Below are 461,373 nucleotides of genomic sequence, written 5' to 3'. Positions count from 1 at the left end.
CGGATCGCCGCTCCAGTTGATGTTTTCCTTCACCTCGGGGCGGAACCAGAACACGCCGTTGTCCACCGGTTTCGGCAGGCTCATGGCGAGCACGCCGCTGGCCACCTGCTGATATTGCGCGGCCGGCGGGTAGACGCTGGCCAGGTGATGACTGGCAAACACCGGCTCGCCGCTGTCCTGCAACCATTTGTGCAAGGCGCGAATATCGTCCGGTTCCGGGCAGTTGCCGTAGCGGTGCAGTTGTTTGTCTTCGATGATGGCGATGCCGCCGGCATTGGTCAGCGCCATCAACGTCTGCGGCTGATTGGCCAGGCCGTCGAAGACGTTCTGTGGCGAGTCGATCATCGCTTGATTGAGCAGCGCCAGGGCCGCGACTTTCTCTTCGCGCTGGCGGCTGATCTCCAGTGCTTCCATGGCGCTGATCTGCAGCGACAGCACCTGGCCGATGGTCTGGCACGCCGCACGCAACTCGTGCGGCACGTGCAATGGCTGGCGATTGCCGCAACTGATCAAGCCCCAGAGCTTGTCGCCCTTGAGCAGGGAAATGCTCATCGATGACAGCACGCCCATGTTCTTCATGTACTGACAGTGGATCGGCGACACACTGCGCAGCGTGGCAAAACTCAGGTCCAGCGGCGTCTGGGTGTCCGGGCGCAACTTCGGCACCAGCGGCACCGGCTGGTAGTCGGCATTGGGGATGATCCGCAGCCAGTTGGTGCGATACAGCTCGCGTGCCTGTTCGGGAATGTCCGACGCCGGGAAGAACAGGCCATTGAACACTTCCATCGACGGGTCGGAGGCTTCGGCGATGACCTGACCGTGGCCCTCCTCTTCGAAACGATAGATCAGCACCCGGTCGTAACCGGTCATGGCCTGGATTTCCTTCACGCTGATGTCATACAGCGCCTGCAACGTGGTGGCCGCTTGCAGACGCTGGAGCATGCGCCCCAGATGCGTCGGGGTGCCGGCGACATTGCGTGGCTGGAAATTCTCCACGTGGATTTCCAGCTCCAGAATCAGTACACCTTGATGCCGGTGCAGCAAACCCTCGAACGCCGTACCGTTGAGCCTGAAGTGCAGCGGCGCTGCGTCAGACAATCCCGGTTGCAGCAAGGCTTGACGCACTTGTGCCGCTTCGGCGTCGCCGATCAGGTTTTCCAGTGGCAGACCGATCAGACTGTGCGGTGTGCGGGCCAGCAGGGTTTCGACGTTGGCGCTGACCTGAATGATCGCCAGCGCAGGTTCGCTCAGGGTCAGCAACAGCCCGTGGGGCTGGATCGCACCGGGGAAACGAATCGGCTCGTCAGCACAGTTGGCCAGCAGTTCTTCAAAGGCTTCTTTGTCTTGCGGGTTCATGCCAGTACCTCCCGGCTTTCGAGCCAGCGCTCGAAACAACTGAATGTGGTTTGTGCGGCGGTGACGACAGCGGCGCGCTCGGTGGCGCTCATCGGCCGACTGCCGAGGTCTTCGATGAAGTCACGCCAGCGTCGGCCCGTGGCGGCGCCGTAGATATCGAGAAAGGCCGCGCCGTTATCGGCTTCCAGGCCTAACCGACTGGAGATTTCCCGACGCAGAATCTGCCCGCCGAGGGTCGCGCCTTCGAGCACATAGAGCACGCCCAGACAGGCGGCGCTGGAATCAATGATCGGCAACTGCTGGCACTGCGGCAGGCTTTGCAGCGCTTCGTCAGATACGCCCAGCGCGTGCAGATCAGCGCACAAGGTTGGCGCTTTCAGACGAGGCGTCAGATCAAAATCAGCGGGAATGGCGTCGCTGCGCAGCAAGGCGCTTTCCAGCGGCAGATAGAAGCCGTAATAAGCCTGCATCAACCGCACAAAAGCCTGGGTATCGAGGGTATCGGAGAAAAAGGGAAGGCGTTTTTCGAGTGCGATGTGCAGTTCGGCAGTGCCGGCTCGCAGATCTTGCAGCACCGGTGGCACATAGACTTCACGGGCCTTTGCTTGCATGTAGATCGCTCTTGGTGGGGCCGCCTGGGGCCAAACGGGGGTGAGTGCAACGTCGGCGAAATCTTACACGGCTATCGCGGTTTCTGACCGGATCGGTGGTTTTTTCTGCCGATGACATCACCCTCTGACTGATACAGAGTAGAGGCATCTGCAAAAAGTTCGACCGCGTTGCCCGACAGCAGGCCTGCTGTCGGCGTTGGCTTCGGTGCCGTTGATGGCCAAACGCGCTTAAGCTTCGGACGGGCCTTTGAGTTCGACCTGATTGCCGTCCGGGTCGAAGCAGTACAGCGACAGGCCTTTGCCCTCGGCGCCGAAGCGTGACTCGGCTTTTGCCACGTTCAGGCCGAAGGATTGCAGATGGGCAATCAGTGCTGCTTCATCGAACGGCTCGATGCGCAGGCAGAAGTGATCAACGTTGCGCCGTTCGCTGCCGGCTGCGCCGCCGCCCTGGCGGCCGAGTTCGCCTTGCAGGTCGACGAGGTCGATCATTGACGTGCCCGCGCGCAGGTGTATCAGGCCCAGCGGTTCGTTGCGCTTCACCACTTCGGCGCCGAACACCTGGGCGTAGAAGTCGATGCTGCGTTGCAGATCCGCGACGCGCAGAACGATGTGATCAATATGTTGAATGGAAAACGGATGCATGGCTTTGATTCCTCACATTCAGCGACTCGGTCATTTTGGTGCAGAATCGAAAAAATTCACTGTCGATTTTTCGGTGGAGCCATCGACAAACTGGTTTTACTCTCAGCCCATGAACATACACACCGCTGCCCTGCCGCCCCACGCCGAAATGGTTCGCGCCATGCTCGAACGCGACACTGCCTACGAAGGCGTGTTCTTCACGGCCGTGAAAACCACCGGGATCTTCTGCCGCCCCAGCTGCACGGCGCGCAAGCCGAAACCGGAGAATGTCGAATTCTTCGCCCATGCCGACGACTGTCTGTCGGCGGGCTATCGCGCCTGCCTGCGCTGTAAACCGCTGGACGCGGCGGCCATCGCGCCGGACTGGGTGCAACGCTTGCTCAACGCTGTCGAGGCCGATCCCGACGTACGCTGGAGCGACGCACAATTGCTCGCCGAAGGCATCGAGCCGCTCAAGCTGCGGCGCTGGTTCAAGCAGCATTTCGGCATGACCTTCCATGCGTGGCTGCGCACACGTCGGCTGGGCATGGCCTTGGGCGGGATCAAGCAAGGTACCTCGATTGATCACGCCGCGTTTGATTCGGGTTATGAATCGCTCAGCGGTTTTCGGGATGCCTTTCAGAAATCCTTTCACATCACCCCGGGTCGCGCCGAACACAGCGAGCCGCTGCTGTTTACCCGGTTGACCACACCGCTGGGGCCGATGATTGCCATGGCTGAACGTCGTGGATTGGTGTTGCTGGAGTTTCTTGATCGCCCGGCGCTGACCCGCGAAGTCGAAGAATTGCAGAACCGCTACGGTTACGCGGTGGCGCCGGGACACAACGCGCATTTGCAGCAGATCGAGGCGCAACTGGCGCAGTATTTCGCCGGCCAACTGAATACCTTTACCGTGCCACTGCACCTACCCGGCAGCGAGTTCGCCCGGCAGGTCTGGTCGGCGCTGCTGCAAATCCCTTACGGCCACACCAGCACTTACGGCGCGATCGCCTTGGGCCTCGGTAAACCCGGCGCCAGTCGCGCGGTGGGTCTGGCCAACGGACACAATCGGCTGTCGATCGTGGTGCCCTGCCATCGGGTGATCGGCGCGGATGGTTCGTTGACCGGCTATGGTGGTGGACAACCGCGCAAAGCATTTCTGCTGCGACTGGAAAACGCCGCCGTGCAGCTCACGCAACCCTTGGCATTCTGACCATTCGAATCAACTGACAAGAAGGATTTTTGATGAACGCGCTCGCAACGCAGTTTCACCCGTTGCACCAGCAAGGTCTGTTGACGCTGGCCAACGTCGCCGACGCCGCCATGGGCGGGCTGGTGAAAGGTTTTCTGGCCAGCGGCAAACTCGACAGCCATGACCTCAAGGCCTTCACCTACGGCGAAGTCAACGGCCTGCTGAAATAAATGGCCGACGATTATCAAGCGGCCAGCGCCTTTCTGGCTGCGCTCGATCCGGACTGGCAGCGTCATGTCGCAGCGGTCGGCCCGTGCCAGCATCTGCCGCATCCTGCGCGCGATCCTTACGAGTCGCTGGTGCGGGCGATTGCCTATCAGCAACTGCATGCCAAGGCTGGCGATGCGATTGTCGGGCGCTTGGTCGGATTGTTTCCCGGCCAGACGTTTCCCCGCCCCGAGCAGATTCTTGCGACGGAGTTTGCTCGTCTGCGCAGTTGCGGGTTTTCTGCGGGCAAGATCGCGACGATTCAGGGGATTGCCCAGGCGACACTGGATGGCGTGGTGCCGGATTACGCCACGGCGCTGGCCATGGATGACGAGGCGCTGATCGAACGACTGGTCAGTTTGCGCGGGGTGGGTCGCTGGACGGTAGAGATGTTGCTGATTTACAGCCTTGAGCGCATGGATATTTTGCCGGCGGATGACTTTGGCGTGCGCGAGGGGTATCGGCGGTTGAAGGGGCTGGAGGTGCAGCCGACGCGCAGGCAGATGGTTGAGATTGGTTTGGCGTGGAGCCCGTGTCGGACGGTGGCTGCGTGGTATTTGTGGCGGGTGCCGAAACTGCTGCCCTCACCCTAGCCCTCTCCCGGAGGGAGAGGGGACCGAATGGGGGATATTCGAGGTTTACGCCGACCTGAAATAGCGCCTCCGAATTCATGACCGACAGAGCGTCTGTGAATTCATGCTCGCCAAGACCTGGATCCATAATCGACTCGGTTTTTCAGGTCGATGGATGACGCAAGACAACTCGGTCAGTCCCCTCTCCCTCTGGGAGAGGGTTAGGGTGAGGGGCCTTTGACTGTATCGCACTGTATACCCCGAAGCCGCAGACACACCAAAAGCACAATCCCCCACCCCGCCGACACATCCCCGATACACCCCGACGCTGAAATGCCCCGGTCGATTCAACTCGCCCAATTCACCGGAGAATCACCATGACCACGACCCTTTCAAGCGCCGTCAAAGGCCTGCACCTGAACCTCGACCGCGCCGGCACCTGGCTCGCCCCTCTGACCCTGCGCCTGTTCATCGCCTGGGAGTTCTTCGAGTCCGGGCTGGAGAAATTCAACGGGCAGAATTGGTTCGAAGACATCCAGGACAGATTCCCCTTCCCGTTCGATCACCTGCCGGCCACGCTGAACTGGGAACTGTCGATGTGGGCCGAGCTGATCTGCGCTGTGGCGATTCTGGTGGGTTTCGGCACACGCATCTCGGCGATCTCGCTGATCGTAGTGACCGTGGTCGCCACCGCCGCCGTGCACTGGCCTGCTGACTGGTCGTCATTGAGCGAACTGGCGCAGGGCTATGCGATCACCAACAAAGGTTTCGGCAACTTCAAGCTGCCGGCGATTTACCTGGCGGCACTGCTGCCGCTGGTATTCGCCGGGGCTGGCAAGTTGAGTATCGATGCGTGGCTGGCGCGGGTGTGCTGGAAGCGAAGCACCCGCTGAGGCTCAATGCGCGCGATCAAGCCCGGCGAGCAACGCGCTGTCGCGGCTGTAGATGTCCGGTGCGTAACGTACGCGGCCGCTGCTGTCGACCTGTGCCGTCCAGTAAGTCATCAGGATCGGCACCGGTGCCGACAGACGAAATTCGTGGGTGGTGCCGGTGGCCAGCAGGGTGTCGGTGCGGTTTTTTTCCGCCGGGGTGAGCAGCAGATCGCGCAGTTGCATCGGGTGCTCGACCCGCACGCAGCCGGAACTGAAGGCGCGCGGGCCTTTTTCGAACAGCGCCTTGCTGGGTGTGTCGTGCAGGTACACCGAGAACGGGTTGGGGAAGCGAATGACCATTTGCCCCAGCGGATTACGCGGCCCGGCATCCTGACGCAGCATGATGTTGCCGGGGTTGCCCCAATCGATGTCCGCCGCTGCCAGTGGCTGCCCGTTGGCGTCGAGCACTTGCAGGTTCTGACGGCTGAGGAAAGTCTGATCCTTGCGAATTTCCGGCAGTTTGTCTTCCTTCCAGATGGTCGGCGGCACGGTCCAGGTCGGGTTCAGGGTCAGGCGCGTCACCCGGGATTTGAGCAGCGGCGTCTGACGTTCGGCGCGGCCCACCTGCGTGCGCGTCTGCCACACCGCCACACCGCCCTGATACAGCATCAGTTCAGCAGCGGCGACGTTGACCAGCAAGCCATCGGGCTCCATGTCCTGGGCCATCCAGCGGAAGCGTTCAAGGTTGACCCGCAGTTGTTCGCGGCGGCTCAGCGGACTGATGTTGAGTTCGGCAATCGTCCCCGGCCCGACCACACCGTCAGCCTGCAACGAATGGTTGGCCTGAAAACTCTTCACGGCGTCGACCAGCACACCGTCATAAGCATTGCCGGGCGTACCCATGACCTGAGTCAGATAACCTTCGCTGTACAGACGCTGGGCCAGTTCCGGCACGCGCTTGTCTTCCATGTCCGGGCGCAACAGCGGCCCGTTACCCACCGATTGCCATTGCGGCAAGGCTTTGAGCCGTTGCGCGGCATAGAGCTGGCGCAGGTTCTGATATTGCGCCAGGCGCGGCCGAGCCAGATCAAACGCGGCGGGAATGTCGTGCATGCCCGGTACGGCGATGGCCAACAATTCCGCCTGACGGTCGCGTGGTGTGTCATCAGCGTGCCACAGCGGTTCGAAGTGCGATTGCAACAGGCGGCCGTAGTGCAAATCCTGCAGGGCCTGAAGGTAGTTGCGACTGATGTCGATGTCGGCGCACAACTCGCCATCCTGCGGCGCGGTGGTTGCGATCGGGTAGCGCTTTGGATTGAGGCCATCGTCGGCCAACAGCTGCAATTGCGCGTGCAAGGCCGGCAATCGTGCGGATTCACTGGCCCACACCGGCATCCAGTCCTGCTGCTGGTAGAACGCCTGCAATTGCGTCAGCGCCGGGCCGCTGAGATGCGCAGCAATCGCCGGACATGACTGTGGCAGGCTGATCAAAACCGCCTGCAGCGGACTTTGCGGCTCCACTGGCATTTCTGCCGGCGGCGTTGGCAGTGTTTCCAACGGCGGCAGCGGCTCATCGGCACAAGCGACAAACGGCGCAGCGAGCAAACAAATGCTCAAGTAGCATGCATACTTTTTGAACAACTGCTTTACTCCAATCCATGGCCGTCCAGATGATGGCCAACCTTACATCAGGTGCGCTGAACAGTCAGGCTCGATCTGCGGGCTTGCGGGTAACGACTGGGAGTCAGGAGCCAAAGTGCCAGATAAGTAGCAAGTGAGGACACTTTATAAAATGTTGACGTTTTTGCGCCGACTTCTGCTGACTGCCACCGCTCTCGTCGTGACCAGTCCCGTTTTTGCCGCCGGCAAACCCTCGCCGGTTCTCTACACCAGCCTCGCGCACGCCGCGCCAGAACTCAATCCCCAAGCGCTGAAAGGTGCGTTGAGCGCCATGCAGTGTGCCGTCAACAACGGTGCGAAGCCGTCGCGCCACCTGGCGATCATCGACTATTCGCAACCGTCCACCGAACGCCGCCTGTGGATCTTCGACCTCAGCAAACAGAAATTGGTGCTGCGCGATCTGGTCGCCCACGGTTCGAATTCCGGGGAAAACTTCGCCACGCAATTTTCCAATGTCGAAGGCAGTTATCAATCCAGCCTCGGCCTGTTCCGAACCCAGGAAAGCTACAGCGGCACCCACGGATATTCGCTGCGCATGGACGGTCTGGAGCCGGGCTTCAATGACCTGGCCCGCGATCGCGCGATCGTCATTCACGCCGCCAGCTACGTGAACCCGTTGTGGAGCAAGAAACAGGGACGCATCGGCCGCAGCCAGGGTTGCCCGGCGGTAAGGCCACAGATTGCCAAACAGGTGATTGATCGTCTGAAGAACGGCCAGTTCATGTTTTCGTGGTACCCGGATCAGCGCTGGTTGAAGTCGTCGCCGTACCTGAATTGCCAGCCGCAACAGGTGGCGAGCATCCTCAATACCCACGCGAGCTGAAGATCTCAACTTCGCACAACTCACTGTGGGAGCGAGCTTGCTCGCGAAGAGGCCGGCACACTCAACATGTATGTCGCCTGACCTGACGCCTTCGCGAGCAAGCTCGCTCCCACAGGGTTAGCGTTTAGCCTGGCAAATCTTCACGCACCGTTTCATTACAACTTTGTCATTCAGCTGTCGGTTTGCCGTGCGGATCGCTCGGTAGCCTGAAGTTGTCCCGGCGCCAATGCCGATCAACTTCAAACACCGAGTGACTGACCATGAAAACCCTCCTGCTCGCCTTCACCGCCCTCCTCGCCACCGGCAGCGCGTTCGCCGCGAACATGCCCGACGCCGCCGTGATTCATGACAAATCCGCTTTCTACGTGAACCTGGATGTCGACAAAGTCCTGTCCAGCACCGATATTTCACAGGCGTGTGGCGTGGTCCCGGCGCAATTGGATTACCTCGACCATCAGGGCCGCGAACATGTGCTGGACTATCAGGTACAAGGCAGCGGCTGCATCAATGACCATTGAGACCGATCGATGAATATTCTGGTTGTCGAAGACGAACCCAAGGCCGGCAATTACCTGCTCAACGGCTTGCAGGAACTGGGTTACAGCGTCAGCCTCGCCCGCGATGGCGCTGACGGCCTGCACCTGGCGCTGGAGCACAACTTCGACGTGATCGTGCTCGATGTGATGATGCCGAAAATGGATGGCTGGGAAGTCTTGCGCCGGTTGCGCAAGGAAGCTGACACGCCGGTGCTGTTCCTCACCGCCCGCGACGATATCGCCGACCGCGTCAAAGGCCTGGAACTGGGCGCCGATGATTATCTGATCAAGCCGTTCTCCTTCGCCGAACTGGTGGCGCGCCTGCGCACTCTGACCCGGCGCGGGCCGATCCATGAAGATGAATACCTGCAAGTGGCCGATCTGCAGATCGACGTGCTCAAACGCCGCGTGAGCCGCGCCGGGGTGCGCATCACCCTGACCAATAAAGAGTTCGCGTTGCTGCAGTTGTTCGCCAGTCATACCGGGCAAGTGCTGGCGCGCTCGCTGATCGCCTCACGGGTGTGGGACATGAATTTCGACAGCGACACCAACGTGGTCGATGTTGCCGTGCGCCGTTTGCGGGCGAAGATCGATGATCCGTTCCAGCTCAAGCTGATCCACAGCGTGCGCGGCATCGGCTATCGCTTCGATACCCAACCATGAGCGACCATCGCCCGTATTCGTTGACCTTGCGTCTGGCGCTGGTGTTCGCCCTGCTCGCGTTCGCTTCGCTGGCCGGTCTCGGTGCCGCGCTGTACAACGAACTGGAGCAACAGTTGATCCGCCGTGATGACACCGCGCTGGTCAGTCGCGTCGACCAATTGCGCACGTTCCTTAATGACAGCAACACCCTGGAGCTGATCAAGAACAAACCGGCGCTGTTCCAGAACATGCTCGGCAACCGCGAAGCGCTGCTGACCATCGGCACGCCGGGACAACCGCCGCTGCTGGTGGTCAACCCGGGTAATCTGAACCCGCCGTCGTTGCCAGCAGTGCCCGTTGACCATGCGATGACGCTGAAAGATGTGCAGCATTTGCCGAGCGTCGACGGCGTACCGTTTTCGGCGGTGGCGGCGAGCATCGATTCCGGCGAACTGGGCAACCTGCAAGTCACCACCGGGCGCCTGATGAGCGAACGCACGGCGATGCTCGCCAATTACCGCTTGAGCGTTTATGGCCTCGCCTCGCTGGCCGCGCTTTTGCTGGCGGTAGTGGGCTGTCTGCTGGTGTATCGCGGGTTGCTGCCGTTGCGGCGCCTGGCAAAACACGCCCACGGTATCGGCGTCGGCAACCTTGGCGAACGCCTCGACAGTCACGGCGCCCCACGGGAATTGCAGCCGATGATCGAAGCGTTCAACGCCATGCTCGATCGCCTCGCCAAGGGCTTTGCGCAGTTGAGTCAGGTGTCCACTGACATGGCCCATGAACTGCGCACGCCGATCAACAATCTGCTCGGCGAAACCCAGGTCGCGCTGCAGCAGAACCGCAGCATCGAGGCCTATCAGCAATTGCTCGCCTCCAACGTCGAAGAGCTGGAACGCCTGACGCGGATGCTCGACAACATGCTGTTCCTTGCCCGCACCGATCCGGCCAGTGCCTTGAGCCAGCGTCAGGAGCTGGATGCGGCGGACGAAATGCAGCGCATCGCCGATTACTTTGAAGGCCTCGCGGCGGATGTCGGGGTGTGCATCGAGGCACGTGGCAGCGGAGTGATCTGGGCCGAACCGATGCTGTTGCGCCGTGCGCTGGCCAATCTATGCGCGAATGCGATCAAGTACGGCGCGGCGGATTCAACGGTGCAGGTGGAGGCGATTGCCGAACTTGATGGCGCGTATCTGCGGGTGCGCAATCACGGCGCAACCATTGCCCCTGAACATCTGGCGCGGCTGTTCGAACGTTTTTACCGCGTCGATCAGTCCCGTGAGCGCTCGGCGCAATCCAATGGCTTGGGCTTGTCGATCGTCGCGACCATCATGCAGTTGCATCAGGGCCGCTACAGCGCCAGCAGTGCCGATGGCATCACCTGCTTCGAACTGTTCTTCCCCGCCCGGCAATCTCGGGACTGACACACCGCGGTTACCTGTAGGCGCCTGCGTCGGATCCCCCGCCGCCAGCGTAAACAACGCGCCCATCACCGCCGCCCCGCACGGCCTGCACAGTTTCGCCCTGCCCTTCGCGATACCCGACATCAGCGTGTCGATGCTCTGGCACCCGCGCATGGACGCTGACCCGGCGCATCGCTGGTTGCGCGATTGTGTGCGGCAAGTCTGCAACTAACGCGCGTCGCCGCCTGCGGGTTTGTAGAAGAGGAATTTTTTCGTGCTGGCGGTCTTGCGGTATTCCTTGGCCCAGCTCGGATGAACATTGCGGTCATGGAAATACAGCGCGCCGTGGGTGCGATCGTTGAGTTGGCGGTTCAGCGCTTTGCGGGCGATGTCCTTGGCCAACGTGTATTCGGCATCTTCCTTGACCTGATCCGGACGTCCGTCGCACCACCAGGAAAACTGGCAGCTCTTGGTTTCCGAGCCTTGTTTGACGACCGCGCAGACCGTGTCGGGAAACCCTTCGTGGCCGAGGCGATTCATCACCACGCTGGCCACGGCTTCCATTTCCGGCGTGTCTTTGCCTTTGGCTTCCCAGTAGATGCTACGGGCCAGGCAAGTGATCGGATCGTCCAGCGGCGCCGCGCCGACCGGATCAACCGCCTGCACTTCGGTCGGGGTGATGGCTTCGGCTTTCGGTGCCGGGGCCGCGCTGACTTTGTCCGCCGCTTTCTCTTCCAGTACCTGGGCTTTTTCTTCAGCCTTCGCTTTGATCGGGGCCTGATCGGTGGCCCATGCGGAGCCTGCCAACAGGGTGAATACGAGACAACCCGCCCAGCCTTTCAATCCCATGTCTGTTCTTCCGGCAGCGCCCGATGCGGGCAAGGTGTTACGTCGGGGAGACACCCGGTTCCCGGGGCCTTCGGTGAGTGTAGACGGCAAATCCACAGACAAAGTTGCGCAGAAAAAGGTCTCGATGATGAAAAAGAAATTGCACTCACCGGGGGCCTTTCGCGCATCATGGGCGCATTCAGCTCAAGGGAGATTTCCATGCGCTTCATGCCATCTGTTTTGCGTTTTGCCGCGTTGTCCGTGGGCGTTGTGTTGGCCATCCCGGCAATGGCTGGCGATGAGTCGCAATTGATCGAGTCGATCAACAGCTACCGCAGCCAACCGCAGCGTTGCGGTTCGCAGGCCTCGAATGAACTGCCACCGCTGTCGGCTGATCCACGGCTGAGATTGCGCGCCAGCGGTGCCGTCGATCTGCAGCAAGCCATGGCCAGCGCCAGTTACCCGATGGTCAATGTGCAGGCGATCACCCTCAATGGCCCGCGCGATGCGGCGTCGGCGATGCAGGCGATTGAGGAAAGTTTCTGTCAGGTGGTACTCGATCCGCAGTTTGTCGATGTCGGTGTCAGCCGCGATGACCGTGACTGGCGCATTGTGTTGGCCCGCCCGCTGCTGTCGGCCAGGCTCGCTGATGCGCAAAGTGAGGGGCAGAAGTTGTTGAGCGAACTCAACGTCGCCCGCAGCCAGGCGCGTCAGTGTGGCGGTCAGTCGTTCGCCGCTGCTGCGCCGCTGGCCTGGAACGCGAGCCTGGGCACGATCGCCCAGGATCACAGCCGCGACATGGCCAATAACAATTATTTTGACCACAAGGACCGCGACGGCCGCACCCCGGGCGACCGCGCGGAACTCGCCGGTTATAGCGGCCAACAGGTCGGTGAAAACATCGCCGCCGGCCAGGACACCGTGCACAAAGTCGTCGAAGGCTGGCTCGCCAGCCCCGGCCATTGCGCCAACCTGATGAACCCGCAATACCAGGAACTCGGCGCCGCCTATGCGACCGACCCGAAAAGCAGCGCGGGGATCTATTGGACAGCCATGTTCGGTGCCCAGTAGCCCCAATCTCAAAAACCCTACAGAACCATTGTGGGAGTGGGCTTGCTCACGAAGACGTCGGCACATTCAACATCAAACTCGCCTGACCTGACGCCTTCGCGAGCAAGCTCGCTCCCACAATGAATTGCTGGCGTATGAAAGACCTGGGCATGACAGAAATCGGAAGTGGGAGTGGGCTTGCTCACGAAGATGTCGGCACATTCAACATCAAACTTGCCTGACCTGACGCCTTCGCGAGCAAGCCCGCTCCCACAATGAATCGGGGCTAAATAAAGGTCATACCCAAATTGCATCCCACAATGGGTAATCACCTATTTTTTCTACGAGACCTGCCCGCAATGGGTTAGCAACGACATATCTGGCAAGTTTTACCAAGTCCTCTTCCTTGCGTAGAGCATGGTCATGAAAGCTTTGTTGCCAGAGACTTCCTGTTCGACCGGTTGCCTTGTTGATGGATCGAGTGCTTAGAGATTTTACTCCGCACATCAGTTGTCCAAGTGTTCCTTTCTGCAGTTGGATCAACCAATGAAAATGATCCGGCATAACCACCCACGCCAACGTTTCGGCGAAGCCCTCCTCCTGTGCCTGCCTGAACTGATGGACGACTAGTCTGCCAAGCCTGTAGTCCCTGAAAATCGGTACCCTCCCTAAGGTGTTGGCGGTCAGAAGATAGATGCGATTCACTTCGCAATATCGTCCGGTTCTGAGTCTGTGTGATGAAAAGCGTTCGGGCATTCCTTTGCCTTAATTCTGATTGAGTTCAAAAAAGGCTAGATCAGCGCAGTGAAGATCGATGCCATGTTTAATGGCAGGATGTGTCCGAACACAGAATCCATTGCTGGAGTATGAAAGACCTGGGCATGACAGAAATCGGAAGTGGGAGTGGGCTTGCTCACGAAGATGTCGGCACATTCAACATCGAACTTGACTGACCTGACGCCTTCGCGAGCAAGCCCGCTCCCACAATGAATTGCTGGAGTATGAAAGACCTGGGCATGACAGAAATCGGAAGTGGGAGTGGGCTTGCTCACGAAGATGTCGGCACATTCAACATCGAACTCGCCTGACCTGACGCCTTCGCGAGCAAGCCCGCTCCCACAATGAATTGCTGGAGTATGAAAGGCCTGGGCGTGGCAGAAATCGGAAGTGGGAGTGGGCTTGCTCACGAAGATGTCGGCACATTCAACATCAAACTCGCCTGTCCTGACGCCTTCGCGAGCAAGCTCGCTCCCACAATGAATTGCTGGCGTATGAAAGACCTGGGCATGGCAGAAATCGGAAGTGGGAGTGGGCTTGCTCACGAAGACGTCGGCACATTCAACATCAAACTCGCCTGACCTGACGCCTTCGCGAGCAAGCTCGTTCCCACAATGAATTGCTGGCGTATGAAAGGCCTGGGCATGACAAAAATCGGAAGTGGGAGTGGGCTTGCTCACGAAGATGTCGGCACATTCAACATCGAACTTGACTGACCTGACGCCTTCGCGAGCAAGCTCGTTCCCACAATGAATTGCTGGAGTATGAAAGGCCTGGGCGTGGCAGAAATCGGAAGTGGGAGTGGGCTTGCTCACGAAGACGTCGGCACATTCAACATCAAGCTCGCCTGACCTGACGCCTTCGCGAGCAAGCCCGCTCCCACAGGGAGCGACTCAGTGGGTCCTCATCCCCGCGGCATACATCGCCAGTTTCAGCAGGCTGGCGACAACCGCCAGCGACACCACGCTGCCCAGCCAGATCAACAGCAACCAGCCCAGACGCTTGTACCAGCGGCTGCTGTTCACTTCACGGGAATCAATGGTAGCCATCGCCAATCCTCACTTTGCCGCGGAATACGTAGTAGCTCCAGAAGGTGTACATCAGGATCACCGGCAGGATGAACAGTGCGCCGATCAGCGCAAACAACTGGCTCGAGGGCGGTGAGGCGGCAGCCCAGATGCTCACCGACGGCGGGATGATGTTTGGCCAGATGCTCAGTGCCAGGCCGATGTAACCGAGTAACATCAACACCAGCGTGAACACGAACGGCCAGTGCGTATGCCGCTGACGCAATGTGCGCAGTAGCCCGAACACCGCCAGCAACGCCAACACCACCAACCCGGCAAACACCTGCAGATGCCCGTGCGTCGACCAACGCGTCGCCAGCTCCGGATGCAGTTGCAGGGTCCAGACGCCGATCACCAGCACCATCGCCATCAACAGCAAGGCCAGCGGCCGGGTGAACAGACGCATCCGCGACTCCAGCATGCCTTCGGTCTTGACCAGCAACCACGTGCTGCCAAGCAATGCGTAGGCAATTACCAGCCCCACGCCGCACACCAGCGGAAACGGCGCCAACCAGTCCAGACCGCCACCGGCGAACTGTCGATCGACCACCGGAATCCCGGACACATAGGCGCCAATCACCACACCCTGGGAGAACGTCGCCAGCAGCGAACCACCGATAAACGCCTTGTCCCACCAATGGCGTTTTTGCGGCGACGACTTGAAGCGAAACTCAAACGCCACACCGCGGAAAATCAGTCCGCAAAGCATGAGGATCAGCGGCAGATACAGCGCCTCGAGAATCACCCCGTACGCCAGCGGAAACGCGCCATACAACGCCGCGCCACCGAGCACCAGCCAGGTTTCGTTACCGTCCCAAACCGGGGCGACGGTGTTCATCATCACATCGCGCTCCTGCTCATCCGGGATCAGCGGAAACAGAATCCCCAGGCCCAGATCGAAGCCGTCCATGATCACGTACATCATCACCCCGAAGGCGATGATCACGCCCCAGATCAACGAGAGATCGATACCTTGAATAGCCATGACTCAATGCTCCTTCATAGGGGCGGTAGCCGCCGAAATCGGTCGACGCGGCGTCTGCAATTCGTCGCCCTCAGGCGGATGTTCGTGATGCGGCTGCGGGCCTTTTTTCACCAGTTTCATCATGTAGCCGATGCCCACACTGAACACGGTGAAATAGATCACCACGAACAACGCCAGCGACGTGCTCATCTGCGCCACCGAGTGATGCGAAGCGGCATCGTGGGTGCGCAGCAAGCCGTACACCACCCACGGCTGACGTCCGACTTCCGTGGTGATCCAACCGGCCAACAACGCAATCAAGCCGCTCGGCCCCATCAGCAACACCAGACGCTGGAAGCCGCGATGCTGGTAAAGCTTGCCGCCGCGGCGCAACGCCAGACCGAGCAAACCGACAAGGATCATCAACATCCCCAGCCCGGCCATGACGCGAAAGCTCCAGAAGATCACGGTCGAATTCGGCCGGTCTTCTTTCGGGAAGCTCTTCAGCGCCGGGATCTGCTTGTCGAGGCTGTGAGTGAGGATCAGGCTGCCGAGATAGGGAATCTCCAACGCATACCTGGTCTTCTCCGCTGCCATGTCCGGAATGCCGAACAGCACCAGCGGCGTCGGACCGTTGTCGGCGTTTTCCCAGTGACCTTCGATGGCGGCGATTTTTGCCGGTTGATGCTCCAGCGTATTCAAACCATGGGCGTCACCGACCACCGCTTGAATTGGCGCGACAATTAACGCCATCCACAACGCCATGGAAAACATCTTGCGCACCGGCGCCGTGTTATTGCCGCGCAGCAAATGCCAGGCAGCCGACGCACCGACGAAGAACGACGTCGCGACAAACGCGGCAATCGCCATGTGCGCCAGACGGAACGGGAACGACGGATTGAACACAATCGCCAGCCAGTCCAGCGGCATCACGCGCCCATCGACAATCTCGAAGCCTTGCGGCGTCTGCATCCAGCTGTTGGACGCAAGAATCCAGAACGTCGAAATCAATGTGCCGATCGCGACCATCACCGTGGCGAAGAAATGCAAGCCACGGCCGACGCGGTTCCAGCCGAACAACATCACCCCAAGGAACCCCGCCTCAAGGAAGAACGCGGTCAGCACTTCATAGGTCAGCAACGGCCCGGTGATGCTCCCGGCGAAGTCGGAAAACCCGCTCCAGTTGGTACCGAACTGGTACGCCATGACCAGTCCGGAAACCACGCCCATGCCAAAGTTGACCGCGAAAATCTTTGACCAGAAATGGTAGAGATCGCGGTACGTGTCGTTGCGGGTTTTCAGCCACAGGCCTTCGAGTACCGCGAGGAAACTCGCCAGGCCAATGGTGATCGCCGGGAAAATAATGTGGAACGAAACCGTGAACGCGAATTGAATTCGCGCCAGGTCCAGTGCCTCCAGATTGAACATGATGATGTCCTCATCCAGGCTGAACAGCGGCAGCACGAACCCGGGCCACCGCCAGGCGCGAACGCCTGCAGCCAGTCAAATAGCTATGATTTTTTATAGGTTGCGGGTTACGCCACCGACGACGGGATCAGGTTGCTGACCTTCGCGGCTTCGAGACGGATCGCCACGAACTTGGAGGTCGGCGTGTAAGTCCGATCGCCGTAGCTTTCCAGCGGCACCAGCGGGTTGGTTTCCGGGTAGTACGCCGCCGCCTGCCCTGGCGGAATGTCGTAGGCAATCAGGGTGAAGCCGCTGACCCGACGCTCGCGTTCGTCATCCCACAACGCGACCAGATCGACCTTCTGCCCCGGCTCGAAACCCAGACGCTGGATGTCCTGCTCGTTGGCGAAGATCACATCGCGCATGCCATAGACCCCGCGATAGCGGTCATCGAGGCCGTACAGCGTGGTGTTGTACTGATCGTGGGAACGCATGGTTTGCAGAATCAGATGCGGTTTCACCGGCAGGTTGCGCACGCCCTCGCTGATCAAGTGCTCCGGCAGCACGCACGGCGTGAACTGGGCCTTGCCGCTTTCGGTGTTCCAGACCCGGTCCGAGGCGTCGTTGCCGAGGTGGAAGCCACCCGGAGTCAGCAGTTTTTCATTGAAGTTCTCGAAGCCCGGAATCACGTCGGCAATCAGGTTGCGGATGCGCCCGTAGTCGCCCACCACCCATTCCCAATCGATCGGATGCTTGCCCAGCGTCGCGGCGGCGATCCCGGCAATGATCGCCGGCTCGGACTTCAAGTGCGCCGACTTCGGCTTCAACTGGCCGAACGACAAATGCACCATGCTGAAGGTGTCTTCCACGGTCACGCCTTGCGGACCTTCGGCCTGGATGTCGATGTCGGTACGCCCGAGGCAGGGCAGGATCAACGCGTCGCGACCGGTGACCAAATGGCTGCGGTTGAGCTTGGTCGCAATGTGCACCGTCAGGTCGAGTTTCCGCATCGCCGCGTGGGTGCGCGGGGTGTCCGGCGTGGCTTGGGCGAAGTTGCCGCCCAGACCGATGAACACCTTGGCTTCGCCACGTTCCATGGCGCCGATCGCCATCACCGTGTTGTGCCCGTGCATGCGCGGCACATCGAAATTGAAACGCTTTTCCAGCGCGTCCATCAAGTCCTTCGGCGCCAGTTCGTTGATGCCCATGGTGCGGTCGCCCTGCACGTTACTGTGGCCGCGCACTGGCGACAGCCCCGCGCCCGGACGCCCGACGTTGCCGCGCAGCAATTGCAGGTTAATCACTTCCTGCAAGGTCGCCACTGAATGCACGTGTTGGGTCAGGCCCATGGCCCAGCACATGATCACGCTCTTGGCGCGGCCATACATGCGCGCGGCCAGTTCGATGTCATGCAGCGGCACGCCGGACTGCTCGACGATGTGTTCCCAAGTAGTCGCATCGACTTCGGCCAGATAACTGTCGAGGCCCGAAGTGTGCTCGGCAATGAACGCATGATCGAACACCGGTTCGCCGCCATTCGCCTGGGCTTCGCGTTCCCACTGCAGGAGGAATTTGACCATGCCGCGAATCATCGCCATGTCGCCGCCAAGAGCCGGGCGGAAATACGCGGTATTGGTCGCTTCCCAGCCGTTGCTGAGCATTTCGATCGGGTTCTGCGGGTTCTGGAAACGCTCCAGGCCACGTTCTTTCAGCGGATTGATACACACCACTTGCGCGCCACGTTTCACCGCTTCGCGCAGCGGCTCGAGCATGCGCGGGTGGTTGGTGCCGGGGTTCTGGCCGATGACGAAAATCGCGTCGGCGTGGTGCAGATCCTCGTAGACCACAGTGCCTTTGCCGACGCCCAAGGTTTCGATCATGCTCACCGCACTGGCTTCGTGGCACATGTTCGAGCAGTCAGGGAAGTTGTTGGTGCCAAACGCACGGACGAACAACTGATAGAGAAACGCCGCTTCATTGCTGGCGCGACCCGAGGTGTAAAACTCAGCCTCGTGCGGCGACTTGAGATTTTTCAGGTGATCGGCGATCAGCGCAAAAGCCTCTTCCCAGCTGATTTCCACATAGCGGTCGACCCGCGCGTCGTAGCGCATCGGATGGGTCAGGCGGCCCTGATATTCCAGCCAGTAGTCGCTCTGCTCGGCCAGGCTCGACACCGTGTACTTGTTGAAGAACGCCGGGTCGACCAGACGCCCGGTCGCTTCCCAGTTCACCGCTTTCGCGCCGTTCTCGCAGAACTTCAACATGCTCGCGCCCGGCGCTTCGCCCCAGGCACAACCCGGGCAGTCGAAGCCACCGTTCTGGTTGGTCTTGAGCATGGCGCGGATGTTTTTCAGGGCGTTTTCACTGCCCAGCCAGCTCTTGGTCAGGCTGATGACAGCGCCCCAACCGGCGGCGGCGCCTTTGTAGGGTTTGTAACGGTCGACTTGTGACATGGGACTCTCCATGACGATGCACACAGGCATGAACCTGATTCGGTTAAACAGCGACGGCCGACTCTCAAGATTGAAAAGTGGTCGTTTGATTTGCCGGGGCAAGGATATGAACCGTTACAAAACGTTGTCTAATCGCTATTAATGACCGCATTATCGAAAGCATCTATCACGAGGAAAAAGCCTTTGATTACGGGGCCTTGCAAAACTAACGGCGTAACTTTAAGGAAAAAATAATTGATCATCGACGCAATCAATCAGCTGTTCATTAACAGTGATTGGACGGCGCGGAACGTTAGTCATAATCTGCGCTGACCGAATCCCTTCAACCGGGATTTTCTTTTCTGCGAGGCTGTCATGTCAGAGCGTGTCTTGATCGATGGTTACAACCGCCGCGTCGACTACCTGCGCATGTCGGTGACCGACCGCTGCGACTTCCGCTGCGTCTATTGCATGGCCGAAGACATGCAGTTTCTGCCACGCCAGCAAGTGCTGACCCTGGAAGAGATTTATCAATTGGCGCAGAGCTTCGTGGCACTCGGGACGCGCAAGATTCGCCTCACCGGTGGTGAGCCGCTGATCCGTCCGGGCGTGGTCAAGCTGTGCGAGCAGATCGCCGCCCTGCCCGGCCTGCGTGAACTGTGCATGACCACCAACGGCTCACAACTGGGCAAACTCGCCGCGCCGCTATTCGACGCCGGGGTCAAACGCCTGAACATCAGCCTCGACAGCCTCGATTCGCAGCGCTTCAAACAGATGACCCGCACCGGCGATCTGGCGCAGGTGATCAGCGGCATCGATGCCGCGCGCAAGGCCGGTTTCACCCGGACGAAACTCAACGTGGTGGTGATGCAGGGCCGCAACGACGAGGAGATCAACGACTTGGTCAGCTTCGCCATTGACCGTCAGCTCGACGTCTCCTTCATCGAGGAAATGCCGCTGGGGATCATCAGCGAACACAGCCGCGCCGAGTCGTTTTTCTCCAGCGCCCAGGTGCGCGAGAAGATTGCCGAACGCTACACCTTGATTGACTCGGCCGAATCGACACAAGGCCCGTCGCGCTATTGGCGGCTGGCCGAAGCACCGGAGATTCGCCTGGGGTTTATCTCGCCGCACAGCCATAACTTTTGCGGCACCTGCAACCGCGTACGACTCACCGTTGAAGGGCGCCTGCTACTGTGTCTGGGTAACGAGCATTCGGTGGATCTGAAAGCGGTGCTGCGTGCCCATCCGGGACAACCGCAGCGGCTGGAGAAAGCCATTGTCGAGGCGATGAAACTCAAGCCGTATCGACATAACTTCGAAGTGAACGACGACGTCCAGGTCGTGCGTTTCATGAACATGACGGGCGGCTAGACCGCCCCTCCCAAGGGTTATCGGAACCGCACAGCATGATCATCAGACCCAAGGTCAACCAGTTCGCCATTCTCTTCACCCTCAAGGGTTCGATCGCCAAGCGCATCGCCATGCGTACGTTGATGGTTACCCTGCTCGCTTCGGCCATCGTGCTGGTGGAAATCCTTCATCCGAGCAACTTCACCAAGGTCAATGCCACGCCGTTTACCTTGCTCGGTTTGTCGCTGTCGATCTTCATGAATTTTCGCAACAACGCCTGTTATGACCGCTGGTACGAGGCGCGCAAGGCCTGGGGCGAGGTGATTGTGCACATTCGCTCGGTGATTCGTGAAACCCATGTGATCCGTGAATCGGCTGAGCGCAAGCCGTTATTGCTCAATCTGTGCGGCTTCGCCCATGCGTTGAACGCGCGGTTGCGCAAGGAAAGCGAGGCCGATGCGAGCAGCCAATGGATCATGCCGAAACCTGATCCACAGACGCCGGATTACAGTGGGCGCATTCTGCAAACAGTCGGTCAGCAGTGTTCCGATCTGCATCAAAACGGTGAGCTGACTGAGTGGCGCTACATGCTGCTGGCCAACCACCTGACCAGCCTCACCCAGGCACAAGCGGTGTGCGAACGGATCAAAACCACGCCGCTGCCGTTTCCTTACACGCTGCTGCTGCACCGGACGATTTATCTGTTCTGCATCCTGTTGCCGTTTGCCATGGCAGAGCCGCTGGGCTGGCTGACGCCGCTGTTCACGGCGATTGTCAGCTACACGTTTTTTGGCCTGGATGCGATTGCCGATGAATTGGAAGATCCCTTCGGCCGCGATGAAAACGACCTACCGACCGATGCGCTGGTACGCACCATCGAACGCGACATCCTCAGCGAACTCGGTGCAGACGTACCGCCGGCGCTGAAGCCTGTGGACTATGTGCTGAGCTGATCCTTCTCTCCAAACACCCCAAAACCCTGTGGGAGCGAGCTTGCTCGCGAAGGGGGCATGTCAGTCACTATCAACGTTGACTGACACTCCGCCTTCGCGAGCAAGCTCGCTCCCACAGGGTTTGCGTACATCGCCGATATTGATGACCACCACAAAACCATTGTAGGAGTGAGCCTGCTCGCAATGGCGCCGGCCCAGTCAACATCTTTGTCGACTGAACCTCCGTCATCGCGAGCAGGCTCACTCCTACAGGTTTTGCATTCACACCCGAGTATTGATGAGCGCCATAAAGCCATTGTGGGAGCGAGCTTGCTCGCGAAGGGGCCCTGTCAGCCGAAATCAATGTTGACTGACACTCCGCCTTCGCGAGCAGGCTCGCTCCCACAGGGTTTGCGTACACCGCCGATATTGATGACCACCACAAAACCATTGTAGGAGTGAGCCTGCTCGCGATGGCGCCGGCCCAGTCAACATCTTCGTCGACTGAACCTCCGTCATCGCAAGCAGGCTCACTCCTACAGGTTTTGCATTCACACCCGGATATTGATGAGCGCCATAAAGCTCGCTCCCACAGTTTGATTGGTGGTGAGGTCAGAAGAGTTCGTTGAACGGGATGAAGCGCAGCGGGTTGCCGACACTGTGCGTGCTGTGCTCGGGAATTTCCACCAGGCCATCGGCCCAGGTTGCACCGAGCAAGACGCCGGAGCTTTGATTCGGATAAAGCACTGCACGCCCCGCCTCCAGCTTCACGCGCAAGTATTCACGGCGGCTGCCAGCCTTGTGCCAATCGAAGCCCGCGTTAACCGTAAAACTCAGCGGCATGACTTCTTCCACGCCTTGAATGCGCAACAGATACGGCCGCGCCAATAAGCCAAACGTCACCAGCGCCGAGGTCGGATTGCCCGGCAGGCCAATCACCGGCACAGCGCCGAAATGCCCGACCGTCAGCGGTTTGCCAGGCTTGATCGCCAGTTTCCACAACAGCGGTTTGCCGTTGTCGCGCAGCACTTGTCCCAGGCAATCGGCATCGCCGGCAGACACGCCGCCCGTAGTCAGAATCAGGTCAGCGCTCACTTGCAGTTGCTCAAGCTTGAGCCGGGTCTGGGCCGGGCGATCCGGGAGGATCCCGGCGTCGATCACTTCGCAGCCCAGCTCACGCAACCAGTGGCCGAGCAACACGCGGTTGCTGTTGTAAATACTGCCGGGGCGCAGCGGTTGGCCCGGTTCGACCAGTTCATCACCGGTCGACAGCAGCGCCACACGCGGGCGACGCACCACGTGCAGTTGCGCCAGCCCTTGCCCGGCGGCGACCGCCAGCTCGAAAGGCCCAAGGCGTTTGCCGGCCCGCAGCAGGATATCGCCGACGCGATTTTCCTGACCTTGCGCGCGGATGTTCTGCCCCGCCTTCAGCGGCTGCAAGAAGCGCACGCGACCGTCCTCCAGCACTTCGACGTTCTCCTGCATCTCGACGCAGGTGGCGCCGGGCGGCAGCGGTGCGCCGGTAAAGATCCGTGCGCAGGTGCCGGGCAGCAACGTGTCCGGTGCCTGCCCGGCGTAAACCTTTTGCGAGACCTTCAACGGCTGTCGGTGAAGATCGCTGAGATTGAGCGAGTATCCATCCATGGCGCTGTTCGGCCACGGCGGCAAGTCGAGTGTCGCCACCAGATCACTGGCCAGCACCCGCCCACGCGCATCGTCGAGCGCCAGCAGTTCGCTGTCGGCCAGACGTTGCTCATTGGCCATGCCGAGCAATTGGTCGAGGGCGTCCTCGACCGGCATCAACGGTGCCTTGCTCATCCGCGTGGCCCGCAGGCTTGCACGGCTTTCAGGTGCGGGACGAAGTTGCACGGACGGTGACGATTGTCCAGTTGCTCGGCCAGAATGCCTTCCCACGCCGTGCGGCAAGCGCCGGTCGACCCTGGCAGGCAGCACACCAGCGTGCCGTTCGACAGCCCGGCCAGCGCGCGGCTTTGCACGGTGGACGTGCCGATATCCAGAATCGAAATCGCCCGGAACAGCTCACCGAAACCGTCGATCTGCTTGTCGAACAGACAGGCCACCGCTTCCGGCGTGCTGTCGCGGCCGGTGAAGCCGGTACCGCCAGTGATCAGCACCACTTGAACGGTGTCGTCGGCAATCCAGTTCGCTACCTGCGCGCGGATCTTGTACAGATCGTCCTTGAGCAAGTTGCGCTCGCTCAAGGTGTGCCCGGCCTCAAGCAACCGACTGACCAGCAATTGGCCCGACGTATCGCTGGCGTAATCGCGAGTATCGCTGACCGTCAGCACGGCAATATTCAGGGGGACAAACAGGGCATCGGCTTTGGCGCTCATGGCAGTTCTCCGGCAGCAGTCAATAACATTGCCGAGCAGCCTAAGTGCCACTTATGAGTACTGTCTAATCACTCTGGCCAACCACATTATCGACCGGCTCTATCGGTGTTTTTCACATCGCTGAACGCCAGTAGAACCGGGTGTGATAGAGCTGGTCGATAGTCCCTTAAACAGTTCCGATTGGACGAATATCCGTGCAGATGAGATCGTCGCACCTCGCGTTTTTCGTGCGCCTCGCGCATCTGCGTCAATACTCAATCCCATTTCTCAACGAGCAGGTGCCTTCGTGGACATCAAACAACTCAAGTTCCTGATCGCACTGGACGAAACCCGCCACTTCGGCCAGGCCGCCGCCCGCTGCCATATCACTCAACCGACGTTGTCGATGCGCCTGCGCAATCTGGAAGACGAGCTGGATCTGGTGCTGGTCAACCGCGGCCAGCGCTTTGAAGGGTTCACCCAGGCCGGTGAGCGTGTGCTGGCCTGGGCGCGCACGTTGCTGGCGGCCCATGACGGATTGTTCGCCGAAGCGGCGGCGTGTCGCGGGCAACTGGTGGGTAGCTTGCGTCTGGGTCTGGTGCCGCTGAGCAGCTTCAACCCGGTCAATTACATTCAGGGTTTGTCGGGAACGTATCCGGAGTTGAAGTTCAGCCTGTCGTCGCTCAGTTCTGACGAAATCATCGCCGGGCTGGGCAACAATCAGCTCGATCTGGGCGTGTGCTACCTGGACCACGTCAACCCGAACTATTTCGAATTTTTCGAGATCGGCGAAACCCGTGTCGGCCTGCTCTACGACAACCGCCACTTCCAGTTCGAAGGCACGGAAATGAGTTGGGAGGACGCCGCCGAACTGCCGCTGGGGATGATCACCGCCGGCATGCATTACCGCAAATCCATCGACTTGAGCTTCCGCAGCCGTGGCCTCAGTCCGCAGCCGATCATGGAAAGCGATTCGACCTATCAGCTGTTGCAGGCGATTCACCAGGGCTTCTGCTGCGCGATCATGCCGCTGGACAGTGGCCTGGAAGAACCGATCGAGCACCTGTCGTTCATGCAATTGCCCGATGCCAGTGTGCTGGCGCCGCTGGGCCTGGTGATGCGCAAGACCGAACCGCGTTCGGCGATTGCCGAGAAGTGTTTTGCCGAGGCGCGGAAGTTGTTTGGGGTAGAAGTTCCCGCTGAATAATTGATGTTGGATGTCAGACCGCCTTCGCGAGCAAGCTCGCTCCCACAATTGAAATGCATTCCCCTGTGGGAGCGAGCTTGCTCGCGAAGAGGCCCGAACAGTCGATACAAATCCTGATTGATCGAGCAAAGCAATCACCACATCAGAACAAGCGATTGGACGCATTTTTAACACCCCCGTAGCCTGAACACTCTTCAGCGCTTCGGGACTTTTCAGATGCTCTGCCACGCCGAAACCCTCACAGAATCCTCCACCGAACCCAACGCCCCCGCGCCGCAACCGGCGCAGGTGGCGTTTCGCGAATACCTGCCGGAAGCCATCGTTTCGCACGCCGCGCTGGCCTCGGAAATCGCCCTGGCCATCACCTACAACGGCCTGAGCCAGGCGGTGATGATGGTCTCGCCGGGCAACCTCGAAGACTTCATCCGTGGCTTCAGCCTGAGCAACGCGATCATCGACAGCGTCGACGAGATCTACGACATCCGCCTCACGCACTTCGATCAGGCCTGTCAGGCCGATGTGCAGATTTCCAGTCGCGCGTTCTGGGCCTTGAAGGATCATCGTCGGCAGATGACTGGCACCAGTGGCTGCGGCATCTGCGGCGTCGAAGCGCTGGAGCAGGCGCTGCCGCAACTGCAAATCCTGCAACCGTCAGCACTGCCGCCGGCCGGACATTTCGACGGCATCCGCCAACGCATTGAAGCCGCTCAACAACTGGCGCGCAGCAGCGGCGCGCTGCATGCCGCGCTGTACTTCGACGGCAACGGTGAAGCGCTGCTGTGCCGTGAGGACATCGGCCGCCACAACGCCCTCGACAAGCTGATCGGCGCGATGCAATCCGACGCCCTCAATGCTGCTGAAGGTTTTGTCGTGGTCACCAGCCGCTGCAGCCTCGAACTGATCCACAAAGCCGTGCGCGCCCGCCTCGGCACTCTCGTCAGCCTGTCCGCGCCCACCGCATTGACCGTGCGCTGGGCACTCAAGCACCGGCTCAATCTGATCCACGTGCCGCACCGTAACGCCCCGCGAATTTACAGCCCGATCCAGGAGTTTTCCGCATGAGCCACACCCTCACCCACCTCGACGATCAGGGCCGCGCCAATATGGTCGACGTCAGCGACAAAGCCGCGACCCGTCGCGAAGCCACCGCGCAAGCCTGGGTGCAGATGCGCCCGGAGACGTTGCAGATGATCCAGGCCAACGGCCATCCAAAAGGCGATGTCTTCGCCGTGGCGCGGATTGCCGGGATACAGGCAGCCAAGCGCACTCACGAACTGATTCCGCTGTGCCACGCGTTGCTGCTCAGCTCGATTCACGTCGAACTCAAGGCCTGCGAACCGGACCGCGTGCAGATCACCAGTACCTGCCGCCTCACCGGCCAGACCGGCGTCGAACTCGAAGCCCTGACCGCCGCCAGCGTAGCCGCGCTAACCATCTACGACATGTGCAAAGCGGTGGACCGCGCCATGGTGATTGGCGATATCCGCCTGCTCAGCAAACAGGGCGGCCGTTCGGGCCACTTTCAATGGGAGAACGCGCAATGATCCTGATCAACTACTTCGCCAGCTACCGTGACCGGCTCAATCTGGGCGGAGAAAAAATCCCGCTGACTGATGCATTGAGCTGCGTCGAAGATGTGCGGCAAATGCTGATGCAGCGTGGTGATCTTTGGCGCGAAGTGCTGGGTGCCGGCAACCTGATGTGCGCGGTGAATCAAGAGCTGTGTCAGCCGAGTCAGGTGATTGAGGATTTCGATGAGATCGCGTTTTTCCCGCCGGTCACCGGGGGTTGATGATGACGATTCGAGTCCAGCACAAAAGCTTTGATGTCGGCCAGTTGACGGCGGATCTGCACGCGCGCAATCCACGGGTTGGCGCGGTGGTGAACTTCATTGGTTACGTGCGTGATCTGAACATTGGCCAGAGCGTGAATGAGCTGTTCCTCGAGCACTATCCGGGCATGACCGAAAAGGCCCTCGAACAGATTGCCGCAGAAGCCCGCGAGCGCTGGCCGCTGTTGGGAGTGGAGATTGTGCATCGGGTCGGTGCGTTGTCGGTGAGTGAGCCGATCGTGTTTGTCGGCGTCAGCAGCAAACATCGGCACATGGCGTTCGAGGCCTGCGCGTTCATCATGGATGTGCTCAAGACCCGCGCGCCGTTCTGGAAGCGTGAGACGACGCCTGAGGGTTCTCACTGGGTCGAGGGTCGTGAGAGCGATCGGAATGCGGCGTTACGCTGGAGTCTGGCGCACGCCTAAAAAAAGCAAAAGCCCCTCACCCTAGCCCTCTCCCCGAGGGAGAGGGGACTGATTGGGGGATATTGCAGAGGTACGCCGACCTGAAGCGGCTGAGGTGAATCCATAATCGACGGGGTCTTACGGGTCGATGACGATGCCGGAAACCTCGGTCAGCCCCTTTGGGTGATCATCAAATCCATAATCGACTCGATTTTTCAGGTCGACGAACGATGCCGGACACCTCGGTCAGCCCCTTCGGGTGACCATCAAATCCATAATCGACTCGATCTTTCAGGTCGACGGATAACGCCAGACACCTCGGTCGGCTCCCTCTCCCTCCGGGAGAGGGCTGGGGTGAGGGTAAAAAATCTGATTAGATAGCCACTCCGCCAGGATTCAACTCCGGAGTTACGCTTGAACACAGCGCCGAACAACCTGCCCCGCCCCGATCCCGTCACCCTGCGCCAGGCCTGGCGCTTCTGGCTGAAACTCGGCTGCATCGGCTTCGGCGGGCCGGCCGGGCAGATCGCGATCATGCATCAAGAACTGGTCGAACGTCGGCGCTGGATCTCTGAAAAGCGTTTTCTGCACGCGCTCAACTACTGCATGTTGCTGCCCGGCCCCGAGGCTCAGCAATTGGCGACGTACATCGGCTGGCTGCTGCATCGCACCTGGGGCGGTGTTATCGCTGGTGCGCTGTTTGTGCTGCCGTCGCTGTTCATTCTGATTGGCTTGTCCTGGGTGTACGTCGCTTTCGGTGACGTGCCGGCGGTGGCCGGAGTGTTTTACGGGATCAAACCGGCGATCACCGCGATTGTGCTGCACGCCGCGCATCGCATCGGCTCGCGTGCCTTGAAGAATGCCTGGCTGTGGGCGATTGCCGGGGCGTCGTTCGTGGCGATTTTCGCTTTCAATGTGCCCTTCCCGCTGATCGTTCTCGGGGCCGCGCTGATCGGCTATCTGGGCGGGCGATTCGCACCGCAGCGGTTCAGCAACGCGGGGGCGCGCAACAGCGAGAAATCTTTCGGCCCGGCGTTGATCGATGACGATACGCCAGCCCCCGGGCATACCCGTTTCAGTCTGGCGAAGTTGCTGCGGCTGGGGTTGATCGGTGCGGTGCTATGGTGTTTGCCCATGGCGTTATTGACGGCGTTGTTCGGCTGGGACGGCACGTTCACGCAAATGGCCTGGTTCTTTACCAAAGCCGCCCTGCTCACCTTTGGCGGTGCCTACGCGGTGCTGCCTTACGTCTATCAGGGCGCCGTCGGGCATTACGGCTGGTTGACGCCGACCCAGATGATCGACGGCCTCGCACTCGGCGAAACCACCCCGGGGCCGCTGATCATGGTGGTCGCATTTGTCGGTTTCGTCGGTGCCTACGTGCAACCGGCGTTCGGCCCCGAACATGCCTTCGCCGCCGGAGCGCTGGCAGCAACGCTGGTGACCTGGTTCACCTTCCTGCCCTCGTTTCTGTTCATCCTCGCCGGCGGGCCGTTGGTGGAATCAACGCACAACGAACTGAAGTTCACCGCACCGCTGACGGCGATTACCGCGGCCGTGGTCGGGGTGATTGTGAATCTGGCGTGTTTTTTTGCCTACCACGTACTCTGGCCAAACGGTTTTGCCGGGGCGCTGGATGTGTTTTCGCTGGTACTGGCGGTGGCGGCGGCGTTGGCGCTGTTCGTTTTCAAGCGCGGCGTGATCAGTGTGTTGATCGTTTGCGCCCTCGCCGGGCTGGGCTTTGCGCTGATGCGCTGAGCCCAGCCCGGCGAATCTCCCGTTTACACGCCCGCGAATTCCCCCTTACTATCCGGGCACACCGGTCGGCGGGTCAGCCCGCCACCGACGTTTTCCGCCAACGGAAACACGCGTCATGAGTACGTCACCACAACAATCAGAATCGTTGAACGTCTCTACCCAGCGTGCCCTTTCTCACAAGGGCGGCGTATGAATCGTATCGTCAATCTCCCCATGGCCCTGCGCCGTTCCAAACTGCGTCACTCCGCACGCCCGCCGGATATCCGCGTCTGCGTCTGATCGCGTCTGAAAAACGCGTAGGACGGTTCTCTTTCGATATCCCCGCCAGGACAGCCTGGGCCTTCGCCCATTAATGTCCTTTGGCCCGAATCTGCGCGCCTGCGTGGCGCCAACATGAGTGATGTGGACTATGAAATTCGCAGCCATCGAAGACGCACGTCTGTTCCTTGAACAGAACCCCGATATCGACATGATCGAGCTGTTTATTCTCGACGCCAACGGCGTGCCGCGCGGCAAGCTGTTGCATCGTGAAGAACTGCTCGCCGTGTATGAAAGCGGCCGCCCACTACCGAGCACTATTCTTGGTCTGACCGTGCAGGGTGAAGACGTCGAGAACTCCGGTCTGGTCTGGGACGTCGGCGATATCGACTGCCGCGCCTACCCGCTGGAAGGCAGTCTGGTGCGCCTGCCGTGGCGCAAGATTCCGACCGCCGCGGTGCAGGTCAGCATGCACCCCAGCGAGGGCATGCCCGCCAGCATCGCCGACCCGCGACACTTGCTGATCAAGGTCATCGACGGACTCAAAGCCGAGGGTTATCACCCGGTGATGGCCTGCGAGCTGGAGTTCTACCTGCTCGACGCCAAACGCGATCACAACGGCCGCCCGCAACCGGCGCTGGACGCAGACGGTGGCCGACCGCGACATACACAGGTTTACGGTTTGCGTGAGCTGGAACAGATCGAACCGTTCCTCGCCGACCTCTACAACGCCTGCAAACTGCATGGCATTCCGGCGCGCACGGCGATCTCCGAGTACGCGCCGGGTCAGGTGGAAATCACCCTTGAACACGGTGATGCGCTGGCGGCGATGGACCAGGCCGTGCGCTACAAACGTCTGGTCAAGGCCATCGCTCATCAGCACGGCATGCAGGCGACGTTCATGGCCAAGCCGTTCGATGATCTGGCCGGCACCGGCATGCATATGCACGTCAGCCTGGCCGATGGCGCGGGCCACAATTTGTTCGCCTCGGAAGACCCGGCCGGCACACCGCTGCTGCGTACGGCGATTGGCGGGATGCTCGCCTGTTTGCTCGATACGTTGCTGCTGTTCTGCCCGAACGCCAACTCCTACCGACGCTTCCAGGCCAACAGCTACGCACCGCTGGCGCCGACCTGGGGCGTCGACAACCGGACCGTCAGTCTGCGCGTGCCCGGCGGCCCGGCCCATACCCGGCACATCGAACACCGAATCTGCGGCGCCGACGCCAACCCGTATCTGGCCGCAGCGGCGATCCTTGCCGGAATTCATCGCGGCATTCGTGAAGACCTTGATCCGGGTGCGCCGGTCGAGGGCAATGGTTATGCGCAAGCGAAGGAATTGTTGCCGACCGATTGGCTGACGTCGCTGCAGGCACTGGAAAACTCGGTGTGGGCGCGGGATGCCTTGGGCCAGGCATTTCTCGGGGTGTATCTGGCGGTGAAGCGTGCCGAGTACCGGCAGTTCATGGCCGAGGTGGGTGAGCAGGATTGGCGGTGGTATCTCACCGAGGCCTGAAGACTCTCATCTCCCCTGTGGGAGCGAGCCTGCTCGCGAAGGCGTCATCACATTCAACATTTTGGGTGACTGACACGCCGCTTTCGCGAGCAGGCTCGCTCCCACAGGGGACTGCACTCCGACTCCCGAATTTGTGTGGACACTGACATGACCGAACGCTGCAATTCCTACTACACCGCCACCCTCAACCAGGACACCGACTACCCGACCGTGCAAGGCCGGCACAAGGTTGATGTGGTGATCATCGGGGGCGGCTTTACCGGCGTCGCCACCGCCGTCGAACTCGCCGAAAAAGGCCTGAAAGTCGCCATCGTCGAGAGCCACAAGATCGGCTGGGGCGCGACCGGGCGCAATGGTGGGCAGGTCACCGGCAGCCTTTCCGGCGACGGTGCGATGCGTAAACAGATGCGCGCGAAACTCGGCGATGACGTCGATGATTTCATCTGGCACCTGCGCTGGCGCGGGCATGAAATCATCCAGCAACGCGTCAAGAAGTACGGCATTCAGTGCGACCTGAAACACGGTCACTTGCACGCTGCATACAAACCCAGCCACATGACCGACTTGCGCAAGGATTACGAAGAAGCCGTACGGCGCGGATTAGGCGATGAAGTCAGCCTGCTCGACCGCAGCCAGGTGCGTGACCTGCTGCAAAGCGAGCTCTACGACGGTGCTATCAAGAACACCCGCAACATGCATCTGCACCCGCTCAACCTGTGCATCGGTGAAGCGCGGGCGGCGGAAAGTCTTGGCGCACTGATCTTTGAAAACAGTGAAGTGCTGGAGATCATTCACGGCACTACGCCCGGTGTGCGCACCGCGCATGGGCAGATCGATGCCAATCAGGTGATGCTCGCCGGCGACGTCTATCACAAGCTCGAACCGGGGCAGCTCAAGGGCAAGATTTTCCCGGCCATGGGCGGCATCGTCACCACCGCGCCACTCGGCGATCTGGCGAAACAGATCAACCCCGAAGACCTGGCGGTGTACGACTGCCGCTTCGTCCTCGACTACTACCGCCTCACTGCCGACGGCCGCTTGCTGTTCGGTGGCGGCGCCAACTACAGCGGCAAGGACTCACGGGACATCGCCGCCGAACTGCGCCCGTGCATCGAGCAAACCTTCCCGGCGCTCAAAGGCGTGCAGATCGACTACCAGTGGAGCTGCGCGATGGGCATCGTGATCAACCGCATCCCGCAACTGGGCAAGCTCTCGGACAACGTCTGGTATTGCCAGGGCTACTCGGGGCACGGCATCGCGACCACGCACATCATGGGCGAAATCATGAGCCGGGCGATCACCGGGCAGATGGAGCAGTTCGATACCTTTGCCGCGTGCCAGCACATTCGCGTGCCGATGGGGGATTTGTTGGGTAACCCGTTGTTGGCGGCGGGGATGTGGTATTACCAGATGCTTGAGCGCCTGCGCTGAAACATGTGTTGAATGTACCGGCCCTTTCGCGAGCAAGCTCGCTCCCACAGTTGACCGAGTTCTATCTCAGAAATGCGTTCGAATGTGGGAGCGAGCTTGCTCGCGAAGGGGCCATCAAAACCACCACAAAACCTCAATCCGGCAACTGCTCGACGACAATCCCCAACCGCCGATAATCATCGACACTCCCCGACGCCACATGTTGCTCGGTAATCAGCGTATGCAGGCGCGTGCACGGCGCCACCACAAACGGCTCCACCGCCCCGAGCTTGTCCGCCGTGGTCACCGCAATGACTCGCGCGGCACTGTCGAGCAGAGCCTGCTTTACCGGCACTTCATCAAAATGCAGCGAGGTAATCCCCACTTCCGGATGAATCGCACACACCCCGGTAATCGCCAGATCTGCCTTGATCCCGGCCAGCAGCCGCACCGCTTCATGCCCACCCGCCGCCATCGTTCGCGGGTTCAACTGGCCGCCGGCGAGAATTACTTGCACCCCCTTGAATTCCGAGAGCGCAATCGCCGTCATCGGTGAAGCGGTCACCGCCGTGATGCTGATATCTGCCCGCAGCGACCGTGCCACTTGCAACGTGGTCGAACCGGAATCGAACAACACAATCTGCCCGTCCTCAATCTCCCGCGCCGCCCGTTGCGCCAGTCGAACTTTGACCTCATCCGTCTCGTCCAGTCGGGTGAAGTAATCCTTGCCGGAATCTTTCGGACGCGGCAACGCGCCGCCGTGGACCCGCTGCACCAGCCCGGCCGTGTCCAGCTCGGCGAGGTCGCGGCGGATGGTGTCTTCGGACACCGCAAAGTGCTGGCTCAGCTCGGAAGCCATGACCTTGCCGTCACGCTCAAGGAGCAAAAGAATTTTCTGTCGACGCAGGGATGGCAGTTCAGCCGTGGAATGATCGTGCATGGTTGTGCCTGTTTATGCTTGTAATTGCAGGTTTTGCAAGCGTAGCGAAAGCCCGTAGCAAACACAAATCGACGAGGTATCAATGGTTTCGATCATTGGAATCAACAAGACGAATTTTTTCTTTGCTTTCAAGCTGTTCAGAATGACCGCACTTCTAAAAGGCTCAGGATGAACACCTCATGAATCTCAATTTTGCGTTTGCGTGCATGATCGTCGTGTCGTTTGCGATTGCCTTGGGCCACGCCTGAAAGTGCCTCAGACCGACGCCAACAAATGCTCGCGCAGCCATTTGTGCGCCGGATCGCGGTGTGAACGTTCACCCCAGAACATCGCCATCTCGTAACCCGGCACTTCCAGCGGGGCGTCGACCACTTGCAAGGCCGGGTTGCCGCGCACCAGGCGTGACGGCAGCATCGCCACCAGATCAGTGCTGGCCAACACCGACATCGCCATCAGAAAGTGCGGCACCGACAACACCACTTTGCGCATCAACCCGACATCGGCCAACGCCCGGTCGGTCACCCCGAAAAAGCCCCCGCCCTCGCGCGAGACCATCACGTGCTCCAGCGCGCAGAACTGTTTGCGTGTGGGTGCTGATTTCAGCCCCGGATGCCCGACTCGACCGGCCAGCACATAACGCTCGGTAAACAGCGGTCGTCGGTGCAACTCCGGCGGTGCGTCTTCGCTGATGTGCAGCGCCAGATCGAATACGCCCTGCTCGGCCTGTTTAACCAAATGCGCCGGGGTCAGATCGATCACTGCCAGCCGCGTGCCCGGCGCCTGTTCGCGCAAACTGCTCAGCGCCGGCAACACCACCGTCGACTCGCCGTAATCCGTCGCGGCGATTTTCCAGCTGTGCGTCGCCTGCGCCGGGTCGAATGCACTGGCCGGCGCTACCGCCCTCTCCAACGCCTCCAACGCTTCGCGCAAGGGCTCACGCAGTTCATCGGCGCGCGCCGTCGGGCGCATGCCGCGCGGCCCGGGCAACAGCAGCGGATCACCAAAGATGTCGCGCAACTTGGCCAGATGCACACTCACCGAAGGCTGCGACAGGTTCAGCCGCTGCGCCGCGCGGGTGACGTTGTGCTCCGACAGCAACACATCGAGGGTCAGCAGCAGATTGATATCCAGCCGTCTTAAATTATTCATGGCTATACCAGACATATCAGACATTCATTTCCAATATACCGGTTGAACGCCGATCCTGCAGTCACTCAGCCAACGGAGCTCCATCATGAAAGTCTTACTGGTTTACGCCCACCCTGAACCAACCTCACTCAACGGCTCGCTGCGCGACTTCAGCGTCCAGCGCCTGCAAGCCGCCGGCCACACCGTGCAGGTCTCCGACCTCTACGCGATGAACTGGAAAGCCACGCTCGACGCCGAAGACGCCCCGCAGCGCGATGCGACAAAACCGTTCCACGCCTCACTCGACTCGAAAGTCGCCTATGCCCAAGGCACCCAGGCTGTCGACATCGCTCGCGAGCAGGAAAAGCTGTTGTGGGCCGATGCGTTGATCCTGCAGTTTCCACTCTGGTGGTTCACCATGCCGGCGATTCTCAAAGGCTGGGTCGATCGGGTGTACGCCTACGGCTTTGCCTACGGCGTCGGCGAGCACTCCGACAGCCGTTGGGGCGAGCGTTATGGCGAAGGGAAAATGAAAGGCAAACGGGCGATGTTGATGGTTACCACTGGCGGTTGGGAATCGCACTACGCACCACGCGGGATTAACGGGCCGATGGATGATCTGCTGTTTCCGATTCAGCACGGGATTTTGTACTACCCGGGGTTTGAAGTGGTGCCGCCGTTTGTGGTGTATCGGACGAGTCGGATGGATGCGGCGCGGTATGCCGAGACTAGCGATGAGCTGGGGCGGCGGCTGGATGAGTTGTGGAGTGCGCGGCCGATTGGGTTTCGGCAGCAGAATGGTGGGGAGTATGAGATTCCTGCTTTGACGTTGAAGGATGAAATCGCACGCGGGACAGAAGGCTTTGCAGCGCACAGCGTTTAACATCCGCCAGCCTTGAGTGACTAGCATTTTCTTTAGGTGCGCTTAAGCCATGTAAACAGAATATTGGTTCACATCACCTGTGTTGTGTAACATTTCCAGAACAGTCGCTTTTACAAGGAAGTTCACAATGTCTGGCAAACCTGCTGCCCGAGTTACCGACCCTACCTCTTGTCCCCTTCCGGGCCACGGCGTTAACCCGATTGCCGCTGGCTCTCCTGATGTTTTTTTTGATGGTTTGGCTGCCGCCCGCCAAAACGACAAGAGCGCCTGCGGCAGCCCTATCACTGGAGAGGTTGCCTCAACTGTCCTCATCAACGGTATGCCCGCCGCTACCGTTGGCAGCATTGGTGCTCACGGCAACAATGTCGTAAGTGGCTCGTCTACCGTAATAATCGGTAATTCGCACACTCCCGCAGAATTCGTCCCGCCATCCGCCATGCCACTCTGGGCGATGATTTTCGACGAAAAATTCAGGATCGTCGGCAGTGATGGTCAGCCTTTGGCCAATGTGCCCTATCACATTAAAGATGAGACCGGCCGCGTTTATACGGGCTTTTCTGATGAAGCGGGCCATACGCCACGAATTGCCACAAGCAAACAAGAAACACTAGAAATAACAACGGGCGTTGCCGCACTGGAAAAATGGGGTGATGCATGACGGAATTTTCTTGCCAGATTCCAACTAACAAACAAGCAGGCTCGGTGAGCAACGTCCCCGGCTATCTAATGCCCGCTAACATCCACCTGTTTGTTGTAGTCGACGAGATAGGTAAAGATGGATTTCTCGTCAGAAAAATTTACTCTTCGCCCGACAATCCGCACCTAGTCGCTAAAAACCTTCCTGAATTTCAGATCAAGAATGAGGTTTGGCCAGAAAAATATGGCATGCGGCCGGTAGCACCCAACTCTAACGCCACAGTGGCGGAACACGTCTATAGCAGTCGAAAGTACCCTTCAAGCTATCTATCCACCAGTTCCGAATTCCCCAATGGATCGCCAAGATTCGATGGTAAAACAGTATATATTGACATCGAGAAAGCAAAAGCTGCCGGTGCAAAACTTGTTAGTACAGATGAAATATTAAAAGCACTTGAAGACTACAAAAAAAACGCACCTAAAAACGTAGCTAAAATCGACGAAATTGCGAACTGGGTAAAAAATATCGACAAAGAGGTCTTAGTCCAGTCCGAAAAAGTACCTGCCAGTGCAATTTTCACTCCATCCTCACACAAGATCACAAGTACATTTATTAAAGGCGCAAAAGTAGTAAGAGTATTTGCTATCGCTTTCACTGCATATGATCTAAAACTTGCTGCCGAAGAGTCTTTTAAGCAAAAAAGCGTAAAACCAATATCCGTGGAAGTCGTCAAGCAGGCTGGAGGCTGGGGAGCAGCTATTGCAGGCGCCAGAATAGGTTTGGTGGCAGGCGCGGCAGTGGGAATTGAAACGGGGCCTGGTGCTATCGTTAGTAGCGCGATCGGTGGAATAGTATTTGGCACCGCCGGGTATTTGGGAGCTACATGGCTTACTGAATACTTACAGGAATAATCTTATGAATTTTTTTCGACGCATATTCGGCTCATTGAAATCATCGCCTCAGGAGCAAATTGTCGGATACAGCATTTCAGAGCTGGAAAAGTTGTTCCTTCTTCCAATACCTGCCACGAGCTTGCCAATATACCCTCCCACTTCACTCTTAAAAAATGTGGGTATCGACGCGTATTACTCCTCTTTCCTAATAGCTATTGATGAAATCCCTGAATTTAATACACTCATAGCTTCCACCTTCAGAACAGAAAGCGAAAGAACATTTAATGGATTGACGGTATTTCAATGTAAAAACATGCTTACGGAATCTCGACTAATATATTTTATATCTCTTAGAGAATTCCAATCAGCCACAATTCGCCTCGTAACGAATAGCACAGAACTGCTAATCCTACTGAGTCAAAAAAAATTCTCCGCACCACCACCATGGATTGCATTTCCGGGTTATGAGCCTGCATGGTGGGGTGGAAATATGGAGGGTGCGCAGGGATATTACGACAACATTTATTTTTCCCTTTTTTTTACAAATCTCAATAACAACGAAAAACAGGCTTACTACGAGAGATTTAACGCATCACAAAAATGGATTGATAGGTTAGAGCTCATGTACAACGACGACTGATCCCATTTTCTACCGGTGCCTGAAGAATCAGGCACCCGCTCGCCCCCGCCGCACCTGCACCAACAATGCCGGCGCAAAATGCAACAACACCATCCGGCTCAAATGATGAGTCAGAATAAACACCACATTCAGCCCACCACCAAACGCGACGATGGCAATCGTCTCGATCGCCCCCGGCATGTACGCCAGCCACAGCGACAGCGGATCACTGCCCAACCACCGCGCCGCCACTTCCGCAAATACCGCCGCAACCACGATCATCAACCCAACCGAGACCAACGCCGTGCGCCCGTGACGTCCCAGTTCCGCGAAGCCAAGCCCCTGAAACCTTGAGCCGATCCGCACGCCGAGAATCAGCGCCGCCAGATTCAAACTCCAGTCCGGCATGTGAAAACCGTGCAGCCATCCCGCTTTCACAAACACCGCCGTGATGATGATCGCGGTGAGCATGAACGGCGCCGGCACGCCGATCACTAACAACAAGCGCCCGAGGAGCACGCTCAATGCGATGACCGAAAGCGCCGTCAGTGCCATGCCTGTAGTCAAAGGAACACCATCGGCAACCGCCACCGCAGCGGCCTGGCCGGGAATCAGGAAACTCACCAGCACAGTGATGAGCAGCAAGCGCATCAAGTGCACGATGATGACCTTGCTCGATGCCTTTTCCGACTCGAGTAAATCAAACACCGCCGCCAGTGCGCCGGGATAAACCGCCAACAGCGCATCAGTGCGATTCCAGCCTGCGCCGCGCGTCAGCCACCATCCGGCCAACGTGATTTGCACCGTCAGGCAAATCAGCAACACACCAAGGCTCGGCAACATCGTCGAGGCCGTCTCACTGTCCCACGCTTCGAACATCAGCCCGGTTGCGATGCCCAACGTAACCTGGATGTAGCCCAGCCCATAAGGTGTTGCCGGGGCGATACCGGTTTTACTGGCAAACAATGCGGTGACGATAATCGAACCCAACAGCAAGCCATGCGGCACGCCTTGGAACTGCAACAGTGCGCCGAAACCGGCAGCAATCAACACACAGAGAATGGATTTCATGATCGCCTTCCTGGCTAATAAACTGACCCAACATCGTCGAATAATCACTTGTCACTGTGGGAGCGAGCCTGCTCGCGAAAGCGTCGTGCCAGTCGCAGATAGGTAACTGACCTGACGCCTTCGCGAGCAGGCTCGCTCCCACAAGGAGATCTTTTCTATTACATTCGCAGCCGTGCAATTGCCCGGCGATATTTTTCGATCCGTTCCAGATCCTCCCAACTCGGCGAGGCAATGCGCGACACGTCGCTGTTTTCCTCCAGATCCGCCAGTTTCACCACCCGCCCGATCGGGTTCTGTGCGGCGCGGTCGACGAAGTCTTCATAGGATTCGCCCGGCACTTTGGTCACCGACTCAATCGCCGTCAGCACCTCTTCGCTGAAACCTTCCTTGCGCAGGTCATCAAGGCTGACACCGCAATCCTCAACCACATCGTGCAGCACGGCGACGATGCGTTCTTCCAATGTGGTCATGCGCAACATGACTTTCAGCGGATGCAGAATGTACGGCGCACCGCCCTTGTCGACCTGCCCGGCGTGGGCCGTGGCGGCGATGGCAATAGCGCGTTCGAGGGTCTGGCTCATGGGAGTCTCCGTGGGTTAAAGACCGTAGCGGCCGCCGACATGGATGTTGCGTTTGAGCCAGTTACCGATTGCCTTCAGCCGACCGACTGGCTGGGCGGGCGCGGAATGACGCTGCAGGATCAGTGACACCAAAGTAGCCTGATCGGCTTTCGGATGAGCATCGATCAACTCGGCAACCCATGCGCAACCAGCCTTTTTCAGGTGTTCACGCCAATCGCCCGGCCAGGCGTCCAGCTCATCCAGCGCCAACCACCGGGCACCGCCCTGCTCGGCATGCCCGCCGCCTATTGACTGCTCAAAACACAAAGGCGTGGCCGGCCGGGACAGGTCGATGCTGAAAACGTAAACGTCGTGGGTTTTGTGTTGCAGCGTGGGAGCGTTGTTGCGGCAGCCGATGACCATCATGGCAATGTTCCAATCCTTGGGCACTGAATGTTTCCGATTGTTTCGCAGTGTACGCCACCGGAGCAAATCAAAAACCCGATGGAACCTCCCTCCTCCACGCCACCTCGAAACTACAAAGCGCCAACATCATCGATGAGACCCGGCGCTCTTGAAGAGGAAACCCCGATGAACATTCGCTTCCTGCTTCTGATCGCCAGCTTCGCCGTCATCCCCACTTGCGTCATGGCCGAAGGCTGCGACGTCCAGACCCAATCCTCCAGCGCCTCGGTGCCAGCGGTGGAAACCCACAGTTGTTATGAATACGAAGGCATGCCGGTCAACGCCATAGACTGGTCGTGCAGCAACGAAAGCAAAGACATGCTCAATAGCAAGAAAACCAAGGTCGAACACTGCGCTGATCACTACCAGGCCACGTGCATCGCCACGATCACCCAGGAATCCCTGGCCAACCCGCATTCCACCAGCAAGGACAAGAGCGCCAAGGCGCTGAACATCCCCGACAACGCGCAAGTGACCACGTATTACTACGACGTGGAGCATTTGGCTCAGGCGCGGATTGATTGTGAGAATGGCGGCGGGCATTGGAAGGCGAAGTAATTTCGGTGCCACGACGTAGGCGATGCGCAAAGAAAAGCCCGGCTCAAAAGACCGGGCTTTTTAGTGCGCGATATCCATCAACCACCGCCGCTACCGCCACTGCTGCTACCGGATGGTTGACCCGCAGGGCTGGGCTTGGAGGCTGAAGGCACCGGCCCATTGTCGGTCTTGCCACCGTCACCGCCCTTGGGCAGCGAATCGGCATCCGGATCGGCATTGGTGGCGGGAGACGCCGGGTCACGAGTCTGGCTGTTGCCGTCGTTCGCCGTCGGAGTCGGCGTTTCGCCAGCAGCGATCGCGTACAGCGAACTGCCGGACAGCAACGCCGCGAGGGTTAACACCGCGATTTTATGGTTCAGCATGGTGGCTCTTCCTTTGCGTGGTGAGTTACAGCATTGGAAGAAGGTGTGCGGCGAACGTGCGGTGCGTCGGACGAATGGTTACCGCCCAGAGGCTCGCGCAATTTCGATGTCTGAAAATCTCGTAGGAAAACACCCCATGTAGAGAGAGAGCTTGCTCCCGTCTTGCTGCGAAGCGACCCCAAAACCGGATAGTCCGCTTCTCTCAGACAGACCGCACGCCCCGGATTACGAGGACTGCGTCGCCGAGCGGGAGCAAACTCCCTCGCCACGGGTATGGGTTTCACGTCCTACAGGTCGGTTGTGGCTGGTGAAATTGATGCCTAGAGTGGGGTAGTCGCTGACCGCAGTCGGCGATGGGTTTCGCAGCCCTCAGAAGTGACACGCACCGCTAAATGACAACTGTGGCAAAATCCGCCACCGCTTCATTTTATGGCGGCTGTGTGTGGGAGACCTTCGGGTCTGCCGGTTTGACTCTTCTCCGGTCTGCGAACCCGCATACAGCTGCCACCCATTTGTTTCGCAGCAAAAAGGTGGCACTTACTGACCAATTGAAGAGTGCAACCTATGACGATCAAAAAACCGGTTCACCACTACGCCCCCATGTCCCACCCCGCTACCGACCACCCCGTTCTCCTTATCGACGCCAACGCCCCGCTACGCGACCTTCACGCTTGCGTAGCAGAACGCCTCAACTCCATCCTCAAATACCTCGACCTCATGGCCTGTATCCGCCTCCCCGATCATGCCGAGCATGACATCAACACCGTGACCAACATCGCCAGGATCATGGTGCAGGATGTGAGCGACGTGTTTCGGGTTATTGAGCGGCGGGGGTTTGAACCTGCATCGTAGAAAGAATCGGTGCGAAAAGTGGACGTCACTCCTCCACCGCATTTTTTCGATAGCCATTCTTTCCACAATAGGGGATGGAAATAGCGATGGCGATTTGATAGCGTTCGGATCAGCCATTGGCCATCAGCAGTTCGGTAAAACTACCGAGTATTTAGTGAATCAAGGCTGTGTTTTTTCATGTACCCCTTCAATTAATGTAAGGAAGAAAAAATGACAGACAGAAGACCTTTTAACCCAAACGTGACTGTACCGAAGCCAGGCGGTGGTGAGCAGCCTCGCTCCAGAAACAATGATGGTCAAGTTCGCGACAAGCGAAGTGATGCAGGTAAACCTAAAAAGAAATAATCCACAATGGTGACAGATCACTGACAAAATAGATCTGTCACCTTTTCGGCCGTCTCCTTTTCGGCCTCCGTTTCACTCTATTGAAGCTACACAACCAAACCCCATTTTTAGGCAGCGCCGACAATGCACACCCATCAGCATCTCGAGGAATTCTGGAGCTTGTTTTTACGCGAAGCTTTCAACACTTGTTTTGGTGGACCTGAATTAATATTTCGCGGCATTACAAATAAAGACCACTCGCTCATCCCATCTATCGGACGGCACAGACGCGAATACACTGAAAATGATATTTCAGCACTGGAAGACACTCTACTAACAGAATTCAAAAGGCTTTCGGTTCCAGAGTTGGATACACCACCAAATAATGATTTCGAGTGGATATTTCTTGCTCAACACTACGGACTGCCGACAAGGCTCCTTGATTGGTCAACAAACCCACTTGTCGCGTTATTCTTCGCGGTAGAAAAGGACGACGATACAGATGGCGCTGTATACATAGCTAAAAGATCTGTAACAGACCAGTACGAGCTTTTTGACTTTAGGACTGCAAATTATACAGCCGAGCACAAAAATGCCCCGGCTAGCATATTTGCAATCCAACCAACCCAAGGGACAGTTATTTTTGTGCGGCCGAAGTACAAAGATCGCAGATATCAAAATCAAAAATCAGTTTTCTCATGCCCTCAGGATCCTTACACACCATTAGAAACAGACAGCATGATGAAAATTAATTTTGACAAAAATCTTAAACCGCAGCTCAGAGAAAGACTTAAAAAAATGGGCGTATCGACTTCCTTTATATATCCTGGACTTGCAGGAATCGCCGCCGAGGTTAAAAGCCTTAACTACGACCCTGTACAGTCTGGAAAGCACCAAATAACAACAACGACATGCTATATCGACTTGAGCGCCATACAACAAAACAACAATGACTCCCCGAAAAACCTGTAGCAGCATATATAAGTTAAACTTATGCATAAATTGCTGCAAGAGGAACACCTGATTTCCTGAGACCTTTTCGCACACAAACAAAACTTCCAAAGTCGGTATCAGAGTGATGCCGACTATTCTGTGTTCAAAACCTGTGATTAAAATTAAAGCTATCGATATCTAAGCTATCAAAAATTCGCCGGCGTATTCGCACTAATAATCTCCGCCTCATCCGCCCCAATATTCCGAAACTTATGCGGCAACGTCGTCGGAAAATAATACCCATCCCCAGCATTCAACACGCTCACCGACCCATCCACAGTCAACTCCACCGTGCCACGGGTGACAAGCCCACACTCCTCGCCCTCGGCATGCACAATCGGTTCTTCCCCGGAACTCGCGCCCGGTGCGTATTGCTCGCGCAGCAGACGCATCTGACGACTTGGCACGGAGGCGCCGATCAGCAGCAGGCGCAGGCCGTGGCGGCCGAGGTCGGGTTGTTCGTTGGCGCGGAAGACGTATTGGTGTTCGCGCGGGGGTTGGTCGAAGGTGAAGAAGTCGGCCAGGGACATCGGTATGCCTTCGAGCAGCTTTTTCAGTGAGCTGACGGAGGGGCTGACGCGATTCTGTTCGATCAGGGAGATGGTGGCATTGGTCACGCCGCTACGCCGGGCCAGCTCGCGCTGGGAGAGTTTGTAGCTTTCGCGTACTAGTTTGAGTCGAGAACCCGTATCCATGACTGCCTTATGTGAGTAGTACTTAGGCTCTGCGCGAAAACTGCCTGCGCGACGATCATGCTGCGTTAAAAACAGGCTCGGAATGCTCATGTAGGGACCTACACTCCGCTTCCTCGCCTGTTTTTGCCTTGCCTGATCGCCGCTCGGCGGTTCTCGCGCAGACCCACGGGTAATGGGGGGTGGGTGGCGGGTGCCGCGCGAGAGGCGCGGATCACGTTGCTCCCGTGTCCCGGAACCGTGAAAGGCGGCTATTAAATCACGTTTGCCGGTGTTGCTCAGCAGGTTCGATGGACGGTGGGGCAAAAGTCCTTGTTGCCTTGGCAATACGGACCTGTAGGAGTGAGCCTGCTCGCGATTCGGTGGCACATCCAACATCATTTTGCCTGGATGGCCGCCTTCGCGAGCAAGCTCGCTCCCACAGGGTTTTTGGTGTTTCTGTGAGAGGGATGGTGGCTGGGCTGGCCTCATCGCGAGCAGGCTCACTCCTACAGTTGGAGCTTCGGTGTGTCATGTAAAAAACCGGCGGGGTCTTGGGCCGCCGCCGGGGAGGTAACTTAAAGGCCGAAGCGGTCGCGCAGTGAGTAGTAGACGGCGCCGATGGCGGTCAGTGGCGCCGAGAACGTGCGGCCACCGAGCATGGGCATGTGCGGCAAGGAGGCGAAGGCGTCGAAGCGTTCGGCGTCGCCGCGGATCATTTCCGAGATCAGCTTGCCGGCCAGGTGCGAGCACGTGACACCGTGGCCACTGTAGCCTTGCATGTAGTAGGCGTTCTTTTCGATGCGGCCGAATTGCGGCATGCGCGACATGGTCAGCAGGAAGTTGCCGGTCCAGCGGTAGTCGATCTTGACGTCTTTGAGCTGCGGGAAGGTCTTGAGGATCTTCGGGCGGATCAGTTGTTCGATGTCGTCCGGTTCCCGCGCGCCGTAGACCACGCCGCCGCCGTACAGCAGACGGTTGTCGGCCGTCAGGCGGTAGTAATCCAGCAGGTAGTTGCAGTCTTCGACGCAGTAATTGTTGGTGATCAGGCTACGCGCCTGCTTTTCGGTCAACGGTTCGGTGACGACGATCTGCGAACCGCACGGCATGCTTTTCGCGGTGACGCGGTTGTCGAGGCCTTGTGGCAGGTAGGCGTTGCCGGCGATCAACAGGTACTTGGCGCGAACCTGGCCCTTGGCGGTGCGCACGACGTTCGGCTCGCCGTATTTGATTTCCACGGCTGCGGATTGCTCGTAGATTTTGCCGCCCAAACGCGTGATCGCAGCCGCTTCACCGAGCGCCAGGTTCAGCGGGTGAACGTGGCCGCCCTGCATGTCGAGCAGACCACCGACGTAAGCCTCGGAGCCGACTTCGCGACGGATGTCAGCCGCGTCGAGCATCTTCAGATTGCGGTTACCGTAACGCTCCCAACTGCGCTTTTGCTCAGCCAGACCGTTGAGTTGTTTCTTGTTCATTGCTGCGAAGATGCCGCCCGGGCGGTAGTCGCATTGGATGTCGTATTCCTTGATGCGCGAACGGATGATGTCGGCGCCTTCGAAGATCATGCTGCCGAGGATTTCTGCGGTCTTGTCGCCATAGCGCTCTTCGATCACGTCGACGTCGCGGCTGTACGAGTTGACCAGTTGACCGCCGTTGCGACCGCTGGCGCCGTAGCCGACTTTCGCCGCTTCCAGCACGGTCACTTTGTAGCCGGCTTCGGTCAGGAACAGCGCCGAGGACAGGCCGGTGTAGCCGGCGCCGATGATGCACACATCGCATTCGACCGACTCTTCGAGGGTCGGAAAGTCGATGACTTCGTTGCGGGTGGCGGCGTAGTAGCTGTTTACGTGTTGCTGTTTCATACGTTTCTCCGAGGGCCGCCAATAGAAGGCGACCACCGCTGTAATAGAGTCAGAGCTTGATCCAGGTCGCTTTCAGCTCGGTGTACTTGTCGAACGCGTGCAGCGATTTGTCGCGGCCGTTGCCCGACTGTTTGAAGCCACCAAACGGCGCGGTCATGTCGCCGCCGTCGTACTGGTTGACCCAAACGCTGCCGGCACGCAGGCCGCGAGCGAAGGTGTGCGCCTTGCTGAGATTGCTGGTCCACACGCCGGCGGCGAGGCCGAAGATGCTGTCGTTGGCGATCTGCAGCGCTTCTTCAGCGGTGTCGAAGGTGATCAGCGACAGCACCGGGCCGAAGATTTCTTCCTGGGCGATGGTCATCGCGTTGGTCACGCCGTCGAACAACGCCGGTTGCACATAGAGGCCGCCGGTTTCTTCGAGTGTGCGTTGGCCGCCGACAATCAGCTCGGCGCCCTGCTCGCGACCGATGCTGATGTAGCGCAGCACGTTGTCGAGTTGACGCTGATCGACCACAGCACCGACGGTGGTTGCCGGATCCAGTGCGTGACCCGGTTTCCATGCTTGCAGCGCTTCCACCAGCAGCGGAATGAATTGCTCGCGGATCGAACGCTCGACCAGTAGACGCGAACCCGCAGTGCACACTTCGCCCTGGTTGAACGCAATGGCGCCGGCCGCCGCTTGTGCTGCCGCACGCAAGTCCGGTGCGTCGGCGAACACCACGTTCGGGCTCTTGCCCCCTGCTTCGAGCCAGACGCGTTTCATGTTGCTAAGGCCTGCATAAATCATCAGTTGCTTGGCAATCGCCGTGGACCCGGTGAAGGCCAGCACGTCGACGTCCATGTGCAACGCCAGCGCCTTGCCGACGGTGTGGCCGAAGCCTGGCAGGACGTTGAACACGCCTTTCGGAATGCCGGCATCCAGCGCGAGCTGGGCGATGCGGATCGCGGTCAACGGCGATTTTTCCGAAGGTTTGAGAATGAACGAGTTACCTGCCGCCAGCGCCGGGGCGAATTTCCAGCTGGCCATGATCAGCGGGAAGTTCCACGGCACGATGGCCGCGACGACACCGGATGGCTCGCGGGTCACGAGGCCAAGTTGATCGTGTGGAGTGGCGGCCACTTCGTCGTAGATCTTGTCGATGGCTTCGGCGCTCCAGCGGATCGCGTTGGCGGTCGCCGGGATGTCGATGCTCATCGAATCACTGATCGGTTTACCCATGTCGAGGGTTTCCAGCAGCGCCAATTCTTCCTGGTGTTGCAGGATCAGATCGGCGAAACGGATCAGGATGCGCTTGCGTTCGGCCGGGGCTTTTTTCGCCCACACGCCGGATTCAAAAGACTGGCGCGCGACCGCAACGGCGAGGTTGGCGTCGGCTTCATCGGTGCTGGCCACGGAGGCGAGGAAACGGCCATCGACGGGGCTCAGGCATTCAAACGTGGCGCCACTGATGGCCGGGCGGTATTCACCGTTGATGAATGCGCGGGCTTCGATGGTCAGGGACTGGAAGCGTTGTTCCCAGTCGTTGCGGGTCGTTGTCATTGTTGTGGCTCGACAAGGGGGATTGGGGGTGGCGGGGTGTTGGGTCTGGCTTGAGATGGCTGCCCTCACCCTAGCCCTCTCCCAGGGGTAGAGGGGACTGATTGGGGGATGCTCAGAATCTCCGCCGACCTGAAAAATCGATACCGAATCCATAATCGACTGGATCGTTCAGGTCGCCGGATATATCGATACAACCCGGTCAGTCCCCTCTCCCTTTGGGAGAGGGTTAGGGTGAGGGGCTTTTGGCTTTTGGGGCCCTCAAACACTCACACCGTATGCAGATACCAGTTGTACTCAAGGTCAGAAATCGAGTTCTCGAACTCGGCCAGCTCGCTCTCCTTACAAGCGACAAACACGTCGATGTACATCGGATCGATATAGCGGGCCATGACTTCGCTGTCGTCCAGCTCGCGCAGTGCGTCACGCAAATTGTTCGGCAGGCTCTGTTCGTTCTGCTCGTAGCTGTTGCCTTCCACCGGGGCGCCCGGTTCGATCTGGTTGGTCAGACCGTGGTGAATACCGGCCAGAACGGAAGCCATCAGCAAGTACGGGTTGGCGTCGGCGCCGGCGACGCGATGCTCGATACGCACAGCGTCCGGCGAACCGGTCGGTACGCGCACGGCCACGGTGCGGTTGTCGATGCCCCAGCTCGGCGAGTTCGGTACATAAAACTGTGCGCCGAAGCGACGGTACGAGTTGACGTTCGGGCAGAGGAACGCCATTTGCGCAGGCAGGGTCTCGAGCACACCGCCGATCGCGTGACGCAGTGCGGCGTTCTGCTCGGGATCCTCGCTGGCGAAGATGTTGTTGCCTTCTTTGTCCAGGATCGAAATGTGTACGTGCAAACCGTTGCCCGCCTGGCCCGGATACGGCTTGGCCATGAAGGTGGTGTCCATCTCGTGGTCGTAAGCGATGTTCTTCACCAGACGCTTGAGCAGGACGGCGTAGTCGCACGCCTTGATCGGGTCGGACACGTGATGCAGGTTGACTTCGAACTGCGCCGGGGCGCTTTCCTTGACGATGGCATCAGCCGGGATGCCCTGCTCTTTCGCGCCTTCGAGGATGTCTTGCAGGCAATCGACGTATTCGTCGAGGTCATCGATCAGATACACCTGAGTCGACACCGGACGCTTGCCGGATACCGGCGAACGTGGCGACTGCGGACGACCATTAACGTTGTCCTGGTCGATCAGATAGAACTCGAGTTCGAACGCCGCACAAATCGTCAGGCCCATCTCGTCGAATTTGCGTACGACGTTGGCCAGCACTTCACGCGGGTCAGCGAAGAACGGCTGGCCTTCCAGCTCGTGCATGGTCATCAAGAGTTGTGCGGTTGGGCGCTTCTGCCACGGCTCGATGCTCAGGGTGCCGGGGATCGGGTAGCAGATGCGGTCAGCGTCGCCGATGTCCAGGCCCAGACCGGTGCTTTCCACCGTGGAGCCATTGATGTCGAGCGCGAAAAGCGAGGCCGGCAGGTTGATGCCTTTCTCGTAAACCTTATGAAGACTGGTGCGTTCGATGCGCTTGCCGCGCACCACACCGTTCATATCCGCAATCAGAAGGTCGACGTACAAAACCTCAGGATATTTCTTAAGGAATGCGTTTGCTTCGTTGAGTTGAACGGTACGCAGAGGGACCGACATGATGCACCTATTTAGCTGTTAATTATTATGTTCACTGCTGTTTCGCCGAGCCAGTCAACCCGAACGGCAAAGTGAAGTCAATAGCGAACAGATGGCCGCCAGAGGTTTATTTTTCGGGCTTTTTTTAACACTTGCGTGCCAATACAGGCGCCGATGCCCTGTGAATCATGAAGATTTGATGAACGGCGTTTAGAATTTTTTACATGACAGTTGTTAATTAAAATCAACGAGGCTAAGCTCCGGAAAAGCTCGTTCAAGTGTCAAACTTCGAGGTGAATAAAAATGGCATTCAAGCCATTGATCGGCGTTACTGCGTGCGTCAAACAGATTGGCCTGCACCCCTATCACATCAGCGGCGACAAGTACGTACGTGCTGTCAGCGTTGGCGCGCAGGGGCTGCCAGTGGTCATTCCTTCCCTTGGCAAGCTGACTGAAATCGAAGACCTGCTCGGTCAACTCGACGGTCTGCTGCTGACCGGCTCGCCCTCCAACGTGGAACCTTTCCACTATCAAGGCCCGGCCAGCGCTCCCGGCACGGATCACGATCCGGCACGGGACGCCACCACCCTTCCTTTATTGCGTGCAGCCATCGCGGCGGGCGTTCCGGTGCTCGGCATTTGCCGGGGCTTTCAGGAAATGAACGTGGCGTTCGGCGGCAGCCTGCATCAGAAGGTGCATGAGCTGCCGGGCATGCTCGATCACCGCGAAGCCGACAGCCCGGATGTCGCCGTGCAATACGCACCGGCCCATGCCGTGACGGTATTGAGCGGCGGCGTGTTCGAAGCGCTGGAGTTGCCGGCTGAGTTTCAAGTCAACTCGATTCACAGCCAGGGCATCGACCGCCTCGCCCCCGGCCTGCGTGCCGAAGCGGTGGCGCCGGATGGCTTGATCGAGGCTATCTCGGTCGAGCACAGCCCGACCTTCGCCCTCGGCGTGCAATGGCACCCGGAATGGCAAGTGCTCGACAACCCGAACTACCTGACGATTTTCCAGGCATTCGGCGCGGCTTGCCGGCAACGGGCGGCGCGGCGCAACAAACGCTGACCCCAGCAAAGAATAAGTAACGATTGACTGCCCCCTCGGAGGTCGGGTGTGCCTGCGCACATCCGTCATCCGTGAACAACAACACCCGTAATAACAACAAGTACGACCCAGGCAGCCAGGACGGCGGCGCCGAACAAGCCGGATCGGTAAGTGCAATACCTGTCAGAGCAATGCAAAACCTTGTGGGAGCGGGCTTGCTCGCGAAGGTGGAGTGTCAGCCAGCAAAAATGTCGACTGACACGACGATTTCGCGAGCAAGCCCGCTCCCACAGGGGGATGTGATCCGACGGGTAATGCACTTACAGGCTTGCAATCCACTTAAGCCCGGCCACATTGGCCCGGCGACTGAAACCTGTTGGGAGTTTCACATGGCAAACGCCTCCAGCACTTACAGGAAGGCACTTGAAGGTCATCAGCAACCGAAAAAGGTGCTGGTGAAAGTCGATCGTGTCACCAAGAAGTTCGACGAAACCGTGGCCGTGGACGATGTGTCCCTGGAGATCCATCAGGGCGAAATCTTCGCCCTGCTCGGTGGCTCCGGTTCGGGCAAATCGACCCTGCTGCGCATGCTCGCCGGTTTCGAGCGACCGACCGAAGGGCGGATTCTGCTCGACGGCGTGGACATCACCGACATGCCGCCGTACGAGCGGCCGATCAACATGATGTTCCAGTCCTACGCGCTGTTCCCACACATGACCGTCGCGCAAAACATCGCCTTCGGCCTCAAGCAGGACCGTTTGCCGGCCAGCGAAATCGACGCCCGTGTCGATGAAATGCTGCGCCTTGTCCACATGACCCAATACGCCAAACGCCGCCCGCACCAGTTGTCCGGTGGCCAGCGTCAGCGCGTCGCCCTCGCCCGCTCGCTGGCCAAGCGTCCGAAGCTGTTGCTGCTCGATGAGCCGATGGGTGCGCTGGACAAAAAGCTGCGTTCGCAGATGCAACTGGAGCTGGTGCAGATCATCGAGCGCGTCGGCGTGACCTGCGTAATGGTGACCCACGACCAGGAAGAGGCCATGACCATGGCCGAGCGCATCGCGATCATGCACCTGGGCTGGATCGCCCAGATCGGCAGCCCGGTCGATATCTATGAAGCGCCGGTCAGCCGCATGGTCTGTGAGTTCATCGGCAATGTGAACGCCTTCGACGGCACCGTGGTGGAAGACCTTGAAGGTCACGCGATCATCCACAGCCCGGACTTGCAGCAGAAGATCTACGTCGGTCACGGCGTCAGCACTTCGGTGCAGGACAAGTCGGTCACCTACGCCATCCGCCCGGAAAAAATGCTGGTCAGCACCACCCAACCGGAGTTCCGCTACAACTGGTCCGAAGGCAAGGTGCACGACATCGCCTACCTCGGCGGCCACTCGGTGTTCTACGTCGAGCTGCCCGGCGGCAAGATCGTCCAGTCGTTCATGGCCAACGCCGAACGCCGTGGTGCGCGGCCGACCTGGGACGACAAGGTCTACGTGTGGTGGGAAGACGACAGCGGCGTGGTACTGCGCTCATGAGAACCTTCAATCAGCAATGCGTGCGCCTGGTGCCCAGCGGGCGAAAACTGGTCATTGGCATCCCGTTCATCTGGCTGTTCCTGTTCTTCATGCTGCCATTCTTCCTGGTGATGAAGATCAGTTTCTCGGAAGCCGCGCTGTCGATCCCGCCGTACTCGGAGATCTACACCTATGCCGAACAGAAATTCCAGCTGCTGCTGAACATCGGCAACTACACCCTGCTCGGCGAAGACGAGCTGTACTTGTCGGCGTATCTCGGTTCGCTGAAGGTCGCGGCGCTGAGCACGCTGATGTGCCTGCTGATCGGTTTCCCGATGGCCTACGCGATCACCAAGACCGGCAAGGAAACACAAAACGTCCTGCTGCTGTTGATCATGATGCCGACCTGGACCGCGATCCTCATCCGCGTGTATGCGTGGATGGGCATCCTCAGCAACAACGGCCTGCTCAACGCCTTTCTGATGTGGACGGGGCTGACCGATCACCCGATCGAGATCCTCAATACCAACACCGCCGTCTATATAGGGGTCGTGTACGCGTATCTGCCGTTCATGGTGTTGCCGTTGTACGCCAACCTGGTGAAGCACGACGGCAGTCTGCTGGAAGCCGCGCAAGATCTGGGTTCGAGCAACTTCAACAACTTCTGGAAAATCACCGTGCCGCTGGCCAAGAACGGGATTATCGCTGGCTGCATGCTGGTGTTCATTCCGGTGGTCGGTGAGTTCGTGATTCCGGAACTGCTCGGTGGCCCGGAGACGCTGATGATCGGTCGCGTGCTGTGGCAAGAGTTCTTCAATAACCGCGACTGGCCGGTGGCGTCTGCCCTGGCAGTGGTGATGCTGTTGATCCTGATTGTGCCGATTCTGCTGTTCAACCGCAGCCAGGCCAAAGAGATGGAGGCACGGGGATGAAACGCTTCAATTTTTCCAGGTTCATGCTGATCTTCGGTCTGATGTTCATTTATCTGCCGATGCTGATTCTGGTGATCTACTCGTTCAACGCCTCGAAACTGGTGACGGTGTGGGGCGGCTGGTCGGTGAAGTGGTACGTCGGCTTGCTCGACAACACCCAACTGATGGGCTCGGTGGTGCGCTCGCTGGAAATTGCCTGCTACACCGCGATCGCCGCCGTGGCGCTGGGCACCCTCGCTGCTTTCGTGCTGACCCGCGTCACACGCTTCAAGGGTCGCACCCTGTTTGGCGGCCTGGTGACAGCGCCGTTGGTGATGCCGGAAGTGATCACGGGTCTGTCGCTGTTGCTGCTGTTTGTGGCGATGGCGCAGTTGATCGGCTGGCCGCAGGAGCGTGGCATCGTCACGATCTGGATCGCCCACACCACGTTTTGTGCCGCTTATGTCGCGGTGGTAGTCTCCGCGCGCTTGCGCGAGCTGGACCTGTCGATCGAAGAAGCGGCGATGGATCTCGGCGCGAAGCCGTTCAAGGTGTTTTTCCTGATCACCATTCCAATGATTGCGCCGTCGCTGGCGGCGGGCGGGATGATGTCGTTTGCCTTGTCGCTGGATGACCTGGTGTTGGCGAGCTTCGTTTCGGGGCCGGGTTCGACGACCTTGCCGATGGAAGTGTTCTCGGCAGTGCGTCTGGGTGTGAAGCCCGAGATCAACGCGGTGGCGAGCCTGATTCTGCTGGCGGTGTCGCTGGTGACCTTCCTGGTCTGGTACTTCGGGCGCAAGGCAGAAGCCAACCGCAAGCGGGCGATTCAGGAGGCGATGGATCAGACGGCGAACGAGTCGTGGCAACCTCGGCAATCCGCAGCAACTGCTTAACCTGTATCCCTCACCCTGACCCCCTCCCTCGGGAGAGGGCCAGGTCGAGGGGGCTTTGCGCAATGTGAATAAGAAGAATGGAGTTGTACCGATGAAAATGTTTGGCAGGACTCTGCTGACACTGTCCTTAATGGGCGCAATGGTCATGGGCGCCCAGGCCAACGACAAGGTGCTGCGTGTTTACAACTGGTCCGATTACATCGCGCCGGACACCGTCAAGAAGTTCGAAGACGAGACCGGCATCCGCGTGACCTACGACGTCTTCGACAGCAACGAGACCCTTGAGGCGCGTTTGCTGGCGGGCAAATCCGGCTACGATCTGGTCGTGCCGTCAAACAGTTTTCTGGCCAAGCAGATCAAGGCTGGTGTCTATCAGACGCTGGACAAATCGAAGCTGCCGAACTGGAAGAACCTCAACCCGGTGCTATTGAAAAACGCCGCCGCGAGTGATCCGGACAACGCCCACGCGTTCCCGTACATGTGGGGCTCGATCGGCATCGGTTTCAACCCGGCGAAGGTCAAGGAAGTGCTCGGCGCCAACGCCCCGACCCACTCCTGGGACTTGCTGTTCAAACAGGAAAACGCTGAAAAACTCAAAGCCTGCGGCATCAGTTTCCTCGACTCGCCGACGGAAATGATCCCGGCTGCCCTGCACTACCTGGGCTATCCGGTGAACGACAAGGACACCGCGCACATCAAGGAAGCCGAGGCGCTGTTCATGAAGATCCGCCCGAACGTGGCGTATTTCCATTCCTCGAAGTACATCTCTGATCTGGCCAACGGCAATATCTGCGTGGCGGTCGGTTACTCCGGCGACGTGCTGCAGGCCAAGGCCCGTGCGGTGGAATCGGGCAACAACGTGGTGATCGACTACAGCATTCCCAAGGAAGGCGCCGGCAGCTTCTACGACATGGTCGCCATCCCGCGCGATGCGGCAAACGTCGAGAACGCATACCTGTTCATGGACTTTCTGATGCGCCCGGACATCATTGCCGAGATCACCAACAGCAACGGCTACAGCAATGCCAACGCGGCAGCGACGCCACTGGTGGATGAGGCAATCCGCAACGACCCGGGGTCGTACCCGTCGCAAGCGGTGATGGCGACGCTGTATGCGGTGCCGGATCAGCCGATCGCCACCCAGCGCATCATGACCCGCGGCTGGACCCGGGTGAAACTCGGTAAGTAAGCCAGCGAAAATCCAAATGTGGGAGCGAGCTTGCTCGCGAAAGCGGTGGTTCAGTTAACAGTGACGCTGAATGTGCCGACGTATTCGCGAGCAAGCTCGCTCCCACAGGGTCAGTGGCCGACTCGAAAAACTTATGATTTCCCGTTCACGCAGCGCCTTACCACCGCTGCACCCTGCAATGAACGGCCTCACCTGGCTTCCTCGGTTCAGGTGAATTTCAGGCGCCCTCGGGCGCCTTTTTTTGTGCGCTCAAATCAGCGGCCACTCCTGCAGGATCCGATAACGGCCCTTGTGCGATTCGAACAAGGCGAAGCGTTCAGCGCGCAAAAAGAACTCTGGCGGCGTAACAGATTCCGGCTCCGGCGCACGGTAGTCTCGGGCCAACGTCAGATGCGGACGAAATTCGCGCGGTGTCTCTTCAAAACCAAATGGCAACATCGCCTGCTCCAGCGCATAGACCAGACGCAACAGGGCCGGCGGTGCCTGCTCGGGCGCCAGCGACAACACCCCGGCGCGATGCCAGACCTGCAAACGATCCAGCGAAATCTTCAGCCCCTCTCCCGGCATATGCACTTGCCCGGCCGCCTCGCAGACTTCATGGATCTGCGCCAAGGGCACGGCGCCGAGAAACAGCAGGGTCAGATGAAAATTGTCCGCCGGCACCGGTTTGCCGGTTCGCAAGCCCAACTCCCCGCGCCATTGTGCAATGGCCTTGCGCTGCGCGGATGGGCAATCGAGCGCGAAAAACAGCCGCTTGAACGGTTCATCCCTGTGCGCACGATCGGTCATGGCCCTGCTCCCTTGTTCATCATGATCGACTGATTCTACACAGCCTGACCGGACGAATCGTGACAGCTGGCTATAGTTCAAGGATTGCCATCAACCGGAGGCCGCCATGCGCGAAATCCTCAGCAAAGAACCGTGGTGGGCCCGCCCGCCGCATCCCGGACAGGACGAAAAGGAACTGGAATGGGGCTGGCTGGTGCATTACAGCGAGGGTGAACCGCGCTTCGAATTCGTCCGCGAACGCCCGACTGACGAGCAGATCCGCAACCGTAAAGGTTGCCGCATCACCCCCTCAGCCGAGTGAACACAGTCCCTGTAGGAGTGAGCCTGCTCGCGATGGCAGTGGGTCTGCCAATGAGGTGTTGAACTTGCAGACGCATCGCGAGCAGGCTCACTCCTGCATGAGATTTGCGATGGCCTCAGGGTTCAAGGATGTTTTTGAAACCGCCAAAGATCATGCGTTGGCCATCAAATCCCATCGGGTTGACGTCCGGCTGCATACGCGGGTCCTCCATCATTTTGGCCATGCCGGTATCGCGGGTGGCTTTGTCTGGCCAGATCAACCAGCCGGACGACACCGTCTCGCCCTCCTTCAGCTTGACCGCCATCGGGAATGAAGTGACTTTGCCCTCAGGCACGTCATCGCCCCAGCACTGCACCACGTCCTGTGCGCCGTATTCCTTGAACAGTTTCGCGGCAATTTCACAGTGTTTCTTGTACTGCTCACGATTGGCATTCGGCACCGGTGCTACAAAAATATCGATGTAAGCCATGATCACTCTCCTTGCACGTTGGGTTCGATCTGCTGGTTAGTCGACTGCGGCGGCCGCCATTCGACAGGATTAACCCGCACACCGACCGACGGTTCATCACCTCCACCCAGATGGCGCTCGACCTGCCCGGCGATATGCAGCGTGCCAGCCATGACTCCGGTGGTCGGGTTCTGCACCAGTTTCAGCCAGGCCTTGTCGAAAGTGCCGCCGAGGCTGCTGCGGATCAGCGCTTCGCTGTCGGGCCGGTCATTGGCCTGAATGATGGCGCGAATTCCCGCGACACCGACCGAAATCAGTCCGCCGGCCAGTTTCCCCGCCGCAGCAGCAACCGCACTGGCAGCCCCGCGCGGGGCCATTTCCGCTTCCATCCGCTGGCTGGCGCGCTTGGCCACCGGCGCCATACCGGCATCGGTCGCAGCGATGCCCTTGGCGCCCCCTTCGGTGTGGATCTTGTCGATCAGTGCGGCATAGGCCGGTAACGTGTTCAACGGTTCGGTACTGATGACTTGATAGAGCGAAGCGTCCCGCGCCGGTGGCGGGCCGAGCGCGATGGCCGGGACTCGCTGCAAATGCCCGTTCAGTTGACCAATCGGCACCCCATGGCGCTGGGCGATGAGCGGCATCTGCCGGGCCATGAGTTGCGCATAGAACGCTGTCGCCTGCCCGAGGATCGCATCCGGATCGATCTCCACCGCCACGGGCGCCAGTACCCTCTCCTGATATTGCTCAAGCAGATACGCCGCCAGCCGCTTGGCCGATGCATCCTGTTCGCCACCGGCATTGATCGTGTACCAACTGACTTTCATCGACAGCCATTCCTGGGTCCAGTAACTACTGAACCACGGGATGAAATTCTCTTCGGTTTGCTGATAGACGCGAGTGCGCCAGTGTTCCATCGAGCCGCGTGCGAACAGCTTGACCTGTTCGGTGGCTTGCTGCGAAGCGCTCAACAGATCCCGGTCCACTTGCTGCCAGGTCGCGACGGATACGGCAACGGCGATCGGCGCCTGCGGCGCACGAGGCGGCGTGGCGCATCCCGCCAAAACCAGAATCGCGACGACGATCAACGAGCGCAGACTCAAGATACCAATGCCCCATCACACTGCCGAACACGGTGCCGGGTGTTCTCCGATATTCAACGTGCAGTATAGGTGCCTACAGCGGATGACTCGTGCCGGGTACTGGGCGGCTGGAATTCTTGAGCCAGCAAACAACTGCGGGGGTTCCAACCCGGACATTTAACCGCCATGCTCGTTTAAGCTAATCGCCGATGGCATCATAGGCGCCTTGGCCAAGTCGCTATGGAAGGGAGATAAAATGCTACAGGTACTCGGCAAGGCGTCATCGATCAATGTGCGCAAGGTGCTCTGGACCTGCGCAGAGCTGCAAATTGACTTTGAACGAGAAGACTGGGGATCAGGTTTCAGGGATACGAACACCTGCGAATTCACCGCGTTGAACCCTAACGCCATGGTTCCGGTGATTAATGATGAAGGTTTCGTGTTGTGGGAATCGAATACGATCATTCGCTACCTGGCAAACCGCGACAACGCATTGCACCTTTACCCCTCGGCTGCCCAACCGCGGGCGCGAATTGACCAATGGATCGACTGGCAGGCAACCGACCTCAACAAGTCCTGGGGTTATGCCTTCATGTCGCTGGTGCGCAAAAGTGCGGTTCACCAGGACGCCGATGCCTTACAGCAAGGTTGTCATCAATGGGCAGCGCACATGGCAATCCTCGAGCGACAACTGCAGAAGACCGGTGCCTACGTCAGTGGCGACGAATTTTCTCTCGCGGACATACCGATCGGGCTGTCGGTGAACCGTTGGTTCGAAACCCCTCTGGCGCACCCGGACTTGCCGGCAGTCAGCGCGTATTACGATCGCTTGAACGGCCGTCCCGGCTTCCGTCTGTACGGCAGAAACGGCACCCCCTGAGCCCACGATTGCCATGCTTGCAGAGCGCCCGACGCGAGTGCCGGCGTCGGCAGCTTCTGTACCGAATGAACATGCCGATCATCAATGGTATCGATACTGACCATTGCGAGGATCACCTTCCGCAGCTGCCCACCGTCAGGCACGATAAGCCCATCTCGAAGACAACCTCGAATGGGGGGAAATGCCATGACTCACTACGTAACCCTGAATGTGCGTTTTCCGCTGTTCGGCAGCAATTACTACGAGCAACACGTGGTGTCGCGTAAAACGCAGCCACTGGTGTTCAACGAAGATTTCGATGATCTGCTGATGCCCGCCGCGACTCATCACTTCAGCAACGAAGTGATCGGCATCAACGATCAGTTCCGTTTTCTGAGCGACATTCTCGCCACCCATTTGCTGGACATCGAGGCCTCTGTGCCTGCGCGATCCAGCGTCCGGGCGAGCGCTCACTTTTAATTCAAAGGCTGACCAACGAGGGCGTCCCCTGTGGGACGCCCTCTTTGCGTTCAATCAGTCATCATCCCGGTCGCGATAGTAGCGACGCCCGTCGCGGCGGTCATCGCGGTCATCCCAGCGCCGGTCGTGGTCGTAATAACGGCCATGATCACGGTCGTAGTGCCGGCCGTGGCGGTGGTCATCATCAAAGTCCGCGACACAACCACCGAGCAATACGGCGGCGGTCACGGTCAGCAGCATCGTTGTTGCGCGCTTCATTCAACACTTCCCTAAAACCAAGGTCTTGACGACGGAATCGGCCACGCTGCCCTCGCCTTCAGGACGCGGTGCGTGCAGCCGCAGATACGACCGGACAAACCGAGGTTGATTCACTGGCCACTATTGACCGTTTGTCGCCCCGCCCGCGCTGTCCGAGCAGCGGCGAAATGCCACCTATACTCCTTGCAACCTAGCCCCATGCAATGGATCTGCGCCCTCAATAACAACAAGCAGAGGTGGACCATGGTCTGGCAGCAAATCTATGACCCGTTCGGTAACCCGGTGATCTCCACGCTCATGGCCGCAGTGCCGGTAGTGGTGATGCTTGCGGCACTGGCGTTCTTTCACGTCAAGGCGCACATCGCGGCGCTATTGGCGCTGGCGTCCGCCCTGCTCATTTCGATCTTCGCCTTTGGCATGCCGGCGAGCATGGCTGGCTCCGCGGCGCTGTTCGGTGCGGCGAATGGCCTGCTGCCGATCGGCTGGATCGTCCTCAACATTATCTTTCTGCATCGCCTGACCACCGAGAACGGTTCGTTCAAAGTGCTGCAGGATTCCCTCGCGCGGATCACCGATGATCGCCGTTTGCAGTTGCTGCTGATCGCGTTCTGCTTCGGGGCGTTTTTCGAAGGCGCGGCAGGCTTCGGCACGCCGGTAGCGGTGACCGGGGCGATTCTGATCGGGTTGGGGTTTTCGCCGCTGGCCGCGTCCGGTCTGGCGTTGATCGCCAACACCGCGCCGGTGGCATTCGGCGCACTGGGTACGCCGATCATCACGCTGGCCAAAGTCACCGGGCTGGATGAAATGGAGTTGTCGATGATGGTCGGGCGACAGCTGCCGTTCTTCTCGGTGCTGGTGCCGTTCTGGTTGATCTGGGCGTTCGCCGGGTGGCGCAAGATGCTCGAGATCTGGCCGGCGATTCTGGTGGCCGGCGTCAGCTTCGCGATCCCGCAATTTCTGGTGTCGAACTACCACGGCCCAATGTTGGTCGACGTGATCGCCGCGCTGATTTCCATGGCCTGTCTGACGCTGTTTTTGAAGGTGTGGAAACCGGCGACCATTCACACCTCGGCGGCGCTGTCAGGCCGGGTCGACAACTCCAGAGTCGAGGAAGAAAAAGTCACTGCCAGCGCCGCGTTCAGCGATCAGGCGCGACCGGCGGTGATGCGTGCGTGGATGCCGTGGATCATCCTCACCGTGTTTGTATTTGCCTGGGGTACGCAGGGTTTCAAGAACATGTTCGACACCCGTCCGGCGATTGACCCGGTCACCCAGTCAGCCAAGGTTGATCCGCAAGGCAAACCGCTGCGTGAGGCCAACCCGATTTTCGCCCCGGCAGTGACGTTCACCAGCCTGCACCTGCAAATCGAGAAAGTCCCTCCCGTGGTGGCCGCGCCGAAAGCGGAAGAAGCGGTGTACAAATTTACCTGGCTGACTGCCACCGGGAGCGGGATTCTGCTGGCAGCGATTGTTGGCGGCCTGCTGATGGGCTATTCGATTCCGCAACTGATCAAACAATACCTGCGCACATTATGGGTGGTGCGGTTTTCGCTGATCACCATTGCGGCGATGCTGGCGCTGGGGTTTCTCACGCGCTACTCGGGACTCGACGCGACCATGGGCCTGGCGTTTGCCGCGACGGGGATTTTCTACCCGATGTTCGGCACGCTGCTCGGTTGGCTGGGCGTGGCGTTGACCGGGTCGGATACCGCGTCGAACGTGCTGTTTGGTGGTCTGCAGCGGGTCACCTCGGAACAGCTCGGAATCAGTCCGGTACTGATGGCGGCGGCGAACAGCTCCGGCGGGGTGATGGGCAAAATGGTCGATGCGCAATCGATCGTGGTCGCCTCCACCGCGACCCGCTGGTACGGGCACGAGGGCGAGATTCTGCGCTATGTGTTCTTCCACTCGATTGTGCTGGCGATTCTGGTCGGCGGGCTGGTGACGTTGCAGGCGTATGTCGCGCCGTTTACCTCGATGGTGGTGGGCTCGCATTAGCCAGGTACACCCCATTCCCCTGTGGGAGCGAGCTTGCTCGCGAAGGCGTCCGTTCAGTCAGTGAAGAGGTTGAATGTGCCGGCCTCTTCGCGAGCAAGCTCGCTCCCACAGGGTTCAGGTTTTTAGTGAGGTGGTGGTTACAGCGCAGATCCCTGTAGGCCTTCGCTTGCTCGCGATAGCGGTAGACCTGTGAACGATATGGCGACTGGCACACCGCTATCGCGAGCAGGCGAAGGCCTACAGGGGATTGTGTCGTATAGACGATTAATGAGCTGTGCGCATAACTCTATAGCGCAAATCCGACAAAACCTTTTCCTCTCTCTGGCAGTCACTCCTTAACGAGACCGGCGATGACGCTGGCTGCCCGTTTGGGCCATCCACGACCCTGCTGCCCTGATGAAGAGAGAAAAGGAATCGAACCATGACGATTTCCCGACGCAGATTTCTGATCCTCGGCGCCGTGACCGCCACCGCCTTCGCGATGCCACCGTTTATCAGCCTCAAGGCCTACGCGGCCAATCTGGAGCAACCGGCCATGAGCAAAGTGACGATCAACGTCAACGGCAAGCCGCGCGCGCTTGACGTCGACACCCGCACCACCCTGCTTGATGCCCTGCGCGAACACCTGCAGCTGACCGGCACTAAAAAAGGCTGCGACCACGGCCAGTGCGGCGCCTGTACGGTGATCGCCGATGGCCGACGCATCAATTCTTGCCTGACCTTGGCGGTGATGCACGAAGGCAGTGAGATCACCACCATCGAGGGCCTCGGCATGCCCGACCATCTGCACCCGATGCAGGCCGCGTTCATCAAGCACGACGGTTATCAGTGTGGCTATTGCACGCCGGGGCAAATCTGCTCGGCGGTAGCGGTGATCAAAGAGATCCGCGACGGCATCCCCAGTCACGTCAGCCCCAGCCTTACCGAACCGCCGAAGCTTGTTGCCGCCGAATTGCAGGAACGCATGAGCGGTAACATCTGCCGCTGCGGCGCCTACTCGAACATCATCGAAGCCATTACCGAAGTCGCGGAGGTGCCGGTATGAGAGCCTTCAACTACAGCCGCGCCGACTCCCCCGCCGCTGCCGCTGCGCAAGCCGCACAGGTCGAAGGCGCACGCTTCATCGCCGGCGGCACCAATCTGCTGGACTTGATGAAACTCGACATCGAAACCCCGCTGCATCTGATCGACGTCAATCATCTAGGGCTGGATCAGATCGAAGCCACGCCCGAGGGCGGTTTGCGCATCGGCGCGCTGGTGCGCAATACCGATCTGGCTGCCGATGCGCGCGTTCGCAAGGACTACGCCCTGCTCTCCCGCGCCTTGCTCGCCGGGGCTTCCGGACAGCTGCGCAATATGGCAAGCACCGCCGGCAACCTGCTGCAACGCACACGCTGCCCGTACTTCTACGACACCCATCAGGCTTGCAACAAACGCAATCCCGGCAGCGGTTGCGCGGCGATTGGCGGGGTCAGTCGGCAACTGGGCATCATTGGCGTCAGCGACGCGTGCATCGCCACCCACCCAAGCGACATGGCGATTGCCATGCGCGCGCTCGATGCGCAGATTGAAACGGTGAAACCCGACGGCACGACTCGCAACATCGCCATGGCTGATTTTCATCAATTGCCTGGCAACACGCCAAATATCGAAACCAGCCTCACGCCCGGCGAGTTCATCACCTCGGTAACACTCCCCGCGCCGGTCGGCGGCACCCACGTTTATCACAAGGTACGTGATCGTTCGTCCTACGCATTCGCGCTGGTGTCAGTCGGTCTGATCCTGCAAAAGGACGGCAGCGGCCGCGTTGCCGTCGGCGGTATCGCGCCGAAACCGTGGCGGGTTGAAGCGGCCGAAGCGCTGCTGCCAAAAGGCGCCAAAGCGGTCAGCGAACGTCTGCTCGACGGCGCCACACCGACCCACGACAACCAGTTCAAACTGACCCTGGTCGAGCGCACGCTCGGTTCGGTGTTGGCGCAAGCGAGGGATGAAGCATGAAATTCGACACGCCCGCCACCAGCAATCCGATCGACCGGTTGAAGGTTGTCGGCCAACCCACCGAGCGCATCGAAGGCCCGCTGAAGACCAGTGGCCAGGCCACGTATGCCTACGAGCAACATGAAGCGGCTGCCAATCAGGCTTACGGTGTCATGGTCGATGCGGCCATCGCCAAGGGGCGGATCAAAGCCATTCATCTGGACGAGGCGAAAGCGGCGCCGGGCGTGCTGGCGATTGTCACCGCCGAAAATGCCGGCAAGCTCGACAAGGGTCAATACAACGCAGCCCACCTGCTCGCCGGTCCCGACGTGCAGCATTATCAGCAGGCCGTCGCGCTGGTGGTCGCAGAGACCTTCGAACAGGCCCGTGCCGCCGCGCAACGGGTCAAGGTCGATTACGAAACCGTCGAAGGCAAGTTCGATCTGGCCAGCGTGAAAGACCTGGGCGTCGAGCCGAAAGACGAGTTGCCCGACGTCAATCATGGTGACTTCGACAAAGCCTTCGCCGCCGCGCCGGTGCAGTTCGATCAGACCTACACCACCCCGGACCAGTCCCACGCGATGATGGAACCTCATGCAACATTGGCGGCGTGGAAAGGCGATCAACTGACCGTGTGGACTTCCAATCAGATGGTTGCCTGGAGTGTCGGCGACATTGCGAAAACCCTCGGTTTACCGAAGGAAAACGTTCGTCTGGTCTCGCCGTATATCGGTGGCGGTTTCGGCGGCAAGCTGTTCATCCGCGCCGACGCGATCCTCGCCGCCCTCGGTGCGCGCATGGCTGGCCGCCCGGTGAAGGTGGCCCTCGCCCGCCCGCAGATGGCCAACAACACCACGCACCGTCCGGCGACGATTCAGCGCATCCGCATGGGCGCCACGGCCGACGGCAAGCTCACCGCCATCGCCCACGAAGGCTGGTCGGGCAACCTCGCCGACGGCAAGGTCGAACTCGCCGCACAACCGAGCCAGTTGCTTTACGCCGCTGAAAACCGTCGCGTGAGCATGCGTCTCGCGCCGCTCGATTTGCCCGAAGGCAACGCGATGCGTGCGCCGGGTGAAGCGCCAGGTTTGATGGTGTTGGAAATCGCCATGGACGAGATGGCCGAGCAACTGAAAATGGACCCGGTGCAGTTCCGCATTCTCAACGACACTCAGGTTGATCCGGTGAAGACGGAACGACCGTTTTCCCAGCGCCAATTGATCAAGTGCCTGCAGATGGGGGCGGAGAAATTCGGCTGGGATCAGCGCAAGGCTCAACCGGGCAGCCGACGCGAAGGTCGCTGGCTGATCGGCATGGGCGTGGCGGCGGCGTTTCGCAATAACTTGCTGGTCAAGTCTGGTGCCCGCGTTCGCCTGGAGCGTGACGGCAAGATCGTTGTGGAAACCGACATGACCGATATCGGCACCGGCAGCTACACGATCATCGCGCAGACTGCGGCCGAGATGATGGGCGTGGGCCTCGATGCTGTGGAGGTGCGGCTGGGTGATTCGAACTTTCCGGTGTCGGCCGGCTCTGGCGGTCAGTTCGGCGGTAACTGCTCGACCGCCGGCGTCTACGCCGCGTGCGTAAAACTGCGCGAAGCGGTGGCGAGCAAACTGGGGCTGGCGGTGGATCAGGCCGAGTTCGTCGATGGCCAAGTGCGCGTGGGCAGCAAGAGCGTGCCATTGCGCAACGCGGCTGAAGGCGGCGCGCTGGTCGGCGAGGACAGCATTGAGTTCGGTGATCTGGCCGAGAAGTATCAGCAGTCGACGTTCGGTACGCATTTCGTTGAAGTCGCCGTCGACGCTGCCACCGGTGAAGTCCGCGTGCGGCGCATGTTGGCGGTGTGTGCGGCGGGACGGATTCTCAACCCGACGTCGGCGCGCAGTCAGGTGATCGGCGCGATGACCATGGGCGTTGGTGCGGCGTTGATGGAAGAGCTGGCGGTGGACAAGAAGGTGGGCTTTTTCGTCAACCATGATCTGGCCGGGTATGAGGTGCCGGTGCATGCCGACATACCGCATCAGGAGGTGATTTTCCTCGATGAGACCGATCCGGTGTCTTCGCCGATGAAGGCCAAGGGTGTTGGTGAATTGGGGATTTGCGGGGTCAGTGCGGCGGTCGCGAATGCGATCTACAACGCTACGGGGGCGCGGGTACGGGAGTATCCGATTACCCTCGATAAAATTCTCTCTTCACTGCCGGAGATGATCTAAACGCCTGAAAAGAGCCCCTCACCCTAGCCCTCTCCCAAAGGGAGAGGGGACCGATCCGGGGATATTCGAGGGCTGCACCGACGTGAACGTCTTGCTGTGAATCCATAATCGATAGAGCCATTTCAGGTCGATGGATAGCGCTTTGCGGTGAATCCATAATCGACTCGGTCGCTCAGGTCGATGTATGACACAAGACACCTCGGTCGGCCCCCTCTCCCTCCGGGAGAGGGCTGGGGTGAGGGAAAAGCTTCACTCGGTTGACGGATACTGCTCATCACTCACCTGCTCCATCCAGTCCGCGACTTTGCCATCGAGCACTTCAGCAATGGCGATATGGCTCATCGCCGTGCTGGGCGCCGCACCATGCCAATGCTTGGCCCCCGGCGCAATCCACACCGTATCCCCAGGACGAATCTCACGAACCGGCTGCCCCCACTCCTGCACAAAACCGGAACCGGCCGTGACGATCAAGGTCTGCCCCAACGGATGCGTATGCCACGCGGTACGCGCGCCCGGCTCAAACGTCACCGTCGCACCACTGACCCGGGCTGCGTCGGTGCCCTTGAACGGCGCATCGACCCGCACAGTGCCCGTGAACCAATCCGCCGGGCCCTTGGCCGAGGGTTGCGAGCCATTCGGTGTGACGGTCACTCGTGGGGTTTCGTTGGCCTGCACCTCACCCGCCAACAGGGACAGGGTCAACGCAGAAGCGGCAATCGGGTTCATGGCGGTTCCTCCAGATAAACAATGCCACCACTCTACCGACACCAACTCTTCAGATAATCGACTAGAATTCGAAAAAACTTATGCAGGACAATCATCAATGCTGCGTGAAAACGCCACCGACCTCCTCGCCTTCCTCGCCGTCGCCCGCGAGCGCAGTTTCACCAAAGCGGCGGCCAAACTCGGCGTTTCGCAATCGGCGCTCAGTCACACGATTCGCGCGCTTGAAGCGCGTTTGGGCCTGCGCCTGCTGACCCGCACGACTCGCAGCGTCTCGCCCACCGAGGCCGGCGAACACTTGCTGCACACCATCGGACCACGCTTTGAAGAAATCGAACTCGAACTCGCGGCGCTCAGCAACCTGCGCGACACCCCGGCCGGCAAGATCCGCATCAGCGCCACCGACCACTCGCTGAACTGGCTGCTGCGCCCGGTGCTCAAGGATTTTCTGCCGCAGTACCCGGACATCACCATCGAGGTCTGCTGTGATTACGGTTTCGTCGACATCGCCGGCCAGGGTTTCGACGCTGGCGTGCGCCTGGGCGAAGACGTCGCGCAAGGCATGATCGCCACCCGCATCGGCCCCGACATGCGCATGGCGGTGGTGGGCTCACCCGCCTATTTCGCCAAGCGCAACCTGCCGCGAACGCCCCGCGATCTGACTGACCACGCCTGCAACAACCTGCGCCTGCCCACCAACGGCGGGTTGTACAGTTGGGAGTTCGAGAAGGATGGCGAAAGCCTGAAGGTGCGGGTTTCCGGGCAGATCACCCTCAACGGCGTCTACCCGTTGCTCGACGCTGCGCTGGACGGTTTCGGATTGAGCTACATCCCGCAAAACGTCGTCGCGCCGTATCTGGCCGAGGGCCGTTTGCTGCAGGTGCTTGAGGATTGGTGCCCGACGTTTGCCGGGTATCACCTGTATTACCCGAGCCGACGTCAGGCTGCGCCGGCGTTCGCGTTGTTGCTGGAGGCGTTGCGCTATCGCGGATGAGCGCCGTCCAGGGAATCGATTACCCCGCCAATGCAATCAACTGATGCCGCTGGGCGTCGGTGAGCATCGGCCCGAACCCGGCTTTTGCGTTATCGGCCATGTAGCGCGGATTGCCGGTGCCCGGAATTACGCACGTCACCGCTGGATGGGACAGCAGAAACTTCAACGCCAGTTGCGGCCAACTGTTGACCTGCACATCGGAAACCCAGCCCGGCAGCGGTTTGCCCTTGAGCCGCGCCAGCAGCCCCCCGCCACCGAACGGCCGATTACAGATCACCGCCACGCCGCGCTCGCGGCACAACGGCAGAATGCGTTTTTCTACGCCGCGATCATCGAGGGCGTAGTTGATTTGCAGAAAATCCAGTGGTTCGGCCTTCAGCACCGCTTCGACTTCCTCGTAGGCCGACGGCGTGTAATGGGTGATCCCGATGTAGCGGATGCGCCCCTGCGCTTTCCATTCGCGCAGGGTCGGCAGGTGGGTTTGCCAGTCGAGCAGATTGTGGATCTGCATCAGGTCGATGCGTTCGGTGCGCAGGAGGCTGAACGATTGCTCCATCTGCGCAATACCTTCCTTGCGCCCGCGCGTCCATACTTTGGTCGCCAGAAACGCCGGCGAACGCGGTTCGTGGATCGACAGCAGTTCACCCGTGGTTTGTTCGGCGCGGCCATACATCGGCGAACTGTCGATCAGCGTGCCGCCTTTGGTGAACAGCTCATCCAGCACCGCTGGCAATTGCCGGTAGGCCGGATCGCCGGGTGCGACATCGAAACCGCGATAGGTGCCCAGGCCGACAATGGGCAGCGACTCGGCACTGGACGGGATGGCGCGGGTCTGCATGGTTTGGCCTCCGGTGGTCGCGGGCGTGGTGGATGTGGCCAACGCCCGATCAAAGGTGAAGACCGCCGAAACCCCGGCAGCCAGCGTGAGCAATCGGCGACGGGAGCAACCCTCAGTGTGGCTCATGCTGGTTCCCCTGCTGCGTGGTTCTGTTGCCGGTTGTGTGGGTGAGCGGCCCGGTGGCAGCGCTGGACTACACTGCGACAGCCATCTCTCACACACCGTTAAAAGTAGCCGAATGTCCCGAACCCTGATGTCACTCGTCGCATTGATCGTTGCCGCATACCTAGTGCTGTGCGCGGCGCTGTTTTTTTTTCAACGCTCGCTGATCTATTTTCCGCAGCCCAATGTCATCAACAGCGCCGATTCACGGATGACACTGGCGATGCCGGACGCGCAGGTTTCAGTGGTCACCCGCGAGCGCGCAGGGCCACGGGCGCTGATCTACTTCGGCGGCAATGCCGAGGACGTGTCGCGCAATCTGCCGGAGTTTGCCGAGGCGTTCCCCGATTACGCGGTGTATTTGCTCAACTACCGTGGTTTCGGTGGCAGCGGCGGCTCCCCGTCCGAGGCGGCGATTGCCGAGGATGCGCTGGCGCTGTTCGATCAGGTCTACGCCAGCCATCCGCAGGTTGCGGTGATCGGGCGCAGTCTCGGTTCTGGTGTGGCGATACGTCTGGCCAGTCAGCGGCCGGTGCAGCAGCTGATTCTGGTGACGCCTTACAACGGTCTCGGAGAAATCGCGGCGCGGCAGTATCCGTGGGTGCCCGTGCAGTGGATGCTCAAGGACCGCTTCGAATCCGGCAAGTACGCCGCGCATATCCGCGTGCCGACGTTGTTACTGGCAGCGAGTGATGACGAGGTGATTCCGCGCGCCAGCACCCAGCGTTTGCTGGAGAATTTCCCGCAAGGCCTGGCGGTGCTGCGGGTGGTGCCGGATTCGGGGCATAACTCGATTTCGGACCGCGCGCAGTATTTGCAGTGGATGGGAGATGTGTTGAATCGCTGATTCGATTGAGTTCAAGGATTTTGGTGGTGTTGCAACTGGCCTCTTCGCGGGCAAGCCCGCTCCCACAGTGGGCAGTGTTGTGCACAAATATTGCGAACGACATCAGACCCTGTGGGAGCGGGCTTGCCCGCGAAGAGGCCAGCAATGACACCATGAAATCCAACCGATCACCCGCGCTTCGTCTACCCGACAATAATCTCACCGTCGCCCTTTGAACCAAGTCCCGAATCCCCAGTCCTACCCGCGCCGCTTTCTGCGGCTCACTCAACTTTTGCGCTGTCCCCCTTCAGAGCTGCCCGTCTCATGCGCCACGCCGTTCGTTCGTCTCGCTTCGTTTCGCTGTGCCTGCTGATCCTTTCACCCCTGTTCGCTGCAACCGCCCATGCCGGTGCGGAGCGGCAACTGGTCGCCGCCATCAACGACTATCGCGCCCATCCGCAGCGCTGTGATCGACGCCCGGCGCAGCGCCTGGCGCCGTTGGCGCTGAAGTCGAACCTGGCCTTGCCGATCGGTTACCGCTATGCCGGTGGCATGCGTGAAGTATTGAAGTCGTCCGGTTATTCCGCCATCGCGGTGCGCAGTATTCGCGTGACCGGGGCCGAGGACGCCGAAGAGGCTTTCGACCTGCTGCAAGACGAGCACTGCGCCGCGCTGCTGGATGCGAGCTACGCCGATATCGGCGTCAGTCGTTCGCGCAATGAATGGCAAGTGGTGTTGGCGCAACCGGTGCTCGACAGCCGCGTTGGCGATAACAGCAGCGTCGGCAAGGCGCTGCTTGCCGAGGTGAACGCCGCCCGCGCCCGCCCACGGATGTGCGGACGCCAGCGCTTCGCCGCCGCCCGGCCATTAAGCTGGAACGCCGCGCTGGGCGCCGCCGCACAGGGGCACAGCAAAGCCATGGCTTACGGCAACTACTTCTCCCACCGCGACCCGGACGGCGACCTGCCTGCCGATCGTGCCCGCGCGGCCGGTTATCGCGGTCGGCAGATCGGCGAAAACATTGCCGCTGGGCAGAGTTCACCGGGCAAGGCCATGGCCGGATGGCTGGCCAGTCCCGGGCATTGCGCCAACCTGATGAACCCGATGTTCACCCAGGTCGGCGCCGGGTTTGCCAGTGAGGCACGTAGCGATGAAGGGGTTTACTGGACGATGGTGTTTGGCGCCCAGTGACCGACCGTTGTGCCGATTGAAGATTCGTCAGCGACGATTTCGTTTTGTGTGCCGTCAGAACAAATCGCCGCCTTCGGCAGCCGTTGCACAGGCTGTGTGTTGTCCCTGCAGGCGTTGCCGAAGACAGCGATCTCTGCCCTTCACGCCGCCGCTTGACTGCCGGCCACCATCGCCGACGCCGCCAGCATCGCGCGCAACAACACCGCACACCCCGCCGCCAGATCATCCGGTGCGGCGTTCTCGATTTCGTTATGGCTGATGCCGCCTTCGCACGGCACAAAGATCATCCCGGCCGGGCCGAGTTCGGCGAGGAAAATCGCGTCATGCCCGGCGCCGCTGACGATGTCCATGTGCGACAGACCCAGCCCTTTCGCCGCGCCGCGCACCGCATCCACGCAGCCTTTTTCGAAGTACAACGGCGGGAAATCGGCGGTCGGGGTCAGTTCATAGGTCAGGCCATGTTCTTCGCACGTGGCGTCGATGACTTGCTTTACTTCAGCGATCATCGAGTCCAGCCGCGCCGGTTCCAGGTGACGAAAATCGAGGGTCATGCGCACTTCGCCGGGAATGACGTTGCGCGAGCCGGGATAGGCTTGCAGGCAACCGACGGTGCCGCAGGCATGGGGTTGGTGACCGAGGGCAGCGCGGTTGACCGCACCGACGATTACCGAGGCGCCGACCAGCGCGTCTTTACGCAGGTGCATCGGCGTCGGGCCGGCATGCGCCTCGACGCCGCGCAGCTTGAGATCGAACCACTTCTGCCCCAGTGCACCGAGCACCACGCCGATGGTTTTCTGTTCGTCTTCAAGGATCGGGCCTTGTTCGATGTGCGCCTCGAAATAGGCGCCGACCTGATGCCCGCTGACCTTGCGCGGGCCGGCATAGCCGATGGCGTTGAGCGCTTCGCCCACGGTGACGCCGTCGGCATCGACTTTGGCCAGGGTTTCTTCGAGGGTGAATTTCTCCGCAAACACGCCGGAGCCCATCATGCACGGAGCGAAACGCGAGCCTTCCTCGTTGGTCCAGACCACCACTTCCAGCGGCGCCTCGGTTTCCACGCCGAGGTCATTGAGCGTGCGCAGGACTTCCACGCCGGCGAGCACGCCGAAGCAACCGTCGAACTTGCCGCCAGTGGGCTGGGTGTCGATGTGGCTGCCGGTCATCACCGGCGGCAGGTCGGGATTGCGTCCGGGGCGACGGGCGAAGATATTGCCGACGGCATCGACCGTGACGCTGCATCCGGCGTCCTTGCACCATTGCACGAACAGGTCGCGGGCCTGGCGGTCGAGATCGGTCAGGGCCAGGCGACAGACCCCGCCCTTGACCGTGGCGCCAAGCTTGGCCAGCTCCATGAGCGAGGCCCACAGGCGATCGCGGTTGATGTGCTGATGGCTCGATTGCAGAACGTCTACGGCTGCGTTCATGGGGATCTCCTCAGGCTGCTTTTCTTATGAGTTTCTTCAGATACATCTCTGCCGCAAGTGAGGCCGTCTTCGCGAGCAAGCTCGCTCCCACACTTGGAATGCGTACCCCTGTGGGAGCGAGCTTGCTCGCGAAGAGACCTGCATTCACACCGCAGATTTCACTACTGACGGACTAGCGCGCATCACGCACAACCCGTAATAAATAATCCCGCCCAGCGCCGAGCCGGTGAACCAGCCGTAGCTGTAGAACCAGCTGAACGCATCGCTGCCCAGCGACAGCAAGGTCAGCACCACCGGCACGCCAAAAGCGAGGAACCCGGCCCAGTTCCACGCCGGATACACGTCATCACGGTACAAACCAGCCAAATCCAGTTGCTGCTTCTTGATCAGGAAATAGTCCACCACCATGATCCCGGCGATCGGCCCGAGCAGGCTCGAATAGCCCAGCAGCCAGTTGGAATACACGGTTTCCAGGCTCACATCGGAAACGATCAGACCGAGTTTTTTCAGCAGTTCATGGCCCATCAACAACAACCCGACCAACCCGGTGAGCAACACCGCTTTGGTGCGGTTGATGACCTTGGGCGCGATGTTCTGGAAGTCGTTGGTCGGCGAAACAATGTTCGCCGCCGTGTTGGTCGACAGCGTGGCGATGATGATCAGCGCCATGGCCACCGCGACCCACACCGGGCTCTGGATATGACCGATCAGACTGACCGGATCGGAAACAGTCACGCCGACCAGCTTCACCGACGCAGCCGTCATGATCACGCCGAGCGAGGCGAACAGAAACATGGTCAGCGGCAGGCCGAAAATCTGCCCGAGAATCTGGTCTTTCTGGCTCTTGGCGTAACGGCTGAAGTCAGGAATGTTCAGCGACAACGTCGCCCAGAAACCGACCATCGCGGTCAGCCCGGCAGCGAAGTAACTGACCACACTGGCGCCTTCTGGACGTTTCGGTGGAATCGCCAGTAGCTCGGTCATCGACACATTGGGCATCGCCCACACCAAAAGGCCGATGCCAACCGCCACCAGCAACGGCGCGGACAAGGTTTCCAGCCACTTGATCGACTCGGCGCCACGAATCACTACCCACAGGTTCAGCGCCCAGAAAATCATGAAGCCGATCACCTCCCCGGTTCCGCCGAGGGATTTCCAGCCCTCGAACACCGAGCCGAGAAACAGGTGAATCGCCAAGCCGCCAAACATTGTTTGAATGCCGAACCAGCCACACGCCACCAGCGCACGGATCAGGCACGGCACGTTGGAACCGAGAATGCCGAACGACGAGCGCAGCAACACGGGAAAGGGAATGCCGTACTTGGTGCCGGGAAACGCATTCAGCGTGAGCGGAATCAGCACGATGACGTTGGCAAACAGAATCGCCAGCAGCGCTTCACCGACCGTCAGGCCAAAGTAGGCGGTGAGCACGCCGCCAAGGGTGTAGGTCGGCACACAGATCGACATACCGACCCACAGCGCGGTGATGTGCCATTTGTTCCAGGTTCGTTCGCGCACCTTGGTCGGTGCCATGTCGTGGTTGTAACGGGGACTGTCGAGGACGTCGCTGCCGGCTTCAAGCTCGAACAAGCCGTCGCGCTCGGTCACTTGCGATCTGATCTGTTGCATGGCCGCTCCACTGTTTTTCTGATTATTTTTTTGCTCATCAGGCGGCTGGCGCTCAAAGCGCGAGCCGGACGATGGCCGGAGGAACTGACAACTTTCGTGCACCGGCCATGGTGTCAGCGGCGGCATCAATAAACGTGCCGGGTGCCCCGCTTGCGCATCGGGCCGTGCTTTAAACGCTTTGCAACTTTCTGATATTTATCAGTTTTAATTATTTACCTAATGGGTCCACAGAAACTTGTCTGGGTGCTCAGGCTAAACACTTGGCAAGTTGTCCGAACAGACAGGACTCAATCTGGTGCACTGCATTTATTTTCATCGTGAGCGAGCAACCGCAGCTCAACTTCAAGCGGCTGATTTCACATAGGAAATCTTGCTCATATTTCCATCCTGTCAAGTGCGTCAAAATGGTGAGCAGCCTCACCATTTTGGTGATTTGAACGTTTTTTCCTTATTTTTCAAACACTTAAAACAGTCATAAGCTTATAAAAAATAATCTTGATCTATTGCAACTCTGCGACTAGCTTCTATTCCTGACAGCACTGACAGGAATACGACCTGCTGTGCCGTACATCAATAAAACATCTAGAACCGACACAAGTCGGTCATGCCTGCGAGGAACTCGGAATGTCTCTGTTGATCCGTGGCGCCACCGTTGTTACCCATGATGAAAGTTATCGCGCCGACGTCTATTGCGCCGACGGCGTGATCAAAGCCATCGGTGAAAACCTTGATGTTCCCGCCGGCGCCGAAGTGCTCGACGGCAGCGGTCAATACCTGATGCCCGGCGGCATCGATCCGCACACCCACATGCAACTGCCGTTCATGGGCACTGTGGCCAGTGAGGATTTCTACAGTGGCACGGCGGCGGGTCTGGCCGGCGGCACCACGTCGATCATCGATTTTGTGATTCCCAATCCGCAGCAGTCGCTGATGGAAGCGTTTCATCAATGGCGCGGCTGGGCGGAAAAATCCGCATCCGACTATGGCTTCCACGTCGCGATCACCTGGTGGAGCGAGCAGGTGCGTGAGGAAATGGCCGAGCTGGTCAGCCATCACGGGATCAACAGCTTCAAGCATTTCATGGCCTACAAGAACGCGATCATGGCCGCCGACGACACGCTGGTGGCGAGTTTCGAGCGTTGCCTGGAACTCGGCGCCGTGCCAACGGTGCACGCGGAAAACGGCGAGCTGGTCTATCACCTGCAACGCAAGTTGATGGCCCAGGGCATCACCGGGCCGGAGGCGCATCCGCTGTCGCGTCCGTCGCAGGTTGAAGGTGAGGCGGCGAGCCGGGCGATTCGTATCGCTGAAACCATCGGCACACCGCTGTACCTGGTGCACGTCTCGACCAAGGAGGCCCTCGACGAAATCACCTATGCGCGCAGCAAGGGTCAACCGGTGTACGGCGAAGTGCTCGCCGGCCATTTGTTGCTCGACGACAGCGTCTACCAACACCCGGACTGGCAAACCGCCGCCGGTTATGTGATGAGCCCGCCGTTCCGTCCGCGTGGTCATCAGGAAGCACTGTGGCACGGACTGCAAAACGGCAATCTGCACACCACCGCGACCGACCATTGCTGCTTCTGCGCGGAGCAGAAAGCCGCCGGACGCGATGACTTCAGCAAGATTCCCAACGGCACCGCCGGCATCGAAGATCGCATGGCGGTGCTGTGGGACGAAGGCGTCAACAGTGGGCGGTTGTCGATGCAGGATTTCGTCGCCCTCACTTCCACCAACACCGCGAAGATCTTCAACCTGTATCCGCGCAAAGGCGCGATTCGCGTCGGCGCCGATGCCGACCTGGTGCTGTGGGATCCGCAAGGCACCCGCACCATCTCCGCCAAGACCCACCATCAGCAGGTGGACTTCAACATCTTCGAAGGCAAGACCGTACGCGGTGTACCGAGCCATACCGTCAGCCAGGGCCGGGTGGTCTGGGCCGATGGTGACCTGCGCGCCGAGCGTGGGGCCGGGCGGTATATCGAACGGCCGGCGTATCCGGCGGTGTTTGATTTGCTGAGCAAGCGGGCTGAGCAACATAAGCCAGTTGCTGTGAAACGCTGAAATCCAGGCCTTCGGCCTTCGCGAGCAAGCTCGCTCCCACAGGGGAATGCATTCCAAATGTGGGAGCGAGCTTGCTCGCGAAGAGGCCATCCCGAACGCCACAAAAACCACTGCCCGATAGAGGCAGAGAACCTCAATAACCGTGAGGCACAAAACCGTGATCGAGACCCTGAACCATCTCCCCCACCCGCACGAAAGTGCGGCCGCCCTCGCCGGGCATTTCACCGATCTGGCGCCGCCGCTCAACGATCGGCAGGCGCATCTGGAAGCCTCGCGCTGCCTGTATTGCTATGACGCGCCGTGCGTGAATGCATGCCCGAGCGAGATCGACATCCCGTCATTTATCCGCAACATTCATCAGGACAACGTCCCTGGCGCGGCGCAGAAAATCCTTTCGGCGAACATCCTCGGCGGCAGTTGCGCGCGGGTCTGCCCCACCGAAATCCTTTGCCAGCAAGCCTGTGTGCGCAACAACGCGCAGGAATGCGCGCCGGTGCTGATCGGCCTGTTGCAACGCTACGCCGTCGACAATGCACACTTCACTGAACACCCATTCCAGCGCGCGGCTGCTACCGGCAAACGCATCGCCGTGGTCGGTGCCGGGCCGGCCGGTTTGTCCTGCGCCCATCGCAGTGCCATGCACGGACATGACGTGGTGATTTTCGAAGCACGGGAGAAGGCTGGCGGCCTCAATGAATACGGAATCGCCAAGTACAAACTGGTCGACGACTACGCGCAGAAGGAACTGGATTTCCTCCTGCAGATCGGCGGCATCGAGATTCGTCATGGGCAGAGGCTGGGGGAGAATCTGACGCTAAGTGAACTGCATCAGCAGTTCGACGCGGTGTTCCTCGGCCTCGGCCTCAACGCCAGCAAGCAACTCGGCCTGCCCCACGAAGACGCGCCGGGCCTGCTTGCCGCCACCGATTACATTCGCGAACTGCGCCAGGCCGATGACCTCACGCAACTGCCGCTGGCCGAACGCTGCATCGTCCTCGGCGCCGGTAACACCGCGATCGACATGGCCGTGCAAATGGCCCGCCTCGGCGCCCGCGACGTCAATCTGGTCTACCGCCGTGGCGCCGCCGACATGGGCGCCACCGGCCATGAGCAGGACATTGCCAAAGCCAATCAGGTACGCCTGCTGACCTGGGCGCAACCGGAGGAAGTCTTGCTCGACGATCAGGGCCACGTGCGCGGCATGCGTTTCGCCCGTACCGATCTGGTCGACGGTCGCCTGCAAACCACCGGCGAGACCTTCGAACTGGCCGCTGACGCGATCTTCAAGGCCATCGGCCAGGCCTTCGACGGCAGCGCCCTCGCCGACCCATTGGCGCGCGAACTCAAACGTCAGGGTGAGCGGATTCAGGTCGACGAAAACCTGCGCACCAGCATCCCCGGCGTGTATGCCGGCGGCGACTGCACCAGCCTCGATCAGGACCTGACCGTACAAGCCGTGCAGCACGGCAAACGCGCCGCCGAGGCGATCAATGCTCAACTGATGCTTAACGTGGAGGCTGCGTAAATGGCCGATCTGTCGATTGTCTTCGCTGGCATCAAAGCGCCGAATCCGTTCTGGCTGGCCTCCGCGCCGCCGACCGACAAAGCCTACAACGTGGTCCGCGCCTTCGAGGCGGGCTGGGGTGGCGTGGTCTGGAAAACCCTCGGTGAGGACCCGGCAGCGGTCAACGTGTCGTCGCGTTACTCGGCGCACTACGGCAATAACCGTGAAGTGCTGGGCATCAACAACATCGAGCTGATCACCGACCGTTCGCTGGAGATCAACCTGCGCGAAATCACTCAGGTGAAGAAGGACTGGCCGGACCGCGCGCTGATCGTTTCGCTGATGGTGCCGTGCGTCGAGGAGTCGTGGAAACACATCCTGCCGCTGGTGGAAGCCACCGGCGCTGACGGGATCGAGCTGAATTTCGGCTGCCCCCACGGCATGCCCGAACGCGGCATGGGCGCGGCGGTCGGTCAGGTGCCGGAGTACGTCGAGCAAGTCACGCGCTGGTGCAAGACTTATTGCTCGCTGCCGGTGATCGTCAAACTGACGCCGAACATCACCGACATCCGCGTCGCCGCCCGCGCGGCCCATCGTGGTGGCGCGGATGCGGTGTCGCTGATCAATACGATCAACTCGATCACCAGCGTCGACCTCAAACACATGGTCGCCCTGCCCACCGTCGGCAGCAAAAGCACCCACGGCGGCTACTGCGGCTCGGCGGTGAAGCCAATTGCGTTGAACATGGTCGCCGAGATTGCCCGCGATCCAGAAACTCAGGGCTTGCCGATCTGCGGGATTGGCGGCATCGGCAGTTGGCGCGATGCCGCAGAATTCATGGCGCTGGGCAGCGGCGCGGTGCAGGTGTGCACGGCGGCGATGTTGCATGGGTTCCGCATTGTCGAGGAGATGAAGGACGGACTGTCGCGGTGGATGGACAGCCAGGGCTATGCCAGCATCAGTGAGTTTTCCGGGCGTGCGGTGGGCAATACCACCGACTGGAAGTACCTCGATATCAACTATCAGGTGATCGCGAAGATTGATCAGGACGCGTGCATTGGTTGCGGGCGTTGCCACATTGCTTGCGAGGACACCTCACACCAGGCGATCAGCAGTCTCAAACGGGCGGACGGCACGCATCAATATGAAGTGATTGATGAGGAGTGTGTGGGCTGCAATCTGTGTCAGATCACTTGCCCGGTGGCGGATTGCATCGAGATGGTGCCGATGGAGACGGGCAAGCCGTTTCTGGACTGGAATCATGATCCCAGGAATCCGTATCACGTTGCAGTCTGAATCGGGGGCTGATCCTGAAAAGCCCTCACCCTAACCCTCTCCCAAAGGGAGAGGGGACTGATTGGGGGATGCTGCGAAACTCCGCCGACCTGAAAGCGCTGTTGTGAATCCATAATCGACAAGACTCACAGGCAAGAACTGCTTTGAATCCATAATCGATACATGCCCAGGCACGGACGGCTTTTTGAATCCATATTCGACTGGGTTTTTCAGGTCGATGTACCTCGAGAGACACCTCGGTCGGCCCCCTCTCCCTCCGGGAGAGGGCTGGGGTGAGGGTCGGCCGTTGACGGTGATCTTCAGGGCTCCAGCCCGATCCCACGCAAGATCACACTGGTCACCGTCTGCACCGCCCGCTCGAACTGCATGTCCGACAGCGGTTGATGCTCGTTAAGGATATTCACCTGATGATCAAAGTCGGCATAGTGCTGCGTCGACGCCCAGATCATGTACAGCAAACTCGACGGTTCCACCGGCAAAATCCGCTTGTCCTCGACCCACTGACGAATCTTCGCTTCCTTCATTTTCGCCCAGTCATACAGGCTGACATCCAGCGCCTCGCCCAATGTTGGCGCGCCATGGATGATCTCGTTGGCCCAGACTTTCGAGCCGTATGGCCGGCTGCGCGAGTGGTTCATCTTGGCGCGGATGTAGCTGCTCAGCACCACGCGTGGATCGTCGAACATTTCGAAGCACAGCGCGTCCTGTTTCCACACCTCCAGCAAGTCGAACAGCACCGCGCTGTACAGCTCGCTCTTGGTGCTGAAGTAGTAATGCAGGTTGGAGCGCGGCAATTGCACTTCCGCCGCGATGTCGGCCATGGCCGTGCCGCCGAAGCCTTTTTCGGCGAAGACTTTTTCCGCCGCGAGAAGGATTTTCTCGACGTTGTTGCGACGAATCTCGATCTTGTGATTGCCCATAAGGGCTCCCTGACAACAGCGTTGCCCAAGACTAGCATCCGCTCTGGTCCGCGGGCGACCGCTGCAAACAAAACTTCGTACTGGCGTGAGCGGATGGCTAAACTGACGCCTCTTCGATCCTGCCTCAGAGGTATCCGCGATGCTGTTCAAGAACGTCCTGACCACCACTGCCCTGCTCGCTTCGCTGTTCGCCACATCCTCGGTATTCGCCCACGCGCATCTGAAAAGCCAGACCCCGGCCGCCGACAGCACCGTCCCTGCTCCCGCCGATTTGCGTCTGACCTTTTCCGAAGGCGTCGAGGCCAGTTTTACCAAAGTGACGTTGACCAAGGACGGCGCACCGGTCGCAGTCAAAGCGCTGACCACTGAAAACGACAAGAAAACCTTGATCGTCACCCCCGCTGCACCGCTGGATGCCGGCGAGTACAAAGTCGAATGGCACGCGGTGTCGGTCGATACGCACAAAAGCGAAGGCGCCTACCAGTTCAAGGTTGGCCAGTAACCCATGAGTGACGCGCTGGTGCTGTGCCGCTTTGTGCATTTCATCGCGGTGTTGATGCTGTTCGGGGTCTGGCTGTTCAGACCGTTGCTGCTCAAGGATGAAGCGCCGTCGGTGGATCGGCACGTGGCGCGACTGGCGCGGTGGCTGACGGCGGTGGCGCTGGTCAGCGGGATGGCCTGGGCACTTTTGATTACTGCGAGCATGGCCGGTTCGGCAGCGGCGGCGTTTGACCCGGACACGGTTGCGCTGGTGCTGGGCAATACGTTTTTTGGCCAGGTATGGCGCTGGCATCTGCTGATCAATGCTGTGCTGCTGGCGCTGCTGTTCACACCCTGGCGTTCGAGCATGCCGTTGCGACTGGGCTTCAGTGCGTTGTTACTGGCGACTCTGGCTCCGGTCGGGCACGGCGCAATGCTCGACGGTTTGAGTGGGCAATTGCTGATTCTCAACCAGATCGTTCATCTGACCTGCGTGGCAGCATGGCTCGGCGGATTGTTGTTGCTGGTGCTGATTTTGCGCCAACCGACGGAGCCGATGCATGAGGTGTTGCGACGCTTCAGCGGGATCGGTTATGCGCTGGTCGCCGGACTGCTGATCACGGGGTTGATCAATGTCCGCGTGCTGACCGGCCAGTGGTGGCCGACGCCGTTGTTCAGCGGGTTTGCGTTGATCCTGTTGATCAAGGCGCTGCTCGTGCTGGGCATGCTTGGCCTGGCGCTGTTCAATCGCTTGCGGATTGAGGATTGCGAACAGCGCGTAGGCACGCTCAAGCGCAGTGTGATGCTGGAATGGTTACTCGGCATTGGCGCGGTGGCGGCCGTCTCGCTGCTGGGCACCTTACCGCCGATGATCGCAGGATAGACACAGTTCAAATGTGGGAGCGGGCTTGCTCGCGAAGGCGGTGTGACAGTCGATATCTTTGTATCTGACACGACGCCTTCGCGAGCAAGCCCGCTCCCACATTTTGGATTTGCGCTGATTCAATGAGGTTGGGTGTTGCCCGCTGCGGTGTCGATGCTGACCACCACCGACATCCCCGGCCGCAACCGTTCCTCTTCCTGCTGATCCGGATCGATGGTGATCCGCACCGGCACCCGCTGGGCAATTTTCACGAAGTTGCCGGTGGCGTTGTCCGCCTGCAACAGGGCAAATTCCGAGCCTGTGCCCGGGGAAATATGCTGCACATGCCCGGTGAATCGGCGGTGGTTCAGGGCATCGACGGTGAAGCGCACCGGCTGCCCGACGCGGACGTTATCCATCTGGGTTTCCTTCATGTTGGCGATCACCCATTTCTGGTTCGGCACCAACGCCATCAACTGTGCCCCGGAGTTGACATAAGCGCCGAGGCGCACGCCGATCTGCCCGAGCTGGCCGTCACGCGGGGCGACAATGCGCGTGTTCGACAGGTCGATCCGCGCCAGTTGTACCGCCGCTTCGGCGCTGGCCACCGCCGCTTCCAGCGAGCCGCGATTGACGATCACCGTTTGCAGATCCTGACGGGCGATTTCCAGATTGGCCTTGGCCTGCGCGACCGCCGCAACACTCTGCGCATTCGCTGCCAGCGCCACGTCCATCTCGCGTTTCGACACCGAACCGTCGCGCACCAATTCCTGATTACGGCGCAGATCCGCCTGGCTTTTGCGCAACTGCGCTTCGCTGTCCGCCTGCACCGCCTGACGCAACTTGATCGTCGCCTCCGCGCTGTTGCGTTGCTGCACCACATTAGCCAATGCAGCTTTCTGCACCGCCAGTTGCGCCAGTGCCTGGTCAAGACGTTGCTGGTAGATGCGGTCATCGAGGCGCACCAGCAAATCCCCGGCCTTTACATACTGGAAATCCTGCACCGGCACTTCAAACACATAACCGCTGAGTTGCGGACCGATGATCGTCACCTGCCCGCGCACCAACGCGTTTTCGGTGGTTTCCACTGCACTGCTGAACGGCGGTAACTGCCAGGCATACAAAACAATCAACACGCCAATGATGGCAATCGCGGCAAAGCCCAGCGAAGAAATGATCCGCACCCGCAGCGAGCGCGGCTCGGTGTTCGGCGATGACGGCGGCGCCACACCTTCAGGCGTGGCAGCGATGGCGTTGGTGGTTGTAGTGGTCGGTTCGGTCATGAAGAAGTGGCACCGCTCGAAGGTGTGGATGGCGCAGGGGCGACGGCTTTGGTAGTGCTCATCAGCCACAGCGCACGAATGGACAGCCAGATCATGGTCAGCACCGCAATCACGGCGATCAGCATGAACACATCGTTATAGGCCAGTACGTTGGCCTCACGGGTGGCGGCATTGGACAGGCTGCGAATACCCGCCAGGTTGCGCAGACTCGGGTCGGCCAACAGCGAACCATACGCCGAGCCGCCGCTCTGCACGCGTGCAGCCACCAAGGGGTCAGACAGCGTCAGGTGCTCAACGATGTGACTGGAATGAAATTTTTCCCGAACGATCTGAAACGTGCCCAACAGCGCCGCGCCCAGCAGGCCGCCGAGGTTATTGCAGATCCCGAACAACACGGAAAAACTCACAAGATTTCGCGGATTGGTCAGCACGTTGCGCGTGCCGAAAACCATGGTCGGGCCGAGGAAAAAGGTACTGCCGAATGCCAGCAGGAACTGGCTGAAATAGAGGTTTTCCGGGCGGGTCAGGTTGTTGGAAAAGCTGTCCATGACCGACCCGGTGGCCATCAGCGCCAGCGAGATGATCAACGGCATCAACAGGTGTTTGGGGTCGATGGTCAGCGCACTGGTCAACAGCCCGGCGACGCTGCCGATCAGCATCACCACGTACAGGCTGTGCAACTGCTCATAACCCATGTTCAGGTTCTGCATGAAACCGACCGCACCGGTGGATTGCTCCGAGGTGACCATGCGAATCAGGGTCACCGCCAGCGCCAGGCGGATCATCGTTCCGCTGCCGAGCCAACGGGTCATCAGCAGCGGGTTGCTGCGATTATGTTCGATGGCCAGACCCATGACGATCAAGGCAATCGACGATGCCAGAGCGACGCCGATCCAGTCCGCCTCCAGCCACCAATCGATCCGCCCCAACGACAACACGGCACACAACAACGCCACGCCCGTGGCGAGAATGGCGAAGGTGAGAAAGTCGAGTTTTTCGAAGGTTTTGAAGCGGTCGCCCGGCGGCAACTTGAGCAGCAAGACGCAGCCCAGTGACAACAGCGCCATGCCCAGTTCGAACAGGTACAAGCCGCGCCATTCGGCGATCTGCAGCAAGTCTTCAGAGAATAATCGCGCCAATGGCAGCGCCAGTTGTGAAGTGCCGAGGCCGAGCACCAGCGCCTTCATCCGCCACTTCGCCGGGAATGCCTGGACCATGTAATACAAACCCAGCGAACTCAGCGCCGCGCCGACCATGCCGTGGGCTGCGCGCACCGCCACGGCGGAATTCAGGTCGTTGACGAACAGATGGCCGAAGGTCACCAACGCATACAGCACCAGAAATACCTCGGTGAATGCACGCAAACCGAACTGCTGGCGAAACTTCACCAGCAGCAGGTTCATCGACACGTTGGTCATGACGAACGCCGCCGGCAACCAGGCCATCTCCGCCGTGGTCGCGCCGAGCGCGCCTTGCAGATAAGGCAGGTTGGCCACCACCAGCGAATTGCCCAAGCCACCGGTCACTGCCACCAGCACGCCGACCAGCGCATAGGCCAGGCGCTTGGGATTGGAGTGCAACGGCGTCGAGGGGGAACCGGGCAGACTGGGCTTTTCGTGAGGCTGCCAGTTGCGCGGGGCGTATTGATCCATGGAAAGGCCTTGTGCGGAAGGTGGGTGAAGTTTGCCGCAAATTCACCGGCAACACACATCCCATGGACAACACAAATCCCTTGTAGGAGTGAGCCTGCTCGCGATCGCGGCGTATCAGTGATGGAAATGTCGACTGATGCACCGCGATCGCGAGCAGGCTCACTCCTACAGGGATCTGCGTAATGCTAGATAGTCATCGTATAACTCGCTGTTGACATTCCCGCAAAACCTAGGAAATATCCGCACCCATGTTGTACGACGACGTATAACAAATAATAAAAACAACAAATGAAACAGGGAGCGTCACAGTGAGCACACTCGTCTGCAGTTCCGTCCGCCCTTCCCGCTTTGCCACGCTGCGCCCGCGTACCACCCTTGGCCTGCTCGGCTGCAGCAGCCTCGCCCTGGCCTTGCCGATGAGCGCCGATGCCGAAGGCTTCCTCGAAGACAGCAAAGCCACGCTGAACCTGCGCAACGCCTATTTCAACCGCAACTTCGTCAACCCGGCCTATCCGCAGGGTAAGGCTGAGGAGTGGACGCAGAACTTCATCCTCGACGCCAAGTCCGGCTTCACCCAGGGCACCGTCGGTTTCGGTATCGATGTGCTGGGGATGTATTCGCAAAAGCTCGATGGCGGCAAAGGCACGGGCGGTACGCAACTGCTGCCGATCCACGATGACGGACGCCCGGCGGACAATTTCGGCCGCCTCGGTGTGGCGCTGAAGGCCAAGGTCTCGAAGACGGAACTGAAGGTCGGCGAATGGATGCCGGTGCTGCCGATCCTGCGTTCCGACGATGGCCGTTCGCTGCCGCAGACCTTTCGTGGCGGCCAGATCACCTCTACCGAAATCAACGGCCTGACCGTCTACGGCGGCCAGTTCCGTGGCAACAGCCCGCGCAACGACGCGAGCATGGAAGACATGTCGATGAACGGCCGCGGCGCGTTCACTTCCGATCGTTTCAACTTCGGCGGCGGCGAATACACGTTCAACGACAAGCGCACCCTGGTCGGCGTGTGGTACGCCGAACTCAGCGACATCTACCAACAGCAGTATTTCAACCTCAGCCACAGCCAGCCACTGGGTGACTGGACGCTGGGCGCCAACCTCGGGTTCTTCACCGGCAAGGAAGACGGCAGCGCCCAGGCCGGCGACCTCGACAACAAGACCGCATTCGCCATGCTGTCAGCCCGCTACGGTGGCAACACCTTCTATGTCGGCCTGCAAAAACTCAGCGGCGACGACGCGTGGATGCGCGTCAACGGCACCAGCGGCGGCACCCTGGCCAACGACAGCTACAACGCCAGTTACGACAACGCCAAAGAGCGCTCCTGGCAGTTGCGCCACGACTACAACTTCGTCGCCCTCGGCATCCCCGGCCTGACGCTGATGAACCGCTACATCAGCGGTGACAACGTGCACACCGGCACCATCACTGACGGCAAGGAATGGGGCCGCGAGTCTGAACTGGCCTACACCGTGCAGAGCGGTCCATTGAAAAACCTCAACGTGAAATGGCGCAACGCAACGATACGTCGGGACTTCAGCACCAACGAGTTTGACGAGAACCGGATCTTTATCAGTTATCCGATTTCGTTGTTGTAACCACCAGGCGACGCTCCCCTCTGTAGGAGTGAGCCTGCTCGCGATAGCGGTGTGTCAGCCGCCTCTTCCTCAACTGACACACCGCTATCGCGAGCAGGCTCACTCCTACAGGGGATTGCATTGCAAGGAGAGGATTGTGCTGATCACAAGAGAACCGGGCCTTCCGTCATCTACACCAAAAGTCGCGTTGACAAGATCCGGAAACCCTACCGATACTTCAGCCAAGTCATACGACAACCTACAACAAACCTATAACAATGTGTCCAGGGATTGCCATGACGTCTACCTCTACTCCCCGCGTTCCCTTCAACCGTCTGTTGCTGACTGGCGCCGCCGGCGGCTTGGGCAAAGTGCTGCGTGAACGCCTGCGTCCTTACGCCAACGTGCTGCGCCTGTCCGACATAGCCGCCCTCGCCCCGGCAACCGATGAGCATGAAGAAGTCGTGCTCTGCGACCTCGCCGACAAACACGCCGTGCATCAACTGGTCGAAGGCGTCGACGCGATCCTGCATTTCGGCGGCGTCTCCGTGGAGCGGCCCTTCGAAGAAATCCTCGGCGCCAACATCTGCGGCGTATTTCACATCTACGAAGCGGCGCGTCGGCATGGCGTGAAGCGAGTGCTCTTCGCCAGTTCCAACCACGTCATCGGTTTCTACAAACAGGACGAACCGCTCGACGCCAGCTCCGCGCGCCGCCCCGATGGCTACTACGGACTGTCCAAGTCCTACGGCGAAGACATGGCCAGTTTCTACTTCGATCGCTACGGCATCGAGACCGTCAGCATCCGCATCGGCTCCTCGTTCCCCGAGCCGCAGAACCGTCGAATGATGCACACCTGGTTGAGCTTCGACGATCTCACGCAACTGCTCGAGCGCGCGCTGTACACGCCCAACGTTGGCCACACCGTGGTGTACGGCATGTCCGACAACAAGGACGTGTGGTGGGACAACCGCTTCGCCAGCCATCTCGGCTTTGTGGCAAAGGACAGCTCCGAAGTGTTCCGCGAAAAAGTCGAGGCGCAGCCCATACCGGCTGCCGATGATCCGGCACGCATCTATCAGGGCGGCGCTTTTGTCGCGGCAGGTCCGTTCGGCGACTGATCACTCTGACAACGACGCAAAGGAATGAGTATGCAAGCCGAATTGATCGTCGATGCCCGCAACGCCGTGGGCGAAAGCCCGGTCTGGGTGCCGCAGGAAAACGCGCTGTATTGGGTGGATATTCCCAACGGCGGGCTGCAACGCTGGAGCGCCGACACCGGCCACGTCGCGTCCTGGACGGCCCCGGAGATGCTCGCCTGCATCAGCCGCCACCGCAGCGGTGGCTGGATCGCCGGCATGGAGAGCGGTTTCTTTCACTTGCATCCGCACAGCGACGGCAGCCTCGACAGCGAAATGCTCGCCACCGTCGAGCACAGCCGACCAGACATGCGCCTCAACGACGGTCGCTGCGACCGCCAGGGCCGTTTCTGGGCCGGCAGCATGGTGCTGAACATGGGTCTGAACGCGCCTGAAGGCCGGCTCTATCGCTACGGCGCCGGACAGTCAGGTGTGATCGGCGCGCAGCTCGACGGTTTCATCGTGCCGAACGGCCTCGGCTTCAGCCCTGATGGCAAGACGATGTATTTGTCCGACTCGCACCCCGATGTGCAATTGATCTGGGCCTTCGACTACGACACCGAGACCGGCACGCCTTCGAACCGTCGCGTGTTCGTCGACATGAACCACTTTCCCGGTCGGCCGGATGGCGCTGCCGTGGACGCCGAAGGTTGCTACTGGATCTGCGCCAACGACGCCGGCCTGATTCACCGCTTCGCCCCGGACGGTCGCCTCGATTTCTCCCTGGAAGTGCCGGTGAAAAAACCGACCATGTGTGCCTTCGGCGGCAGCGCCATGGACACCCTGTTTGTCGCCTCGATTCGCCCTGGCGACGATCACGACCCGCAATCCCTGGCCGGCGGCGTATTCGCCCTGAAGCCAGGCGTCAAAGGCCTTGCCGAACCCTTGTTCAACGATTTGCTTTAAACCCTCTGCTGCACCGCTGCGCCTTGAACACAACAATAACAAGACTGGAGACTCACCCCCATGAACTTCAAACGCACCTTGCTGGCCGCTGCACTCCCGCTGATGTTTACCTTCACTGGCGCCGCTCAGGCACTGCAACTCAAATTCGCCGACATTCACCCCGCCGGTTATCCGACCGTGGTGGCCGAAGAAAACATGGGCAAGGCCCTGACCAAGGAAACCAACGGCGAGCTGACCTTCCAATACTTCCCCGGCGGCGTGCTCGGCTCTGAAAAAGAAGTGATCGAGCAGATGCAGGTCGGCGCGGTACAGCTGTCGCGCGTCAGCCTGGGTATCGTCGGCCCTGTAGTGCCGGACGTGAACGTGTTCAACATGCCGTTCATTTTCCGCGACCATCAACACATGCGTAACGTCATCGACGGTGCGGTGGGCGATGAAATCCTCGATAAAATCACCAACTCCGAATTCGGTCTGGTGGCTCTGGCGTGGATGGACGGCGGCACACGCAACATCTACACCAAGCAACCGGTACGCAAGCTCGAAGACCTCAAGGGCATGAAAATCCGCGTGCAAGGCAACCCGATGTTCATCGACATGATGAACGCCATGGGCGGTAACGGCATCGCCATGGACACCGGCGAGATCTTCAGCGCCCTGCAGACCGGCGTGATCGACGGCGCGGAAAACAACCCACCGACCCTGCTCGAACACAACCACTTCCAGAACGCCAAGTTCTACAGCCTGACCGGTCACCTGATCCTGCCAGAGCCAATCGTGATGTCGAAAATCACTTGGGAAAAACTGACCCCGGATCAACAGGCGCTGGTCAAGACCGCCGCCAAGGCTGCCCAGGCTGAAGAGCGCGTGCTGTGGGACAAGAAGTCCGCTGCCAGTGAAGAAAAACTCAAGGCCGCTGGCGTCGAATTCATCCAGGTCGACAAGAAACCCTTCTACGACGCCACCGCGCCGGTGCGGGAAAAGTACGGCGCGAAGTACGCCGACCTGATCAAGAAAATCGAAGCCGTTCAGTAACGTCTCCCGCTCCGTACTCATGAAAAGGCCCGGCGCACCTGATCACTCAGGCGCGCCCGGTTACGGTGGAACCCGATGAAGAATCTGCTGCTGCGTATCAACGACAAGATCTACATGACGTGCATCTGGGTCGCCGGCCTTTCCGTCCTGGCGATTTCCCTGATGATTCCCTGGGGCGTGTTCGCCCGCTACGTGCTGGGCACCGGATCGAGTTGGCCCGAGCCGACGGCGATCCTGCTGATGATGGTGTTCACCTTCATCGGCGCCGCCGCCAGTTACCGCGCCGGTGCGCACATGGCCGTGGCCATGCTCACCGACCGCATGCCACCCCGGTTGAGATCGGCGGCGGCGATATTCTCGCAACTGCTGATGGCGGCGATCTGCATCTTCATGACGATCTGGGGCGCCAAACTGTGCATGTCGACCTGGAACCAGTTCATGGCCGCCCTGCCCGATCTGCGGGTGGGCGTGACTTATCTGCCGATTCCCGTGGGCGGCTTGCTGACGCTGGTGTTCGTGCTGGAAAAACTCTTGCTCGGTGACCAGAGCAAACGGCGGGTCGTGCAGTTCGATCTGGTTGAAGAAAGTGAAGGTGCCGCTTAATGGACGCTCTGATTCTGCTGGGCAGTTTTATCGTATTGATCCTGATCGGCATGCCAGTCGCCTATGCGCTGGGCGCCGCCGCGCTGATCGGTGCATGGTGGATCGACATCCCGTTCCAGGCGGTGATGATCCAGGTCGCGTCGGGGGTGAACAAGTTCTCGCTGCTGGCCATTCCGTTCTTCGTCCTGGCCGGTGCGATCATGGCCGAGGGCGGCATGTCCCGGCGTTTGGTGGCGTGTGCCGGGGTGCTGGTGGGGTTTGTCCGCGGCGGTCTGTCGCTGGTCAACATCGTCGCCTCGACCTTCTTCGGCGCGATCTCCGGTTCCTCGGTGGCCGACACCGCGTCGGTGGGTTCGGTGCTGATTCCGGAAATGGAACGCAAGGGCTATCCACGGGATTTCTCCACCGCGGTAACCGTCAGCGGCTCGGTGCAAGCCCTGCTCACGCCACCCAGCCATAACTCGGTGCTCTACTCCCTGGCCGCCGGTGGTACGGTGTCGATTGCCTCGCTGTTCATGGCGGGCATCGTGCCGGGGTTGCTGATGAGCGCCTGCCTGATGGTGCTGTGCCTGATTTTCGCGAGAAAACGCGATTATCCCAAGGGTGAAGTGATCCCGATGCGCCAGGCGTTGAAAATCGTCGGCGAAGCGCTCTGGGGCTTGATGGCGATGGTGATCATCCTCGGCGGCATCCTGTCCGGCATCTTCACCGCTACCGAATCGGCGGCCATCGCAGTGCTGTGGTCGTTCTTCGTGACCATGTTCATCTACCGCGACTACAAGTGGAGCGAACTGCCGAAACTGATGCACCGCACGGTGCGGACGATCTCCATCGTGATGATCCTGATCGGTTTCGCCGCGAGCTTCGGCTACATCATGACCCTGATGCAGATTCCGGCGAAAATCACCACGCTGTTCCTGACCCTCTCGGACAACCGCTACGTGATCCTGATGTGCATCAACGTCATGCTGCTGTTGCTCGGCACGGTGATGGACATGGCGCCGCTGATCCTGATCCTCACGCCGATCCTGATGCCGGTGATTCTCGGCATCGGCGTTGATCCGGTGCAGTTCGGCATGATCATGCTGGTCAACCTGGGGATCGGATTGATAACGCCGCCGGTGGGTGCGGTACTGTTTGTCGGGTCAGCGGTGGGCAAAGTGAGTATTGAAAGCACTGTTAAAGCGTTGCTGCCGTTCTATGCCGTGCTGTTCCTGGTGTTGATGCTGGTGACTTACGTGCCGGCACTTTCGCTGTGGTTGCCACATCTGGTGTTGTAAGCCGATAAACAATCGCAGCCCTTCATGGGCTGCGATTGTCATCTCAAGCCCGTAACAACATATACCCCGCCACCACCAGACAGACACTGGCAAACCCGACCTGCAACGCCCGCGCCGGCACCCGCGCGCACAGCTTGCGGCCGATGATCATGCCGACAATGCTGGCCACGATAAACGCCCCGCCCTGCGCATCGATCCGCACACCGGCGTGAAACGATCCAGCCACGCCAATCGCCGAAATCAGACTGATCACCATCAACGACGTCGCGACGATGCCGCGCATCTGCACGTCAGTCAGCTGCTTGAAGGCCGGCACAATCAAGAAGCCGCCACCGACGCCGAGCAAACCGGACACCACCCCGGTAACCGCGCCCAATGCCGCCAGCGTGGCGGTGCATTTGGCGGTCCAGTCGAAGCGCCCGGTGTCCTCGTTGAGCATGCAATTCTTCTGACCCCAACTGGCGTGACCGTGATCGCTCGGCCCCTCCTGCTGACGCTCGCGGCGCAGCATGCGCCAGGCCACCATGACCATCAGCAGACTGAACAGGATCATCAGGATTTTCTCCGGCAACTGGTGCGCGAAGTAGATTCCCAACGGCGAAAACACCGCGCCCAACGCAGCAATCAACAAAGCCGCGCGGTAGCGCACCAGGCCATGTCGCAGACCATCGATAGCGCCAACCGCTGCCGCACTGCCCACCGCAAACAACGCCACCGGCGCGGCCTGGGTCATCGTCCAGCCCAACCCGAGCACCAGTGCCGGCACCGCGAGAATCCCGCCGCCGGCCCCGGTCAAGCCGAGGACCAACCCCATCACCACACCAAACAGGCTTGCCAGCAACATAGGGTTTTCTCAGTCAACCTTGGACAGACCAGTCAGCCACTCGCGGCCCTTGAGCATGCCGTTCCAGTAGAACCACGGCAGCAACGTCGCCTTGAGCAGCCACGCCGATCGCCGCGCCACGGTCGGGTCCAGAGGAAAGGTCGGCAGCAACTTCCCGGCATAACCGAACTCGGCGAGAATCACCTTGCCCTTCTCCACCGTCAGCGGGCAGGAACCGTAGCCGTCGTACTTCAGCGGCAACGGTTGCTGCTTGCGCAGCGCCAGCAGGTTTTCCGCGACCACAACGATTTGCTTGCGCACCGCTGCGGCGGTTTTCGCGTTGCTGGTGCCGCAGACATCACCGAGTGCGAACACGTCGGGATAACGCGGATGCTGCAGGCTGTGCGGGTTGACTTCGCACCAGCCGGCGGCGTCGGCCAGAGCGCTCTGCGCGATGAAGTCCGGCGAAACCTGGGGTGGCACGACGTGGAGCAGATCGAAGGCTTTCGCTTCGAGGCTGATGTTGCCGCCAGCATCCCTGACCTCGAACCACGCGGTTTTCGCCGGGCCGTCAACCTTGACCAGGTTTGAGTTGAACGCCAGTTGTGCGTTGTATTTCTCGATGTACTTCATCAACGGCGGCACAAACGTCGCCACGCCGAACAGCGCGGCGCCGGCCAGATTGAATTCGACATGGATGTTGTTCAGCACCGCGTTTTTACGCCAGTGATCACAGGACAGATACAACGCCTTTTGCGGCGCGCCGGCGCATTTGATCGGCATCGCCGGTTGGGTGAACAGCGCTTTGCCGCCGCGCAGCTTCTGCACCTGATCCCAGGTGTACTGCGCGTGCTGATAACTGTAATTGGAAGTGACACCGTACTGACCAAGGCTCTCTTGCAAGCCTTCGATCTTTTCCCAGGCCAGACGCAGGCCGGGGCAGACAATCAGGTACTGATAGCTGACCGTGCGTTGATCGTTGAGGGTGAGTTGGCGCTTGTCCGGGTCGATCGCGGTGACTGCCGCTTGCAGCCAGTTTGCTTGCCGGGGCATGACCTTGTTCATAGGTCTTGCCGTATCTTTCACGTCATAGGCGCCACCGCCGACCAGCGTCCACGCCGGTTGGTAATAATGGTGAGTACTCGGCTCGATCACCGTGATGTTGAGGCGCGGGTCACGCTTGAGCAGGCTGGCGACGAAACCGATGCCGGCCGTACCGCCGCCGATGACCACGATGTCCGCACTGATGGATGGGCCCCAGTGTTGATCGTTCATTGCTTGTTCCTTTTGCTGCACGCAAGGGTTTCTCAGCCTTCACACACATCCATTGTGGGAGCGGGCTTGCTCGCGAAAACGGTAGATCATTCAACAACGATGTCGACTGATACGACGCTTTCGCGAGCAAGCCCGCTCCCACATTTGGACGGTGCGCTGGCTGGCATTTATTGATGGCCCAGACTTTTCAGCACGGCGCCGCAATACAACCCGGACAGGGTCTTCATCACCTGAATGACTTCCGGACTGGCCAGACCATAAAAAATGTACTTGCCTTCACGACGGGTCGCGACCAGGCCTTCATCGCGCAGGATGCCCAGTTGCTGCGACAACGTCGGTTGGCGCACACCGGTCATCTTTTCCAGTTCGCCAACGTTGCGCTCGCCCTGGGTCAGTTGACACAGAATCAGCAGGCGATCCTCATTGGCCATGGCCTTGAGCAACGCGCAGGCCTTGGAGGCCGAGGCGCGCAGTTGGGCGACTTCACATTCGGTCAGACTGGATTGCATTTGCACGATGCCTTCAAGGTCACTTAAGCTGCGAACATTATGTTTTTCGATAAAGTGTTGCAACCCATTTTCCTTGTTCAGGTTGGTGTCCATGCCCGCGCAAATTGAAGCTTTCCTCGACCCCGCCTCCTCGACCTACAGCTATGTGGTCTACGAAACCGCTGGCGGGCAATGTGCGATCGTCGATCCAGTGCTCGATTACGACGGCGCCGCCGGACGCACCTGCACCGCCCAGGCCGACAAAATCATCGCCTTCGTTCGCACGCACAACCTGCAGGTGCAGTGGCTGCTGGAAACCCACGCCCACGCCGACCACCTGTCCGCCGCGCCGTATCTGCGCCGCGAACTGGGCGGCAAAATTGCCATTGGCGAATCGATCAGCAAAGTGCAGAACGTGTTCAAGACGCTGTTCAATCTGGAGCCGGAATTCTGCGTCGATGGCTCGCAGTTCGATCACCTGTTTGCGCCGAACGAATCATTCCGCATCGGCAACCTCAAGGCCACGGCCCTGCATGTCCCCGGGCATACGCCGGCGGACATGGCCTATCTGATTGATGGCGAACAGATCCTGGTCGGTGACACGCTGTTCATGCCCGATGTCGGCACCGCGCGCTGCGACTTTCCGGGTGGCAATGCCCATCAGCTGTTCAACTCGATTCACAAGCTATTGGCGTTCCCGGCGAGCGTGAAGCTTTACGTTTGCCACGATTACCCGCCCGAAGGCCGCGAACCGCAGTGCCAGACCACCGTCGGTGAGCAGCGCAAAAACAATATTCATGTGCATGACGGCATCGATGAGGCAGCCTTCGTCGAGATGCGCACCAAGCGTGATGCCGGGCTGGGCATGCCGACGTTGTTGCTGCCGGCGATTCAGGTGAATGTGCGGGCGGGGAATCTGCCGGCGGCGGAAGACAACGGCGTGGTGTACCTGAAGATCCCGCTCAATAAGCTTTAACGGGAAAAGATCGCAGGCTGCGATCTTTTGATCTTCACGCCCCCAACGTCAAACCGTTCGCCGGCAGCGGCAGCGCGGTCTTGTAGCGCACCTGCTTCAGCGCAAAACTCGACCGGATGTTCGCCACCCCCGGCACCTTGGTCAGGAAGTCCATCATGAAGCGTTCCAGGGACTGAATCGTCGGCACCAACACCCGGATCAGATAGTCCGGGTCTCCGGCCATCAGGTAGCACTCCATCACCTCGGGGCGATCGGAAATCGCCTCTTCAAAATGCTGCAGCGCCTCCTCCACCTGTTTCTCCAGGCTGACGTGAATGAACACGTTCACATGCAGCCCCAGCAGGTCGGCATCCAGCAACGTCACCTGTTCGCGAATCAGCCCTAACTCTTCCATGGCCTTTACCCGGTTGAAGCACGGCGTCGGTGACAGATTGACCGAACGTGCGAGGTCGGCGTTGGTGATGCGCGCATTCTCCTGAAGGCTGTTGAGAATGCCGATGTCGGTACGGTCCAGTTTGCGCATGAGACAAAACCACCTGCTTTTTATGTTTATGCAGAATTTCTATCTGCAAATCGTCTCCAGCGCAACGAAACAGAGATAAATATTCTTCTTGCCCGGGCCTATGATTGTTGTAGGACAAGATTTCTTCTACCGAGGAATGACTGCCAGCTCACTACAAGAAATTCACAAGATCGAGCGTAGAAGCCATGACCCAAGCGTATGAACCGCTACGCCTGCACGTCCCTGAACCCTCGGGCCGTCCCGGCTGTAAAACCGACTTCTCCTACCTGCATCTGACCGATGCCGGTACGGTGCGCAAACCCTCCATTGACGTCGAACCTGCCGACACCGCCGATCTGGCCCGTGGGCTGATTCGCGTGCTCGACGATCAGGGCAATGCCCTTGGCCCTTGGGCCGAGAACGTGCCGGTAGAGATCCTGCGCAAGGGCATGCGCGCCATGCTCAAGACGCGGATTTACGACAACCGCATGGTCGTCGCCCAGCGTCAGAAAAAAATGTCGTTCTACATGCAGAGCCTCGGCGAAGAAGCCATCGGCAGCGCCCAGGCGTTGGCGCTGAATATCGACGACATGTGCTTCCCGACCTACCGCCAGCAAAGCATTCTGATGGCCCGCGATGTGCCGCTGGTCGACCTGATCTGCCAACTGCTGTCCAACGAGCGCGATCCGCTCAAGGGACGCCAGTTGCCAATCATGTACTCGGTCAAGGACGCCGGTTTCTTTACCATCTCCGGCAACCTCGCTACCCAGTTCATACAGGGTGTGGGCTGGGGCATGGCCTCGGCGATCAAGGGCGACACGAAAATCGCCTCGGCGTGGATCGGCGACGGCGCTACCGCCGAATCGGACTTCCACACCGCCCTCACCTTCGCTCACGTTTACCGCGCGCCGGTAATCCTCAACGTCGTGAATAACCAGTGGGCGATTTCGACCTTCCAGGCGATTGCCGGTGGTGAGGCCACCACCTTCGCCGGACGCGGTGTCGGTTGCGGCATCGCCTCGCTGCGTGTCGACGGTAACGACTTCTATGCAGTTTATGCAGCCTCCGCCTGGGCCGCCGAACGCGCCCGCCGCAACCTCGGCCCGACCATGATCGAGTGGGTCACCTACCGCGCCGGCCCGCACTCGACCTCCGACGATCCTTCCAAATACCGTCCGGCCGATGACTGGAGCCACTTCCCGCTCGGCGACCCGATCGCCCGCCTCAAGCAGCACCTGATCAAGGTCGGTCACTGGTCGGATGAAGAACACTCTGCGGTCAGCGCCGAACTCGAGGCCGAAGTGATTGCCGCGCAGAAACAGGCCGAACAGTACGGCACCCTCGCCGGCGGCCAGATTCCCAGCGCCGCGACCATGTTCGAAGACGTCTACAAAGAGATGCCGGAGCACTTGAAGCGCCAGCGTCAGCAGTTGGGGATCTGACATGAACGATCACAACAACAATATTCAGTTGGAAACCGCCATGACCACGACCACCATGACCATGATCCAGGCCCTGCGCTCGGCCATGGATGTGATGCTTGAGCGTGATGACAATGTCGTGGTGTTCGGTCAGGACGTCGGCTACTTCGGCGGCGTGTTCCGTTGCACCGAAGGCTTGCAGACCAAGTACGGCACCTCGCGGGTATTCGACGCACCGATCTCGGAAAGCGGTATCGTCGGCGTCGCCGTTGGGATGGGCGCCTACGGTCTGCGTCCGGTCGCCGAGATCCAGTTCGCCGACTACGTTTACCCCGCCTCCGACCAGATCATTTCCGAAGCGGCGCGCCTGCGTTATCGCTCGGCTGGCGAGTTCACCGCACCGATGACCCTGCGCATGCCATGCGGCGGCGGCATCTATGGCGGTCAGACCCACAGCCAGAGCATCGAGGCGATGTTCACTCAGGTGTGCGGCTTGCGCACCGTGATGCCGTCCAACCCGTATGACGCCAAAGGCCTGCTGATCGCCTCCATCGAAAACGATGATCCGGTGATCTTCCTGGAGCCGAAACGCCTGTACAACGGCCCGTTCGACGGCCACCACGACCGCCCGGTAACCCCGTGGTCGAAACACCCGCAAGCCCAGGTGCCGGACGGTTACTACACCGTGCCGCTGGACGTTGCTGCGATTACCCGTCCGGGCAAGGACGTGACCGTGCTGACCTACGGCACCACCGTGTATGTGTCGCAAGTCGCGGCCGAAGAATCCGGCGTCGATGCCGAAGTCATCGACCTGCGCAGCCTGTGGCCGCTGGACCTTGAGACCATCGTCAAATCGGTGAAGAAAACCGGTCGTTGCGTAGTCGTTCACGAAGCCACCCGCACCTGCGGTTTCGGCGCCGAACTGGTGTCGCTGGTGCAAGAGCATTGCTTCCATCACCTGGAAGCGCCGATCGAACGCGTCACCGGTTGGGACACTCCCTACCCGCACGCGCAGGAGTGGGCGTATTTCCCAGGGCCGTCCCGAGTGGGCGCGGCGTTGAAACGGGTCATGGAGGTCTGAATGGGCACGCACGTTATCAAAATGCCGGACATCGGCGAAGGCATCGCAGAAGTAGAACTGTCGCAGTGGCACGTCAAGGTTGGCGATCTGGTCGTTGAGGATCAGGTGCTGGCGGACGTGATGACCGACAAGGCGATGGTCGATATTCCGTCGCCGGTACACGGCAAGGTGATTGCCCTCGGTGGTCAGCCGGGTGAAGTGATGGCGGTTGGCAGTGTGTTGATCAGCATCGAGGTTGAGGGCGCCGGTAACTTGAAAGAGTCCGCTACCCCCGCGCCTGTTAAAGAAACACCTGTTGCGCCGAAAGTTGAAGCCGTTGTTGAAAGCAAACCTGCTCCAGCCGCCCCGCGTCCGGCTGCGGTTTGCCAAGGCCCGATGGTTGCTCGCGAAGCAGACGAACGCCCGCTCGCTTCGCCGGCCGTGCGCAAACATGCGCTGGATCTGGGGATTCAATTGCGTCTGGTGCGCGGTTCCGGCCCGGCCGGTCGCGTGTTGCACGAAGACCTCGAAGCTTATCTGGCGCAAGGTCAGTCGAACGCCTCAGCGCCGGCGGCTGCCGCTTACGCCCAGCGTAATGACGAAGAACAGATTCAAGTCATCGGCATGCGCCGCAAGATCGCCCAGCGCATGCAGGACGCCACTCAACGTGCCGCGCATTTCAGTTATGTCGAAGAAATCGACGTCACCGCGATTGAAGAACTGCGCGCCCATCTGAACGAAAAACACGGTGCCAGCCGTGGCAAGTTGACCTTGCTACCATTCCTCGTTCGCGCCCTGGTTGTGGCCCTGCGCGACTTCCCGCAGATGAACGCCCGTTACGACGACGAAGCCCAGGTCATCACCCGCCTCGGTGCGGTGCATGTCGGCGTCGCCACACAAAGCGATGTCGGCCTTATGGTGCCGGTGGTGCGTCACGCCGAGGCGCGCAGCCTGTGGGACAGCGCCGCCGAGATCTCGCGTCTGGCCAACGCCGCGCGCAATGGCAAGGCCAGCCGCGATGAGCTGTCTGGCTCGACCATCACCCTGACCAGCCTCGGTGCGCTGGGCGGCATCGTCAGCACCCCGGTGCTGAACCTGCCGGAAGTGGCGATCGTCGGCGTGAACAAAATCGTCGAACGGCCAATGGTCGTCAAAGGCCAGGTGGTGATCCGCAAGATGATGAACCTCTCCAGCTCGTTCGATCACCGCGTGGTCGATGGCATGGACGCGGCACTCTTCATCCAGGCCATCCGTGGCTTGCTCGAACAACCTGCCACTTTGTTTGTGGAGTAAGGCGCGCATGCAATCTCTGAACACTACGCTGCTGATCATCGGCGGCGGCCCCGGCGGTTATGTCACGGCGATTCGCGCCGGGCAACTGGGCATCCCGACCATTCTGGTCGAAGGCCAATCGCTGGGTGGCACCTGCCTGAACATCGGCTGCATTCCGTCGAAAGCACTGATTCATGTGGCTGAGCAGTTTCATCAGACGCAGCATCACAGCCAGCATTCGGCGTTGGGCATCAATGTTTCCGCGCCAACTCTCGACATCAGCAAAAGCGTCGAGTGGAAGGACGGCATCGTTGATCGCCTGACTACTGGCGTGGCGGCACTGCTGAAAAAGAACAAGGTTCAGGTCATCAATGGCTGGGCCAAGGTCATCGACGGTAAAACCGTGGATGTCGGCGACATGCGCATCCAGTGCGAGCACTTGGTGCTGGCCACCGGTTCGACCAGCGTCAATCTGCCGATCCTGCCGATTGGCGGGCCGATCATCTCTTCCACCGAAGCGCTGGCACCGAAGTCTGTGCCAAAACGTCTGGTAGTCGTTGGCGGTGGTTACATCGGTCTGGAACTGGGCATTGCCTATCGCAAGCTCGGTGCCGAGGTCAGTGTGGTCGAGGCGCAGGATCGCATTCTGCCCGCTTACGACGCCGAGCTGACGCAACCGGTGCATGACGCGTTGAAGCAACTGGGTGTGAAGCTGTATCTGAAGCACAGTGTGCTGGGTTTCGACGGCACTTTGCAGGTGCGCGATCCCGAGGGCGAAACCCTCGACCTGGAAACCGATCAGGTGCTGGTCGCCGTAGGGCGCAAACCGAACACGCAGGGCTGGAACCTCGAAGCGCTGAATCTGGACATGAACGGCTCGGCGATCAAGATCGACAGCCGTTGCCAGACCAGCATGCGTAATGTCTACGCCATCGGCGATTTGAGCGGCGAGCCGATGTTGGCTCACCGTGCCATGGCCCAAGGCGAAATGGTCGCCGAGCTGATCAGCGGCAAAACCCGCGAATTCAACCCGACCGCCATCGCCGCCGTGTGCTTCACCGACCCGGAACTGGTGGTAGTCGGCAAGACCCCGGACGAGGCCAAGGCTGCCGGGCTGGACTGCATCATCTCGAGCTTCCCGTTCGCCGCCAATGGCCGGGCGATGACGCTGGAGTCGAAAAGCGGCTTCGTGCGTGTGGTCGCTCGTCGGGATAACCATGTGATTGTCGGCTGGCAGGCGGTGGGCGTGGGCGTTTCCGAGTTGTCCACCGCATTTGCGCAAAGCCTGGAAATGGGCGCGCGGCTGGAAGACATCGGCGGCACCATCCATGCGCATCCGACTTTGGGTGAGGCGGTGCAGGAGGCAGCGTTGCGTGCCCTCGGGCATGCGCTGCATATGTGATGTGCGGTGGCAGTGATGGCCCCTTCGCGAGCAAGCTCGCTCCCATAGGGAGGAATGCATTTCAAATGTGGGAGCGAGCTTGCTCGCGAATTCTCAGGGGCAACCGGAACTATCTGTGTGTCATCCGATAGTCCGGGCTGCGAAACCACTCAAGAATGAAGTATTGTTGTGCCCATCCAAAAAACGTCAGAAGCCTTGAACCGTTTCGGCGGTTGTTCAGTGATAGAGGGTGTCATGGGTAACGAAAGCATCAATTGGGACAAGCTGGGTTTTGACTACATCAAGACCGACAAACGCTATCTGTCGTACTTTCGCGATGGCGAATGGGACAAAGGCACCCTGACCGAAGATAACGTGCTGCACATCAGCGAAGGCTCGACTGCCCTTCACTATGGCCAGCAATGCTTCGAAGGCATGAAGGCCTATCGTTGCAAGGACGGCTCGATCAACCTGTTCCGCCCGGACCAGAACGCCCTGCGCATGCAACGCAGCTGCGCGCGTCTTCTGATGCCGACGGTCGACACCGAGCAGTTCATCGAAGCCTGCAAAGCCGTGGTTCGTGCCAACGAGCGCTTCATCCCGCCTTACGGCACTGGCGGCGCGCTGTACTTGCGTCCGTTCGTGATCGGCGTGGGTGACAACATCGGCGTGCGCACCGCACCCGAGTTCATCTTCTCGATCTTCTGCATCCCGGTCGGCGCCTACTTCAAGGGCGGCCTGACCCCGCACAACTTCCAGATCTCCAGCTACGACCGTGCGGCCCCACAGGGCACGGGCGCGGCCAAGGTCGGTGGCAACTACGCCGCGAGCCTGATGCCTGGCTCGAAAGCGAAGAAAGCCAACTTCGCTGACGCGATCTACCTGGATCCGATGACCCACACCAAGATCGAGGAAGTCGGCTCGGCCAACTTCTTCGGGATCACCCACGACAACAAGTTCGTCACCCCGAACTCGCCCTCGGTCCTGCCAGGCATCACCCGCCTGTCGCTGATCGAACTGGCAAAATCGCGTCTGGGTCTGGAAGTGGTTGAAGGCGACGTGCTGATCGACAAACTGTCGGACTTCAAGGAAGCCGGCGCTTGCGGTACTGCTGCGGTGATTACCCCGATCGGCGGCATCAGCTACAACGACCACCTGCACGTGTTCCATAGCGAAACCGAAGTCGGCCCGGTCACCCAGAAGCTCTACAAAGAGCTGACTGGCGTGCAAACCGGCGACATCGAAGCGCCAGCGGGCTGGATCGTCAAGGTTTGAACTGACGGCTGCTGATGTAGAAAAGCCCTCCACCGAGTAATTGGTGGGGGGCTTTTTTTGTGGCGTTTGGCGCAGTATTTGTGGCGTGCTTGAGATTCTTTCCCCCTCACCCCAGCCCTCTCCCCCAAGGGGGCGAGGGGGAAGGGAGCCGATCGTTGTGCCGTTCAAAACCTGAGTTCGACCTGATCGTTCAGGTCGATGTAGTACGCGAGAACACCTCGGTCAGTCCCCTCTCCCTCTGGGAGAGGGCTGGGGTGAGGGTAGGCTTTTCGCTCTTCAAGGCAATCCGTTTACCAAGTCGCTCAGCAATCCCACTCGCCTGCCCATTCTGCTGCTTACCCATCCGCGCCTGGGTAATCAACCCTGGAATCAACTCCCCCTCCGGCAGATTCTTCCAGAATCGCGCCGGCAAATGCCCCTGCATGACCTTCTCGTTCAACCGCGCTGGATTAAAGATGTGGCTGTAGTAAGTCAGCCATAGATCGCCATGCGGATCGTCGACATTCTGCGCCAGTTGCTGCCATTCCAGCGGGCATTGCCGCTGATGGATCAGTTGTTCGCCATCGTAATAGACCCCGTCACGCGGGGTGGCGATCAACCAGCGATGTCGGCCCATCCGCCCAATAAAATGCTCGCTGGCACTGTGCAGGATGTCATGGGCCGGTTCGTGCCAAGCCACGTATTGCGGCCCAGCACTGGATAACGGGCGTTCGATGAAACGCACAAACGCATGCAGATGATGGGCTTCGCGATGCACTTGCTTGATGCGTCGCTGCAACTCGCTGCCAAGTTTATCCCCGGCCATCATCGCGGTGCGGTCGCCGTGACTGACGCGCCACAACACTTCATACAACAAACTCCAGCGCTGATCACCGCGATAGTGCGAGGCCTGCTCCAGCGTGTCGAGCAGCGCACGCGGAATACGCGCCTGAAACGGCCCCTGCCCTTCAGGCACCGGATCGTCATTGGCGAACAGATCACCCACACCTTGCGAAGCCCAGCTCACCAGACTCGGATCGACTTCATGGCTCAACAGCCAGCGCGCCTGCTGGCGCCATGTGTCGAACAGGTCGTCGCAATCAAGATTGATCATCCCCACAGCCCCATTTGCTGCGGCATCGGCCGGTCGCGCAATTGCTGATAGAGCAAATGGCTGGTGACCTCGGCCTGCTGCGGATGGTAGTCGCTGGTGATGATGAACGGCTTGGCCTTGGCCAGCACACAGCGCATGCGCGCGACGTCTTCGTAACGGATGCGCCGCTGGCGGCGCAACTCCACCAAACGTTCAGTGGTGCGCAAACCGATACCGGGAATACGTGCGATCAACGACGCTTCGGCACGGTTCAGGTCCAGCGGAAACACTTCGCGATTCTCCAGCGCCCAGGCCAGTTTCGGGTCGATGTCCAGCGCCAGATTGCCCGGCCCCTTGAGCAATTCATCAGCGCTGTAGCCGTAGCTGCGCAGGAGAAAATCGGCCTGGTACAAGCGGTGCTCGCGCATCAGCGGCGGCGCGGCCAGCGGCACGCTTTTCGGACTGTCGGGGATCGGGCTGAAGGCCGAATAGTAGACCCGGCGCAGACGGAAGTTGCCGTACAGGGCCTGGGCACTGTGGAGGATGGTGCTGTCGTCGGTGTCGTCGGCGCCGACAATCAATTGCGTGCTCTGCCCGGCCGGGGCGAACTTCGCCGAGCGCGGTTCGTTCAACACGGTCTGCACGCCGGTGTAGATGGTGTTCATCGCTTGCTTGATCGAGGTGATGTCCTTCTCCGGCGCCAGCACTTGCAGGCTGGCATCGGTGGGCAGTTCGATGTTGACGCTCAGGCGATCGGCGTAGCGCCCTGCTTCTTCGATCAATGCCGGATCGGCTTCGGGAATGGTCTTGAGATGAATGTACCCGCGAAACTCATGCTCTTCGCGCAGCAGCTTCGCCACCCGCACCAGTTGCTCCATGGTGTAGTCCGCCGAGCGAATGATGCCGGAGCTGAGAAACAATCCGCTGACGCAGTTGCGCCGATAGAAATCCATGGTCAGCGCGACGACTTCTTCAGGCGTAAAGCGCGCACGCGGGACATCGCTGGAGCGGCGGTTGACGCAATACTGGCAATCGTAAAGGCAGAAGTTGGTCAGCAGAATCTTCAGCAACGACACGCAGCGCCCGTCCGGCGTGTAGCTGTGGCAAATGCCCATGCCATCGGTCGAACCCAAGCCGCTCTTGCCTTCGGAGCTGCGCTTGGGCGCACCGCTGCTCGCGCATGAGGCGTCGTACTTGGCGGCGTCGGCGAGAATGCTCAGCTTGTCGATGATTTGCATGGCGCGGGACTCTGTACTGTTTGGATATACAGTATAGAGTCGACAGCGGTGATACAAGGTGGCAGATGCGCCCCTCGTCGGTCAGATGCACAAAATCAAAGGATCGCAGCCTGCGGCAGCTCCTTGGATTGGGTCGAGATTTATCGGGTGTGCGCGACTCCTGCAGGAGCTGCCGCAGACTGCGATCTTTTGATCTGCCCGTCCACCGGCCACTCAACACCGAACCGCGCACCGATCTCCTTGCGCCCCAGCGCCGTCAACGTCAGCGCCCGACTGTCCAGATCCTGTGTCACCCACTTGCGCTTCAATGCCGTTTGCAACAGCGCCGCGCCCAGCGAGCCACCGAGATGCGGCCGGCGCATGCTCCAGTCCAGGCAGGGGCAGGCAAACTTGCGACGCAGGGTCGTCAAGCCCTGCACGTCAATGCCCAGCCCGAAAAACAACGCCTCGCCGCTTTCACTCAAGCGATACGCCTGTTCGTCGGTTTGCACCAGCCAACCGGCCTCGAGCAACCGGTCATGCAGCAACACCGCCAGCGTCCCGGCCATGTGGTCGTAGCAGGTGCGCGCGAATTGCAGGCGATCCGGAGTGTGCGCCTTGAACGTCGGTGCGGCGTTCTGGCCAATCACCATTAGCGCTTCCAGCGCTTTCGCCACCCGCTGATCGGCCAGGCTGTAATAGCGATGGCGGCCCTGCACGTGCAGGCGCACCAGGGCCAGATCCTTGAGTTTGGCCAGATGCGCGCTGGCGGTCGAAGCACTGACCTCGGCGATCGTCGCCAGTTCTGTGCTGGTGCGGGCGTGGCCGTCCATCAGCGAACAGAGGATTTTCGTTCGCGCCGGTTCGGCGATGGCGGCGGCCACTTGGGAAACGCCGATGTCTTGATGTTCTGCGTGCATGGTTCGCTCCCGGACGAATCGTCGTCGCTGCGCAGTGGAGATAGTAGCAACACTTTCCCCAACGACAAGGTTACCCATCATGGACCCGATCAGCGCAGCAACGCATGTCGATCCTTATCCCTACTACGCGCAATTGCGCGCAGACAGTGGACTGACATTTCATCCCGAGCTGAAACTGTGGGTCGCCAGCAGCGCCCAAGCGGTGTGTGCAGTGTTGGCGCATGCCGATTGCCGGGTGCGTCCGGCGCAAGAGCCGGTGCCCAAGGCGATTGCCGGAGGCATGGCCGGCGAAGTCTTCGGCCAACTGATGCGCATGAATGACGGGGCACGTCAGCGCTGCCCGCGCTCCGCCATCGAACCTGAGTTGGCAGTGCTCGACCCTGACGTCGTCAACGCGTTGGTCGCCGCGCGGCTGATCACGGCAGATGCGCACGGCGTGAACCAGGCGATGTTTGCTGGCCCGGTGTGCGTGGTCGCGGCGCTGCTGGGATTCACCCCGGCGCAAGCGCGGGTAATCAATGAGCTGACGGCGGACTTCGTCGCCTGCCTGACACCGTTGAGCAATGACCTCCAATTGGCCGCAGCCGCTGCGGCGGCCGAACAGCTGCGTGGTGAGTTCATCGAACTGCTCGCCGAACCCGCCAGCGACTTGCTCAGCGCGATCCGCCAGCGCTTTGCGGGCGATGAAGAAACCCTGATCGCCAACCTGATCGGCCTCTGTTCGCAGACGTTCGAAGCCTGCGCCGGCCTGATCGGCAATACGCTGTTGGCGCTACGTCGTCAGCCAGCGTTGCGCGGCGAATCTGTCGAAGCGCTGCTCAGCGAAGTCCAGCGCTTCGACCCGCCGGTACAAAACACCCGGCGCTTTGTCGCCGCGTCATGCGAGATTGCCGGTGTGCGTGTCGAAGCGGGCGATGTGATTCTGGTGCTGCTGGCCTCGGCCAATCGTGATCCAGCACTTAATGAACGGCCGGAACAGTTTCTGGTGAATCGCGAGAACCGCCGCAGTTTCAGTTTTGGCAGTGGTCGGCATCAGTGTCCGGGGCAAGCGTTGGCGATGAGTATTGCCGGGGCGACGGTGAGGGAAATACTTGGGCATGAGATCGACCTGAATCGCCTGAACTGGCACTACAGGCCCTCGCTGAATGGGCGCATTCCAGTGTTCAGCGATATGGGCGCCTGACAGTCCGTCTTCGCGAGCAAGCTCGCTCCCACATTAGTTATCGGGTGATCACAACAGTGTGCACACCCGATACCCCTGTGGGAGCGAGCCTGCTCGCGAAGAGGCCAGCCCAGCCACTACAAATGCATGGCTCAAACCGCCCACTGCAAAATCAGCCAGCTATTGGCGCCGCTGATCACCACAAACAACCCCCAAGCCAACACCCGGGTTGGCCAGCGATTCACAAACGGCCCCATCAGTCGTTTGTCATTGGTCATGCGGATCAAGGGATACAGGGCGAACGGCAATTGCAGGCTCAAGACCACCTGACTCAAAACCAGCAACTTGCCGATCGCGTCATCGCCCATCAGCCACACGCCGATAAACGCCGGAATCAACGCCAGTCCGCGAGTGATCAAGCGCCGCTGCCAGCACGGGATCCGCAGGTTCAGGTAACCCTCCATGATCACCTGGCCAGCGATGGTGCCGGTGAACGTCGAACTCTGCCCCGAGGCGAGTAGAGCGACGCCGAACAACACACTGGCCAGCGCGCCGCCCACCAGCGGATCAAGCAAGTGGTAGGCGTCCTGAATGTCCACCACATCGGTGTGCCCGGACTGGTGGAACGCAGCAGCGGCGAGAATCAGGATCGCCGCGTTGACCAGCAACGCCAGGGCCAGCGAACCGATGGTGTCGATGCGCGCCAGTTTCACCGCGTCCTGCTTGCTGGCCAGGTCCTTGCCAATCATCCGCGTCTGCACGATCGAGGTGTGCAGATAGAGGTTATGCGGCATCACCGTCGCGCCGAGAATGCCGATGGCCAGGTACAACGGCGCCGCCTCGCCAATCGCCGCCAGCGACGGTTTGAAACCTTGGGCGACGTCCGGCCAGTAGGGTTTGATCAGCAGTAGTTCAACGAAGAAACACACGCCGATGGTCGCAACCAGTACCAGCATGATCGCTTCCAAACGGCGGAAACCACGATTTTGCAGGGCCAGTACCAGCAAGGTGTCGAACGCGGTCAGGGCGATGCCGAAGGTCAGCGAACAGCCGAGCAGCAAGTGGAACGCCAACGCGCAGCCGAGCACTTCAGCGAGGTCGGTGGCGATGATCGAGATCTCCGCCAGCAGCCACTGCAGGCGCGCCGTCGGTGTGCTGTAACGCTCGCGAGATAGCTGCGCCAGATCGCGCCCGGTGGCGATGCCCAACCGCGAACACAGACATTGCACGACCATGCCCGCCAGACTTGCCAGCAACACCACAAACAACAGGCTGTAGCCAAAGCGAGAACCGGCCTCGATCGCGGTGGCCCAGTTACCGGGATCCATGTAACCGATCGAGACCAGTAAACCGGGGCCGGCGAAACGCAGCACGCGTTTGAAGAACGAGGCAGTGGGATCCACCGCGACGCTGCCGGCCACTTCCGGCGGGCAAAACGGCGCGGTGGCGATTTTGGGCAAACTGAATTTCACGCACACATCCAGAAACAAGTCGGAAAGACGCAGCTTAGAGGTTTCCGCCTGAGCCTTGAAGCGCAAAAAAATCTATCGATTCATTCCTAACAACTGCTCGCGCAACTCAGGACTGCGTGTGCGCGGATCAAGCCAGATAGCAAAAAACGCCCGGGCAAACAGCGGGTCATTGATCTCGTGCTGCAATTGCTGACCAACAAAAAACCGTGCGCCCTGTCCCGGCAGATACACGCCGGTAATCCGCGTACCGGCCTGCACATCAACGAACGATTGCTGCATCTGTATCTGCCACCCGGCCAATTGCGCCGGGCTGACCCGGGCACCGCCCAGGCGTTTGATTTCGTTGACACTCGCCTTGACCAGGTCATCGCGAGAGATATTGCGACGATAGATCAGCTCCAGCGCAAACGGCTGGCCGTCGACCAAGGGACGCGCGGCGCTCCACAAGCGCGCGTTGTAAACATCGAAACCCCATACGCTGTAATCGCCGCTGCCGATGATCTGCGCGCCGGGCACGGCGTCCTGCCAGTTGGCCCAGGTTGGGGTCAGCAACAGCGCCCACAAGCCGATGCCGCAGCATCCCCGCAACACCTTCGGTGTTCTGTTCATTGCGGCATCGACTCCGGCAAGCCCTGATGGTCAAAGCATAGCCGGTATCGCCGCCGACACTTTGTATACAAAAACTGCGCACATAGGCAGCAATCGCCTAACGACAATGCTAACGTGGCGAACCTTCAACGGATGGAGACTCTTGCGTGCTGATCCTCAAACTGCTGCTGATTCCCGGTTTTCTGCTGCTGATTTCCCTGGCGGGCAAACGCTGGGGACCGAGCGTGGCCGGGTGGCTGTCGGGATTGCCGGTGGTGGTCGGGCCGATTCTGTTTTTCCTCGCCATCGAGCAAGGTCCGGCGTTTGCCGCGCAGTCGGCGGTGGCCGCGTTATCAGCGATGTTCGCGATGATTGCGTTCTGCATCACCTACGCGCAGGTGGCGCAACGGGCGAACTGGCCATTGGCGTTGGCGGCGTCGCTGTCGGTGTGGGCCGTCATCGCTGGAGTGTTGTCACTGATTCCGCCGTCGCTGCCATTTTCGGTGGCGGCAGCGGCGATTGCGCTGCTGGCATCGCCGTATCTGTTTCCCACGGTGCAACCCGTGCTGAGCGGCGCGGCGCCGAAGTCGGACAAACTGATCTGGCGGATGATTGCCGGCGCCGCGTTGACGCTGGTGGTGACGATGCTCGCCAGCACCGTCGGTGAGCGCTGGAGCGGTTTGCTCGCGGTGTTCCCGGTGCTTGGCAGCGTGATGGCGGTGTTCTCGCAGCAGACCCGCGGCCCAGCGTTTACCGCCGCATTGTTACGGGCGACGGCGACCGGGATGTATTCGTTTTCGGCGTTCTGTCTGGTCTCGGCACTGACCTTGCCGAGTATGGGGCTGAGCGGATTTGCCGTAGGCGTTGCGGTGTCGGTGGCGATGCTCGGGGTGACCAAGCGGCTGTTGGCGCGCCCATCGGCGAAAGCGCAGACGCAATAACCGCTCGGATGATTCGCGCTGGAACGCCCGGCCCCCTCCGTGGGATGATCGCCCGCCTCGCGCGACCATCCACCGGAGATTCACATGCCATTGTTGAACAAAAAAGCCGTCGTCCTGCTGGTGGCGACCCTCGCCGGTTTCGGCGCCCTCCACGCGCAAGCAGCCAAGGAAAAAGCCAGCACCGAGAAAGTCTCGATGCTCGATGGCAAGTTCACCTTTGTGTTGCCTAAAGGTTTCGTCGCCGACCCGCTGCCGCCGAGCCCGAGCGGGACGAAGGGCACGATGTACACCAATGAAACGACGAAGACCGTAGTCATTACCGCTGAAAACAAAATTCCCGAAGGTCAGCACGTCAAGGACAACGACGGCCAGTTCCTCGATGGCACCGTCTCAAGCTTCATCGAAGACCAGCGCAAGGCCCTGCCGGACTTCAACAAACTCACTGAGAAGAGTCTTACCCAGAAAGGCACCGGCCTTGGCTTGCGTCAGGTCGACAGCACCGCGACCCAGGGCGGTGGCCAGACCCTCAACACCACGCTGATGGCCGGCTCCGGCACGAAGATGGCGCTGGTGCAGGTGATCTCCCGCGCCAGCGACAAGAAAGGTCACGATGCGCTGGTGAAAACCATCCTCAAGGATTGAGCTGCTGCAACCAGCCGTTCAAGTCACGCAACTCGGCCGCACTGATACTGTGGCCGACGCCGGGATAGGCGTGAAATTGCGGTGCGTAACCCAGTTTCTGTAGCTGCGTGTTGGCCTCGGTGCCGTTTTTATACGGCACCGGATCATCGGCGGTGCCGTGGCCAATGAAGATGCTCAGCGGCAACGGCTGCTGCTCACCTTTGAGTTCAGCCTTCAACACCGGCAACAAGCGCCCGCTCAACGCGGCGATCCCGCCGACCGCAACGGGCGGCCGCAGCCCGACCTCGTAGGTCATCATCGCGCCCTGACTGAAGCCGATCAGGTACACCTTGTCCGGGGTGGTGTGATATTTCTTCGCTGCTTGGGCGATAAAGTCGCGCAGTTTCTGGCCACTGGCCTTCAGATCATCGGTCTCGCCGTTGTAGGCGCCTTCGCCCTTTTTACGAAACCACTGGAAACGTCCTTCACCCAATGACAGCGGCGCCTGCACCGACAGGTAGTTGTATTGCTTCGGGAGCTGGAATTTCATACCAATCAGATCGGCTTCGTTACTGCCGTAACCGTGCAGGAAAATCACCAGCGGACGCGCCTCGGCGTCGGCGTGCACCTGTTCAATGTACTTGAGCGGCAGATCGGATTGCAGCGTGGTTTGCGCCTGCACGGCGCTGGACGCCAGCAGGGTCAATAGAGCAAAGACCTTCAACATAGAGCCTTCCTTCACAGAGTGTCGGGTTCGGGGGGAGCCTAACATCCTGCGGCGTGGATCAACATGTTGGGTGCTGCTGATGGCCCCTTCGCGAGCAAGCTCGCTCCCACATTGGAAATGCATTCCCCTGTGGGAGCGAGCTTGCTCGCGAAGGGGCCGATGAATCCAGTGAAGATCTGTCAGTCGTTGGTCAATTTCCCTGTACGAAACGCCACCCGCCCCGCCACTTTCGCTTGCCAGATCCCCGGCTCGGTATAACGCCCGCGATCCAGCGCAAACAACACACCGCTGGTACCGGCACGCACGGTGGTCACGCGATCCTGCAACGGATCCACCACCTCAAACAGCGCATCACCCTTCTCCACCCATTCACCGGCATTGCGCAGGAAACTCACCACGCCATGGTGCGGCGCGAACAGGTATTCGGTGCCTTCGAACGGCAGACCTTCGCAGCACTCGCCCGGCGCCGCCGGCCATTCGCCGCTGATGAAACCCTGCTCGGCGAGGAAGCCCAGAATCGCCTCGCAATTGGCCTGCGCCTGATCGACCCGGGTATCGCCCATGCTGCCCAGCTCCAGTGTGGTCGCCAGATTCGCCGCTGGAATCGCAGCATTCGGAAACGCCCGCGCCAGACGCAGCCACGGCGTCGAGCAAGACTCATCGAACGAACTGCCGCCGGAATCTTCACACAACAGCGCCACGCCAGCCTTCAAACGTGCCGCCAGTGATTGCCACTGTGGCCAATGCTGCGGCAGCGCGTACAAATGAATCGCGGCGTCGAAATCGCAATGCAGATCGAGGGTGATATCGGCATCGCAGGCATGGCGCAGCAGCAAGCGATGCAAGGCTTCCAGTTGCGACGCCGGCGCCGGCAGCTCATCAAAGACCTGGCCCATGGCTTGGCGGATCAGCGCGACGTTGGCCTCGGCATCCGCGCCCAGACGCTCACCGATCAACGCCCCGACCGGGGCACTGAGTTCGACGAAAGCGCGGTTGAAATTCTTGCCGCTGCCCAGTTCGAAGCGGCCCATGTGTGCGCCTTGCACGTGTTGATCGAGGCCGATCGGGTTGGCCACTGGCACCAGCTCGATCACGCCCTGCAAACGGCCTTGCTGTTCCAGTTCATTGAGGCGCTGCTTGAGTTCCCACGCGGTGCGCATACCCGGCAGTTCATCGGCATGCAGGCTGGCCTGGATGTACACCTTGCGGGCGCCCGCGCCATAGCGAAACACGCTGAGCGAACGTTCGCTGCCCAAGTGGCTCCAGGGCAGAACATGGTCGATGCGTTGCATGGGGAAACTCCTGCAGTCTGGTAGATCTAGATCAATGAGATCTCTGTGGGAGCGAGCTTGCTCGCGAATGCAATTCGACAGTCAATAAAGATGTTGAATGTTAAACCGCATTCGCGAGCAAGCTCGCTCCCACAGGGATCTCCATCAGTAGAAAAAAAGCATAAAAAAAGTGGCCACCGCGCCAACGGGGCCACTTTTTTCTACGGCGTATTAATGGCCGTACACGTCAAAGTCGAAGTACTTGTCCTGGACTTTCTTGTACTCGCCGTTGGCGCGGATTTCGGTGATGGCCTTGTTGAATTGCTCGGCCAGCGCGGTATCGCCCTTGCGCACCGCAATGCCGGCGCCGCCGCCGAAGTACTTGGCGTCTTCATAGGTCGGGCCAACGAATTCAAAACCTTTACCGGCGTCGGTTTTCAGGAAACCGTCGCTCAGATTGACCGAGTCGGCCAGCATCGCGTCGATACGCCCGGAAACCATGTCGAGGTTGGCTTCCTGTTGCGAGCCGTAACGCACCAGATCGATCCCGGCCGGCACCAGCACTTCGGTGGCGTAACGGTCGTGGGTACTGGCACGCAGCACGCCGACTTTCTTGCCTTTGAGCTCGGTCAGAGGGTCTTTGACACCAGAGCCTGCCTTCATCACGAAGCGCGCCGGGGTGTGATAGTACTTGATGGTGAAATCGACGTTCTTCTTGCGGTCATCAGTGATGGTCATCGACGACAGAATCGCGTCGATCTTCTTCACTTTCAGCGCCGGGATCAGGCCATCGAACTCTTGCTCGACCCAGGTGCATTTGACTTTCATCTGCGCGCACAGCGCATCGCCGATATCAACGTCGAAACCGGTGAGTTTGCCGTCAGGGGTTTTCATCGAGAATGGCGGGTAACCGGCTTCGATACCGATGCGGATCGGCTTGGCGTCTTCGGCCACAGCGGTCAGAGACAACATCGACAGTGCCAGGGCACCGAACATCACTAGCTTCTTCATTTATTACTCCTGTGTGCGGAGGCTTTTATTGGCAGCTTTCGATTCAGCGTTCGGTCATGGCCAATTGGCTACAAACACCGAAGTGGCCGGCAGTCTATGGCGGCGCGCACAGGGTAAATTGTGTTTAAGCGACAAATACTTATGAAAGATCGGCGCACCGATTGACCGGGGTCAACGGGTGCGCCGTCGTGGTGCAAAGGCTGTAGGACAAGCGCTTTTTTTGCTCAGGAATTCTCCTAAACGAACGTCAGCATTCGCAGCCGATTGCGGTTTTGCCCATTTGCTCAACGCTCAGTTGAAAGCCTTCATCCAGCCATCCGGTGACGCCACCGATCATCTCCTTGACCGGGTAACCGAGCGCCGCCAGTTTCACCGCAGCCTTGTTCGCGCCATTGCAGTGTGGGCCGGCGCAATAGACCACGAACAGCGTGGTTTTCGGGTAGCTGGCCAGTTCCGCCGTTGTCAGCAACCGGTTTGGGATATTGATCGCGCCCGGCACATGCCCGCGTTCAAAGGCCAGCGGCCCGCGCACATCGACCAGGACAAAATCGATCTCACCGGCCTCCTGGCTGCTGAACACGTCGGAACAATCGGTTTCGTAGGTCAGGCGATTGCTGAAGTGCATCAGGGCGATTGCCGAGGGGGCGGCGGGGATATTGCTAACCAGGCTAGCCATGGGTGTTGCTCCTTTGTCTGAACGGGTGTGAACAGACTTTATCGAGCGGCCGCTTGCGGCTACAGTGGCGCACAAGACACTCACCGGGAATTTTCCGCCAAATGCCGACATCACCAGGTCTGGTCGCGATTCTGGCCTACGACGGCCTCTGCACATTCGAGTTCGGCATTGCCGTGGAGGTCTTCGGCCTGACCCGGCCGGAGTTCGATTTCCCGTGGTACACCCACGCCATCGCGGCGGTCGATCAAGGCCCGATGCGTGCCTTGGGCGGCATTCAGGTGCTGGCCGACGGCGGTCTGGAATTATTGGCCGAGGCGCGCACCATCGTCATTCCCGGCTGGCGCGATCGCAACGCGGCGGTGCCTCCAGCATTGATCGACGCGCTGTGCCAGGCCCACGCCCGGGGTGCGCGATTACTGTCGATCTGCTCCGGTGTATTTGTGCTGGCGGCCACCGGCCTGCTCGACGGCCACGGCGCCACCACCCATTGGCGTTACACGTCGGAACTGGCGCAGCGCTTCCCGGCGATTGCAGTCGATCCGGATGTGCTTTATGTCGACTCCGGGCAGTTGATCACATCGGCCGGCAGCGCTGCCGGGATCGATGCCTGCCTGCATCTGGTGGCGCGGGATTTCGGCACGCAAGTCGCCAACTCGGTGGCGCGGCGCCTGGTGATGTCGCCGCAACGCACCGGCGGCCAGGCGCAATTTATTCCGACACCGGTCAGCCCGACGCCGCGCAATGATCTGTCACGGGTGATGCAGTGGGCGCGCGAGCGTTTGCATGAACCGCTGGACGTGCGTGATCTGGCCAGCGAAGCGGCGATGAGTGAGCGTACTTTTCTGCGGCGGTTTACCGAGGCCAGTGGGCAGTCGCCCAAAGCGTGGCTGCAGCATGAACGGTTGGCGCGGGCGCGGGAGCTGCTGGAGAGTACGCCGGACAATACCGAGCAGATTGCCGAGCGTTGCGGTTATCGGTCGGTGGAGAGTTTTCGTGTGGCGTTTCGTGGGGTGGTGGGGGTGCCGCCGTCGGTGTATCGGGAGCGGTTTGGGCGGGGTGTGAGGGTTGAATCCTGAGGTGATTTTGAAGGCGCCTTCGCGAGCAAGCTCGCTCCCACAGGGGTACGCATTTCAAAGGTGGGAGCGAGCTTGCTCGCGAAGGCGTCCGGTAAAACGCAGCATCATTTAGACATCAGCCACGAGGCTACAGCGCCTTGCGCCTTTGCCTACAACTACGCCAGAATCCGCCGGCTTGTGCGGCTTGGGGGTCGCCGGTAACTTGGTTCGCGTCACTGAATGTTCAGTGATCGGGTTTAGTCGCTCGGTGGTTTTTGGCAGCATACAGTCCGTTCAGTCAGGCCTTCTCGCGCCTGAGCGTAATGGTAGCTGTGCGCAGGGCGCCTTCGGGTGCGCCGGGACTGCTTAGAACCACCGGTCGACTAACCTGCGCATAGCTGCCACCCATTTGTTTAGTCGCAATGAACGTGTCGGCCTCATTAAAAGGTTCTAAGAAATGTTCAAAATAACGCCGAATCCGCCCGAAACAGAAGCGGAAATCGATCCAAATCCAACGTCCCCCTATTCCACGCCGGGCTCCAGAAAACTCCACGAAGCCGCCGAACGCGCCCTCGATCATTACCTGAAACCCACGCCGCCTTCACCACCGCGCAGACCCAGCACCATGTTCCTCGTCGACCCCAACACCGGCGCCGAAGACCTCATGGCTCACGCCTGCGAATCCATGGCATCGGCCAGCATCATGCTCAGCGACTTCGCCGCCCTGCTCGACTCGCCCTACCGCAACACCGTGCTCGGCATCCAGCAAGTGGTCATGCTCGGCGAACTCGCAGTCAACCGCGCTCTCGACAAAATCGACCCTGCACTGAGGCAATGACCATGACCTACAAAACAGATGCACAAGTCGTCGCAGCCTTGGTGGCCATGGGCTTCAACGAACGGGACGGACGCTGGGCGCAGAACGCCTGCCTGGTGCTGTTCGAAAGCGAACGCGAGACCATCGTCGCCTCCGCCGTTATCGCCCTCGCCCAACTCGATGAACTGGAAATCGACGCCGTGCTACCCGCACTGCGCCGCGTGACCCGCCGGTTCCCCTCACTGCAAAGAACCGTGGCCGACACACTGGCCGAGATGGCGCACGCAGCCTGATTGACCGCGTGATCGTTCTTCGCGAGCAGGCTCGCTCCCACAGTTGTTCGCGGTTACTCGCGACATTCGAGTACACCGCCGTTCCAATGTAGGAGTGAGCCTGCTCGCGATGGCGTTCTTTCTGCCGACGAATATCTGAAAGCCAAATACCAGGAAGGCTTAAACCATGAAGGAACATTCCCCCCAACTCCAAAGCTTCTATTGTGTCTGGGATGCACTGGAAGACACGCCGCAGGATGCTGCCAATATGCGTTTGCTGACCAAGTTGAGGTGCACGCTTTCACGAGAGAACTCCCCCGTCAGACCCGCCACTCCAATGGATGAGGCAGACAGGAAGCTACAAATGCTTTTATGGATTAGCGGTTTCTTGAAAGGTGACGACGAAGACGACACCTTAAAATACGAACTTACAGTTGGGCCGAAATTTGAACCGGCAGTCTTGGCTGCAATGGGTTGGAAAAGCCTTGATGAAAGTCCCGACGGCGAGTGGCTGCTGACACTCGCTCAAGCTCAAAAAATCGGCATGGCGATTAACGAAAAACTTCCATCGGAACTCGATCTTTTTATCGGCATCAGGGGTTAACTTCGCCAATGAACCTCATCTTTCAAGATCCATCCATAAGCCATGACGAAGCCATAAAACTCCTTGCCAGCGACACCGATGCAAACGTAATCGCCGCACTCATATCCATTGACCTAAATGAAACCGATAGAAATTGGGCTCAGGACATCTGCCTGAAACAGCTCACCAGCAAAACCGAAGCAATTGTGGCCGCTGCTACTACTGCGCTCGGGCACATCGCTCGCCGACATGGCGAGCTGGATACTGAAACAGTTTTTGCGGCACTCGAATCAGCCAAGCAAACGCACCCTTCACTGCAAGGGATCATCGAAGACACGCTCGACGATATAGACGTATTCACCTGATCCACCCTGACGGCATTTGGATTAGGGAATGGACTTCATCCAAATCGATGTCCCCCACCTCAATCCTCCCGCGTCAACACTTCCAACAACTCAATCTCAAACACCAGATTCGAACCCGGCGGAATCTTGCCCATCGTCCGTTCGCCATACCCCAAATGCGCCGGCACCAGCAATTTGCGCTTGCCCCCCACCTGCATTCCCATCAGGCCCTGATCCCACCCCTTGATCACCCGCCCGGTGCCAATCACGCACTGAAAAGGTTTGCCACGGCTGTAGGAAGAATCGAACTCGCTGCCGTCTTCCAGCCATCCGGTGTATTGGGTGGTGATCAGCGCGCCTTTGACGGCGGCTTTGCCTTCGCCGACCTGAAGATCGATTACCTGCAGTTCATCTGTCATGTTCGTGGACTCTTTGTGTTTGGCCCGGTCGGGCGCGGATGGCGTTTTTCGCAGAATCCGGCGTCGATGGCAATCCATGGAACCGAAACACGCGTCATCGCTCACATGTTTATCGACATCGCATTAAGCCAGGGAAGCTCTGATGACCGACTCACAATTGCTGCGCAGTTTTATTCCACCCTACATCCTCAACCGCATCATCGCTCACGGTTCAGCGCCGCAACGTTCGGCAGCGATACTCACGCTCAACCATGTACGCAGTCTGTTGCCCAATCCAGGCGCACCCGCGCAACCACCGGCACGGGCGATCCTGCCCGAGAAGAGCAAGCCGGGTCTGGCCGAACGCAGCGTGCACGATGCGCAAAACAAAATGCTCTTGCCGGGCCAGATCGTGCGCCTCGAAGGTCAGCCGCCGAGTGGTGATCCGGCGGTCGACGAGGCTTACGATGCGCTGGGGGCCAGCTATGATTTCTTTTGGAAAGTGTTCGGTCGTGACTCGATCGACAATCAGGGTTTCGCCTTGATTGGCAGCGTGCATTACGGCCAGGGTTACGAAAACGCTTTCTGGAATGGCGCGCAAATGGTCTTCGGTGACGGCGATGGCGAAATCTTCCAGCGCTTCACCCGCTCGCTCGACGTCATCGGCCATGAACTGGCCCACGGCGTTACCGAAAGCGAGGCCGGGCTGATTTATGCCAACCAGTCCGGCGCGTTGAACGAGTCGCTCTCGGATGTCTTCGGAGTGTTGACCAAGCAATACACGCTCGGCCAGACAGCCGAGCAGGCCGACTGGTTGATCGGTGCCGAGCTGCTGATGCCGAAGATCCAGGGCAAGGGCCTGCGCTCGATGTCGCACCCCGGCACGGCGTATGACGACCCGCTGCTGGGCAAGGATCCGCAACCGGAGCACATGCGCAAGTTTGTCATCACCAGCGAAGACAATGGCGGCGTGCACATCAATTCGGGCATTCCCAACCGTGCGTTTTATCTGGCAGCCCGAGCGTTTGGCGGCTTCGCCTGGGAAAAGGCCGGACGAATCTGGTACGACACGCTGTGCGATGACCGCTTGAGCCAGGACGCAACGTTTGACGCGTTCGCAAAATTGACCATCGATCACGCGGGCCAGCGTTTTGGTGCGGAAGCAGCCGACGCAGTGCAGCAAGCCTGGGCACAGGTCGGCATCGAATAATTCGAGGAGGCTGTATGAAAACGCTACCCGAGCTGGATGACGATTCCGTTTTGCGCGTATCTCGCCAGGGTGGCGTTGCAGCGATTCACAGCCTGAGCCGCCCACGTGAAATCGAATTTGCGCAATGCGACATCAGTCAGCGTTCAAGGATCTGTTCGGTGCTGGAGGGCTGTCTGCCATTGGACAGCAGCGACTCCGGACGTGGGGATCAACGCTTCTATCAGATTGAAGTGCGCTATCAGTCCGGGGAAATGGTGTTGAAAGTACCGGAGGATCGGGCGCCGGGGGATCTGGTGCATTTGTGGGAAAAGGGGGAGTTGCTGTGAATCATGCAGGCGGATCCTCTGCACCAACACCTGACAATTTGCGTGGGCCAAAGCTTTCCGTTTGGCCGAAAACAATACCGTTGAATGTATGCGTACAGCACTTGCAACGCGGCGTCATGTCTTGCGCCTTCAGATTCGGATTGACCTTTTGCAGGCAATTCTGCTCGTCGACATACAGCCCGCTGAAATAGCTGGATTCACCCAATCGTACAATTTCCCGGCGATCTTCTTCATGGATGGCGACCATCCAGAACACCGGTTCCGATTGATCAAGTCGCGCGACAGCCTCACTGAAAATGGAATCCCATTGGCCGCCAACGCGAGACAACAGGAAGCGAAAAAGCGGGGTGTAGTCTCTTCCGTATTGCTTGTCAGGATGCATCGAACTTCGCATGGCTTCGTGACGGCTTGCGGCTTTGCTGTTGCGCTGATCGCGGTAATGCGCGACCGATTCGTTGCGACGAACACCCCACGTGCGGGTATTCACTTTGCGGTAGAGCAGTTTCTTATCCAATCCGTATTTCCTCCTCCAGACGCCACCGTTTTACCGGAACGGCACTGGAATGCAATCAGCCATCCATGGCCAATCATGACCGGCCTTAACGCTCGACCGGCTGCATCTCGACAATTGTCCCGTTGGTAATCATCACCATCACGTACTTGTCGTTGATCTGCACCCATTGGGCCTGCTCGACCGGTGCTTTCAATCCTTTGGTTTTCCAGCTCTGCAGAGCCTTGTCCTTGCGCTGATACATTTCCGGCGCGCGGTCGTTGACCTTCAACTCCCGGTCGCTGGTCGGCGATTGCACGGCCTGTTCATTTGAGGTTTGCGCCGCTTGAACAAGTGGACTGATCCCGGCGATGCCGGCGACAAGGGCCAGGCTGGCGATTAGGGTTTTGCTGTTCATCGGTGAACCTCCTGAATTGGGTAGTACCTCAACTCCGACTGCGTGGGGCGGGAATCATTCCTTTTTTTCCGGGGGTGGGCGCTAGAGGTCATTGGAATTTTGATGTCCTGGAGACATAAGCAAAATCAAGAGCCCCCCTCACCCTACCCCTCTCCCGGAGGGAGAGGGGAATGACCGAGGTGTTTGGCAGAAGTGCGCCGAAGTGCGATACCGAGTCGAATGCAAGTTTCAAAACCAACCGAAATCGGCTCCCTCTCCCTCGGGAGAGGGCTGGGGTGAGGGCGAAACCATAAGCAGCCGTCACCGCAGAAATGGATTTGTACCCAAAAAAAGGATTGATCCACTTTGCACATCAATCCATGCCAACAATGCAATTAACAGATTGTTACATCTGCGCCACCATCCACCTCAATAAAAACCGTGCGCCGCCCTCCCGTCGCGCACGTCATAAAAGCGGTGGAGTACTTTTCTATGACAGCCTCAATCCCACGCAACGGCTCGCGGGCCGGCGCCATTTTCCGAGTGACCTCGGGCAACTTCCTCGAACAGTTCGATTTCTTCCTGTTCGGCTTCTACGCCACGCAGATCGCGGCGGTGTTCTTTCCGGCGAGCAGTGAGTTCGCCTCCCTGATGATGACGTTTGCCGTGTTCGGCGCAGGCTTCTTGATGCGTCCGCTGGGTGCCATCGTGCTCGGGGCGTATATCGATGATGTCGGCCGGCGCAAAGGGTTGATTGTCACGCTGTCGATCATGGCCAGCGGCACGATATTGATCGTGCTGGTGCCCGGTTACGAAAGCATCGGTCTGTTTGCTCCTGCACTGGTGTTGATCGGGCGCTTGCTGCAAGGCTTCTCGGCTGGAGCGGAACTGGGCGGTGTGTCGGTGTATCTCGCCGAGATCGCCACGCCGGGCCGCAAAGGTTTCTTCACCGCTTGGCAATCGGCCAGTCAGCAAGTGGCGATCATTGTCGCTGCCGCGCTGGGCTACGGGCTGAACCAGTGGATGGCGCCGGATGTAGTAGCCGATTGGGGCTGGCGGATTCCGTTTTTCGTCGGTTGCATGATCGTGCCGTTCATCTTTTTCCTGCGCCGTAATCTGGCGGAAACCGAAGAGTTCGCCGCGCGCAAACATCGTCCGAGCATGGGCGAAGTATTCCGCACCCTCGGCCAGAACTGGGGCGTGGTCCTCGGCGGCATGTTGATGGTCGCGCTGACCACCACCGCGTTTTACCTCATCACCGTATACGCTCCGACCTTCGGCAAAACCGTGCTGCACCTGAGCACTTCCGATGCGCTGCTGGTGACCTTGCTGGTCGGCGTGTCGAACTTCTTCTGGCTGCCGATTGGCGGTCTGTTGTCGGATCGGATCGGCCGTCGTCCGGTGCTGATCGCCATGTCGCTGCTGGCCTTGGCCACGACTTATCCGGCGCTGTCGTATCTGGTGCAGGCGCCAAGCTTCAGCCACATGTTGCTGTCGCTGCTGTGGCTGTCGTTTATCTACGGCTTGTACAACGGCGCAATGATTCCGGCGCTGACCGAGATCATGCCGGTTGAAGTGCGGGTTGCCGGTTTCTCCCTCGCCTACAGCCTGGCCACGGCGATTTTCGGTGGTTTCACCCCGGCGATGTCGACATTCCTGATTCAGTACACCGGTGACAAAGCCGCACCGGGTTACTGGATGAGCATCGGTGCGCTGTGCGCGTTGTGCGCCACTCTTTATCTGTACCGCCGTGCCGGTGGTCGTCTGCAACCTGTCGCGGCCTGAGGAAAACTCGCCATGAAAAAACTGTTTACTGTCACCGCCCTGCTCGCCGGTCTCGCGTTCAACCTCGCGGCGCAGGCCGAAGAATTGAGCGTGATGACCTCCGGGGGCTTCACCGCCGCCTACAAGATTCTCGGGCCGAAATTCGCCGCCGCCAGCGGCAACACACTGACCACCAGCCTCGGCCCGTCGATGGGCAAAGCCCCCGAGGCGATCCCCAATCGTCTGGCGCGCGGTGAACACGCCGACGTGGTGATCATGGTCGGCTACGCCCTCGATGAGCTGATCAAGCAAGGCAAGGTCGACCCGGCCTCGCGCGTGGAACTGGCCGATTCGCGGATCGGCCTGGTGGTGCGTGAAGGCGCGCCGAAACCGGACATCAGCAGCGTCGACGGCCTGAAGAAAACCCTGCTCGACGCGCAGTCGGTGGCCTACTCCGACAGCGCCAGCGGCGTGTACATCGAGCAGCAGTTGTTCAAGAAACTGGGCATCGAAGATCAGCTGAAACCGAAAGCCAAAATGATCCCGAAAGTCCCGGTCGGTTCGGTGGTTGCCACCGGCGACTATCAATTGGGCTTCCAGCAGGTCAGCGAATTGCTGCCGGTACCGGGCGTGAGTTTCGTCGCGAAGATTCCGGAATCGGTACAGTCGGTGACGCGTTTTGCTGCCGGGATTCCGGTCGGCGCGCAGCATCCGAAAGAAGCCAAAGCCCTGCTCGCTTATCTCGCTGCGCCGGCCGCGCAAGCTGACGTGCAGGCCACCGGACTGGACTCGGTCAAGCGCTGATCGCAGGCGGCTGGACTTTCATTTCCACCACCAGTCGCTCCAGTTCCAGAGCTGCCGGGGTCAAGGTACGACCCCGGCGCTTGATGATACCGACACTGCGCATCACCTGCGGATCGGTCAGCGGCACCCGCGTCAGGATCGGATGATCCGGCCCCGGCATTGCCATCAGCGGCACCGCCGCCACCCCCAGCCCCGCCTCCACCAGACCGATCATCGTCGTCACATGCCGGGTTTCGCAGATGCTCGGGCGCTGCGGCGCCACGCGGCTCAACGCCTGATCGAGCAGAAAGCGGTTGCCGGAGGTCTTGTCGAGCGAGATGTAATCCTGCTGATAAAACTCATCCCAGGTCACGCTGCTGCGCCCGGCCAGCGGATGATCGCGACGACAAGCCACGACGTAGCACTCCTGCACAAGCGGTTCGAACTCGACTTTGGCATCCTGCGTGCCGAGAAAACTCAAGCCGAAATCCGCCTCGCCGTTGACCACCGCACTCAACACATCGTGCGCGCTGGAGTCGAGCACTTTGACTTTGATTCGTGGAAATTGCTGGTGATAACGCGCGACCACGCGTGGCATAAAGTAATACGCCGCCGAAGGCACACACGCGACGGTGACATGGCCCAGGCGCGTCGAAGCCACTTCGCTGATGCCCAGCAACGCCACGTCGAGATCATCCAGCAAGCGTTCGACACTGGGCATGAAGCCGCGTCCGGCCTGGGTCAGGCTGACCTTGCGCGTGGTGCGCTCGAACAATTTGACTCCCAAGGCGTCTTCGAGCTTTTCGATGCGCCGGCTCAAGGCCGGTTGCGACAGGCGCACGGTGTCGGCGGCCTTGCGGAAACTGCCCTGCTCGACCACGGCGCGAAAGGCTTGCAGGTCGTTGAGGTCGAAGTTGATGGCCATGGCGGAACTCGAAGATTGATTCGCTGAGGCTATAAATGTAACCAATTGATGCCAGTTGTTACAGAATTAACCAAATACCCGGTGGGAGCGGGCTTGCTCGCGAATGCTTTCTATCAGTTCAAACCCTGTTAACTGACACTCCGCTTTCGCGAGCAAGCCCGCTCCCACATTGGATCTTCTGTGGATTGAAGGTCCGTACAGCCCTTATCCTTGTCACCCCCGCCGTACCGTTGTCAGGAGTAACCCCCATGCCCCATGAAGGCAATCTGTTGCAAGCCGCCGTCGTCTTTCTGTTCGCGGCCGTGCTCACCGTGCCTTTGGCCAAACGTCTGCAACTGGGCGCCGTGCTCGGTTATCTGTTTGCCGGCGTCATTATCGGCCCTTCGGTGTTGGGCCTGATCGGCAACCCGCAAAGCGTGGCGCACATTTCCGAGCTGGGCGTGGTGTTGCTGCTGTTCATCATCGGCCTGGAGCTGTCGCCGCGACGTTTGTGGGTGATGCGCAAATCGGTGTTCGGCGTCGGCCTGGCGCAAGTGCTGCTGACCGCTTCGGTGATTGGCGTGCTGGCGTTGTCGGTGTTTGGCCAACCGCTGAACAGCGCGATTGTGCTGGGTCTCGGTCTGGCGCTTTCTTCTACCGCTTTCGGCCTGCAAAGCCTCGCCGAGCGCAAAGAACTCACCAGCCCCCATGGGCGGCTGGCGTTCGCCATTCTGCTGTTCCAGGACATCGCCGCGATTCCGTTGATTGCGCTGGTGCCGATGCTCGCCGGTGTCGATCATCACACCAGTACCGCCGACGATATTCGGCACAGCTTGCAGGTGCTCGGCGGCATTGCCGTGGTGGTGATCGGCGGGCGTTATCTGCTGCGTCCGGTGTTCCGCGTGGTGGCGAAAACCGGTCTGCCGGAAGTGTCGACGGCCACGGCGTTGCTGGTGGTGATCGGCACGGCGTGGTTGATGGATCTGGTCGGTGTTTCGATGGCGCTGGGCGCGTTTCTTGCCGGTTTGCTGCTGGCGGATTCGGAATATCGCCATGAGCTGGAAGCGCAGATCGAACCGTTCAAAGGTCTGCTGCTCGGGCTGTTTTTCATCAGCGTCGGCATGGGTGCCAACCTCGGTTTGCTGCTGAGTGCGCCGATCACCGTGCTGGGGCTGACACTGCTCTTGATCTGTTTGAAACTGCCGCTGCTGTTCGTCGTCGGGCGGCTGGCCGGTGGCTTGAACAAGGTCAGTGCGATTCGCCTTGGCATCGTCTTGGCGGCCGGTGGTGAATTTGCCTTTGTGGTGTTCAAGATCGGTCGTGATCAGGGCCTGTTCGAACCGCGCTTGTATGACTTGCTGGTGCTGACCATCACCCTGTCGATGGCGGTGACGCCGTTGTTGCTGCTGGTGTGCGCGCGGCTGGTCAGCCCGAAAGTGCAGCCAGTGGAAGTGCCGGAGCAATTCCGTCAGATCGACACTGACACCCCACGTGTGGTGATCGCCGGCATGGGCCGGATGGGTCAGATCGTGGCGCGGATTCTGCGTGCGCAGAACATCAAATTCGTCGCGCTGGACACCTCGGTGGAGACCATTGAACTGTCACGCAGCTTTGGCGGTGTGCCGGTGTTCTACGGCGACCCGATGCGCGCGGAAATCCTCAATGCGGCCAAGGCCGGCGAGGCGGAATATTTCGTGATTGCCACCGATGATCCGGAGACCAACATCAAGACCGCCGAAGTGGTGCGCAAGCTCTATCCGCACATGAAGATCATTGCCCGAGCGCGTAACCGTCAACATGTGCACCGTTTGGTCGATGTTGGCGCGGAGGCGATTCGTGAGACGTATTACTCGAGTCTGGAGATGAGCCGACGCACCCTGGTCGGCCTCGGGTTGACCCAGGCCCAGGCCGATGCGCGGATCAAACGCTTCAAGCATCACGACGAACAGGTGCTCGAGGCACAACACGCGATCTACGACGATGCGGCCAAAGTCCTGCAAACCGCCCAGGAATCCCGGGCGGAACTGGCGCGGTTGTTCGAATCGGACCAGCTCGAAGAAGAATCGCGCCAAACCTGAGCCCTGCACAGAACCCCATGTGGGAGCGAGCTTGCTCGCGAAGGCGGTGTGTCAGTAAACATATAAATGACTGACAGATTGCATTCGCGAGCAAGCTCGCTCCCACAGGGGATTTGAGTCAAGCAGGTTCTAGCGTGTGCTCCTGTTTGACCGGCGCCACCTCAAACCGATCCGCCAGAAACGGTGTGATGTCCAGCGGCAGCGGTTCATCGTTGACCAGTTTGTCCAGCAACACACCGGTAATCGCCGAGGTCAGAATCCCGGTGCGGAAGTGGCCGCAGGCATTCAGATAACCCTCCACCCCGCGCATCGGCCCAAGAATCGGCAATTCATCCGGCGAACCCGGACGCAAACCCGCCCATGTGCGTTTCAGATTGACGTCCTTGAGTTCCGGCAGACACCGCACCGCGCCCTGCACCAGCCCGGCGATTTCCGGGTAGGTGGTGGTGACGTCGAAGCCTTTGTCTTCGGTGGTGCTGCCGATCAGGATCTCGCCGTTGTCCTTTTGCGCCACGTAGCAATCGCTGGTGGTCAGGCAACCGTTGAGGATTTTCGGCATGCGCTCGGTCAGCAGAATCTGGCCTTTCACCGGTTTCACCGGGATACGAATACCCGTCGCCCACTCACTCAAGTCCGCCGCCCAGGCTCCGCCGGCGTTGATCAGCGTCTTGCAGTGGAACACGCCCTCCTCGGCCGTCTGCACACCGGTGACGCGACTGCCGTGATGCAACACGCCAGTGACATTGGTGTTGACGAAGATATCCACGCCGTTCTGCCGCGCACCTTCCATGTAGGCATCGGCGAGGCGGAACGGGCTGACCTGATGGTCGCAGAGAAACTCCAATGCCCCGCGTGCCTCGTGGCTGACACTCGGCTCCGACTCACGCAGTGCCGCTTGGTCGAGCCAGCGCACTTGATCGGCCAGGTGCGGAATGCAGCTGACAATGTGCTCGGCGTAGAGCCGGTCTTCGTCGTCATAAATGACGAATTTCAGCCCGGTCTTTTCGAACTTGAAATCCATCCCGTGGTTGTCTCTGAGTTCGCGGTGCAACGCCGGGTACAGCGCATTGGACTGCAAGGCAAAATCGAAGAACGATTCCGGCAGAATGTGCGGCGTACTCGCGTCCACCGCCACTGCCGCGCCTTGGGTGTCGCGCTTGCGGTTGGCCGACATCATGCGGAAGAAAATCACCCCGCAACCGAGGCCGACCGACTCGCCGATCGCCCACAAACCGCCGGCCGAAGCCCGGGTGGCGTTGCCCGGACGCTTGGCATCGATCAGCGCCACTTTGAGGTTTTTGCGCTTGGACAATTGATAGGCGCAGGACGCCCCGATCACGCCGCCGCCGGCAATGATCACGTCATAGAACTTACTCATGGGCAGCGGCCTCCGTGTCGACAGACTGGAACGCGGAAAATGGAATCGGATCGATCGGGAATCGCGGGCGCAGCCAACCGACGTCTTTGCGGCCGGTGGCCTGGCGCAGGCGATCGCTGCAGTAGCCGACGCACATGCGCCCCTGGCAATCGCCCATGCTCACGCGGGTGCGCATTTTCAGGCTGGCAATGTCCTGCACGCCTTGCTCCAGCGCCAGGTCGATGTCGGCGCGGGTCGCGTGTTCGCAACGGCAGATCACCGTGTCAGCGGCGGGCAATGCGGTCTGGCCGACGCCGCGCTCGGTGTAGCGATCCACTGCCGCGCGGAAACGCACGATGGCTTTGAGTTTGCTCAGGTAACGGTCACGACGGACCCGCGCCAGTTCTTCTTCGAGCACGCCGCGTTGCAGCAGAATCGAAGTTGCGGCGATCTTGCCGGCAAGCATTGCCGCTTCACCGCCGCGAATCCCGCCCATGTCACCGGCAAGATGCACGTGGGGTTCGTTGCTTTGCTGCCAGACGTTCGAGTTGGCGCGCAGATAACCGTCATCGCTGAAGCCATGATCCAGGCCCATCTGCTGACTCAGTTGGGTGCGCGGAATAAAGCCGTAACCGACCGCCAGGGTCTTGGCTTCGAAGCGCTCGACGCGCGACATGTCCGGCGCCCATGTCGCCGAGTACGGCGCGACACTGACGCTTTTCAGTTCCCCTTCACCGTGGGCTTCGACCACGCCCCAGCCGTAGTTCATCGGGATACCGTGCAGTTTCAGGTAGGCGAGCATGCTCAAGCCATCGAGGAACAGTTGCGGTTTGTTCAGCAACGCCAGACTCTCGCGGGCAATCTTGCCGAACGCGCAGGCCTCATACACGCCCGCGACGCGGACGCCCGAGGCATGCAACTGCGTCGCCACCAGCGGCAGCAACGGCCCGGTGCCGGCGATGATCACCGGCCCTTGCGGTTTGACCACGCCGCTTTTGATCTGCAGTTGCAGGCCGCCGAGCATCATCACTCCCGGCAACGTCCAGCCGGGAAACGGCACGCTGCGCTCATGGCAACCGGCAGCCAGGAGCAATTGCGCATACTCGATCTCGTGCAATTGTTCGTCGCCATCGAGCACCACCAGCGCACGAGTGCCTTCGGCGCCGACCACACGATGGTTGAGGCGCACGTCGATCAACCCGGCCTGCGCCTGAAAATCACCGTGCAGTTTGCCCAGCACCTCGGCGTAACGCGGGCCGAGATAATCCAGTTGCACACCGTCGCGCAACGGCCCGCGATAGACCACGCCGCCGAGGCGCGAAGCTTCTTCAAGCAAAGTGCAGCGCACCCCGTGGCGCGCCAGTTCAATGGCCGCCGCCATCCCCGCCGGACCACCGCCGACGATTACCGGTTGCTGGCTCATATAACCTCCTGCGCGGTGATGCGGTTGACCTGGGTTTCGATCTGCATGCCGTCACGCACCACGGTCTGGCAGGCGCGGCGTTTGTGCCGACCGTTGATTTTCACCAGGCAGCACTGGCACACGCCCATGCCGCAATAGGCGCCGCTGATCTGGTTGTGGTCATTGCGTGCAACCTGGCGCACGCCGAGGGATTGAATAACGCTGAGTACGGTTTCGCCGATGGCGGCGGTGACCGCTTGACCATTGATGTGGACGGTCATGTCCGCCTGCGCCAACGGCTGGATATCGAAAGTTCTTTCTAGGCAGTGCATTGCAATGTTCATCCGTGAAGATTCGGTTGAGGTGGTGTCAGCTCCTTGCTGCACTACACCGGGTCGACGCGTTTATTGTGGCTGTGAGGGGCGTCGACGCAGCTACTTCGTCAGCGCAACAAGGTGCGCGTGAAGCACTGTAGTTCATGCCTCAGCAAAGGCCTGGATCATTTACGTTAGGCGATATCGCCGCACGAAATATTGATCCAGGCCAGTGAAAGCGGCTGGATTGTCCAACGAGATCACCAGAAAGCAAAAAGCCGCTTCCACCCGAAGGGGAAAGCGGCCGAGGCATCTGCCTCAATCGAGCAATCAGTGCACGAACAGGGCGATCAGGATGATGATCGGGATCGGTACGCCGAGGAAAAACAGCAGTAGTGAGCGCATGGTGATGCTCCTTGTTTAACGGACTGGAGTGGTCGTGGTGTAGGTCTCGACTTCAACGTACTCGACGGCATCGCGACGACGACCGCCGAAGGTGGCCGCGAGGCTGGCGAAGAAGGCCCCGGCCAACAGCGAGATGAACATCCACAGCGAGGTCCACGCAGCAACTTTCGCAGCGGTGTCGGCGGCTTGTTGAGCTTTGACTTTGGCGTCGGCGAGGGCTTTCTGAGTGCGCGCATAGATCTCGTCAACACGACGTTCGGCGTCGGCCTGGGTCAGGTTGGTACGCTGCGCCACCAGTTGCGCGAGGTAGGTACGGTCTTCGGCACTCAGCTGACCGTTGGCCAGGCTTTGCGCGAAGATCCGGGCCACGGCGCCATGGGCCGCGTCATCACTGACGGAGGCTGGACGGTCGTCGCGGAACAGGCTGTCGATGTAGTAACCGTACTGGTCGCTGTCGGTGGTCGCCGCAGCCGTACCGGCTGCCTGAGTCATGGCACCGGCTGCGCCGCCAGCCACGCTGGCACCGGCCTGCACACCACCACTGATGACACTGCTGACCGAACCGACCACCAGCATCGCAGTGACCAACGTGGCCACACACCAGGCAAGGAAGCCGTGGGCGGTGTCGCGGAAGTAGACTTCATCACCGTGCATGTTCGCCCACTTCACCCGCAGGCGCCCGGCGATGTAGCCGCCCATGCCGGATGCGATGATTTGCGTCACCGCCAGCCAGACAATCGTGGAAATGCCCAGGCCCTTGGCGCTGACGCCCTCTCCGGCCCACGGTGAAACGGCAGAGAAACCCAAACCAAACCCGAGCAGGACCAAAATCATCGACAGTGCAGCGGCAGCCGCGGCACCAGCGAAGATCGCGCCCCAGGACACGCCCGAAACGCTGCTCGACTCTTCAATGGCGGGATAAAACCCATCAGGGGATCTATTCATTGTTGTTCTGCTCCAGGCATGAAAAATGGTGTTACAACTCGTCATCAGATGAATTGCAGCGACCGTGCCAGTCGAACAGATTAAATAAATCCATTGATTTCAATTAGTTAGAAAGAATGAACTTCCTGGGACCATGCAAATTGCAACAAACGCCGGATAGCAGCGGGTTTTATGCATTGGCACAAATGCCAGTTATTTGCGCTTGTAGCTCTTGGTACCGCTAGGCGTCAGGCAATACACCCCGCCGCGTGGGCCGGTGCAAAACGAACCCGTGCCGCAGGCGCAGCCGTCATTGTTTTGCAGGAAGGTTTGCGGTCGGGCCGACTGGCGCTCGCCGAACATCGCTGCGCAACTTTTCTTCGAGCCGCTGATAGAGCCGTCATTGCACAGGAACAGATCACCGTCGCAGCGATCAATTCCGCCTTTCTTGCCGGAACAAGGGGCGTTGGCGGCCCAGCTCGACGTACTGAGCAGCACCAGCAACAGGCCAGCGATCGGCATCCAGCAACCGCGAAGTGAAATACCCACGGGACGACTCCTGAGAGAATTGTGGCCAGATGATATCAACGTTCCGGCAAATTAATCCCCGGCACGCGCAAATGACCGCTACAACATGAAAGTTAATTTAAAGCGTCAGCGGATTTTCTTGGCAAAATGCTGCCATTCCGTTTGAACCGATCAGCAGGCCTGCCTATGACTCGTATCTTGACCATCGAAGACGACGCCGTGACCGCCCGGGAGATCGTCGCCGAACTGAGCAGCCACGGACTCGATGTCGACTGGGTCGACAATGGCCGCGAAGGCCTCGACCGCGCCGTGAGCGGCAACTACGACTTGATTACCCTCGACCGCATGCTGCCCGAACTCGACGGCCTGGCCATCGTCACCACCCTGCGCACCATGGGCGTGGCCACACCGATCCTGATGATCAGCGCCCTCTCCGATGTTGATGAGCGCGTACGCGGCTTGCGCGCCGGCGGTGATGATTACCTGACCAAACCGTTCGCCACCGATGAAATGGCCGCGCGGGTCGAAGTGTTGTTGCGTCGGCAGAACAGCGGCGCCACTCAGGCGACGACGTTGCAGGTGGCCGATCTGGAGCTGGATTTGATCAGCCACGAAGCGCGCCGTGCCGAACAGGTGCTGACACTGCTGCCGACCGAGTACAAGCTGCTCGAATTCCTCATGCGCAACAGCGGCCAGATTCTGTCGCGGATGATGATTTTCGAAGAGGTCTGGGGCTATCACTTCGATCCCGGCACCAACCTGATCGACGTGCACATCGGCCGTCTGCGCAAGAAGATCGACGCCACCGGCCATGTGCCGCTGATCCGCACGGTACGGGGCTCGGGTTATGTCATTGCCGAACCCGTCTGACGGCTGGCGCTCCTCCAGCAGCCGCTTGCTGGCGTTGTACAGTTCGCTGTTCGTGGCCTGGAGCGCGATCCTCATGGGGGTCATGTATTACGAGGTCTCCGGCTACCTCGACAACCTCGCCAAACACTCGCTGATGCAACGTCAGCACCTGTTTTCGCACTTTCGTGGCGAGCAACTGGAAGACGCCCTCGCCGCCAGCATGACCTTCGACATTCGCGGCATTGACGCCTATGGCCTGTTCGACGCGCAAGGCGTGTATCTCGGCGGCGCACTCCAGCAGATCCCCGAAGGCCTGCCGCTGGACGGCAAGATCCACATGCTCGCCGATTGCGCCGACTCCGATGACCCGACCTTGCCGAATGACAGTTGCGACGCGGTGGCCACGCAAACTCGCGACGGCCGCTGGCTGGTGTTGCTGCGCGACAACGGCTCGCTGTTCGCCGTCACGCGGATCATTTTGCATGCGTTGTTCTGGGGCGTGTCGCTGACGATTCTGCCGGGGATTGCCGGCTGGCATTTGCTGCGACGGCGACCGTTGCGGCGGATACGGGCGATTCAGGACAGCGCCCAGGCAATTGTGGCCGGCGACCTGACCCATCGCCTGCCGCTGTCCAATCGCCGCGATGAACTGGACATGCTCGCCGCCATCGTCAACGCAATGCTGGAGCGCATCGAGCGTTTGATGAATGAAGTCAAAGGCGTCTGCGACAACATCGCCCATGATCTGCGCACACCACTGACACGCCTGCGCGCGCAGTTGTATCGCATGCAGCAACAGGCCGGCGAAGGCTCGCAGGAAGCGGCGCAACTGGATCTGGTGCTGGCCGAAGCGGACACGCTGATGGCGCGGTTTCGCGGCTTGTTGCGGATTTCCGAACTGGAGGATCGCCAGCGCCGCTCCGGTTTTGTCGAACTCGACCCGGTGCAACTGCTGGAAGAACTGCATGCGTTTTACCTGCCGCTGGCCGAGGAAGGCGAGCTGCGTTTTGACTTGAACATGCCGGAAACACTGCCGCCGCTCAATGGTGATCGGGCGCTGCTGTTCGAGGCGTTGGCGAATCTGCTGAGCAACTCGATCAAGTTCACCCCACCGGGCGGCACGGTGATGCTGCGCGGTGTGAACGCCGGAGGGCAGACACGGATTGAAGTCCACGACTCAGGGCCGGGGATTCCCGAGGCTGAGCGTGAGGCGGTGTTTCAGCGCTTCTATCGCGCCGAGGGTGGGCAGCCGCAAGGTGGTTTTGGTTTGGGGCTGTCGATTGTCGCGGCGATTGTCAGTCTGCATGGCTTCAGTCTTGAAGTTGGCAGCAGTGATCTGGGCGGGGCGAAGCTGGTGCTCGATTGCCGGCAGAGCCTGATCGAGAATTCCTGACTTCTACCTTGGAATGCTATCCATGTGGGAGCGGGCTTGCTCGCGAAGGCGGTGGATCAGTCAATTTAGATGTTGATGACCTGACGCCTTCGCGAGCTAGACCGCTCCCACAGTTTTTTGTGTTGAATGATTAAGTTGGGTAATTGGCGCGCAGCGCCTCGAGGCCACCCTGGTAAATGCCGTTAAACAACGCCACCACTTCCTCATCACTCACGCCTTTGGCGTTGAAGCGCCCCGACCACGTTACCCGTGCGCCCTGCCCCAGGGCTTCAACCTGGATCGTCGCCAGATAATCAGTCGCTGGAAACGGCGCCTGTTCAATCGAATAGCTGTAGGTCTTCGCGGCGTTATCGAACGTTTGCAGACGCTCGACCACCACAGCGCCATCAGCGGTTTGCAAGGTGCGCACGCGGCCACCCTCGCTCAGTTCACTGTTGGGAATAAACGGCAGCCAATCGGGCAGCGTGTTGAAGCCGCCGATCAATTGCCAGACCTGATCGGCCGAGGCCGGAATATCGATGATTGCGGATGCTGTTGGCATAAATAAACGTCTCTCCAGAATTCAGATAGTCAGGCTGTCGACCACGCCACCATCGACGCGCAGCGCGGCGCCGGTGGTGGCCGAGGACAGCGGCGAAGCAATGTAGGTCACCAGGTGCGCGACCTCTTCAACGTCGGCCACGCGCTGGATGATCGAAGTCGGGCGGGCCTTGCGCACAAAGGCGTCAGCTTCATCGCGCAGGTTACGCCCGGATTCGGCGGCGGCCTCCTTGAGCATGTCTTCCAGGCCGTCGGTGAAGGTCGGCCCCGGCAGGATCGCATTGACCGTCACGCCGGTGCCAGCCAGACGTTTGGCCAGACCGTGGGACACCGCCAGATTGGCGCTTTTAGTCACGCCGTAGTTGATCATGTCGGCTGGCGTGGCCACGCCGGATTCCGAAGATAAAAAGATCACCCGGCCCCAGCCCTGCTCGACCATCGCCGGCACGTAATGCCGGGACAGGCGCACGCCGGAAATCACGTTGACCTCATAGAAGCGTGTCCACTCGCTGTCCGGCGTGTCGAAGAAATCCACGTCGTTGAAGATACCGAGGTTGTTCACCAGAATGTCCGCGCGCGGTTCGGCGGCGAAGAGTATTTGCGCGCCCTCGGCGGTACCGAGATCCGCAGTCAAACCACGCAACTGCGCGCCCGGCACCTTCTCGCGAATGCTCGCCAGCGCCTGCTCGACCTTGCCGGTATCGCGACCGATCACCACCACCGTGGCGCCGGATTCGGCCAGCGACTGGCTGATGCCCAGACCAATGCCAGCGGTGCTGCCGCTGACGATGGCCAGTTTTCCACTCAGATCAATCTTCATGCTTTCACCTCATCGATTGGCAATGGTGCACGTTCGGAAACCAGTCTGGCGTCGCGCATCGCCTGCCAGAAACCGGCAGGTATGGTCGCCGACAATGCCGCGACATCTTCGGCGATGCGTTGCGGTTTACTCGCGCCGGGAATCACCGCCGCGACGGCTGGATTGGCCAGCGAAAACTGTAGCGCAGCGGCTTTGATATCGACGTTGTAAGCAGCGGCGATGCGTTTGATCTGCTCGACCTTGGCGATGACCTCGGGGCTGGCTTGCTGGTATTCGAAGTGCGAACCACCGGCGAGGATGCCCGAGCTATAAGGGCCACCGACAACGATTTCAACGTTCTGCGCCAGCGCCGCATCCATCAAGCGTTGCAGTGGACGCTCATGGTCGAGCAGCGTGTAGCGGCCGGCCAACAGGAAGCCATCCGGCTGCGCTTCGCTGAGGTCGAGGGTCAGTTCGCATGGCTCGACTTTGTTCACGCCCAGGCCCCAGCCTTTGATTACGCCTTCTTCGCGCAAACGGGTGAGAACTTTGAAGGCACCAGTGCGGGCCTGATTGAAGTATTCCAGCCATTGATCGCCATAGAAGTCCTGCGCGATGTCGTGCACCCAGACAATGTCGAGACGATCGGTTTGCAGGCGATTAAGGCTGTCTTCGATCGAGCGCAGCGTTGCGTCGGCGCTGTAATCGTTGACGATTTTGTTCGGGCGTCCGTGTTCGAATACCCCGCTTTTCTCGCCAAGATCACGGGCGGCGGCGTCTTCGACTTCATCGAGAATCACCCGACCGACCTTGCTGCTCAACACATAGTCGTCGCGCTTGTATTGCTTCAGGGCCTCGCCGAGGCGGATCTCCGACAGCCCCGAGCCGTAGAACGGCGCGGTGTCGAAGTAGCGCACGCCGGCATCCCACGCGGCATGCACGGTGGCTTGCGCTTCTTCTTCGGGGATGGCGCGGAACATGTTGCCCAGTGGCGCGGTGCCGAAGCCGAGCTGGCCGGGCAGTTTGTCTTTCAAGCTCATTGGATTGTCCTCATATGTTCTTGGTCGGTGCGACCGTTGAGCAGATCCTAGATTGCGACACCGAGACCGTCCAAGACATAATGCGCAGCACTTGAGTCCCTATAGGTCTTACATGATCGACATCCGCCAATTGCGCTACTTCGTTGTAGTCGCCGAGGAAGAGCACGTCGGCCGCGCCGCCGAACGGCTGCATATTTCCCAGTCGCCATTGAGTCGACAGATAGCCCAGCTCGAAGAGCGCCTGGGCCTGACGCTGTTCGAGCGCAGCCAGCAACGCATTCGCCTGACCCGCGACGGCCAGACCTTTCTCGCCGAAACCCGCGCCCTGCTCACCCACGCCAATCGCCTGGAATCCCTCGGCAAACGCCTGGGCCGTGGCGAAGAAGGCGGTTTGTGCATCGGCTATATCGAGAACGCCATGCACGCTGGCGTGTTGCCCAATGCCCTGCGCGTGTTGCGCGCCGATCGACCGAATGTGCACGTCGCGCTGTACAACCTGAGTTCCGCCGAGCAACTGGAGGGCTTGCGACAGCGTAGTCTCGATATCGCATTGGTGAGTGAGCCGCCGACCGATGACGATGCGGATCTGTCGGCTTTCCAGGTGCTCGATGAGCCGATGCTGCTGGCGTTACCGGAACAGCATCCGTTGGCGCAGCAAGTGGCGTTGAGTCCCGAGGATCTGGCCGATCAGGAATGGATCGGCGTGCAGCCGCGTCAGGACGCCAATGATGAATTCGTCAGCGCCTGCATCCGCGCCGGCTTCACCCCGGATGTGCGCATGCAGGCGAGCGAGCCGTTTACGGCGCTGGGGCTGGTGGCGTCGGGGCTGGGGATTGCGATGATCCAGAAAGGCCTGAGCCATAACGCCCCGCCGGGCGTGGTGTTGCGCGAACTGCCGTGGCTGACCTTGACCACACCCTTGTGGGCGGCGTGGCACCGGATCAATCTGCGGCCCTTGGTCGAGACCTTCCGCAAAGTCCTGACTGACGACAAGGTATCTGCTGACTGACATGGCCCCTTCGCGAGCAAGCTCGCTCCCACAGATTCCGAAATGATCTCGCATTTTCTGTACGACGCAGATCCCTGTGGGAGCGAGCCTGCTCGCGAAAGGGCCGGCACATCCAACATCGAATTTGACTGAGCCAACGCTTTCGCGAGCAGGCTCACTCCTACAGGGGGCTGCGGGGTGTCAGTTTTTTTGCAGGAGAAGTTTGCCGTCGCTGTCGACTTTGACCTGCACTGCAGCATAACTGGCCAACGTCGCGTGTGCCGTTTCCAGCGCATGCTGATGCGTGGTGGTGATGATCATCAGCGGCGCGCCAGCCGCTTCAGCAGCCTGAATACCCACCGTGGCATCTTCGAAAATCAGGCAATCACGTACTTCCAGACCAAGCCGTTTGGCCGCCAGTAAATAGCCGGCCGGATCGGGTTTACCGGCCTTCACATCTTCAGCGGTGACCATCACCGCAGGCGCCGGGATCCCTGCCGCCGCCATCCGCCGCAACGCCAGATCCCGTGGCGCCGACGTCACCATCGCCCAGCGATCTTTGGGCAGGCTGTTGAGAAATCTCGCCGCGCCGGGAATTTCGACAATGCCTTCAACGTCTTCGATTTCCGCCTCGGTGATGAACGCCGCTTGCGCCTCGGCATCCACGCCCGGCAGGTTCAGACGGGTGATGGTATCGATCGCGCGCGCGCCGTGAATGGTCGGCAGAAAGGTGTCTACATCGACGCCATGGCGCACGGCCCAGGCTGCCCAGATCCGTTCGGCGGCGGCGATGGAATTGAGGACGGTGCCGTCCATGTCGAACAGAAACGCGCCGAACGCGCGATCGAATACACAAGTGTGAGCAGACAAAGGGTCGCATCCTCTGGCAAAAGACCGGGCGGGCAATGTAGCACTTGCCCGGTCGATTCACCCAGCGTGTCAGTGCAGACGCGGTGCCTTGGATTTGAAAGCGCTTTCGACGCAGTCGAGCAATTGCCCAATGGCCCAGGGCTTCTTGATGAACGCCACCGAATGCTTGACCCCGGAGGACTCGGGCGTTTCATAGCCGGACATGACCATCACCGGTTTTTCCGGCCAGCGGTCGCCGACCAGGTTGGCCAGATCTGCGCCATTGAGGGTGCCGGGCATGGTGATGTCGGTCAGTAACAACGCCACGTTCGGGGCATTTTTCTCAAGATAAAGTGATGCGGCGTCGGCGCTGGTATGTGGCTCGACCGTGAAACCTTCCTCCTGAAGAATTTCGCAGAGAAATTCCAGAATCAACGGATCATCCTCAACCACCAGAATCAATCCGTCAGGAAGGTGCGCGCTCGCCGTCGATGTTGGGCACATGGAACTGCACTCCCTGAATTGCATTAACGTTTTAGCGGCTTGAATCCGCTGCTTAACTGGTATGAGCAGCGGGCTCTGTAGAAATTCATTTTTGATACAGGTCTTTTGCCAAAGGCCGTTTTTGCCCGTCGCCGGCAATCGTTCGCGACCGCGGATTTGTGGTTAAAATGCCCGCCCTTTTGCTTGCCGATCCCGACCGATGAACCCTGAAGCCCTCGCTACCCTACACGCCCATCTGCTGCCGGCTCTTGCGGCCGCACCGAGCGAAACCCGGCGCCTGTTCCACGGGCGCGGGCGTTGCTGGCCAGGGCTGGAGCAGTTGACCGTAGACTGGCTGCAAGGCGTGGTACTGGTGTCGCTGTTCAAGGAACCGGCGCCCGAGCAACTGGACAATCTCAAAGCGTTGTTGCTGGGCCTGACCGCCAGCGCAGAATGGCGACAGTCGGGCGCGCACACCTTGCTGATCCAGCATCGCTATTTGCCGCAGAGCACCGCCGAATGGCTGGTGGGTGATGAGATCGACGAAATGAGCATCGTCGAGGGCGGTTTGCAGTATCGCGTCGATCTGGGGCGCAAACAGAACGCCGGGCTGTTTCTCGACATGCGTTACGGGCGCAACTGGGTGCGCGAACAGGCCAAGGGCAAACGCGTGCTCAATCTGTTTGCCTACACCTGCGGTTTTTCCGTGGCAGCCATCGAGGGTGGTGCCAGCCATGTGGTCAATCTGGACATGTCCCGTGCTGCACTGAGTCGCGGCCGCGACAACCATCGCTTGAACGGCCATGACCTGAGCAAAGTGAGTTTCCTCGGTCACGACCTGTTCAAGTCCTGGGGCAAGGTGATCAACAGCGGCCCGTATGATCTGGTGATCATCGATCCGCCGTCGTTCCAGAAAGGCAGTTTTCTGCTGACCAAGGATTATCAGCGCGTACTGCGCCGCTTGCCGGAGTTGCTCAGCGCGCAAGGCACGGTGCTGGCGTGCATGAATGACCCGGCGTTTGGTCCGGACTTTCTGATTGATGGTGTGACCCGGGAAGCGCCGAGTCTGCGTTTTGTAGAGCGGCTGGAGAACCCGCCGGAGTTTGCGGACATTGATCCGCAAAGCGGCCTCAAGGCTTTGGTCTTCCACCGCACCCCCTGACACCCCGAAGAGCCCCTGAACAACACACATCCCCTGTGGGAGCGAGCTTGCTCGCGAAAGCGTTTTGTCAGTCGCCAATGAGGTTGACTGATCTACCGCATTCGCGAGCAAGCTCGCTCCCACAGGTTTATGTGTACGGCTGATGATCTTTAGTGGGGACGCAACACCAACGCAAACAACTCACCATGCCCGGTGACATTGAGCTTGTGATACAGATTGCGCCGATGCACCTTGACCGTCTCCGGCGAGATGCCCATCTGCTGGGCCATCGCCTTGCTGGAAAAGCCCTGCAAGATCAGCCGCGCCGTATCAACCTCACGCACCGTCAGCCGCGCATCGAAGCGGTCAAGCAACGTTGCCAGATCCCCGACCGGCGTTTGCGCCACCGTGCCCTGCGGCGGCGACAACTGCACATGCCGACGCATGGCCGCCAACACCCAATCGCGTACACATAGCAACCGGCCCTGCTCGGCCATGTCGAACGGCGTCGAACGTCCGAGTGACAAGCCAAGCACGCCGCCCTCGACGTTGATCATGAACTGCAACTCGTCCTCGCCCACCACCGAACGAAAGTAGCTCTGGTAATACTCGCTGTGCAGAAACTGGTCCGGCGCCACCGAAGCCAGGCTGTGCAAGCCGTCGGCAATGCCGGTCGACGCGGTTTGATAGAACGGATCGAGCAGGTACATCCCGGCGCTGTAACCGGCCAGTTCCTCCTGCTCGTCAGCGCGGCCCTTGCTGTCGAAGTCGATCAGCAATTGCGGCGCCTGCCCGGCTGTCATCAGCGCCACCAGCGCGTTGTCCAGCGGCACCAGCAGCCGCAACGTATCGACCAGTGCACGCCAGAAACCGTCCTGACCGACACCGGCAAATACCCGCGCCAGGCTTTGATGCACTGGCAGTTCCTGCAGCAACGCGTCCACGCTCTACCCCTTTTGAGTAACCCATGATGGGAATGGGTCAGGCGTGACCGGCCCGATAGGCTGACCACTCCTGTTCATCACCGGCCTGTACGGGCCAGGAGTGCCGCATCATGCGTGGTCACCGTGGCTGTATCAACCTCAGCATTCAACTGGGCCTGCTGGCCGGCGTGGGCGCCTGCTCGATCGCCCTGGCCGCTGACGCGCCGAGCGTGCACGTTTACAACTGGTACGACTACATCGGCCCCAATACCCTCCACGATTTCCAGCGCGACAGCGGTATCCAGCCGGTTTACGACACCTTCGACAGTGCTGAAGTCCTCGAAGGCAAACTGATGACCAGCCGCAGCGGCTACGACGTGGTGGTGGCGAGCAACTTCAGCCTGCCAACGCTGATCAAGGCCGGCGCCCTCGCCCCGCTGCCACGGGATCAACTGCCGGGCTGGAAGAATCTCGATGCCGATTTGCTGGCGAAACTGGCCAACAACGATCCCGGCAATCAATACGCGGTGCCTTACCTGTGGGGCACCAACGGCATCGGCTACAACGTCGACAAGGTGCGCGCGGCGCTCGGAGAAAAGGCGCCGGTGGATTCGTGGGATCTGGTGTTCAACGCAGACAACCTCGCCAAACTTGGCCAGTGCGGTGTGGCGATGCTCGATTCGCCGTCGGAAATGCTGCCGGTCGCCCTGCACTATCTCGGTCTGCCACCGAACAGCACCGATCCCGAAGACTATAAAAAAGCCGAAGCGCTGCTGCTGAAACTGCGCCCGCACATCGCCTACTTCAATTCGTCGAAATTCATCAGTGATTTGTCCAACGGCAACATTTGCGTGGCGGTCGGTTGGTCGGGGGCGATGCTGGAAGCCAAGACCAATGCCGAGCAAGCCAACAACGGCGTGAAGATCGCCTACAGCCTGCCCAAGGAAGGCGCGCCGGTGTGGTTCGACACGCTGGTGTTGCTCAAGGACGCGCCGAACCGTCCGCAAGGGCTGGCGTTTATCGACTACCTGCTGCGCCCCGAAGTGATCGCGCCGGTCAGTGATCATCTGTCGTATCCCAATGGCAACCGCGCGGCGACAGCGTTGGTAGCCGCTGCCACGCGGGACAACCCGGCGGTTTATCCCTCCGCCGCAGCGATGGCCACGCTGTACACCCTTGAACCTTTGCCGAAAGCCACCGAGCGCGTGCGCACGCGGGTGTGGAGCAAGGTCAAGAACGGCCAATAACGCCCCCCCTGTAGGAGTGAGCTGGCTCGCGATAGCGGTTTGCCTGATAAAACTGTTTTGCCTGACAAACCGCTATCGCGAGCCGGCTCACTCCTACAGGTTTTGTGATTCACCAGACATTTCTTTGAGAGACAAAAACCAATGAAACCTCGTGCCCGTGACCTCAACATCCGCATCGGCCAACTGCAGCCCGGCCCGCTCAACGCCATCACCGATGTGCCCGGCGTACGCGTCGGCCACAGCAATGTGCGCGGACGCAGCAGCGCCGGACGCGACATCTGCACCGGCGTGACGCTGATCGAACCGCGCCCGGGTTCGACCAATCAGCAGCCATGTTTTGCCGGCGTGCATGTGCTCAACGGCAATGGTGACGCCACCGGGCTTGAATGGATTCGCGAGGCAGGCCTGCTGACCAGCCCGATTGCATTCACCAACACCCACAGCCTCGGTGTGGTGCGCGATGCCTTGATTGCACTGGATCGCCAGCAGCAGCCGGACGACGGTCGTCTCTACTGGAACATGCCAGTGGTGCTGGAGACCTTTGACGGCTTGCTCAACGACATCAACGGTTTCCACGTGCAGCCCGAGCATGTAGACCAAGCCCTGAAAAGCGCGATCGACGGCCCGGTTCGCGAAGGCGCCGTCGGCGGTGGCAGCGGCATGATCTGCCATGAATTCAAGGGTGGCATCGGTACTGCGTCGCGGCGTTTGAGCACTGCCCAGGACGGCTGGACGGTCGGCGCAATCGTGCAGGCCAACCACGGCATTCGCAGTGAATTGCGGGTCGATGGTTACCCGGTCGGGCGTTACATGGAACAGAAAGACTCACCGTTCTTGCGCGCATCATTGCCGCATCCGGGCATGGGTTCGATCGTCGTTTGCCTGGCCACCGACGCGCCCCTGTTACCCCACCAGTGCACACGTCTGGCGCAACGTGCCAGCCTGGGTCTGGCGCGCACCGGCGGCGGTAACGAGGATCACAGCGGCGACATCTTTATCGCTTTTGCCACCGGCAACGAGCACGTCCCGCCAGCGGCCTACGAAGGCAAAGGCGCGCCGACCTGCGACGGTTTGCGCATGGTCAACAATGACCATATCAGCGAGCTTTTCCTGGCCGCGACCGAAGCGGTTGAAGAAGCGATCATCAATGCGTTGCTGGCCAGCGACAGCACAGAGGGCAACGGACATTCGGTGCCGGGACTGGATTCCGCAACCCTGCTCGCCGCCCTCGAAAAATCAGGCTGGCCTGGCGCCCGCTGACATCCGAGTTCCACTGTGGGAGCGAGCTTGCTCGCGAAGGCGATATGTCAGGCAATATTGAATCGGCTGACACTCCGTCTTCGCGAGCAGGCTCGCTCCCACACAGGATGACGTCAGTATTCGTGTGCCAGGTTCGCGCAACGGCCCGTGCGACTGGCGGTACTTGAGCCACCCCTTGCACACTCCTAGGATGGAATCACGCAGTGACTCCGCTCTTCGAGCGCTGCGTAGGTACGGGTGCTCTGAACCCCAATCAAGCCCGTGCCTTGCTTCATGCGCATCTTGAGCCTCGAGGGCTCTACTTCCTCCCCATCAAAGAGCTTTGAGGCTCTTTTTTTGTCCGCGAAAATCAGCTGTCCGGCGATGAATCGGCGCAAATCGAGCGCCACGCCGCCTGCGCCAGCAACTCGCGATAGTCTGCCGGACTGCCCTTCACGCGCCCCGCCAACCAGGCGCGGCAGTAACTGTCGGCCTGGCCGATGATCAGCGACGGCAACAGTTCGGCGGGCAGCGCCTTGAGCTCGGCAGCGCGCCCCGACTCCGCCAGCCAGTCGCGCAGACGCACGTTGCGGATCTTGTTGCGCTCGGCCAGCTCGTCCTTGAACGGCCCTTTGGTCACGGCAAACCGCGCGTGGTACTGGAAGCGCGCCCACTCCGGTTGACGTTCGACCCAATCGACATAACTGAACACCAGCGCCTGCACACCTTCCTCGGTGGTTTGCGCGGCCTGCAGATAGGCATCGCGCAACCGCGCCTGATCCTCCAGCGCGGTGAAAAACAGCGCGGCGACCAAACCTTCCTTGTTGCCGAAATGGTGATAGATCGCGCCGACGCTGGTATCGCACTCGGCGCGAATCATGTCGATGGTGGTGGCCTCGATCCCCTGTTCGTTGAACAGGCTCAGGGCTTTGCGAAAGATGTCGCGTTTTAGTTCGGCGCGGCGGCCGGGGAAACTGCGTTCAAGTAGATCTGCGGTGTCCATGCGGCTCACTGCCTGAAAATCGGATTGAAGGCACACATCGTGCCCATGAAAAAAACACGCACAGGTTGACAGATTTCCCGCAGACAGAATACCGTTCCGTTACAGAATATTATTCTGTAACGGAACATCATTCGGTCAATCATCCTTCGCGAGGCTTTCCATGAGTCAATCTCTCAGCATGTTCAACAGTGTGGGTCCGCAGGCCTTCAGTCAGATGGCCTGTCAGTTCGCGCCCTACTTCAGCACGATCAACCCACTGGTGACCGAGTTGCGCGCCAACGCGGCGACGGTACAAGTGCCGTTCCGCCGCGAAATCACCAATCACCTCGGCACCGTGCATGCCATTGCCCTGTGCAACGCTGCCGAGCTGGCCGCCGGAATGATGACCGATGTGTCGATCCCGACCGGCGCACGCTGGATCCCCAAAGGCATGACCGTGGAGTATCTGGCCAAGGCGAAAACCGATGTCACGGCGGTGGCCAGTGGTGAGGGCGTGGATTGGCAAAGCGCGGGCGACAAGATCGTCACAGTGGACATTCACGATACCGAGGGCAAACACGTGTTCACGGCGCGGATCACCATGAACGTCAAACCCGGCTGAATCGCGGGCAGAAAAAAGCCCTTGCTGCACGATGCGCAGCAAGGGCTTTTTCGCCGCGGTGGGTTCAGTGCACGGTCAGGCGCTGGCGGACAAATTCCTCGACATGGCGGGTGGTCTGATCGAGGTGTCGGTCGCGCTGTTTCTCGGCGTCGAGCATCGCGCGCTTGCCGTTTTTCTGCAGCAGATAGGTGTGGATCTGCTGCACTTCCAGCGAGCGGTAAATCGGCGTGGTGTCGATAAATCCGCGCAAACCGTTGCTGCGGTAATGCCGGGTGCTCATCAACACCTGGGTTTCACGCTGGCCAATTACCTCAAAGCCCAACGCTTCGAAGTACGGCACTTTGCCGACCGTGCAGGCCAGTTCCGCATGGGGATAACGCCCGAGCATTTCACCGATCATTGCCCGCGCCACGCCCTGACGCCGATGCCCTTCGCGCACGGCCATGTAAGCCACGCTGCAGGCTTCCCAATCGCCCTGCACCGGCAGGTACAACAGAAAACCGATCACTTGCTCCGGATCATCTTCGTCGGTGGCAACCAGCAACTCGACGTCGGTGCCCTTCTCGCCATTCAACGCTTCCAGATACAGATGCACCTCATAACCGACCGCGTACTGATAGACGTTGTACAGCAGGTTGCTCGGGCCCAGACCGACTGCGCTGATGTCGGTCAGGTAGTCGACGACCATCTGCAGGATCTGGCTGTTGACGCCCTCGGGGCATGGGGATTTGTAATGGGTGATGCGTGGCATGACGAACTCCGACGGTAAAAAGCGTTGCCGACCGCCGCAGCGGTCGACGAACCGCGACATCATACCGTGGCGCGCCTGCTCGACGTCTAAAGTTCCTGCGCCGAGCGCCGATGTATCGGTCTCCTACAAATGTCACCACCAGGGATCGGCCATGTACTACCCGCGCGAAGCTGCCAAGGATCACCTCTACAACCGTATCGTCATGTTGACCGTCGCTTGCTGCGTGGTTTTGCTGCTCGCTGCGATGGCCCACAAGTCGGGCGTGCTGTATGGCGCGCTGAGTTTCAACGGTGCGCACACCCGCGGCAGCGTCACGGCACTGGAGCAGATTCCGATGAACGCCAACGGCAAGGTCATTCACTATCAATACACCGATGCCCAAGGCCAGCCCCATGAAGGGCTGCATTCCGACGAGCGCTACGTCGAACATACCCAGTACGAAGTGGATGGCCCCATCGACCTGCTGGTGTCGCCCTGGATGCCGGATAAAAGCTGCATCGCCAGCCAGTTGCAGAGTTACCGTACGGGCTTCTGCATCATGACCGGTGGTGTGATGCTCGCGCTGCTGTTTCTGCTGATCTCGGGCAGAACGTTCTGGCAGATACAGGCGATGAAAGAACAAGACCGGTTTTATTGACCGGGAGAACGGTCACTGCTGTGGCGCCACCACTTTGAATTTGATCTCGATGTCCCTGGACACCACGGTGTCCGCCCACTCCCCCGCGCCGAGGCCGAACTCGTCGCGCTTGAGTACCAGTTCACCGTCAAAGATGCCGATGTCGCTGTCCGGTTTCAATTCAACCGGCACCTGTACTTTGCGGGTGATGCCTTTGAGGGTGAGTTCGCCGTCGACCCGATAACGATGCTCCGCGATCTGGGTAAAACGCTTCGATACGAATACCGCCACGGGAAATCTTTCCGTGTCGAACCACGCCGGTTTCACCAGCTCGGTGTTGGCGTCTTCGCTGCCGGCATCGATGCTGTTGAGGTCGATGTGCAGCGTGGTACGGGCGTTGTCGATATCGTCAGCGTCGAAGTCCAGCGTCGCTTCGAACTTGCCGAAGGTCCCGTACATCCGCGAGCCCATCTGGTTGTAGGTAAAGCTGATCTGACTGGCGCTGGTGTTGACCCGGGTGTATTCGGCAGCCTGCGCAGCACTGACGACGCACAGCGAGCACGCGGCAGCCAGCAGCAATCGGATCGACATGGGATTCTCCAGGCGGGGCTGGCCATCGAGGGCCTCGATTGACTTAAGCAAACATCCGCGCGTTGCGCCAGCGCCTACACCAGACGTTCGATCTTCTGATGCTGCCAGACCAGTTTGTAATACAAGATCTGCAACAGCAGCATGCCCAGATACGCCACCGGAAAGGCCATCCACACGCCCTGCAAACCAAAGTGCCCGTCCAGCCAGTACGCTGCCGGCAATTGCACGCCGACCACGCAAATGATCGCAATCGCCACCGGTACCAGCACCGTGCCACTGGCGCGCATGATCCCGCCAATAATGGCCTGGAAGCCGAACACCAACAGACTCCACAACATGATGTGCAGCAGGTGCTCAGCCATCGCCCGGGTCGAATCCTCGGTCAGGAACAGCCCCAGCAACCAATGCGACAACAGGTAACCGAGCACAATCAAACCGCCGGTCAGGCACACGTTGATCAACAGCCCGGTGCGCAGAATCGGCCCCATGCGCTCCAGCCGCCCGGCGCCAATCGCCTGTGCACCGAGGATCGATGCGGTGATCGCAATCGACAACGCCGGGAACTGCACGTAATTGACGATCTGCGTCACCGCACCATACGCCGCCGTCGCTTGCGAGCCGTGCTGGTTGACCAGCGCCAGAATCACCAGCTCCGACAACGACAGCACGATCATCTGCACGCCGGTGGGCAGACCGATGCGCAAGACCTTGCCGAGAATCACCCCATCGAGGCGCAGCGCGGCGAAGAACTCCCGGTCCGGCGCCAGCGGATGGCCCTTGCGAATCAGGCGCCACGCCAGCCACGCCATCGCCGCCAGGTTACCGGCCAGCCCGGCGTACGCCGCACTCTGAATGCCCAATTGCGGCAAGCCGAACCAGCCGCGGATCAGCGCCGGCGTCAGGGCCAGCCCGACACAGGTCGAGACCATCAGCGCGAGCAACGGCGACAGCGTATCGCTGACCCCGCGCAATAGTTGCGTGAACAACACAAACACCAGCAGTGACGGCAAGATCCACATCATCACATGGGCATACGCCACCGCATCGTCGAGCACATCCGCCGGCGTCCCCAATCCCGTCAGCGCCTGGCGCGCGAACACGCTGCCCAACACCGCCGCTACCAGCCCGATCAACACCCCGAGCAACAGCGTCGCCCCGGCAATCGCCTTGACCATGTGCGGCTCACGCGCGCCCCACGCCTGACCGATCAACACTCCGGCGCCCGCACCGAGGCCGATCACCAGCGCGATAAAGAAAAACACGATGGGAAACATCCCCGACACTGCCGCCAACGCCTGGGTGCCGAGCATCTGGCCGATGTAGATGCTGTTGACCGTGCCCGACATCGATTGCAGGAAATTCGACAGCACCATTGGCGCGAGGAACAGCAGGTAGGTGTGCCAGAGTGGGCGTTGGGCGACGGCTTGCATTGAATAGAGGTCCATCTCGACGGCGGAGGGCTGATGGAGGATAGCTTCGGTGAGTTGCACGCTGGGCGCAATTAACATTTCCGATCGGTGTTTATTGCCGTTGCTCACGTCTGTGTAACGGGCCCGGATCTGTAGGTGTCGGTTCAGAGCTGTGGTAAACAACTGCCCATCTTCATTTCTCTCCTCGAGGCTCTGTCCATGCCGCACTCTGCCAATCTGCTGACCGCCACCCTCCTCGCCCTGCTCGCCACCAGCACTCACGCCGCCGCGCCTGTGGAGACCTTGACGCCGTTGCTGGAAACGCTGAATGAACGGCTGAACATCGGCGACCTTGTCGCGCTGACCAAATGGGACAGCGGCAAGCCGATCCAGGACAGCCCTCGTGAGGCGCAGGTCATCGCCAACGCGCGAACGCTGGCCACCGCGCGTCAGCTCGACCCCGAAGACGTCGCGCAACTGATTGCGGCGCAAATGGAGGCGAACAAACTGGTGCAGTACGGTTTGCTCGCGCAATGGCAGGCGGCCGGTGCTGCGCCGGACACCCCGCGTCCCGACCTGAGCAAACAGATCCGCCCGCGTCTGGACGAACTGCAAACCCGCCTGCTGCAGCAATACGCCGACTTCGCGCCGTATCGCCATGACGCAAATTGCCCGGCGTGGCTGGCCAAGGCGCGCAGCGGATTGACCCACGACGCGCTGCATGACCTGGCACTGACACGGGCGACCGGTGAACTGTGTATCCGGCCGGCGAAGGCGCTCTGAGCAACGGCCAGATCAAAAGATCGCAGCCTGCGGCAGCGCCTACAGGTGATTGGTGAACCATCATTGCGGTCGATGTTCACCATCACGTCAATGAAGTTCTCATAAAAAATCAGCGGCGTAACATCGGCTCCAGACAAACAACTACCCCTTTGGAGCACACGATCATGAAACGCCAGACCCTTCTCAGCATCGCTTTCTCGGTTTTCGCCATTAGCGCTTTTGCCGCCACCCCGGCACACACCCAAATCGCTGAAGGCGGTTCGGACAAGTTGATTGAAAGTCGTGTTGCTGAGGGTGGCGCTGATCGTCTGATCGAACGCCGTGTTGCCGAAGGTGGCGCTGATCGTCTGATCGAACGCCGTGTTGCCGAAGGTGGCGCTGATCGTCTGATCGAACGCCGCGTTGCCGAAGGTGGTGCTGATCGTCTGATCGAACGCCGTGTTGCCGAAGGTGGTTCCGATCGCCTGATCGAACGCCGTGTTGCCGAAGGTGGCGCTGATCGTCTGCTCGAACGCCGTGTTGCTGAAGGTGGTTCCGATCGCCTGATCGAACGCCGTGTTGCCTGAACCAACTGCTTCAGCGTAGCTCCCAAACAAGCCCGGCCTGATCAGCCGGGCTTGTTTTATGGCTGACTCATTTGCACATTTTGTTGTGTTGGAAAATCGGCCACGCCAGCCCGTAATCCCGGCCTTGATGGCCAACGGTCGCGACGTTATAAATTCGCTCGGGTTATACCGCGAAAAATCTTCTCGATTTCCTGGATGGCACTGGTTTGAGTGCGCTTGAAAATCTGTTTGAATTTCAGCCCCTCGGTCTCCTTGATATATCTCTTGGCCAGCTCCACTTTGGTCAATTTGGTGCCGATAGATATGGCTCCATTCTTTTTCCTGACCAGGTATTTTTTGAAGGCGTCGGGCAAATAGCTTTCCATCGTATAGCCCCGGGTAATCCAGGTGCTGTTGTCGTCCAGCTGATCAAGTACCTTGTATTTCGCTGAGTCTTTTTTCGTACGGGTGCCGACGTCATCATCGAATTCGAAATCGTGATCGCGATCGATGACGACAAAAGAATTCCTGTTAATGCGCAGCATCGAGATTGCCTCTTCTGCCTGCAGTTCTTTGCCCGCGTCATAGTGGGACAGTATCGACCCGCCATACAGCACGAACGAGTAATGCACGTTCTCTACCAGTTCGACTTCGGCATGCTCTCGGCACCAGCGTTGCAACCAGTATTTTATGTAGAGGCGATCCGAAGGGCCTTCGACCCATATCACGAAATTTGACTGATACAGATCACTCGCCCGCACACCCAACTCATCCAGCAATTTTTGTGGCGAAGCGATGACACGTGGCCCCTGCAAACTATGGATGCGGCGTCCGTCCACATGGAAATGCGCGATCGGAACAGCGTTTGTTGCGTCAGCTGCGCCCCAGACATCAGGGCTTAGAAAAACAGAGGAATGCGAAGAGACCAGCAACTGCAGGTTTTTTTCCTTCGCCAACCGCGCCAGATTCATCGCCAACAAGCGCTGGAGTCGAGGGTGCAAATGAGACTCCGGCTCTTCAATTATCACAATAGAACCGTCTGGTTGTTCGCGCAGCCAGCCGAGCATACCGGCAGCGGCTTTCCAGCCCGAAGGCAAATACTCAAACGGGACAGCTTGTGAAACCATCAGATCAGAATAGAGCCGCAACTTAACCACACCCGTTTCTTGCAGTTCCTGCGTCGTAGCAAGTTCTACGCGTCTGACTCCGCACAACTCTGGCTGGATTTCACCCAGGGCGACAACGAACGCCGCATCGAAACAGGCTTGTTCGGGGCCTCGCCAATAAGAAACCGTGAGCCCCATTCTCGATACGATCTGACGGATTTTCTGTATATCGCTGGCTGCCACGCCCGTCGCCGGGATACGCGCATATATTGCATCCAGAATCTCTTCCGAGTGATTCGCCCGGTCAAAAACGCGCAGCGCCAGAATGGGCGTTCGAGCCGGCTCAAACTCGACATGCAAGACCAACGGAGCAGGCACAGGCATGTAACTTGAATCATCGCCCTTAAAGGTAATATCCAGGCCATGAAAGACTCGTTCGCCAAGTGCCGTTCGTTTGAGGGTTTGAAATAACTCTGGCCGGGACAAGGCTCCCACCACATCCAGAAGCGTTGACTTACCTGCACCGTTCCTGCCACCAAACACATTGATCTGCTCAAGATCAGCGCATTGCATGTCGTGGAATCCAGCGTCGGATCCGTGAACATCTGCACCGACGCCTACGTAAAACGCCACACCTCTGAGAGCACTGAACTTGATTTTTTCTATATGCAATGCAGCCACCTGACGGGTAATTGTTCTACCTGAGCAACAAGGAAAACTTTGAGCCAGACCTTATCGCTGGTATTTGGGCAGACACCTTACTGAAAGTGATGGCTCTTTGAAATCGCAGTAGACACTCATCAACCACTGCGCTGGCAGCCCGATGACGATGTCGCATACCATGCGGCCACAACTCTAAAACAGACCTCGCCTGCCCATGCTCAAAGCCAGTCTGCGTAGCCACCTCACCCTTTGGTTTGCCGGTTTGTCCCTGCTGACGCTGCTGAGCGTGGGCTTCTATGTCGGCCATATCGCCACTGAACAAATGAAACAGGCCAGCGGCAATGCCTTGCTCAACACCGCGCGTTCGGCCGCATCGTTACTCGGCGAACAACTGCGCGAACGCCAGTTGGAGGTTTATCTGCTCAGCCGCGCGCCGCATCTGGAGCGTGGTGATCTGGACAACCCGGCGATTCTGAAATCGATGCAACTGCGCACCCAGGCGCGCGCCGAGTACGCGTGGATGGGCGTCACCGATGCCGAGGGCAAGGTGCGTCAGGCGGTGAACGATTTGCTGGTCGGCCAATCCGTGCAACAACGCCCCTGGTTCCAGGCCGGGATGCGCGAAGAGTACACCGGCGATCCCCACGAAGCGGTGCTGCTGGCGAAAAAGCTGCCGGCCCTGCCGAACGGTGAACCGCTGCGCTTCATCGATTTCGCCGCGCCGATCCGTAACGCCGACGGTCAGGTGATTGGTGTCCTGGGCGCCCACGCGCACTGGAACTGGGTGACGCGCATTGTCGAGTCGGCGGCGTTCTCGCATAAAAACTCAACGCCGGATATCGAAGCGTTGATCATCGATCACGATGGCAAGGTGCTCTACCCGGAAGCGCTGATGGGTCAGCAACTGGCAACTGACACCAACGGCCAAGGCTGGACTGCGGGCAACGGATTCCTCACCAGCATGGTCAGCGTGCCGACGCCGTCAAGCACCGCGTTGTCATGGTCGATCGCGGTGCGCCAGCCGTTGCAAACCGCACTGCAACCGGCGCGCCTGCTGATGTACAAACTGCTGATCCTGGGCGTATTCGCCGCCGTAGTGTTCGGTCTGGTGGCTTACTACCTGGCGCTGTACCTGAGCCGCCCGATTGAACAGCTCGCGCGCTCGGCCCGGCAGGTGCAGAACCAGCAGCCCGGCGCACAATTCCCGCTGCAACACCCCGTGCTGGAAATCGCCCAGCTCGGCCAGTCCATTGATGCCATGACCCAGTCATTGCTCGGCAAGGAACGCGAACTGCAAGAGGCCAATGCCTCGCTGGAAGCCACGGTAGCGCAACGCACTGCGGCCCTGACGCAAGCCAACGCCGAACTGCTGAGCCTGGCGACCCACGATGCTTTGACCGGCGTTTACAACCGTCGCCGTTTCGACGAGAAACTCACCGAATACACCCTGCTGTTCCGTCGCACCGGGCGGCCGTTTGCCCTGCTGCTGATCGACGCCGACCACTTCAAGCGCATCAATGACAGCCACGGCCACGCGGTGGGTGACGATGTGCTGCAACAATTGGCGCAGTTGATTCAGAGCAGCCTGCGCACCACCGATTTCGTTGCTCGTTACGGCGGCGAAGAGTTCGCCGTGCTATTGCCGGAAATCGCCAAACCCGACACGCCCGAAGTGGTCGCCGAGAAGATTCGCGTGGCAGTCGCCGAGGCTGACTTCCCGGTGGTCGGGCAAGTGACGGTCAGCATCGGCGTCGGCCTGGCGGACCCGGCGGATAATAGCCACAGCGCAGTGATCAAACGCGCCGACCAGCAGCTGTATCAGGCCAAAGCCGCGGGCCGCAATCAGGTGGCGTGATCAGGCCTTCACTGTTTCAAGTGATCAACCAGCTTGTCGACGACCAGATCAGACACATGGCTGAATGCCTTGCGCAACGTCTCAGGATCCGTGGCGTATTGCTCCGGCGTGTAGGCAATGGTGTTGGCATCGTTGAACACGGAGATGGTGTCGAAATTGCGCCATACCGCCGAGCCGTTGCGTTTGATTTGCGCCGTGGCGCCGATCACCGGGTACAACACGGTGCTGTAGTTCTTCAGGCAAAGCCCCCATTGCGAGACCAGGATTTCCACCTCGGCATCGGCTCGCTGATCGTCGCCCACCACGGTGAACAGGTGTTCCTGCTGCACGCGTTTTTCGAAGCTTTGCCGGATCAACTGGCTCAGGTCGATGCCATTGGCCTTCATGTTGTTGCGAATCGCCAGAGTAATATCGCCGGTCGCCACGTCCGCCGCTTTCGTCCCTGCCACGGAACCTACCCCCGTCAATGCCGTAGTCCCGCTCGTCGAACTGCCGGACGCCATACCCGTCGCCGCACCGGCTCCGGCGCCCAGACCTGCTCCCCAGGCCTGCGTCATGCTGGTGTACTGAAAGTTGTCGACGGCCACAAACACCGGCAGCACTTTCACGGTTTTGATTTGCTGGCGATCTTCAAGGCTGAGGTTTTTGGTGACGCATCCCGTTAACAAAACCAGGGCAGCCATCACGCCGAATAATTTTTTCATGTGATTTTCAATCAGGGACTTGGGTGTCAGGCATATCGCCCGAACACAGCAATACTTGAGTCGTGAACAAGACGTAGCGGTGACGGTTATGACCCTGACGATGGAATCGATCGAGCGTGACAGGGGATGCCAGTCGGGGCATCAACCCGACATCGTTGCCCCTCAAAAACACGCACGCCCTACAGGAGCTGCCGTCATTGGGTGAAGGTCTGGAGGTAGGCGAGCAAGTTGTCGAGTTTTTCTTCGTCGCTCAAGCCCCAGAAGATCATCCGCGTGCCCGGCACGACACCTTTCGGATCCTTCAGATAGGCGATCAGCGTTTCACGGTCCCACGTCACCCCGGAGTTCTTCATCGCCTCGGAATACACGTAGTTGGCCGACGTACCGGCGGGTCGGCCGATGATGCCATTGAGTTGCGGACCGAATCCCGGGCGCGCCGATTCGCCGACTTGATGGCAGCCGCCGCACAGGCGCGGGAAGATTTTCGCGCCGGCTTCGGGGTCGCCTGCGGCGTGGGTGAACGTACTGAACAGGCCGGTGACGAGTGTCAGGGCAAGTGACAGTGCAGCAGTGTTTTTCATCGAGAGTTCCGGATCGGTCGGCATCGGGCCGCGCAAGGGTAGCATTTTGTTTTTACAGGTAAGCGCCAATGATCTTCCTGACCGTTATCAACGCCCGACGCAACACCTCCATGTCCACCGACCCCAACGCCAGGCGAATGGCATGCGGCGTATGGCTTGCCACTGAAAACGGTTCAGCCGTGGTCACCGAAACCTGCGCGTGCATCAGCTCCACAACAACCTGATCGGCGCGCACGTCCTCCGGTAGCGGTAGCCACAAGAAATACGACGCCAGATGGCCAATGCTCGGCAGTCCTTTCAACACCTCGGCCGCCAACGCTTGCCGCGCCTTGGCGTCGCTGCGTTTCTGTTCCTCAAGCAGCGTCACCGTACCGTCGTCGAGCCAGCCGCAAGCGATGGCGGTCATGACGCCCGGCGTGTTCCAGGTCGTGGCGCGGATGATGCGCTCCAGCGCAGGCACCATCGTTGTCGGCGCAGCGATGAAACCGACTCGCAGGCCTGTGGCGATGTTTTTCGACAGGCCCGAGACGTACACCGTGCGCTCCGGCGCCAGATCAATCAGCGTACGCGGTGGGTTGTTTACCAGAAACGCGTAGGCCGCGTCCTCGATAAGGGTCAGATCATGCCGACGGGCGATCGCGACCAACTGCTCGCGTTGCGCCAGAGGCATCACCCAGCCCAGCGGATTGTGCAACGTCGGCATGCTGTACACGGCGCGCACCGAGCGACTGCGGCAGAGCTTGTCCAGCGCGGCGAGATCCGGCCCCTGATCACCGAGCGGGATGGCTACGACTTCCAGATGCAGCGCTTCGGCCAGCACCTTGAACCCGGAATAGGTCAGCGCGTCGGCGGCAATTACATCGCCGGGTTTGAGCAGCGCCATCAACGTCACCGCCAGGCCTTGCTGGGCACCGTTGACGATCAATACTTGCTCGGCTTCGACCTGCACGCCGCGCGACAGCAGATGCCGAGCGACCGACGCGCGCTCGTGGCCGCGACCGGCGTGCGGCTGATAACGCAGCAAGGCTTCCAGGTCGCCGGACAATGCCAATTGGCGCAACGCGCTGCGCAATAAATCCGCCTGACCGGGCAGCGACGGGTAATTGAAGTTGAGGTCGATCATGCCGACCGCCACCTGTTTCTGATCGATGCCCTGCCCCGGCGACAACGAGGTTTCGCGGACAAATGTGCCGCGCCCGGCCTCGCCGCTGATCAGGCCCATGGCCTCCAGCTCTGCGTACACCCGCGAGGCCGTGACCAGCGCCAATCCCTCCTGAGCCGCTAACTGCCGATGAGTTGGCAGCCGCGTACCCGGCGGCAATTGGCCCGAGCGAATGTTCGCCGCGTAAGCGTCAACCAGTGTTTTGTAGCGCGAACGTGGCATGCCGGATGTATCCATGACAATTCTTTGATTGTGCTGATTCTCGGCTCTAGCATGACCCTACGCAACCCACTTCTGAGCGTGATCTTGATGGAACGGACCTCGAATCTGGCGACCCCGGCACTGGCAAAAACCAGTGGCTGGATCAACGGCTTTATCGGCGTAGTGATCTTCAGCGGTTCGCTGCCGGCCACGCGTCTGGCGGTGCTGGAGTTCGATCCGGTGTTTCTCACCGTGGTCCGCGCCGCGATTGCCGGAGCCTTGGCAGTGGCGCTGTTGTGGCTGTTTCGCGAGCGACGTCCGGCGCGTAATCAGTGGCTGTCGCTATTGATTGTTGCGATGGGCGTGGTGCTCGGCTTTCCACTGCTGACCGCCCTTGCACTGCAACACGTGACGTCAGCGCATTCGATTGTGTTTGTCGGTTTGCTACCGCTGGCGACGGCGATTTTTGCCGTGCTGCGCGGCGGTGAGCGGCCGCACCCGGTGTTCTGGATATTCTCCATGCTCGGCAGCGCGCTGGTGGTCGGCTTCGCGCTGGCGCAAGGGCTGACCGCCTCGCCTACCGGCGACCTGCTGATGCTCGCCGCCATTCTCGCTTGCGGCCTAGGTTATGCCGAAGGCGCGAAATTGTCGCGAACCCTTGGCGGCTGGCAGGTGATTTGCTGGGCGCTGGTGCTGTCGCTACCGGTCATGGCGGTGTTGAGTCTGTGGCTGGCGCCCGCCTCGTTCAGCACGATCAGTCTGTCGGCATGGCTATGCCTGGGCTATGTGTCGCTGTTCAGCATGCTGATTGGCTTTGTGTTCTGGTATCGCGGCCTGGCCCAGGGCGGGATTGCCGCGGTCGGTCAGTTGCAATTGCTCCAGCCGTTTTTCGGTCTGGCGCTGGCGGCAACGCTGCTGCATGAACACGTCAGCGTCGGCATGCTCGCCGTGACGTTGGGCGTAATCCTCTGCGTGGCCGGGGCGAAGAAATTCGCCAAATGATCCTCAGGCACTGGCCTTCCACTCGCGCGGGCTGAGTCCGGTCTTGCGCCGAAACGCCCGGGCCAGCGCCGAAGGACTTTCGTAACCGACCTCCTCGGCAATCAGCGCAATCGGTCTGCCTTCGCGCAGGCGTTTCTGCGCGAGGCTGACGCGCCAGCTCAGCAGATAATCGGCCGGTGTCTGCCCGACCACACGGCGAAACTGCTCGGCAAACCCGGCGCGGGACAGGTTGGCGACTGCGGCCAGATCCGCCACGCTCCACGGTTTTTGCGGTTGCTCGTGCATCCGGTTCAAGGCACGGGACAGGCGCGGGTCGGCCAGCCCGGCGATCATCCCCGGTTGTTGTTCGCGACTGCTGATCAGGTGCCGCAACAGCAGAATCACCAGCAATTCGAACAGGCGATCCATCACCGCCACCCGCCCGCAATGCCCTTCGAACGCTTCCTTGAACAGCCATTCCACGGTGTTGCCCAGCTCCGGGATGTCCGTCAGTTTCAGCACCAGATAATCCGGCAGCGCCGCCGCCAGAGCATTGCCGGAGCCGCCGTCAAACGTCAGCGTGGCGCAGACCACCCGGGTGCCCATGCTTTCATCGGCAAACATGCGATGGGCGAAAGGTCGGGGGAAGAAGATCAGCGATGGTTCGCTCAGGCGGATTTCACGTTCGCTGCCCGGTTTGAGCAGCAATTCACCGGCCTGCAAAAGATGCACATGCCCGACCGGCTCGCTGTCATGAACGCTGACGCCGCAAAACGCGCCGCTGTGGAACGTACCGGCATTCACGCCGAAATGGCTGAGCAGTGTTGAAAGGCGATCCATGGACGACTCCAAGGGCATATCTGGACGATCTGCCGCATATCCTCGACGATTTGCCGCCAATGCACCAGCCTCACTCCATAACATGACCTCCATCCCCGGCGCACTTCGCACCGGTCTTTCGGAGAATCACCATGAGCCGCATCCACGCTATCAGCCTCGAAACCGCCGCCGACGCCAGCCGCCCTGTACTGGAAGGGGTGAAAAAGAAAATCGGGTTCCTGCCCAACCTTTTCACCACCCTGGCCAAAGCGCCGGTGGCCCTCGAAACTTACGTGCAAGCCTCGGCGATCCTCGGCAAGACTTCGTTGAGCGCCCGGGAAAAAGAAGCGGTGTACCTCGCCACCTCACAGGTCAACGGCTGTGATTACTGCCTGGCGGCGCACACCTTGTTTGCCGGCAAGGCCGGGGTCTCGGCGCAGGACATCGTCGCCGCACGCCAGGGCGAACTCAACGCCTACGCCACCCTCGCCCGCCAGCTGACTGAAAGCCGTGGCCATTTGACTGATGAACAGATCGCCGCCGCCCGCGCTGCCGGTATCGATGACGTGAAGATCATTGAAACGATTGCGCTGGTGGCCGTGCAGACCCTGACCAACTACCTGAATAATGTAGCGCTGACGGATATCGATTTCCCGGCGATCGATGCCTGATCAAAGGTCACAAACCCCTTCGGCGCTCGCGCTGGACTGCGCCACAAGGCCATGGCATCTTGGAGGCGCCACACAGCGCGAGCAAACCCTCTTCGCTACCCCATCATTTTCGTCACAAACTCGTGGACTGAAACAAACATCACACGCAAAGGTCTTTCTCCACATGCAAACGCCCGGAAAGACACGATTCCCATGACAGACTGGTTGCAAGACAACGGCGAAATGGCCGAGCAGATTCGACGGCATGATTGGGCAAGCACCCCGCTTGGCCCTTTGCAACACTGGCCCGATGTGCTCAAAACGACGGTCTCGCTCAGCCTTGGCTCGCACTTCCCTCAAGCCATCGTTTGGGGGCCGGAACTGATCACCCTGTTCAACGACGCCTTCCTGCCGATTCTTGGCGACAAACCGAACGCCCTGGGAAGACCTTTCAGCAAGATCTGGGAAGAAGCCTGGAGCGAGATCGGCCCGATTGCCGATGCGGCGTACGCCGGGCAAGCCACTTACATCGAAAACTTTGCGCTGACCATCGAGCGAGGCAAGGGGCCGGAGCAGGCGTTTTTTACTTTTTGCTACAGCCCGATCCGTGATTCGCGCGGCAACGTGGTCGGCTTGCTCGATACCGTTACGGAAACCACCCAGACCGTTTTTCTCAACCAGCGCCTGGCCGTGCTTGAGGCGCTCGGCAACGCCGTTGCCAACGCGACCGACGCGCAAGCCATCCTCGCCACCAGCACGCGGCTGATGGTCGAGCACCTGCAACTGTCCAACTGCGCCTACGCCGACATGGACGACGATGAGGACGGCTTCACCATTCGCGGCGATTGGGCCGCGCCCGGCTCGCCAAGCATCGTCGGCCACTATCGACTGCGCGATTTCGGTGAGAAAGCCGTGACCTTGCTGCGTGCCGGCCAACCACTGATCATCCATGACAACCGCAGCGAACTCCCCCCGGAAGAATCAGCAACCTTCCAGGCCATCGGCATCACGGCCACCATTTGCGTGCCGCTGATCAAACAAGGGCGACTGACCGCGTTGATGGCGGTGCACGACAATGTGCCGCGAGTCTGGTCGCGCTTCGAACAGTCGCTGTTGATCGAAGTCACCGAGCGTTGCTGGGCGCACATCGAACGGGTCCGCGCCGATGCCAATGTGCGTGCGGGCCTGCTGGCGCTGGCGGAACTGAATGCCACGCTGGAACAACGGGTCGAAGAACGCAGCTTGCGTCTGGCCGAAACCGAGTCGGCGCTGCGCCAGTCACAAAAACTTGAAGCCATCGGCCAGTTGACCGGTGGTGTGGCCCATGATTTCAACAATCTGCTGACCATCATTCGCTCTTCGGTGGATTTCCTGCGCCAGCCGAACCTGTCGCAGGAGCGTCGCCAGCGCTATATGCGCGCGGTTTCCGACACCGTCGAACGCGCCTCCAAGCTGACCAGTCAGTTACTCGCTTTTGCCCGGCGTCAGCCCCTCAACCCGCAAGTGGTCGATGCGGGTGAACGGTTGGCAAACATCGGTGAAATGCTCGAATCGGTCACGGGTGCGCAAATTCATGTCAGCGTCGAACGGCCGGATTACCCCTGCTGCATCCGCGTCGACCTGAGTCAATTCGAAACCGCCCTGATCAATATTGCGCTCAACGCCCGTGACGCCATGAATGGCCAGGGCCTGCTGAAATTGCGCCTTGAGTGCGACAAGCCTCTGCCAGCGATACGCGGCCACGCCGGCGCCAGCGGCCCGTTTGTGTCGATCGCACTGGCGGACACCGGCGGTGGTATCGATGCGCACACCCTTGAGCATATTTTCGAACCGTTCTTCACCACTAAAGCTGTCGGTAAAGGCACGGGGCTCGGGTTGTCGCAAGTATTCGGCTTTGCCAAGCAATCGGGCGGTAATGTCGATGTGTCCAGCGTGCTCGGTCACGGCACCGAATTCACGCTGTACCTGCCCCAGGTACCGGCGTTTGCGCTGCAGGCCGGCGAGACGCCGGACGAAGGCGAACTGCAGGCGCCCCGTGAAAGACGCCGGGTGCTGGTAGTCGAGGACAATCTGGAGGTTGGCCGCTTCGCCAATCAGATTCTGCAGGATCTAGGCTATGAGACGACGTGGGCCACCAATGCCGAAGAAGCCTTGCAACTGGCAGGTGACGACGCAAGGGCTTTCGACGCGGTGTTTTCCGATGTCGTCATGCCCGGCATCACGGGCGTCGCGCTCGCCAGGGAGTTGCGCCGTCGCCGTCCGGATCTGCCAGTGATACTGACATCCGGCTACAGCGAAGAACTGGCGCGCTGCGGTCACGAGGGTTTCGAGTTTCTCGCCAAGCCTTACTCGGCCGACCAGGTCTCGCGGATTCTCGGCAAGACCTGGCTCAAGGCGCCAGCAACAGCACCTTCAATCGTGCTCGACACCGGCGCGCTTGAGTAATTTCTTGCAGCGTTCGGACAGGTGAAACACCTGCAAATGCTTGCCCGCCTTGGCATAGCGCTCGCGCAACGTCTTCAACGCGGCGATCGCCGAGTAATCGACAAAGCTCAGATGCCGGCAATCCAGCGTCACCCGGGCCGGGTCATTGGCCGGGTCGAACTGGTTGAGGAATGGCGTGGTCGAGGCAAAGAACAACGTACCGTGAAGGCGATAGAGCTTGCTGCCGTCAGCCTCCAGATGCTCATCGGCGTACAACTCACGGGCCTGCTGCCAGGCAAAATTCAGCGCGGCGATGATGATGCCGCACAGCACCGCAGTGGCCAGATCGGTGAACACGGTGATGGTGGTCACGGCGAGAATCACCAGCACATCGTTGAGCGGCACTTTGTTCGCCACCCGCAACGACGCCCAGGCGAAGGTCTGCTGCGACACCACGAACATCACGCCGACCAGCGCCGCCAGCGGAATGCGCTCGATCAGCGGCGACAGGAACAGAATGAACAACAGAATCAACACGCCAGCGACTACGCCGGACAAACGCCCGCGCCCGCCGGAACTGAGGTTGATTACGGTCTGGCCGATCATCGCGCAACCGCCCATGCCGCCGAATGCGCCGGAGACCATGTTGGCTGCACCGAGCGCCACGCACTCGCGGTCCGGATAGCCACGGGTTTCGGTGATTTCGTCGGTGAGGTTAAGGGTCAGCAGGGTTTCCAGCAGACCGACCAGTGCCATCAAAATCGCGTACGGCGCGATGATGCGCAGGGTCTCAAGATTCCACGGGATGTCCGGCACGGCGAAAGTCGGCAAGCCGCCGGCGATGTGCGCCATGTCGCCGAGGGTGCGGGTCGGCAGGCCGAACAGGTAGACCAGCAGACCGACACCGAGGATCGCCACCAGGGCCGGCGGCACCGCGCGGGTCAGGCGTGGCAGGATGTAGACGATGGCCATGGTCAGCGCCACCAGCCCGCTCATCAGGTACAACGGCGTGCCGCTGAGCCAGTCCTCACCGTTCTTGAAATGTTCCAGTTGCGCCAGCGCAATGATGATCGCCAGACCGTTGACGAAGCCGAGCATCACCGGGTGCGGCACCATGCGCACCAGTTTGCCCAGGCGCAGCAAGCCGAACGCCATCATGATCAGACCGCCGAGCAACACCGTCGCCAGCAAATACTGCACACCGTGCTGCACCACCAGCGCAACGATGACCACCGCCATCGAACCCGCCGCGCCGGAGACCATGCCCGGTCGTCCGCCGAATAACGCCGTCAGCGTGCAAATGATAAACGCGCCATACAGGCCCATCAGCGGATTGAGGTGCGCCACCAGCGCGAACGCAATGCATTCGGGCAACAGGGCAAACGAGGTGGTGAGTCCGGCCAGGACATCGGCGCGCAGACGAATCGGTTTCATGGCTTACCTGATTAAGCGGCCGCCGAGCGCGGCTGCAGGGGTTCGGGAAAAAGAGGGTTGCGGATGTTACGGAATTGTTCGGGATCGGGCCAGTGAACGCTGACACTTGTCGACTCGGGCTTTATGCTGGCGCGTTCCTCTGGTGATCGAGTTCGACATGTCTGCATTTCTGAGCGCCCGCGAGGTGTGTCAGCGTTTGCGAGAAGCGGCGCTGGGCGTGCTCGCATTGAAAATCTGCGAACAGCCTGCCGCGGCCGGACTGGTCGCGGTTGATATCGAGGGCTGGCAATTACGCCTGGATGTTGAAGGTGGGCGGTTACACCACTGTGAATTTGCTCGCAACAGTGACGGACAGGAAGGCGCGCTGGACAGCTGGCAGCGATATGGCACCGATCCGGTGAATCTGCTGAGTACCTGGGAATTGGCGCAGATCGAGCGATTGCTGGCGGAGGCTGTTCAACCCTGACGCAATCGAGGTTGTAAGTGTTAAATCGCGGTCCCGCACGTAGCCGAGAGATTCATACGAAGCGGGTGAGCGAGATTCGTGGAGTGTTGTTTGCGATTTTGAGGATTGGCGATCAGGGCATGGAATCCAGTGGGATCGTGCGATTGCCATTGGTGCGTTGGTACCAGGCTTGCAGAACATCGGGCAGACGCCCTTTCCATTTCACTGCGTTGGTGTAATAGCGTGCCCGTTGATGACCTTGCTCATCGTAGGTCAGCAGGATGATCCAGAAACGCTGGTCGGTTGTGCTCATGATGATGCCGGTGCCGCCCAGGCCACGCATCCACATTTCCACGACCTGACTGCCCGGCACGTCGGCTGAGGGATCACCGACTTGCAAGGTGCCCGAGAGCTGAACGAGCCTTTCATAATCATCCTTGAGCAATCCATGCAGGGCCTGGTTTTCCTCAGGCGTTCGCGCCAGGCCAAGGCTGAGCAAGTCGTAATCAAGCGTCAGTGGTTGTTCCGAGGCGACGTAAGTGCCGGCGTAATACACGCCCATTCCGCCGCCGCAATCGGCATCTGCGCCGATTTGCGAGATTTTCAGAACGCCATTTAGGGGGGTGAACGTCAACGCGCATTCACCTTCGACATAATGTGCTTCGTCGCCGTCAAGTACGGCGACACCCTCGAGATTTCCCGAATTGGCACCCTCGCCCGCGTCAATATCAAAAGTGATGTGCGCTGCATCGCGACGATGCGTTGTCACCGTTGCCGCCGTTGAAGTATTCGGAGGAACGAGCTGCCAGGTCGCGTCCCAACGGAAGGGCCGAGTAGCGTGTTCCAGTTCGGCCAGACGCATCAAATACTGGCGGCGCAAGCAGGCCGTCAGGGCGCCACAGGCATTACGGTTTTTCAGCCATTGCCGTTGATCGGTCTTGAGCGCCTTGGGATCGGGGACCTTGGCGAGGGTCGAGCGCCAGCGCTCTGCAAGCTGTTCATCAAGTTGCGAGAGATAAGGGTCGGCGCAAATGACTTTTTCAGTTTTGCTGGCAGCGCTGGCGCAATCAAAACTGCTGGCGTGGGTGACAGAGGCAAACGCAAGGGATGTCAGCAGCAAGGCTTGACGCAGGGAGAGAGCGAACATCGAGAGATTCCATTCTTCGGACGGCGGGCAGTATGCCAGTGCTGCTGTCGGAAATCCTTGATGTACATAGCAATCAGGTTTGCTCAACCACTGTGGGAGCGAGCCTGCTCGCGAAAGCGGTGGCTCAGCCACTATAAATGTCGACTGACACACTGCCTTCGCGAGCAGGCTCGCTCCCACAGGGCTTTGTATGCGCTGTCAGAACGTGATGTCGGCTGCGGGCATGACGTCAATGCGGCCAGTCGCGCCAGTCAGGTGCGCCAGGTCTTTGTTGTGTTCGGCGATGATGTCTTCAGCGCTCATATTGCCGTTGTCGACGGTGGAATGCGCGTCGGCGGCGAGCACCACGTCATAACCCAATTGATGGGCCTGGCGCACGGTGGCATTGACGCAATAATCGGTTTGCAGGCCGCAGATGACCAGACGTTCGAAGTCTTCGCTGGGCAATAATTTACCCAGGCCCGTCTGGTAGAAAGAATCCCGGGTAGTCTTGCGGACACGCAGATCCTTCGGAGATGTCTCAAGCCCTTCGGCGAGTTGCCAACCTTCGGCTTCGTGAGCCAACGGGCTGTCCTTTTCTTCGTGCTGGATCAGTACCACTGGCACATCTTTGTCGCGGGCGCGGGTGCTGAGACCGTTGATGGTGTCGATCACGCGCTGAATGTCGTAGCACTGATATTCGCCCGAGCAGAGGGCCTGCTGGACGTCGATGATCAGCAATGCGGTGGTCATGATGAGCCTTCCTTGAGTCCTTGAGACAGGGGCGGACGTACGTCCGCCCCCTTTTTACGCCCCTCAGTAACCCAATGACAAGCCCGTGTTACGGCGTGGGTCATTGGCGCCGTAGAAACGGTTTTTGCCGACTGGCTTACCGCCCAGCGACGGTGCGCCGACCAGAATCGCGGCGATGTGGTTGGCGTCCTGCGGCCCGGCGAACTTGTGACCCCAGCTCTCGAGAAGCTTCTTCGTGTCGGGGCTGGCGGCGAAGTCTTCGAGGTTGGTTTCCTCCGGCATCCACTGCTGGTGGAAACGTGGCGCATCGACCGCCTCCTGCACGCCCATGCCGTAGTCGATGACGTTGAGCATGGTCAGCAAGGTCGCGGTGATGATGCGGCTGCCGCCCGGAGTACCGACGACCATCACCACTTTGCCGTCCTTGGTGACAATGGTCGGGCTCATCGATGACAGCGGTGCCTTGCCCGGAGCGATGGCGTTGGCTTCGCCCTGCACCAGACCATACATGTTCGGCACGCCGACCTTGGAGGTGAAGTCGTCCATTTCATCGTTGAGGATCACCCCGGTCTTGCTCGCCATCACGCCCGCGCCGAACCAGTCGTTGAGGGTGTAAGTGACCGAGACTGCATTGCCCCACTTGTCGACAATCGAATAGTGAGTGGTGTTGCTGCCTTCATGGGGCGCCACGCCGGGCTTGAGTTCAGCCGACACGCCGGCCTTTTGCGGCTGAATGGCCTCGCGCAGTTTGGTTGCGTAGTGTTTGTCCAGCAGGTGCTCGATCGGGTTTTTGACGAAATCCGGATCGCCAAGGTAACTGTTGCGATCAACATAGGCGTGGCGCATCGCTTCGATCTGGTAGTGCATGCCCTGGGCGGAATGGAAGCCCAGATCCTTCATCGGATAGCCTTCGAGAATGTTCATGATCTGGCAGATCACCACCCCGCCGGAGCTTGGTGGTGGCGCCGAGACCACGTGGTAACCACGGTAATCGCACTCCACCGGAGCCAGTTCGCGGGTCTTGTATTTGTCGAGGTCAGCCTGGGTGATGATGCCTTTGTTGGCCTGACTGGAGGTCACAATCGCATCGGCGACCCAGCCTTTATAGAAACCGTCGGCGCCTTGTTCGGAAATGCTTCGCAGGGTTTTGCCGAGATCCTTCTGCACCAGTTTCTGCCCGACCTGCATCGGCTCGCCGTTGTGCAGGAAGATCGAACCGGAGTCGCGCATGTCCTTCTTGAACACGTCGGTGGCGTACTCCAGCAACTCGACGTCGCCCTGCTGCAGTTCGAAACCGTCTTCTGCCAGTTTGATCGCCGGCGCAATCATTTCCTTGCGCGGCTTGGTTCCGTATTTGCTCAGCGCCAGCTCCATACCGGACACGGTGCCCGGCACGCCCACTGCCAAATGGCCGCGCGTACTCAGCTCGGGAATGACGTTGCCTTCCTTGTCGAGGTACATATTGGCGGTGGCCGCCAGTGGCGCTTTTTCACGGAAATCGAGGAAGGTCTTGCGCCCGTCCGCCAGTTGAATGGTCATGAAACCGCCACCACCGAGGTTACCTGCCGCGGGATAGACCACCGCCAGCGCGTAACCTACGGCGACCGCCGCATCGACGGCATTACCGCCACTTTTCAGTACGTCGACGCCGACATGGGTAGCCAGATGTTGCGCGGTGACCACCATGCCGTTTTCCGCGGCAACCGGAGCCACCGATGCCGCGTGAGCCATGAGACAGCTGAGTGCCAGTGAGGTCGCTATCAGCGACTTGGCCAAAGGTTCGTACTTCATGAGTCGATCTCTTTTTTGTTTTCAGGGTCTGTGCAGAACAGAGGGGGAACGCTGCAAGAGCACCAAGCAGTATGGTCGGCTTTGCGTATTGCGCCTCCCCGATCAGGCAGTATGCTGAGCGCTGTTGCCGCCCTGATCCGGAGTCTGCCGTCATGTCTTATACGTTCCTCACCCTGCCCTCGCCCGTCGGCGAGCTGAAGCTGGTCGCGAACGGCTCACGACTGGCAGCCATCCTCTGGGAAAACGACAAACCGAACCGCGTGCGTCTCGGGCCGATGAGTGAAGCATCCGACAATCCGATCCTGATTCGAACGGCTCGACAACTTGAAGAATATTTTTCCGGGACGCGTGACTGTTTTGATCTGGAACTGGATTTCGCCGGCACCGACTTTCAGAAAAAGGTCTGGGCGGCGCTGCTCACCATTCCCTTTGGCCAGACGCGCACCTACAGCCAGATTGCCGAACAGATTGGCAATCCCACCGCCGTGCGGGCAGTAGGTGCCGCGAACGGACGCAATCCGATTTCCATTGTGGCGCCGTGTCATCGGGTGATCGGCGCCTCGGGGAAACTGACCGGTTTTGCCGGGGGGCTTGAGGCGAAAGAACGCTTGCTGACCCTTGAAGGTGGCGACTGGTCGCAGATTGGCAAAACCGGGGATTTGTTCTGACTCAAGCGCCGAACAGGTTATTCATCGCCGCATACTGCAACAGCATGATGGTCTTGGCGTCGCAGATCTCACCGCGCTGAAACGCTGCCAACGCGTCATCGAAGCCCCACTCCAGCACCTCCAGTTCTTCAGTCTCCTCTTCCAGACCACCACCGTCGCTGACCTTCGATGCGGCGTCGTATTCGGCAATGAAAAAGTGCAGCTTCTCGGTCACCGAGCCGGGACTCATGTAAGCCTCGAACACCTTCTTCACATCGTGCACGCGATACCCGGTTTCCTCTTCGGCTTCATCGCGAATCCGTTGCTCCGGCGCCGCGCCTTCGAGCAACCCGGCCGCCACCTCAATCAGCAAACCATCATGGCCATTGACGAACACCGGCAAGCGAAACTGTCGGGTCAGCACCACCGTGCGCTGCTCGCGGTTGAACAACAGAATCGCAGCGCCATTGCCGCGGTCGTAAACCTCACGGGTCTGACGCTGCCACTCGCCATTGATGCGGTGATAGTCGAAGGTGATTTTCTTCAGCAAATACCAGTCATGGGACAACACCTGAGTGTCGACGATGTTGACCCGCTCGGCTGTGTTGGACATGACGCTTGATCCTTTTGTCATTGAAGGGCACCCGGGTAGGTAAAGGCCCTTTTTGTGAACGAAAAAACGAAACCCTATACCGCCCTACAAACCATGTCGAAACATCCTACAGACATCGCCTACTCGCCCGACTTCTTTCCTGATTGATCCCCCGCAAAGTCCGCGCACCTTTTTGATGTGCGCGAGAGACTGCGAATGCTTCCAACCGATCGGCTGCTGGCCCTGAACAACAGCATCGGCCTGCTCGTTGTTGCTGCGTTGAACCCGGACGAGCCGGACTTCGAACACCTGATCCGCGAATTCCGCCTGTGCCTGAACCACTACGACGCCTGGGCCGAGCAGTTCTGGACCGGGACCGCGCTGGATGTCGAGCAGGTCTTCACTGTCGGTAACGACGTGCGTCTCAGTGCGCCGATCAAGTCGCGCCAACCGCTCAGTTCATCGGTGGTCATGTGCTCGGCCAGCGGGGAGTTGACGCTGGTGCATATGTTCGAGGCTGCGCGGTTTGTGCCGATCGGCAACACCCCGGTAACCCTCGAACCGGTGCTTGCCGATGTTGGCGGTGTGCTGACGTTCGGCGAAGCGCTGCATTACACAATCGGCCCCAGCGGCATTCTGCAGGTGACCGACTGCGATCGGGGCCAGCGTTATCGCATCACCTTCTTTCCCGATGTGTCCACCGACCATGTGCGTGCTCTGTATGCCTCTTATGAAGGTGTCATTGCAGGCCTGGAAGGCTGGCTGCGCGCTGAGTGGGCAGGGTTTCAACCACAGTGGACGGAGTTTTCCAGCGCCGGGTTTCTTGAGCGTTACGGTCAGTTGCAACGGGCCGACTGGCGTGGATTCGAGCAAGCCCTGAATGGTGTCTGGGACGACATCAAACAGGTATTTGCCCTGCTCGCCGACTTGCAGGCCAACAGCGAAAAACTGCTGGAGTACCTCAGCGAGGCCGAGCTTGAGGCGTTGTTGAATGCCTCCAGCGACGCCATTGCCAACGGCTTGCTGATCCTCAGTGACGAACCTCTTCTGTTTATTCATCTGGCCGCGTTTACCAGTTGGTTGAAAATGCTGCCGCCGCAACATTTAGCCGAAGTGGTCGCCGAAGTGCGTGCCGAACTGCTGATCGGTTTTCTGCTGACGGCGTTGTCAGGCGGCGTCGGCGTGCCACTGCGCTTGAGCAGCAAGGTGCTGGCGAAGATCAAGTCGCCTCGCGCTCGGGAATGGCTGGCGGCTTCAGCGTTGCGACTCGCGGAATTAACGTCAGCACCGGAACTGAACAAACACGCGAGCGCGTTGAAGCCGCTGATGTTTCATGCGCGTGACGTTGAGTTGAAACCCACGCCGTCGATTCCACTGAACATTCGTCAGGCCGATTCGCTGGTGTTGACGGTGCCGAATCCGGCGCCTGTTGTACGGGACAAGCCTGGCGGTTCGAGCCGGTTGGAACGGCATGAGCCCCATGACGACTCGCCGGATCAGGCGAAAAACCCCAACGGTGACAGTGCCGATTGCGTACCCCGCACCTGCACCAACGGCTGCCCGGTGTCGATGGTCACCGGCGAAGAACTGCTGACCCTGACTGATGCGGTGCTTGATGGCGTGTTGCCGTTTGAGTTCAGCCGCTTGTATCGCTCCAGCGCCGTCGAACTCGATGTCGGCCTGGGCTTTGGCTGGAGTCATTCGCTGGCGCATCGGCTGGAGTTTTCCGCCGATGAGGTGGTCTGGATCGACCACGAAAACCGCCGCACCCGCTTTCCGTTGCCGAGCGTTGAACGGCCGGCGATTCACAACAGCCTGTCGCGGGCGGCGATCTTTCTGGGTGATGAACCGGAAGAACTGATTCTCGCGCTGGCCGGAGAAACGGCGCGCTTTTATCACTTTCGCGCAGGACGGCTGACGGCGATCAGCGATGCCTATGGCAATCGTCTGACGCTGCAGCGCGATCGCTCTGACCGGGTGCAGCGCCTGGACAACGGTGCCGGGCGTTCGCTGCTGTTGCGCTATGAGCGGGCGCAGTTGCTCGGGGTTGATTACCAGGTGTTTCGCGACGGAGCCTGGAGCACCCAACAGACGCTGGTCAGTTACCGCTACGACGCCTATCAGCACCTGATCGAAGCGACCAACGCCGTCGGCGAGAGCGAGCGTTACGACTACGACGACGCCCACGTGATCCTGCAGCGGCAACTGGCCGGCGGCGCGAGTTTTTTCTGGGAGTGGGAGCGGTCGGGGAAATCCGCTCGGTGTATCAGACACTGGGCGTCGTTCTCGCAGATGGACACGCGATACGTCTGGAACGATGACGGCAGCGTGGCGGTGCATTACGTCGATGGCACCGAAGAGACTTACGTGCACGACGAGCGTGCGCGGCTGGTGCGTAAAGTCTCGGCGGATGGTGGCGAGCAGCTCAAGGCCTATGACGATGCCGGCCGGGTGATTGCCGAGCAGGATGCTTTGGGCGCCGTCACCGAATACCGCTACGACGAAGTCGGACGGCTGGTGGCGCTGATTCCGCCGGATGAGGTGCCAACGTCCTACGAGTATCGAAACGGTTTCCTGCACAAACGTTCGCGCGGGGATGCGGTGTGGATCTACCGGCGCAATGCCGAGGGCGATGTCACCGAAGCGGTCGATCCTGACGGCCAAGTCACCCATTACTACTACGACACCCGGGGTCAGTTGCTGTCGATCCGTTACCCGGACAGCAGTCGCCATCGCCTGGTGTGGAACAGCCTTGGCCAGTTGACCGAGGAAACCCTGCCCGACGGTGGTGTGCGGCGTTTTTCCTACGACGCATTGGGGCGGCGGACCACGACCGCCGACGAACACGGTGCGGTCACCCGTCAGCATTGGGACGCGGTCGGCCGACTGATCCAGACGACCTTTCCTACCGGCAGCAGTCGCGCCTACAGCTACGGCGCCTACGGTCAGGTCACCGCCGAGCGCGATGAACTGGGGCGCATCACCCGCTACGAATACGACGACGATTTGCACCTGGTCTCACGGCGGATCAACCCCGACGGCACACGGGTGCAGTACCGCTACGACCATGCGCAGTTATTGCTCACCGAGATTGAAAACGAGTCTGGGGAAAAATACCGGCTGGACTACACGCCGACCGGGCTGATTCGTCAGGAGGTCGGTTTTGACGGCCGCCGTACCGCGTATGCCTATGACCTCAACGGTCATCTGCTGGAGAAGACCGAATTCGGTGATGACGGCTCTTGTTTGGTCACCGCTTATAAACGCGATGCTGCCGGGCGTCTGCTGGTCAAAACCCTGCCCGACGGCATCAAGGTCTCCTACCAATACGACCGCCTCGGTCGTTTGGTCGGAGTCGACGACGGCCAGCAACATCCTTTGGCCTTTGAGTACGACCGTCAGGACCGGCTGATCACCGAGCATCAGGGCTGGGGCACCCTGCGTTACCGCTACGACGCCTGCGGCCAGCTCAAGCGCATGCGCCTGCCGGACAACAGCCTGCTCGACTATCACCACGCCAAGGGCGGCGCGCTGAGCGGGATTGACCTCAACGGCACGCCACTGACCCGCCACGTCTACCAGTCCGGGCGCGAGCGGCAACGCCAGCAGGGCCTGCTGCTCAGTGAATACTCCTACGACGATCAGGGACGCTTACTTGCTCACGCCGTAGGCCATCAGCGCGATGCGTTGTACCGCCGCGATTATGCCTACAGCGCCAACGGCAATCTCGCGCACATCGCCGACAGCCGCCACGGCCAGCGCACCTACGGCTACGACGCCCTCGACCGCCTCATCCGTGTCCGCCACTCGCGCGACGAACTGCCGGAAAGCTTCGCCCATGACCCGGCCGGCAACCTGCTGATGCAGGACCGTCCCGGCCCCAGCCAGATCAAGGGCAACCGCCTGCTGATGCAGGGCGATCGCCACTATGACTACGACGCCTTCGGCAATCTGATCCGCGAACGCCGAGGCCGTGCGCAGACACTCGTCACCGAATACCGCTACGACTGCCAGCACCGCCTGATCGGCCTGACCCGCCCCGACGGCCAGACCGCGTCTTACGCCTACGACGCCTTCGGCCGGCGCATCCGCAAAACCGTCAATGGCGACACTACCGAATTCTTCTGGCAAGGCGACCAGCTCGTCGCCGAAAGCAGCGAACGCGAATACCGCAGCTACGTCTACGAACCCGGTACCTTCCGCCCGCTGGCACTGCTCGACGGCAAAGGCCCGCAAAAAGCCTGCCCGTTCTACTACCAGCTCGACCACCTCGGCACCCCGCAGGAACTCACCGACTACAGTGGCGACATCGTCTGGTCGGCGCAATACGACGCCTACGGCAAAGTCGCCACGTTGACCCTCGCCGGCGACGATTACCTGAACCAGCCGCTGCGCTTTCAGGGGCAGTACTTCGATGCGGAAAGCGGCCTGCATTACAACCGCCACCGGTATTACGACCCGAGGTTGGGGCGGTATCTGACGCCGGACCCGATCAAGCTGGCGGGTGGATTGAATCAGTACCAGTACGTGCCGAATCCGACGGGGTGGGTGGATCCGTTGGGGTTGAGTTTCAATTGCCCGCCGCCGAATAAGCCGGGTTGTGAGGTGCCGGGTGGGGTTGGTGGCGCTAAGGTAGATGAGGGTGAGCCACAGGTACCAAATCTAACTCATGGCGTAGACCCAAAAACATTGAAGCGAACACATGCGCTCATGGGAAAAACCTCAACTAAACTAGTCGAGGCAATGAGGATAGAAATGCGAAATATTGGGTTCAATCGCAAGTTTCCAATAGATGTCGCTGAGCACCACGGCAGCCTCTACATTCTAGATGGCCATCATAGAGCTTCGGCCGCACGACAAACCTCTACAGAAGTAACGATCCAGCTAATAACGAACATCAAAGATCACCACGGCACCCTAAACACTATTCAAGAAGTACTAGAGTCAGCGGCTAACGTCGGCAATGACAGATTGGAGCATCACAGAAGAAGATGAACAAAAAAGACAAAAGCCTTGAAGACCTCATTAACGACTTTCTTTCTAAGGTTGATAGTGCGACGTTGCTGCTCGAGAAAAGGTTTGGTACCAGAAATATTCTGAGGCTTTGGCGCAGCAATCAAATACAACGTTGCGGAGACATAACTGACAACACCCAGTACGAGCTTCATGGAGTTGGCTGCATCGTTCACTTCACTACCGAATCAGTGAATTTTGACTACGGTTCAAACAGTAGAATCGACGGCTTTGACGTATGGCGCCTCTACATTTACGCTTTGGACAGGCCGCTTATATATGAAAAATACTGCGACAAGAAAACACTCGAAAAAGAATTCCAAGAGCTTATCTCTTTAAACATAATCGAAAAAATGTCGATCAATGACAATCTGTATGTCCTGGTTAAAACCGAATAAAAACATACCCGCACGCATTCCAAACCAACAAAGAAGCCCGGCAGCGCTACCGGGCTTCTTTATTTGCAGCTAACGAGCGACGTGCGACAGCGAGTCGTTGACACCCTGCTCAACTGAACGAACCCCGTTAATCAACGGCCCATAACGCCGGCTGAACTCCCAGCTATACGGCACGCCATCCTTGCTGGTGCCATTGTCCCAGCTCACCGACCAGGTCATCAGACCTTTGATCGGTATCCCCTTGATCGCCAGACGCTTAAGGACATTCCCGACCACGGTTTTGTCGATCACATAACCGGTGGCCGCCGCATCGTTGTTGGCCGGCAGGCCGATGACGAACTTGTCCGCCGGAATGCGGGTGAAACCACGAGTGCCGGTCACCAGACTTTCAGTCAGGTAATAAAGAAAATCCTCTTTCAGCGGATCGTTGTTCTGCGCAATCCACGCGCCGGCACCGTTATTGGCTTCCGGCACCCAGACGCCGTCGCCCCCCTGGTTGTAGAACTGCGGGGCGACGAAGTCGTAGTAGCCTTCCAGCGCCTGCAGGTAGCTGACGTATTTGCCGGTGCTGGTCAGGTATGGAAACTCCGGGGCCATGCTGATGATGAAATGTTTGCCTTGGCCTGCGTAGTGATCCTTGACCAGTTTCAGTGCAGCCGGCAGGACGGTCTTGTTGGCCGCGAAATCAATCGCGCTCTGTTCAAGATCGATGTCCAGTCCGTCGAAGCCGTAGGTTTCCACCAGACGGATGATTTCATTGGCCAGCGGTTGTTCCTGACCGCTGCGCAACTCGATGTGCGCATCGGCACCACCGAGGGAAATCAGCACCGCCCGCCCCTGACTGTTGAGCACGCCGACCTGACGGCGGAACTCGGCATCGGAAACGTTGAACGGCTTGAAAGTCGGAATGCCGCTGCCTTTCATGAAGGCTACCGCGACGACGTTGTATTCCTTCGGCACCTCCTCCAGCGAAAGGCTGGCGAAGCGGCCCTGACGGTAACCATCGCTCGGACCTGCCGGCCAGTTGTGCCAGAAGCCCATAAGGATCTTTTTGCCGGCAATGCTCGGCATCAGCGAGGCGGCATCGCTCGCGGCGTTTTGCACTAAAGAGAAATCGATATTTGACATGTTCTAATCCTTCAGAACGTATGGATTTGGCGCCGCTGCGCTGTTATTTGAAGTCGACGTCGAAGGCCTGATAGAAGGCGTTGCCGGTGTTGGCGACGATCCACATCAGTACGATCACGTGATGGCCCTTTTTGTTGGCTGGCAGTTTCACCGCGTGGTTGACCTTGGCCTTCAACTCATTCGGGTAACTGTAATAAGGCACCTGAGTGTAGAAGTCCTCAAAGAACGGTTGGGTTTCCAGTTGCGCACGCGTGATGCGCTGTTTCGGATCCCAGCCATCCTTGGTGATCAGCCAGCGGTAGCCGCGGGTGGTGTGCGGCGCGGTGTATTCCCATTTGATCTCGAGGGTTTGTCCCGGGGTGACATTGAGCAGCGGCCAGGCAAACGGACGAGCGAGTTTCTTGCTCATCTCTTCACTGGTGAAGTTCACGCAGTCGCGGGCATCGCTCTTGCCGCCGCTGAGAATGTAGCCGTCGGCCGGTGGTGTAACACTGTCCGAGTCGCTCTGGTACGGCGCCGGAAACGGCCCCGCTGCCAGCGCCGGGAAATTTTTCCCGCCTTCCATTTCGTTGACCTGCCAGGCGCCGAGCAATCCTTGCTCGATCGCTACCGCGCCGCGGCTTGCAGGGGAAATGACACGACCGTGTCGCAGTTGGGTTTGTGCTTGTGGTTGATTCATTTTTTTCACTCCGTTGATTCAAGAACTCTCCTTTCCGAGGAGAGGCCTTCAAGCTAACGGAGGCGAGTTTTTTGTCCATCGGCGGTTTTGTCGCAGCCGGCAGACTTGAACTGAAAAAACACCGCAAATACTGGATGGATATACAGCAACCTAGGACAGTGCTGACTCGCGATGGAGTCAAAAGACTACACGCCGATACTGCAAAAACGGCCATTCAGTACTCACGACAACTGTGCCTGGTACTCCTTTTCGTATTGTCCGGCAAGTTGCCGTTTCTGCTTTTCGTTGAGCAATTTGCCGGCCATCTGAAAAAATTTCTGCTCCTCTTCTTTCAAATGATGATGAACCTTGTCCGACAGCTTCCTGGCGGTCGCCAGCCAGGCCGGACTGGACATCTCTGTGCTGTCGAGTTCCTCCATCATTTCGTCCATTTCATGGTGTTCGGAGATGGCATGGCGGCTCAGGTCAACGCCGTTGTCGAACGCCATCAACGGCACATAGAAATGGCGCTCTTCGGCGGTTTCATGAGCCTGGAGTTCGGCCTTGAGTTGCTTGTAGGCCTCGACCCGTTCCGGGGTGTCGCCGCTGGTCTCGATCAGGTTTTTGGCGTAACTGCGCTGGCGGTCGTGGCTTTCGCGAAGGGCTTCGAAGATATTCATGGGGATCCTTGTCAACCGCGTGCCGGAATGACGCGGTAAAGGCTAGACCCCGACGCAAGAGCGGCAGTTCCACCGGGTTAAGGCAAGGCTTGGAAGTTCGACGCCGGGCAGGATAGGCTGCGCATTCAAACCACAAGGAAGTCATGCATGAACTTGCGCATCGAGTTGTCGCAAAACTCCACAGAAGTGGAACGTCAGGCCATTCTCGCCCCCCTGCACGCCTTTAACGTGGCCAAGGCAGGAATCGCCGTATCCGAGCCGCTGACCCTGCTGGTGCGTGACGATGATGACCAGATTCTCGGCGGACTCTACGGCCGGCTGGCCTGCCAGTGGTTGTTCGTCGATCTGCTGTCAGTGCCAGAAGCCGGGCGGGGTCAAGGTATTGGATCGAAGCTGATGCGCATGGCCGAGGAGCTGGCGCGGGAGAAAGGCTGCATCGGCGCATGGCTCGACACATTCGACTTTCAGGCACCGGAGTTCTACAAGAAGCTCGGGTATAGCCAGTTTGGGGAGATTGTCGACTACCCGCCGGGACACAAGCGGCATTTCTTCCAGAAGCGACTCGTAGGTTGAATGTGACGTCCCCTTCGCGAGCAGGCTCGCTCCCACACTGGATTCGTGACCGACAAAGAATCGATGTGGGAGCGAGCTTGCTCGCGAAGGCGGCTTGAGCCTCAACGCGACCATTGGCCCCTACAGACAGGTCGCCAACGCCGCCAACCGGCGCTTGGCGACAAAGTCATCCTTCTGCGCGTAGTAATTCAGCGTTGTGCCCGATGCCTCGGTGATCACATCGACAAACGACTCCGCCGAACGGGTATACACCGTCGTGCCGCCCGACTTGCGCGGCTCCAGATACGCCGCCGCGTCCACGCCGAACACCGCTTCGTCCTGCCAGCCGAATTGCACACAGCGCGCCACGTCTTTTTCGGCTTTGTCCGACGTCAATACCTTGTACGGGGTTTTCGTGCGAGCATCGTCCATCACCGAGCCCGCACAACCGGCCAGCAGCGTCGCCGCCAGCGCTACCATCAGCATTCGCATTGCATTCGCTCATTCAGAAAAAAGCGGACTGTATCATCGCAGCAGCAGGAATCGTTCTGCTTTACTGCATTTATAGCGCGACAGGCGCAGGCCCCTGCGGCAACCTACGGTCAACAGCCTCACAAGGAAAACACATGGCGCCTTCCGACCAGCGACATGAACATGCCCTGAAACTGTTTCTCGACGCGCGTCCCGAACTGCGCGAAACCCTCGATCATCTCAACCCGTTGCTGGCCCAGGCCAAAGGCGAAACCCAGGCACAGTATCGCGAAGAACGTCTGCACGAAGCGTTCGAAGCCGAGGCGGAAAGTCTCGGCTTGTTTGCCTGGGAACTGACGTTGCAACTGACCGCCGACTCGCCGGAGGAATACCAGGCGCAGCGTCTGGAAGTACACCGTGAAGTCGCGGAAATGGCCGGGATGGATTGGCTGGAATACTGCGATCTGTATGGCATAGAGCCGTAACCGCCACCCAAGGACAACGCCACGATGTTGCCATCCGCCTCGACTCACCGCGCCAGCCCCGGCCATCTGCACACACAAAAGTGGCGTGGGCGGATTGGTCTGGCGCTGGTGGCCTGTCTCTCGGTCCTGGCCGGGATGACGGACGCCATCGGCTTTATGGCCAGCGGTGACTTTGTCTCGTTCATGAGCGGCAACACCACTCGACTTGCCGTGGCGATCAGCGATGGCGACATCGGGTTGACCGTGCGTTTGTTGATCCTCGTCGCAACGTTTATCGCCGGGAACGCCTTGGGCGTTATCGTTGCCCGTTTCGGTGGACGCCGGGCGCTGCCGTTGCTGCTGTGTATTGCCACCCTGCTGTGTGCGGCTGCCGCTTGGCCATTCGACAGCCAACTGCCAGCGCTGATGGCGGCAATCATTGCGATGGGCATGCTCAACGCGTCGGTCGAAGAGGTGAACGGCCTGCCGGTCGGGCTGACTTACGTGACCGGCGCATTGTCGCGGTTCGGCCGTGGATTGGGCCGTTGGATGCTCGGCGAACGACGCAGCGGCTGGCGGGTGCAACTGGTGCCGTGGAGCGGGATGTTTATCGGCGCGATTCTGGGGGCAGTGCTGGAACACCATTTGGGCCTCAAGGCAATGTTTGTCAGCGGTTTGCTGGCCGCGATGATCGGGCTGCTCTCCCTGAAAATCCCGCGGCGCTGGCAACTGGGCTACATGCCGCGCTAACCGAGGACAACAAAAATCTCTGGAGCGAGCCGGCTCCGGGCGGCGTTCCGACGAAGACGCCGGCACATTCTTCATCTTCACCAGCTGACAGACCGCTATCGCGAGCAGGCGAAGGCCTACAAGGTTTCGCGGCAGCCTCGATAAAGCTTTATCATGGCCGCAGTTTTGCTGATCGAGTCCGTCATGAAGTTCGCCATTGCGCTGTTTTCCGCCGCCCATGCGCCCTCCTCGCGCCGCGCCCTGCTGTTTGCGCAAGCCGCGCTGGCCGGGGGGCATGAGATTGTCCGGCTGTTTTTCTATCAGGATGGCGTCTATAACGCTTCGGATGCGGTGGTCACCCCGCAGGACGAACTGGACCTGCCCAAACAATGGCGCACCTTCATCAGTGAGCAGCAACTGGACGGCGTGGTGTGCATCGCCGCCGCCCTGCGTCGCGGTGCGCTGAACGCTGAAGAAGCCAAACGCTATCAGCGTGACGCCGTCTCCGTCAGCGCGCCGTGGGAATTGTCTGGCCTCGGTCAGTTGCATGACGCGGTGCAAGACGCCGATCGTCTGATCTGCTTCGGAGGAGCATGAATGGCCAAGTCCCTGTTGATCATCAGCCGCCAGTCGCCGTGGTCAGGCCCCGGCGCCCGTGAAGCGCTGGACATCGTGTTGGCCGGTGGCGCCTTCGATCTGCCGATCGGCCTGTTGTTTCTCGATGATGGCGTGCTGCAACTCGCCGCCGGGCAGAACGCCAAGGCTCTGCAGCAGAAAGACCTGAGCGCCAATCTGCAGGCACTGCCGATGTTCGGCGTCGAAGAACTGTTTTACTGCGCCGACAGCGCCAGCGCGCGCGGTCTCGGCAATCTGTCGCTGGACGAAGCGCAGCCGCTCGCCGCCGAGCAAATCACCGCACTTATTGACCGTTACGACCAGGTGATCACCCTCTGATGTCGACTTTGCATGTGTTGTCTCACTCCCCCTTCGGCGACGCTCGCCTGACCAGTTGCCTGCGCTTGCTCGGCAGCGCTGATGCGTTGCTGCTCTGCGGCGATGCGGTGTATGCGTTGCAAGCGGACACCGCGCCATTCGCCGATCTGAAAAGCCGCCAGATCAAACTGTGGGTTCTGGCCGAAGATGCACAGGCTCGCGCCATCGAAGTCCCGGACTGGGCCGAAGCGATCGATTACCCGGCCTTCGTCGAGCTGTCGATCCACCACGACAAGGTCAACAGCTGGCTATGAACTCCATGACCGTCGGCGCCCGCGCCATCGAACTGGACAAGGATGGTTTTCTCGTCGACCTCAGCGACTGGTCGGCTGATGTCGCCAGCGCCCTCGCCGCCGCCGAAGACATCGAGTTGACCCCCGAGCATTGGGAGGTCCTCGAACTGCTGCGCAGCTTCTACACCGAATTCCAGCTGTCCCCGGCCACTCGGCCATTGATCAAGTACACCGCGTTGAAACTCGGCCCGGACAAGGGCAACAGCCTGCACCTGAACCGACTGTTCAAAGGCACCCCCGCCAAACTCGCCGCGAAACTGGCGGGCCTGCCCAAACCGACGAACTGCTTATGACCGACTTTCCAGCACTGACCCTCCAAACGCCTGCCGAACACCCGTTCGCCCAATTCGTGCGCATCCTCGGCAAAGGCAAACGTGGCGCTCGCGACCTCACTCGCGAAGAAGCCCGGGAAGCCATGGGCATGGTGCTCGACGACAAGGTTGAAGACACCCAGCTCGGCGCGTTTTTGATGTTGCTGCGGCACAAGGAGGAAAGCGCCGAGGAGATGGCCGGTTTCACCGAAGCGTTGCGCGAGCGCTTGAAGGCGCCTGAGCTTGACGTTGATCTGGACTGGCCGACCTATGCCGGCAAGAAGCGCCATCTGCCATGGTATCTGCTGGCGGCCAAGTGCCTGGCGCAGAACGGCGTGCGCATCTTCATGCACGGTGGCGGCGCGCACACCGTCGGGCGTCTGTACAGCGAGCAATTGCTTGGTGAATTGAACATTCCCCTGTGTCGCACTTGGCCACAGGTCGGCGCGGCGCTGGACAACGGCGGGCTGGCCTTCATGCCGCTGGTGGACTGGGCGCCGCAACTGCAAAACATGATTGACCTGCGCAATACCTTGGGCCTGCGTTCGCCGATTCATTCGCTGGCGCGGATTCTCAACCCATTGGGCGCTCGTTGCGGCCTGCAAAGCATTTTCCACCCCGGCTATCAAGCGGTGCACCGCGATGCCAGCGGTCTGCTGGGTGACACGGCGATTGTGGTCAAGGGCGATGGTGGCGAAATCGAGATCAATCCGGATGCCGACAGTCACCTCTACGGCACTACCCGCGGCGAGAGCTGGGACGAGGAATGGCCGCAATTGTCGGCGCAGCGTCACGTCAAACCGGCGACCCTGGACGTTGATCATCTGAAAGCCGTCTGGCGTGGCGATGTGGTCGACAGTTACCCGCAAATGGCCCTGATCGCGACCATGGCGCTGGCCTTGCGCGGTCTAGGCCAGAGCCGTGAACAAGCCTTCGCAACCGCCGAGCAATACTGGGCTGCGCGGAACAAATCGATTTAACCGATCATTCGCGCCCGATCTTTGCGCTTTTTGTTCGAACTCATCGGAATAGACTCGACTCCAACGATTATTGGTTTACGGAGTCTTGATCATGGGTTTACTCGTCGACGGCCACTGGCAGGACAAGTGGTACGAAAGCAGCAAAGACGGCGCGTTTCAGCGCGAACAGGCCAAGCGCCGCAATTGGGTAACCGCCAATGGCGAACCCGGCCCCAGCGGTGAAGGTGGTTTTGCTGCCGAAGCCGGGCGCTATCACCTCTACGTTTCCCTCGCCTGCCCGTGGGCGCATCGCACGTTGATCCTGCGCAAGCTCAAAGGTCTGGAAAGCTTGATCGATGTTTCGGTGGTCAGTTGGCTGATGCTGGAGAACGGCTGGACCTTCGACACGGCGCTCGGCTCGACCGGCGACAAGCTCGACGACTTTGAATTCATGCATCAGCGCTATACCGCCGACACTGCCGACTACACCGGCCGCGTCACCGTGCCAGTGCTGTGGGACAAGAAGCTCAAGCGCATCGTCAGTAACGAATCGGCGGAGATCATCCGTATGTTCAACAGCGCGTTTGATGATCTGACCGGCAATGATCTGGATTTCTACCCGGCGCCATTACGCGGCGAGATTGATGCGCTGAACGAGCGGATCTATCCGGCGGTGAACAACGGCGTGTACCGCGCAGGCTTTGCGACGTCGCAACAGGCTTATGAAGAAGCGTTCGATGAGGTGTTTGCCGAACTGGATCACCTGGAGCGGGTGCTGGGTGCCAATCGCTACTTGTCGGGTGAGTACGTGACGGAAGCGGAGATCCGCCTGTTTACCACGATGATTCGTTTTGACGCGGTCTACCACGGCCACTTCAAGTGCAATTTGCGGCGAATTGCCGACTATCCGAATCTGTCGAACTGGTTGCGTGAGCTGTATCAGTGGCCGGGAATTGCCGAAACGGTGGATTTCCAGCACATCAAGAATCACTACTACGGCAGTCACAAGACGATCAACCCGACAGGGGTTGTGCCGAAGGGGCCGGAGCAGGATTTCACCGTCGCCCATGATCGGGCGCGGTTGAGCGGCAAAGGGGTTTGGCGCCGGGGCTGAGATCTGCATAGTTTTTGAAGGCCTGTTCGCGAGCAAGCCCGCTGCCACATTGGATCTGTGTCATGCACAAATCCTCTGTGGCAGCGGGCTTGCTCGCGAATGGGGCGACTCGGTTTTCAGACCTGCGCCTGAGCCCCTTCAAACCACGCCAGTTTCTCGCGAAGTTGCACCACTTCACCGACGATCACCAGTGTCGGCGCATGCACTTCATGCTCCGCCACCAATCGCGGCAGGTCAGCCAATGTGCCAGTGAACACGCGCTGATTGACCGTTGTACCTTGCTGAATCAACGCCGCCGGGGTATCCGCTGAACGACCATGCTTGATCAGTTGTTCGCAGATGACAGGCAACCCTACCAGGCCCATGTAGAACACTAGCGTTTGCGCCGGGGCGACAAGGTCGGCCCATGGCAGATCAGTGGAACCGTCCTTCAAATGCCCGGTAACAAAACGCACGGACTGCGCGTAATCACGATGGGTCAGCGGAATCCCGGCATACGCCGCGCAACCGCTGGCCGCGGTGATACCCGGCACGACCTGGAACGGGATGCCGTGAGCCGCCAGCTCTTCGATCTCTTCGCCGCCCCGGCCGAAAATGAACGGATCGCCGCCCTTCAAGCGCACCACGCGTTTGCCGGCCTTGGCCAGGTCGACCAGTTGCTGGTTGATCTGATCCTGCGGCACGGCGTGATCAGCACGACGCTTGCCGACGTAGACCCGCTCGGCATCACGACGGCACAGCTCAAGAATCGCCGGCGCGACCAAGCGGTCGTAAAGCACCACGTCGGCTTGCTGCATCAGGCGCAGAGCCTTGAAGGTCAGCAGATCCGGATCGCCCGGCCCTGCCCCGACCAGATACACCTCGCCGGTGGTGACCATGGCTTCACCATCGATCTTGGCTTGCAGCAGACGCTCGGCTTCGGCGCCCTGCCCGGCCATCTGCCGTTCGGCAATCGGCCCCTGAAACACGTCTTCCCAGAAGCCGCGACGCTGCTGCACATCCGGAAACAGGTTTTTCACCTGATTGCGAAAACGCGCTGCCAGCCCGGCCAACTGACCGTAAGTCGACGGAATCCAGGTTTCGATCTTGGCCCGAATCAGGCGCGCCAGCACCGGCGCATCGCCGCCGCTGGACACCGCAATGATCAGCGGCGAACGGTCGACGATCGCCGGGAAGATCACACTGCACAAGGCAGGCGCGTCGACCACGTTGACCGGCACGCAGCGCTTGTGAGCATCGGTGGAAACTTGTGCGTTCAGCGTCTCATCGTCGGTGGCGGCAATAATCAGCCCGCAACCGTCAAGGTCCGCCTCAACGTAACCGCGCAACAGGCATTCACCGCCAGAAGCGGCGACCAACTCACGCAGTTGCGTTTCGATTTCAGGTGCGACCACCCGCAGCAGCGCACCGGCATCGGCCAGCAGGCGGGATTTGCGCAAGGCAATTTCCCCCCCACCGACGACCAACACACGACTGCCGCGCAGGTTGTGAAACAGCGGCAGATATTTCATTTAGCCGATGACCTCAAGGCCACCCATGTACGGCTTCAGCACGTCCGGCACACGGATCGAACCGTCGGCCTGCTGGTAGTTTTCCAGTACGGCAACCAGCGTACGACCAACCGCCAGACCGGAACCGTTCAGGGTGTGCACCAGTTCAGGCTTGCCGGTTTCCGGGTTGCGGAAACGCGCCTGCATACGGCGGGCCTGGAAGTCGCCGCAGTTCGAGCACGACGAGATTTCGCGATACTTGTCCTGGCTCGGAATCCACACTTCCAGATCGTAGGTCTTGACCGCGCTGAAGCCCATGTCACCGGTGCACAGCGCCAGGGTGCGGTAAGGCAGACCGAGCAGTTGCAGGACTTTTTCGGCGTTGGCAGTCAGGCCTTCCAGCGCTTCCATCGATTGCGACGGCTCGACGATCTGGACCATTTCAACTTTGTCGAACTGGTGCTGGCGGATCATGCCGCGAGTGTCACGGCCCGACGCGCCGGCTTCGCTACGGAAGCACGGGGTGTGCGCCACGAACTTGATCGGCAGCAGTTTCGAATCGACGATTTCGCCGGCAACGATGTTGGTCAGCGACACTTCAGCGGTCGGAATCAGGTACAGATCGGCTTCGCCTTCGCGAGCGATCTTGAACAGGTCTTCTTCGAACTTCGGCAGTTGACCGGTGCCTTGCAGCGCCGGGGCCTGAACCAGATAAGGCGTGTAGGCCTCTTCGTAGCCGTGTTCGTTGACGTGCAGGTTGATCATGAACTGCGCCAGAGCGCGGTGCAGACGGGCGATCGGGCCACGCAGCAGAGCGAAACGCGCGCCGGACAACTTGGCGGCGGTTTCGAAGTCCAGCCAGCCGAACTTCTCGCCCAAGGCAACATGGTCTTTCACTTCGAAATCGAACGCGGTCGGCGTACCCCAGCGGCGCACTTCGACGTTGTCGTCTTCGTCTTTGCCGACCGGCACGGATTCATGGGGCAGGTTCGGGATACCGAGCAGGATCGAATCCAGTTCGGTCTGGATCGCGTCCAGCTCGACTTTACCGGCACTCAGTTCGCCCGCCATGCGCTCGACGTCTGCCATCAACGGCGCGATGTCTTCGCCGCGCTGCTTGGCCTGACCGATGGATTTGGAACGCGCGTTACGCTCAGCCTGCAGTGCTTCGGTGCGGGTCTGGACGGTCTTGCGCTGTTCTTCCAGCGCTTCGATGCGCGCGGTGTCCAGGGCAAAGCCACGGGAAGCCAGGCGGTCCGCTACGTCCTGAAGGTTGCTACGTAACAGTTTGGAATCGAGCATGTCGGTTTCTCGTTATCAAAGTTTGGTCAAGGACAGGCCAGCCCAAGTGGCGAGCAGCCCGCCGAATACGCTGAGTGCCGCATAGCCCAAAGCCAGCGGTACTTGCCCGCTTTCCAGCAGGCGCACCGTATCCAGTGAAAAGGATGAAAAAGTCGTCAGCCCCCCGAGGAAGCCGACCATCAACCCGGCACGCACCTCGATCGGCACCTCCGGGCGTATCAAAAACAGGCCGTACAACACGCCAATCAGCAGACAGCCCACGATATTAACGGCCAGCGTCGCGGTATAGAAGTGCCGCGGCCAATTGGCGTTGACCCAATTGCCGGTGGCGAAGCGCAACAAGGTGCCGGCAATCCCGCCGGCGGAGACCGCAACGATCAATGGAAGCACTATTTTCTCCGCTGCCGAGGGCTTAAACGATCAAGTTGAGCGAGGTGATTGAGCTTCTCGCCGATCTTCAATTCCAGGCCGCGCGGCACCGGTTGATAGAACGGGATCGGCTCGAGTTCTTCCGGAAAATAATCTTCGCCGGCGGCGTAGGCGTCCGGTTCGTCGTGGGCGTAACGGTATTCGTCACCGTAGCCCAGTTGTTTCATCAGTTTGGTTGGCGCATTGCGCAGATGCAGCGGCACTTCCAGCGAGCCGTTTTCAGCAGCGGCACGCATCGCGGTTTTGAAGCCCATGTACACCGCGTTGCTTTTCGGCGCGCAGGCTAGATAGGTGATGGCCTGGGCCACGGCCAGCTCGCCTTCCGGGCTGCCGAGGCGTTCCTGCACTTCCCACGCCGCCAGGCACAGGCTGAGGGCGCGCGGGTCGGCGTTGCCGATGTCTTCGCTGGCCATACGCACCACGCGCCGGGCCAGATACAGCGGATCGCAACCACCGTCGATCATCCGCGCAAACCAGTACAGCGCGCCGTCGGGGTTGGAGCCGCGCACCGATTTGTGCAGCGCCGAGATCTGGTCGTAAAACGCTTCGCCGCCCTTGTCGAAACGCCGACGCGTGTCGCCGAGCAGACTTTGCAGCAGCTCGGTGCCGATTTCGCTGTTGTCTTCAGCCAGGTCCGAGGCGTTTTCCAGCAGGTTGAGCAGACGCCGGCCATCGCCATCGGCGGCGGACAGCAGCATCTGGAAGCCTTCATCGTTGAGGGTCAGGTTGCGTTTGCCCAGGCCGCGCTCTTCGGTGAGGGCGCGATGCACCAGTTTGCGCAGCGCCGCTTCGTCGAGGCTTTTCAGCACGTAGACACGGGCACGCGACAACAAAGCATTGTTGAGTTCGAACGAAGGGTTTTCGGTGGTAGCGCCGATGAAAATCAGCGTGCCGTCCTCAACGTACGGCAGGAACGCGTCCTGCTGGGATTTGTTGAAACGGTGCACTTCATCGACGAACAAAATGGTGCGCTTGCCGTACTGGCCGGCCTGCTGCTTGGCGATCTCGACGGCCTGACGGATTTCCTTGACCCCCGCAAGCACCGCCGAAACCGTTTCGAAGTGCGCATCGGAGACTTCCGCGAGCAACCGCGCCAGGGTGGTCTTACCCACGCCCGGCGGACCCCAGAAGATCATCGAATGCAGGGCACCCTGCTCCAGCGCCTCACGCAGAGGCTTGCCGCGAGCGAGCACGTGCTCCTGACCGACGTACTCATCCAGATTGGTCGCACGCAAACGCGCGGCCAGTGGCTGGGCAATCGGTGCACTGCGAAACAGATCCATCACGTAGCGTTGAAACCTCTTTGATCAGGTCGATCATTTACCCTTGTGGGAGCGGGCTTGCTCGCGAAAGCGGTATGTCAGACAACTATTTTGTTGAATGTTAAATCGCATTCGCAAGCAAGCCCGCTCCCACAGGGTTTTGCATTTTACTCTTGAATTACATCTGCACCCTTCGGGATATCGAACTTAAACTTGGAGGCTGGCACCGCCTCGTTGGCCTTGACCCCGGTAAACAGGATGTTGGTGCGCTGGCCGACGCTGTCGATCAGTTGCATGTCATTGAGCAGACCGTTGCGGAACGACAAACGCAGATTGTCGAACAGCGTGTCCTTGGTTTTCGGCTTCAGCGTGAAGTCGATCACGCCACCCGCCTCTTTCGCGGTGATATCAAAGCTCTGACTGATCTTCGACACATCACCGGACAGCAGCAGCGCCGGGGTCTGGGTCAGACGCTCGTCAAGCTTCTTGATGGTCGCCTGTTCCAGATCCGGGTCCCACAGGGTGACCTTCTTGCCATCAGACACCATGGTCTGCTCGGCTGGCGCATTGGTGTGCCAGTAGAACAGGCCTGGACGCTGCAGGGTCATGTTGCCGGTGGTCTCCTGCAACTGCGTGCCGCTGCCGTCGAGGGTCAGCTGCGAGAAGTTCGCGCTCAGGGTCTTGGATGTTTCCAGCAGTTGGGTCAGACGCGCCACGTCCTTGTCATCGGCGTGGGCCGTGAGCGTGGTCAGCGCCAGTACTGGCAACAGCATGCGGATAAGACGCATGGGAGTCCTCTTGAATACTCGTTGGGAGAGCGGCGGCACGTCATTGTCCCGCCTCTTGCGTTTGCAATCAGTCGCGTACCGGGCCAGGGGCCAGGACTTCACGGGAACCGTTGGTGTTCATCGAGGTGACGACGCCGGCCATTTCCATGGCCTCGATCATCCGTGCGGCGCGGTTGTAACCGATCTTCAACTTGCGCTGAACCGCGGAAATCGAGGCGCGACGACTTTCCAGAACAAACTGTACCGCTTCGTCGTACAGCGCGTCGGCTTCCGGATCATCGCCGTCGCCGCCACCGCTGCTGCCTTCGAAACCGCTGCCCGCTTCTTCGACACCGTTGAGGATGTCGTCGTTGTATTCCGGTGCGCCGCGCAGTTTCCACGCTTCGACCACACGGTGTACCTCATCGTCGGATACGAATGCACCGTGAACCCGGATCGGCAGGCTGGTGCCTGGCGGCATGTAAAGCATGTCACCATGACCCAGCAGTTGTTCGGCGCCACCCTGATCGATGATGGTGCGGGAGTCGATCTTGCTCGACACCTGGAACGCCATACGCGTCGGAATGTTGGCCTTGATCAGACCAGTGATCACGTCCACCGACGGCCGCTGGGTCGCAAGGATCAAGTGAATACCTGCCGCACGGGCCTTCTGCGCGATACGGGCGATCAGTTCTTCAACCTTCTTGCCGACGATCATCATCATGTCGGCGAATTCGTCGACCACCACCACGATGGTCGGCAGTTTCTGCAGCAATGGCGCTTCGTCGTGGATGCTTTCGCGCTTGTACAGCGGATCGCTCAACGGCTCGCCGGCGTCCTGTGCCTCCTTGACCTTGGCGTTGAAACCGGACAGGTTGCGCACGCCCATCTTCGCCATCAGCTTGTAGCGGCGTTCCATCTCGGCAACGCTCCAGCGCAGGGCGTTGGCGGCGTCCTTCATGTCGGTCACGACCGGGCACAGCAGGTGCGGAATGCCTTCGTAGATCGACAGTTCCAACATCTTCGGGTCGATCATGATCAGCTTGGCGTCTTCCGGGCCGGACTTGAACAGGATCGACAGGATCATCGCGTTCACACCCACCGACTTACCGGAACCGGTCGTACCAGCCACCAGCAAGTGCGGCATCTTCGCCAGGTCAGTGATCACCGGCTTACCGCCGATGTCGTGACCGAGCGCCAGAGTGACCGGTGATTTGAAGTTGTCGTACTCCGGCGTCGACAGCACTTCGGAGAAGCGCACGATCTGCCGGTCTTCGTTGGGGATCTCGATACCGACAGTGGTCTTGCCCGGAATTACCTCGACCACCCGCACACTGGTAACGGCCAGCGAACGTGCAAGATCTTTGGCGAGGTTGGCGATACGGCTGACCTTGACGCCGGCGGCCGGCTGAATCTCGTAACGGGTAATCACCGGACCCGGATGAATCGAATCCACCGTCACTTCGACACCGAACTCCTTGAGCTTGATCTCCAGCAAATGGCCGACCGCCGCGAGGGATTCCGGTGAGTAATTGAGTTGTTTCTTTTCTGCCGGATCAAGAATCGAGATCGGCGGCAAGGTGCCTTCCACGGCGCTGTCGACGAACAACGGCACCTGCTTCTCTTTCTGCACGCGCTTGCTTGGCTCGGGCGCCTTGGCTGGCGCCGGTGCGATAACCGGCGGCACCTGCTTCTCGCGATCAGACATGTGCTTGCTCAGGGCTTGCTCACGTTCGATCAGGCGTTCTTTGACCTTGGCCTGCTCACGCTTGTCGGTGACCGTCGGCGCGACTACGTCATGCACGCGATCGTCGACTTCACGCAGTTGCGCGACCAGTTGCTTGCGTTCGGTACGCGCCGACCACCAGCGGTTGAGCGCGCCCTGGAACAGTTCGAACAGGTCGAGGGTGATCTTGCCGGTGATGTCCATCACCTTGAACCAGGACAGGTCGGTGAACACCGTCAGGCCAAACAGGAACAGTGCGATGAACAACAGGGTACTCCCTTGAATGTTCAGCGCGTTCTTCGCCAGATTGCCAAGGCTTTCGCCCAGCGCACCGCCAGCCCCCGCCGGCAGACCCGACGCCGCGTGAAAGTGCAGATGCGCCAGCGCGGCGCCGGACAGCACCAGAAACACCAGACCGATCAGGCGCCAGGAGAACAGCCAGCCGCTCCACTGCCACGGCTCGTGGCGCTGGCGGAAGATCTGGTAGGCCTTGATCGCCAGCAGCAACGGGAAGATGTAGGCGAAGTAACCGAGCACCATGAACAGGATGTCGGCGCTGTAGGAGCCCGCCGGACCGCCGAAATTCTGTACGTCATCGATCTTGCTGTTGTGGCTCCAGCCCGGATCGTCCTTGCCGTAGGTCAGCAAAGCCATCATCAGGAACAGGCACAAGGCACCGATGGCGATCAATGCACCTTCCTTGAGCCGGTAGTGCAACTGTTGGCGCCAGAGCGGAACGACTGTTTTTGGTGCTTCGGTGGATTTCTTCAAAACGCTTCTTTTCCTGCGCCCGAGGCGCGTCCATCTATTGAATGACGATAAAAAACTGCCCAATCCAGGCAGGTAAAAAAGTTGACGAGCGCAACTGAGACTACTTTTAACACTGTGCTGCCGCTTTTATAAATACAGCGCAACGCGAACATTCTGTAACAGCCTGGCATTGTACGGGTTTGTGCGTCCGATGCCATGCTTCAAGCCCCAGGATTGAGCATAGTCAAGCACACAGAAGCCGCGACTCAATTTGAGCATGCATTACCTTTTGTGACAAAGGCTTATGAGGTGTATTTGATGAACGTAGCGAAGCATTCACGCCTGATCATCCTCGGCTCCGGCCCGGCCGGTTACAGCGCTGCCGTGTATGCCGCCCGCGCCAACCTCAAACCCGTGGTGATTACCGGCCTGCAGGCCGGTGGCCAGCTCACCACCACCGTCGAGGTCGACAACTGGCCGGGCGACGTCGAAGGCCTCACCGGCCCGGTGCTGATGGAGCGCATGCAGAAACACGCCGAACGCTTTGCCACAGAGATCGTTTACGACCACATCCACACCGCCAAGTTGCAGCAGCGCCCGTTCGAGCTCACTGGCGACAGCGGCACTTATACCTGCGACGCATTGATCATCGCCACCGGTGCTTCGGCGCAGTACCTGGGGCTACCCTCGGAAGAAGCCTTCGCCGGCAAAGGGGTTTCCGCCTGCGCGACCTGTGACGGCTTCTTCTATCGCAATCAGGTGGTCGCTGTGGTTGGCGGTGGCAATACCGCTGTTGAGGAAGCCCTGTACCTGTCGAACATCGCCAGGGAGGTGCACCTGATCCACCGGCGCGACAAACTGCGCTCGGAGAAAATCCTTCAGGACAAACTGTTCGAGAAAGCCGCAAACGGCAACGTGCGCCTGCACTGGAACCAGAATCTCGATGAAGTCCTCGGCGATGCCAGCGGGGTGACCGGTGCGCGCCTGCGTGACAGTCATACCGGCGAAACCCGTGATCTGGCGCTGGCCGGCGTATTCATTGCCATTGGTCACAAACCCAACACCGATCTGTTTCAAGGCCAGTTGCCAATGCGCGACGGCTATTTACGGGTCAAGGGCGGCAGCGACGGCGACGCCACCGCGACTGAGATCCCCGGGGTATTTGCCGCTGGTGACGTAGCCGACCATGTCTATCGACAAGCGGTGACGTCGGCGGGTGCCGGGTGCATGGCCGCACTCGACGCCGAGAAGTATCTGGACGACATTCCTGTCATTTAACGGCACACTTTAGCGCGGGCCAGACAGCCCGCACCGCCCTCCCCTTCTGCAAGCCTGGATGCCATGCTGACTTGGTTACAACGTAATTCCCTGACTTTTCCGCCACTGGAAAAGGCCATGCGCGACCCTAACGGCTTGCTCGCCGCCGGTGGCGATCTGTCGGCCGATCGACTGATCCAGGCTTATCGCCATGGCTGCTTTCCATGGTTTTCCGAGGGTCAGCCAATCCTCTGGTGGTCGCCGGACCCGCGCACAGTGTTGTTTCCCGACGAACTGCATGTTTCGCGCAGCCTCGGCAAATTGTTGCGCCAGGAACGCTATCAAGTGACCTTCGATCAGGACTTCGAGGCCGTGATCCGCGCCTGCGCTGCGCCACGGGATTACGCTGACGGCACCTGGATCACCGAAGCCATGCAGGACGCTTACGTCGAATTGCATCGACGTGGCTTCGCCCATTCAGCGGAGGTCTGGGACCAAGGTGAACTGGTCGGTGGCCTGTACGGCTTGGCGATGGGCCAATTGTTTTTCGGCGAATCGATGTTCAGCCGCGCCGACAATGCCTCGAAATTCGGCTTTGCCACCCTGGTGCAACACCTGAAACACTCGGGGTTCGTGCTGATCGACTGTCAGATGCCGACCGATCATCTGCACAGCCTCGGCGCCCGAGCGATTCCTCGTCACGAATTCGCCGATTATCTGGCCCGCCACCTGGATCAACCCAATCGCGCCACCTGGGTTTGCTGAGCGACTTTGGCGCGCGTGGCTTACACTTAATTCACCAGCTTATCCCGAGGGTTGATCATGACCGAGTTGGCGCGTTTGAAGTTCTATGCCACTCAGCCTCACTCTTGCAGTTATCTGCCCGAGGAGCAGGCCACGACCCTGTTTCTCGATCCGAGCCAGCCCATGGATGTGCATGTCTACGCAGACCTGTCGGAAATGGGCTTTCGTCGCAGCGGCGATCATCTGTACCGCCCGCATTGCCAGAACTGCAATGCGTGCGTGCCTGCGCGCATCCCGGTGGCGCAATTCACGGCCAATCGCCAGCAGAAACGGATTTTAAAGCGCAACGCGGACCTACAGGTGCGCCCGGCCAAACCGCAATTCAGTGAAGAATACTTCGACCTGTACCAGCGTTACATCGAACAGCGTCACGCCGACGGCGACATGTACCCGCCAAGCCGTGATCAATTTGCGACGTTTCTGGTCCGCGATCTGCCCTTCTCGCGCTTTTACGAGTTCCGACTCGACGGACGGCTGCTCGCTGTGGCAGTGACCGATTTGCTGCCGAACGGTTTGTCAGCGGTGTACACCTTTTACGAACCGGCCGAAGAGCGCCGCAGCCTTGGCCGATTTGCCATCCTCTGGCAAATCGCCGAGGCACAGCGTCTCGGGCTTGAGGCGGTGTACCTCGGTTACTGGATCAAGAACTGCAAAAAGATGAGCTACAAGACCCAATATCGCCCCATCGAACTGCTGATTAATCAGCGTTGGGTCATCCTCAACTAAACCCAAGCCGTAAACCCCTTGGCGTAAACCCCATTTTTCGGGCACAATGCACGCCGCTTTTGCCTGGCGCAGTTGCACCGGGCCATTCATTGGATACCGAGGGCTTTACTGCATGTCGAAAGAAGACAGCTTCGAAATGGAAGGCACTGTCGTCGACACCCTGCCCAACACCATGTTTCGTGTGGAGTTGGAAAATGGGCACGTCGTAACCGCGCATATTTCCGGCAAGATGCGCAAGAACTACATTCGTATTCTTACCGGTGACAAAGTGCGCGTCGAGCTGACGCCCTATGACTTGAGCAAAGGGCGCATCACTTACCGCGCTCGTTAATCAAGTCAATACAGAACGCCCGGTTTATGCCGGGCGTTTTTGTATCTGCGTTTTGGGATTGGGGATTGGGGGCACATCCGTTGCTGCGGGTGTTGCCGCTGGCGGTTTCGCTCTTACAGCGAGTCACCTTTTCCAAACGCCGAAAAGGTAACCCAAAAGGCTTTGCCCCGGCGTACGGCACTTCGCTGAGGCTCAGTGTTCCCTCGCTACGGTGCCCATCCGGGGGCATCGCCTACGGTTTGCTTCGCTGCACCTCCTCTCGATGTGTGCGGCTGCGCCGCACGGCGCTGCGCGCCTACCCCCGGATGAACACCTACGCTCGGCCTGCCGAAGGGGCAAAAAATCAAAAGCCAAAGCCAAAGCCAAAGCAAGATCACAAACCAGATCAAAAGCCCCTCACCCTAGCCCTCTCCCGGAGGGAGAGGGGACTGATCGAGGTGTTTGGGAGAGGTACGCCGACGTGCGATACCGCGTTGAACGCAGATCTTGAAAAGCCCACAAATCGGCCCCCTCTCCCTAGGGAGAGGGCTGGGGTGAGGGGCAGCCACAACGCAAATCAAAAGCCGAACACCCGCTCTTCACCAATCAATAGGCCGAGTGTCAGCTCGCCTGCTCTTGATCTTGATCCACGGGCGACGTCGGAAGGCTGAGTGGAGGGATTGATCCGGGCATGGGAGCGCAGCGACCGTTTGGCGCAGCCAAACACAGCGAAAGGAGGTGCAGCGAAGCAAACCGGAGACGCTGCGCCCGGATCGATCCCGCAGCGAAGGAACCCCGAGCCTCAGCGAGCGGGCCGAACGTAGGAGCAAGCGTTTTTTGCTTACTTTTTTTGGCGTTTGAAAAAAAGTGAGTCGCCGTAAGGGCGAAACCCTAAGCCGCCGTTACCGAAGCAACGGATATTCACACAAAAATACCAGACAACAAAAAGGCGCCCGAAGGCGCCCTCTTGATCCAAGGCCCTCAGGCCATTTCCGCGGTAGTCTCGAAGTCAAACGTCAACTCACCATCCTTGATGTCGATGTGAACCACACCGCCATGCTCGGCCAGCTCGCCAAACAGAATCTCCTCCGCCAGCGGACGCTTGATCTTGTCCTGGATCAAACGCGCCATCGGCCGCGCGCCCATCGCCGAGTCATAACCACCCGCCGCCAGCCAGCTACGCGCGGCATCAGTGACCTCAAGCAGCACACGCTTGTCTTCCAACTGCGCCTGAAGCTCGGTAAGGAACTTGTCCACCACACTTTTGATGACCTCATGGCTGAGGCGACCAAACTGGATAATGGTGTCCAGACGGTTACGGAATTCCGGCGTGAAGCTCTTTTTGATCACTTCCATCGCATCAGACGAGTGGTCCTGATGGGTGAAACCAATCGAAGCACGCGCCGCCGTTTCGGCACCGGCGTTGGTGGTCATGATCACGATCACGTTGCGGAAGTCCGCCTTGCGCCCGTTGTTGTCGGTCAGCGTACCGTGGTCCATGACCTGCAACAGCAGGTTGAAGACTTCCGGATGCGCCTTCTCGATTTCATCGAGCAGCAACACGCAGTGCGGCTGTTTGGTGATCGCTTCGGTCAACAGACCGCCCTGGTCAAAACCGACATAACCTGGAGGCGCACCAATCAGACGCGATACGGTGTGACGCTCCATGTACTCGGACATGTCGAAACGCACCAGCTCAATCCCCAAGGCCTTGGCCAATTGCCGCGCGGCCTCGGTTTTACCAACACCGGTCGGACCTGCGAACAGGAACGAACCAACTGGCTTGTCCGGCGATTTAAGCCCGGCACGGGACAGCTTGATCGCAGTCGACAACGAATCGATCGCTGCGTCCTGACCAAACACCGTCAGCTTCAGGTCACGCTCCAGGTTACGCAACAGTTCCTTGTCGGAACTGGTGACGTGTTTCGGCGGAATCCGTGCGATTTTCGCCACGATATCTTCGACCTGCGGCACTTCGATACGCTTGACGCGCATCTCCAGCGGTTGCAGGCGCTGGTAGGCACCCGCCTCGTCAATCACGTCGATGGCCTTGTCCGGCATATGCCGGTCATTGATGTAGCGCGACGCCAGCTCAGCAGCAGCGCGCAACGACTCATCGCTGTATTCAATGTTGTGGTGCTGCTCGAAACGCCCTTTCAGGCCGCGCAGGATACCGATGGTGTCTTCCACCGAAGGCTCGACGACATCGACCTTCTGGAAGCGCCGCGCCAAGGCACGGTCCTTCTCGAAGATGCCGCGAAATTCCTGGAACGTGGTCGAGCCGATGCAACGGATGTCGCCAGACGACAGCAGCGGCTTGAGCAGGTTCGAAGCATCCATCACGCCACCAGACGCAGCGCCGGCACCGATGATGGTGTGAATTTCGTCAATGAACAGGATCGCTTGCGGACGCTTTTTCAGTTCATTGAGCAGCGCCTTGAAGCGCTTCTCGAAATCACCGCGATACTTGGTCCCCGCGAGCAGAGCGCCAAGGTCGAGCGAATAAACAACGCTATTGGCCAGCAGGTCCGGCACCTGGTTGTCGACAATACGCTTGGCCAGACCTTCGGCAATCGCGGTTTTGCCCACGCCTGCTTCACCGACCAGCAGCGGATTGTTTTTGCGCCGACGCGCGAGAATCTGCGCGACACGTTCGACTTCCGATTCGCGCCCGACCAGCGGATCGATGCGCCCCTGGCGCGCGAGTTCGTTGAGGTTGCTGGCATAAGCATCCAGAGGATTGCCTGAAGAAGAAGACTCACCGCCCTCGTCGTCCTGCATATCTTGTTCACCTTCAGAGTGATCGCCATGCCCCGGTACTTTGGAGATGCCGTGAGCGATGTAATTGACGACATCGATGCGCGCAACGCTCTGCTGTTTCAGCAGGAACACTGCCTGACTCTCTTGCTCACTGAAGATTGCAACCAACACATTGGCGCCGGTTACTTCGCGTTTGCCCGAGCTCTGTACGTGGAAAACAGCACGTTGCAGTACACGCTGAAAGCCCAGGGTTGGCTGGGTTTCGCGATCTTCGTCATGAACGGGGATCAAAGGCGTGGTGGAGTCGATGAACTCCTGCAGGTCGTGCTTGAGTTTATCGAGGTTTGCGCCGCAGGCACGCAAAACGGTGGCGGCAGCCTCATTGTCCAATAGGGCCAACAGAAGGTGTTCGACGGTCATGAATTCATGACGTTTCGAACGAGCCTCCTTGAAGGCTAGATTGAGGGTGACTTCGAGCTCGCGGTTTAACATAGCTTCACCTCATACCCAAGTGGTCGGCGATTAACCGTCCTTCTCGATTTCACAGAGTAGCGGATGCTGGCTTTCCCTGGCGTACTGGTTGACCTGCATGGCCTTTGTCTCGGCGATGTCGCGGGTAAACACTCCACATACTGCCCGCCCTTCTGTGTGGACGGCCAGCATGACCTTGGTCGCCAGCTCGCGATTCAGGTTAAAAAACACCTCGAGCACTTCGACGACGAAATCCATCGGTGTGTAGTCATCGTTGAACAAAACCACCTTGTACATCGGCGGCGCCTGTAACGCAGGCTTTGCTTCCTGAACAGCAACGCCTGCCGAATCGTCGTCGTGCTCCTGTGGAAGATCCTTTTGGAGAAGCGGGCGATCCTGATTGAATGTTAGTCGAATCTGGCTGATTGCATGCATGGAAAGAAAGGTTCGTCAGTTGTGCAAATACAGTGGTGGGGGCGGTTGTCCACGTTTTCAACTCCGACTGCCCGGTCACCTTGACTATCGGGAAAACGGTGTTACAACCAATAGAGCCCACAGTGGGTAAAAAAGATCCGCGGAGTCAATTCTTTTCACGAATAAGATTGCGGATGAACTGGATGATACTCCAGCGATGGAGTCTGTTGCAGAGGGATTTGAGCATGGCTGTCGGCAAGGTGAAATGGTTCAACAATGCCAAGGGATTCGGCTTTATCAATACCGACGCCCGTGAAGGCCGCGATGAGGATGGCAAGTTAATTGATTTCTTTGCTCATTACTCCGCCATCGACATGGACGGGTACAAAACCCTGAAAGCGGGTCAGGAAGTGAAATTCGAAATCGTGCAAGGCCCCAAAGGCCTCCACGCAGTAAAGATCTGCACGGCCGACGAGGTCAAAGAAGCGACCCCGGCCACCCCCGCAGCGCAAACGGTATCCAGCTGACGCCTCAGAACCTTCAGCCATAAAAAACCGCCTGACTCAACGACGAATCAGGCGGTTTTTTTTGTGCCCGCGTTTTACATATGCGAAATCAGCGCATCCCCGAAGCCCGAAGACGAAACCAGCTTCGCCCCGTCCATCAAACGCTCGAAGTCATAGGTCACGGTCTTGGCACCAATGGCGCCGTTGGTGCCCTTGATGATCAGATCCGCCGCTTCGGTCCAGCCCATATGGCGCAGCATCATCTCGGCCGAGAGAATCAGCGAACCCGGGTTGACCTGATCCTTGCCGGCGTACTTCGGCGCGGTACCGTGGGTGGCTTCGAACATCGCCACGGTGTCGGACAGGTTGGCGCCCGGCGCGATACCGATACCGCCCACTTCCGCCGCCAGGGCGTCGGAGAGGTAGTCGCCGTTGAGGTTAAGGGTGGCGATCACATCGTATTCGGCCGGGCGCAGCAGGATCTGCTGGAGCATGGCGTCAGCGATGGCGTCCTTGACCACGACGTTCTTGCCGGTTTTCGGGTTCTTGAACTGCATCCACGGGCCGCCGTCGAGCAGGGTCGCGCCGAACTCTTCGGCCGCCACTTCATAGGCCCACTCTTTGAAGGCACCTTCGGTGAACTTCATGATGTTGCCTTTGTGCACGATGGTCAGCGAATCGCGGTCGTTGTCGACCACATATTGCAGGGCCTTGCGCGCCAGACGCTTGGTGCCTTCACGCGAAACCGGCTTGACGCCGATACCGCAGTTTTCGTCGAAACGGATCTTGGTGACACCCATTTCTTCTTTGAGGAATTTGATGACCTTGGTGGCTTCCGGCGAACCGGCCTTCCACTCAATGCCCGCATAGATGTCTTCGGAGTTCTCGCGGAAGATGGTCATGTCGACGTCGCCAGGCTTTTTCACCGGGCTTGGCACGCCTTCGAACCAGCGCACCGGGCGCAGGCAGACGTACAGGTCGAGCTGCTGACGCAGGGCCACGTTGAGCGAGCGAATGCCGCCGCCAACAGGGGTGGTCAGCGGACCTTTGATGGAAACCACGTAATCCTTGACCGCATCGAGGGTTTCCTGAGGCAGCCAGGTGTCCTGATCGTAAACCTGAGTGGCTTTTTCCCCGGCGTAGACCTCCATCCAGGAAATCTTGCGTTTGCCGCCGTATGCCTTTTGAACTGCAGCATCGACAACCTTGATCATCACCGGGCTGATGTCGACACCAATGCCGTCACCTTCGATGAAGGGGATGATCGGGTTATCAGGAACATTGAGAGAATGGTCTGCATTGACGGTGATTTTGTCGCCGACGGCTGGAACCTGAATCTTCTTGTAACCCATGCTGAACTCCATTGTTTGGATTGAACATCTGGCTTGGTTCGAGCGTAACCCAGTTAAATCAACACGCAAACCCTCTGTTCGTGGCGCGGCTACATCTGGTTTCGTACAAGCCTGAAAGCAAAGGGAAAAGCGCCAAACTCAAGCATTCGCGACGACTCTACGCCCCACCCCGCCCTGCGACCTTTAGACCAATGGACGAGAATCGTTGCATATGAACCATCGGCAGATTGCCAGCTACCTATGTATAATGCCGCCCGCTGACCACAGGGTCACGACGGCTGGCCTCTCTAGCACGAGACTTTCCGCCTGATTGGTCGGGTTGTTACCGCAGTCCGACTGCTTGACGCTCTACTGATGCACCCAACATCACCGCGAAGAATCTCGACATTCGGTTCATGGATGACTTTGAACGAACGCGCTTACCCGGCGCCCCTCGAGTTTCTGCGCACGCTTTAGCAAAGAAGAGAGAGTTAATCCGAATATGCCCACCCGCTCGAAGATCATCTATACCTTCACCGACGAAGCTCCAGCCCTCGCCACCTATTCCCTGCTGCCGATCATCGAGGCTTACACCGCCTCGGCCGATATCGCCGTGGAAACCCGCGATATCTCTCTTGCAGCACGCATCCTGGCCAGCTTCCCCGAGCAACTGGGCGACAAAGCCGTAGCCGACCACCTCGCCGAACTGGGCGACCTGGCCGTTACACCTGAAGCCAACATCATCAAGCTGCCGAACATCAGCGCTTCGGTGCCACAGCTGCAAGCCGCAATCAAAGAGCTGCAAGCTCAGGGTTACAACCTGCCGGACTATCCGGAAACCGTGACCAGCGACGCCGAGAAAGATGCCAAGGCGCGTTACGACAAGGTCAAGGGCAGCGCCGTGAACCCGGTTCTGCGCGAAGGCAACTCCGATCGTCGCGCACCGCTGTCGGTTAAAAACTATGCGCGCAAGCACCCGCACAAAATGGGCGCCTGGGCCAAAGACTCCAAGTCCCACGTCGCTCACATGAGCACCGGCGATTTCTACGGCAGCGAAAAAGCTGCCCTGATCGACGCCGCTGACGCCGTGAAGATCGAGCTGATCGCCAAAGACGGCACCGCAACCGTTCTGAAAGAAAAAACCACCGTTCAGGCCGGTGAGATCCTCGACTGCGCCGTGATGAGCAAAAACGCCTTGCGCGCGTTCATCGCTGCTGAAATCGAAAGCGCCAAGGCGCAAGGCGTGCTGCTCTCGGTGCACCTGAAAGCGACCATGATGAAAGTCTCCGACCCGATCATGTTCGGCCAGATCGTTGCCGAGTTCTATAAAGATGCTCTGACCAAGCACGCTGACGTGCTGGCCGAGATCGGCTTCAACCTGAACAACGGCATCGGCGATCTGTACGCACGCATCAAGGCCCTGCCGGCCGAGCAGCAAGCGCAGATCGAAGCCGACATGGCCGCGGTCTACGCTGCTCGCCCATCGCTGGCGATGGTCAACTCCGACAAAGGCATCACCAACCTGCACGTGCCAAGCGACGTGATCGTCGACGCCTCGATGCCGGCGATGATCCGTGACTCCGGCAAGATGTGGGGCACCGACGGTCAGCTGCACGACACCAAGGCCGTGATCCCGGATCGTTGCTACGCGACCATCTACCAGGCCGTGATCGAAGATTGCAAAGCCAATGGCGCTTTCGATCCGACCACCATGGGCAGCGTGCCGAACGTTGGCCTGATGGCGAAGAAAGCCGAAGAGTACGGTTCGCACGACAAGACTTTCCAGATCAAGGCTGACGGCGTGGTTCGCGTCACCGACAGCAAGGGCAAGCTGCTGATGGAACAGGCTGTTGAAGCCGGCGACATCTTCCGCATGTGCCAGACCAAAGACGCGCCGATCCAGGACTGGGTCAAACTGGCCGTCAACCGTGCTCGCGCAAGCAGCACGCCAGCAATCTTCTGGCTCGACCCAATGCGCGCTCACGATGGCGTAGTGATCGAGAAAGTTCAGGCCTACCTGAAGGATCACGACACCACCGGCCTGGACATCCAGATCATGGCGCCGGTCGACGCTATGAAGTACACCCTGCAGCGCACCCGCGAAGGCAAGGACACCATTTCGGTGACCGGCAACGTCCTGCGCGACTACCTGACTGACTTGTTCCCGATCATGGAACTGGGCACCAGCGCCAAAATGCTGTCGATCGTGCCGCTGATGAACGGCGGTGGACTGTTCGAAACCGGTGCCGGCGGTTCGGCTCCGAAGCACGTGCAGCAACTGGTTGAAGAAAACTTCCTGCGCTGGGATTCGCTGGGCGAGTTCCTCGCACTGGCAGCGTCCCTCGAGCATTTGGGTGTGAACTACAACAACCCGAAAGCGCTGGTGCTGTCGAAAACCCTGGATCAGGCGACTGGCCAGTTCCTCGACAACAACAAGTCGCCATCGCGCAAAGTCGGCAACATCGACAACCGCGGCAGCCACTTCTACCTGGCGATGTACTGGGCTCAGGCCCTGGCCGCCCAGACTGAAGATACTGCACTGCAAGCGCAGTTCGCGACGTTGGCCAAAACCCTGACCGAGAACGAAGCAACCATCGTTGCCGAGCTCAACGCCGTTCAGGGCAAGCCAGTCGACATCGGCGGTTACTACCACGCCAATGCCGAGCTGATCAGCAAGGCCATGCGCCCAAGCGCAACCCTCAACGCGGCGATTGCTGCGCTGGTTTAAGGTTGTAATGGGAACATCACAAACCCCGGCCCTGTGCCGGGGTTTGTGTTTCCAGAGTTCACTCTTCCCCTGTGGGAGCGAGCTTGCTCGCGAAGGCGGCGGGTCAGTCAACGAAAATGTTGAATGATAAACCGCATTCGCGAGCAAGCTCGCTCCCACAATGGGAATGAGTTTCAACCAATAGATTGAGGAAGGTTTTATGGAATGGCTCCCCCACATCACCGTCGCCACCATCGTCGAGGACAACGGCCGCTTTCTGATGGTTGAAGAGCACAAAGCCGGGCGCAACGTGCTCAACCAGCCCGCCGGCCATCTCGACCCGGACGAAACCCTGATCGATGCCGCCGTGCGCGAAACCCTCGAAGAAACCGGTTGGGACGTCGAACCCACCGGCGTGATCGGCATTTACCTGTACACCGCGCCGAGCAATGGCGTGACCTACCAGCGCGTATGCTTCAGTGCCAAAGCCGTGCAACACCACCCCGATTACCAACTCGACGACGGCATCGTCGGCGCCAAGTGGCTGACCCGTGACGAATTAATCGCCCAGCGCGACCACTGGCGCAGCGAGCTGATCATCCGTTGCATCGACGATTATCTGGCCGGTCATCACTTCAGCCTCGAACTGATCCGCCCTTCTCTTTAGCCTTGAGGCCGCGAGCCTGCTAGAATCGCGTCCTTTTTCAAGACACTCATTGAATCCCTATGCGTGATCCAGCCCCTTCTGACACATCCAAGAAGCGCGTCATTGTCGGCATGTCCGGCGGCGTGGACTCTTCCGTTTCCGCTCTCCTGCTGATCGAGCAGGGCTATGAAGTGGAAGGCCTGTTCATGAAGAACTGGGAAGAAGACGACGGAACGGAATACTGCACTGCCATGGACGACCTGGCGGATGCCCAGGCTGTCTGCGACAAGATCGGCATCAAGCTGCACACCGCCAACTTCGCCGCCGAGTACTGGGACAACGTGTTCGAGCACTTCCTCGCCGAATACAAGGCCGGTCGTACGCCGAACCCGGACATCCTCTGCAACCGCGAGATCAAGTTCAAGGCATTCCTTGATTACGCCATGATGCTCGGCGCCGACCTGATCGCCACCGGTCACTACGTGCGCCGCCGTGACATTGATGGCCGCACCGAACTGCTCAAAGGCCTCGATCCGAACAAGGATCAGAGCTACTTCCTGCACGCGGTCGGCGGCGAACAGATCGCCAAGACCCTGTTCCCGGTCGGCGAACTGGAAAAGCCGGAAGTTCGGGCGATTGCCGAGAAATACGAGCTGGCGACCGCCAAGAAAAAGGATTCCACCGGGATCTGCTTCATCGGCGAGCGTCGCTTCAGCGACTTCCTCAAGCAATACCTGCCAGCGCAACCGGGCGAGATCAAGACCACCGAAGGCGAAGTCATTGGCCGTCACCACGGATTGATGTACCACACCATCGGCCAGCGTCAGGGCCTCGGCATCGGCGGTTTGAAAGACGCCGGCGATGAGCCGTGGTACGTGCTGCGCAAGGATCTCGACACCAACGAATTGATCGTCGGCCAGGGCAACAACCATCCGTGGCTGTTCTCCAGCGCCCTGCTCGCTTCGGAAATCTATTGGGTCAACCCGATCGATCTGAGCCAGCCGCTGCGCCTGACGGCGAAAGTGCGTTATCGCCAGAGCGACCAGGCCTGCACCCTGGAAAAAACCGCCAGCGGCTACCGCGCCGTGTTCGACGAACCGCAACGCGCAGTCACGCCGGGCCAGTCCGTGGTGTTTTATGACGGTGAAATCTGCCTCGGCGGCGGCGTGATCGAAGTCGCCGAGCCGTGGAGCGGCCAGGCATGAGTCCGACTCAGGAGCAACTGACGGCGCTCGGCGGTGTGTTTCTCGCCGCCGTGCTGGTCGACCGGATCGCCAAGACCGGCCAGACCAACGAGGCCGGCCTGAGCTGCATGCTCGGTAGCCTGTTGGTACGCGATCCTAAGGACACGCTCGATGTATACGGTGGCGACGACATCAATCTGCGCGAGGGTTACCGTGCGCTGATCGGTGCCCTCGAGCGCGATCCGAGCACGTTGCAGCGCGAGCCGTTGCGTTATGCCCTGTCGATGCTCGGTCTGGAGCGTCAACTGGCCAAGCGTGACGACATGCTCGATATCATCGGCAAGCGCTTGCCGCAGATCCAGTCACAGGTCGAGCACTTTGGTCCGGCCCACGAAAACGTGGTCGCGGCCTGCGGCGCGCTGTATCAGGACACCCTGAGCACCTTGCGCCAACGCATTCAGGTGCACGGCGACATGCGCAATCTGCAGCAGCCGAGCAATGCCTCGAAGATTCGCGCCCTGCTCCTCGCCGGCATTCGTTCGGCGCGCCTGTGGCGGCAGCTCGGCGGCCATCGCTGGCAGTTGGTGATCAGCCGGCGCAAGCTGCTCAAAGAGCTGTATCCGTTGATGCGCAGCGAGTAAACGCCGCGCAATAAAAGCTTTGTAGTCTGTAACGCGTAATACGCCGGTCAGTTGGCAACGGACCGGCGGATTTTTTCATGTATGATACGCGCCCCATTTCGTTGCCCGACTGTCCGAGAACACCCCATGCAGCTTTCTTCGCTCACTGCGGTTTCCCCTGTTGACGGCCGCTACGCCGGCAAAACCCAGGCCCTGCGCCCGATTTTCAGCGAGTACGGCCTGATCCGTGCCCGTGTTCTGGTTGAAGTGCGCTGGCTCCAGCGTCTGGCCGCCCACGCTGGTATCCCTGAAGTGCCAGCCTTCTCCGCCGAGGCCAACGCCGTTCTCAATGAACTGGCTGAAAACTTCTCGCTGGAGCACGCCGAGCGCGTCAAAGAGATCGAGCGCACCACCAACCACGACGTCAAAGCGATCGAATACCTGCTCAAAGAGCAGGCGGCCAAGCTGCCGGAGCTGGCCAAGGTCAGCGAGTTCATCCACTTTGCCTGCACCAGCGAAGACATCAACAACCTGTCCCACGCCCTGATGCTGCGCGAAGGCCGTGACGACGTGATGCTGCCGCTGATGCGCCAGACCGCCAACGCCATCCGCGAACTGGCCATCCGTTTCGCTGACGTGCCGATGCTGTCGCGCACCCACGGCCAACCAGCCTCCCCGACCACCCTGGGTAAAGAGCTGGCGAACGTGGTTTACCGTCTCGAGCGTCAGATCGCTCAGGTCGCTGCCGTGCCGCTGCTGGGCAAGATCAACGGTGCTGTCGGCAACTACAACGCGCACCTGTCGGCCTACCCGCAGATCGACTGGGAAGCCAACGCCCGCGCCTTCATCGAAGACGAGCTGGGCCTGAGCTTCAACCCGTACACCACGCAGATCGAGCCGCATGACTACATCGCCGAACTGTTCGACGCGATTGCGCGCTTCAACACCATCCTGATCGACTTCGACCGTGACATCTGGGGCTACATCTCCCTGGGTTATTTCAAGCAGCGCACCATCGCTGGCGAAATCGGCTCGTCGACCATGCCGCACAAAGTCAACCCGATCGACTTCGAAAACTCCGAAGGCAATCTGGGCATCGCCAACGCATTGTTCCAGCACCTGGCGAGCAAACTGCCGATCTCCCGCTGGCAGCGCGACCTGACCGACTCCACCGTACTGCGCAACCTCGGTGTCGGCTTCGCCCACAGCGTGATCGCCTACGAAGCCAGCCTCAAAGGCATCAGCAAACTGGAGCTCAACGAGCAGAAGATTGCCGCTGACCTCGACGCTTGCTGGGAAGTGCTGGCCGAGCCGATCCAGACCGTGATGCGCCGCTACAACATCGAAAACCCGTACGAGAAGCTGAAAGAACTGACCCGCGGCAAGGGCATCAGCCCTGAAGCGTTGCAGACTTTCATCGACGGCCTGGACATGCCTGCGCAAGCGAAAGCCGAGCTTAAGCAACTGACCCCGGCCAACTACATCGGCAACGCTGTAGCGCAAGCCAAACGCATCTGATCGACCGCTTGATCCGTTTGAGACGCCCGGCCGCGCCGGGCGTTTTTATTCCCGTCTGAAAAGTGCTTTTTTTCAATAGGTTACATATGAATTCCGATATTCCTCTTCAACTTCTGGGCGGCCTCACAGCACGCGAGTTCCTGCGCGACTACTGGCAGAAAAAGCCACTGCTGATCCGTCAGGCGATTCCTGACTTCGAAAGCCCGATCGACGCCGACGAACTGGCCGGCCTGGCCCTGGAAGAAGAAGTCGAATCGCGCCTGGTCATCGAGCACGGCGAGCGCCCATGGGAACTGCGTCGCGGCCCGTTTGCTGAAGATGAATTCAGCAAATTGCCGGAAAAAGAGTGGACCCTGCTGGTTCAAGCGGTCGACCAGTTCGTCCCGGAAGTCAGCGAGCTGCTGGAAAACTTCCGCTTCCTGCCGAGCTGGCGCGTTGACGACGTGATGATCAGCTTCGCCGCCCCGGGTGGCAGCGTTGGTCCGCACTTCGACAACTACGACGTGTTCTTGCTGCAGGGCCACGGCAAGCGCAACTGGAAAATCGGCCAGATGTGCGACTCCGAGAGCCCGCTGCTGCAACATGCGGATCTGCGTATCCTCGCCGAATTCCACGAGACCGAAGAGTGGGTACTGGAACCGGGCGACATGCTCTACCTGCCGCCACGCCTGGCCCACTGCGGTGTCGCCGTCGACAACTGCATGACCTATTCGGTCGGTTTCCGTGCACCGAGCGCTTCCGAAGTGCTGACTCACTTCACCGACTTCCTCAGCCAGTTCCTGACTGACGAAGAGCGCTACACCGACGCCGACGCACAGCCCGCAGCCGATCCACACCAGATTCAGCACGATGCACTGGATCGCCTGAAAGCGCTGCTTGCCGAGCACATGAGCGACGAGCGCCTGCTGCTGACCTGGTTCGGCCAGTACATGACCGAGCCGCGCTACCCGGAACTGGTGGTCGGCCCGGAAGAGATCGAAGAAGAAGACTTCCTCGCCGCTCTGCAGGATGGCGCCGTGCTGATCCGCAACCCGAGCGCGCGCCTGGCCTGGTCGGAAGTCGATGACGATCTGCTGCTGTTCGCCAGCGGCCAGAGCCGTTACCTGCCGGGCAAGCTGCGCGAACTGCTGAAGCTGATCTGCGCCGCCGACGCCCTGCACACCGACAACCTCGGTGAGTGGCTGAACGACGAAGACGGTTGCAGCCTGCTGTGCCAACTGGTCAAGCAAGGTAGCCTGGGGTTCGCCGATGAATAAGATTCGCGTACGTGTCGCAGACTGGCAGAAGGACATCGCCGAGATCCGGCGCATTCGTGAAACGGTGTTCATCGCCGAGCAATCGGTGCCACCTGAGCTGGAATGGGACGCGGATGACGCGACCGCCGTGCACTTTCTGGCGTTTGAAGGCGACTTCCCGATCGGCACCGCACGCCTGCTGCCCGATGGGCACATCGGTCGGGTGTCGGTGCTGAGAGACTGGCGCGGGATGAAGGTCGGCGATGCGCTAATGCAAGCGGTGATTGCCGAAGCAGAAGCGCGCGGCTTGAAGCAGCAGATGCTCAGCGCTCAGGTGCAGGCCACGGCGTTCTATGAGCGCCTGGGCTTCAACCTGATCAGCGAGGAATTCCTCGAAGCCGGGATTCCGCATGTCGACATGGTTAGGCATTCGGCATAAGACCGCGGCGCGGCTTTCGCGAGCAGGCTCGCTCCTACAATTGAAATGCGATTCCCTGTAGGAGTGGGCCTCCTCGCGATGACATGCCCGCAGCACACCACAAAACGCCCCGCCATCCACCGATGCCGGGGCGTTTTGCTGTCTACGATTCAACTTGCCCCACCCAAGGCCGACAAACTGGCAATATCAAGCCTTTCAAAAGCGGAGATAACGGACATGTCCCTACGCACCCTGCTCACCACCCTGCTGCTCGGTTGCAGTTTTTCGGTGATGGCAGCCACAGAAATCGTGCCCCTCAATTACCGCACCAGCACTGACATGCTGCCCATGGCGCAAGACTTCCTCGGCAAGGATGGTCAGGTCAGTGCTTACGGCAACCAGCTGATCATCAAGGCCGAACCGGACAAGATCCAGGAACTCAAGGCGCTGATCACCCAACTGGATACGGCGCCCAAGCGCTTGCTGATTACCGTCGACACCAACGAGAACAATGGCCGTGGCGACGAAGGTTATTCGGTCAATGGCGCCCAGCCAAATCAGACCCGCATCATCAGCCGCAGCACCGCCAGCCGTGAGGGCGGCGTCCAGCAAGTTCAGGCCACAGATGGCATGCCGGCGCTGATTCAGGTTGGCCAGAGTGTGCCGATCACCAATGTTCAGAGTGATTCCTACGGCGGTTACAACAGCCAGACCCAATACCGCAACGTCACCCAGGGTTTCTACGTCACCGCCAGCGTTACCGGCGACATCGTTCACCTGGCGATCACTACTAACCGTGACCGCATGAGCCAGGAACGTCCCGATGTAGTGAACGTGCAAAGCACCGACACAACTGTCAGCGGGCGCCTCGGCGAGTGGATCACTCTCGCCGGCGTCAATCGCCAGACTCAGGCCGACAAACAGGGCCTGACCCGCAGCTACTCGACTCAAGGCCGGGATGACATGACCTTGCGGGTGAAGGTCGACGCCTTGGACTAAAGCACCGAAAACTGACTGATTAGTCGTATTAGACGAAAGATGTAGTGCCTGAAAAAAAGCACTACAAAACGTTTGACGGGGTAAAAAAGCGAAGGCATGATGGCCTCGCTCCCGCTAATCAGAGGCCCTGGCAAGGGCCTTCGAAGCGCCGTTCGCACCTACCCCGCGAACCGTTTCGTGTCTGTACCGCCCACAAGGTGTGTTTGACGAGGTTGCCGACTGGAACGAAGTTGTCCCGAGGGACGGAAGCGTAAATAGGTAACCCGGCTTCACGCTGTAGACCGCACAAAGGCCCACGACGCCCGAATGCGCCCTGCAGTGCGCCACTACCTGCTCACTTCCCCTCGAGCCCATCGTTCATCCCGTCGCCTACCCCGCCGAATCCGACTTGACCACCTAAGCTTCTGGTCAGCGAGCGCAGGAATTTTCCACCGCAGAACAACTTTTCATAAAAGACGCGACGAGGTTTATCTCCATGGCACTGACACGCGAACAGCAAATTGCAGCCCTCGAAAAAGACTGGGCTGAAAACCCGCGCTGGAAAGGCGTGACTCGCACTTACTCCGCTGCTGACGTGGTCCGTCTGCGTGGCTCGGTCCAGCCTGAGCACACCTTTGCGAAAATGGGCGCCGAGAAGCTGTGGAATCTGGTTACCCAGGGTGCCAAGCCGTCCTTCCGTCCTGAGAAAGATTTCGTCAACTGCATGGGCGCCCTGACCGGCGGCCAGGCTGTTCAGCAGGTCAAGGCCGGTATCCAGGCGATCTACCTGTCGGGCTGGCAAGTGGCTGCGGACAACAACTCCGCAGAATCCATGTACCCGGACCAGTCGCTGTACCCGGTGGATTCGGTGCCAACCGTGGTCAAGCGCATCAATAACTCGTTCCGTCGTGCTGACCAGATCCAGTGGAAAGCCGGCAAGAACCCGGGCGACGATGGCTACATCGACTACTTCGCACCGATCGTGGCTGATGCTGAAGCCGGTTTCGGCGGCGTGCTGAACGCCTACGAGCTGATGAAGAGCATGATCGAAGCAGGCGCTGCCGGTGTTCACTTCGAAGACCAACTGGCTTCCGTGAAAAAATGCGGTCACATGGGCGGCAAGGTACTGGTTCCGACTCAGGAAGCCGTACAGAAGCTGACCGCTGCCCGTCTTGCTGCTGACGTTGCCGGTACGCCGACCATTATCCTGGCGCGTACCGACGCCAACGCTGCTGACCTGCTGACTTCCGATTGCGACCCGTACGACCAGCCGTTCGTGACTGGCGAGCGCACTCAGGAAGGCTTCTACAAGGTTCGCGCCGGCCTCGATCAAGCTATCGCCCGTGGCCTGGCTTACGCGCCGTACGCCGACCTGATCTGGTGCGAAACCGCCAAGCCGGATCTGGAAGAAGCGCGTCGCTTCGCCGAAGCGATCAAAAAGGAATACCCGGATCAACTGCTGTCGTACAACTGCTCGCCTTCCTTCAACTGGAAGAAAAACCTGGACGACGCGACCATCGCCAAGTTCCAGCGCGAACTGTCTGCCATGGGTTACAAGCACCAGTTCATCACCCTGGCCGGCATTCACAATATGTGGCACAGCATGTTCAACCTGGCGCACGATTACGCCCGCAACGACATGACTGCCTACGTGAAACTGCAAGAGCAGGAATTCGCTGACGCCGCCAAGGGTTACACCTTCGTGGCTCACCAGCAGGAAGTGGGCACCGGCTACTTCGACGACATGACCACTGTGATCCAGGGTGGCTCGTCCTCGGTAACCGCACTGACCGGTTCGACCGAAGAAGAACAGTTCCACTGATTCGGCTTCGCTGAGCAAACGGCCTTTGCGGATCGTATAGAAAGCTAACCGCAGAGCCGCAAAACTGACGCCCCGACTGGTTCGGGGCGTTTTTTTGCTCGAGATAATCTCCGAGACACCACCAATCCCCTGTGGGAGCGAGCTTGCTCGCGAAGGCGTCCTGCCAGTCACTATCCATGTCGAATGATGAACCGCATTCGCGAGCAAGCTCGCTCCCACAGGAAAGCCTCAGCCGCGAGACAAAACATTGATCCAGAGCGGTACAACCGTCAGAAAAATCCGCTAAAACGGACGCCGTCGCTACTTGCAGTAACGTGCAAGTAAGACAACTTCCCAACTGACCTCCCGTTAAACAGTTACAAAACCTCCGCAAACGATATCAATTATCATTTAGCCACAACTATGTTCGTTACATTCCCTACAAAACATTATTTGCACAAAACAGCCTAATGCCCGCAACGCATGGGCTGCAGGGCATTGGAGATGCGCTATGTCCTTATTCCAATAAATAATTTCGCTATAGGAATTTTACTTGCAGGGTGTTTAGCCATAAAATCAGCGCGATTGATTGCTGCGACATATCGTCACTGCCTATTTCTTTATCAAGCTCAGAGACCTTTGCTCTCTGTTAAGGATTACCAGCATGCCCGAAGCGACAGGACTCATGGCCCACAACTGGGGCTTTGCCATTTTCCTTCTGGGTGTCGTCGGCCTGTGTGCCTTTATGCTTGGCGTCTCCAGCCTCCTTGGGTCAAAAGCCTGGGGTCGCAGCAAAAACGAACCGTTCGAGTCGGGCATGCTACCTACCGGTGGCGCCCGCTTGCGGCTCTCAGCCAAATTCTATCTGGTCGCGATGCTCTTCGTGATCTTCGATATCGAAGCCCTCTTTCTCTTTGCATGGTCTGTGTCCGTCCGCGAAAGCGGCTGGACCGGATTCGTCGAAGCTCTCGTTTTCATAGCAATTCTGTTGGCAGGTCTTGTCTACCTGTTCCGAGTGGGCGCCCTTGACTGGGCTCCGGAAGCTCGTCGCAAGCGGCAGGCGAAGCTGAAACAATGAGGCTTTGGCAATGCAATACAATCTCACCAGGATCGACCCCGATGCTCCTAACGAGCAATATCCGATTGGCGAACGCGAAACCGTTTCCGATCCGTTAGAAGATCAAGTCCACAAAAACATTTTCATGGGCAAGCTGGAAGACGTGCTGAGTGGCGCGGTCAACTGGGGACGTAAGAACTCCCTGTGGCCGTACAACTTCGGCCTGTCGTGCTGCTACGTGGAAATGACCACCGCCTTCACGGCGCCCCACGACATCGCGCGCTTCGGCGCCGAGGTTATCCGGGCATCGCCGCGTCAGGCCGACTTCATGGTTATCGCCGGTACCTGCTTCATCAAGATGGCGCCGATCATCCAGCGTCTCTACGAGCAAATGCTCGAGCCGAAATGGGTTATCTCCATGGGTTCGTGCGCTAACTCCGGCGGCATGTACGACATCTACTCCGTGGTTCAAGGGGTCGACAAGTTCCTGCCCGTGGACGTCTACGTACCTGGCTGCCCGCCTCGTCCAGAAGCATTCCTGCAAGGATTGATGTTGTTGCAGGAATCGATTGGACAGGAGCGTCGGCCGCTTTCCTGGGTCGTTGGTGATCAAGGCGTCTATCGCGCCGACATGCCTTCGCAAAAGGAACAGCGCCGCGAACAGCGAATCGCAGTCACCAACCTGCGCAGCCCTGACGAAGTCTGATCCAGATCTGTTCTGACAAAGAAACGAGAAGCTGGCTTCATTCTTTACGTTGACCGAAAGCGAAAAAATAACCATGACTACAGGCAGCGCTCTGTACATCCCGCCTTATAAGGCAGACGACCAGGATGTGGTCGTCGAATTGAACAACCGTTTTGGCGCCGAAGCGTTCACCGCTCAGTCGACCCGTACCGGCATGCCGGTACTGTGGGTCGCGCGCGCCAGACTCGTCGAAGTCCTGACTTTCCTGCGCAACCTGCCCAAGCCGTACGTCATGCTCTATGACCTGCACGGCGTGGACGAGCGTCTGCGCACCAAGCGTCAAGGGCTGCCATCGGACGCCGAGTTCACCGTGTTCTATCACCTCATGTCGCTTGAGCGTAATAGTGACGTGATGATCAAAGTCGCCTTGTCCGAAAGCGACCTGAGCTTGCCTTCCGTCACCAGCATCTGGCCGAACGCCAACTGGTACGAGCGTGAAGTCTGGGACATGTTCGGCATCGACTTCAAAGGCCACCCGCACCTGTCGCGCATCATGATGCCGCCGACCTGGGAAGGTCACCCGCTGCGCAAGGACTTCCCGGCGCGCGCCACCGAATTCGATCCGTACAGCCTCAACCTCGCCAAGCAGCAGCTTGAGGAAGAAGCCGCACGCTTCCGCCCTGAAGACTGGGGCATGAAGCGTTCCGGTGCCAACGAGGACTACATGTTCCTCAACCTCGGCCCGAACCACCCTTCGGCGCACGGTGCCTTCCGCATCATTCTGCAACTGGACGGTGAAGAGATCGTCGACTGCGTGCCGGACATCGGTTACCACCACCGTGGTGCCGAGAAGATGGCCGAGCGTCAGTCGTGGCACAGCTTCATCCCATACACCGACCGTATCGACTACCTGGGCGGCGTGATGAACAACCTGCCGTACGTGCTCTCGGTCGAGAAGCTGGCCGGCATCAAGGTGCCTGAGAAGGTCGACGTCATCCGCATCATGATGGCCGAGTTCTTCCGGATCACCAGCCACCTGCTGTTCCTCGGGACTTACATCCAGGACGTTGGCGCAATGACTCCGGTGTTCTTCACCTTCACCGACCGCCAGAAGGCGTACACGGTGATCGAAGCCATCACCGGTTTCCGTCTGCATCCGGCCTGGTACCGCATCGGTGGTGTTGCCCACGACCTTCCGCGCGGCTGGGAAAAACTGGTGAAAGACTTCGTTGAATGGCTGCCAAAACGCCTCGACGAATACACCAAGGCTGCCCTGCAGAACAGCATCCTCAAGGGTCGCACCATCGGCGTCGCCCAGTACAACACCAAAGAAGCCCTGGAATGGGGCGTCACCGGTGCCGGCCTGCGTTCCACCGGTTGCGATTTCGACCTGCGTAAAGCGCGTCCGTACTCCGGCTACGAGAACTTCGAGTTCGAAGTACCGCTGGCTGCCAACGGCGATGCCTACGACCGCTGCATGGTCCGCGTCGAAGAGATGCGCCAGAGCATCAAGATCATCGACCAGTGCCTGCGCAACATGCCGGAAGGCCCGTACAAGGCGGATCACCCGCTGACCACGCCGCCGCCGAAAGAGCGCACGCTGCAGCACATCGAAACCTTGATCACGCACTTCCTGCAGGTTTCGTGGGGCCCGGTCATGCCGGCCAACGAATCCTTCCAGATGATCGAAGCGACCAAGGGCATCAACAGTTATTACCTGACGAGCGACGGCGGCACCATGAGCTACCGTACCCGGATCCGTACTCCGAGCTTCCCGCATCTGCAACAGATCCCTTCGGTGATCAAAGGCAGCATGGTCGCGGACTTGATTGCGTACCTGGGTAGTATCGACTTCGTTATGGCCGACGTGGACCGCTAAGCATGAACAGCACGCTTATCCAGACAGACCGTTTCACCCTCAGTGAAACCGAGCGCTCGGCCATCGAGCACGAGTTGCATCACTACGAAGACCCGCGCGCGGCGTCGATCGAAGCCCTGAAGATCGTTCAGAAAGAACGCGGCTGGGTGCCGGATGGCGCCCTGTACGCGATCGGCGAGATCCTCGGCATCCCGGCCAGCGACGTTGAAGGTGTGGCGACGTTCTATAGCCAGATCTTCCGTCAGCCGGTCGGCCGTCACATCATTCGCGTCTGCGACAGCATGGTCTGCTACATCGGTGGCCACGAGTCGGTGGTCAGCGAAATCCAGAACAATCTGGGCATCGGCCTGGGTCAGACCACCGCCGACGGTCGTTTCACCCTGCTGCCTGTCTGCTGCCTCGGCAACTGCGACAAGGCGCCGGCGCTGATGATCGACGACGACACCTTTGGCGACGTGCAGCCTGCTGGCGTGGCCAAACTGCTCGAGGGCTACGTATGACCCTGACATCTTTCGGTCCTGCCAACCGCATTCAGCGTTCGGCCGAGACTCACCCGCTGACCTGGCGTCTGCGTGACGACGGCGAAGCCGTGTGGCTCGACGAGTACCAGGCCAAGAACGGTTACGCCGCTGCGCGCAAGGCCTTCGCCGACATGGATCAGGACGCCATCGTCCAGACCGTGAAAGACGCCGGCCTCAAAGGTCGCGGCGGTGCAGGCTTCCCCACTGGTGTGAAGTGGGGCCTGATGCCCAAAGACGAATCCATCAACATCCGCTACCTGCTGTGCAACGCGGATGAAATGGAGCCGAACACCTGGAAAGACCGCATGCTGATGGAGCAACTGCCCCATCTGCTGATCGAAGGCATGCTGATCAGTGCTCGCGCGCTGAAAACCTACCGTGGCTACATCTTCCTGCGTGGCGAATACACCACCGCCGCCAAGCACCTCAACCGTGCGGTGGAAGAAGCCAAGGCTGCAGGCCTGCTGGGCAAGAACATTTTGGGTTCGGGTTTTGACTTCGAACTGTTCGTCCACACCGGCGCCGGGCGTTACATCTGCGGTGAAGAAACCGCACTGATCAACTCCCTCGAAGGCCGCCGCGCCAACCCGCGCTCCAAGCCGCCCTTCCCTGCCGCTGTTGGCGTGTGGGGCAAGCCGACTTGCGTGAACAACGTGGAAACCCTGTGCAACGTGCCGGCGATCATTGCCGACGGCGTTGACTGGTACAAATCGTTGGCCCGCGAAGGCAGCGAAGACATGGGCACCAAGCTCATGGGCTTCTCCGGCAAAGTCAAAAACCCCGGCCTGTGGGAATTGCCATTCGGCGTCACCGGTCGCGAGTTGTTCGAAGACTACGCCGGCGGCATGCGCGACGGTTACAAGCTCAAAGCCTGGCAGCCAGGCGGTGCCGGTACTGGTTTCCTCCTGCCAGAACACCTCGACGCACAAATGTACGCCGGCGGCATCGCCAAAGTGGGCACCCGTATGGGTACCGGCCTGGCCATGGCGGTGGATGACAGCGTCAACATGGTCTCCCTGCTGCGCAACATGGAGCAGTTCTTCGCTCGCGAGTCGTGCGGTTTCTGCACCCCGTGCCGTGATGGTTTGCCATGGAGCGTCAAGCTCTTGATGGCCATCGAACAAGGCCGCGGTCAGCCAGGCGACATCGAGACCCTGCTGGGTCTGGTCAACTTCCTCGGCCCGGGCAAGACCTTCTGTGCTCACGCACCGGGTGCCGTGGAGCCGTTGGGCAGTGCCATCAAATACTTCCGTCCAGAGTTCGAAGCCGGTATCGCGCCAGTCAGCGCCGCCGTCCCGCCTCTGGCAAGGCCGATCGTAATCGGCGCGTAAACGCTTAAAAAGGCGAAGGGTCCGTGCCCTTCGCCTTTCGTCCGATGACGCCTTTCGGGGCTGACTGGATTCGGACGGATAACAAGATTCCATTAGCCACGCCCGCTGACACCGGGCCAACGAAGACCTTTGAACCATGGCCACTATCCACGTAGACGGCAAAGCGCTCGAAGTCGACGGGGCAGACAACCTGTTACAGGCATGTCTGTCGCTGGGCCTCGACATCCCTTATTTCTGCTGGCACCCCGCGCTTGGTAGCGTCGGGGCCTGCCGCCAGTGCGCGGTCAAGCAGTACACCGACGAGAACGACACCCGTGGTCGCATCGTCATGTCCTGCATGACCCCGGCCACCGACAACACCTGGATCTCCATCGACGATGAAGAATCCAAGGCGTTCCGCGCCAGTGTTGTCGAATGGCTGATGACCAACCACCCGCACGACTGCCCGGTGTGCGAAGAAGGCGGTCATTGCCACCTGCAAGACATGACGGTGATGACCGGCCACAACGAGCGCCGTTATCGCTTCACCAAACGCACCCACCAGAACCAGCAACTGGGCCCGTTCATTTCCCACGAAATGAACCGCTGCATCGCTTGCTACCGCTGCGTGCGTTTCTACAAGGATTACGCTGGCGGCACCGACCTCGGTGTATTCGGCGCCCACGACAACGTGTACTTCGGTCGCGTTGAAGACGGCACCCTCGAAAGCGAGTTCTCCGGCAACCTCACCGAGGTCTGCCCGACCGGTGTGTTCACCGACAAGACGCACTCCGAGCGTTACAACCGCAAGTGGGACATGCAGTTCGCGCCGAGCATCTGCCATGGCTGCTCGAGCGGTTGCAACATTTCCCCGGGCGAGCGTTACGGCGAACTGCGTCGCATCGAAAACCGTTTCAACGGTTCGGTGAACCAGTACTTTCTGTGCGACCGTGGCCGTTTCGGTTACGGCTACGTCAACCGCACCGACCGTCCACGTCAGCCACTGCTGGCCGACGGCACCAAGCTCGGTCTGGATGCCGCGCTGGATAAAGCCGCTGACCTGCTGCGCGGGCGCAACATCGTCGGTATCGGTTCGCCGCGCGCCAGCCTCGAAAGCAACTATGCGTTGCGCGAACTGGTCGGCGCCGAGCACTTCTACTCCGGTATCGAAGCCTCCGAACTGGAACGCATCCGTCTGGTCCTGCAAGTGCTGAAAGACAGCCCGCTGCCTGTACCGAACATGCGCGACATCGAAGACCACGACGCGATTTTCGTCCTCGGTGAAGACCTGACCCAGACCGCCGCCCGTGTGGCGCTGTCGCTGCGTCAGTCGGTCAAGGGCAAGGCCGAAGACATGGCTGAAGCCATGCGCGTCCAGCCTTGGCTCGACGCGGCGGTGAAAAACATCGGTCAGCACGCGCTGAACCCGCTGTTCATCGCCAGCCTGGCGGAAACCAAGCTGGACGACATCGCTGAAGAATGCGTACACGCCGCGCCTGACGACCTGGCACGCATCGGTTTCGCCGTTGCTCACGCACTGGACGCCAGCGCCCCGGCCGTCGAAGGTCTGGACGCCGAAGCGCTGGAACTGGCCAAGCGCATCGCCGACGCACTGCTGGCGGCCAAACGTCCGCTGATCATCGCCGGTACTTCGCTGGGCTCCAAAGCCCTGATCGAAGCCGCGGCGAACATCGCCAAGGCGCTGAAGCTGCGTGAGAAGAACGGCTCGATCAGCCTGATCGTGCCGGAAGCCAACAGTCTTGGCCTGGCCATGCTCGGTGGCGAGTCGGTCGACGCGGCGCTGCAAGCTGTGATCGATGGCAAGGCCGACGCCATCGTCGTGCTGGAAAACGATCTGTACACCCGCACCTCGAAAGCCAAAGTCGATGCCGCACTGAACGCTGCGCAAGTGGTGATCGTTGCTGATCATCAGAAGACTGCCACTACTGATCGTGCGCACCTGGTTCTGCCAGCGGCGAGCTTCGCTGAAGGCGACGGTACTTTGGTCAGTCAGGAAGGTCGTGCTCAGCGCTTCTTCCAGGTTTTCGACCCGCAATATCTGGACGCGAGCATTCTGGTTCACGAAGGCTGGCGCTGGCTGCACGCCCTGCGCGCCACCCTGCTGAACCAGCCGATCGACTGGACGCAACTTGACCACGTCACCGCTGCCGTGGCTTCGAGCACCGAGCAGTTGGCTCGCATTGTCGACGCAGCCCCATCGGCCGCGTTCCGCATCAAGGGTCTGAAACTGGCGCGTGAGCCGCTGCGTTACTCCGGTCGCACCGCGATGCGCGCCGACATCAGCGTTCACGAACCACGCACCCCGCAAGACAAAGACACCGCGTTCGCCTTCTCCATGGAAGGTTACTCGGGTTCGTCTGAACCGCGTCAGCAAGTACCTTTTGCATGGTCGCCGGGCTGGAACTCGCCACAAGCGTGGAACAAGTTCCAGGACGAAGTCGGTGGTCACCTGCGCGCTGGCGATCCGGGCACCCGCCTGATCGAAAGCACCGGCGATTCGCTGAACTGGTTCGCTGCCGCGCCGCGTGCATTCAACCCGGCGCCGGGCACCTGGCAGGCCGTGCCGTTCTACCACTTGTTCGGCAGCGACGAGAACTCGTCGAAAGCCGCACCGGTGCAAGAACGCATTCCAGCGCCGTACGTGGCTCTGGCGAAATCCGAAGCGGATCGTTTGGGCGTCAACGACGGTGCCCTGCTGAGCCTGAACGTCGCCGGTCAGACCCTGCGTCTGCCGCTGCGCATCAATGAAGAACTGGGCGCAGGTCTGGTGGCCTTGCCTGCGGGCATCGCCGGCATTCCACCGGCATTCGCCGGCGTGTCCGTCGACGGTCTGCAGGAGGCAGCGCAATGACCTGGTTCACCCCTGAAGTGATCGATGTGATCCTGACGGTCATCAAAGCCATCGTGATTCTGCTGGCCGTGGTGGTCGCAGGCGCGTTGCTCAGCTTTGTCGAACGTCGCCTGCTGGGCTGGTGGCAGGACCGTTACGGCCCGAACCGCGTTGGCCCGTTCGGTATGTTCCAGATCGCCGCCGACATGCTGAAGATGTTCTTCAAGGAAGACTGGACTCCGCCGTTTGCCGATAAAGTGATTTTCACTTTGGCGCCGGTGGTGGCCATGTCCGCTCTGCTGATCGCGTTTGCGATCATCCCGATCACCCCGACCTGGGGCGTGGCGGATCTGAACATCGGCCTGCTGTTCTTCTTCGCCATGGCCGGTCTGTCGGTCTACGCGGTGTTGTTCGCCGGTTGGTCGAGTAACAACAAGTTCGCCCTGCTCGGCAGCTTGCGTGCCTCGGCGCAGACCGTGTCCTACGAAGTGTTCATGGGCCTGGCCCTGATGGGCATCGTGGTCCAGGTCGGCTCGTTCAACATGCGCGACATCGTCGAGTACCAGGCGCAAAACCTGTGGTTCATCATTCCGCAGTTCTTCGGCTTCTGTACCTTCTTCATCGCTGGCGTGGCCGTGACTCACCGTCACCCGTTCGACCAGCCGGAAGCGGAACAGGAACTGGCCGACGGTTACCACATTGAATACGCCGGTATGAAATGGGGCATGTTCTTCGTCGGTGAATACATCGGCATCATCCTGATCTCGGCGCTGCTGGTCACCCTGTTCTTCGGTGGCTGGCACGGTCCGTTCGGCATCCTGCCGCAACTGTCCTTCGTCTGGTTCGCACTGAAGACCGCGTTCTTCATCATGCTGTTCATCCTGCTGCGCGCATCCATTCCGCGTCCGCGTTATGACCAGGTGATGGATTTCAGCTGGAAATTCTGCCTGCCACTGACCCTGATCAATTTGCTGATAACCGCTGCGGTTGTGTTGTGGAACACACCTGCGGTTGCGGTTCAGTGAGGATTTGACCCATGTTCAAATATATTGGCGACATCGTTAAGGGTACTGGTACCCAGTTGCGCAGCCTGGTCATGGTCTTCGGCCATGGCTTTCGCAAGCGCGACACCCTGCAATACCCGGAAGAGCCGGTCTACCTGCCGCCACGCTACCGTGGCCGCATCGTCCTGACCCGCGACCCCGATGGCGAAGAGCGTTGCGTAGCCTGCAACCTGTGCGCCGTGGCGTGCCCGGTGGGTTGCATCTCGCTGCAGAAAGCTGAAACCGAAGACGGTCGCTGGTACCCGGACTTCTTCCGTATCAACTTCTCGCGCTGCATTTTCTGCGGTCTCTGCGAGGAAGCCTGTCCGACCACCGCAATCCAGCTGACCCCGGATTTCGAGATGGCCGAGTTCAAACGTCAGGACCTGGTGTACGAGAAAGAAGATCTGCTGATCTCCGGCCCCGGCAAAAACCCTGATTACAACTTCTATCGTGTTGCAGGTATGGCAATCGCTGGCAAGCCGAAAGGCTCCGCGCAGAACGAAGCCGAACCGATCAACGTGAAGAGCTTGCTGCCTTAAGGAAGAACGATGGAATTCGCTTTCTATTTCGCATCGGGTATCGCTGTTGTGTCCACGCTACGTGTGGTCACCAACACCAATCCCGTGCACGCCCTGCTCTACCTGATCATCTCGTTGATCGCCGTGGCCATGACCTTCTTCGCACTCGGCGCACCATTCGCCGGCGTGCTGGAAGTGATCGCCTACGCCGGCGCCATCATGGTGCTGTTCGTGTTCGTGGTGATGATGCTGAACCTGGGCCCGGCCTCGGTTCAGCAGGAACGCACCTGGCTCAAGCCCGGCATCTGGGCAGGACCGGTGATTCTCGCCGCCCTGCTGCTGGCCGAACTGCTGTATGTGCTGTTCGCTCACCAGAGCGGTCAGGCCATCGGCCACACCACCGTAGACGCGAAAGCCGTGGGCATCAGCCTGTTCGGCCCGTACCTGCTGGTGGTCGAACTCGCCTCGATGCTGCTGCTCGCCGCAGCCGTCACGGCGTTCCATTTGGGCCGTAACGAGGCGAAGGAGTAAGACATGCCTGCTATCCCTCTCGAACATGGTCTGGCGGTTGCCGGCATCCTGTTCTGCCTTGGTCTGGTCGGCCTGATGGTCCGCCGCAACATTTTGTTCGTGTTGATGAGTCTGGAAGTGATGATGAACGCCTCTGCACTGGCCTTCATCGTTGCAGGCGCCCGCTGGGCGCAACCGGATGGACAGATCATGTTCATCCTGGTGATCAGCCTTGCAGCTGCCGAGGCCAGTATTGGTCTGGCGATCCTGCTGCAACTGTATCGCCGCTTCCATACGCTCGATATCGACGCTGCCAGTGAGATGCGCGGATGAACCTGATCTTTCTGACTTTCGTATTCCCTCTGATCGGTTTCCTGCTGCTGTCGTTCTCCCGTGGACGCTGGTCGGAAAACCTCTCGGCACTGGTCGGCGTGGGTTCCATTGGCTTGTCGGCGATTGTCGCCGCCTACGTCATCTGGCAGTTCAACGTCGCGCCACCCGAAGGCGGTCATTACACCCTGGTGCTGTGGCAGTGGATGGCGGTGGAAGGCTTCAAGCCTGACTTCGCCCTCTACGTCGACGGCCTGTCGATCACCATGCTCGGCGTGGTGGTGGGCGTCGGTTTCCTGATCCACCTGTTCGCGTCCTGGTACATGCGCGGTGAAGCGGGTTACTCGCGCTTCTTCTCGTACACCAACCTGTTTATCGCCAGCATGCTGTTCCTGGTGCTCGGCGATAACCTGTTGTTCCTGTACTTCGGCTGGGAAGGCGTGGGCCTGTGCTCGTACCTGTTGATCGGTTTCTACTACAGCAACCGCAACAACGGTAACGCCGCACTCAAAGCCTTCATCGTGACCCGGATCGGCGACGTGTTCATGGCCATCGGCCTGTTCATCCTGTTCCAGCAAGTGGGCACGCTGAACATTCAGGAACTGCTGGTGCTGGCACCGCAGAAATTCCAGGTCGGTGATTTCTGGATCACCCTGGCAACGCTGATGCTGCTGGGTGGCGCGGTCGGTAAGTCGGCGCAACTGCCGCTGCAAACCTGGCTCGCGGACGCGATGGCCGGCCCGACTCCGGTTTCGGCACTGATCCACGCCGCAACCATGGTGACTGCCGGTGTCTACCTGATCGCCCGTACCCACGGTCTGTTCACCCTGGCGCCGGAAATTCTGCACCTGGTCGGCATCGTCGGTGGTGTGACCCTGGTTCTCGCAGGCTTCGCCGCACTGGTTCAGACCGACATCAAACGTATCCTCGCCTACTCGACCATGAGCCAGATCGGCTACATGTTCCTGGCGCTTGGCGTTGGCGCCTGGGATGGCGCGATTTTCCACCTGATGACCCACGCCTTCTTCAAGGCCCTGCTGTTCCTTGCATCCGGTGCGGTGATCGTTGCCTGCCACCACGAGCAGAACATCTTCAAGATGGGCGGTCTGTGGAAAAAACTGCCACTGGCCTACGCCAGCTTCATCGTCGGTGGTGCTGCCCTGGCCGCTCTGCCACTGGTCACCGCCGGCTTCTACTCCAAGGACGAAATCCTTTGGGAAGCGTTCGCCAGCGGCAACCACGGTCTGCTCTACGCAGGTCTGGTCGGCGCGTTCATGACGTCGCTGTACACCTTCCGCCTGATCTTCATCACGTTCCACGGTGAAGCCAAGACTGAAGCCCACGCCGGTCACGGCATCGCTCACTGGCTGCCACTGTCGGTGCTGATCGTGCTGTCGACTTTCGTCGGCGCCATGATCGTTCCACCGCTGCACGGAGTTCTGCCAGAAAGCGTTGGTCATGCCGGTGGCGAAGCCAAGCACAGTCTGGAAATCGCTTCGGGCGCCATCGCCCTGGCCGGTATCCTGCTGGCGGCCCTGCTGTTCCTCGGCAAGCGTCGCTTCGTCACGGCGATCGCCAACAGCGGCATCGGCCGTTTCCTTTCGGCCTGGTGGTTCGCTGCCTGGGGCTTCGACTGGATCTACGACAAACTGTTCGTCAAGCCTTACCTGGCGATCAGCCACGTACTGCGCAAAGACCCGCTCGACCAGACCATCGGTCTGATCCCGCGTATGGCCAAGGGTGGTCACACTGCCCTGAGCCGCACCGAGACCGGTCAACTGCGTTGGTACGCTGCTTCGATGGCTGCTGGTGCCGTGCTGGTAATCGGCGCCATCGTGCTGGTAGCGGTCTGATATGAACCTTGCGAATTTGCGAAAGGAAACGAGCCCGTCATGATTCTGCCTTGGCTAATCCTGATCCCCTTCATCGGCGGCCTGCTGTGCTGGATGGGTGAGCGCTTCGGCGCTACCCTCCCCCGCTGGATTGCGCTGTTGACCATGACCCTGGAACTCGCCCTCGGCCTCTGGCTGTGGGCCCACGGTGACTATTCATTTGCACCGGCGCCTGGCGCCGATCCGACCTGGGCGCTTGAGTTCAAGCATGTCTGGATCCAGCGCTTCGGCATCAACGTGCACCTGGCCCTCGACGGCCTGTCGCTGTTGATGATCCTGCTGACCGGTCTGCTGGGTATCCTCTCGGTGCTCTGCTCGTGGAAAGAGATTCAACGTCACGTTGGCTTCTTCCACCTGAACCTGATGTGGATCCTGGGCGGCGTGGTTGGCGTGTTCCTCGCCCTCGACCTGTTCATGTTCTTCTTCTTCTGGGAAATGATGCTGGTGCCGATGTACTTCCTCATCGCGCTCTGGGGTCACAGTTCTTCGGACGGCAAGAAAACCCGGATCTACGCCGCGACCAAGTTCTTCATCTTCACGCAGGCTTCCGGCCTGATCATGCTGGTGGCGATCCTCGGTCTGGTGCTGGTCAACTTCAACAACACCGGCGTGATTACTTTCAACTACGCCGACCTGTTGAAAACCAAGATGTCGATGACCACCGAGTACATTCTGATGCTCGGCTTCTTCATCGCCTTCGCGGTCAAGCTGCCAGTGGTTCCGTTCCACTCGTGGCTGCCGGATGCCCACGCCCAGGCGCCGACTGCCGGTTCCGTCGACCTCGCCGGTATCTTGCTGAAAACCGCTGCTTACGGTCTGCTGCGTTTTGCTCTGCCGCTGTTCCCGAATGCCTCGGCGGAGTTCGCGCCGATCGCCATGACCCTCGGTCTGATCGGGATCTTCTACGGCGCGTTCCTCGCGTTCGCACAAACCGATATCAAGCGTCTGATCGCCTTTTCTTCCGTTTCCCACATGGGTTTTGTGTTGATCGGCATCTACTCCGGCAGCCAACTGGCCCTGCAAGGTGCAGTGATCCAGATGCTGGCGCACGGTCTGTCGGCAGCGGCACTGTTTATCCTCAGCGGTCAGTTGTACGAGCGTCTGCATACTCGTGACATGCGTGAGATGGGCGGTCTGTGGTCGCGTATCGCTTACCTGCCGGCGATCAGCCTGTTCTTTGCAGCCGCCTCCCTGGGTCTGCCGGGTACCGGTAACTTTGTCGGTGAGTTCCTGATCCTGATCGGTTCCTTCGCCAGTGCTCCATGGGTCACCGCGATTGCTACGTCCGGTCTGGTGTTCGGTTCGGTCTACTCGCTGATCATGATCCACCGTGCTTACTTCGGTCCGTCGAAATCCGACGCGGTACTGCACGGTATGGACGCTCGCGAACTGATCATGGTGCTGGGCCTTGCGGTGCTGCTGGTTTACCTCGGCGTCTACCCGCAACCGTTCCTCGACACATCTGCCGCCACGATGCATGGCGTGCAGCAGTGGCTCGGCACCGCCTTCACTCAACTCGCTTCGGCCCGGTAAGAGCGCTATGGAATTCACGATTCAACACTTTATTGCGCTTGCGCCACTGTTGATCACCAGCCTCACCATTATCGTGGTGATGCTGGCAATCGCCTGGCGCCGCAACCACTCGCAGACCTTCCTGATCTCGGTCGCCGGTCTGAACCTGGCCTTGCTGTCGATCCTGCCGGCCCTGAAAGTCGCGCCTCTGGCCGTGACCCCATTGCTGCAGATCGACACATTCGCTTGCCTGTACATGGCGCTGATCCTGGTCGCCACCCTCGCCTGCGTCACCCTCGCCCACGCTTATCTCGGTGATGGCGGTTCGGGTTACCCGGGCAACCGTGAAGAACTGTACCTGCTGATCCTGATGGCCGCCGCCGGTGGTCTGGTTCTGGTCAGCGCGCAGCACCTGGCCGGTTTGTTCATCGGTCTGGAACTGCTCTCGGTACCGGTTTACGGTCTGGTGGCTTATGCCTTCTTCAACAAGCGTTCGCTGGAAGCCGGCATTAAGTACATGGTGCTGTCGGCCGCCGGTTCCGCATTCCTGTTGTTCGGTATGGCGCTGCTGTACGCCGACTCGGGTTCGCTGAGCTTCGTTGGTATCGGTCAGGCCCTGGCTGCGACTGGCCTGCCTAGCTCGCTGGCACAACTGGGCTTGGGCATGATGCTGATCGGTCTGGCGTTCAAGCTGTCGCTGGTACCGTTCCACCTGTGGACGCCGGACGTTTACGAAGGTGCTCCGGCACCGGTCGCAGCGTTCCTCGCCACCGCTTCAAAAGTGGCGGTATTTGCGGTGATGGTGCGTCTGTTCCAGATCTCCCCTGCTGCCAGCAGTGGCGTACTGAGCGACGTGCTCACCGTCATCGCCATCGCCTCGATCCTGTTCGGTAACCTGCTGGCCCTGACCCAGAGCAACCTCAAGCGTCTGCTCGGTTATTCGTCCATCGCGCACTTCGGCTACCTGCTGATTGCCTTGGTGGCGAGCAAGGGTCTGGCGGTGGAAGCCATCGGCGTGTACCTGGTGACTTATGTGATCACCAGCCTCGGCGCGTTCGGCGTCATCACCCTGATGTCCTCGCCGTACAACGGCCGTGACGCGGATGCCCTGTACGAATACCGCGGCCTGTTCTGGCGCCGTCCGTACCTGACCGCCGTGCTGACCGTGATGATGCTGTCGCTGGCGGGTATCCCGCTGACCGCGGGCTTCATCGGCAAGTTCTACATCATCGCTACCGGTGTCGAGTCGCACCAATGGTGGCTGGTCGGCTCGCTGGTGCTGGGCAGCGCCATCGGCGTGTTCTACTACCTGCGCGTGATGGTCACTCTGTACCTGATCGAGCCAAACCTGCGTCGCCACGACGCCCAGTTGCACTGGGAACAGAAGGCAGGCGGCGTGATGCTGCTGGCCATCGCCTTGGTTGCGTTCTTCCTGGGTGTGTACCCGCAGCCATTGCTGACCCTGGTTCAGCAGGCGGGTCTGGCGGGCTGATAGTACGGCTGGCTGGAAATGAAAACGGCACCTTCGGGTGCCGTTTTTGTTTTTGCGGGATTCAATATCTCGAGCGATAGCGCTGGCCTCATCGCGGGCAAGCCCGGCTCCCACAGGTTTGTGCGTTGTTCAAAAACTCCGGGTACACCCAAAAACCATTGTGGGAGCGAGCGTGCTCGCGATAGCAATGGCACAGGCAGCAAAAAAAACGGCACCTTGCGGTGCCGTTTTCTTTTCACACTTCGGCGTTTACTTTCGCGCATCCGCCCACGATTTCAGCAGTTCGTTGTAGCTCACGGTTTCACCCTTCGGCTTCTCGTTCGCCAGTTTCGGTTTCGGTGCGCCCGGCTGATCAAACCAGTACTGGGCATCCCGCTCCGGGTTCATTTTCGGTGCGCACACCGCTTGGGCCTTGGAGCGTTCCAGGCGCGTCATGATCGCGTCCTGATCCTTCGCCAGACCATCCAGCGCCTGTTGCGGGGTTTTCTCGCCGCTGGCCGCTTCGGCGATGTGGCTCCACCACAGTTGCGCCAGACGCGGATAGTCCGGCACGTTGGTCCCGGTCGGGGTCCATTGCACACGGGCCGGGCTGCGGTAGAACTCGACCAGACCACCGAGCTTCGGCGCCAGATCGGTCATCGCTTGCGAGTTGATGTCCGACTCACGAATCGGCGTCAGGCCGACGATGGTTTTCTTCAGCGATACGGTTTTCGAGGTCACAAACTGCGCATACAGCCACGCCGCCAGTTTCTGTTTCTCAGGTGTGGACTTCATGAACGTCCACGACCCCACGTCCTGATAGCCGAGCTTCATGCCCTCCTCCCAATACGGCCCGCGCGGCGATGGCGCCATCCGCCATTTCGGCGTGCCGTCGGCGTTGACCACCGGCAGGCCCGGTTTGGTCATGTCGGCGGTGAACGCGGTGTACCAGAAGATCTGCTGGGCGATGTTGCCTTGCGACGGCACCGGACCGGATTCGGAGAAGGTCATGCCCGCCGCTTCCGGTGGCGCGTATTTCTTCAGCCAGTCGACATACTTGGTGGTGGCGAACACCGCTGCCGGGCCGTTGGTGTCGCCACCACGGGTCACGCTGGAACCGACCGGGTGGCAATCCTCGACGCGAATCCCCCACTCGTCCACCGGCAAACCGTTGGGAATGCCCTTGTCGCCGCCACCGGCCATGGAGAACCAGGCATCGGTGAAGCGCCAGCCCAGCGACGGGTCTTTCTTGCCGTAGTCCATGTGTCCGTAAACGCGCTTGCCGTCGATTTCCTTGACGTCTTCGCTGAAGAATTTGGCGATATCCTCATAGGCCGACCAGTTCACCGGCACGCCCAATTCGTAGCCGTACTTTTCCTTGAACTTGGCTTTCAGGTCCGCACGTTCGAACCAATCGGCGCGGAACCAGTACAGGTTGGCGAACTGCTGGTCGGGCAGTTGATAGATCTTGCCGTCCGGCGCCGTGGTGAAGGAGATGCCGATAAAGTCTTTGATATCGAGGGTCGGCGAGGTGAAGTTCTTGCCTTCGTTGGCCATCAGGTCGGTGATCGATTCGGTCTTGCCGTAGCGAAAGTGCGTACCGATCAGGTCCGAGTCGTTGACCCAGCCGTCATAGATATTCTTGTCGGACTGCATCACCGTCTGCATTTTCTCGACCACGTCGCCTTCCTGCAGCAGGTCGTGGGTGAGCTTGATCCCGGTGATTTCGCTGAAGGCCTTGGCCAGCACTTTCGACTCGTATTCGTGGGTGGTCAGGGTTTCGGAAACGACCTTGATGTCCATGCCGCGAAACGGCTCGGCGGCCTTGATGAACCACTTCAGTTCTTCGAGTTGCTGCTCGGCCGTCAGGGTCGACGGTTTGAATTCACTGCCGATCCACTTTTTCGCCGCGTCCTCGTAGGCATCGGCCCAGGCGGATGCGCTCAAACCGCTGAGTGCCAGCATGGCTGCCAATGAAATGCTATGTCGCAGCTTATTGTTTTTGTCGAACATAGAGACCTCCTGTTTAAGTTGTGGAGCCGCATTGCCGAACGACTCGACTAGCCCCAACGCATCACAGCCAACAGCCACACCAGGGACAACGCGGACGCCACCCAGATGCTCCAGTCGGTGGCGCCAATCACCAGCAAATGCAGGTAGGCGCTGCCGAGAAGACCGATAAACAAGCGATCGCCACGGGTGGTGGCAATCGGCAGAAAACCTCGCCGCAGGATGCTCGGCGAACGCAATTCCCATGTGGTCATGCCGACCAGAATGAGGCCGATGACGATGAAGAATGCGGCGGTAGGTGTGGTCCAACTCATCCATTCCATCATCAGCTCCTCAGACCCGACCGAGGGCAAAGCCCTTGGCAACGTGATTGCGAACAAACCAGATCACCAGCATGCCCGGCAGAATGGTCAACACCCCCGCCGCTGCCAGCACGCCCCAGTCGATACCCGACGCCGACACCGTGCGCGTCATCACCGCTGCGATCGGTTTGGCGTTGACCGAGGTCAACGTGCGCGCGAGCAGCAGTTCGACCCAGGAAAACATAAAGCAGAAAAACGCCGTGACACCAATCCCGGAGCCGATCAACGGGATGAAGATCTTCACGAAGAACTTGGGGAAACTGTAGCCGTCGATGTAAGCCGTTTCGTCGATCTCCTTCGGCACCCCAGACATGAAACCTTCCAGAATCCACACCGCCAACGGTACGTTGAACAGGCAATGCGCCAAGGCCACGGCAATGTGCGTATCGAACAGACCAATCGACGAATACAGCTGAAAGAACGGCAGCAGAAACACCGCCGGCGGCGCCATGCGATTGGTCAGCAGCCAGAAGAACAGGTGCTTGTCGCCGAGGAAACGGTAGCGCGAAAACGCATACGCCGCCGGCAGCGCCACGCTCAGCGAGATCACCGTGTTCAAACTCACGTAATACAGCGAGTTCAGATAACCGGTGTACCAGCTCGGATCGGTGAAGATCACCTTGTAGTTCGCCAGCGTGAAGTCCTGTGGGAAAAGTGTCAGGCCGCCGAGGATTTCGGTGTTGCTCTTGAACGACATGTTCAGCAGCCAGTAGATCGGCACCAGCAGGAACAGGATGTACACCAGCAACGGGATCAGCTTTCTTTTGCTCATGGCCGGGCCTCAGCGGTTGGCGTCGGAGTGCGTCATGGCGGTGTAGAACAGCCAGGACACCAACAGGATGATCAGGAAGTACACCAGCGAAAACGCCGCTGCCGGACCGAGGTCGAATTGCCCTACGGCCATCTGCGTCAACGTCTGACTCAAGAAGGTCGTGGCATTACCCGGCCCGCCGCCGGTAAGCACGAACGGCTCGGTGTAGATCATGAAACTGTCCATGAAGCGCAGCATTACTGCGATCAACAACACGCTTTTCAGCTTGGGTAACTGAATGTGGCGGAACACCGCCCAGGCCGAAGCCCGATCGATGCGCGCGGCCTGGTAATACACGTCGGGAATCGCCCGCAGGCCGGAGAAACACAACAGCGCGACCAGCGAAGTCCAGTGCCAGACGTCCATCACCAGCACTGTCACCCAAGCGTCCATGGTGTTGGCCGCGTAGTTGTAGCTGATGCCCAACGCGTTAAGGCTGGAGCCGAGCAGGCCGATATCGGCGCGGCCGAAAATCTGCCAGATGGTGCCGACCACGTTCCATGGAATCAGCAGCGGAATCGCCAGAATGATCAGCACGACTGATGACCAGCGACCCTTGGTCGGCATGGTCAGGGCGACGGCGATGCCCAGCGGGATTTCAATCAACAACACGCAAGCCGAATAGATGAACTGGCGCAGCAATGAGTCGTGCAGACGCGGGTCGAGCAGCACTTGCTTGTACCAGTCAGCACCGACGAAGTAGCGGCTGGACTGGTCGAAAATGTCCTGCACCGAGTAGTTGACCACGGTCATCATCGGGATCACCGCACTGAACGCCACCAGCAGGAACACCGGCAACACCAGCCACCAGGCCTTGTTGTTCTGCACCTTGTTCATGGCTGCACCTCTTCATCGGCTTCCAGCAGAAACTCATCGGCATAGACCATCAACCACTGCGCCGGAAAACTGATGTACGCGGTGTCCTGCGGTACTGGCTTGTCTTCGGCCAGACGCACCTTCAACGGCGCGCCGTCGAGGTCGAGGGTCATGATCTTGTAGGTGCCGAGGTCTTCGACGTGTACGACCTTTGCCTGCATCGCGTCATCAAACGGCTCGTCCCACACATGAATGAATTCCGGGCGGATGCCGACCTTCAGATTTTTCCACTGACCGTGTTCGATATGTCGCTGCATGGCGTCAGACAACGGCAGGTGCGTCGAGGCGAAACCGACCCCGCCGGATTGCGGCTGTACCTCGATCAGATTCATGCCGGGACTGCCGATGAAATAACCGACAAAGGTGTGGCTCGGCCGCTCGAACAATTCCCGTGGCGTGCCGAACTGGACGATCTGGCCGCCGTACATCACCGCAATCTTGTCGGCGAAGGTCGAAGCCTCCAGTTGATCGTGGGTCACGTAGACCATGGTGATATTGAACTGCTCGTGGATCTGCTTGAGCTTGCGCCGCAGTTTCCACTTCAAGTGCGGGTCGATCACCGTCAGCGGCTCGTCGAACAGGATTGCCGAAACGTCGTCGCGCACCAGACCACGGCCCATCGAGACTTTCTGTTTTTCGTCGGCGGTGAGGTTGCGCGCCTTTTTGCTCAGCAGGTTTTGCAGGTCGAGGACTTCGGCAATTTCCTGCACCTTGCTGTGCACTTTCGCCTCGGCCATGCCCTGATTTCTCAAAGGGAAAGCGAGGTTGTCGAACACGGTCATGGTGTCGTAAACCACCGGAAACTGGAAAACCTGAGCGATGTTGCGCTTCTCCGGCGTCAGGTCATTCACCGCTTTGCCGTCGAACAACACATGACCCTGGGATGGACTGAGCAGGCCGGAAATGATGTTGAGCAAGGTCGACTTGCCGCAACCCGACGGCCCGAGCAAGGCGTAGGCACCGCCCTGCTCCCAGACGTGATCCATCTCGCGGATCGCGTAATCCTCGGCGCCGCTCGGGGTTTTGCTGTAGCTGTGGGCGAGGTGCTGCAAACGGATTTCGGCCATCAGGCAACCCTCGCGACACGCCGGCCCGGTGCTTGCACCAGACGGCCCTGCGCATCGAAAACGAACAGTTTGTGGGTCGGGATGTAAATGCGGATCGGCGCATCGACGTCGTATTCGTGAACTCCGGGAAGGTGCAGCACCAGCAGGAAATGCTCGTTGCGCACGTGCAGGAAGGTTTCCGAACCGCTGATTTCGGCGACTTCGACGGTGACCGCAAGCTCGAGGTCATCATCGTTGCTCGGCACCAGCGAGATATGGCTGGGGCGCACACCAAAACGGAACTCGCCCTCGCCTACCGGGCGCAGATCGACGTTCAACGGGAAGTGTACGAAGTTGGCGAAACTGACTTCGTTGCCGGCGATGCGGCCGGGCATCAGATTGATTGGCGGCTCGGAGAACAGTTCGGCGGCAAGTACGGTTTGCGGCTGGTGATACACCGATGTCGACGGGCCGCTCTGAATCACCCGGCCTTCGTGAAGAATGGTCGTGGTGCCGCCGAGTGCCAGCGCTTCATTGGGTTCGGTGGTGGCGTAAATCGCAATGGTGTGGCGCGCCTTGAACAGCTCGCGCATTTCCTGGCGCAGCTCTTCGCGCAATTTGTAGTCGAGGTTGACCAGTGGCTCATCGAAGAGGATCAGCTCGGCATCCTTGACCAGCGCGCGGGCCATGGCGGTGCGTTGCTGTTGGCCGCCGGAGAGTTCCAGCGGATGGCGCTGGAGAAACTTCTCGATGCGCAGCATCTTCGCGGTTTCCAGCACTTTGCTGTGGATGATCTCTTTCGAGACACCGGCCTGCCGCAGTGGCGAGGCGATGTTCTCAAACACGGTCATGGTCGGGTAATTGATGAACTGCTGATAGACCATCGATACGTTGCGCAAACGCACCGGGCGTTGGGTGACGTCGACGCCGTTCATCAGGATGCGTCCGCTGTCGGGCTTATCGAGCCCGGCCATTAAACGCATGAGGCTGGTTTTGCCGGACAGCGTGCGGCCAAGCAAAACGTTGAACGAACCGGGTTCGAATTTCAGACACGCATCGTCGATCCAGGTCTGGCCCTCGACGGTGCGGCTGACGTGCTCCAGGGTGAGTGACATGGCTCGGCCTTTTTATTATTGGAGTCAAGCGACCTGTGCACAGGAGCGAGTTTCATGCCAGAAATGGCAACTGATTGATTTTCCGTGAAAATCGTTGAAAGCGCGGGGATTGAGCGTTCATTGCTGAACACATTTGAACAGCCGGGCGATTGACAATGAACAATAGTGAACAACACTCTATAAGCGCTTTTTGCCCGATCTCATCAACGCCGCAGATCCAATGTGGGAGCGGGCTTGCTCGCGAATGCGCAGTATCAGTCACCGAATCAGTTGAATGACACACCGCATTCGCGAGCAAGCCCGCTCCCACAGTTGATCTGGGTTGTGTTCAGGATTTGGGTTTATAACAACAATAAAAATCGCTGCATCAGAGGCTGACCTGCCATGGCCGCACCTGTCCCGCCGCTGTCCCACGACGCGATCGTCCAGACTTCCTGGCAACGTTGCCGCGCGTTCGGTCTTGACCACCAAAGCACGCCGGCCTTCGATCAACTGCCTGCCGCCGGCATCGCGCAGTTACTCGACAGCCATCATTCGCTGGTGCAGACCACGCACCAGGAAGTTCTGCCCTATTACGAAAACATCCTCAGCAATTCCAACTGCCTGATCATGCTCGCCGACCATCAGGGCCAGGTGCTGACCTCGTGGGGCACGCAACGCTTTATCGAACCGAGTCTGGCGCGCGGCTTTCAGGCTGGGGCGAGCTGGATGGAGCGCTGCAGCGGCACCAATGCGATCGGCACGGCGCTGGCCTGCGAACAAGCGGTACATATCGAACACGATGAACACTTTCTCAAAGCCAACCGCTTCATGACCGGTTCCGCCGCACCGATTTTCGATGCCGAGCGCAAGGTCATTGCCGTGCTCGATGTGTCCAGCGACAGCTACCTGCCGCCCTCGCACACCCTGGGCATGGTCAAGATGATGAGCCAGACCGTGGAAAACCGGCTGATCCTCAACCTGTTCCATGGCCAGCATTTTCAACTGACCTTCAACACCGGGTTGAACAACCTCGACAGTCAGTGGGCGGGTTTGTTGATCTTTGATGAGAGCGGTCAGGTGCTGTCGGCCAATCGCCGCGCCGACAATCTGCTGGGTGTGCGTTTGTCGCGGGTCAGCGTTGAAAGTCTGTTCAAGGTGTCGCTGCTGGAGTTGATCAATCAGCCGGACGGCTTGCCGTTTGCCTTGCAGACGTCCGGGCGCAACCGTTTCCAGTGTTTGTTGAAGCGGCCGAAACAGGCGTCGGTTCAACCGCGGGTTTTTACCGAGCAGAGAAGCGCCGAAACGCCGATCAAACCAGCGGGCGCCATCAGCCTCAGTACCCTGCACTTTGGCGACAGTCGTGTGGAAAAAGCCGTGCGTCAGGCCGAACGGTTACTGGAAAAGGACATTCCTTTGCTGATTCACGGCGAAACCGGCGTAGGCAAAGAGGTCTTCGTCAAAGCCCTGCACCAGGCCAGCTCGCGCAGCAAACAGGCATTCATTGCCGTCAACTGCGCGGCGATCCCCGCCGAACTGGTGGAATCCGAACTGTTCGGCTACGAGAAAGGCGCGTTCACCGGCGCCAACCAGAAAGGCAGCATCGGCCTGATTCGCAAGGCGGATAAAGGCACGCTGTTTCTCGACGAGATTGGCGATATGCCGTTGCCGACCCAAGCGCGGTTATTGCGGGTGTTGCAGGAGCGTTGCGTACAACCGGTGGGGAGTAGCGAGCTGTTCCCGGTGGATTTGCGGATTATCTCAGCGACGAACCGTTCTTTACGTGAACAAGTGCAATTGGGCCGGTTTCGTGAGGATTTGTACTACCGCATTGGCGGCTTGACCCTGGAACTGCCGCCGCTGCGCGAGCGCAGTGATAAGCAGGCGTTATTTAAACGCCTGTGGGAACAGCATCGTGAGCCGACGCAATGGGCGGGGTTGAGCCAGGAGGTGCTGGAACTGTTCAGCCGTCATCCGTGGCCGGGGAATTTGCGGCAGGTCAGCAGCGTGATGCAAGTGGCGCTGGCGATGGCTGAGGAGCAACCGGTGAGACCTGAACATTTGCCGGATGATTTTTTTGTTGATCTGGAGATGGAGCCTGTGGAGAGCGCGGCGCCGGTGGAGGTTGATTTGAACGATGTGGAAGCGTTGAACCGGGAGTTGAAGGCGGCCGGGGGGAATATTTCGCATTTGGCGCGTCGGTTGGGCGTTAGTCGAAATACGCTTTATAAGCGGTTGCGGCAGATTGAAGGTTGAGTGAATCCCTTCCCCTCACCCCAGCCCTCTCCCCCAGGAGAGGGAGCCGACCGAGGTGTCTGGTGGGGTACATCGACCTGAAAAAACCAGTCGATTATGGATTCAAAGCATCCCGTTCAGGTCGGTGTATTTCTTGAACATCCCCCATTCAGTCCCCTCTCCCGGGGGAGAGGGCTAGGGTGAGGGCGAAAATTCCGGCTCAACATGCACAGCCGAAGCCGCCTCCAATGTGCGCAACCCGACCAGCACAACCACCACCATCATCAAACCTGCACCAATAGCCACCGCAAATCCCGCGCGCGCGCCAAAGGCATCAATAACCAACCCCGCCAGCATGCCACCGAGTGCAACACCCACGCTGATACCGGTAGTCATCCACGTCAGCCCTTCCGTGATCCGCGAAGGAGGAATAATGATCGTCCCCATTTTCATCACCACGACCATCGTCGGCGCAAACGAGATGCCCGCAATAAACAGTGCCGCTGTCAGCACATAAACATCCGTTGCAAAAACAGGCAGCACACCGGTGAACGCCGTTACCAATATCCCGATCAGAAACTGTTTTTCTATCGCTAGGGAAACCCGCAATGCACCAAACGTCAGGCCCGCCACCAGTGAGCCGAACGCATAAGCAGCGAGGATGAAGGTCGCCGCCCCCGGCCAGCCTTGCGCATTGGCGAACGCGACGACGGCGACGTCGATTGCTCCACCGATGACGCCCATCGCCAACAGCGCGAGGACAATGGTGCGCACGCCGGGGATCAGCAAGGTCGAGCCACTATGGCTGGCGTGGCCAACGACAACCTTGGGTTCAGTCTGGCGTTGCAGCAGAAACGCCGTCACCCCGATGGCCAGCAGCGCGACCGCCACCAGCGGCCCGGCTTCGGCAAAAAAGCTCACACTCAAACCGATCGCCAAGGGCGGGCCGACAATGTAAGCGAGCTCGGTCAGAACCGTGTCCAGCGAGAACGCCGTGTGCAACTGCGGCTTGCCGCGGAACAACTGCGACCATCGCGCGCGGATCATCGACGGCATGCTCGGCATCGTCCCTGCCAGTGCCGCCAGAACAAAGAGCAAGGCGGCGGGTGCGCGCAAATGGACGGCGAGGATCAGCGCCAGCAACATGGCAACGCTGAACGCGGTGACGACGGGCAGTACGCGACTCTGGCCACGTCGATCGACCAGTTTCGAGATGTGCGGGCCGAGCAGCGCGTTGCACAGGGTGAATGTACCGGCGACTGTGCCGGCCAGCCAGTACACACCGGTTTGCTGCACCAGCATGGTGATGATGCCGATGCCGATCATTGCCTGCGGCAGCCGCGCAATGGAACTCGCGAGCACTAACCCCGTAGCGCCGGGCGTCGTTAGCAACTCGCGATAGTGATTAGCCATGATGCCTACCTTCCATAATCATCACCGCTCAGCATCCGGCTGAACGCGTTGCCGACATCAAGACCTACGCGAACGTCAAAAGCAACCCTCACCCCAGCCCTCTCCCAGAGGGAGAGGGAGCCGACCGAGGTGTCTGGCGTTGTCCATCGACCTGAAAAAACCAGTCGATTATGGATTCAAGGCAGGTTCAAGTCGGCGTGTCTCTTTGACACCCTCTCCCTCACCCCAGCCCTCTCCCGGAGGGAGAGGGAGCCGATCGAGGTGTCTGGCGTTGTGCATCGACCTGAAAGATTGTGTCGATTATGGATTCGGAGAAAAACTTTCAAGTCGGCGTATCTCTTGAGCATCCCACATTCGGTCCCCTCTCCCTCCGGGAGAGGGTTAGGGTGAGGGGCTTTTCTTGCGGCCAAACAAAAACCCGCACAAGGCGGGTTTTGTTTTGAAGCCAAACACAGCTATCAGTCAGCCAGACGCCAGGTAGTCCCACCCTTGCCGTCTTCCAGCACCACGCCCATGGCGGTGAGCTGATCACGGATACGATCGGACTCAGCCCAATCCTTACCCGCCCGCGCCGCCAGACGCGCCGCAATCAACGCATCAACCTCAGCCGCATCGACACGCCCTTCAGCGCCCGCCTGCAAAAAGTCATCGGCCTCAAGCTGCAACACGCCCAACACACTCGCCAGCTCTTTCAGACGCGCCGCCAGACCCGCCGCCGCATCAAGATCGCTCTCGCGCAGACGGTTGATCTCACGCACCATCTCGAACAGCACGGCGCAGGCTTCCGGCGTGCCGAAGTCGTCGTTCATCACCGTGGTGAAACGCTCGACGAAGGCTTCGCCGCCCGCCGGCGCGACGGTCGGCAGGCCTTTCAACGCGTGGTAGAAACGCTCGAGTGCGCCTTTGGCGTCCTTGAGGTTGTCTTCCGAGTAGTTGATGGCGCTGCGGTAGTGGCTCGACACCAACAGGTAACGCACGACTTCCGGGTGGTACTTTTCCAGCACGTCGCGAATGGTGAAGAAGTTGTTCAGGGACTTGGACATCTTCTCGCCATTGATGCGAATCATGCCGCAATGCATCCACGCGTTGGCGTAGGTCTTGCCAGTGGCTGCTTCGCTCTGGGCGATTTCGTTTTCGTGGTGCGGGAACTCAAGGTCGCTGCCGCCGCCATGAATGTCGAAAGTCTCACCGAGGCAGCAGGTGGACATCACCGAGCACTCGATGTGCCAGCCCGGACGCCCGGCGCCCCATGGCGATTCCCAGCTCGGCTCGCCCGGTTTGGCGGCTTTCCACAGGACGAAATCCAGCGGGTCCTGTTTCGACTCGTCGACTTCGATGCGGGCGCCGATGCGCAGGTCTTCGATCTTCTTGCGCGACAGTTTGCCGTAGCCCATGAATTTGGCGACGCGGTAGTACACGTCACCATTGCCCGGGGCGTAGGCGTAACCCTTGTCGATCAAGGTCTGGATCATCGCGTGCATGCCCGGAATGTGGTCCGTGGCGCGCGGTTCCATGTCCGGCTTCTTGATGTTCAGACGTGCTTCGTCTTCGTGCATCGCGGCGATCATGCGCTCGGTCAACGCTTCGAACGATTCACCGTTCTCGTTGGCGCGGTTGATGATCTTGTCGTCGATGTCAGTGATGTTGCGCACGTAAGTCAGGTCATAACCGCTGAAGCGCAGCCAGCGGGTTACCAGGTCGAACGCGACCATGCTGCGGCCGTGGCCGAGGTGGCAGTAGTCGTACACGGTCATCCCGCAGACGTACATGCGCACCTTGTTGCCATCCAGCGGCTTGAAGACTTCTTTGCTCTTGGTGAGCGTGTTGTAGATCGTCAGCACTTTATATTTCCTTGACGCTGAATCACTGGCCCCACGAATCACGCAGGGTCACGGTACGGTTGAATACCGGCTGACCGGGTTTCGAGTCCTTCAAATCCGCGACGAAGTAGCCTTCGCGCTCGAACTGGAAACGGTCTTCCGGCTGTGCATTGCCAAGCGATGGCTCAGCACGACAACCGGTGAGTACCTGCAGCGAATCAGGGTTGATGTTGTCGAGGAAACTTGCGCTGTCTTCAGCCTTCTCAGGATTCGGCGAACGGAACAGGCGATCGTACAGACGCACTTCGCACTCGACGCTGGCAGCGGCCGGCACCCAGTGAATCACGCCTTTGACCTTGCGCCCTTCGGGGTTCTTGCCGAGGGTGTCCGGGTCGTACGAGCAACGCAGTTCGACGATGTTGCCGTCAGCATCCTTGATCGCTTCATCGGCACGGATCACATAGCTGCCACGCAGACGCACTTCACCGGCCGGTTCCAGACGTTTGTAGCCCTTCGGCGGCTCTTCCATGAAGTCGTCACGGTCGATGTAGATTTCCCGGGCGAATGGCAGTGCACGCACGCCCATGTCTTCTTTCGGGTGGCGCGGCAGTTCGAGGTTTTCGACCTGGCCTTCCGGGTAGTTGGTGATCACCACTTTCAGCGGACGCAGCACGCACATGGCACGCGGTGCGCTCTGATCGAGGTCGTCACGGATGCTAAACTCGAGCATGCCGAAGTCAACCACGCCGTCGGAACGGTTGGTGCCGACCATTTCGCAGAAGTTGCGGATCGATTTCGGCGTGTAGCCACGGCGGCGGAAGCCCGACAGCGTGGACATGCGCGGATCGTCCCAGCCGTTGACGTGCTTTTCATCGACCAGTTGCTTGAGCTTGCGCTTGCTGGTGATGGTGTAGTTGAGGTTCAGACGGCTGAACTCGTACTGACGCGGGTGCGCCGGTACTGGCAGGGCGTCGAGGAACCACTCGTACAGCGGACGATGGCTTTCGAATTCCAGGGTGCAGATCGAATGGGTGATGCCTTCGATGGCGTCCGACTGACCGTGGGTGAAGTCGTAGTTCGGGTAGATGCACCACTTGTCACCGGTCTGGTGGTGATGGGCGTGGCGGATGCGGTACATGATCGGGTCGCGCAGGTTCATGTTCGGCGAGGCCATGTCGATCTTCGCACGCAGCACGCGGGCGCCGTCCGGGAACTCACCGGCACGCATACGGGCGAACCAGTCGAGGTTCTCTTCTACCGAACGATCGCGGAACGGGCTGTTCTTGCCCGGCTCGGTCAGGCTGCCACGGTATTCCTTGGCTTGCTCCGGGGTCAGGTCGTCAACGTAGGCCTTGCCGGCCTTGATCAGCTCGACCGCCCAGTCGTGCAACTGGTCGAAATACTGCGAGGCGTAGCGCACTTCGCCGGACCACTCGAAGCCCAGCCATTTGACGTCGGCTTCGATCGCGTCGATGTATTCCTGATCTTCCTTGGCCGGGTTGGTGTCGTCGAAACGCAAGTGCGTGACGCCGCCGAACTCCTGGGCCAGGCCGAAGTTCACGCAGATCGACTTGGCGTGGCCAATGTGCAGGTAGCCGTTGGGCTCCGGCGGGAAACGGGTGACGATCCGGGTGTGCTTGCCCGAGTCCAGGTCTGCCTGGATGATCGGCCGCAGGAAATTGACCGGCACGGCAGGGCCGGACTTGGCATTCGAGGTAGGGTCGACAGTGGGCTTGCTCATAGGATCCTTGACTTACATGTGCGCGGCCGCAGAGGGGGCCAGACAAAACAAAGCCGCTATCATAGCCGATGCTGTCAAGGGGCTGACAGAGCACGGCCTATAAAGGAGCGCATTTAATCGCAGGGATTTGGAAAAACTGCCTCGAAATTCGCGCCTGTCACGCTAAACTGCGCACCTTGGCCCACGGGCTGAACCGGTAACGGGCCGAAATGTCCCATTACCCACGAATTCCTTATAAAGAGTAGCGATCATGACTCAAGTTAAATTGACCACCAATCATGGCGACATCGTCATCGAACTGAACGCTGACAAGGCGCCGATCACCGTCGCCAACTTCATCGAGTACGTCAACGCCGGTCACTACACCAACACCGTATTCCACCGTGTCATCGGCAACTTCATGATCCAGGGCGGCGGTTTCGAGCCAGGCATGAAGGAAAAGAAAGACAAGCGTCCAAGCATCCAGAACGAAGCTGACAACGGCCTGCCGAACGAGAAGTACACCGTTGCCATGGCACGCACCATGGAGCCGCATTCGGCTTCGGCGCAGTTCTTCATCAACGTGGCTGACAACAGCTTCCTGAACCACAGCTCCAAGACCACTCAGGGCTGGGGCTACGCGGTATTCGGTAAAGTGACCGCCGGCACCGACGTTGTCGACAAGATCAAAGGTGTATCGACCACTTCCAAGGCCGGCCACCAGGACGTACCCGCAGACGACGTGATCATCGAGAAAGCCGAGATCATCGAAGCGTGATATTGCTGATTTCAGACTTGCATCTGGAAGAGGAGCGCCCGGACATCACCCGGGCGTTTCTGGATTTGCTCGCCGGACGCGCCCGCTCGGCGAGTGCGTTGTACATTCTCGGCGACTTCTTCGAAGCGTGGATTGGCGACGACGCCATGACACCCTTCCAGCGTTCCATCTGCCAGGCCCTGCGCGCACTCAGCGACAGCGGCACGGCGATCTTTCTGATGCACGGCAATCGCGACTTCATGCTCGGCAAGGCCTTCTGCAAGCAGGCCGGCTGTACGTTGTTGAAGGATCCGAGTGTCGTGCAGTTTTACGGCGAGCCGGTGCTATTGATGCACGGCGACAGCCTGTGCACCCGCGACGTCGGTTATATGAAGCTGCGGCGTTATCTGCGGAATCCGATCACGCTGTTTATCCTGCGTAACCTGCCGCTGAGTACACGTCACAAACTGGCGCGCAAACTGCGCAGCGAGAGCAAGGCACAGACGCGGATGAAGGCCAATGACATTGTCGATGTCACGCCGGAGGAGATTCCGCGGACCATGCAGGAATTTGGCGTGAAGACGTTGATTCACGGGCATACCCATCGTCCGGCGATCCACAAGTTGCAGCTCGGTGAGCAGGCGGCGAAGCGGATTGTGCTGGGGGATTGGGATCGGCAGGGTTGGGCGTTGCAGGTGGATGAGAGCGGCTACGCGTTGGCGCCGTTCGACTTCGCCCCGCCGCTGGCTTTGCCGCACGGCTGAAGATCGCTACCCCCTCACCCCAGCCCTCTCCCCCAGGGGGCGAGGGGGAAAGGGAGCCGATCTTTATGCTGTTCAAACCTGAGTTCGACTGAAGTCTGTCAGTCCCCTCTCCCCCACGGGGTGAAGGGGAAAGGGAGCCGGCTCTCTATGCTTTTCAAAACCTGAGTTCGACTCGGTATTGCAAGTCGGCGTACCTCTAACAATCAACTCGGTCAGTCCCCTCTCCCTCCGGGAGAGGGCTAGGGTGAGGGGCTTTTGATCTTAGTGCCCGGACGCCGCCGGGCCTGCCTTGGCAGCAAACGGCGGTTTCGCCAGCCACACAATCAGAATCAACCCCATAAAGCCCCAACCCAGCAGCGTGAAGTAATCCACGGTGGAGAGCATATACGCCTGGCTGGTCAGGATCTGATCCATCTGCGCATACGCCGATTGGCTCGCACCGCCCAACTGATTCAAGGTCTCGCGCGTCGCCGGTTCGAAGGTGCTGATGCTCTCACTCATGTACGCATGATGCTGATCCGCCCGACGAATCCAGATCCACGTGGTCAGCGACGCCGCAAAGCTACCGCCCAACGTCCGCAGAAAAGTCGCAAGACCCGCGCCATCGGCAATCTGGCTCGGCGGCAAGTCCGACATCAGAATGCTCAAGGTCGGCATGAAGAACAGCGCCACACCAATGCCCATGAACAACTGCACCAGCGCAATGTGCTGGAAGTCGACCTCATTGGTGAATCCCGCCCGCATAAAGCAACTCAAGCCAATCGCCAGAAACGCCAGCCCGGCCAGTAAGCGCAGGTCGAACTTGTTCGCGTACTTGCCGACAAACGGCGACAGCAACACCGGCAGAATCCCGATCGGCGCCACGGCCAGACCCGCCCAGGTTGCGGTGTAGCCCATTTGCGTCTGTAACCATTGTGGCAGGATCAGGTTGATGCCGAAGAACCCGGCGTAACCCAGCACCAACACCAGCGTACCGATGCGGAAGTTGCGGTAGGCAAACAGCCGCAGGTTGACCACCGGATGCTGATCGGTCATTTCCCAGATGACGAACACCGCCAGTGCGATCAGCGAAATCGCCGCGCCGACAATGATGAAATTCGACTCGAACCAATCCAGGTCATTGCCCTTGTCGAGGATCACCTGCAACGCGCCGACGCCAATGATCAGCGTGATCAGGCCGACGTAATCCATCGGCTGACGGCTGGTTTCCACCGGACGTTTGGCCAGTTGCGAACGCACCACCATCACCGCAAAGATGCCGATCGGTACGTTGATGAAAAAGATCCACGGCCAGCTGTAACTGTCGGTAATCCAGCCACCGAGAATGGGACCTGCAATCGGCGCGACCACCGTGACCATCGCCAGCAACGCCAGGGCCATGCCTCGCCTCGCCGGCGGATAGACCGCGATCAACAGGGTTTGCGTCATCGGATACAGCGGCCCGGCGACCAGGCCTTGCAGCACACGGAAGCCGATCAGTTCCGGCATCGATGTCGAGATACCACAGAGAAACGAGGCCAGCACAAACAGAATCGTGGCCCAGAGAAACAGCTTCACCTCGCCGAAACGGCGGCTGAGCCAACCGGTCAGCGGCAGCGCAATCGCGTTGCTCACGGCGAACGAGGTGATCACCCAGGTGCCCTGCTCCGAACTCACCCCGAGGTTGCCGGAAATCGTCGGCAGCGCCACGTTGGCAATGGTGGTGTCGAGCACTTGCATGAACGTCGCCAGCGACAGGCCAATGGTGCTGAGCAACAGGCTGGGCGGCGTGAAAGAGGCGTTATTGCTCATTGTGAATCCTATGAAACCAAGTGGCGCTGCCTCGGCCCTTGTGGGAGCGGGCTTGCTCGCGAAAGCGGTGTGTCAGTCAACGGCTATGTTGGATGTCAGTCAGCATTCGCGAGCAAGCCCGCTCCCACAGGGGCGGAGTCGGTATCAGCGTTGCGCGGTTTTGCTGAGCGCGGCGCTGTTGTCGTGGATCAGCTGCGCAATCATCGCGTCGGCTTCGGCCAGTTGGCGGTCGTAGACGTTGGTGCTGAACGAGGCCTTTTGCGGCGGCTGCTGCGCCAGCACCGGGCCGCTCTGGTCGTGCAGGTTCACTTCAACATTGGTCGACAGACCGACACGCAGCGGATGCTTGGCCAGTTCTTCGGCGTTGATGTGAATCCGCACCGGTACACGCTGCACGATCTTGATCCAGTTACCGGTGGCGTTCTGCGCAGGCAACAGGGCGAACGCACTACCGGTACCAGCGCCGAGGCTGTCGACGGTGCCGCTGTACTTCACGTCGCTGCCGTAAATATCGGACTCGATATCCACCGGCTGACCGATGCGCATGTCACGCAACTGGGTTTCCTTGAAGTTGGCGTCGATCCACAGTTGATCCAGCGGAATCACCGCCATTAACGCCGTGCCCGGCTGCACGCGCTGGCCGAGTTGCACGGTGCGCTTGGCGACGTAACCGGTGACCGGCGCGATCAAGGTGCTGCGGGCATTGGTCAGGTAGGCCTGGCGCAGATCGGCAGCCGCCGACATCACGTCCGGGTGCGACGACACCACGGTGTCATCGACCAGTGCGCTGGTGGTTTTCAGTTGTTGCCTGGCGTTGGCCAGGGCGTTTTGCGCCGAGGTCAGGTCATCACGAGCGTGGGACAGTTCTTCCTGGGAAATCGCCCCGCCCTGCGCCAGATTTTTCCGGCGGTTGTAGTTGTCCTGGGCTTTCTGTACTTCGGCCTGTTGCGCGTTGACCTGGGCTTTCATGCCGTCAACGTTGCTGTACAAGCCGCGTACCTGACGCACAGTGCGCGCCAGCTTGGCCTTGGCACTTTGCAGGCCGACCTCGGCGTCGTTCGGGTCGAAATTGATCAGCACCTGGCCTTCGTGAACCAGATCACCGTCATCAGCACCAATGCTGACCACGGTGCCGGTCACCAGCGGGGTGATTTCGACGACATTGCCGTTGACGTAGGCGTCGTCGGTGCTTTCGTTAAAGCGTCCGATGAACTCGTGATACGCCCAGACGCCGGCGCAGGCGAGTGCAACCACAACGGCCAGCACCAGCAGCATCACTTTGCGTTTGCGCGGGTTGCCGGTATCGGGGGTGTTGCCTTGAGCTTGGGTATTTTCGGCAGTGGCCATGACAATTACCTTGAATTAGTTGTGCGGCGTGGCTGGGCTGGCGTTGGCTGCGGTCAGGGTTTCACCCTGGAAGCCGCCGCCCAGCGCTTGCATCAGTTGAATCGACAGGTCGATCTGCTCGGCATTGAGCGTGGCCAGTTGACGCTGGGCCTGCAGCAATTGCTGCTCGATGCTGAGCACGTCCAGGTAGTTGCCGATGCCGGAACCGTAACGCTGGACGACGGTGTTGTAAGAATCCTGGGCAATGTCGGTGGCGTGTTGCTGCGCACCGATCTGCCGACCGATGTCACGCAGCTGGTTGATCGTGTCGCCGACATCGCCCAGTGCCTTCACCAGACTTTTGTTGTACTGCGCCACCGCCAGATCGTAATCGGCGTCGCGCGCATCGAGGTTGGCGCGCAGACGCCCACCGTCGAAGATCGGCACCGAAATCGTCGGGGCAATGTTGAAGAAACGACTGGCCGAACCGAACATCGCATCACCCAACAAGGACTCGGCACCGGCCGAGGCCGTGAGGTTCAAGTTGGGATAGAAGCGGGTTTTCGCCGAGTCGATGTCCTTGCTCGCCGCTTCGACGCGCCAACGGGCAGCGACCAGATCCGGGCGCCGACCGAGCAGCTCCGCCGGCAGCACCGACGGCACCGCCACGGCGCTGGCTTGCAGGACTTTCGGTCGGGCGATCTCGTTGCCGCGATCCGGGCCTTTGCCGAGCAGCACGGCCAAGGCGATTTTTGCGCTGTTCAGGCGCTTTTCTGCATCGATCAGGCTGGCCTGAGAACTGGCTTCCAGACTCTGGGTTTGCTGAAACTGGTACTGGCTGTCGATCCCGGAACTGAGGCGACGCTGGCTCAGGTCGAGCATTTGCCGGGTGCGCTTGAGGTCTTCATTGGCCAGGTCATAAACGATGTGTGCCTGACCGAGATCGCTGTAAGCGCGAGCGACATCAGCGGCGAGGGTCAACTGCGCGGCCTGACGGTCGACTTCAGCGGCGCGGGCCTCACCGAGCGCAGCTTCCCAGGCATCACGCTGGCCGCCCCAGAGGTCGAAGTTGTAATTGAAGCCGGCGCTGACATTGCGCACCGTCGAATAAGCCCCACCCTGCCCCAGCGGATCCTGATCCCGGGCCAGCCGCGAACGGCTGATGCCGGCGCTGGCGTCGAGGGTCGGGTAGCGTTCGGCATCGGCGGCATACGCCGCGGCGCTGGCCTGATGGGCACGGGCTTCGGCGATCTGCATGTCCGGGCTGTCGTGCAGGGCTTCGCGAATCAAGCCATCGAGCTGCGGGTCGCCGAGACTGGTCCACCAGTCACTCTTCGGCCAGGCGGCCGCTGACAGGGTGACGCCTTCGAGAGACTGCGCTGTCTTCAACTTCGCGGCATCAAGGCGCTGACCTTCAGTGTCGAGACCGCTGTAGTTGGCGCAACCGGCCAGAATCATCGCCGACAGCACCAGGGTCAGGCTGCTGCGCAGGGTTTTACCGCTCATTGTGTTCACCTAAGCGCTGGATAGTGATCGGGTCACCGGCGGCCAGCAGGATTTTCTTGAGGATGTATTCCAGGGTCTTCAACTCTTCCCGGGAGATGGCGCCGGCCAGTTCATTCATCGCCTCGGCGCCGATGTACGGCAGGCGATCCATCAATTGCTCGCCCTGCTCGGTGAGCTTGAGCTGGACCTGACGGCGATCGCCTTCGCTGCGCTGGCGAGCGAGGAAACCTTTCTGCTCCAGACGATCGAGCATGCGTGTCATCGAACCGCTGTCCAGCGAGAGTTGCCGGCACAGCTCGGCCGGGGTGTCGACGCCGAACTGGGCCATGATGATCAACACCTTGAACTGCGCGGCGGTGATGCCGTGGGGTTCCATGTGGGTGTCGATGATCCGGTCCTTGAGCAGCGCAGCACGGCCAAGCAACAGGCCGAGATGGCAGTGTTTGAATTCGTCCGGAGTGAAATGCTTCATTTGCGCACCTAATAACTGCCTAGGCAGTGAATGTATGTCGAGATGTTACTGCCTAGGCAGCGAATGTCAACGCAATAGTTAGGGGGCTTGGTAATTAGTTGACCAGTGGACTGGGTTTTTGTGTTGCATGGGCGGACGCCATCGCTGGCAAGCCAGCTCCCACAAAGCCCTTGGCGCACACAACAATCATGTACGCCGCAGAAGCTTGTGAGAGCTGGCTTGCCAGCGATTGAAGTGACTCGGTTTTGAAGGGGGGCGCGCTTTAGAAATCGCGCTTGTAGAAAATATCCAGCGAACTCGCAACGCCACTCGCCGCTTCAACGTAAACCTTCTTGCTCAGCTTGTAGCGCAACGCAATGGTACTCGCCGGTTCAAACACGCCAACGCCATAACGCAAACTGAGCTTCTCGGTAATATTGCCGCTGGCCACAACACTGGTGGCATCGCCGCTGCCCGCCGTGTCGAGTTGGAAGTCCTGAATCCCCAGATCCTTGGCCAGCCCGCTGGTGACCCCGGAACTGCCCATCAAGCCCAGACCCAGCGCCGCTTGCGCGAGCATGTTGTTGTCTTCACCGTTGGTGCTCAGTGGGCGACCGAGTACCAGATAGGACAACGCCTGCTCCTGACTCATCGCCGGCTCGGAGAAGATCTGCGTGGTCGGCTGCTCGGCGCTGCCGCTCAGGCGAATACCGGCGATCACGTCGTCGGTCTGGCGAATCGCTTCGATGTCCAGATACGGCTGATCGAGGGGGCCGGCGAACAACAGCCGCGCACGGCGCACTTGCAGGCGCTGACCGTAGGCACTGTAGCGGCCGTCGTTGAGCCACAGCTCACCGCGGGTATCCATGTTGTCGCCGATGTGCACATGACCTTGCACGTTGGCGGTCAGGCCAAATCCGGCGAAGGCCAGTTTGTCTTCGCCCACGACCACGTCGATGTCCATTTTCATCGCCAGCGGTGGTTTGCCCTCTTCGGTCTGCGCGCCGACGATGATCGTGTCGTCGGAGACTTTCACCGTTGACGGCGGCAGTTCGCGCACAGTGATTTCACCTCTGGGCACCTGCACTTTGCCGGCGATTTTCAACTCGTCGCCGGCCATGGAGATCTTCAGGTCCGGCGCCACTTCCAGCTTGGCATACGGCTCGACGGTGACCGGCAATTGCGTGCCTTTCAACGCCAGATCAACCACCAGCGCCTGACCCCAGGCGACGTTGCCGTTGAGGCTGCCCTGCCCGCTCTTGCCGCTTTTCCAGCCGCCGTCGAGGCGCACCGATTCACCGGCAATCACAGCGGTGAGTTGCAGATTCTGCAGCTCCATCGGCAACTCGGCGCCGGACACTTCGCCGTCGCTGAGTTGCACGGTGCCGTTGACCAGCGGCGCGAGCAATCCACCGGAAATCGTGCCGCTGCCATTCAGGCGTCCGGTGAGTTTCTCGATCATCGGCACAAACGGCCGCGCCACCGACAGATCCAGCCCGCTGAGGCGGAACGAGCCACTCAGCGGTTTGTTTTTCGGCAGCGGATTGAGCTGCGCCTGCACCAGCAGTTCTCCGAGTTTGCCGCCGACGAAATTGAGTTCGGTGTCGACGCGCTTCGGGGTGAGTTTGCTGGTCAGTTTCAGGGTCTGGTACGGGAAATCCAGCCACTGATCTTTCTCTCGCATGCGCAAGGTGCCGCCGCTGGCGTCAACGCTGACAACGCCGTTCGGGCCGCTGGCCGGCAGATCCAGTTGCAGATCGGCGTTGAGTTTGCCTTGCCAGGCGAAGTCTTTCGGCAACCATTGCGCCAGACTTTCGATCGGGAATTGCTTGAGGTGATAGCGCAGTTTCGGCTCTGGCATCAGCCGTTGATCTTCACCGCACAGGCTGGCATTGCCGGACATCCAGCAATGCGCGCCGAAGTTGATTTTGCCGTCGGCCAGACGTTCGAGTCTGGCCGGATTCTGCAGTTTCCAGTCCTGGCCACCGGCTTGAATGTCGCCGGTGGCCAGGCGACCGCGCCAGTTGCCTTTGTCCAGATTGCCGTCCAGACCGAGGGCCAGTTTCAGCTTCGGCCCGATCAGGTCGAGGTTGAGTTTCTGGCTCTTGATGTCACCTTGAGCGCTGGCAGTCAGCGTACCCAATGAAGTGTCACCGGTCTGAATGCCGGCGCCTTTCAGATCGATCTTCGCCCGTTGCGCGCTGTCGAGGGTGGCATCGAGGTTGAGGCTTTGCAGGCGATTGTCCTGAAACGCCAGTTGCGAACCTTGCAGGTCGAGTTTGCCCTGCGGCGCCTTGAGCGTACCGGCGACGTTCGCCTGGCCAGTGACCTGCCCGCGCAGTTGCGGCCAGAGCTGGGCCAGACGCGACAGCTTGATGTCGATCTGCCCGGTGAGTTTCTGTTGCAGGCTGCCCTTGCCGCTGATGCTGTTGTCACCGAGGCGGATTTGCAGGGCGTTGAGATTCCACTGTTCGCCCGCGCCGTCAGCCTTGGCCTGGAGGATCGCCGGTTGCCCGCGCAGTTTGCCTTTGAGGTCCAGGTCAGCGGTCAGGCTCAGGCGCTCGTTCTTCATTTCGCCTTTGCTCTTCAAAGGCCCGGCCAGGGTACCCGGCAATTCGGCGACCCAGTACGCCGGATTGAGCGCCGACAGCTCCAGCGCAGTATCCCAGGCGATACCGTCAGCGAACTGTACGTTGACGTGACCTTCAGCCTTGCCCTGCCCGGCCTCCATTTTCAACTGCGGCAAAGCGATCTGTTCAAGACTGCCGCTGAACGGACTGCTGAGGGTGAACGCGCCCGCCGGGCCATCCAGCGCGGCGGCGAAGTTACCGAGGTACTGACCGTCGGTGTAAGAGACTTCACCAGTAAACGTACGCAAGGCGACTTGTGGCTCATCGATTTCGTTATAGAGCCGGTGCCACGGGAAATCCTGCCAGTTGATATTGGCTTGGGCGCTGAGGCCTTTGCTCCAGTCGACGCTGCCGGTGAGTTTCAGGCCTTGTTTGTCGTTGGCGGTGAGGTCGAGGCCGGCGATTTGCGCGCCGCTGGCGTCGACTTTGCCTTGGAGCAGCAGCGCCACCGGACCTTTGTCGGCGGGCAGCGTGGCGTTGCCGTTGAGCTGGTAACCGTTTTTCAGGTCGCCCTCGCCGGTCAGCACCAGTTGATTGAGTTGCAGGGTGTCCGGCAAATCGGCGCTCGGCTTGAACGCTTGGGAAGTGATGCGCACCTTGGCCGGCTGATTTTCCACCAGTGGCTGCAGCTCGCCGCTCAACTGACCGTCGAGGTAGCCACGGCTGTCGGCGTGCAGGTTGAGGGTTTTCAACAGGTCGCCGTCAATCTTCAAGGCCAGCGCCCACGGCCCCGTACCCGGCGATGGCAACGTCAGGTCACCGGCAATGTTCAGTGGCCAGTTGCCGCTCGGTTCGAGTGTGCCGGACAGGTTCAGGCTGAGCTCGTCGCGCTGTAATTTGACGCTGTCGATCTGCATGCCCTGAGCGGTCCAGTGCGCCGCCAGTTGCAGACCTTTAAGCTGTTCGCTGCCATTGAACAACAGGCTGCCGACCTGCACGTCGCCCAGTTCGATGGCCACCGGCAATTGCAGATCCGGCAGTTTGATCGGGCCGCTTTCGGTGACTTCTTCGCTCGGCGGGAATTGCAGAATGACCTGATCGGCCTTGAGCTGTTCGATGCACAAGGTCATGCGCGTCAGGCACAGCGGCGACCAGGCAAATATCGCCTGATTCAGCTCGACGCGGCTGCTGCCTTGCTGCCACACCAGATGATCGGCGCTCCATTGCCCGCCGAGGCGACCCTGAAAATTGTCCACGCTCAGCCCCGGTACGAGGCCCAGTACCCAACGGCTGCCGGCCGCCGTGCCGAGCACGGCGGTGACACTCAATACAATCAACAACACCAACGCGAGCAGCGTCAGTGCCGTTATTTTCAAACCACGCTTCACAGCTCAGGCCCCATGGAAAAGTGCAGCCGGATGCCGCCATCGTCGTCGAGTGCGTGGGCCAGGTCGAGGCGGATCGGCCCCACCGGCGAAACCCAGCGCACACCAATACCGACCCCGGTCTTGAGGTTCGGCAGTTCGAGTTTGTTGAAGGAATTGCCCTGGTCGACGAAGGTCGCGACGCGCCATTTTTCGGCGATCGAGTACTGATACTCGACGCTGCCGGCGACCATATAACGGCCGCCGATGCGGTCGCCGTCAGAGTTTTTCGGCGACAGACTCTGATAGTCGTAACCGCGCACGCTCTGATCGCCGCCGGCAAAGAACCGCAGCGATGGTGGAATCGAGTTGTAGCCGTTGGTGGCGCTGCCGCCGACCTGCACACGACCGAGCAAGCGGTGCTTGTCGAACACCGTGGTCAGGCCTTTGACCAGCGCCGTGCCGTATAAAAGGTTGTTGTCGGAACCGAGACCTTCCTTCGCCACTTTGCTTTCGAAGCTCAGGCGATAACCGTTGTGCGGGTCGATGCGGTTGTCGCTTTTCAGGTACGAGTAACTGATACCCGGCATCAACAAGGTGCTCAGGCCCGAGTCGTCGCCGAGTTCATATTCTTCGCGCTGCCATTTCAGCGAGATCACCCGCTGCCAGCCACTCGGTAATTTGCTGTGCCATTCCGGGCCGAAAGTCAGCAGTTTGCTGAGCGTGTCGGAACCGTCGATGTCTTCGAACTGATAACCGCCGGCCCAACGCAATTTGTCGGTCAGCGGCGGGTCGAGCGGGATGTCATAGAACAGCCCGACGTTTTGCCGCGGTGCCGAGAGTTCGGCTTCCCAGCCATAGCTGTCGCCCTGCGGGTTGACCCAGTGGCGCGTCCAGTTGGCTTTGATGCGCGGGCCGACGTCGGTCGAATAACCGAGGCCCAGGCCCATGGTGCGCGGCTTGCGCGTGTCGAGTTTGACGTCCACCGGGATCACGTCATTTTTTGCCGTGGTCGGTGCGGCATCGACACGCACGCCTTCGAAATAGCCGCTCGATTGCAGGTCGCGGTTGAGTTCGGCGATCAGCTCGGAGTCATAGGGTTCGCCTTCCTTGAACGGCACCATGCGTTGCAGCAGGTCTTCGTCGAACGGCGTGTCGCCTTCGAATTTGACTTTGCCCAGCGCATACCGCGGGCCGCTTTCGTAGATCAGTTCGACGTCGGCCACCCCGGCGCGCGGGTCGACCATGAGTTTTTGGCTAGTAAAGTGGCCGCTGAAGAAACCGAAGCGCGAGGCCTGATTCTGGATAAGTCTTTTGGCGTCTTCGTAACGGCCATGGTTGAGCACCGCGCCGGACTTGAGCGCATCACTTTTCGGCACACGAAAGGATTTGAGGGAAGCCGCCGGGCCGTCGACACGAATGGTGACATTACGCAGGCGAATCGGCTCGCCGGGATCGATGTTCAACACCAGACGCGGCTTGTCGCCGCCCTTGACGTCACTGTCGATCTGCGGCTGGTAGTATCCCAACGCCTGGGCCGCTTTGCGCGCCTGCTCTTCGGCGCCGCGACTGAAGCGCAGCAGGGCTTCTTCGTCACGGTCGCCGAGGCTGCCGATATAGCCTTCTATATTGGCTTTAAGTTCATCGTTGGACGGTTTGATCCGCACGTCCAATTCACTTTGCGCCAGCGCCGTGCAGCTGGTTAACAGCAGGAGCACGCCACTGGTAAATCTTCCTGGAAACTTCATAGGCGCGGATGCTATCACGGGCTTGGGAGCGTGATAGAACAGGAAATTTCCCCAGAAGTTCGATTGTTATGCTGTTGCAGTTTGTAACACCTGCGGATTGGCGTGGAAAAATACGTGTTCGCGCACCGGCCCGACGGCAACTTCGCCGATCTCTTGGTAACCCTGCCGTTTATAAAACTCCAGGTAACGCGGGTTGCCGGTATCGAGCACCACGCCCTGCGAGGTTTCGTCGACGGCGCACCAGTTGTGTACCGCCGTCAGCAATTGTTCGCCGAAGTGTTTGCCCTGAAACTGCGGATGAATGCCCAGCAGCGGCAGCATGTGCACCGAGTCGCTGGGCACGCAGGCGGCAACGGCGTCGTGGTATTCCAGATAGCGGCGGGTGCAGCGGAAACCGGTGCTGAGCACCATGCGCAAACGCCACGCCCAACTTTCGGTGATGCCCAAACGCCGTTGCGGCGGCGCGATCAGGGCGATGCCGATGAGGCGATCGTTGACCAGCAGGCCGATGGCCGGCAGATCCTGCAGAAAGTGTTGCTTGACCAGTTCCCGCACGGTTGCCCGCACGCGTTGTTCGTAGCCGGGGCGCTCGGCTTCGAACAGGTAGCCGAAGGTCGGTTCGTGGCGATAGGCCTGATACAGCAGCGAGCGGGCTTCGCGGGAATAGCCGCGGTCGAGCATATGAATGTCGGCGATGGCGGTCTGGGTTTCAGGCATGGCGATGATTCTCCCCGGGGCGCGTTCAAATGGCGGCGCTCTTGTTGGTACGAACCTTTTGGTGGCGGCGTGGTTCCCCACAGGTATAGACCAACTCGGGATCTTCATCGACTGGGCGGACGCCTTCGCGAGCAAGCCCGCTCCCACAGGGGGATTGCGTTCCAAAATGTGGGAGCGGGCTTGCTCGCGAAGGCGTTCTCATCAACAACAAAAATCCGACAGACCAAAATGATTTGTCCCACACTGGCCCATTTCCCCCCTGTCAGCTAGCATCGCCCTTTTGCCAGGACTGCCGACCATGAAGATTGTTTCCTTCAACATCAACGGACTGCGTGCCCGTCCGCATCAGCTGGCAGCGCTGATCGAAAAACACCAGCCGGACGTGATCGGCCTGCAGGAAACCAAGGTCCACGACGACCAGTTCCCGCTCGAAGAAGTCCGCGCCCTCGGCTATCACGTGCATTTCCATGGCCAGAAAGGCCATTACGGCGTGGCGATGCTCTCGCGCCAGGAACCGATCGCCATTCACAAGGGTTTCGCCACCGACGAAGAAGACGCCCAGCGTCGCTTTATCTGGGGCACCTTTGCCGACGCCAATGGCGTGCCGGTAACGATCATGAATGGTTACTTCCCACAGGGTGAAAGCCGCGATCACCCGACCAAATTCCCCGCCAAGCAGCGCTTCTACAGCGATCTGCAGGCACTGCTGGAAAGCCAGTTCCACAATGAACAGCCGCTGGTGGTGATGGGCGACGTGAACATCTCCCCGGAAGACTGCGACATCGGCATCGGCCCGGACAACATGAAGCGCTGGCTGAAAACCGGTAAATGCAGCTTCCTGCCGGAAGAGCGCGAGTGGATGGCACGTCTGAAAAACTGGGGTTTGACCGACAGCTATCGCCACCTCAACCCGGACGTGACCGACATGTTCAGCTGGTTCGATTACCGCAGCCGTGGGTTCGAGGATGAACCGAAACGTGGGCTGCGCATTGATGTGATTCTGGCGTCCCATGGTTTGTTGCCGCGGGTGAAGGCGGCGGGTGTGGACTATGAACTGCGCGGGATGGAAAAGCCCTCGGACCATGCGCCGATCTGGCTTGAACTCAGCTGATCCCAAGCCTTACGCAATACCTGTAGGAGTGAGCCTGCTCGCGATGGCGGTGAATCAGTCGACATACATTTGACCGGTACACCGCTATCGCGAGCAGGCTCACTCCTACATTGGTTAGTTGTCATCTTTCGGTCATGCGCCTGACTTAATCTCCCCGGCAATCCCCTTGGCTTGATTCGGTGCCGGCATGACCCTGCGTGTTCTGTGCGTTTTTCTCTTGAGTGCCTGGCTGACGGTTTCTGCCGCCGCCCTGCCCCTTCCTGAAAACGGCCCGGCATTGCGCATTCAGGGCTCCAACACCATCGGCGCCGAACTCGGTCCGGCACTGGTTGAAGGCTTGCTGCAAGAGCAAGGCTTGCTGAAAATCCACCGCGAAACACTAGACACTACCAATGAATTGCGCATCGTAGGCCAGACCAGCGAAGGTAAACGCATGGTCGTTGAAGTCGCCGCCCACGGTTCCAGCACCGGTTTCACCGCGTTGAAAAACGCCAGCGCCGACCTGGCCGCGTCCTCTCGCGAGATCAAGGACAGTGAGCTGCAAACCCTGCAGTCACTGGGCGATCTGAAAAGCGCCGCTGCTGAACAAGTCATCGCCATCGATGGCCTGGCGATCATCCTTCATCCCGACAATCCACTGCAGCAACTCGACACCGAGCAACTGGCGCGGATCTTCGCCGGCGAAGTGAAAACCTGGGAAGACCTCGGCGGTCGCGGCGGCGCGATTCATTTATATGCACGGGATGATCAGTCCGGTACCTACGACACGTTTAAGGAACTGGTCCTCAATCGTCGCGGGAAAAGTCTGAGCAACGCTGCGAAAAGATTTGAATCCAGCGAGCAGTTATCCGACGCCGTCAGCGCGGATCCACAGGGCATTGGCTTCATCGGTTTGCCTTACGTGCGTCAGGCCAAAGCCGTGGCGATTGCCGATGGCGCGTCGCAGTCGATGCTGCCGCTCAACAGCCTGATCGCTACCGAAGACTATCCACTGTCGCGGCGCTTGTTCTTCTATCTGCCGCCCGACAGTAGCAATCCGTGGGCGAAAGCCTTGGTGACGTTTGCACAAAGTCGTCAGGGTCAGGCGATTGTGGCCGCCAACGGTTTTATCAGCCAGACCGTGCACGCCATGAGCGTCGCACCGAATGCGCTGATGCCCGAGGGCTATCAATCCCTCAGCCGTCACGCCCAGCGTCTGACGGTGAATTTCCGTTTTGAAGAAGGCAGCGCGACGCTGGATAACAAGGCACGTCAGGACCTGGCGCGGGTGTTGGACTATATAAAGCGCCACGACAAGACCGAGCGTGCGGTGACGCTGGTGGGTTTTGGTGATGCCAAGGATGACCCGGCGCGGGCGGATCTGCTGTCGAAGCTGCGGGCGATGGCAGTGCGGCGGGAGTTGGTTAAAAACGGCGTGGTATTGCGCGAGGTGCGCGGCTTTGGCGCGTTGATGCCGGTGGCGGCGAACACTGTGGATGAGGGCAGGATCAAGAATCGGCGGGTTGAGGTTTGGGTGTATTGAGCCTGATGGTTATGTACTGAATGTTCCGGCCCCTTCGCGAGCAAGCTCGCTCCCACATTTAACCGCATTCCAATTGGAAGAATGCGATCCCATGTGGGAGCGAGCTTGCTCGCGAAGCAGGCGACGCGGTCTTAATGACCGCTACGCAGCATTTCCTTCGGCACATACTTGCCGATCTCGAACTTGCCGATTGCCGCGCGGTGCACTTCGTCCGGGCCGTCGGCCAGGCGCAAAGTACGTTGCATGGCGTACATGTAGGCCAACGGGAAATCGTTCGACACCCCTGCCCCGCCATGCATCTGGATCGCCCGATCAATCACGCGCAATGCCACGTTCGGCGCGACGACTTTGATCTGCGCGATCTCGCTCTTCGCCACTTTGTTACCGACGGTGTCCATCATGTATGCCGCTTTCAACGTCAGCAGGCGCGCCATGTCGATTTCCATCCGCGAGTCGGCGATCTTGTCGACGTTACCGCCCAGACGCGCCAGCGGCTTGCCGAACGCCGTGCGGCTCACCGCACGTTTGCACATCAACTCCAGTGCCCGTTCAGCCATGCCGATCGAGCGCATGCAGTGGTGAATCCGGCCCGGGCCAAGACGTCCCTGAGCGATTTCGAAACCGCGGCCTTCACCGAGCAGGACGTTTTCGTACGGTACACGCACGTTGTCGAACAACACCTCGGCGTGGCCGTGCGGCGCGTCGTCGTAGCCGAACACCGGCAGCGGACGGACGATTTTCACCCCGGGGGTGTCGACCGGCACGAGGATCATCGAGTGCTGCGCGTGACGCGGGGCATCAGGATTGCTCAGGCCCATGAAGATCAAAATCTTGCAGCGCGGATCGCAGGCGCCGGAGGTCCACCATTTTTTGCCGTTGATCACCCACTCGTCGCCATCACGCACGGCGCGGGCAGCCATGTTGGTCGCGTCGGACGAAGCAACATCCGGTTCAGTCATGGCGAAGGCCGAGCGAATCTCACCGCGCAGCAGCGGTTCGAGCCAGCGCTGTTTTTGCTCTTCGTTGGCGTAGCGCACCAGCACTTCCATGTTGCCGGTGTCCGGTGCCGAGCAGTTGAACGGCTCCGGCCCCAGCAGGGAACGGCCCATGATTTCCGCCAACGGCGCGTATTCGAGGTTGCTCAGGCCAGCGCCCAGCTCAGACTCAGGCAGAAACAAATTCCACAACCCCTCGGCCTTGGCCCTGGCTTTGAGCTCTTCCATGATCGCGGTCGGCTGCCAGCGATCGCCTTCGGCGACCTGGCGCTCGAACACCGCTTCGGCCGGGTAAACGTAAGTGTCCATGAACGCGGTCACGCGCTCACGCAGTTCTTGCACCTTGGGCGAATAAGCGAAATCCATGAGCAATTACCTTCTTTGGCAGAGGTTGTTTAAGTCATGCAATCGATGCTAGAACAGCGTTGATAATTTACCTAGCCTATTCTCGGCGTGTATAAACATTCATCACCGATATATGATCCGCTGATCGTCAGCCCCAAAACACTTGCACTTAATAACAAGAGAAGCCGCGTTATGAATCTGAGCAAGGTCGACCTCAACCTTTTCATCGTCTTCGACGCGATCTATACCGAAGCCAACCTGACCCGCGCCGGACAGATCGTCGGCATCACCCAGCCAGCGGTGTCCAACGCCCTGGCACGGCTGCGCGAGACCTTCAACGACCCGCTCTTCGTGCGCACGGCTCAAGGCATGGTGCCGACGCCGATGGCGCAGAACATCATCGGTCCGGTGCGCAACGCCCTGTCGCTGCTGCGTGTGTCGGTGCAGGAAAGCCGCATCTTCAACCCGGCGCAAGCGGTCAAGACCTACCGCATCAGCATGACCGACCTCACCGAAGCGGTGATTCTGCCGCCGCTGTTCCAGCGCCTGCGCCGTCTGGCGCCGACCGTCATCATCGAAAGTTTTCTGTCCAAACGCCGCGAGACCACCAAAGAACTGGCCGCCGGGCGTCTGGATTTTGCCGTGGATGCGCCGCTCAACACCGACCCGCAAGTGCGTCACGTCAAACTGATGGAAGACCGCTACGTCTGTGCGATGCGCAAGGGCCATCCGATGGCAGGCAAGGAAAAACTCTCGCTGGATGATTATCTGTCGCTGACCCATATCCATATTTCCAGCCGTCGCAGCGGTTTGGGTTATGTCGATCTGGCGCTGGGCAAAATGGGCATTCAGCGCAAGATCGCCCTGCGCTCGCAGCATTATTTGATGGCGTCGCAGGTGATGCAGCAGACCGACATGGTCATGACCGTGCCGGAGCGCTTTGCCCGTCGCCATGAGCTGCAGGCGTTTAACCTGCCGGTGAATGATGTGCCGCCAGTGGAGACGCATCTGTATTGGCATGAAAGCACCGATCAGGATCCGGCGAATCGCTGGATGCGCGAGCAGATGATCGAGTTGTGCCAGCAGGTGACAGCACAGGAGAAAAAGCTGGATAAGGTGTAGGGCTTTTTACCGCGTCATCGTTCTTCGTCGGAACGCCGCCCGGAGACAAGCCCGCTCCCACAGTTGACCGCGTTCCTCCAGATGGAATGCAATAAAATGTGGGAGCGGGCTTGCTCGCGAAGGGGCCATCAAATACAACACAAATCATCCTGCTTGACGTAAACGTCAACCTGCCATTAGCTTAGCGCCAGAACCTTTTTTCGAGCGCTTTCATGAGCAGCCAGACCTACAGCATTTCCGACCTCGCCCGCGAGCTGGACATCACCACCCGGGCGATCCGCTTTTATGAAGAGCAAGGCCTGCTCAGCCCTGAGCGCCGTGGCCAGGAACGCATCTATTCACCACGCGACAAGGTCAGCCTGAAACTGATTCTGCGCGGCAAGCGCATCGGCTTTTCGCTGGCCGAATGCCGAGAGCTGATCGAGCTTTACGACCCGTCCAGCGGAAACACGAAACAGCTCAACAGCATGCTGGCGAAAATCAGCGAACGCCGCGAACAGCTTGAGCAACAGTTGCTGGATATCGAACAAATGAAGCTGGAACTCGATACCGCCGAAGAACGTTGCGTGCAGGCGCTTGAACAAACCCTCAAGAGCCAGCAGGCGATCTAACGGATCGAACACCATCCCTTGTGGGAACGGGCTTGCTCGCGAATGCGATTTACCAGTCGACAAATATGTTTCTGATACACCGCATTCGCGAGCAAGCCCGCTCCCACAAGGGTTCCTCATTTCACTCAGAAATTTGAGCAGGTCAGCCCATGTCCCTCCCCTCCCAAGTACGCCTGATCGAAGTCGGCCCGCGCGATGGCCTGCAGAACGAAGCCCAACCGATCAGCGTGGCCGACAAGGTGCAACTGGTCGATGCCCTCAGCGCCGCCGGCCTTGGCTATATAGAAGTCGGCAGTTTCGTCTCTCCGAAATGGGTGCCGCAAATGGCCGGTTCTGCCGAGGTATTCGCGCAGATCCAGCGCAAACCCGGCGTGACCTACGGTGCACTGGCGCCGAACCTGCGTGGCTTTGAAGATGCCATCGCCGCTGGGGTCAAGGAAGTCGCCGTCTTCGCCGCCGCCTCCGAAGCCTTCTCGCAGCGCAACATCAATTGCTCGATCAACGAAAGCCTGACGCGCTTCGCACCGATCATGGAAGCCGCAAAGCAGCACGGCGTTACCGTGCGCGGTTACGTGTCCTGCGTGCTCGGTTGCCCATACGAAGGCACGGTCGCGCCGGAGCAAGTGGCGATGGTCGCCCGTGAGTTGTACGCGATGGGCTGCTACGAAGTTTCGTTGGGCGACACCATCGGCACCGGCACAGCGGGCGCGACCCGTCGCTTGTTCGAAGTGGTGTCGGCGCAGGTTCCGTGCGACAAGCTCGCCGGGCATTTCCACGACACTTACGGCCAGGCCATGGCCAACATCTACGCCAGCCTGCTCGAAGGCATTTCGGTGTTCGACAGCTCTATCGCGGGCCTCGGCGGCTGCCCGTACGCCAAAGGCGCGAGCGGTAACGTTGCCACCGAAGATGTTGTGTACCTGCTCAACGGCTTGGGTATTGAGACCGGTATCGACCTGGACGCCTTGATTGCCGCGGGTCAGCAGATCAGCGCGGTACTCGGTCGCCCGACCGGTTCGCGCGTGGCCAAGGCTCGTAGCGCACAGTGAGGGGCAAAGGTGTTACCGCTGTGTCCGGAAGGTGGGTTGAAGCGAGTAACACGGAAACAAATTGTCTGGTTCTGCCAGGATGAAAATCCTCGATATTTTTTAAGATGCTGATTTAAAAGGATTTTTAAAAGTTGGCACGGCTTCTGCTATCTCTATGGCATAACAAGAATAAAAAGCAGCAAACCAATAAAAACAAAACGTACCGACTCTGACATAACAAAAACAACACGGCAGAGACGCAGCTAACAGATTTTTTTGGAGAAGGTGTGCTTTTCAGGGTGCTCTCAGGAGTGACCCGCAACCGGGCAGAGAACAATAAAACTACCTTCAGGTAGCTCCCGAATCGGTTGGATCGCTTGGCGAGAAAGCAGATCAGCGCTCAAAAAAATACGTTTGCTCTTGATCCCGGATGGGGGTCGCCCAAAACAGCGGTAAAGGGCCACGGTTGCCAAAAACAACAACAGACCGACCCTCAATAATAAAAAAGAGCACGCGACGACAAAATTAAAGGGGAGCCTCGGCTCCCCTTTGTGCTTTCTGTGATTCCTCTTTCCAACACCGCTTATCCCCCCTGTGGGAGCGAGCTTGCTCGCGAATGCGGTGTGTCATCAACAAAGATATTGGCTGATCTGACGCCTTCGCGAGCAAGCTCGCTCCCACAGTGGTTGCGGTTAACGCTCGATTGTTTTCAGTTCTTCGATACTGATCTCACGCATTCTGAATTTCTGAACCTTGCCCGTGACCGTCATCGGAAACTCCTCGACGAACTTGAAGTGCCGTGGCGTCTTGAAGTGCGCAATGCGTTCCTTGCACCAGGCCTGCAGCTCCAGTTCCGAAGCGCTGTGGCCGGGGTGGAATTTGATCCAGGCAACGATCTCTTCACCGTAACGCGAGCACGGAATGCCGATTACCTGCACATCCGCCACCGCCGGGTGGGTGAAGAAAAACTCTTCCAGTTCGCGCGGGTAAATGTTCTCGCCGCCACGAATGATCATGTCCTTGTTACGCCCGGCGATGTTGACGTAACCCTCCTCGTTCATGCTCGCCAGGTCGCCGGTGTGCATCCAGCCCGCGTCATCGACGGCTTCAGCGGAGGCCTGCGGATTGTTCCAGTAACCGAGCATTACACTGTAACCACGGGTGCACAGTTCGCCGATGGTGCCGCGTGGCACGAGATTGCCGGCCTCGTCGATGATTTTGCTTTCCAGCTGTGGCTGGGTGCGGCCGACGGTGGTCACGCGCAATTCCAGCTCGTCGTTCGGCCCGGTCTGCAGCGACACCGGGCTGGTTTCGGTCATGCCATAGGCGATCTGTACTTCACTCATGTGCATCTCGCTGATGACCCGGCGCATCACTTCGATCGGGCACGTCGCACCGGCCATGATCCCGGTGCGCAGGCTCGACAGATCGAATTCGGCGCGTTGCGGATGGTCGAGCATGGCGATGAACATGGTCGGCACCCCATACAGCCCGGTGGCCTTTTCCTCGGCGACGGTTTGCAGGGTCAGTAACGGATCGAATGCGTCACTGGGATAAATCATCGTGCTGCCGTGGGTGATGCAGCCGAGATTGCCCATGACCATGCCGAAGCAGTGATACAGCGGCACCGGGATCACCAGACGATCGCGCGGGGTCAGGCCGATGCTGTCGCCGACCATGTAACCGTTATTGAGGATGTTGTAGTGACTGAGGGTTGCGCCCTTGGGGAAACCGGTGGTGCCGGAGGTGTACTGGATGTTCACCGGTTGATCGAAGTGCAGGCTGTCGCTGCGTTCGTTCAGTTGCTCGGGAGAGATGCTGGCGGCCAGATCGGTCAGTTGCGACCACGGCAGAAAACCGGACGGGGGTTGCGCGTCGAGGCTGATCACTCCGCGCAATTCCGGCAGCCGCTCGCTGCGCAGTTGGCCGATGGATTGCTCGGCCAGCTCCGGCACCAGTCCCTGCAACATGCCGTGGTAGTCGGACGATTTGAACGCCCCGGCGCAAACCAGCCATTGGCAACCGGATTGTTTGAGCACGTATTCGAGTTCGGAGCTGCGGTAGGCCGGGTTGATGTTGACCAGGATCACGCCGATTTTCGCCGTAGCGACTTGGGTGATGCACCACTGCGCGCAGTTTGGTGCCCAGATCCCGAGCCGGTCACCGGCCTGTAAACCCAAGGCGAGCAACGCTCTGGCATGCAGATCCACCGCATCGGCCAGTTGTCGCCAGCAATAGCGCAGGTGCTGATGGCGCACGACGAGCGCTTCGCCGTCGGGATACTGCGCGACAGTCTGGTCGAACTTCTGCCCGATGGTCATCGCCAGCAAGGCTTTGTCCTGAGAACCGCGGGTGTAACTGCGCTGCGGGTTTGCACTAGGTTGATCCATGACGACCCCTATTGTCTTTATTAGTGGGTTTTGCCGGATTCATTCCCTGTGGGAGCGAGCTTGCTCGCGAAGAGGCCAGCAGATTCAACATCCGTGTTGACTGATCTGACGCTTTCGCGAGCAGGCTCGCTCCCAAGAGGTCTGCTCCGTTTCAATCTTGAACTGTCCTTACTCTCGCTCAAGTTGACGTTAACGTAAAGGGTGATTGACAGCCATCCATCGCAGGCTTACGTTAACGTAAAGGTGAGAGCTGATTGACCGCTCTCCCCACCCTACAAAAAAGCCAAAAGGTGCCCCATGAGCTATCCCTCCCTGAACTTCGCCCTCGGTGAAACCATCGACATGCTGCGCGATCAGGTTCAGTCCTTTGTCGCCAAGGAGATCGCTCCGCGTGCGGCGCAGATCGACAGCGACAACCTGTTCCCCGCCGACATGTGGCGCAAATTCGGTGACATGGGTCTGCTCGGCATTACCGTGCCGGAGGAATACGGCGGCGCCGGCCTGGGTTATCTGGCGCACGTAGTGGCGATGGAAGAAATCAGTCGCGGGTCGGCCTCGGTAGCGTTGTCTTACGGCGCGCACTCGAACCTTTGCGTCAACCAGCTCAACCGCAACGGCAACCACGAACAGAAGAACAAATACCTGCCGAAGCTGATCAGCGGCGAACACGTCGGCGCTCTCGCCATGAGCGAGCCGAACGCCGGTTCCGATGTGGTTTCGATGAAACTGCGCGCCGACAAACGCGGCGATCGATTCGTCCTCAACGGCAGCAAAACCTGGATCACCAACGGCCCCGACGCCAATACCTACGTGATCTACGCCAAGACTGATCTGGAAAAAGGCCCGCACGGCATCACCGCGTTTATCGTCGAGCGCGACTGGAAAGGCTTCAGCCGCAGCAACAAGTTCGACAAGCTCGGCATGCGCGGCTCCAACACCTGCGAGCTGTTCTTCGATGACGTTGAAGTGCCGGAAGAAAACATCCTCGGCGTGCTCAACGGCGGCGTGAAAGTGCTGATGAGCGGTCTCGATTACGAGCGCGTCGTGCTGTCCGGCGGCCCGACCGGGATCATGCAGTCGTGCATGGACCTGATCGTGCCGTACATCCACGACCGCAAACAGTTCGGCCAGAGCATCGGCGAGTTCCAGTTGATCCAGGGCAAAGTCGCCGACATGTACACCCAACTCAACGCCAGCCGCGCCTATCTCTATGCAGTAGCGCAGGCTTGCGAGCGCGGCGAAACCACCCGTAAAGACGCCGCCGGGGTAATCCTCTACACCGCCGAGCGCGCCACGCAAATGGCTCTCGACGCGATCCAGATTCTCGGCGGTAACGGTTACATCAACGAATTCCCGGCGGGCCGTCTGCTGCGTGACGCCAAGCTGTACGAAATCGGCGCCGGCACCAGTGAGATCCGTCGCATGCTGATCGGTCGCGAACTGTTCAACGAAACCCGCTAAACGGAGCTGGCCATGGCTACCTTGCACACTCAGCTCAATCCTCGTTCGGCGGAGTTCGCTGCCAACAGCGCGGCGATGCTTAAACAGGTCGACGCCCTGCACACCCTGCTCGCCCAAGTGGCGCAGGGTGGCGGCGCGAAAGCCCAGGAACGCCACACCTCGCGCGGTAAATTGCTCCCGCGCGAGCGCATCAACCGCTTGCTTGATCCGGGCTCGCCATTTCTGGAAATCAGCCAACTGGCAGCCCACGCCGTGTATAGCGAAGACGTCCCGGCCGCCGGTGTGATTGCCGGGATCGGTCGGGTCGAAGGCGTCGAATGCATGATCGTCGCCAACGATGCGACGGTGAAAGGTGGCTCTTACTATCCGTTGACCGTAAAAAAACACCTGCGCGCGCAGACCATCGCCCAGCAAAATCGTCTGCCGTGCATTTATCTGGTGGACTCCGGCGGTGCCAACTTGCCGCGTCAGGACGAAGTATTCCCGGATCGCGAACACTTCGGGCGGATCTTCTTCAACCAGGCCAACATGAGCGCGATGGGTATTCCACAGATCGCCGTGGTCATGGGCTCCTGCACTGCCGGCGGCGCGTACGTGCCGGCGATGGCCGACGAAGCAATCATGGTGCGCAATCAGGCCACCATATTTCTTGCCGGGCCGCCGCTGGTAAAAGCCGCGACCGGTGAAGTAGTCAGTGCCGAGGATCTGGGCGGCGCCGATGTGCACTGCAAGATTTCCGGGGTCGCCGACCATTACGCCGAGAGCGACGAACACGCCCTCGCCCTCGCCCGCCGCAGCGTCGCCAACCTGAACTGGCGCAAGCTCGGTGAAGTGCAGCAACGTGCGCCGATTGCTCCGCTGTACGCCAGCGATGAGTTGTACGGCGTGGTCTCGGCCGACGCCAAGCAGCCGTTCGACGTGCGCGAAGTGATTGCGCGGTTGGTCGACGGTTCAGTGTTCGATGAATTCAAGGCGCTTTTCGGCACTACTCTGGTCTGTGGCTTTGCGCATCTGCACGGCTACCCGATCGCGATTCTGGCCAACAACGGCATCCTCTTCGCCGAAGCCGCGCAGAAAGGCGCGCACTTCATTGAACTGGCCTGCCAGCGCGGCATTCCGCTGCTGTTTTTGCAGAACATCACCGGTTTCATGGTCGGCCAGAAATACGAAGCCGGCGGCATCGCCAAGCATGGCGCGAAACTGGTAACGGCGGTGGCATGCGCGAAAGTGCCGAAATTCACCGTGATCATTGGCGGCAGCTTCGGCGCCGGTAACTACGGCATGTGTGGGCGTGCTTACGACCCGCGTTTCCTGTGGATGTGGCCGAATGCGCGCATTGGTGTAATGGGCGCCGAACAGGCGGCAGGCGTGTTGGTGCAAGTCAAGCGCGAACAGGCAGAGCGCAGCGGTCAGACATTCAGTGCCGAGCAGGAGGCCGAGATCAAGCAACCGATCCTCGATCAATACGAAGAGCAGGGTCACCCCTATTATTCCAGCGCACGGCTGTGGGACGACGGCGTCATCGACCCGGCGCAGACCCGCGATGTGCTGGCCCTGGCCTTGTCCGCGTCGCTGAACGCGCCAATCGAACCGAGCCGCTTCGGCGTGTTCCGGATGTGATCGGGAGAATCTCATGAGTGATTTCAACACCCTCGAACTGCACAGCGACCCGCGCGGTTTCGCGACGCTGTGGCTCAACCGCGCGGAAAAGAACAACGCCTTCAACGCTGAGATGATCCGCGAGTTGATCCTGGCGCTGGACAAAGTCGCCAGCGACGCCAGCCTGCGATTCTTGCTGGTGCGTGGCCGTGGCAAGCATTTCAGTGCCGGAGCTGATCTGGCGTGGATGCAGCAATCAGCCGAACTCGATTACCACACCAACCTCGATGACGCCCGTGAACTGGCCGAACTGATGTACAACCTCGCCAAGCTGAAAATCCCCACGGTTGCCGTGGTGCAAGGCGCAGCGTTCGGCGGCGCGCTGGGGTTGATCAGTTGCTGCGACATGGCGATTGGCGCCGACGATGCGCAATTCTGCCTGTCGGAAGTGCGCATTGGTCTGGCACCGGCGGTGATCAGTCCGTTCGTTGTACAGGCTATCGGCGAGCGAGCGGCGCGGCGTTATTCGCTGACCGCCGAACGTTTTGGCGGCCAACGCGCGCGGGAAATCGGTTTGTTGTCCGAAAGCTATCCCGCCGCTGAACTTGATCAGCAAGTCGAACAGTGGATCAACAACCTGTTGCTCAACAGCCCCGCCGCCATGCGCGCCAGCAAGGATTTGCTGCGTGAAGTCGGCAATGGCGCGTTGACCCCGGCGCTGCGCCGCTATACCGAAAATGCCATCGCCCGCATCCGCGTCAGCCCTGAAGGCCAGGAAGGCTTGCGCGCCTTTCTGCAAAAGCGTCCGCCGAGCTGGCAAGCCGCATCCACCACCCAGGAGCCGCGTTGATGAGCGTACCTGTTCTCACCACCCTGCTGGTGGCCAACCGTGGCGAAATCGCTTGCCGCGTGATGCGCACCGCCAAAGCCTTGGGCCTGACCACGGTCGCCGTGCACAGCGCTACCGACCGCGAGGCGCGGCACAGCCGTGAAGCGGACATTCGCGTCGATCTCGGTGGCAGCAAAGCGGCCGACAGTTATCTGCAAATCGACAAACTGATCGCGGCGGCCAAGGCCAGTGGCGCGCAGGCGATTCATCCCGGTTACGGGTTTCTTTCGGAAAACGCCGGATTCGCTCGCGCCATCGAAGCGGCCGGGCTGATTTTCCTCGGTCCGCCCGCCTCGGCTATCGATGCGATGGGCAGTAAATCTGCCGCTAAAGCGCTGATGGAAACTGCTGGTGTGCCACTGGTGCCGGGTTATCACGGCGAAGCGCAGGACCTCGATACCTTCCGGGACGCCTGTGAACGCATCGGTTATCCAGTGCTGCTCAAAGCCACGGCCGGTGGCGGTGGCAAAGGCATGAAAGTGGTCGAGGACGTGAGCCAGTTGGCCGAAGCCCTCGCCTCGGCTCAGCGTGAAGCGCAGTCATCGTTCGGCGATTCGCGGATGCTGGTGGAGAAATACCTGCTCAAGCCGCGCCACGTGGAAATTCAGGTGTTCGCCGATCAGCATGGCAATTGCCTGTACCTCAATGAACGGGATTGCTCGATTCAACGGCGCCATCAGAAAGTCGTCGAAGAAGCGCCGGCACCTGGCCTGTCCGCGCAACTGCGGCGGGCGATGGGTGAAGCGGCCGTGCGTTCGGCGCAGGCGATCGGTTACGTCGGCGCCGGTACGGTGGAGTTTTTGCTGGATGCGCGTGGTGAATTCTTCTTTATGGAGATGAACACGCGGTTGCAGGTCGAGCACCCGGTGACGGAAGCAATTACCGGTCTTGATCTGGTGGCGTGGCAGATCCGTGTTGCTCGGGGTGAAGCGTTGCCGATCACTCAGGAGCAAGTGCCGTTGAACGGCCATGCGATTGAAGTGCGCTTGTACGCCGAGGATCCCGCGAATGACTTCCTGCCGGCGACCGGACGTCTGGCGTTGTATCGCGAATCGGCCGAAGGGCCAGGGCGCCGGGTCGATAGCGGGGTTGCAGAAGGTGATGAAATTTCGCCGTTCTACGACCCGATGCTCGGCAAGTTGATTGCCTGGGGCGAGGATCGCGAACAGGCCCGGTTGCGCTTGTTGAGCATGCTCGACGAGTTCGCGATTGGCGGTTTGAAAACCAACATCAATTTCTTGCGGCGGATTATCGCGCACCCGGCATTTGCGGCCGCGGAACTGGATACCGGGTTTATTCCACGTTATCAGGAGCAACTGCTGCCTGCTGCGGGGATGTTGAGCGATGCGTTCTGGGACGCCGCGGCTCAAGCGGTGGTTCAGAGTCTGCCGCCATTGGTGCGTGAGGATGATCCTGCTTCGCCGTGGTCACTCAATAGCGGCTTGCGTGCGGGGTTGCCGCAAGAAATCACCCTGCACTTGCTTTGCGAGGGACAGGATCGAGCTTTGACGCTGAATGCCGCTGACCACGCCAAACTGTCCGGTGAAGCACTCATCGTCGAGAGCGAGGGCGTCCGTCGTACGTTGCGTGCGATTCGCCAGGGCGATGCGCTGTACCTGCAATGGGACGGCGAGTTGCGGCGCATCGAGACGTACGACCCGATCAGCGCCGTCGAGGCCAGACACAGTCATCAGGGCGGTCTGACCGCGCCGATGAACGGCAGCATTGTTCGCGTGCTGGTCGAGGCCGGACAATCAGTTGAGGCAGGTGCGCAACTGGTGGTGCTGGAAGCAATGAAGATGGAACACAGCATCCGTGCGCCACATGCGGGGGTGATCAAAGCGCTGTATTGCCAGGAAGGCGAAATGGTTGGCGAAGGCAGCGCCTTGGTTGAACTGGAAGACGTGTGAACGGGAGGATCGATCCTGCGCTTGGCGAGGATCGATCTGACTAGTAGCGCGCCGTGGCCTGCACCACAACGCCGATGATTCGACACTCATCGGTCAGCAGGGCTTTCGGCCAGGTCGGATTGAGCGGCACCAGGTAACGCTGGCCGCCCTCTTCGTCGAGTTTGCGAAAAATGGCCTCAGTGCTGTCAGGCCATTGCGCGATCACCAGTTTGCCAGGCACCGCTTCGGCCGCCGGGTCAACCAGAATCAGCATGCCTTCGGCAATGCTCTGGCCACTGGGTGCGGTCATCGAATCCCCCGTCACCGTCAACCAGAACGCCGGGCCGCGCGCGTGGTAGTCCGTCAATTCGAAGCGCTGTTTGCCTGGTGCCTTGTCGTAGGGCGCCGAATCGCTTTCGCGCACTTCGCATGTCGTCTGCCAATCACTGACCGGGTAGCGGAAGTACGGGTTGTACTTCTGCGCCAACGGCATCTCGTCGTCCGGCGTTGGTTGCGGTTCACGGATCACCAGCACCACCTCGAGGAAATCCATGCCCAGCGCTTGCAGCACGCGGTTCATTTCAGTGATACCCGGTTCGCGACGCTTGTTCAGCCAATGACCGATCCCGCCCTGGGACATGCCGACGCGCTCTCCGAGCTCTGTTTGAGTGATTTTGAGTTCACTCATCTTGGCCTTGACCAACTCAATCCATTTATCCATGTGCAGCACCTTACGTGGACGCCTTCGGCCGACAAAACACATATTGTAGTATTTAAATTCTCGTCACAACTACAGAGGGTACTATCCTGAAAGCACGGATTTTCAATCGATCAAGGAGTGCCCCGTCATCATGAATATCAGCAGCAAAGACTTGCCCGATCTGCAAATGGACACCACCTTCACCTCGCCCCAGGGTAATGCGGCGGCACAGCGGGCGCTGGACTATTACTTGAAACCAGCTGTGTCAGAAACTGAGGTCGACGAGCGCTTTTTCGATGTCAGGCGCCATCTCAGTGGCGAAGAAGCGCTGGTGCACGCCTCGGACCTGTTGCGCTGTGCGGCGGCAACGGCGTTCAAGGCAGCCGAAAATCTGCAAGGCGCGAGTCGCGATCTGGCATTTTCAGTAGTGCACATGGTGGATATGGCGCGGGCGATGGTCGACCATTCGCTCGATGGCGATGAAGCTTGAGGAACGCAGTAACGACGGACAGGAAAGAATTTTCCCGTCGCGCAGATAAAAACATTTGACTTGCAAATGATAATGATTATTATTGCAAGCAGCTGGTCGCGAGATCAGTCGATGGACCAGAGACCTTAGGTCGGTCTTCTGGACTATCTCCTCATCAGGCTAATCACGGTTTTTGACCCGGCTTTTTGCCGGGTCTTTTTTTGCCCGTTTTTCGGACTTATGGCTTCAGGCTAATGAAGTCTTCAGGTGCCGCAAATTCAATGGCGCGGATAATATCAAAAGAATATCTCTTGGCAAGCGAAGCCCGGCCACATTGGGGCAAACTAATGACAATTAGCACTTGAGAATCAATCGCACAATCTCTAAGCTGCCTGCGCGTCATGGAGGACGCCCCCGCCACAACCCCGCATTTCCCCTCGGTTTCAGCCCTGCCTGCGTGTAAAGTAACCGCCATAAAAATCATATTCAGGAATCGATTATGACCGTGGCCAAATCCTCGTTCGACATCAGCGCCAACTTCGACAGCGGCAACATCCAAGTCATCGACATCAGCAATCCACTCAATCCGGTCCTGGCCATTCGCCCGGATACCCGCAGTGCTCATTTTCAGTGGTTCCACTTCAAGGCCAGCGGCCTGCATGTCGGCCAGGAACATTGGTTCCGCCTGAACAACGCCAGCCAATCTACTTACAGCAAGGGTTGGCCCGGTTATCAGGCCGTAGCGTCCTACGACCACGTCAACTGGTTCCGCGTACCGACTATCTACGAAGGCGACTGCCTGCGCTTTTGCCTCGAAGCCACCCAGACCCACGCCTGGTTCGCCTATTTCGAACCCTACAGCCGTGGCCGTCACGACTGGCTGATCGAGCAGGCGCTGACGAAGGCCGGTACCGAATTGCTGGCAACCGGTAAAAGCGTCGAAGGTCGCGACATTCAGTTGTTGCGCAAAGGCACCGGCGCCGAAGGCCAACGCAAAATCTGGATCATCGCTCAGCAACATCCGGGCGAACACATGGCTGAATGGTTCATGGAAGGCGTGATCGAGCGCCTGGAAAGGCACGATGATCCTGTGCTGAACAAGCTGCTTGCCAGCGCCGACCTGTACTTGGTGCCGAATATGAATCCGGACGGCGCGTTTCACGGCCACCTGCGCACTAATGCCATGGGCCAGGATTTGAACCGCGCCTGGCAGAACGCCAGCCAGGAAATCAGTCCCGAGGTGCTTTTCGTCCAGCAGCAAATGGAAAAATACGGCGTCGATCTGTTTCTGGACGCCCATGGCGATGAAACCATTCCTCACGTATTCACCGCCGGCTGCGAAGGCAATCCGGGCTACACGCCGCGTATCGAGAAGCTCGAAGAGCATTTCCGCAATCACCTGAAACACACCACCAAAGATTTCCAGACCCAGTACGGCTACACCCGCGACGAACCGGGCCAGGCCAATATGACCCTGGCGTGCAACAGCGTCGGGCAGAAATATGACTGCCTGTCGCTGACCCTGGAAATGCCGTTCAAGGATCACGACGATCATCCCGACAAAGTCACCGGCTGGTCGGGCAAACGCTCCAAACAGTTGGGTAAAGACGTGCTGACGACCATCGCTGACATGGTTGATACCCTGCGCTGATCCCCGCCTCCGTCCTGTAAAAGATCGCAGCTTGTCTGCGATCTTTTGTTTCTGCCATTCACAATCTCGCGCAAACAGGTTGCAAAATAAAACCTTAATCAATACCGTGATCAAGGTTTTATTTTAAAACCTAAAAGGATCCGGGATATGAAACCTCTCAAAAGCAGTGCCGTATTGCTGTTCTCTGTGGCCTGCGGTCTGGCCGTGGGCAATGTGTATTACGCCCAGCCATTGCTGGACGCGATGGCCGAGGCATTTGCAATATCGCCGGCGACCATCGGCATCGTCATCACCCTGACGCAAATCGGCTACGGCATCGGTCTGGTGTTATTGGTTCCCCTTGGCGACCTGCTTAACCGACGCAAATTGATCGTCAGCCAAACACTGCTGTCGGCTGTAGCGTTATTGATGATTGCGCTCGCGCCCAACAGTGCGTGGCTGCTGCTCGGCATGACCTTGACGGGCCTGCTCGCCGTGGTCACGCAGGTGTTGGTGGCTTACGCCGCAACGCTGGCGATCCCGGCCCAACGCGGGCGCGTGGTCGGAGTTGTTACCAGCGGCATCGTCGTCGGCATCTTGCTGGCACGCACGGTCGCCGGCGGCATGGCCGATCTGGCCGGATGGCGAGCCATTTATTTTTTGTCAGCCGGGCTGACCCTGTTGATGGCGTTGCTGCTGTTTCGCGTACTGCCCAGGCATGAAGCCCCACAACCGCAGACTCGCTACCTTGCGCTGATCGCGTCGGTATTCAGCCTGTTCAAAGAAGAACCGGTATTGCGTCAGCGCGCGATTCTCGCATTGCTGACTTTCGCCAGCGCGATGGTGTTGTGGACGCCGATGGTGCTGCCACTGGCCGCGCCGCCACTGTCCCTGTCGCACAGTGAAATCGGCCTGTTCGGACTCGCCGGCGCCGCCGGTGCACTGGCGGCCGCGCGGGCCGGGCATCTGGCTGATCGCGGACTCGGTCAATGGGTCAGCGGTCTTTCGCTGTTGCTGATGCTTGCTTCGTGGCTGCCGATCGCCCTGACTCAATCCTCGCTATGGGCATTGCTGCTCGGCGTAATCACCCTCGACCTGGGTCTGCAAGCCGTGCATGTCACCAGCCAGAGCATGATCTACAGCGTACGCCCGGAAGCGCAAAGCCGTCTCACCGCCGGTTACATGCTGTTTTACTCGATCGGCAGCGCGCTCGGTTCCATCGGTTCGACCGCGATGTACGCCTGGGCCGGCTGGATCGGCGTGTGCCTGCTCGGCGCCGGCATCAACGCTGTCGCGCTGGCGTACTGGTGGCTGACCCTGAAACGCGGCGCGCCGATACGGTGCGCCACGCAAGCCGGTTAACCGCGATCGCGACCGCGCAACATGCTGTCGAGCACCTGGTCGCGGCGGATCCAGCCATGGAACAGCGCCGCCGCCAGGTGCAGCAGCACTGTCAGGAACAGCAGATAGGCCAGATACCCGTGAGCTTTGCGCAATAACGCGAACAACTGCGCATCGGCCGGAACGATCGCCGGCAACTGCAGCGTTGTGCTGAGCATCACCGGTTCACCCGAAGCGCTGATCAGCGCCCAACCCAGCAACGGCAACACCAGCATCAACGCATACAGCAGCAGATGCGAAGCCTTGGCCGCCAGCACTTGCCAGTCCGGCAGATCGGCTGGCAGCGGCGGCTGGCGCGTGGTGAGCCGCACCAGCAAACGCACAACTACCAGCGCCAGAATCGCGATACCCAGCGGTTTATGCAGATGGATCAGCCATTCATGCCGCTCGGACACCGAGGTGACCATGCCGGCGCCGATAAACAGCATGGCGATGATCATGACCGCCATCAACCAGTGCAGCAGCCGCGCCAACAGGGCGAAATGCGTCGGTTGAGTGCTCATGGGCGAGCCTCCTGTTTGGCGGCGGGCAACTGGCTGACTTCGCTGGTGCGCCGCAGGTAGGAATTGGCATAACCGGCGGAGCGGGCTGCGAGCAACGGGTCGTCGGAACCTTGAATCCCGGCCGGCAGCACCAGCGGGTCATAATTGATGTCACGGCATTCGCCGCTCAGTTGTGGCTGGGTTTTCTCCAGCACCAATGTCCCGGCGTTCAACACTTTGCGGCCCTCGGGCCAGGTCTTGCTGGCGTCATTCACCGGATCATCCGGATTGGCCAGGGTGATATTCAATTGAAAACGCAGCGGCGCAGCTGCCAAGCGTTGCACCAGATCCTTCTCAAGGAAGTCGCCCCCTTCAGGCGCACTGGCACCCGCAGCATCGCGCGCCAACGGCGTCATGCTCCAGCGTACGGCCTGCTTTTTACCGCTGGCGTCGACCAGATAAAATGCGTTGACGCTGTTGTAGGTTTCGGTGGCATAACTGGCCGAAGGTTTGGCCGTCTTCACCCAGCTCAAAAACGGCACGGCTTCCGGGTGCGAAGCGAAGAACGCCGGGACTTTGGCTGGATCAGGTTTACCGGTGGCCGGATCCGGCAATTGCGCCTGCTGCAATTGATAAAACGCTTCAGGCGTACCGACCGGGAACACCGGCATGCTGTTCATCCCGGTGCGCCACTGCTGCCCGTTGGCCTGGGTGAAGCGCAGCGCCAGACTGCGAATCGGCACGCTGCTGTCCGGTGCATACGGATTGCCCGCCGGCAGCGCAAAACGCCCCACGACCGGAGTCTGCGGCTCGTTGAACACCTGTGCGGTGGAAAACACCCGTGCCTCGCCACTGCTCTCGAAATGCCCGATCACGCACACGCCTTTGGCATGGTTACGGCGAAACCCGGGGTGCACGCCGTTGTTCTTCTCCAGCACATCGACCAGCGCTTTTGGCGTCAGGCGTTGTGGGTCAAAGTTACCGTGGACGTAGGCAAACGCCCCGGCTACCGCAGCGACTACCACGGCAATGCCGCCCAGACGCAGGATCAGGCTCGCGGCACTCAATGGCGGGCGTTGCGGCCCGCCGGGCGGTGCAGCCTCGGGTGATGAACGATCAACCATGAAAAACTCCGGGGCCATCGGCCACAAGTAGGAAGAATCAGCAAGACGCGCCTCGTGCGGGTTTATTCCACGCGACGGTATTTATTTTTCCGAACGTGGAATAACCTCCAACGACGGGCGTCTCCCTAGTCCACAGCGTAGTGACTAGCAGAAATTCATGAGCGAATTCGACGAACAGTTGAGAGAAATCATTCCCAGATTGCGCCGCTTTGCCGTGTCACTGACACGCAACAGCAGCAGTGCCGACGATCTGGTGCAGGCCAGCCTGGAGCGTGCCCTGTCGAGTTGGGGCGATAAACGCGCCGACGGCGACCTGCGTGCCTGGCTGTTTGCGATCCTCTATCGGCAGTTTCTCGACGCCCATCGCCGCTCCCGACGCTATGCACGAATGCTCGAATTTTTTACCGGTCGCGACGATACCGAACCCTCGGTGGAGCGCACCGTCATTGCTCAGTCGACCCTGCAAGCCTTCGACCGCCTGCCCACCGAACAGCGCGCCCTGCTGCTGATGGTCTCGGTGGAAGGCCTTTCCTATAAAGAGGTCGCCGGGATTCTCGGTGCCCCGATCGGCACCGTGATGTCGCGCCTGTCCCGCGCTCGCCAGGCCTTGCGCCAACTCAGCGACGGCGAAATCAGCAGCCCTTCTTTGCGGATACTCAAATGATCAATCTGCCCCCCAACGAGCGTGACCTGCACGCCTATGTCGACCACCAGCTCAGCGATGCCGACCGGCGTGTGCTGGAGACCTGGCTGGCCAGTCACCCGGATGAAGCGGCGCAGGTTCGCGCCTGGCAACAGGATGCCCAGCAACTGCGCGCAGCACTGAGCGGTGCATTGCAGCAACCGGCCAATCCGGCGCTTGACCCGGCGATGATTCGCCAGCGCCGCCAACGCCAGGCACGGCGGCATCTGGCCAGTGCCGCGGTGCTGTTGATTGCGGTCAGCGTCGGCGGCTTCAGCGGCTGGCAGGCCCGGGAAATGACCCTCGTGCGCCCGGCCATGTTGCCGATGACCGACGCCTTGCAGGCGTATCGCTTGATTGCCCAGCAAGGCATGTTGCCGGCCGATTACCAGGTCGACAATGACGGCGACATGCAACGCTGGCTCGATCGCTATTTCACCCGCGCCAGTCGCTTGCCTGATCTGAAGGCGGCCGGGTTCGAACCGGTCAGCGGACGCCTGCTCAGCACCGACGAAGGTCCGGCAGCGATGGTGATGTACGAGGATGGCAGCGGCCACAAAGTGAGTTTCTACGTGCGCCCGCCGGGGCCGAAGAACACCTTTTTGCCGCGCGGCTCGCGCAGTGATGGCGATTTGCAGGCCGAGTACTGGTCGGGCGGCGGGTACAACTACGCGATGGTCAGCCCGGTCGATACACCGGCGGCGCAACAGCTCAAGCAATCGCTGCAATTCTGATAAAACCGTCTCTCCCCTGTGGGAGCGAGCTTGCTCGCGAAGGCGCCGGATCAGTAGCATCTTTGTTGAATGACACACCGCTTTCGCGAGCAAGCTCGCTCCCACGAGGGATCAGCATCAGGCTCAGAAACCCACATCCAGCACCACGTTGTCCAGATAAGTGCCCGCCGGCGGTGTGGTCTGGTCGGTGTAGATCTTCGCGTTGTAGTTGAAAATCTGGCTGCCTGTGCCCAGGCCGTTACCCGGATTGACCTCGGCATCGGTACTCGCCCGCCGCGCCGCGCCGACACTGCCCCAGCGCGTGGTGCCGGCACTTTTGAAAATGTCATAGGCCAGATAATTGCTCCCGGAAATCATCCGCCGCCGCCCGCCGACACTCACCGCGTTCTGCCCGTCGCTCAGCCCCACCGTATAGGCACTGCCCTTGGTGCAGGCCAGATTGATGGTTTGCCCGGTCACTGGCGTGAACGCGCTGACCACCGGTGCGCTGCCGAATGCGATGTTCGGCGCAGTGATCGTGCAGTCATTGGACACCGTCATGTTCACCGTCAACGAAGTCGTGCCGTTGGCGATATCGCGGCCGACGCAAATGGCGCCGATGCCGATCCCCGAGCAGTAGTTCCAGTTCCAGAAAATGCTCAGGGTCTCGGTGTACACCCCGGCGGCAACGTTGCTGCCAATGGTCGTAGCGAGATAGAGCGGCACCGTTTTCGGCGTTGTCCCGTTGAGCAGGCCCAAGGCATCGATGATGCCGTTGCGCGCAAAGTCATAGGCAGTGCCGCGAGTCAGCGGGTAGCTGGTGCTGTTGTTGGCGTAGATCGTGTAATTGATGACATCGCCGGTCGGCCCGACCAGACCGCCCTGAGTCGAAGAAACAGTGCCCCAGAAGTGATCGTTGCTGGTCAGCAGGGACAGCAGCGAACCGGTGCAACTCAAACCGGCATTGAGCGTGGAACTGGGCTGCGAAGTCGTGCGCACGGCGATCGAACTGAGCGTGCCGAACGCCGCTGGCGTGGTGCTGACCACCGAGCACGCGGCCTGTGCTGCTCCCGGCAATATCAGCGCCAGCAACAAAAGCAATCCTGCGTGGATCATTGACACACCAACGGGCCAATCAACGGCACCTGGTCCTGATTCAGGTCGACGCTGAACTGCGCCTGACAGGTCTTGCCGTCGGCCAGCGTCACGTGCAGCGAGTTCTGCGCCTGCAGGTTTTCCAGATACACCAGCCCGTCCCAACCGACCACTGTTCGCGCGCCGCTCTGCTCATGCAGCACGCCCGCGCCCAATGGCAATTCGCGTTGTTGCGCATCGACCAGCACGATGCTCGCAGCAATCACCCGGGTCAGAGGAAACTCCAGCAGATAACCGCTGCCACGGCGCACGGCAATACGCTGTTCGACGTTGGGACTGCGTACATTGGCCGGCAGATTCAATGGATCAATTTCATACTTGCCCCGGTAATAAGCGCTGCTCCAGGGCACCAGCAGATGACCGTTCTTGTCGGTCTGGCCAACCTGCTGGTTTTCGTAGCGCACCGGAATGTCGGCGAAACCCTCGGTGCTGACCACTACAAACGCGTCGTCGATACGGTTGGCGGCGAACACCTGTCGGTCCATCCACACCAGCGAACCACTGGCATCGGCCCAACGGGTTTCCGCGTCGGCGGTGCCGTAGACACCTGCCTGCAACTGCACCGATTGCAGGCGCCAGGTGACGTCGGCCTGACGATAATCGGCGCCGTCACCTTTGGCGTAGCCCAGGTTGAAACCCACGCCGCCCTCGGTCGGTACCGCGCGACTGTAGTTGACCCGTTGCTGGCTCTGCCCGGTTTTACTGCGATCGCTGCTGATCGCCAGACTACCGCGCAAGTCGAACGGGATCACCAGTTGCGCCTGCACCGCCCAGTTGCTGTCGCCAATCTCACGGTTGCCCGACAGGTAAAAACTGCTGCTGCGCCACAGCGGTTTGCTCCAACTGAGGTTGAGCAGCCGCGTGCGCGAATCGTCCGCCGCGCGCACATCGAAATAACCGGCGCCGAGACTGCCCCAGCGATCAAGGTTCAGGCTCAGAGTCGCCTGTTCACTGCGCCGGCTGAGGCTGATATAGGGGCTGTCGACCACGCTGAGGTCGGCGTATTGATCATGGCGTTGCAGGCGTTGGTACGAAAAGCTGAAGCGCTGATTGCTGTACTGATAACCCAGGCTTAGTTGCTGACCGCCCTCGCCGTCGAAGCGGCTTTGACTCATGGCGCTGTTGAGTACGCCGAAATTGCCCAGCCGCAGGTTGCCGCCGAGGCCGCCCAGTGTCAGCGAGTCGGCCGCTTCGGCATGGCTTTCCAGAGTGAAACTGTCACTGACGCCATACCGCAGACTGCCGGAGGTGACGCCCGGCCCGTAATTGAAATCCTTCAAGCCGTAGTCGCGGCGCAACGTACCGGCGGCCACGGAAAAGTCGCTCAAGCCTTTTTGCAGCAAAGTGCTGGTGACATAGAACGGCACCGTGGTCGACACTTGCCGGCCCAGTGCATCGGTGGTCACCACCACCGCCTCGCCAGCGCCGTTGATGAACGGAATATTGGTCAGCGTGTAAGGCCCCGGCTGCAAGTCTGCGCTGCTGGACTTGTAGCCATTGATGAACAGGTCCACCGAGGACGGTACCGCCGCTTCCCCGGCAAATTGCGGCAACGGATAAGTCACCAGATCCGGGCGCACGGCAAAGTCCCGCGAGAACTGCACGCCGCCCAGACGCACTGAACTGCTCCACGGCAACGCTCCGCTGATCACGTCGCCGGCCTCGTAGGTGAGCATCCGCTCATCATCGGAATAACGCCAAGTGGTGTCGTAACGCAGGTAACCGTTGTCCAGCGTGCTCAGCGAGTCACCGGACAAGGTGCGCCGGTATTGCCCGGTGTTGGACAACGTGCCCCAACTGTCGAACAGCCGCACTTCGTTCCACGCAGCCAGATAAGTGCCAGCATCGTCGGTGTCGTTGAGGTACAGGTCATAGTTGAACAGCGCGCCGAAACTGCTCAGCGCCGGGGTGCGCGGGTAAGCCTGACGATTGCCGATGAATTGTTCCGGCAGCCAGTCCGGCGGCACATCCAGCAGCAGACGCTGACCGACGCTGTCGTAATCACTGTGCAACCCCGCCAGGCTCTCGAGGTCGACCTCGACGCCAAGGCTGTCGGGCAACTTCATGCCGGTTTCGCGCAACGCGGTCGCCGGCACAAACAGGCGCCCGTCGCGCTGCTGCACCGCCACTACGCGACCGGTATTCATTTGGTTGACCACCAGTTCCAGAAACAACTGTGCATCACTCACGGCCTCCATGCCGCTCGGTGGCGGCGGCAGATCGCCGGCCCCGGATGATTGAACGAACATCAGGCAACACGCGCCGGTGATGAGCCACAACGGACGCTGAATACGGCGAACCCGTCCTGGGTTCATACGCGCTTTACGTCCGTCAATGGACTGAATCCTCCCTGATCCCGCTTTCGCCGACGTCAAATGCCTGCGCTACGACTCACTTACTGGGCAGGCGGAATGCTCTGCACCTGCGGCGCGCCGTTCACCCGCACCTGCAACGCCGACTCACTGGCCAACGGCCCCGGTGCCGGCCAGCGCATCACGGCGCCCGGCAGCACGTAACCCAGCAGGCCTTCGGCCAGTGGTCTGCTCTGCCCTGCCTGTTTGATTGCCACGTCCGTCAGTCGCGCATGCACCGCGCCCTGATTACGCACCTCGACATAGGGCTTGCCGTCCACTGCCACAGTGCGCCAGCTCAATTGCGGCAGGCCGACACCCTTGGGATCGCGCGCGCGACTGCTGTCCTCCTTGCTCCACAGCCCCGCGCCGTAGGCGAACAGCGGCACCGAATAACGCATCTGGAAACGGATCGCGGCGGCAGTTTTGCCACCGTCAGCGGTCGCGGGTTGCGCAGAAGGAATTTCGTCGATGATGATCCGGTAAGCCAGTTCCTGCCCCGGCGGCACCTCCTTGGTCCGGGTCAGACGTACCAGTTGTTTCTGCCCCGGCTCGATTTTCGCCACCGGCGGACTGCCGATCACGTCGCGCTGGTTCTGGTATTGCTCGGCGAAACCACTCTGGCTCCAGCCGAACACGCGGATCTGCAGATTGGCGGTTTCGCTGCCACGGTTCTCCAGCCACAGCGCACTGGCCTGTTGATCGGCCTCCAGCACCGGATCGATCGGCCAGATCAGCACCGAACTGGCGGCGTGCACGTGACTTGCCCCGAGCATGACCAACGCCCACATCGCGCAGCGCACGCGTGAGTGCCGTGACGTAACTGACCCCATAAACCTGCTCCTTGTCGGCCATTCAACTTCGCCTTACCACGACAGTTGCACCTGCAACACGTCGCTGTATGTCCCCCCAGGCTGATTGCCCGGCAATTGCACCTGACCGTAAATCGGCAGGCTGATGTTGTTCGCATCGCTGTAGGCCACCGCCACACTCTGGCCAATGCCCAGGCTCTGGCTGTACGCCGCATCTCTAAACAGCGCATACGCCACCCGTGCACTGCCGCTGTTGACCTGCATGTGCCGGCCACTGCTGTTGTACTGGCCGCCATCGACGCTCATGTTCAGCGTCACGCCCGGCGTGCATTGCAATTGCACCCCACCCGTCAGCGCGACCTGCACGGTGCCGGTGGCCAGTGCCGAACGCGAACCGAAATTCAGCCCGCCATAGTTCGACACCCCGCCCACCACCAGACACCCCGCAGTGACCGTGGCGCTGACCTGAAAGCTCTGACTGGTCGCCGCGCTCAGCGGCAGCGGCGCACTACCCGCACAGAGCAGCAGTAGCGCGGCACAGCCATGGCCACGCATGGCATCAGAACGTCAGTTCAACAGCGACAGTGTCGGTGTACGTCCCCGCCGGCAAACCGGCCTTGCCCACCGCCTGACCGTAGATGTTCACCGTTTGCGCGACACCGGTACTGGCGGCGAGGTTGATCGTCCCGTCAATCGCCAGCAGTTGCGAATGCCCGGCGTCGGTGTACAAATCGTACGGCACGTAATTGGCCACCCCGTCATACAGTGCGCGAGTGCCGCCCGGTGACATTCCGTCGTGGGCACCGGCACGAACCTTGACCGTCGGCGTGGTGCCGCTGGAGCAGAGAATCGACAAGGCCCCGCCACCACCGCCCAATACTTGCCCGGTGGCCGTGGTGAACAGGCTGTTGGCGGTGCCGAAATTCAACACACCGAAGTTCAGCCCGGTAGAACCGCCAGCGCCATTGACCTGACAACTGCTGATCAGAATCAGGCTGGAGGTGATCTGGCCGGTGACCGTGGTGGCGGCGTTGGCACTGGAAACCAGCGCCAGGCCGAGCAGCGACAAACCTATCCTTGATGCAAACGTACGCATGGTGTCCGTCCTCTACGGGGTTACCAGTCGAGCGTCACCGTCAGGGTGTCGGTATAGACCCCTGCCGGCACCGCGCGGGTATTCGCCACCACCGAGCCAAATACCGGAATGGGTATCTGCGCACCGCTGGTGACAGCGAAATTGTGTTGTTGGCCAATGCTGTAGCTCCGGGCGCCGGAGGGATCGACAAATAGCTGATAGGGAATGGTCTGGCGGCCGTTGCTCAGGCGCCGGGTATTGCCGTCACCGTGGGTGCCGCCGTCGATGGTGACGGTGAAACCGGTGACCGAAGGATTGCAGGCGACGTTGAGTTTGCCGCTGCTGTCGCCACCCAGACTGGCCTTGATCGGTGCATTCCACGTGGGACCCTGAAGGCCGAAATCGAGGGTGCCGAGGGTACTGACCGGGCTCTCGGGGGCGTCGGTGTTGGTGACTTCGCAGCCGGCAATCAGGATCAGCCGTGCATTGATCTGCCCGCTCATCGCCGCCTGCACGTCTTCGACGAGCAACGCCAGCGTAGCTGCCGCCACCATCCTCCAATATTTACCTGCCATTGCGCCCGTCCCTGCTCCTTTACGCTGACTGCATCCGCGCTCATCAATGAACGCCTTCCTTGGGTACCCGCATCCAGCGGCTACCTTGAAACTGCGGTCACCAGGTGACCGTCACCTTGACCAGATCCGAATAACGGCTGACCTGCGGCACCTCAGCCAAACGCTCGATCCGCGCATACAGCGGCAGCTCCACCGTGCCACTGTCCGGCACCCGCCCACTGACCGGTACATCCACCACCAGCGGTAGCCGTCGCGCCGCGTCCTGATACAAGCGATACGGAATTGGCTTGCTACCGGTCGAACCGGCCATGTAGCGGACTTCACCGACACCACCGTGCAAGCCGCCATCGACGCGCATCTGGTAAGGCGTGTCCGGGTTGCACTCGAGCCGTGGCAGGCGTTGATTGGTCAACGCGGCTGCCAGTGGCCCGGCCGGGTCATCGAGGCGCGCGGTGCTGCCAAAGTCGAGTACACCTAGCTGCTCGATACCGGCGTCACGTTGCTGGCCGATCAACTGGCAGCCGCGCTGCACGTCGACGCGCACTTCGACCTGAAGATCCGCCGCATGGACGGGTGCAACGAGAACACCCAGCAGAGCCATGACCACCTGTACATTCACTGCGCCGTTCCTTGTCAGTGATCGCTTGCGACGTCGTTTCTGTGATTGAGGTTAGCAACGGTCGACGATTCCGCCAGTCGATTGGATCCACAGATCGCCCGGAAGATGTTTCGAAAGATTGACAGCAGGTCGGACCAAGTCGCTAAAAATAGCTGTACGTGCCGTAAAAATTTGTTCAATAACCGCCCACTGTCGAGTGCCGCGGTGGCTGGCCAGGGCAGCGTCTGGTTACACTACATTGCCGTGCTCCCGGGAGCCGGTTTTGACGAACATGGAGACGCCGACAGTGCCTGCCCACCCGCCGAAACGATCGCGACTGATCCAGCGCTGGCCGGCGTTGCGCCGCTGGTTCGGCAAAGGTTTGCCCGCGAGCGCCGGACATGACACCAGTGCCCAGTCGATCCGCGATTACTTCCGGCGCAAGGCCAGCGGTCAGGGTTACACCCTCAGCCACAGCCAGCTACGCGTCATCGATTGCATGGCGCAGCAGGCCAGTCTGCTGTTTGGCGCAGGCAGCCGAACCGTGCCGAGCCTCTATCTGTTCGGCGCCGTCGGACGCGGCAAGAGCTGGCTGCTCGACGGTTTCTTTCAGGCCCTGCCGATCACCCAGAAGCGGCGTCTGCATTTCCATCAGTTCTTCGCGCAGTTGCATCAGGGCATGTTCAGCCATCGCGAGCAGGACGATGCCCTCGAAGTGACCCTCGACGAACTGCTGCAGGATTGTCGGGTGCTGTGTTTCGACGAGTTTCATGTGCACGACATCGGCGATGCCATGCTGATTACCCGGCTGTTCAAGGCATTGTTCAAACGGCGGATTCTGCTGCTGGTCACTTCCAACTATGCACCTGAGGGTTTGCTGCCCAATCCGCTCTATCACGCCCGCTTCAAACCGGTGATCGAATTGATCAATACGCATATGCAAGTGATGGAAGTTGGCGGCCCGCACGATTACCGCAGCCAGACGCGCCACGCTGCGCACCAGATATTCACTCAAGGGCATTACGTATGGCCGGCCACACCAGCACAACGAGCCGCCCTCGATCTGCCGCCGGCAGCGGCACCGGCCATGGCGCTAACGGTCGGCACCCGACAGATCCAGGCGCGCTGGTGTGAAGAGCGGCGCGTCGGTTTTACTTTTAACGATCTGTGTGAACAGCCCACGGCCGTCATGGATTATCTGGAACTGTGTCGGCGTTTCGACCGCTGGATCATTGATGATCTGCCGCAACTGGCCGAGTGCTCGATCGCCGCGCAACAACGCTTCATCAACCTGATCGACGTGCTGTACGACCAGGACAAGCACCTGACCCTGCTTGGCAAGCTGCCTTTGTCCGAGAGCCTGGACGGCCATGCCATTGACCTGGCGCGCACGCGCAGTCGACTGGGACAGTTGCAGGAAGTACACAACAGCGACTGACCACACCGCTCCCACAAAAGGCATCTGAAGTTTCGCCACCTGTTCAATTTCAAATCCGGGTATTGCCGTTATCATGTCCCCCATCCCCGGCGCCCCAGCGGCGCGCCCCTGATCAATAGCGAACACCAAACATGCACACCCTTGCTCAATTGCGCGCCGGCGAATTGTCGGGCATCACGCGACTTGATCTGTCTTGTGGACTGACCGAGTTCCCGCGCGAGATTTTCGATCTGGCCGACACCCTGGAAATCCTCAACCTCAGCGGCAACGCCCTGAGCCGTCTGCCGGACGACTTGCACCGTCTGACGCGCCTGCGCGTGCTGTTCTGTTCCGACAACCCGTTCACTGAACTGCCGGCCTGCCTCGGCCAATGCACCGGGTTGACGATGATCGGCTTCAGGGCCAACCGTATCGTCAACGTACCCGCAGCAGCCCTGCCGCCACAGTTGCGCTGGCTGATCCTGACCGACAACTGCCTCGAAAGCCTGCCGGACGAACTGGGTAAGCGCCCTGCCCTGCAGAAGCTCATGTTGTCCGGCAACCGTCTGCAAGCGCTGCCGCCCTCCCTGAGCAACTGCCATCGGCTGGAGCTGTTGCGCATTTCAGCCAACCGCCTGACCGAGTTGCCGCAGTGGCTGCTCGCGCTGCCGAGCCTGACCTGGCTGGCCTACGCCGGTAACCCGTTGGAAACCGAAGCGGACGCCGCCGCGCTGCAGGCAACGCCGCAAATTGCCTGGTCGGCGCTGCGCCTGGAGCAACGCCTGGGCGAAGGCGCCTCGGGGGTGATCTCCCGGGCGAGCTGGCGGCGCGAAGACGGCTCCGTGACGCCGGTCGCGGTGAAACTGTACAAAGGTGAAATGACCAGCGACGGCTCGCCGCTGCACGAAATGAATGCGTGTATCAGCGCAGGCGGGCATCCCAATCTGATCCGCGTCGAGGGGCGCATCAGCGGCCATCCTGAGGGCCAGCAGGGATTGGTGATGCAGTTGATCGATCCGTCCTTCCGCAATCTCGCCGACCTGCCGAGCCTGGCGTCCTGCTCGCGGGATGTTTACGCCGATGATTGCCGCTTCAGCGTCGAGGTTGCGCTGAACATTGCCAAAGGCATCGCTTCGGCAGCCGAACACCTGCATCAGCAAGGCATCACCCATGGCGATCTCTACGGGCACAACATTCTGTTGAACGAGCGCGGCGATTGCCTGCTCGGGGATTTTGGCGGGGCTTCGTTCCATGCGGTCGACGACACGCTGGAAACGCGCGCGTTGCAACGCATCGAAGTGCGCGCGTTCGGGATTTTGCTGGGGGAATTGCTGGCGCGCATCGACTCGGGGTTGAGTGATGAGCGGCGTGTGGCGCTGGAGGAACTGGAGCGGCGTTGCTGTCAGCAGGATGTGCTGGCGCGGCCGGGGTTTGCTGAAGTTATTGCGGTTCTGCAGCAAAGCTGACTGCTGCGCAGTCAATCGCGGGCAAGCCCGCTCCCACAGTGTCCGGGTCGTTCACAAAATGTGTGGACGCCGCTGAACCTGTGGGAGCGGGCTTGCCCGCGATGAGGCCATCACACGAGAAACAGATCAGCCTGCCAGGCCAACAAACATATCTTGCACGTCATCATGGTTGTCGAGGCCCTCAAGGAACGCTTCAACCTCAGCCATCTGCTCGTCGCTCAAACCGCTGACCGGGTTCTTCGGCTGGTAGCCGAGCTTGGCCGACAGCACGGTGAAACCTTGCTCTGGCAACGCTTTCTGCACCGAATCGAGGTCGGTTGGGTCGGTCAGGAACAGTGTCGCGCCGTCTTCACCCGCCTCAAAATCCTGCGCACCGGCTTCGATGGCGGCCATTTCCGGATCGGCGTCCGGGGTGTCCGGCGAGGCTTCGATCATGCCGACGTGGTTGAAGTCCCAGGCCACGGAACCGGAAGCACCCAGTTGGCCTTTCCGGAACGCCACGCGGATTTCGGCGACGGTACGGTTGATGTTGTCGGTCACGCACTCGACGATCAGCGGCACCTGATGCGGGGCGAACCCTTCGTAGGTCACGCGATGGTATTGCACGGTCTCACCCAGCAGACCGGCGCCTTTCTTGATGGCACGGTCCAGGGTTTCTTTTGGCATCGAGGCTTTCTTGGCCTGTTCGACCACCAGACGCAGGTGTGCGTTGGTGGCGGTATCGGCACCGTTGCGGGCAGCGATGGTGATTTCCTTCACCAGTTTGCCGAAGATCTTGCCCTTGGCGTTGGCTGCCGCTTCTTTGTGTTTAACCTTCCACTGTGCGCCCATTACTCACTCTCTTGATCTGTGGCGCCGAGACATCTATTGGCCGACGCATGGCGCCGAGTTTATACGGCCTAAAGTCGGCAATCGACCAAAAAAACACAATGCAGAATCGACATCTTCACCAGAGCTTGTAGGGGGATTCTGAAAAACGCCTTTGACACGACCATTCAGCGCTGCGGTTTCGTACCCTCTCAGGCCCGTATTGCCTGACAGAGCCTGTTCGAATGCTCAATGACAAGGAAAGTCCTTTTACCCTGACCCTGACCGACAGCGGTTTGTGCCTGCCGGTGGTGCGCTTTCACGGCGAGGAAGCGCTCAATCAGCCCTACCGTTTCGACATCGAACTGATCGGCCTGGCCCCCGCCGTGGCGCCGGGCACACTCCTGCAGCAACCGGCGTTTCTGCGCCTGGATGACCATCACGGGGTGCACGGCCTGATTGAGCGTGCCAGTTGCGAACATCGCGGCACGCACCGGGTCGGCTATCGAGTGACTGTCGTGCCGCACCTGCAAAGGCTGGCCCAACCGTGCAAGCGGCGGGTATTCGTACAACGGAGCGTGCCGCAAATCCTCCAACAATTGCTCGCGGAACATGCCCTGCCCGGTGACGGCTACCGGATTGAGATGACCGTCGGGCAATACCCGATCCGGCCGTTTTGCATCCAGTACGAAGAAAGCGATCTGGCACTGCTCGACAGGCTTTGCGAGGAGGAAGGCATTCACTATCACTTCGAACACCGGATTGACGGACACATTGTCGTGTTTGCCGATGACAGCCTGAGCCTGCCGCAAACACCCGTGCTGGTTGCGTTCAAGGCCTGCGAGCAAACATCCTCCCCCAGCGTCAGTGCGCTGTACCAACATCACCACGCCGCGCCCGTTGCCGCCCTGCATGCGGTGCGTAATCGGGGACAGCAGGCAATCGATGACGATGCCGCCAATCACAGCAGCACTCCTGCTCTGCCGCCACGACCCTCTCTCGAACAACGCCACCACGAACAACGCAGCCGCCGGCATCTGGAACGGCAACGTTGCCAACATCGCACGATCAACGGCCGCAGCGATCGGGTCGGTTTACTCAGTGGGCATTTGCTGCAAGTGTCGGAACATCCGATCAGCCACTTCAACGAACAATGGCGGCTCACCGCGGTACGCCATCACGGGCAACACCCGTCGATTCTTGACCCGAACCCGCCCCTGCACCGCTATCACAACGATTTCACTGCCCAGCCCTGGTCCAGCGATTTTCGTCCCGCGCTCAAACAAGCTCGCCCGAGCATTGCCGGGTATCACCTGGCGCACGTGCTCGGGCCTGCCGGGCAACCGGCGCAGCTCGATGAACAGGGCCGAGTCGCCGTCAGGCTGTGGCCCTCGGATCACCTGCAACCCTTGAATGACGAAGCGATCTGGCTGCCCGTCGCCATGACGCGAGCCACTGGCCGCATCGCCCGGGAGGAACTGCCCTGCGCGGGCAGTGAAGTGTGGGTGAGCTTCCTGGACAGCGATCCGGACCGGCCGATTCTTTGCCTGGGCAACTCACCCGACCCAACCCCGCGCGAACTCTCGCCCGTTCGCGACAGCAGCTTGTTACTCGACTGGCTGCTCGACAGCGACGCCCGCTGAACCCTCGACCTACATCAACACGCCATGCTTCAGGCTTTGTCGGCCTTACCCGCCGCCGCAGCGAATTTCGCCAGGCGCACGTCGAGATGCCGGGGTCGCCGCCCGTGATCCTCGGCGCGCTCCTTGCGGCGGATGGCATTGCGTACCATCAACGAGCCAAGGTAGCGGATCGGTTCCGGGGGGAAATAACCCAGCGGCCCGTTGACCAGCGGCGAACGGGTCCACGGGTTGTCCAGGCCCTGCACCAATGAAGCGAGAATCTGCCCGCCCATATGACACGGGCCGACGCCGCTGCCCGAATAGCCGAAACCGTAAAACACATTGCCGGCGCTGCTCATCTGCCCGAAGAACGGCAGACCGGTGACCGAACGATCCGACGGGCCATTCCAGGTGGCCTCTACTTTGACATCGGCAAACGCCGGGAAGAAGTCGGCGAGGCTGGTTTTCAGCAGGCCCGCATAAGGCGATGGTTGGTCGAACACTGGCAGCATTCGCCCGCCAAACGCGAAGGTGTTGCCACCCTTGCCGAGCATGATCCGGCCGTCCGGGGTGTTGTGGTAGTAGTGGACGAAAATCCGCGAATCAAGCACCGTCACGCCGCTGGTCAGGCCGATCTGCTGCAACAGATCCGGGCGCGGCTCGGTAATCAGCATGTCACTGGAGACAATCGCCACGCTGCGCTCGAACTGTGGAAAGGCACGGGCCATCCACGCGTTCATCGCCAACACCACGCGATCGGCAACGATACTGCCATTTGGCGTTCGCAGGCGCGCCGGCCGGCCTTCTTCCAGCCCGGTCATCGCCGTGCCTTCGTGAATCTTCACACCCAGTTGCAACGCCACCCGACGCAAGCCCCGCACCAGTTTGCCCGGTTGCACACTGGCCGCCGCCGGCGAGAACCAGCCCTCCAGATGCTTGCTCGAGCCGGCCATGCGCTGCACGTCGGGCAACGGACGCTGGGTGAACGAGTTGATGCCGTTGCGCTCGAGTGCGGCAATTACCGCATCGGTCGAACCGACTTGCGCGCGGTTGGTCGCGGTGTACAGCGTGCCGTCGAGGCGGTAGTCGGCATCGACGCCGTACTGCTCACAGAACTCGCCAATCGCATGGATGCTGCGTTCCGATTCCTTGACCAGACGCACCGCTTCCTCGACGCCAAACAAGCGCTCAAGGGTGAAATACTTCGCCGACCACGACAGCGCACATCCGCCATTACGCCCACTGGCGCCGGCACCGCAGATGTCCGCTTCGATCAGCAACACATCGAGTTCGGGGTTCTGTTGCTTGAGCATGATCGCCGTCCACAAACCGGTGTAGCCGCCGCCGACAATGCACACATCGCTGTGCACTTCGCCCTGCAACGGCGGGCGAGTTTCCGAGGTATCGGCCAGCAAGGCCTGCTCCAGCCAAAACGGTCTCATGGGGCTTCTCCAGTCAGTGGGCCACACTGCAGCCTGCCGCGAGCGCCGCAGCAGGCCACGAGGCAAAGGGTTTTCAGGAACGCAGGGGTTTGATCGTCAGCGGGCGATTGGGGATCGCGGCGCGCGGTTCCATGACGCCGACCGGGCGGCTGTTCCAATGCGGAATCAACACCAGCGCCGAGAACAGCGCGCAACCGGCGAAGACGATGAACACCGTCACCGAGTCGAAGTAACCCGGCAGCAAACCGCCGAGCACTGCGCCGACCGAACCGCAGCCATTGACGAAACCGGCCGCCGTGGCGCCGGCCTTGGCTTTGCCGAAGTCGATCGCGGCGGCACCGCTGATCATTGAATCCGGGCCATACAGGGTCAGGCCCATGACGAACAGCAGCGCGACCACCAACAACACACTGCCGCTCTGCAACGCGGCCATGAACAGCGCCAGCGTCACGGTCAGCGCCAGCAGGCTCAACACGCAGGCCGGCATACGCCGGGCACCGAACAGTTTGTCCGAGGCCAGGCCGATCAGGATCGGCCCGAGCAACCCGGCCAGTTCGAATGAAGTGGGAATGATCGCCGCGCCGACCTTGCCGACACTGGGCATCTGTTCAAAAACAATCACCGGGCCCCACAACAGAATCGCGTAACGCGCCGGTTTCAGCATGAAATACGCCAGGCCCAGCACCAGCACCGTGCGGTTACGCAGGATTTCCTTCAACGGCTCCCACACGCTGAGCTTGCTGTTGGCTGCGGTTTCTGCCGCCGTCAGCTCAGGCTCCGGCTCGACCGCCGGCAAGCCGACGTCTTCCGGTTTGTTGCGCTGGAAGATAAAGAACAGCACCGCCACCACGGCCACCACCACCGCACTGGAAATAAACGCCGCGTGCCAGCTGCCGACCAGCGTGTACGCCCACCAACCGGCGAACGGCGACGCCACCAGACCACCGAACGCGTAGCAGGAACTCCATAAACCCAGCACTCGCCCGCGTTGTTGCGAAGGAAAAAAACTGCCGAGGTTTTTGCACAATCCCGACCATCCGGTGGACTGCGCCAACCCCTGAATTAACATGCAGGTGGCGAAGATCGGCAGCGTGGCGAAACTGCCCATCACCAGCGCTGCGGCGGCGGAAATCAGCAAGCCGCCGAGTACCACGACCCGAGGGCCAAAGCGGTCGGCGAGCATGCCCCAAGTGAACTGGCCGATGGCGTAAGCCGCCAGATAGATCGCATCAAGGTTGGCCATGGCCATCTTGTCGAGCATGAAAGTGGGGTCTTCGCCGATGCCGAGTTTGGCCACCGAAAACGCTTTGCGGGTGAAGTAGAAAGCGGCGTAAGCAAGCCAGGTAATCGCGAAAATCTGCACGCGCCAACGCGCAATGGTGCCGATGTGCTTGTTCATGGTGGTTCTGACCTCAGGGTGTGAGTGTGCCGGCAGAATCGTTAAGAAAAACGCCTGTGTTTTTATTGTTGAGCACTGCGATATCACCCCGGTCCCTGTGGCGATATCGGTCAGATGAGTCCTGCTGTTACCCGCACAGGCTCATCGCCAGCGTGCTGCCCGAGCGGGCAGTCAGTGATGGCGTGAGCCGATCAAAGCAATTACTGTTTAATAAATAAAATCGATTTATCGTATTTCACACATAAGCTCAGCTTGTTACTGACGCTGCGATCAGGTGACTTCATGTCGGTGTCCCACGCCCAACTCAAAGCCTTCCACGCCGTGGCCGTGCATGGAAGCTTCACCAAAGCCGCCGAGCGCCTTTTTCTCACGCAACCGGCGATATCCGACCAAGTGCGCAAACTCGAAGAACGCTTCGGCGTGTTGCTGTTTCACCGCAACAAACGTTCTGTGCGCCTCACCGACCTTGGCGAGCGTTTGCTGGCGATCACCCAGCGCCTGTTCGTGATTGAAGCCGAAGCGCAGGAATTGCTGCAGGAATCCCAGGCATTGCAGACCGGCAGCCTGATTCTCGCAGTGGATGCGCCGGTGCACGTGCTGCCGCAGATCGCGCGATTCTGCGAGCGCTATCCGGGGATCAGCGTGAAGATCGAAACCGGCAACACCGACGAATCGCTGTTTCGCCTGTTCAACTATCAGGCCGATCTGGCGCTGCTCGGGCGTGATGTCAGTGATGAACGCTTGCTGTGTGTGCCGCTGCGCAATGATCCGATGGTCGCGTTCGTGTCGCGCCATCATCCGTGGGCCGAGCGTGAATCGATCTGCCTGGCCGACCTGGATGACACGCCACTGGTGCTGCGCGAACACGGTTCGGTAACGCGACAGACGCTGGAGGAGGAAATGGCCCGGGCGGGGTTTCGCATTCGCCCGGCGATTCAGGTCGAAGGACGAGAAGCGGCGCGTGAGGCGGTGGTGGTCGGGATTGGTGTGGGCGTGGTCTCGGCAGCGGAATTTGGCGCGGACTCGCGGGTGTGTGCATTGCCGATTGTCGATTGCACTCGCCGGCTGACGGAGACGCTGGTGTGTTTGCGTGAGCAAAGCAATCGACGGGTGGTGGCGACCTTCCTGGATATGGTTCGCGAGAGTCTTGTGTGAACAGTTCTGGCCCCTTCGCGAGCAGGCTCGCTCCCACAGTTGAAATGCATTCCATTGTGGAAGCGAGCCTGCTCGCAAAGGGCGCACCACGGTGTATCAGGCTGGCGCCAGGGCAAAGAACGCCTGAATCAAGCGCAACTCCCGCCGCCGCTCCATGCAACCGATCATGTGCCGGTTCACCAGCCCTTCGCCAGCAATCGGAATCGCCACCACGCGCGGGTCATGGCTGACCTCAACCGATGACACCACACCAACACCCAACTCGGCCGCCACCGCTTCGGTCACCGCCTCGCGGCTGTCCAGTTCCAGCAACACGCGCGGCTGGATCGAAGCCTGCGCACAGGCGTCATCAAACGTGCGCCGGGTGATCGAACTCGGCTCACGCAGCACCATGATCACCTGATCCAGCTCCTTGAGTTTCACTTCCCCGGAGCGCATCGCCCACGGGTGCCCTGCCGGCACCAACGCGCAAATCCGTGATTCGCTCAACGCTTGCAGATGCAAGCCTTTGCGCGGCTCGACTTCGGTCAATACGGCCACGTCCGCATGCTCGGACAACAACGCCGCCAAGGTTTCCTGGGCATTGCCCAAGCGCAGATTCACCGTAATTCCCGGATACCGCGCGCGCAGGCTGGCGAGCATCGGCATCACCATGTGCGGCCCGTCCGCCGCCACCTCCAGCCGGCCGGTGAGTAATTGCCGGTTGGCTTCGAGCATGGTCTGCGCCTCGTCCGCGAGGCTGAACATCGCGCGGGTAATCGCCGCGAGTCTGGTGCCCTCCTCGGTCAGTTCCACCCGCCGCGCGGTACGCCGCAGCAGAGTGATCTGATAGTGCTCCTCCAGCGCCTTGATGTGCCCGGTGACCGCCGGCTGACTGATAAACAAACGCGCGGCGGCGCGGGTGAAGCTGCCTTCACGGGCCACCGCGTCGAAGGCGCGGAGCTGGAACAGGTTCATGAATAACCCTCACTGATGGCTGGCATAACAACAAACAATTTGATTGATGCAACGGCGAATTGCAACGTATGCCCCGTAGCTTCATCCCACAGCGCTATCCGAGGACACACGAATGAGTATCGCCGAACCCATCCTGCTCACTCCCGGCCCGTTGACCACTTCGGCCCGCACCCGCCAGGCAATGATGGTCGACTGGGGGTCATGGGATGACCGCTTCAATCAGCTGACCGCCAGCCTTTGCGAACAACTGCTGGCGATCCTCAACGGCGCCGCGACTCACCACTGCGTGCCATTGCAGGGCAGCGGCACCTTCGCCGTCGAAGCCGCCATCGGCACATTGGTGCCGCGTGACGGCAAAGTGCTGGTGCTGATCAACGGCGCGTATGGCAAGCGACTAGCGAAGATCTGCGAAGTGCTCGGCCGTTCGTTCAGCACCTTCGAAACCGCCGAAGACGAGCCGACCACCGCTGCCGACGTCGATCGTCTGCTGCGTGCCGACAGCGCCATCACCCACGTCGCACTGATCCACTGCGAAACCAGCACCGGCATTCTCAATCCGCTGCCGGAGATCGCCGAGGTCGTCCAGCAACACGGCAAACGCTTGATCATTGATGCCATGAGTTCCTTTGGCGCACTGCCGGTTGACGCGCAGCAAGTGCCGTTTGATGCGCTGATCGCCGCGTCCGGCAAATGCCTGGAAGGTGTACCGGGGATGGGTTTTGTCTTCGCTCGCAAAGAGTCACTGGCTGCCGCCGCCGGCAATTCGCATTCGCTGGCGATGGATCTGTACGACCAGCACGCCTATATGAAAAAAACCGGGCAATGGCGCTTCACCCCGCCGACCCACGTGGTCGCGGCGCTGCACGAAGCGTTGCGGCAATACAACGAAGGAGGCGGCCTGCCGGCGCGGCATGCGCGTTATGCCGCCAACTGCCAGGCGCTGATGGACGAGATGGGCAAACTCGGTTTGCGCAGTTTTCTGCCGGCGGCGATTCAGGCGCCGATCATCGCTACGTTTCATGCGCCGAACGATCCACGCTACCAGTTCAAGGATTTCTACGAGCGCGTGAAAGCCAAGGGTTACATCCTCTACCCGGGCAAATTGACCCAGGTCGAGACCTTCCGCGTCGGCTGCATCGGCCACGTCAGCCCGGACGACATGCGCCAGGCCGTTGCGGCGGTCGGCGAAGTGCTGCGCGAGATGGAAGTCCTCGACATCTGAATCCCGTCACCAATCCCTTGTAGGAGTGAGCCTGCTCGCGATGAGGCCGTGCCAGTCGACGAAGATGTTGAATGATCAACCGCTATCGCGAGCAGGCTCACTCCTACAGTTTGAATTGCATTTCAACTCAGGAATTTGATTGCCATGAACTACGTCAATCCAAACAAGCTGCATGCCGCGATCCTCGACTGGGCCGGCACCGTGGTCGATTTCGGCTCGTTCGCACCGACGCAGATTTTCGTCGAAGCCTTCGCCGAGTTCGACGTGCAGGTTTCCATCGAAGAAGCCCGTGGCCCGATGGGCATGGGCAAGTGGGACCACATCCGTACCCTCTGCGATCAGCCGCAAGTGGCGGAACGTTATCGCAAGGCGTTCGGCCGTACGCCGACCGACGATGACGTCACCGCAATCTACAACCGCTTCATGCCGCTGCAGATCGAGAAGATCGCCGAACACTCAGCGTTGATTCCCGGCGCCCTGGAAACCATCGCCAATCTGCGCCAGCAAGGCATCAGGATCGGCTCCTGCTCCGGCTACCCGAAGCAAGTGATGGACAAGGTCGTCGAACTCGCCGCCAGCAACGGCTACGTCGCTGACCACGTGGTGGCCACCGACGAAGTGCCGAATGGCCGTCCGTGGCCGGCTCAGGCCCTGGCCAACGTGATCGCACTGGGCATCGACGATGTCGCAGCGTGCGTGAAGATCGATGACACCGTACCGGGTATTCTCGAAGGCCGCCGCGCCGGAATGTGGACCGTGGCGCTGATCTGCTCGGGCAACGCGCTGGGCCTGGATTACGCCGGTTTCCGCGCTCTGGGCAGCGATGAACTGGCCAGCGAACGCAAGCGCATTCACGCACTGTTCGAAGGCTCGCGTCCGCACTACATGATCGACACCATCACCGATTTGCCGGAAGTGATTGCCGACATCAACAAGCGCCTGGCCAACGGTGAGATGCCGCAATCGAGCTGATTCCTGCCGCTTGCTGCAAACCAAAACGCCAGCGCCTGAACGACGCTGGCGTTTTTTATTGGCAAAGCCCTGATTCAGAGCATTGAAAGTCCGATCAGCCTCAGGCAAATCCGCCAAAGCGGATTACAGTTAAAGCATGCCGTCGCTCAAGAACGGCAGGTTTGAACCCTGATCTGTGAGGAAACACCGTATGCCGTGGACAAGTTCCGAATCTCGCTACAGCACCGTGTCGGTTCTGCTGCACTGGCTAATGCTGGTGTTGTTGGTGCTGGTATACGCCAGCATGGAGTTGCGCGGCCTGTTTCCCAAAGGCAGTGGCGGGCGCACGCTGATCCGCGAGGTGCACTACATGCTCGGCCTGACCGTGTTTGTGCTGGTATGGTTTCGATTGCTCGCACGTAGCATTGGCCCGGCGCCGAAGATCTTTCCCGCATCGCCACAATGGCAAACCGTGCTGGCGCGGCTGATGCACTGGGCGTTGTACCTGTTCATGATCAGCATGCCGATCCTTGGCTGGCTGATTACCAGTGCCGAGGGGCATCAGGTGATGTTCTATGGTTTTGATCTGCCGCTGCTGGTCGCGGAGAACAAGGATTTCGCCAAACAGGTTGAGGGCTGGCATGTACTGATCGCCACTGTGGGTTACTGGCTGATCGGCCTGCATGCGCTGGCGGGGATCTATCATCACTATGTGGTGCGCGATAACACGCTGCTGCGGATGATGCCCAAGCGCGGTTGATCGTCAGGGGCTGGCGATAAAACCGCGCCGGCCCTGCAAGCCACCGGTATGAATGAAGATCAGCCGCGTGCCAGTTGCGAATCTGCCCGCCTCGACTTGCTTCTTGAGCGCCAGCAACGCCTTGCCGGTGTACAGCGGTTCCAGAGGAACGCCGCTGGCCTGCTCGGTTTGTTCAATGAACGCGAGCAACAGCGGATCGACCTTGGCAAAACCGCCGCGGCTGGCGTCGATCAGTTCATATCCCGCGCTGCCCTGGCCGGCTGCCTGAACAATTGCCTCGACCTGCGGCGCCACGCCGTGATCTTCAGGTACCGCCAGCGCACCAAAGACCGGATGCGCGCCGGCCTCGGCGAGGACCAGCCCGGCGAGCGTCGTCCCGGTGCCGCAAGCGAGCCACCAAGCGTGATAGTCGCTCCAGCCCAGCGTAGGCAATTGCGCTTGCGCCTGTTCCTTGATGGCCGCACAACCGAGTGCCCCCGGTAAACCGCCGCCGCCCTCCGGCACGGCATACAGCTGCGGATACCGCTCATGCCAAGGCTCCCAGAAGCCTGGCTCGTTTCGCGCGCGATAGCCGCCGTAACCCAACCAATGCAGCTGCATGCCGAACGCCTGCAGATCCAGCACCGTCGGTGTTTCCTGCGCATGCCCGCGCAGCAGCCCCACGGTTTTGAAGCCCAGCTTCTTGCCCGCCGCCGCCAACGCGTGCAGATGATTGGAGTGAGCACCACCGAGGCTGATGATGCCCTCGGCACCCGCGCGGTCGGCGGCTTTGAGGTGCTCGACGAGTTTGAACCATTTGTTGCCGCTGATCAGCGGATCGATCTGGTCGAGGCGCAGGATGGCGACTTCGATACCGGCGGTTGCGAGCCAGTCGAGTTGAAGGGATTGAAGCGGGGCTTGGGGTAGCCAATCGGAGGGAGGCAAAAGCATGGACGGCGATTCGATCTGGACAGAGCCGGCATTCTAGTCGCTCATAAGCCGCCATCGCGAGCAGGCTCGCTCCTACATTGCTTTAGGGGGGTGCACCGACTCTGTGAACAACACAACCCTTGTGGGAGCTAGCTTGCTCGCGAAAGCGGAGTGTCAGCCAATACATCTGTCGACTGACACCACGCCTTCGCGAGCAAGCTCGCTCCCACAGGTTCAGCGGTGGGGCTTAAAGCTCAGCCGCCAGACGCGAACCCTGATTGATCGCGCGCTTGGCATCCAGCTCAGCCGCCACATCCGCGCCACCGATCAGGTGCACGTTCTGCCCCGCCTCCACCAGACCGTCGTGCAGTTCCCGCAGCGGATCCTGCCCCGCGCAGATCACAATATTGTCCACCGCCAGCACTTGCGGCTCGCCGGTTTCGCCGATGCGGATGTGCAGGCCCTGGTCGTCGATGCTCAGGTATTCAACGCTGTTGAGCATCTGCACCTGCTTGTTCTTCAGACCGGTACGGTGAATCCAGCCTGTGGTTTTACCGAGACCATCGCCAACCTTGGTTTTCTTGCGCTGCAACAGGAACACTTCGCGGGCCGGCGCGTGCGGTGCGGCTTTGATCCCGGCGACGCCACCACGGGCTTCGAGTTGCGTATCGATGCCCCACTCCTTCCAGAACGCCGCACGATCCTGACTGGTCGCTACGCCTTGGTGAACGAGGAATTCCGAGACGTCAAAACCGATACCGCCGGCACCAATCACCGCCACGCGTTTACCAACCGGTTTGCGCTCAAGGATCACGTCCAGATAGCTCAGCACCTTGGCATTATCGACACCCGGAATCGCCGGCACACGCGGCGCAATACCGGTGGCGAGGATGATCTCGTCATAACCGCCTTCAACCAGTTTCGCCACATCGACGCGGGTGTTCAGGCACACCTCAACGTTAGTGGTCTGCAGCTTGCGCTTGAAGTAACGCAAGGTTTCGAAGAACTCTTCCTTGCCCGGCACGCGCTTGGCGATGTTGAACTGGCCGCCAATTTCGCTGGCCGAATCAAACAAGGTCACCTGATGGCCGCGCTCGGCAGCCACGGTGGCGGCGGACAACCCGGCAGGGCCGGCGCCTACCACGGCGATTTTCTTGATCTGCTGCACCGGCAGATAGTTAAGTTCGGTTTCGTGGCAGGCGCGCGGGTTGACCAGGCAACTGGTCAGCTTGCCGCCGAAGGTGTGATCGAGGCACGCCTGGTTGCAGCCGATGCAGGTGTTGATTTCGTCGGCGCGGCCTTCAGCGGCCTTGTTGACGAAGTCCGGGTCGGCGAGGAACGGCCGCGCCATCGAGACCATGTCGGCATCGCCCTCGGCCAGAATCTGCTCGGCGATTTCCGGGGTGTTGATACGGTTGGTAGTGATCAACGGAATCTTCACCGAACCCCGCAGCTTGGCCGTGACCTTGCTGAACGCCGCCCGCGGCACTTTGGTGGCGATGGTCGGGATCCGCGCTTCGTGCCAGCCAATGCCGGTGTTGATGATGGTCGCACCGGCCTGCTCAATGGCTTTGGCCAGGGTGACAATCTCGTCCCAGGTGCTGCCGCCCTCGACCAGGTCGAGCATCGACAGACGGAAAATAATGATGAAGTTCGGGCCAACCGCTTCACGTACGCGGCGAACGATTTCCACCGGCAGGCGCATACGGTTTTCGTAGCTGCCGCCCCAGCGGTCGGTGCGGTGGTTGGTGTGCGCAGCGAGGAACTGGTTAATGAAATAACCTTCCGAGCCCATGATCTCGACGCCATCGTACTCGGCGGTCTGCGCCAGTACCGAACAGGTAACGAAATCGCTGATTTGTTTCTCGATGCCTTCTTCGTCCAGTTCTTTGGGTTTGAACGGGTTGATCGGTGCCTGGATCGCACTCGGCGCGACTTGTTTCGGGCTGTAGGCATAACGTCCGGCGTGGAGGATCTGCATGCAGATCTTGCCGCCCGCGTCGTGCACCGCGCGGGTGACGATGCGGTGCTTGAGCGCTTCTTCCTCGGTGGTCAGTTTGGCCGCGCCGGAGTAAACGCCGCCCTCGTCGTTCGGGCCGATACCACCGGTAACCATCAGGCCGACGCCGCCACGGGCACGTTCGGCAAAGTACGCCGCCATGCGCTCGAAACCGCCCGGTTTTTCTTCAAGCCCCGTGTGCATCGAACCCATCAGGGTGCGGTTGCGCAGCGTGGTGAATCCCAGGTCCAGCGGGGCCAACAGGTGCGGGTAATGAGCGGCGGTCATCGGTAACTCCACAACGAGCAATCACGGAAAAATTGCGGGCGCTCTGCGGCTCCCGTCAGTCATGCTCGACAGACTAAGAGTCGCATCGCTGTCACTCAATGACCGTAACTGACAACTTATTGATCCAAATGCGCAGCGCCCCTTGGCAACCCGGTCCATGGGCCCTACCCTAGTCGCCATACCCTGTACCCGGTAGTTGTTGGTTTTCATGCGCAAACTTTTGTACCTGTTCTTTTCCATGGCCCTCGTTGCCGCCCTGACCACCTACGCCATGTGGGCGGCAGACCGGCCGGCGGGCCATTACCTGTCGGACCTGCGCATTAAAGTGGCGGTCGACCAAGGCATCCCCGCCGATCGCGGCAATCTGCTGGGCATCCAGCCCGAACTGTTTCCCACCGACTATCAAAGCCCCGAGCGCTTGCACCGCAAGCTCGCGGCCTACCTGCAGCAAGCGCAGGATCAAGGTCTGTTGAACGACAAAACCGTCGTGGTGCTGCCGGAGAATGTCGGCACCTGGCTGCTGCTCAGCGGCGAAAAGGATGAGCTGTATCAGGCTCCGACCCTTGCCGAGGCGATGAATTGGCTGGCGGCAAGCAATCCCTTTTTGTTCGCCCGCGCCTGGCTCAGCGCCAACGGCAGCGACCGCCTCAATGACGCGTTCCTGCGCATGAAAGCCAAGACAATGGCCAAGGATTACCAGGCACTGTTCGGCGGTCTGGCCAAACAGTTTCAGGTGACCCTGGTCGCCGGCTCGATCGTGCTGCCGGAGCCAAGTATCCGTGACGGCCAGCTCAAACCCGGCAGCGGCGCCCTGTTCAATACCAGCGTGGTGTTCGGCCGCGACGGCGTGCCGCTGGGCCAGCCGCAACGGCAGATGCACCCGGTGTTCGATCAGCGCGAGGTGCTCGAGAGTGCCGACAAACACGCCCTCAACGTGGTCGACACCCCCGCTGGGCGCCTTGGCGTATTGATCGGCAGCGACAGTTGGTACCCGGACAACTACCGCAAACTCGACGAGCAAGACACACAATTGGTCGCGGTACCGGCGCAGGTATTTGGCCAAGGTGCCTGGAATCAACCCTGGCGCGGCTACAAAGGTTCTGGCACCCCCGGATCAGTCAGCCTCAAACCCGGAGAAGTCAGCGAAGGACAGGCCTGGCATCGTCTGACACTGACCGCGCAACCGCCGAGCAGTCGAGCGATTGCCGGCATCAGTGTGTTTCTGCGCGGGCAGTTCTGGGACAAGGCCGGCTCCGGACAGAGTTTCCTCAGCAGCAACGGTCAGCAGTTCGCCGATGGCGATGCCCGTGGCGCGCGCTTGCTGAACATCTGGTTGTAAATCATGAAGCCGCTGCCGATGCGCCTCGGGGATCTTTCGGTTGGCTTCGTTCACAGCCTCGCCGATGCCGTGCGCAGTCATGCAGTCGATCCGCAGCCGCTGCTGGAGCAATATGGTCTGGACGCCGCACGACTGGCCGAGGCTGGGGCGCGCTTGTCGATCCCACGCTACATGCGTCTGGGCCACGCGGCGATTCAGTTGACCGGCGATTCGGCGCTAGGCTTGCGCATGGGCCAGCTCAGTCGCCTGAGCCAGGCCGGGCTGGCCGGCGTCACTGCCGCACAAGCGCCGACTGTGCGCGAAGCTGCGCGCTGCCTGATCCGTTTCGAGGCGTTGTACGGTTCCAACTATCGCGGCCAGTCGAGTTTCCACGAAGATGCCCATGGTGCGTGGCTGCGTTTCTATTCGATCAGTCCGTACAACGCCTATAACCGTTTTGTCGTGGATTCGATCATCGCCGGGTGGCTGCATCAGCTCTCCAGCGTCAGCCGTGAAGCGCTGCACGCAGAACGCATCGAAATCGAATTCGATGAGCCGGATTATCGCGATGCCTATAGCGTGCTGGGCGATTGCCCCATCCAGTTCGGTGCAGAGCGCAATCAACTGCGCCTGAGCCTCAACAGTCTCGCCCAGCGCAATCCGCAGCATTGCCCGAGCACCTGGCGGCATCTGCTGCAACTGTGTGAGCGCGAACTGGAGCAATTGACTCGCACCCGCAGCCTGCGCGAACGCATCACTCAACTGTTGGGGCCGTTGCTCAATGGTGGCCGGGAACCCGACCTGGAAGAAGTGGCGGCACGCCTGAAGCTGCCGACGTGGACCTTGCGGCGCAAACTGGCCGAGGAAGGCACGCAGTTTCGCGCGATCCTCAATGACACCCGCCGGGATCTGGCAATGACCTACATCCGCGACACCGAACTGGCATTCGGCGAGATCGCCTACCTGCTGGGGTTTGCTTCAGCCGAAGCGTTCCAGCGAGCCTTCAAACGCTGGAGCGGTCAGACGCCCGGCGAATTCCGCCGCAGTCACCGTAAAACGGCATAAAAACGGCTGCGAATTCAAGCTTCGAGTTAAAGCTCGGTGGCGTCTTCGGCAGGCTCGGGTTGATCCAGTTCAAAAGCCTGGTACTCGAGCAGCTCTTCTTGATATTCATCCATCGCGTAATCCCCCTGCTGCTCTCTTGAATGGGCCTGAGCAAATGCCCAGTGCCTCGAGCTTAACGTGCTCGTGTGAAGGAAAAGTGAAACCCGGCCTTCATGAATAAAACGTAGCAGGCGTTCAGGGATTTATCGGGGGAATTTTGTCAGGGGAATGTAACGAGATTTTAAGCCCCCCCCAAAAAACAATGTAGGAGTGAGCCTGCTCGCGATGGCGGTAGATCAGTCACATCATTAATGACTGGTCTACCGCCATCGCGAGCAGGCTCACTCCTACAGGGTATTATCTGATTATTGGCCGGAGGCAGGCATCGCCGGAATCGGCTCGGATGGCGGTGGAATGTCCGGGTTGGCCGGTGGCGTGATGGTGTCGGTCGCCGGTGCCGGGGCCGGGGCCGGTTCTGCGCTCGGGGACGGAGTGATGGGCACCGCCTCTGCGGGTGGCGCGACCGGTTCCGACGTCACCGGCGCTGCTTCAGTCGGTGCGGCCGCCGGTTCCGCAGCAGGCGCAGGCTCAGCCGCTGGCGCCGCCTTCGGTGCAGGTGCTGGCGCCAATGCTGCCGGAGCCGCTTTCGCCTCAGGCACACCGAGGTCAGCCTTCGGCTTCTCTTCAATGTGTGCAGCCTTCTTCGCCTCCGCCGGCAGGAATAATTCCACCAACGTGAAGAAACGCTCATAGAATTTCTGCGATGTCACGGTCTCGCTGGCGACCTTGACCATCGAATCGTCCGACGAACCGATCGGCATCGACACCGAGCCCAACACACCTACGCCGAGGCTGGCCGAGTTATTGGTCTTCTTCAGCGCGTAGCGATCCTGCAAAGCGTTGGCGAACATCGTCGCATGGTGCCCGGCACTGCCGTCATCGGCGCAGACCACGTTGAAGCTGATCTCCATGTGGGTGTCGCCGGTTTGCTGGAAACTCTTGTGGCCGCTGACCAGTTTCGGGTCGCTGCTGGTGATGATGTAGCCCTGGCTGAGCAACGCCCGGCGCGCCGCTTCGCAGCTGACCGAGTCGGTCACCGGGTAATTGCGCGAAAACGTACCGGAGTCGTCGAAGTTCTCATGCTCATACATCGGCTTGTCTTTCGAACAGCCGGCAACAGCGGTCAACAACAGCGCCAACCCGACAACACGCATGGGAGTGGAAATCAACATTGAACATCCTGAGAGAAAACAGTCCGGGGCGTATTGTGCAACAGATCACGACCCTGTGGCGTATGGATTAGTGTCTTAAAGCACTTCAACTTTATCGACAATGTATGCCAGGCAAAAGTCGCCTCTACCGTGGCGCCATGAAGATCCTGTCATTCAGTGACAGTCGACCACAAAAAAGCCCCGGCGTTGCGGCCGGGGCTTTTTGTCTTGCCACTCAGTCAGGGATCAGAAACGCTTGATCTCGGCCTGAGCTTCCAACTGCTTGCGGTACGCTGCGAAGTCTTGCTGACCTTCTCGGGACGCGAGGAAGCGACGGTATTGCGCCTTCTCTTCATCGCTCGGGGCCGCTGCTTCGTTGACGCCATTGAGGCGCACGATCATCAGACTGCCATCCGGCAACGTCACGCTGGTGAACGTCGGCTTGTCCTTGGCAGCCGGCTTCGGCATGCGGAACAATGCTTGCAGCACCGCCGGGTCCACCCCTTCCTGGCCACGGGTGGCCGCTTCAGTGGCTTTCCAGTTCTGACCATCAACGGCCTTGTCCAGTGGCGCCTTGCCGTCGCGCAGATCAGCAATCAGCTTCTCCGCCCTGGTCTTGGCAGCCGCGCTGGCATGCTCTTTGGTCAACTGCGTGCGGATTGCCGCATTCACGCTTTCCAGTGGCAATTGCGCAGGCTTCAGATGCTCCTTGGAGCGCAGCACGATCACGGTTTCCGGATCCAGCTCGATAGCGGTGCTGTTGGCACCCTCATCGATCACTTCGGTGCTGAACGCAGCGGTGACTACAGCACGGTTGGCCGCAACGCCTTCGCCACCCTCACGGCCGAACGGCTTGGAGGTGTGCACGGTCAGCTTCAGATCTGCCGCTGGCTGAGCCAGGTCAGACGCTTCGAATGCAGAGTCTTCCAGTTGCTTGGTTGCCTCGACAAAACGTTGCTCGACCTGCGCAGCTTTCAGCTCGCGGGTCAGCTTGTCTTTCAGGCTGGCCAGGGTCGGCACTTCAGGCGATTCCACACCCAGCAGCTTGATCAAGTGGTAACCGAAGTCAGTACGAATCGGCTCGGACACCTGATCTTTCGACAGGGAGTACAAAGCTTTTTCGAACGCTGGATCGTAAACGCCAGGACCTGCGTAACCGAGGTCACCGCCATTGTTGGCCGAACCCGGATCCTGCGAGAACTCTTTGGCCAGCGCTTCGAACTTCTCGCCCTTGGCCAGACGCGCCTGGACTTCTTCGATCTTCGCCTTGGCCTGAGCTTCGGTGGTCTTGTCGTTCACTTCGATGAGGATGTGCGCGGCACGACGCTGTTCCGACAGGTTGGCGATCTCTTTCTGATACGCCGCCTGCAGGTCTTCGTCCTTGACGGCAACCTGATCGAAGAACGAGGACTTCTTCAGTTCTACGTAATCGATGATCACTTGATCCGGCGTCATGAACTCCTTGGCGTGTTCGTCGTAGTAAGCCTTGACTTCGTCGTCGGTCAGTTTGACCGCAGCCGGATCAGCCTTGACGTTCAGGGTCGCGAAATCGCGGGTCTGTTTTTCCAGACGGGCGAATGCCAGCACCTCGGCGTCGGTGACGAAACCGCTGCCCGCCACACCGGCGCGCAGTTGGCCGATCAGCATTTCCTGAGCCAGCATCTGGCGGAATTGCATGCGGCTGTAACCCAGTTGACGGATCACCTGGTCGAAACGCTCGGAGCTGAACTTGCCGTCCACCTGAAACTCAGGCGTCTGCAGGATCACCTGATCCAGCGCGCCGTCGGAGAAAGCGAATTTCGCTTGTTCGGCGCCTTGCAGCAGCAGCTTGCGATCGATCAGGCCCTTGAGCGCCGATTCACGCAGCATTTTTTCGTCGAGCAAAGACGCATCGAAGTCTTTGCCCAACTGTTGCATCAGCTGACGGCGTTGCATATCAACGGCCTGGCTCAGCTCGTTCTGGCTGATTTCTTCACCGTTGACCTTGGCCGCCTCATTCTTGTGAGTCGTGGCCTGGAAAATGGCGTCGAAACCGGTCAGAGCCATCAGTGCAACGATGACCCCGATAATGGTCTTGGCAATCCAGCCTTGTGAATTGTCCCTGATATTCTGCAGCATGCGTCCCCCAGAAACGGTTGAACTTCAAAATTAGGCAACCGTGGAGCGTGGGTAGAATCCGGATAGAAGAAAGGCGCATCCGAGGATGCGCCTTCTCGTAACTGGCGGAGCGGACAGGGCTCGAACCCTCGATCCCGGCGTTACAGGCAAATGTTTCAGCTACCTGCTCTACCGCTCCGCTGCCAAGTCAGGCATGACCCCGACCCGGATGGGTAAAAACCTGAAAACTTAGTTAACAGCTTCTTTCAGTGCTTTACCGGCTTTGAAACCTGGCTTCTTGGCAGCCGGGATTTCCAGAGTCTTGCCGGTCTGTGGGTTACGACCGGTACGAGCCGGACGGTCCGTCACGGAGAAAGTACCGAAACCAACCAGAACAACGGAGTCGCCAGCCTTCAGAGCGCCAGTGACGGATTCGATTACAGCGTCCAGCGCACGGCCAGCAGCAGCTTTCGGGATATCAGCGGATGCAGCGATAGCATCAATCAGTTCCGACTTGTTCACTCTAAGTCCCCTTATATCTATTTTGAGATGATTCTAAGTTTTTTGGTGAAAGCAAAAACGAGTGCTGAATGGCCTACAGACACTTAAGAGCCGCTTTATAACAAGGGCTCTAAAAAACTGTCAAGGAAGCCCCCCAGGCAAAAGCGTATTAATGCGTGCTAATTCTTTCCTTAGAGTCAGACTCACGTTTTTCGTCCTTGGCAACTATCTCCGGAGCCACATCCGGCAAGGGCTCCGGCGCGTATTGCAGCGCAATTTGCAGGACCTCGTCAATCCATTTAACCGGTTTAATCTGCAGATCCTGCTTGATATTGTCAGGAATCTCCTTGAGATCACGCACGTTCTCTTCCGGAATTATCACAATCTTGATTCCGCCGCGGTGAGCCGCGAGCAGTTTTTCCTTCAGACCACCAATCGCCAGCACCTGACCGCGCAAAGTAATTTCACCGGTCATGGCGACATCGGCGCGCACCGGAATGCCGGTCAAAGCCGACACGAGTGCCGTGCACATGCCGACACCGGCGCTAGGACCGTCTTTTGGCGTCGCCCCTTCCGGCATGTGAATGTGCGTGTCGCGCTTCTCGTGGAAGTCCAGCGGAATGCCCAGGCTCTTGGCACGACTGCGCACCACAGTCAGTGCGGCAGTGATCGATTCGACCATCACGTCGCCCAACGAACCGGTCTTGATCAACTGACCTTTGCCCGGCACAACCGCGGCTTCGATGGTCAGCAATTCGCCACCCACCTGAGTCCAGGCAAGGCCGGTAACCTGACCGATCTGATCCTGTTGCTCGGCCAGGCCGTAGCGGAATTTGCGCACGCCGAGGAAGTGTTCCAGCAGGTCAGCTGTCACTTTTACCGAGAAGCGTTTTTCCAGCGCGTGCTCTTTGACGGCCTTGCGACAGACCTTGGCGATCTGACGTTCAAGACCCCGCACACCGGCTTCACGGGTGTAATAACGGATGATGTCGCGGATCGCCTCTGCGTCGAATTCCAGCTCGCCTTTCTTCAGACCATTGGCGGCGATCTGTTTTGGCGAGAGGTATTTAACGGCGATGTTGATCTTCTCGTCTTCGGTGTAGCCCGGCAGACGGATGACTTCCATCCGGTCGAGCAGCGCCGGCGGAATGTTCATCGAGTTCGAGGTGCACAGGAACATCACATCCGAAAGGTCGTAATCGACTTCCAGGTAGTGGTCGTTGAAGTTGTGGTTTTGCTCCGGATCGAGCACTTCCAGCAACGCCGACGCCGGGTCGCCACGCATGTCGCTGCCCATTTTGTCGATTTCATCGAGCAGGAACAGCGGGTTGCGCACACCCACTTTTGTCATCTTTTGAATCAATCTTCCTGGCATCGAACCGATGTAAGTCCGACGGTGACCACGGATTTCCGCTTCATCACGCACGCCACCGAGGGCCATGCGTACGAATTTGCGGTTGGTGGCATGGGCAATCGACTCCGCCAGCGAGGTTTTACCCACACCCGGAGGACCGACCAGGCACAACACCGGGCCACGGATTTTCTTCACGCGTTTTTGTACGGCGAGGTATTCAAGGATACGTTCCTTGACCTCTTCGAGACCGTAGTGATCGGCATCGAGAATGTCTTCTGCGCGCGCCAGGTCCAGACGTACCTTGCTCTGGGCCTTCCACGGCACTTGCACCAGCCAGTCGATGTACGAGCGCACCACGGTGGCCTCAGCGGACATCGGCGACATCTGCTTGAGCTTGTTCAGCTCGGCAGTAGCCTTGGCCAATGCGTCTTTCGGCAGACCGGCAGCGTCGATGCGCTTTTTCAGGTCTTCGATTTCGTTGTGGCCTTCGTCGCTGTCGCCGAGTTCTTTCTGAATGGCCTTCATCTGCTCATTCAGGTAGTACTCGCGTTGACTGCGCTCCATTTGCTTCTTGACGCGACCGCGAATGCGTTTTTCGACTTGCAGCAGATCGATCTCGGCATCCAGCAACGCCAGAACGTGCTCGACCCGGGCCGACAAATCGATGATTTCGAGGATTTCCTGCTTCTGCTCGATTTTCAGCGCCATGTGCGCCGCCATGGTGTCGACCAGGCGACCCGGCTCATCGATGCTGTTGAGCGAAGACAGGACTTCAGCCGGGACTTTCTTGCCCAACTGTACGTATTGCTCGAACTGCGACAGCAGTGTGCGCACGAACACTTCGGATTCGCGCTCGGCAGCGTCGACTTCTTCAATCAACGACACTTCGGCACGGCAGTGGCCGTCGACTTCGCTGAAACGCTCGACGGTTCCGCGCTGCTCACCCTCGACCAGAACCTTGACGGTGCCGTCAGGCAGCTTGAGCAGCTGTAGAACAGTGGCGATGGTACCTACGCGATAGAGAGCGTCTTCACCGGGATCGTCGTCAGCCGGGTTTCTCTGGGCCAGCAGCAGGATCTGCTTGTCGCCCGTCATCGCGGCCTCGAGGGCTTCGATGGATTTCTCGCGCCCCACGAACAGCGGGATAACCATGTGCGGATAAACCACGACATCACGCAATGGCAGGAGAGGCAATTCGATGGTTGTCTTCATGATTTCGCCTCTACGGCGGCCATATGGCCGTAATCAGATGGAATTGAGCTTGAAACCAAGATGGGGGCTGCCTTGAAAAAAAACAAGCGCTAAGCGGATGTAAAAAATGACATAAAAAAAAGAGGCCCGAAGGCCCCTTCTTTGTTGCGGCGCGGAGGACGCTTACGCGTCCGGCGCTGCCTTGGCCGTCGGCTCACTGTTTTCGTAGATATACAGTGGCTTGGACTTGCCTTCGATCACGCTTTCATCGATCACGACTTTGCTCACCTCGGACTGCGAGGGGATTTCATACATCGTGTCGAGCAGCACACCTTCGAGAATCGAACGCAGGCCACGGGCACCGGTTTTACGTTCCAGGGCGCGTTTTGCGACCGATTTCAGCGCGTCGGTCCGGAACTCCAGATCCACGCCTTCCATCTCGAACAGCTTGGCATACTGTTTGGTCAGAGCATTTTTCGGCTCGGTGAGGATCTGCATCAGCGCAGCCTCGTCAAGCTCGTCCAGCGTCGCGAGGACCGGCAGACGACCGACGAATTCCGGGATCAGACCGAACTTGACCAGATCGTCAGGCTCGACTTCACGCAGGGATTCACCGACTTTCTTGCCTTCTTCCTTGCTGCGCACTTCTGCGTTGAAACCAATGCCGCCCTTGGTGGAACGGTTTTGAATAACCTTTTCCAGACCGGAGAACGCACCACCGCAGATGAACAGGATGTTACGCGTGTCGACCTGCAGGAATTCCTGCTGCGGGTGCTTGCGGCCACCTTGCGGCGGTACGGAAGCGACCGTGCCTTCGATCAACTTCAGCAAGGCCTGCTGCACGCCTTCACCGGAAACGTCCCGGGTGATCGACGGGTTGTCGGACTTGCGGGAAATCTTGTCGATTTCGTCGATGTAGACAATACCCATCTGGGCCTTCTCTACGTCGTAATCGCACTTCTGCAGCAGTTTCTGAATGATGTTCTCGACATCTTCACCCACGTAACCCGCCTCGGTGAGGGTGGTTGCGTCGGCAATGGTGAACGGAACGTTCAGCAACCGGGCCAGTGTTTCGGCCAGCAGGGTTTTACCGGAGCCTGTCGGGCCGATCAGCAGGATGTTGCTCTTGCCGAGTTCGACGTCGTCAGCCTTTTTGTCACGCTGGTTCAGACGCTTGTAGTGGTTATACACCGCTACGGCCAAAACCTTTTTCGCACGCTCCTGACCAATGACGTACTGGTCAAGGATGCCGCTGATTTCTTTAGGCGAAGGCAATTTATGCGCGCTGCTTTCGGCCTGGGCTTCCTGCACCTCCTCGCGGATGATGTCATTGCACAGGTCGACGCACTCGTCGCAGATAAAGACCGAGGGGCCGGCAATCAATTTGCGCACTTCATGCTGGCTTTTGCCACAGAAGGAGCAATAGAGCAGCTTGCCGTTGTCCTCGCCGTTGCGGGTGTCAGTCATTCGTTCGATCCAAATCCGATAGGCTTGCAACACAAGATGAAGGCTATTGCGGGCTTTTTCAAGCCCGCCGCTGATCAGACCAGCCGACCAAGCCTATTTTGAGCTGCTTATTTTAAGCTGGGCGCTGGTTGATCACTTCGTCGATCAGGCCATATTCCTTCGCAGCTTCTGCACTCATGAAGTTGTCGCGATTGGTGTCGCGCTCGATTTCTTCCAGAGTACGCCCGCTGTGCTTGGCCATCAGCGTGTTCAGACGCTCGCGAATGAATAGGATTTCCTTGGCGTGGATTTCGATGTCCGACGCCTGGCCCTGGAAACCGCCCAGTGGCTGGTGAATCATCACGCGCGAGTTCGGCAGGCAGAAACGCTTGCCCGGTGCACCTGCGGTCAGCAGGAACGCGCCCATGCTGCAGGCCTGACCGATGCAGGTGGTCGACACGTTCGGCTTGATGAACTGCATGGTGTCGTAGATCGACATGCCCGCTGTTACCGAACCGCCCGGGGAGTTGATGTAAAGATGGATGTCCTTGTCCGGGTTTTCCGCTTCAAGGAACAGCAGTTGCGCGCAGATCAGGTTGGCCATGTAGTCCTCTACCGGACCAACCAGAAAGATCACTCGCTCCTTGAGCAGGCGCGAGTAGATGTCATAGGCGCGTTCGCCACGAGCAGATTGCTCGACAACCATCGGGACCAGGCCGCCGGCGGCCTGGATATCAGAGTTCTGCTGAATATAAGAATTACGGAACATGCTCTGCAGTCGCTCCCAAATAGTTATGTCTTGAATACGCATAAGCCAGCTCGAGAGCTGGCTTATGGTGTGTACTTCTTAGCGCTAAATCAATCAGTCGGCTGCTGGAGCTTCTACCGGCTTGACTGCTTCTTCGTAAGAGACCGCTTTATCGGTCACACTAGCTTTCTGCAGAACAGTATCCACAACTTGTTCTTCCAGCACAACCGAACGCACTTCGTTCAGTTGCTGCTCGTTCTTGTAGTACCACGACACGACCTGCTCAGGCTCCTGGTAAGCGGAAGCCATTTCCTGAATCATTTCGCGAACGCGAGCTTCGTCAGGCTTCAGGTCGAACTGCTTGACCACTTCAGCAACGATCAGACCCAGCACGACGCGGCGCTTGGCTTGCTCTTCGAACAGCTCGGCCGGCAGTTGGTCAGGCTTGATGTTGCCGCCGAACTGCTGAACAGCCTGCACGCGCAGACGGTCAACTTCGCTGGACAGCAGCGCCTTAGGCACTTCGATCGGGTTGGTGGCCAGCAGACCGTCCATAACCTGATTTTTGACCTTGGATTTGATCGCCTGACGCAGTTCACGCTCCATGTTCTTGCGAACTTCGGTGCGGAAACCGTCGATGCCGCTTTCCTTGATGCCGAATTGAGCGAAGAACTCTTCGTTCAGCTCAGGCAGCTTAGGCTCGGAGACAGTATTGACAGTCACGGTGAACTCGGCAGTTTTGCCAGCCAGGTCCAGGTTCTGATAGTCCTCCGGGAAGGTCAGGTTCAGAACGCGCTCTTCGCCCGCCTTAGCACCAACCAGACCTTCTTCGAAGCCCGGAATCATGCGACCGGAACCCAGCACCAGCTGAGTGCCCTTGGCGGAGCCGCCAGCAAACACTTCGCCGTCAACCTTGCCAACGAAGTCGATGTTCAGTTGGTCTTCGTTCTGGGCAGCGCGATCGGCCACTTCAAAACGGGTGTTCTGCTTGCGCAGGATGTCGAGCATTTTGTCCAGGTCAGCGTCAGCCACGTCAGCGCTCAGGCGCTCAACAGTGATGCCTTCGAAACCGGCAACGGTGAACTCAGGGAACACTTCGAATACAGCAACGTATTCCAGGTCTTTGCCCGCTTCGAGCGACTTCGGCTCGATCGATGGCGAACCTGCCGGATTCAGTTTCTGCTCAACTACGGCTTCGTAGAAGGAGGACTGGATCACGTCGCCTACCGCTTCCTGGCGAGCGTCAGCACCGAAACGGCGCTTGATTTCGCTCATTGGCACTTTGCCTGGACGGAAGCCAGCAATCTTGGCCTTTTGGGCAGTCTGCTGCAGACGCTTGTTGACCTGAGTCTCGATGCGCTCAGCCGGCACGGTGACGCTCATGCGGCGCTCGAGAGCAGTGGTATTTTCAACAGAAACTTGCATGGATATTCCTCGTTGCACAGACGTTAGCCGGCCGTTTCCGACCCCAGAATCAAGGGCATGCATTCTAGTGGGTCAAACTCAAGAAGTCACCCTACTGAAAACGGGTAAAAAAACAGCAGGCATTTTATCGGGACCGCTACACCAGTGCAGCGCGCCCCACAGGCGAATACAACCAATCACGCCAGGGCTCGGCGCCAACCGCTTCTATATATAGAAGAGACTGCCAATCACTCCCTGACGACCGATCCTGCAAGCAAGACCGGCAGACAGCGCAGCATCATCGAGCAACATAAATACGACGAAGCGCCCTGCCCCTGCGCCGTGAAACCGGCAATCGCCGGTTTTCAGAAGCGCTAAAACAAAAAAGGCGCCAGACTGTTAAATCTGGCGCCTTTCGAAATATGGGGTGGACGATGGGGATCGAACCCACGACAACGGGAGTCACAATCCCGTGCTCTACCAACTGAGCTACGCCCACCATATTGCGTAACAAAAAAGCCAAACAACTTCTTTGTTGAAACCTCACCAGCCCGAAGACATGAATGAAGCTTTAATTGGTGCGGATGAAGAGACTCGAACTCTTACGCCTCGCGGCGCTGGAACCTAAATCCAGTGTGTCTACCAATTCCACCACATCCGCGGATGAAGCTTTTTAAAGCAAAGGCGCCAGACTATTACATCTGGCGCCTTTCGAAATATGGGGTGGACGATGGGGATCGAACCCACGACAACGGGAGTCACAATCCCGTGCTCTACCAACTGAGCTACGCCCACCATATCGCGTTACTTGTGCCAAAGCTGCCTAATGGCGCACCCGGCAGGACTCGAACCTGCGACCATCCGCTTAGAAGGCGGATGCTCTATCCAGCTGAGCTACGGGCGCCTTATTAATCTGTACTCTTAAAGGACTACAAACTAAGTGCTTTCCAGTGTTGCAGAACCTTGATTCCGCTTCACCTTCTTAACCAGTGCTAGGCTGTGCCCGACAAGTGCGACGAATAGTATAGAGCGCTCTGAAGGTCGTCAAATCCTTTTTGAAAAAAATTCATTTAATTAAAGGAGTTAGAGGAATTTGCTGACCAAGCGCCTTTGCCCTCACCGCTCGACATGCGAGAATGCGTTCTCTTTTTTTCCCCTCTCGATGGTTAATCACGCGCAATGACTGCACAACTAATCGACGGCAAATCGATCGCCGCCAGCCTGCGCCAGCAGATCGCCCAACGAGTTGCCGAGCGTCGCCAGCAAGGCCTGCGCACTCCCGGCCTCGCGGTGATCCTGGTCGGCAGCGATCCTGCCTCTCAGGTTTATGTCTCGCACAAGCGTAAAGACTGTGAAGAGGTTGGCTTCCTCTCTCAAGCCTACGACCTGCCCTCCGAAACCACGCAAGACGCATTGACCGATCTGATCGATCGCCTCAACGAAGACCCTGCGATCGACGGCATCCTGCTTCAGTTACCGCTGCCCGAGCATCTGGATGCCTCTAAACTGCTGGAGCGTATCCGCCCGGACAAAGACGTCGACGGTTTCCATCCTTATAACGTCGGCCGCCTGGCCCAGCGCATTCCGCTGCTGCGTCCGTGCACACCCAAAGGCATCATGACGCTGCTGGAGAGCACTGGCGTTGATCTTTACGGCATGGACGCGGTGGTGGTCGGCGCGTCCAACATCGTCGGCCGTCCGATGGCCATGGAACTGCTGCTGGCCGGTTGCACCGTGACCGTGACCCACCGCTTCACCAAGGATCTGGCCGGCCACGTGGGCCGTGCCGATCTGGTAGTGGTGGCCGCCGGCAAGCCGGGCCTGGTCAAGGGCGAGTGGATCAAGGAAGGCGCGATCGTGATCGACGTCGGCATCAACCGTCAGGATGACGGCAAACTGGTCGGCGACGTTGTCTACGAAACCGCCCTGCCCCGCGCTGGCTGGATCACACCGGTGCCGGGCGGCGTAGGTCCGATGACCCGCGCCTGCCTGCTGGAAAACACCCTTTATGCGGCAGAAACCCTGCACGCTTGAGTCGTCGTTTTCAGCGCTGAAGAAACCCGCCTCGTGCGGGTTTTTTCATGCCTGAGAAAAAACTGTAACCGTTCGCCGGAAACCCCTCTTTTTACAGGCCTTTTCACGAGATTTTCAGGTCACTCAAACAACCATCGACAGATCTTCAGCCATACTCATATCATGCGACGCTTTGAAGAAATAACCCGTTACAAACTAACGGAATATCCAACCTTTATGAGTTCGCCCGCGTGAAAATTCGTCTCTCGATTCTGAGCCTGTTTTTTGCTTTTACAGGCACATTCATCACGCCAACGATCAACGCTGCGGAAACCACCGCTGCCCCTCGTGATGCTTCGACCCTGAAGATCGCGTCCGGCAGCGCCCTGCTCATGGATATGCAGACCAACAAAGTCATCTACTCCAGCAACCCTGACGTGATCGTACCGATCGCTTCCGTCAGTAAGTTGATGACCGGTTTGGTAGTGGTTGAAGCCCGGCAAAACATGGACGAATGGATCAATGTCGATATCAGCAACACGCCAGAAATGAAGGGCGTGTTCTCCCGAGTCAAACTCAAGAGTGAACTGCCGCGTCGCGAGATGCTGCTGATCGCCCTGATGTCCTCGGAAAACCGCGCAGCGGCCAGCCTCGCCCACCACTATCCGGGAGGCTACGTCGCTTTTATCGCGGCCATGAACGCCAAAGCCAAGGCGCTGGGCATGACCAGCACGCATTTCGTCGAGCCGACAGGCCTGTCGGAGCGTAACGTTTCCACCGCCCGCGACCTGAGCAAGCTGCTGGTGGCCGCGCATAAGTACCCGCTCCTCAGCGAACTCACCACCACCAAAGAAAAGACCGTGTCGTTCCGCAAACCCAATTACACCCTGGGTTTCCGCAACACCGATCACCTGGTCAACAAGGCCGACTGGGACATCAAGATCACCAAAACCGGCTTCACCAATCCTGCCGGTCATTGCCTGGTGCTGGTGACGAAAATGGGTAACCGCCCGGTCGCGCTGGTGATTCTCGACGCTTTTGGCAAATACACCCATTTTGCCGATGCCAGCCGCATCCGCAGCTGGGTGGAAACCGGCCGAAGCGCCAACGTTCCAGCCGTGGCTCAACAATACAAAGCCGTGAAAAATCTCAAGTCGCGCCAGAGCGGCGTGGTCGAAGCGTCCAAGTAACCCGCCGCACAAGAAAAAGCCCCGAATCTCGGGGCTTTTTTTCATCTGCGGATCAGTCATTGGGCAGCGGCATCTTGTCGTCATCGGGGATGCCATCGCCCGCGCTCGGATCCCGCGCAGGTTCCGGCGTCAACACGTTGGGCCGGGCCATCGGGTCGCGCAGCGGGCTATCCGGATCCAGCACCGGATCAATATCCGGTTCTGGGGTGGTTGGCACACTGTCCGGTTTTTGGTCATCGAAGCTCGAATCGGTACTCATACGCACCTCACTTCAAGGTTTCAGATCAGCCAAGGGATCATAGGGTTTGGCAGGCTTCTTCGGATCCTCGCCAGGCTCGACGTCGAGGGGCGCTTTGGCAGGGCCGACAGGATCGACTTGCGGATCATCGAGGTCGGGCGAATCCGGATCAAATCCCAGATCATCTCCCGACGCATGCTCGGACGAGTGCGGGCCCTTCGGTGCTTGGGAATCGGTCATGTCGCCTCCTGATTTCACCCGCGCAAAGCGGGGTCTATTGGTAGGAGGCTTGCCGGGCGCAGTCGTGCCCGGCAAATGACGAACGGCGACTCAGTGGGCTGCCAACGCCTTGCGCGCCTGCGCCGCTTCGTTTTCCTGACCGGCCTGAGCCAGCTCATCCGCCGCTTTGAGCCAGCGCTGACGGTCAACGGTCGCGGGGATCTGCGACGGCTTCTGAATGAGTACGGCCCAGCCGCCGGAGTTTTCCAGTGCCGACTCAAAGGCGCTGAAACTCATCAGCTCGCGACGGTTCATGCCGGCGCGCAGCAGCACTTTCTGCTTGTTGCGATCGTAGCCGGAAAGGATCGCGTAACGCGGCTCGGCCCAGAATGCCGAACCTTCGCTGAAACGCACCATCACCGGGTAACCCGCCGCCACTTGGGTGAGCAGCGCTGGCAAGTTGCTGTCCAGCGGGTAGACCACCATGCCGTACTCACGGGCAAGGTTTTGCAGGTTCTGCTGCAATTGGTCTTCGGCACCCGGCAGATGCAAGGGTTTCTCGAGCAGCCCCGGAGTGATCACGATGCCCTGCTGCGACAACAGGCTTGCCAGCACTTGCGGGCCGCTCTGATTGGCTTCGCCCCGATAGAACGTGCCACTGAGTTCGACCCGCTCCGGCAGACGCTTGACCTCAGGCGCAACGCTGCCTGCACAGCCGGCCAACACGGCCGCACAACCCGCCACAAACAGCGCCGCACGAATTCGAGAAAATACCTGCACCATCATCACTCTCTGTTCAGACGCCGGTCATCGTGTTCCGGCAACGCTTGCGATCATAGGGCCGCGCCAGGCTGCGGTATAGCCTTAAGCGGCAGACACACCGATTGCATAGAGCGAAGTGATTGGTCGCCACCGACCTTTGGTCAATAGTCTGAAACACCCCATTGTCTAGACTGTCACTGAATTAGAACGAATTGAAAAAGTGGGCGCCCGATGCAGGGCGAAGAGGGAGGCACTGATGAGCCTGATCATGACCATTGTGATGTTGATTGCCAGCTGGCTGGCCGTGGCCGCTGCCATGTTGTGGGGTGTGCTGCGAATTTCGCGGCGCCACCATCACCAACCGGTTCAGCCTGCTGCGGTTGAAAAAAACGAGAAACACCTCGCGCGCCATGCCACTGCGCATTGAGGCTTAACGCTAAAAGCAAAAGCCCCTCACCCTAGCCGTCTCCCCGAGGGAGAGGGCTAGGGTGAGGGGCTGTCGAGAAGTACGTCGACCTGAAATATCGAGCCGAACTCAGGTTTGAGAACCGCACCAATCGGCTCCCTCTCCCTCGGGAGAGGGCTGGGGTGAGGGGCTGGTTTTATCAGAGCATAGAAAATCTGCAATGAAAAAAAGGCCGCCTGAACTCAGTTCAAGCGGCCTGTTTGGCTTATTGGCAGTTACGCCTGCTCAGCCAGCTTTTTCTGCTTGGCTCTGCGAGACATCATGTTCAGCACTTCAATCCCGGCCGAGAACGCCATCGCCGCATACACATAACCTTTCGGTACATGGGCGCCGAAGCCTTCAGCGATCAAGGTCATGCCGATCATGATCAGGAAGCCCAGGGCCAGCATCACCACCGTCGGGTTGTCGTTGATGAATTTGGCCAGCGGATCAGCCGCCAACAACATCACCAGTACCGACACCACCACCGCGATAATCATGATCGGCAAGTGTTCAGTCATGCCGACCGCAGTAATGATGCTGTCGATCGAGAACACCATGTCGAGCATCAGGATCTGGCCGATAGCGGCGGCAAAACCCAGGGTCACCGTCGAGGTCGCCGACTTCGGATCTTCCGGTGCCGGGTCCATGCTGTGGTGGATCTCGGTCGTGGCCTTCCACACCAGGAACAGACCACCGGCAATCAGGATCATGTCCTTCCAGGAGAACGCCTGGCCAAGAATCTCGATCACAGGTTCAGTCAGTTGCACGATGAAGGCGATGGTGCTCAACAGCGCCAGACGCAGGATCAACGCCATGCCGATACCGATGCGGCGGGCTTTCTGCCGGTGCTGCTCGGGCAACTTGTTGGTCAGGATCGAGATAAAGATCAGGTTATCGATGCCGAGCACGATCTCCATTACCACCAGTGTGGCCAAAGCAACCCAGGCAGTGGGGCTGGCGGCGAGTTCTAACAGATATTCCATGGGTCAGTCCTGACTCTGTGTAAGACGGTTTAGATGGTCTTGGAGGAAGATTCGGATTTTTCCGCATCTTTTTCCGGTGTTTCTTTCTTCTCGATCAACCCGCCAGTGGCATCGCTGAGCGCCTGCTCGGCAGCTTTGTGGGTGTCGTCGATCGCCTGCTTGGCGCTTTCGGCGGCTTTGCCCATTAATTGCTGAGCGCTTTTCTCGGCCTGGTCGCAACCAGCCATTAGCAGTAAAGACGTAAACATCAATGCTGGGATCGTGTATTTCATGGGGCTTCCTTCGAATGAACAGACAGGGTCAAAGACCAGCCGTCGATGGCTGGGCATTCTAGGGAGACAAACACTTCAGGAAAATTCGTATTTTTAGCGGCTATACTTCGGTTTTTACGAATCCGGCAAAGAGGCGCGACGGTGCTTAATTACCGACAACTGCATTATTTCTGGGTGGTGGCGAAGACCGGCAGCATCGTGCGCGCCTGCGAACAGCTGAATCTGACACCACAGACCATCAGCGGGCAGATTTCTTTGCTCGAACAGACTTACGGCATCGAGTTATTCAAACGAGTGGGCCGACAACTGGAGCTGACCGAAGCCGGGCGCCAGGCCCTGCCCTACGCCGAGCAGATGTTTCAGCTCGGCGGCGAACTGGAACTGATGCTGCGTGCCCAACCCAACGAGCAGCAGATTCTGTTTCGTGTCGGCGTGGCGGACGTGGTGCCGAAATCCATTGTCTATCGCCTGATTGCGCCAACCATGGAGCTGAACGAACCGCTGCGCATCACCTGCCGCGAAGACAAACTCGAGCGCTTACTCGCCGATCTGGCCATTCAGCGCCTGGATCTGGTGATCTCCGACAGCCCGATGCCCTCGCACCTGGACATCAAGGGCTACAGCCAGAAACTTGGTGAATGCGGAATCAGTTTCTTTGCCACGCCTGAACTGGCAGGCAAATACGGTCAGGATTTCCCGCACAGCCTGCACGGCGCACCGCTGTTGATTCCCGGCGCAGAAACCGTCGTGCGCAGCCGCTTGCAGCGCTGGTTCGCCGAGCAGCAGATCCAGCCGCAAATCGTCGGCGAGTTTGATGACAGTGCGTTGATGCAAGCGTTCGGCCAATCCGGCAGCGGGATTTTTATCGGCCCGAGCGTGATTGCCGATGAAGTGCAGCGCCAGTACGGCGTTGAGCTGATTGGCCAGACCGACGCGGTGACCGAGTCGTTCTATGCCATTTCGGTGGAGCGCAAGGTCAAGCACCCCGGCATCGTTGCGATTACCGAAGGTGCCCGACGCGAGTTGTTTACCGCGTTATGAGGCCTCGGCGCACATTTCGCGCGGCTTGAGCGTCATCAGCACCATGGCGAGGAACACCGAGAGCAGAATGAATCCGGCGGCGGCAAAACCGAGAAAACCCAGACCCGCGCTGTCGATGACCCGGCCACCAACGATGGCGCCCAGGCCGATCCCGAGATTGGCCCCGGCGATGTTCAACGAGGCGGCAAAGGCCGGCGCTTCTGGCGCGGCTTTCATCAGGCGCACATGGCTGACCAGGAACAACGCGGCCTGGGTCACGCCCCAGATCCCCATCGCCACCGCCAGCCCCAGCGGCGAATGAATGTTCGGCACCAGCGAGACCATGCCGGCAATCATGAACGCACAGAACAACACCGACGCCCCCAGCGGATGGCGGTCCACCGCACGACCGCCCAAGGAGTTGCCGATCAGCCCGACCGCACCGAACGCCATCAGGCACCAACCGACCACGGTGCCGTTGAACCCAGCGAGGCGCTCAAGAATATCGGCCAGATAGGTGTAAGCGGTAAACATGCCACTGAACACCAGAATCGATAGCACGATGTGGCCGATCATCAATGGACTGCGCAGGATCTTGAATTGCGAACGGAAGCTCACCTGATGTTGGTGCAGGCTGGTTTTCGGCAAGTAAACGAAGAGCAGCAAGGCTTTGGCAAAGGCAATCACCGCCAAAATGCCGAAGGCACTGCGCCAGCCGAAGGCATCGGAAATCAGCGTACCGACCGGGATGCCGAACACCGTGGCGCAGACAATCCCGAAACCGATCTTGGCGATGGCGCGACCGGCGAAGTCCGGGCCGACGATGTCCACCGCCGTTTCACTGGCCAAGGCCCAGAACACAGGTAACCCCAAGGCCGGGATCAACCGGGCAACCGCCATCACCCAGATGTTCGGCGCCAGCGCCGCCACGGTATTGGCCAGACCAAACATGATCAGGATGCTGATAAACAGCTTGCGCCGCTCAAAGCGGGCGAAATACGCGGTCAGGAAAGGCCCGAACATCGCCACCGTGAAGGCGAACAAAGTCACCAGCAACCCGGCCTGCGGGATGGTGACTTCAAGGTCTCGGGCAATCGCCGGCAACAGGCCGACGATGACGAATTCCGTGGTCAGCACCGTGAAACCGGCAGCAGACAACAGAAGAATGGGCAACAGCATGCGCAACTCCAGCAAAACGACGACACCAGCGTTGACCCGAGGGCCCGCTGGCGGAATTTGAAAATAAGGATGGGCAATCTTAACAGAGTGTGTCCGGACTGACTTGCACAAACCTGTCTGTCTGGTCGAATGATCGGGTGGCAGATCGTCACATGCCTGAAGGATAAGGCCTACGCTGTGATAAAGTCCGCGCCCTGAAAAACGTACAGCCTGCTCAACGAGCGGTTTATTGACGTTGATGTCGCGTCAACACTTTCGGTGCGTGGCGGTGGTCTGCCCCTGTTTTGCCATCGCTTTACGCAACCTTGCACCCTATAAAAAATCAGAGATGCCGCTATGACCGCTTCATCCCCTTCTCTATTGCAACGCCTCAAGAACCTCAGTCTGGTCACGCAGATTCTCATCGGTCTGATCGCCGGTATCGCCCTGGCGCTGTTCGCCCCGGAAGCGGCGAAAGGCACGGCGTTCATCGGCAAAGTATTTGTATCGGCGCTGAAAGCCGTCGCACCGATTCTGGTGTTCGTGCTGGTGATGGCCTCGATTGCCAACCACAAGCACGGCCAGGAAACCCATATCCGCCCGATCCTGTTCCTCTATCTGCTGGGCACCTTTGCGGCGGCGGTCGTGGCCGTGGTCGCGAGCATGGCGTTCCCGTCGGGTCTGGTGCTGTCGACCGACAACGTCTCGGTGACGGCGCCGGGCGGTATCGGCGAAGTGCTGCAAAGCCTGCTGTTGAGCGTGGTCGACAACCCGGTCAGCGCGCTGATGAACGCCAACTTCATCGGCATTCTCGCGTGGGCGATCGGCATGGGCATCGCAATCCGCCACGCCGGCGACACCACCCGCGAAGTGCTGGGTGATCTGTCCAACGGCGTGACCTTGATCGTGCGCGTGGTGATTCGTTTTGCACCGCTGGGCATTTTCGGTCTGGTGGCATCGACACTGGCCACCTCCGGTTTCGGCGCGCTGATCGGTTACGCGCACCTGCTGGCCGTGCTGCTCGGCTGCATGCTGTTCGTCGCGCTGGTGATGAACCCGTTGATCGTGTTCTGGAAACTGCGTCGCAACCCGTACCCGCTGACGCTCAAGTGCCTGCGTGAAAGCGGCATCACTGCATTTTTCACCCGCAGTTCGGCGGCGAACATTCCGGTCAACCTTGAATTGAGCAAACGTCTGGGCCTGCATGAAGACACCTATTCGGTGTCGATCCCACTGGGCGCGACCATCAACATGGCCGGCGCGGCGATCACCATCACCGTGTTGACCCTGGCGGCGGTGCACACCTTGGGTATTGCCGTGGACATTCCGACGGCGATTCTGCTCAGCGTTGTCGCAGCCATTTGCGCCTGTGGCGCTTCGGGGGTGGCCGGTGGTTCGCTGCTGTTGATTCCGCTGGCGTGCAGCCTGTTTGGTATTCCGAGCGAGATCGCCATGCAGGTGGTGGCAGTCGGTTTCATTATTGGGGTGCTGCAGGATTCGGCAGAGACCGCGCTGAACTCGTCGACTGACGTGTTGTTTACCGCTGCGGCGTGCCTGGGTGAAGAAGAGAAAGCTCAGCGCACGGCGTAATCATCGCCGCAATGAAAAGGCCCGCCGAGGTGTGAATCCGGGCGGGCTTTTTTGTGGCGGAGATCTTTTCCCCCTCACCCCAGCCCTCTCCCCCAAGGGGGCGAGGGGGAAAGGGAGCCGATCGTTGTTGCCTACAAGTCTTGAGTTCGACTTGATATTTCACGTCGGTGCATCTCGAACAAACAACCCGATCAGTCCCCTCTCCCTCTGGGAGAGGGTTAGGGTGAGGGGCTTCTGGCAGTTTAGAACGCGCCCATGTAATCACGCTTGCCCACTTCAACGCCGTTGTGACGCAGCAGCGCATAAGTGGTGGTGACGTGGAAGAAGAACTGCGGCAGACCGTAAGTCAGCAGGTACGACTGACCGCTGAAGCGCTTTTCTTTCGGCGTGCCCGGACGGGTGACGATTTCGATGCCTTCCTTGCCATTGATCTGCTCTGGCTTGATCTCGCCGATAAAGGCCAGAACCTTGGCGATCAGGGCTTGCAGCTCGGCGAAAGTGGTTTCGGTATCCTCGTACTTCGGCACTTCAACTTCAGCCAGACGCGAGGAAACGCCTTTGGCGAAGTCGACAGCGATCTGCACCTGGCGGGTCAACGGGAACATGTCCGGGAACAGACGGGCCTGCAGGAACGCGTTCGGGTCGATGTTTTTCTCGGTGGCGTGGGCTTCAGCCTTCTTCAGCACATCGCTCAAAGCGTTGAGCATTTGTTGAAAAACCGGAACGGATGCGGCGTACAGGGAAATGGTCATGGCAGTCTCGTGTGGTGGCTGGGTGGAACAAGGAGGCGATTATAGCCATGCTTGATGACCACACGGCTTGCCTTTTGTTAGGCAAGGATTAGGCTAGGCGCCTTCGACTGCAGAGGGAACGCGCGATGACCACAGAGACAGAATCCAGCTTCGACGAACCACGGCTCAATGCCACGGAAATCCGCATCCTCGGTTCGTTGATCGAGAAACAGGCGACCAGCCCGGAAACCTACCCGCTGACCCTGAATGCGCTGGTGCTGGCCTGCAACCAGAAAACCAGCCGCGAACCGGTGATGAACCTGACTCAGGGTCAGGTTGGCCAGAGTTTGCGGGCGCTGGAAGGTCGCGGTTTCACCAGGCTGGTCATGGGCAGCCGGGCCGACCGCTGGGAGCACAAGGTCGACAAGGCACTGGAACTGGTGCCGGCGCAGGTGATTCTCAGCGGATTGATGTTTCTGCGCGGCCCGCAAACCGTCAATGAACTGCTGACCCGCAGTGGGCGCATGCATGAATTTGAAGATACCGAGCAGGTGGTGCATCAGCTTGAGCGTTTGATTGCGCGGGGGCTGGCGGTGTTGATTCCGCGTCAGGCCGGCCAGCGCGAAGATCGGTATACCCATGCGCTGGGGGATCCGGCGGATATCGAAGCGATCATGACGGCGCGGCAGAATCCGCAGGATCGCGGTGCCGGCAGTGGCGTTTCGGTTGAGCGTATCGAAGAGCTGGAAGCGCGGATTGCCGCGCTGGAAGAGCGCCTGGCCCGCCTCGAATAACCACCACAAATACATTGTGGGAGCGAGCTCGCTCGCGAATGCGGTGTGTCATTCAACGATGATGTAACTGACACGGCCTATTCGCGAGCAAGCTCGCTCCCACAGGGGTTATTCATCAGGTTTCAGAATCTGGGGTTATTCACCATCCCAGTAGTCAACACCATCTGCCTGCCGCGCCACTGCAACGAAGCCTGAGGCATTGCCCTCAGCATCCACCTGAAAATTATCCATCACCGCGTATTTGTTCGAATCCGGGTATTCGCATATTTCCGGCTGCTGTTGAGTACTCACGGCCAGATATCGCAATTCGCCCGAGCTGGTATTGATGATCTGATGCGCCTTGTCCGGTCCGCCCGGCGGGCAGGCGATCACATCGCCCTCGCGGATCGGGAAACGCTCGGCCCCCAGACGCACCTCGCCCTCCCCGGCGACCACGTAAAACATCTCTTCATTGACCCGATGGCTGTGAAACGGACTGCCGCGCATGCCCGGTGGCAAGGCGTACAGGCGATAACCGAGTTTTTGCGAACCCAGTTGCTGGCCGATTCGCGCCATGCGTTGCTGGTAGCGGCCGGCGGTTTCGCCTTGCGGGGCAAGGGCTTCGGGCAGGGGTTCGAGTTCGACCTGATGCAGGTTGAGGATGGGTGGGTGCATGGGGGCCTCGGACACGGGTTTTGTGGGGGGCAAGTCTGTGCTTGCTGGGGAGGCAGTATAGGCAATCGAAGTTTGAGACCGAGTCGCGGCCTTCGCGAGCAAGCTCGCTCCCACAGGGGAACGCATTCCAATGTGGGAGCGAGCTTGCTCGCGAAGAGGCCCGCCAGATCAACACAAAACCAAAGAATCAGCTCCGGGCAAACGCCACTGCCGCCGCAAACTGCTCTTCATTCGGGCGCACGCCGGTGTACAGGACAAACTGCTCCAGCGCCTGAATCGCAATCACCTCTAACCCGGTGATCACTTTTTTACCCTCGGCGCGGGCACGGACGATCAACGGCGTCTCCGACGGAATCGCGACCACATCAAATACCGTCTCAGCCGCAGCAATAACTTGAGGCTCGAACGCCAACTGCCCCGCCTCCGGCCCGCCGTCCATGCCCACCGGCGTTACATTGATCAGCATTTGCGGCCGCTCATCGCCCAATTCAGCCTGCCAGCGATAGCCCAGCGTATCCGCCAGTGCACGCCCGGCGCGCTCGTTGCGGGCGACGATCACACCGTTTTTGTAACCACCGTCACGCAGGGCGCTGGCCACCGCTTTGGCCATGCCGCCGCTGCCACGCAGGGCGAAGGTCGAGTCTTTGGGCACCGCATGGGTTTCCAGCAACTGCGCAACGGCGATGTAATCCGTGTTGTAAGCCTTGAGGTGGCCGTTGGTGTTGACGATGGTATTGATCGACTGAATCGCCGCCGCCGACGCATCCAGTTCATCGACCAGCGCAATACACGCTTCCTTGAATGGCATCGACACGCCGCAACCACGGATACCCAAGGCACGAATGCCGCTCACCGCGCCGGTCAGGTCTTTACTGCTGAATGCCTTGTAGTAGAAATTCAGGCCCAGTTGCTCATACAAATGGTTATGAAAACGCAGACCGAAATTGCCCGGGCGCCCCGACAGGGACATGCACAGTTGGGTGTCTTTGTTCGGGTTCATCTGCATGAAACTTCTCCTTCAAACGCACTTTCGGATAAACGGGATTAGCCAGCCCATCGGCTTCTGAACGATCATAAAGGCCTGATTTAAACGTGCTCCGGGGCCCTCACCCGCCCCGGTAAATAAACCGGTACAGACCTTACACAAAATTTACCCAGCGGCTGTGCTGATTTTCCGGATTTCGCTGTCTTAGAAGTATCCCCGCGACAACTGTGGACCTGGTGCAGGCCCCGGTGCCGGGTCGAAGAACCGAGGAATTATCATGATTCGTAAACTCTCTATCGTCGCCCTGCTGATCGGTGCCATTGCTGTCACAGGGCAAGCAGAAGCCCATGGCGGTGGCTGGCAAGGTCCGGCAGTGTTTGGCGCAATCGTCGGCTCGGCCATCATCGGTTCAGCGCTTATCAATCAGGATCGCCCGGTCTATGTGCAACAGGCGCCGGTGTATGCCCCGCCACCGGTTTACGTGCAACAACCACCGCCACCGGTCTACTACCAGCCTGCGCCGGTGTATGTGCAACAACCGGTCTACGTGCAACCGGCCCCGGTGTATTACGGCCCGCCGCGCGGCTACTACGGTCGTCCGCATTACTACGGCGGCCCACGCTGGTAACCGAAGCACAAAGCCCCGCTTTTACAGCGGGGCTTTTTTATGACCGTTGGTCGGCGAGCGTCTGAAAAAATCTCGCCAAGGTCGCTGTGGGAACAGTTTCACCGGCTAAAGTCGGCATGATTGAATCACCGTTATGTACATTTCCACAAAACGGTCATTTATTTGTCATGACGGAACCGCAATCTGAATCCGTCCGTTCACAACAGGTTGATAACAACAAGGACGACCGTATGCCAACACAAAACCCGCACCGCATCGTCGGCCTGTGCACCTCCAGCAAGGTGTACAGCGCCCTGACCGAGCTCAAGCACCTGGAAGGCCACCGCTGCGCCAAGTTTCTTTCGCTGCTGGCGGAAAACCTCGTGCACAAAGGGCTGCTCAATGAGCGCGAAGTCATGCACATGCTCGACCAAGTGGTTGATTGAGCCAGCCCCCCAACGGCGTCAATGTCCACTATTGAAAGCGTTGATTGTTCGTGGAAGCGGCGAATCTCTAAGGTAGCTCCATTGATAGATGGAGGTACTCGTCATGGCTCAGGTTCAAATCATGTCCGTTATCGGCAGCGCCGTTCCCGCCTCGCTCAGGGCTTCTGGCTTGCTCGCGTGCTGGTATCTGATGCGCGACGGCGAAGCGATCAGCGGCCCGCTGACTTCCCTGCCCGCGGCCCAGGCACTGTCGCAGAAGCTGGTCAGCGAACCGTTTCACGCTTAAGGCAGTTGCACTTTGGGCTTGGTCTCGGCGAACAGTGCCCAGCTCGACATGAACAACGCCGCGATCAGCGGCCCGATCACGAAGCCATTCAGGCCGAATACCGCGAGGCCGCCAAGGGTCGAGATCAGAATCATGTAGTCGGGCATTTTGGTGTCCTTGCCCACCAGAATCGGTCGCATGACGTTGTCCACCAAACCGATCACAAACACCCCGAACAAGCCCAGCACCACGCCTTGCCAGATCATCCCGCTGAGCAGGAAATACACCGCCACCGGCGCCCAGACAATCCCCGCGCCCACCGCTGGCAGCAACGACAAAAACCCCATCAAGACCGCCCACAGCAAGGCGCTTGGGATGTCGAGGAACCAGAAAATCGCCCCGCCCAGCGCACCCTGAGTCACCGCGACGACGAGATTGCCCTTCACCGTCGCGCGTACCACGCGGTTGAACTTCAACTGCAGGCGCCGCTTGTGACCTTCCTCCAGCGGCACGGCGGTGCGCACTTTGCGCGCGAGTTCGGCGCCATCACGCAGAAAGAAGAACAGCAGATACAACATGATGAAAAAACTCACCACAAACTCGAACGTGCCCTGGCCAAAACTGAACGCCTGACTGGCCAGCACCTGGCTGCCCTGCATCGCCGATTTGACAATCTTCTCGCGCAGGCCATTGAGTTCGCCCATGCCGAAACGGTCGAGCAATTGCTGAAAGTACAGCGGCAGGCTGTGCTTGAATTGCGCCAGATACGCGGCGATGTCCAGCTCGCCGCTTTCGATGTTCTTGTAGACCGCCGCGCCTTCCTGTACCAGCAGCACACTGAGGATGATCACCGGCAGAATCGCGATCACCAGGCAGATCGACAAGGTACACAGCGACGTCAGGTTGCGCTCCCAGCCGAATTTCGCTTGCAGCCGACGCTGCATGGGTGCGAACACAATACCGAGAATCACCGCCCAGAACACCGCGCCGTAGAACGGCAAGAGGATCCAGATAAACGCCACCGTGACCAGCAACAACAGCACGGTGAGGGATTTGAATTGAATGCTTTTTTCGTTCATGTCCGATCCATGTCAGTCAGGCGTCGTGCACGCCCCGATGCTTAGTCAACCGGGGTCTGCACGAGTGCCATCTTTATTCATGGAGCATAGTTGCGAATCGGCGTGAGCCGCTGATCCCGAGAGCAATCACCAACAACAAAAAACGCTGAGTGCAAAGCGTAGATCCAGATCAATAACCCCCGCCGGGATCCGCATTACCCTGCCGCGCTTTTACGACCGACTCCGCCATGACGCCTACCCTCGCCGCCCCCGAACTGCTCGCCCCCGCCGGCACCCTGAAAAACATGCGTTACGCCTTCGCTTACGGCGCCGATGCGGTCTATGCCGGCCAGCCGCGTTACAGCCTGCGGGTGCGCAACAACGAGTTCGATCACGCCAATCTGGCGCTGGGCATTCGTGAAGCGCAGGCGCAGGGCAAGCGTTTCTACGTGGTGGTCAACATCGCGCCGCACAATGCCAAGCTGAAGACCTTTCTCAAGGATCTCGCACCGGTGATCGAGATGGCTCCCGACGCGCTGATCATGTCCGATCCGGGACTGATCATGCTCGTGCGCCGACATTTCCCGCAGATGCCGATTCACCTGTCGGTGCAGGCCAACACGGTGAATTGGGCGAGCGTCGAGTTCTGGCAGCAGCAGGGCCTGAGCCGGATCATCCTGTCACGGGAATTGTCCCTGGAAGAAATCGGCGAAATCCGCGAACAGGTGCCGGGCATGGAGCTGGAAGTGTTCGTCCATGGCGCGTTGTGCATGGCCTATTCCGGACGCTGCCTGCTTTCCGGCTACATGAACAGACGCGACGCCAATCAGGGCACCTGCACCAACGCCTGTCGCTGGAAATATTCGGCGCAGCAAGCCACGGAAAATCATCTCGGCGAGATCGTTCAGACCTTCCAGCCCGAACCGACGCTGGGCCTTGGCGCCCCCACCGATCAGGTCTTCCTGCTGCAGGAAGCCAACCGCCCCGATGAATTGATGCCGGCGTTCGAGGACGAACACGGCACCTACATCATGAACGCCAAGGACCTGCGCGCGGTGCAGCACGTCGAGCGCCTGACACGCATGGGCGTGCATTCGCTGAAAATCGAGGGCCGGACCAAATCGCACTTCTATTGCGCCCGCACCACCCAGGTGTATCGCCGGGCGATTGATGACGCGGTGGCCGGTCGCGAGTTTGATCGCGACCTGATGACCGATCTGGAATCACTGGCGCAGCGTGGCTACACCGAAGGTTTTCTGCGCCGGCATGTGCATGACGAGTATCAGAATTATCAGCACGGCAGCTCGGTTTCGGAACGTCAGCAGTTTATTGGCGAATTGACTGGTGAGCGACGGGATCGGCTGGCCGAGGTCAAGGTGAAGAACCGCTTTGCCCTGGGCGATCATCTGGAGTTGATGACGCCCTCGGGCAACTTTCATTTTGACCTGCATGAGTTGCAGAGCCTCAAGGGTGAGGCCATCGACGTGGCGCCGGGGGATGGGCATACGGTGTATTTGCCGATTCCGGATGCGCTGGATTTGCGGTTCGGGTTGTTGATGCGGGATTTGCGTGATGCCTGAAAACGCCCTCACCCTAGCCCTCTCCCAGAGGGAGAGGGGACTGATTGGGGGATATTGGAGAAGTTCATCGACCTGAACGTGCCGCGCCGAATCCATAATCGGCTTTTTCTGATCAAGAACACTGGACTTGGTTGAATCTATATTCAACACGGTGGTTCAGGTCGGCGTATCACCCGAGACACCTCGGTCGGCCCCCTCTCCCTCCGGGAGAGGGCTGGGGTGAGGGTAGCTTCTCCTACTCAACAAACTCCTCCCGCAACATCGCCACAAATGCCTCCCGCGCCGGATGCACTCCGGCGTTTTCATGCCAGTAAAACAAGTTGTCGACCGCCGTCAGCTCAGCAAACTCATACCCCACACACCCGGCCCCTTTCGCGTACTGCTCAAACACCCCCTTGGGCACCAGCGCCACCCCCGCCCCGGCACTCACACACCCGACAATCGCCCCATAACTGGCGAGGCTGACAATCGACAGCGCCTGGCCCTGACGCAACAACCAATGCTCCAGCGCCGCTCGATAGGGACAGCCTTGCGGCCACATGAACACGGTTTTGTCCTGCAGATCGGCGATGCTGCGTACGGGCCCGAACGAGGTTGACGCGATCAGCAGCAATTCCTCGCGATACATCGGTGTGCGCTTGAGCTGCGAACGCTCGACATCCACCGCCACAATCGCGCCATCGAGACGATGACTGACCGTGTCGTCGAGCAACTGCGCCCAAGTGCCCGTGGTGAGTTCCAGCGCGACCTGCGGGTAGCGCTTGTGAAACTTCGCCAGCAGGCGTGGCAAACGCCCGGTCGCTGAAGATTCGATCGCACCGATGCGCAGCGGCCCGGAAGGTTCGGAGGAAGGATCGACCGCGCGTTTGGCCTCGGCCGTAAGCGCCAGAATCTTTTCCGCGTAGGCGAGAAACGTCTGCCCCGCCGGGCTGATGCGCAATCCGCGCCCCTCACGCAGAAACAGCGCAACGCCCAATTCCGCTTCCAGCGCCTTGATCCGCGCGGTGATGTTCGACGGCACGCAGAACAGCTTTTCCGCCGCCCGCGCGATGCTGCCAACCTCGGCGACGGTCTTGAACATCCGGATTTGTGCCAGCTCCATACTCATCACTCTGAGTGAACATTTTGCGCAGTATAAGTCAGTTGTGGCGAATGGTTGACCACCCGGATACTCGGCGCATCAACACCACCGAGCGCTTGATGATGCCGCACCCTTCCCCGTTGAAAATCCTGTTGGTGATGACTTTTGTCGTCGGTTGCTGGGCCTATTCGCCGACCGGTATTCACATCGGCCTGCAAGCCTATGCGCCCGGGCATCTGGCGTTGCTGCGGTTTCTGTTGGCGTCGGTGTTCATGGCGCTGATCGCCGCATTCAAGGGCATTCGCCTGCCGCCTCTGCGCGATGTGCCGCTGTTGTTTGCCTTGGGCTTCTTCGCCGTCAGTCTGCACCACGTCGCACTGAACATCGGCCAGCAAAGCGTCAGTGCCGGGGCTTCCAGTGTGTTGGCGCAATCGAGTCCGCTGTTCAGCACACTGCTGGCGCGGTTCGTGTTCAAGGATCAGGTCAGCCTCTGGCGCTGGAGTTGTGTGTTGCTCGGTTTTGTCGGCGTGGTGATTGTGGTCAGCGGCGATAAGGGTTTAGGCGATATCGATGCCCATGCACTGCTGATCTTGCTGGCGGCGGTTTCATGGAGCCTCTACTTCGCATTGCAAAAGCATCATGCCCGGCGTTACGACGGTTTCAGCCTGACGTGCTACGCGGTGTGGTCGGGGACCGTCATGCTGCTGGTTTATTTGCCGGGGCTGGGTCAAGCCGTGCTGAATGCGCCGTTGCGGGTGCAGTGGGCGGTGTTGGCATTGGGCGTGTTTCCCAGTGCGCTGGCCTATCTGGGGTGGGGCTTTGTGCTCAAGCATATGGATTTGAGTCGAGCGACGATGACGCTGTACCTGATACCGCCGACGGCGATGGGGATTGCCTCGGTGGGGTTGGCGGAGCGACCGACGTCGTTGGTGCTGGTGGGGTCGGTGGTGGTGTTGATCAGTGTGTTGGCGTTGAATCTGGAGCGGCGGATTGTTTTAGTCAGGACAGCCGGGATCTGATCTGAAATCTGTTTTGAAGCGTATGCCGTCTTCGCGAGCAGGCTCGCTCCCACAGGGAAATGCGTTCCAATGTGGGAGCGAGCCTGCTCGCGAAGGGGCCAGCACAGACAATGCATTAATTAAATGCCAATCAGCGATCAGCGCCGATCATCGGACAACGGCGTCGGCTCATCCGCCGGCGGTACATCATCATCCGCTGGCGGATCCTTCCAGTCCTCCGGCCGGTCGGCGTCGCTCAATGGATCGTGCCCCGGATCCATGCCCGGCGGTGCATCGTGATCCGCCAGTGTCGGCTCATCGGTACCGGGCAGCGGCCGGGTCGGGTCGGTGGGCAGCACGCCCCCCTGAAACAGCAAATCATTCGCCATGACACACCTCACAAGGAGGTCCGGAAAACCCGGGCCGTACAGCTTGGAATCAGCCCTGTTGGCGGCGTGCCATCGAACAGACCAACGGCCCTCAACCCCGCGCGGAAAAGCGGTCGCGACTGTTGGTCAGGTGCAGCCACATCGCCGCGCGCGCGGCATCCGCATCCTGACGTTTGATCGCATTCAAAATCGCCTCATGCTCCAGGTGGGCCAGTTGCCCGAGCTTGCTCAGGTCCGCTGCGCCACGTTCAGCAGCATTGAGCCGGTTACGCGGAATCATCGCGCTGCCCAAGTGCTGCATGATCTCGGTGAAACAGACGTTGCCGGTGGCCTCGGCGATCAGCAGATGAAAGCGCCGATCCGCCTCAACGCAGCTGTCGTTGTTATCCAGTAGACGCTGATAGTCATCCAGCGCCTGACGCATCTGCTGCAATTGCGGCTCTGTGCGCCGCTGCGCCGCCAGCGCCGCCGCCTGGGTTTCCAGACCCAGACGCAGTTCGAGAATGCTGCGTACGCCGAGTGCGGTATCGACATTCAAACGCAAGCCCTGCTCCGCAACACGCTCGATGACGAACGTGCCGATGCCGTGGCGCGTCTCCACCAGCCCGGAAGCCTGCAATTTGGAAAGCGCCTCGCGCACCACCGTACGGCTGACCCCGTGCTCCTGAACGATGGAGTTCTCCGACGGCAGTTTGTCGCCGGGCGACAGCTGGCCGAGCAGGATGCTCTGGGTGAGCTTTTCCACCAAGTCATGGGCGAGGTTGTGCGCACGTTTGCGAGCGGGGGCGTCGAGGTCTTCTTGCATGGGTCGGTTCCGATGATCGGGGCCTGCGAATCGTAGCATCGCGCGGGGCATGACGAGATTGATTTTAGCGCACCAACTTGTATGACAACACTTCAGCTAGCTGGGAAATTCGCTTGTGTCCCTTGGCACACGAATCCGTTACCCCATAGCAGCGCATCACGTTCGAATATCAACAAAACCCAATAAACACTGGGCAAACGTACCAAAAGGCATAAAAAACCAGCCTTCCAGAAAAAATTAATCGACCTTCCCCACTTGTAGGACAAAAAATAGCAGTTGTATGATGTCTATCAACAACGCAGCACCTGCCCTACCCCGCATAAAAATAATCAGTGGGAGAAAACCAAGTGAAAACCTCCATCTCCGGGATGAACGAGGGCGTCGACTCGACACTCGCGTCCGCCATCTCGAAAGTAAAACGCCACGTCCTGCCGCTCTTCGTGATCATGTTTATCGTCAATTACATTGACCGGGTGAACATCGGTTTTGTCCGCACCCACATGGAACACGACCTCGGCATCGGTGCAGCCGCCTACGGCTTCGGCGCCGGGCTGTTCTTCATCGGTTACGCGCTGTTCGAAGTCCCCTCCAACATGCTTTTGCAGAAAGTCGGCGCGCGCATCTGGCTGACCCGCATCATGCTCACCTGGGGCCTGGTGGCCGCCGGCATGGCGTTCATCCAGAACGAAACCCACTTCTATATCCTGCGTTTCCTGCTTGGCGTGGCCGAGGCCGGGTTCTTTCCCGGGGTGATCTACTACTTCACCCGTTGGCTGCCCGGTGCCGAACGCGGCAAGGCGATTGCGATCTTCCTCAGCGGCTCGGCCGTGGCCTCGTTGATCTCCGGGCCGTTGTCCGGTCTGCTCCTGCAAATCAACGGGCTGGGCATGCACGGCTGGCAGTGGATGTACTTCATTGAAGGAATGTTCTCGGTGTGCCTGTGCGTGTTCGTCTGGTTCTGGCTCGACGCCAAACCCCACGATGCGAAATGGCTGACTCGCGCCGAACAGGATGCACTGGTCAACGCCATCGACGCTGAACAGAAGGCCCGCGAAGCCGCGACACCGATCCGGCCATCCATGGGCAAACTGCTCAAGGACCGCCAGATCATCCTGTTCTGCCTGATTTATTTCTTCATCCAGCTAACCATCTACGCCGCGACCTTCTGGCTGCCGAGCATCATCAAAAAGATGGGCGAGATGAGCGACTTCCAGGTCGGCCTGTTCAACTCGATTCCATGGCTGCTGTCGATCATCGGCATGTACGCCTTCGCGTCGTTCTCGGCCAAGTGGAAACACCAGCAGGCGTGGGTCGCCACAGCCCTGTTGATCGCCGCAGCGGGGATGTTCATGTCCACCACTGGCGGGCCGATTTTCGCTTTCGTGGCAATCTGCTTTGCCGCGCTGGGCTTCAAATCCGCTTCGTCACTGTTCTGGCCGATCCCCCAGGCCTATCTGGATGCCCGTATTGCAGCGGCGGTGATCGCGCTGATCAACTCGGTCGGTAACCTTGGCGGCTTCGTCGCGCCGACCACGTTCGGCCTGCTCGAAGAACACACCGGCTCGATTCAGGGCGGTCTCTATGGCCTGGCCGCGACCTCGATCATCGCGGCGATCATTGTCTTCTTCGCACGCACCGCACCGAAACCTGCTGCTGAAATAGCTGTGGCCGATGCTGCGCCAAAGCACGCCTGAACATTGTCTTAAAAGGATAAGAACATGACCGCACACGACACCGCCAAAGCGCCGATCATCACCGACATGCAAGTCATCCCGGTGGCCGGCCACGACGGCATGCTGCTCAATCTGAGCGGCGCCCACGGACCGTTTTTCACCCGCAACATCGTTATTCTCAAGGACAACGCCGGCCACACCGGCGTCGGTGAAGTGCCCGGTGGCGAGCGTATTCGCCAGACCCTGGAAGACGCGCGCAGCCTCGTGGTCGGTAGCCCGATCGGCACGTATCAGAAAATCCTCAACCAGGTGCGCCAGACCTTCGCCGACCGCGATGCCGGCGGCCGTGGTCTGCAGACGTTCGATCTGCGCATCACCATCCACGCGGTCACGGGCCTGGAAGCCGCGCTGCTCGATCTGCTCGGTCAGCATCTCGACGTACCGGTGGCGGCGCTGCTCGGCGAAGGTCAGCAACGCGACGAAGTGAAGATGCTCGGCTATCTGTTCTACGTCGGCGATCAGCGCAAAACCGACCTCGCCTATCGCAGCGAACCGGATGCCGACAACGACTGGTTCCGCGTGCGTCACGAAAAAGCCATGACCGCCGAAGCCGTGGTGCGCCTCGCCGAAGCGGCCCATGCGAAGTACGGTTTCAAGGACTTCAAACTCAAGGGCGGCGTGCTCAGCGGCGATGCAGAAATTGAGGCGGTCACCGCCCTGGCCGAACGCTTTCCTGATGCACGCATCACCCTCGATCCGAACGGCGCGTGGTCACTGAAAGAAGCCATTCGTTTGTGCCGCGACCAGCATCAGGTGCTCGCCTATGCCGAAGACCCGTGCGGTGCGGAAAACGGTTATTCCGGTCGTGAAGTGATGGCTGAGTTCCGTCGCGCCACCGGCCTGAAAACCGCTACCAACATGATCGCCACTGACTGGCGTGAAATGGGTCATGCGATCCAGTTGCAGTCGGTGGACATTCCACTGGCCGACCCGCATTTCTGGACCATGCAGGGTTCGGTACGCGTGGCGCAGATGTGCCATGAGTGGGGCCTGACGTGGGGTTCGCATTCCAACAACCACTTCGACATCTCGCTGGCGATGTTCACCCATGTTGCCGCCGCTGCGCCGGGCGAGATCACCGCGATCGACACCCACTGGATCTGGCAGGACGGCCAACGCTTGACCAAGGCGCCGCTGCAAATCGTCGACGGCCTGGTGCAGGTGCCGAAGAAACCCGGGTTGGGTGTCGAGCTGGACATGGACCAGGTGGCCAAAGCTCACGAACTGTACAAAGGCATGGGGCTCGGCGCGCGGGATGACAGCGTGGCGATGCAATTTCTGATTCCGGGGTGGAAATTCGATAACAAGCGGCCGTGTCTGGTGCGCTGAACCTGATCTCCAATCCACCACTGCCCCCTGTGGGAGCGAGCTTGCTCGCGAATGCGGTGTGTCAGAAACAGTAATGTTGACTGACCTGCCCCTTTCGCGAGCAAGCTCGCTCCCACAGGGTTTTACGCTAGACGGAAGCCTGTAACAGCCACTCCTTGAACGCACTCATCGCCGCCGTTTCAGGTCGCGACTGCAATCGCGTCAACCAGTAACTCCCCGTCGTAATCTCAATCGCAAATGGCTGACAAATCGCCTCCGCCGCCAGTTGCCGGGCGAACATCAGCGGCGGCGCCAACGCCACCCCACTGCCCTGCAAAGCCGCTTCCATCATCGCCAACGACGAATCGAACACAATACTCTGCGGCGGTGCAGCTTGAGTCGCCAGACCGGCAGCCTGAAACCATTCCGGCCATTCATCGGTGCGATAGGAACGCAGCAAGGTTTGCTGCAAAAGATCCCCCGGCGACTGTAATTGCCGGGCGATTTCCGGCACGCACAACACCGAAAGCGGTGCGTCGAGCAACCGCGCTGCCTCAATGCCATGCCACGCGCCAGCACCGAAGCGGATCGCGTAATCAAGCCCTTCCGCCGCAACATCCACGCGGTTGTTGTTGGTCGACAGGCGCAAATCGATGAGCGGATGTTTCGCCCGAAAGTCCGCCAGCCGCGGCAACAGCCAACCCACGGCGAAAGTCCCCACCGCGCCGACGGTCAACATTTCACGATACTGTCCACCGGCAAGGCGTTCGAGAATCTGCGCAATGTGATCGAATGAAGTGCTCAGCACCGGCAGCAAGGTTTCGCCTTCACTGGTCAGCATCAGCCCACGGGGCAGGCGTTTGAACAGGGTAACGTTGAGTTGCGTCTCAAGACTTTTCACCTGATGGCTGACCGCTGCTTGCGTAACACACAGCTCCACGGCAGCACGGGTGAAGCTCAAATGGCGCGCGGACGCTTCAAAGGCGCGCAGTGCATTGAGCGGCAATTGCGGTCGAATCATGCCCAGTCCCAAATTTTTCTAATGGCTCGTGCGAGTTTTCGTCGTTTGCCGATTGGCGCCGCGCTGACTAGATTGGCGACGCTGATCAGCCACCCAACAAAGAAAACGCCCGCAGTGTAGCGGGATAACGCCCTCAACACTCATGGAGAGTGGTTCATTCATGTCATCCATTCAATCGAGCAAGGTCATTTCCTGCGCCGCTTTCGGCCTGTTTTTCGGCGCCACGTCCTGCCTCGCCGCCGTAACCGACGATGCGCAGATGCAAGCGTTGGTCAACGCTGCGGTGACACCGGTGATGCAACAACAGAACATTCCCGGCCTGACCGTAGCGCTGACCGTCAACGGCAAGGCGCATTACTTTAACTACGGCGTCGCCAGCAAAGATACCGGGCAAAAAGTCAGCGAAAACACCCTGTTCGAAATCGGTTCGGTGAGCAAAACCTTCACCGCCACCCTCGCCGGTTACGCCCAGGCGACCGGTAAACTCGACCTGTCGACCAAGGCCAGTCAGCTCTGGCCCGAATTGAAAGGCAGCGCCTTCGATAACATCAATGTGCTGCAACTGGGCACTTACAGTGCCGGTGGTTTGCCGCTGCAATTCCCGGATGACGCGGATTCGCCTGACAAGATGCTCGGCTATTTCCAACAGTGGAAACCGACCTATCCTGCCGGCAGCCATCGCCAATACTCCAACCCGAGCTTGGGCCTGTTTGGTTATCTGGCCGCAAAAAGCCTTGGCCAGCCGTTTGATCAAGCGATGACGCAAACCCTGCTGCCAAAGCTCGGTTTGCAGCACACCTACCTCAGCGTGCCTGCCGCGCAAATGGGTCTATATGCGCAGGGCTATGACAAGAACGACAAACCGGTGCGCGTCACCCCCGGCGCGCTGGACGCACAGGCCTATGGCGTGAAAACCAGCACCGTGGACATGCTGCGTTACGTGCAGACCAACCTTAAGCCGGGCACGCTTGACGCGGTCATGCAAAAAACCATCGCCAACACCCACACCGGTTATTACACCGTTGATGACATGACCCAGGGCCTGGGCTGGGAAATGTATCGCTACCCGATCAGCCTTGATCGCTTGCTCGCGGGCAACTCGACGGAAATGGCCATGGAAGCGCATAAAGTGCAGTGGCTGAATCCGCCGCAGCCGCAACCGGATGATGTGTTGATCAACAAGACAGGGTCTACCGGTGGCTTCGGGACTTACGTGGCGTTTGTGCCGAGCAAGGATGTTGGCATTGTGATCATGGCGAACAAGAACTTTCCGATTCCTGAGCGGGTGAAAATCGCCCATACAATTCTCGGTGCTGTCACTGACTGAAAACCAAAAGATCGCAGCCTGCGGCAGCGCCTACAGGATCGGGTTTTCACCCGGTCAATGTAGGCGCTGCCGCAGGCTGCGACCCTTAGCGGGAAACAAATGGGCGACCTGTAGAGGTCGCCCATTTGTTTGATCGGATCTCGCCATCAATCATCCGGCATTTCCGGCGGCTTGCTCGGTTTCGCAGGCTTGGTCGGCTTGGCATTCTTGGCGCCTTTTGCCGGTTCCGGCGTAGCCGCGACTGGCGCCTGAGCGGCAGCGGCCGCTTCCTTCTCGGCCATTGGCATGGCATCGATGGTGTCGAAGATTTTCTTCAGATCCACCGCTTTCGCTTCCTCCCCCGACGCCGAGAATTTGGTCTCGCCGTCCTTGCCGACCAGAAACACTTTCGGGTATGCCCCGGCACCCAGCTTCAGCGAGCGCAGTAGCGCCATGGTGTCTTGCTGGCCCATGTCCTTGCCGTCGAGCTGGCCGGCCATGCTGAGAATGGTGTAGACCTTGATGTTGCGGTCGGTGACACCTTTTTTGTTGGCCGGATCTTCCAGCGACTTTTTCAGGCTTAGCCACACGGGGTCGACGGTGCTTTGGGCGATCACGATCAGCGGTCGGGCGCGGCCCACGTCCCCGGCCAAGGGTGAATCGCTGTCAGCGGCGAACAAGGGGCCGGCAATCGCCAGCAAGAGTGTCAGGGTCAATGACCTGATGAGCATGCGCATCTCCTTTTGATATCCACGCACTACTGATTGCGCATCGTGGCGATTGTTCCGGGGCCACCCGGCAAATAGGTATCGCCTGTACAGAAGCTTAGGACAGGCACGACATTGCGCAACATCGCCGCCGTGATCGCAACCCGGATTTGATTACCTTTTATGAGCGCATTAGGGTGGTGGTTCTGCCCATGAAATGGAGTTCACCCGCATGCACATCGATTACCTGTGCAATCACCCTGAATTGATCGAAGAACTGGCCACGCTCAACTTCAAGGAATGGGGCGAGTTTCGTCCCGGGCAAACCGTCGAGGACCGCATCGAACACATGCGCGCCGCCTGCGGCAAAGGTTCGGTGCCGAGCGTCGTGGTAGCGCTGGACGGCTCACGACTGCTGGGCGGCGCGCTGCTGATCGAAAGCGATCTGAAGCTTCGGCCGAACCTGACGCCATGGCTGGCAGGTGTTTATGTGAAGGCTGAGGAACGCAGGCGCGGGATTGCGTCACAACTGGTCAACCGAGTGGTTGAGGAAGCGAAGGCGCTGGGTGTGCCTGAGTTGTATCTGTACACCGACACGTCGCAGTCGCTCTATGCGCGGCTGGGCTGGGAAGTGGTTGAGGAGCTGGTGTACGAAGAGCTGCCGGTGACGGTGATGAAATACACCACTTAAAACGCCAGCTTATAACCGATCAGCACCAGCATCGTCGCCAGGCACGGGCGCAGCACTTCATCGGAGATGCGCCCGGTCAGGTGGCTGCCGAGCCAGATGCCTGGCAGCGAACCCATCAGCAAGAAGCCCAGCACGCCCCAATCCATATTGCCCATGCTCGCGTGGCCGAGGCCTGCAACCAGGGTCAGCGGCACGGCGTGGGCGATTTCGGTGCCGACCAGGCGACGGGTTGGCAGCAGCGGGTAAAGGATGAACAGCGCAACGGTGCCCAAGGCGCCAGCGCCGATCGAGGTCAGGGCGACCATGGTGCCGAGGATCAGACCGGTGATCACGGTCATCACGTTCAGACGCGAACCACTCGGGTTGTAGTTGCCGCCGGCCCGTTTGTGCGCGAACTCGAGCAAGCGTTTCTTGAAGAAGATCGCCAGCGCCGTGGCGAACAGGACGAAGCCCAGCGCCTGCTTGATGATGGCGTTCATTGCGTCCGGCGCGGTGTGCAGGGTGCTCAAGAACCACAGGGTCATGGCCACCGCCGGCACGCTGCCGAGGGTCAGCCAGCCGGTAATGGCCCAGTCGATGTTCTTGTTCTTTTTGTGAACGAGTACGCCACTGGATTTGGTAATGGCGGCGTACAGCAGGTCAGTGCCCACCGCCGTTGCCGGGTTGATGCCGAACCACAACAGGATCGGCGTCATCAACGAACCACCGCCGACACCGGTCATGCCGACAATAAAACCCACCACCAGCCCGGCAATCACCAGGCCGAAATTTGCCAATTCCATTAAACCGCCCAGAAAAACGACAGGAAAAATCTGGCCGCAGCATAGCGATTTTTCTTATAACCACATATATCGATGCGGTCTATCGTTATGCCATATCAAACTCACGATCGCTTTTCTGTAGTGGAATTTGGTGAGCCGAGGATCAGTGTACCCGCCGACCCGGTTTGAAGCTGTGGGTTTTGTTGATCCACACGGTGGCCAAGGCGATCAGCGACAGAATCAACAACGCCCACGGAAACGACATCGCCCCGGCCCGATCCAGCAACAGCCCACCAAACAACCCGCCCCCGGCAATCGCCACGTTCCACGAAGTGGTGAGCATCGCTTGCACCACGTCGACATGTTCACCGGCCGAATCCGCCGCCGAGGTCAGCAGCAAGGTGGCCGAACCGCCAAACGACAAGCCCCACACCGCCATGCAGGCATAAACGAGCAACGGTGACGGCGCAGCCAGCGCCAACACCAGTGCGGTCAATGCAAACACCGCAAGGCTGATCAAGGTCAGCCAGCGCAACCAGCGATCCACCAGCAGGCCAATAATCCAGATCCCCACCAGCGAACACAGGCCAAACACCAGTAGCACCAGATCAACCCGATCGGCGAGACCGGCCTGCATCAGAAACGGTGAGATATAGGTGTAAAGAATGTTGTGTCCGAGCATCCACGTCAGCACCACGAACAACACCGGCCGCACGCCGGGCAGGCGCATTGATTCGAGCAACGGTAGACGCTCATCACTGGCCTGCCCCGGACGATCCGGCACCGCGATCACGATCCACGCCGCCAGCACCAGAGCCAGCGCCGACATGATCCCGAACGACGCACGCCAGCCGATCAGATTACCCAGCCACGTCCCGGCCGGCGTGCCCAGCGACAGCGCCACCGGGGTGCCGAGCATGGCAATCGCCAGCGCCCGCCCCTGCTGATGCACCGGCACAATGCCGCGCGCATAACCGGCCATGATCCCCCACGACAACCCCGCCGCCATCCCGGCCAGAAAGCGCGAAGCCAGGGTCAAACCGTAGTGGCTGGAAAACGTAGTGACGGTGTTGAACAGCAGAAACCCGCCGACCGTCATCAACAACACTCGCCGCCGCGGCCAGCCGCGCGTGGCAACCGTCAGCGGGATCGCCGCGACAATCGAGCCGAGGGCATACAGCGTCACCAGTTGCCCGGCGAGCACTTCACTGACGTTGAGCCCGCCACCGATTTGCGGCAACAGCCCGGCGGGCAGGGTTTCGGTGAGAATGGCGATGAACCCGGTCATGGCGAACGCCAGCAACGCGGCATAGGGCAGTTTGTCCGCACGGACGGTGCGGTCGACGCGGCTGACATCGGCGCTGGCGGGGTCGGTCATGACGGATGCGGCTCCATTTCGATCAATAATGGCGACGGATTGTATACAAAAACCACAGCCGCTATTTGATCAATGTGGGAGCGAGCCTGCTCGCGAATGCGGCAGATCAGTTAATACTTCAGCGCCTGAAGGAACGCTTTCGCGAGCAGGCTCGCTCCCACACTGGATCTCTGCGCATCACAAACCCTGGGGAACTGGCTTGCCAGCTTTCACTGGTGGTGCATTGATCATCACCGCCCTAACAGAATTCACTGCACCGGCAGGAAATTCAGAAACAGCAAACTCTGCGCGTAGTTAAGGCCGATCCGCCGATACCGCTCATCCAGCATCTGCGTAAGCAAATCCAGGCGTGCGACGATTTTGCTGAATTCGGTGGCGAAACTCAGGTTGCTGCCCTCCTCCGAAATCTCGTTGGAGAACAACAGCGGCTGGCCTTCCTTGTTCTGCCGTTGCGACAGAATCCACATGGCCTTCTCGATATTGCGCGCGGAGTTGTAAACGAACGTCGGGTTGATCGCATCGGTCATATAGAACTCGGTGCGATTGCCGTGGGCGGTCACCAGCATGCTGCCGATCGCATAGATAAACGCGCCAACGCGGTCACCAAGAAACTCCGGACTCATCGCATAGCTGAGCGCGGCCAGATCCTTGCGACCGCCGAGCACCGGCAACGGCTGTTGTTGCTCGATGGCCAAGCGCACCTGTTTCACCGCGGTATTAATGTTGAGGAAACCGGATTTGCGCAGTTCTTCGGGATTACGCAGGTACAGCTTGCCCATCAAGCGATAGAGGCTATTGAGGTTGTCGCGCATCGCCAGCGTGGCCATGCGGTCGACGCTGGTCTGCAAAAATTCCTGCGGCTGACCGTCACGCATCTGGTTGAAAAAACCATTGCCGTCCTGGTGACTGCAACCGCTGAACAATAGCGACGACAAACACGCCAGCAACAGGCATGGGCGGCGGAAAAAAACAGCGATCAGGGCAAAAGCTCTCGGCATGAAATCTCGAACAGGCACATTCCTGTGCGGCGGGAGTCACCGCATCCTGGCCATGGATAGAACCCCCGATTGCGAAAAAGTGCGGTGGTGCGCGCCATCAGCCGACCTTCGGTGTTGCCCCAACAGCAAATAGTCTGTCTTTATTGTTGAAATAAACGATTAATCAGCTATAAATTTTCTTCCACACCACAAATAGCATGACTAGTGATCGTGTAGGAGCTGCCGAAGGGTCAGCAGCAATTTGAAAACAACAACAAAAAGGAAGGTCAACCATGCTTCAATCCCGTCACCTGCTCTCCGGCCTCGGACTGTCCCTGATGATCGCCACTCTCTCCGCCAACGCGGCCGGCCTCAGCGCCGAACACAAAGCTTTCGGCAAAACCAATGACGGCACGCCCGTCGAGCAATACATCCTGCGCAACAGCCACGGCATGCAAGCCACCGTCATTACTTATGGTGCGACCCTGCAATCGCTGAAAGTGGCGGACAAGCACGGTAAGTTCGACGACGTCGTGCTCGGCTTCGACGATGTGCAGGGCTACCAGAAAGGCACCGCCTACTTCGGCGCGACCATCGGCCGCTTCGGCAATCGCCTCGCCGAAGGTGCGTTCGAACTCGACGGCAAGCGCTATCAAGTGCCGCAGAACGACAAGACCAATGCGCTGCACGGCGGCCCGCAGGGCTTCGACAAGAAGGTCTGGAAAGCCCAGGAAAGCAAGGACAAGGACTCCGTCGGCGTGACCCTGACCTATCTGTCGGCGGACGGTGAAATGGGTTTCCCCGGCAACCTCACCACCGAGGTGACCTATCGCCTCACCGACAACAACGAACTGCGCATCGACTACAAGGCCAGCACCGATAAACCGACGGTGCTCAACCTGACTAACCACAGCTATTTCAACCTCGCCGGCGCCGGCAATGGCGACATTCTCAAACAGGTCGCGACCCTGCACGCCGGCCATTACACCCCGGTCACCGCCAAGCTGATCCCGACTGGCGAACTGGCGCCCGTGGCGGGCACGCCGATGGACTTCACCAAGCCGACCGCAATCGGCACGCACATCAAGGCTGATCATCCGCAGTTGAAATTTGCCGAGGCGAAACAGGGTGGTTTCGATTTCAACTGGGCGCTGGATACCAAGGGCGATATCAGTAAAGTTGCCACTGAAGTGAGTGATCCGCAGTCCGGCCGCGTACTGCAGCTGTTCACCACGGAACCGGGTGTGCAGTTCTATACCAGCAACTTCCTCGACGGCACGGTCAAGGGCAAGGGCGGCAAGGTCTATCCGCACTGGGGCGCGTTTACCCTGGAGACTCAGCACTATCCGGATTCACCGAATCAGCCGGACTTCCCGAGTACACAGCTTGATCCGGGGCAGACTTACAGCCACAGCGTCATTCTCAAGTTCTCCGCAAAATAACCCGCCCCGCCGTACCTGATCGTTCCCACGCGCAGCAAAGGCATGCAGCCCGGGACGCCCCGCGTCCCTTCGCGAACTGAAACGCGGAGCGTCACTTAGGCATTCCATTGCTGCGCGTGGGAACGATCAATCACCAAGAAGATTACAGACCCACACGCTCCAATCCCTGGCGCATGCCTTGATCCGCCTGCTCGCACCACTGCTTCAGCGTCAGACCTAGCCTTCAGAGATAATTAGAGAGAACCTCGATGGATTATCTTTAAAAACAGGCCTCTCCTGATTGTTCTTCCTTCCTTTGCAATCAGCGACAAACTCTGCCTCACAACTCCACCGCACTGCTCGGCCGTTTGCAATCTTAAATTTATTTAAACTCAAAATACTCAACCATCATCCTGAGCGGTGTTGTCACATCCACTTTCAAGAACCCCAACACCTCAAAAGCCACGAAAGATTGTCTCCTACTACAGAAGTATCACCTTCATCATCTGACAACATACAAATAGCTAGCCTAGCTAGCAATACGCCCCTATCTTGAAAGTCTCGTATTGCGCCTTTCTCATCGATTTTTTCCCACCAAACCGCAGCCTCAGCCTTACAGGTTTCAATGGGGATCCTGCCATCCACATAGCCTTTAGCAAGATGCAAAGGACATATCGTTATATGGGTTCTTTGCTTATAATTTTGCTATAAATTTCGGCCAGCTTCATTTAAGGAATGCTCATCCGGGATAGTTCAACCACTCCAAGTCTGATCGAAATCTTCGATAGGCGCCCGGTCGCTATGTCGTATTGATACCGAGTCCGGGTGGCCATTCATTACCGTGCTAGACGTTGAACTTTGGGTAATATCTCTCAAAGATTCAAAAACTCGGTCTATCCACGAACAATTCAAGCTTTCGAATCAAGCGATTGAAAGCACTCGAGCCGCCTTTGAATCTGGCACCATTTATCATCGATTTGTGATCACAAAACTCGTACGCGTCATGTACTGCTTTCTTTGCCAAGTCACCGAAGCGCTCATTATCAAAATCGCACTCTACTGTTGAGATCACATAAGAACTTCGCGAGGACCACCGATTAAATCTTATTACGATCTTTTCGTCGAAAATCAATGCCCCCTCGCTTTGATCTTCAGACAAAAATAATGCAATCCCACGCTGATCTACAGACCTGGCAGCAGACGCAAATGGTTGACTTCTCAAAAGCGAGGTCAGCCTTACCCCATTCGCAACGCCAAGCCCTCCCCCTAAACTCTCATCTGCAAAAAAATACTGCTTAAACACAACTGTTATTTTTCGGCGAAAATAAGGAACGTCGTATGCTTTCTCAAAAAAATGAAAATCACCAAGGTCACCGAAGAGCTCAAAATCGGCTTTTATAAATTCTGCCTTGGAAAAGCTGTTCAATCCAAAAATGCCTGGCTGAAGACTACCCGCCCCAGCGATGAACAGTTCAATCAGCTTATGGAAATCAGTAGAAATCATATATTCCCTTATTTACGCGCTACAGGGTTCGTACCCGCGGCATGGTGTCCACTCAGGATGGTACCCACCTGTTTCAGTTCGGGCACACGTGCAGAGTTTGGATTTGCATCGACGCCAGCCTGCGCGGCTTTATTCAGCCGATCCACATTGCTCGGTTTGTCGAGGTATCGTAGAACACATTCACATGCCTTACCCCATTGGGAGTTGGGCATCGCTCGCGTTGCCTTGTCGGCCGGTTCAAGCACCACATGGGTTCCTTCAGCGTTCGGTTTTAGAGCGATGTGACCACCCGCTGGAGGCAAACCAGCCCCGTTCACGTTAACGTGAACACCTCGCGCCAGCACGTCTTGTCCGGCAGTATTCGCCCCTATTTTATGGCCTGCGAGACCTAGAGGGTCGATAAGCAGAACGGGGTTATCCCCGTAAAAATACAGATTCAGCCCACCCGCATAGCTAATGGGATCCTGGCTGATAAAGCGACCTACACCTGGATCGTAATATCTATGCCGATTGTAATGCAGACCCGTTTCATGATCATGGTACTGCCCTTGGAATCGAATAGGGTTAGCAATGCCCTGCTGCCTCGCCCATTCCGACCACTCCTCTCTGATCTCTCCCCAAGCCCTGTACTGGGCGCGCCATACGAGCTCGCCGTGCTGATCGGTCAGCTCTTGAGGCGTGCCAAGGTGGTCGCACTGGTACCACGCCAGCACATCAATGGATGGCGATACTGCTGAGTGATTCCAAAGCGGATCCTCCTCCACACTATAGTCATCGCCATAGCTGGGTAGCCCCATCAGATTGATGGAATGATTCGACATAGCCTGCGCCACCGGAATGAATGTTCCCGGCTCAAACACATAGTGAATCGTGCGCCCCGCCTCGCCATCTTGCTGTGCAGCACGACTTTCCCAAGCGAGGTTATCGCCATCCCAACCGTACAACGTGAATCCACACCCATGCTCGCGCTGCAAACGTGCGTGCTCAGCGCTATTCCACAGTGAGCCTGCTGCAGGTCGCTGCTTGTAATGCACACTTGAGTTTTTCAGTAGTCGCCGCCCGAGTGCATCGTAGGCATATTCCACCGACAGTCTGGCGTCCTCAAAATGCACCAACCGATCAAACAGATCCCAACGCATTTGGCTGGAAGCACCATCCCGCCAGCGTTTTATCTGATTACCGCGCTCGTCGTATTCGTAATGAGTACCAGCGTATTCACGCAGCAAGTTATCGACCCGCTTGCTGCGTGCTGGGGTCAGCTCCAGTGGCCGTCGGCTCTCAGCTGTTTTCTCATCTAGCAGGTTACCCGCTGGGTCGAAGTCGAACGTCTCGACACCCAAACGACTGACCGCACTCAGTAACCTGTTGACCGGGTCATAACGGTAAGACAGTTGGCCACGACGCGTGTCGTTGATTTCGCTCAGTTGTCCGGCTGAGTCGTAGGCGTACTCACGCTTGAGCACAACCGAATTGTCATCGCTGCGCCCCAGCACTTGCTCCTGCAACCGCCCGGCCGGATCCCATTTCTGAGTTTGTATTAAACGGTTGCCTTGATGCCGAGCCACCTCGCGGTGCATGTCATCGCGCTCGTATCCAAGCAGCTCGTGCTCGTTAAAACGCAGTGCCAAGAGATGGCCGCTGCCGTAGGTCAACCAACTGACACGATGCCCGTCAGGGCGAATCGTAGCGACGCGCTGATTGAGCACGTCATATTCATGTTGCCAGACAGCAACGAGTGGTTTTTCCAAGCCGAGATAATGTTGATGCTCACGCACCATGTTGCCGGCAGGGTCGTGGAACCACTGCACACGACTATCGGCGTTGCTTGCAAGGATCATCTTTCCCCTGCCGTCATAAGCGTAATGTTCCGTCTGAGACTGATCACCAAGGGTGGCCAGTCGCTCCGTCACACGTCCCATTTCGTCGTACGCAAGCGTTACAACTCGATCACCGGTCGCGATCTTCGATAGGCGCCCGGTCGCTATGTCGTATTGATAGCGAGTCAGGCGACCGTCAAATCCTGTCTCAGTCAACAAACGTCCAACTGGGTCATAGAGAAATTGTGCTGAGCGCTCATTCTGGTTTTCTAACGCTTGCAAGCGCCCCAGCCGATCCCAGCGATAACGCAAAGTCTGTTCGGCAGCATCCACCCGTTCAGCGATGAAACCCGCCGCCGTATAGCGCCAGGTCGTACAGCGATCCAGTCCATCGACATGCGCCAACAGCCGACCTTCTGCATCGTGCTCGAAGCGCTCTTGCGTTTTGTCAGGGTGCTTGATCAGCGCCACTTGTCCAGATTTGTATTCATACTCGGTGCTCTGCCCAGCAGCATCGGTTGCACAGATCATCAGCCCCCGACCGTCATACTCCCATGCAGTGGTCTTGCCCGAGCAATCAACGTATTTAAGCAACTGTCCGGCATCGTTGTACTCAAGCGTTTTCTCGTTGCCGTTGGCATCCTTGATCGCAATCGGCAAACCTTTCTTGTCATAGGCGTACTCGGTTTTGTTACCGAGGGGATCGACCGTTTCAGTCAAATTGCCAACGTCGTCGTAAGCTCTAAGCCAAAGTCCACCCTCTGCATCCATGATTTTTATCAGTTGATCCTGATCGTCGTAAGCGAAGTGCACCACGCTGTTATCGGCACGGATATGCTCAAGTCGATTACTGCGTTCGTCGTAGCTGTAGCGATCTGTCGTGCCGTCAGGATGAATATGCCGCACTACGTTTTTGGCCTCATCACGGAACAGCCATTGCGAAAGGCCGTCCGCATGACGTATGCGATAGGTGTATCCCAGGCTGTCGTAGTAATGCCATGTCTCATTGCCATGAGCATCGGTGACATAGGTCAGACGAATGTTTTCGTCCCATTCCAGACGAGTATCAAAGCTCCCGTCATCTGCCCATTCACGCACGGCTTTGGCATCAGCGCCTGTGCCATCCCATTGCAGATTCATGCCGCGCCCGGTCCGGTCGCTGTAGCGAGTAATCAGGTGGTACTCGTACTGGTACGACCAAGCGGCGCCATTTTCATCCTGCGCCTGAACCAGGTCACCCTGCCCGTCAAATTCATAAGCACACAGCTGACGCTGAGGGACGCCATCACAGATCTCCCACAGTCCAATCAACCTGCCATAGCCATCAACCATGGTACCGATGTGGCGGTGAACCTTGGTGATGTCATGTTCCTGATAGGTGATCAGATCCGACAAGACCACCACATCGCCGTGACGATGCTCATGATGCAACATGATTCCGGCGCCATTGCGTAACTCGACACTGACCAGCACGTAACTGCGCCCATGACGGCTGTAGGTTTCCTTGCGCTCGAAACCACGGCATAGGAGTAACTGACCCTCGCTAACGTGCAGCAGGGTAATGTTCTCTATCGCGTCGTAATGGAATTGGCCGATCTTGGGTTGCGGATAGGTATGACTTCGACCGTCTGCATCGTGGAACACCAGGCCTTCGTCCTGCTCATCGATGCGGGTCGTAAACGATGTGATCCAGCGCGCTCCCAAGATGCCCCAATCATAGGCGCCAAGGTCTGAGCAATACGTGCGTGTCCAATCAATGGGAAATGCGCCGGGCAGGCTGAAATCCGAGTGATCAAACGTCTCTGTACCCATGGCAAAGTTGATGCGCTTACAGGTCGCAGGACACACTTCGTTTTTCTCGTCATTAGGGCGCGACTTCGGCTTTGATTCACCCCGGCTGACTTCAACCTTGCCGTCGCTAGCAACGCGTCGGGACTGACTGGTCATGCCTGGTTTGACGTTGCCGCCCTGCCCGTGTGCATTGCGCATACGCCACGCTGCAACGGCGCTGGCCAGCACTACCAACAGCGCGCCAATCGAGCTTTGAACGGCCGGGTCACTCAACTTGTTCAACTGCGTACGCAATTCAGGTCCCATCGCGCGCAGCGATTTCGTATGAACAAGCACTTTCTTCTTCGCTTGCTCTGGCAGGAGATGCTCGGCCGCACTGTTGGCAACACCTTTGCCGGCCGCCGTATAAACGTTCGCCGCGGCGCCGAAAATGTTGCTGATTGCGCTCAAAGGATCATGGAGCAACTGGCTGCTGGCAGCGCTTGCCATCTGCTGTGCGGCTTTCAAATTACCTTTGGCGTCGAGTTGTCCATTTACAACTCTCTCCAAGCCGACGGCAATTTCGTTGAGAATTTTCTCGCCCAGTTCTCCTGCATCATTGAGCAACTCTTTGAGTTTGGCTTGTGCCTGCTTAACGAAATCATCGATCACGCCCACGATGTCAGCGTTCAGATGACCGACCACCACGTTGATCAACGCATCACCCAAGACCAGCTTTCCGACCTTGGCGACTTCCTGTCGAACAAGGAACAGCGTCGGTCGCAAGCTCATGCGCGCGGCTGCCATGTTCGGCGGCATGGGCAAAACACCGATCAGGTTGATCCCCAGGCTGACCCAATTGAGAGGGTCTTGTCTCGGACTGTTGGAAAGCGTTACGACATCATTCAGCGCGTCGACCAATGCCATGATGTTGCCGACAACAGGTAGAGCCCCTGCCACCGTTTTAATGCGCTCCAAGGTGACAAGATCACCACTGATCTCTCGCAACCAGGCATCGAACTGAGCCGCACTGCGACCGACGTCTTCGACCATGATCAAATTCAGAGGAACAACGGCTACTTGGGGTTCACGTTTGGTTGCGACAGCGGTATTGGTCGTCATGGGAGCATCTTCAGCGAGCAGGCTTGGAAATTCGGAATGTCACGAGGCGTATCGCCTTTGAGGAGCCCACAGAAAGTCGCCTCTCGTTTGCAATTGAGCCCGGGTCTAGTTAGGTAGATCAGCTGATCACTGCGCCCTTCGGACCGCTCGCAATGAGCGCAGCTCCGCAAGCGGTTTTCATGCCGTCCAGAGCGATGGGCGTGCCATCGACGGTGTAGGTGCTGCTGCCTTCAGCAATAGGGAAAACCCCCTTGCAAAGTGGACAGCTCACCTTGTGACCGACACCTGCAATGGGCTTGCCGTTGAGGTCGGTTCGAGAGAATGCTTCGAGCACTTTGCCACCGTGAGTGGTGGAGTCGCCCAAGCGGATTACATCTTTCATGGTGTCACTCCTTTGACTAAATCTCGGTTACATGTCGGCCGTCGAACAATGAAATCAGGTTGGCCATCGCTGAACCTCTTAACACTTACTCGGCTTTCCAAACATCTTCATACCCTGAGTCATCAATGATGAATTTGGCGCCGACCGGTAGGCATAAATAATTCAACACCTGGGGCAACGTTTCGATGACATGGCTGATGTGAACCGGTTTATAGAAATCGTCCGACTCCGAATATTCACCGCAATGTATGAACCAGCTGACATTGCATCCCTCGGGTACCTGCACTCGAGTGCCGTAGATCGGTGATTGACCTACTGACTCTGTGGCCAAGGCCACGATCGGTTCAGGCACCTGCGCAGGCATACCGAACTTATCGCAGACCTCTTTCTGAGAGGCGTTGGGAAAAATCGCATCAACCTCGGCATTTTGACTCACGATTTCCTACTCATGACTTGAATATCCGAGACAGCACACCATGCCCAACGCTGATCGACCACGCACCTACCGACTTCACACATTGGTTCGCGAGTTCATGGTCGATCAAGTACCGTTGACTGAAAGCTCACTTTCCCAAGCGTTGATCGCAGCCAACCAAAACGCTCCTCAAACCAGTCAGCTCTGCAGCCACCAATTCAGAAGCGTTTCATCATCTTCGTCATCAATATTTTTATAGATATTGGCGTAATACCATTCGAGCCCCGTTTTCTCGCGAAACCGATCAAAAAACTCATTGATTTTGTCCATGCCGTTGCTTGAAGGCACAGCCAACGAGAGATTGCCTTCGAAAACGCCATCAAGCGTTCCACCCAGCTCACGGCCAACATCCGTTTCGAGTTGTGCAATGACCTCCTCGGGAATGTAGTCGGCGTAGATATGAATACAAAAATTCCCTCCGCGCTTCAGGACTTCGGCGTGGGTGTTTTTGTTCTTGATCGAGATGACGTCACCTCGAGCCAAATTCAGCGCAAGACCGGGTGAGGAAAGCAGCTCATAAGTATCCGACCCCATCGCAACAGCAGGGAGTTCCTCGAATACAGGACTATCGTCATTTGATACAAACACCTGAATCAGAACAGGCAATTCTTTATCGTCCATATGGCGCTCCACAACTTCCACGTTCGACACACGACATGCCTTCTTTCACGTAACCACTATTTCCCGCACTCAGGTTACACGATGCGCCCTCAAGATCTACGTTGACATCAGCCAGGTTGCCGCCATTTGAGGTGGCCACATTTTTATGCCCCAAGTGCATGTCATCAGGATTTGTTGAGGTATGCCCGCACCGCCAGCACTTGTAAACGCCCACCGGCTTACTTTTATCGATGAGTTTTTTGCGACATGCCGCCTGCCCTTTTCGACTGCCTCCGCCGACTTTACTCGCAGCAATATCTTGAGGCGAGGCTCCAGCGCCGTCTTTCAGCGCGCGCTTGGATGGCGGTTTCTTCACCAACCCCAAAGGGTCTACCCATTGGGTTGGGTTAGGCGCGTATTGATGAAGATTTATGCCACCCATCAGACCTATCGGGTCTTTAGAGATGAAGCGACCTACTTGAGGGTCGTAGTACCTGTATCTGTTGTAGTGCAAGCCTGTTTCATGATCATGGTACTGACCTTGGAAACGAATTGGATTGCTCAACCCCTGCTGTACTGCTGAGGCTGATGTGTGTTCTTTTACCTGGCCCCAAGCCTTGTACTGAGCGCTCCAGGCGACCTGACCATCCTGATCGGTTAGCTCTAACGGTGTGCCTAAATGGTCACACTGATACCAGGCCAAGACATCAAACGGCTGTGCTCTAGGAGCGTGACTCCAAAGCGGATCAACCTCGAGACTCTCGCCACCGACATATTCAGGCTGATTTAACAGATCAATCGAGGCGTGCCTGATCGCTTGAGCCACCGGAACAAACGTGCCGGGTTCATAAACGTAATGGACTGTGCGCCCAGTCCCCCCATCGACTGGCGCAGGACTGCTTTCCCAGGAGAGATTATCTCCGTCCCACCCGTACAAAGTCAGGCCGCAGCCAAGCAAACGCTGAAGACGTCCCTGCTCATTTTTATTCCAGTGAGAACCTGCTTCAGGACGATTTGTATAATGGGCGGTTGAATGCTTATACAGCCGGCGACCCAAGGCGTCGTAGGCATATTTGACCGAGAGACGATCATCCTCGAAATGAACCAACCTATCGAACAGGTCCCATTGCAATCGACTGCGTTGACCATTTTGCCAACGCAGCGTCTGATTGCCACGATCGTCGTACTCGTAATGGGTGCCGACGTATTCACGTAGAAGATTGTCTACCAACCTGCTACGTATTGGGGCCTGATCAAGAGGCCGGCGTACTTCTGTCACCTTTTCATCGAGCAGGTTACTGGCAGGATCGAAAGCAAATTTTTCAACCCCGAGCCGGCTTGCTGCACTGATAAGCCGTCCTACTGGATCGTAACGATAGGTCAGCGGTCCGCGACGCGTGTCGTTTAGCTCGGTCAATTGGCCGACCGCATCGTATTTGTATTCGCGCTTCAGCAAAGTGGAGTTGTCATCACTTCGGCTTAGCAATTGCTCCTGCAGGTGACCTGCCGGGTCCCACTTTTGAGTCTGGCGCAGCCGATTGCCTTGATGACGAACGACCTCACGATGTAAATCATCTCGTTCATAACCGACCAACTCGTGATCATCCAGTTTTAACGCAAGCAAATGCCCACTGCCGTACGTCAACCAGCTCACCCGGTGACCATCCGGGCGGGTCGTAGCGACACACTGGTTGAGGGGATCGTACTCATGCCTCCAGATTGCTACGAGCGGTGCATCCAGACTCTGATAATGCTGATGCTCTCTGATCAGATTACCGGCCAAATCATAGAACCACAGCAATCGGCTTTGGTCATTCGTGGCCAAAACCATGTTGCCGTTACCGTCATACGCAAAGGATTCACTCTGAGACATATTGCCCAAGCGCGCATGGCGTTCGACAAGCCGTCCCATGGGGTCAAACGACATCGAAATGACGCGCTCACCGCTGATGGCTCTCGCCAAACGCCCGCTCTCAGAATCGTACTGATAGCGCGTAGCAACGCCATCGAATCCTTTTTCCTCAAGCAACCTTCCGACAGGATCATAGTGAAATTGGGTGCGCTGCTCGTTTTCGTTTTCCAGCGCGATAAGACGGCCTAGCCGGTCCCAACGGTAACGAAGCGTTTGCTCGCAGGCGTCTACTCGCTCGGCAACCAGCCCCGCGGCGTTATAACTCCATGTCGTACAGCGATCCAGACCGTCAGTATGAGCCAGCAGACGCCCTTCGGCATCACGCTCGAATCGCTCCTCGGTTTTATCTGGATGCGTAATCAAGGCGATATGTCCAGCCTTGTACTCATACTTGGTGCTTAGTCCTGCTGCATCGGTAAAACAGATCATCTGACCGCGATCGTTGTATTCCCATTCGCTGGTCTTGCCAGAGCAGTCGGTATATTTCAGAAGCTGACCAGCATCGTTGTACTCAAGCGCTTTCTCATTGCCGATTGCATCCTTGATAGCGATCAACTGACCTGCTTTGTCGTAGGCATACTCCGTCTTGTTTCCAAGAGGATCGACCGACTCCACCAAATTGCCGGCATCATCGTATGCTCGCTGCCACTGCCCGCCTTCTGCATCACTAACCTTGATCAGTTGATTAAGATCATCGTAGGCGTAGTGAGCGACACTGCCGTCGGGACTGATGTGTTCGAGCAAATTACCGCGCTCGTCATAGCTGTATCGATCGGAGGTACCGTCTGTATGAACGTGACGAATGATGTTTTTCGCGTCATCGCGAAATAACCACTCTGAACGTTCATCGGCATACCGGATCCGGTAGGTGTAACCCTTGATGTCGTAGTAATGCCAAGTCTCATTGCCATGGGCATCAGTGACGTATGTCAGACGGATGTTTTCGTCCCATTCCAGGCGAGTATCGAAGCTGCCGTCATCCGCCCACTCGCGCACAGCCTTGGCGTGCGACGTGTGGCCATCCCACTCCAGATTCAAACCTCGGCCGGTGCGATCGGTATATCGAGTCAATAAGTGATGCTGATACTGATAACTCCAGGCAGCACCGTTTTCATCTTGTGCCTGGATCAGATCGCCGTGGATGTTGTATTGGTAATTACACAATTGCCGTACGGGCGCGCCGTCACGGATCTCCCAAAGACCGGCCAACCGTCCTTGATCATCAAGCAGGGTTCCAACGTGCAAGTGGACCTGCGTGATATCCCCTTGATAGGTGATCAGGTCAGACAATACCAGGGCATCCCCGTGCCGATGCTCGTAGTGCAGCATCAGCCCCGCACCACTGCGCATTTTGACATCCGTCAGCCAGAAGGAACGACCACGACGGACATAGGTTTCTTTGCGCTCAAAACCGAAGCAAACCAGCAGTTGATCCTCACCGGATCGAACCAGCGTGAGATTTTCAACGGCGTCATAGTGAAAGAGGCCTACCTTGGGCAAAGGGAAATCGATGTCACGACCGTCGGCTCCAAAAAAAACCAGCCCATCGCCCTTGCAGTCGAATCGGGTGGTGAACTCTGTCACCCACCGAGCGCCCAGTTCGCCATTGTCAAAAGCATCGAACCGGGAGCTGTAGGTACGCACCCATTCAATAGGAAATGGACCTGGCAGGCTGAAATCGGTATGGCTTAGCGACTCGGAGCCCAACGCAAAGCTAATACTGTTGCAAGTACCCGCGCATGCACCATTTTTCTGGCCATTGGCGTTGGCATTCGCAGGAGCCTGACGGCTGCTGGCTTCGAGCCGCCCTTCACCTGCTTTGTTCTGCGCCTTACTGGTGGCGTTGGGTTTAACGCTAGCGCTCTGTCCATGCCCACGACGCTTGCGCCAAGTCACCACAGCACCGCTGAGCATTTGCAACAACCAACCAATGGAGTGACGCGTTCCCGGGTCACCTAGCTTGCTCAGCTGGGATTTGATCTCCGGTCCCATGGCTCTCAATGTGCCGGTGTGCGTCATCACCAGTTTTTTAGCCTGGTCCGGCAGGAGATTCCTCGCCGCGCTGTTGGCAACTCCTTTACCCACGGCTTTGTAGGCACTGAATGCAGCCCCAAAGATATTGCTGATCGCCGCCTTGGGATCGCTGAGGAGCTGATTGCCCGCCGCCGTGATCTTCTGTCCCGCCGCGCGCGCATCGCCTTTTGAATCGAGCTTGCCATTTACAACGGCCTCGAGACCCTTAGCGATTTCGGTGACTGCACTCTCGCCGAGTTTTCCAGCATCGGCGAGAATGCCCGAGAGCTTGCCTTGAGCCTGTTTCACGAAGTCATCGATCGTGCCGACAATGGTGGCGTTCAAGTGCCCGACCAGCACTTCGATCATTGAATCGCCCAACAGCATCTTGGCGCTATTACGCAATTCCTGACGTACCAAAAACAAGGTCGGACGCAAACTCATACGAGCAGCAGCCATGGTAGGAGGGGCTGGCAAAACACCGATCAGGTTGATCCCTAGGCTGACCCAATCAAGCAACTCCCGCTGCTTGCTTTTGGTAAGCGTGACGATGTCGCCAAGCGCGTCGACCAGTGCCATGATGTTGCCTACAACCGGCAATGATCCGGCGACCCCTTTGATTCGATCGAGCGTGACCACATCACCGCTGATGGATCGCAGCCAGGCATCAAAGCGAGCAGCACCACGACCTACGTCCTGCACGTCCAGCGTGTTGAGCGGAACGACGGCGACCTGCGGCTCGCGCTTCTTGGCGACGGCAGCTTCAGTCATGACAGCACCTCTCCATTCGACAGGCCAGGTGCTTTGAGCGAAGGTTTTGGCAAGGATGGTGCCGGCAGACTTGGCAGCTTGCCCGCCTTGCTTGCTGCACCAAGGATGCTCGATGCACTAGGCATTGCCGCACTCGCCAGTTTTGGCAAGCCAGCCACTCCGCCCTGTACAGCACCTTTGACCTGTTGCGCCGTTTGCATTGCACCTTGTGCCGTCTGAACAGCACTCATCCCTGTCTGAGCCATATCCTTGCCCTTCTCCAGCACATCCCAGCTCTTGCTCGGCAACACTTGAGCAACCATTGCTTGCACTTGGCTTGGAGCTTCGTCCGCACCCGGTGGATTCAACGGCCATTCCGGCTTACCGATGTAACTGCCATCGCTCCAGGTGTCCGCCGGATCCTTGCCGAACAGCACACGTGCCGGCCCCGGTGCGGCGCCAGCGACGCTGGCGAAACCCTTGCCGTCTAGCTTGCCCTTGATGCTTTTGCCCAGGGCATCGATGACTTCGTAATCGCCGTCCTTGATGCCTTGGCGCCCGGCGTACTGGTTGAACAATTCCAGATTGCCCTTGCCCGGTTTCGGCGGTTCCGGGAATACCCCGGCGAGACTTTTCGCGCCGGTGTAGGCGAAGTTCGCTGCGTGCGCGGTGTACGGGCCGCTGGTGGCGTGGGTGATGCCGCCGGCGTTGTAGGTGGTGGCGCTGCCGCCGCCCTGGATCACCAGTTCGGTTTTCGCGGTGATGGTGATGCGGTCGGCGTTGGCGGTGATGTTGAGTTTGGCCAGCAGGTTGATGCTGTCCTTCAGCGCACGTACATCGATGTCGCCGGAGGCCGCGACCAGACGCCAACCCATGCTTTGCACGAACAGGCGCATGCCACGACTGGCACTGGCGAGCAGGCGTTTGCCGATCGACAGGCTGGTGTGGCCGGTGCTGCTCAGCGCCAGGTGTTCGCCGGTGGCGATGTGGCTGGAGCGCGGCGTGGTCAGGGCGATGCCGGCGGGACTCGCCAATACCAGATGCGGTTCGGTGAATTCGGGGAATTCGTTGGCGGTGAGGTTCGCCGGACCTGAGCCGAGCACGCCTTGATGCTGGGCGTGCAGCGCTTTGGCGACGTCGTCCTGATCGCCGGCTTCCTGGGCCTGAAGCTCTTTGGCTTGCACGGCAAAACCGTCTTGCTGGTCGCTCGCGGTGGCGAGGCGTTCAGCGGTTTCCGGCAGGTCCTTGTGGTGCTTGGATTCGTTTGGACGCGGCTCGGTGGTGATGAGCAGGCCGGCACCGGCACGTACCGCACCGTGGCGATCGGTTCTTAATTCAAAACCTTCGCCGCGCGGCTGACCGCCGCTCGGGCGCGGATGGGTCAGGTAACCGAGGTTGATCGCGCTCGCACCGTGGTCACTGCGCAGCGCGATGCTGATCTCGCTGGTGGTGTCGTCGATGCGTAATTCGTTGGCGCGGCTGCCCTTGTATTCCTTGCTCTTGACCGTGGCCAGGGTCTTGAAATCAGGCAGTTTGTACGGCGGCAGATTGGCGCCGTGGTACAGGCAACCGGTGATCAGTGGCTGATCGGGATCGCCTTCGAGGAAGGTGATCAACACCTCCATGCCGACCCGCGGAATATTGATCGAGCCAAAGGTTTCCGCGGCCCAGCTCGACGCCACCCGCATCCAGCAACTGGTCATGTCGTCGTGCTTGCCTTCGCGGTCCCAGAAGAACTGCACTTTCACCCGGCCGTACTGGTCGCAGTAGATCTCTTCACCTTCGGGGCCGCAAACCACAGCGCTCTGTGTGCCGAGGACTTTCGGTTTCGGGTGATCGAGCGGCGGACGGTAAGGCACGTCCCAAGGGATGGCGCTGAAGCGGTTGCGGTAGCCCTGGTGGAAATCGTCTTTATTGTCGGTGGTGTCGCTGGTCACCGACTCCTCGAGTACCTGAGGCTGTTTGCCTTCGTGGAATATTTCAGTGAGCAGCCAGAGGTCGTTCCAGGTCGGATTGGTGTGGTCGGTCAGGGCGAGAAAATGCCCGCTGACCAGAATCGGCTGATCGCTGTTGCCCTCGGCCAGACGATAGTCGCTGCGATGGCGTTCCAGTGCGCGATTGGCCAGATGCTTGCCGCGCTCGCGATCGACGAAACGGCCCGGGTAATCGTAGTCTTCGAGGTCCGGTTGCGCGCTGCTTTTGGCATCGCTTTCCAGCTCGATCTTCGGTTTGACGAAGTCGTAATCGCGGCGCGTGGTGCGGCTGGTGCGGGTGGCCAGACGCAGGCCGAAGCGCTTGACCACCGGTTTGTCGGCAACCAGTCCGGAGTCCTGCTGATAGGCCACTGGCGCCAGTTTCGGGAACACCGTCTGGTCATCGCCGAAGGTCAGCTTGTGGCCGCTGGACGTGTGCTGGAAGTGGTAGTGAATCCCCTCCTCCTCGCACAGGCGCTGGATGAAATCCAGGTCAGACTCGTCGTACTGCACGCAGTAGATCCGTTCCGGATAAATCGCGCTGAGCTGAAAGTGGTAATCGCTGGCGAGGATGCCGTGTTCTTCCAGGACCTGGCTGATGATCTGCTGCACGGTCATCTGCTGGAAAATGCGCTGGTTGACCCGGTGCGCGAGGTAGGCCAGTTGCGGGCGCAGGGAAATCTTGTAGCGGGTCAGGCGTTTGCCCGCCTCGCCCTGAGCGATGCTGTAGACCAGCCCGTGAATGCCGGTACCGCTCGGCGACAGCTGAAGAAACGCCAGTTTGTGCAGCACGCTTTCGAGGTTGATCGAGGCCTTTTCGCTGACCAGTTCCAGCTCGAATTCGAACGGCGTGTTGAGGGCCTCACGACCGGTGAAGGACAGCACCTGGAAACCGCTGTCGATGCCATCGACGGTCAGATTGAAATGAGGCTGGTTGGCCGGTGAGAACATTCCCTTGTCCCTCGCGCAGTGCTGCGACGCGCCTCAGGGTGCATGAACCTGAGGCGAAAAAATCCTTGATCGAACAGTGAACTCGACCAGTCAGGCTGGTCGAGTCGGTAGCACCATCAGCCGTAATTAAACGACTGGAGCACGCCAGTCATCGGAACCCGAAGTACCGGATACTTCGTGGGTCCAGGTGATTTTGCGGTAGGTGAACTGCACTTCTTCCAGGTGGGTGAAGTGCGCGTTGCCTGGGTCCTGGCAGTTGTGCATTTTGTTGTTGATGGCGACGATGATCGCGTCTTCCAGTTTGGTGGTGTAGTAGTGCTCTTGGGTGCCTTGAGCCGAAGTGCGGTACCACTGGATAACGATTTCGCTCATGCGCTCGCCGGAGGTCAGCGCCGCTTGCAGCAGAGGCGAAGCTTTGTCGTAGACCTTGGTGATGACCACTGGTTTGTGCACGCGCTGACCGGTTGGCTGACCGGATTGCGGGTCACGCGGGATGATCACGTCGTGGGTGAAAGCCTGCACCATGACCTGGTCTTCGTGGCCTTCCTGAAAGGTGTTGCCAACGGAGTCGGCGGTGAATGCGCCTGCAGTGATCAGGCCTTGTTTTTCGCCAGTGACGGACATGTACGCTGGTGTTGCCATGGGGATGCTCTCCTTGCTCAAAAAGACGTACCCGGCGGGCACCATTGCCCACTAGAGTGGCCATGAGCCATCAAAGTTCATGCCAGCTTTTATGCAACCCATACAGATCAAGGCTTTGCGGCCATCGATTCACTTTTCTTGACGCTAAAACGATGATAAACCTAGAGAGGTGCGCAACTTCTTGCGCAGTGGTGTGCAAGAAGTTGCGCACTTGGCTACAGATCACGAACGACGTGGCCTCCAGCGACATCGACGGGCAAAACCGCGCAAGCACTGCGCAACTTTTTGCGCACTTGCGAATGACTTAAAAATCCTCGAACCAACGACGCTTCGCCATAAATGACTCGACACTCCGGCACTGCTCATTCGGAACCCCTGAGCTATCCTGCTGCCCACTAAAAGGTATCGACACATTCAGCAAGGAGGTTTGCATGCGTACCCTCGAATTGGCCGGCGTAGAGGTTCCAGTCATCGGTCAGGGCACCTGGCGTATGGGCGAAGACCGTTCGGCGCATACGCGCGAAGTAGCGGCGCTGCGCACCGGGATCGAGCTGGGCATGACCCTGATCGACACCGCTGAAATGTACGCCGAGGGCGGCGCCGAAACCGTCGTCGGCGAAGCCATCGCCGGCTGGCGCGATGAGGTGTTTCTGGTCAGCAAGGTCTACCCGCACAACGCCAGCCGCAAAGGCATACCGCAAGCTTGCGAGCGCAGTCTGCGGCGGCTCGACACCGATTACATCGACCTCTATCTGTTGCATTGGCGCGGTCAGTATCCGCTGGAAGAAACCGTCGAGGCCTTCGAACGTCTGCGCAAGGACGGCAAGATCGGCCGTTGGGGCGTGTCGAATTTCGATGTCGGCGATCTCGAAGAACTCTCAAGTTCGGCCTGCGCGACCAATCAGGTGCTCTACAACCTTGAAGAGCGCGGCATCGAATTCGATCTGCTGCCGTGGTGCCAACACCAGCGCATGCCGCTGATGGCCTACTGTCCGATCGGCCAGGGAGGCGCGATGCTTGCCGAGCCGGTGTTGAAAGACATTGCCGCTCGTCACGGCGTAACCCCGGCACAGGTTTCGCTGGCGTGGATTCTGCGTCAGGATGGTGTGATTGCGATTCCCAAGGCTGTGCGACCGGAACACGTGCAACTCAATGCACACGCCGCGCAACTGCAACTGGAAGCCGGGGATCTGGCGGCGCTGGACCAGGCGTTTCAAGCGCCACAACGCAAGCAGCGGCTGGCCATGGTCTGAGCCAGCGGCTGGCGAGGGCTTCGCGATGAGAAGCACTGATCAGTACGACCCGTTCAACCTGCAACGTTTTATCCAGGCTCAGGATCCAGTGTTCGAGCGCGTGCAACGCGAACTCGATGAGGGCCGCAAACGCAGCCACTGGATGTGGTTTGTGTTCCCGCAGTTCGCCGGCCTGGGCGGCAGCGAAATGTCCCGGCGCTTCGCCATCGGTTCGGCCGAGGAAACCCGGGCTTATCTGGCTCACGAACTGCTCGGCGCACGCCTGCGTAGCTGCACACATCGGGTGCTGAAAGTGCAGCAACGTTCGATCGCGGAGATTTTCGGCCATCCCGATGACCTGAAATTTCACTCCTCGATGACCCTGTTCGCGCAGTTTGCCGCGCAAGACAGCGTGTTCAATCAGGCGCTGGAGCGCTACTTTCACGGCATTCTCGATGAATGGACGCTGCAACTGCTCGACTCAAAACAGGCCCAGTTGCCCCCCGATCAGGGTTGAGAAATCGTCGTCGACAAACGGCAGAATCGCATCCGCCACCGGTTGCAGCTGCCGGGTGATGTAGTGGTCGTAGTCGATTGCGGCGCGGCGCACCTCCAGCGGCTCGGGACCTGCCAGGGTGATCACATAGCTGATCCAGCCACCGTTCTGGTATTGCCGTGGTCGCCCGTGTTGGGCGTTGTAATCATCGGCCAGCCGCGCCGCGCGCACATGGGGCGGCACGTTGCGTTCGTAGTCGTCGAGAGTGCGGCGCAGGCGTTTGCGGTAAACCAGACGATCGTCGAATTCGCCCGCGAGGGTTTTGCGCACGTAGTCGCGCACGTAATCCTGATAGGGCTTGCGCTGGAAAATCCGCTCGTAGAGTTCCTGCTGGAATTGCCGAGCCAGCAGCGACCAGTCGGTGCGCACGGTTTCCAGGCCTTTGTAGACCATTTCATCGCTGCCATCGGCGCGGGTGACGAGGCCGGCGTAGCGCTTCTTGCTGCCCTCCTCCGCGCCGCGAATGGTCGGCATCAGGAAGCGTTTGTAATGAATTTCGAATTGCAGTTCGAGGGCGCTTTCCAGGCCATATTCATCACGCACATGCGCGCGCCACCAATCATTGACGTGCTTGACCAGCGCATGACCGATAGTCGCCGCTTCTTCCTGTCCGTGCGGGCGACGCAGCCAGACAAACGTCGAGTCGGTGTCGCCATAGATCACCGCGTGGCCCTGCTCTTCGATCAACTTGCGCGTGCGCAACATGATCTCGTGACCGCGCAGGGTGATCGACGAGGCCAGGCGCGTATCGAAGAAGCGGCAGCCGCTGGAACCGAGCACGCCGTAAAAGGCGTTCATGATGATCTTCAGTGCCTGCGACAACGGCGCGTTGTGCTCACGCTTGGCGGTCTCGCGACCCTCGGCGACGCGCGAAACGATCGCTGGCAAGCAATGCCGGGTACGTGAGAACCGCGCCCCTCGGAAACCCGGCACCGAATCGGCATCGTCCGGGTGCTGCAAACCTTCGATCAGCCCGACCGGGTCGATCAAAAAAGTGCGGATGATCGACGGATACAGGCTCTTGTAATCAAGGACCAGCACCGATTCGTACAAGCCCGGTTGCGAGTCCATGACAAAACCGCCGGGGCTGGCCTGCGGCGGGTTGGTGCCCAGGTTCGGCGCAACAAAACCCTGGCGGTGCATCAACGGCATATACAAATGCGTGAACGCCGCCACCGAACCGCCGCTGCGATCGGCCGGCAATCCGGTGACGCTGGCGCGTTCGAGCAAAAAGGTCAGCAGTTCGGTCTTGGCGAAGATCCGCGTGACCAGTTCGCAGTCCTTGAGGTTGTACTTGGCCAGCGCCGGTTTGTCCTCGGCAAACATGCGGTTGATTTCGTCCATGCGCTGGTACGGGTTGTCGATGGCCTTGCCTTCGCCGAGCAATGTCTGGGCGACATTTTCCAGACTGAATGAAGGGAAGCTCCAGGTCGCCGAACGCAGGGATTCGATGCCGTCGATGATCAACCGCCCCGCAGCCGAGGCGAAATAGTGATTGCGGCTGCCGTGTTCGCGCCATTGCATCTCTTCGCCGCCACGGCCGATTTTCAGCGGCACGCCGAGGCGGCGCGCGTGTTCGTGGAGGATGCGCAGGTCAAACTGCACGACGTTCCAGCCGATGATCGCGTCAGGGTCGTGGCGGGCAAACCAGTCGTTGAGTTTCTTCAGAATGGCGGTGCGCGAGTCGCAATATTCGAGGTCGAAGTCGACGATGCTGTCATCGCCATTCGGCGCGCCGAGCATGTACACCTGACGCTGGCCGCAGCCTTCGAGGGCGATGGAGTACAGCTCGCCGGTTTCGGTGGTTTCAATGTCCAGCGAGACCAGCCGCAGTTTTGGCCGGTAATCGGGGTCAGGTTTGAGCTGGGCGTTGAGCAACACGCCATCGGCATCGGGCGTGCCGCTGAACCGCACCGGCGCGGTGATAAAGCGCTCCATCAGGTAGCGCTCCGGTGGGCGCACGTCGGCTTCGAAGACGTCGACCCCGGCGCGGTTGAGCGCGGTTTCCAGGCGCATCAACTGGCCATGTTGCTGGCAATACAGACCAAGCACCGGACGATGCTCGAAATCCTGCAGCGCCAGCGGGCGCAGTTCGACGTTCTTTTCGTCGTGCAGCAGGCGTTCGGCCGCTTCGCGCTGCTCAGCGGGAATAAACGCCACCGACGGCTGATGCGGCAGGCGCACATGGCGCGGCCCGGCGTCGGTCGCCAGCCAGAACTCGACTTCGGTGCCGGCCGGGGTATCGCGCCAATGCCGGGTCAGGACGAAGCCCTGATGTAAATCCACCACTGCAACCTCAAAAATGGAATCAGAAGCGCATTCTACGCGGCATTGTCCGGGAGGGCCCTGGCGATAAATCACCCGCAGACAGGGAAAAACCGGGCAAATGACGTTTTTTGCGCGTTATCTGCCGCTTTGCCACCTTGCCCTGCGCGCTTGTGTCTACGATGCTTGGAGAACAACGACAACACCTGAGTAACCGCCATGAAGACCGTCGCCCAACTGCTCAAGCTCAAAGATCAGAAAAATCAGGAAGTGCACCAGATCAAACCTGATCACATGGTGCTCGAAGCACTGATGAAGATGGCCGAGAAAAACGTCGGCGCCTTGCTGGTGGTCGAAGACGATAAAGTGGTCGGCATCATCAGCGAACGCGACTATGCGCGCAAATTGGTGCTGCACGGTCGCTCATCGGTCGGCACTCCGGTGCGCGACATCATGGTCAAGGACGTAATCACCGTGGACACCCGACAAACCGTCGACACCTGCCTGGGCATCATGTCCGACAAACGCCTGCGCCACTTGCCGGTAGTGGAGGACGGCCAGTTGATCGGCTTGCTGTCGATCGGTGACCTGGTCAAGGAAGCGATTGCCGAACAGGCGGAGCTGATCAAACAGCTGGAGCAGTACATCCGCGGGGAATAACTTTTCAGAATCATCCCCTAACCCTGTGGGAGCGAGCTTGCTCGCGAAAGCGGTGGGTCAGAATAACAAGCGTCGACTGACACTACGCTTTCGCGAGCAAGCTCGCTCCCACAGGGTTCTTTGGTGCTCAGGCAGGCCAATGCCGCGCAAACACCGGCGCCAGCACCGGATGCCGGTCAATCCGCTGCAGCCACGCATAAAACCCCGGTCGCGTCTGGCGCAAATGCTCGCGGCTGCCCGCCCAGCGCGTCACCACCGCCGCCAGCACATCCAGCGCCCCCGGCGTTTCGTCATCCAGGTACAACTCGGCGGAAAACTGATCGGCAAACACCTCCCAACTCCAGTGTAAACGCTCGCGCGCGCCGGCGATCAGGTTCTGCCGCGAGGCTTCGTCGGGCCTCAGCAGCCAGCGCTCCGGATAATCGATGACGCCGATCGCCGCGTAGCAGTTGCTGACGATGTAGACCAGACCGCGAATCGCCTGATCACGATCCTCCGCCTTGGCCGGCAGCAAACCGGACTTGGGAAACGTCAGGCCGAGATGAATCAGGATCGCCGCGCTCTCGGTGATGGCGCTGCCATCAGGCAGTTGCAAGGTCGGTATCTGCTTCAGTGGATTGAGCTGGGCCAGTGCCTCGGCGGCTTCGGGACTGGCTTCGATATCAATGAAGCGGTAAGCGATCTGGCACAGTTCCAGCGCCGCTTCGATGGCGGCTGCGCCTGAATTTTTGTGCCCATAGAGCTGGTACATATCCAATCCCCCCGAAAAAGACCATTGCCACAGGGTAGATGGCTGTAGCGTGGCTGTAGAAATAATCTGCCTGTGTATCGGTTCTGGCACGGTTTTCCCATGCACTCGCGACTTGCGAAGTCAAACCTCGCAAACAGCGCTGGCGGTGCCCATCCCGCACCAAGAGCAATCATCGAACGCTATCCGCGTTCTTGTAAGGTGCGATACCGAACCAAAAGTTCGCGTATCCGAGCTGGCAACAAGGAGTTCACCGCGTGAATCTTCAAACGCTCTGCCGCTTCATCCTCTGCTTACGGGTTTGTGCACAACGCCCAGTTCATTCGAACAGTCCCGGTGGCCAACACCTTTACTTTATTACCTGAACTCACGACTGCGTGCACTGTGTGCGGCGATGACGTATTCGCCGACAGCAGCGTGCTATTTATTTTTTAAATATGACTCGAAAGCTTATTGCGCAACTTCGGCATTAACTGAATGAACACAGGATTGTCGAACAATAACTTTCGACGATTTGGCAAATGCACCAAAACTGCTCCACTGACTTCATCTGTTGAGCATTACAAACATAGCTTTCATTTAAACAAGAATAAGGAACATACCCCGTGACCCGCTAAAACATTGACCCGCACCAAATCAGTCCGCCGCGCACCAGCAAGTGCCCCGGCTGCCAGCCAAGCCGCCGCTCTATCCCGCCGTCCAGCGTGATACCGCGCAGAGCCTGACTCGCCTCTGAAAAAGCTCCGCCAAACGGAGTAACGGGGATCTGCGCACTGGAGAAAAATCACGACAGTGGCAAAACTTATATAAATGCGACATGGGTAACACTGATGAAATAAGCGCTGTACATTTCAGCAATATCTGGCACAGCGGTTGCTATGTGTTACAAGCATGAGACACCGACAGTGATCTCACGCAATAGAACAACCAGGGAATGGCTAATGAACACTCGAAGTCGATGGCGCTAAGCCAGTAAGTTTGCACAAGTCCTGTTAATAGATAGTTGAACTATCGGCTTTTGCACACCTTGAAGAAAGTTGCACCCACCCACTCGAGCATCTCCTGGATGTTCGGACGGCACCTTATTGCCCTTCATCAACCCGAGGGAGCTTTAATGAACGACGCGGTAAAGCACAGATCCCTGCCGGGGCCGTTACGGGAAGCGCCGATCCCGCCGGTTTCGGGCGGGCCGGCCTTTAAAGCCAATACCTCGCAACCCGGTGGGCTGAATAAACAGCAGATGGTGTTGTTGGTGGCGGTGTCGGCACTGATACATGGCGGCGCCTGGTGGTTTCTCCAGCAGTCGCGAACCGAGCCGCTGCCGACGCCGCCGCAGATTCCGGAAATGACCGTCGAGCTGACCAGCGCGACGCCACCGGCACCGCCCACACCGGAACCACCACCGCCACCGCCGCCCCCACCACCTCCGGAACCGGAACAACCGGTGGAAGACGAAGACGCGGTCAAGCCACCGCCGAAACCGGTGGAAAAGCCCAAGCCGATCGAAAAACCGAAACCGGTCGAGAAGCCGAAACCGGTGAAAAAGGTCGAGCCGCCGAAAGCCCCGCCCGCTCCGGCACAACCGGCGGCACCTGCCGCACCGGCCACTCCGAGCGCGCCGCCGGCACCCGCCGCTGCGCCCGGTCCGGTCAAGGAATCGGCCGCGATTTCCGGCCTCGCCAGCCTCGGTAACCCGCCGCCGGAATACCCGTCACTGGCGCTGCGGCGCAACTGGGAAGGCAGCGTGGTGCTGCGCATTCAGGTGCTCGCCAACGGTCGCGCCGGCTCGGTGACGGTGACCAAGTCCAGCGGCAAACCGCAACTGGATGACGCCGCGGTCGCCGCGGTGAAGAACTGGAAGTTTATTCCGGCCAAACGCGGTGACACGCCGATTGACGGCTTCGCCACCCAGACCATCGATTTCAAATTGCCGCAATAACCGAACGCTCACTCAACGCACAACCGAATAACGCAAGCGAGGTGTCACCATGAACGATTTGTCTTCGATGATTGTCCCCGGCGTGCTCTGGGGTCTGGTGCTGTTTTCCGTGGTCAGCTGGGCGATCCTGCTGGTCAAGTCGGCGCAATACCTGCGGCAGAAAGCCCAGAACAAACAGTTCACCAAAGCCTTCTGGGGCGCGCCGGATCTGCTCACCGCCGCCGAACACGCGAGCCAGTATCCGGGCTCGCTGGCGCGCATTGCCAGCAGCGGTTTCGAGGCGCTGCTGGTGGAAGATTCGCCGCGTACCACGCAGCAATTGGCACACACCATCAATCGCGCGGATCGCCTGGAACGCAACCTGCGTCAACAGATCCAGAAGGAACGCCGCTCGCTGGAAAACGGCCAGGCGATCCTCGCCAGCATCGGCAGCACCGCGCCGTTCATTGGTTTGTTCGGCACCGTGTGGGGCATCATGGAAGCGCTGAAAAGCATCGGTGAAACCGGTTCGGCCAGCCTTGAAGCGGTGGCCGGGCCGATCGGCCACGCGCTGATCGCCACCGGCGTGGGTATCGCTGTCGCGGTGCCGGCGGTGCTGATTTACAACTTCTTCTTACGCCGTCTGAAACTCGCTTCGGCGGACATGGACGACTTCGCCCATGACTTCGACGCCCTCGCCTCGCGCAGTGCGTTTTCCATCAGCCGCCAGGCCATCGCCAGCAAAACCACGGCCGCCGTGCGGGAGGCCAGCTGATGTCGTTCTCCACTCAAGACAGCGATGAAGTGCTCAGCGAGATGAACGTCACGCCGCTGGTCGACGTAATGCTCGTGTTGCTGGTGGTGTTCATCGTCACCGCGCCGCTGATGACCAACGCGATCAAGGTGAACCTGCCGAAAACCGACGCCGTCGCCCCCGCCGAAAAGAAAGACCCGGTGGTGGTCAGCGTCGATCAGGACGGCAAGTTCTATCTGGCCAAAACCGAACTGGCCCCGGAATCCCTGGAAGCCAGCCTGAAGGAGGTCAAGGCCAAGGACGCTGACGTACGCGTGCAGCTACAGGCCGACTCCGCCGTCAATTACGGCCAGGTAGCCAAAGCCATGGCGTCGATCGAACGCTCGGGCATTACCAAAATATCGGTGATGACCACCCACTGAGTGCGGTGCCGGGCGCGCCTCTTGGGACGCGCCCGGCACCGCTCGTTGACTCCCGTCGCAACCCGCCGACCGAAAAAACGCCATGCGTCTTCGGAGGGGATCGGCTTGCTTGAAGAAAGTGGTTTTCCGCACGCGGTATCACCGAAAGCGGAGCAATGAGGGGCTCACAAGGCCAATTCGATAACGTCTAAAAAGTCGGAAATAACCATGCTGATGAACACTCCACGCTTCACGCTCAAACCCTTGGTGGCAACCATTTCTCGCCACCGTTTTGTTCCGTTGTATCTGGTGGCCATGGGGATGGGCGCCGGGACTGTGCAGGCGGCCGAGGACGACAACACCAGCGTCCCGGCGACTGCAGCGGTGGTTGCGCCGACCACGCAACTGCAACGGGTGGAAGTGACCGGTTCGGCGATTCGCCGGGTCGATGCGGAAACGGCGGTGCCGATCACCATTCTCAAGGCCGATGAGCTGCGCAAACAGGGCGTGACCACCACCGCCGAACTGGTCCAGCGCATCACCGGCAGCCAGTCGATCAACAACAGCGCAGGCTCCGTGGGCGCAGCCACTGGCGGCGCCTCGTTCGCCGACATGCGCGGTATCGGCGCGAACAAGACGCTGGTGCTGCTCAACGGTCGACGCTTGGCCAACAACGCCTTGTCCGGCACCAACTCGGCCGGCGGCGCGGTGGATCTGAACATGATCCCGTTTGCCGCCATCGAGCGCGTCGAAGTGCTGCGCGACGGTGCCTCGGCCCTGTACGGCACCGACGCCATCGGCGGCGTGATCAACTTCATCACCAAGAAATCCCTGACCGACGGCCAGTTGACCCTCGGCGGCGAAACCCCGACCCACAGCGGCGGCGGCCAGACCAAAGACATTAGCGCCAGTTGGGGCTACGGCGATCTGGAAGAAGACCGCTTCAACGTCCTCGGCGTGTTCAACTACAACAAGCAACAGAACCTCGACGCCAACGACCGCTCGTTCGCCACCGATTATGCGCCCGGTCGCGGCCTGGATCAGACCTCCGGCACCGCGTTCCCCGGTAACTACAGCCAGAACGGCAACGCCACCAACCCGTTGGCCAACAGCAATTGCAACGGCCCCAACCTGATTGCCCGCGACGGCTTGTGCCGTTTCAGCACCCGCGAATACATCGACCTGGTGCCGCAAACCGAGAAAACTTCGTTCTTCGGTAAAACCACCGGCAAGCTCGGCGACGATCACAACGTCAACCTCGAATACTTCTGGTCGCGCAACAACAACGCCGTCGCCGTCGGCCCTGCGCCACTGACCGGACTGAGTCTCGATTCTTCGTCGCCCTACTATCCCGGCAACGGCATCACCCCGGCACCGACCGATTTCGCCCTCGACCCGACCCAACCGGTCGATGTGAACTGGCGTGAAACCGCGGCCGGCCCGCGGGAATCGAAAGACCAGAATACCAGCCAGCGCTTCCTGCTGAGTTTCGATGGTCTGGTCGCCGGTTGGGATTACAACGTCGGCGCCTCGTACAACCAGAACAAAATCGTCTCCAGTGTCACCAGCGGTTATGTCAGCGATCAGGCGATGATCGACGGTCTGGCCAGCGGTCTGCTCAACCCGTTCGGCCCGCAGTCGGCGGCCGGCCAGCAGTACATCGACAATGCGGCGTACCATGGCGCCTATTCCACTGCAGTTGGCCGCGTGGCCGGATTCGACGGGCGCATCAGCCGTGAAATCGGCGACTGGTTCGGTGCCGGCCCGTCCGGTCTGGCGCTGGGTGGCGAGTACCGCAAGGAGAAATTCCATCAGGACTTCGAGTCGTTCGCCGGCGACATCCAGAGCCTCGGCATCGACCCGGCCGGCAGCGTTGAGGGTGATCGCAGCGTGAAAGCCGCCTATGCGGAAATCAACGTGCCAGTGCTCGACAGCCTCGAACTGTCCGCCGCGGTGCGTCACGACAAATACAGCGACTTCGGCAGCACCACCAACCCGAAATACTCGTTCCGTTATCAGCCGTTGAAAGAGCTGGTGGTGCGTGGCGCGTACAGCGAAGGTTTCCGTGCGCCGTCGCTGTATGAGCTGTATTCGCCGCGCAGCATCACTTTCACCCAGGGCTACTACAACGACCCGGTACTGTGTACCGGTGGCGTAGTGCAACCAGGCGGCAATGGCGGCCGTGATTGCGGTCAGCAGTTCCTCAACCAGATTGGCGGCAACGAAGATCTGGCCCCGGAGAAGGCGCGTAACGTCACCCTCGGCTTCGTCTATCAGCCGATCAACAACCTGTCGGTGGGTCTGGATTTCTGGTGGATTCACATCTCCAACCAGATCCAGCCATTCCCGGAATCCACCGTGTTTGATCAGGCCGGCTCCTACCCGGATCGCTTCGTGCGCAACGCCGACGGCACGCTCAATTACATCGTTACCGGCAACGCCAACCTCGGCATCGTCGAAACCAACGGTGTCGATGTGTCGCTGGATTATCGCTTCCCGAACACGCCGTACGGCCAATTCGGTCTGGGGCTGCAAGGCACTTACGTTGACGAGTACGACTTCCAGAGCACCATCAAAGGCCCGTTCACCGACAAGGTTGGCGACTTCCAGGGGGACGGTGTGATCGCCCGCTGGAAACACAACCTCACCGGCAGCTGGACCTTCGGCGCGGCGCGGGCGGCGCTGACCAACCGCTTCACCACCGGCTACAACGACTACGACCGCGACACCCATGCACGCGTGGCGTCGTATTCGGTGTGGGACCTGTCGGCCGGTTACACCTTCAACAAAGTGCTGGATGTCGATGCCGGGATGAAGAACGTGTTCGACCGCAACCCGCCATTCACCAACCAGGCTTACAACTTCCAAAGCGGCTATGACCCGCGCTACACCGATCCGCTGGGCCGCACCTTGTTTGCGCGCATGACGTACCACTTCTAACCGGAAACACCAGATGTCTCCCTGTGGGAGGGGGCTTGCTCCCGAAGGCGGTGTGTCAGTCAACACACTCTGCACTGATCCACCGCCTTCGGGAGCAAGCCCCCTCCCACAGTTTGATCTGTGTGCATTCAGGAATTAAGGAGTGATTGCATGAGTTTTTTGCGCAACATGGCGGGCCTGCTTCTGGGCAGTGCGCTGCTGTGCACCGGCACGTCGGCGCTGGCCGGCGGCAGTTATGCGCTGACGGTATACGGCGAGGCGCCGAAGTATCCGGCGAACTTCGAGCACTTTGATTTCGTTGATCCCAAGGCGCCGAAGGGCGGTTCGCTCAGCCGCGCGTCGATGGAGATCGGCCAGTACAACTACATCAGCCCGTATGCCGATCAGGGCATTTCCGTGGTGCAGGTCAACGACTGGGTGTACTCGCCCTTGGCATTTCGTTCGCTCGACGAGCCGTACACCGTTTACGCACTGGTCGCGCAGCAGATCGAGCGCGACCCGCAAGGCTTGTGGGTACGTTTCACCCTCAATCCAAAGGCACGCTTCGCCGACGGCACGCCGATCACCGCCGAAGACGTGCGCTACACCTTCAACCTGCTGATGACCAAGGGCAGCCTGAGCTATCGCCAGCAGTACGCCGATGTGCAGGACGTGCTGATCGAAGGCCCGCGACAGGTACGTTTCACCTTCAAGAACAACCTCAACCGCACCCTCGCGCTGGATCTGGCGACGATGCGCGTGGTCCCCGAACACTGGTGGAAAACCCGTGACTTCGCCAATGGCGGCGGTTTCGAGCCGCCGCTGGGCAGTGGTCCGTATCGGGTGAGCAAAGTCGACGCCGGGCGCAGCATCAGTTTTCAACGCGATCCGGACTGGTGGGGCAAGGACCTGCCGGTCAGTCGCGGCATGTACAACTTCGACACCCTCACGGTGAATTTCTACGGCGACACCGACGTCGCCCGCCAACTGTTGCAGGCCGGCGCGTTCGACTACAACCGCGAGTTCTCCTCGTCCGGTTACGTGGTCGGTTACGACAGCCCGGCATTGCGCGACGGCCGCTTGCAGCAGGCGATCCTCGCCCCGGACAAACCCACCGCCGCTCAGGGCTTTGTGTTCAACCTGCAAAACCCGTTCTTCAAGGATCGCCGCGTGCGTCAGGCAATCAGTCTGCTGTGGGATTTCGAGTGGACCAACAAACAGATGATGCGCGGCTTTTACGTGCGCCAGAACAGCTTCTGGCCGAAGAGTGAAATGGCCGCCACCGCGCTCCCTGATGCCGAAGAATTGAAGATCCTCGAACCGCTGCGCGGACAGATTCCCGACGAGGTCTTCACCACGGTGTATCAGGCGCCGAAAACCGATGGCAGCGGCTATATCCGCGACAAGCAATTGCAGGCGTTGCAGCTGCTCGCCGAGGCCGGTTGGACGCCGCAACACAATCGACTGGTCAACGCTGCCGGCGAGCCGCTGGAGTTCACTTTCCTCGACGGTCAGGGCGGCTTCGACCGCATGCTGCTGCCATTCAAACGCACCCTCGCGCAGATCGGCATCACCCTCAATCTGCGCCGGATCGATTCGGCGCAGTACGTCAACCGTCTCAACGCCCGTGACTACGACATGATCGTCGTCGCTTTCCCGCGTAGCGGCGATCCGATCGTCTCTCCCGGCCGTGAGCTTTACAGCCTGTACGCTTCGCAAAGCGCCACGCAAGTTGGCAGTTCCAACTCGATGGTGCTGGCCAACCCGGCGGTCGATCAACTGATCGACGGGCTGGTCCAGGCCAACACCCGCGAGGCCATGGTGCATTACGCCCGCGCCCTCGACCGGGTACTGCAATGGGGTTACTACATGATTCCCAACTACTACTCCAAAGGCACGCCGACGGTGTATCAGAACCGCTTTGGCATGCCGCCGGTGCAACCGGCCTACGACGAAGGCCTCAACACCTGGTGGGAGGTATCGGCCAAGGCGTTGACCACGCAACAGATGCACACTCAGCTTGCGGGGGGCCAGTGACATGTTGCGTTATCTGAGTCGACGTTTGCTGCTGATCATCCCCACGCTGCTGTGCATTCTGGTGGTGAATTTTCTGATTGTGCAGGCCGCGCCCGGTGGTCCTGTGGAGCAAGCCATCGCCCGCTTGCAAGGCTTCGGCGGGCACAGCATGGGCGGCGGTGGTGAAGTCGCTGCGGTTGGCGGGGCCGGACGCAGCAGCCGTGGCCTCGACCCGGCGCTGATCGAGGAGATCAAACACCATTACGGCTTCGACAAACCGATGCACGAACGCCTGTGGCTGATGCTGAAAAACTATGCGCAGCTGGATCTGGGCAGCAGCTTCTTTCGCGGAGCCAAGGTCACCGATCTGATCGTGCAGAAGTTGCCGGTGTCGCTGTCGCTGGGCTTGTGGGCGACGCTGATCACCTACCTGATTTCCATTCCGCTGGGCATTCGCAAAGCGATCAAGAACGGCAGCGCGTTTGATGTCTGGAGCAGTACGGCGATCATCATCGGCTACGCGATGCCAGCGTTTCTGTTCGCGATTCTATTGATCGTGGTGTTCGCCGGCGGCAGCTACGTCAACTGGTTTCCGGTGCAGGGCCTGGTGTCGGACAACTTCGACAGCCTCAGCACCTTGGCCAAGGTTGGCGACTACCTCTGGCACCTGGTATTGCCAGTGACGGCGCTAGTGATTGGCGGTTTCGCCACGCTGACGATCCTGACCAAAAACAGCTTCCTCAACGAGATCAGCCGCCAGTACGTGATCACCGCGCGGGCCAAGGGGCTGACCGAGCGCCGCGTGCTCTACGGCCATGTGTTTCGCAACGCCATGCTGTTGGTGGTGGCGGGCGTGCCGTCGGCGCTGATCGAGGTGTTTTTCGCCGGTTCCCTGTTGATCGAAACCATCTTCAGCCTCGACGGCCTCGGGCGCATGAGTTACGAGGCAGCAGTGTCGCGGGATTACCCGGTGGTGTTCGGCGCGCTGTTTCTGTTCACCCTCTTTGGTTTGCTGATCAAGCTGATCGGCGACCTCTGCTACACCCTGCTCGACCCGCGCATCGACTTCTCGGCGAGGACTGCCTGATGTTCACACTTTCTCCTCTCGGTCAGCGTCGTGTTGCGCAGTTCAAGGCCAATCGGCGCGGGCGCTGGTCGCTGTGGCTGTTTATCGGACTGTGCATGATTTGTCTGGGCGGCGAGTTGATCGCCAACGACAAGCCGCTGGTGATCCGTTACCACGACGCGTTTTACTTCCCGATCCTCAGCGACTACCTGGAAACCGATTTCGGCGGCGAGCTGCCGTTTCAGCCGGATTACGCCAGCAGCTACGTGCACAAACTGATCGAGGATCAGGGCGGCTGGATGCTGTTTCCGCCGATCCCGTTCAGTTACGACACGGTCAATTACGACCTCAGCGAACCGGCGCCGAGTCCGCCGTCATCGAGCAACTGGCTGGGCACCGATGATCAGGCGCGGGATGTGTTGGCGCGGGTGATTTTCGGCACGCGGATTTCGATTCTGTTTGCGTTGATCCTTACCGGCATCAGTGCGTTGATCGGCATCGTTGCCGGGGCGTTGCAGGGTTATTACGGCGGTTGGGTCGATTTGCTCGGGCAACGGGTGCTGGAGATCTGGTCGGGGTTGCCGGTGTTGTACCTGCTGATCATTTTGTCCGGCTTCGTCTCGCCGAGTTTCTGGTGGTTGCTGGGGATCATGGCGCTGTTTTCCTGGCTGGCGCTGGTCGATGTGGTGCGCGCCGAGTTCCTGCGTGGGCGCAATCTCGAATACGTCAAAGCTGCGCGGGCGCTGGGCCTGACCGACAACGAGCTGATGTGCCGACACATCCTGCCCAACGCGATGACCTCCACCCTCACTTACCTGCCGTTCATTCTGACCGGCGCCATCGCCACCTTGACCGCGCTGGATTTTCTCGGCTTCGGCATGCCCGCCGGCACCGCGTCGCTGGGCGAACTGATCGGTCAGGCCAAGCGTAACCTGCAAGCGCCGTGGCTGGGGCTTACGGCGTTTTTTGCCTTGGCGCTGATTCTGTCTTTGCTGGTGTTTATTGGTGAGGCTTGCCGTGATGCATTCGATCCCCGGAGCTGACATGAACGACAATTTGATCGAGATCCGCGACCTGCGCGTGGCCTTCGCCGGGCAGGAGGTGGTGCACGGTTTGAATCTGGACATTCGCCGCGGCGAGTGCCTGGCGCTGGTCGGTGAATCCGGCTCGGGCAAATCGGTGACGGCGCATTCGATTCTGCGTTTGCTGCCCGGCAAGAACGTCAGCAGCAGCGGCACGATCCGCTACAACGGCGTGGATTTGCTTCACGCCAGCGAGCAGCAGATGCGCCGCTTGCGCGGCAACCGCATTGCGATGATTTTCCAGGAGCCGATGACCTCGCTCAATCCGTTGCACACGGTGGAAAAGCAGGTCAGCGAGGTGCTGGAGACTCACAAGGGTTTGAAGGGCCGCGCCGCACGTGAGCGGACGTTGGAACTGCTGGAACTGGTCGGCATTCGCCAGCCGTTGCAGCGCTTGAAAGCTTATCCGCATCAGCTTTCCGGGGGGCAGCGGCAACGGGTGATGATTGCCATGGCGTTGGCCAACGAACCGGAATTGTTGATCGCTGACGAGCCGACCACGGCGCTGGATGTCACGGTGCAGCAGAAGATTCTCGAGCTGTTGATCGAGTTGCAGCAGCGGCTGGGCATGTCGCTATTGCTGATCAGCCATGACCTCAATCTGGTGCGGCGCATCGCTCAGCGCGTGTGCGTGATGCGTCAGGGCGAGATCGTTGAGCAGGCCGATTGCGAAGCGCTGTTTCGGGCACCGCAGCATCCTTACAGCCGCTTGTTGATCGAGGCGGAACCGAGCGGTGCGCCAGTGCCGAGTGCATACGAGCACAACCTGCTTGAAGTCGATGATTTGAAGGTTTGGTTTCCGTTGCCCAAGGCGTTGTTCAGTCGCCAGCAGAATTACATCAAAGCGGTGGATGGCGTGAGTTTCACCCTGCAACGGGGCAAGACGTTGGGCATTGTTGGCGAGTCCGGTTCAGGAAAATCGACCCTGGGTCAGGCGATCCTGCGTCTGGTTGAATCCGAGGGCCATATCCGCTTCGGCAACAAGCAACTCAGCTTGCTCAATCAGCGCCTGATGCGTCCGTTGCGGCGGCAGATTCAAGTGGTGTTCCAGGACCCGTTCGGCAGCCTCAGTCCACGGATGTCGGTGCAGCAGATCATTGCCGAAGGGTTGCTGACCCATGGCATCGGCACCGAGGCCGAGCGCGAGGCGGCGGTGATCCGGGTGTTGGAGGAAGTCGGCCTCGATCCGCAGAGCCGCCATCGTTATCCCCACGAGTTTTCCGGCGGCCAGCGCCAGCGCATTTCCATCGCCCGCGCACTGGTGCTGGAGCCGGCGCTGATTCTGCTCGATGAACCGACGTCGGCACTGGATCGCACGGTGCAGAAACAGGTTGTGGAATTGTTGCGGCAATTGCAGATCAGGCATGGGCTGACGTATTTGTTTATCAGCCATGATCTGGCGGTGGTGCATGCGTTGGCGCATGACTTGATGGTGATCAAGGAAGGCAAGGTGGTTGAACAGGGTTCGTCGCGGGAGATTTTTGCTGCGCCGCAACATCCCTATACCCAAGAGCTGCTGAAAGCCTCCGGCCTAAAGTCCGACACAAAACCCTGTGGGAGCGAGCTTGCTCGCGATAGCGGTGGGTCAGTCACCACCTCTATAAGCTGAAAGGCCGCCTTCGCGAGCAAGCTCGCTCCCACAGGGGAAATCGGTGGGGTTGGAAATTTATTTGTCGGGCACTGCATCCAGACGCCTCCGTCACGGGTAGTCCCTGTAACAGCCCTCTTCGGCTGTCAGCGGTCTACCCTTTTTTGGAGATAACACTGATGAACATCACCCAGCTGATTGGCCTCACCGGTTTGCTCGTCCTGTCCTCGACAACCTTCGCCCAAAGCAGTTATCCCGACGCGATCAAAGTTCCGGCCGGCCACAAGATCGCCATGGAAACCACCGGCGTCGGCGAGATCACCTACGAATGCCGCGACAAGCCCAATGCGACCGGGCAGACCGAGTGGACCTTTGTCGGTCCGAAAGCGGTGCTCAATGATCGCAGTGGCAAGCAGGTCGGCACCTATTTCGGCCCGCCAGCCACCTGGCAGGCCAAGGACGGTTCGAAAGTCACCGGCACACAATTGGCTGTGGCGCCGTCAACTCCTGGCAACCTGCCCTATCAGTTGGTCAAGGCCAACCCTGCCGAAGGCAAAGGCGCGATGAGCGGCGTGAGTTACATCCAGCGTGTCGCGCTCAAGGGCGGCGTGGCGCCGGGCAGCGAATGCACGACGGCGAACAAGGGCAAGCAGGAAGTAGTGAAATATCAGGCTGATTACATTTTCTGGGCGGCGAACTGACTTCTGGCACCACTGATAAACCCTGTGGGAGCGAGCTTGCTCGCGAAGGCTGAGTGTCAGTCAACACAGTCTTCTCTGACCGGCCGCCTTCGCGAGCAAGCTCGCTCCCACAGTGGACAATGGGTTCTGGATGTTTGCGGAATGTGAGCTAGATTGCACGCCATGCCTTTAGCCGAATCCGTTTTCGATTACGAAGCCCGCCTCGCTGCCTGTGCCCGTGGCGAGCGTTCGGCCCTGCGCGATTTGTATGTGCAGGAAGGTCCGCGTCTGCTCGGCGTGGCCAAGCGTCTGGTGCGCGATACGGCGCTGGCGGAGGACATTGTGCATGAGGCATTTATCAAGATCTGGAACGGCGCAGCGGGATTCGACCCGGCGCGCGGTTCGGCGCGTGGCTGGATGTTCAGCGTGACCCGGCATCTGGCGCTGAATCTGCTGCGTGATCACGATCGGGAGACGCCGTTCAGCGCGGCCCACGAAACCGCTGCGGACGATGACGGCTTCGACGCCCACGCGCATTCGGCGCGCATCCACCATTGCCTTGAACAACTGGAGCCACAACGGCGCAGTTGCGTCCTGCACGCCTATGTCGACGGCTACAGCCACGCGCAGATTGCCGCGCGCCTCGACACGCCGCTCGGCACCGTCAAAGCGTGGATCAAGCGCAGCCTCAATGCCTTGCGGGAGTGCATGGGATGACCAGCGAATCGGCGCAAGAACGGGATGAACTGGCCGGCGAATATGTGCTCGGTACGCTGTCGTTCGAACAGCGGATCGAGGTGCAACGGCGCTTGCCGAATGATCCCGAACTGCGTGCGGCGGTGGATGCCTGGGAGCGGCGTCTGCTGGAACTGACGGATCTGGCTGAGCCGCAACAACCGTCAGCGCAGCTGTGGCAGCGTATTGAACGCAGTATCGGGCGACTGACGCGGCAAGCACCTGCAACTTCATGGTGGAATCTGCTGCCACTCTGGCGCGGGTTAAGTGCTGCAGGACTGGCCGCCACGTTGCTTTTAGGTTCGATCCTGCTGACCCAGACCACGCCAAAACCAAGCTTTCTGGTGGTGCTGGTCGCGCCGCAGGACAAGGCCCCGGGCTGGGTGATTCAGGCGAGCAATTCGCGGGAGATTCAGCTGATTCCGCTGGGCGTGGTCGAAGTGCCGGCGGACAAGGCACTGGAATTCTGGACCAAGGCTGACGGCTGGCAGGGGCCGGTATCGCTGGGACTGGTCAAACCCGGGCAGGCCTTGTCGGTGCCGTTGGACAAGCTGCCGCCGCTGCAACCCAATCAGTTGTTCGAGCTGACACTTGAGGGTGCCAATGGCTCGCCAATCGGCAAACCGACCGGGCCGATCCAGGCGATCGGCCGGGCCGTCAAGGTGCTGTGAGGCTCTGATCTGCGGGTTCCGGCCACCATCATCGGCATCGATGTTCACCATCACGGCAATGAAGTTCTCATAAAAAATCTGCGGCGTAACATCTGCTCCATACCAACCAACAACACCCCGGAGCACACCATCATGAAACGCCAAACTCTTCTCGGTATCGCTTTCTCGGTCTTCGCTATCAACGCTTTCGCCGCTACCCCGGCCCACACCATGATCGCTGAAGGCGGCTCGGACAAACTGATTGAAAGCCGTGTGGCTGAAGGCGGTTCGGATCGTCTGATCGAACGTCGCGTTGCTGAAGGCGGTTCGGATCGTCTGATCGAACGCCGCGTGGCTGAAGGTGGTGCGGATCGTCTGCTCGAACGCCGCGTTGCCGAAGGTGGCTCGGATCGTCTGATCGAACGTCGCGTTGCTGAAGGTGGTTCGGATCGTCTGATCGAACGTCGCGTTGCCGAAGGTGGCTCGGATCGTCTGATCGAACGTCGCGTTGCTGAAGGTGGTTCGGATCGTCTGATCGAACGTCGCGTTGCCGAAGGTGGCTCGGATCGTCTGATCGAACGTCGCGTTGCCTGATGATTGGCTGCAAGCGCAACACCCCAGAGAAACCCGGCTGCCCTGGCCGGGTTTTTTATGTCTGCCTGATTTATCCGGCCTTGGCCATGCAGCGCTTGTAGCGCTCGTCCACCCGTTTGGCGAACCACGCCGTGGTCAGTTTGCGGGTGATCTTCGGACTCTGCAGCACGATCCCCGGCAACAGCGCACGCGGCAGTTTTTTCCCCTCCGCTTGCTCCGCCAGTTCGAAGACCCGCTGATAGAGCTTCGTCTCTTCGAATTCCAGGGTTTTGCCCTTCTCCAGTTGATCGCGAATAGTCGGGTTGCGCATGCCCAACGACTTGCCGAGGGTGCGCACCGCCAATTCCGTGCCACCGGGCATGATCGAATCGTAGCGGATCAGGTCGCCATCCAGCGCCAGCGGAATGCCCGAGGCGCGGCTCACCGCGTTCTGAAACGCGGCATTGCGACTGGCGTACCAACCGGCGTTGAAATCGGCAAACCGGTACAACGGCTCGCGGTAACTCACCGGATAACCAAGCAAATGCGCAATGCCGAAATACATGCCACCGCGACGGCTGAACACTTCGCGGCGGATCGTGCCGTCTACCGGGTATGGATAGTCCTTGGCGTGCTGCTCGGCGAATTCGATGCTGACCTGCATCGGCCCGCCGGTGTGCACCGGGTTGAAGCCGCCAAACAGCGTGCGCCCCATCGGCACCCTGCCAATGAAGTCATCGAAAATGCCACTGAGTTCTTTTTCACTGCGCGCCGCGTTCAGGCGTTCGCTGTAGGTTTTGCCGTTGGTGGAACGCACTTGCAGAGCACCGCTGACCAACAGGCTGGGGATATGCACTTTCGCGGCGCGGCGGTCAATTTCGTCGCGGGCAATTTTGCCCAGGCCCGGCACCGTCGGGTCGGCCTGGAAAGTGGACTCCTGCTCGGCAACGGCCAGCACCGAACATAGATTCTGCGTGGTCGGACTAATGTTCTGCGCGGCAAAAGCGGCGTAGATATCGGTGGCCCAGCCTTGCCGATCAGCGGTTTTGGCCGGCATCAGCCGCACGATCTCGGCCTTCACTTCAGCGGGTGCGCGGGGCACCGGTTCCTGGCTGCGCGGCCCCGCGCACCCGGCGAGCGCCAGCAGTGCAGCGAGCGTGATCGGTAATTGATAGTTGTACATGACGCTTCATCCAGTCCGTTGTGCCGGGTCAACCATACGTTCAATGGTATGACGCAGGCTAGGACTGCGCTGTTCTGCCCCTGTTCCCATTCTCGCCAATTACCCCGAAATAGAGCCACCAACGGGTGATGACAAACTGATTGCAAAACGTTACTGAGAAAACCTATCATTTGTGCCTGGAGTCGCATTTGCGCAAGGAGTTCCCGCGCCGTTCTTATTTTTCTCACCGGCCGTGCGCCTCAGGTCCATTACATGCCCGTTTCAGCTCGACTCGCCGTCCCGTTTCGCCCGACGCTTCTCGCCCTGCTGTGCTCCTTGACCGTCACCGCTCACGCGGCCGAAGGCGATAGCCCGGCGCTGGTGCTGGACGACGTCAACATCAATGCCCAGGCCCCGACGCCCAACGCCCTGCCCCCGGTTTACGCTGGTGGTCAGGTGGCACGCGGTGGCCAGCTCGGCGTGCTCGGCAATCAGGACATGATGGACGTGCCGTTCAGCGCGGCGTCCTACACCGAACAACTGATTCAGGATCAGCAAGCCGAAGACGTCGCCGATGTCCTGCTCAACGATTCGTCGGTACGTCAGGCGTCCGGTTACGGCAACCAGGCGCAGGTCTTCATGATTCGCGGCCTGCCACTGAACGGCGATGACATTTCCTACAACGGCCTGTACGGCGTGCTGCCCCGGCAGATCATTTCCACCGATGCGCTGGAGCGCGTGGAAGTGTTCAAAGGCCCGAACGCCTTTATCAACGGCGTGACCCCGACCGGCTCCGGCATCGGTGGCGGCGTCAACCTGCAACCGAAACGCGCCGACGACGTGCCGCTGCGTCGTTACACCACCGACATCAACAGCGAAGGCCGTATCGGTCATCACTTCGACATCGGCCAGCGCTTCGGTGAAGACAACCGCTTTGGCGCACGGATCAACCTGTCCCAGCGCGAAGGCGACACGGGTATCGATCACGAGAATCAGCGCTCGAAACTGTTCGCCATCGGCCTCGATTATCGCGGCGACGCCCTGCGCATCTCCGGCGACTTCGCCTATCAGAAAGAACGCGTCAACGGTGGCCGCAACTCGGTCAACCTCGGTACCGCCACGCACATTCCGGACGCACCATCGGCCGACACCAACTACGCGCCGAAGTGGGGCTATACCGACATCGAAGACACCTTCGGCATGCTCCGCGCCGAATACGACCTGAACGACAACTGGACCGCTTATGCAGCCGGCGGCGCCAAGCACACCCGTGAAGTCGGGAATTACAACTCGACCACCCTGGTCGGCAACAACGGCGCCTCGTTCACCACCGGTTCGTTCATTCCCCACGATGAAGACAACACCAGTGTAATGGCAGGTCTCAACGGTAAATTCAACACCGGCCCGGTCAGCCACAAGCTCAACTTCGGTCTGACCGGTATTTGGGCTGAACAGCGCAGTGCCTATGATTTTGACCTGACCAAATACGCCAACAACATCTACCATCCGGTGCAAACGCCGTCGCCGGTGGGCAACTTTGCCGGCGGCGACTTGAATGATCCCGGCATCACCGGCAAGACCTTCAACCGCAGCGTGGCGATTTCCGACACCCTCGGTTTCTTCGATGATCGCCTGCTGGTCACCGCCGGCCTGCGTCGCCAGCAACTGGTGGTGCAGGGCTACAACTACGCCAGTTGGGGCAGCGGCGGCCGCAAGTCGAGCTATGACGAATCGATCACCACACCGGTGTACGGCGTGGTGTTCAAACCGTGGGAACACGTTTCGTTTTACGCCAACCATATCGAAGGCCTGGCCCAGGGCCCGACCTCGCCGACCAGCAGCGGCGGCTTCCGCGTGACCAACGGCAACGAAGTCTATGCGCCGAAACGCTCCAAGCAGACCGAAGTCGGGGTGAAAGTCGACATGGGCACTTACGGCGCCAGCCTGGGTGTTTATCGCATCGAACAGCCGAGTGATGGTTACTGCGAAATCAACAGCCCCACCACCTGCACCTACGTGCGCGAAGGCGAGCAAATCAACAAAGGCGTGGAAATGAACGTGTTCGGCGAGCCGATTCAGGGCCTGCGTCTGATCAGCGGTCTGACCCTGATGGACACCGAACTGAAGAACACCCTCAACGGCGCCAACGACGGCAACCGTGCGATCGGCGTGCCGACCTTCCAGTTCAACGCCGGCGCCGACTGGGACGTACCGGGCCTGCAAGGCGTAGCGCTGAATGCGCGGATGCTGCGCACTGGCGGTCAGTACGCGGATGCGGCGAATAACCTCAGCCTGCCGACCTGGAACCGCTTCGATGCGGGTGCGCGTTATGCGTTCAAGGTCTCGGAGAAAGACGTGACCGTGCGTCTGGGTGTGGAGAATCTGGCGAACAAGAAGTATTGGGAATCGGCTCAGGGGGGTTATCTGACTCAGGGTGAGCCACGCGTTGCCAAGTTGTCCGGGACTATCGATTTCTAGGCCTGAAAAGCCCCTCATCGGAACGCCGCCCGCCTAGCCCTCTCCCGGAGGGAGAGGGGACTGACCGTGGTGTTCTTGCAAGTTACGCCGACCTGAAACATCGAGTCGAACTCAGATTTTGAAAGCCCCCCAATCGGCTCCCTTTCCCCCTCGCCCCCTTGGGGGCGGTCCGACGTTTCGGGAGGGCTGGGGTGAGGGGGTAAATTTCACTGTCACCAAAATCTCCTGCCGAACTACCAAAAAAAGGCCCCACAGCCTCACCGCTGTGGGGCCTTTTCCCGTCTGGCCGATCCAACTGCCCCCCCTCTCCTTCTGATCCATACTTGCTGCACAGCAAACGAAGGACAGGCCCATGAACCGCAGCGACGTTCTGATCATCGGCGCTGGCCCCACCGGGCTGGTGCTGGCCCTGTGGCTGAGCAAACTCGGCGTACGTGTGCGCATCATCGACAAGACCTCCGCGCCCGGCACCACATCGCGGGCGCTGGCGGTGCAGGCGCGTACCCTGGAGTTGTACCGACAGTTGGACCTGGCTGACACCGTGGTGCGCAACGGCCATCGGGTGGCAGCGGCGAATTTCTGGGTCAATGGCAAACCGGTCGCGCAGTTGCCGCTGAACCGCATCGGCGAAGGCCTGACACCCTACGCGTTTGTCGAAATCTTCCCGCAGGATCAGCACGAACGATTGCTGATCGAGCGCCTCGAAGATTATGGCGTCACGGTCGAGCGCGACACCACCCTGGAAAGTTTCGAGGAAACCGGCGACGGCCTCACCGCGCATTTGCGCCTGGCCGATGGCGAGCAGGAAAGCTGCCAGGCCTGTTATCTGGCGGGATGTGACGGTGCCCGTTCAGTGGTGCGCAAAAGCCTGGATACCGGATTTCCCGGCGGCACTTATCAGCAGATTTTCTACGTGGCCGACGTCAAGGCCAGCGGCCCGGCGATGAACGGCGAGCTGCACCTGGATCTGGATGAAGCGGACTTCCTCGCCGTGTTTCCACTGGCCGGCGAAGGCCGTGCCCGGCTGATCGGCACAGTGCGTGACGAGCGCGCGGATCGCGCCGAAAGCCTGGAGTTTTCAGATGTCAGCAGCCGTGCCATCGACCACCTGAAAGTGCACATCGAAGACGTGAACTGGTTCTCGACCTACCGCGTGCATCACCGCGTGGCCGAACACTTTCGCAGTGGCCGCGCGTTTCTGCTCGGCGATGCTGCACATGTGCACAGCCCGGCAGGTGGTCAGGGCATGAACACCGGCATTGGCGACGCGATCAATCTGGCGTGGAAACTTGCCGCCGTGCTCAGCGGCGCCGCCGAACCGCGCCTGCTCGAGAGCTACGAAACCGAACGCATCGCCTTCGCGCGTCGACTGGTGTCCACCACCGACAAAGTCTTCAGCTTCGTCACCGCCGAAGGACGCATGGCTGATCTGCTGCGCATGCGTGTGGCGCCGTTTCTGATCCCGAAAATGGCCTCGTTCGAGGCCAGTCGCGAGTTCCTCTTTCGCACCGTGTCACAAGTCACCCTCAACTATCGCGGCATGCCGCTGAGCCAGGGCGCAGCCGGCCACGTCCACGGCGGTGACCGCTTGCCGTGGGCCCATGATGGTGAGGGCGATAATTACGAACCGCTACGGCAACCGTGCTGGCAGGTGCATGTGTACGGCGACACCAGCGACGAGATGATTGCCTGGTGCCATGAACATCACTTGCCGCTGCATGTGTTCGACTGGCGCCCGGCGTTTGAAACGGCGGGATTGGGGCGTAACGGTTTTTATCTGCTGCGCCCGGATACCTATGTGGCGATTGCTGACAACAGCGCGGATCCGAAGGTGATCGAGCGGTACTTTCGCGATCACGGCATCCGGCCCTACTTCAACTGTCCCTGACACACCACGATTCAAATGTGGGAGCGGGCTTGCTCGCGAAGGCGATGCATCAGCAAAAGATGTGCTGGCTGACACGACGCCTTCGCGAGCAAGCCCGCTCCCACAGTTTGGAGTTCGATGTTGCTTAGATCCCGGCCAGTGCCAGATCCATCGCAAAGTAAGTAAAGATCAGATCCGCGCCCGCCCGCTTGATCGCACCCAGGCTTTCGCGCACTACGCGATCCTCATCGATCGCCCCGGCCTGCGCGCCGAACTTGATCATCGCGTACTCGCCGCTGACCTGATACGCCGCCAGCGGCAGGTTCGACGCTTGGCGGATATCGCGGATGATGTCGAGGTAAGCGCCGGCCGGTTTGACCATCAGCGCATCGGCACCTTCCTGCTCGTCGAGCAGCGATTCGCGCAGGGCTTCGCGGCGGTTCATCGGGTTCATCTGATAGCTTTTGCGGTCGCCCTTCAGCGCGCTGCCACCGGCCTCACGGAACGGGCCGTAGAGCGCCGAAGCAAATTTGGTCGAGTAAGCCATGATTGGAATCTGGGTGAAACCGGCCGCGTCCAGCGCCTGGCGAATCGCCCGCACCTGGCCATCCATTGCTGCCGATGGTGCAATCACGTCGGCTCCGGCGCGCGCCGCCGCCACAGCTTGTTTGCCAAGGTTGATCAGGGTCTGGTCGTTGTCCACTTCATGGTTGTGCATCACGCCGCAGTGGCCGTGATCGGTGTATTCGCAGAAGCAGGTGTCGGACATCACGATCATTTCCGGCACGGCGTCCTTGGCAATGCGCGACATGCGCGAGACCAGACCGTCTTCGCGCCAGGTGTCGCTGCCGTTGCTGTCCAGATGGTGCGACACGCCGAAGGTCATCACCGACTTGATGCCGGCGCGGGCATAACGCTCGATTTCGCTGGCCAGTTTGCGCTCGGGAATGCGCATCACCCCGGGCATGCTTGTGATTGGCACGAAGTCGTCGATTTCTTCTTCAACGAAAATCGGCAGCACCAGATCGTTCAGGCTGAACTCGGTTTCCTGGAACAGGCTGCGCAGGCTCGCATTGCGGCGCAGACGGCGGGGACGTGCTTCGGGGAACTGACTGGACATGGGGGCCTTTCCTGAAAACGGCAGATGAGACGAAAGTCGTAGGGGGCGAAGCTTATGCCTTGCGGGGGTTGGGGTACAAACCTGGATCAATCAAGAGTGCATTACCGGGGGTGTAATAATCCCTGTGACACAACAAATCCCCTGTGGGAGCGAGCTTGCTCGCGAAGACGGTGTATCAGCAATAGAAATGCTGGCTGACACGACGCCTTCGCGAGCAAGCTCGCTCCCACAGGGTTATGTGTACAGCCCTGAGATTACGAGGGGATGGTCAGGCCGCGAACCACCGCTGGGCGGGCGAGAAACCGCTCAAGCACACGGGTGACATTCGGGAAGTTGCTGATGCCAACCAGATCACCGGCTTCATAAAACCCGATCAAATTACGCACCCACGGAAACGTGGCGATATCGGCGATGGTGTAGCGCTCGCCCATGATCCAGTCACGGCCCTCGAGCCGACCGTCGAGCACCTTGAGCAGACGCTTGCTTTCGTCGACGTAACGATCACGCGGACGCTTGTCCTCGTAGTCCTTGCCGGCGAATTTGTTGAAGAAACCGAGCTGGCCGAACATCGGGCCGATGCCGCCCATCTGGAACATCAGCCACTGGATGGTTTCGTAGCGCTGCGCGCCTTCCTGCGCCAGCAACTGGCCGCTCTTGTCCGCCAGATAAATCAGGATCGCCCCCGACTCGAACAGCGGCAGCGGTTGGTCCTCGGGGCCATGGGGGTCGAGGATCGCCGGGATCTTGTTGTTCGGGTTCAGCGACAGGAACTCGGCGGACAACTGATCGTTGCTGTCGAATGCGACCTTGTGCGGCTCGTATGGCAAGCCGATTTCGTCGAGCATGATCGAGACTTTGACGCCGTTGGGCGTCGGCAAGGAATAGAGCTGAATCCAGTCAGGGTACTGCGCCGGCCATTTCTGGGTGATCGGGAACGCGGACAGATCGGTCATGGGAAGCATCCAGTCACAAATTAAAGCCCTGAGCATAATCCAGGATCACCCGCTCTAGCGCGGGTTCTTTTTACCTGCACCGTTGTATCTACTTAAATCCGCAACATCCTGTCGCTAACCTGCCACCAGGCCGCTGAACGTTGCCGTTAGAGTGCTGCGCGCTCGGACGATCGAACCAAACGGCCCTCAGGGGACTCTGAGCTATGCCTTTGTTGCAGAGGAAGCCGTTCACGACAGGGAAAACACCCGGTGCTGGGAGCCCGCGGTGTAGAGGTTTGTCAGCCTTAACCGAATTTGCTGAAGAACCTTTTATTTCATGACGATCCTTATGCGATTCGCCAAACGTTTCAAACACCGCGCGTATGTGGCCCTGCCTTCCCTGCTGGCCGTGAGTGCGCTGTTCCTGTCGCTGGAGTCCAGCGAAAGCCGCGCGCAACCGGTGGACGGCACGCAGACGCTGGTGTTCCTGCGCCACGCGGAGAAACCCGAGGGCGGGCTCGGCCAGCTCAACTGTCAGGGCCTGAACCGCGCCATTGACCTGTCAACGCTGCTGCCGGAGAAATTCGGCAAGGCCGATTATGTGTTCGCCGCCAATCCGACGCGCAATGTCGAGGAAGGTGAGCTGGACAACTCCTACAGCTACATTCGCCCGTTGATGACCATCAGCCCCGCCGCGATCAAGCTCGGCCTGCCGGTGAACATCGAGTTCTCGGCCAACGACACCAGCGATCTGGCCCGCGAACTGCTGGAAGACAAGTATCACAACTCGACAATCTATACCGCCTGGTCCCACGGCTATCTGCCGGAGCTGATCAACAAGGTGGCAGGCAAAGCGGTCGGCGAGAAACAGAACATCACCGAGGACTGGGCGGGCAACGACTTTGATTCGTTGTATGTATTGACCCTGACCTGGCACAACGGCAAGGCCAGTCTGCAGAGCCACAGTTACAAGCAGGGCCTGGATAACGGCAAAGACACCTGCCCGACCTGATTGCTGTGTAGTCTGATCTGGCCCTTTCGCGAGCAAGCTCGCTCCCACATTCGATCTGCGTTGAATACAAATCCCCTGTGGGAGCGAGCTTGCTCGCGAAGACGCCAGCCGCTACAACCTCAAACGTTCTGATTCACCCGCTCACGTAAATACTCAAGCACCGCCCCACGTTCCCCGGCAAACTCGATCCGCCCGCCCTTCTTCTCGCGCTGAAACACATACATCGGGTCGTAATAATCCCGCAGCAACACGCCGATCCACTCACGGAACTGCTCGACCGAACCGCTTTGCGCCTGTTCGGCCAGCGCTGCTTCCATCTGCAAATACAGGCGTTGATAGCGCTCGCCACCCAGTCGACGCTGAATATTGTCCAGGCTGGAAATCAACCGCTCGGCATACAGCGCAAAACCCTGCTCGCCATGCATGGCGACAAACTCGGCATGCAGGCCGATAACATAATCCTGCAGAATTCGCTCGACCCGATTGTCGAGGCTGTCTTCGAGCCAGACCAGCGGCGCCGCTTGCATGCCCCGGTAGAGCGGCAATGGCAAGGCACAGCTACCGACCACCCGACTCTCGTCTTCCAGGACAAATTGGCTGATCCCGCCGGCGCGCTTTTTCAGCACATCGACAGCCAGGCGGTTTTCGAAATCGATGTTGCTCGGTTGCCCGGTGGCGCGCTTGCCAAAACTCGAGCCCCGATGATTGGCATGGCCTTCCAGATCCAGACCATTGCTCAACTGCACCAATACTTCAGTTTTACCAGTGCCGGTCATACCGCCCAGCAGAACCAGATCGCATTCGGCCACAGCCTGGTCGACCGTCTCCAGAAGGAACGTGCGCATGGCCTTGTAGCCACCGCCGACCCTAGGGTAATCGATGCCACCCTCGTCCTTGATCCATTGCTGGACGATCTGTGAACGCAGGCCGCCGCGAAAACAATACAGATAGCCGTCGGGGTTGTTCCGGGCAAACTCGACCCAGCCTTGAATGCGCGCCTCCCGAACCTCGGCGGACACCAGCCGCTCACCCAAGGCAATCGCGGCTTGTTGTCCATGCTGTTTGTAACAGGTGCCCACCTGTTCACGCTCACGGTCGTTCATCAGCGGCAGATTGACCACGCCGGGGAAAGCACCGTGGGCGAATTCGACCGGCGCTCGCGCATCCATCATTGGCCGGTCGTTGAGGAAAATGTCACGGTAGTCAGTGCAGTCGCGGAGCATCAGATCACCTCGACTGCGTTCGTCTGTCGCTCAACCAGTTCGCCGATAGGCTCAAGGTTCAGGCCCAGTTCGGCGGCGACGGCGAGGAATTCTTCATTGCCTTGCGGCGTCACCGCAATCAGCAGACCACCACTGGTTTGCGGGTCGCAGAGCACGCGTTTGTGCAGTTCCTGCACGCGGCCAACCTTGCTTGAATAGCTGTCGAAATTGCGCAGCGTCCCGCCGGGCACACAGCCCTGATCGAGGTAATACTCGACGCTGTCCAGGCGCGGTACACGGTCGTAGGCGATGCGTGCGGTGAGCGTGCTGCCGTCCGCCATCTCTACCAGATGCCCGAGCAGGCCAAAACCGGTGACGTCGGTCATCGCGGTGACGCCCGCCAGTTTGCCGAAACGGCTGCCGGGTTTGTTCAAGGTGCACATCCAGTCGCGGGCCACGCCGACGTCGGCGGCGCGCAACTTGCCCTTCTTCTCGGCGGTGGTAAGGATGCCGATGCCCAGCGGTTTGGTCAGGTACAGCAGGCAACCGGCGGTGGCGGTGTCGTTGCGCTTCATGTGGCGCTTTTCCACCAGACCAGTGACGGCGAGGCCGAAAATCGGCTCCGGCGCATCGATCGAGTGCCCGCCCGCCAGGGTTATCCCGGCTTCGTCGCACACCGCGCGGCCACCGCGAATCACCTCGCGTGCCACTTCCGGCGCCAGCACATTGACCGGCCAGCCGAGGATCGCAATCGCCATCAGCGGATCGCCGCCCATCGCGTAGATGTCGCTGATCGCGTTGGTCGCGGCAATGCGGCCGAAGTCGAACGGGTCATCGACGATCGGCATGAAAAAGTCCGTGGTCGAGACCACGCCGCGCTCGGCATCGATCTCGTACACCGCCGCGTCATCGCGCGAAGCATTGCCGACCCACAGTTTCGGATCAAGGTTCTGGGCGCCGCTGCCGGCCAGAATCACTTCCAGCACCTGCGGGGAAATCTTGCAGCCGCAACCGGCGCCGTGGCTGTATTGGGTCAGACGAATCGGCTCGCTCATGGGGGAGTCTCAGGCTGTTGATGGGGGCGATTCTAGCAGAGCACGAGGCAGCAGATTTTTGCACTGACTGGGCGGCCAATTCGCGAGCAGGCTCGCTTTCACCTTTGCACCGCACTCCCCTGTAGGAGCGAGCCTGCTCGCGAAGGCAATCGAACAGTCACCACAAGCATCAGGTTGCCTGAGAATTTGCAGGCAAAAAAAACCGCCCTCGCGGGCGGCTGAAAGTGCTTCGACCCTAAACCTGAATCAGAAGCCCAGGCTGAAGCTGACGGTCATCGCATGATCATTGCTGTCGTTCGACAGTTGCCCGGAATAGCCGACCCCGAGTTTGCCGGTCGGGCTGATCTGGAAGTCGACACCGGCTTCAACAATGGCGCTGTCCTTGGCGATCGGTACGCCTTGGGTGCTGAACGAAGCGCCGCCGTCGATGAAGGTCAGGTCGGCGTCGGGCTTGGTGTCGCCGAAGGCATGGCGCCAGCCGATGGCCGCGCGCGGGGTGAATTGCCCGCCGTTGGCCAAGGTGATGACTTTGCCTGCGCGCACACCGAGGGTCGAGAAGGTGATGTCTTGATCGGCATCGGCCTCCAGGCGCCCTACTCCGCCTTTCTCCCTGGCCTTGTCGGTATCGTAGTTGACGTAGGCGAGACCGGCGAACGGCTCAAGCGCAATGCCGCCGGCATTGATCGCGTAACCGACTTCACCAAACACCTGCGCACTGCGGGCGTCGTAGTTGGCTTTCAAGCGGTCGTTGTAGCTGCCGACGCTGACGTTGCGTTTGGTCTCGATGTCGTGCCAGCTGTACGCCGCGCCGAGGCGTACTGCCAATGCATCGAATTGCGAGTTGAGGTACGCCGCCAGGTGGTAGCTTTCGACGGTGGCATCCGAGCGACGATCATGGGCATCGAGGTCGCTGCGGGTGTAACCGGCGGCCATGCCCACGCGCCACTGATCGTCGAGTTGCTTGTCGGTGCCGAGCATGAAGCCGCTGAGGTTACGGTCGAGTTTCGCCGCGTTGCTGTCGCCATCCGACTCGCCCCAGGCACCCAGTGCCCGCGCCCAGCCGACCATTTCGCCGTGGCAACCGTTGCTGCTCAGTTGGTTGTCACTTGGCGCCAGAGCCCGGCGTGGATCATCCGCCGCGCTGCACGACGGTTGGCGCATGCGATCGTTGACCGCGTCACGCACATAACGCGAATCCTCGAGGATGGCGCTGGCGGTGCTGGCGTGGATCTCACCGGACAGACTGTCGAAGGCATTACGTGCGCCCGCAACGCTGAGGTTGACGATTTCGTTCTGCAGCGCCGCGCCCGCCGGGCCGTTGTTCGACAGCGCGGTGGCGGTGCGGAACTGGTTGCCGGTGGCGGCGACATCGGCGAACGAATTGCCGTTGCGGCTGACCACCAGGTTTACCGCGTTGGCGTCATACACCAGTGCGCTGTTGAGGAACGCGTATTGCGGCAGGTCCGCAGCGCTGAAGGTGCCATTCACGCCACCGCCCGCCGTGATCAGCGAGTACGTGGTGTTGCCGGTAAACGGTGCCAGCGAGTTGACCTGCAAGGCGCCGCCCAGCGTAGCGCTGCCACCGACTGCCAGCGGTGTCGCGGTGGGCGAACTGACCGTCAGCGCCAGCACACCGTCACTCGCGTTGGTCAGGTTACCGGCGACGCTCAGGGTTCCCGCCTCGGCGCCCGACGCTACCACACCATGGTTGAGCACCGAGCCAACGCTGCCATTACCACTCAGCCCTGCACCGTTGGCCACGGTCACTTGCCCGCCCAACGATCCCCGCGCGGCACGGCTGCCGACTTGCAGCACACCTTGATCGACCGACACGGTACCGCTGAACGGATTATCACCGGTCAGCAATAAGGTCCCGCTACCTTGTTTAAGCATCACGCCAAGTCCGCTCAGCGACCCGTTGAACTGACCATTGGCGTTCTGCAAGAACAGCAGCGAAGCGTTGTTAAGGATGTTGCCTTGCAGACTGGTAGTGTTACCGATCAGCGTACCGCCGCTGACCGTGGTGCCGCCGCTGTAGGTATTGGCACCACTGAGCACCAACGTGCCGGAGTCAAGTTTTTCGATTCCGCCAGTGCCCACCAGTGGTGTGGAGACTTCCGCACTCGCGCCTGCATTCACGCGCACCGGCGCGAGGCTGCCATCCGCGCTGTTGACCGGGGTCAGCGTACCGCCAGCTCCCGGAACCAGGCTGTAACCGCTGGAGAGGAACTGCAGGCCGGTGAAGTTCTGATTGCCCTGTACCGTAACGGTACCGGCCTGACCGCCGAACACGGCGAACTGACCATTGGAAGCCAAAGCCTGCGTGCCGTTCGGATCGGTCCAGTTGGTACCCGGCCCCCACACGCCGCTGCCGCCACCGATACTGCCATCCGGATTGGTTTTGCCACCGTTCCAGAACTGCACCTCACCCGGCGTGCCCTGCACCAGCAGGTTGATCTGGTTGGCGATGGCGGTTTGCAGGGTCAGGCTGGCCGCCGACACCGGCAGACTGCCGTAGACCAGACCGTTGTCGGTCAGGCTGCCGCCGTAGCTGAACAGTTGATAGACCCCGGTGCCGAAGCCGCCGGCATTGCTGATGTTGAGCGTACCGTCGAGGGTCAGGTTGCCAGCGACATTGACCACCGTGGTCGAGCTGGTGGCGGAGCCGAGGCTGAAGTCGAGATTGGTCCCCGACGACAGTGCCAGCGAGCCGACCGACAGCGGCGTCGCCGTGCCGCCGCCGGCCAGCGTCGCGCCACTGGCCAGTTGCACAGCGCCGCCGAGCTGGCCGCCACCGCCGATACCGGCGCCGCTGGCAACGTTGACGTTGGCGCTGTTAAGTACACCGTTGACGATCAGATCGCCGGCCTGCACCGAGGTGTTGCCGGTGAAGGTATTGTTGCCCGTCAGCAGCAATGCTCCGGTCCCGGTTTTGTTCAGCGTACCGGCGCCGGTGAGATTGCCGGTGTAGCTGCCATCAGCGTTTTGTTCGAAGGTCAGCGTCGCGTTGTTGACGATTGCACCTTGCAGGCTGCTGGTGTCACCGCGCGTCGTGCCGCCGTTCAACGTGGTACCGCCGCTGTAGCTGTTGGCACCACTGAGCACGAGATCGCCGCTACCGTTTTTCACCAGGCTGCCGGTGCCGGTTACCGCGCCGATCAACGTGGTGTTCTGGTTGCCGGCGAGGGTCAGTTGCGCGCCGAGGTTGATGGCGTTGGCCAGTTGCAGCGCCGAAGTGCTGTCGAGGGCGCTGTTGCCGGTCACACTCAATACACCGCTGCTGATTGCACTGTTGTTGCCCAGCACCAGTGTGCCATCCGCGAGTTGAGTGCCACCGCTGTAAGTGTTGTTGCCATTGAGGGTCAGGCTCGAAGCGCCGGCCTTGATCAGGCTGCCCGCACCGCTGACCACACCGCCGAGGGTCAAGGCGTTGGAGCCGGCCACGGTCAAACCACCGTTGACGACCACGTCGTTGCTCAGCGTAACGGTGGTATTGCTGTCCAGCGCGGTGCCGTCAGCGGCGGTCAACACACCGCTGCCCAGCGCCGCGTTGTTGCCGACCACGATTTTGCCGCCATTGAGCGCCGTGCCGCCGGTGTAGCCGTTGGCCGCGTTGAGCACCAGCGTACCGCTGTCGTATTTGCCCAGCGTGCCGCTGCCGTTGAGCGCCACACCGAGGGTTGCCGTGGCGTTCGGGTCGACCCGCACGGTGGCATTGCCCAGCGCACCGTTGACCAGGTTCAGTGAACCCGCCGTGCCGTTCACCAGGTTGTAGCCGTCGGTGACGAATTGCAGGCCGGTGATGGTTTGCGCGCCGTTGACGGTCACCGTGCCGGCTGCGCCCTGGAACACCGCAAAGTTATTGGTCCAGGCCTGGTTGGTGGTGCCGTTGACATCGGTCCAGTTGGTGGTGCCAGTGCCCCAGGTACCGCTGCCGCCCTCGACCGAACCGTTGGCCACCAGTTGGTTGCCGTCCCAGAACTGCACGGTAACGCCCGGTGCGGTGACCAGCAGGTTGATCTGATTGGCCAGCGCGGTTTGCAGTTGCAGATCCCCCGGGCTGACGCTGCCCGGCAGTGTACCGAAGAGCATGCCGTTGTCGGTCAGGCCGCCGGTGTAATCGATCAGGCGATAGACGCCGCTGCCGAATCCGCCGATGTCGCTGACGTTGAGGGTGCCGTCGAGGGTCAGGTTGCCGCCGACATTCACCAGTGCGTTACCACCACCGGCGACCGGTGTGCCGAGGCCGACATCGAAGTTGGAGTTGCCGTTGAGCACCAGCGAGTCCACCGACAAGGTGCTGCCGGTTGTACCTGCCAGATGACCGCCATCCGCCACTGTCACTGCACCGGTCAGGGTCCCGCTGCCGGCGAGGGTGCCGCCGTTGTTGACCAGCACATTGCCGCTGGCCAGTGAACCGTTGACCTGCAGGGTGCCGGCGTTGACGTTGGTGTCGCCGGTCAGGTCGCTGATGCCGCTGAGGGTCAGGGTGCCGCTGCCGAGTTTGCTCAGGCCGCCGTCGCCGCTGAGAATGCCGGCAAACGTACTGCTGACGTTGTTACCACCGAGACTCAACGTGTTGCCCGTACCGATCAGCGCAGTGCCGCTGCCAGTCAGGCTGGCGAGACTGCCCGAGGCGCCAAGGTTAAGCGCCGCGCCGCCCGCGAGATTGACCGTGGCGTTGCTGCCCAGTGCCGCGCCACTCAGGGTGGTCAGGCTGCCGGACGCCACATCGAAGGTGCCGCTGAAGGTGTTGTTACCGCTCAGGGTCAAGTCGGCCAGACCGTTTTTGCTCAGCGTGCCGGCGCCGGCAATTACGCCGCCGAGGGTCAGATTGTTGTTACCGGCCAGAGCCAGATTCGCATTGACGTTGACGTTGTTGGCCAGCACCAGTGGCGCTGAGTTATCGAGAGTGGAAGCACCGGCCACGGTCAGTGCGCCGCTGCCCAGTGACCCGCCAGTGCCGAGCGTCAGCGTGCCGGCATTCAGTGTGGTGCCGCCGGAGTAAGTATTGATGCCGTTAAGCGTCAGATTCGACGCGCCGTCCTTGATCAAGCCGCCAGCGCCGCTGACGACGCCGGCGAGGGTCAGGTTGTTGCTGCCGGTGTTGCTCAGGTTGGCGTTAAGCACGACGTTGTTGCCCAGGCTCAGCGCACTGTTGCTGTCCAGCGCCGAGGCACCGGCCACGGTCAGATTGCCCAGGCCCAGCGCCGAATTGCTGCCGGCGGTCAGGGTGCCAGCGTTCAAGGTGACGCCGCCGAGGAAGTTGTTATTGCCGCTGAGGATCAGGTTGGCTGCGCCGTTTTTGCTCAGGCTGCCGGCGCCATTGACCGTGCCGGCCAGGGTCAGATCCGCCGTACCGCCGATGCCGAGGTTGCCGGCCAGATTCACCGCGTTGTTCACTGAAACGGCGGTGCTGGCATCCAGCGTGGTGCCGCCTGCCGCGTTCAACGTGCCGGAACCCAGCGCCGAGTTTGACGCCAGCACCAGTCCGCCGGCGTTCAGCGCGACCGGCCCGAGGAAGGCGTTGTTGCCGCCAAGGGTCAGGTTGGCCGCGCCGTTTTTGATCAGCCCCCCGGTGCCACCGATCACGCCGTTGAGGGTCAGCGCATTGCTGCCGACCACGATCAGGTTGCCATTGAGCGTCGCAGCATTGCCAAGGGTGACGGCGGTGTTGCTGTCCAGTTGCGTACCGGCGTTGGCGGTCAACGCACCGCTGCCCAGCGCGGTGTTGCTGCCGACGATGATCTTGCCGCCGTCCAGTTGCGTGCCGCCGCTGTAAGTGTTGGCGCCGTTGAGTACCAGGGTGCCGGTGTCGAGTTTATTGAGAATGCCGCTGCCATCGATATTGACGCCGAGGGTGCCGGTGACGCCCGGATCAACTCGCACGGCCGTGGTGCCGCCGGTGCCGTTGACCGCCGTGAGTTGCCCCGCCGCACCGTTGACCACGTTGTAGCCATCGGTGAGAAATTGCATGCCGGTGAATGCTTGCGTGCCGTTTACCGTCACCGTGCCGGCCGTGCCCTGGAACACCGCGAAGTCGCCGGCCCACGGCTGGTTGACCAGGCCGTTGGCATCGGTCCAGTTGGTGCCGACCGCGTTCCACGTGCCACTGCCGCCATCGACGACGCCGTTGGCGATGGTCTGGCTGCCGTCCCAGTAACGGATGTTGAGGTTCGGCGCCGAGACTTGGATGTTGATCTGATTGGCCACGCCGGTCTGCACCACCAGGTCGCCGAGGCCATAACCGACCGGCACGCCGGCCACATCCAGACCGAGATTGGTCAGGGCGCCGGTGTAGTTGAACAGGCGATACACACCAACGCCAAAGCCGCCGGCGTCGGTGACATTGAGATTGCCGTCGAGAGTGAGGTTGCCGCCGACGTTCATCAGCGACGCGGTCGACGGTGTGCCCAGTGCCACATCAACGTTGCTGCCGGCGCCGAGAGTCAGCGCACTCGCCGACAAGGTGTTGCCCGACGACAACGCCAGATGCCCACCGTTGTTGATGTTGACCGCGCCGAGCGCCGAGCCGGTACCGGTCAGGGTGCCGCCGGTATTGACGTTGAGTTGAGCACTGCCCAGCGAACCGCTCAGGTTCACGATACCGCCATCGATCGCGGTATTGCCGGTGATGCCGTTGATGCCCGTGAGGTTCAGGACGCCGGTGCCGACTTTGACCAGGCCGCCACTGCCACCGAGATCACCGTCAAACGTACTGGTGACGTTGCCACTACCAACGGTCAGCGTATTGCTGCCGGTCAGTTGCACGCTGCCGCTGCCGGTCAGCGCACCGAGGCTGGCGTCGCTGCCCAGATTCAGCCCGGCACCGGCGCTGATGTTGACGCCAGAGGTGTTGCCCAGCGCATTGGTGTTGAGCGTTGTCACGCTGCCCGAGACGATATTCAACGCACCGGTGAAGGTGTTGTTGCCGGCCAGGGTCAGGTCTGACAGACCGTTCTTGGTCAGACTGCCAGCGCCATCGATGATGCCGTTCAAACTCAAATCGTTGTTGCCGGCGACGGTCAGCCCGGCATTCAGCGTGATCGCGTTGCCGATGCCGAACGAAGCGCTGTTATCCAGCGTCGCCGCACCGCCGACGATCAATGCACCGCTGCCCAAGGCGTTGGCATTACCCAGGGTCAGCGTACCGGCATCGAGCGTGGTGCCGCCGCTGAAGGTGTTGTTGCCATTGAGGGTCAGATTGGCCGCGCCCTCCTTGATCAACGGGCCCGTGCCACTGGTGACGCCGCCGAGAGTCAGGTTCTGCGTGCCGCCCACGGTCAGCGCCGCGTTCAGGGCGATGGCGTTGTTGAGGCTGACCAGCGGCGAGTTGCTGTCCAGTGTCGCCGCACCAGCAACGGTCAGTGCGCCGGAACCGAGTGCCGAACTGTTGCCGACGGTCAGCGTGCCGGCGTTCAGCGTGGTGCCGCCGAGGTAGTTGTTGGCGGCGTTGAGAATCAGATTGGCCGCGCCGTCTTTCACCAGACTGCCGGCGCCGCTGACCAGCCCGGTCAGGGTCATATTCGCCGTGCCGCCGATGTTCAAGGCACCGGCCAGCGCCACGGCATTGTTCAGGCTGACGGCCGTGTTGGCGTCCAGCGTGGTGTTGGCCGCTGCGTTCAACGTGCCGGAGCCCAGCGCGGTGTTAGTGCCGACAATCAGCTTGCCAGTGTTCAACGCGGTGTTGCCGAAATAAGTGTTGGCACCGTTGAGGGTCAGGTCGGCCGCGCCGTTCTTGGTCAGCCCACCGATACCGGCGACCACGCCGTCGAGGGTCAGCGCGTTGCTGCCGCCCACAGTCAGGGTGCCGGCGAGGTTGACGTTGTTGGCCAGGGTGGCGGCGGTGCCAGCATCGAGGGTGGTGCCGTTCGAGGCGTTCAGTGTGCCGGTACCGAGTGCGGTGCTGGAGCCGACCACCAGCGAACCGGCGTTCAGCGCCGTGGTGCCGGTGTAGGTGTTGTTGCCGGTGAGGGTCAGGCTTGAGGCACCGGTCTTGATCAAGCCGTTGGCACCACTGATCACCCCGCCAAGGGTCAGCGCATTGGCGCCGCCAGCGGTGAGGTTGGCGTTGAGGGTGATCGCATTGTTCAGGGTCAGCGCTGAACTGCCGTTGAGGGTGCTCGCCCCGGCGACGGTCAGGGCGCCAGTGCCGAGTGCGGCGCCGTTGCCGACGGTCAGGCTGCCGGCGTTCAAGGTCGTGCCACCGCTGAACGTGTTGGTGCCGCTGAGGGTCAGGTTGGCCGCGCCATTCTTGATCAACTGGCTGGCGCCGCTGATCACGCCGCCCAGCGTCAGGGCATTGCTGCCGCCGATGCTCAAGGCGTTGTTGAGAATAACGGCGTTGTTCAGGGTCACCGCCGCACTGCTGTCGAGGGTGGCCGCGCCACCGACGGTGATGTTGCCGCTGCCCAGCGCCGCGTTGGCGCCCGCCGTGATCGTACCGGCGTTGAGCGCGATGGCGCCGAGGAAAGTATTGGCGCCATTGAGAATCAGGTTGGCCGCGCCGTTTTTGGTCAGACCGCCACTGCCGCTGACAATCCCGCCCAACGTCAGGTTGGCGCTGCCGCCGATGTTCAGATTGCCGCCGAGGGACACGGCGTTGGTCAGTGCAACCGCGGTGCTGGCGTCAAGGGTGGTGCCCGCCGCTGTGGTCAGTGCACCTGTGCCCAACGCAGTGTTGGAGCCGACAATCAACGTGCCGGCATTGAGCGCAGTGCCGCCGGAGAAGCTGTTGTTGCCGCTGAGGCTGAGGTTGGCGGTGCCGTTTTTGATCAGGTTGCCAGCGCCACTGATGACGCCGCTCAAACCCAACGACTGCGTGCCGCCGATGGTCAGATCCGCCGCCAGCGCGACGGCGTTGGCCAGGGTCACCGCCGTAGTCGCATCCAGTGTGGTGCCCGCCGCCGCGTTCAACGTGCCAGTGCCCAGCGCGGTGTTGCTGCCAACAAACAAGCTGCCGGCGTTGAGCAATGTGTTGCCGCTGTTGGCGTTGTTGCCGGTGAGGGTCAGGCTGGCGCTACCGGATTTGGTAATACCGCCAGTACCGCTCAACACGCCGCCGAGGGTCAGGGCATTGCTGCCGAGCACGTTGAGTGCGCCGGTCATGGCGATGTTATTGGCCAGAGTGACGTTGGCGGTGCTGTCCAGACTGGTGCCGGCGGCGGTGTTCAGCGCGCCGCTGCCCAGCGAGTTGTTGTTGGTCACCAGCAGGCTGCCGGCGCTCAGGGTGGTAGTGCCGGTGAAACCGCTGTTGACGCCACTGACGGTCAGGCTGCCGCTGCCGGTTTTGGTCAGGCCGCTGCCGCCGCTGATCAAACCGCCGAGGGTCAGTGCGCCGGTGCCGCCAGCCGTCAAGGTGCCGCCGAGGCTGATGGCGTTGTTCAGGCTGATCGTGCCCGGCGCGCTCAGCGTTGTCGCGCCGGTGACGTTGAGCGTGCCGGTACTGAACGCCTGATTGTTGCTCACCTGCACGGTGCCGCCATTGAGCGTGGTGTTGCCCAGATAGGTGTTGGCGGCGCTGAGGTTCAACTGGCTGGAACCGATTTTGGTCAGACCGCCGCTGCCGGAAATCACCCCGCTCAGGGTGGTCGCGTTAGTACCTTGCACGGTCACGCCACCAGCGCCGAGGGAGATCAGGTTGCTGATGTTCAGGCCGGCATTGCTGGCCTGCAGAATCCCGCCGTTGGAGGTCAAGACACCACTGCCGAACGTGGCGTTGTTGTTGAACTGGGCGACACCGCCATTGAGCGTGGTCGCGCCGCTGACCAATGGCCCCTGCAAGGTCCAGGTGCCGCTGTTGAGGGTCAGGTTGTTGAAGTTGACGTAGGTGGCGCTCGACGCCGTGCCCGTCCCGGTGATACCGCCGCCGACACCGCTGGGGTTTTGCAGAATCAGGCTGTTATTACCCCCCGCGCCACCATCGACCGTGCCGGTCGGAGCGAACGTCAGGTTGATGCCGATCAGTCCGCCGAGGCCGACGCTGATCTGTACGCCGTCACCGACCTGTACCGAAGAACCGGTCACCGCGGTGAAGGTGTTGGTGCTCGCCGCGCCCATCGACACGCCGCCGGTAATCGCACCGGCGTTGGTAAAGGTGTTACCCGCCGCCGAGGTCTCGAAGGCGATCCGGCCGTTGATGACGCCGGTGCTGCTGTTGGTCATGTTGACCTGCGAGCCGCCGTAGACGCCGATCACCGGGGTGTCGGCCAGGGTAATGCCGCCGATCGAAAGCCCGGTCGAGGTGATGGTGCCGTTGTTTGTGATGCTGGTGGTGCCGGCCGCGGCGTTGTTCACGCCAAGCGCCAGGCCGTCGAGGCTGGTCAGGTTGAGGCCGAGCAGCATCCCGGTGCCGCGCATGATGCCGCTGGCGTTGTTGAGCACGCTGACCGTACTCGTCGCACCGGTGCCAATGAATGCACCACCGCTCAACACTGAGACCAGGCCGAGCAGCGCCGGGTCGATAGTGCCGGAGTTGTTCAGGGAGATGTTCACCCCGGTCAGGTCCATCACATGGCCGCCGAGGGTCGCATTCATCTGCGCCCCACTGTTGACGTTGACCGTCAGGCCATTGGTGGCACTGGAGAAATTATTGAGAAACAGCGGCAGGCTCGGCACGCCCGTACAGGTCACCGTGGAACCCGCCGTGGAGCACGTGGCCAGTGCAGGCGCGCTGACGCCGCCGAACAACAGCCCGGCGACACTCAGGTGCACAGCAAGGGAAAGAGGGGAAAAACGCGAAACGAGGGCAACACCAAACCTTGCTTCCACGGGCTACTCCTTGTCGTGGCCAATTTCTTCCTTGAGGGGCGCGCAGAATTGCTTATTCCACACGCGAATCAAGACTGCGACGGTCATCACAAAACCGCGTAATTGGGGACAAAGCTAGTCGACGCCCGGCAATGGAGCACGGATTAAATGGCATTAATACTTTAATACTAGAGCGGTCTGGAATAAGCGTTTCAGCCCGCATTCATTGACTGTGAAGAGGTTAAAAACTGTGGGAGCGAGCTTGCTCGCGAATGCGTTGTGTCAGCTTGCGGATACTTTTCTGATACCCCGCCTTCGCGAGCAAGCTCGCTCCCACAGGGAACTGTAGGGTCTGCAAACCCGCGCCTGACCGATCCATCAGGAAGTACTGAAAAAGGACAGATTTTTCAGCCCATTGAAGGTTTTGGTACGCCTTGTGCAAACGTTTGCGCAACGTCGATCCAAGCGTTTTCGTAACAAAACCGTACAAGCCCACGGAATCCGGGCTCTGATCTGCCAAAAAGGACTTTGAATGCCCATCGCCTGCCCTTTTCGCGCACCGTTCTTGCGCATGCTTGCTGTTCCCCTGCTACTGACCGGCGTTACCGGACTTCTCAGCCACAGCGCGCTGGCGCAACCGGCAACGGTGGAAGAATCCGCCCAGGGCGAAGCCCTCAGCCCCGAAGCCAGCCCGCCGAAACAAGGCGCGTACCTGTCGGACTGGTATAACCAGGACCTGACGCTGATCGGCAGCAAGGACATCAGCTTCGGCCCGCAACCGGCCGACGACATCTATCTGGAATACGAGTACTTCGGCCGCAAAGGCCCGTTCGAACTGTACGGTTACATCGACATCCCGAAAATCTTCAACATCGGCAACAGCCACGACAAAGGCGTGTGGGATCACGGCTCGCCGGTGTTCATGGAACACGAACCGCGCATCTCCATCGACTACCTCGCCGGCCGCAGCCTGGCCATCGGCCCGTTCAAGGAATGGTATGTGGCGTTCGACTGGATCTACGACCACGGCAGCCGTAAAGAGAACCGCGCCAATACGCTCTACAGCGGTTTCGGCACCGACATCGACACCCATTCGCGGGTCAATCTGTCGGCCAACCTGTACGGGCGCTATCAGTGGGAAAACTATGGCGCCAGTAACGAATACTCGTGGGACGGCTACCGCGCGCAACTCAAGTACATCGTGCCGATCGATAAATTCAGCAACGGCGCCTCGCTGACCTACATCGGTTTCACCAACTTCGATTTCGGCTCGGACATTCACAAGGACAATCCCGCGCGCACCGCCAACGCGACGGTGGCGACCAACGTCCTGCTCTATTCATTCACCCACTTGCGCTTCACCTTGGTCGGCCGTTACTTCCACAATGGCGGCAACTGGGAAGACGGCAGCGAGCTGAATTTTGGCGACGGCAATTTCCGCGCCCGTTCCAATGGCTGGGGTTACTACGCCGGCGTCGGTTATCAGTTCTGAATCAAGGAGTTTTCCATGCAAGCAATGATGCGTTTGACCCTGGCCGGTGCGGCCCTGCTCTCCTCCACCGCGTGGGCGGCCGAAGCGCCGATCCAGCCGAAAGTCGTGTTGATCACCATGTTCGCCCCCGAGGCGCAGCACTGGATCGACCGCTTGGCATTGAACCGGGAAATACGCGTGCCGGGCCTGTCCGCCGAGTACCCGAACATCCGCTGCAACGCGCAGCAGGTGTGTCTGTTGATCACCGGCATGGGCCAGACCAACGCCGCCGCCTCGACTCTGGCGTTGGCTTTGTCACCGAAATTCGACCTGCGCAAAAGCTACTTCCTGATCGCCGGCATTGCCGGGATCAGCCCGAAACACGGGACCATTGGCACCGCTGCATGGGCGCATTATCTGGTGGAGTTCGGCACGCAATGGGAGATCGACTCGCGCGATGCACCCTCGAGCTGGCCGACCGGCTACCTGGGCATCAACACCAAAGGCCCGAACGAAAAACCACCGCTGGACTACAAGACCGAAGTCTTCGAACTCAACCCGAAACTGCAGGCCAGAGCGTTTGCCCTGAGCCACAAAGTCGAGCTGAGCGAAAGCCCGGATTCCGCCGCGTGGCGCCTGAAATACCCGTCGCCCCCCGCCAACCAGCCACCGGTGGTAACCCGTTGCGACACACTGGCCGGCAACACCTGGTTTTCCGGCACGCGCCTGAGCGAACGGGCCGAGGTCTGGACCAGACTGCTGACCGACAACAAGGGCGAATACTGCACGACACAACAGGAAGACAACTCCACCTATGAGGCCTTGCTGCGCGCCAGCCGTGAAGGTCTGGTCGACGTGCAACGCCTGGCCGTGGTGCGTGCCGGCTCCGACTTCGACCGTCCTGAGCCGGGCGGCAGTGAAGTGGACAACCTGCTCAAATACGCCGACCAGGGCGGTTTTGTGCCGGCACTGGAAAACCTCTATCGCGCGGGAAATCCGCTGGTGCAGGACATTCTTAAAAACTGGTCGGCGTGGGAAAACGGCGTCCCGCAATCCTGAACCCAACACGAAAAAATGTGGGAGCGAGCCTGCTCGCGAAGAGGCTGTGTCAGTCGATGAATATATTGGCTGACAGACCGCTTTCGCGAGCAGGCTCGCTCCCACAGGGTTTTGCGGTGGGTCAGGGAATAAGGATAATCTTGTCGCCGCTGCCCTGATTGACGTCGGCGTAGCGCGCGAGGCCTTCGGCCAACGGCACCTCGACCAACCCTTGCGGCAACGGCAGCGAGCCTTCATCGAAGAACCGCCCGAACTGCTCGAGCATCGCCGCACACGCTTCAACGCCGTACAACAACGAATTGATCCCGACCACCGAACCGCCCTTGCGATACAGCGCCAGTGCCGGCAATTGCACATGCCCGTCCACCGGTGCGGCGATGATCGCGATCCGCCCGAACGTGGCCAACGCCGCTACCGACCCCGGCAGCCAGAACCCGGTAGTGTCGAAGATCACATCGGCGCCGCCGCGATACACCGCGTTGACCTGCGCGCCGAGGTCTTCGGGCTTATCCAGCTGGATCGTCGGATAACCCTGCGCCTGCAATTGCGCCACCTGCTCCGGGCGCCGCGCCGCTGCCAGCAACTGCGCACCGCGCACTTTCGCTAACGCCAACGCTGCGGTCGCAACTGCCCCGCCGCCGATCACCAGCAAACGCGTTTCGGCCGTCACCAAGCTGCGTTCCAGCGCATCCCACGCCGTGGTGTATGGCACGCCGAGGCTGGCGGCCTGGGTGAAACTCAGGTGCGAAGGTTTGTGCGCCACGCCACTGGCCGGTAGTTTGACGAACTCGGCGTGGGAGCCATCGGCAAAAAAGCCCAGCTCACGCCCGGTGCCCCAGACCTCCTGACCGATCAACGCCTGTGGACCTTCGACGACGACACCGGCGAAATCCCGACCGGGAATCCGTGGCAGGGTGGTGTAGGGAAAACGCCCGAGCACGTTCTTCACGTCGCTGGGGTTCAGACCTGCAGCTTTGATCTGCACCAGCACTTCGCTTGCGCCAGGAACAGGGGTCGGCACCTCGACGAAGCGTAGGGAAGACAAGTCGCCGGTTTTATCGAATTGCAGAGCTTTCATGGACACATCCACCGAAGGAGAAAAAGGGAATTCAGGACAACCAACCCGCCACCAGTTGCCGGCCCATCGGCCACAACTGCTCACCCGCGAGCATGCCGAGCAAGCCAACCAGCGCAATGGCCGGTGGCGCGGGGGAACGGAAATCCAGCGCGCCGTATAACAGGCCGACGCCCAGCCCGATGGCCAGCGAAATCAGGTAGTTCATGGAGAGGAACTCCGCCGTTTGAAGGGAATGGGCAGAGTCTAGGGAATCGGATGGGGTGGCATCGGCCAAGGACTTCTGAATTTCGGACAAGTATCGGATGCACTCCACAGAACCCTGTGGGAGCGAGCCTGCTCGCGAATGCGGTGTGTCATTGAAGGATGAGTCAGCTGATCCACCGCATTCGCGAGCAGGCTCGCTCCCACATTGGATCTGCGCTGGTTTGATTAATCCTGTTCCACAATGAATTGCGAGGGTGCCACGCCGAGTTCGCGGCGGAACATGTCGCTGAAGCTGCTGGGTGAATACCCCAGTTCCCGGGCAATCACACTCACCGCCACCCCCTGAATCAATTCCGCCACCGCCGTCGCCAGTTGCACCTGCCGCCGCCATTCGGCGAAGCCCATGCCGAGGCTGTCCTTGAACAATCGCGCCAGGGTCCGCACGCTGGCCCCGGCATTTTCCGCATGCTGCTCGAACGAAATCGCCAGCGACGGCGCGGCCATCACTGCTTGGCACAGGTTCATCAGACGCCGGTCGGAATCATCCGGCATGGGGATCTTCAATTGTGAACGCCGAGCGCGTTTCAGCTCCAGCAACGCCAACCCGACCAACGCCTCGTAGTAGGCCGGTTCACCACTGTCGCCCTGCTCCACCAGGCCGACGATCAACTCGCGCAACAAACCGCCAACCTCGATCACCTGCACGGTCGGATCCAGGGTCGCCGCCAACGCCGGGCGCAGGTAGATATTGCGCATCTGCAGATCCGACACCACCCGAATCCCGTGCGGCACGCCGGGTGGCAACCACACCGCACGTTGCGGCGGCACCACCAGCGCCTCGTGCGGGGTTTCGACCCACATCACTCCGCTCATCGCATACAGCAACTGGCCCCAGACATGCTCATGCGGCTCGATAAACAAGCCGCGCGGATAGGTACGCGCCAGCGGTTGCACAGGCACATCGATGTCACTGAGATCAGGGGGTGCGGCGAGGGCCATGGCGAGCATTCATTGGGGTTGGCGGGAAACCCATGGTAACCAGCACGCCATGCCGTCGCCAATGATAGATACCGTCGGACAATCCGAGTGAATTTTCCCGGTGCACCGCGATCCCTCTATTACCACAGGGAGGAATACGGGCTTTATGAACAACGCAAAACTCTATGTCATCGAATATACCCTTCACGGCACGCCCAAGTCCTTCATTATCCGCTCGGACAAAATGGACAACACCGAGGCGTGGCACTGGGCGAGTTGCGACGCCGGGGTCGGTCGCATACCGCGCTTCGGCCGTGAAAAGGTGCAAAAGACCAGCAAACCGATGGCAGAAAAATTCGGCGTGGAAAACGTCGTGTGGCGACCGACCAACTGAAGCCATCGCCGTGACCGGACAAGGGGAAATCGACCGATGAACGACAATTATCACCCGGCCCGACTCGATTACGGGCTGACCACATTCTTCGGCCAAATCACCAAAACGATGGATTGCGAGGTCGGGCTGGAAATGGTTGCCGATGATCCTTACCGGTTCACCTTGCACGTAAAGGCGCCGGTCCCGGATGACCTGGATAAGGCGAAGATCGTTGTCGTCAAGGTCGAGGGACGAACGCTGCAAGGCACAGTGAGGCATTTTGAGCAACGGGATGATAAAAGTCTGACACTGGAAGTGGAGCCTGATTAGGCTCCACTTTTTTATGCGTCGGATTATTTGGGGTGCGCGCAATGGCAGCCCTTGCTTGAACATTCCTCGCCACCCTTGTGGTGGTGAGCGCAGGCCTCACAGCAATAGTGCTTGCGGTGCACCGTGTAGGAATGATCGCCTTCCTTGATGGTGCAGTTGCATCCGGGACAATCGCATTTTCTATCAGGCATGGGACAGACTCCTTTGGGTGGTGGTTGTCTGAGGCTTGAAAAGCAAGCCGTGCTAACCAGTGTAGGAGCTGCTGAAGACTGCGATCTTTTGATTGTTGTTTGCAGGTCTGCGGCGCGATCACCCGAAGGCCCGCGCCAACGCCCTGCTCAGGCCGGCATGCACCTGCAAAACATCCGGCATCACCGAAGCCAGGCGAAGCAGATCATGGGTCAGCCCCGGACAATGCTCCACCTCGACACTCACGCCCTGCTCACGCAGTTTGTCAGCATACGTCTGCCCTTCATCAAGCAACGGATCGAAACCCGCCAGCAAGACGATTGCCGGTGCCACGCCCTGCAGATCCTCCGCCAGCAGCGGTGAAAAGCGCCAGTCCAGATAGTCTTCCGGGCTACGGGCGTAGTGCTGATAGAACCAGTCGAGCGTGTCGTTCTCCAGCAGATAACCCTCGCTGAACAGCAGGCGCGAGTCGTGCACACGCGAAGCATCGGTCACCGGATAGCACAGCAACTGCGCCTTCGGCGCGATGGCCACGGTAGGCGGTTGCACCACCGCCTGAATCGCCAGCACCGTGGCCAGTGTCGCACCGGCACTGTCACCGCCAAACGCGACACGCGAGGTATCAAGGCCGAGGCTTGCGGCGTTTTCCGCCAGCCATGACAAAGCGTCTTCGCCATCTTCCAGCGCCGTTGGAAAACGATGCTCCGGGGCCAGCCGATAGCCGACCGACAACACCGCACACGGCGTGCGCTGGCAAAACTCGCGGCATACGCCGTCGTGGGAATCGAGGCTGCCGACGACAAAACCGCCACCGTGAAAATACACCAGCACCGGCATCGGCGAGGCCGCAGAGTGGGGCCGATACAGACGTAGTGCCAACGGCGCACCATCGCGTGCCGACGTGGTGATTTCGCTGACTGACAGGTCTTGTGGCGCGGGCCAGCGCAATTGCGCCGTGGTCTGTTCGAAGCTCGCGCGGGCTTCGCTCGGGGTCATTTGGTGCATGGCCGGCAGGCCGGCGTCCTGGCTGTCTTGGGCCAGGTCAAGAAAGGCTTCCAGATCAGGGTGTAACGACATCGCTAAAATCCTTGTATCGGCAAAAACGGGGCGTGCCGCTGCAGCGCCCCCTGGAGATGACTGAACCTGTGGCGATCAGCCCGCGCGTGCCATGCAATGCTTGATCAACGCCTCCAGCTCACGCTGGTAATCGCTCATCAAGGCATCCATGGTGCCGGCGCGATAACGCTGGCTGCTGTAGATGCAACGCAAGGCCAACTGACCGTCATAGACCTGGCCGACAATTTCCAGCCAGTTGCCCAGATTGGCTTTCAGGCTGTAGTTGTCACCGGTTTCTTCCAGCGCCGGCACCAGCAGCGCCTGCTCGTCGAAACTCTGGTCGAATTGCCCAAGGTAGTTGAAGGTGACCCGCGCCTGCGGCAGCCCCGCCAGCTGCTGCGACACCTCTGCCCCGGCCAGATGCCGCAGCACGCCATAGCCAATGCCTTTCTGCGGTACCGCTGCCAACTGTGCCTGCACATTGACGATCGACTGGCCGATGTCGTCGCTGTCCGGACGCAAACGCACCGGGAACATGCTGGTGAACCAGCCCAGGCTGCGGCTCAGGTCGATGGACTCGAACAGGTCTTCACGGCCATGGCCTTCGAGCAGGATCAGCGCCGACGGTTGCTGACTCCAGCGGCACAGGGCACGGCTGAGCGCCGACAACAGCAGGTCGTTGATTTGCGTGCCATACACCGCCGGGGCCTGTTTGAGCAGTTGTTCAGTGTGCTCGCGGGAGAGTTTGAGGCGTGCCTGTGCCTGCTGACGCACAAGGTTTTTGCCGCGCAGGTTGTCGCAGGGCAGGTCGACGCCTGGCTGATCCAGTTGCTCCAGCCAGTACGCCAGTTCCTGCTCGGCAATCACCGGCGCCTGCGCCTGCAAGGCCTCGGCGAATGATCGGTAACTGCTGGTGCGAATCGGCAGTTTCGGCTGCAGCCCCTGTACGCAGGCCTCGTACGCCACTTTCAAATCGTCGAGCAGAATTCGCCACGACACGGTGTCGACCACCAGGTGGTGAATCACCACCAGCAAACGCGCCTGGCCATCCGGCAAGGCAACATGCATCACCCGCCAGACCGGTCCGTCGTCGAGTTTCAAGCTGCGCTGGGCAAGGTTGGCCAAGGCTTCGACCTGCTCGCTGTTGTCCGCCTCGCGGCGCCAGAGCACCGCTTCGCCCTGTTCACTGAGATCACAGTAACGCTGCAACCAGCGCCCGCCTTCATGGGAAAACCGCAGGCGCAGCGAGTCGTGATGTTGCTCGATCCAGCCCAGGGCCTGCTCCAGTGCATCGAGGTCCAGCGGCTGGCGCGCGCTCAACAGCAATGACTGGTTGTAGTGATGCGCCTCGGCCATGCCTTCGGCAAAGAACCATTCCTGAATCGGCAAGAGATTGAACAAGCCTTCGGCGGCCACCTGCGTAACGTCCGTTTGCGGTGGTGCGGTGCCCTCCTTCGCAGCTTCCTGCTCGACGATGCCGGCGATGGTCTGATAACGCATCAGGTCGCGCAGTTTGAGATCCATCTGCAAGGTCGGGTGGTTTCTGACGCGGGAGATCACCTGCAAGCTCAGAATCGAGTCGCCGCCCAGTTCGAAAAAGTTATCGCTGATGCCCACTCGTTCGACCTGCAACACCTGCGCCCAGATGTCCGCGAGCAGGCGTTCCTGCTCGTTGCGCGGGGCGAGGTATTCGTCGGTTTTGAACTCTGGTTCCGGCAGGGCCTTGCGGTCGAGCTTGCCGTTCGGTGTCACCGGGAACGCACTGAGGCAGACGATCTGCGCCGGCACCATGTATTCCGGCAACGAGGTGCGCAGCCCCGCCTTGAGTTCGTCGCCGATGTCTTCGCCGTTCGCGGTGACCACATAACCGATCAGTTGCTTGCCTGAAGCATTGTCGCGGGCGATCACCAGCGCGTCGGTGACCGACGGCAATTGGCGCAGACTGGCCTCGACTTCACCCAGTTCGATGCGGAAGCCGCGAACCTTGACCTGATGGTCGATACGGCCGACGTAATCGACCACGCCATCAGCCCGCAAACGCACCAGATCGCCGCTGCGATACAGGCGCTCGCCTGCGGCGAACGGGTTGGGCACGAAGCGTTCGCTGGTCAGGTCCGGACGGCCGTGGTAACCCCGGGCGACGCCGTAACCACCGATGTACAACTCACCGGCAAAGCCTGGCGGCAACGGGTTGAGGTCTTCGTCCAGCACGTACAGCGAGCGTGCGCCCACGGCGCGGCCGATCGGCGCGTACGCCGCTTGGCAATGCTGGCTGACCGGGACTTTCCAGAGCATCGGCGTGACCACGGTTTCAGTCGGGCCGTAGCCGTTGGTGAAGTATTGCGGACGCAGTGCAGCCTTGACCTGCTCGAAGGTCTGATCCGGCACCGCATCACCGCCAAAGCAATAGATGCGCACCGCTGGCGGCGCGATACCGCTGGCCGCCGCGTACTCGGCCAGTTGTTTCAGATAGGCCGGCGGGAAGCAGGCGATGGTGATGCCGTAATCGTGCAGCGCCTGATAGGTCTGCTCCGGGGTCCACAGGCAACCGTCGCGAATCACCAGACGACCGCCGCTGTACAAGGTGCTCAACCAGCGCTCATGGGCACCGTCGAAGGCGAACGACATGAAGTGCAGCTCGCAACTGCTGGCGTCCATTTCGTACAACTCGGCGATGGCCTGACAGTGCATGCTCAGCGGGCCTTGGGTCACGGCAACACCTTTCGGCCGCCCCGTGGAACCCGAGGTGTAGACCAGATAGGCCAGGCCCTGCTCCTGCACGCGACGTTCGGGGGCGTGGTCGGCGTAGCGGCTTTCATCGAGGTGATCGATTTCCAGACGCAGCAGGCCTTGCGGCGCCGGCAATGTGCTGCGCAGGCTGCTCTGGGTCAGCAACAGCGCCATGCCCGAATCTTCGATCATGTACGCCAGACGCTCCGGCGGATAGTCGATGTCCAGCGGCACGTACGCCGCACCGCTCTTGAGCACGGCGAGGAAGCTCACGACCATTTCCAGCGAACGCGGCAAGGCCACGCCGATCACCACTTCCGGCCCGGCACCGTATTCGATCAGGCAGTGCGCCAGACGATTGGCGCGTTGCTCGAGTTCGGCGTAGGTCAGGTTCATCCCGGCGCATTGCAGAGCAATAGCCTGCGGCTGATGTTGCGCGTGACGGCTGATCAGTTCCGGTAACAGCGCGGCTTGATGGGTGTGCGTCGGTTCGGCGCTCCAGGCCTGCGCCGCTTGCCATTGTTCGTCGCTCAGGCGCTGCAAATTACCGAGGCGTTCGTACGGCGCCGCCAGCATCGCGGCAAGGGTGTTTTCCAGGGTCTGGCGAATGCCGACGACCGCCTCGGCGCTGAAGTGGCTGCGCAGGTACAGGTATTCGATCGACAACTCGTCGCCGAGCATCACCGCGAGGTCCATCGGCACGTTGGTCACGCCGTGGCCAATGGATTTGCCGAAGGTCAGGTCGGTGTCGTTTTCTTCCTGCAAGCGATCGTCGATCGGGAAGTTTTCGAACACCACGATGCTGTCGAACAGCGCCTGCCCGCCGAGGTTGGACCAGCGTTGCACATCGGCCAGCGGCGCTTGGGAATAATCGCGGATGTCGAGGTTGTAGGCCTGCACTTCGCCCAGCCAGTCAGCCAGTCGCTGATCGGCTTGCGGCGTCTGAATGATCGGCAAGGTGTTGATGAACAGGCCGAGCATGTTGCCGACATTCGCCAGACTTTCCGGACGCCCCGACACCGTGGCGCCGAAGGTCACCGTCTGCTGCCCGGTGTAGCGTTGCAACAGCAGCAGCCACGCGCCCTGAATCAGCGTGTTGGGGGTGATGCGCAGGTCGCGGCAGAACTGCAACAACCGTGCGGTCTGCGCTTTGTCCCAGTTCGAATAGATCGCATCGTGACCGGCGACATCGGCGCTGTGGCGCGGGTGCATTGCCTGGCTCAGGGCCGTCGGCTCATTGACCGGCGCCAGTCGCGCCTTCCAGAACAGTTCCTGGGCGTCCTGATCCTGCGCCTGCAGCCAGGCGATAAAGTCGCGGTAACGACCGTTTTCGCCAATGATTTCGCCTTTGGAATAATACTGCAGCACCTCGCCGAACAGGCGCGAACTGCTCCAGCCGTCCATCAGGATGTGGTGGCTGGTCCAGATCATCTGGTACTGATCGTCGCTCAAGCGCAGCAGGGTCACCCGCAACAAACGCGCATCGGCCAGATTGAAACCGAGCGCACGGTCATCGCTGGCGAACTCGGCAATCCGTTCTTCGCTCGTCTCGCGATCACGCCAATCGAGCACCTGCATTTGCAACGGCGCATGGCGATGCACCACCTGCAACGGTTTGGCCAGGCCATCCTGCCAATGGAAACTGGTACGCAGAATCGCCTGACGGGCGATGACGAATTCCCACGCCTGGCGGAAGCGCTCCACATCCAGGCCCTTGATGGGCAGGCTGACCTGTTGCACGTAAAGGCTGCTGCCGTTATCTGACAGTGTGTGGAACAGCATGCCTTCCTGCATCGGCGACAGCGGGTAAACATCCTCGATCAGGTCCGCCGCCACCGGCAACGCATCCAGTTGCGCCTGATCGAGTTGGGCCAACGGATAATCTGCCGGCGCCTCGTCGGTCGACGGCTCGACTGCAACCACCGCCGCGAGTTTTTGCACGGTCTGCTGCTGGAACAGGTCTTTGGGGGTGAAACGAATGCCCTGCTGACGCGCGCGGCTGACCAGTTGAATCGAGATGATCGAGTCGCCGCCCAGCGCAAAGTAGTTGTCGGTCACGCCGACCCGCTCGATCTTCAGAATGTCCTGCCAGACCTCGGCCAGTTGCTGTTCCAGCGGCGTCGACGGCGCGACGTATTCACGCTGCGACTGGCTGATGTCGGGTGCCGGCAAGGCCTTACGGTCGAGCTTGCCGTTGGGGGTAAGCGGCAACTGTTCGAGGAACAGCCACTGCGCCGGCACCATGTATTCCGGCAGATGTGCCTTCAGCGCGGCCTGCAACGCTGCACTCAAATCGTCCAGCTGTTCGAGGCTGAGGCTGCTGTCGCTCGGCACCACATACGCGACCAGTTGCTGACCACTGTGGCCATCCACCGCCAGCACCACGCCTTCACGCACGCTGGCCTGAGCGAGCAGACGCGCTTCGATTTCACCCAGTTCGATACGGAAACCACGCACCTTGACCTGATGATCGATGCGGCCGACGTATTCGATCCTGCCGTCATCGCTGAAGCGAGTCAGGTCGCCGGTGCGGTACATGCGTTCGCCGTTGGCCGAGAATGGGTTGGGTACGAACCGCTCGGCAGTCAGGCCCGGGCGGAACAGGTAGCCGCGGGTGATGCCGTCGCCGGCCAGATACAGTTCGGCCGCCACGCCCAGCGGTGCTTGCTGCAATTGGCCATCGAGCAGGTACGCCGTGGTGTTGACCAGCGGCCGGCCGATGTTCGCCTCGCCACCGGATTCGCGGCGGGTGCAGGTCGAATACGTGGTGTCTTCCGACGGCCCGTACAGGTCGTAGACGTGCGCCACCGCCGTTTCGCGGTAGAGCGTGTCGACCAGGCTCTGCTTCAGCGGCTCGCCGGCCAGATTGATGATGCGCACGCCCGGCGGAATGTGCCCGCTGCGTTGCAGCGCGGCAATCGCCGACGGCACGGTATTGATCAGGCGCACCTGATCGCGCTCCGGCAACTCCGGCAGTTCCAGGGCATTGCGCGCCATGACGAGCGAACCGCCACGCGCAAGGGTGACGAAAATCTCCCACACCGACAGGTCAAAGCACACCGACGTCGACGCCAGCACACCTTGCAGATCGTCTTCGCTGTAGACCTCGGCGGACCAGTGGATCAGCGCCTGCACGTTACGGTGGGCGATGGCCACGCCTTTCGGCTTGCCGGTGGAACCGGAGGTATAGATCACGTAGGCCAGATTGGCCGAATCCCCCCGCACAGGAAGATTGTCCGCAGGCTGCTCGGCAAACGCCGCACCACCGGCCTCGACCAGCACCACCTGTGCATCCGTCTGCGGCAGTTGCGCCAGCAGCGACTGTTGCGTGAGCAAGACTTTCGCCTGACTGTCGTCGAGCATGTAGGCCACGCGCTCCGCCGGGTAATCCGGGTCCAGCGGCACGTAGGTGCCACCGGCCTTGAGCACCGCCATCAAAGCGATTACCAGCTCCGCCGAACGCGGCATCGCCACGCCGACACGGATTTCCGCACCGACGCCCAACGCCAGCAGATGATGAGCCAACTGGTTGGCGCGTTGGTTGAGTTCGGCATAGCTCAGGGCGACGCCGGCGTGACTCAGCGCCAGTGCCTGCGGATGCGCGGCGACGCGCCGCTCGAAACTCTGCGAGATCAATCGCTCGACTGGATACGCAGCCCGATGATCGTTCCAGTGCGCCAGGGTCTGGCGTTCGGCGAGTGGCAACAAGCCGATTTCACCAAGCAGACGCTGGGGCGCCTCAATGAACTGGCGCAGTACTTCTTCCAGATGCCCTGCCAGACTCAGCACGCTGCGTTCGGCAAAGTGTTCGGTGAGGTAGTTGAAATCCAGGTTCAGCACGTCGCTGGCCCCGGCGATCAGGGTCAGACCGTAGTTGGTTTGTTCGCGATGCTCCAGGCCGCCAAAACGCAGACCGCCCGGGTTGGCCTCAAGCGCTTCGGACACCGGATAGTTTTCAAACACCAGCAAGGTGTCGAACAGCGCTTCGCCGCTCAACTGGGCCAGACGCTGGATGTCTTGCAACGGCGTTTGCTCGTAATCACGCAGCAGCAGGTTCTTGTCCTGCACGCTGCGCACCCAGTCGCCGACGCTGAGCGTGGCCTGCGGGCTGGCGATCACCGGCAAGGTGTTGATGAACAGGCCCAATTGCTGCTCGATGCCCGGCAGGTCCACCGGACGCCCGGACACCGTTGCACCAAAGGCCACCGTGGCCTGGCCGGTGTAGCGCTGCAACACCAGCAACCACGCGGCTTGCACCAGACTGTTGAGGGTCACTTGCTGCTGACGGGAAAAACCGTTCAGGCGCTGAGTGAAGGCCTGGTCGAAATGCAGGCGATGCATCTGCTTGCCCGGCCCCGGCACGGTACGCCCGTGGCAGGCCGAGGCCAGTCGGGTCGGCTCGTCCAGTGCGGCCAGTTGTCCGCGCCAGAACGCCTCTGCGCCGGCCTTGTCCTGACCTTGCAGCCAGACCAGGAAGTCGCGATAACGGCCCTGCGCGCTCGGCACCGGCTGACCGGCGTAATCCTGCAACACCTCGCCGAACATTCGCGAGTTGCTCCAGCCATCCATGAGGATGTGGTGGCAGGTGAAAATCAATCGATGGCGATCATCGGCGGTGCGCAACAGGCACAGGCGCAACAGCGGCGGGTTCTGCAGATCGAAACCGCGTTTGCGATCGGCCTGCGCCCGCGCTTCGAGCACAGCCGGCAAGTCCGCCACACCACGCACATCGACTTCGGGCATTTCCAGGGTCAACTGGCGATTGATCACTTGCAGCGGCGCATCGAGGCCATCGCGGCCCCAGATGAAACCGGCACGCAGCACTTCATGGCGATCCACCACCCGCTGCCAGGCCTGCTGGAAACGCGCCACGTCGAGACCGTCGATGTCGAGCAGCATCTGATAGACATAGGCGCTGGCATCGGCGTCATACAGGCTGTGGAACAGAATACCCTGCTGCATCGGCGCCAGCGGATAGATGTCCTCGATGCGCTGGGCGGCGATTGGCAAGCTGTCCAGATGTGCCTGGGACAACCCGGCCAACGGCACGTCGGATGGCGTCAAACCACCGCTCGGATGGCTCAGGCAATGCTCGATCAACTCGTTCAACGCCACTTCATATGCGCGGGCCAACGCATTGATGGTGGACTCTTCGAAAACATCGCCACTGTAGGTCCAGGTCAGGCTCAACTGGCCCTGATAAACCCGGCCATCGATGGTCAGCCAGTTGGCCATCGGCGCATTTTCGTCCTGGCCGGCGCCCTTGTCTTCGGTGGCTGGCACCCACAAGGCGTCTGCATCGAAGTTGTTGTCGAACTGGCCGAGGTAGTTGAACGTCACCTGCGGTTGCGCCAGTTCGTTCAAGGCCGCTTGCGACTCGGCGCTGCCCAGATGACGCAGCAAACCATAGCCGATGCCTTTGTTCGGGATCGCACGCAGTTGCTCCTTGATGCCTTTGATCGAGGTTTCCAGACTGGCGTCGGGGGTCAGGCGCACCGGGAACATGCTGGTGAACCAACCGACCGTGCGGCTGAGGTCGAGGTCATCGAACAGGTCTTCGCGACCGTGGCCTTCGAGCTGCACCAGCGCGCTGTCGCTGTTCGTCCACTGGCACAGTACACGGGCCAGCGCGGTCAGCAGCAAGTCGTTGACCTGGGTGCGGTAAACCGCTGGCGCCTGTTGCAGCAACTGGCGGGTGCGTTCGGCGTCCAGACGCGTATCGACGCTGCGCTCGAAACGGTTGCTCAGCTGGCCCTGCGGGTTGTCCAGCGGCAGTTCGATCGATACATCACGCAGCTGCCCCTGCCAGTAATCCAGTTCGCTTTCCAGTTCAGCGCTGCGGGCATGCGCCTGCAGACGCTTGCCCCAATCCCTGAACGCGCTGGTCTTGGCCGGCAGACGCACAGCCTGAGCGCTGCTCAGCTGTTGATAAGCGCTTTGCAAATCTTCCAGCAGGATCCGCCACGACACACCATCGACCACCAAGTGGTGGATCACCAGCAACAGACGCTGGCTGGCGTCCGGCAAGTCGACCAACACCGCACGAATCAGCGGGCCATCGAGCAAATCGAGGCTGCGCTGCACGTCCAGGCACAGCGCCGGCAATGCGGCGCTGTCGTCCAGGGTGACCGTGCGCAGCAAGGCTTGCGCCTGATCTGCAGGCGCGTGATTTTGCTGCCAGCCGTCATTGGTTTGCCGGTAACGCAGACGCAAGGCGTCGTGATGGCGGTGCAACTGCAGCAGCGCCTGCTCCAACGGCACCGCTTGCAGCGCGGTGGCCGGGGTCAGCAGGATCGACTGGTTCCAGTGATGCCGCGCCGGGATGTCACTGTTGAAAAAATAGTGCTGGATCGGGGTCAGCAGCGCGTCGCCGAGCACTTCGCCCTGCTGCATCTGCACCGCGTCGCTCTGTTGCGCGACGGTCGCCAGACGCTGCACGGTCTGGTGCTGAAAGATGTCTTTGGGGGTGAAGCGAATGCCCGCCTGACGCGCGCGGCTGACCACCTGAATCGAAATGATCGAGTCGCCGCCCAGCTCGAAGAAGTTGTCGTTGAGGCCGACCCGCTCGACCTTCAATACGTCCTGCCAGATCTCGGCCAGGCGCTGTTCCAGTTCGTTGCGCGGCGCGGCATAGACTTCCTGCACCTGCGCGGCTTCCGGGTGCGGCAATTGCTTGCGATCGAGTTTGCCGTTGGCCGTCAGCGGCAGACGCTCAAGGAATGCCCAACTGACCGGCACCATGTAATCCGGCAGGGTCTCGCGCAAATGCGCCTTGATCGAATCGCGCAGTGCGCCCTGCCCTGCGGCGTCCAGTTGTTCGCTCGCAACGATCCACGTTGCCAGTTGCTGGCCGCTTATACCGTCGACCGCCAGCACCACCGCCTCGCGCACCCCGGCATGCTTGAGCAGTTGCGCTTCGATTTCACCCAGTTCGATACGGAAACCGCGAATTTTCACCTGATGGTCGATGCGGCCGATGTACTCGATCACCCCGTCACCGCGCAGCCGCGCCAGGTCGCCGGTGCGATACAGACGCTCGCCCGCCTGCGGATTGAACGGATCAGGAACGAATCGCGTCGCGCTCATGCCGGGCTGATTCAGGTAACCCCGGGCCAGACCGGCACCGGCGATGTACAACTCACCGATGCAGCCTTGTGGCACCAGATTCAGCGAGCTGTCGAGCAAGTACCACGACAGGTCGACAATCGGCTCACCAATCGGGCTGCTGTGGTTTTGCTCCAGGTCGGCCATCGACAGCGGACGGTAAGTCACGTGTACGGTGGTTTCGGTGATGCCGTACATGTTGATCAGCGTTGGCGCGCGATCGCCGAAACGCTCGAACCACGGGCGCAGGCTCTGCACTTCCAGCGCCTCGCCGCCAAACACCACGTAGCGCAATGAGTTATTGCGTGGCGACTCGCAGGCAATCTGCATCAATGGCTTGAACGCCGATGGCGTCTGGTTCAGCACGGTGACGTGTTCATCGCACAACAGGGTGTAGAAATCTTCCGGAGAACGGCTGATGTCGTGAGGCACCACCACCAGTTTGCCGCCATACAGCAGCGCGCCGAAGATCTCCCAGACCGAGAAGTCGAAGGCGTAGGAATGGAACAGCGTCCAGCTGTCCTGCGGGCCGAAATCGAACCAGTGCTCGGTGGCGCTGAACAACCGCATGACATTGCCGTGCGGCAGCAATGCGCCTTTCGGTTTACCGGTGGAACCGGAGGTGTAAATCACGTACGCCAGACTGTCCGGCGTGGTCAGGCACAGCGGGTTGCTTTCAATGCTGTGTTCTGGTGCCTGATGCAGATCGAGGCACGCCAGTCCCGCCGGTACCGGCAGTTGCGTGAGCAGATGACCCTGGGTCAACAGCAGCTCGATGCCGCTGTCCGCGATCATGTAGCTCAAGCGGTCATCCGGGTAACCCGGATCCAGCGGCACGTAAGCGCCACCGGCCTTGAGCACGGCGAGGATGGCGACAATCATGTCCAGCGAACGCTCGACCGCCACGCCAACGCGCACGTCCGGGCCAACGCCACGGGCGATCAACGCATGCGCCCATTGATTGGCACGGCGATTGAGTTCGGCGTACGTCAGGCGTTGCCCGTCATACGTCACGGCGACTGCGTCGGGATAACGCTCGGCCTGCGCTTCGATGGCTTGATGAATGCACTGCTCGAGCGGTTGCTCGACGCGCTGAGGATTCCACTGTGCGAGCAATTGTTGCTGCTGGCCGGCATCAAGCATCGGCAACTGACCGATACGTTGCGTCGGCGCGGCAACGATGGCCCGCAACAACGCGCTCCAGTGTTGCGCCAGACGTTCGATGGTCGCCGCGTCGAACAGATCGGTGGCGTACTTGAGCACGGCTTCGATGCCATGGGCCTGTTCGGTGGTATTGAGGGTCAGGTCGAACTGTGCGGTCTGGCTCTGCCATTCCAGCGGTTCGATGCTCAGGCCATTCAAACGGGTTTCGACGCTGGCGCGGCGCTCGGCCTGATGGTTGAACATCACCTGGAACAGCGGGCTGTGACTGAGACTGCGGCCCGGTTCCAGCGCTTCGACCAGTTGCTCGAACGGCAAGTCCTGGTGGGCCTGTGCTTCCTGCGCAGTCTGTTTGACCTGACGCAGCAGATCGACAAATGACATCTGCCCGTCGATGTCAGCCTTGAGCACCTGAGTGTTGACGAAGAAACCGATCAGCCGCTCGATCTCCACCCGGCCACGGTTGGCATTCGGCACGCCGACGCGGATGTCGGCCTGACCGCTGTAGCGGTGCAACAAGGCCTGGAACGAGGCCAGCAAAACCACGAACAGGGTGACGTTTTCTTGCCGGGCGAAGGCTTTGAGCGCGTTGCTCAGCGCCGGGTCGAGAATCAGGTTATGGCTTGCGCCAGCGAAGCTTTGCTCGATGGAGCGCGGGCGATCCATCGGCAGTTCCAGTACCGGTTGCTCGCCGCCAAGCTTGTCTTGCCAGTAAGCCAGTTGCCGCTCCTGCTCACCGGCCTCCATCCACTGCCGCTGCCACAAGGCGTAGTCGGCGTATTGAATCGGCAAGGCCGGCAGACCGGCGTCGTGACCGAGGTTGAAACCGGCGTACAGCTGCACCAGTTCCTCGATCATCACTTGCAGCGACCAGCCATCGGAGACGATGTGGTGCAGGGTCAGCACCAGCACATGGTCATTGGGAGTGACTTGCAGCAACGCTGCGCGCAAGAGCGGGCCGTGCTGCAGGTCGAAGGTTTTCTGGCTCTGGGTCTGCACGAACGCCTGGATCGAGGCATCCACATCGTTGGCCAGCTCAGGGCTCAGTTGATGAATCTCCAGTGCAAAGGGTCCCACGGGCAGGACCACTTGCAAGGGTTGCGCGGTTTCCTGAGAGAACACCGTGCGCAAGGTTTCGTGTCGTTCGATCAGCGCCGCGACGCTGCGTTCCAGCGCGCTGACATCCAGCGGGCCCTGCAAACGCAAGGCCGTCGGAATGTTGTAGGCCGCACTGTGCGGCGCCCACTGCCAGAGAAACCACTGGCGCTGTTGAGCGTAGGACAGCAGCAACGGCTCTTCAGCCGTGCGCTTGAAAACCGGGGCAATGTCAAAGAGGTTGACGCCTTTCTGCTTGAGCAGAACCGCCAGAGCCTTTCTTTGCTTAGCCGAAAGTTGTCCTACCGACTCGATTAACTCTTGCACGCGTTTTTCCCTCTCAAGAAATCAGTTTTTCCAGATCATCGAGGGATAGACGTTTGAGGGCCTCCAGGGATTTAGCCAATTCATCCTGAACGGGCGACATTTCGACGCGCAAGGCCTCGATTCGCGCGCAGAACGCCTTGAGGGTATCGGTTTCGAACAGCTCCTTGAGCGGCACCTTGTCGCCCAGACGCTCCTTGATCCGCGTCACCACCAACGTCGCCAGCAACGAATGCCCGCCACGCTGGAAGAAGTTGTCCGCGAGGCCCACCTGCTCGACCTCCAGTACTTCCTGCCAGATCGTCGCCACCTCCCACTGCAAATCGCTTTGCGGCGGCTGATAGTGCTGCTGTGTCGGGCTGTCGCCCATCGTCATCAGCGCCTTGCGATCGAGCTTGCCGTTGGGGGTCAGCGGGATGGCGTCGATCAGGTGCAAATGGCCCGGCACCATGTGCGCCGGCAAGCGACTGGCCAGCGCATTGCGCACCTGTTCCGCCCATGCGTGCTGGTCCGCCACCGCTTGTGCCGCCACCACGTAGGCATGCAGGTGTTTGCCGGCAGCACCCTCCTGCGCGAGCACCACGGCTTCGCGGATTTCGTTGTGCTCCAGCAAGCGTGCTTCGATTTCGCTGAGTTCGATACGGAAGCCGCGGATCTTCACCTGATGGTCGGCGCGGCCGATGTACTCGATGTTGTCGTCATGGCCCTGGCGCACCAGATCGCCGGTGCGGTACAGGCGTTCGCCGTTGCTGGCGTACGGGTTCGGCACGAAGCGTTCGGCGGTCAGTGCCGCGCGCATCAGGTAACCCCGGGTCACACCGGCACCGCCCAGGTACAGCTCGGCGGGCACACCGCCCGGCAGCACTTGCAACTGGCTGTCGAGCAGATAGGCCACGGTATTCGGCAACGGTCGGCCGATGTTCGCCTGGCCCTGCGGGGTGCGCAGGGTGAAGGTCGAATAGGTGGTGTCTTCCGATGGTCCGTAGAGGTCGTAGACCTGCTGCACCGAGGTGCTCGCGTACAACGTGTCGACCAGACTTTGCTTGAGCGGTTCGCCGGCCAGATTGATGGTCGCCACCGACTGCGGAATCTGCCCGGCACGTTGCAGCGCAGCAATCGCCGACGGCACTGTGTTGATCAGGGTGACCTGTTCGCGGGCCGGCAGATCGGCCAGCGCCAGCGCGTTATCCGCCAGCACCAGACAACCACCGCAAGCCAGAGTGACGAAGATCTCCCAGACCGACAGGTCGAAGCAGATCGACGTCGACGCCAGCACGCCGCGCAACTGTTCTTCGCGATAGACCCCGGCCGACCACTGAATCAACGCCGACAGGTTGCCGTGGGTGATCGCCACGCCTTTCGGTTTGCCGGTGGAACCGGAGGTGTAGATGACGTACGCCAGATTCTGCGCCGTAATGTTCGCCAGCGGTGCACTGGCCGGGAAGGCGCTCAACACGCCCTCTTCCAGCAACAGCACCTGCGCACTCAGTGTCTCAGGCAACAGCGCCAGTGCGGCCGGTTCGGTGATCAGCACGGCGGCGCGGCTGTCGTCGAGCATGTGCAGCAAGCGTTCCTGCGGGTAATCCGGATCCAGTGGCACATACGCGCCACCGGCCTTGAGAATCGCCAACAGCGCCACGAGCATGTCCGGCGTGCGTCGCATGCACACACCGACACGCACCTCCGGCCCGACGCCCAGCGTTTGCAGCTTGTGCGCCAGGCGATTGGCCCTAGCATCGAGGCTTTGGTAATCGATCTGTTGTTCGGCGAACAGCACCGCGTGTGCTTGTGGCTGACGCTGCACTTGCGCGGCGAGGTGTTCCAGCACCGTGCGCGGGTCCGAGGCCGTGACGTCGGCCTTGCCCCAAGCGATCGCCTGTTGTCGCTGCGGTTCTGCGAGCAACTGCAACGCACCGAGCGGCTGACAAGCATCGGCGAGGAACTGCGTCAGCAGGCTCTCCAGTTGCGCGCTCAAACCGTTGATTGCCGTTGCATCGAAACTGGCCCGGTCGTAACTGATCCCCAGGCTCAGCTCGCGCCCGGTGACCGCCACCAGCGTCAACGGGTAGTTGGTCTGTTCCTGACGACGAATCGCCGAGAACGTCAGACCGGTGGCCGGGCCCTGCTGCAGCGCTTCGGCCATCGGGTAGTTTTCGAACACCAGAATGCTGTCGAACAATGCGCCGTTACCGGTACCGGCCCAACGCTGAATGTCGTAAAGCGGCGTGTGCTCGTGTTCGCGCAGCGCCAGATTGATGTCCTGCACCTGTTGCAGCCACTGGCTGACGACGATCTCGGCGGACGGCGCCGCGACCACCGGCAAGGTGTTGATGAACAGACCGATCTGTTGCTCCACGCCCGGCAAGTCCGTAGGACGCCCCGCGACCGTCGCGCCGAACGCCACGTGGTCCTGCCCGGTATAACGCTGCAACAGCACCAGCCACGCCGCTTGCACCAAGGTGTTGAGGGTGACTTTCTGCTCGCGGGCGAAGCGGTTCAGCTCCGCCGTCAGTGTCTCGCTGAATACGTGTTCGTGATCGGCGTAACCGCTGGCCGCGTGCTGCCCGCCTGACAAGGCATTGGCCAGACGCGTCGGCTCATCAAGATCAGCGAGGGCCGTTGTCCAGAAATCCCGGCTGGCCTGCTGATCGCGCTGCCCTAGCCATTCGATGTAATCGCGATAACGCCCCTGCCCGGCCGCCGGGGTCAGCCCTGCATAACGCTGCAGCACTTCGCCGAACAACTGCGAGGTACTCCAGCCGTCCATAAGGATGTGATGGCAGGTGTAGATCAGATGATGTGTGGTCTCATCCGTGCGCACCAGGGTCACCCGCAACAGCGGTGCGGCGGTCAGGTCGAAACCGCTGGCGAGATCGTCGCCGGCCAGTTGATCCAGCGCTGTGCCGAGGTCAGCACGACCGCGCCAGTCCTGCACGCTCCATGGCATCTGCGCATTCAGACGCACCACTTGTACTGCGGCGGCGGCATCCTGCGGCCAGACAAAAGCCGTGCGCAGGATCTCGTGGGCATCAACGGTTTGCTGCCAGGCCTGACGGAAGCGGTCGGCGTCGAGATTTTGCACATCGACGCGCAATTGGTTGGTGTACGCCGGACTGTCCGGATCGTTGACGCTGTGGAACAGAATGCCTTGCTGCATCGGCGACAACGGATAGAGGTCGACGATGTCGCGGGCCGGGATCGGCAGTGCCGAGAGTTGTGCCTGGGTCAGTGTCGCCAGACTGAAGTCCGACGGCGTCACAGCCGCCTCGCCGCTGTCGCAGCAATGTTCGATCAAACGCTCCAGCTCGCGACGATAGGCCTCGGCAAGCGCCTCGACGGTTTCGGCGCGGTACATGCCGGTGCCGAAGGTCCAGGTCAATTCCAGCTCACCGCCGTAGACCTGACCATCAACGCTCAGCCAGTTACCCAGCGGCGCCGCCGCGTCCTGATTGGCGCCGGTGCTCTCACCGCTCGGCACGAACAGCGCGCCGGCATCGGCGTTGAATGCGCCGTCGAACTGGCCGAGGTAGTTGAAGGTCACGCGCGGCTGCGGCAATCCCTGCAACTCGGCGGATCGGCTCAGGTAACGCAACACACCAAAGCCGATGCCTTTGCCCGGCACCCCACGCAATTGTTCCTTGATCGCACAGAGGGACGCACCCGGCGTCGCCTCGGGGGTCAGGCGTACCGGGAACAAGCTGCTGAACCAACCGACGGTGCGGCTCAGGTCGATGTCGTCGAACAGGTCTTCGCGACCATGACCTTCGAGCTGAATCAGTACCGAAGGCTGTTCGCTCCAATCGCACAACACCCGCGCCAGCGCCGTCAGCAACAGATCGTTGATCTGCGTGCGATACGCCGCCGGCGCGACTTTCAGCAGTTTGTGGGTCAGCGCCTGACTCAAGCGCGAGCTGGCCCGTGCCGCTTGGGCGCGGGCCTGGGTGTCCTCGGGGAAGTCGCGTGGCAGCTGCACGTCGCCCGCCTCCAGGGTTTGCCGCCAGTAGGCGCTTTCAGCGGCCAGCGCTTCGCTCTGCCCGTAACGATGCAGATGCTCGGCCCAGCTGTGCAGCGAGCTGCTTTTGCCCGGCAAGACCAGCGGCGTGCCCGCCGCCAACGCGGTGTAAGCGTGCTGCAGATCTTCCAGCAGAATGCGCCACGACACCCCGTCGACCACCAGGTGATGGATGACCAGCAACAGGCGTTGCTCAGCGTTCGGCAGATTCACCAGCACCGCCCGCACCAGGTGCCCCTGTTGCAGATTCAGACTGCGCTGGGCCACATCGACCAATGCCGGCAAAGCGCCCAGGCTGTCCAGCTCACGCACCCACAACAGCTCTGGATCACGCTGGGTCTGCGGCATTGCCTGCCAGACGTCGGCGCACGCCACGAAAGTCAGCGTCAAGGCTTCGTGCTGTTCGATCAGCGCCGCCAGCGCTGTACGCAGATGCATGGCGTCGAGCGACGTAGTCGGTTGCAACATCACCGACTGGTTCCAGTGCTGACGCTGGGCAATCGGAGTTTCGAAGAACCGCGCCTGAATCGGCAGCAATGGCAACGGTCCGCGAGCCGCCACTGGCGCAGTCGTGGCGGGTTTGGCTTCGATCAGTCTGGCCACAGCGGCCAGTTGGCCGATGGTCTGTTTTTCGAACAGTTGCTTGGGGCTCAGTTTGATGCCCTGGCGTTTGGCCCGGGCAATGATCTGCAGGCTGAGAATCGAATCACCGCCCAGTTCGAAGAAGTTATCGGTGCTGCCCACGCGTTCAAGCTTGAGCACATCGGCCCAGATCGCCGCGAGTTTTTCTTCGACTTCACCTTGCGGCGCAACGAAGTGCTGAGTGACCACGCCCGGCACCGGCAAGGCACGTTTGTCGAGTTTGCCGTTGGCGGTCAGTGGAAGGTGTTCCAGCAGAACGATTTGCGCCGGCACCATATAGTCCGGCAGGCACGCCTGCAATTGCTCGCGCAGCGCTTGCGCGGCTAACGAAACGCCTGCGACCGGCACACACCACGCCAGCAGTTGCAGACGCGTCGGGTCGTCATCCAGTGCCAGCGCCAGCACGGCGGCTTCACTGACGCCGTCCAGACCCAGCAGCACCCGCGCCACTTCCGCCGGCTCCACGCGATAACCGCGCACCTTGACCTGATCGTCGGCGCGGCCAATGAATTCCAGCGTTTGCTGACGATTGCGGCGTACGCGGTCGCCGCTGCGATACACCCGCGCACCCGGCGTACCGAACGGATCCGGGATAAAACGCTCGGCGGTCAGCCCCGGCTGGTTCAGGTAGCCCAGTGCGACGCTGTCGCCACCGATATACAACTCGCCGGCCACCTGATCGGCGACGTTGTTCAGCACATCGTCGAGCACGTAAACGTGAGCGCCGGCCAGTGCGCGACCGACCGGTACGCTGCGCGTCAGGGTCAGATCCCCGACTTCATGGGCCAACACGCCCACCGTGGTTTCGCTCGGCCCATAGTGATTGATGAGGCGGCAATCCGGTTTGAGCTGACGCACGCGCTCGACCAGCGCCGGCGAGCACGCTTCACCGCCGACGATCAGCGCGTGTTCCGGCAGCACGTCGGCCGCCCGCGAGGCCTGCAACAACGCGGCCAGATGACCGGGAACGATTTTCAGCATGCCCACTCGATGCGTGGCCATGTACTCGGCAAAGCGATCCGGATCGAAGCCCAGATCCTCCGGCAAGACATGCAGCAGACGCCCGGAACACAGCGCGCCGAACAGCACGGTAAAGCCCAGATCCGCAGCAATGGTCGAGACCAGCGCCATGCTGCTGTCCGCTGCCGGCGCCAGTCGCTCCAACACACCGCGCACATAACTGCCCAACGCGCCGTGGCTGACCAGTACGCCTTTCGGTTGCCCGGTGGAGCCGGAGGTGTGAATCACGTACGCCGGTGATTGCGCGCACAGCGTCACGGCGGGACAGGTGTCCGGCATGGACTGCCACTGCTGCGCTGCAAAGGCAATGCCCTGACAACCATCGACCGCCAGCGCGGACACGCGTGCATCGCCGTCGGCGCACAACAACACCCGCGCTTTCGCAGCGCCAAGCATCTGCTGCAAGCGTGCATCCGGCGCCTTGACGTCCAGCGGCATGTACACCGCGCCCGCCTTGAAGATCGCCAGCACACAGGTCAGCCAGTCCAGCGAACGCTCCATCAGCACCGCCACCGGTTGGCCGTCGCGCACGCCTTGGCCGCGCAAATGGTGGGCCAGTCGATTGGCTGACTGATCCAGCGCCTGATAACTCAAAGCCTGATTCAGGTCGCGCGCGGCCAGCGCTTCAGGCTGGCGGGCGACCTCACGATCCCAGTGCTGCAACACCGACAACGCCGGTTCGGCGGGTGCCGGGAGCGGCGCTGGCGAGATCTGCGCAACACTGTGCAACGGCGCTTGCGGCGCTTTCAGCAATTCGCTGAACAGACCGAGCAAGGCCGGCACAAAAGCTTCGACGGTTTCCGCCCGATAGAGGTCGCTGGCATAGGTCATCTGGCCGTGAATCAGCGTGCCGTCATCGGTAATGTCCAGCGCCAGATCGAAGTGAGTGCCATCCTTGTCCAGCGGATACTCGGCCACGCTCAGCCCGGGCAGCGCCATCGAACGCTGCTTCTGCATACCGACGTTCTGGTTGAACTTGGCCTGGAACAGCGGGTTGTGGCCCAAGGTGCGTTCTGCCACCAACTCGTCCACCAGTTGCTCGAAGGGCAACTCCTGATGCGCCTGCGCACCGAACGAGGCTTCACGCACCCGCGCCAGCAAATCCTCGAAACTGCCGCGCTCATCCACCTCGCATCGCAGCACCTGAGTGTTGACGAAAAAGCCGATCAGCCCTTCGACTTCAGCACGGCCACGGTTGGCATTCGGCACGCCGACGCGAATGTCACGCTGCCCGGCCTGTCGCGACAGGAACAGCGAGAACCCGGCCAGCACCAGCATGAACAGACTGATGCCCTGGCTACGGGCAAAGGCGTTGAGTTGCAGGGATAACGGCGCGCCGAAATCAAAACTCAGGGTCTGGCCCTCGAAGCTTTGCGTCAGTGGCCGAGCAAAGTCCGGTGCCACTTCCAGCAGCGGGTGCTCTTCACCCAGTTGCTGGCGCCAGTACTCGAGTTGGCGCTCACCCTCGCCGGCTTCCAGCCAGCGCCGTTGCCAGATCGCATAGTCGGCGTATTGCAGCGCCAGCGCTGGCAACTGCGGCTCGCGCGAAAGGCTGAAGGCCTGATAGCACTGGACGAATTCCTTGACCATCACGTCCATCGACCAGCCGTCGGAGACGATGTGGTGCATGCTCACCACCAGCACGAATTCTTCGTCGGCCAAGGCAAACAGACTGGCGCGCAGCAGCGGCCCGTGGCGCAAATCGAACGGTCGCGTCGTGACGGCCTGCACCTGTTGCGCCAATGCTGGCTCGCGTTCTGCTGCTGGCAGGCGGGTCAGGTCGATGCGTTCCACGGCCAGCGGTTGCTGCGCCAGAATCACCTGATGCGGTTGATCGCCGTCAGTCTGGAACACCGTGCGCAGCACTTCATGGCGCGCCAGCAGATGATCGAAGGAACGCTGCAGCGCCGCTTCGTCGAGGCGCCCGTTCAGGCGCAGGCCGGCGGCCATGTTGTAGGCCGCGCTCTGCGGTTCGAGTTGCCAGAGAAACAGCAGGCGCTGCTGAGCGAACGACAACGGAATCTGCGCGACATCGTGCCGACTGAGCGGCAGCGGCAACAGGCTGAAGTCCTTGCCGTCCGCGCGCAGCCTGGCCAGAAACAGCCGCCGCTGTTCCAGCGGCAAGCCGACGAACCTTTTCGCGATACGTTCCGCCATGGTGCCGCTCATACTTCCTCTCCTTCCAAAGCATTGATGAACTGATCCATGTCGGACCAGTCGTCGTCCGTTGTGCTGTCAGCCAGTTGCGCCAGCACCATCGCCAGTTCACCCAACACAGGTTTCTCGAACAGGCTGCGCAGCGGCAACACCACGCCCAAGCGGGTTTTGATGCGCGCGATCACCTGCGCGGCCAGCAACGAATGGCCGCCCAGTTCAAAGAAGTGATCATCCAGACCGACCCGCGCCACTTGCAGCACCTCTGCCCAGATCTGCGCCAGTTGTTGTTCGGTATCGGTTTGCGGCGGGCGATAGTCGCCTTGCAGTTGACTCGGATCCGGTGCCGGCAACGCCTTGCGATCAAGCTTGCCGCTCGGTGTCAGCGGCAGGTTCGCCAGCAACAGCAAGTGGCCCGGCACCATGTAGTCTGGCAACTGGGCTTGCAGGGCGGCGCGGATTTGCTGACGAAACGCCGCTTGCGTCGCCGCGCTGTCGAGCACGGCCTGCTCGCTGACCACGTAGGCCACGAGTTGCAAGCCACCGCTCAGGGGCACCGCGAGCACCACCGCTTCACGAACGCCGGAACATTGCTGGAGACGCGATTCGATTTCGCCCAGTTCAATGCGGAACCCGCGAATCTTCACTTGATGATCGACCCGACCGATGTACTCCACGGCGCCATCGGCGCGCAGTCGGGCACGGTCGCCGGTGCGGTACAGGCGCTGGCCATCGGCAAACGGATCGGCGATAAAGCGCTCGGCGCTAAGCATCGGCTGACGGTGATAACCCCGCGCCAGGCCCGGACCACCGATGTACAACTCACCCACCGCGCCTTGCGGCAGCAGGTTCAGATCATCGTCGAGCACGTACAGGCGTCGCGCGTCGAGACCGTGACCGATCGGGATGCCGCGCCACGACACCGCATCCGCCGTCAGTGCCGTGCAATCGTGAACGGTCGACACCACCGTGGCCTCGGTTGGCCCGTAAGTATTGAGCAAGCGCACATGGCCCAACCCGGCCTGTTGCCCCAGGCGCAGACCGTCCACGGCCATCGCCTCGCCACCGACATGGATCTGCCGTAACGCAGCAAATCCGCCCGGTGGATTGGCGGCATATTCCTGCACCAGCCAATACCAGTAAGCGGCGGGCAAATCGGCCAAGGTGATGCGGTGATCGACAATCACTTGATGCAACGCCGCGCTGTCCCACAACCGCGCATCGCGCAGGACGACTGCGGCGCCGTGGCACAACGGCGGGAAAAACTGCTCGACGAAACCGTCGAAACTGCTGGTGGCGAACTGCAGGACCCGGTCGCTTTCGCGCAGGTCGCTGTAATCGATGGCGCGGGCGATGAACTCGCTCAGCGCGCCGTGGCTGACCGCAACACCTTTCGGGCGCCCGGTGGAACCGGAGGTGTAAATCACATAGGCGAGGTTTTGCGCGGCGATCGTCACCGGCAGATTGTCGGCGTGATCACGGTCGGCCAGTTGCTCCAGGCACAGGCAATCGACGTCATCCAGATCCGGCAGGCTGGCGAGGCTGGCGTGATCGGTCAGCAGCAGTTTCAGGCCACTGTCATCGAGTACGTGGCGCAAGCGTTCGGCCGGGGTTTGCGGATCCAGCGGCACGTAGGCGCCGCCGGCCTTGAGCACCGCCAGCAACGCCACCGCCAGTTCCAGCGAACGACCCAACGCCACGCCGACCAGTACGTCCGGGCCGACACCGCGAGCGCGCAACTGATGAGCCAGACGATTGCTGCGGCTGTTCAAGTCGGCATAGCTGAGGGACGGCGACGGTTCGCTCGCGAGAATCACCGCCGCTGCCTGCGGCGTGCGCGCCACTTGCGCCTCAAACAGGCTCTGCACACTGGCGAAAACCGTTTCTGCCTCGGTGGCCTGAATCAATTGTGCACGCTCATCATCCGCCAGCAGCGCAACGTCGCCGATCAATTGCTGCGGATCGCGGCACACGGAGGCGAGGATGTTGCGCCAGTGCCCGGCCATGGCGGCGATAGTCGCGGCATCAAAAATATCGGTGGCGTAGGTGAAGGCCGCGAACAACTGCTCGCCCTCCTCGCGGGTGTCGAGCATCAGGTCACTGGTGGCGGCATGTTGGCGACCGCTGCCGGCCAGTTGTTCTTCGGTCAGATAGCCCACCTGCAACCCCGATTCCAGCTGCACCTGCTGCAAATCGGTCACCAGCGGCTGGTGGTTGAACATCACCTGAAACAGTGGATTGTGGCTTTGGCTGCGCGCCGGTTGCAGGGCTTCGATCAAGGCGTCGAAGGGCAGATCCTGATGAACCTGGGCACCGAGCGCAGCCTGACGCAGGCTCTGCAACAGATCGGCAAAACGGGTTTGCGCGGTGACTTCGCTGCGCAGAATCTGCGTGTTGACGAAGAAGCCGATCAGCCCTTCGGTTTCGCTGCGCGTGCGATTGGCAATCAGCCCGCCAACGCGGATGTCGGTCTGGCCGCTGTAGCGATGCAGCAACGTTTTGAACGCGGCCAGCAACACCACGAACAGCGTCACGCCCTGACGCTGGGCGAGGCTTTTCAGCTCCTGGCGCAGCGCTGCATCAATGATCGTTTCCAGGCGCGCGCCCTGATGGCTGGATTGCGCCGGATAGGCGCGATCAGTCGGCAGTTCAAGCACTGGATGCTCGTCGCCGAGCTGCGCACGCCAGTAATCCAGTTGCCGCTCGCGCTCACCGGCCTCCAGCCAGCTGCGCTGCCACAGGGCGTAATCGCGGTAATGCACGGTCAGCGCCGGCAGCGCCGGCTCGCGCCCCGCCACCAGCGCATCGTAGGTGCGCATGAATTCGTCGATCAGAATATTCATCGACCAGCCATCGGCGATGATGTGGTGCAAGGTCAGCAGCAACACATGCTCCTGCTTGGCCAGGCGCAATAAACGCAGGCTCAGCAGCGGGCCGTTTTCCAGGTCGAACGCCTGCGTGGCTTCCGCCATCATGTGCTGCTGCGCCAGCGGCCAGCGCTGGGCCTCGGGCACTGCACTGAGATCGGTGACCGGCAGTTTCAACGGCTGCGGTTCGGCGACCCGCTGAAACGCGCGCTCACCTTCCTGACCGAAGGTGGTGCGCAAGCACTCGTGCCGCGCCGCCAGCAGACTGAACGCCTGCTCCAGCGCCTGCACTTGCAGGTCGCCCGTCAGGCGCACCGCCATCGGCAAGTTGTAAGCGGCACTGTGCGGGTCCAGTTGCCAGAGAAACCACATGCGCTGCTGGGCATACGAAAGCCCGTCGCGCTCGGCGATCCCGTCACAGGCAGTCATGGGCAGCTGCGCAAAATCGATGCCCTCACGGGCCATGCCGGCGAGGAACAAACGGCGTTTGTCCTGTGGCAGTTCGATAAAACGGCGGGCTAGTTTCTGGGCGTCTGCGGCATTCATGCATGGGGTCCTTGCTGATCGGCGGCGTGACCAGGAGACCCGGTCGTATCAACAAGAACGAATGACAAACGTGATGATTTAGCGCACTGGCGCAACAACGGCCCGACGGTAGGCACACAAATGCCGAAGCCGGTACGAGACCGGCTTCGGCAGCTTTACCAACAGGCGCGGGGATGGCTCAGAGCGGTCCCTGTGAATGCCCTTCAGCCATGGCGACAATCACTTTGCGCGGCCCTTCGAACGGCGAGCGCGCGTGCGCCGAGAGCATGTTGTCGAGCATCAGCACATCGCCTTCCTGCCAGGGGAAACTGATCGCGCACTCGTCGAGCACTGCACGAATCTGCGCCAGCACTTCATCTTCAATGGCCGAGCCATCGCCGTAATACACGTTACGCGGCAAGTCTTCCTCGTCGACGATGTCCAGCAGGCTTTCGCGCACTTCCGCTTGCAGGTTGGAAATGTGGAACAGGTGCGCCTGATTGAACCAGACGTTGTCGCCAGTCACGGGATGCACCGCCACCGCCTGACAAGTCTGGCGGGTGCGCAATTCACCGTCGTCCTTCCATTCGCAAACAATGCCGTGAGCCTTGCAGTAGGCCTCGACGACCTCACGATCTTCGGTGTTGAAGACATCTTCCCACGCCACATCCAGGCCATTGCCGAAGTTGCGCACATACATCAGCCCTTTACTGACGAAGCGCTCGCGAATCGCCGCCGGAATGCGCCGATAGACTTCACGGCTGTCGGCAATCGGCGTCTCGCCACCCGATTTCGCGGCGATCATGCTGTAGAACCAGATCTTCATCGGCCAGTCGCGGGAATAGGCCTGCTCGTTGTGCAGCGGAATGCTCTGGTGCGCCGGGTATTCGGTGGAGGTGTAAACGCCCTGCGTCACGTTGGTACGTGGCGTCGAGCCAAATTCATAGTTCAACAGCGGATGGCCGAAACTGGCCGCGAATTGACGGAACTGCTCGGCACCGTGCAACCGGAAACCACGGAACAGCACCCCACCGTCGCGCAGCAGGTGTTCGTCCACCAATTCTTTCAATTCATCGAACACCGCCAACAGCTCGGTGTCCGCATCGGTCGCTTCCACCAACAACGGCAAGCGCCCCCGTTGCGGCAGCAGTGGCCGAACGGAAAATCCCACAGCAACAGCCATGACTGGCCTCCTGTAATCACTCGATAGGTGAACCGCGCTAAAAGGCCGGTGCCACCGCCTGCGCATGACGGCGGTGATGGACTTCCAGATGGGTCTTGATCGTGCGGATCACCCGGGCTTCGTGTTCATGAATGAAGAAATGCCCGCCGGTCATCATGTCCACGGAAAAACTGCCCAGGGTTTCCTTGCTCCAGCCAATCAGTTGCTCGGTGGTCGCGCGGTCTTCCTTGCCGCCCAGCACATGCACCGGGCAATTGAGCAACGGCCGCTGCGCCGGCGTGAAACGCCCGCACATCATGAAGTCGGCGCGCAGCACCGGCAGGGTCAGGCTCATCAGTTCCTTGTTGGCCAGCACTTCTTCGCTGGTGCCCTGGAAAGTACGCAGTTGCTCGATCAATTCCTCATCGCTGCGCGCTTCGGCAAAGCCGCGATCGTAGTCGCTGCGCATCGTCGGCGCGGCCGTGCCGGAAGCGAACAACGCCACCGGTTCCGGTACTCCGAGCTCGCGAAAGGCATGCGCCATCTCGCACGCCAGCAGCGCACCGAGGCTGTGCCCGAACAGCGCATAAGGCGTCTGCAGGCCGGGTTTGTGCTCGCGGGCCAATTGCCGGGCCAGGGCACGCATGTCGATTTGCAGGGGTTCGTCGAAACGGGCACCGCGCCCGGGCAGCTCCACCGGTTGCAAGTGCAGCCACGACGGCAGTTGGCGCCGCCAGCGGCTGTAGACCATGGCGCTGGCGCCCGAATAGGGCAGGCACAGCAGTGTCAGCTTTGTCACCGCGTTTACCTCAATAGGGTTATCTGTAAAAGAGAACGGATGAGGTGGTGCGGGAATTAGTCGGTGAGCCGATCACTGCAGATGACGGGAACGCTGCAGCGCCGAAGCCACAGCCACTGCCGGGGCCGGTCATGGCGACCGGCATCCAGCCATTCGTCGAAAACCCTGCACACCTGTCAGACCTGACAGGTGCGCAGGCTGGCGAAAAAGCGCTTTCATAAACCCGACGTTACCCAGGCAGGCACTCGCCGGCCGGGAACATTGCCGGGAGCCGACGACTTCGTTCAGTGTCCTGAGGCAAGCGCCTGAGACAGGAGCCCACCATGAATGAGTCGACAATCACCCCACAACCGCGCAGCGCAGTTGCACCCTTTGTTGTACGCAGCCTTTTTTGCCCTTCACCCACACGTATTGATGAAGCCCTGGGTAAAGAAGTCAACGAACGACTGATGGCGTGGGTACCCAGCGTGGGTATTTTTGCCGGTAAACACGAAAAACTGCGTGCCAGCGACTTCGGCCGTTACGCGATGTTGTGCCATGCCGACACGGACGATCCGGACAGGTTGCTGCTCGCTGCGCAATGTTTCGCGGCACTGTTCGCCGTGGATGACCATTATTGTGACGACCCGTCGCTCGGTGGCCGCCCCGAGAAAGTCGCCGAAATGCTGTCGTTCGCGATTACGGCAATCGATCCGGTGTATTTGCCTGCGCCGTTTGATGAAGAACTTTCGCAACAACAAACGCGCGACCCGGTGATCAGGGGCTTGCTGTCTTACATGAAACGCGTGGGGCAGTTCTGCACCCCCTCACAAGTGGCACGAGTACGGCAAATCACCATCGCCATGTTCGTCACCATGGCGGCCGAAGCGCCGTGGCGTATTTACGGCACCCAACCCACTGTTGCCGAATATCTGGCCAGCCGACAGGTCAACAGTTTCTGGCCGTGCCAGGTTCTGATCGACGCCATTGGTGGCTACGAAGTCCCTGCCAACCTGTATTCCGACCCACAGATTCACCGCATCAGCGCCTTGGCAGCACTGGCCACGACGCTGGTCAATGACTTGTATTCCGCTTACAAGGAACACCTTAAAGAAACGGGAGACTTCAAGCTTCCCTACCTTCTGGCGGCCAGGCATAACTGCTCGCTTCAAGAGGCCATCGATAAAGCAGCGGATATCCATGATGCCGTCATGCAGGACTACTCAACGCTCGAAAAGCAACTGCTGAGCCATGCCACGCCGTTGATTGAACGCTATCTGAAGGGCTTGACCACTTGGGTAGCGGGTAACCGGGAATGGCATAAACACAGTGCGCGTTACCACATCTGAGCGATGATTTTAGAAAGCGCCCCCCTCTCAAGGCATCTCTGCCAGGAGCAACAGAAGCTTTTTCACTGAACTCTCGCCTGCGCTGGCCAGTCAGCTATTCATGACAATCGCTTCAGGCCCGGACATTCATGCAGATATCGCTCGCCCGCCAGGTTGCCCTCGTCACCGGCGCCAGCTCCGGCATCGGTCAGGCCGCTGCCCAAGCCCTCGCCGCTGCCGGCGCGGCAGTGGTCATCAACTACAATCGCCAGGCAGAACCTGCCGAAGCCCTGGCCCGGCAAATCATCGCTGACGGTGGGCAGGCCATCGCCCTCCGCGCTGATGTATCGAAGGAAGACGAGGTGGAGCGGCTGTTCGCCGAAACCCTCGACGCTTTCGGTTCGCTGGATATTCTGGTGGCCAACTCGGGCCTGCAAAAAGACGCCGCCGCTGTCGACATGACCCTCGACGACTGGAACGCGGTGATCGGCGTCAACCTCACCGGGCAGTTCCTCTGCGCCCGCGCCGCCCTGCGCATCTTCAAACGTCAGGGCGTTCGTGAAGGTGTGTCCCGCGCGGCCGGCAAGATCATTCACATGAGCTCGGTGCACCAGCGGATTCCCTGGGCCGGGCACGTCAATTACGCCGCGTCCAAGGGCGGCGTCGATCAGTTGATGCAGACCCTCGCACAGGAAGTCAGCCACCAACGCATTCGCATCAACGGCATCGCACCGGGGGCGATTCGCACGGCGATCAATCAAGACGCCACCGAGGGCGCAGCCGGCGAAAAACTGCTTGAACTGATTCCCTACGGGCGCATCGGCGATGCAGAAGACGTCGCCAACGCGGTGGTCTTTCTAGCTTCCGATGCTTCCGACTACATCGTCGGCACCACCCTGTTCATCGACGGCGGCATGAGCCTCTATCCGGAGTTTCGCGGCAATGGCTGAGCATCACCTGGAACGACAAAGCCCGATCGACGCCCACGGCATCATCGGTGACATGCGCAGTGCGGCATTGGTCAATGACCGGGGCAGCGTGGATTTCTTCTGCTGGCCGGAGTTCGACAGCCCGTCGATTTTCTGCGCGTTGCTGGATACCCCCGACGCGGGGATTTTCCAGTTGGCGCCGGATTTGCCCGATGCCCGCCGCGAGCAGATTTACCTGCCTGACACCAATGTCCTGCAAACCCGCTGGCTGAGTGAGCACGCTGTGGTCGAAGTCACCGATCTGCTGCCGGTGGCGGACAATCCGGATGATCTGCCGCTGTTGATGCGCCGGGTGCGCGTGGTCAGCGGCGAAGCGACCTTTCATGTACGTTGCGCCGTGCGCCATGACTACGCCCGCGCCGACACGCGCGCGCGGATGGACCAGCAATCGGTGATTTTCAGTGCCGAGGGCCAGCCCTCGATGCGCCTGACTTCGGATCAGCCGCTGCACATCGAAACCCACGCCGCGCTGGCCTCGTTTACCTTGAAACAGGAGCAGACCGCCGCGTTTCTGCTCGGCGGCGAAGACGATCCACGCTTCGAGGAAGGCGCCGCACACCTTTGCATGGCGCGCACGCTGAAGTTCTGGCGCGACTGGATCGGTCAGTCGATTTACCGCGGACGCTGGCGGGAAATGGTCCACCGCTCCGCCCTCGCCCTCAAGCTGCTGACCTCGCGCCAACACGGCGCCATCCTCGCCGCCGCCACGTTCGGCCTGCCGGAAACGCCTGGCGGCGAACGCAACTGGGATTACCGCTACACGTGGATCCGCGACGCATCCTTCACGGTGTACGCCTTCATGCGCCTGGGCTTTGTCGCAGAAGCCAATGACTACATGCGCTGGTTGCGCGGGCGGGTCAGCGATTGCTGCGGCAAGCCGATGAAGTTGAACATTCTGTACGCCATCGATGGCCGCCAGGAATTGCCGGAAACCGAGCTGTCGCACCTGTCCGGTCACGGCGGCGCGCAACCGGTGCGCATCGGCAATGGCGCATACGACCAGGTTCAGCTGGATATCTTTGGCGAACTGATGGACGCGGTGTATCTGGTCAACAAGTATGGCGACGCGATTTCCCACGAAGGCTGGCAACACGTGCGCGAAGTGGTCGATCAGGTCTGTGAGACCTGGCAGACCACGGATGTAGGCATTTGGGAAATGCGCGGTGAGCAACATCACTTTCTGCACTCGCGACTGATGTGCTGGGTGGCGCTGGACCGGGCGATCCGGCTGGCCTCGAAGCGCTCGCTGCCGGCAGCGTTTGCGCAATGGGATTCGACCCGGCAGGCGATCTACGCCGACATCTGGGACAACTTCTGGAACGAAGAGCGCGGGCATTTCGTCCAGTACAAGGGCGGCACGGCACTGGACGGTTCGATGTTGTTGATGCCGCTGGTGCGATTCGTCAGCGCCAAGGATCCACGCTGGCTCTCAACCCTTGAGGCGATCGAAAGGACCCTGGTGCGCGACGGCATGGTCTACCGCTATCGCAATGACGACAGCAATATCGATGGCCTGGCCGGCACCGAAGGCGCCTTCGCCGCGTGCTCGTTCTGGTACGTCGAATGCCTGGCCCGCGCGGGGCAGGTTGAAAAAGCCCATCTGGAGTTTGAGCAATTGCTGCGCTATGCCAACCCGCTGGGCCTGTATGCCGAAGAATTCGACAGCCATGGCCGCCACTTGGGCAATACGCCACAAGCGCTGACACATCTGGCACTGATCAGTGCGGCGAGCTTTCTGGATCGACGCTTGAGCGGGGAAAAGAGTGAGTGGCAACCGTAATCTTCGCCAGCGACTGTAGGAAATACCGCACAAAACACTGACTTTGTAGGATCCCTGTAGCGTGGGACTGAAGTCCCGCCGGGCTGCGCAGCAGGCCCCAAACCACCCGATGTATTCCTCCAGAAGTACCGCGGCTGCTGACGTTGGGGCCGCTGCGCAGCCCACCGTGGATAAATTCCCTCGCCACAGTCGGGCATCTCTGCGGACTACAGCGGTTCAACATCGCCCACGTCAGCCCTCCCCTGCAACTCGCAGTCACACCCGGAAATACCCTGTTGCCAGCTGTTACATCCACCCCTACCATCCACCGCAACGGGCACAGCGGAGCTGTCCAATAAAACCCGAATTCAAGGAATCAGAATGAGCCAGCACGTCCAGCGCACCATCGACACGCCCCTTCGCAGCGGCCTGACCCGTACCCAGCTCTGGGATGCTGCGGACAAAGGCCTGATCAAATGCTGGGAAATCGGCCGCCAGCGCGCCACCCGCTTCCCCGACCTCGCGCAACAATGTCTCGCCGGTGAACTGCCCGTGCTTGGCTGGAAAGGTGGCGTGAGTCGCAGCCTGAAGAAAAACGAGAAATACGGCTCGCTGAAATATCTGGCGCAGTGGCAAGGCTTGCGCGGCGAGGATCTGGATATCGATTTGAGTGAAGAGCGCTCGCTGACCTGCTCGCGAACGAAGATGCGGGTGACGTTTACCCCGGATCGGACGAAGTATTTCAATCAGGTGGCGGAAGCCGAGGCCTGACTCCAGGCATTACCGATCGACTGCAACGCTAACCGAAAACCGCTCCCGATAAGCCTGCGGCGTCACCCCGATCGCCCGCAGAAAGCTGCGCCGCAAGGTCTCTTCACTGCCAAACCCGCAATTGGCCGCGATGCGTTTGACCGGCAGGCCGGTGTCACTCAACAGGCGCCTTGCGGTTTCGACACGGATCAACTCGATCGCCCGCGCCGGAGTCTGGCCGGTGTCGGCGCGGTAGTGGCGGACGAAACTGCGTTCGCTCATGCCGGCTTGCTCGGCCAGGGTCGGGACGCCGAGGTCGCAGGTGAGGTTCTCGGCGATCCACGCGTGCAACTCATCAAAACGGTTGCCCTGATTCTGCAACGACAAGGTCACGCTGAACTGCGATTGACCACCGGGACGCTTGAGGAACACCACCAGATGGCGGGCGACGTCCAGGGCGATATCGCTGCCCAGATCTTCTTCAACCATCGCCAAGGCCAGATCGATACCGGCCGTGACCCCCGCCGAGGTCCAGACCGGGCCGTCGTTGATGAAGATCGGATTGGCCTCGACGTGCAGTTGCGGATGCTGCTGCGCCAGTTGCTCGCAGCGGGTCCAGTGGGTCACCACGCGGCGGCCGTCGAGCCAGCCACTGGCGGCCAGCAGAAATGCGCCGGTACACACCGAAGCCACGCGTCGACATTTACCGGCATGTTTGCGCACCCAGTCCACCAACAGCAGATCTTCGGCCGCCGGATAAATACCCCAACCGCCGGCGATGATCAGCGTATCGCTGGGCCCATCGGGTAACGGTTCGGCCAGCACCGCCAACCCAGCCGAGGACATCACCGCCCCGCCGCCGCTGGCAATCACGCTCGGCGCATACGCAATGGGCAAACCGCGCTGACGGGCGATGTCGTTGGCCGAGGCGAACACCTGCAACGGGCCGGTGACATCGAGAATCTGCATATTGGCAAACGCGAGTACGTGAATGGCTTTAGGCATTTGGCGTAATTCGTGGGGTGATTGGCGTATGCGCCAGAACCTACGCGCCTACAGTGAAGCCGTCCAGCCCTTTTCATGGAGTAAACACGATGACGCTGCAGATCGGTTTTCTGTTGTTTCCACAGGTTCAGCAACTCGACCTGACCGGACCCTACGACGTGCTCGCCTCGCTACCGGGTGTGCAGGTGCACTTGATCTGGAAGGATTTGATGCCGGTCACCGCCAGCACCGGTCTGCTGTTGAAACCGAGCACTACCTTCGAGGACTGCCCGGATCTGGACGTGATCTGTGTGCCGGGTGGGGGTGGCGTCGGGGCGTTGATGGAAGACGAGCAGACGCTGAGCTTCATCAAACGTCAGGCCGCCCAGGCGAAGTACGTGACATCGGTGTGCACCGGCTCGCTGGTACTCGGCGCGGCGGGTTTGTTGCAAGGCAAACGCGCAACCACGCATTGGGCGTATCACGAATTGCTGCCAGCGCTGGGTGCGATTGCGGTGAAGGATCGGGTGGTGCGTGATGGCAATCTGTTCACCGGTGGCGGGATCACGGCGGGAATTGATTTCGCCTTGGTGCTGGCTGAAGAGTTGGTGGGTGCCGACGCGGCGCAACTGATCCAGTTGCAATTGGAATATGCCCCGGCACCGCCGTTCAATTCGGGCAGCCCGGAGACTGCGCCGGGTGCAGTTGTCGATGAAGCCCGTTTGCGGGCAGCCCCATCGCTGAAGCTGCGCACGGAAATCACCGAGCGCGCGGCAGCGAGGCTCAACTTGCGCTGAATTCTCAGCCATCCACAAAACCCTTGGTGCAATACAAATCCATGTGGGAGCAGGCTTGCTCGCGAATAGGGAGGATCAGTCGACATCTCTGTTGCCTGACACAGCGCATTCGCGAGCAAGCCCGCTCCCACATTTGGCTTTGTGTATAGCCCCTCGTTTCCTGTCACCTTCACTTGTCCCCACGCCCCCACCCGTGTAGAAAGCCCTTCCACACATTCTGTACAGGGACTTTCGATGAAGGCTTTGCCATGGCTCTATCTGGCGCTTCTCAGCCTCGGTTACGGATGGGCGCTGAGCTACGGTCACCTCGGTTGGTTGGCGCTGATTTCCGTCGCTCTATTGGTGTTCGCCGGGATTGCCGTGCGCCAACAACGGGTGCCGGTCGTACGTTTTCTTGGTCATGGCCTGTTCATCGTGCTGGCGGTGGCGCTGGCTTTGCACTGGCTGCCCGGGTTTGCCAACGGTCGCGCCATCGATCCGCAACGCTTCACCGACAACGCCGTACCGTTCTCGATGTACCTGAACCTCGATAAACCGCTGATCGGCTTCTGGCTGTTGCTGGTGTGCCCGTGGATTGTCGGGCGCCGTTCGTTGCGCCTGAGCGTGTACGCCACCGCCCTCGCCCTGACGTTGTGCGCGGTTCTGGCCCTCGGCGGCGCGCTGTTGCTGGGCGTGATCGCCTGGGCACCGAAGTGGCCGGATCAGGCGTGGCTGTGGGTGCTGAACAACCTGCTGCTGGTGACTCTGGTCGAGGAAGCGCTGTTTCGCGGTTATATCCAGGGCGGTCTCAGCCAGCGCTTGAAACATGTGCCTTACGGCGACAACCTTGCCCTGCTGCTGGCCGCGCTGCTGTTCGGTCTGGTGCACGCCGGCGCCGGCTGGACCTGGGTGCTGCTGGCAGGGCTGGCGGGCGTCGGCTATGGTCTGGCCTACCGTTTTGGTGGACTCGGCGCGGCGATCGCTACGCATTTCGGCCTGAACCTGCTGCATTTCGGCTTGTTCACCTATCCGATGCTCGCTGGCTGAAGCAAGCGCCGTTTTGCGACGCCGTGCTGATTATTGAAAAAAAATTTCAATAAAAAGCTGTCACCGCCGACAACCTTTCAAAGCCTTGCGGATTGAAAAACCATGCGTAACAACCAGCCCATTACACAACGCGAACGGACTTTCCCGGCTCAGCAGCGGTTGATTTCCACCACCGACGCCAAGGGCGTGATCACCTACTGCAACGACGCTTTCGTCGAGATCAGCGGGTTTTCGCGTGAAGAACTGATCCGTGCGCCGCACAACCTGGTCCGTCACCCCGACGTCCCGGCGGCGGTGTTTTCGCACATGTGGGGCACACTGAAACAAGGCTTGCCATGGATGGGCATTGTCAAGAATCGCTGCAAATCCGGTGACCATTATTGGGTGAATGCCTATGTCACACCGGTGTTTGATGGCAGTCAGGTGATCGGTTACGAGTCAGTGCGCGTCAAGCCCACCGCCGAACAGATCCGCCGCGCCGAAGCGCTCTATCAACGCATCAATCAAGGCAAGTCGGCGATTCCTTCCAGCGACAAATGGCTGCCGGTGCTACAGGACTGGCTGCCATTTATTCTGGTCAGCCAACTGGGTTTTGTGATCGGCGCCACGCTGAACTCGCAGTGGGGCTTCGCCCTCGCCGCCGGTCTGTCGGTGCCGCTGGGCCTGATGGGCCTGCAATGGCAGCAACGCGGGCTCAAACGTCTGCTGCGTCTGGCCGAACAGACCACCTCCGACCCGCTGATCGCGCAGATGTACACCGACAGCCGTGGCGCCCAGGCGCGTCTGGAAATGTCGATCCTCAGCCAGGAAGCACGCCTGAAAACCTGCCTGACCCGTCTGCAGGACACCGCCGAACACCTGACCGATCAAGCCAAACAATCCGACGCCCTGGCGCACAACAGTTCCAGCGGTCTGGAACGTCAGCGCGTGGAAACCGAACAGGTCGCCACCGCTGTCAACCAGATGGCCGCGACCACTCAGGAAGTCGCCAGCCATGTGCAGCGCACCGCTGATGCGACCCAGGAAGCCAATCGCCTGACCGGTCGTGGTCGTGACATCGCTGGCGAAACCCGCGAAGCCATTCAGCGCTTGTCCGTGGTCGTTGGCGAAACCGGCCTGACCGTGACCCAACTGGCCAAGGACAGCGACGAAATCGGCGGCGTGGTCGACGTGATCAAAGGCATCGCCGACCAGACCAACCTGCTCGCCCTCAACGCCGCCATCGAAGCTGCACGTGCCGGTGAGATGGGCCGCGGTTTTGCCGTAGTGGCTGACGAAGTCCGTCAACTGGCGCAACGCACCAGCGAATCGACCGGACAGATTCATGCCTTGATCGCCAAGTTGCAGCAGACCGCGTCCAGCGCTGTGCAAACCATGGAAGCCGGGCACCGCCAGGCCGAAGAAGGGGTGGCGCGGGTGCTGGAAGCGGATCAGGCACTGGTGGGGATCAGCGAAGCGGTGGCGAACATCACCGACATGACCACGCAGATCGCCGCCGCGACCGAAGAGCAAAGTGCGGTGGCTGAAGAAATCAGCCGCAACATCAGCAATATCTCGGAACTGGCGGATCAGACGTCGGAACAGGCGCATAACTCGGCGTTGCTGAGTGAAGAGCTGACCAAGACCGCCAATACGCAGTACTCGTTGGTGGAGCGGTTTAACCGCTGATTGACTGCGTGGAAACAAAAACCCGGACAGCGAGAGCTTCCGGTTTTTTTGTTGTGTCAGTGAACACTTCCCCCTCACCCCGGCCCTCCCGAAACGTCGGACCGCCCCCAAGGGGCCGAGCGGAAAGGGAGCCGATCTCTGTGCATTTCAGAATTTGAGTTCGACTCGGTATCTCAAGTCGGTGTACCTCGTCTACGCACCTCGGTCAGTCCCCTCTACCTCTGGGAGAGGGTTAGGGTGAGGGCCAGTCCCGTGACTACTGAGGCAACTTCAGCTTATCCAGCAGTCGATTAACCAACAGCTCGTTGAGCATGATCACCTGTTGCAGCGCCAGCAGCGGTTTGCGTTCCGGGCCGCCGATTGAGTTGGCGATATTACCGGCCATGGCATGGGCGTATGAAAGCGACTCGCAGGCCTCGACCAGCAGGGTTTCGTCATCCAGCGTGGGGTCGACGAGATAGACGGGGCGAAACCTGGGCGAGTTTGGCGGGGCCGCCAGGTTTTCGGGTTTGAGGTAATAGTCGAGCGCCCGATCAGATGCTTCTTTGACCTTTCGCGGGTCAAGTGAAGGATCGTGGGGTATTGGATCGGTTTGTGGTGGGTTGGGCGTGATTTTGAACATGGATGAAACTCCTATCGCAGTTTAAGGAGCCGTCACCGTCGCTACCAAACGAGTGGGTGGCGGCCATACGCGGGTTGGTAGACCGGCTGCAATAGGAACCCGGCGCTCACGAGTGAGCCCCACGCATGACCACCGTAATGCCGAGTCTCACGAAAGAAACTCTATAAGGGGTCGCCACACAGCTATTACAGACGGGCTACCAAACCCGATCACTGTTTTTCAGTGACAAGGAAACGATATCGCCCGGCCTATAGCCGCGTAAGCCGGCGGATTCTGGCGTACGCGTAGGTAACGGCGCAAGGTGTTGTAGCCGTTATGGCGTAACGGTTCGTGTACTTTAAACGCGCTCAGAAAATCATGTTCAGGCTCGGGAAACGCCGGACAGAGAGCGCTTCAAGTTTTTTGTCGTGTCGGCGAAATCGACCCTCACCCTAACCCTCTCCCAGAGGGAGAGGGGACTGACCGAGGTGTCTGGATGAGGTACGCCGACATGAAATACCGAGCTATGTACTCAACTCAGCCAACCCGACGCGAACTGCTCCGATACATAAACACCAAAGCCAACCCCAAACACACCATCGCCAGTATCCGACTCGAAGAAAGCTCAATCGCCGGATTCCCCAACCAGCCAAAGTTATCAATCAACATGCCCATCCCCAACTGCCCGACAATCACCGCCACCGTCGCCACAGCCGTGCCCACCACCGGCACTGCGCCGACCATCACCATCATGTAGACCACGCCAAACAGTGCCCCGGTCAACTGCCACTTGGGCACATCCAACAGACTCACCGCATGCGCCGGCTCAAAAAACAAAATCAGCAACCCGGTCGTAACCGCCCCCACAACAAAGGTCAGCAAACTGCTGCGCAAGACCCCGACGGATTCGCCCAAGCGCCCATTGATTGCCGCCTGCACGCTCAACACCGCGCCGGCGAGCACCACCACTGCCAACAAGATAACCAGACTCATCATTCACCCCCGCGCAATCAAAACAAGTGCCGCCACAATCAACCCCAACGCCAGCCATCGTTCGGCATTGACCTTCTTGCGCGTCGCGCCGAACCAGCCGAAATGGTCGATCAACACGCTCTTGCCGACCTGCCCGGAAAGAATCGCGATCATGGTCATGGCAATGCCGATATGCGGCGTGGCCAAGGTCAGTACCACCACATACATTGGCCCCAGAAACCCGCCAATCAACTGCCAGCGCGGCAGATCAGTCAGCGCCGGGCCTTTTTGCGGGCCGGCGAACAACAGCAGTAAAAACAGAATCGCCGAGCCGACACCAAAAATGCTCAAGGTCGCCCACAGATGCCCGACCTGCACACCCAACGGCCCGAGCAACCCCGCCTCTACCGACAAGCCCATCCCCGCGAGGATCACTAGCGGCAACAGCAACAAACGCAACCCCGATTTCGTCGCCGGTGCGCTGACACTCACCTCATCCAACGTCTGCATAAACAACATTCCACTCAAGTAAACGATGGCGCGGATTATCGGCTGGCGCCGCTGTGCGATAAATGGGAGCATCCGGACAACACTTTTGCGTAACTCGCACAGCAGGACGATCCATGCACGGACTCAATGAACTGGGATTCAAGGCATTAAGGTTGTTTGTAGCCGTCCTCGACCATGGCAGTTTTTCCGAAGTCGCCCGCCGTGAAGGTGTAGCGCCGTCGTCGATTTCGCGGCAGATTCAATTGATGGAGCAGGCGCTGAACCAGCAATTGCTCTATCGCCACACCCGCGCCGTGACGCCGACCGAAGCCGGGCGCATGCTCGGTCACCATGCGCGGCTGGTGCTGGTGCAACTGGAAGAAGCCGAACAGGCCTTGCAGGAACAGCAAAGCGAACCTACCGGTCTGGTGCGCATCAACGCCCCGGTGGTGTTCGGCCAGCGGCATCTGACGCCGTGGCTGGGCCAGTTGTGCGCGCGCTATCCGAAGCTGCAACTGGATATCCAGCAGACTGACCATTACGTCGACCCGCTGCAGGAAGGCGCCGATCTGCTGTTTCGTATCGGCCCGCTGCACGACTCGAGCATGCAGGCACGGATACTGGCGCCGCATCGCTTTCAGGTCGCGGCCAGCCCGGCTTACTTGAAACGTTACGGCACGCCGCAGCAGCCTGAAGATCTCGCCCACCATCAGTGCCTGGCTTACAAAGGCGCGGCCGGTCAGCAACGCTGGTTTTTCCGCCGCGATGGCGCGGACTGGACGCCGTATTCGGTCAAAGGCCCGATCACCGGTAACCACGCCGACACCCTCACCCAAGCCGCCGAGCAAGGCCTGGGGCTGGTGATGTTTCCGTCGTGGCTGATTGGTGAAGCGGTGCGTGAAGGGACGCTGGTGCCGGTGCTGGAGGGCTATCAGGTGTCGAATAGTCTCGAGCCGCAGCAGATTGCGGTGTTGTGGCCGGGGAGTCGCCGGTTGTCGGTGAAGGTGCGGACGGTGATTGATTTCTTCGTTGAGTGCTTTGGTGAAGTGCCTTACTGGGACAGGCCTTGAGCCTTTGAAGATCAAAAGCCCCTCACCTTAACCCTCTCCCGGAGGGAGAGGGGACTGACCGTGGTGTCTCGGGCCATCCATCGACCTGAAAGATTCAGTCGATTATGGATTCGGTAAAGCTGTTTCAGGTCGGCGTAGCTCCATAGCATCCCCCAATCAGTCCCCTCTCCCTACGGGCGGTCCGACGTTTCGGGAGGGCTAGGGTGAGGGGCTTTTCAAACTGTCAGATCCGGAACTGGCCCACAAGTTTGCCCAACCGCTGCCCCAGCTCCGCCAGACTGCGCGAAGTCTGCGCGCCCAACTGCGTTTCATCGGCCACGCTGTCCACCGCCACCGCGATCTGATGCACGCTGCGGTTGATCTCTTCCGCCACGGCCGTCTGCTCTTCCGCCGCACTGGCAATCTGCGCGTTCATCGAGTTGATCGTCGCGATCAGTTCCGCCATCGCATCCAGCGAAGCGCCGGCCTGATTGGCTTGCTGTGAAGTGCCGTCACCCGCTTCGCTGGAACGGCGCATCGCCTCCACCGCTTGCTGCGTACCCGCCTGCAAACGGTCGATCATGCCCTGAATTTCCTGGGTGCTGATCTGCGTGCGACTGGCCAACGCCCGCACTTCGTCCGCTACCACCGCAAAGCCACGCCCGGCCTCACCGGCCCGCGCCGCTTCAATCGCGGCGTTAAGCGCCAACAGGTTGGTCTGCTCGGCGATCGAACGAATCACCCCGAGCACGCCGACAATCGACGTCACGTCCTGCTGCAGGCTGTCGAGCGACACGCCACTGCTGCGGATGTCATCGACCAGCGCATGAATCTGTTTGATGCTGCCGGCCACCACGCGTTTGGCGCTCTGGCCTTCTTCATCGGTCTGTTGCGCGGCGACGGCGGCGTTCTGCGCACTCTTGGCCACTTCCTGCGCGGCGGCGGACATTTCGTTGATCGCCGTGGCAACCTGATCGGTTTCGTGGCGCTGACGCTCCATCGCTTGATCCGAGCGCTGCGCCTGATCCGAGACCTGCGTCACCAGACCGGTGAGTTGCGTGGTCATCTCGGTGATCTGCCGCACCAGGCCATGGATCTTGTCGACGAAGCGGTTGAACGAGCCGGCCAGTTCGCCGAGTTCGTCCTGACTGGTGATGTTCAGGCGCCGGGTCAGATCGCCCTCACCCGCCGCGATATCGTCGAGGTTGGCTTTCATCAGGGTCAACGGACGCAAAATAGTGTTCGCCAGCAGCATCCCCGCCGCCGCGATCACCAACAGCACCAGCACCGCCACGCCGACGATGCTCAGCACCACGCCTTGCATGCGTTCCTGCACCTGCGCTTCGACCAGCGCCACTTGCGCTTCAATGCCGTCGAGGTTGACCGAGGTACCGACGGCCATGTCCCACTTGGCCAGGTATTCGGTGTAACCGAGTTTCGGCACCAGCACTTGCGCATTGCCCGGCAGCGGCGAGCTGTATTGCAGATAGTGGGTGCCGTCCTTCGCCACGCTCACCAGGCCGCGGTTGACGTAGACGCCGTTGGGGTCGCGGTTGTCCTTGAAGCTTTTGCCCACGCCTTCCGGGTCGTTCGCCTTGAACAGGCGCACGGTTTCGGAGTCGTAGCCGAAGAAGTAGCCATCCTTGCCGTAGCGAATGCCCGAGAGCAATTTGATCGCCTGCGCCCGCGCCTCGACGTCACCCGGCGCGGCGGCGTCGTAGAGCGGTTTGATGGTGGTCATGGCCACGGCGACATAACTTTGCAGGGTGGCTTTGGCGTCGCCGAGCAAACGCTCGCGGGTCTGTTCGACCTCTTTGTGCGCTTGTTCCTGAAGGATGAACAGCGTGGTCAGGCTGATGACCAGCGCGAAGAGCAACACCGGGAGAACGGCGAGGGACAGGACTTTAGCCTTGAGGCTCAGGCGCATTGTGGGAGCTCACTCTTTTGGTTTTATTGGCGTGGTTAAAGGCTTTAACGGCACGCCATCACAAAAGTTGAGCTGCAGACGCTGCATTCCCTTGTGGGAGCGGGCTTGCTCGCGAAGGCGTCGTTTCAGTCAGCAATTCTGCGTCTGATACACCGCTTTCGCGAGCAAGCCCGCTCCCACTGGGAGATTTGGGGTGTTACAGAACCATCGCGGCCACCCAGCCGAACGCCAGCAACGGCAGGTTGTAATGCAAAAACGTCGGCACCACGGTGTCCCAGATATGGTGATGCTGGCCGTCGATGTTCAAACCGGAGGTCGGGCCGAGGGTCGAATCCGAGGCCGGCGAACCGGCATCGCCCAGTGCACCGGCGGTGCCAACAATGCAGACAATCGCGATCGGGCTGAAGCCCAGTTGCACGCACAGCGGCACGAAAATCACCGCCAGGATCGGTACGGTCGAGAAGGACGAACCGATACCCATGGTCACCAGCAAACCCACCAGCAACATCATCAAGGCGCCGATGCCCTTGCTGTGGTCGATCCACGCCGCCGACGTTTGCACAAGCGTCTGCACTTCCCCGGTGGCCTTGATCACTTCGCCAAAACCGGAGGAGGCAATCATGATGAAGCCGATCATCGCCATCATCTTCATGCCTTCGGTAAACAGATCATCGGTCTCGCGCCACTTGACGATGCCGGACGCCGAGAAAATCAGAAAACCGACCAGCGCCCCGATAATCATCGAGTCCAGCAGCAACTGCACAATGAACGCGGCGGCAATCGCCACCCCGGCAATCGCCAGGCTCAGCGGATTGTATTGCACCGCCACCTGTTCGACTTGTTCGATCTTCGTCAGGTCGTAAACACGCTTTTTGCGGTAGCTGATAAAGGCAATGCCCAATCCCACCAACATGCCCAGCGCCGGAATGCCCATGGCGTGGGTGACATTGATGCCACTGATGTCGACGCCGCTGCGCGCAACATTCGCCAACAGAATTTCATTGAGGAAGATGTTGCCGAAGCCCACCGGCAGGAACATGTACGGCGTGATCAGACCGAACGTCATGACGCAGGCGATCAAGCGGCGGTCGAGTTGCAGCTTGGTCAGTACATATAAAAGCGGCGGCACCAGCAGCGGAATGAACGCGATGTGGATCGGCAGAATGTTTTGCGAAGCAATCGCCACCACCCACAACAGGCCGATCAGCAGCCACTTGACGCTGTTGCCGCCGGTCGCATGCTGGCGATCGACCATCGCCAGCGCCTTGTCGGCCAGCGCATGGGCCAGGCCGGACTTGGCAATCGCCACGGCGAACGCGCCGAGCAAGGCGTAGGACAACGCCACCGTTGCGCCGCCGCCCAGGCCGCTGTTGAACGCCTTGAGCGTGGCATCGATGCCCAGACCACCGGACAGGCCGCCGACCAGCGCGCCGACGATCAGGGCGATCACCACGTGCACGCGGGACAGGCTGAGTATCAGCATGACGCCGACCGCCGCTATGACTGCATTCATTTCACTACCTCAAAAAACACTGCGATGGAAACCACATCGCCAGACAGGATGAGTCCGCCAACGCTAAACCGGCGGATTTGCAAAGAGGGTCTTATTAGAAGGGCGCGCACTGTGCCGCAGAGTGGCCGCAGTGTCAAAGCGAGCGGGCGATTTCGGGTGCGGCAATCCGCCATATTGTGTTTCAAGGATAAAGAAAGCCGATTTGCGGCCGTTACAGTGCAAAGTCTCAGATATTTATCGAATAAGGACGTCTCCATGTCGCTCAGACAACTTTCCATCCAATGGAAAATCACCCTGCTCGCCGGCCTGTGCCTGGCCGGTATCGTGACCCTGTTGGTGGGTCTATCGCTGTATCGCATGGAGCACAGTTCTGAACTGGTGAAAGCTTCGAGCATGGAAATGCTCACCGAGTCGGCGCAAGCGCGCATCGAGTCGCAAGGTGAAGTGCAGGCTGCCGGCATCCGCCAGCAGTTCATGGACGCCTATCAGTACGGCCACGGTTTCTCGCGGCAGGTGCTGTTCCTGCGCGAACAGGCCGAGAAGCGTTTCCTCGATGCCTTCGACCTGCGCGAAGACATGACCCGGCAGGTCAAATCGGCGCTGCAAGCCAATCCTGACCTCCTCGGCCTGTCGCTGGTGTTCGAAGCCAACGCGCTGGACGGCAAGGACGAGCTGTTTGCCGGACAAAATGAACTCGGCAGCAACGACAAGGGCCGGTTCGCCCTGTACTGGTCGCAGCCAACACCAGGCAAAGTCACCTCGATGGCCCTGCCGGAAAGCGACATGGCCGACACCAGCACCGGCCCCAGCGGTCAGGCGGCCAATGCCTGGTTCACTTGCCCGCGCGCCACGCTCAAACCGTGCGTGATCGAACCGTACTTTTATGTGATCGACGGGCAAAAGGTGCTGATGACCAGCATCGTCTTCCCGCTGATGGTCAACGGCAAAGTCATCGCTTCGCTGTCGGTCGACATCAACCTCAACAGTCTGCAAGCGATCAGCCAGAGCGCCAGCCAAAAGCTCTATGACGGCCAGACCGCCGTCAGCATCGTCAGCCCCGTCGGCCTGCTCGCCGGTTACAGCCCGGATGCCGGCAAACTCAGCCAGCGTCTGGATGCCGTGGATAAAACCAGCGGTGCCGAACTGCTGAGCAAACTCGCTTCCAGCGCCAGCGTCAGCAGCCTGCATAGCAATGGCCAGCTGAAAGTGCTGTCGCCGTTTCAGCCGATTCCGGGTGGTCCTTCATGGGGCGTGCTGTTGGATGTGCCGGAAAAAGTCCTGGTCAGCCGTGCCGAAGCGCTCAAGCAGCAACTGGATGCGAGCAACACCTCTGGCACGCTGATCGAGTTAAGCCTGGGCGTGCTGGCGGCGCTGATCGGTCTGCTGCTGGTGTGGCTGATGGCGCGCAGCGTGACCAAGCCGATCCTCGGCGTGGCGCACATGCTTGAAGACATTGCCAGCGGCGAAGGCGATCTGACCCGCCGTCTGGCCTACGACAAGCAGGACGAACTCGGACAACTGGCCGGTTGGTTCAACAAGTTCCTCGACAAGTTGCAGCCGATCATCGCCGAGGTGAAACGCTCGGTGCAGGACGCGCGCAACACCGCCGACCAGTCTTCGGCCATCGCCACCCAGACCAGCGCCGGCATGGAACAGCAATACCGCCAGGTCGATCAGGTCGCCACCGCGTCCCACGAAATGAGCGCCACCGCGCAAGACGTCGCCCGCAGCGCTGCGCAGGCTGCCGAAGCCGCCAAAGATGCTGATCGCGCGACCCGTCAGGGCCTGACCGTGATCGATCGCACCACGGCGAGCATTGATACCCTCGCTGCCGACATGAGCGCGGCGATGATGCAAGTCGAAGGGCTGGCCGCCAATAGCGAGAAGATCGGCACGGTGCTGGAAACCATCCGCGCCATCGCCGAACAGACCAACCTGCTCGCGCTGAACGCCGCGATTGAAGCGGCGCGTGCCGGTGAAGCCGGACGTGGTTTTGCCGTGGTCGCCGACGAGGTGCGTAACCTCGCCCGCCGCACGCAAGAATCGGTAGAGGAAACCCGTCAGGTGATCGAGCAACTGCAAACCGGTACGCAGGATGTGGTCGGTTCGATGGGCAACAGTCATCGTCAGGCTCAGGGCAGTGTCGAACAGGTGGGTCAGGCGGTGACCGCGCTGCGCCAGATTGGTGATGCGGTGACGGTGATCAGCGACATGAACCTGCAGATCGCCAGTGCCGCGGAAGAGCAAAGTGCGGTGGCCGAGGAGATCAATAACAACGTGGCGACGATCCGTGATGTGACCGAGTCGCTGTCCGGGCAGGCGAATGAGTCGGCGCGGGTGAGCCAGTCGCTCAATAGTCTGGCGAATCAGCAGCAGAGTTTGATGGATCAGTTTCGGGTTTGATTCGAGATTGGGGGGTGTCAGGTAGATCCATGCCCCCTCACCCCAGCCCTCTCCCCCCAAGGGGGGCGAGGGGGAAAGGGAGCCGATCTTCATGTCATTCAAAATCTGAGTCCGGCTCGGTATTTCGGGTCACGGGAAGGCGTTCAAAACCTGAGGTCGACCCGGTATCAGATCACGGGGAGGCTTTCAAAGCCTGAGTTCGACTCGGTATCTCACGTCGGTGTACCTCGAATAAACAACGCGGTCAGTCCCCTCTCCCTCCGGGAGAGGGTTAGGGTGAGGGGCTTCTAAAAGGCTCACCGCCGAGGCAACTCGATCACTACTTTCAACCCGCCCCACTCGCTCTCGCCCAACACCAACAACCCGCCCCAGGTCTCGACAATATCGCGGACAATCCCCAGCCCCAAGCCATGCCCGTGGGTCTGCTCATCCAGCCGCGTCCCCCGGCTGAACACCTCAGTGCGCTGTTCTTCGGGAATCCCCGGGCCGTCATCCTCCACGCTCAAGGCAAAGCCATCGGTACGCTCGATCACGCTCAGGCGCACTTCGGCATCCGCCCACTTGCAGGCGTTGTCCAGCAAGTTGCCAAGCAGTTCGAGCAAATCCTCACGATCCCACGGCAGTTGCAATCCCGCCGGCGCCACATAACTCAGCGCCAGATGCTCGCCGTGAATCATGTTCAGCGTGGCCAGCAACCCCGGCAATTCAGCATCGCAATCAAACAACGCCCCCGGCAACGCATCGCCGGACAGACGCGCACGGTTCAACTCGCGATTGAGGCGCTGCTGCACCTGCTCCAGCTGCTCCTTGAGCACCTTGCGCAACTCGGGATGCGCATCGAGTTTTTCGCTGGACGCCAGGCTCAACAGCACCGCCAGCGGCGTTTTCAAGGCGTGTCCGAGATTGCCCAAGGCATTGCGCGAGCGCTTGAGGCTGTCTTCAGTGTGGGCGAGCAAATGGTTGATCTGCGCCACCAACGGCTCCAGTTCCACCGGCACCTGATCATCGAGTTGCGAGCGCTGGCCCTGCTGCAATTGCGCGATCTGTTCGCGGGCCCTCTCCAGCGGTTTCAAGGCGCGGCGCACGGTCAATCGCTGCAAGAACAGAATCAACAGCAATGCCGCCAGCCCCATGCCCAGACCGATCTGGCGCATGCGCTGGAAGCTCTCGCGAACGGGTGTGTAATCCTGCGCGACGCTGATCGAAATCGACTGGCCCAAGCGCCGATAATCCGAGCGCAGCACCAGCAACTGCTGGCCGTCCGGGCCCAGTTGCAGATTGCTGTGCAGCCCGGGATGGTCAAGCAGCGGCAGGTCCTGATCCCACAAGGAGCGCGAGCGCCAGTGGCTGTCGGCAAAATCGATACGGAAATAGTGCCCGGAAAACGGCCGCTGATAGGCCGGTGACAGATGCCGCTCGTCCAGTTGCAAGCCTTGTGGGCCGCGCACCAACGCCACCAGCAGGCTTTCGCTGTCGTTGCGCAGGCCGGCTTCGAGGTAGCGCTGCAAACCCACTTCGAACAACCACAGGCTGGTTTGTGCGACCACCACACCGACGATCACCATCACGCTGATCAGACCCAGGCTCAAGCGGCGCTGGATCGATCTCACGAAGCTTGTCCGCCGAACAGGTAACCCTGGCCGCGACGGGTTTCGATCACGCTTTTGCCGAGCTTGCGGCGCAGGTGATTGACGTGCACTTCGAGGACGTTGGAATCGCGCTCGGTTTCACCGTCGTAGAGGTGTTCGGCGAGGTGGCTTTTGGAAAGGATCTGCTCCGGGTGCAGCATGAAATAGCGCAGCAGACGGAATTCGGCGGCGGTCAGTTGAATATCGGCGCCGTCACGCACCACGCACTGGCGACCTTCGTCCAGATGCAGACCGGCCGCCTGCAACGTCGGCTGATTGGCCTGACCTTTTGAGCGGCGCAGCAGCGATTGAATGCGCAACTGCAGCTCTTCGGGGTGGAACGGTTTGGTCAGGTAATCGTCGGCGCCGGCTTTGAGGCCTTCGATGCGCTCGGCCCAGGAATCACGCGCCGTGAGGATCAGCACCGGAATCGCCAGACCGCCGGCACGCCACTGCGCCAATACCTCAAGTCCCGGCACGCCCGGCAGGCCGAGGTCGAGAATGATCAGGTCATAGGGTTCGCTGCTGCCCTGATACAACGCATCACGACCGTCCGCCAGCCAATCCACCGCGTAACCCTGGCGTTGCAGGCTGGCGAGCAATTCGTCGGCCAGCGGGACGTGGTCTTCCACCAATAGCAAACGCATCGATCAATCTTCCTTGTCTTTCACAAGTTCACCGGTATCGGCCTTCAAGTGCAGCTCACGGGCGACACCTTCGACGGTGAGCAATTCGACTTCATAAATGTAGACGTCGTGTTTTTCTTCCAGCTCGACTTCCAGCAGTTTCGCGCCGGGATAGCGATCCATCGCCTGCTGCAGCACTTGCTCCAGCGGCAGAATCACGCCCTGCTTGCGCAGATCCAGCGCTTCGTCCGGGCCGAGGTCGCGAGCCATCGCCGTCGAGCAACACATCACCAGCGCCAACGCCGTACGACGGGTGGCGCGAACATTAACCTTCATTACGTATCCTGATGATCCTTGAGAACCTGCCCAGTCACCGCGTCTAATTCCAGATCCCACTCCAGCCCCTGCGGATCACGCATTTCGATCTGGTAGATGTACTTGCCGTACTGCTCCTCCAGCTCGGTATCGGTGATCGTCGAACCCGGGTGTTTTTCCAGCGCCGTGGCGTTGAGCTTCTCGAAGGAGACGATAGTACCAGCGTCGCGCAGCCGCAGGGCTTCGTCAGGGCCGAGATCGCGGGCGTGAGCGAGGCTGGCAGTGAAGCCGATGAGCGAGGCAATGGACAGGGCAGTCAGGGTTTTCATGGTGTCTCCGTATTTTTATGTATTGCTTTACGGTGGGCACCTTAACGGGGTCAACTTAACTGAAACTGAATTGCCATCATTGCTCCAGCTCAACATATACCCCCCCTGTGGGAGCGAGCTTGCTCGCGAAGGCGGTGTATCAGACACATCATCGTTGACTGACCCTACGCTTTCGCGAGCAAGCTCGCTCCCACAGGGGACATCATCGTTCTATAATCCTTCGCTTGCTAACGATCGAGACCGGTATGACCGCCATCCACATCAAATTCCCCGCCCTCACCCTCAAGGCTGGCCCGCGCGCCATGGCGCGCATTCGTGCCCAGGGCCTGGACGCTGCCGACGTCGGCACCCTGCCCGGCGCCGCCGGTGGGCCGAAGGCGTTGGGCATTCAGGGGCTGGATCTGGCGCTGTTCGGTGAATGGCTGCCGAGCGCGCCGCGCGAGCGTTCGCTGATTGGCGCCTCGGTCGGTTCCTGGCGCTTCGCCAGCGCGTGTCTGCCGGACGCTGCCGAAGGTCTGCGCCGTCTCGGTCATCTGTACGCCGAGCAGAACTTCAACAAAGGCGTGACCATGGCCGAGATCAGCCAGAGCTCGCAGCGCATGCTCAACGACCTGCTCGACGGCCGCGACGCGAGCATCCTCGACAACGCCCATTACCGTTTGAACATCATGGTGGTGAAAAGTCAGGGACGTCTGGCTGATGACCATCGCGGTCGCTTGGGTCTGGCACTGGGTTCGGTGATCGCCGACAACCTGCGTGGCCGCGCGCGGCTGTCCCGGCACTTCGAACGGTTGATCATCCACGACCCACGCCTCGCGCCACCGGTGAATGCGCTGAACGATTTCCCGTCGCGCTTCGTCGCCCTGAATGCCGGCAATTTGCGCCAAGCGCTGTTGGCTTCGGGTTCGATCCCGATGGTCATGGAAGGTGTACGCGACCTGCCGGGCGCCGGTGCTGGCACGTTCCGCGATGGCGGTCTGCTCGATTATCATCTCGACCTGCCCTACAGCGGCGACGGCATCGTCCTCTATCCGCACTTCACCGATCGGGTGATTCCCGGCTGGTTCGACAAGACTCTGCCGTGGCGCAAAGCCTCGGTGGAGCGCTTGCAGGACGTCCTGCTACTCGCGCCGTCGAAGGAATATCTGGCGCGCCTGCCCTACGGCAAACTGCCCGACCGCAACGACTTCAAACGCTTCATGGGCGATGCAGCGAGCCGGCAGAAATACTGGCATGCAGCGATGGACGAGAGCCGGCGTCTGGGTGACGAGTTCCTTGAACTGACTGCCAATGGTCACCTCGCCGAGCGCTTGCTGACCCTTTAGTCAGCACGGCCAAACACAAGCTGGTAAACTCGCCGCCTGCCCGAATCGCTGCGGCGAACGCCATCTGAACAGAGCTGAAAATACCGTGGAAATCTTCAAAGAATTTACCTTCGAATCCGCCCACCGCCTGCCGCACGTCCCGGACGGCCACAAGTGCGGGCGTCTGCACGGTCACTCGTTCAAAGTGGCGCTTCACCTCAGCGGCGACCTCGATCCGCACACTGGTTGGATCCGCGATTTCTCCGAGATCAAAGCGATCTTCAAGCCGCTGTACGAGCGTCTGGATCACAACTACCTGAACGACATTCCGGGCCTGGAAAACCCGACCAGCGAAGTGCTGGCCAAATTCATCTGGAATGAAATGAAGCCGCTACTGCCAGAGCTGAGCGCGATCCGTATTCACGAGACGTGCACCAGCGGTTGCATCTATCGCGGTGAGTAACTCGATCCAGAGAACACTGCAAAACCCTGTGGGAGCGGGCTTGCCCGCGAAGGCGTCGGAACCTTCAACATTGATGTGACTGACACACCGCTTTCGCGAGCAAGCCCGCTCCCACAGGGGAATAGCGTTGATGTTCAAGAACAGCCTTCACGGCTGTTTTTTTACGCCTATGCTTTTTGGCTCCCACCCGCCAAGAGGACAGGCCCATGACAGACTGGTTGCTGGATCAGGTCTTTGACTTCAACGGCCGACAGGTCCGCTACGCCGTGCGCGGCGACGGCCCGCCGCTGGTGTTCGTGCATGGCACGCCGTTTTCGTCGTACGTGTGGCACCGGATCGCGCCGCACTTTTTCGCCAGCCATCGCGTGCATTATTTCGATCTGCTGGGCTACGGGCGCTCCGAACAACCCGACGCCGACGTCTCCCTCGGCGTGCAAAACCACCTGCTGGCGCAACTGCTCGATCACTGGAAGCTGCAACGCCCGGACGTCGTCGCCCATGACTTCGGCGGTGCCACCGTGCTGCGCGCGCACCTGCTCAACGGCAGGGATTACCGCAGCCTGACCCTGATCGATCCGGTCGCGCTGTCGCCCTGGGGTTCACCGTTCGTGCAGCATGTGCGTCAGCATGAAGCGGCGTTCACTGGCCTGCCTGATTACATCCAGCGCGCCATCGTGCCGACTTACATTCGCGGGGCGATTCACCGGGATATCCCCGACGATGAACTCGCGCCCTACGTGCAGCCGTGGCTGGGCGATCCGGGGCAAGCGGCGTTCTACCGGCAGATTGCGCAGATGGACGAGCGCTATACCCGTGAAGCGGAAAGCCTGTATCCGACGATTCGCTGCCCCGTGCAAATTCTCTGGGGCGAAGAGGACCAGTGGATTCCCATCGAACGTGGCCGCGCGTTACAGCAGATGATCCCGGGATCACAATTCCACCCGATTCCCAACGCCGGCCACCTCGTCCAGGAAGACGCTCCGGAAGCCATCGTTGCCGCCCTGCTGCGCTTCCTCTGAGCCAACACAAATCCTCTGTGGGAGCGGGCTTGCTCGCGAAGGCATTCTGTCGATCAGCACATAGGTTGACTGACACACTGCTTTCGCGAGCAAGTCCGCTCCCACATTGGGCTTCGGTCACGTCAGATGCACCATTTCGCGCCGAAGATCGCCGCCTCGTCTATACATACCGCGCAATGCCATTGTTTGGCACGACCACTGCAACCCTCCCCCGCGTCTCCTCTCTTCCTGCAAGGACCGCCCCATGACGCAAAACGATCCCGGCAACGATTACCCCCTCAGCGAAGTTCCGATGCACGCACGCAAAGGCCTGGCCTCGACGGCGATGGTGCTGCTCGGTTTTACCTTTTTTACCGCGACCATGTTTGCCGGCGGCAAGCTGGGCGTGGCGTTCAGTTTCGGCGAGATGATGGCAGTGATCATCGTCGGCAATCTGCTGCTGGGTTTATACGCGGCAGGGCTGGGTTACATCGCCTTCAAAAGCGGCCTCAACTCAGTGTTGATGGGCCGCTTCTGCTTCGGCGAAGTCGGCAGCAAACTCAGCGACCTGATCCTCGGCTTCACCCAGATCGGCTGGTACGCCTGGGGCACCGCGACGGCTGCTGTAGTACTCGGCAAATACTTCAATCTTGAGCAAGGCACGGTGCTCGGTTTGATGGTGCTGTTCGGCCTGGTGTTCTGCGCTACAGCGTATGTCGGTTATCGCGGTCTGGAGATTTTGTCGTACATCGCCGTGCCAGCGATGATGTTGCTGCTGATGCTGTCGATGTGGGTGGCGACGGTGAAAGTCGGCGGTTTCGAGGGGTTGCTCAGTGTCGTGCCGACCGGTTCGCTGGACTGGTCGACGGCGATCACCCTGGTGTTCGGCACCTTCGTCAGCGGCGCCACGCAAGCGACCAACTGGACACGCTTTTCGCGTTCGGCGCGGGTGGCGGTGCTGGCCAGCCTGATCGGTTTCTTCATCGGCAACGGCCTGATGGTGCTGATCGGCGCGTACGGCGCCATCGTCTACCAGCAACCGGACGTGGTGGAAGTGCTGCTGTTGCAAGGTTTTGCCATGGCCGCGATGGCGATGCTGCTGCTGAACATCTGGAGCACCCAGGACAACACCATCTATAACTTCGCCGTCGCCGGCTGCAACCTGCTGCGCACCGGTCGGCGCAAAACCGTGACCCTGGCTGGCGCGGTGATCGGCACCCTGCTCGCACTGCTGGGCATGTACGACATGCTGGTGCCCTACCTGATCCTGCTCGGCACGGTGATTCCGCCGATTGGCGGGGTGATCATGGCGGACTTTTTCTTTCGTTGGCGCGGGCATTATCCGCGTCTGGCCGACGCACGGTTGCCGGCGTTCAACTGGCCGGGCCTCGGGGCCTACGCGGTGGGTACGGTGGCCGCGTTCAACTCGCCGTGGGTCGCGCCGCTGGTAGGGATCGCCGCTGCCGCGCTAACGTATGTCATCGTCACCGGCGTGCTCGGCGCTCGCAGCGCGACCGCGCCACTACAAGACCTATAAAAAGGATTCGCCTGATGCACATCATCAATGCCCGTTTGCGCAACCAGGAAGGTTTGCACGAACTACACCTTGAAAACGGCCTGATCCACAGCATCGCCCGGCAGACCGAAGCGCCCACCCTCGGCCCGGACGACCTCGACGCCGGCGGCAATCTGGTGGTGCCGCCCTTCGTCGAGCCGCACATTCACCTCGACGCCACCCTCACCGCCGGCGAACCGCGCTGGAACATGAGCGGCACGCTGTTCGAAGGCATCGAGTGCTGGGGCGAACGCAAGGTCACCATCACCGAAGAAGACACCAAGACCCGCGCGAAGAAAACCATTCAAGCGCTGGCGGCTCACGGCATCCAGCACGTGCGCACCCATGTCGACGTCACCGACCCGCAACTCACCGCGCTCAAAGCCATGCTCGAAGTGCGCGAGGAAAGCCGTCACCTCATTGACCTGCAAATCGTCGCCTTTCCTCAGGAAGGCATCGAATCGTTCCGCAACGGTCGCGAGCTGATGGAAGAAGCGATCCGCATGGGTGCGGACGTGGTCGGCGGGATTCCGCATTTCGAGTACACCCGCGATCAGGGCGTCAGTTCGGTGAGGTTTCTGATGGACCTGGCCGAGCGCACCGGTTGCCTGGTCGACGTACATTGCGACGAAACCGACGATCCGCATTCGCGCTTTCTCGAAGTGCTCGCCGAAGAAGCACGCAGCCGCGACATGGGCGCCCTCGTCACCGCCAGCCACACCACGGCGATGGGTTCATACGACAACGCCTACTGCGCCAAACTGTTCCGTTTGCTCGGACATTCCGGAATCAGTTTTGTCTCCTGCCCGACCGAAAGCATTCACCTGCAAGGCCGCTTCGACAACTTCCCGAAACGCCGGGGCGTCACCCGCGTCAATGAATTGCTCGAAGCCGGCATGAACGTGTGTTTCGGCCAGGACTCCATCGTCGACCCGTGGTATCCGCTGGGCAACGGTAACATCCTGCGCGTGCTTGAGGCCGGATTGCACATCTGCCACATGCTCGGTTACCGCAACTTGCAAAGTGCGCTGGATCTGGTCACCGACAACAGCGCCAAAGCCATGCACCTGGGTGAGCGCTATGGACTGGAACAGGGGCGCCCGGCGAACCTGCTGATTCTGTCGGCGGACAGTGATTACGAGGTGATTCGTAGCCAGGGCTTGCCGTTGTATTCGATTCGCGGCGGCAAGGTGTTGATGAAGCGGCAGATGCCGGTGGTGGAATTCAGTACCGGACTGAGCTGAGATTTGTGTCGGGGCTGATGGCCTCATCGCTGGCAAGCCAGCGATGAGGCCTTTGAATTCAGCCCATCAACCGCGCCGTACCAAACAACCTCACCCGCACTAACTCCCCGTCTGCTGCTTCGAGCAGAATCGGCGCCGTGCCACCGGGCATGACCACTTGCACTTCTCCCGCCGCAACCCAACCTATCCGCCACGCCGCCGATGCCACTGCGCTGGCACTGGTGCCGGATGACGCTGTCGGCCCTTCGCCACGCTCGAACACTCGGGCAAGGATTCTCTGCGGCGACTCCAGCACTGCCCATTGCAGATTGACGCCCTCCGGGCATGGATTACCGGCACCGACAGGCATGGCGTAGGCAACTTGGGTCAGGCCTTCGTTCAGTGGCGATTCACGCATCTGTTCATTACTTGGCAAAGCCGCGGCATCGCTGAGCAGCGTGACGCAATGCGGATTGCCAATGCGCACGAATTGGCTGTGCGCCCAGTCTGGATCAAGTTGCGCCAAGGGCTGGACGTGGCTCACGTCCCGAGCATTGAACTCAATGCCTTGAACAGTCTGCGCACCGACCGCATCCGGTCCGAATCGCGGTTGACCGAGATCGAGCCAGAAACCTTGAACGCCGTCGACTTCAGCCGGTTTCACCGAAGTTTCCACGACGCCACCCTTGTCGTGATGCACGCGCAACAACGCGCCCTCCTCCGGCATCAAGCCTTGCTCGGTCAGCGCCTGCGAGAAAATCGTCAGGCCATTGCCACTGCGCTCGGCGAGGGTGCCGTCGGTGTTGACGATCAATACGTCGAACGGCGGCGACGTCTGGAAAGGACCGATCAGCAGGCCGTCGCTGCGGTGGGATTTGCTGTTCACCGGGCGCTGGTCTTCGGGCCAGTCGCAGCAGAGTTTGATTGCTGCTTCGCTCCACGCCTGACGCGACGATGCGCATGCAAACGCGCTGGCAGGTAAATCAACGCCCGCCCGGCGCAATGCCTGGGGCGAAATCACACCATAGATATTGCCCCGTGCATCGTAGAACTGCGTCATCACTCTTTTTCCCTGCTGCCGAAGAATCCCACTGTAAACCGAATCCCCTGTAGGAGTGAGCCTGCTCGCGATAGCGGTGTATCAGGTAAAAAAATAGCGACTGACACTCCGCTATCGCGAGCAGGCTCACTCCTACAGGTTAGGATGTCGTCTGCACGTCCCCGAACATCGGCGATCGAACCTCGTCGCCGTATCACTGTCCTTCGGGGACGCGATGTTTTTTGCCAAGGATTGATATGACCAGCCTCAACGACCAAGCCACCTTCGTCCCCGGACGCCTGCAACAGATGTCCACGCGCATCGCCTTTTTCATCGCCGGACTCGGCATCGCCGCATGGGCGCCTTTGGTGCCGTACGCCAAGGCCCGCGCCGGGCTTGATGAAGGCACGCTGGGGTTGTTGCTGCTGTGCCTCGGCGTCGGCTCGATTCTGGCGATGCCGCTGGCGGGGATTCTGGCCACGCGCTTCGGCTGTCGGCGCGTCGCCACCGGTGGCACGTTATTGATCTGCGCGGCGTTGCCGTTACTGGCGACGGTGTCGTCGATACCGGCGCTGATCGCTACGCTGTTCATGTTCGGCGCCGGCCTCGGTACGGTCGATTCGACGGTGAACCTGCAAGCGGTGATCGTCGAACGCGCCAGCGGCAAGCACATGATGTCGGGCTTTCACGGCTTGTTCAGTCTGGGCGGGATTGTCGGCGCGGCGGGTGTCAGCGCCCTGCTCGGCCTGGGTTTGACGCCACTGGCCGCCATGCTGGTGGTGGTCGTCGTGCTGATCGCGGCATTGTTCAAATGCGTACCACACATGTTGCCTTACGGCAGTGAAAGCTCGGGCCCGGCGTTTGCCGTGCCCCACGGCATCGTGCTGTTTATTGGCGGCATGTGCTTCATCGTCTTCCTCACCGAGGGCGCGGCGCTGGACTGGAGCGCGGTGTTCCTGGCGCAAGAACGCGGGATCGACACCGCGTATGCGGGGCTGGGTTATGCGGCGTTTGCCCTGACCATGACAGCAGGACGCTTGCTGGGTGACCGCATCGTGCGGCGCGTGGGCGCTACGCGGATCATTCTCTTGGGTGGTCTGCTGGCGGCGGGCGGTTTGTTTCTGGCGACGTTCGCGCCGAGCTGGCAAGCGGCACTGGTCGGGTATGCGCTGGTCGGCGCCGGTTGTTCGAACATCGTGCCGGTGCTGTACACGGCGGTGGGCAAGCAGACGGTGATGCCGGAAAGCATTGCCGTGCCGGCGATTACCACGTTGGGTTATGCGGGGATTCTGGCGGGACCGGCGGTGATTGGTTTTGTCGCCCATGCCAGCAGTTTGAGTTTCGCCTTTGGCTTGATGGCGGTGTTGTTGGTTGCTGTGGCCATTGGCGGGAAAGTTTTGAAAGTCTAAAAAGCATCGCGAGCAGGCTCACTCCTACAGGGATCACAGTGAACCTGTAGGCGTGAGCCTGCTCGCGATAGGGGCGCCGCGGTTTATCAGAAACCTACACTGGCCTGCACAAAGAACGTCCGCGGCGCGCCGACATACATCCCAGAATTGTTGTCGCTGGAGCGGGTGAAGTACTGCTTGTCGAAGATGTTCTTCACCCCGGCGCCGAGCTTCAGGTTCGACACATGCGGTCCGAAGTCATAACCGCCGCGCACGTTCCAGGTCACGTAACCCGGAATGTCGCCATACTGTCCGTCCGCCGTGCCGTCGGTGATGTAGTTGCCGTTGAAGCTGCCGTCGGCATTCACACCGGTGCCCGGCGAGCGCTGTTTCGACTGGGCAAAACCATCGAGGTTGTAGGTCCAGCGGTTGATGTCGTAACGCAAACCGACGGTTGCCACCTGCCGCGAATAGAACGGCAGATCACGGCCCTTGAAACCCGGAATCTCCCCTTCATACGTGGCGCGGGTGTAAGTGAAACCGGCGTTGGCGGTCAAACCATCGAGACGCGGATCCAGCGCCGCCATGTCGTAATGCACCGAGGCTTCGATGCCCTGGTGCTTGGTCGCGCCAAGGTTGGTCCAGCCCACATCATTGCTGATGTATTGCAGTTCGTCGTCGAAGTCGATGTAGAACAGCGTCACTTCCCCGCCCCACACGTCATCGTTGTAACGCGTGCCGATCTCATAGGTCTTGGCCTTTTCCGGTTCCAGACCGTTGGCGGTCTGATCACCCGAGCCGCCCTGGCCGAGCTGGAAATACTGCAGGCTGCCGAACGAGGTTTCGTAGTTGGCGAACAGTTTCCACGCATCCGACAGGTGATACATCACGCTCAGCGCCGGCAACGGTTCGTTGCTCTCGATGCTGCGATTTTTCGCCTGCACCGGTCTGCCAGCCGTGTCGAGCACCGCGCGGTCATGCCAGTCGGTGCTGATGTGTTCGAAGCGAATGCCGGGAGTGACGGTCCAGTTGCCGACATCTATTTTGTTGTCGAGGTAGACCGAGTTGGCCTCGGTGCCGCCGGTACGATCCTGGAATACATGACCATCCGACGTCGGCGTGAGCACCGGCTGATTATTGACCAGCGCTACACGACTCGACGATTCGTGCATCGCCTCTTTCAGGTAGCGATAACCGACGCTGACTTCCTGCGTGGTCGGGCCGACATCAAAGACCCGCGAAACCCGTGGCTCGATGCCCAGCGTGTAATACGAACGCGGGTAGGAGCTGAGAGTTTTCTGATCGCGGGCAGCGATGGTACTGCCACGGAAACTGTCGGTGTAGTAAGTGAGGACTTCCGCCTGGGTGCGCTCGTCGATCTGGCGGATCCATTTGAACGACACGTCTTTGCGCCGCCCGGTGAACTGATCGTAGTCCCGCACCGAGTCGTACGGTTTATCGTCGTATTGCTTCTGGGTCAGACCGCCGGGCATGTCGGCCGTGGCGTCGTAGTAGTGGAAGTTGAGACTGAAATCGTCCTGATCGGTCGGAGCCCAGTGGGTCTTGAGCAGCACGTCGTCGATGTCGTTGCCGTTGTTGCGCTCGCGGTAGCCGTTGCCATTGACGCCCGAATACAGCAACGCCACGCCCATGCCGTTATCGGCGGTGCCGCCGAGGAACGCGGTATCGATGTGTTTCCAGCCACCGTACTGAGTGGTTTCCAGGGTAGTGCCGATTTCACCGGTGGCCTTTTCCGGGATGGCGCGGGTGACGAAATTGATCACGCCGCCGACGTTTTGCGGCCCATAACGCACCGAACCGGCACCACGCACCACGTCGATGCTGTCGAGGTTGCCCGAGGAAATCGGCGCCATCGACAGTTGCGGCTGGCCGTACGGGGCGAAAGCGGCCGGCACGCCATCGATCAACACGGTCGAGCGTGGCGACAGGCGCGAGGTCAAACCGCGCACGCCGACGTTCAGGGAAATATCGCTGCCGCCGGTGCCGTTGGAATCCTGCACCTGCACACCCGGCACACGCTTGAGCACGTCGCTGACGTTCATCGCGCCCTGCTCGACCATCGCTTCGCGGCGGATAACCGTACGCGCACCCGGATGGTTCTGCACCACGGCAGCGTTGGCGTCACCGAGCCAGTCGCCGACCACTTTGATGTCGGTCACGCCCAGTTCGAGCGGACCGTTGGCGGCAGCAGTCGCCGCTGGCGAGAGGGTCACCGAGCCTTCATTGATCTGATAGTCCAGACCACTGCCCTGCAGTAATTGGCGCAGCGCCTGCTCCGGCGAGATGTCGCCGTCGACCGCCGGCGCCTGTTTGCCGGCCACCAGTTCCGGGCTGAAAAACACTTGCAGTGACGTCTGTTGACCCAGTTCGCTGAGGGCCTGACCCAATGGCTGCGCACGGATATGAATGGCTTCATCGGCGAACGCCAGCGGCATCGCAGCGTTGACCGCCAGGGCGAGGGCCAGCGGCAGCCAAGGGGATTTTTTGTTGTTGGCAGGGGTGTTTTTCACGTCGTACGTAGTCCTGTGGATCGCAAGAGTGTGCGGCTGTTAATGCAAACCAGTTGCAGTTGAACAGGAAGACGATGAACTCGAAAAAAACCTGAATTTTATTTTGCGATTATTTCCTGGCTGCCATCAGCAAGGGTGCGAACGCCCACCGGCAGGATGCTCGGCAAGGCCTTTAGCAAAGCGTCGGTGTTGTCGGTGTTGAACACGCTGGTCAGGCGCAGACTGGCCACCGCCGGGTTGGCCACGGTCAACGGCTTCTCGCGATAACGCGAGACTTCGGCTGCCACTTCGCTGAGGCTGGCGTTGTTGAACACCAGTTTGCCGCTGCGCCACGCCGTCAGTTCTGCCGGGTTGACCACATAGGCTGCGGCGACTTTGCCTTGTGTATCGACATGGGTGCCGAGGCCCGCGGTCAGGCTGATGAATTGATTATCTGGCGCGTCACGCCCCTGCACTTTCACCGTGCCCTGCTCCACCGCCACGCGAGTTTGCATGACATCGCGGCGCACATCGAAACGCGTGCCGGTGACCGTCACCTTGCCATTGCCGGCCTCGACCACGAACGGTCGCGAGGTATCGTGCGCGACGCTGAACATCGCCTCACCTTCACTTAACTCGATCAGGCGTCGATCCTGTTCAAAGCGCACCTGCAAGCGGCTGCGGCTGTTCAAATCGATCACCGAGCCGTCCGGCAGTGCCACATGTTTGCGCTCGCCGAGCGCCGTAGCGAACTCGGCGCGGTAACCGTCCGGATGATTCAACCCACTGAACAAACCCAGCCCGAGCGCCACCGCCAACACACCGGCGGCCACGGCATACCGCAACAATGGGCGGCGTCCACGGCGGCTTGGCGCAGGTTGCGCAAGGGCTTTGAGGCGTGGCGCCGGGAGCAAATCAGCGGCCGACCACAAACCCTGCAGCAATTGGTATTCGTCACGGTGCTGTGGATGTTGATTCAGCCAGGCGTCAAAGCGCTGCTGTTCCTCGGCATCAAGGGCCGGCTCCTGCAAACGCACAAACCAGCGAGCCGCGTCATCGCGCACCGTTGTTTGCCCGCACGCGCAATCACGCGTCTCCATCATGGAATGTCCTGTTGGGCTGGGGAAGAAAGGGAGCAGCGGCTCATCACTGCAACCCGTCGAGGCGATCACGCAGATGGCGCAGGGTGCGGATCATATACTTTTCGACCATGTTCTTGGACAGGCCCAGGCGTTCGGCGATTTCCGCCTGGGTCAGGCCTTCGATCTTCTGCCAGACGAAAATCTTGCGGCAATTGACCGGCAACTCGCCGAGCGCCCGTTCGATGGAGTCGGCCAACTGGATCGCATGCATGTAATGCTCCGGGTCGCCGGACGACGACACACTGTGATCGATGGCCTCCGCCTCCATGGCGCCGCGCCGATCCTCACGCCGATAACCATCGACCGCAATATTGCGCGCGGTCTGGTGCAAATACGCCCGAGGCTGCTGCACCGCCGCCGAATCCGACTCAAGCACCCGCACAAAGGTGTCGTGCGCCAGATCCTCGGCCTGCGCGCGATTGCGCAGGCGACGAGTCCAGGTGCCGATCAACTCTTCGTAATGCTCGAAAAAGCCGGGTCTGCGGGGACGCATGGGGGTATTGGCGGTGTGCTGAGGAAAGGGGCGTGAATAGTAATGGTTACCATTAAGCCGAAGCAATGGATTCCTCGACCGACCGTCCGGCTCGCCTCTGAGACTCAGCGTTTTATCGAAATCACACCACTCATGTAGTCATGCAGATCGCGCAGATCCTTAACGCTCCAGGCATGCGGCGGTATTTTCACCCCGTTCTCCTGCAAGGTTTTCGGAATCAGGTTGCCGTTCGGGCGAAGGATGATCGACGAGACAATCACGCCCGGATATTCATTCAGACGTTTTTTAAACGCAGGCGTTGTCAGGTCAGGTGTGGGCGGATTGCTTTTGTGCGCCAGTGGCCCTGTTCCTTTGATATCGGCGCCGTGGCACACAGCGCAGCGCTGTGAATAGAGGTTTTTACCGTTGCTGTTATCCGCGAAGGACACGGATGGTTGGGCGATCAACAAAGCCCCGAGTACAGCGACGAATGCTGCTTTCATTGTTTGCCTCCCTGGCGTTTTTTTAAGGTCGCGCATGATGCGCGAGATTTAACGTCTGGCGCAAAACAATGTGGGAGCGAGCCTGCTCGCGAAGGCGGTCCGCCAGTCACTTAATGCATTGACTGAACGGACGCCTTCGCGAGCAAGCTCGCTCCCCCAAGGTTCGGTAGTGGATGGCAGATCTGGCATCCAATACCGTTGGCTTTAACCTTTTTCGTCGATCCCGGCTTGCAGGGTCTGGGTGTCCAGATGCCCGCTCAGGGCGACCGGGCCGACTTTCAGGTTGCCGTTTTCCAGGGAAACCTTCGGTGCGTTTTCCTCGGCTTTATGCGGCAGATCAAGGCCCGCTTTCACGCCATAGTCACGGTTGCTCAGATCAGCACTGCTGACCTTCGAACCACCCAGATCTACCTTTCCTTGCGTCGCCGAAATCCGCGCGCCGGTCAGTTGTGTCGCGCCGTCCACCGCCAGGTTCACGCCTTGGTTGGCACTGATCGCGGACGTCTGCGCAACGCTGTCCTTGTGCACGTACTCACCCTGCGCTTTCAGTGTCGGCTTGTAGTCGGTGCCGGCGAGTTTTTCCTTGTCGACCGGTGGATTTTTCTTCGCGGTCAGGCCCAGATCGACGTCGACCTTGGCGTGGTTGCTCGAGTCCTGACGGCTTTCGACGCTCAGATCACCCGCGACCCTGCCGCCGACATCGTTAGCATCGATCCGCGCACCCGCCAACTGTGCATCACCGGCACTGTTCAACACCAAACTGTCAGCCTTGATCTGGCTGTTTTGCTGGGTGCTGCCTTGCAGGTAATCCACGCCGACTTTGGCCCCGGCATTGAAACCGTGATCGCTGCTGGCCTTCTCATCAGCGGCATTCGGGGTTTTGCTGCTCAGGTTGCCGCCGGCATTCAGCGCGACATTCCAGTTATTGCGCTTGTCGGTGGACTGCGCCGACTCCTGCACATAGCCGCCCTTCTGCGCATCAATGCTGACGTTCGGTGCGCTGACCTGAGTGCCTTGCAGGTGAATCGAATCACCGCTCAAGACAATGCCGCTCCGGCTGTTGAGCTGGCCACCGGAGAGGGTTTTCGAATTCTCATTGACCCGACCGATATTGAAGTTGCCACTCAGATTGCCGCCCTGATCGCGGCTCTTCTCGCTGCTGGTTTTGCTGCCGCCCACCTTCAAGCCGCCGCCGAGACTGCTGCCGGTCGCGGTGTGAGTGTCGGTGGCCGCTTGCAGATCGAGCTTGCCGTCGGCGTGCAGATCTATGGCGCCAGCGCTGTCGATCTTGCTGCCTTGCTGGACTTGATTGCCGCCGCTGCTGAGTTGCACCGGACCGTTGCCGCTGATGCTCGCCACATGGGCCTGGGTGTCAGTGGTTTGCTTGCCGGTGTGATCGAGTTGGAACCCGGCGCCGAGATCGACGTTGGTGCCGTCGGTGCCCGGCAAGGTGCCGACCGTCAGCGAGCCATTGCCACGCAGGCTGCTGTTGTTGCTGCTCTGGTGGTCACCGGCCTGATTCAGCGCCAGATCACCGCTGGTGTTGATGCTCACACCGCCCTGCCCACCGTCGAAACGGCTGCCTTCGAACTGCGCATCGCCGCCGACCTTGATGTTTACACCCTGATTGCCGGCATACCCGCCAACCACGGCGCTGGAGCTGTCCTTGCTCGACGCACTGCTGCCACCCCCGCCGCTGCCGGCGACGTTCACGTCTTCACCGGTCTTGGTGTAGACGCGCACATCAACCTTGGCATCCACCGTGTTCGCACTGCTGTTGTGCGTGTTGCTGGCGGCATCGGCAACCAGTTTGTCAGCGCTGACGTTTACCTTGCCTGCGCTGGCGTTGTATTGCGTGCCTTGGTCGTGAAGCGTGCCGGTGGTTTTCACATCGACAGTGCCGCCGTCAAAACGGCTGACTACGGCGTTGTTGTTTTGCTCGGTTTTGTTGCCACTGCCATGGCCCACCGCAACGTCGATCCCGACGTTCGGCTGACCGATATTGGCCAGTGCGTCCTTGTCCGGCACCTTGCCGTTGAGCACGTCCTTGACCGCGCCAGCGATCGGCCGGGCGATGTCTTTGTACTCGACGTTGGCACCAATGTCCGCCGACCAGTTGCTCTCGCTATGCGTGTCGCTGTCTGTGTTGCTGGCGGCACGGTTGTCGATGGCGTTGGCGGCGATGTTCAGATCGTTACCGGCCTTGAGCTGCGCGCCTTCGGTGGTGAGCTGGTCGGCATTGATCGTCAGACTGCCGTTGCTCTGCACACTGCTCGTTTGCGCAGTGGTTTTGCTGGTCGAGTCCTGCGCCGTGCGGTGGGCGAAATCGACGCCGCTGCCGGCACGGTCGAGGCCGCCGGTGTAGTAGAAACCACCGCCGGTGCTGGCGGTGTCGGAAGAGGTTTTGTGGCTGTCGGCTTCGGCCAGCAACGAGACGTTTTTGCCGCTCAACGTGGCATCGCCAGCAGTGGACTTCACTTGCGCGCCATTGAGCGTGACGTCACCGCCCGCCTTGACCTGTACGCTGCTGCCGCTGAGGCTGGAGCCTTGCTGAGTGACGTCGTTGCTAGTGACGGTTTGCTGTTTGTCTTGGTAGTGAACCCCGGCGCGATATTGCTCTGGCGTTTGCTCTTTGGCGTAGGCATCGAAGCCACGGGTTTGCGTGGTGTCAGTGCTGTCGTGAGTGTTCTGCGCAGCATGCACATTGACGTCACCCGCCGCGTCGGCCGTCAGCGCCCCGTCAGCCTTGACCGTCGAGCCGGCCACTGCAATGTCCTTGGCGCTCTTGAGCTTGAGGTTACTGTCCGACACCAGTTCGCTGCGCACGGTGCTGCTGTCTTTGCTGTTCTGCCGCGACTCGTCCTTGCTGATGCCGAAGAACTTGCTGTCCTTGTCGTGGTTGTTGCTGTGCGAGGTGTCCTGCACGCCGTCGATGGTCAGCGAACCCTTGTCGCTGATCACGCTGGCGTCGCTGCCGCCACGCACCTGGCTGGCGCTGATGCGCACGTCGTCAGCCTTGACGATCAATTTGCCGCTGGCGTTGATTTTGCTGCCCTGATGCTGGGTCTTGCCCTTGTCGGCATCGCCGGTCTTGCCGAAGA

General features: G+C 60.0%; 392 protein-coding genes, 4 tRNA genes and 6 pseudogenes (2 of these 402 only partly in view). 207 read left to right on the top strand and 195 right to left on the bottom strand.

What is annotated here, in order from left to right; translation table 11 throughout:
* From ACM6IV_RS06650 to ACM6IV_RS06640, 3 genes are all read right to left on the bottom strand, one after another.
* On the bottom strand, positions 1–1,356 hold the 5' portion of the coding sequence (locus ACM6IV_RS06650) for an ATP-binding protein (protein WP_414869245.1). Its footprint begins 882 nt before the window's first position; the window shows 1,356 of its 2,238 coding nt (coding positions 1–1,356); it begins with the start codon at positions 1,354–1,356; its stop codon lies beyond the left edge, outside the window.
* Positions 1,353–1,967 carry a biliverdin-producing heme oxygenase gene (locus tag ACM6IV_RS06645; protein ID WP_414869244.1) on the bottom strand — a complete coding sequence of 205 codons (615 nt, stop codon included), beginning with the start codon at positions 1,965–1,967 and terminating at the stop codon, positions 1,353–1,355. The genes ACM6IV_RS06650 and ACM6IV_RS06645 overlap by 4 nt, the downstream gene beginning before the upstream one ends.
* A gap of 228 nt (positions 1,968–2,195) precedes the next feature.
* On the bottom strand, positions 2,196–2,609 hold the full coding sequence (locus tag ACM6IV_RS06640) for a VOC family protein (protein WP_414869243.1): 414 nt from the start codon (positions 2,607–2,609) through the stop codon (positions 2,196–2,198).
* Between the two features lie 109 nt (positions 2,610–2,718).
* Here ACM6IV_RS06640 and ACM6IV_RS06635 point away from each other — a divergent pair, with 109 nt between their 5' ends.
* The 4 genes and pseudogenes from ACM6IV_RS06635 to ACM6IV_RS06620 all read left to right on the top strand — a co-directional run bounded on the left by ACM6IV_RS06635 (position 2,719) and on the right by ACM6IV_RS06620 (position 5,512).
* The gene (locus ACM6IV_RS06635; RefSeq protein WP_414869242.1) at positions 2,719–3,801 is read left to right on the top strand and encodes a bifunctional transcriptional activator/DNA repair enzyme AdaA; all 1,083 of its coding nucleotides are present in this window, start codon (positions 2,719–2,721) and stop codon (positions 3,799–3,801) included.
* A gap of 104 nt (positions 3,802–3,905) precedes the next feature.
* Positions 3,906–4,010, top strand: a pseudogene (locus ACM6IV_RS06630) (isocitrate lyase/phosphoenolpyruvate mutase family protein); the annotation flags it as partial.
* Positions 4,011–4,640: a DNA-3-methyladenine glycosylase family protein gene (locus tag ACM6IV_RS06625; RefSeq protein ID WP_414869241.1), complete on the top strand. Its 630-nt coding sequence runs from the start codon at positions 4,011–4,013 to the stop codon at positions 4,638–4,640. It begins immediately after the preceding pseudogene.
* Between the two features lie 356 nt (positions 4,641–4,996).
* Positions 4,997–5,512: a DoxX family protein gene (locus ACM6IV_RS06620; RefSeq protein WP_414869240.1), complete on the top strand. Its 516-nt coding sequence runs from the start codon at positions 4,997–4,999 to the stop codon at positions 5,510–5,512.
* A gap of 3 nt (positions 5,513–5,515) precedes the next feature.
* On the opposite strand, the gene ACM6IV_RS06615 is transcribed toward ACM6IV_RS06620, so the two are convergent.
* A complete protein-coding gene (locus tag ACM6IV_RS06615; protein WP_414869239.1) occupies positions 5,516–7,132 on the bottom strand; it encodes a L,D-transpeptidase family protein in 1,617 nt (538 codons plus the stop codon).
* Positions 7,133–7,283: 151 nt separating this feature from the next.
* Here ACM6IV_RS06615 and ACM6IV_RS06610 point away from each other — a divergent pair, with 151 nt between their 5' ends.
* The 5 genes and pseudogenes from ACM6IV_RS06610 to ACM6IV_RS06590 form a co-directional block, all read left to right on the top strand.
* Positions 7,284–7,994 carry a murein L,D-transpeptidase catalytic domain family protein gene (locus ACM6IV_RS06610; protein WP_414869238.1) on the top strand — a complete coding sequence of 237 codons (711 nt, stop codon included), beginning with the start codon at positions 7,284–7,286 and terminating at the stop codon, positions 7,992–7,994.
* A 260-nt stretch (positions 7,995–8,254) separates the two neighbouring features.
* Positions 8,255–8,512 carry a DUF2790 domain-containing protein gene (locus tag ACM6IV_RS06605; RefSeq protein WP_414869237.1) on the top strand — a complete coding sequence of 86 codons (258 nt, stop codon included), beginning with the start codon at positions 8,255–8,257 and terminating at the stop codon, positions 8,510–8,512.
* A 9-nt stretch (positions 8,513–8,521) separates the two neighbouring features.
* Complete coding sequence (locus tag ACM6IV_RS06600; protein WP_414869236.1) at positions 8,522–9,193, top strand: heavy metal response regulator transcription factor; 672 nt, start codon at positions 8,522–8,524, stop codon at positions 9,191–9,193.
* The gene (locus ACM6IV_RS06595; protein WP_414869235.1) at positions 9,190–10,596 is read left to right on the top strand and encodes a heavy metal sensor histidine kinase; all 1,407 of its coding nucleotides are present in this window, start codon (positions 9,190–9,192) and stop codon (positions 10,594–10,596) included. Before ACM6IV_RS06600 ends, ACM6IV_RS06595 begins: the two co-directional genes overlap by 4 nt.
* 82 nt (positions 10,597–10,678) lie before the next feature.
* A pseudogene (locus ACM6IV_RS06590) lies at positions 10,679–10,807 on the top strand (LysR family transcriptional regulator); the annotation flags it as partial.
* Here ACM6IV_RS06590 and ACM6IV_RS06585 read toward each other — a convergent pair.
* Positions 10,804–11,424, bottom strand: coding sequence for a cell wall hydrolase (locus ACM6IV_RS06585; protein ID WP_414869234.1), 621 nt, complete (start codon positions 11,422–11,424; stop codon positions 10,804–10,806). The pseudogene ACM6IV_RS06590 and the gene ACM6IV_RS06585 overlap by 4 nt on opposite strands.
* A gap of 198 nt (positions 11,425–11,622) precedes the next feature.
* Between ACM6IV_RS06585 and ACM6IV_RS06580 the strand changes: the two genes are divergently transcribed.
* Complete coding sequence (locus tag ACM6IV_RS06580; protein WP_414869233.1) at positions 11,623–12,474, top strand: CAP domain-containing protein; 852 nt, start codon at positions 11,623–11,625, stop codon at positions 12,472–12,474.
* A gap of 276 nt (positions 12,475–12,750) precedes the next feature.
* On the opposite strand, the gene ACM6IV_RS06575 is transcribed toward ACM6IV_RS06580, so the two are convergent.
* From ACM6IV_RS06575 to ACM6IV_RS06550, 6 genes are all read right to left on the bottom strand, one after another.
* The gene (locus ACM6IV_RS06575) at positions 12,751–13,209 is read right to left on the bottom strand and encodes an REP-associated tyrosine transposase (protein WP_414869232.1); all 459 of its coding nucleotides are present in this window, start codon (positions 13,207–13,209) and stop codon (positions 12,751–12,753) included.
* Between the two features lie 35 nt (positions 13,210–13,244).
* On the bottom strand, positions 13,245–14,045 hold the full coding sequence (locus ACM6IV_RS06570; RefSeq protein WP_414869231.1) for a hypothetical protein: 801 nt from the start codon (positions 14,043–14,045) through the stop codon (positions 13,245–13,247).
* Positions 14,046–14,123: 78 nt separating this feature from the next.
* Positions 14,124–14,279 (bottom strand): DUF2474 domain-containing protein, encoded by a 156-nt coding sequence (locus ACM6IV_RS06565; protein ID WP_414869230.1) that lies wholly within the window; start codon positions 14,277–14,279, stop codon positions 14,124–14,126.
* A complete protein-coding gene (cydB, locus tag ACM6IV_RS06560; RefSeq protein WP_414869229.1) occupies positions 14,266–15,282 on the bottom strand; it encodes a cytochrome d ubiquinol oxidase subunit II in 1,017 nt (338 codons plus the stop codon). The genes ACM6IV_RS06565 and cydB overlap by 14 nt, the downstream gene beginning before the upstream one ends.
* Before the next feature lie 3 nt (positions 15,283–15,285).
* Positions 15,286–16,689, bottom strand: coding sequence for a cytochrome ubiquinol oxidase subunit I (locus ACM6IV_RS06555; protein ID WP_414869609.1), 1,404 nt, complete (start codon positions 16,687–16,689; stop codon positions 15,286–15,288).
* Between the two features lie 107 nt (positions 16,690–16,796).
* Positions 16,797–19,121, bottom strand: a complete 2,325-nt coding sequence (locus ACM6IV_RS06550; protein WP_414869228.1) for an FdhF/YdeP family oxidoreductase — start codon at positions 19,119–19,121, stop codon at positions 16,797–16,799.
* Positions 19,122–19,475: 354 nt separating this feature from the next.
* Here ACM6IV_RS06550 and moaA point away from each other — a divergent pair, with 354 nt between their 5' ends.
* The gene (gene moaA / locus ACM6IV_RS06545; protein WP_414869227.1) at positions 19,476–20,474 is read left to right on the top strand and encodes a GTP 3',8-cyclase MoaA; all 999 of its coding nucleotides are present in this window, start codon (positions 19,476–19,478) and stop codon (positions 20,472–20,474) included.
* A 35-nt stretch (positions 20,475–20,509) separates the two neighbouring features.
* A complete protein-coding gene (locus ACM6IV_RS06540) occupies positions 20,510–21,406 on the top strand; it encodes a bestrophin family protein (RefSeq protein ID WP_150650441.1) in 897 nt (298 codons plus the stop codon).
* A gap of 591 nt (positions 21,407–21,997) precedes the next feature.
* Here ACM6IV_RS06540 and glp read toward each other — a convergent pair.
* Both glp and moaB read right to left on the bottom strand, forming a co-directional pair.
* Positions 21,998–23,203 carry a gephyrin-like molybdotransferase Glp gene (glp, locus tag ACM6IV_RS06535; protein WP_414869226.1) on the bottom strand — a complete coding sequence of 402 codons (1,206 nt, stop codon included), beginning with the start codon at positions 23,201–23,203 and terminating at the stop codon, positions 21,998–22,000.
* A complete protein-coding gene (gene moaB, locus ACM6IV_RS06530) occupies positions 23,200–23,739 on the bottom strand; it encodes a molybdenum cofactor biosynthesis protein B (RefSeq protein ID WP_122854251.1) in 540 nt (179 codons plus the stop codon). The genes glp and moaB overlap by 4 nt, the downstream gene beginning before the upstream one ends.
* Before the next feature lie 286 nt (positions 23,740–24,025).
* Here moaB and ACM6IV_RS06525 point away from each other — a divergent pair, with 286 nt between their 5' ends.
* The 8 genes from ACM6IV_RS06525 (at position 24,026) to ACM6IV_RS06490 (ending at position 32,123) form a co-directional block, all read left to right on the top strand.
* On the top strand, positions 24,026–24,925 hold the full coding sequence (locus tag ACM6IV_RS06525) for a LysR family transcriptional regulator (protein WP_110719946.1): 900 nt from the start codon (positions 24,026–24,028) through the stop codon (positions 24,923–24,925).
* 216 nt (positions 24,926–25,141) lie between these two features.
* Entirely contained in the window at positions 25,142–25,987 is an 846-nt protein-coding gene (fdhD, locus tag ACM6IV_RS06520) for a formate dehydrogenase accessory sulfurtransferase FdhD (protein ID WP_414869225.1), read from the top strand.
* The gene (moaC, locus tag ACM6IV_RS06515) at positions 25,984–26,469 is read left to right on the top strand and encodes a cyclic pyranopterin monophosphate synthase MoaC (protein WP_414869224.1); all 486 of its coding nucleotides are present in this window, start codon (positions 25,984–25,986) and stop codon (positions 26,467–26,469) included. The genes fdhD and moaC overlap by 4 nt, the downstream gene beginning before the upstream one ends.
* Entirely contained in the window at positions 26,466–26,717 is a 252-nt protein-coding gene (locus ACM6IV_RS06510; protein ID WP_414869223.1) for a MoaD/ThiS family protein, read from the top strand. Before moaC ends, ACM6IV_RS06510 begins: the two co-directional genes overlap by 4 nt.
* A 2-nt stretch (positions 26,718–26,719) precedes the next feature.
* Entirely contained in the window at positions 26,720–27,181 is a 462-nt protein-coding gene (moaE, locus tag ACM6IV_RS06505; protein WP_414869222.1) for a molybdopterin synthase catalytic subunit MoaE, read from the top strand.
* Positions 27,182–27,574: 393 nt separating this feature from the next.
* Positions 27,575–28,918 (top strand): chromate efflux transporter, encoded by a 1,344-nt coding sequence (gene chrA / locus ACM6IV_RS06500; protein ID WP_414869221.1) that lies wholly within the window; start codon positions 27,575–27,577, stop codon positions 28,916–28,918.
* Between the two features lie 409 nt (positions 28,919–29,327).
* Positions 29,328–30,692, top strand: a complete 1,365-nt coding sequence (locus ACM6IV_RS06495) for a glutamine synthetase family protein (protein WP_414869220.1) — start codon at positions 29,328–29,330, stop codon at positions 30,690–30,692.
* A 147-nt stretch (positions 30,693–30,839) separates the two neighbouring features.
* Positions 30,840–32,123, top strand: coding sequence for an NAD(P)/FAD-dependent oxidoreductase (locus ACM6IV_RS06490; RefSeq protein ID WP_414869219.1), 1,284 nt, complete (start codon positions 30,840–30,842; stop codon positions 32,121–32,123).
* 133 nt (positions 32,124–32,256) lie between these two features.
* On the opposite strand, the gene ACM6IV_RS06485 is transcribed toward ACM6IV_RS06490, so the two are convergent.
* Entirely contained in the window at positions 32,257–33,042 is a 786-nt protein-coding gene (locus tag ACM6IV_RS06485; protein WP_414869218.1) for a DeoR/GlpR family DNA-binding transcription regulator, read from the bottom strand.
* 255 nt (positions 33,043–33,297) lie between these two features.
* On the bottom strand, positions 33,298–34,191 hold the full coding sequence (locus ACM6IV_RS06480; protein ID WP_414869217.1) for a LysR family transcriptional regulator: 894 nt from the start codon (positions 34,189–34,191) through the stop codon (positions 33,298–33,300).
* Positions 34,192–34,276: 85 nt separating this feature from the next.
* Here ACM6IV_RS06480 and ACM6IV_RS06475 point away from each other — a divergent pair, with 85 nt between their 5' ends.
* The 4 genes from ACM6IV_RS06475 (at position 34,277) to ACM6IV_RS06460 (ending at position 37,223) form a co-directional block, all read left to right on the top strand.
* A complete protein-coding gene (locus ACM6IV_RS06475) occupies positions 34,277–35,053 on the top strand; it encodes an NAD(P)H-dependent oxidoreductase (RefSeq protein WP_414869216.1) in 777 nt (258 codons plus the stop codon).
* 127 nt (positions 35,054–35,180) lie between these two features.
* The gene (locus tag ACM6IV_RS06470; RefSeq protein ID WP_414869215.1) at positions 35,181–35,711 is read left to right on the top strand and encodes a PAAR domain-containing protein; all 531 of its coding nucleotides are present in this window, start codon (positions 35,181–35,183) and stop codon (positions 35,709–35,711) included.
* A complete protein-coding gene (locus tag ACM6IV_RS06465; RefSeq protein WP_414869214.1) occupies positions 35,708–36,601 on the top strand; it encodes a glycine zipper family protein in 894 nt (297 codons plus the stop codon). The genes ACM6IV_RS06470 and ACM6IV_RS06465 overlap by 4 nt, the downstream gene beginning before the upstream one ends.
* 4 nt (positions 36,602–36,605) lie before the next feature.
* Positions 36,606–37,223 carry a hypothetical protein gene (locus tag ACM6IV_RS06460; RefSeq protein WP_414869213.1) on the top strand — a complete coding sequence of 206 codons (618 nt, stop codon included), beginning with the start codon at positions 36,606–36,608 and terminating at the stop codon, positions 37,221–37,223.
* 27 nt (positions 37,224–37,250) lie between these two features.
* On the opposite strand, the gene ACM6IV_RS06455 is transcribed toward ACM6IV_RS06460, so the two are convergent.
* From ACM6IV_RS06455 to ACM6IV_RS06445, 3 genes are all read right to left on the bottom strand, one after another.
* On the bottom strand, positions 37,251–38,273 hold the full coding sequence (locus ACM6IV_RS06455) for an AbrB family transcriptional regulator (protein ID WP_414869212.1): 1,023 nt from the start codon (positions 38,271–38,273) through the stop codon (positions 37,251–37,253).
* Positions 38,274–38,431: 158 nt separating this feature from the next.
* Complete coding sequence (locus ACM6IV_RS06450) at positions 38,432–38,854, bottom strand: HD domain-containing protein (protein WP_414869211.1); 423 nt, start codon at positions 38,852–38,854, stop codon at positions 38,432–38,434.
* A 15-nt stretch (positions 38,855–38,869) separates the two neighbouring features.
* The gene (locus ACM6IV_RS06445; protein WP_414869608.1) at positions 38,870–39,259 is read right to left on the bottom strand and encodes a hypothetical protein; all 390 of its coding nucleotides are present in this window, start codon (positions 39,257–39,259) and stop codon (positions 38,870–38,872) included.
* Between the two features lie 165 nt (positions 39,260–39,424).
* On the opposite strand from ACM6IV_RS06445, the gene ACM6IV_RS06440 reads away from it, so the two are divergent.
* Entirely contained in the window at positions 39,425–39,856 is a 432-nt protein-coding gene (locus ACM6IV_RS06440; protein WP_414869210.1) for a hypothetical protein, read from the top strand.
* Positions 39,857–39,933: 77 nt separating this feature from the next.
* Here the strand turns inward: ACM6IV_RS06440 and ACM6IV_RS06435 are convergent, their stop codons facing one another.
* Positions 39,934–40,218 (bottom strand): hypothetical protein, encoded by a 285-nt coding sequence (locus ACM6IV_RS06435; RefSeq protein ID WP_414869209.1) that lies wholly within the window; start codon positions 40,216–40,218, stop codon positions 39,934–39,936.
* A gap of 564 nt (positions 40,219–40,782) precedes the next feature.
* Between ACM6IV_RS06435 and ACM6IV_RS06430 the strand changes: the two genes are divergently transcribed.
* Both ACM6IV_RS06430 and ACM6IV_RS06425 read left to right on the top strand, forming a co-directional pair.
* Entirely contained in the window at positions 40,783–41,070 is a 288-nt protein-coding gene (locus ACM6IV_RS06430) for a fructose-bisphosphate aldolase (protein ID WP_414869208.1), read from the top strand.
* A 468-nt stretch (positions 41,071–41,538) separates the two neighbouring features.
* Positions 41,539–42,366: an FRG domain-containing protein gene (locus tag ACM6IV_RS06425; protein ID WP_414869207.1), complete on the top strand. Its 828-nt coding sequence runs from the start codon at positions 41,539–41,541 to the stop codon at positions 42,364–42,366.
* 167 nt (positions 42,367–42,533) lie between these two features.
* On the opposite strand, the gene ACM6IV_RS06420 is transcribed toward ACM6IV_RS06425, so the two are convergent.
* The 4 genes from ACM6IV_RS06420 to ACM6IV_RS06405 form a co-directional block, all read right to left on the bottom strand.
* Positions 42,534–43,082: a cupin domain-containing protein gene (locus ACM6IV_RS06420; protein WP_007950154.1), complete on the bottom strand. Its 549-nt coding sequence runs from the start codon at positions 43,080–43,082 to the stop codon at positions 42,534–42,536.
* 554 nt (positions 43,083–43,636) lie between these two features.
* Positions 43,637–44,920, bottom strand: a complete 1,284-nt coding sequence (locus tag ACM6IV_RS06415; RefSeq protein WP_414869206.1) for an NAD(P)/FAD-dependent oxidoreductase — start codon at positions 44,918–44,920, stop codon at positions 43,637–43,639.
* Positions 44,921–44,969: 49 nt separating this feature from the next.
* Entirely contained in the window at positions 44,970–46,460 is a 1,491-nt protein-coding gene (locus ACM6IV_RS06410; protein WP_414869205.1) for an aldehyde dehydrogenase, read from the bottom strand.
* A gap of 266 nt (positions 46,461–46,726) precedes the next feature.
* Positions 46,727–48,103: a glutamine synthetase family protein gene (locus ACM6IV_RS06405; RefSeq protein ID WP_414869204.1), complete on the bottom strand. Its 1,377-nt coding sequence runs from the start codon at positions 48,101–48,103 to the stop codon at positions 46,727–46,729.
* A 282-nt stretch (positions 48,104–48,385) separates the two neighbouring features.
* Between ACM6IV_RS06405 and ACM6IV_RS06400 the strand changes: the two genes are divergently transcribed.
* From ACM6IV_RS06400 to ACM6IV_RS06380, 5 genes are all read left to right on the top strand, one after another.
* On the top strand, positions 48,386–49,147 hold the full coding sequence (locus ACM6IV_RS06400) for a gamma-glutamyl-gamma-aminobutyrate hydrolase family protein (protein ID WP_414869203.1): 762 nt from the start codon (positions 48,386–48,388) through the stop codon (positions 49,145–49,147).
* 368 nt (positions 49,148–49,515) lie between these two features.
* Entirely contained in the window at positions 49,516–50,658 is a 1,143-nt protein-coding gene (locus tag ACM6IV_RS06395; RefSeq protein WP_007919249.1) for an ABC transporter ATP-binding protein, read from the top strand.
* A gap of 29 nt (positions 50,659–50,687) precedes the next feature.
* Positions 50,688–51,569: an ABC transporter permease subunit gene (locus ACM6IV_RS06390; RefSeq protein ID WP_414869607.1), complete on the top strand. Its 882-nt coding sequence runs from the start codon at positions 50,688–50,690 to the stop codon at positions 51,567–51,569.
* Positions 51,566–52,441: an ABC transporter permease subunit gene (locus ACM6IV_RS06385; protein WP_414869202.1), complete on the top strand. Its 876-nt coding sequence runs from the start codon at positions 51,566–51,568 to the stop codon at positions 52,439–52,441. Before ACM6IV_RS06390 ends, ACM6IV_RS06385 begins: the two co-directional genes overlap by 4 nt.
* A 91-nt stretch (positions 52,442–52,532) precedes the next feature.
* Positions 52,533–53,630: a polyamine ABC transporter substrate-binding protein gene (locus ACM6IV_RS06380; protein WP_414869201.1), complete on the top strand. Its 1,098-nt coding sequence runs from the start codon at positions 52,533–52,535 to the stop codon at positions 53,628–53,630.
* Positions 53,631–53,879: 249 nt separating this feature from the next.
* Here the strand turns inward: ACM6IV_RS06380 and thpR are convergent, their stop codons facing one another.
* Positions 53,880–54,419, bottom strand: coding sequence for an RNA 2',3'-cyclic phosphodiesterase (thpR, locus tag ACM6IV_RS06375; RefSeq protein WP_414869200.1), 540 nt, complete (start codon positions 54,417–54,419; stop codon positions 53,880–53,882).
* Positions 54,420–54,525: 106 nt separating this feature from the next.
* Between thpR and ACM6IV_RS06370 the strand changes: the two genes are divergently transcribed.
* Positions 54,526–54,720, top strand: coding sequence for a hypothetical protein (locus ACM6IV_RS06370; protein ID WP_414869199.1), 195 nt, complete (start codon positions 54,526–54,528; stop codon positions 54,718–54,720).
* Between the two features lie 115 nt (positions 54,721–54,835).
* Here ACM6IV_RS06370 and ACM6IV_RS06365 read toward each other — a convergent pair whose 3' ends face one another.
* Both ACM6IV_RS06365 and ACM6IV_RS06360 read right to left on the bottom strand, forming a co-directional pair.
* Positions 54,836–55,189: a DUF1428 domain-containing protein gene (locus ACM6IV_RS06365; RefSeq protein WP_414869198.1), complete on the bottom strand. Its 354-nt coding sequence runs from the start codon at positions 55,187–55,189 to the stop codon at positions 54,836–54,838.
* A 2-nt stretch (positions 55,190–55,191) separates the two neighbouring features.
* Positions 55,192–56,271 carry a hypothetical protein gene (locus ACM6IV_RS06360; protein ID WP_414869197.1) on the bottom strand — a complete coding sequence of 360 codons (1,080 nt, stop codon included), beginning with the start codon at positions 56,269–56,271 and terminating at the stop codon, positions 55,192–55,194.
* Positions 56,272–56,506: 235 nt separating this feature from the next.
* On the opposite strand from ACM6IV_RS06360, the gene ACM6IV_RS06355 reads away from it, so the two are divergent.
* A complete protein-coding gene (locus ACM6IV_RS06355) occupies positions 56,507–57,130 on the top strand; it encodes a glutathione S-transferase family protein (protein WP_414869606.1) in 624 nt (207 codons plus the stop codon).
* A gap of 186 nt (positions 57,131–57,316) precedes the next feature.
* Positions 57,317–57,589, top strand: a complete 273-nt coding sequence (locus ACM6IV_RS06350) for a hypothetical protein (RefSeq protein WP_414869196.1) — start codon at positions 57,317–57,319, stop codon at positions 57,587–57,589.
* Between the two features lie 54 nt (positions 57,590–57,643).
* Here the strand turns inward: ACM6IV_RS06350 and ACM6IV_RS06345 are convergent, their stop codons facing one another.
* Positions 57,644–57,847, bottom strand: a complete 204-nt coding sequence (locus tag ACM6IV_RS06345) for a hypothetical protein (RefSeq protein ID WP_250604424.1) — start codon at positions 57,845–57,847, stop codon at positions 57,644–57,646.
* Between the two features lie 243 nt (positions 57,848–58,090).
* Here ACM6IV_RS06345 and ACM6IV_RS06340 point away from each other — a divergent pair, with 243 nt between their 5' ends.
* From ACM6IV_RS06340 to paoC, 4 genes are all read left to right on the top strand, one after another.
* A complete protein-coding gene (locus ACM6IV_RS06340; protein ID WP_414869195.1) occupies positions 58,091–59,845 on the top strand; it encodes an L-lactate permease in 1,755 nt (584 codons plus the stop codon).
* 421 nt (positions 59,846–60,266) lie between these two features.
* Positions 60,267–60,890 (top strand): aldehyde dehydrogenase iron-sulfur subunit PaoA, encoded by a 624-nt coding sequence (gene paoA, locus ACM6IV_RS06335; protein ID WP_414869194.1) that lies wholly within the window; start codon positions 60,267–60,269, stop codon positions 60,888–60,890.
* Positions 60,887–61,843: an FAD binding domain-containing protein gene (locus tag ACM6IV_RS06330; RefSeq protein WP_414869193.1), complete on the top strand. Its 957-nt coding sequence runs from the start codon at positions 60,887–60,889 to the stop codon at positions 61,841–61,843. The genes paoA and ACM6IV_RS06330 overlap by 4 nt, the downstream gene beginning before the upstream one ends.
* Positions 61,840–64,038 carry an aldehyde oxidoreductase molybdenum-binding subunit PaoC gene (gene paoC / locus ACM6IV_RS06325; protein WP_414869192.1) on the top strand — a complete coding sequence of 733 codons (2,199 nt, stop codon included), beginning with the start codon at positions 61,840–61,842 and terminating at the stop codon, positions 64,036–64,038. The genes ACM6IV_RS06330 and paoC overlap by 4 nt, the downstream gene beginning before the upstream one ends.
* A gap of 249 nt (positions 64,039–64,287) precedes the next feature.
* Here the strand turns inward: paoC and ACM6IV_RS06320 are convergent, their stop codons facing one another.
* Positions 64,288–64,764 carry a cupin domain-containing protein gene (locus ACM6IV_RS06320; protein WP_414869191.1) on the bottom strand — a complete coding sequence of 159 codons (477 nt, stop codon included), beginning with the start codon at positions 64,762–64,764 and terminating at the stop codon, positions 64,288–64,290.
* Between the two features lie 97 nt (positions 64,765–64,861).
* Here ACM6IV_RS06320 and ACM6IV_RS06315 point away from each other — a divergent pair, with 97 nt between their 5' ends.
* Positions 64,862–65,755, top strand: a complete 894-nt coding sequence (locus ACM6IV_RS06315; RefSeq protein ID WP_414869190.1) for a LysR family transcriptional regulator — start codon at positions 64,862–64,864, stop codon at positions 65,753–65,755.
* A gap of 19 nt (positions 65,756–65,774) precedes the next feature.
* Here the strand turns inward: ACM6IV_RS06315 and ACM6IV_RS06310 are convergent, their stop codons facing one another.
* The gene (locus ACM6IV_RS06310; RefSeq protein ID WP_414869189.1) at positions 65,775–66,719 is read right to left on the bottom strand and encodes an aldo/keto reductase; all 945 of its coding nucleotides are present in this window, start codon (positions 66,717–66,719) and stop codon (positions 65,775–65,777) included.
* 112 nt (positions 66,720–66,831) lie between these two features.
* On the opposite strand from ACM6IV_RS06310, the gene ACM6IV_RS06305 reads away from it, so the two are divergent.
* Both ACM6IV_RS06305 and ACM6IV_RS06300 read left to right on the top strand, forming a co-directional pair.
* A complete protein-coding gene (locus ACM6IV_RS06305) occupies positions 66,832–67,602 on the top strand; it encodes an alpha/beta hydrolase (protein ID WP_414869188.1) in 771 nt (256 codons plus the stop codon).
* Positions 67,603–67,905: 303 nt separating this feature from the next.
* On the top strand, positions 67,906–68,772 hold the full coding sequence (locus ACM6IV_RS06300) for a CAP domain-containing protein (protein ID WP_414869187.1): 867 nt from the start codon (positions 67,906–67,908) through the stop codon (positions 68,770–68,772).
* Positions 68,773–68,912: 140 nt separating this feature from the next.
* On the opposite strand, the gene ACM6IV_RS06295 is transcribed toward ACM6IV_RS06300, so the two are convergent.
* Together ACM6IV_RS06295 and ACM6IV_RS06290 are read right to left on the bottom strand one after the other, a co-directional pair.
* Positions 68,913–70,196 carry a Zn-dependent hydrolase gene (locus tag ACM6IV_RS06295; RefSeq protein ID WP_414869186.1) on the bottom strand — a complete coding sequence of 428 codons (1,284 nt, stop codon included), beginning with the start codon at positions 70,194–70,196 and terminating at the stop codon, positions 68,913–68,915.
* 144 nt (positions 70,197–70,340) lie between these two features.
* Entirely contained in the window at positions 70,341–71,825 is a 1,485-nt protein-coding gene (locus ACM6IV_RS06290; protein WP_414869185.1) for an NCS1 family nucleobase:cation symporter-1, read from the bottom strand.
* A gap of 624 nt (positions 71,826–72,449) precedes the next feature.
* Here ACM6IV_RS06290 and hydA point away from each other — a divergent pair.
* The 3 genes from hydA to preA all read left to right on the top strand — a co-directional run bounded on the left by hydA (position 72,450) and on the right by preA (position 76,689).
* On the top strand, positions 72,450–73,889 hold the full coding sequence (gene hydA / locus ACM6IV_RS06285; protein WP_414869184.1) for a dihydropyrimidinase: 1,440 nt from the start codon (positions 72,450–72,452) through the stop codon (positions 73,887–73,889).
* Positions 73,890–74,046: 157 nt separating this feature from the next.
* Complete coding sequence (locus tag ACM6IV_RS06280) at positions 74,047–75,414, top strand: NAD(P)-dependent oxidoreductase (RefSeq protein WP_414869183.1); 1,368 nt, start codon at positions 74,047–74,049, stop codon at positions 75,412–75,414.
* Positions 75,415–76,689: an NAD-dependent dihydropyrimidine dehydrogenase subunit PreA gene (preA, locus tag ACM6IV_RS06275; protein WP_414869182.1), complete on the top strand. Its 1,275-nt coding sequence runs from the start codon at positions 75,415–75,417 to the stop codon at positions 76,687–76,689. It begins immediately after the preceding gene.
* A 299-nt stretch (positions 76,690–76,988) separates the two neighbouring features.
* Here the strand turns inward: preA and ACM6IV_RS06270 are convergent, their stop codons facing one another.
* A complete protein-coding gene (locus ACM6IV_RS06270) occupies positions 76,989–77,609 on the bottom strand; it encodes a TetR/AcrR family transcriptional regulator (protein WP_007919317.1) in 621 nt (206 codons plus the stop codon).
* A 139-nt stretch (positions 77,610–77,748) separates the two neighbouring features.
* Between ACM6IV_RS06270 and copC the strand changes: the two genes are divergently transcribed.
* On the top strand, positions 77,749–78,111 hold the full coding sequence (gene copC, locus ACM6IV_RS06265) for a copper homeostasis periplasmic binding protein CopC (RefSeq protein WP_414869181.1): 363 nt from the start codon (positions 77,749–77,751) through the stop codon (positions 78,109–78,111).
* 3 nt (positions 78,112–78,114) lie between these two features.
* Positions 78,115–78,972, top strand: a complete 858-nt coding sequence (gene copD, locus ACM6IV_RS06260) for a copper homeostasis membrane protein CopD (protein WP_414869180.1) — start codon at positions 78,115–78,117, stop codon at positions 78,970–78,972.
* Between the two features lie 119 nt (positions 78,973–79,091).
* On the opposite strand, the gene ACM6IV_RS06255 is transcribed toward copD, so the two are convergent.
* Both ACM6IV_RS06255 and ACM6IV_RS06250 read right to left on the bottom strand, forming a co-directional pair.
* The gene (locus tag ACM6IV_RS06255) at positions 79,092–80,234 is read right to left on the bottom strand and encodes an HlyD family secretion protein (protein ID WP_414869179.1); all 1,143 of its coding nucleotides are present in this window, start codon (positions 80,232–80,234) and stop codon (positions 79,092–79,094) included.
* Positions 80,231–81,886 carry an MFS transporter gene (locus ACM6IV_RS06250; RefSeq protein WP_414869178.1) on the bottom strand — a complete coding sequence of 552 codons (1,656 nt, stop codon included), beginning with the start codon at positions 81,884–81,886 and terminating at the stop codon, positions 80,231–80,233. The genes ACM6IV_RS06255 and ACM6IV_RS06250 overlap by 4 nt, the downstream gene beginning before the upstream one ends.
* 308 nt (positions 81,887–82,194) lie before the next feature.
* Between ACM6IV_RS06250 and ACM6IV_RS06245 the strand changes: the two genes are divergently transcribed.
* The 6 genes from ACM6IV_RS06245 (at position 82,195) to ACM6IV_RS06220 (ending at position 88,429) form a co-directional block, all read left to right on the top strand.
* A complete protein-coding gene (locus ACM6IV_RS06245) occupies positions 82,195–83,490 on the top strand; it encodes an OprD family porin (RefSeq protein WP_414869177.1) in 1,296 nt (431 codons plus the stop codon).
* A 275-nt stretch (positions 83,491–83,765) separates the two neighbouring features.
* Positions 83,766–84,590 (top strand): NAD-dependent epimerase/dehydratase family protein, encoded by an 825-nt coding sequence (locus tag ACM6IV_RS06240; protein WP_414869176.1) that lies wholly within the window; start codon positions 83,766–83,768, stop codon positions 84,588–84,590.
* Positions 84,591–84,620: 30 nt separating this feature from the next.
* On the top strand, positions 84,621–85,514 hold the full coding sequence (locus tag ACM6IV_RS06235) for an SMP-30/gluconolactonase/LRE family protein (RefSeq protein ID WP_414869175.1): 894 nt from the start codon (positions 84,621–84,623) through the stop codon (positions 85,512–85,514).
* A gap of 60 nt (positions 85,515–85,574) precedes the next feature.
* Entirely contained in the window at positions 85,575–86,546 is a 972-nt protein-coding gene (locus ACM6IV_RS06230) for a TRAP transporter substrate-binding protein (protein WP_414869174.1), read from the top strand.
* Positions 86,547–86,621: 75 nt separating this feature from the next.
* Positions 86,622–87,149 (top strand): TRAP transporter small permease, encoded by a 528-nt coding sequence (locus ACM6IV_RS06225; protein WP_414869173.1) that lies wholly within the window; start codon positions 86,622–86,624, stop codon positions 87,147–87,149.
* Positions 87,149–88,429, top strand: a complete 1,281-nt coding sequence (locus ACM6IV_RS06220) for a TRAP transporter large permease (protein WP_414869172.1) — start codon at positions 87,149–87,151, stop codon at positions 88,427–88,429. The genes ACM6IV_RS06225 and ACM6IV_RS06220 overlap by 1 nt, the downstream gene beginning before the upstream one ends.
* Positions 88,430–88,472: 43 nt before the next feature.
* On the opposite strand, the gene ACM6IV_RS06215 is transcribed toward ACM6IV_RS06220, so the two are convergent.
* The 3 genes from ACM6IV_RS06215 to ACM6IV_RS06205 form a co-directional block, all read right to left on the bottom strand.
* A complete protein-coding gene (locus ACM6IV_RS06215; protein ID WP_414869171.1) occupies positions 88,473–89,273 on the bottom strand; it encodes a sulfite exporter TauE/SafE family protein in 801 nt (266 codons plus the stop codon).
* Positions 89,274–89,282: 9 nt separating this feature from the next.
* A complete protein-coding gene (locus ACM6IV_RS06210; RefSeq protein ID WP_414869170.1) occupies positions 89,283–90,527 on the bottom strand; it encodes an FAD-dependent oxidoreductase in 1,245 nt (414 codons plus the stop codon).
* Between the two features lie 167 nt (positions 90,528–90,694).
* A complete protein-coding gene (locus tag ACM6IV_RS06205) occupies positions 90,695–91,036 on the bottom strand; it encodes an ArsR/SmtB family transcription factor (protein ID WP_007915092.1) in 342 nt (113 codons plus the stop codon).
* A gap of 91 nt (positions 91,037–91,127) precedes the next feature.
* On the opposite strand from ACM6IV_RS06205, the gene ACM6IV_RS06200 reads away from it, so the two are divergent.
* Positions 91,128–91,991, top strand: coding sequence for an MBL fold metallo-hydrolase (locus ACM6IV_RS06200; RefSeq protein WP_414869169.1), 864 nt, complete (start codon positions 91,128–91,130; stop codon positions 91,989–91,991).
* Positions 91,992–92,025: 34 nt separating this feature from the next.
* On the opposite strand, the gene bkdR is transcribed toward ACM6IV_RS06200, so the two are convergent.
* A complete protein-coding gene (bkdR, locus tag ACM6IV_RS06195) occupies positions 92,026–92,514 on the bottom strand; it encodes a Bkd operon transcriptional regulator BkdR (protein ID WP_025111414.1) in 489 nt (162 codons plus the stop codon).
* A 185-nt stretch (positions 92,515–92,699) separates the two neighbouring features.
* Here bkdR and ACM6IV_RS06190 point away from each other — a divergent pair, with 185 nt between their 5' ends.
* From ACM6IV_RS06190 to ACM6IV_RS06170, 5 genes are all read left to right on the top strand, one after another.
* Positions 92,700–93,935: a 3-methyl-2-oxobutanoate dehydrogenase (2-methylpropanoyl-transferring) subunit alpha gene (locus ACM6IV_RS06190; RefSeq protein ID WP_414869168.1), complete on the top strand. Its 1,236-nt coding sequence runs from the start codon at positions 92,700–92,702 to the stop codon at positions 93,933–93,935.
* Position 93,936: 1 nt separating this feature from the next.
* Complete coding sequence (locus ACM6IV_RS06185; protein WP_003224000.1) at positions 93,937–94,995, top strand: alpha-ketoacid dehydrogenase subunit beta; 1,059 nt, start codon at positions 93,937–93,939, stop codon at positions 94,993–94,995.
* Positions 94,996–96,267, top strand: coding sequence for a dihydrolipoamide acetyltransferase family protein (locus tag ACM6IV_RS06180; RefSeq protein WP_414869167.1), 1,272 nt, complete (start codon positions 94,996–94,998; stop codon positions 96,265–96,267).
* A gap of 7 nt (positions 96,268–96,274) precedes the next feature.
* Positions 96,275–97,648, top strand: coding sequence for a dihydrolipoyl dehydrogenase (gene lpdA / locus ACM6IV_RS06175; RefSeq protein WP_414869166.1), 1,374 nt, complete (start codon positions 96,275–96,277; stop codon positions 97,646–97,648).
* Between the two features lie 234 nt (positions 97,649–97,882).
* Positions 97,883–98,902 (top strand): branched-chain amino acid aminotransferase, encoded by a 1,020-nt coding sequence (locus ACM6IV_RS06170; RefSeq protein ID WP_024013350.1) that lies wholly within the window; start codon positions 97,883–97,885, stop codon positions 98,900–98,902.
* A 190-nt stretch (positions 98,903–99,092) separates the two neighbouring features.
* Here ACM6IV_RS06170 and ACM6IV_RS06165 read toward each other — a convergent pair whose 3' ends face one another.
* From ACM6IV_RS06165 to ACM6IV_RS06155, 3 genes are all read right to left on the bottom strand, one after another.
* Positions 99,093–99,995 carry a TIGR03915 family putative DNA repair protein gene (locus tag ACM6IV_RS06165; RefSeq protein ID WP_414869165.1) on the bottom strand — a complete coding sequence of 301 codons (903 nt, stop codon included), beginning with the start codon at positions 99,993–99,995 and terminating at the stop codon, positions 99,093–99,095.
* Positions 99,992–101,212, bottom strand: coding sequence for a putative DNA modification/repair radical SAM protein (locus ACM6IV_RS06160; protein ID WP_414869164.1), 1,221 nt, complete (start codon positions 101,210–101,212; stop codon positions 99,992–99,994). Before ACM6IV_RS06160 ends, ACM6IV_RS06165 begins: the two co-directional genes overlap by 4 nt.
* A gap of 140 nt (positions 101,213–101,352) precedes the next feature.
* Positions 101,353–102,111, bottom strand: coding sequence for an ArsR/SmtB family transcription factor (locus ACM6IV_RS06155; protein WP_414869163.1), 759 nt, complete (start codon positions 102,109–102,111; stop codon positions 101,353–101,355).
* A 79-nt stretch (positions 102,112–102,190) separates the two neighbouring features.
* Here ACM6IV_RS06155 and ACM6IV_RS06150 point away from each other — a divergent pair, with 79 nt between their 5' ends.
* On the top strand, positions 102,191–103,294 hold the full coding sequence (locus ACM6IV_RS06150; protein WP_414869162.1) for a cytochrome P450: 1,104 nt from the start codon (positions 102,191–102,193) through the stop codon (positions 103,292–103,294).
* Between the two features lie 131 nt (positions 103,295–103,425).
* Here ACM6IV_RS06150 and ACM6IV_RS06145 read toward each other — a convergent pair whose 3' ends face one another.
* Entirely contained in the window at positions 103,426–104,745 is a 1,320-nt protein-coding gene (locus tag ACM6IV_RS06145; RefSeq protein WP_414869161.1) for an Nramp family divalent metal transporter, read from the bottom strand.
* A 72-nt stretch (positions 104,746–104,817) separates the two neighbouring features.
* On the bottom strand, positions 104,818–105,354 hold the full coding sequence (locus ACM6IV_RS06140) for a chalcone isomerase family protein (RefSeq protein ID WP_414869160.1): 537 nt from the start codon (positions 105,352–105,354) through the stop codon (positions 104,818–104,820).
* Between the two features lie 146 nt (positions 105,355–105,500).
* Here ACM6IV_RS06140 and ACM6IV_RS06135 point away from each other — a divergent pair, with 146 nt between their 5' ends.
* On the top strand, positions 105,501–106,274 hold the full coding sequence (locus ACM6IV_RS06135; protein WP_414869159.1) for a hypothetical protein: 774 nt from the start codon (positions 105,501–105,503) through the stop codon (positions 106,272–106,274).
* Positions 106,275–106,358: 84 nt separating this feature from the next.
* Positions 106,359–106,916, top strand: coding sequence for a hypothetical protein (locus ACM6IV_RS06130; RefSeq protein WP_414869158.1), 558 nt, complete (start codon positions 106,359–106,361; stop codon positions 106,914–106,916).
* On the opposite strand, the gene ACM6IV_RS06125 is transcribed toward ACM6IV_RS06130, so the two are convergent.
* From ACM6IV_RS06125 to ACM6IV_RS06110, 4 genes are all read right to left on the bottom strand, one after another.
* The gene (locus tag ACM6IV_RS06125; protein ID WP_414869157.1) at positions 106,906–107,622 is read right to left on the bottom strand and encodes an alpha/beta hydrolase; all 717 of its coding nucleotides are present in this window, start codon (positions 107,620–107,622) and stop codon (positions 106,906–106,908) included. The genes ACM6IV_RS06130 and ACM6IV_RS06125 overlap by 11 nt on opposite strands.
* Before the next feature lie 179 nt (positions 107,623–107,801).
* On the bottom strand, positions 107,802–108,914 hold the full coding sequence (locus tag ACM6IV_RS06120) for a succinylglutamate desuccinylase/aspartoacylase family protein (RefSeq protein ID WP_414869156.1): 1,113 nt from the start codon (positions 108,912–108,914) through the stop codon (positions 107,802–107,804).
* Positions 108,915–109,124: 210 nt separating this feature from the next.
* Positions 109,125–109,904, bottom strand: a complete 780-nt coding sequence (locus tag ACM6IV_RS06115; RefSeq protein WP_414869155.1) for an ABC transporter substrate-binding protein — start codon at positions 109,902–109,904, stop codon at positions 109,125–109,127.
* A 247-nt stretch (positions 109,905–110,151) separates the two neighbouring features.
* Positions 110,152–110,580: a rhodanese-like domain-containing protein gene (locus ACM6IV_RS06110; RefSeq protein WP_414869154.1), complete on the bottom strand. Its 429-nt coding sequence runs from the start codon at positions 110,578–110,580 to the stop codon at positions 110,152–110,154.
* 101 nt (positions 110,581–110,681) lie between these two features.
* Here ACM6IV_RS06110 and ftrA point away from each other — a divergent pair, with 101 nt between their 5' ends.
* The 5 genes from ftrA to ACM6IV_RS06085 all read left to right on the top strand — a co-directional run bounded on the left by ftrA (position 110,682) and on the right by ACM6IV_RS06085 (position 113,672).
* Positions 110,682–111,656, top strand: coding sequence for a transcriptional regulator FtrA (gene ftrA, locus ACM6IV_RS06105; RefSeq protein WP_414869153.1), 975 nt, complete (start codon positions 110,682–110,684; stop codon positions 111,654–111,656).
* 436 nt (positions 111,657–112,092) lie between these two features.
* Positions 112,093–112,473: a DUF6124 family protein gene (locus ACM6IV_RS06100; RefSeq protein ID WP_414869152.1), complete on the top strand. Its 381-nt coding sequence runs from the start codon at positions 112,093–112,095 to the stop codon at positions 112,471–112,473.
* A gap of 2 nt (positions 112,474–112,475) precedes the next feature.
* Positions 112,476–112,745, top strand: coding sequence for a hypothetical protein (locus ACM6IV_RS06095; RefSeq protein WP_414869151.1), 270 nt, complete (start codon positions 112,476–112,478; stop codon positions 112,743–112,745).
* A 166-nt stretch (positions 112,746–112,911) separates the two neighbouring features.
* Positions 112,912–113,328, top strand: coding sequence for a pyocin S6 family toxin immunity protein (locus tag ACM6IV_RS06090; protein WP_414869150.1), 417 nt, complete (start codon positions 112,912–112,914; stop codon positions 113,326–113,328).
* A gap of 8 nt (positions 113,329–113,336) precedes the next feature.
* The gene (locus ACM6IV_RS06085) at positions 113,337–113,672 is read left to right on the top strand and encodes a hypothetical protein (protein ID WP_414869149.1); all 336 of its coding nucleotides are present in this window, start codon (positions 113,337–113,339) and stop codon (positions 113,670–113,672) included.
* 59 nt (positions 113,673–113,731) lie between these two features.
* Here the strand turns inward: ACM6IV_RS06085 and ACM6IV_RS06080 are convergent, their stop codons facing one another.
* Positions 113,732–114,070 carry an FKBP-type peptidyl-prolyl cis-trans isomerase gene (locus ACM6IV_RS06080; RefSeq protein WP_414869148.1) on the bottom strand — a complete coding sequence of 113 codons (339 nt, stop codon included), beginning with the start codon at positions 114,068–114,070 and terminating at the stop codon, positions 113,732–113,734.
* Positions 114,071–114,212: 142 nt separating this feature from the next.
* Here ACM6IV_RS06080 and ACM6IV_RS06075 point away from each other — a divergent pair, with 142 nt between their 5' ends.
* Both ACM6IV_RS06075 and ACM6IV_RS06070 read left to right on the top strand, forming a co-directional pair.
* Positions 114,213–115,259, top strand: coding sequence for a M4 family metallopeptidase (locus ACM6IV_RS06075; protein ID WP_414869147.1), 1,047 nt, complete (start codon positions 114,213–114,215; stop codon positions 115,257–115,259).
* 14 nt (positions 115,260–115,273) lie between these two features.
* Complete coding sequence (locus ACM6IV_RS06070) at positions 115,274–115,585, top strand: protealysin inhibitor emfourin (protein WP_414869146.1); 312 nt, start codon at positions 115,274–115,276, stop codon at positions 115,583–115,585.
* Between the two features lies 1 nt (position 115,586).
* Here the strand turns inward: ACM6IV_RS06070 and ACM6IV_RS06065 are convergent, their stop codons facing one another.
* Entirely contained in the window at positions 115,587–116,099 is a 513-nt protein-coding gene (locus ACM6IV_RS06065) for a hypothetical protein (RefSeq protein WP_414869145.1), read from the bottom strand.
* Between the two features lie 85 nt (positions 116,100–116,184).
* Positions 116,185–116,493: an RcnB family protein gene (locus tag ACM6IV_RS06060; protein WP_414869144.1), complete on the bottom strand. Its 309-nt coding sequence runs from the start codon at positions 116,491–116,493 to the stop codon at positions 116,185–116,187.
* Between the two features lie 471 nt (positions 116,494–116,964).
* Between ACM6IV_RS06060 and ACM6IV_RS06055 the strand changes: the two genes are divergently transcribed.
* Together ACM6IV_RS06055 and ACM6IV_RS06050 are read left to right on the top strand one after the other, a co-directional pair.
* Positions 116,965–118,257, top strand: a complete 1,293-nt coding sequence (locus tag ACM6IV_RS06055; protein WP_414869143.1) for an MFS transporter — start codon at positions 116,965–116,967, stop codon at positions 118,255–118,257.
* Between the two features lie 12 nt (positions 118,258–118,269).
* A complete protein-coding gene (locus ACM6IV_RS06050) occupies positions 118,270–119,040 on the top strand; it encodes a substrate-binding domain-containing protein (RefSeq protein WP_414869142.1) in 771 nt (256 codons plus the stop codon).
* Here ACM6IV_RS06050 and ACM6IV_RS06045 read toward each other — a convergent pair.
* Positions 119,030–119,944, bottom strand: coding sequence for a LysR family transcriptional regulator (locus tag ACM6IV_RS06045; RefSeq protein ID WP_414869141.1), 915 nt, complete (start codon positions 119,942–119,944; stop codon positions 119,030–119,032). The genes ACM6IV_RS06050 and ACM6IV_RS06045 overlap by 11 nt on opposite strands.
* 248 nt (positions 119,945–120,192) lie before the next feature.
* Between ACM6IV_RS06045 and ACM6IV_RS06040 the strand changes: the two genes are divergently transcribed.
* Positions 120,193–122,001, top strand: coding sequence for a monovalent cation:proton antiporter-2 (CPA2) family protein (locus ACM6IV_RS06040; protein WP_414869140.1), 1,809 nt, complete (start codon positions 120,193–120,195; stop codon positions 121,999–122,001).
* Positions 122,002–122,119: 118 nt separating this feature from the next.
* Here the strand turns inward: ACM6IV_RS06040 and hcnC are convergent, their stop codons facing one another.
* From hcnC to ACM6IV_RS06015, 5 genes are all read right to left on the bottom strand, one after another.
* Positions 122,120–123,379, bottom strand: a complete 1,260-nt coding sequence (hcnC, locus tag ACM6IV_RS06035; protein ID WP_414869139.1) for a cyanide-forming glycine dehydrogenase subunit HcnC — start codon at positions 123,377–123,379, stop codon at positions 122,120–122,122.
* On the bottom strand, positions 123,372–124,781 hold the full coding sequence (gene hcnB, locus ACM6IV_RS06030) for a cyanide-forming glycine dehydrogenase subunit HcnB (RefSeq protein WP_414869138.1): 1,410 nt from the start codon (positions 124,779–124,781) through the stop codon (positions 123,372–123,374). Before hcnB ends, hcnC begins: the two co-directional genes overlap by 8 nt.
* Positions 124,778–125,092, bottom strand: coding sequence for a cyanide-forming glycine dehydrogenase subunit HcnA (hcnA, locus tag ACM6IV_RS06025; protein ID WP_414869137.1), 315 nt, complete (start codon positions 125,090–125,092; stop codon positions 124,778–124,780). Before hcnA ends, hcnB begins: the two co-directional genes overlap by 4 nt.
* A 402-nt stretch (positions 125,093–125,494) precedes the next feature.
* On the bottom strand, positions 125,495–126,424 hold the full coding sequence (locus tag ACM6IV_RS06020; RefSeq protein WP_414869136.1) for a hypothetical protein: 930 nt from the start codon (positions 126,422–126,424) through the stop codon (positions 125,495–125,497).
* Between the two features lie 192 nt (positions 126,425–126,616).
* Positions 126,617–126,925, bottom strand: coding sequence for a hypothetical protein (locus ACM6IV_RS06015; RefSeq protein ID WP_414869605.1), 309 nt, complete (start codon positions 126,923–126,925; stop codon positions 126,617–126,619).
* A 192-nt stretch (positions 126,926–127,117) separates the two neighbouring features.
* On the opposite strand from ACM6IV_RS06015, the gene ACM6IV_RS06010 reads away from it, so the two are divergent.
* Together ACM6IV_RS06010 and ACM6IV_RS06005 are read left to right on the top strand one after the other, a co-directional pair.
* A complete protein-coding gene (locus ACM6IV_RS06010; protein WP_414869135.1) occupies positions 127,118–127,801 on the top strand; it encodes a response regulator transcription factor in 684 nt (227 codons plus the stop codon).
* Positions 127,779–129,173 carry a sensor histidine kinase gene (locus ACM6IV_RS06005; RefSeq protein WP_414869134.1) on the top strand — a complete coding sequence of 465 codons (1,395 nt, stop codon included), beginning with the start codon at positions 127,779–127,781 and terminating at the stop codon, positions 129,171–129,173. The genes ACM6IV_RS06010 and ACM6IV_RS06005 overlap by 23 nt, the downstream gene beginning before the upstream one ends.
* A gap of 130 nt (positions 129,174–129,303) precedes the next feature.
* On the opposite strand, the gene ACM6IV_RS06000 is transcribed toward ACM6IV_RS06005, so the two are convergent.
* The 3 genes from ACM6IV_RS06000 to ACM6IV_RS05990 are packed head-to-tail and all read right to left on the bottom strand — an operon-like array spanning position 129,304 to position 131,552.
* On the bottom strand, positions 129,304–129,714 hold the full coding sequence (locus ACM6IV_RS06000; RefSeq protein WP_414869133.1) for an SRPBCC family protein: 411 nt from the start codon (positions 129,712–129,714) through the stop codon (positions 129,304–129,306).
* Between the two features lie 21 nt (positions 129,715–129,735).
* The gene (locus ACM6IV_RS05995) at positions 129,736–130,533 is read right to left on the bottom strand and encodes an SDR family NAD(P)-dependent oxidoreductase (protein ID WP_414869132.1); all 798 of its coding nucleotides are present in this window, start codon (positions 130,531–130,533) and stop codon (positions 129,736–129,738) included.
* Complete coding sequence (locus ACM6IV_RS05990) at positions 130,530–131,552, bottom strand: aldo/keto reductase (RefSeq protein ID WP_414869131.1); 1,023 nt, start codon at positions 131,550–131,552, stop codon at positions 130,530–130,532. The genes ACM6IV_RS05995 and ACM6IV_RS05990 overlap by 4 nt, the downstream gene beginning before the upstream one ends.
* A 112-nt stretch (positions 131,553–131,664) precedes the next feature.
* On the opposite strand from ACM6IV_RS05990, the gene ACM6IV_RS05985 reads away from it, so the two are divergent.
* Positions 131,665–132,561, top strand: coding sequence for a LysR substrate-binding domain-containing protein (locus ACM6IV_RS05985; protein ID WP_414869130.1), 897 nt, complete (start codon positions 131,665–131,667; stop codon positions 132,559–132,561).
* A gap of 180 nt (positions 132,562–132,741) precedes the next feature.
* Here the strand turns inward: ACM6IV_RS05985 and ACM6IV_RS05980 are convergent, their stop codons facing one another.
* Together ACM6IV_RS05980 and ACM6IV_RS05975 are read right to left on the bottom strand one after the other, a co-directional pair.
* Complete coding sequence (locus tag ACM6IV_RS05980; protein WP_414869129.1) at positions 132,742–133,410, bottom strand: HAD family hydrolase; 669 nt, start codon at positions 133,408–133,410, stop codon at positions 132,742–132,744.
* 69 nt (positions 133,411–133,479) lie between these two features.
* Positions 133,480–133,893: a response regulator gene (locus ACM6IV_RS05975; RefSeq protein WP_414869128.1), complete on the bottom strand. Its 414-nt coding sequence runs from the start codon at positions 133,891–133,893 to the stop codon at positions 133,480–133,482.
* 199 nt (positions 133,894–134,092) lie between these two features.
* On the opposite strand from ACM6IV_RS05975, the gene ACM6IV_RS05970 reads away from it, so the two are divergent.
* Positions 134,093–135,034, top strand: a complete 942-nt coding sequence (locus ACM6IV_RS05970) for a class I SAM-dependent methyltransferase (RefSeq protein ID WP_414869127.1) — start codon at positions 134,093–134,095, stop codon at positions 135,032–135,034.
* A gap of 149 nt (positions 135,035–135,183) precedes the next feature.
* Here the strand turns inward: ACM6IV_RS05970 and ACM6IV_RS05965 are convergent, their stop codons facing one another.
* Positions 135,184–135,957, bottom strand: a complete 774-nt coding sequence (locus ACM6IV_RS05965) for a helix-turn-helix transcriptional regulator (RefSeq protein WP_414869126.1) — start codon at positions 135,955–135,957, stop codon at positions 135,184–135,186.
* Positions 135,958–136,067: 110 nt separating this feature from the next.
* On the opposite strand from ACM6IV_RS05965, the gene ACM6IV_RS05960 reads away from it, so the two are divergent.
* Together ACM6IV_RS05960 and ACM6IV_RS05955 are read left to right on the top strand one after the other, a co-directional pair.
* Positions 136,068–137,183 carry an extracellular solute-binding protein gene (locus ACM6IV_RS05960; protein ID WP_414869125.1) on the top strand — a complete coding sequence of 372 codons (1,116 nt, stop codon included), beginning with the start codon at positions 136,068–136,070 and terminating at the stop codon, positions 137,181–137,183.
* A 141-nt stretch (positions 137,184–137,324) separates the two neighbouring features.
* Positions 137,325–138,443 (top strand): P1 family peptidase, encoded by a 1,119-nt coding sequence (locus ACM6IV_RS05955; protein WP_414869124.1) that lies wholly within the window; start codon positions 137,325–137,327, stop codon positions 138,441–138,443.
* A gap of 349 nt (positions 138,444–138,792) precedes the next feature.
* Here ACM6IV_RS05955 and ACM6IV_RS05950 read toward each other — a convergent pair whose 3' ends face one another.
* A complete protein-coding gene (locus tag ACM6IV_RS05950; RefSeq protein ID WP_414869123.1) occupies positions 138,793–139,425 on the bottom strand; it encodes a TetR/AcrR family transcriptional regulator in 633 nt (210 codons plus the stop codon).
* Between the two features lie 160 nt (positions 139,426–139,585).
* On the opposite strand from ACM6IV_RS05950, the gene ACM6IV_RS05945 reads away from it, so the two are divergent.
* Complete coding sequence (locus tag ACM6IV_RS05945; RefSeq protein WP_414869122.1) at positions 139,586–140,026, top strand: hotdog fold domain-containing protein; 441 nt, start codon at positions 139,586–139,588, stop codon at positions 140,024–140,026.
* A 64-nt stretch (positions 140,027–140,090) separates the two neighbouring features.
* Here ACM6IV_RS05945 and ACM6IV_RS05940 read toward each other — a convergent pair whose 3' ends face one another.
* Positions 140,091–140,777, bottom strand: coding sequence for a GNAT family N-acetyltransferase (locus ACM6IV_RS05940; protein ID WP_414869121.1), 687 nt, complete (start codon positions 140,775–140,777; stop codon positions 140,091–140,093).
* A gap of 151 nt (positions 140,778–140,928) precedes the next feature.
* Between ACM6IV_RS05940 and ACM6IV_RS05935 the strand changes: the two genes are divergently transcribed.
* Positions 140,929–141,414: a DUF3592 domain-containing protein gene (locus ACM6IV_RS05935; protein WP_414869120.1), complete on the top strand. Its 486-nt coding sequence runs from the start codon at positions 140,929–140,931 to the stop codon at positions 141,412–141,414.
* Between the two features lie 12 nt (positions 141,415–141,426).
* Here the strand turns inward: ACM6IV_RS05935 and ACM6IV_RS05930 are convergent, their stop codons facing one another.
* Both ACM6IV_RS05930 and ACM6IV_RS05925 read right to left on the bottom strand, forming a co-directional pair.
* Positions 141,427–141,984: a YceI family protein gene (locus tag ACM6IV_RS05930; protein ID WP_414869119.1), complete on the bottom strand. Its 558-nt coding sequence runs from the start codon at positions 141,982–141,984 to the stop codon at positions 141,427–141,429.
* 74 nt (positions 141,985–142,058) lie between these two features.
* Positions 142,059–143,414: an MATE family efflux transporter gene (locus ACM6IV_RS05925; protein WP_414869118.1), complete on the bottom strand. Its 1,356-nt coding sequence runs from the start codon at positions 143,412–143,414 to the stop codon at positions 142,059–142,061.
* A gap of 198 nt (positions 143,415–143,612) precedes the next feature.
* Between ACM6IV_RS05925 and ACM6IV_RS05920 the strand changes: the two genes are divergently transcribed.
* Positions 143,613–144,176 carry a chorismate mutase gene (locus tag ACM6IV_RS05920; protein ID WP_414869117.1) on the top strand — a complete coding sequence of 188 codons (564 nt, stop codon included), beginning with the start codon at positions 143,613–143,615 and terminating at the stop codon, positions 144,174–144,176.
* 164 nt (positions 144,177–144,340) lie between these two features.
* Complete coding sequence (locus ACM6IV_RS05915) at positions 144,341–144,742, top strand: hypothetical protein (protein ID WP_414869116.1); 402 nt, start codon at positions 144,341–144,343, stop codon at positions 144,740–144,742.
* 146 nt (positions 144,743–144,888) lie between these two features.
* On the opposite strand, the gene ACM6IV_RS05910 is transcribed toward ACM6IV_RS05915, so the two are convergent.
* The gene (locus ACM6IV_RS05910) at positions 144,889–146,499 is read right to left on the bottom strand and encodes an ATP-dependent nuclease (RefSeq protein ID WP_414869115.1); all 1,611 of its coding nucleotides are present in this window, start codon (positions 146,497–146,499) and stop codon (positions 144,889–144,891) included.
* A 205-nt stretch (positions 146,500–146,704) separates the two neighbouring features.
* On the opposite strand from ACM6IV_RS05910, the gene ACM6IV_RS05905 reads away from it, so the two are divergent.
* Positions 146,705–148,345 (top strand): diguanylate cyclase, encoded by a 1,641-nt coding sequence (locus tag ACM6IV_RS05905; RefSeq protein WP_414869114.1) that lies wholly within the window; start codon positions 146,705–146,707, stop codon positions 148,343–148,345.
* A gap of 8 nt (positions 148,346–148,353) precedes the next feature.
* Here ACM6IV_RS05905 and ACM6IV_RS05900 read toward each other — a convergent pair whose 3' ends face one another.
* From ACM6IV_RS05900 to ACM6IV_RS05890, 3 genes are all read right to left on the bottom strand, one after another.
* Entirely contained in the window at positions 148,354–149,049 is a 696-nt protein-coding gene (locus ACM6IV_RS05900) for a hypothetical protein (protein ID WP_414869113.1), read from the bottom strand.
* 194 nt (positions 149,050–149,243) lie between these two features.
* A complete protein-coding gene (locus tag ACM6IV_RS05895) occupies positions 149,244–149,630 on the bottom strand; it encodes a c-type cytochrome (RefSeq protein ID WP_414869112.1) in 387 nt (128 codons plus the stop codon).
* Positions 149,631–149,682: 52 nt separating this feature from the next.
* Positions 149,683–151,014: a PLP-dependent aminotransferase family protein gene (locus ACM6IV_RS05890; RefSeq protein ID WP_414869604.1), complete on the bottom strand. Its 1,332-nt coding sequence runs from the start codon at positions 151,012–151,014 to the stop codon at positions 149,683–149,685.
* A gap of 87 nt (positions 151,015–151,101) precedes the next feature.
* Between ACM6IV_RS05890 and ACM6IV_RS05885 the strand changes: the two genes are divergently transcribed.
* A complete protein-coding gene (locus tag ACM6IV_RS05885; protein WP_414869111.1) occupies positions 151,102–151,995 on the top strand; it encodes a DMT family transporter in 894 nt (297 codons plus the stop codon).
* 3 nt (positions 151,996–151,998) lie between these two features.
* On the opposite strand, the gene ACM6IV_RS05880 is transcribed toward ACM6IV_RS05885, so the two are convergent.
* Positions 151,999–152,814: a cupin domain-containing protein gene (locus ACM6IV_RS05880; RefSeq protein WP_414869110.1), complete on the bottom strand. Its 816-nt coding sequence runs from the start codon at positions 152,812–152,814 to the stop codon at positions 151,999–152,001.
* 131 nt (positions 152,815–152,945) lie between these two features.
* Here ACM6IV_RS05880 and ACM6IV_RS05875 point away from each other — a divergent pair, with 131 nt between their 5' ends.
* Positions 152,946–153,464, top strand: coding sequence for a carboxymuconolactone decarboxylase family protein (locus tag ACM6IV_RS05875; protein ID WP_414869109.1), 519 nt, complete (start codon positions 152,946–152,948; stop codon positions 153,462–153,464).
* 192 nt (positions 153,465–153,656) lie between these two features.
* A complete protein-coding gene (locus ACM6IV_RS05870; RefSeq protein WP_414869108.1) occupies positions 153,657–155,888 on the top strand; it encodes a GAF domain-containing protein in 2,232 nt (743 codons plus the stop codon).
* Here the strand turns inward: ACM6IV_RS05870 and ACM6IV_RS05865 are convergent.
* Positions 155,856–157,301 carry a SulP family inorganic anion transporter gene (locus ACM6IV_RS05865; protein WP_414869107.1) on the bottom strand — a complete coding sequence of 482 codons (1,446 nt, stop codon included), beginning with the start codon at positions 157,299–157,301 and terminating at the stop codon, positions 155,856–155,858. The genes ACM6IV_RS05870 and ACM6IV_RS05865 overlap by 33 nt on opposite strands.
* 157 nt (positions 157,302–157,458) lie before the next feature.
* On the opposite strand from ACM6IV_RS05865, the gene ACM6IV_RS05860 reads away from it, so the two are divergent.
* Positions 157,459–157,767, top strand: coding sequence for a hypothetical protein (locus tag ACM6IV_RS05860; protein WP_414869106.1), 309 nt, complete (start codon positions 157,459–157,461; stop codon positions 157,765–157,767).
* A 112-nt stretch (positions 157,768–157,879) separates the two neighbouring features.
* Here the strand turns inward: ACM6IV_RS05860 and ACM6IV_RS05855 are convergent, their stop codons facing one another.
* From ACM6IV_RS05855 to ggt, 3 genes are all read right to left on the bottom strand, one after another.
* A complete protein-coding gene (locus ACM6IV_RS05855) occupies positions 157,880–158,893 on the bottom strand; it encodes a lysozyme inhibitor LprI family protein (protein WP_414869105.1) in 1,014 nt (337 codons plus the stop codon).
* Positions 158,894–159,091: 198 nt separating this feature from the next.
* Positions 159,092–159,625, bottom strand: coding sequence for a cysteine hydrolase family protein (locus ACM6IV_RS05850; protein ID WP_414869104.1), 534 nt, complete (start codon positions 159,623–159,625; stop codon positions 159,092–159,094).
* 63 nt (positions 159,626–159,688) lie between these two features.
* Positions 159,689–161,416, bottom strand: a complete 1,728-nt coding sequence (gene ggt, locus ACM6IV_RS05845) for a gamma-glutamyltransferase (RefSeq protein ID WP_414869103.1) — start codon at positions 161,414–161,416, stop codon at positions 159,689–159,691.
* Between the two features lie 152 nt (positions 161,417–161,568).
* On the opposite strand from ggt, the gene ACM6IV_RS05840 reads away from it, so the two are divergent.
* A complete protein-coding gene (locus ACM6IV_RS05840; RefSeq protein ID WP_414869102.1) occupies positions 161,569–162,084 on the top strand; it encodes a methylated-DNA--[protein]-cysteine S-methyltransferase in 516 nt (171 codons plus the stop codon).
* 1 nt (position 162,085) lies between these two features.
* Here the strand turns inward: ACM6IV_RS05840 and ACM6IV_RS05835 are convergent, their stop codons facing one another.
* Positions 162,086–162,676: an NUDIX domain-containing protein gene (locus ACM6IV_RS05835; protein ID WP_414869101.1), complete on the bottom strand. Its 591-nt coding sequence runs from the start codon at positions 162,674–162,676 to the stop codon at positions 162,086–162,088.
* A 195-nt stretch (positions 162,677–162,871) separates the two neighbouring features.
* On the opposite strand from ACM6IV_RS05835, the gene ACM6IV_RS05830 reads away from it, so the two are divergent.
* A complete protein-coding gene (locus tag ACM6IV_RS05830) occupies positions 162,872–167,650 on the top strand; it encodes an RHS repeat-associated core domain-containing protein (RefSeq protein WP_414869100.1) in 4,779 nt (1,592 codons plus the stop codon).
* Positions 167,647–168,066 carry a DUF6896 domain-containing protein gene (locus tag ACM6IV_RS05825; protein WP_414869099.1) on the top strand — a complete coding sequence of 140 codons (420 nt, stop codon included), beginning with the start codon at positions 167,647–167,649 and terminating at the stop codon, positions 168,064–168,066. Before ACM6IV_RS05830 ends, ACM6IV_RS05825 begins: the two co-directional genes overlap by 4 nt.
* A gap of 69 nt (positions 168,067–168,135) precedes the next feature.
* Here the strand turns inward: ACM6IV_RS05825 and ACM6IV_RS05820 are convergent, their stop codons facing one another.
* From ACM6IV_RS05820 to ACM6IV_RS05810, 3 genes are all read right to left on the bottom strand, one after another.
* On the bottom strand, positions 168,136–169,194 hold the full coding sequence (locus ACM6IV_RS05820; protein ID WP_414869098.1) for a chitinase: 1,059 nt from the start codon (positions 169,192–169,194) through the stop codon (positions 168,136–168,138).
* A 43-nt stretch (positions 169,195–169,237) separates the two neighbouring features.
* Positions 169,238–169,873, bottom strand: a complete 636-nt coding sequence (locus tag ACM6IV_RS05815; RefSeq protein WP_414869097.1) for a lytic polysaccharide monooxygenase auxiliary activity family 9 protein — start codon at positions 169,871–169,873, stop codon at positions 169,238–169,240.
* Between the two features lie 221 nt (positions 169,874–170,094).
* On the bottom strand, positions 170,095–170,532 hold the full coding sequence (locus ACM6IV_RS05810; RefSeq protein WP_414869096.1) for a hemerythrin domain-containing protein: 438 nt from the start codon (positions 170,530–170,532) through the stop codon (positions 170,095–170,097).
* Between the two features lie 147 nt (positions 170,533–170,679).
* Here ACM6IV_RS05810 and ACM6IV_RS05805 point away from each other — a divergent pair, with 147 nt between their 5' ends.
* Complete coding sequence (locus ACM6IV_RS05805; protein WP_414869095.1) at positions 170,680–171,105, top strand: GNAT family N-acetyltransferase; 426 nt, start codon at positions 170,680–170,682, stop codon at positions 171,103–171,105.
* 120 nt (positions 171,106–171,225) lie between these two features.
* Here ACM6IV_RS05805 and ACM6IV_RS05800 read toward each other — a convergent pair whose 3' ends face one another.
* Positions 171,226–171,576, bottom strand: coding sequence for a hypothetical protein (locus tag ACM6IV_RS05800; RefSeq protein ID WP_414869094.1), 351 nt, complete (start codon positions 171,574–171,576; stop codon positions 171,226–171,228).
* Positions 171,577–171,710: 134 nt separating this feature from the next.
* On the opposite strand from ACM6IV_RS05800, the gene ACM6IV_RS05795 reads away from it, so the two are divergent.
* From ACM6IV_RS05795 to ACM6IV_RS05760, 8 genes are all read left to right on the top strand, one after another.
* Positions 171,711–172,040: a DUF6388 family protein gene (locus tag ACM6IV_RS05795; protein ID WP_414869093.1), complete on the top strand. Its 330-nt coding sequence runs from the start codon at positions 171,711–171,713 to the stop codon at positions 172,038–172,040.
* Positions 172,041–172,064: 24 nt separating this feature from the next.
* Positions 172,065–172,769, top strand: a complete 705-nt coding sequence (locus ACM6IV_RS05790) for a YoaK family protein (protein WP_414869092.1) — start codon at positions 172,065–172,067, stop codon at positions 172,767–172,769.
* 183 nt (positions 172,770–172,952) lie between these two features.
* A complete protein-coding gene (gene tusD / locus ACM6IV_RS05785; RefSeq protein ID WP_414869091.1) occupies positions 172,953–173,345 on the top strand; it encodes a sulfurtransferase complex subunit TusD in 393 nt (130 codons plus the stop codon).
* Positions 173,346–173,702 (top strand): sulfurtransferase complex subunit TusC, encoded by a 357-nt coding sequence (tusC, locus tag ACM6IV_RS05780; protein WP_414869090.1) that lies wholly within the window; start codon positions 173,346–173,348, stop codon positions 173,700–173,702.
* Positions 173,702–173,995, top strand: coding sequence for a sulfurtransferase complex subunit TusB (tusB, locus tag ACM6IV_RS05775; RefSeq protein ID WP_414869089.1), 294 nt, complete (start codon positions 173,702–173,704; stop codon positions 173,993–173,995). The genes tusC and tusB overlap by 1 nt, the downstream gene beginning before the upstream one ends.
* The gene (locus tag ACM6IV_RS05770) at positions 173,992–174,327 is read left to right on the top strand and encodes a TusE/DsrC/DsvC family sulfur relay protein (RefSeq protein ID WP_414869088.1); all 336 of its coding nucleotides are present in this window, start codon (positions 173,992–173,994) and stop codon (positions 174,325–174,327) included. Before tusB ends, ACM6IV_RS05770 begins: the two co-directional genes overlap by 4 nt.
* A complete protein-coding gene (locus ACM6IV_RS05765) occupies positions 174,324–175,325 on the top strand; it encodes a glycosyl transferase family protein (RefSeq protein WP_414869087.1) in 1,002 nt (333 codons plus the stop codon). The genes ACM6IV_RS05770 and ACM6IV_RS05765 overlap by 4 nt, the downstream gene beginning before the upstream one ends.
* A 91-nt stretch (positions 175,326–175,416) precedes the next feature.
* A complete protein-coding gene (locus ACM6IV_RS05760; protein WP_414869086.1) occupies positions 175,417–176,418 on the top strand; it encodes a glutathione S-transferase family protein in 1,002 nt (333 codons plus the stop codon).
* 116 nt (positions 176,419–176,534) lie between these two features.
* Here the strand turns inward: ACM6IV_RS05760 and cysG are convergent, their stop codons facing one another.
* The 6 genes from cysG to ACM6IV_RS05730 form a co-directional block, all read right to left on the bottom strand.
* Positions 176,535–177,929, bottom strand: coding sequence for a siroheme synthase CysG (gene cysG / locus ACM6IV_RS05755; protein WP_414869085.1), 1,395 nt, complete (start codon positions 177,927–177,929; stop codon positions 176,535–176,537).
* Entirely contained in the window at positions 177,930–179,210 is a 1,281-nt protein-coding gene (gene serS, locus ACM6IV_RS05750; RefSeq protein ID WP_038369693.1) for a serine--tRNA ligase, read from the bottom strand.
* A gap of 15 nt (positions 179,211–179,225) precedes the next feature.
* Entirely contained in the window at positions 179,226–179,600 is a 375-nt protein-coding gene (gene crcB / locus ACM6IV_RS05745; protein ID WP_123462490.1) for a fluoride efflux transporter CrcB, read from the bottom strand.
* On the bottom strand, positions 179,600–180,922 hold the full coding sequence (locus tag ACM6IV_RS05740) for a replication-associated recombination protein A (protein WP_414869084.1): 1,323 nt from the start codon (positions 180,920–180,922) through the stop codon (positions 179,600–179,602). Before ACM6IV_RS05740 ends, crcB begins: the two co-directional genes overlap by 1 nt.
* A gap of 146 nt (positions 180,923–181,068) precedes the next feature.
* A complete protein-coding gene (lolA, locus tag ACM6IV_RS05735) occupies positions 181,069–181,689 on the bottom strand; it encodes an outer membrane lipoprotein chaperone LolA (protein ID WP_414869083.1) in 621 nt (206 codons plus the stop codon).
* 67 nt (positions 181,690–181,756) lie between these two features.
* The gene (locus ACM6IV_RS05730) at positions 181,757–184,165 is read right to left on the bottom strand and encodes a DNA translocase FtsK (protein WP_034155142.1); all 2,409 of its coding nucleotides are present in this window, start codon (positions 184,163–184,165) and stop codon (positions 181,757–181,759) included.
* A gap of 297 nt (positions 184,166–184,462) precedes the next feature.
* Between ACM6IV_RS05730 and trxB the strand changes: the two genes are divergently transcribed.
* The 4 genes from trxB (at position 184,463) to infA (ending at position 187,262) form a co-directional block, all read left to right on the top strand.
* Positions 184,463–185,422, top strand: coding sequence for a thioredoxin-disulfide reductase (trxB, locus tag ACM6IV_RS05725; RefSeq protein WP_414869082.1), 960 nt, complete (start codon positions 184,463–184,465; stop codon positions 185,420–185,422).
* A 63-nt stretch (positions 185,423–185,485) separates the two neighbouring features.
* The gene (gene aat, locus ACM6IV_RS05720) at positions 185,486–186,166 is read left to right on the top strand and encodes a leucyl/phenylalanyl-tRNA--protein transferase (RefSeq protein WP_414869081.1); all 681 of its coding nucleotides are present in this window, start codon (positions 185,486–185,488) and stop codon (positions 186,164–186,166) included.
* A gap of 57 nt (positions 186,167–186,223) precedes the next feature.
* Positions 186,224–186,931 (top strand): arginyltransferase, encoded by a 708-nt coding sequence (locus ACM6IV_RS05715; protein ID WP_414869080.1) that lies wholly within the window; start codon positions 186,224–186,226, stop codon positions 186,929–186,931.
* A gap of 112 nt (positions 186,932–187,043) precedes the next feature.
* A complete protein-coding gene (gene infA / locus ACM6IV_RS05710) occupies positions 187,044–187,262 on the top strand; it encodes a translation initiation factor IF-1 (protein WP_002553999.1) in 219 nt (72 codons plus the stop codon).
* A 960-nt stretch (positions 187,263–188,222) separates the two neighbouring features.
* On the opposite strand, the gene clpA is transcribed toward infA, so the two are convergent.
* Positions 188,223–190,493, bottom strand: a complete 2,271-nt coding sequence (gene clpA / locus ACM6IV_RS05705; RefSeq protein WP_414869079.1) for an ATP-dependent Clp protease ATP-binding subunit ClpA — start codon at positions 190,491–190,493, stop codon at positions 188,223–188,225.
* Positions 190,494–190,523: 30 nt separating this feature from the next.
* Positions 190,524–190,907, bottom strand: coding sequence for an ATP-dependent Clp protease adapter ClpS (gene clpS / locus ACM6IV_RS05700; protein ID WP_011334948.1), 384 nt, complete (start codon positions 190,905–190,907; stop codon positions 190,524–190,526).
* A gap of 224 nt (positions 190,908–191,131) precedes the next feature.
* On the opposite strand from clpS, the gene ACM6IV_RS05695 reads away from it, so the two are divergent.
* Entirely contained in the window at positions 191,132–191,413 is a 282-nt protein-coding gene (locus tag ACM6IV_RS05695) for a cold shock domain-containing protein (RefSeq protein ID WP_414869078.1), read from the top strand.
* Positions 191,414–191,487: 74 nt separating this feature from the next.
* Here the strand turns inward: ACM6IV_RS05695 and icd are convergent, their stop codons facing one another.
* Positions 191,488–192,744: an NADP-dependent isocitrate dehydrogenase gene (icd, locus tag ACM6IV_RS05690; RefSeq protein ID WP_285416137.1), complete on the bottom strand. Its 1,257-nt coding sequence runs from the start codon at positions 192,742–192,744 to the stop codon at positions 191,488–191,490.
* 481 nt (positions 192,745–193,225) lie between these two features.
* On the opposite strand from icd, the gene ACM6IV_RS05685 reads away from it, so the two are divergent.
* From ACM6IV_RS05685 to nuoN, 23 genes and pseudogenes are all read left to right on the top strand, one after another.
* On the top strand, positions 193,226–195,451 hold the full coding sequence (locus tag ACM6IV_RS05685; protein ID WP_414869077.1) for an NADP-dependent isocitrate dehydrogenase: 2,226 nt from the start codon (positions 193,226–193,228) through the stop codon (positions 195,449–195,451).
* Between the two features lie 71 nt (positions 195,452–195,522).
* Positions 195,523–195,612: pseudogene (locus ACM6IV_RS05680) on the top strand (metal ABC transporter ATP-binding protein); the annotation flags it as partial.
* Between the two features lie 38 nt (positions 195,613–195,650).
* Positions 195,651–196,097 (top strand): NUDIX hydrolase, encoded by a 447-nt coding sequence (locus tag ACM6IV_RS05675; RefSeq protein WP_414869076.1) that lies wholly within the window; start codon positions 195,651–195,653, stop codon positions 196,095–196,097.
* A gap of 59 nt (positions 196,098–196,156) precedes the next feature.
* Complete coding sequence (gene mnmA / locus ACM6IV_RS05670) at positions 196,157–197,281, top strand: tRNA 2-thiouridine(34) synthase MnmA (RefSeq protein WP_003223826.1); 1,125 nt, start codon at positions 196,157–196,159, stop codon at positions 197,279–197,281.
* Positions 197,278–197,901: a high frequency lysogenization protein HflD gene (hflD, locus tag ACM6IV_RS05665; RefSeq protein ID WP_122600567.1), complete on the top strand. Its 624-nt coding sequence runs from the start codon at positions 197,278–197,280 to the stop codon at positions 197,899–197,901. Before mnmA ends, hflD begins: the two co-directional genes overlap by 4 nt.
* A gap of 126 nt (positions 197,902–198,027) precedes the next feature.
* Entirely contained in the window at positions 198,028–199,398 is a 1,371-nt protein-coding gene (purB, locus tag ACM6IV_RS05660) for an adenylosuccinate lyase (protein WP_414869075.1), read from the top strand.
* A gap of 86 nt (positions 199,399–199,484) precedes the next feature.
* Entirely contained in the window at positions 199,485–200,654 is a 1,170-nt protein-coding gene (locus ACM6IV_RS05655) for a cupin domain-containing protein (protein ID WP_123450774.1), read from the top strand.
* Positions 200,647–201,072, top strand: a complete 426-nt coding sequence (locus tag ACM6IV_RS05650; protein ID WP_414869074.1) for a GNAT family N-acetyltransferase — start codon at positions 200,647–200,649, stop codon at positions 201,070–201,072. The genes ACM6IV_RS05655 and ACM6IV_RS05650 overlap by 8 nt, the downstream gene beginning before the upstream one ends.
* A gap of 216 nt (positions 201,073–201,288) precedes the next feature.
* Complete coding sequence (locus ACM6IV_RS05645; RefSeq protein WP_414869073.1) at positions 201,289–202,050, top strand: secretin N-terminal domain-containing protein; 762 nt, start codon at positions 201,289–201,291, stop codon at positions 202,048–202,050.
* A 475-nt stretch (positions 202,051–202,525) separates the two neighbouring features.
* Positions 202,526–203,851, top strand: coding sequence for an isocitrate lyase (gene aceA / locus ACM6IV_RS05640; protein ID WP_016775277.1), 1,326 nt, complete (start codon positions 202,526–202,528; stop codon positions 203,849–203,851).
* Between the two features lie 643 nt (positions 203,852–204,494).
* Positions 204,495–204,908, top strand: a complete 414-nt coding sequence (locus ACM6IV_RS05635) for an NADH-quinone oxidoreductase subunit A (protein WP_003223812.1) — start codon at positions 204,495–204,497, stop codon at positions 204,906–204,908.
* Positions 204,909–204,918: 10 nt separating this feature from the next.
* Positions 204,919–205,593 (top strand): NuoB/complex I 20 kDa subunit family protein, encoded by a 675-nt coding sequence (locus ACM6IV_RS05630; RefSeq protein ID WP_003223809.1) that lies wholly within the window; start codon positions 204,919–204,921, stop codon positions 205,591–205,593.
* Positions 205,594–205,666: 73 nt separating this feature from the next.
* Entirely contained in the window at positions 205,667–207,451 is a 1,785-nt protein-coding gene (gene nuoC / locus ACM6IV_RS05625; RefSeq protein ID WP_414869072.1) for an NADH-quinone oxidoreductase subunit C/D, read from the top strand.
* Between the two features lie 2 nt (positions 207,452–207,453).
* Positions 207,454–207,951, top strand: a complete 498-nt coding sequence (gene nuoE, locus ACM6IV_RS05620; protein WP_003223804.1) for an NADH-quinone oxidoreductase subunit NuoE — start codon at positions 207,454–207,456, stop codon at positions 207,949–207,951.
* Positions 207,948–209,303 (top strand): NADH-quinone oxidoreductase subunit NuoF, encoded by a 1,356-nt coding sequence (gene nuoF / locus ACM6IV_RS05615; protein ID WP_414869071.1) that lies wholly within the window; start codon positions 207,948–207,950, stop codon positions 209,301–209,303. The genes nuoE and nuoF overlap by 4 nt, the downstream gene beginning before the upstream one ends.
* A 136-nt stretch (positions 209,304–209,439) precedes the next feature.
* A complete protein-coding gene (gene nuoG / locus ACM6IV_RS05610; RefSeq protein ID WP_414869070.1) occupies positions 209,440–212,154 on the top strand; it encodes an NADH-quinone oxidoreductase subunit NuoG in 2,715 nt (904 codons plus the stop codon).
* Entirely contained in the window at positions 212,151–213,158 is a 1,008-nt protein-coding gene (nuoH, locus tag ACM6IV_RS05605; RefSeq protein ID WP_007964859.1) for an NADH-quinone oxidoreductase subunit NuoH, read from the top strand. The genes nuoG and nuoH overlap by 4 nt, the downstream gene beginning before the upstream one ends.
* Before the next feature lie 11 nt (positions 213,159–213,169).
* Positions 213,170–213,718, top strand: coding sequence for an NADH-quinone oxidoreductase subunit NuoI (nuoI, locus tag ACM6IV_RS05600; RefSeq protein ID WP_003223795.1), 549 nt, complete (start codon positions 213,170–213,172; stop codon positions 213,716–213,718).
* Positions 213,719–213,727: 9 nt separating this feature from the next.
* On the top strand, positions 213,728–214,228 hold the full coding sequence (nuoJ, locus tag ACM6IV_RS05595; protein ID WP_007951462.1) for an NADH-quinone oxidoreductase subunit J: 501 nt from the start codon (positions 213,728–213,730) through the stop codon (positions 214,226–214,228).
* Positions 214,229–214,231: 3 nt separating this feature from the next.
* Positions 214,232–214,540 carry an NADH-quinone oxidoreductase subunit NuoK gene (nuoK, locus tag ACM6IV_RS05590; protein ID WP_003180046.1) on the top strand — a complete coding sequence of 103 codons (309 nt, stop codon included), beginning with the start codon at positions 214,232–214,234 and terminating at the stop codon, positions 214,538–214,540.
* Positions 214,537–216,390, top strand: a complete 1,854-nt coding sequence (gene nuoL / locus ACM6IV_RS05585) for an NADH-quinone oxidoreductase subunit L (RefSeq protein WP_250608072.1) — start codon at positions 214,537–214,539, stop codon at positions 216,388–216,390. Before nuoK ends, nuoL begins: the two co-directional genes overlap by 4 nt.
* 39 nt (positions 216,391–216,429) lie before the next feature.
* Positions 216,430–217,962, top strand: a complete 1,533-nt coding sequence (gene nuoM / locus ACM6IV_RS05580; protein ID WP_208940624.1) for an NADH-quinone oxidoreductase subunit M — start codon at positions 216,430–216,432, stop codon at positions 217,960–217,962.
* 7 nt (positions 217,963–217,969) lie between these two features.
* On the top strand, positions 217,970–219,433 hold the full coding sequence (gene nuoN, locus ACM6IV_RS05575; protein ID WP_007920173.1) for an NADH-quinone oxidoreductase subunit NuoN: 1,464 nt from the start codon (positions 217,970–217,972) through the stop codon (positions 219,431–219,433).
* Positions 219,434–219,682: 249 nt separating this feature from the next.
* Here nuoN and ACM6IV_RS05570 read toward each other — a convergent pair whose 3' ends face one another.
* The 6 genes from ACM6IV_RS05570 to ACM6IV_RS05545 are packed head-to-tail and all read right to left on the bottom strand — an operon-like array spanning position 219,683 to position 225,632.
* Positions 219,683–221,425, bottom strand: a complete 1,743-nt coding sequence (locus ACM6IV_RS05570; protein ID WP_064389298.1) for an ABC transporter substrate-binding protein — start codon at positions 221,423–221,425, stop codon at positions 219,683–219,685.
* A gap of 47 nt (positions 221,426–221,472) precedes the next feature.
* Positions 221,473–221,745, bottom strand: coding sequence for a DUF2160 domain-containing protein (locus ACM6IV_RS05565; protein WP_007912485.1), 273 nt, complete (start codon positions 221,743–221,745; stop codon positions 221,473–221,475).
* 10 nt (positions 221,746–221,755) lie between these two features.
* The gene (locus ACM6IV_RS05560) at positions 221,756–222,556 is read right to left on the bottom strand and encodes a carbohydrate ABC transporter permease (protein WP_003192012.1); all 801 of its coding nucleotides are present in this window, start codon (positions 222,554–222,556) and stop codon (positions 221,756–221,758) included.
* A gap of 9 nt (positions 222,557–222,565) precedes the next feature.
* The gene (locus ACM6IV_RS05555; protein WP_007961995.1) at positions 222,566–223,432 is read right to left on the bottom strand and encodes a carbohydrate ABC transporter permease; all 867 of its coding nucleotides are present in this window, start codon (positions 223,430–223,432) and stop codon (positions 222,566–222,568) included.
* A complete protein-coding gene (locus ACM6IV_RS05550; protein WP_414869069.1) occupies positions 223,429–224,538 on the bottom strand; it encodes an ABC transporter ATP-binding protein in 1,110 nt (369 codons plus the stop codon). Before ACM6IV_RS05550 ends, ACM6IV_RS05555 begins: the two co-directional genes overlap by 4 nt.
* Positions 224,538–225,632 (bottom strand): ABC transporter ATP-binding protein, encoded by a 1,095-nt coding sequence (locus ACM6IV_RS05545; protein ID WP_414869068.1) that lies wholly within the window; start codon positions 225,630–225,632, stop codon positions 224,538–224,540. The genes ACM6IV_RS05550 and ACM6IV_RS05545 overlap by 1 nt, the downstream gene beginning before the upstream one ends.
* 384 nt (positions 225,633–226,016) lie before the next feature.
* Between ACM6IV_RS05545 and ACM6IV_RS05540 the strand changes: the two genes are divergently transcribed.
* Positions 226,017–227,867, top strand: coding sequence for a sigma-54-dependent Fis family transcriptional regulator (locus ACM6IV_RS05540; RefSeq protein ID WP_414869067.1), 1,851 nt, complete (start codon positions 226,017–226,019; stop codon positions 227,865–227,867).
* 174 nt (positions 227,868–228,041) lie between these two features.
* Here ACM6IV_RS05540 and ACM6IV_RS05535 read toward each other — a convergent pair whose 3' ends face one another.
* The 3 genes from ACM6IV_RS05535 to ACM6IV_RS05525 all read right to left on the bottom strand — a co-directional run bounded on the left by ACM6IV_RS05535 (position 228,042) and on the right by ACM6IV_RS05525 (position 232,820).
* The gene (locus ACM6IV_RS05535) at positions 228,042–229,259 is read right to left on the bottom strand and encodes an MFS transporter (RefSeq protein WP_414869066.1); all 1,218 of its coding nucleotides are present in this window, start codon (positions 229,257–229,259) and stop codon (positions 228,042–228,044) included.
* 458 nt (positions 229,260–229,717) lie between these two features.
* Positions 229,718–231,100 carry a cysteine--tRNA ligase gene (gene cysS / locus ACM6IV_RS05530; protein ID WP_016986558.1) on the bottom strand — a complete coding sequence of 461 codons (1,383 nt, stop codon included), beginning with the start codon at positions 231,098–231,100 and terminating at the stop codon, positions 229,718–229,720.
* 22 nt (positions 231,101–231,122) lie between these two features.
* Positions 231,123–232,820 carry a glutamine--tRNA ligase/YqeY domain fusion protein gene (locus ACM6IV_RS05525; RefSeq protein ID WP_414869065.1) on the bottom strand — a complete coding sequence of 566 codons (1,698 nt, stop codon included), beginning with the start codon at positions 232,818–232,820 and terminating at the stop codon, positions 231,123–231,125.
* Between the two features lie 250 nt (positions 232,821–233,070).
* Here ACM6IV_RS05525 and ACM6IV_RS05520 point away from each other — a divergent pair, with 250 nt between their 5' ends.
* Together ACM6IV_RS05520 and lpxH are read left to right on the top strand one after the other, a co-directional pair.
* Complete coding sequence (locus tag ACM6IV_RS05520) at positions 233,071–233,577, top strand: peptidylprolyl isomerase (RefSeq protein WP_414869064.1); 507 nt, start codon at positions 233,071–233,073, stop codon at positions 233,575–233,577.
* Entirely contained in the window at positions 233,574–234,320 is a 747-nt protein-coding gene (gene lpxH / locus ACM6IV_RS05515) for a UDP-2,3-diacylglucosamine diphosphatase (RefSeq protein WP_414869063.1), read from the top strand. Before ACM6IV_RS05520 ends, lpxH begins: the two co-directional genes overlap by 4 nt.
* 261 nt (positions 234,321–234,581) lie before the next feature.
* On the opposite strand, the gene ACM6IV_RS05510 is transcribed toward lpxH, so the two are convergent.
* From ACM6IV_RS05510 to ACM6IV_RS05480, 7 genes are all read right to left on the bottom strand, one after another.
* Positions 234,582–236,111: a DHA2 family efflux MFS transporter permease subunit gene (locus tag ACM6IV_RS05510; protein ID WP_414869062.1), complete on the bottom strand. Its 1,530-nt coding sequence runs from the start codon at positions 236,109–236,111 to the stop codon at positions 234,582–234,584.
* A gap of 144 nt (positions 236,112–236,255) precedes the next feature.
* Complete coding sequence (locus ACM6IV_RS05505) at positions 236,256–237,458, bottom strand: efflux RND transporter periplasmic adaptor subunit (RefSeq protein WP_414869061.1); 1,203 nt, start codon at positions 237,456–237,458, stop codon at positions 236,256–236,258.
* 15 nt (positions 237,459–237,473) lie between these two features.
* On the bottom strand, positions 237,474–238,943 hold the full coding sequence (locus tag ACM6IV_RS05500) for an efflux transporter outer membrane subunit (protein ID WP_414869060.1): 1,470 nt from the start codon (positions 238,941–238,943) through the stop codon (positions 237,474–237,476).
* Positions 238,933–239,415 carry a MarR family winged helix-turn-helix transcriptional regulator gene (locus ACM6IV_RS05495; protein ID WP_414869059.1) on the bottom strand — a complete coding sequence of 161 codons (483 nt, stop codon included), beginning with the start codon at positions 239,413–239,415 and terminating at the stop codon, positions 238,933–238,935. Before ACM6IV_RS05495 ends, ACM6IV_RS05500 begins: the two co-directional genes overlap by 11 nt.
* A 262-nt stretch (positions 239,416–239,677) precedes the next feature.
* Positions 239,678–243,352, bottom strand: coding sequence for a translocation/assembly module TamB domain-containing protein (locus ACM6IV_RS05490; RefSeq protein WP_414869058.1), 3,675 nt, complete (start codon positions 243,350–243,352; stop codon positions 239,678–239,680).
* On the bottom strand, positions 243,349–245,076 hold the full coding sequence (locus ACM6IV_RS05485) for an autotransporter assembly complex protein TamA (RefSeq protein ID WP_414869057.1): 1,728 nt from the start codon (positions 245,074–245,076) through the stop codon (positions 243,349–243,351). Before ACM6IV_RS05485 ends, ACM6IV_RS05490 begins: the two co-directional genes overlap by 4 nt.
* Before the next feature lie 66 nt (positions 245,077–245,142).
* Complete coding sequence (locus ACM6IV_RS05480) at positions 245,143–245,793, bottom strand: GNAT family N-acetyltransferase (RefSeq protein WP_064389274.1); 651 nt, start codon at positions 245,791–245,793, stop codon at positions 245,143–245,145.
* Positions 245,794–246,091: 298 nt separating this feature from the next.
* On the opposite strand from ACM6IV_RS05480, the gene xthA reads away from it, so the two are divergent.
* Together xthA and ACM6IV_RS05470 are read left to right on the top strand one after the other, a co-directional pair.
* Positions 246,092–246,904 (top strand): exodeoxyribonuclease III, encoded by an 813-nt coding sequence (gene xthA / locus ACM6IV_RS05475; RefSeq protein ID WP_414869056.1) that lies wholly within the window; start codon positions 246,092–246,094, stop codon positions 246,902–246,904.
* Between the two features lie 187 nt (positions 246,905–247,091).
* On the top strand, positions 247,092–248,426 hold the full coding sequence (locus ACM6IV_RS05470; RefSeq protein ID WP_414869055.1) for a substrate-binding domain-containing protein: 1,335 nt from the start codon (positions 247,092–247,094) through the stop codon (positions 248,424–248,426).
* 131 nt (positions 248,427–248,557) lie between these two features.
* Here the strand turns inward: ACM6IV_RS05470 and ACM6IV_RS05465 are convergent, their stop codons facing one another.
* Entirely contained in the window at positions 248,558–249,787 is a 1,230-nt protein-coding gene (locus ACM6IV_RS05465; protein WP_414869054.1) for an acyl-CoA dehydrogenase, read from the bottom strand.
* Positions 249,788–249,958: 171 nt separating this feature from the next.
* Between ACM6IV_RS05465 and ACM6IV_RS05460 the strand changes: the two genes are divergently transcribed.
* From ACM6IV_RS05460 to ACM6IV_RS05450, 3 genes are all read left to right on the top strand, one after another.
* Positions 249,959–250,888 (top strand): LysR family transcriptional regulator, encoded by a 930-nt coding sequence (locus tag ACM6IV_RS05460; RefSeq protein ID WP_016986544.1) that lies wholly within the window; start codon positions 249,959–249,961, stop codon positions 250,886–250,888.
* 212 nt (positions 250,889–251,100) lie between these two features.
* Complete coding sequence (locus ACM6IV_RS05455; protein WP_042559912.1) at positions 251,101–251,499, top strand: MerR family transcriptional regulator; 399 nt, start codon at positions 251,101–251,103, stop codon at positions 251,497–251,499.
* A 149-nt stretch (positions 251,500–251,648) separates the two neighbouring features.
* The gene (locus ACM6IV_RS05450) at positions 251,649–252,548 is read left to right on the top strand and encodes a hydroxymethylglutaryl-CoA lyase (protein ID WP_414869053.1); all 900 of its coding nucleotides are present in this window, start codon (positions 251,649–251,651) and stop codon (positions 252,546–252,548) included.
* A 671-nt stretch (positions 252,549–253,219) separates the two neighbouring features.
* On the opposite strand, the gene ACM6IV_RS05445 is transcribed toward ACM6IV_RS05450, so the two are convergent.
* Positions 253,220–254,917 (bottom strand): AMP-binding protein, encoded by a 1,698-nt coding sequence (locus ACM6IV_RS05445; RefSeq protein ID WP_414869052.1) that lies wholly within the window; start codon positions 254,915–254,917, stop codon positions 253,220–253,222.
* Between the two features lie 297 nt (positions 254,918–255,214).
* On the opposite strand from ACM6IV_RS05445, the gene ACM6IV_RS05440 reads away from it, so the two are divergent.
* Genes ACM6IV_RS05440 through ACM6IV_RS05425 form a run of 4 tightly spaced genes read left to right on the top strand, consistent with a single transcriptional unit; the run spans position 255,215 to position 260,776 of the window.
* The gene (locus tag ACM6IV_RS05440; protein WP_414869051.1) at positions 255,215–256,378 is read left to right on the top strand and encodes an isovaleryl-CoA dehydrogenase; all 1,164 of its coding nucleotides are present in this window, start codon (positions 255,215–255,217) and stop codon (positions 256,376–256,378) included.
* A gap of 12 nt (positions 256,379–256,390) precedes the next feature.
* Positions 256,391–257,998 carry a carboxyl transferase domain-containing protein gene (locus tag ACM6IV_RS05435; protein ID WP_414869050.1) on the top strand — a complete coding sequence of 536 codons (1,608 nt, stop codon included), beginning with the start codon at positions 256,391–256,393 and terminating at the stop codon, positions 257,996–257,998.
* A gap of 13 nt (positions 257,999–258,011) precedes the next feature.
* Complete coding sequence (locus ACM6IV_RS05430) at positions 258,012–258,827, top strand: gamma-carboxygeranoyl-CoA hydratase (protein ID WP_414869049.1); 816 nt, start codon at positions 258,012–258,014, stop codon at positions 258,825–258,827.
* Positions 258,827–260,776, top strand: coding sequence for an acetyl/propionyl/methylcrotonyl-CoA carboxylase subunit alpha (locus ACM6IV_RS05425; RefSeq protein ID WP_414869048.1), 1,950 nt, complete (start codon positions 258,827–258,829; stop codon positions 260,774–260,776). Before ACM6IV_RS05430 ends, ACM6IV_RS05425 begins: the two co-directional genes overlap by 1 nt.
* A 40-nt stretch (positions 260,777–260,816) precedes the next feature.
* Here ACM6IV_RS05425 and ACM6IV_RS05420 read toward each other — a convergent pair whose 3' ends face one another.
* A complete protein-coding gene (locus tag ACM6IV_RS05420; RefSeq protein WP_414869047.1) occupies positions 260,817–261,476 on the bottom strand; it encodes a LexA family protein in 660 nt (219 codons plus the stop codon).
* Between the two features lie 130 nt (positions 261,477–261,606).
* On the opposite strand from ACM6IV_RS05420, the gene ACM6IV_RS05415 reads away from it, so the two are divergent.
* The 3 genes from ACM6IV_RS05415 to ACM6IV_RS05405 all read left to right on the top strand — a co-directional run bounded on the left by ACM6IV_RS05415 (position 261,607) and on the right by ACM6IV_RS05405 (position 264,916).
* Positions 261,607–261,945, top strand: coding sequence for a DUF6124 family protein (locus ACM6IV_RS05415; RefSeq protein WP_414869046.1), 339 nt, complete (start codon positions 261,607–261,609; stop codon positions 261,943–261,945).
* Positions 261,946–262,423: 478 nt separating this feature from the next.
* Positions 262,424–263,575: a M14-type cytosolic carboxypeptidase gene (locus tag ACM6IV_RS05410; protein WP_414869045.1), complete on the top strand. Its 1,152-nt coding sequence runs from the start codon at positions 262,424–262,426 to the stop codon at positions 263,573–263,575.
* 147 nt (positions 263,576–263,722) lie between these two features.
* On the top strand, positions 263,723–264,916 hold the full coding sequence (locus ACM6IV_RS05405) for an MFS transporter (protein WP_414869044.1): 1,194 nt from the start codon (positions 263,723–263,725) through the stop codon (positions 264,914–264,916).
* Here the strand turns inward: ACM6IV_RS05405 and ACM6IV_RS05400 are convergent.
* Positions 264,913–265,458: a cytochrome b gene (locus tag ACM6IV_RS05400; RefSeq protein WP_414869043.1), complete on the bottom strand. Its 546-nt coding sequence runs from the start codon at positions 265,456–265,458 to the stop codon at positions 264,913–264,915. The genes ACM6IV_RS05405 and ACM6IV_RS05400 overlap by 4 nt on opposite strands.
* Positions 265,455–266,561, bottom strand: a complete 1,107-nt coding sequence (locus ACM6IV_RS05395; protein WP_414869042.1) for a catalase family peroxidase — start codon at positions 266,559–266,561, stop codon at positions 265,455–265,457. The genes ACM6IV_RS05400 and ACM6IV_RS05395 overlap by 4 nt, the downstream gene beginning before the upstream one ends.
* Before the next feature lie 157 nt (positions 266,562–266,718).
* On the opposite strand from ACM6IV_RS05395, the gene ACM6IV_RS05390 reads away from it, so the two are divergent.
* Both ACM6IV_RS05390 and ACM6IV_RS05385 read left to right on the top strand, forming a co-directional pair.
* Positions 266,719–267,225, top strand: coding sequence for a sigma-70 family RNA polymerase sigma factor (locus ACM6IV_RS05390; RefSeq protein ID WP_414869041.1), 507 nt, complete (start codon positions 266,719–266,721; stop codon positions 267,223–267,225).
* The gene (locus tag ACM6IV_RS05385) at positions 267,222–267,977 is read left to right on the top strand and encodes an anti-sigma factor family protein (protein WP_414869040.1); all 756 of its coding nucleotides are present in this window, start codon (positions 267,222–267,224) and stop codon (positions 267,975–267,977) included. Before ACM6IV_RS05390 ends, ACM6IV_RS05385 begins: the two co-directional genes overlap by 4 nt.
* A gap of 123 nt (positions 267,978–268,100) precedes the next feature.
* Here ACM6IV_RS05385 and ACM6IV_RS05380 read toward each other — a convergent pair whose 3' ends face one another.
* From ACM6IV_RS05380 to ACM6IV_RS05350, 7 genes are all read right to left on the bottom strand, one after another.
* On the bottom strand, positions 268,101–269,072 hold the full coding sequence (locus ACM6IV_RS05380; protein ID WP_414869039.1) for a spore coat U domain-containing protein: 972 nt from the start codon (positions 269,070–269,072) through the stop codon (positions 268,101–268,103).
* Entirely contained in the window at positions 269,069–271,426 is a 2,358-nt protein-coding gene (locus ACM6IV_RS05375; protein ID WP_414869038.1) for a fimbria/pilus outer membrane usher protein, read from the bottom strand. The genes ACM6IV_RS05380 and ACM6IV_RS05375 overlap by 4 nt, the downstream gene beginning before the upstream one ends.
* Before the next feature lie 80 nt (positions 271,427–271,506).
* The gene (locus ACM6IV_RS05370) at positions 271,507–272,295 is read right to left on the bottom strand and encodes a molecular chaperone (RefSeq protein ID WP_414869037.1); all 789 of its coding nucleotides are present in this window, start codon (positions 272,293–272,295) and stop codon (positions 271,507–271,509) included.
* Between the two features lie 33 nt (positions 272,296–272,328).
* Entirely contained in the window at positions 272,329–272,829 is a 501-nt protein-coding gene (locus ACM6IV_RS05365) for a spore coat U domain-containing protein (protein ID WP_414869036.1), read from the bottom strand.
* Between the two features lie 4 nt (positions 272,830–272,833).
* Complete coding sequence (locus tag ACM6IV_RS05360) at positions 272,834–273,370, bottom strand: spore coat U domain-containing protein (protein WP_414869035.1); 537 nt, start codon at positions 273,368–273,370, stop codon at positions 272,834–272,836.
* A gap of 20 nt (positions 273,371–273,390) precedes the next feature.
* The gene (locus ACM6IV_RS05355) at positions 273,391–273,924 is read right to left on the bottom strand and encodes a spore coat U domain-containing protein (RefSeq protein ID WP_414869034.1); all 534 of its coding nucleotides are present in this window, start codon (positions 273,922–273,924) and stop codon (positions 273,391–273,393) included.
* Positions 273,925–274,021: 97 nt separating this feature from the next.
* Positions 274,022–274,525, bottom strand: a complete 504-nt coding sequence (locus ACM6IV_RS05350; protein ID WP_414869603.1) for a spore coat U domain-containing protein — start codon at positions 274,523–274,525, stop codon at positions 274,022–274,024.
* Between the two features lie 304 nt (positions 274,526–274,829).
* On the opposite strand from ACM6IV_RS05350, the gene zapE reads away from it, so the two are divergent.
* Positions 274,830–275,960 carry a cell division protein ZapE gene (gene zapE / locus ACM6IV_RS05345; RefSeq protein WP_414869033.1) on the top strand — a complete coding sequence of 377 codons (1,131 nt, stop codon included), beginning with the start codon at positions 274,830–274,832 and terminating at the stop codon, positions 275,958–275,960.
* Between the two features lie 131 nt (positions 275,961–276,091).
* Positions 276,092–277,405: a leucine-rich repeat-containing protein kinase family protein gene (locus tag ACM6IV_RS05340; RefSeq protein WP_414869032.1), complete on the top strand. Its 1,314-nt coding sequence runs from the start codon at positions 276,092–276,094 to the stop codon at positions 277,403–277,405.
* A 126-nt stretch (positions 277,406–277,531) separates the two neighbouring features.
* On the opposite strand, the gene ACM6IV_RS05335 is transcribed toward ACM6IV_RS05340, so the two are convergent.
* On the bottom strand, positions 277,532–278,236 hold the full coding sequence (locus ACM6IV_RS05335) for a YebC/PmpR family DNA-binding transcriptional regulator (RefSeq protein ID WP_123450896.1): 705 nt from the start codon (positions 278,234–278,236) through the stop codon (positions 277,532–277,534).
* 221 nt (positions 278,237–278,457) lie between these two features.
* Between ACM6IV_RS05335 and ACM6IV_RS05330 the strand changes: the two genes are divergently transcribed.
* A complete protein-coding gene (locus ACM6IV_RS05330; protein WP_414869031.1) occupies positions 278,458–279,855 on the top strand; it encodes a type VI secretion system Vgr family protein in 1,398 nt (465 codons plus the stop codon).
* Between the two features lie 29 nt (positions 279,856–279,884).
* On the opposite strand, the gene ACM6IV_RS05325 is transcribed toward ACM6IV_RS05330, so the two are convergent.
* Both ACM6IV_RS05325 and ACM6IV_RS05320 read right to left on the bottom strand, forming a co-directional pair.
* Positions 279,885–281,276 (bottom strand): FAD-dependent oxidoreductase, encoded by a 1,392-nt coding sequence (locus ACM6IV_RS05325; RefSeq protein ID WP_414869030.1) that lies wholly within the window; start codon positions 281,274–281,276, stop codon positions 279,885–279,887.
* 73 nt (positions 281,277–281,349) lie between these two features.
* Entirely contained in the window at positions 281,350–282,675 is a 1,326-nt protein-coding gene (locus ACM6IV_RS05320) for an MFS transporter (protein WP_414869029.1), read from the bottom strand.
* 282 nt (positions 282,676–282,957) lie between these two features.
* Between ACM6IV_RS05320 and ACM6IV_RS05315 the strand changes: the two genes are divergently transcribed.
* Complete coding sequence (locus ACM6IV_RS05315; RefSeq protein ID WP_414869028.1) at positions 282,958–283,830, top strand: LysR family transcriptional regulator; 873 nt, start codon at positions 282,958–282,960, stop codon at positions 283,828–283,830.
* Positions 283,831–283,926: 96 nt separating this feature from the next.
* Here the strand turns inward: ACM6IV_RS05315 and ACM6IV_RS05310 are convergent, their stop codons facing one another.
* Positions 283,927–284,787: a LysR substrate-binding domain-containing protein gene (locus tag ACM6IV_RS05310; protein WP_414869027.1), complete on the bottom strand. Its 861-nt coding sequence runs from the start codon at positions 284,785–284,787 to the stop codon at positions 283,927–283,929.
* Positions 284,788–284,899: 112 nt separating this feature from the next.
* Here ACM6IV_RS05310 and ACM6IV_RS05305 point away from each other — a divergent pair, with 112 nt between their 5' ends.
* From ACM6IV_RS05305 to ACM6IV_RS05295, 3 genes are all read left to right on the top strand, one after another.
* Positions 284,900–286,009, top strand: coding sequence for a 2-aminoethylphosphonate--pyruvate transaminase (locus tag ACM6IV_RS05305; RefSeq protein WP_414869026.1), 1,110 nt, complete (start codon positions 284,900–284,902; stop codon positions 286,007–286,009).
* Between the two features lie 144 nt (positions 286,010–286,153).
* Positions 286,154–286,981, top strand: coding sequence for a phosphonoacetaldehyde hydrolase (gene phnX, locus ACM6IV_RS05300; RefSeq protein ID WP_414869025.1), 828 nt, complete (start codon positions 286,154–286,156; stop codon positions 286,979–286,981).
* 190 nt (positions 286,982–287,171) lie between these two features.
* A complete protein-coding gene (locus tag ACM6IV_RS05295) occupies positions 287,172–287,720 on the top strand; it encodes a cytochrome b (protein ID WP_414869024.1) in 549 nt (182 codons plus the stop codon).
* A gap of 3 nt (positions 287,721–287,723) precedes the next feature.
* On the opposite strand, the gene ACM6IV_RS05290 is transcribed toward ACM6IV_RS05295, so the two are convergent.
* Both ACM6IV_RS05290 and ACM6IV_RS05285 read right to left on the bottom strand, forming a co-directional pair.
* Positions 287,724–288,650 (bottom strand): 1-aminocyclopropane-1-carboxylate deaminase/D-cysteine desulfhydrase, encoded by a 927-nt coding sequence (locus tag ACM6IV_RS05290; protein ID WP_414869023.1) that lies wholly within the window; start codon positions 288,648–288,650, stop codon positions 287,724–287,726.
* A 226-nt stretch (positions 288,651–288,876) separates the two neighbouring features.
* Positions 288,877–290,916 (bottom strand): FAD-dependent oxidoreductase, encoded by a 2,040-nt coding sequence (locus tag ACM6IV_RS05285; protein ID WP_414869022.1) that lies wholly within the window; start codon positions 290,914–290,916, stop codon positions 288,877–288,879.
* Positions 290,917–291,124: 208 nt separating this feature from the next.
* Between ACM6IV_RS05285 and ACM6IV_RS05280 the strand changes: the two genes are divergently transcribed.
* Positions 291,125–292,255, top strand: coding sequence for a carbon-nitrogen hydrolase family protein (locus tag ACM6IV_RS05280; RefSeq protein ID WP_414869021.1), 1,131 nt, complete (start codon positions 291,125–291,127; stop codon positions 292,253–292,255).
* Between the two features lie 3 nt (positions 292,256–292,258).
* Positions 292,259–293,299, top strand: a complete 1,041-nt coding sequence (locus tag ACM6IV_RS05275; protein ID WP_414869020.1) for an AraC family transcriptional regulator — start codon at positions 292,259–292,261, stop codon at positions 293,297–293,299.
* A gap of 404 nt (positions 293,300–293,703) precedes the next feature.
* Here ACM6IV_RS05275 and ACM6IV_RS05270 read toward each other — a convergent pair whose 3' ends face one another.
* The 11 genes from ACM6IV_RS05270 to ACM6IV_RS05220 form a co-directional block, all read right to left on the bottom strand.
* Positions 293,704–294,570: a DUF2242 domain-containing protein gene (locus ACM6IV_RS05270; RefSeq protein ID WP_414869019.1), complete on the bottom strand. Its 867-nt coding sequence runs from the start codon at positions 294,568–294,570 to the stop codon at positions 293,704–293,706.
* 225 nt (positions 294,571–294,795) lie between these two features.
* Complete coding sequence (locus ACM6IV_RS05265; RefSeq protein ID WP_414869018.1) at positions 294,796–296,667, bottom strand: SurA N-terminal domain-containing protein; 1,872 nt, start codon at positions 296,665–296,667, stop codon at positions 294,796–294,798.
* A 228-nt stretch (positions 296,668–296,895) separates the two neighbouring features.
* Positions 296,896–297,168: an HU family DNA-binding protein gene (locus ACM6IV_RS05260; protein WP_003183171.1), complete on the bottom strand. Its 273-nt coding sequence runs from the start codon at positions 297,166–297,168 to the stop codon at positions 296,896–296,898.
* A 148-nt stretch (positions 297,169–297,316) separates the two neighbouring features.
* Positions 297,317–299,713: an endopeptidase La gene (gene lon / locus ACM6IV_RS05255; protein ID WP_007917325.1), complete on the bottom strand. Its 2,397-nt coding sequence runs from the start codon at positions 299,711–299,713 to the stop codon at positions 297,317–297,319.
* 162 nt (positions 299,714–299,875) lie between these two features.
* A complete protein-coding gene (gene clpX, locus ACM6IV_RS05250) occupies positions 299,876–301,159 on the bottom strand; it encodes an ATP-dependent Clp protease ATP-binding subunit ClpX (RefSeq protein ID WP_003223632.1) in 1,284 nt (427 codons plus the stop codon).
* Between the two features lie 112 nt (positions 301,160–301,271).
* Positions 301,272–301,907 carry an ATP-dependent Clp endopeptidase proteolytic subunit ClpP gene (clpP, locus tag ACM6IV_RS05245; RefSeq protein ID WP_007951559.1) on the bottom strand — a complete coding sequence of 212 codons (636 nt, stop codon included), beginning with the start codon at positions 301,905–301,907 and terminating at the stop codon, positions 301,272–301,274.
* Between the two features lie 93 nt (positions 301,908–302,000).
* Positions 302,001–303,311: a trigger factor gene (gene tig, locus ACM6IV_RS05240; RefSeq protein ID WP_414869017.1), complete on the bottom strand. Its 1,311-nt coding sequence runs from the start codon at positions 303,309–303,311 to the stop codon at positions 302,001–302,003.
* 402 nt (positions 303,312–303,713) lie between these two features.
* Positions 303,714–303,789: transfer RNA gene (locus tag ACM6IV_RS05235), tRNA-His, on the bottom strand.
* Between the two features lie 77 nt (positions 303,790–303,866).
* Positions 303,867–303,951: transfer RNA gene (locus tag ACM6IV_RS05230), tRNA-Leu, on the bottom strand.
* Between the two features lie 58 nt (positions 303,952–304,009).
* A tRNA-His gene (locus ACM6IV_RS05225) sits at positions 304,010–304,085 on the bottom strand.
* A 32-nt stretch (positions 304,086–304,117) separates the two neighbouring features.
* Positions 304,118–304,194 (bottom strand) — tRNA-Arg (locus ACM6IV_RS05220).
* 275 nt (positions 304,195–304,469) lie between these two features.
* Here ACM6IV_RS05220 and folD point away from each other — a divergent pair.
* Positions 304,470–305,324, top strand: a complete 855-nt coding sequence (gene folD / locus ACM6IV_RS05215; protein ID WP_414869016.1) for a bifunctional methylenetetrahydrofolate dehydrogenase/methenyltetrahydrofolate cyclohydrolase FolD — start codon at positions 304,470–304,472, stop codon at positions 305,322–305,324.
* Between the two features lie 230 nt (positions 305,325–305,554).
* Entirely contained in the window at positions 305,555–306,493 is a 939-nt protein-coding gene (gene pbpG / locus ACM6IV_RS05210; protein WP_414869015.1) for a D-alanyl-D-alanine endopeptidase, read from the top strand.
* A gap of 52 nt (positions 306,494–306,545) precedes the next feature.
* Here the strand turns inward: pbpG and ACM6IV_RS05205 are convergent, their stop codons facing one another.
* The 3 genes from ACM6IV_RS05205 to ACM6IV_RS05195 all read right to left on the bottom strand — a co-directional run bounded on the left by ACM6IV_RS05205 (position 306,546) and on the right by ACM6IV_RS05195 (position 307,733).
* Positions 306,546–306,752 (bottom strand): hypothetical protein, encoded by a 207-nt coding sequence (locus ACM6IV_RS05205; protein WP_414869014.1) that lies wholly within the window; start codon positions 306,750–306,752, stop codon positions 306,546–306,548.
* Between the two features lie 12 nt (positions 306,753–306,764).
* Positions 306,765–306,971: a DUF6021 family protein gene (locus ACM6IV_RS05200; protein WP_414869013.1), complete on the bottom strand. Its 207-nt coding sequence runs from the start codon at positions 306,969–306,971 to the stop codon at positions 306,765–306,767.
* Between the two features lie 90 nt (positions 306,972–307,061).
* A complete protein-coding gene (locus tag ACM6IV_RS05195) occupies positions 307,062–307,733 on the bottom strand; it encodes a peptidase C39 family protein (RefSeq protein WP_414869012.1) in 672 nt (223 codons plus the stop codon).
* A gap of 235 nt (positions 307,734–307,968) precedes the next feature.
* On the opposite strand from ACM6IV_RS05195, the gene ACM6IV_RS05190 reads away from it, so the two are divergent.
* Positions 307,969–308,139 carry a hypothetical protein gene (locus ACM6IV_RS05190; protein WP_414869011.1) on the top strand — a complete coding sequence of 57 codons (171 nt, stop codon included), beginning with the start codon at positions 307,969–307,971 and terminating at the stop codon, positions 308,137–308,139.
* 254 nt (positions 308,140–308,393) lie between these two features.
* Here ACM6IV_RS05190 and ACM6IV_RS05185 read toward each other — a convergent pair whose 3' ends face one another.
* The gene (locus ACM6IV_RS05185; protein WP_414869010.1) at positions 308,394–309,143 is read right to left on the bottom strand and encodes a TerC family protein; all 750 of its coding nucleotides are present in this window, start codon (positions 309,141–309,143) and stop codon (positions 308,394–308,396) included.
* Positions 309,144–309,172: 29 nt separating this feature from the next.
* Entirely contained in the window at positions 309,173–309,415 is a 243-nt protein-coding gene (locus ACM6IV_RS05180; RefSeq protein ID WP_007965379.1) for a hypothetical protein, read from the bottom strand.
* 141 nt (positions 309,416–309,556) lie between these two features.
* Between ACM6IV_RS05180 and nhaR the strand changes: the two genes are divergently transcribed.
* The gene (gene nhaR / locus ACM6IV_RS05175) at positions 309,557–310,456 is read left to right on the top strand and encodes a transcriptional activator NhaR (RefSeq protein ID WP_414869009.1); all 900 of its coding nucleotides are present in this window, start codon (positions 309,557–309,559) and stop codon (positions 310,454–310,456) included.
* Here the strand turns inward: nhaR and ACM6IV_RS05170 are convergent.
* On the bottom strand, positions 310,451–311,614 hold the full coding sequence (locus tag ACM6IV_RS05170; RefSeq protein ID WP_414869008.1) for an MFS transporter: 1,164 nt from the start codon (positions 311,612–311,614) through the stop codon (positions 310,451–310,453). The two genes, nhaR and ACM6IV_RS05170, sit on opposite strands and share 6 nt — an antisense overlap.
* A gap of 336 nt (positions 311,615–311,950) precedes the next feature.
* Here ACM6IV_RS05170 and sstT point away from each other — a divergent pair, with 336 nt between their 5' ends.
* Positions 311,951–313,183 (top strand): serine/threonine transporter SstT, encoded by a 1,233-nt coding sequence (gene sstT / locus ACM6IV_RS05165; protein ID WP_414869007.1) that lies wholly within the window; start codon positions 311,951–311,953, stop codon positions 313,181–313,183.
* A 242-nt stretch (positions 313,184–313,425) separates the two neighbouring features.
* Here the strand turns inward: sstT and ACM6IV_RS05160 are convergent, their stop codons facing one another.
* A complete protein-coding gene (locus tag ACM6IV_RS05160) occupies positions 313,426–313,935 on the bottom strand; it encodes a DUF1993 domain-containing protein (RefSeq protein ID WP_414869006.1) in 510 nt (169 codons plus the stop codon).
* 125 nt (positions 313,936–314,060) lie between these two features.
* Here ACM6IV_RS05160 and ACM6IV_RS05155 point away from each other — a divergent pair, with 125 nt between their 5' ends.
* On the top strand, positions 314,061–314,708 hold the full coding sequence (locus ACM6IV_RS05155) for a YceH family protein (RefSeq protein WP_414869005.1): 648 nt from the start codon (positions 314,061–314,063) through the stop codon (positions 314,706–314,708).
* 135 nt (positions 314,709–314,843) lie between these two features.
* Here ACM6IV_RS05155 and ACM6IV_RS05150 read toward each other — a convergent pair whose 3' ends face one another.
* Both ACM6IV_RS05150 and ACM6IV_RS05145 read right to left on the bottom strand, forming a co-directional pair.
* On the bottom strand, positions 314,844–315,362 hold the full coding sequence (locus ACM6IV_RS05150; protein WP_414869004.1) for a cupin domain-containing protein: 519 nt from the start codon (positions 315,360–315,362) through the stop codon (positions 314,844–314,846).
* 187 nt (positions 315,363–315,549) lie between these two features.
* On the bottom strand, positions 315,550–316,368 hold the full coding sequence (locus ACM6IV_RS05145; protein ID WP_414869003.1) for a shikimate 5-dehydrogenase: 819 nt from the start codon (positions 316,366–316,368) through the stop codon (positions 315,550–315,552).
* A gap of 256 nt (positions 316,369–316,624) precedes the next feature.
* On the opposite strand from ACM6IV_RS05145, the gene ACM6IV_RS05140 reads away from it, so the two are divergent.
* The 3 genes from ACM6IV_RS05140 to ACM6IV_RS05130 all read left to right on the top strand — a co-directional run bounded on the left by ACM6IV_RS05140 (position 316,625) and on the right by ACM6IV_RS05130 (position 317,686).
* Positions 316,625–316,975, top strand: coding sequence for a hypothetical protein (locus ACM6IV_RS05140; protein ID WP_414869002.1), 351 nt, complete (start codon positions 316,625–316,627; stop codon positions 316,973–316,975).
* 230 nt (positions 316,976–317,205) lie between these two features.
* Positions 317,206–317,400 carry a hypothetical protein gene (locus tag ACM6IV_RS05135; RefSeq protein WP_016984641.1) on the top strand — a complete coding sequence of 65 codons (195 nt, stop codon included), beginning with the start codon at positions 317,206–317,208 and terminating at the stop codon, positions 317,398–317,400.
* A gap of 103 nt (positions 317,401–317,503) precedes the next feature.
* On the top strand, positions 317,504–317,686 hold the full coding sequence (locus ACM6IV_RS05130) for a hypothetical protein (RefSeq protein WP_123450964.1): 183 nt from the start codon (positions 317,504–317,506) through the stop codon (positions 317,684–317,686).
* On the opposite strand, the gene ACM6IV_RS05125 is transcribed toward ACM6IV_RS05130, so the two are convergent.
* Positions 317,683–318,744 carry an AI-2E family transporter gene (locus ACM6IV_RS05125; protein WP_414869001.1) on the bottom strand — a complete coding sequence of 354 codons (1,062 nt, stop codon included), beginning with the start codon at positions 318,742–318,744 and terminating at the stop codon, positions 317,683–317,685. The genes ACM6IV_RS05130 and ACM6IV_RS05125 overlap by 4 nt on opposite strands.
* 227 nt (positions 318,745–318,971) lie before the next feature.
* Between ACM6IV_RS05125 and yegQ the strand changes: the two genes are divergently transcribed.
* Positions 318,972–320,303 carry a tRNA 5-hydroxyuridine modification protein YegQ gene (gene yegQ, locus ACM6IV_RS05120; RefSeq protein WP_414869000.1) on the top strand — a complete coding sequence of 444 codons (1,332 nt, stop codon included), beginning with the start codon at positions 318,972–318,974 and terminating at the stop codon, positions 320,301–320,303.
* Between the two features lie 235 nt (positions 320,304–320,538).
* On the opposite strand, the gene ACM6IV_RS05115 is transcribed toward yegQ, so the two are convergent.
* On the bottom strand, positions 320,539–321,405 hold the full coding sequence (locus ACM6IV_RS05115; protein ID WP_414868999.1) for a LysR family transcriptional regulator: 867 nt from the start codon (positions 321,403–321,405) through the stop codon (positions 320,539–320,541).
* Between the two features lie 50 nt (positions 321,406–321,455).
* On the opposite strand from ACM6IV_RS05115, the gene ACM6IV_RS05110 reads away from it, so the two are divergent.
* On the top strand, positions 321,456–322,403 hold the full coding sequence (locus ACM6IV_RS05110) for a DMT family transporter (RefSeq protein WP_414868998.1): 948 nt from the start codon (positions 321,456–321,458) through the stop codon (positions 322,401–322,403).
* Positions 322,404–322,540: 137 nt separating this feature from the next.
* Here the strand turns inward: ACM6IV_RS05110 and ACM6IV_RS05105 are convergent, their stop codons facing one another.
* Positions 322,541–322,771, bottom strand: coding sequence for a hypothetical protein (locus tag ACM6IV_RS05105; protein ID WP_414868997.1), 231 nt, complete (start codon positions 322,769–322,771; stop codon positions 322,541–322,543).
* Positions 322,772–322,862: 91 nt separating this feature from the next.
* On the bottom strand, positions 322,863–323,576 hold the full coding sequence (locus ACM6IV_RS05100; RefSeq protein WP_414868996.1) for a FadR/GntR family transcriptional regulator: 714 nt from the start codon (positions 323,574–323,576) through the stop codon (positions 322,863–322,865).
* A gap of 347 nt (positions 323,577–323,923) precedes the next feature.
* Between ACM6IV_RS05100 and ACM6IV_RS05095 the strand changes: the two genes are divergently transcribed.
* Both ACM6IV_RS05095 and gudD read left to right on the top strand, forming a co-directional pair.
* On the top strand, positions 323,924–325,270 hold the full coding sequence (locus ACM6IV_RS05095; protein WP_414868995.1) for an MFS transporter: 1,347 nt from the start codon (positions 323,924–323,926) through the stop codon (positions 325,268–325,270).
* Positions 325,271–325,294: 24 nt separating this feature from the next.
* Entirely contained in the window at positions 325,295–326,638 is a 1,344-nt protein-coding gene (gudD, locus tag ACM6IV_RS05090; RefSeq protein ID WP_414868994.1) for a glucarate dehydratase, read from the top strand.
* A gap of 127 nt (positions 326,639–326,765) precedes the next feature.
* Here gudD and ACM6IV_RS05085 read toward each other — a convergent pair whose 3' ends face one another.
* Positions 326,766–327,638, bottom strand: coding sequence for a LysR family transcriptional regulator (locus ACM6IV_RS05085; RefSeq protein ID WP_414868993.1), 873 nt, complete (start codon positions 327,636–327,638; stop codon positions 326,766–326,768).
* Positions 327,639–327,798: 160 nt separating this feature from the next.
* On the opposite strand from ACM6IV_RS05085, the gene ampC reads away from it, so the two are divergent.
* Entirely contained in the window at positions 327,799–328,965 is a 1,167-nt protein-coding gene (gene ampC / locus ACM6IV_RS05080) for a class C beta-lactamase (protein WP_414868992.1), read from the top strand.
* A 146-nt stretch (positions 328,966–329,111) separates the two neighbouring features.
* Here the strand turns inward: ampC and ACM6IV_RS05075 are convergent, their stop codons facing one another.
* Complete coding sequence (locus ACM6IV_RS05075; protein ID WP_414868991.1) at positions 329,112–329,675, bottom strand: DUF4174 domain-containing protein; 564 nt, start codon at positions 329,673–329,675, stop codon at positions 329,112–329,114.
* A 208-nt stretch (positions 329,676–329,883) separates the two neighbouring features.
* On the opposite strand from ACM6IV_RS05075, the gene ACM6IV_RS05070 reads away from it, so the two are divergent.
* On the top strand, positions 329,884–330,342 hold the full coding sequence (locus tag ACM6IV_RS05070) for a GNAT family N-acetyltransferase (protein WP_414868990.1): 459 nt from the start codon (positions 329,884–329,886) through the stop codon (positions 330,340–330,342).
* Here ACM6IV_RS05070 and ACM6IV_RS05065 read toward each other — a convergent pair.
* The 3 genes from ACM6IV_RS05065 to ACM6IV_RS05055 form a co-directional block, all read right to left on the bottom strand.
* Positions 330,339–331,124 carry a sulfite exporter TauE/SafE family protein gene (locus tag ACM6IV_RS05065; RefSeq protein ID WP_041477188.1) on the bottom strand — a complete coding sequence of 262 codons (786 nt, stop codon included), beginning with the start codon at positions 331,122–331,124 and terminating at the stop codon, positions 330,339–330,341. The two genes, ACM6IV_RS05070 and ACM6IV_RS05065, sit on opposite strands and share 4 nt — an antisense overlap.
* 142 nt (positions 331,125–331,266) lie before the next feature.
* On the bottom strand, positions 331,267–332,481 hold the full coding sequence (locus ACM6IV_RS05060; protein WP_414868989.1) for an MFS transporter: 1,215 nt from the start codon (positions 332,479–332,481) through the stop codon (positions 331,267–331,269).
* Between the two features lie 248 nt (positions 332,482–332,729).
* The gene (locus ACM6IV_RS05055) at positions 332,730–333,479 is read right to left on the bottom strand and encodes a hypothetical protein (protein ID WP_414868988.1); all 750 of its coding nucleotides are present in this window, start codon (positions 333,477–333,479) and stop codon (positions 332,730–332,732) included.
* A 272-nt stretch (positions 333,480–333,751) separates the two neighbouring features.
* Here ACM6IV_RS05055 and ACM6IV_RS05050 point away from each other — a divergent pair, with 272 nt between their 5' ends.
* The gene (locus ACM6IV_RS05050; RefSeq protein WP_414868987.1) at positions 333,752–334,900 is read left to right on the top strand and encodes an aldose epimerase family protein; all 1,149 of its coding nucleotides are present in this window, start codon (positions 333,752–333,754) and stop codon (positions 334,898–334,900) included.
* Between the two features lie 859 nt (positions 334,901–335,759).
* Here ACM6IV_RS05050 and ACM6IV_RS05045 read toward each other — a convergent pair.
* The 8 genes from ACM6IV_RS05045 to ACM6IV_RS05010 form a co-directional block, all read right to left on the bottom strand.
* Positions 335,760–336,383 carry a hypothetical protein gene (locus ACM6IV_RS05045; RefSeq protein ID WP_414868986.1) on the bottom strand — a complete coding sequence of 208 codons (624 nt, stop codon included), beginning with the start codon at positions 336,381–336,383 and terminating at the stop codon, positions 335,760–335,762.
* A gap of 8 nt (positions 336,384–336,391) precedes the next feature.
* Positions 336,392–341,092, bottom strand: a complete 4,701-nt coding sequence (locus ACM6IV_RS05040) for an RHS repeat-associated core domain-containing protein (RefSeq protein WP_414868985.1) — start codon at positions 341,090–341,092, stop codon at positions 336,392–336,394.
* 118 nt (positions 341,093–341,210) lie between these two features.
* Positions 341,211–341,474 (bottom strand): PAAR domain-containing protein, encoded by a 264-nt coding sequence (locus tag ACM6IV_RS05035; RefSeq protein ID WP_130902052.1) that lies wholly within the window; start codon positions 341,472–341,474, stop codon positions 341,211–341,213.
* Between the two features lie 85 nt (positions 341,475–341,559).
* Positions 341,560–341,910 carry a hypothetical protein gene (locus ACM6IV_RS05030; protein ID WP_414868984.1) on the bottom strand — a complete coding sequence of 117 codons (351 nt, stop codon included), beginning with the start codon at positions 341,908–341,910 and terminating at the stop codon, positions 341,560–341,562.
* A 177-nt stretch (positions 341,911–342,087) separates the two neighbouring features.
* Positions 342,088–342,570, bottom strand: coding sequence for a DUF4265 domain-containing protein (locus ACM6IV_RS05025; protein WP_414868983.1), 483 nt, complete (start codon positions 342,568–342,570; stop codon positions 342,088–342,090).
* On the bottom strand, positions 342,560–347,245 hold the full coding sequence (locus ACM6IV_RS05020) for an RHS repeat-associated core domain-containing protein (RefSeq protein ID WP_414868982.1): 4,686 nt from the start codon (positions 347,243–347,245) through the stop codon (positions 342,560–342,562). The genes ACM6IV_RS05025 and ACM6IV_RS05020 overlap by 11 nt, the downstream gene beginning before the upstream one ends.
* A complete protein-coding gene (locus ACM6IV_RS05015; protein ID WP_414868981.1) occupies positions 347,242–350,148 on the bottom strand; it encodes a type VI secretion system tip protein VgrG in 2,907 nt (968 codons plus the stop codon). Before ACM6IV_RS05015 ends, ACM6IV_RS05020 begins: the two co-directional genes overlap by 4 nt.
* A gap of 126 nt (positions 350,149–350,274) precedes the next feature.
* The gene (locus ACM6IV_RS05010; protein WP_008084998.1) at positions 350,275–350,790 is read right to left on the bottom strand and encodes an Hcp family type VI secretion system effector; all 516 of its coding nucleotides are present in this window, start codon (positions 350,788–350,790) and stop codon (positions 350,275–350,277) included.
* 431 nt (positions 350,791–351,221) lie between these two features.
* Here ACM6IV_RS05010 and ACM6IV_RS05005 point away from each other — a divergent pair, with 431 nt between their 5' ends.
* Both ACM6IV_RS05005 and ACM6IV_RS05000 read left to right on the top strand, forming a co-directional pair.
* Positions 351,222–352,043: an aldo/keto reductase gene (locus ACM6IV_RS05005; RefSeq protein ID WP_414868980.1), complete on the top strand. Its 822-nt coding sequence runs from the start codon at positions 351,222–351,224 to the stop codon at positions 352,041–352,043.
* Positions 352,044–352,068: 25 nt separating this feature from the next.
* The gene (locus tag ACM6IV_RS05000) at positions 352,069–352,539 is read left to right on the top strand and encodes a DUF1810 domain-containing protein (protein ID WP_414868979.1); all 471 of its coding nucleotides are present in this window, start codon (positions 352,069–352,071) and stop codon (positions 352,537–352,539) included.
* On the opposite strand, the gene ACM6IV_RS04995 is transcribed toward ACM6IV_RS05000, so the two are convergent.
* Entirely contained in the window at positions 352,504–354,864 is a 2,361-nt protein-coding gene (locus tag ACM6IV_RS04995) for a DNA polymerase II (protein WP_414868978.1), read from the bottom strand. The two genes, ACM6IV_RS05000 and ACM6IV_RS04995, sit on opposite strands and share 36 nt — an antisense overlap.
* Before the next feature lie 198 nt (positions 354,865–355,062).
* Between ACM6IV_RS04995 and ACM6IV_RS04990 the strand changes: the two genes are divergently transcribed.
* On the top strand, positions 355,063–355,503 hold the full coding sequence (locus ACM6IV_RS04990; protein WP_016775372.1) for a CBS domain-containing protein: 441 nt from the start codon (positions 355,063–355,065) through the stop codon (positions 355,501–355,503).
* A gap of 127 nt (positions 355,504–355,630) precedes the next feature.
* On the opposite strand, the gene ACM6IV_RS04985 is transcribed toward ACM6IV_RS04990, so the two are convergent.
* A complete protein-coding gene (locus ACM6IV_RS04985; protein WP_414868977.1) occupies positions 355,631–356,254 on the bottom strand; it encodes a glutathione S-transferase N-terminal domain-containing protein in 624 nt (207 codons plus the stop codon).
* 1,111 nt (positions 356,255–357,365) lie between these two features.
* Here ACM6IV_RS04985 and ACM6IV_RS04980 point away from each other — a divergent pair.
* The 12 genes from ACM6IV_RS04980 to ACM6IV_RS04925 all read left to right on the top strand — a co-directional run bounded on the left by ACM6IV_RS04980 (position 357,366) and on the right by ACM6IV_RS04925 (position 370,654).
* Positions 357,366–358,190: an energy transducer TonB gene (locus ACM6IV_RS04980; protein ID WP_414868976.1), complete on the top strand. Its 825-nt coding sequence runs from the start codon at positions 357,366–357,368 to the stop codon at positions 358,188–358,190.
* A gap of 67 nt (positions 358,191–358,257) precedes the next feature.
* On the top strand, positions 358,258–358,944 hold the full coding sequence (locus tag ACM6IV_RS04975) for a MotA/TolQ/ExbB proton channel family protein (RefSeq protein WP_414869602.1): 687 nt from the start codon (positions 358,258–358,260) through the stop codon (positions 358,942–358,944).
* Complete coding sequence (locus ACM6IV_RS04970) at positions 358,944–359,345, top strand: ExbD/TolR family protein (RefSeq protein WP_414868975.1); 402 nt, start codon at positions 358,944–358,946, stop codon at positions 359,343–359,345. The genes ACM6IV_RS04975 and ACM6IV_RS04970 overlap by 1 nt, the downstream gene beginning before the upstream one ends.
* 207 nt (positions 359,346–359,552) lie before the next feature.
* The gene (locus tag ACM6IV_RS04965) at positions 359,553–362,264 is read left to right on the top strand and encodes a TonB-dependent receptor (protein ID WP_414868974.1); all 2,712 of its coding nucleotides are present in this window, start codon (positions 359,553–359,555) and stop codon (positions 362,262–362,264) included.
* A gap of 150 nt (positions 362,265–362,414) precedes the next feature.
* Entirely contained in the window at positions 362,415–364,280 is a 1,866-nt protein-coding gene (locus ACM6IV_RS04960; RefSeq protein ID WP_414868973.1) for an extracellular solute-binding protein, read from the top strand.
* Position 364,281: 1 nt separating this feature from the next.
* On the top strand, positions 364,282–365,346 hold the full coding sequence (locus ACM6IV_RS04955; protein WP_414868972.1) for a microcin C ABC transporter permease YejB: 1,065 nt from the start codon (positions 364,282–364,284) through the stop codon (positions 365,344–365,346).
* Complete coding sequence (locus tag ACM6IV_RS04950) at positions 365,346–366,368, top strand: ABC transporter permease (protein WP_414868971.1); 1,023 nt, start codon at positions 365,346–365,348, stop codon at positions 366,366–366,368. The genes ACM6IV_RS04955 and ACM6IV_RS04950 overlap by 1 nt, the downstream gene beginning before the upstream one ends.
* Before the next feature lies 1 nt (position 366,369).
* Entirely contained in the window at positions 366,370–368,016 is a 1,647-nt protein-coding gene (locus ACM6IV_RS04945) for an ABC transporter ATP-binding protein (protein ID WP_414868970.1), read from the top strand.
* Positions 368,017–368,174: 158 nt separating this feature from the next.
* Entirely contained in the window at positions 368,175–368,696 is a 522-nt protein-coding gene (locus ACM6IV_RS04940; RefSeq protein ID WP_414868969.1) for a DUF3455 domain-containing protein, read from the top strand.
* A gap of 162 nt (positions 368,697–368,858) precedes the next feature.
* Complete coding sequence (locus tag ACM6IV_RS04935; RefSeq protein ID WP_414868968.1) at positions 368,859–369,392, top strand: sigma-70 family RNA polymerase sigma factor; 534 nt, start codon at positions 368,859–368,861, stop codon at positions 369,390–369,392.
* On the top strand, positions 369,389–370,081 hold the full coding sequence (locus tag ACM6IV_RS04930; RefSeq protein ID WP_414868967.1) for an anti-sigma factor domain-containing protein: 693 nt from the start codon (positions 369,389–369,391) through the stop codon (positions 370,079–370,081). Before ACM6IV_RS04935 ends, ACM6IV_RS04930 begins: the two co-directional genes overlap by 4 nt.
* Before the next feature lie 132 nt (positions 370,082–370,213).
* The gene (locus tag ACM6IV_RS04925; RefSeq protein ID WP_414868966.1) at positions 370,214–370,654 is read left to right on the top strand and encodes a phage infection protein; all 441 of its coding nucleotides are present in this window, start codon (positions 370,214–370,216) and stop codon (positions 370,652–370,654) included.
* Positions 370,655–370,724: 70 nt separating this feature from the next.
* Here the strand turns inward: ACM6IV_RS04925 and ACM6IV_RS04920 are convergent, their stop codons facing one another.
* The gene (locus ACM6IV_RS04920; protein ID WP_414868965.1) at positions 370,725–371,816 is read right to left on the bottom strand and encodes a DUF1615 domain-containing protein; all 1,092 of its coding nucleotides are present in this window, start codon (positions 371,814–371,816) and stop codon (positions 370,725–370,727) included.
* A gap of 252 nt (positions 371,817–372,068) precedes the next feature.
* Here ACM6IV_RS04920 and ACM6IV_RS04915 point away from each other — a divergent pair, with 252 nt between their 5' ends.
* Together ACM6IV_RS04915 and ACM6IV_RS04910 are read left to right on the top strand one after the other, a co-directional pair.
* Positions 372,069–374,273 carry a TonB-dependent receptor gene (locus tag ACM6IV_RS04915; protein WP_414868964.1) on the top strand — a complete coding sequence of 735 codons (2,205 nt, stop codon included), beginning with the start codon at positions 372,069–372,071 and terminating at the stop codon, positions 374,271–374,273.
* A gap of 352 nt (positions 374,274–374,625) precedes the next feature.
* Positions 374,626–376,161 carry an FAD-dependent oxidoreductase gene (locus ACM6IV_RS04910; protein ID WP_414868963.1) on the top strand — a complete coding sequence of 512 codons (1,536 nt, stop codon included), beginning with the start codon at positions 374,626–374,628 and terminating at the stop codon, positions 376,159–376,161.
* A gap of 124 nt (positions 376,162–376,285) precedes the next feature.
* On the opposite strand, the gene hemB is transcribed toward ACM6IV_RS04910, so the two are convergent.
* Both hemB and ACM6IV_RS04900 read right to left on the bottom strand, forming a co-directional pair.
* Positions 376,286–377,260 carry a porphobilinogen synthase gene (gene hemB / locus ACM6IV_RS04905; RefSeq protein WP_414868962.1) on the bottom strand — a complete coding sequence of 325 codons (975 nt, stop codon included), beginning with the start codon at positions 377,258–377,260 and terminating at the stop codon, positions 376,286–376,288.
* A 254-nt stretch (positions 377,261–377,514) separates the two neighbouring features.
* Positions 377,515–378,213 (bottom strand): glutathione binding-like protein, encoded by a 699-nt coding sequence (locus ACM6IV_RS04900; protein ID WP_414868961.1) that lies wholly within the window; start codon positions 378,211–378,213, stop codon positions 377,515–377,517.
* A 316-nt stretch (positions 378,214–378,529) separates the two neighbouring features.
* On the opposite strand from ACM6IV_RS04900, the gene ACM6IV_RS04895 reads away from it, so the two are divergent.
* The gene (locus tag ACM6IV_RS04895; RefSeq protein ID WP_414868960.1) at positions 378,530–379,204 is read left to right on the top strand and encodes a histidine phosphatase family protein; all 675 of its coding nucleotides are present in this window, start codon (positions 378,530–378,532) and stop codon (positions 379,202–379,204) included.
* Between the two features lie 119 nt (positions 379,205–379,323).
* Here the strand turns inward: ACM6IV_RS04895 and mnmH are convergent, their stop codons facing one another.
* From mnmH to ACM6IV_RS04880, 3 genes are all read right to left on the bottom strand, one after another.
* Positions 379,324–380,427, bottom strand: a complete 1,104-nt coding sequence (gene mnmH / locus ACM6IV_RS04890; protein WP_414868959.1) for a tRNA 2-selenouridine(34) synthase MnmH — start codon at positions 380,425–380,427, stop codon at positions 379,324–379,326.
* Positions 380,427–381,461 (bottom strand): selenide, water dikinase SelD, encoded by a 1,035-nt coding sequence (gene selD / locus ACM6IV_RS04885; RefSeq protein ID WP_414868958.1) that lies wholly within the window; start codon positions 381,459–381,461, stop codon positions 380,427–380,429. The genes mnmH and selD overlap by 1 nt, the downstream gene beginning before the upstream one ends.
* Before the next feature lie 246 nt (positions 381,462–381,707).
* Positions 381,708–392,231 carry an autotransporter-associated beta strand repeat-containing protein gene (locus ACM6IV_RS04880; RefSeq protein ID WP_414868957.1) on the bottom strand — a complete coding sequence of 3,508 codons (10,524 nt, stop codon included), beginning with the start codon at positions 392,229–392,231 and terminating at the stop codon, positions 381,708–381,710.
* A gap of 511 nt (positions 392,232–392,742) precedes the next feature.
* Between ACM6IV_RS04880 and ACM6IV_RS04875 the strand changes: the two genes are divergently transcribed.
* The gene (locus ACM6IV_RS04875; protein ID WP_414868956.1) at positions 392,743–393,702 is read left to right on the top strand and encodes a nucleoside-specific channel-forming protein Tsx; all 960 of its coding nucleotides are present in this window, start codon (positions 392,743–392,745) and stop codon (positions 393,700–393,702) included.
* A gap of 15 nt (positions 393,703–393,717) precedes the next feature.
* A complete protein-coding gene (locus tag ACM6IV_RS04870; RefSeq protein ID WP_414868955.1) occupies positions 393,718–394,740 on the top strand; it encodes a purine-nucleoside phosphorylase in 1,023 nt (340 codons plus the stop codon).
* Between the two features lie 121 nt (positions 394,741–394,861).
* Here the strand turns inward: ACM6IV_RS04870 and ACM6IV_RS04865 are convergent, their stop codons facing one another.
* The 3 genes from ACM6IV_RS04865 to ACM6IV_RS04855 all read right to left on the bottom strand — a co-directional run bounded on the left by ACM6IV_RS04865 (position 394,862) and on the right by ACM6IV_RS04855 (position 397,030).
* Positions 394,862–395,818: a quinone oxidoreductase family protein gene (locus ACM6IV_RS04865; protein ID WP_414868954.1), complete on the bottom strand. Its 957-nt coding sequence runs from the start codon at positions 395,816–395,818 to the stop codon at positions 394,862–394,864.
* 31 nt (positions 395,819–395,849) lie between these two features.
* Complete coding sequence (locus ACM6IV_RS04860; protein ID WP_007969534.1) at positions 395,850–396,023, bottom strand: DUF1427 family protein; 174 nt, start codon at positions 396,021–396,023, stop codon at positions 395,850–395,852.
* A gap of 224 nt (positions 396,024–396,247) precedes the next feature.
* A complete protein-coding gene (locus ACM6IV_RS04855) occupies positions 396,248–397,030 on the bottom strand; it encodes an AraC family transcriptional regulator (RefSeq protein WP_414868953.1) in 783 nt (260 codons plus the stop codon).
* A gap of 136 nt (positions 397,031–397,166) precedes the next feature.
* Between ACM6IV_RS04855 and ACM6IV_RS04850 the strand changes: the two genes are divergently transcribed.
* Both ACM6IV_RS04850 and ACM6IV_RS04845 read left to right on the top strand, forming a co-directional pair.
* Complete coding sequence (locus tag ACM6IV_RS04850; protein WP_414868952.1) at positions 397,167–397,394, top strand: DUF6555 family protein; 228 nt, start codon at positions 397,167–397,169, stop codon at positions 397,392–397,394.
* Positions 397,395–397,430: 36 nt separating this feature from the next.
* Positions 397,431–397,703 carry a hypothetical protein gene (locus ACM6IV_RS04845; protein WP_414868951.1) on the top strand — a complete coding sequence of 91 codons (273 nt, stop codon included), beginning with the start codon at positions 397,431–397,433 and terminating at the stop codon, positions 397,701–397,703.
* Between the two features lie 23 nt (positions 397,704–397,726).
* Here the strand turns inward: ACM6IV_RS04845 and ACM6IV_RS04840 are convergent, their stop codons facing one another.
* From ACM6IV_RS04840 to ACM6IV_RS04810, 7 genes are all read right to left on the bottom strand, one after another.
* Positions 397,727–397,894: a metallothionein gene (locus ACM6IV_RS04840; protein WP_414868950.1), complete on the bottom strand. Its 168-nt coding sequence runs from the start codon at positions 397,892–397,894 to the stop codon at positions 397,727–397,729.
* Between the two features lie 118 nt (positions 397,895–398,012).
* Positions 398,013–398,969: an alpha/beta hydrolase gene (locus tag ACM6IV_RS04835; protein ID WP_414868949.1), complete on the bottom strand. Its 957-nt coding sequence runs from the start codon at positions 398,967–398,969 to the stop codon at positions 398,013–398,015.
* Between the two features lie 75 nt (positions 398,970–399,044).
* Positions 399,045–411,365 (bottom strand): non-ribosomal peptide synthase/polyketide synthase, encoded by a 12,321-nt coding sequence (locus tag ACM6IV_RS04830; protein WP_414868948.1) that lies wholly within the window; start codon positions 411,363–411,365, stop codon positions 399,045–399,047.
* A 13-nt stretch (positions 411,366–411,378) separates the two neighbouring features.
* On the bottom strand, positions 411,379–419,205 hold the full coding sequence (locus tag ACM6IV_RS04825) for an amino acid adenylation domain-containing protein (RefSeq protein ID WP_414868947.1): 7,827 nt from the start codon (positions 419,203–419,205) through the stop codon (positions 411,379–411,381).
* The gene (locus ACM6IV_RS04820) at positions 419,202–422,603 is read right to left on the bottom strand and encodes an amino acid adenylation domain-containing protein (protein ID WP_414868946.1); all 3,402 of its coding nucleotides are present in this window, start codon (positions 422,601–422,603) and stop codon (positions 419,202–419,204) included. Before ACM6IV_RS04820 ends, ACM6IV_RS04825 begins: the two co-directional genes overlap by 4 nt.
* A gap of 178 nt (positions 422,604–422,781) precedes the next feature.
* Entirely contained in the window at positions 422,782–423,765 is a 984-nt protein-coding gene (locus tag ACM6IV_RS04815) for a TauD/TfdA family dioxygenase (RefSeq protein ID WP_414868945.1), read from the bottom strand.
* Between the two features lie 37 nt (positions 423,766–423,802).
* Positions 423,803–424,543, bottom strand: coding sequence for a thioesterase II family protein (locus tag ACM6IV_RS04810; protein ID WP_414868944.1), 741 nt, complete (start codon positions 424,541–424,543; stop codon positions 423,803–423,805).
* A gap of 323 nt (positions 424,544–424,866) precedes the next feature.
* Between ACM6IV_RS04810 and ACM6IV_RS04805 the strand changes: the two genes are divergently transcribed.
* The 4 genes from ACM6IV_RS04805 to ACM6IV_RS04790 all read left to right on the top strand — a co-directional run bounded on the left by ACM6IV_RS04805 (position 424,867) and on the right by ACM6IV_RS04790 (position 429,369).
* Positions 424,867–425,871, top strand: coding sequence for a terpene synthase family protein (locus ACM6IV_RS04805; protein ID WP_414868943.1), 1,005 nt, complete (start codon positions 424,867–424,869; stop codon positions 425,869–425,871).
* A 128-nt stretch (positions 425,872–425,999) separates the two neighbouring features.
* Positions 426,000–426,800, top strand: coding sequence for a glucose 1-dehydrogenase (locus tag ACM6IV_RS04800; RefSeq protein WP_414868942.1), 801 nt, complete (start codon positions 426,000–426,002; stop codon positions 426,798–426,800).
* Complete coding sequence (locus ACM6IV_RS04795) at positions 426,793–428,619, top strand: glycoside hydrolase family 15 protein (RefSeq protein WP_414868941.1); 1,827 nt, start codon at positions 426,793–426,795, stop codon at positions 428,617–428,619. The genes ACM6IV_RS04800 and ACM6IV_RS04795 overlap by 8 nt, the downstream gene beginning before the upstream one ends.
* Before the next feature lie 360 nt (positions 428,620–428,979).
* Complete coding sequence (locus tag ACM6IV_RS04790; protein ID WP_414868940.1) at positions 428,980–429,369, top strand: hypothetical protein; 390 nt, start codon at positions 428,980–428,982, stop codon at positions 429,367–429,369.
* A 9-nt stretch (positions 429,370–429,378) separates the two neighbouring features.
* Here the strand turns inward: ACM6IV_RS04790 and ACM6IV_RS04785 are convergent, their stop codons facing one another.
* Positions 429,379–430,353, bottom strand: a complete 975-nt coding sequence (locus ACM6IV_RS04785) for a GlxA family transcriptional regulator (RefSeq protein ID WP_414868939.1) — start codon at positions 430,351–430,353, stop codon at positions 429,379–429,381.
* A gap of 89 nt (positions 430,354–430,442) precedes the next feature.
* On the opposite strand from ACM6IV_RS04785, the gene inhA reads away from it, so the two are divergent.
* The 3 genes from inhA to ACM6IV_RS04770 all read left to right on the top strand — a co-directional run bounded on the left by inhA (position 430,443) and on the right by ACM6IV_RS04770 (position 433,823).
* Positions 430,443–431,129, top strand: coding sequence for an isonitrile hydratase (gene inhA / locus ACM6IV_RS04780; protein WP_414868938.1), 687 nt, complete (start codon positions 430,443–430,445; stop codon positions 431,127–431,129).
* 234 nt (positions 431,130–431,363) lie between these two features.
* The gene (locus ACM6IV_RS04775; RefSeq protein ID WP_414868937.1) at positions 431,364–432,155 is read left to right on the top strand and encodes a lysostaphin resistance A-like protein; all 792 of its coding nucleotides are present in this window, start codon (positions 431,364–431,366) and stop codon (positions 432,153–432,155) included.
* A 102-nt stretch (positions 432,156–432,257) separates the two neighbouring features.
* Positions 432,258–433,823 carry a methyl-accepting chemotaxis protein gene (locus ACM6IV_RS04770; RefSeq protein ID WP_414868936.1) on the top strand — a complete coding sequence of 522 codons (1,566 nt, stop codon included), beginning with the start codon at positions 432,258–432,260 and terminating at the stop codon, positions 433,821–433,823.
* Between the two features lie 256 nt (positions 433,824–434,079).
* Here ACM6IV_RS04770 and ACM6IV_RS04765 read toward each other — a convergent pair whose 3' ends face one another.
* The 3 genes from ACM6IV_RS04765 to ACM6IV_RS04755 all read right to left on the bottom strand — a co-directional run bounded on the left by ACM6IV_RS04765 (position 434,080) and on the right by ACM6IV_RS04755 (position 435,906).
* Positions 434,080–434,445 carry a DUF6124 family protein gene (locus ACM6IV_RS04765; RefSeq protein ID WP_414868935.1) on the bottom strand — a complete coding sequence of 122 codons (366 nt, stop codon included), beginning with the start codon at positions 434,443–434,445 and terminating at the stop codon, positions 434,080–434,082.
* Positions 434,446–434,961: 516 nt separating this feature from the next.
* Positions 434,962–435,417: a DMT family transporter gene (locus ACM6IV_RS04760; RefSeq protein WP_414868934.1), complete on the bottom strand. Its 456-nt coding sequence runs from the start codon at positions 435,415–435,417 to the stop codon at positions 434,962–434,964.
* A 3-nt stretch (positions 435,418–435,420) separates the two neighbouring features.
* The gene (locus ACM6IV_RS04755; protein WP_095051024.1) at positions 435,421–435,906 is read right to left on the bottom strand and encodes a DMT family transporter; all 486 of its coding nucleotides are present in this window, start codon (positions 435,904–435,906) and stop codon (positions 435,421–435,423) included.
* Positions 435,907–436,019: 113 nt separating this feature from the next.
* Between ACM6IV_RS04755 and ACM6IV_RS04750 the strand changes: the two genes are divergently transcribed.
* A complete protein-coding gene (locus tag ACM6IV_RS04750; RefSeq protein WP_414868933.1) occupies positions 436,020–436,955 on the top strand; it encodes a LysR family transcriptional regulator in 936 nt (311 codons plus the stop codon).
* Between the two features lie 223 nt (positions 436,956–437,178).
* Here the strand turns inward: ACM6IV_RS04750 and ACM6IV_RS04745 are convergent.
* From ACM6IV_RS04745 to ACM6IV_RS04735, 3 genes and pseudogenes are all read right to left on the bottom strand, one after another.
* A pseudogene (locus tag ACM6IV_RS04745) lies at positions 437,179–437,772 on the bottom strand (methyl-accepting chemotaxis protein); the annotation flags it as partial.
* A gap of 312 nt (positions 437,773–438,084) precedes the next feature.
* Positions 438,085–438,861, bottom strand: a pseudogene (locus tag ACM6IV_RS04740) (cache domain-containing protein); the annotation flags it as partial.
* 196 nt (positions 438,862–439,057) lie between these two features.
* Positions 439,058–440,374, bottom strand: a complete 1,317-nt coding sequence (locus ACM6IV_RS04735) for a Na+/H+ antiporter family protein (protein WP_414868932.1) — start codon at positions 440,372–440,374, stop codon at positions 439,058–439,060.
* 24 nt (positions 440,375–440,398) lie between these two features.
* On the opposite strand from ACM6IV_RS04735, the pseudogene ACM6IV_RS04730 reads away from it, so the two are divergent.
* Positions 440,399–441,919 (top strand): annotated as a pseudogene (locus tag ACM6IV_RS04730) (HAMP domain-containing protein); the annotation flags it as partial.
* A gap of 102 nt (positions 441,920–442,021) precedes the next feature.
* Positions 442,022–442,777, top strand: a complete 756-nt coding sequence (locus tag ACM6IV_RS04725; protein ID WP_414869601.1) for a methyl-accepting chemotaxis protein — start codon at positions 442,022–442,024, stop codon at positions 442,775–442,777.
* Positions 442,778–443,073: 296 nt separating this feature from the next.
* On the opposite strand, the gene ACM6IV_RS04720 is transcribed toward ACM6IV_RS04725, so the two are convergent.
* From ACM6IV_RS04720 to ACM6IV_RS04705, 4 genes are read right to left on the bottom strand one after another with little or no spacing between them, the layout of a single operon-like run.
* Entirely contained in the window at positions 443,074–444,387 is a 1,314-nt protein-coding gene (locus ACM6IV_RS04720; RefSeq protein ID WP_414868931.1) for a sensor histidine kinase, read from the bottom strand.
* Complete coding sequence (locus tag ACM6IV_RS04715) at positions 444,384–445,052, bottom strand: response regulator transcription factor (protein ID WP_038362523.1); 669 nt, start codon at positions 445,050–445,052, stop codon at positions 444,384–444,386. The genes ACM6IV_RS04720 and ACM6IV_RS04715 overlap by 4 nt, the downstream gene beginning before the upstream one ends.
* 3 nt (positions 445,053–445,055) lie before the next feature.
* On the bottom strand, positions 445,056–445,367 hold the full coding sequence (locus tag ACM6IV_RS04710; protein WP_007915591.1) for a PepSY domain-containing protein: 312 nt from the start codon (positions 445,365–445,367) through the stop codon (positions 445,056–445,058).
* A complete protein-coding gene (locus ACM6IV_RS04705; RefSeq protein ID WP_414868930.1) occupies positions 445,367–445,675 on the bottom strand; it encodes a PepSY domain-containing protein in 309 nt (102 codons plus the stop codon). The genes ACM6IV_RS04710 and ACM6IV_RS04705 overlap by 1 nt, the downstream gene beginning before the upstream one ends.
* 245 nt (positions 445,676–445,920) lie before the next feature.
* Here ACM6IV_RS04705 and ACM6IV_RS04700 point away from each other — a divergent pair, with 245 nt between their 5' ends.
* The 5 genes from ACM6IV_RS04700 to codA all read left to right on the top strand — a co-directional run bounded on the left by ACM6IV_RS04700 (position 445,921) and on the right by codA (position 451,239).
* A complete protein-coding gene (locus ACM6IV_RS04700; protein ID WP_414868929.1) occupies positions 445,921–447,000 on the top strand; it encodes a patatin-like phospholipase family protein in 1,080 nt (359 codons plus the stop codon).
* An 85-nt stretch (positions 447,001–447,085) separates the two neighbouring features.
* Entirely contained in the window at positions 447,086–447,442 is a 357-nt protein-coding gene (gene queD / locus ACM6IV_RS04695) for a 6-carboxytetrahydropterin synthase QueD (RefSeq protein ID WP_007915588.1), read from the top strand.
* Between the two features lie 206 nt (positions 447,443–447,648).
* Complete coding sequence (locus tag ACM6IV_RS04690; RefSeq protein WP_414868928.1) at positions 447,649–448,461, top strand: alpha/beta fold hydrolase; 813 nt, start codon at positions 447,649–447,651, stop codon at positions 448,459–448,461.
* Between the two features lie 244 nt (positions 448,462–448,705).
* Positions 448,706–449,977: a cytosine permease gene (gene codB / locus ACM6IV_RS04685; protein WP_414868927.1), complete on the top strand. Its 1,272-nt coding sequence runs from the start codon at positions 448,706–448,708 to the stop codon at positions 449,975–449,977.
* 14 nt (positions 449,978–449,991) lie between these two features.
* Positions 449,992–451,239: a cytosine deaminase gene (codA, locus tag ACM6IV_RS04680; RefSeq protein WP_414868926.1), complete on the top strand. Its 1,248-nt coding sequence runs from the start codon at positions 449,992–449,994 to the stop codon at positions 451,237–451,239.
* A gap of 58 nt (positions 451,240–451,297) precedes the next feature.
* On the opposite strand, the gene ACM6IV_RS04675 is transcribed toward codA, so the two are convergent.
* Entirely contained in the window at positions 451,298–452,278 is a 981-nt protein-coding gene (locus ACM6IV_RS04675) for a diaminopimelate epimerase (RefSeq protein ID WP_414868925.1), read from the bottom strand.
* A 236-nt stretch (positions 452,279–452,514) separates the two neighbouring features.
* Here ACM6IV_RS04675 and ACM6IV_RS04670 point away from each other — a divergent pair, with 236 nt between their 5' ends.
* Positions 452,515–453,666 (top strand): MFS transporter, encoded by a 1,152-nt coding sequence (locus ACM6IV_RS04670; protein WP_414868924.1) that lies wholly within the window; start codon positions 452,515–452,517, stop codon positions 453,664–453,666.
* An 86-nt stretch (positions 453,667–453,752) separates the two neighbouring features.
* Here the strand turns inward: ACM6IV_RS04670 and ACM6IV_RS04665 are convergent, their stop codons facing one another.
* The 5 genes from ACM6IV_RS04665 to ACM6IV_RS04645 all read right to left on the bottom strand — a co-directional run.
* Entirely contained in the window at positions 453,753–456,176 is a 2,424-nt protein-coding gene (locus ACM6IV_RS04665) for a TonB-dependent siderophore receptor (RefSeq protein ID WP_414868923.1), read from the bottom strand.
* Between the two features lie 98 nt (positions 456,177–456,274).
* Positions 456,275–457,258, bottom strand: coding sequence for a FecR family protein (locus ACM6IV_RS04660; protein WP_414868922.1), 984 nt, complete (start codon positions 457,256–457,258; stop codon positions 456,275–456,277).
* A gap of 43 nt (positions 457,259–457,301) precedes the next feature.
* Positions 457,302–457,790 carry a sigma-70 family RNA polymerase sigma factor gene (locus ACM6IV_RS04655; RefSeq protein WP_414868921.1) on the bottom strand — a complete coding sequence of 163 codons (489 nt, stop codon included), beginning with the start codon at positions 457,788–457,790 and terminating at the stop codon, positions 457,302–457,304.
* Between the two features lie 104 nt (positions 457,791–457,894).
* Positions 457,895–458,272, bottom strand: a complete 378-nt coding sequence (locus ACM6IV_RS04650; protein WP_414868920.1) for a c-type cytochrome — start codon at positions 458,270–458,272, stop codon at positions 457,895–457,897.
* A gap of 204 nt (positions 458,273–458,476) precedes the next feature.
* On the bottom strand, positions 458,477–461,373 hold the 3' portion of the coding sequence (locus ACM6IV_RS04645) for a hemagglutinin repeat-containing protein (protein WP_414868919.1). Its footprint extends 1,573 nt past the window's final position; the window shows 2,897 of its 4,470 coding nt (coding positions 1,574–4,470); its start codon lies beyond the right edge, outside the window; its stop codon occupies positions 458,477–458,479.

The sequence above is a fragment of the Pseudomonas sp. IT-347P genome (assembly GCF_949768005.1).
In the GTDB taxonomy this organism is placed as follows: domain Bacteria; phylum Pseudomonadota; class Gammaproteobacteria; order Pseudomonadales; family Pseudomonadaceae; genus Aquipseudomonas.
The sequence above is the reverse complement of the archived record's forward strand: the minus strand, read 5'-3'. Positions and strand labels throughout refer to the sequence as shown.

Bases quoted from the DNA above. Each gene is read 5' to 3' on its own strand.
- ACM6IV_RS06645 (WP_414869244.1), bottom strand. From the start codon at position 1,967: ATGCAAGCAAAGGCCCGTGAAGTCTATGTGCCACCGGTGCTGCAAGAT.
- ACM6IV_RS06640 (WP_414869243.1), bottom strand. From the start codon at position 2,609: ATGCATCCGTTTTCCATTCAACATATTGATCACATCGTTCTGCGCGTC.
- ACM6IV_RS06635 (WP_414869242.1), top strand. From the start codon at position 2,719: ATGAACATACACACCGCTGCCCTGCCGCCCCACGCCGAAATGGTTCGC.
- ACM6IV_RS06625 (WP_414869241.1), top strand. From the start codon at position 4,011: ATGGCCGACGATTATCAAGCGGCCAGCGCCTTTCTGGCTGCGCTCGAT.
- ACM6IV_RS06620 (WP_414869240.1), top strand. From the start codon at position 4,997: ATGACCACGACCCTTTCAAGCGCCGTCAAAGGCCTGCACCTGAACCTC.
- ACM6IV_RS06610 (WP_414869238.1), top strand. From the start codon at position 7,284: ATGTTGACGTTTTTGCGCCGACTTCTGCTGACTGCCACCGCTCTCGTC.
- ACM6IV_RS06605 (WP_414869237.1), top strand. From the start codon at position 8,255: ATGAAAACCCTCCTGCTCGCCTTCACCGCCCTCCTCGCCACCGGCAGC.
- ACM6IV_RS06600 (WP_414869236.1), top strand. From the start codon at position 8,522: ATGAATATTCTGGTTGTCGAAGACGAACCCAAGGCCGGCAATTACCTG.
- ACM6IV_RS06595 (WP_414869235.1), top strand. From the start codon at position 9,190: ATGAGCGACCATCGCCCGTATTCGTTGACCTTGCGTCTGGCGCTGGTG.
- ACM6IV_RS06585 (WP_414869234.1), bottom strand. From the start codon at position 11,424: ATGGGATTGAAAGGCTGGGCGGGTTGTCTCGTATTCACCCTGTTGGCA.
- ACM6IV_RS06580 (WP_414869233.1), top strand. From the start codon at position 11,623: ATGCGCTTCATGCCATCTGTTTTGCGTTTTGCCGCGTTGTCCGTGGGC.
- ACM6IV_RS06575 (WP_414869232.1), bottom strand. From the start codon at position 13,209: ATGCCCGAACGCTTTTCATCACACAGACTCAGAACCGGACGATATTGC.
- ACM6IV_RS06565 (WP_414869230.1), bottom strand. From the start codon at position 14,279: ATGGCTACCATTGATTCCCGTGAAGTGAACAGCAGCCGCTGGTACAAG.
- cydB (WP_414869229.1), bottom strand. From the start codon at position 15,282: ATGGCTATTCAAGGTATCGATCTCTCGTTGATCTGGGGCGTGATCATC.
- ACM6IV_RS06555 (WP_414869609.1), bottom strand. From the start codon at position 16,689: ATGTTCAATCTGGAGGCACTGGACCTGGCGCGAATTCAATTCGCGTTC.
- ACM6IV_RS06550 (WP_414869228.1), bottom strand. From the start codon at position 19,121: ATGTCACAAGTCGACCGTTACAAACCCTACAAAGGCGCCGCCGCCGGT.
- moaA (WP_414869227.1), top strand. From the start codon at position 19,476: ATGTCAGAGCGTGTCTTGATCGATGGTTACAACCGCCGCGTCGACTAC.
- ACM6IV_RS06540 (WP_150650441.1), top strand. From the start codon at position 20,510: ATGATCATCAGACCCAAGGTCAACCAGTTCGCCATTCTCTTCACCCTC.
- glp (WP_414869226.1), bottom strand. From the start codon at position 23,203: ATGAGCAAGGCACCGTTGATGCCGGTCGAGGACGCCCTCGACCAATTG.
- moaB (WP_122854251.1), bottom strand. From the start codon at position 23,739: ATGAGCGCCAAAGCCGATGCCCTGTTTGTCCCCCTGAATATTGCCGTG.
- fdhD (WP_414869225.1), top strand. From the start codon at position 25,142: ATGCTCTGCCACGCCGAAACCCTCACAGAATCCTCCACCGAACCCAAC.
- moaC (WP_414869224.1), top strand. From the start codon at position 25,984: ATGAGCCACACCCTCACCCACCTCGACGATCAGGGCCGCGCCAATATG.
- ACM6IV_RS06510 (WP_414869223.1), top strand. From the start codon at position 26,466: ATGATCCTGATCAACTACTTCGCCAGCTACCGTGACCGGCTCAATCTG.
- moaE (WP_414869222.1), top strand. From the start codon at position 26,720: ATGACGATTCGAGTCCAGCACAAAAGCTTTGATGTCGGCCAGTTGACG.
- ACM6IV_RS06495 (WP_414869220.1), top strand. From the start codon at position 29,328: ATGAAATTCGCAGCCATCGAAGACGCACGTCTGTTCCTTGAACAGAAC.
- ACM6IV_RS06490 (WP_414869219.1), top strand. From the start codon at position 30,840: ATGACCGAACGCTGCAATTCCTACTACACCGCCACCCTCAACCAGGAC.
- ACM6IV_RS06485 (WP_414869218.1), bottom strand. From the start codon at position 33,042: ATGCACGATCATTCCACGGCTGAACTGCCATCCCTGCGTCGACAGAAA.
- ACM6IV_RS06480 (WP_414869217.1), bottom strand. From the start codon at position 34,191: ATGAATAATTTAAGACGGCTGGATATCAATCTGCTGCTGACCCTCGAT.
- ACM6IV_RS06475 (WP_414869216.1), top strand. From the start codon at position 34,277: ATGAAAGTCTTACTGGTTTACGCCCACCCTGAACCAACCTCACTCAAC.
- ACM6IV_RS06470 (WP_414869215.1), top strand. From the start codon at position 35,181: ATGTCTGGCAAACCTGCTGCCCGAGTTACCGACCCTACCTCTTGTCCC.
- ACM6IV_RS06465 (WP_414869214.1), top strand. From the start codon at position 35,708: ATGACGGAATTTTCTTGCCAGATTCCAACTAACAAACAAGCAGGCTCG.
- ACM6IV_RS06460 (WP_414869213.1), top strand. From the start codon at position 36,606: ATGAATTTTTTTCGACGCATATTCGGCTCATTGAAATCATCGCCTCAG.
- ACM6IV_RS06455 (WP_414869212.1), bottom strand. From the start codon at position 38,273: ATGAAATCCATTCTCTGTGTGTTGATTGCTGCCGGTTTCGGCGCACTG.
- ACM6IV_RS06450 (WP_414869211.1), bottom strand. From the start codon at position 38,854: ATGAGCCAGACCCTCGAACGCGCTATTGCCATCGCCGCCACGGCCCAC.
- ACM6IV_RS06445 (WP_414869608.1), bottom strand. From the start codon at position 39,259: ATGATGGTCATCGGCTGCCGCAACAACGCTCCCACGCTGCAACACAAA.
- ACM6IV_RS06440 (WP_414869210.1), top strand. From the start codon at position 39,425: ATGAACATTCGCTTCCTGCTTCTGATCGCCAGCTTCGCCGTCATCCCC.
- ACM6IV_RS06435 (WP_414869209.1), bottom strand. From the start codon at position 40,218: ATGCTGAACCATAAAATCGCGGTGTTAACCCTCGCGGCGTTGCTGTCC.
- ACM6IV_RS06430 (WP_414869208.1), top strand. From the start codon at position 40,783: ATGACGATCAAAAAACCGGTTCACCACTACGCCCCCATGTCCCACCCC.
- ACM6IV_RS06425 (WP_414869207.1), top strand. From the start codon at position 41,539: ATGCACACCCATCAGCATCTCGAGGAATTCTGGAGCTTGTTTTTACGC.
- ACM6IV_RS06420 (WP_007950154.1), bottom strand. From the start codon at position 43,082: ATGGATACGGGTTCTCGACTCAAACTAGTACGCGAAAGCTACAAACTC.
- ACM6IV_RS06415 (WP_414869206.1), bottom strand. From the start codon at position 44,920: ATGAAACAGCAACACGTAAACAGCTACTACGCCGCCACCCGCAACGAA.
- ACM6IV_RS06410 (WP_414869205.1), bottom strand. From the start codon at position 46,460: ATGACAACGACCCGCAACGACTGGGAACAACGCTTCCAGTCCCTGACC.
- ACM6IV_RS06405 (WP_414869204.1), bottom strand. From the start codon at position 48,103: ATGTCGGTCCCTCTGCGTACCGTTCAACTCAACGAAGCAAACGCATTC.
- ACM6IV_RS06400 (WP_414869203.1), top strand. From the start codon at position 48,386: ATGGCATTCAAGCCATTGATCGGCGTTACTGCGTGCGTCAAACAGATT.
- ACM6IV_RS06395 (WP_007919249.1), top strand. From the start codon at position 49,516: ATGGCAAACGCCTCCAGCACTTACAGGAAGGCACTTGAAGGTCATCAG.
- ACM6IV_RS06385 (WP_414869202.1), top strand. From the start codon at position 51,566: ATGAAACGCTTCAATTTTTCCAGGTTCATGCTGATCTTCGGTCTGATG.
- ACM6IV_RS06380 (WP_414869201.1), top strand. From the start codon at position 52,533: ATGAAAATGTTTGGCAGGACTCTGCTGACACTGTCCTTAATGGGCGCA.
- thpR (WP_414869200.1), bottom strand. From the start codon at position 54,419: ATGACCGATCGTGCGCACAGGGATGAACCGTTCAAGCGGCTGTTTTTC.
- ACM6IV_RS06370 (WP_414869199.1), top strand. From the start codon at position 54,526: ATGCGCGAAATCCTCAGCAAAGAACCGTGGTGGGCCCGCCCGCCGCAT.
- ACM6IV_RS06365 (WP_414869198.1), bottom strand. From the start codon at position 55,189: ATGGCTTACATCGATATTTTTGTAGCACCGGTGCCGAATGCCAATCGT.
- ACM6IV_RS06355 (WP_414869606.1), top strand. From the start codon at position 56,507: ATGCTACAGGTACTCGGCAAGGCGTCATCGATCAATGTGCGCAAGGTG.
- ACM6IV_RS06350 (WP_414869196.1), top strand. From the start codon at position 57,317: ATGACTCACTACGTAACCCTGAATGTGCGTTTTCCGCTGTTCGGCAGC.
- ACM6IV_RS06345 (WP_250604424.1), bottom strand. From the start codon at position 57,847: ATGAAGCGCGCAACAACGATGCTGCTGACCGTGACCGCCGCCGTATTG.
- ACM6IV_RS06340 (WP_414869195.1), top strand. From the start codon at position 58,091: ATGGTCTGGCAGCAAATCTATGACCCGTTCGGTAACCCGGTGATCTCC.
- paoA (WP_414869194.1), top strand. From the start codon at position 60,267: ATGACGATTTCCCGACGCAGATTTCTGATCCTCGGCGCCGTGACCGCC.
- ACM6IV_RS06330 (WP_414869193.1), top strand. From the start codon at position 60,887: ATGAGAGCCTTCAACTACAGCCGCGCCGACTCCCCCGCCGCTGCCGCT.
- paoC (WP_414869192.1), top strand. From the start codon at position 61,840: ATGAAATTCGACACGCCCGCCACCAGCAATCCGATCGACCGGTTGAAG.
- ACM6IV_RS06320 (WP_414869191.1), bottom strand. From the start codon at position 64,764: ATGAACCCGATTGCCGCTTCTGCGTTGACCCTGTCCCTGTTGGCGGGT.
- ACM6IV_RS06315 (WP_414869190.1), top strand. From the start codon at position 64,862: ATGCTGCGTGAAAACGCCACCGACCTCCTCGCCTTCCTCGCCGTCGCC.
- ACM6IV_RS06310 (WP_414869189.1), bottom strand. From the start codon at position 66,719: ATGAGCCACACTGAGGGTTGCTCCCGTCGCCGATTGCTCACGCTGGCT.
- ACM6IV_RS06305 (WP_414869188.1), top strand. From the start codon at position 66,832: ATGTCCCGAACCCTGATGTCACTCGTCGCATTGATCGTTGCCGCATAC.
- ACM6IV_RS06300 (WP_414869187.1), top strand. From the start codon at position 67,906: ATGCGCCACGCCGTTCGTTCGTCTCGCTTCGTTTCGCTGTGCCTGCTG.
- ACM6IV_RS06295 (WP_414869186.1), bottom strand. From the start codon at position 70,196: ATGAACGCAGCCGTAGACGTTCTGCAATCGAGCCATCAGCACATCAAC.
- ACM6IV_RS06290 (WP_414869185.1), bottom strand. From the start codon at position 71,825: ATGCAACAGATCAGATCGCAAGTGACCGAGCGCGACGGCTTGTTCGAG.
- hydA (WP_414869184.1), top strand. From the start codon at position 72,450: ATGTCTCTGTTGATCCGTGGCGCCACCGTTGTTACCCATGATGAAAGT.
- preA (WP_414869182.1), top strand. From the start codon at position 75,415: ATGGCCGATCTGTCGATTGTCTTCGCTGGCATCAAAGCGCCGAATCCG.
- ACM6IV_RS06270 (WP_007919317.1), bottom strand. From the start codon at position 77,609: ATGGGCAATCACAAGATCGAGATTCGTCGCAACAACGTCGAGAAAATC.
- copC (WP_414869181.1), top strand. From the start codon at position 77,749: ATGCTGTTCAAGAACGTCCTGACCACCACTGCCCTGCTCGCTTCGCTG.
- copD (WP_414869180.1), top strand. From the start codon at position 78,115: ATGAGTGACGCGCTGGTGCTGTGCCGCTTTGTGCATTTCATCGCGGTG.
- ACM6IV_RS06255 (WP_414869179.1), bottom strand. From the start codon at position 80,234: ATGACCGAACCGACCACTACAACCACCAACGCCATCGCTGCCACGCCT.
- ACM6IV_RS06250 (WP_414869178.1), bottom strand. From the start codon at position 81,886: ATGGATCAATACGCCCCGCGCAACTGGCAGCCTCACGAAAAGCCCAGT.
- ACM6IV_RS06240 (WP_414869176.1), top strand. From the start codon at position 83,766: ATGACGTCTACCTCTACTCCCCGCGTTCCCTTCAACCGTCTGTTGCTG.
- ACM6IV_RS06235 (WP_414869175.1), top strand. From the start codon at position 84,621: ATGCAAGCCGAATTGATCGTCGATGCCCGCAACGCCGTGGGCGAAAGC.
- ACM6IV_RS06230 (WP_414869174.1), top strand. From the start codon at position 85,575: ATGAACTTCAAACGCACCTTGCTGGCCGCTGCACTCCCGCTGATGTTT.
- ACM6IV_RS06225 (WP_414869173.1), top strand. From the start codon at position 86,622: ATGAAGAATCTGCTGCTGCGTATCAACGACAAGATCTACATGACGTGC.
- ACM6IV_RS06220 (WP_414869172.1), top strand. From the start codon at position 87,149: ATGGACGCTCTGATTCTGCTGGGCAGTTTTATCGTATTGATCCTGATC.
- ACM6IV_RS06215 (WP_414869171.1), bottom strand. From the start codon at position 89,273: ATGTTGCTGGCAAGCCTGTTTGGTGTGGTGATGGGGTTGGTCCTCGGC.
- ACM6IV_RS06210 (WP_414869170.1), bottom strand. From the start codon at position 90,527: ATGAACGATCAACACTGGGGCCCATCCATCAGTGCGGACATCGTGGTC.
- ACM6IV_RS06205 (WP_007915092.1), bottom strand. From the start codon at position 91,036: ATGCAATCCAGTCTGACCGAATGTGAAGTCGCCCAACTGCGCGCCTCG.
- ACM6IV_RS06200 (WP_414869169.1), top strand. From the start codon at position 91,128: ATGCCCGCGCAAATTGAAGCTTTCCTCGACCCCGCCTCCTCGACCTAC.
- bkdR (WP_025111414.1), bottom strand. From the start codon at position 92,514: ATGCGCAAACTGGACCGTACCGACATCGGCATTCTCAACAGCCTTCAG.
- ACM6IV_RS06190 (WP_414869168.1), top strand. From the start codon at position 92,700: ATGACCCAAGCGTATGAACCGCTACGCCTGCACGTCCCTGAACCCTCG.
- ACM6IV_RS06185 (WP_003224000.1), top strand. From the start codon at position 93,937: ATGAACGATCACAACAACAATATTCAGTTGGAAACCGCCATGACCACG.
- ACM6IV_RS06180 (WP_414869167.1), top strand. From the start codon at position 94,996: ATGGGCACGCACGTTATCAAAATGCCGGACATCGGCGAAGGCATCGCA.
- lpdA (WP_414869166.1), top strand. From the start codon at position 96,275: ATGCAATCTCTGAACACTACGCTGCTGATCATCGGCGGCGGCCCCGGC.
- ACM6IV_RS06170 (WP_024013350.1), top strand. From the start codon at position 97,883: ATGGGTAACGAAAGCATCAATTGGGACAAGCTGGGTTTTGACTACATC.
- ACM6IV_RS06165 (WP_414869165.1), bottom strand. From the start codon at position 99,995: ATGATCAATCTTGATTGCGACGACCTGTTCGACACATGGCGCCAGCAG.
- ACM6IV_RS06160 (WP_414869164.1), bottom strand. From the start codon at position 101,212: ATGCAAATCATCGACAAGCTGAGCATTCTCGCCGACGCCGCCAAGTAC.
- ACM6IV_RS06155 (WP_414869163.1), bottom strand. From the start codon at position 102,111: ATGCACGCAGAACATCAAGACATCGGCGTTTCCCAAGTGGCCGCCGCC.
- ACM6IV_RS06150 (WP_414869162.1), top strand. From the start codon at position 102,191: ATGGACCCGATCAGCGCAGCAACGCATGTCGATCCTTATCCCTACTAC.
- ACM6IV_RS06140 (WP_414869160.1), bottom strand. From the start codon at position 105,354: ATGAACAGAACACCGAAGGTGTTGCGGGGATGCTGCGGCATCGGCTTG.
- ACM6IV_RS06130 (WP_414869158.1), top strand. From the start codon at position 106,359: ATGCCATTGTTGAACAAAAAAGCCGTCGTCCTGCTGGTGGCGACCCTC.
- ACM6IV_RS06125 (WP_414869157.1), bottom strand. From the start codon at position 107,622: ATGTTGAAGGTCTTTGCTCTATTGACCCTGCTGGCGTCCAGCGCCGTG.
- ACM6IV_RS06120 (WP_414869156.1), bottom strand. From the start codon at position 108,914: ATGCAACGCATCGACCATGTTCTGCCCTGGAGCCACTTGGGCAGCGAA.
- ACM6IV_RS06115 (WP_414869155.1), bottom strand. From the start codon at position 109,904: ATGAAGAAGCTAGTGATGTTCGGTGCCCTGGCACTGTCGATGTTGTCT.
- ACM6IV_RS06110 (WP_414869154.1), bottom strand. From the start codon at position 110,580: ATGGCTAGCCTGGTTAGCAATATCCCCGCCGCCCCCTCGGCAATCGCC.
- ftrA (WP_414869153.1), top strand. From the start codon at position 110,682: ATGCCGACATCACCAGGTCTGGTCGCGATTCTGGCCTACGACGGCCTC.
- ACM6IV_RS06100 (WP_414869152.1), top strand. From the start codon at position 112,093: ATGTTCAAAATAACGCCGAATCCGCCCGAAACAGAAGCGGAAATCGAT.
- ACM6IV_RS06095 (WP_414869151.1), top strand. From the start codon at position 112,476: ATGACCTACAAAACAGATGCACAAGTCGTCGCAGCCTTGGTGGCCATG.
- ACM6IV_RS06090 (WP_414869150.1), top strand. From the start codon at position 112,912: ATGAAGGAACATTCCCCCCAACTCCAAAGCTTCTATTGTGTCTGGGAT.
- ACM6IV_RS06085 (WP_414869149.1), top strand. From the start codon at position 113,337: ATGAACCTCATCTTTCAAGATCCATCCATAAGCCATGACGAAGCCATA.
- ACM6IV_RS06080 (WP_414869148.1), bottom strand. From the start codon at position 114,070: ATGACAGATGAACTGCAGGTAATCGATCTTCAGGTCGGCGAAGGCAAA.
- ACM6IV_RS06075 (WP_414869147.1), top strand. From the start codon at position 114,213: ATGACCGACTCACAATTGCTGCGCAGTTTTATTCCACCCTACATCCTC.
- ACM6IV_RS06070 (WP_414869146.1), top strand. From the start codon at position 115,274: ATGAAAACGCTACCCGAGCTGGATGACGATTCCGTTTTGCGCGTATCT.
- ACM6IV_RS06060 (WP_414869144.1), bottom strand. From the start codon at position 116,493: ATGAACAGCAAAACCCTAATCGCCAGCCTGGCCCTTGTCGCCGGCATC.
- ACM6IV_RS06055 (WP_414869143.1), top strand. From the start codon at position 116,965: ATGACAGCCTCAATCCCACGCAACGGCTCGCGGGCCGGCGCCATTTTC.
- ACM6IV_RS06050 (WP_414869142.1), top strand. From the start codon at position 118,270: ATGAAAAAACTGTTTACTGTCACCGCCCTGCTCGCCGGTCTCGCGTTC.
- ACM6IV_RS06045 (WP_414869141.1), bottom strand. From the start codon at position 119,944: ATGGCCATCAACTTCGACCTCAACGACCTGCAAGCCTTTCGCGCCGTG.
- ACM6IV_RS06040 (WP_414869140.1), top strand. From the start codon at position 120,193: ATGCCCCATGAAGGCAATCTGTTGCAAGCCGCCGTCGTCTTTCTGTTC.
- hcnC (WP_414869139.1), bottom strand. From the start codon at position 123,379: ATGAGTAAGTTCTATGACGTGATCATTGCCGGCGGCGGCGTGATCGGG.
- hcnB (WP_414869138.1), bottom strand. From the start codon at position 124,781: ATGAGCCAGCAACCGGTAATCGTCGGCGGTGGTCCGGCGGGGATGGCG.
- hcnA (WP_414869137.1), bottom strand. From the start codon at position 125,092: ATGCACTGCCTAGAAAGAACTTTCGATATCCAGCCGTTGGCGCAGGCG.
- ACM6IV_RS06020 (WP_414869136.1), bottom strand. From the start codon at position 126,424: ATGAATAGATCCCCTGATGGGTTTTATCCCGCCATTGAAGAGTCGAGC.
- ACM6IV_RS06015 (WP_414869605.1), bottom strand. From the start codon at position 126,925: ATGCCGATCGCTGGCCTGTTGCTGGTGCTGCTCAGTACGTCGAGCTGG.
- ACM6IV_RS06010 (WP_414869135.1), top strand. From the start codon at position 127,118: ATGACTCGTATCTTGACCATCGAAGACGACGCCGTGACCGCCCGGGAG.
- ACM6IV_RS06005 (WP_414869134.1), top strand. From the start codon at position 127,779: ATGTCATTGCCGAACCCGTCTGACGGCTGGCGCTCCTCCAGCAGCCGC.
- ACM6IV_RS06000 (WP_414869133.1), bottom strand. From the start codon at position 129,714: ATGCCAACAGCATCCGCAATCATCGATATTCCGGCCTCGGCCGATCAG.
- ACM6IV_RS05995 (WP_414869132.1), bottom strand. From the start codon at position 130,533: ATGAAGATTGATCTGAGTGGAAAACTGGCCATCGTCAGCGGCAGCACC.
- ACM6IV_RS05990 (WP_414869131.1), bottom strand. From the start codon at position 131,552: ATGAGCTTGAAAGACAAACTGCCCGGCCAGCTCGGCTTCGGCACCGCG.
- ACM6IV_RS05985 (WP_414869130.1), top strand. From the start codon at position 131,665: ATGATCGACATCCGCCAATTGCGCTACTTCGTTGTAGTCGCCGAGGAA.
- ACM6IV_RS05975 (WP_414869128.1), bottom strand. From the start codon at position 133,893: ATGTGCCCAACATCGACGGCGAGCGCGCACCTTCCTGACGGATTGATT.
- ACM6IV_RS05970 (WP_414869127.1), top strand. From the start codon at position 134,093: ATGAACCCTGAAGCCCTCGCTACCCTACACGCCCATCTGCTGCCGGCT.
- ACM6IV_RS05960 (WP_414869125.1), top strand. From the start codon at position 136,068: ATGCGTGGTCACCGTGGCTGTATCAACCTCAGCATTCAACTGGGCCTG.
- ACM6IV_RS05955 (WP_414869124.1), top strand. From the start codon at position 137,325: ATGAAACCTCGTGCCCGTGACCTCAACATCCGCATCGGCCAACTGCAG.
- ACM6IV_RS05950 (WP_414869123.1), bottom strand. From the start codon at position 139,425: ATGGACACCGCAGATCTACTTGAACGCAGTTTCCCCGGCCGCCGCGCC.
- ACM6IV_RS05945 (WP_414869122.1), top strand. From the start codon at position 139,586: ATGAGTCAATCTCTCAGCATGTTCAACAGTGTGGGTCCGCAGGCCTTC.
- ACM6IV_RS05940 (WP_414869121.1), bottom strand. From the start codon at position 140,777: ATGCCACGCATCACCCATTACAAATCCCCATGCCCCGAGGGCGTCAAC.
- ACM6IV_RS05935 (WP_414869120.1), top strand. From the start codon at position 140,929: ATGTACTACCCGCGCGAAGCTGCCAAGGATCACCTCTACAACCGTATC.
- ACM6IV_RS05930 (WP_414869119.1), bottom strand. From the start codon at position 141,984: ATGTCGATCCGATTGCTGCTGGCTGCCGCGTGCTCGCTGTGCGTCGTC.
- ACM6IV_RS05925 (WP_414869118.1), bottom strand. From the start codon at position 143,414: ATGCAAGCCGTCGCCCAACGCCCACTCTGGCACACCTACCTGCTGTTC.
- ACM6IV_RS05920 (WP_414869117.1), top strand. From the start codon at position 143,613: ATGCCGCACTCTGCCAATCTGCTGACCGCCACCCTCCTCGCCCTGCTC.
- ACM6IV_RS05915 (WP_414869116.1), top strand. From the start codon at position 144,341: ATGAAACGCCAGACCCTTCTCAGCATCGCTTTCTCGGTTTTCGCCATT.
- ACM6IV_RS05905 (WP_414869114.1), top strand. From the start codon at position 146,705: ATGCTCAAAGCCAGTCTGCGTAGCCACCTCACCCTTTGGTTTGCCGGT.
- ACM6IV_RS05900 (WP_414869113.1), bottom strand. From the start codon at position 149,049: ATGAAAAAATTATTCGGCGTGATGGCTGCCCTGGTTTTGTTAACGGGA.
- ACM6IV_RS05895 (WP_414869112.1), bottom strand. From the start codon at position 149,630: ATGAAAAACACTGCTGCACTGTCACTTGCCCTGACACTCGTCACCGGC.
- ACM6IV_RS05890 (WP_414869604.1), bottom strand. From the start codon at position 151,014: ATGCCACGTTCGCGCTACAAAACACTGGTTGACGCTTACGCGGCGAAC.
- ACM6IV_RS05885 (WP_414869111.1), top strand. From the start codon at position 151,102: ATGGAACGGACCTCGAATCTGGCGACCCCGGCACTGGCAAAAACCAGT.
- ACM6IV_RS05880 (WP_414869110.1), bottom strand. From the start codon at position 152,814: ATGGATCGCCTTTCAACACTGCTCAGCCATTTCGGCGTGAATGCCGGT.
- ACM6IV_RS05875 (WP_414869109.1), top strand. From the start codon at position 152,946: ATGAGCCGCATCCACGCTATCAGCCTCGAAACCGCCGCCGACGCCAGC.
- ACM6IV_RS05870 (WP_414869108.1), top strand. From the start codon at position 153,657: ATGACAGACTGGTTGCAAGACAACGGCGAAATGGCCGAGCAGATTCGA.
- ACM6IV_RS05865 (WP_414869107.1), bottom strand. From the start codon at position 157,301: ATGAAACCGATTCGTCTGCGCGCCGATGTCCTGGCCGGACTCACCACC.
- ACM6IV_RS05860 (WP_414869106.1), top strand. From the start codon at position 157,459: ATGTCTGCATTTCTGAGCGCCCGCGAGGTGTGTCAGCGTTTGCGAGAA.
- ACM6IV_RS05855 (WP_414869105.1), bottom strand. From the start codon at position 158,893: ATGTTCGCTCTCTCCCTGCGTCAAGCCTTGCTGCTGACATCCCTTGCG.
- ACM6IV_RS05850 (WP_414869104.1), bottom strand. From the start codon at position 159,625: ATGACCACCGCATTGCTGATCATCGACGTCCAGCAGGCCCTCTGCTCG.
- ggt (WP_414869103.1), bottom strand. From the start codon at position 161,416: ATGAAGTACGAACCTTTGGCCAAGTCGCTGATAGCGACCTCACTGGCA.
- ACM6IV_RS05840 (WP_414869102.1), top strand. From the start codon at position 161,569: ATGTCTTATACGTTCCTCACCCTGCCCTCGCCCGTCGGCGAGCTGAAG.
- ACM6IV_RS05835 (WP_414869101.1), bottom strand. From the start codon at position 162,676: ATGTCCAACACAGCCGAGCGGGTCAACATCGTCGACACTCAGGTGTTG.
- ACM6IV_RS05830 (WP_414869100.1), top strand. From the start codon at position 162,872: ATGCTTCCAACCGATCGGCTGCTGGCCCTGAACAACAGCATCGGCCTG.
- ACM6IV_RS05825 (WP_414869099.1), top strand. From the start codon at position 167,647: ATGAACAAAAAAGACAAAAGCCTTGAAGACCTCATTAACGACTTTCTT.
- ACM6IV_RS05820 (WP_414869098.1), bottom strand. From the start codon at position 169,194: ATGTCAAATATCGATTTCTCTTTAGTGCAAAACGCCGCGAGCGATGCC.
- ACM6IV_RS05815 (WP_414869097.1), bottom strand. From the start codon at position 169,873: ATGAATCAACCACAAGCACAAACCCAACTGCGACACGGTCGTGTCATT.
- ACM6IV_RS05810 (WP_414869096.1), bottom strand. From the start codon at position 170,532: ATGAATATCTTCGAAGCCCTTCGCGAAAGCCACGACCGCCAGCGCAGT.
- ACM6IV_RS05805 (WP_414869095.1), top strand. From the start codon at position 170,680: ATGAACTTGCGCATCGAGTTGTCGCAAAACTCCACAGAAGTGGAACGT.
- ACM6IV_RS05800 (WP_414869094.1), bottom strand. From the start codon at position 171,576: ATGCGAATGCTGATGGTAGCGCTGGCGGCGACGCTGCTGGCCGGTTGT.
- ACM6IV_RS05795 (WP_414869093.1), top strand. From the start codon at position 171,711: ATGGCGCCTTCCGACCAGCGACATGAACATGCCCTGAAACTGTTTCTC.
- ACM6IV_RS05790 (WP_414869092.1), top strand. From the start codon at position 172,065: ATGTTGCCATCCGCCTCGACTCACCGCGCCAGCCCCGGCCATCTGCAC.
- tusD (WP_414869091.1), top strand. From the start codon at position 172,953: ATGAAGTTCGCCATTGCGCTGTTTTCCGCCGCCCATGCGCCCTCCTCG.
- tusC (WP_414869090.1), top strand. From the start codon at position 173,346: ATGGCCAAGTCCCTGTTGATCATCAGCCGCCAGTCGCCGTGGTCAGGC.
- tusB (WP_414869089.1), top strand. From the start codon at position 173,702: ATGTCGACTTTGCATGTGTTGTCTCACTCCCCCTTCGGCGACGCTCGC.
- ACM6IV_RS05770 (WP_414869088.1), top strand. From the start codon at position 173,992: ATGAACTCCATGACCGTCGGCGCCCGCGCCATCGAACTGGACAAGGAT.
- ACM6IV_RS05765 (WP_414869087.1), top strand. From the start codon at position 174,324: ATGACCGACTTTCCAGCACTGACCCTCCAAACGCCTGCCGAACACCCG.
- ACM6IV_RS05760 (WP_414869086.1), top strand. From the start codon at position 175,417: ATGGGTTTACTCGTCGACGGCCACTGGCAGGACAAGTGGTACGAAAGC.
- cysG (WP_414869085.1), bottom strand. From the start codon at position 177,929: ATGAAATATCTGCCGCTGTTTCACAACCTGCGCGGCAGTCGTGTGTTG.
- serS (WP_038369693.1), bottom strand. From the start codon at position 179,210: ATGCTCGATTCCAAACTGTTACGTAGCAACCTTCAGGACGTAGCGGAC.
- ACM6IV_RS05740 (WP_414869084.1), bottom strand. From the start codon at position 180,922: ATGGATCTGTTTCGCAGTGCACCGATTGCCCAGCCACTGGCCGCGCGT.
- lolA (WP_414869083.1), bottom strand. From the start codon at position 181,689: ATGCGTCTTATCCGCATGCTGTTGCCAGTACTGGCGCTGACCACGCTC.
- trxB (WP_414869082.1), top strand. From the start codon at position 184,463: ATGAACGTAGCGAAGCATTCACGCCTGATCATCCTCGGCTCCGGCCCG.
- aat (WP_414869081.1), top strand. From the start codon at position 185,486: ATGCTGACTTGGTTACAACGTAATTCCCTGACTTTTCCGCCACTGGAA.
- ACM6IV_RS05715 (WP_414869080.1), top strand. From the start codon at position 186,224: ATGACCGAGTTGGCGCGTTTGAAGTTCTATGCCACTCAGCCTCACTCT.
- infA (WP_002553999.1), top strand. From the start codon at position 187,044: ATGTCGAAAGAAGACAGCTTCGAAATGGAAGGCACTGTCGTCGACACC.
- clpA (WP_414869079.1), bottom strand. From the start codon at position 190,493: ATGTTAAACCGCGAGCTCGAAGTCACCCTCAATCTAGCCTTCAAGGAG.
- clpS (WP_011334948.1), bottom strand. From the start codon at position 190,907: ATGCATGCAATCAGCCAGATTCGACTAACATTCAATCAGGATCGCCCG.
- ACM6IV_RS05695 (WP_414869078.1), top strand. From the start codon at position 191,132: ATGGCTGTCGGCAAGGTGAAATGGTTCAACAATGCCAAGGGATTCGGC.
- icd (WP_285416137.1), bottom strand. From the start codon at position 192,744: ATGGGTTACAAGAAGATTCAGGTTCCAGCCGTCGGCGACAAAATCACC.
- ACM6IV_RS05685 (WP_414869077.1), top strand. From the start codon at position 193,226: ATGCCCACCCGCTCGAAGATCATCTATACCTTCACCGACGAAGCTCCA.
- ACM6IV_RS05675 (WP_414869076.1), top strand. From the start codon at position 195,651: ATGGAATGGCTCCCCCACATCACCGTCGCCACCATCGTCGAGGACAAC.
- mnmA (WP_003223826.1), top strand. From the start codon at position 196,157: ATGCGTGATCCAGCCCCTTCTGACACATCCAAGAAGCGCGTCATTGTC.
- hflD (WP_122600567.1), top strand. From the start codon at position 197,278: ATGAGTCCGACTCAGGAGCAACTGACGGCGCTCGGCGGTGTGTTTCTC.
- purB (WP_414869075.1), top strand. From the start codon at position 198,028: ATGCAGCTTTCTTCGCTCACTGCGGTTTCCCCTGTTGACGGCCGCTAC.
- ACM6IV_RS05655 (WP_123450774.1), top strand. From the start codon at position 199,485: ATGAATTCCGATATTCCTCTTCAACTTCTGGGCGGCCTCACAGCACGC.
- ACM6IV_RS05650 (WP_414869074.1), top strand. From the start codon at position 200,647: ATGAATAAGATTCGCGTACGTGTCGCAGACTGGCAGAAGGACATCGCC.
- ACM6IV_RS05645 (WP_414869073.1), top strand. From the start codon at position 201,289: ATGTCCCTACGCACCCTGCTCACCACCCTGCTGCTCGGTTGCAGTTTT.
- aceA (WP_016775277.1), top strand. From the start codon at position 202,526: ATGGCACTGACACGCGAACAGCAAATTGCAGCCCTCGAAAAAGACTGG.
- ACM6IV_RS05635 (WP_003223812.1), top strand. From the start codon at position 204,495: ATGCCCGAAGCGACAGGACTCATGGCCCACAACTGGGGCTTTGCCATT.
- ACM6IV_RS05630 (WP_003223809.1), top strand. From the start codon at position 204,919: ATGCAATACAATCTCACCAGGATCGACCCCGATGCTCCTAACGAGCAA.
- nuoC (WP_414869072.1), top strand. From the start codon at position 205,667: ATGACTACAGGCAGCGCTCTGTACATCCCGCCTTATAAGGCAGACGAC.
- nuoE (WP_003223804.1), top strand. From the start codon at position 207,454: ATGAACAGCACGCTTATCCAGACAGACCGTTTCACCCTCAGTGAAACC.
- nuoF (WP_414869071.1), top strand. From the start codon at position 207,948: ATGACCCTGACATCTTTCGGTCCTGCCAACCGCATTCAGCGTTCGGCC.
- nuoG (WP_414869070.1), top strand. From the start codon at position 209,440: ATGGCCACTATCCACGTAGACGGCAAAGCGCTCGAAGTCGACGGGGCA.
- nuoH (WP_007964859.1), top strand. From the start codon at position 212,151: ATGACCTGGTTCACCCCTGAAGTGATCGATGTGATCCTGACGGTCATC.
- nuoI (WP_003223795.1), top strand. From the start codon at position 213,170: ATGTTCAAATATATTGGCGACATCGTTAAGGGTACTGGTACCCAGTTG.
- nuoJ (WP_007951462.1), top strand. From the start codon at position 213,728: ATGGAATTCGCTTTCTATTTCGCATCGGGTATCGCTGTTGTGTCCACG.
- nuoK (WP_003180046.1), top strand. From the start codon at position 214,232: ATGCCTGCTATCCCTCTCGAACATGGTCTGGCGGTTGCCGGCATCCTG.
- nuoL (WP_250608072.1), top strand. From the start codon at position 214,537: ATGAACCTGATCTTTCTGACTTTCGTATTCCCTCTGATCGGTTTCCTG.
- nuoM (WP_208940624.1), top strand. From the start codon at position 216,430: ATGATTCTGCCTTGGCTAATCCTGATCCCCTTCATCGGCGGCCTGCTG.
- nuoN (WP_007920173.1), top strand. From the start codon at position 217,970: ATGGAATTCACGATTCAACACTTTATTGCGCTTGCGCCACTGTTGATC.
- ACM6IV_RS05570 (WP_064389298.1), bottom strand. From the start codon at position 221,425: ATGTTCGACAAAAACAATAAGCTGCGACATAGCATTTCATTGGCAGCC.
- ACM6IV_RS05565 (WP_007912485.1), bottom strand. From the start codon at position 221,745: ATGGAATGGATGAGTTGGACCACACCTACCGCCGCATTCTTCATCGTC.
- ACM6IV_RS05560 (WP_003192012.1), bottom strand. From the start codon at position 222,556: ATGAGCAAAAGAAAGCTGATCCCGTTGCTGGTGTACATCCTGTTCCTG.
- ACM6IV_RS05555 (WP_007961995.1), bottom strand. From the start codon at position 223,432: ATGAACAAGGTGCAGAACAACAAGGCCTGGTGGCTGGTGTTGCCGGTG.
- ACM6IV_RS05550 (WP_414869069.1), bottom strand. From the start codon at position 224,538: ATGGCCGAAATCCGTTTGCAGCACCTCGCCCACAGCTACAGCAAAACC.
- ACM6IV_RS05545 (WP_414869068.1), bottom strand. From the start codon at position 225,632: ATGTCACTCACCCTGGAGCACGTCAGCCGCACCGTCGAGGGCCAGACC.
- ACM6IV_RS05540 (WP_414869067.1), top strand. From the start codon at position 226,017: ATGGCCGCACCTGTCCCGCCGCTGTCCCACGACGCGATCGTCCAGACT.
- ACM6IV_RS05535 (WP_414869066.1), bottom strand. From the start codon at position 229,259: ATGGCTAATCACTATCGCGAGTTGCTAACGACGCCCGGCGCTACGGGG.
- ACM6IV_RS05525 (WP_414869065.1), bottom strand. From the start codon at position 232,820: ATGAGCAAGCCCACTGTCGACCCTACCTCGAATGCCAAGTCCGGCCCT.
- ACM6IV_RS05520 (WP_414869064.1), top strand. From the start codon at position 233,071: ATGACTCAAGTTAAATTGACCACCAATCATGGCGACATCGTCATCGAA.
- ACM6IV_RS05510 (WP_414869062.1), bottom strand. From the start codon at position 236,111: ATGAGCAATAACGCCTCTTTCACGCCGCCCAGCCTGTTGCTCAGCACC.
- ACM6IV_RS05505 (WP_414869061.1), bottom strand. From the start codon at position 237,458: ATGGCCACTGCCGAAAATACCCAAGCTCAAGGCAACACCCCCGATACC.
- ACM6IV_RS05500 (WP_414869060.1), bottom strand. From the start codon at position 238,943: ATGAGCGGTAAAACCCTGCGCAGCAGCCTGACCCTGGTGCTGTCGGCG.
- ACM6IV_RS05495 (WP_414869059.1), bottom strand. From the start codon at position 239,415: ATGAAGCATTTCACTCCGGACGAATTCAAACACTGCCATCTCGGCCTG.
- ACM6IV_RS05485 (WP_414869057.1), bottom strand. From the start codon at position 245,076: ATGAAGTTTCCAGGAAGATTTACCAGTGGCGTGCTCCTGCTGTTAACC.
- ACM6IV_RS05480 (WP_064389274.1), bottom strand. From the start codon at position 245,793: ATGCCTGAAACCCAGACCGCCATCGCCGACATTCATATGCTCGACCGC.
- xthA (WP_414869056.1), top strand. From the start codon at position 246,092: ATGAAGATTGTTTCCTTCAACATCAACGGACTGCGTGCCCGTCCGCAT.
- ACM6IV_RS05470 (WP_414869055.1), top strand. From the start codon at position 247,092: ATGACCCTGCGTGTTCTGTGCGTTTTTCTCTTGAGTGCCTGGCTGACG.
- ACM6IV_RS05465 (WP_414869054.1), bottom strand. From the start codon at position 249,787: ATGGATTTCGCTTATTCGCCCAAGGTGCAAGAACTGCGTGAGCGCGTG.
- ACM6IV_RS05460 (WP_016986544.1), top strand. From the start codon at position 249,959: ATGAATCTGAGCAAGGTCGACCTCAACCTTTTCATCGTCTTCGACGCG.
- ACM6IV_RS05455 (WP_042559912.1), top strand. From the start codon at position 251,101: ATGAGCAGCCAGACCTACAGCATTTCCGACCTCGCCCGCGAGCTGGAC.
- ACM6IV_RS05450 (WP_414869053.1), top strand. From the start codon at position 251,649: ATGTCCCTCCCCTCCCAAGTACGCCTGATCGAAGTCGGCCCGCGCGAT.
- ACM6IV_RS05445 (WP_414869052.1), bottom strand. From the start codon at position 254,917: ATGGATCAACCTAGTGCAAACCCGCAGCGCAGTTACACCCGCGGTTCT.
- ACM6IV_RS05440 (WP_414869051.1), top strand. From the start codon at position 255,215: ATGAGCTATCCCTCCCTGAACTTCGCCCTCGGTGAAACCATCGACATG.
- ACM6IV_RS05435 (WP_414869050.1), top strand. From the start codon at position 256,391: ATGGCTACCTTGCACACTCAGCTCAATCCTCGTTCGGCGGAGTTCGCT.
- ACM6IV_RS05430 (WP_414869049.1), top strand. From the start codon at position 258,012: ATGAGTGATTTCAACACCCTCGAACTGCACAGCGACCCGCGCGGTTTC.
- ACM6IV_RS05425 (WP_414869048.1), top strand. From the start codon at position 258,827: ATGAGCGTACCTGTTCTCACCACCCTGCTGGTGGCCAACCGTGGCGAA.
- ACM6IV_RS05420 (WP_414869047.1), bottom strand. From the start codon at position 261,476: ATGGATAAATGGATTGAGTTGGTCAAGGCCAAGATGAGTGAACTCAAA.
- ACM6IV_RS05415 (WP_414869046.1), top strand. From the start codon at position 261,607: ATGAATATCAGCAGCAAAGACTTGCCCGATCTGCAAATGGACACCACC.
- ACM6IV_RS05410 (WP_414869045.1), top strand. From the start codon at position 262,424: ATGACCGTGGCCAAATCCTCGTTCGACATCAGCGCCAACTTCGACAGC.
- ACM6IV_RS05405 (WP_414869044.1), top strand. From the start codon at position 263,723: ATGAAACCTCTCAAAAGCAGTGCCGTATTGCTGTTCTCTGTGGCCTGC.
- ACM6IV_RS05400 (WP_414869043.1), bottom strand. From the start codon at position 265,458: ATGAGCACTCAACCGACGCATTTCGCCCTGTTGGCGCGGCTGCTGCAC.
- ACM6IV_RS05395 (WP_414869042.1), bottom strand. From the start codon at position 266,561: ATGGTTGATCGTTCATCACCCGAGGCTGCACCGCCCGGCGGGCCGCAA.
- ACM6IV_RS05390 (WP_414869041.1), top strand. From the start codon at position 266,719: ATGAGCGAATTCGACGAACAGTTGAGAGAAATCATTCCCAGATTGCGC.
- ACM6IV_RS05385 (WP_414869040.1), top strand. From the start codon at position 267,222: ATGATCAATCTGCCCCCCAACGAGCGTGACCTGCACGCCTATGTCGAC.
- ACM6IV_RS05380 (WP_414869039.1), bottom strand. From the start codon at position 269,072: ATGATCCACGCAGGATTGCTTTTGTTGCTGGCGCTGATATTGCCGGGA.
- ACM6IV_RS05375 (WP_414869038.1), bottom strand. From the start codon at position 271,426: ATGAACCCAGGACGGGTTCGCCGTATTCAGCGTCCGTTGTGGCTCATC.
- ACM6IV_RS05370 (WP_414869037.1), bottom strand. From the start codon at position 272,295: ATGGGGTCAGTTACGTCACGGCACTCACGCGTGCGCTGCGCGATGTGG.
- ACM6IV_RS05365 (WP_414869036.1), bottom strand. From the start codon at position 272,829: ATGCGTGGCCATGGCTGTGCCGCGCTACTGCTGCTCTGTGCGGGTAGT.
- ACM6IV_RS05360 (WP_414869035.1), bottom strand. From the start codon at position 273,370: ATGCGTACGTTTGCATCAAGGATAGGTTTGTCGCTGCTCGGCCTGGCG.
- ACM6IV_RS05355 (WP_414869034.1), bottom strand. From the start codon at position 273,924: ATGGCAGGTAAATATTGGAGGATGGTGGCGGCAGCTACGCTGGCGTTG.
- ACM6IV_RS05350 (WP_414869603.1), bottom strand. From the start codon at position 274,525: ATGGCTCTGCTGGGTGTTCTCGTTGCACCCGTCCATGCGGCGGATCTT.
- ACM6IV_RS05340 (WP_414869032.1), top strand. From the start codon at position 276,092: ATGCACACCCTTGCTCAATTGCGCGCCGGCGAATTGTCGGGCATCACG.
- ACM6IV_RS05335 (WP_123450896.1), bottom strand. From the start codon at position 278,236: ATGGGCGCACAGTGGAAGGTTAAACACAAAGAAGCGGCAGCCAACGCC.
- ACM6IV_RS05330 (WP_414869031.1), top strand. From the start codon at position 278,458: ATGCTCAATGACAAGGAAAGTCCTTTTACCCTGACCCTGACCGACAGC.
- ACM6IV_RS05325 (WP_414869030.1), bottom strand. From the start codon at position 281,276: ATGAGACCGTTTTGGCTGGAGCAGGCCTTGCTGGCCGATACCTCGGAA.
- ACM6IV_RS05320 (WP_414869029.1), bottom strand. From the start codon at position 282,675: ATGAACAAGCACATCGGCACCATTGCGCGTTGGCGCGTGCAGATTTTC.
- ACM6IV_RS05315 (WP_414869028.1), top strand. From the start codon at position 282,958: ATGTCGGTGTCCCACGCCCAACTCAAAGCCTTCCACGCCGTGGCCGTG.
- ACM6IV_RS05310 (WP_414869027.1), bottom strand. From the start codon at position 284,787: ATGAACCTGTTCCAGCTCCGCGCCTTCGACGCGGTGGCCCGTGAAGGC.
- ACM6IV_RS05305 (WP_414869026.1), top strand. From the start codon at position 284,900: ATGAGTATCGCCGAACCCATCCTGCTCACTCCCGGCCCGTTGACCACT.
- phnX (WP_414869025.1), top strand. From the start codon at position 286,154: ATGAACTACGTCAATCCAAACAAGCTGCATGCCGCGATCCTCGACTGG.
- ACM6IV_RS05295 (WP_414869024.1), top strand. From the start codon at position 287,172: ATGCCGTGGACAAGTTCCGAATCTCGCTACAGCACCGTGTCGGTTCTG.
- ACM6IV_RS05290 (WP_414869023.1), bottom strand. From the start codon at position 288,650: ATGCTTTTGCCTCCCTCCGATTGGCTACCCCAAGCCCCGCTTCAATCC.
- ACM6IV_RS05285 (WP_414869022.1), bottom strand. From the start codon at position 290,916: ATGACCGCCGCTCATTACCCGCACCTGTTGGCCCCGCTGGACCTGGGA.
- ACM6IV_RS05280 (WP_414869021.1), top strand. From the start codon at position 291,125: ATGCGCAAACTTTTGTACCTGTTCTTTTCCATGGCCCTCGTTGCCGCC.
- ACM6IV_RS05275 (WP_414869020.1), top strand. From the start codon at position 292,259: ATGAAGCCGCTGCCGATGCGCCTCGGGGATCTTTCGGTTGGCTTCGTT.
- ACM6IV_RS05270 (WP_414869019.1), bottom strand. From the start codon at position 294,570: ATGTTGATTTCCACTCCCATGCGTGTTGTCGGGTTGGCGCTGTTGTTG.
- ACM6IV_RS05265 (WP_414869018.1), bottom strand. From the start codon at position 296,667: ATGCTGCAGAATATCAGGGACAATTCACAAGGCTGGATTGCCAAGACC.
- lon (WP_007917325.1), bottom strand. From the start codon at position 299,713: ATGAAGACAACCATCGAATTGCCTCTCCTGCCATTGCGTGATGTCGTG.
- clpX (WP_003223632.1), bottom strand. From the start codon at position 301,159: ATGACTGACACCCGCAACGGCGAGGACAACGGCAAGCTGCTCTATTGC.
- clpP (WP_007951559.1), bottom strand. From the start codon at position 301,907: ATGTTCCGTAATTCTTATATTCAGCAGAACTCTGATATCCAGGCCGCC.
- tig (WP_414869017.1), bottom strand. From the start codon at position 303,311: ATGCAAGTTTCTGTTGAAAATACCACTGCTCTCGAGCGCCGCATGAGC.
- folD (WP_414869016.1), top strand. From the start codon at position 304,470: ATGACTGCACAACTAATCGACGGCAAATCGATCGCCGCCAGCCTGCGC.
- ACM6IV_RS05205 (WP_414869014.1), bottom strand. From the start codon at position 306,752: ATGAGTACCGATTCGAGCTTCGATGACCAAAAACCGGACAGTGTGCCA.
- ACM6IV_RS05200 (WP_414869013.1), bottom strand. From the start codon at position 306,971: ATGACCGATTCCCAAGCACCGAAGGGCCCGCACTCGTCCGAGCATGCG.
- ACM6IV_RS05195 (WP_414869012.1), bottom strand. From the start codon at position 307,733: ATGGTGCAGGTATTTTCTCGAATTCGTGCGGCGCTGTTTGTGGCGGGT.
- ACM6IV_RS05190 (WP_414869011.1), top strand. From the start codon at position 307,969: ATGAGCCTGATCATGACCATTGTGATGTTGATTGCCAGCTGGCTGGCC.
- ACM6IV_RS05185 (WP_414869010.1), bottom strand. From the start codon at position 309,143: ATGGAATATCTGTTAGAACTCGCCGCCAGCCCCACTGCCTGGGTTGCT.
- ACM6IV_RS05180 (WP_007965379.1), bottom strand. From the start codon at position 309,415: ATGAAATACACGATCCCAGCATTGATGTTTACGTCTTTACTGCTAATG.
- ACM6IV_RS05170 (WP_414869008.1), bottom strand. From the start codon at position 311,614: ATGCTGTTGCCCATTCTTCTGTTGTCTGCTGCCGGTTTCACGGTGCTG.
- sstT (WP_414869007.1), top strand. From the start codon at position 311,951: ATGACCGCTTCATCCCCTTCTCTATTGCAACGCCTCAAGAACCTCAGT.
- ACM6IV_RS05160 (WP_414869006.1), bottom strand. From the start codon at position 313,935: ATGACCATTTCCCTGTACGCCGCATCCGTTCCGGTTTTTCAACAAATG.
- ACM6IV_RS05155 (WP_414869005.1), top strand. From the start codon at position 314,061: ATGACCACAGAGACAGAATCCAGCTTCGACGAACCACGGCTCAATGCC.
- ACM6IV_RS05150 (WP_414869004.1), bottom strand. From the start codon at position 315,362: ATGCACCCACCCATCCTCAACCTGCATCAGGTCGAACTCGAACCCCTG.
- ACM6IV_RS05145 (WP_414869003.1), bottom strand. From the start codon at position 316,368: ATGCAGATGAACCCGAACAAAGACACCCAACTGTGCATGTCCCTGTCG.
- ACM6IV_RS05140 (WP_414869002.1), top strand. From the start codon at position 316,625: ATGATTCGTAAACTCTCTATCGTCGCCCTGCTGATCGGTGCCATTGCT.
- ACM6IV_RS05135 (WP_016984641.1), top strand. From the start codon at position 317,206: ATGCCAACACAAAACCCGCACCGCATCGTCGGCCTGTGCACCTCCAGC.
- ACM6IV_RS05130 (WP_123450964.1), top strand. From the start codon at position 317,504: ATGGCTCAGGTTCAAATCATGTCCGTTATCGGCAGCGCCGTTCCCGCC.
- ACM6IV_RS05125 (WP_414869001.1), bottom strand. From the start codon at position 318,744: ATGAACGAAAAAAGCATTCAATTCAAATCCCTCACCGTGCTGTTGTTG.
- yegQ (WP_414869000.1), top strand. From the start codon at position 318,972: ATGACGCCTACCCTCGCCGCCCCCGAACTGCTCGCCCCCGCCGGCACC.
- ACM6IV_RS05115 (WP_414868999.1), bottom strand. From the start codon at position 321,405: ATGGAGCTGGCACAAATCCGGATGTTCAAGACCGTCGCCGAGGTTGGC.
- ACM6IV_RS05110 (WP_414868998.1), top strand. From the start codon at position 321,456: ATGGTTGACCACCCGGATACTCGGCGCATCAACACCACCGAGCGCTTG.
- ACM6IV_RS05105 (WP_414868997.1), bottom strand. From the start codon at position 322,771: ATGGCGAATGATTTGCTGTTTCAGGGGGGCGTGCTGCCCACCGACCCG.
- ACM6IV_RS05100 (WP_414868996.1), bottom strand. From the start codon at position 323,576: ATGCAAGAAGACCTCGACGCCCCCGCTCGCAAACGTGCGCACAACCTC.
- gudD (WP_414868994.1), top strand. From the start codon at position 325,295: ATGACCGCACACGACACCGCCAAAGCGCCGATCATCACCGACATGCAA.
- ACM6IV_RS05085 (WP_414868993.1), bottom strand. From the start codon at position 327,638: ATGATTCGACCGCAATTGCCGCTCAATGCACTGCGCGCCTTTGAAGCG.
- ampC (WP_414868992.1), top strand. From the start codon at position 327,799: ATGTCATCCATTCAATCGAGCAAGGTCATTTCCTGCGCCGCTTTCGGC.
- ACM6IV_RS05075 (WP_414868991.1), bottom strand. From the start codon at position 329,675: ATGCTCATCAGGTCATTGACCCTGACACTCTTGCTGGCGATTGCCGGC.
- ACM6IV_RS05070 (WP_414868990.1), top strand. From the start codon at position 329,884: ATGCACATCGATTACCTGTGCAATCACCCTGAATTGATCGAAGAACTG.
- ACM6IV_RS05065 (WP_041477188.1), bottom strand. From the start codon at position 331,124: ATGGAATTGGCAAATTTCGGCCTGGTGATTGCCGGGCTGGTGGTGGGT.
- ACM6IV_RS05060 (WP_414868989.1), bottom strand. From the start codon at position 332,481: ATGACCGACCCCGCCAGCGCCGATGTCAGCCGCGTCGACCGCACCGTC.
- ACM6IV_RS05055 (WP_414868988.1), bottom strand. From the start codon at position 333,479: ATGCCGAGAGCTTTTGCCCTGATCGCTGTTTTTTTCCGCCGCCCATGC.
- ACM6IV_RS05050 (WP_414868987.1), top strand. From the start codon at position 333,752: ATGCTTCAATCCCGTCACCTGCTCTCCGGCCTCGGACTGTCCCTGATG.
- ACM6IV_RS05045 (WP_414868986.1), bottom strand. From the start codon at position 336,383: ATGATTTCTACTGATTTCCATAAGCTGATTGAACTGTTCATCGCTGGG.
- ACM6IV_RS05040 (WP_414868985.1), bottom strand. From the start codon at position 341,092: ATGACGACCAATACCGCTGTCGCAACCAAACGTGAACCCCAAGTAGCC.
- ACM6IV_RS05035 (WP_130902052.1), bottom strand. From the start codon at position 341,474: ATGAAAGATGTAATCCGCTTGGGCGACTCCACCACTCACGGTGGCAAA.
- ACM6IV_RS05025 (WP_414868983.1), bottom strand. From the start codon at position 342,570: ATGGACGATAAAGAATTGCCTGTTCTGATTCAGGTGTTTGTATCAAAT.
- ACM6IV_RS05020 (WP_414868982.1), bottom strand. From the start codon at position 347,245: ATGACTGAAGCTGCCGTCGCCAAGAAGCGCGAGCCGCAGGTCGCCGTC.
- ACM6IV_RS05015 (WP_414868981.1), bottom strand. From the start codon at position 350,148: ATGTTCTCACCGGCCAACCAGCCTCATTTCAATCTGACCGTCGATGGC.
- ACM6IV_RS05010 (WP_008084998.1), bottom strand. From the start codon at position 350,790: ATGGCAACACCAGCGTACATGTCCGTCACTGGCGAAAAACAAGGCCTG.
- ACM6IV_RS05005 (WP_414868980.1), top strand. From the start codon at position 351,222: ATGCGTACCCTCGAATTGGCCGGCGTAGAGGTTCCAGTCATCGGTCAG.
- ACM6IV_RS05000 (WP_414868979.1), top strand. From the start codon at position 352,069: ATGAGAAGCACTGATCAGTACGACCCGTTCAACCTGCAACGTTTTATC.
- ACM6IV_RS04990 (WP_016775372.1), top strand. From the start codon at position 355,063: ATGAAGACCGTCGCCCAACTGCTCAAGCTCAAAGATCAGAAAAATCAG.
- ACM6IV_RS04985 (WP_414868977.1), bottom strand. From the start codon at position 356,254: ATGTACCAGCTCTATGGGCACAAAAATTCAGGCGCAGCCGCCATCGAA.
- ACM6IV_RS04980 (WP_414868976.1), top strand. From the start codon at position 357,366: ATGAACGACGCGGTAAAGCACAGATCCCTGCCGGGGCCGTTACGGGAA.
- ACM6IV_RS04975 (WP_414869602.1), top strand. From the start codon at position 358,258: ATGATTGTCCCCGGCGTGCTCTGGGGTCTGGTGCTGTTTTCCGTGGTC.
- ACM6IV_RS04970 (WP_414868975.1), top strand. From the start codon at position 358,944: ATGTCGTTCTCCACTCAAGACAGCGATGAAGTGCTCAGCGAGATGAAC.
- ACM6IV_RS04965 (WP_414868974.1), top strand. From the start codon at position 359,553: ATGCTGATGAACACTCCACGCTTCACGCTCAAACCCTTGGTGGCAACC.
- ACM6IV_RS04960 (WP_414868973.1), top strand. From the start codon at position 362,415: ATGAGTTTTTTGCGCAACATGGCGGGCCTGCTTCTGGGCAGTGCGCTG.
- ACM6IV_RS04955 (WP_414868972.1), top strand. From the start codon at position 364,282: ATGTTGCGTTATCTGAGTCGACGTTTGCTGCTGATCATCCCCACGCTG.
- ACM6IV_RS04950 (WP_414868971.1), top strand. From the start codon at position 365,346: ATGTTCACACTTTCTCCTCTCGGTCAGCGTCGTGTTGCGCAGTTCAAG.
- ACM6IV_RS04945 (WP_414868970.1), top strand. From the start codon at position 366,370: ATGAACGACAATTTGATCGAGATCCGCGACCTGCGCGTGGCCTTCGCC.
- ACM6IV_RS04940 (WP_414868969.1), top strand. From the start codon at position 368,175: ATGAACATCACCCAGCTGATTGGCCTCACCGGTTTGCTCGTCCTGTCC.
- ACM6IV_RS04935 (WP_414868968.1), top strand. From the start codon at position 368,859: ATGCCTTTAGCCGAATCCGTTTTCGATTACGAAGCCCGCCTCGCTGCC.
- ACM6IV_RS04930 (WP_414868967.1), top strand. From the start codon at position 369,389: ATGACCAGCGAATCGGCGCAAGAACGGGATGAACTGGCCGGCGAATAT.
- ACM6IV_RS04925 (WP_414868966.1), top strand. From the start codon at position 370,214: ATGAAACGCCAAACTCTTCTCGGTATCGCTTTCTCGGTCTTCGCTATC.
- ACM6IV_RS04920 (WP_414868965.1), bottom strand. From the start codon at position 371,816: ATGTACAACTATCAATTACCGATCACGCTCGCTGCACTGCTGGCGCTC.
- ACM6IV_RS04915 (WP_414868964.1), top strand. From the start codon at position 372,069: ATGCCCGTTTCAGCTCGACTCGCCGTCCCGTTTCGCCCGACGCTTCTC.
- ACM6IV_RS04910 (WP_414868963.1), top strand. From the start codon at position 374,626: ATGAACCGCAGCGACGTTCTGATCATCGGCGCTGGCCCCACCGGGCTG.
- hemB (WP_414868962.1), bottom strand. From the start codon at position 377,260: ATGTCCAGTCAGTTCCCCGAAGCACGTCCCCGCCGTCTGCGCCGCAAT.
- ACM6IV_RS04900 (WP_414868961.1), bottom strand. From the start codon at position 378,213: ATGACCGATCTGTCCGCGTTCCCGATCACCCAGAAATGGCCGGCGCAG.
- ACM6IV_RS04895 (WP_414868960.1), top strand. From the start codon at position 378,530: ATGACGATCCTTATGCGATTCGCCAAACGTTTCAAACACCGCGCGTAT.
- mnmH (WP_414868959.1), bottom strand. From the start codon at position 380,427: ATGCTCCGCGACTGCACTGACTACCGTGACATTTTCCTCAACGACCGG.
- selD (WP_414868958.1), bottom strand. From the start codon at position 381,461: ATGAGCGAGCCGATTCGTCTGACCCAATACAGCCACGGCGCCGGTTGC.
- ACM6IV_RS04875 (WP_414868956.1), top strand. From the start codon at position 392,743: ATGCCCATCGCCTGCCCTTTTCGCGCACCGTTCTTGCGCATGCTTGCT.
- ACM6IV_RS04870 (WP_414868955.1), top strand. From the start codon at position 393,718: ATGCAAGCAATGATGCGTTTGACCCTGGCCGGTGCGGCCCTGCTCTCC.
- ACM6IV_RS04865 (WP_414868954.1), bottom strand. From the start codon at position 395,818: ATGAAAGCTCTGCAATTCGATAAAACCGGCGACTTGTCTTCCCTACGC.
- ACM6IV_RS04860 (WP_007969534.1), bottom strand. From the start codon at position 396,023: ATGAACTACCTGATTTCGCTGGCCATCGGGCTGGGCGTCGGCCTGTTA.
- ACM6IV_RS04855 (WP_414868953.1), bottom strand. From the start codon at position 397,030: ATGCTCGCCATGGCCCTCGCCGCACCCCCTGATCTCAGTGACATCGAT.
- ACM6IV_RS04850 (WP_414868952.1), top strand. From the start codon at position 397,167: ATGAACAACGCAAAACTCTATGTCATCGAATATACCCTTCACGGCACG.
- ACM6IV_RS04845 (WP_414868951.1), top strand. From the start codon at position 397,431: ATGAACGACAATTATCACCCGGCCCGACTCGATTACGGGCTGACCACA.
- ACM6IV_RS04840 (WP_414868950.1), bottom strand. From the start codon at position 397,894: ATGCCTGATAGAAAATGCGATTGTCCCGGATGCAACTGCACCATCAAG.
- ACM6IV_RS04835 (WP_414868949.1), bottom strand. From the start codon at position 398,969: ATGTCGTTACACCCTGATCTGGAAGCCTTTCTTGACCTGGCCCAAGAC.
- ACM6IV_RS04825 (WP_414868947.1), bottom strand. From the start codon at position 419,205: ATGAGCGGCACCATGGCGGAACGTATCGCGAAAAGGTTCGTCGGCTTG.
- ACM6IV_RS04820 (WP_414868946.1), bottom strand. From the start codon at position 422,603: ATGAATGCCGCAGACGCCCAGAAACTAGCCCGCCGTTTTATCGAACTG.
- ACM6IV_RS04815 (WP_414868945.1), bottom strand. From the start codon at position 423,765: ATGGCTGTTGCTGTGGGATTTTCCGTTCGGCCACTGCTGCCGCAACGG.
- ACM6IV_RS04805 (WP_414868943.1), top strand. From the start codon at position 424,867: ATGAATGAGTCGACAATCACCCCACAACCGCGCAGCGCAGTTGCACCC.
- ACM6IV_RS04800 (WP_414868942.1), top strand. From the start codon at position 426,000: ATGCAGATATCGCTCGCCCGCCAGGTTGCCCTCGTCACCGGCGCCAGC.
- ACM6IV_RS04795 (WP_414868941.1), top strand. From the start codon at position 426,793: ATGGCTGAGCATCACCTGGAACGACAAAGCCCGATCGACGCCCACGGC.
- ACM6IV_RS04790 (WP_414868940.1), top strand. From the start codon at position 428,980: ATGAGCCAGCACGTCCAGCGCACCATCGACACGCCCCTTCGCAGCGGC.
- ACM6IV_RS04785 (WP_414868939.1), bottom strand. From the start codon at position 430,353: ATGCCTAAAGCCATTCACGTACTCGCGTTTGCCAATATGCAGATTCTC.
- inhA (WP_414868938.1), top strand. From the start codon at position 430,443: ATGACGCTGCAGATCGGTTTTCTGTTGTTTCCACAGGTTCAGCAACTC.
- ACM6IV_RS04775 (WP_414868937.1), top strand. From the start codon at position 431,364: ATGAAGGCTTTGCCATGGCTCTATCTGGCGCTTCTCAGCCTCGGTTAC.
- ACM6IV_RS04770 (WP_414868936.1), top strand. From the start codon at position 432,258: ATGCGTAACAACCAGCCCATTACACAACGCGAACGGACTTTCCCGGCT.
- ACM6IV_RS04765 (WP_414868935.1), bottom strand. From the start codon at position 434,445: ATGTTCAAAATCACGCCCAACCCACCACAAACCGATCCAATACCCCAC.
- ACM6IV_RS04760 (WP_414868934.1), bottom strand. From the start codon at position 435,417: ATGAGTCTGGTTATCTTGTTGGCAGTGGTGGTGCTCGCCGGCGCGGTG.
- ACM6IV_RS04755 (WP_095051024.1), bottom strand. From the start codon at position 435,906: ATGCAGACGTTGGATGAGGTGAGTGTCAGCGCACCGGCGACGAAATCG.
- ACM6IV_RS04750 (WP_414868933.1), top strand. From the start codon at position 436,020: ATGCACGGACTCAATGAACTGGGATTCAAGGCATTAAGGTTGTTTGTA.
- ACM6IV_RS04735 (WP_414868932.1), bottom strand. From the start codon at position 440,374: ATGAATGCAGTCATAGCGGCGGTCGGCGTCATGCTGATACTCAGCCTG.
- ACM6IV_RS04725 (WP_414869601.1), top strand. From the start codon at position 442,022: ATGGAACAGCAATACCGCCAGGTCGATCAGGTCGCCACCGCGTCCCAC.
- ACM6IV_RS04715 (WP_038362523.1), bottom strand. From the start codon at position 445,052: ATGCGTTTGCTATTGGTGGAAGACCACGTCCCGCTGGCCGACGAATTG.
- ACM6IV_RS04710 (WP_007915591.1), bottom strand. From the start codon at position 445,367: ATGAAGGTTAATGTTCGCGCCACCCGTCGTACGGCGTTGGCGCTGGTG.
- ACM6IV_RS04705 (WP_414868930.1), bottom strand. From the start codon at position 445,675: ATGAAAACCCTGACTGCCCTGTCCATTGCCTCGCTCATCGGCTTCACT.
- ACM6IV_RS04700 (WP_414868929.1), top strand. From the start codon at position 445,921: ATGACCGCCATCCACATCAAATTCCCCGCCCTCACCCTCAAGGCTGGC.
- ACM6IV_RS04690 (WP_414868928.1), top strand. From the start codon at position 447,649: ATGACAGACTGGTTGCTGGATCAGGTCTTTGACTTCAACGGCCGACAG.
- codB (WP_414868927.1), top strand. From the start codon at position 448,706: ATGACGCAAAACGATCCCGGCAACGATTACCCCCTCAGCGAAGTTCCG.
- codA (WP_414868926.1), top strand. From the start codon at position 449,992: ATGCACATCATCAATGCCCGTTTGCGCAACCAGGAAGGTTTGCACGAA.
- ACM6IV_RS04675 (WP_414868925.1), bottom strand. From the start codon at position 452,278: ATGACGCAGTTCTACGATGCACGGGGCAATATCTATGGTGTGATTTCG.
- ACM6IV_RS04670 (WP_414868924.1), top strand. From the start codon at position 452,515: ATGACCAGCCTCAACGACCAAGCCACCTTCGTCCCCGGACGCCTGCAA.
- ACM6IV_RS04660 (WP_414868922.1), bottom strand. From the start codon at position 457,258: ATGATGGAGACGCGTGATTGCGCGTGCGGGCAAACAACGGTGCGCGAT.
- ACM6IV_RS04655 (WP_414868921.1), bottom strand. From the start codon at position 457,790: ATGCGTCCCCGCAGACCCGGCTTTTTCGAGCATTACGAAGAGTTGATC.
- ACM6IV_RS04650 (WP_414868920.1), bottom strand. From the start codon at position 458,272: ATGAAAGCAGCATTCGTCGCTGTACTCGGGGCTTTGTTGATCGCCCAA.